Genomic DNA, 461373 nt, shown 5'->3' on the forward strand with positions numbered 1-461373 from the left:
GTTTTGGAAGGTCTCTGGGTATCGGAACCAATTCTATAATGTCAAGAGAAATGGGAGATAATAATTTAATTGGTTCTTATAATTCAATTTTGCATGGTATTGTGGCATGTTTGGTGAGCTGTGTTATCATTATGATGTCCATATTCTTTTTAATGGATATTTTAACATTTGTTGGCGCAGATTCTTCAATGGATTTGTCAATGCAGTATCTGAGTCCTATGATTTTATGTCCGTTTGTTTTTATCTTTTCTAATTTTTTTGCAAACACTCTTCAGGCTGAAGGAAACTCAAAAATTCCCACAATATTGCTTATCTCAACTAATGTCTTGAATTTGGTTTTAGATCCGATTTTCATTTTTGTTTTAGACTGGGGCGTTAGCGGTGCTTCATATGCTACAATATTATCTTCAGGATTTAGTGCTCTTTATTTATTATATTGGTATTTGAGTGGAAAATCAGAAGTTCCTATAAATTTTAGGTATTTCAAGCCAGGAATAGTTTATGATATATTTACTGTAGCTTTTCCAAACTTTTTAATGGACAGTTTATGGTGTATTTTAATACTATTCTTCAATAAGATATTAATCGAACAGCTTGGTCAAATTGGTGTGCTGCTTTACTCATCTGCTTCAAAAATTCAATCCGTAATTATTTCTCATCAAAAGGCATTCAGTAGAGGATTGGTTAGTATTTGCGGACATTTGTTTGGTGCAAATAAAATTGATGAACTGAAAGATTTATATCATTATGTGCTTAAAATAACTATTTTGATTTCAGTAATATCAACTGTAATATTCTTCTTCATTAGAGATTATGGTTTTGCATTGTTTTCAGTTACTGGCGTACCCGAATCAGTATTTTATATTGCACTTGCGGGTATTATAATTGTCCCATTCCGTGGTATTACAGCAGTCACGGAAAAAATGCTGGATGGGATGGGAAAGAGTTTTTATGAACTGCTTTTAACATTGGGCAGTATCATTTATGAAATTTCAATTGTATATTTATTGGCACCTATATTCAAGCAGGGTGTTTGTGTCTTACTGGGAATACTGGTTGGGGAAGTTACATTGGCTATTTTGTATTATATCATGCTAAAATATTTCCTTAAAAAATCTGAAAATGAAATCCATCATGCTGCAGGCGCTTAGATGTATAATAATGGTATTGCTGGTTTGTTCTGTTAGAGATTTAAATAGGTCTTTCAAAGATGGATTTAAATTTGAAGCTAAATTAATGGATGGTCAGTAAAGCATTTGCTAACCAAATAATTACCTTCAACATTAATGGAGTATTTTATGATAGAACTACTGATAATGAGGATATTGCTAGATTAAACATCAATTTAATGGCTGGTAAATACAATTATTACTTCAATGTATTCCAACGGTGATACAATATCTAATCATAGGGTAACTTGATTTAGAAAATGCCAATTTAATGATAATATTTAAATATTTACGAATTAAAAAGATTATATGGTGATAATTTGTTAGAAGCGTATCTACCTTTTATAGGTTTAATAATTTTTGGAAACATCGAAAACTTGATTCTAGCATCACAGGGTGTTGTTCAGGGTGTGGATGTTAAAATATTAAGTATACTAAGTATAATTGCTGTTATAATATGGTTGGTTATTGGAACTGTGGCTACTGAATTTGCAATCCAATATGCAAACTATATCACATTTATTGGTGGTCTTGCAATCGTTATACTAGGTATTCAAGCTATTTATGAAGCTGTTAAAAATATTCGTGCAAAAAAAATAGAGAGGGTTTAAATGGTTAATTTAAAAGATTATGCGCCATTTACTGGTTTGCTTATTTTTGGAAACATCGAAAACTTGATTCTAGCATCACAAGGTGCTGTTGCACATGTTGATCCATTTATATTGGGTGGATTAAGTTTAATTGCAGTGGTTATTTGGCTATTGCTTGGAGCTTACGGAACAAAAGTGGCTATTAAATATGCTGATTATATTGAAATTTTCGGAGGGGTAGCTATTATAGTTTTAGGTATCCAGTCAATGATTGAAGCTATGGGTGTAACTCTTTTCCCATAATTTTTCTTTTTTTCTTTTTTTCGTATAAATTTTCACTATTTATAATTTATCAAAATCTTTGAAAATCATTACTAAAAATATTCGGCCAAAAAAAATAAGAAAGTAGTCCTATCCGGAGTCGAACCGGAGTCACAAGTTCCAGAGACTCGTATGATTGCCATTACACCATAGGACTATAAATTGCATCAATTTAATATTCTATTAATTTCTATATTATTTCTTCGATATAAAATTTTTCTATTTTTCTTAAAATCGTTAGGTTTATAAATATCAGTTTAATTAAATCAAAGAATTTTTCACAATAATTTTTAATTAGATTAGAAATAGATACTAATATTGAAAATGTAAATTAATATGGATGATAAAATGGCTATGGATTTGACAGATATTGGAATTGAAGAATGACAGAAATATGGAGGGATTTACACTACCATGAGCAAGGACGGTGTAAAAAATGCAGCTCCAATAGGAATTGTATGCAAAGGCAAAAATAAACTTGGATGCAGGTTATTTGTCGGTACCAAAACTCTGAAAAACATCATGGAAACAAGGAAATATGTTGTAAATATTATTTTTAATCTTATAAATTTTGTAAAGTCAACCATCGGAAACCTGGATACTGAAGAGTTTACAGATGATGAAAATATTGCAATATTAAAAAATGCAGAAGCATATATCATTTGCGATGTCACAGACATTAGAAAAATGGATCTCATTAAAGACCATGTAACATCAAATGGTGAGGCTTATATCATAAGCAGTGATGTTGTAAAAATCGTCAAAAACAATCCATGTGCAAAGGCTTTAAACCGAGGAGTTTTTGCGCTTCTCGAATGCCTTACAAACTATACTCGACTTGACCTTGTAATATTGGGTGCAAAGGCCAATATAAAATTCCACATGTTTCAGATGGCGGTTCATTAAGTTTAATTGTTCATAATGATAAGGGTCTGACTTAAATATTTTATAATTATCTTTATTTTTTTAAATTAATAATTATGTGGTCTTTTTAAATGTGACTGTCAATTTGTCTGTTGGTGAAACAACAAGAAATTAAATTTTTTTTATTTATCTTTTGTTTATTATTTAATGAATAAATAATGATTAATTTCAATAATTAATACTTAATTATTATTTTTTCATAGGTTAATCATTTATTATTTGTTTTTTTATTTTTTTATTTATTTTTTATCGAAAGATTTATACTGAAATTGGATTTTTGATAATTTTTTTCTTTTTATTGTGATTATTTTTATTATTTGATGATGATATTTAGTTATTTTTTTGATTTATATATAATATTTTTATTTATTTAATTTTTTATATATATTTATTAGTTATTTTTTGAAAAAAAGAATGGTTAAATTTATATATTTAGAAAGACTCATTTAATATTATGTTACTCAAAAAACAAGCCTTTCCTATTAAAGAATGTCTGAATATCAATTAATATTTTGTGGTTTTGATGATCCAGAACCTGTGTGTGATGATATTCCTGATGAAAAAATATCATCAAAGTCATCTGATATCCAGTTAAAATTGGATTTAGATGATTATACATATTTCGCGGTGATTAATAATCCTACTTTAAATGATGAATTTGTTATAAATGAAAAAAGTATAATTAGATATGTTAAACCTTTTTGTAAACATTGTTATTCACGTAATGTGGTTAAATGGAATTACACGACTCGTGATTGGATAAATGATGATTTTAAGGGAACTGTTAAAGTACAAAGGTATAAATGTATAAAATGTGGTAGGATATCCTAAACTGAATTTAAAGGACAATATGAACAGTACTTCAATATTTCTGAAGATTTAAAGGAAAAAAGCAATAAAAACTAAAGAATTAAACTGGTTTTCGCTCAGAGACATTGAAGAATACTAGAATTTATTTAATAATCTCAAATTATCTCATGAAACAGTTCGAAAATCATTAATAGTGATTAAAGATAATTATATTTGCTATGATATTCCTAAATTGAGTGGATACTATGGATATGATGCGCAATGGATAAAAATAGAAAAAATATGGTATTTTAGGCATGTTCTATTTGATATATATCACCATATACCAATTGTAGAATTATTCACTGATGAAGAGAAAATTCTCATTGTTCGTGAGTTTATCAAAGAAAATACCAAACAAAAAGATAGAATGGCAATTGTTACAGATCTAAAAATAGGTTACGAAGATATAATGGAAGAATTAGAATTTAAAAGACAATAATTATGCATATTTTATCTTAAATTAAATATTAACAAACTTATTAAAAGTGAAATCAGAAAATTAAAAGTTAAAGAGAGATTTGGAAAATTTGAAGAGAATGTGTACTTGAAATTTGATAATTATTTGAATTCAAATAGTTAAATGATGCATATCATTTCTATCTAATTGGCTGAATTCACTCTATATTCAAAATTTTATCAAACCCAGACATTCTGAATATTTCTCCCACAGATTCATTAACATTTTTAATGATGAACGGAATATTGTCTGGTTTTAATTTCTTTTGAGTTGCAATCAGAACTCTGAGACCTGCACTTGAAATGTATTCCATATTGGTAAAATCCATAATTAATGAATCAAATTTTCCCATTTCATTTTTAATTTCATTGTCAAGGTCTTGTGAAGTAATTGTATCTATACGCCCTTCAACAAAAATTGTTAATTCTTGTCCATTGTAATCTTTATTAATATTCATAGTAATTTATTTGTTAATATTTAATTTTAAATATTTTGTTTTACATAATTTTAGTATAGTTAAATTTAGGAGAATAAATATGAATTTCTTTAAATTATCCTCAGCTCAGAAAATGCTTTTATTTTCAGAGATAAATAATCCTCATAATGATTCATTTTATCTTAAATTTAGAAAAGATTATGATTTGGAGGATTTGGGGTATGTTAAAAAAGCAATTAAAATAATATCTGCCCAATATTTGAATTTACAAATTAAAAATGATGATACCGGTAATTTCAAGCAGTATTATATAGATATTGATGTAAATATTGATTCATTTGATGTTTCAAATGAAAATCTAAATGATTTTATAAAAGATTATCTTGATAAACCTTTTGATGATGTATTTGACTCTCCGTTATATAAATGGGCAGTTTTAAAAACAGAATCTTCCGCTGTTTTGATAGGTGTTGTCCAGCATATTTTGCTTGATGGGACTTCTTTATTTTCAATTATTCCTCATGAAATGGATAAGTGCATCGAATCTATTAAAAACAATAGTGAATATGTCCCAATTGATTATTCCTATGAAACTTATGTTGATGAAGAATTAAAATATTTAAAATCTGATGAAGCAAAAAGTGATAAAAAATACTGGTTAAATACTTTAAAGGATTATTCCGGAGACTGGTATTCATTTGATAATTCGGAACTTGGGTATTTTGAAGTTCTTTTAGATCAGACTTCAGATTTTAATTATTCGCCATTTGTAACATCTCTTGCATTAACCTTCTTGTATTTGGCAAAATTAAAACGTGGCAATAACTTATTCAAAGATCTGGTTTTAAACACTTCAGTCCATGGCAGATACTTTGGACAAGATGATGCACTGGGAATGTTTGTAAACACTATTCCATTAAGATTAACCTATGATGAATATTTAACATTTGATGATTTGCTTGCATACTCTAAAAGCGTTTTAAAAGAGGGTTTGGCTCATGCGAAACTGCAGTTCAGCGAGTACACAACTGATTTGAGAAATGCGGGAATTGATCCTGATTGTATTTCTACTATTTCCATCGTGTCAAATTCTACAAATCATGATTCTAAATTCCTGACATATCAAAAGGACATTAAATTCCCGCTTCACTTCAGAATAAATAAAAATTTCTCCGATAAAAATGGTTTGCATTCTATTTTCATTGAATATGATAAAGCATGTTTCCATAAAAGTGAAATCGAATCAATCGGTCAAGGTTTAAAAGATCTATTAAAAGAGGTTAGCATAGATTCATCAAAAAAATGTCGGGATTACAATGTGGATGAAGTGGAATTTTTCAGGGCAGAAAATTATTATAATAATCTGATAAATTCATTTGATAATCCAACATCAATTTCACCGGATGTTAGTGGTGATAAGGTTAAATTTACACAGATTTCTAAAGCAATTGATGAGGATAAGTTACAAAATTTGTCTAACCAGTATAAACTGCCTAAGGAAAAGCTATTGCTCGCAGTTTTCCTATATGATTTAACCAAATTTTCATTTTCAAAAGATATTTTAATTGCTTATAATCGTGTTGCTGCAGGATATCATTTTGACACTGATTTAAGCGTTGAAGAATACTTAAATGATTTTAAAAATTCATTTAAAGAATTCAATAAATATCCCCTTTTAAACAATCAGAAATTAAACTTTGAAAGTGAAATATTATTTTTCATTGATGAATTTGACACTAAAGACTACAAACTTGTCTTTAATTATGAAAGTGGAAAAATCAATATCAGTTATGACGAATCATTCTATTCAAAAGAATTAATGGACGTATTTTTGGAGTCCATTGATGTATTATTGGATAAATTTACCATAAATGAGACATTACTTAATTCTATTTCAATAAGACGTGAAATTGAACTTGATGAGGACTTTGAAATTGATCTGGCTAATGAAGGCGTAATAAATAATATATTTGAAAAGATATCTTTGGAAAATCCGGATAAAACAATACTTTATACAGAGGATGGCGAGTTAACATATGATGAATTAAACAGAAAAGCAAATAAAATAGCCAACAGTTTAATTAAAAATGGGGTTGAAGTTGAAGATAAAGTAATGTTTATGATGAGGAGAAACAGTGATTTGATAGCGGCTGTTTTAGGTATTGTCAAAGCGGGTGCCGCATTTATTCCGATTGATCCGAACTATCCGAAAAACAGGATTGACCAGATATTGGAAGACAGCGATTCAAAATTTGTCATTACTTCTGAGGATATCGAATACGATGGTGAAAACAGATTTGATGTTGGAAAATTACTTGAAGAAAGCGATGATTCAAATCCGAATGTAGAATTAACTCCTGACAATTTATGTTTCTTAATTTATACTTCAGGGTCAACCGGAAAACCTAAGGGGGTAATGATTACTCATAGGGGAATATCAAACTATATTGCCAATGTGGATGAAAATGTTCCGATTTATGAGCTCAACCGTAAATGTGATAAGTTCATATCAATTTCAACAGTGTCATTCATTGTATTTTTAAGGGAGATATTCGGTACAATTTTAAACGGTTTGCCGGTGGTATTTGCAAATGATGATGAGGCTATTGACCCATTACAATTAGTGGAACTGTTTAAAAAGACTGATGCGGATGGTTTTGGCTCAACACCGACAAGACTGCTTGAATACTTGCAGCTTGAAGAAATTCAGAATGTTGTTGGCGGATGTAAAGTAATTATTGTAGGTGGTGAAGGATTCCCTCCAGTTCTCTATGATAGATTGTCAAAATACACTAAAGCAGATATCTACAATTCATATGGTCCGACAGAAGTTACAATAGCATCACATTACAAATTAATTGACTCTTCTGAAGTAACTGCTGGTTGGAAAATGCTTAATGTAGTTGATAAAATTATGGATATTGATGGAAATCAGCTGCCTGCTTATGTTTCCGGTGAAATATATGTTGGTGGTGCCGGAATTGCAAGAGGATATCTGAATAATCCTGAACAGACCGAAAAGGTGTTCATGGAGTTAAACAACATTCCATATTATAACACTGGTGATTTGGGTAAAAAGGATTCAAAAGGCGAACTGTATGTTGCAGGACGTAACGATACTCAGATTAAACTCAGAGGATTGAGAATTGAGTTATCTGAAATCGAAAGTGTAATAGCAAACTATGAAGGCATTGCATTGTCAAAGGTTGTTGTTAAAAAACTTAACAGTATTGAACACCTTTGCGCATACTTTACTGCAACTTCACAAATTAATTTGGATGATTTAAAACAGCATTTAATCGATTCACTTCCGAAGTATATGGTGCCGTCTTATTTAATACAATTGGACGCTTTTCCAAAAACTCCAAATGGAAAAACTGACTTCAAAAACTTGCCGGATCCTGAAATAAATCTAGATGATTTTATTAAACCGAGAAATGATATTGAAAAAGAACTGTTTGACATTGTCTCAGATATTTTGGGAATGGATGAATTTGGTGTTAATACTGATTTATTCAGCATTGGTTTAACTTCTTTGACAGTTATCCAGCTGACCTCTGCAATATATTCCAAATTAAATGCCCAATTGAATGTTACTGAAATTCTTAAATACAAAACTATTGAAAAAATAGCTTCTGAAATTAAAATTGAAGATGATGAATCGCAGGATATTAAAGAACTTTATCCTTTAACTCCAAATCAACTTGGAGTTTACTTTGACTGCATTAAAAATCTGGATAACACTGCATATAACCTTCCGAAGAAAATGGAATTTAGTGAAGGAATTGATGTTGGCAAACTTAAATCATCAATCATTAAAGCTATTGAAAATCATCCGTATCTCAAAACAAGAATAATAATGGATAACGGTGAAGTATATCAGCAAAGAAGGGATGATTTAAAAATTGATGATATGATTGAAGTTGTTGATGAAGCTGATGTTGATGAGTTTGTAAAACCATTCAAACTGGATGAGGGTCCATTATTCAGATTTAAGATAGTTGGAAACTCAATGCTTTTAGCTGATTTCCACCACATTATTGTTGATGGAACCTCTTTAAACATTTTATTTGATGAAATCTCAAAAATCTATGATGGAAAAGATTATGAGATTGAAGAGCTTGACGGATTTGAATATTGCTTAAATGAGATTAAAACACGCCAATCCGGTTTATATGAGGAGGCAAAATTATTCTTCAATAACAGAGTCAAAGAGTTTGATGATGTAACATTAATTCCACAGGACATTAACGGTGATGAATCACAAGGTAAAGTCGCAATGAATGATATTTTCCTTGAAAAAACCAGTATTGATGAGTTCTGTTCAAAAGCAAATATCTCTCAGAACAATTTGTTCCTGGCAGCAACATCATTTGTTATAAATAAATTCGTATATAATCGTGATACATTAATCGCAACTATCACTAATGGTAGATTCAATCCAAATCAACAGAAAACATTGGCCATGATGGTTAAAACATTACCATTAGCATTGAAATTAAATTCTGATTCAACTCTTAAGGAATACTTTGAATATATAAATGGGGAATGGCTGAATGTATTGACATATTCCGCATATCCTTTAACTGAAATTTCAAATGAATTCGATATTGCTCCTGAAATATTATATGCTTATCATGGAAAAATCATTGAAGACATTGAAATCGGTGGAATGAAAGTTGAAAGACAGTCTATTGATTATGAAGGACTGAAATTCAAAGTCAACATTAATGTTGTGGAAGTTGATGGTCAATACAGAATTTTCTGCGAATATAATGATCAGTTATACTCTGAAACTTTAATCAGCACTTTCCTTGAATCAATTAGAATAGTTTTAAACAAATTCCAGACATTTGATGAAAGCACATTGATGAAAGATATTTCAATCATTGAAAACGATGACTGGGGTGTCGATGATTTGGCATATGATGATGTTCCTGAAGACAGATTAAATAAAATATTTGAAAATCAGGTTGAAATGCATCCTGACAGAGTAATATTATATGCCACTGACGGGGAATTTACATATGATGAACTAAATAAAAAAGCTAACAGAATTGCTCACAGCCTCATTAAAAGGGGTGTCGGTCCTGAAGACAGAATAATGTTTATATTAAATAGGGACAGTAATGTGGTTGCATCAATATTTGGTATTCTAAAATCCGGTGCAGCATTCATTCCGGTGGATTCAGAATATCCATCTGAGAGAATTGAGCATGTTTTAACAGACAGTGAATCCAAATTTATCATTGTGGATGATGTGATTGAGAAGAAAGGTATAGATTTAAGTGGATATGAAGATAATTTGCTTGATGTTAATGAACTGCTCAAAGAAAAAGACACTGCTAACCCTGATCCGGATGTGCATGCAAACAATATGGCATATCTCATTTACACTTCAGGTTCAACAGGACTTCCTAAAGGAGTAATCCTTGAACATGGAAACATTGCAAACTTTGTGTATCCTGACCCAAGGAATGTTTGTACTTATGAACTGGTTCATAATCTTGAAAAAGAAGATTATAAAGTATTGTCCACAACAACAGTTGCATTTGATGTATTCCAGCAGGAAATTATGGGATCACTTTTGAATGGTGTTCCAATGGTATTTGCTAATGATACTGAATATAAAGATCCAATTGAAATGATGGATTTAATCCACAGAACCGGTGCAAATGTTTACATTGCAACCCCATCAAGACTGCTTCAGTATCTTGAAATTGAAGCGATGCAGGAGACTATGTATGGATTTAAGGTATATATTCATGCTGGAGAACCTTTCTCTAAAAGATTATATGAGCTTCTCTCACAAAATTCCAATGGAAAATTCTTTAATATGTACGGGCCAACAGAAACAACTGTCTACTGTAACGGTGTTCAGCTTGAAAGCTCAGATATTCACATTGGAAAAGAATTATTCAACGTTCATGAAATGGTCATGGACTTTGACTCCAATCCATTGCCTCCAAATGTAATAGGGGAGTTATATATTGCAGGAAAAGGGGTTTCAAGAGAATACTTGAATCGTCCTGAGAAAAATGCTGAGGCATATGAAGTTATTAACGGAATAAGATTTTACCGTTCAGGAGATTTTGTTAAGGTCACTGAAGAAGGAGATTATTATGTATTCGGAAGAATGGATAATCAAATCAAACTCAGAGGTTTAAGAATAGAAATTGGGGAAATTGAAGTTGGACTTTCAAAATTCCCAGGAATCAAATCCGTTGCAGTTGTTGTTAGAAAAATCAAAGGCAATGACCATTTATGCGCCTACTTCACAGTTCATGATGAATACAGGGAGGAAAACCGTGGAGAAAACGAATACTCAATTAATATTGATGATTTAAAAGCTTCCCTTGCGGAAAAATTGGTATATTATATGGTTCCAACAGTTTATATGGAACTTGATGAAATGCCTCAAACAGCAAATGGTAAAACAGACCTCAGAAACTTACCTGAACCTGTTTTAATAACAGAATATGTGGCTCCTGAAAATGACATTGAAGCATTCTTTACAAACCTGTTTGGTGAAATCTTAGGACTTGATGAAGTAAGTGCTACAGATAATTTCTTTGAAATTGGTGGAACCTCACTTTTAGTGACCAAAATTACAATGGAGGCACTAAACAGAAACTATAATCTGAACTATGGGGATGTATTTTCAAATCCAACTCCAAGAGCATTGGCCGAATTGGTATTATCCGACCAGTCTGAAGAGAAAAAAGCTGAACTGTCATATGATTATTCCGATATTGATTCATTACTTAAGAAAAACACTCTTGAAAACTTACTTGATGGCGAAATTCAGGATAGTTTGGGAAATATTTTACTCACTGGAGCTACAGGATTTTTAGGAATTCATGTTCTTCGTGAAATATTGGAAAATGAAACTGGTGATGTATACTGTTTCATAAGATCAAACAAAGTATTAAGCGGAGAGGAAAGATTAAAATCACTTCTCTTCTATTATTTCTCCAATGAATACGAAGAGCTTTTCAATGAGAGATTGCACATTATTGAAGGGGATATTACAAACTTTGAAGACTTTGAAAAACTTATTAATGTAAACATTGATACCATTGTCAATTGTGCAGCTAATGTGAAACACTTTTCATCTGGAACGGACATTGAGGACATTAACCTTGGTGGTGTTGTAAACGGGCTTAAGTTTGCTAAAATGAAAAATGCAAAATATGTTCAGGTTTCAACCTACAGTATTGCAGGTGAAAGTATTAACAATTATCCTCCTGTCGATGTTCCGTTCACAGAGCAGGACTTATTCATTGGTCAGGCTGTGGACAATCAGTATCTTAACTCCAAATTCCTCGCAGAAAGGGCAGTTCTTGAAGCTGCGGTAGAGAATGATTTGGATGTTAAAATCATGAGGGTTGGAAACCTGATGGCAAGAAGCTCTGACAGTGAATTCCAAATTAACTTTGAATCAAACGGATTCATTAACCGTTTAAAAGCATTTGTTACAATTGGAAAAATGTCTTACTCAATGATTATGGGCAATGTTGAATTTTCACCAATTGATATGACTGCAAAAGCAATTATTAGTCTGTCAAAAACTCCAAAGGATTGTACTGTATTCCATCCATATGATTATCACAGTATCAGTTTTGGAGATATAATTGAAATCATCAAACCTCTGGGATTGAATATTGAATATGTGGAGGAAGATGAATATCAAAAAGCATTGGATGATGCATTGGCAGATAAATCAAAACAAGAAGGAGTTTCAGGTTTAATTACTTCAATCGGTTCTGGTAAAGTTAAAAAAATCTGGCTTCCTGTATCAAATGATTATACCGTACAGGCATTGTATCGTTTGGGAATTAAATGGCCGTATGTGTCTGAAGAGTATGTCTATAACTTTGTGAAATATTTGGATGATCTGGACTTCTTTAGTATTTAAGGGGATTAATGATGTATGAAAGAAATTATGAATTATTGAGGAGTAAATTCAGTGAATTTTTCCTCCCGACATTATTTACTTCAATGGCAGGAAATATCTGTTTATTTGTGGATGGTTTGATAGTGAGCTTTTTAATTGGTGCATCTAATCTTGCACCAATTCAGATTGTAGCTCCTGTGATTACTTTTGTCAATCTAATCTATTGGATGATTGGATTGGGTGGTAGTGTACTTTGTTCTGTTGCAAAGGCAGAATTTGATGATGAAAAGAGTAATTCATATTTTTCAACATCCATTATTTCACTTTTAGTAATTGGAATACTGATTTCGATATTCGGTTTGATATTTTCAGGCAGTATTACACAGTTTTTATGTTCCTCCCAGCCCGAACTGATTCCTGAGGTAACTTCATATTTCAATTCATTAATTATTGGTATGCCGTTTTTATGTTATATGATGAGTTTATCATACTTTATAAGGGCAGATGGTATGCCGTCACTACCGTTCAGGGCAATATTGATTGCAAATATTGTTAATATATGTTTTGATGTAATTTATATTTCATATTTCCATTTAGGACTTTCAGGAGCAGCATTGGCTACTTCAACAGGTTATCTTGTTGGATCAGTTTTAATTTCATATTACTTTTTTAAAAAGGACCGTACATTGGAATTTATTAAATTAAAATTAGGCAAATTCTTCGCTTTCCTTAAAAAAATTGCAACTTCCGGATTTTCATCTTCTTCAACACAGTTATACTTAACTTTAAAATTGCTTGTAATAAACTTTTTAGTTGGAATATATGTTGGAAAATCAGGTATTGTGGCATTCGGTATCTGCTATAATAGCCTGTTCATATTATATATATTTTTAATAGGAACTGCTCAGACAATGTCTCCAATAGTGTCTGTTTACTTTAAAGAAGAAGACTATTCTGGAGTTAATTACATTATTCACAGGTCTTTAAAAATCGTTGTAATTGCAAGTTTGGCTTTATCTTTGTTATTTATTGTGTATCCTCGGGCGTTATTGTTCCTGTACAGTGTTAAAAATCCTGCAGATGTTCCTGTTGTATTGAATGCTCTGCGAATATTTGCAATAAGTTATGTGGGAACAGCCATTACATTTTTATATACTTTTTATGCTCAGGCAATTCAGAAAAATAAATTATCCACTATTATTTCCCTGCTTGAAGGTTTGGTCTTGCCTATTGGGCTTGCATGCATATTGTCCATTCCATTTGCAGGAAACGGTATTTGGATTTCATTTGCAATCGCTGAAGCATTAACAATACTGTTCATCTTTGCTTATTCAAAATATATCCATAAAAAAACAGAGGGTGAATATTCCGGATTCTTTATCAACAAGCACAATGATGATGAAAAAGTATTTGAACATACAATTAATGGTAATGTAAAAGATGCTGTGGAATTGGCACAAAATGTTCAGAATTATTTATCAGACAATAAATCTGCAGCAATAGTCAGTTTAGCTATTGAAGAGATGCTTGTAAACATCATCAACAACAATGAAACAGTTAATACAATTGACGTAATTGTTAGAAATAATGCTGACAATATTTTAATATCAATTAAGGATACTGGTGTCGATTTCAATCCAGTAGTGGAAAAAGATAATCTTGAATTTGATAATATCAGTGTTTTAAATAAAATTGCAGACAATGTTGACTATTCAAGAGTATTAGGGTTAAATAGTACTGTAATAACTATTAAAAATTAACAACTTCATTATATATCGTATAATGAAGTCATTAATCCATCATCTTATTAGCTAATGCAATATGCTAATGGTGATGAGATTAATTCCACTTTTGATATGTGGGGTCGGTGTTTATGTTTGAATTAAATGTAATTTTTTTAAAGTCTTGTTTTGGCCTAATTATGTATGACTTGAAATTTAAAATATTAATCATGTAATTATTTGGAGAGGAATATATGAAAATTCATGTGATAGTTGTATAACTTTTGTTCTCTCTACACTACCTTATCTAGAATCTATATTAATTAGATATTTTCATTCATCAATATTATATTGGGGAATTTTAAAAAATAGAATTAATAAAATGAATGTATTAACTTTTTGTTATTATTTAAATGTTTATATTAAATTTACTAAAGGTTATTAAAAAATAATACTTTTAATCTTTAATTTTTCATTTAATTAATAAGTTATTTTGTAAAATTCTGAAATTATTTTCTTGATATTGATAATGGAGGTTATTTGATGGTTAAAATTAAATAAAATATTATTTTAATATCTATTGAAAATTCTTTTAATAGGATGGTAAGTATGTAATTTTTTCAGTTTCGAATATTTGGGCTGAAAACATTCAATCCATCAATTAAATGCTATGATTTTACTTTTTCAGTTAATTTATGTAATGTTGACATGATATACAATAGTAACATGTTAATAACTATTAATAAAACGGTAGTGACATAACTGGTGTGATTTAAAAGCAAATAGAACACAACGGTTAAAATGATTACTTCAATAATATGTAATTTCATTAAATTTACTCTTCGCCTCAAGAAACTACCAATGCTTATACAAATTATAGCAACAATTCCTATGAGTACAATTGAATTAGGATGTAATTTTATAATTAAATATAAAATTAACAAGGTAGCAATAACTGACAATATTAAAGTAAATAAGAATAATTTTCTTTTTAAAACACTTTCATCATCTTCACCATCTAATTTAATTTCATCAATACTTTGATCTTCTTTTGTGAATGTTTTAACTGTGGATTTGCCATCATATTTTTTATCAAAATTCTTGAACAAATGTCTTAAGAATAAATAATATACAACCCCTATACCCACCTCCGTTATGACAATTGAAATCAAAACACTGCTTGCATTATTCAAAGTAACATGCAACACAATGATTAAACCCATTTCAAAGAAAATTTTAACCGCTGTAAAAAGCAGTGAATACATGCTCTTTCCAAAACCGTCCAACATTTTTGCAGAAATCATAGCAAATGGAACTGCAAGCATGGAAACTATCCCGAATAATGCTATCCAGTATATTTCAGTTTGCATTCCTGTAATGGAGAATAAATTAAATATATAATCTCTCATAAAGAAGAATAAAATCACTAATGCCAGTGAAGTAAAAACTGATAATTTAAGCACATATTTATACATGTCATTTAATTCGTTGAATTTACGTGCTCCAAACAAATGTCCGGTAACACTCATCAAGGCCCGGCCATAACCTCTAACAGGGACAATTAACAGATTTTTTAATTTATTCTATACAGAATATAGAATGGGGCCAATATTGTTCATAGATATTAGCAATGTAGCATTAACATATGAAGCTGAAAGAAGCCACAGAGCATTATCTAAAAAATTAGGAAGCGCTACCTTAAAGATTTCAATAATGATATATGAACGGAATTTGAAGTATTTGGTAGATAATGGAACTTTTGTCCTGCCTGAAAGATATAAATACAAAATTGGAATAAAAACAACAAAAGCTGAAAAAACAGTAGCATATGCCGCTCCTTTGATTCCCATATTCAAATTAAAAATAAAAATAGGGTCCAGAATCAGATTTAAAATATTAGATCCTATTATTAATGCAGTTGGAGTTCTTGAATTTCCTTCGGCCTGCAATGTTTCTGAAAACAGATTATTAAAAATAAAAAGGTATGCAAAAACTATAATCGGAACCAAATAGTCAAAAATCAAAATATATGAGTTTTCAGCATCCACATAAAACAAAACTCCATTTGCAAACAAAAAGAGTAATACAATAATAAACCATGCCAGATTACATGCCAATAATCCATGAATTAATGCATTGTATGAACTTTCATAATCTCCCGCCCAGATAAAACGGGACATGATTGAATTAGTTCCCTGACCTATTGAATCGCCCACTGAAAAAACAAATGTAACAAATGGAATTGATATTCCCATTGCATAAAATGCTTCCATACTTATTTTAGACACCCACAACATGTCCACTATTCCATAGATGGCATCAAAAATGCAAAATGCAATTATGGGCAAACTTAATGTCCAGAAAGATTTCTTAGGTAGGGTTACCAAATCAATTTTTTCTTTCATATATACAATATATTTTTTTAATAATTAATAACTTTTAACTTTGATTATATGTTTTATGAAGTCAAATAAGTTTCATTAAATTTTGATTTTGAGAGAGTGGTAAGTATACAATTATTCCTGTGATTAGCATTTGTAAATAAAATTTTAAAAATATACTAAACACAAAATGAAATTTTATGGCTTAAATCCTGAAAATAGGGTAAGTATATGATTTTAATTTTCACTAATTTCATTCTAATTTTTCTTTATTTTTAATTTAAAGCAGTAAATTAATATATGATGTGGAAATTAATATAATGGATTTAATCAAATTCAATAAAAATATGATTTCTACAAATCTTTAAAAAATTTAAATAATATCAATTGGTATAAATATACAACATGAGCAAAGACCGAGAAAGCATGAAGGGAACATACTTCATCTCTTCAATTTCAACAACTTCATACCTAGTGGAATATGGGGTTTTATCAATTTTTACTTTATTTCTACTTTATGTTTTGGATTTCTCAATTCCATTGACATCACGGGTTTATGGATATTATTACGGCTTTGCATATCTGATTCCAATACTAATCGGATACATTTCTGACAAATACCTGAATAAATCCACTTCACTGACCATTGGCTTTGTTTCAATGATAATAAGCCAAGTGATTCTATGGTTTTCAGCCTCATTATATGACCCCAACAATCCTGTTCGAGATACAATAGTCCTTAATTTGCAAAACATTGCGTACTTTATAGGATTGCTGTTCCTCGCATTGGGAATGAGTTTTTCATCCCTTTCAATTACACATATGATTAATTCTATCAATAACGAATCATCAAGACTTAAAGGATTCTCCATTTATTATCCCATTTTGAATTTTGGAATATTGGTAGGAGTAATCATAACAAGTGTGGTGGTGGGAAATGAAAATTATGAATTATATGAATGGATTTTCTTCATATTCACAATTATTCTAATTATCGGACTAATCATCTTTAGATTAGGCAAAGATAAGTATCTGGTTGACAATGACGGAAATCCTATGAATGATGACCGCCCTAAGGAGTCCATAATTGAGGAGTCAAATAAACTTCTCAGGAACATATCACATGAAAGCATATTCAAAATCAAAAATCTAAACTTTAATCAAAGAATAAGGCTTTTTCGTGATTCACTGACACTCAAGGAAAAGGATAGGATAACGGTCTTTTTCATATTTTTAATGATAATAATCTTTTATAGAATTGCATTTTCTCAATCCAGCATATCCCTTGTCTTTTTTATAAATACTTATGTCCAAAGGGATTTGAGCTTTTTTACAATACCTGTACAAATGTTTTCCCTGCTTAATCCTCTATTCATTTTAATTTTAGGCCCTATTTTTATTAAAGTCACTGATAAGCTGGAGAAAAAGAAAATCAAACTGGGATTCATAAAAAGAACCATATTGGCCCTGTTGGTCATGGTGCTCTGCTTTACGCTGCTAACCGTAATTGGCTATTATATAGATATTGATTCTGTGGATAAAATCAGCTTGATTTGGATTGTTGTTTTTGAATTTTTTATAGCAGTATCTGAACTTCTTTTCTCGATAGCGGGTTATGCTATGGTTGGTGATTTGGCCTCTGAAAAATATTATTCCTTGTTTTTCGGATTTTTCCTGGCTACAAAGTCTGTTGCAATGTTCTTGTCCGGATTTATATCCTCACGTTTCCCACCGGAAGGAACTGAGTCTTTTATTTTTCACATGCCGGTTCATGGACTGATGGACTTTTTCATGATATTTGTAATTATGAATCTATTTACTGCATTAGTTCTAATCATTTATAGAAAAAAATTGATTGAAAAAATGCATCTTGAAGATTCGAATTCTGCATAGTTCCACATTTTAAATACAAATAATTTGTGATATCATTGATTTATTAACTATAATCCTTGAAAAAATAGTTCATTACGAGAAATAATCTAGGTGATATCTTCCAAATTCTCCTTATCCAGCATTTGTGTTAAAATTCGAGCATACATCCTGACAAAACTGGCGGCAGTATCGCTTGAAAACATGTCTGTATGGTTTATGTGAATGACATATCCGTCATCCAAATCATTGATTACGCAGAAGAATTCGGAAAATGAATCCTTAAATGCATCCCTTATGATTATGTCGTTTCCAACATCGGATACATCATTCAAATCAAAATTATACTCAAACAGTACAGTATTATTCAAGTTGAATTCCTTTTCAAGCAATCTGAATGGATAGACATTGCTAAGCATTGATTTTAAGACCAAATCGGAAAAGTAATCCAGGTATGTTTTAATGTCATCGTTTTTGCAGTCTACAAGAATTGGGGTTGTTCGGGCAAACATTCCCAGAGAATTCTGAATATAATTTTCATGACGACCATGCTCCACAAAGTTATAGTAGACCTTAGGGCTTCCTATAAATCGGGAGTAAGTATATGCAAATACTGCATTTAGGAAAGTACCAATGGTGATGTTATTGTTTCTAGTGAACTCTTCAACATCACTTCGAATTCTGCGAATTGGGAGAGAAACTATTCCTTGAGAACCGTTTGAATCTTTTTGTATTGAATTGACTTCGCCAATGCCTGCCAGTTGTTTGGCATAAAACTCATGTGAAGAATCATAAGTCTCTTCGAATTTGGATTCAAAAGAATCACGGCTGGCATAAAGGAAGCCCAAATCAACATCTTTGTTCAAATTACCTTCAAAAGCATCAGTGAAATTATTGCCAATTATAGTGTATCCTATAGCGTCATTAATCACATGATGGATATCATAGACAATTCGATTGGATTTCTCATTGCCGATAATGAAGAAACGGGCCAAATACCTTTCCAAATCAAAAGGCTTTATAAGGTCAGTGAAATCATCGGTATTGCAAACCTCAACTAAAGGATAGCTATCACAGATTAAAAGGGGCATGTCCATGTCATCCAAAATACGTCCTTTTAAGATAGGATGCTTTTCAATCAAGGAATGAATTGAATCCTTAATGTCATCAACGGATTTATCCAAAGGACATTTAACAAGATTACATGTAGAATATGCGTTGCCCATATCATAGTCTTTTTCATTGAAATAAATTTCAAGCTGGGATTCAGAAAGGGCACAGATAACATTGTTATCATTAAAATTGAAATTTCCAATGAATTCTAATTCGGATTTGATGTTTTCAATGAATTCCGTGAGATTATCGGCTATATATGTGTCTTTTGGATACGTGCCGCTAATGTAATAGGAATCATCAGCACGATTGATGTTGAAAACAATACCATATGTGTCCACATCTTTCAAATCATCTTGAACTAGATTATGATTGGCCGATTTGAATAGCTCATTTTCAAAAGCAAATTCTGTGCTTAGGAAATTGAATGTAACTGGACAGTGCCTATACTCCAATTCATTGGTGATGTAGATTAATGATCCATAATTCAAACCCAAATTCCTTATATCTCCAAATGCGGTTTTAATTTTATAAACATCTCTTACAATGGAAACATCATCATAATCATTGCCGATATCGACATGTACTGGATACTGGCTGGTAAACCACCCTACGGTTCTGAAAAGATTTGCAAGATTATCATCACGCCCATAAGATTCTCGATTAAATATGATATCTTTCCCGTAAGTCTTTTTATATGCACGTGCAATAGCTAATGCCCAATATTCCTCCTCTGAAAGCATCAATAGGTTATCGACATCATATCCTACATCAGCATTGAAATTAAATCCCTTGGCATTTCCTCTAATCTGTGAATCGTCCAATAGTCCATTAACTTCAATCCAATGCAATTTCTCTTCTTCAGAAATGTTATCAACCAATCCTTTTACATCTTCAATCCAATCCTTATATGAATATGGTCTGGTGAGTTCAATATTCCCATCATTCGGGTCATGATAAGCTTCTTTTATTGATAATCCATTACCTTCGATAATCTCTGATGAAATTTCTTGAGTATTTTCAATATTCTGAGCAATCCTATAAGGTGTTCTATAATTCAATATGTCTCTTGCAGGATATGTTATGCCGTTTTTGTTGAGCAATGAGATTACACGTATCGCCGTGATGGAATCTCCACCGAGATTAATGAAGTCATCATTTAATCCAACGAACTCCTGATTAAACACAGCCTTGAATGCATCAGCCACCATCTTTTCCACGGCATTTGTTGGAGCAACATAATCAACAAAACTATCAACTTGATATTCATTGCCATAAACGTCTAGGGAATTCTCACTTTGACTTGGGGTAGAGAATATTTTCAAATCTTCACTGATGCAATAGTCAATATCAGAGAGCATCTCCTTTTCCAACATTTGGGTTAAAATTTTGGCATACGCTTTAGCAAAACTGATTATGGTTTTTCTAGAAAACTTATCGGAATGCTGAATCCCTACAACATAGCCATCATCCAAATCATTAACGACACATAGCAAATCGGAAATTGAATCTATGATGTTTTCGCTTGCAATAATGTCCTCATTTAAACTGAAAACATCAATGAGATTCAAGTTATACTCAAACATCACATCATTATTCAGATTGAATTCGGAAGCAAGCATTCTGAATGGATAAACATCATTTAACATGGAAGATAATGCCAAATCTGAAAAATAGCTTAAATATTCTTTGATGAAATCATTTTTGCAATCAACCAGAATTGGAACAGTTCGAGTGAACATCCCTACTGCATTTCGAGCATAATCCTCATGTCGCCCATGCTCAGTGAAATTAAAGTAAACTTTGTCACAGCATAAAAAACGAGAATAAGTATAAGCAAAAGCGGCATTTAAGAAAATTCCTGCAGTTATCCCATTAGCACTAGCGAACTCTTCAACACTGTTCTTAATGCCTAGAATAGGAATGGAAACAATGCCCTCACAACCCTCAGATTCATTCGGCAATTGCTTTACTTCATCGATATCTGTCAAGTGTTTGGCATAGAATTCATGGGCTCGCTCATAGCCGGATTCAGATTTGGATTTGAAAGAATCATAACTTGCATGAACAAAACCTAAATCAATACTTTCATCCAGATTATCTTCTAAAGCATTAATCAAATCATTTTCAACAAATGTGCATCCTACAGCGTCATTTATGATATGATGTGCCTCAAAGAATACCTTTTTTTCTTCATTTTTATCAATAATATAAAAACGTGAGAGGGATTTTTCCAAATCAAATGCCTTTAAAAGATTAGAAATGTCATCATCAGAAGTTATATTAATATCAGGATTGCTGTCGCAAATTAAAAATGGAGTAGTGTCATTATCTAAAAGTCTTGACTTTAAAATAGGGTGTTTATCAATTATTGATAAGATTGCCTCTTCAATTTCTTCAATCGAACTATCCGAACCGCAATCAATAGAGGCAAATGTGGAATATGCAGTATTCTTATTGTTGACTTTCTCATCCAAATAAATTCCCAATTGAACTTCAGATAATGGACAGATTATTGTGGAATCATCAAATGAAGCATTTTTCTCCTTGAAAATATTTTTTGCTGAATTTCTAACATCTTCAAGCCATGATTCATATGAGCTAGGTTTATCAAGTTTCATTTTTGCATCTAAAGCCAAATGAGTGTAGATATATGTCAAATCATCCAATAAAATACTCCAGCTTACCCCATCCACAATCAGATGATGAATGACAAAAACAAGATAACATTTATCTTCGCAGCGAGCCAAACTGACATCCATCAGATTATTGAAAACATCAAGTGAATCTTTAGCTTTCTGGATGATTTCTGCAATGCCTTCATCAATATTGCCAGTTATCTCATATTCATTGATTTCACAGATTCGAGTATTCAACGGTAATATTTCCTGCACATACCAATCATCTTTAACTTTGAATCTCGCCCTCAGCATGTCGTGCAGTTTTGTTAATTCATCCAAAGCAGCCTGCAGTATAGCGATATCCAAATCAACTGCAGATTCCAAAACAAATTCCTGTGTGAAATTATTCCTGTTTATTTGATCAAAGAAATAATCCTGAATTGGAAGCAAATCAAAAATGCCTTCGACATATTCATGGGATTCTTCAAATTTATCTCTCGCATTCTGAGCAATGAGATAGGGGGTCTTATACTTTAAAATATCACTTGGATTACAAATGATTCCTTCATTTTGAAGCAGGGAGACTATGCGTATGGCCTTAATTGAATCTCCACCCAAACGATAGAAGTTATCATTGATTCCGACCTTCTTTACATCCAGAACATTTTCCCATACTTTAACAACTGCATCTTCAACCGCATTTGTCGGTGAAGCATATTTGTATTTTGCTGCTTTAGGTTGAGGCAATCTTTTAATATCTATCTTTCCGTTGTTGTTTAGAGGTATGGAATCAATCTGCATTATTGAAGTGGGAACCATAAACGGAAGTAGCACATTTCCCAAATCATTCAATAGTTTATCCGTATCAATGACATCATCACTAACGATGTATGAATACAATTGAGTATTTCTGGAATCCGCTACTGTGACGGCCTGGTTTATATTCTCATTTCTCTCAATTTGCCTGTTGATTTCATCCACTTCAATTCTTTGACCATTGATTTTGATTTGCGTATCCATCCTTCCGATGAAATTTATTTCGCCATTACTATCAAGATATGCTAAATCTCCAGTGCAGTACAATGTGCCTTCATCAAATGGATTTGCGATGAAATGTCTGTTTGTTTCATTCTCATTGTTTAAATAACCATCAGCCACCTGTTTTCCACCAATGCACAATTCTCCAGGAATGCCTATTGGGCATAATTGTCTTTTATCATTTAAAATATAAATTTGAGTATTTATATTGGCTTTTCCAATGGTGATTTTATCATATAGGACTCTTTTAATGCTTGCGAATATTGTTGCTTCGCAAGGTCCATATGCATTGTAGATAATTGGATTGTAATTTTTCCGAATTTCGGCTACCAGACCTTCATTTAGGACTTCTCCTGCAAGTATCAGCTGTCCCACATTTTCCATAATCCTTTCAAAATTTGGAAGCTTTAAAAACATTTTCAATTTGGCCGGAACCGTATTGACAATTGATTTTTGATTCAATACGTCTCTAGGAATTCCTGAAAAATCATAATTCTCATTGATTACATGCAGCTGAATGCCATTCAACATTGAAAAGATAATCTCAAAAAGCGATGTGTCAAATCCTATATTTGTCGTGTGGTAAAAAATCCTGCTGTCTTTATCATAAAATTGCTTTTTAGCACTTATCAGGAAGTTTTCAACATTTTCATGAGTGATTTGCACACCTTTTGGGACCCCTGTAGTTCCTGAAGTATGAAGTATGCACAGCTTGCCTTGAGAGGACAATTCGAATTCGCCATAATCATAATCATATAATGACTTTTGGTTCAAATCAACAATGTCGACATCATCCATGTCCAAATCCAGATTCGTCAATACAACTTTTGCGTCAACCTCATCAATGATGCGCCTTATCATTCCCTCTGGAGCTGATGGGTTGATTGGGACATAAACCGCATTCAGTTTCAAAATGCTATAGAAGCCCAAAACAGATTCTATACTACGGTTAGCTATCAATACGATATTATCTTGTTTTTTAACACTGAATTTGTCCTTCAGATAATTTGACAAGCTGTTGGTTTTCAAATCAAAATCATTATAGCTTAAAGAAGATTCATGATTGGACAAAATTTTCATTGTAGGGTTTTTAGCAATTTGCTCTTTTAATGCTATCAGGATTGGGTCATATTTCACGTCCTCCTTAACGCCAGTCATTTCGATTATCCTTTCCCGCTCGCCAGATGATAGAATGTCAATGTCATCAATTTTCATACCCATATTTTTGCCGATGTTGTCAATCAAATTAATATAATGGCCCAGTAGTCCATTAATCTTATCAAAGGAATACAAATCAGTATTATAATCGAATTCAACAGTCAAATCGGATGGACTATTCTTTATTGTGCATGTCAAATCAAATTTGGATCCATCCCACTCTAAATTATTGTCAAAGTCATCGGCAGTGTTCTGTATAAATGCTATGTTGAACAGAGGATTGAATGAATTGTTGGTTGGTATGTTATGGTCTTCAACTATCTGTTCGATTGAATAGTTCTGATTGGCGAATAAGTTGGCCAATTCTTCTTCGGTTTTCATTAAAGTCTCTTTTAAGGTATCCCTGCCACACATGGTCTGTGCAAATGGCAGTGTATTGGCAAACATTCCCAAAGTCTTTTTCAGAACTGGAGATGTTCTTCCGTTTGTTATGATTCCAATTTGAATGTTCGATTCGTCTGTGTATTTGTGAAGCAAAATGCAGAATTGCAGAAGTAATAATTTGTAAACTGTGGTGTTGTTGTCCATTGCTCGTTTTTCTATAATTTCTTTATCCAGAATGTATGCAATCTTGCTTCCGTTAAAAGTCATTTCTAGTGGCCTTTCAAAATCTGTCATAAGTACGGTTCCATATTCTGAAAGTTCTCTGTTTTTCCAGTAATCCGCTTCCTTAGTCTGCTGATTCTTAACCCATAATACATTAACCGGAGGGTTTCTTTTAAGTTCATATTTTATGGATGGCTTTTCACAAATGAGTAAGATATCTTCAACCGTTAGATTTTCGATTCCACAACTGACAAATTGATTTAAAACCTTTTTGATGCTCCTTAAAAATGAGTGGACATATGGAAAAGTGTATTTGTTGGCATCGAACTTTAATTTCAAGAGATATTTCTGGGATGATTCGCCGATAATCAGTGAGGGGTTTGAATCATTGTCTTCCAAATCATTATAAATATAATTAAAATGAGATTGGATGGTCAATTTCCTTAACAATTCATTATACTCCTTTGGATTGGAAAAATCATCACTGAGATTGGCAATATACTCAATGACATTCCTTTTTCTGTTTTCATCATTGAATTTCAATGGGGCCTCAATGGATTTTCCATTGATTTTGGACTTTGTTTTGATGAAAATTTGGCTATCTTCACTATATTTTGTCAATGTAATGCATGTAGCTGTCAAAAACAACAAATTAGGGTCTAAATCGTATTTTAAAGCTAAATCATTAATTTTTGATTTGATTATGGAAATGCAAACATATTCCATTTTTGAGATGTTGTCATCATTTTTATTAAACATAAGGGCTGAAGATTGCATAAAAACACACTATAATAGTAGTTTTTACTGATTATTATTAAAAAATTTTTTCATTTAGTTCACAATTTTTAATCCTAAAACAAAATTGATTTGACTTTGGAGGGAATCCTATTGATTTTGCAATTTTTTTTTAAATCAGGAGTGTTGGCGGAAATTATTTAATTTTGAACATTTTTCATTTTCTCCATTTTATTTTTCTTATATTAAGTTAATGATATGAATCTTATTGCGTTAATAACTGAATTTAAATCCATTTTATTTATTTTTATTAGATTAAATAATCTTATTAGATTGTATGATGCTACAATGGCGAACATTAGGTTCTGTACTCTTTTTAATCCAATTATTGGGATATGGTCATAATCATAGATTCTTTTGAAAGTTCCGTTGTGTGCTTCTACTGTCTTTGAACGTAGTTTATAGTCTTTTATTCCTTCTTCTGTGGACATTAATCGTTCTACTTTGTATTTGACGTCGTGAACGTATCTTGTTATTGTTCTGTGGTTTGTTGTGTAGCAGGTTCCTTTGTGTTTGCATTTTTTGCAAGCTGTGTAGTTGGAATAGACTAATTTGATTTTATTTCCTCCTCCTTTTTCTTGTGGTGCTGGATATGAGCCGTCAAGGGTTAATTCTTGTTTTTCTGGGCAAATAAAAACATTTTTATATTCATCAAAAACAAAGTAATCTATAGCAAATGGATTGTCAGGTTGATTGCCTGAATTTTGTCTATTTTGCTGTTTTGTTGGAATTAAGGCAGTGATATCTAATTCTTCGAGATATTGCAGATTTGCTAGTGTTGAATATATTGTATCCGTGCTAATTTTTTGGGGTTTAAGTTGTAAATTAACGAGTATTTGATTCATTAATGCTGGGATTTGGTAATGGTCTGTGGGATTTTGAACTGCATTAACTCCACAAATTAACTTTGATTTTGTATCTGTCCCCAATTGTATGTTATATGCAAATTTTGGATATTTTTGTCCTTTATCTTTTATTTTCATTAATCGAGTGTCATGATCATTTAAAGCCAGTGACACTTGGCCAGAATAATCTAACAACTGCCACCAATGAAACAAAATATCGACTTTTTCTTCGTCAGATAATGAATTATCCATTAGAAATTTTCTTGCTGTTCTTCTAAGCTGTTTAATTTCATTTTTTGACAATTCTTCAACCATATAATGTCTAATTAATAGACTAATGTCTTTTTCTTTAATTATATTAAATGGTGAATTATATGCCTTTTTGATTGTCCCATCAATCGCAATATGTTCAAAATCAGTTAAACCCAGTTTATTAGCCACAATTAGAATAAAACTCATAATAAACTGGAAAATTCCTTGAAAATCCTCACGATAATCTCGAATAGTTCGATCTTTAGGTTCAATAGCATGTGAAATTAAATTATATAAATAATTAAATTTTGCATTATGGGCCAAGACCACAGAACTTGTTATTTTATTAATATAACCATAAAAAATTAGTTTAATCATATCTTTAAGTTCAAATGGTGGTTTTCCTTTATCAGACGTTATTCGTTCAATTTTAAAGAAATTAAAAGCACTATCAACAATAATGGATGTAAGATACATAAGCTGAAATTCTTCATCCATTTCATCAATTTCCCTACTTTTATCACTCAGAATAAGTGAATTCAAAATCATATAAATCAAAACTCCATATAATTAATTAAATAATTATAAAATTAACTATAATTAATTATATATTTGTAATTTGTAATATAAATAGATTTTAATAACTTATAGTAAGAATAAAAAATAAATAACTAATATTATCAAATATTAACAATAATATTAATAGTATAGAAAAATTGAAGTTTAAAATCTCAAGAAATGAAAAAAATAAGAAAAAACAAGCAAAAAAATTGAAAATACATGATTGAACATTATTTAAAATTAATTTAAAAAATTAGTAAAAAGTTGAACAGTTATTAATAACTAATAATTTCCGCCAACACTCATAATAAAATAGCTATTTATATATAATTTAAAAAAGTAAAATAATATTAATTAAGATAATTGAGGTTATTATATGAAAGGTGAAGTATATTATGGTAAAGGCATTCGTGAATTGGAAGATCAATATCCTGATTTGTACGAACTTGTAACTGATATGAATGAAACTGTATGGGATGGAAAAATTCTCGATTATAAAACTCAAAAATTAATAGCTATTGGAATTACTGCTTCCCGTGCAGACCCAAGAGCAACTAAAAAGCAAATTAAAAGTGCAATTGAAGTGTTAGGTATCAGTAAAGATGAAATTGTTGATGTTTTAAGAGTTGTTTTATTAACCTCAGGTATGCCAGCATTTTCAAAATCCTTACAAATTTTAAACAGTGTTTTAGAGACTATGGATTAAGCTTCAAAATCATTTTGAAGTTTTCTTTTTTTCTTATATTATTTTTAAAGTCATTACTATTCTGAATATATGGTATGCTATAAAAAGGATCATTCCGATGTTTAATAATGAGGTTACTATCGGTTTTTCAAGATATATTTCTCTTTTAGATTCATTTATTTCAACCTTATCATATTTTGTAAATATTGCATTCAGCCCTACAATCCAAGCAAAAAGTAGAATTATCAAATAAGTTGCTACTATGCCAATGTCTCCAATGTTTGCTGAATTTATGTTTTGTGTTATGTTGCTTAGTGATGTGGAGAAAAATATACTGGCTACTGATCCGAAGAAATTGACGAATGCATGTAATGATATTGAATATATGATTTTTCCGGTTTTAATATAGACGAATGCAAAAAATCCGCCCAGTAGGAATGCATAGAAAAATTGGCTTAGGTTTCCATGGAATAATGCAAATATTAATGCTGATAGAAATATTGATAGCTTCGCCCCGTATTTTATTGTCCTGTCAATCAGTAGTTTTCTAAAGAACAGTTCTTCAAATATCGGTGCCAGTATGCTTATTACAAGCAGATTTACGTAAATACTTGAATTTTGAATTATTTGTTCTATGGGATTAATCACATCATTTGTAAGTGTGTTTCCTATTATTGTTGTAATGATAAGCCCAATCATGTTTCCTATCCACATTAATGTTAGGGCTATGCAGAAATATTCTATTGTTGTTTTTAAACTTAGATTTTTCTTATTTATTGGTGTTGATTCGATTTTTCCCATCAGATACATGAAAATTGGCAATATTAATAGGTAATTTGTCAGGGAAGATAGGACTGTTTGAATATTGGTGTTTCTTATTAATGTCACATCCCATAATGCAATGATATTTACCAGCAATATTTGGAATAGTATCGGTATCAGTGCAAGGGCTAAGTAATTAAATCCTATTCTTGAGAAAATTTTTCTGTTTTCGTCCAATTTCTCCACCTTTAAAATTAATGTAATTAATATTTAACTTTTAATATATATACTTTAATAATGTTTGGGTATAGTTAAATTTTTTTGATGAACGTAAATTTAAATTAAGTTTAACCTAATAATTATTCTTTGTTTTACCTAAAAAAGATTTAAAACAGAATAGTTTATATATTACTTATTATTTAATAGTATATTGGACAATACATTATTTAGACAAAAATAAATTTTGGTATTCAAAAAAATACACTATTTAGGTTTACCTAAAATTTATATATTGTTGTTTATAAAAATATATGTGTTATTGGATTTTTTTTGAATTTTATCCAATATCATATAAAAAATATACGGGAGATAATAATATGATTGAAAAAGAATATGTTGAAAAAGTAATGAAACATAAACATGCACTTATTTTTGTCGGTGGAATTGCAACTGCTATTGTTGGTAAAAAAATCTTAGAATCAAAAACTGTAAAAGATGCTTGTACCCAAGGTATGGCTACTGTTATGGCAGCTAAAAAAGATGCAGAAGAATGCTTCCAAGATATGAAAGACAACGCTGAAGACATTGTTGTTGACGCAAATTCCGAAGTAAAAAAAGAAATTTACGTAGAAGATAAAGAATAAATTTTTTTCTGGTAGTGTAGAAATGAAATATCAAGTAATGTATGATAAAGGAACTCGTTTAAGAGTTCGATCAGGCCAATGGGCTTTCACTAAAGAGGAAGGCTATGGTCTTGCTTCATTACTTTTAGAAAATGATTTTATCCATGAAGTATACACATCACATAGAAACGGAAGCATTTTAATTTATTATGATGATGTTGAAAATAAACAGAAAATTTTCAATATTTTAAATTCAATCACAATGGATGATTTGGTTGAAGGTGAAGCTTCACAGCTTCAAATTTCAAGAGAAATCACTGATGATTTTATATTGAAATTAACTAAAATGTTTACTTACAGACTATTGGGAAGGATATTCTTACCTATTAGGATTAAAAATATTTTGACTATTATGCGTGCTACAAAATATATTTGGGAAGGATTGGATAGTCTAACCAGTTTCCGTATTGATGTTGCACTTCTTGACGGAGCGGCTGTTGCTGGAGCATTATATATGAGAGACTTTGCACCAGCAAGTTCAATGATGTTCTTATTGTCCATCTCCGATGCATTAGAAGACTACACTGTTCAAAAAGCTAAAAGTACATTAAAAGATAGTTTAGCTTTAAATATTGATACTGTATGGGTAGTAGGAGAAGATGGAACAGAAGAACAACGCCCGGCTTTAGAGGTTAAAAAAGGAGATAAAATCAAAATCCACATGGGAGATGTCATTCCTGTGGATGGTAAAGTAGTGGACGGAGATGCAATGGTTAATGAGGCTTCAATGACTGGAGAACCATTGGCTGTTCATAAAAGTTCAGGTAAGACAGTTCACGCAGGAACTGTACTTGAAGAAGGAAACATTGTTGTTGAAGTGTTTTCAATCAATAAGGAAACCAGATTAAACAAGATCATTGACTTGATTGAAAACTCAGAAGATTTAAAGGCTGATGCTCAAAGTAAAGCTGAAAAATTAGCTGATTCTATTGTTCCTTATAGTTTCCTTGCTACAGCAATTACTTATTTAATTACAAGAAATCCTGTCAAGGCGTTATCTGTATTGATGGTTGATTTCTCATGCGCAATTAAATTAACAACTCCATTATCAATCATATCTGCAATGCGTGAAGCATCTGATAATCGTATGATGGTAAAAGGAGGTAAATTCCTTGAGAAATATGCAACTGCAGATACTATTGTGTTCGATAAGACTGGAACTTTAACAAATGCTTCTCCAAAAGTCGTTCATGTATTCCCTATGACTAAAAAATACACAAGGGAAGAAATTCTAAGAATGGCTGCCTGTATTGAAGAGCACTTTGCTCATAGTATTGCAACAGCTATTGTAAAACAGGCTGAAGAAGAAGGAATTAAGCATGAAGAAGACCACAGTGAAGTTGAATACATTGTAGCTCATGGTATTGCTACTACTTATGATGGTAAACGTGTTGTAATCGGTAGTAGACACTTCTTGTTTGATGATGAGGGCATTAAGATAAATAAGACTCAGGAAAAGAAAATCAAAAAAGAAGTTAAAGAGCATTCTGTTGTTTACATGGCTATTGACGGTAAACTTCAAGGTCTTATCTGTATAGACGATCCTGTTCGTGAAGAAGCAAAATATGTCATTGAAGAACTTAAGTCATTAGGCATCGAAAATGTCATAATGCTTACTGGAGACAGTGAAAGCGGAGCTAAATCCAGTGCTGAAGCTTTAGGAATCACGGAATACAGATCACAAGTACTTCCAGAAGATAAATCAAGGATTGTTGAAGAATTAAAAGCTGAAGGTAAAACCGTTATCATGGTCGGTGATGGTATAAACGATTCACCCGCACTCGCTGCAGCTGATGTATCAGTATCGATGAAAAATTCCTCAGATATTGCTCGTGAAGTAGCTGACATTTCACTTTTATCTGATGACTTGAATGATTTGATAACATTAAGAAAGTTAAGTACTGGTATGTTTGATAAGATCAATACGAATTATCGCAGAATTGTTGCGGTTAACGGAACCTTGCTTGTATTGGGAGTATTAGGTGTAATTCAACCATCTACGTCCTCAATGATACATAACTTATCAACAATGCTGTTTGGTGCTTTAAGTACTAAATCAGTCCTTGGTGATGATAATCCGAATGAAATTAAAGTTGAAGCTATTGAAGTGACTGATGCTGCATAAATGTAGAATTTTTTCTACATTTTTTTCTATTTTTTTCTTAAACTTTTAATATTAAAACATTCATATTATTTAATGTATAAAATTTTAGATTAAGTGATGTGATGAATAAAAGAAAATTTTTACCATTAATTCTGCCGATTGCAATTCTTATTTTTTGGTATATCATAACTGACGGTATTTCTTTGGTTAAACCTTATGTATTGCCGAGTCCGGTTGCTGTATTATATTCTGCAATCAGCATTATACAATCTGGAAAATTGCTTCAAAATACTATTGATACATTATTTAAAGTATTTGCCGGTTTGATTTTAGCGTCCCTTGTTGCTATTCCTTCTGGTATTCTTTTAGGATGGTATGAAACTTTGGAAGAGTTGTGTTCTTTTGTAATCAGTATTTTAAGGCCTATACCTCCTGTTGCATGGATTCCATTTTCAATTTTATGGTTTGGAATTGGTACTGTTCCTGCAGTATTTATTATCTTTATGGGGTGTGTTTTCCCGATTTTGGTTTATACCATGGATGGTGTAAAGAGAACTGATAAAGTATTAATTGAATCTGCACAGACATTAGGCGCAAATGATTGGAATGTTCTTAAAAGAGTAATATTGCCTTCTGCTGTTCCTTATGTTATTTCTGGACTTAAAGTGGGTGTTGGAATTGCTTTGATGTGTACAATTTCAGCAGAAATGATTGGTTCAAGCAGTGGTTTAGGATATATGATTTTAACAGCTACAAACTTATTTGATCCAGGTACTACAGTTGTTGGTATGCTTGTCATTGGTTTGATTGGTCTTGTTCTTGATTATGTATTTGGACTTGCACAAAAAAGGATTTTCTGGTAGGTGTTTTGAGTGTCAATTGAAATTAAAAATATTAACAAGTCCTTTGATGGAAGAGGAAAAAACTTATCTGTTTTAGAGGATATTAATTTGACAATTGATGATGGGGAGTTTGTATGTTTGCTTGGCCCATCAGGTTGCGGTAAAACAACTCTTCTTCGTTTGATTGCAGGTCTTGACAATCCTACTTCCGGTGAAGTTGTAGCTAATGGTGAAGTTGTTGAAAAGCCTTCTGGTGATAGAGCAGTTATTTTTCAGCAATATTCATTGTTTCCTTGGCTCACTGTACTTCAAAATGTAACTTTTGGTCTTGAAATGTCAGGCGGTTCAAAAGAGGAAAATATTCAGGCCGCAGAAAGATATCTTCAAAGTGTTGGTTTGCTTGAGTTTAAAGATAGCTATCCTCATGAACTTTCAGGTGGTATGAAACAGAGGGTCGCAATTATTAGATCTTTGCTTAACCATTCACCTATCTTGCTTATGGATGAGCCGTTTTCTGCATTGGATATGCAAAATAGACATAAGCTTCAGGAACAGCTAATTGGTGTTTGGAAAAGATTCGAAAATACGATTGTTTTTGTAACTCACGATGTTGATGAAGCCGTTTATCTTGCAGATAAAATAGTTTTGCTTGATAAAAATCCGGGTAAAATCGCAGAAGTGATTTCTGTCGATTTGGAAAGGCCAAGAAAAAGAGAATCTCAAGAATTTTTAGAAATTCAAGAATCAATTGTTGAAAATCTTGATATGGAAGAATAGTTAATTAACTATCTTCTAATTCATTTTTTATTTTTAAAATTTCATTTTTAACTATATTAACGCATTTTTCATCATTTTCATTAATTCTGACTGTGCATTCTGCATGCAAGTCATATTTTTTTAATAGTTTACTCACATTCAAATTATATTCTACTGTCACATCTTTTGTTTTTAATATTGTTTCAGGACAGCAGTTTTCACAGCCATTTACGGCTATGACTTTATTATTTTTTGCCAGTTCAATGAATTTTTTGTAATTGCCTCCGCTTGCAACTACACAGCAATATTCAATGTCTTCATGTTCAATGGACAAGTCGTAAACACTGACTCGTGATACTTCACCTCTTGGGTTCATGCCGCTGCAGGCACATAATACAATCTTTTCATTCATGTTATCACAATTTAGCTATTAAGGTACCATAATTTCCATTTTTAATGCCTTCATATACATAATCCAATGCCTTTAGGATTGAATCGTTTAAATCGTTATCTTTTGCAAGATATGCAGTAATTGCTGCGGATAAATTACATCCTGTACCATGAAGATTGTCTGTTTCAATCAATTCCTGTTTTTTGATTGTTGTTTTTCCATCAATGTTTATTGTGTTGATGCCATCCAAATGTCCTCCAGTAATTAAACTATTGCATTTGATATTTTTAGAAGCTTCAATAGCATCCTTTTTGTCATTGATTTTCATGCCACTTAATTTTTCAGCTTCACTGATATTTGGTGTGGTTAAAATTGAATTTGGAAGTAAATATTTGTTTAAAGCATCTGCTAAATCCTCTTTGGTTAAATCTCCTCCTGAAGTAGCAACCATGACTGGATCAACAACTGCCTTTAAATCATACTCTTTAATCTTTAGAGAAACCAATTTGATTATTTCTGGTGAGTAAAGCATGCCTGTTTTAATGAATTCAACTTCATATGAATCCATAACTGAATCAATCTGCTCTTCAATGTATACTGGTGAAATGGGTTTGGTTGAAAAAAACTTATATGGATTTTGAGCTGTAAGGGCAGTTACTATTCCTGTTCCATAAACTCCAATTGCCTGAAATGTTTTTAAATCAGCAAAAACACCTGCTCCTGCTGATGGATCAACACCTGCAATTGACATTACAATCATTGTTTAGCCCCTAGTAACTTTTAGGCGTTCACTTCCACGGAAAGGCTCAACGTTAACTTTCAGCTCTTTCAGGTATTTTCTTGTATGGGTCTTTTCACCGTGAATCATGATTTCGCCTAAATCTTCAGCAGTATTAACATCTAATGCCATGAAAAATGAATCATGCACCTGAGGATTTAATTTTTTTCTTTCAGCAGCTTGTACATGTTTCTTATAGCTTAATCCTTCAAATCGTGTGTGGATTGCCATTGGCTTCATGATTATCATATTTGTTCCGCCTCCTTTTGACGGAACTATGATAAAGTCAAGACTTTTGGATGCGTCAATTAACATTTGAATATTGGTTTTTCCAATTAAAGGCACGTCTGATGGAACAATGATAATTTTTTTTGCTTTTCCTTTACAATATTTCATTGCCTGTTTTAAAGCTTTGTTTAAATTGGAGTTTTCATCTTCCAAAATAGTGTCTAAATTCAACTTTTTAGCATAATTCAAAACATCTTCATCCCGACTAATGATGAATATCCTATCAACATGCTTTTTTAAAGTATCTGTAACATCCTGAAGCATAACCTTTAGAAGATTTTCTCTTTCTTCATCTGATAAAAAGGGAGATAATCTTGTTTTAGCATTTTTAAACTTGCTTACAGGAATTATAGCATAAATATTATCCATTTTAATCACTTAATATGTTTTGGCGACTAATGCAACATATTTTGCATCTTTTCCACTAACAATACATTTAGCACCATCTTCAGCATCCTTGTGAATTCCTAAAACATCATAACCGGTTTTTTCTTCGATTTCTTTTCCGCAATCTTCATCACCGCACCAGTTTACTGCAGCAACGTTTCCTGCTTCAACCAGTTCTGCAATCTCATCAATGTTTTCTGTAAATTTGACATGCTCTTCCTGGAATTTCCATGCTGAACCTTTGAGATTTTCATATGATTTGTCAAGTAAATCCTTAACGTTATCAACTAATGTATCATCCAATGCCAATTCAATTTTTTCTCCTTCGTCACGTCTCATGGCTATAGTAATATTGTTTTCCAAATCTCTTGGTCCAAGCTCTAGTTTTAAAGGAGTTCCTTTCAATTCCCAGTCATAGAACTTTTTACCTGGTCTGATGTCTCTGTCATCAATGTTTACGCGCAAGCCCGCATCTTCCAATGCCTCTTTGATTTCTGTGCATTTTGCCATAACTTCCTCTTTTCCCTTCTTGAATAGGATTGGAATGATCGTGATTTGGTTAGGTGAAACCATTGGTGGAAGGCGTAAACCTTTTTCATCACCATGAATTCCAATAATTGATGCAACAACACGGTCTGACAATCCTGCACAGGTCTGATAAACATATTTGTGCTCCCCATCCTTATCTTCGAATGTGATATCAAATGTTTTTGCGAAAGTTTGACCTAAATTGTGTATTGTACCAATTTGTAAGGTTTTTCCGTCAGGCATTATGGCATCAAAAGCCATAGTATAGTCAGCACCAGGGAAAGTATCCCATACAGGTCTTTTTGAAATCAGATATGGGATTCCAAAGCTATCTAAAAATTCCTTATAAATTTCAATGAAGTCCTCAATTTGCTCATCACACTCTTCTTTTGTTGCATGTGCAGTGTGCGCTTCCTTAAATGTAGTGATTTCACGTACACGAATTAAAGGTCTTGTATGTTTTGTTTCATATCTGAAAGTGTTAACAACCTGATAATATTTTTTTGGTAGGTCAATGTGTGATCTAATCCATAATGCATACATTGGATAGATTGCAGTTTCGCTGGTAGGTCTTAAAGCTAATTTTTCATTCAAATCATTTCTTCCACCTTTTGTAACCCAGTAAACTTCATCTTCAAATCCTTTAACATGCTCCCCTTCCTTTGCCAGTTCCGCTTCAGGAACAAGTAATGGGAATAAAACTTCGTCATGGTCTTTATCCAAAAGTTCTTTAATTTTCTCAAGCATGTATTTTCTTATTTTAAATCCGTATGGCATCCAAATTGCCATTCCCTTAATAGGGTATCTTGAATCAGTAATATTTGCTTCTTCTAAAATATCATGAAACCATTCACTAAAATTTTCCACCATATCACCTAATTTATTTATAATATTATTATATTTGTTTTTAATAGTTATATAATTAAAGTAGTGACAGGATAATTCTGCACTTATTTTATATTTTTAAAAAATTTAAATAAATAGAAAGTCAAAATTAATGATATGTCACGACAAGAAAAAATTGTAAAAACTAGCATAATAGGCATTGTTGTTAATCTTATTCTTGTTGCATTTAAGGCGTTTGTCGGCATTGCTACTAATTCTATTGCTATTACTTTGGATGCAGTAAATAATTTAACTGATGCATTATCATCCATTATTACGATTATTGGGGCAAAACTCGCAGGAAAAGCTCCTGATAAAAACCATCCATATGGTTATGGCCGTATTGAATATTTCTCATCTGTAATAATTGCAGCTATTGTCTTATGGGCAGGCATTACTGCACTGATGGAGTCCTGGCCTAAAATTTTCACACCTGATGTGACAAATTATACTAATGTTTCTCTTTTAATTATTGCTGTTGCAGTTGTTGTAAAATTTGTTTTGGGTCAATATGTAAAACGTGTGGGTGAAGATATTAATTCCCAGGCTTTAGTTGCTTCAGGTAGTGATGCATTCTTTGATTCAATTCTATCTCTTTCAACTTTAATCGCAGCTATTATTTCAATATTTTTTAACATTTCTCTTGAAGGAATTCTTGGTGTTATCATTTCTATTGTTATTATCAAAGCGAGTATTGATATGCTGAGAGAAACTTTAGACAGCATGATCGGTGCAAGGGTGGACTCTGTTTTGTCCAAAAAAATCAAAGATTCCATTCTAGAAATTCCCGGTATTTATGGGGTATATGATTTAAGCCTGCATAACTATGGGCCTGAAGACATGCAAGGGTCTATTCATGTTGAAATTGACGACACGCTAACTGCACTTGATATTCAAAAATTATCAAGACATATTTCAGCTAAAATATTCAAGGAATTCTCAATTATTTTAACTGTTGGTATTTATGCTCATAATGATGTACACAAAGATATTCGTGATGATTTGTACAATATTGCTTCACAATATCCTGAAATCTTGGAGATACATGGTTTCATTGTTTATGAAGATGAAAATTTAATCACATTCGATATCATTGTTGACTTTGATGCAGACCGTGAATCAGTAAAAGAAAAAATTTTAAGTGAAATTAAGACCAAACATCCTGAATTTAATTATCTGATGATTGATGATTACGATGTCAGTGATTGAATATCTTAATCTTGCAGAAGCCAAAATAATTTAAATATGCTTGTAATTTAAATGTGGTATTCCTCCACATCTCTTTTTTTAATTAATTTTCAGACAAAACAATCATATTATAGTTATACTTTATATATAGTTTATACATAAAATAAATTATGATAAATTTGATTATTTCTGCAGTGTATTATGGCTCCAACAGTCACATTGGTGATTTGATTGGAGGCATACTTGGTATTATACTTTGTCTAATTATTTCTGCATTTTGTTCTAAAACAGATTCATCAAACAATAATTCATCAAAAACAGATGGGTATAACTCAAATTCATATACCAATATGCATCGCTCATCCTATGATGATTTCATTGAACAGACAAACTACGACCCTACATGGGATGATCCATTTTTTGAAAAGACAGGAATCGACCCTTGGTTTGATGACAATCCTTGGGACCATGAGAAAAAATAATTATATTTTAATTTTTTATTTCTATTTTCATTATTTAAAAGAAAGTTATTTAATATATTTTAATCATATATAAAAAATGTATAAATAATTTTAGGAGATATTTATGAGTAATAGGAAAATACAAATGCCTCGTGAAGTTTACATAGATCCCGGTATTATAAATGATACTGCGGATATCTGTAAGTCTCTGCATTTAGATAAAAAGATTTTAATTGTGACTGGTTCTCATACATATGATATTGGTGCAGTTCCGGTTATTGAAAGCCTTGAAAAAGCAGATATTGATTGTGATGTTATCAAAGTTGATAAGGCATCATTCGAATCAATTTCTGAAGTTGAAGAATTGATTACACCCGACACTACAGTTTTAGGTATTGGTGGAGGAAAAGTAATTGATGTAGCTAAATTGTCTTCTTATAATCAGGGTGTTTATTTTGTCTCTATGCCGACTACAGCTTCACATGATGGTATTGTATCTCCTTTGGCTTCAATTAAAAATCCTAACTCATCCACATCCGCTAAGGCACATTCTCCAATTGCAGTAATTGCTGATACTGAAATCATTGCCCAATCTCCATTCAGATTATTGTCTGCAGGTTGTGCTGATTTGATTTCAAACTTTACAGCTATCAAGGATTGGAAACTAGCCCACAGATTGAAAAATGCACCGTTCAGTGAATCTGCTGCTTCCCTTTCAATAATGTCTGCTCACTTAATAACGGATAATGTCAGCAACATAAAGCCTAACCTTGAGGCAAGCGCACGCATTGTAATGAAATCTCTGTTTAGCGGAGGTATGGCAATCAGCATTGCAGGCACAAGCAGACCTGCTAGCGGGTCTGAGCATCTCTTTTCTCATGCATTGGATAAGATACTTGATAAACCTGCTTTGCACGGTGAACAATGTGGTATAGGTACAATATTGATGATGTATCTTCATGATGGTGACTGGAGGGCTATCAAAAATTCCCTAAAAGCGGTTCAAGCTCCAACCACTGCATCTGAAATTGGCATTGCTGAAGAGGATATTATTGAAGCATTGATGGTAGCTCATAAAATAAGGCCTGAAAGATATACTATTTTGGGAGATAATGGAATTTCGAAAGAAGCTGCCTATGAATTGGCATATAAAACAGGGGTGATTTAATGATTACATTAATTGGTAAAGATTTGGCTCAAAAAGGAACTGAATTTGTTTTTTTAGGTCCTGCTGAAGAATGTGATGATTGCAGATTCAAATCATCTTGTATAGGTAATTTGGAATTGAATAGGAAATATGTTATTACAGATGTTAAGGAAAATGAACAAAAATGTCAAGTTCATTCTCAAAATGTTGTAATTCCTGTTGAAGTCGAAAGAGCTGAAATCGATGTTTTAACAACATCCAAAAATATTTTTGAAGGCTCCACTTTTACATATGCTTCTCCTGAATGTGATGAATACTGTGAATATCATGACTTGTGCTTCCCTGAAGGTTTACTTGAAAATGATAAATGCATTGTTTTAAAAAATCAAGGAAAACATAAAGGGGAATGTAAAAAAGGTCTTAATCTCAATAAACTTACTCTAGGTTTTGTTATTTAATTTTGGTGTTGATTATGAAAAATGCTAGTAAAAACGATTCTAGTAAAAAAAATGCAGGTTATAAGGCTGCAGAATATGTTGAAGATGGAATGGTTTTAGGATTGGGAACAGGTTCTACAACCCATTATTTCATTGAAAAAGTTGGTATGAGAATGGCTGAAGAAGGAATCAAAGTAAAAGGAATTCCAACTTCATTCCAATCATTACTGCTAGCTAAAAAATGGAATATTCCAATAACAACTTTGGAAGAAAATGATATTGACTTGTCTGTAGATGGAGCAGATGAGGTTGATAGTGATTTTAATCTTATTAAGGGTGGTGGAGCAGCACACACCAAAGAAAAAATTGTCGATTATGCTGCAAAAGAATTCATTGTAATTGTAGACGAATCAAAAGTTGTTGGAAAATTAGGAACATTTCCTGTGCCTGTTGAGGTAATTCCAGATGCTTCACGTGTTGTAATTCAGGCATTGGAGGATATGGGTGCTGAATGTGAAATCAGGATGGCTCAAAGAAAGGACGGTCCTGTAATAACTGACAATGGCAATTTTGTAATTGATGCTAAGTTTAGTGAAATAGCCAGTCCTCAGCATTTGGAGATTGACTTGAATTCAATTCCAGGAGTTGTTGAAAATGGAATATTTACACAAATGGTAGATCGGGTCATTGTTGGAACCTCTGATGGTACAAAAGAGTTATAAGGTGATTTAATGCCTATTCCGGGTTTAGATCCATATAATTTAAGGAGCTATTTAAATAAGGTTGTTTTGTTGATAGGCATAATAATTATTATTTATGCACTTTTGTGGCTGCTTGCTGAGTTACAGATAATTCCTAGGATTTTCTTTGCAATATTCCCGCAAATAGTTCTGTTGCTCATTGGAATATTCATTGTATATGTAGCATTGTCAAAAAGAAATACTTATTAGATATTTCTTTTAATTTCTTCTTTTATTTCATTAGAACATTCATCATCATATTGGTCTAAAAACTTTAAACAGATTTCTTCACCACTTAAATCCGGATGGTTCCAGTAATACTCTTCAAATTTTGTATAGTCGATGATGTCCATTCGGTATTTTTCATAGTAATGTAGTGGATGGTTGTTTAAAAACTCAATTCCTTCTTCCGTAATGCTTTCATCATTGATGTAGTTGTTTTCATTCAAATATTTCTTCAACACATTAAAATTAATATTGAAATTTTTTTCACACATAAAAACGGAATATTCAAAGTCAATTTTTTCATTAATCATTTTCAGGAATTTATACGCAATGTATCTGATGTCTTCATCAGTATTGTTTTTATTGTATTGATGGATTGAGTTAATTAAATTCTTTTCTGTTTCAATCAGATTATAATTTAAGTTTATTCCACAGTAATGGCAATACTTGTCATGCTTGTCAATAGGCATTTCGCAGTATGGACATGTTTCATCATGTGTAATTAACGTAGGCTCTTCTGGAATGTTGAAGAGGTATGCTAATCTGATTAAAAGTGACTCATTAAAAATCATTCCTGCTTCATATTCCTCCTTTATTTGTTCTTTGATTTCCAAAGCTCTGGAATATGTAACATGTGCATCATCAATTAATGTTTCTATATATGGTGACAGTTCATCATCGTTCCCGATTACTTCTTCTAGGCTAAATTCTTTTAATGGAAGCTTTTCTTCTAATTCCACCAAAATTCCAAGAATTTTTTCGTCTTTTTCAATGAACAATTCTTTAATTTCATTAAAATAATCATCATCGAGTTTTGATCTTTTATTTATGCAATCGTATCTTATTATATCATCATTCAGCGGAAGGCTGTATGCTATAAGGCAGCTTTTCATGTCCAATAAATGTATAGGTGCACAGATATTCAAATCATAAAAATGGGTGGATAATTCTTCTTCAGTCTCTATTTCCTTATTGGCGATTACATGCTCTCCAGGGACAATCAGTTCAATAGCGCTTGCAGCAATATTTTCATTGATTTTTTTAGCATATCCGTATTTAATCAGCAGTTCTATTAGAAAACGTGTCGGTTCTATGATGCTTGGCTTATTATGCTCTTTCATTGTCTTTTCAAGCTCTTGAATAAAAAGTTTATTTCCTCTGAATTCGGGTAGGATGTAGATGTTGTTTAGGGCTGCTGTCATGAACTCCCTTGAAAAATCATATGAACAAAAACCTATAACATTATTGTCAAAAACCAGTTCCTTGAATAAATTGCACTCTTCACTTTTCAATATGAAATGCTCATCTTTTATTGAATTGTAAATGTATTCATATTCCTTTTCTAAAAGTGGAGTAATGTTTATTGTATTTTCGGTCAAGTAAACCTTTTGTGTGTTGTCTTCTCGTGTTAAATAATTAATTTTTTCCAAGATATCACATTTTATTTTAATTAATCTTATTTTAATGCTTGTTATATTTAAAATATTCGATTCATTGTTTAGTTTTAACTAAAAATTAACTTAAAATTTAGTTATTCCTAATTTATATAGTTTATGGCTACTTTTTTTAAGGTTAACAAAAAAATAAAAAAAGAAGTAAATGAATTTTTCATTTACTTATGCAGTGATTTTTATGGTATTTGCAATATTGCAGCCATTATATGATGATGTGATAATGTATTCTCCGGCCATTAAATTAATGTTTAATCTTGCTTCACCATTTTCGTTTGTTATTCTATTATAGAATACACCATTAATATTAAAACCTATTGTCTGGTTTGCAAATGGATTTCCATTTCCATCAACAAGTTTTGCAACAAATTTTGTGCCATCACGATATTTCATATCAACATCACCTGCAGATAAAACAGGTAAAACAGTAATGTTATTGGCTACATTACATCCATCATAACTTGCAGTAATTACATAATCATCTGGAGGTAAATTAATGTTTAATTTTGCATATCCGGATTCATTGGTTTTTCTTTCATACATTACACCGTTAATGTTGAAAGTAACTGTCTGATTGGCACCAACAGGATTGCCCTCATCATCCAATACTTTTACAACATATTGGGAATTGTTTCTGTAGTATTTAATCAAATCATTGTTTTCAGTTATTTTTGAAAGAACAGTAATATTGTTACTTCCCATTTCTTTAGTTTCTGGATTTATTGCAGTAATAACATATTTTCCTTGGTTTAAGTTGATGTTTAGTTTTGCTTTACCTTCACTGCCATTGATTTGGCGTTTGTATCCTACACCGTTGATGTTGAAAGTTACGGTTGTTCCAGCTGCTAATGGATTTCCTTGATTATCCAAGAATGTTGCATAATATTGGGTTCCATTTTTGAATATTTTGGTTATGTCGTTACCATATACTGTAGATAACACGGTAATTTTTGAATTTACTTTAGCAGGATCATATTTGTCATTTCCTTCATAGTAAACAACAGTATCATATTCGCCACTGTTTAAGTTAATGTTCATATTAATAGTACCGTTTTCATTGGTTGTACGGGTGTTATTTACCCCATTAATGGAAATGATTACACTTTCATTCGCAATGCCCGTACCATTTGAAGTTAATGTAATTATGAATTTAGTACCGTTTTTATAATACATTTCAATTTCTGGAGCGGTTAATTCCACTGCATTTGGACTGTTCACACTGATTGTTGATTGTTCGGTTTTTTTACCAATTTTATCATTTCCAGCAAAGCTTACAACTGCAGTATAATTTCCATTTGGTAAAATTACATTAATTGTTGCAATACCTTTTGAATTTGTAATTGCTGAGTAACTTTCACCATTAATTTCAAATACTAATGTTTCATTAGCTATTTCGCTTCCATTTCTATCTTTTAAAATGGAACTATAGTTAAATTTAGTACTATTGCTTGTTAAATCTTCAGCAATGATTGTTGCAGGTGCGGTATATGATGGAGAATCATGTGCTCCATCGCTATAAGTTCCTTGCACATCCTCCGCACTTTGGTATTGTGAGTCTGCAAATGCAATGTATGTTACGAATGTTGGAGGGAATGGTAAGAAGTCTAAATCATATTCATTTTCTCCAATAGTCACATTATAGTATCCTCCACCAAGTAATAATGCAATTCTACTTCCAATCATTGTATTGTTAAATATATACTCATTTCCAGAACCATATGCTGTAATTGAAGATATTCTTCCATTTAGTATAGTGTTGTTATAAACCATATGTCCTTTGGAGTGCATTAAATAAATTCCTTCTTTTGCACCATTAATTGTGTTATTAAATACTACAACATTCGGTCCGGTTCCATGTCTTACGTCAATTCCATGGTTTACCACATTGGTAATGGTATTGTTGGCTATTATGTCTCTAGGTGATCCAAAATTGATTATACCATTTGTATATTGGTCATGTATGTTATTGTCTGTAATTATTGAATCTCCGGAGTATTGCATGAATATACCGAATGATGCGCCTTCGATTGCGCATCCAGTAATAGTTAAGTTATTACTTGCATCAGCATAAATTCCAGCTGTTTTGTATTCGTCAGTTGTAGTTGTTGCTTTGGTAGGATTATATCCTGGATATTTACTAATAATGTTTAAATCAGAAATTACTGTATGTGTATTATTTAAGGTGTATAGTACCGCATAGTATGCAACTGCATATCCACCATTAGCACTTTGATTTCTTACTTTTTCGGGTACATTTTCACTATTGAGTTTATCATATCCAATTAATGTTGCATTGTTACCGATAATTTTTATATTTTTATCTGTGTAAATACAAATGTCATTATAAATTGCATTTTCAGCAAAATTTAAAGTATCTCCATCTTTCATTGAGTCAATGATTGTTTGAATGTCTGTTGATGTAGCATCACTAGAAACATTGTATGTAGTACCTGTTGGGGTTAAGATATTATTATAATCAATTGAAATTTCTTTTGGGATTGGAATATTTGTTTTATTAGAATATACGTCTTCTGATAAAGTTGAATCAGTGTAAACTCCAATATCATCTGTTGCACTTTGATAATCTGATTCTGCACTTGCGATATAATAAACAAATGTTGGCGGGAATGGTAAATTATCTAATTGGAAAGTATTTTCTCCAATAGTGATGTTGGAATATCCTCCACCTAATAATACACCAATTCTTGATTTACGCATTGTATTGTCATATAAATTAACTTCTGATGAACCATAACATGTAATTGAACTTATAGTACAGTTAATTAATGTGTTTTGTGTTGCAGTGTGACCTTTGGAGTGCATTAAATAAATTCCTTCTTTAGAACCAACAACTGTATTATTGATAATTTGAACGTTTGGTCCGGTTCCATGTCTTACATCAATACCGTGATTTTTAGCATTGATTACAGTGTTGTTTGCAATTAATGTTCTTGCTGATCCAAAATTTAAAAATCCTGTAGTTTTTTGATTTTGGATTTTATTGTTTGTAACTGTTCCATCTGGAGAACTAGTCATATAAATACCCCAAGATGATCCTTCAATAGTGTTGCTGTCAATATTTACTCCATTAACTTGGCTGATGTATAAAGCAGCATTAGAATATGTTGTTGAATTTAAACCAACTATTGTTAATCCATTCATGGATATTTTTGGAGCATTTAAAAGATATACTGTTGCAAAATTTGTAACTGCATATCCTCCTTCATCTGTTGTTGCTTTAACTTGACTAGGAATGTTGGAGTTATTAACTCCTGGAGAATTAAATCCTATTAAAGTTGCACCATTTCCATTTATTGTTATGCTTTTATCTACATATATACAGATGTCTGTATATGTTCCAGATTCAAAATTTAATGTATCTCCATCAGACATGCCATTAATTGTATTTTGTATGGTGGTACTGTTAGATCCAGCACGTATTGTCTGTTGGGAAGCAGTTTGAATATTGTCATTATAACTTATAGCAAGAGTATTATCTTGTGATGATGTATCATCGGATATATCTTCAGCAAATACCATGCTTGAACCCATAAGGACAATAAAAACTATAAAAATTCCTAATAATAATTTTTTACAATCCATATTATTCCTCGATTTATATATTATTAAATGTAGAAAAAATTAATTCGATATACATTTAATGTAATATTGTATATTAGAAATTGCTTAAATATATTTTCATAACTATGTTATATTCTTTATTTTTTCAAAACAAGTGTTATATATTCTTATTTTTTAAAAATTTTCAATAAACTTTATATTGCATAACGATAAATAAAATTAAGTGTAAATCAGTTAAATTGTTATGATTTAAAATACATATCGAGAGTAGATTTTGAATGAATATAAAAAAAGTTAACATTGTTTTTAAATTTTTTATAATTTGCCTATTTGCTTTATTTTTAGTTTCAACTGTATCTGCAAATTATGAAGTTGTTAATACTAATTTCAGTGATGGAAATAGTTATATTGTAACTTCTGATTTATCAAATGATGAAATTCAAAGCATGTTTGATAATGCAAATAATGGCGATACATTTCAATTTACTTCTAAAGATTATGATAATATTTCATTGATTGTCAATAAACAACTAAATCTTCTTTCAAGTAAAAATAGTACAATTAATGTTGCATCATCTTTGAGTGAAAATGCTAAAAGTTTGGGGATAGGTAATACTTTCGGATTCTATTTTACTCAAAACAGTTCTGGTAGTATATTATCTGGATTTAATATAATAGCTACTTCTGCTGATTATGCTGTAGTCTTAGATAAGTCATCTAATACAATTATTGAAAATAATATAATTTCTGAAGCGTTAAATAATGTTTTAGTCAGAAATGTTAGTGATGTTCAAATAAAGAATAATTATATTCATAATGCTTCTAAAAACAGTATTCAGGTTCAAGATATCAATAATATTTTAATATTTAATAATACTGTTTGCTTTAATGGAAGGTCAGGAATTGAAACATCTAACATGATAAATTCTTTAATTAGTTGGAATGAAGTTTATTCTAATGAATTTAATGGAATTTCAATATATAACGAATCTTTTAATAACAATGTTTCCTATAATCATGTCTATGAGAATACAAATGGGATTTATTTAAATGCCCACTCATTGGGTGATAAGTTCTTATATAATACATTAGAATATAATCGTATGGATCCTGATTCTGAATTGGGTGGTTTTGAAACTGGAAATGGATTTTTATTTGGTGAAGAGTTTGAAAGTAACAGAAAACAACTTCCTGATATTTCATACAATGCATTAATGCACAATGAGAATTTCCAGGCAAAAAACAATCCCTCAAAAGAACAATTTAAGTTAGGGCCAAATTATTTTGATTCGAATGATGGTGAACATACATTCATATGTCCGATGCTTCTTGCTAAAATATTAAAAATGGATTTTTCATCAGTTTCCAATGGTATTGGTATACAAATTTATGAAGATGGACAGCCTGTCAATGATTTTGCATTCTTTGACCAAAAGATTTCTATAGATGGTAAGGAATATAGTGTAGAAATACAGAATGGTAAAGGGTTTGTGGAAATTGATTCAAGTCAAAGTCATGAGGTTGAAATCAAACATGGTGAAAAAGTACCTGATTATCGTAAAGAAACTGTAGAAAAATACACTCCTTCTTCTGATGATAACAAAGGTTCTTCATCTGGAAGTTCTGGAAATGAAAAAGGTTCAGGTTCTGGAAGTGGATCTTCTTCAGGTTCTGGTTCTGGTAGCGGTTCATCTAATTCAACGACTAGTTCAAATGATGGTAACCAAGGATCTTCTTCAAACAGTAATGGAAATGCTAATGCAAATACCCATTCAAATAGCAGTACTGTATCCAATAATCGGGGTCAAGTTATTGCTAATTATGGTACTAATAGCTCAGATATTTTATCTGAATCTGAATCTCAAACTGGTGAAGAAGAACAGTCTCAGGGACAGGAAAATGCTGCAGAGTCTGGAAGTATTGATTCTGGAGAATCATCTTCTCCAGGTGATTCACAAAATGAAGGAAAAGTATATGAATTGGATTCTGTTAGTAAAAAAGCTAATCCTTTGCAGGACAATTCAATAGTGATTGTATTGGCCATTGGATTTTTGGTTGGAATCTTTGTCTATGGGTACAGACGTAAAAATGAGTTCGATTAAAATTTAAACTCTTTTTTTATTTTTTTATACTAGTTTTTACATATTATAATATGATGTCATATAAAAAACTAATTTTAAATACAAATAAAAATTTTGAAATTATTGATATCACATCAATGATAAATCAGGAAATTGATATTGATTCTGGTATTGTTAATGTTTTTTCCAAACATTCTACTTCAGCTATTGTTGTCAATGAAAATGAAAGTGGTCTTTTGGCAGATTTGGAATTGATGCTGTCAGATTTAGTTTCAGATAAATACTCCTGGAAGCATGATAATATAGATAACAATGCAAAGTCTCACTTAAAATCATTTTTGTTATCTTCTAGTGAAACGATACCTATTACTCATGGTCAACTTGATTTAGGAACTTGGCAATCAGTATTTTTCATAGAACTTGATGGGCCAAGAAAAAATAGAACAGTTAATTTAAAATTCATCAGTGATTAAAATGAAAAGATGGGTGATAATTTTAATACTTATTATATTAATTATTATAATTTCAATAGTTTTAAGTAATTTACCATTTGATGTTACACCAAATAACAATATTAGTTATCAAGAGATGGATGTACAAATGAGAAAATTGTGGTATTAAAAGAATTATTCCTCTAGTAATAGAATATCTTCAGGATTAATTTTCAGATACTTTGGAATTTCAAAGTCATGATTATGCATTTGCTTTTCAATTTTCCACCATAAACCATTTTCCAAAGTTATTTCCCATTCAAAAGGCATTTCTAATTTAGTTGCATTTGTAGTGTTGATGGAATTGACATCATCTTTTTCACCAGGTTTAAAATCATGTGCTCTTATTCCAACATGTGTGATGTTTGGTGTAATTTTTTTAGATACTTCAAATGTTGTTTCCCAATCTAGGGATTTAAAGTGATGTTCATCAATAATTTCTATTTTAGAAATATTTTTACATCCAGTAAGCCTTGCGACTTCAACTTTTTTAGGATCTTCAAATATTTCATGGGTTTCTCCTCTTGCTATGATTTTTCCCTGATCCAAGATTAAAAGTTCATCGCAAAATTGGAATGCCTCATCACGGTCATGTGTAACCAAAATGGAAAATCCGTAAAAATCTTTTAGCATATTTACAAGTTCAATACGTAATTGCTCTTTTAAATAAGTGTCAAGAGCACTGAACGGTTCATCAAATAAAATAACATCAGGACCATAGGCTAATATACGAGCCAATGCCACTCTTTGCTGCTGGCCTCCAGACAATTGTCTTGGATACCTTTTCTCCAATCCTTCTAAATGAAAACGTTTTATCATTTCTGAAACGATTTTCCTATCATCATTTTTGGACAGTCCAATAGCAACATTTTCTTCTACTGTCATATTTGGAAATAGTGCATAATTTTGAAATAAGTAACCTACATTTCTTTTTTGAGGTTTTAGATTGATTTTACTATCCGAATCAAAGTAAACTGTTTCTTCATCCATAGTTAAACTTACAATACCTTTATCGGGGTCTACAATTCCTGCAATAGATTTCAATGTCATACTTTTCCCACAACCAGAAGGACCGAGAATACCCAAACACCCTTTTTTCAATTCAAAATCAACATCTAAGTCAAATTCTTTAAGTTTCTTTTGGATGTTTACTTTCAATAATCTATTGCTCATAGCCAATCCCCTATAATATTTAAAAAATGATATTTATTAAAAAATTTATTTCTATTAGTATAAATAGTAAATTATTTCCATTGCTTTTCTTTCCGTATAGTAACATAGTCCATAATAAAAATAACAAAGAATGATATTATAACAATGAAAATTACATAATGGAATGCTTCCCCCATATTTCCCGCAGCCACTTCTGAATAAACTGCCATAGGGAGAGTTCTGGTCTGTCCTGCTATATTACCTGCAATCATTGCTGTAGCACCGAATTCACCTAAACCACGAGCATAGGCAAGAATTCCTCCACTGATAATTCCCGGCAAGGCATTTGCAAATAGAACTTTCCAGAAAATTTTCCACTCGGACATACCTAATGTACGTCCAGCATCCAACAAGTTTGAATCAACTTGTTCAAATGCTCCTCGAGCAGAACGGTACATTAAAGGAAAAGACATGACGACAGCTGCAATTACTGTTGCAGTCCATGAAAATGCTATTTTCACAGTAAAAAAGTCTAAAAAAAACTTTCCTATTGGTCCTCTAACCCCAAAAATATACAATAAAAAGAACCCTACTACAGTAGGGGGCAATACAAGAGGTAGTGTAAAAACACCATCAAGTACAATTTTCACTGTATCATTTTTAATCTTAATGAGAATCCAAGCAACAATCAAACCTAAAAAGAAGGTTACTAAAATTGATAAGCTTGCAGTTTTCATTGATATGAAAATGGGAGACCAATCTGTCATGTCTTTATCACCTTTAATCTATTACTAATTATTTACATAATTAATAATTTATAAATTTATTTTTCGTGAATAGTAAATCCATATTCAACGAAGACATCTTTAGCTTCTTTGGTTTTTAAAAATTCCATAAATGCTTTTGCAGCTTCTGGATGTTTAGGATTTTTAAGTTCAGCTACTGGATAAATTACTGGAGTTTTTAAAGATCCTTCAGGAGCTTCACAAACTACTTTAACTTTATCATTTGATTTAGCATCAGTAGCATATACAATACCGCAGTCTGCAGATCCTTCAGCTACTTGGTTTAATACAGCGGTTACACTGGTACCTAAGGACATTTTAGATTCTGTAGCGTTCCAAATACCTAAATTGGTTAATACTTCTTTACCGTATTGTCCTGCAGGAACGGATGCAGGGTCACCAATAGCAATGGTACCGTTTACTTTTTTCAAATCATCAAATGATGAGATGTTAGCACTTGAGTCTTTTGGTACAATTAAAACAACTTTATTTTCTAAAAATTGAACATTGGTGTCATTATTAATTAAACTTTTATTTGCTAAAGCATTCATCTGTTTGTTTGCAGCAGACATGAAAACATCTGCTTCTAATCCGTTTTCAATTTGAGATTGTAAATCCCCACTTGATGCGTAAGTAGGTGTAACTTTCACACCAGGATATTTTTGTTCAAACATTGGAATTAACTTTTCATCATATACATTTTTTAAACTAGCTGCAGCTGCTAGGTTAACTTCTTGTCCTGTTAAGTTAGAATTGGAACTGTTATTTCCACCTAAAAAGTCAAATAGGCCAGCAGAACAAGCACCTACACCGACAATTGCTACTATAAAGATAGCAGCGATAATTAATATGTTTCTAGACTTCATAATAATCCTCCTTTAATATAACTAATGCTATTAAGATTAAATAAATAATAAAGATTAGCAGGAATGTGTTAAAAGTGTCTTTTTATTTTATTATACTTACTTATCAAAGTGACATCTCAGTATAACATGAAAATTATTGTTCAATTTTTTTTCCCGTTATTTTACAATCTCAAATTATTAATTTAATTTATTTAGATTAGTTAATATATGATTTAAAAAAAAGATATATAAAGTTTTTCATATCGAATAAAACTTTTAAATTGAATTTTTTTAGGGTTATCTTAACATTTAAATTTCGATATGATTTTTTTAATTTTAAAAAATTTGATATTATAATGGATAATTTAATTTTTAATGGATAATATAGTTGAATTTAAGATAAATACTCTGAATTTAGTAATGTTAAAGTTAATGTTCAACGAAAAATAATAAGCAATTCTTTTATATGTAACTGATTATTTATTTTAATTTTTGATGTGTTATGAATAGATTTTTCTATTGGGTGGGTGTTTAAAATGAGATTTAAATTTTTCATTCTCGATATGAAGTTTTGTTAATATATGGTGTGTGTAAGAGTATTTAAAAAAATATAAAATAAGGATGGTATGGTTATTATTCCCTGTTGAGGAATTCAATTTCAAAGGCAATTACAGGATACTCTAATGTGAAGTTGGTAATTACTTCTGGTGAAATTTCACCAAAGAATCCTTCAATACTGCCGTTTTCAGATTCACCTATTAAATCAGCAGCTCTACCGTAAATGAATGTTGGATTTTCACTGTCTGAAATTTCCATTGAATAGCCTAAATTGGAAACAACGCTTGTCACGACAGATTTAATTTCAGTAAAGTTTGCAGTTGAGTGACAGATTAGTCCGGCTAATTTTTTGGAAGGTCTGATTTTATTTTCAGTAGTTTCATCCATGTATAGAACATCACCGATTTCAAATATTTTTTGTGGCAAGTCTTCATGTTTGTTGTCTTCTAAAAATTCCATTAAACTGTTAATTAAGCTAGTACGAATCATTGTTCTGTCAATTGTTATTGGCCTTGCAACCTGAACGTGATCCTGTTCAGCTTGTTTCATGAATTCATAATGGGATTCTTCATTAGTAAGCATTAAACTCATGACTTCCTGGAAGCCTAAACCTACCATTACTTCACGAATTGTACTTTCTGATTTAAACCAGTCATTTTCATAAGCTACTGTATTGATGTCAGGTAATTCAGCTTCAATTGAATTAATTCTGTATTGAACAGCGATATTTTCAACAACATCAACTTCATGCAATATGTCAACCCTATATGCGGGAACATAAACTTTCAATTCATTGTCGTTTAAGATTTCAGCATTAAAACGAGCTTTAAACAATAATTCTCTGATTTCTTCTGCATTTAAGTTGATTCCACCAATCAATTCATTTGCAGTATCAACATGAACATTGATTTCTTGTGGGGTTAAATCCGGACTGACAACAGTTTTGTCTGAGTATTTAACTTCCATGGTTTTTATTTTTCCACCAACTTCTGCAAATGAGCAGCATATAATATTCAATGCCTGGTTAACTGCTCGCTCATCAGTACCTGTTACGTCAACGATAATGTTTTTTGTATCTTCTTTGATTTTGGTTAATTCTCCGTTAATAATTGGAGGCATTGATAATATGTTATCATCACAATCTAGGATTAATGGGTATTTATCGAAATCTTCGATTAAATGAGCATAATCCTTACCTTTTTCATGTTCAGTTAGAATTTCTTCTGGAGTCATTGGAGTATCTTTTTCTAAAGGCACAAAGGAATTTTCCTGTTTTGGTGTTGCAATGTATTTGAATGGAGCTTTTACAACATCTGCATTGTGAATACCTATAGCCACTTTTTTTCTGTCTCTTCCAATTACCCAGTGAAGGTTTTCCTGGAAATCCATGATGTATTTAAGCTTGTCTCCGGTAAAGTCAACATCATCAATTTTTGCAAAGGCTATGTATGGTCTGATTTCTGCCACATCATCTTCCACGACAACGCTTTCACCAGATTCCGCAATTTCATATTTTGGAAGACCTACTTCTTGGCCTATAAAACCTTTAAAAGATCTAGCTACTCCTTCAACAGATAAATTGTCCGGACGATTAGGGAAGAATTCAACTTTTATTTCCTCATCATCAAAGTCCTCTATGTCACTGGACATCATAGGCAATGTGTCTATTAATTCATCTTTCTCCATATCTATTCCTAAATCTTTTAAATCCTGATATTTGAATGTTATAACTGGCATTTAAGTATACTCCATATAATTTATTTATAATCCATATATTAACATAAAAACTACTGATTCAATAATAAAATGCAATGCTCTGTGTTCCAACTCGCCCATATGGCCAATCAAAACAGTATGGCTGACATCTATTACAAAATGAGTTAGGGCTGCTAAAAGTCCTATCGTCGGTGATAGGAATACTATGGACAATATGACAAAGTGAAATGCTGCTTCCATCAGTTCATGGATTACCCAAGTTTTCCAAGGTGAGTAATCAACTGAATGGTAAATTAATCCACCTAAAATAACATAGAAGTCATTTAAAACTTTCCACATTAATTGTGTGTGTAATATATCGCTTATAGCTAAAAAAATTGCAACATAAAACCATATTAATTCCATTATTCAACAGTCCTTTAAAGATTGATAATATAATTATTTATGAATATTTTATATAATATAATTATCTATTATTCATATATTTTTAAATAGAATATTGGATTATAATAATTATTAATATGAAAAATTTAATCAGGGTTTTTAAAAATAAACTTCCACATGTTTTTATCATTTTTGCTCTTTTAATCCTCGAGGCTTACTGTGACTTGTCTCTTCCATCATACACTGCAAGCATTGTTGATATTGGTATTCAAAATGCAGATTTGAATTACATTACAAATATTGGGACATTAATGCTAATAATGGTGGCCATTTCAGTATTTGCAACAATTGGAGTTTCTTATTTTTCTAGCAGAGTATCCTCTGGTTATGCAAAGGATTTAAGAAAGGTAATATATACTAAGGTTTTGAAGTTTTCCAATCATGAACTGAACAGGATTTCAAGATCATCACTCATTACCCGTTCCACAAATGATGTAAATCAGGTACAGAATGTTTTAGGATTCCTATTCACCACACTTTTCTTTGCTCCGATTTTAGGTGTTGGGAGTATTATAAAGGCATTTGAACTTGGCGGAAATCTGTCCTGGATTATTTTTATTACATTTATTGCAGTTTTGATATTGCTGATTATTATTGTTATAAGAGTATTGCCTTATTTTAAGATAACTCAGGAAATCATAGACAAAATGAATAGGACCGCACGTGAAATACTTTTAGGAATACCTGTAATAAAGGCTTTTGTAAGGCAGGATTTTGAGCAGGAAAAGTTCGGGTATGTCAATGAGGAATTTAGGGATGTTAATCTGTATGTTTTCAGAAACCTTTTTGTTCTGATGCCTGCAATGACTTTGATTTTGAATTTGATGATAGTTCTGATATTGTATTTTGGTGCATACGATGCCATTTCAGGAAATATTTTGACAGGAGATATCATTGCGTTTATCCAGTATTCCACCCAAATTGTATTTTCATTTATCATGATTGGCGGTTTTATCATCATGCTTCCAAGATTTCTGGTATCTGCAAGACGTATTGCCGAAGTGCTTAATATGGAACTGTCAATTACTGACGGTGATATTACATCAATCAGCGACAATCCGACTATTGAATTCAAAAATGTGTCTTATTCATATCCTGGAAGTGAAAAAGAGACCTTGAAAGACATTAACTTTAAACTCATTCCCGGCAAAACTACCGCTATAATTGGAGGAACCGGAAGCGGCAAATCAACCATTCTAAATTTAATACCTAGGCTACAGGATGTGACTGACGGGGAAATTTTGATTGATGGTGTTAACATTAAAGAATTCAATTTGAAGGTTTTGCGTGATAAGATTAGCTTTACTCCACAAGAGGCCATACTGTTTCAGGGAACTGTCAAGTCAAACATGCAAACAGGTAAACGCGATGCGACAGATGATGAAATAAAAAACGCTCTGAATTTGGCCCAGGCAGATTTCATTGAGGATATCGAGCAGGAAGTCGCCCAGGGAGGATCCAACTTTTCAGGGGGTCAAAAGCAAAGATTATCAATTGCAAGAGCCATTATCAACCCTCATGACTTTTATCTGTTTGATGACTGTTTTTCAGCATTGGACATGAATACTGAAGCAATCGTCAAAAGCAATTTGGACAACATCGCTCAAAATTCTTCAATATTGTTTGTATCTCAGAGAATTTCAACTATTAAGGATGCGGATGAGATAATCGTTTTGGATAATGGTGAAATTATTGATAAGGGATTGCATGAAGATTTGATTGACCGCTGTGAAATCTATTCAGAAATTGCATCATCACAAATGGAGGATTCATCATGCCACCTATAAAAAGACGACCTCCAGAAAAGCCTGTGGATAATAAGAAAGCTATTAAAAACATATTATTCTTATTAAAGGATTATAAGCTAAAGCTATTCATTACATTTATATGTGCATTACTTTCAACAGTATTTTCAATCATTGCTCCATTGTTGATTGGTATGGCGACCACAACAATATTTGATGGACTCAATGCTATTGCAACCAATACAGGAACATTGGATTTAAACAGATTGTTTTTCCTTTTAAGTGTTGTTGTAATATTGTATGTTGTAAGCAGCATATTTTCATATCTTCAGACATGGTTTTTAATAGATATTTCAACAGATATCAGTTACAATCTAAGAACTCGGATAATGGATAAGATTACCTATTTGTCCATGGATGATGCGGGTGAAAACAAACGTGGAGATATCCTATCAAGAATCACAAACGATGTGGATTCTCTCCAAACAGGAATTACCCAATCATTCATTCAGCTAATGACAGCAGTAATTACAATCGTTGGTGTCTTAATCATGATGCTATACATTAACTTATGGCTGACGCTTGCTTCAGTGATATTAATCCCAATATCATTTTTGGTTATTCGATTCATTACAAAGCATTCTCAAAGTTATTTTTTAAAACAGTTAACTTTTAAAGGTTCACTGAATGCTCAAATCGAAGAAACTTTTACGGGGCATGACATTATAAGAACATTCAACCAGGAAGATGCTGAAATGGAAATATTTGAAAGCGACAATGAAAACTGGTTCAAACATGAATGGAAATCACAGTTCTACTCAAGTCTTAATGGTCCTCTAATGAACTTCATATCCAATTTGGCTTATGTTATAATAGCTGTTTTGGGAGCGATATTTGTTATTCAAAAAGCCATAGCTGTTGGGGATATTTTAGCATTTTTCCAATACATCAAAAACTTTACACAACCAATTCAGCAGATTACTCGTGTGATGAATCTTGTTCAAACCGCAATGGCGGCAAGTGAAAGAATTTTTGAATTTTTAGAAATAGATGATGAGCCTAATCCATCCGATGCTGAAATTAGTGAATTGAATGATTCAATAACTTTTCAAAATGTGAGCTTTGGATATTATGAAAATGAAAAAATAATTAAGAATTTGTCATTTGATGTTAAAAAAGGAGATAAAATCGCTATTATTGGAGAAACAGGTGCTGGAAAAACTACAATCGTTAAATTGCTCATGAGATTTTATGATGTTGATTCAGGTGAGATTAAAATTGATGGTGTAAACATCAATGAATATGACAAGAATTCATTAAGGTCATTGATTGGTATGGTGCTTCAGGACTCATGGCTTTTCAGTGATACGATTGCAAATAATATTCGATATGGAAAACTGGATGCAACAGATGAAGAAGTAATTGATGTGGCAAAGCAGGTCCGTGCAGATGATTTCATAAGACAACTTTCAAATGGATATGAAACAGTTTTAAATGAGGATTCAGACAATATTTCCCACGGACAAAAGCAACTGCTTACAATAGCAAGGACGATTCTCGCGGATAAGGAAATTCTAATTTTGGATGAGGCAACATCATCAGTTGATACGAGAACCGAAAAGCTTATTCAGGAAGCTATGGACAAATTGATGGAAAACAGAACCAGTTTTATTATTGCTCACAGATTATCAACCATTAAAAATGCAGATAAAATAATTGTAATTGAAAATGGTGAGATTATCGAGCAAGGTAGTCACGACGAATTATTGAATCAAAAAGGTTATTATTATAATACGTTGAATAGTTAAATTAAATATTTTTATTAACAATAAAAAATATATTTAATAATATTATTTTTACTTAATTATTTTAGGAGAAAATATATGTCAAACGAAGAAATTCCTAAAGACTATGATTTTAAAAAAGAAAAGGTTTGGGAGAAGAAATGGGAAGATGAAGACATCTACAAATATATTGGAGATGGCTCTCGTCCTAGATATGTAATCGATACTCCCCCTCCATACCCAACAGGTTCTATTCACTTGGGACATGTTTTAAATTGGGTTTACATTGATATGAATGCAAGATACAGAAGACAGAAAGGAGCAGATGTGCTATTCACTCAAGGATGGGACTGCCATGGTCTTCCTACTGAAGTTAAAGTTGAGGAAACTCATGGAATCAAGAAAAATGATGTTTCTCGTGCAAAATTCAGAGAATATTGTGTTGACTTAACTACTGATAACATTGCTAAAATGAAAGCTCAGATGAGGGCAATGGGTTATTCACAGGATTGGAGTCGTGAATTTGTCACTATGACTCCTGAGTATATGAAAAGAACCCAGTATTCCTTTTTAAAAATGTATGATGAAGGATTGATTTATCAGGGAATTCACCCTGTAAACTGGTGTCCTCGCTGTGAAACAGCTATTGCTTTTGCAGAAGTTGAATACAGTGACAATACAACATTTTTAAACTATGTAAACTTCCCTCCAGCAGTAGAAGACTCTTATGATGATATAGTATCCTCACAGGCATCAGGCAAACAGGCTGACCCTGCTGATGAAGGTATTTTAATTGCAACTACACGTCCTGAATTGATGTCTGCATGTGTAGCAGTTGTAATTCATCCTGAAGATGAAAGATACACTCATCTTTTAGGTAAATATGTTGAGGTACCTTTATCCCATCAGAAAGTTAAGATTATTGCTGATGAAGAAGTAGATCCTGAATTCGGTACTGGTGCAGTAATGATTTGTACCTTTGGGGATAAGACTGACGTAAGTTGGGTTCAAAAATATGATTTGGAAATTATTAATGCAATCGATGAAACAGGTACATTGACTGCAGCATCAGGAAGATACGAAGGAATGGACTTGCAGACCTGTAAAAAACAGACCATTGAAGACTTGAAAGCTGAAGGATATCTATTAAAACAAGAACAGGTTGATCAAAATGTTGGTCAATGCTGGAGATGTAAAACTCCTATTGAAATTCTTGTAAAAAAACAATGGTTTGTAGCTGTAAGAGACTTGATTGAAAAAACAAAAACAGCTGCAGATGAAATGAACTGGGTACCTGAACATATGAAATCCCGTATGGTAAACTGGGCAGATTCCATGGAATGGGACTGGTGTATTTCAAGGCAAAGAATATTTGCAACTCCAATTCCAGTATGGTACTGTAAAGACTGTGGAAAAGTAATTTTGCCTGATGTTGAGGACTTGCCTATTGATCCAACTCAGGACAAACCTAAACATCCATGTGAATGTGGCTGTGAAGAGTTTATTCCAGAAGAGGATGTATTGGACACTTGGATGGATTCATCAATTTCACCGTTATCCATTGCAGGATGGCCTGATGAAGATTATATCAATCATTTCCCATCAAATATCCGTCCGCAAGGTCATGACATTATACGTACTTGGGCATTTTATACAACACTCAGATGTTTGGCGTTAACCGGTCAAAAACCGTTTGATGACATTGTAATCAATGGTATGGTATTTGGTGAAGACGGAAACAAAATGAGTAAGTCAAGACCTGAATTTGTTGTCGGACCTGAAGAGGTCATTGAAAAATATGGTGCCGACTCTTTAAGAACATGGGCAGCTAACAGTGTTCCTGGATCTGATGTAATATTTGACTGGAAAGACATCAAACATGGATACAGATTCCTTAGAAAATTCTGGAACGCATTCAGATTCATCAGCATGCAAATATTTGATGAAGAAGTCTCATATGATGTAGTTAAAGATAATTTAGGACCTCTTGATTTATGGATATTGTCAAAATTAAACAGCTTGAATGTTAAAGTGGATACTGCATTTTCCGAATATAACTTTGCAGATACAATTACATCAATTGAAAGATTCTTCTGGCATGATTTCTGTGATGAATATATCGAAGCTGTAAAATACAGATTATACAGTGACGTAAGTGATGAATCAAGACGTGCAGCTAAATATACATTAAGAATTGTTGTTGAAACTTCACTTAAACTGCTTGCTCCTATTGCACCGTTCTTTACAGAAGAGGTTTATCAATACTTCTCAGATGAATCAATTCATACCACTTCATGGCCTGAAGTAAATGATGAATTAATCAGTGAAGAATTCGAAACTAAAGGAGATACCACTGTTGATTTGATTGATGAAGTAAGAAGATTCAAATCCGCTTCAAAAATACCATTGAATGCAGAACTTGCAGAAGTAAATGTCTATACTACTGATGATGAGTTAATTGGCATTTTCAAAGACTTTGCTGAAGATATTGAAGGTACTTTGAAAATCAAAGACTTGGCTATCAAATCCGGAAAACCTGAAGTCCATGAAAAAATCATTGAAGTGGAACCGGACATGTCTCAAATAGGACCTAAATTCAAAGGAGGTGCTGGTAAAATCATTGGCTATTTGAAATCAACTCCAATGGATGAAATTGATTCTATTTTAGCCGAAAATCATGAATTGGATATTGACGGTTTGGTAGTCAGTGAAGACATGTTGAATATCAAAAAAGAGATTGTAGGGGCATCAGGTAAAAAAGTTGATATCTTACAATCCGAAAACTTGGATATGATTATGGAAGTAATAAGGTAAATTATTCTTCCAATTTTTTCCTTTTTTTATAATTATTTTTTCTAAACAATATTCTAATATCTTTATTTTTTTCTAAACTCATTATAATATTGTTATTTGATGTAATAAAAGTTTAAATAGTTTATTTTACAGAATAATTTTGAGGGTGAGATAAAACATACATAAAAATGTATGTGGTGATGTGTTAGTGAAAAGCATGTTTGACCTCCCACTTAATATTTTTAATTAATGATTCACATGAGCCTATTTTAATTATTTCTAATCTCACCCTATTTGCCTAATGAATTATCCATTAGGGCTAATGTTGAATTTTGGTATATGTTTGACATCAATTAGATGTCAATTTCTTTTATCAATATTTAAATATTTAAAGATTGTTGAACTCACTTGTAAATAATGTTCTGAGTGATAAAAATTGTCTTTACTCATAACAAAAAGTATTTATATGACTTTTTCAATCTCTTTTATAACTCTTGCAGGCACACCAACAGCCATTGAATTGTCTGGTATATCTCGATTAACGACCGCTCCAGCACCTATTATTACATTATTTCCAATAGTAACACCAGGCAGTATGCAGACATTAGCACCAATCCAAACATCATTACCAATTCTAACTTTACTTGCTTGGCCTAATCTTTGCCTTCTTTTGTTTGGATTGATTGGATGACCTACTGTTGTGATGGTTGTTTTAGGTCCAATCATGACATCATTGCCAATGTAAACCTCATTAACATCTAATATAGTGACCTGGTAATTTGCAAGGAAATTGTCTCCTACATGTATGTTTTTTCCATTATCGCAGTAAAATCCCTGTTCTATACACGTATTTTCACCAATGCTTCCAAGCATTTCCTTTAAAAAGTCATATTTTGCTTGTCTATCACATACATCAATATTGTTATATATTTCACAGTTTTTTACAGCATTTAATTTTAAATCCATCACTTCTTCATCATCAAAACAGTATTCGAGCCCTGCTTTCAGTTTGTCAATTTCTCTCATGTATTCTATTATATTTTTAATTAATTATTATATTTTTCTTGAACGATTTTTTTAGGTAAATTTATTATTTAAATAATTCATAATTATTTTTAGATAAAATGAAACTTAAAGTAAAAAATATTTCTAATATTGGTGGAGTAGTTAAGGCACCTCCCTCTAAAAGTTATTCTCACAGAGCAGTAATTTTAGCTTCACTGGCTAATGGTACCTCTAAATTGTACGATATGCTTTATTCTGAAGATACATTGGCTTCAATCAACGTTTGTAGAAGTTTAGGGGCTAAAATTACTAAAACTGATGAATGCTTGGATGTTGTGGGTACTGGTGGAAAGTTGCATAATTCAAGCACAAATCCAATTGATTTGGCCAATTCCGGAACTACTCTACGTTTGATGACAAGCGTATCAGCATTATCTGACAATGATGTTATTTTAACCGGTGATGAATCCCTGCAAACACGTCCTATGGGTCTTCTTATGGAATCAGTTAAAAGTCTGGGGGTAACTGCAGAATCTCTTAAAGATAATGGAAAGGCTCCAATTTTGATTAAACCTGGATATGCTGGTGGTGAAACAAATATTTCTGGAAGTGTCAGTTCACAGTATATTTCATCCATTCTGATTTCTTCACCATTGTCTGATGAAGGAGTTACTTTATTTGTCTTACCAGAATTCAAATCACGTCCTTATGTTGATATGACTTTGGATATAATGAAAAAATTCGGTGTAAAAGTTCTTAAGGGTTTTTATATCAAGCATGATGACTGTACAAAAGAACATAAAAATTGTCGCATTGATGAGTTTAAGGTAAAAAAACAATCATACATCCCATGTGATTATACTGTTGAAGGCGATTATTCATCTGCTTCATATTTGCTTGCAGCTATTGCTATTAATGGTGGTCATGCAAAGGTTTTAAACTTATTTAAAAACTCCAAACAGGGAGATAAATTGATATTAGAAATATTGGAAAAAATGGGGGCAGACATTACAGTTCATGATGATTTTGTTGAAATTTCGTCTGATGGAAATCTTAAGGGAATTGATATTAATCTATCTAATGCTCCTGATTTATTGATTACTGTAGCGGTTCTAGCAGCAATGGCTGATGGAACTACCAACATCACAGGAGTTAACCACGCTAGAGTAAAGGAAACTGATCGTATTGACACTACATGCAGACAGCTTGAAAAGCTCAATTGTAAATTGGAAGAGTTTGAAGATGGCATGAGCATCACCGGCGGAGTCACAGGGGGAGTTGTTGATTCATGCGGTGATCATAGGCTGGCTATGGCATTTAGTTTAATCGGTCTAAAGCATGATATTGAAATAGATAACGGGGAAGTTTTTGATGTATCTTTTCCTAATTTTATTGAAGCAATGGCAGAAATTGGCTTGGAGTTAGAGTTGGTGTAAATGAGTAAAACTGATCGGATTATTAAGATTGTTGAAGAGTTAAATGAGGTTTTTGAAATTAGAGTATTTTTAGACCAAGACCCGTATAAGGTTTTGGTTAGAACTATTTTATCTCAAAGAACCCGTGATGAAAATACTGACCAGGCTACTAATAATCTTTTTGCTAAATATAAAGATATTTATGAAGTTGTTGAAGCTCCAACTGAGGATATTCAGGAACTAATTAGGCCGGCAGGTTTTTATCGTGTGAAGGCAGGACGTATTCAGGAAGTTTCACAGATTTTAATTGACGAATATGGTGGTGAAGTTCCAGATACTTTAGATGAACTTGTCAAACTTCCGGGAGTTGGCAGAAAAACTGCAAACTGTGTTTTGGTTTTTGCTTTTGAACTTCCGGCAATTCCAGTGGACACTCATGTTCACAGAATTTCCAATAGGATGGGATTGGTTAATACAAAAAATCCTGATGACACTGAAAGGGAATTATCCAAAATCGCTCCTAAGGAATTATGGATTAAGCTAAATGATTTGATGGTTCAATTTGGTCAAAACATCTGTAAACCTACCTCACCTCAGTGTGAGACCTGTCCTGTGAGTTATTTATGTGACTATGATGGAAGCTAATTTTTAGAAATGTTTATATATAAAAACAATGTTATATAACAATGGTTATAAATAAAATAACTATTGTTATACTAACCCCTTTAATATACCTCAAAACATATTAAAATTTAGGAGTAATTTATATGGTAAACGTCCCAGAATTAAAAAGAGGAGTCTTGGATAGTGTTGTTGATGCAATTGGAAACACTCCAATCGTAAGATTAAACAATCTAACTAAAGACTTGGAAGCAGAAGTAGATGTGAAAATGGAATCTTTCAATCCAACTGGAAGTGTAAAAGATCGTGTTGCAGTTGCAATGATTGAAGATGCAGAGCAAAAAGGTTTGATTAAGGAAGGTTCTGTTATTGTTGAGCCAACAAGTGGAAACACAGGTATTGGTCTTGGTTTTGCAGCAGCTGCAAAAGGTTATAAACTGATTTTAACCATGCCTGAAACAATGTCTATTGAAAGAAGAAAATTGCTAGCTATTTTTGGTGCTGAAATAGTTTTAACTCCTGGTTCAGAAGGAATGGGTGGAGCTATTGCAAAAGCAAATGAAATAGCTGAAGAAAATCCTAATGCAATTATCTTAGGTCAATTTGATAATCCGGCAAATGTTGAAATCCATGCAAAAACCACTGCTCAGGAAATATTAAGAGACACTGAAGGAAATGTGGATATCGTTGTTGCAGGTGTCGGAACCGGTGGAACTGTTACTGGTATAGGTAAAGTCTTGAAAGAGGAAGTTCCTGATGTTAAAATTGTTGCAGTTGAACCTGAAGACTCACAAACTTTAGGAAAAGGCGAAAAGGGACCTCATAAAATCCAGGGTATTGGTGCAGGTTTTGTTCCTTCAATTTATGATGCAGAAGTCATTGACGAGATTTTCCCAGTTGCAAATGATGATGCTGGCAAAACATTGGTTAACCTTGCTAAAAATGAAGGTATATTTGCAGGTATTTCATCTGGTGCTGCAACTTTCGCTGCTTTGGAATTGGCTAAAAGAGAAGAAAATAAAGACAAAAGGATTATTGCAATTTTACCGGATAATGGTGAACGTTATCTCTCCGTTGAATGGTTATTTGAATAAGATTAATTATTTATACTATATGTTATATAATTAATTAGTAAATACTTTGGAGATATATAATGTTCGATAGGTTGAGAAGTGAAATTAAGGCTATTAAGCAAAACGATCCGGCAGCACGTTCAACAATTGAAATATTTTTGTGCTATCCTGGATTTTATGCATTATTGTTCCATAGGCTTAGCCATTATCTGTGGAATCATTCATTCAAATTATTGGCCCGTTTTATCTCAACCATATCTCGTTTTCTTACAGGTATTGAAATACATCCTGGTGCACAGTTTGGTAAAAGAGTTTTCATCGACCATGGGATGGGTATTGTTGTTGGTGAAACAACAATTGTTGGTGATGATGTGCTGATTTACCAGGGTGTTGTGCTTGGAGGAACTACAACCCAAAAGACTAAAAGACATCCAACCATTGAAAAAGGTGTTATTATTGGAGCTGGAGCTAAAGTAATGGGAAATATTACTATTGGCGAATATTCCAAAATCGGTACTGGTGCTGTGGTTTTAAAAGATGTTCCTCCTGAATCAACATGTGTTGGTGTCCCGGGAAGAATCGTTAAAAGTAAAAATAAAAGTCATGTCGTTGACTTGGAGCATAACAAATTACCTGACCCTGTTGCCGATGCAATCAGAACTTTGGAAAAGCAGATTCATGATAATGAGGAACTTATTAAAATATTGCTTGATAAGAATGGAATTTGTTTAACTGATGGCCAAATCAATGAAAAGGTTGATTGTGGTGATTTATTAAAAAAAGATGGTGATTAAATATGAAACCACCTTGTGAAATTGTTGTATGGTATGTTATACCTGCTATTAGATCAGAATTAGCAAAGGAATTATTGAATTTAGGAATGAAACAGAAAGATGTCTCTGAACTTATGGACATTACTCAACCTGCAGTATCACAATATATCACAGATAAACGTGGTAGCGGTATTAAACTTGAAGATGATGTTAGGCAGATGGTTAAGGACTTTGCTGCCCAACTGTCAAATGGCGAAGCTACCAAAGCGGATTTGATTCCAAGGACATGTAAAATATGTAAAAATGTAGAAACTTCCACTGTTCTTGAACAACTTGGTATTGATACTGATGATTTAGGTGAAGATTGTCAATCTTGTATGGGCTCAGAAGCAAAATAGGAAAATATTGGAATTTTTAGTAATGTTTATATACTATTAAAGTCTAATATTTTATTAGACTTTTAATTTTACTTGGCAAGTTAACCGAGCGGCTTAGGTGCGTGGCTGCAGACCATGAAACGGGGGTTCAAATCCCTCACTTGCCTCTACTTATATAATTATTTTTTTTGAGGAATTTTTTATGGATATTTATTCTACATTAACTCGTAGTAAAGAGAATTTTGAAACCATGAACAAGAATCGTGTAAACTTTTTTGTTTGCGGTCCTACTGTTTATGATGATGCCCATATTGGTCATGGAAGAACTTACATTTCTTTTGATACAATTAAACGATATTTGGAATACTCTGGATATGCGGTATTTTATATTCAAAATATTACCGATATTGATGATAAGATTATTAACAGGTCAAAAGAATCTGGAATTCCAGCACATGATATAGCTAGGAAGTTTGAAAAAAGATACATTGAAGACATGGCTAAATTAAATGTAACAGGTGTTAATTTATTTGCAAGAGCAACTGATCATCTTGATGAAATAATTGACCAAATTCAAAGATTAATCGATAAAGGTTTTGCTTATGAAAGTGATGACGGTGTCTACTTTGAAATTGAAAAATTTGAAGAGTTTGGAAAATTGTCAAACCGTAAAGTAGACGAAATGGAGTCTCACCGTGAATTGGCTGAAACCACTAAAAAAAGTGAACAGGATTTCGCTTTATGGAAGAAAAGGGAAAATGTAGATGAACCAACTTTCCCATCTCCTTGGGGTGACGGCAGACCTGGATGGCACATTGAAGACACTGCAATAACTGAATATTACTTCGGTGAACAGTATGATGTTCATGGTGGAGGGCTTGACTTGATATTTCCTCATCACGAAGCTGAAATTACTCAAATGGAAGCTGTCAGTGGAAAATCTCCTATGGTAAGATACTGGTTACACACAGGATTTTTAAATGTTAACGGAGAAAAGATGTCCAAATCCCTCCATAATTTTATTACTATACGTGAATTGTTAAAAGATTGGGATGCAGACACATTCAGGTTCTTTGTATTGTCAACTCATTACAGAAGTCCTATTGATTTTTCAAAAGATTCTCTTCACCAGTCAGAAAAAAGTTTGGAAAAAATTAAAAAATTCTATACAGCACTTGATGTTGAAGTTAGTGATGTTGAATCTGATTTTGAAGCTTTAAAAGTAGCTAAAGAAGAGTTCTTTGGAAGTATGGATGATGATTTTAACACTCCAAAGGCCATTGCATCTTTATTTGTTTTAATTAATGATTGTAAAAACATTGATTTGTCAGATGATGATAAAGCAGCTATTAAATCATTTTTAGATGATGTTTCTCAAATTTTAGGTATTGACTTTACTTTGGAAGAGACTTCCGCAGGTTCAGATGACTTGTTTGATTTGATTACAGATGTCAGATCTGAGTTAAGGGCTGCAAAGCAATATGAATTGTCTGATAAAATACGTGATGAGTTAATTAACTTAGGTTATGAAATAAGTGATTAAAGGAGATTTATATCTCTAATTCTTCTATTTTTTCTATTTTTCTTTTTAGTTTTATCAATTCTAAAAAATAATTTTTTCATTTTCGAGAAAAATATAACAATGTTTATATAGTAAAATAACATATGTTATAATATAACAGTGTTTATTTTTTTATGTTATTTAGGTAAATCAAAACATTTATATATAAAAAATAACTATTGTTATATTGTCATTATAACACGTGACATATTTTATAAAAAAATTTATAAGGTGATGATTAAATGACTAACAAAAATTATGGTTTAGCCACTTTAGGCGTAAGAGCAGGTCAAGAACCTGATCCCGTAACTGGGGCACAGGCTGTCCCAATATACCAGACAACTTCATATGTATTTAAAGATTCCGATGAAGCTGCAAGACGTTTCGCCCTTCAAGAATTTGGTCAAATTTATTCAAGACTTACAAATCCAACCAGTGATGTATTTGAAGCAAGAATTGCTGCTATAGAAGGTGGAAATTCTGGTCTTTCAACATCAAGTGGTCTTGCTGCTATCTCATACGCAATCTTAAATATCACACAGCCTGGAGATAATATCGTTTCAGCAGATAACTTATATGGTGGAACTTACCAATTGTTTGATTACACATTCAAGGATTTGGCAAGAGAAGTTAAATTTGTCAATTCTCAGGATTTACAAGCATTTGAAGATGCAATTGATGAAAAAACAAAGGCAATCTACTGCGAATCTATTGGTAATCCAAAATTGGATGTACCGGACTTCGAAGCTTTAGCTGAAATTGCACATTCACATGACATTCCATTAATAGTAGATAATACTATTGGTGTAGGTTTAGTAAGGCCTTTGGAACATGGTGCTGATGTTATCGCAGCATCTGCAACAAAATATGTTGGAGGACATGGAACTGCTGTGGGAGGATACATTGTAGATTCAGGTAAATTCAACTGGGGAAATGGTAAATTCCCAAATTTCTCTGAACCTGATCCAAGTTATCATGGATTAGTGTTCTGGGATTCATTCGGAGATGTACCTGAACTTGGTAATCTTGCATTTACTGTAAGAGCAAGAGCAAGATTATTGCGTGACTTGGGAGCAACTCAGGCACCTGTGCACAGTTTTATTTTCCTTCAAGGTCTTGAAAGTTTGGATGTACGTGTAAAAAGACATTCTGAAAATGCACTTAAAGTAGCTAAATTTTTAGAATCCCATCCAAAAGTAAAATGGGTTAACTATCCTGGTTTGGAATCTCACCCAACTTATGAAACAAATAAAAAATACTTAAAAGATAACTTTGCAGGTATTTTAGGATTTGGAGTAGAAGGCGGTGAAGAAGCAGGAAGAAAAGTTATTGAAAACTTGGAATTATTCTCAATTCTTGCTAATATTGGTGATGCAAAAAGTTTGGCAATACACCCTGCAAGTACTACTCACCAACAGTTAACTGTTGAAGAGCAAAAGGCAACTGGTGTAACACCGGATTTCATCAGGTTATCCATTGGTCTTGAGGATGTAAATGATTTAATTGATGATTTAAAACAAGCATTAGATAAAATATAAATAATTAAAAATTAGGGGAGATAAGGATGTATTTAGATAATTCAGCAACAACAAGAGTAAATGATGAAGTATTGGAAGAAATGTTACCTTATTTTAATGAGGAATTTGGTAATCCATCAACTTTGTATTCAATAGGTCGTGAATCTAAAAAAGCTTTAGAACTAGCAAGGCAAAGAATCGCAGATTCTATAAATGCAAAAAGTGATGAAATTATTTTCACCAGTGGTGGATCTGAATCTGATAATTTAGCCATTAAAGGTATTGCCTTCAAATTGCAAAAGAAAGGTAGGCACATTATCACTTCCGAGATTGAACACCCTGCTGTTAAAGAAACTTTATACTTCCTTGAATCTCTAGATTTCAAAGTTACCTATTTGCCAGTGTATGAAAATGGTATTATTAAAATTGAAGATTTAAAAGAGGCTATTACTCCAGAAACAATTTTAATAACAATTATGCATGGTAACAATGAGATAGGTACACTTCAGCCTATAGAAGAGATTGGTCAAATTGCTCATGACAATGGAATAGTTTTCCATACTGATGCAGTTCAAACCTTCGGTAAAGTTGAAATTGATGTTGAAAAGCAAAATATTGACTTATTATCCGTATCTTCCCATAAAATTAATGGTCCAAAAGGTGTAGGTGCGATATATATTAAAAAAGGTATTAGGTTGGTTCCTCTTATTCATGGTGGAGGTCAGGAAAGAGGAATCCGGTCAGGAACTGAAAATGTTCCTGGTATTGTTGGATTTGGAAAAGCAGCCGAACTTGCCTGCAGTAATTTGGAGGAGCATGCTCAAAAACAATCCAAAATTAGGGATGAAATAATTGAAAAAGTTTTAGATAAAATTCCTGAAGCATACTTGAACGGTGATAGGAATCAAAGATTACCTAATGTCATTAATTTCCGTTTTAAAGCTATTGAAGGTGAATCTTTAATTCTTTTATTGGATGCTAACGGTTATCAAACTTCAACAGGTTCTGCCTGTTCATCTAAAACATTGGAAGCTTCTCCAGTTCTAACTGCATTAGGACTTGATCCTGTTGATGTGCATGGTTCTTTAAGAATATCATTATCTCCAGATACTGGTGATTTTGATGTTGATGATTTTGTTGATGTAATTGCAAAATCTGTAGAAAGATTAAGACAAATGTCTCCTTTATGGAATAATGATTTAGATTATAATAAAATTGTAGGTAGGAAATAGGAGTGATTATAATGGATTATAGTGATAAAGTAATGGATCATTTTGCAAATCCAAGAAATTGTAGACCGATGGAAGATGCAGATGGTGTTGGACAAGTCGGAAACCCTACCTGTGGGGATTTGATGACTATTTATATTAAGGTTGAAGATGACAAGATTGCTGACATTTCATTCCAAACATTCGGTTGCGGTGCAGCAATTGCAACAAGCAGTATGATTACTGAAATCGCAGTTGGAAAAACTTTGGATGAAGCATTGGCAATTTCCCGTAATGATGTTGCTGAAGAGCTTGACGGACTTCCACCTATTAAAATGCACTGCTCAAATTTAGCAGCTGATGGTCTTCAGGCAGCAATTGAAAATTATTATGAAACCCATCAAAGTTAAATACTTATGCAAATAAACATAATTATAATAAATTATGGAGATGTTTATTATGGCAAAAATATTAAAATGCGATGATTGTGGAAGTATTATCCAAGTTTTAGTGGAAGACGATGGTGATGCATGTGATACTCACATGATTGATATTCCAGTACAAACCGAAGGTGATAAATCACCTAAACACAAACCTGTAGTAGAAATCGATGGTGACAAAGTAACCGTAAAAGTAGGTGAAGCAGCTCACCCAATGGATGACGATCACTACATTCAATTTTTAGTTGTTGAAGCAGGTGCTGAACAATACGCAAAATGCTTCAAACCAGGAGATGTTGCAGAAGCAACTTTCACTGTTAACTCTACAGATGATGTCGTAGCATTTGCATTCTGTAACTTACACGGACTTTGGTCCAGTGAATAAATTTTAAGATTTTTTTCTTAATTTTTTTCTATTTTTTTATAACAAATCTTAATAATATCTTTTTCATATATATTATAATGTGTCAAATTATAATAAAGTGATAATTTTTATTGTTTTTTTAATCGTTTTTTCAGGTGCTCTAATCTATTTGCATAATACTGAAAGCAGTATGAACAAAAATATGCCTGACATTAGTGATAGCATTGTATCAGGCGATTCAGATTACAATGCAGCTGTCGATTTATTAAATAATAAAAATTATGATGAATCAAAAAATAAAGCCATTTCGGCCAATAATAATTTTAATCAAAGTTTGATTTTATTATTAAGTATAAAAGATAATCTCACATCGGATACTAATGATGTTCATAAAAAATATATCAACAGTGTAATTAGTGAACTTGAACTTAAAATGAATGCTACTGATTATTTGATGGAATCCATTGATTATTATAAAAACTATCAAAACAGTACAGGTAATGAGTATTCAAGTCATGCCAATGAAATAATGAAGGATGCATTGGAATTTCAGAATGTGAGAAATGATTTAGTTAAACAGAATCCTAATTTATTTAAATGAGGTTTTTAAATTGAAAAAGAATTGTCCAAAATGTAATGGTCTTGGATCTATTGTTGTAGATTATAAGGAATGCTCTAGTTGTGGAGGAACAGGTTATGAAGATGATGCATTTGATGTTGGAAGTCATTTTAAAGGAGTAAATAACAATGCTAGAGCAAAATTTGATTTAGGATCAGACCAAGATATTCCATGCGAAGCCTGTAACGGAAAAGGTCAGGTTGAAGTTTATGAAGATTGTGCTTACTGTAACGGAACAGGCCAGATTAATGTTTGCCGTGACTGCGGCAAGCCTTTAGATGAGAAATATGATATTTGTGCAGAATGTGGGGCTAAACGTAAGGAAGATAAAATGAAAAGAAAAGAAGCTGAAGAAAAACGTATTGCTCGTGAAAAAGAAGTTAAGGATGTTTATATTTTAGATTCATTGGTTCAAATGAGGGATATGGATCGTGATAAATTATATAAAGGTAAAATCACAAGAATAGAAAAGTATGGTGCATTCGTTACATTAAATAACAATGTTTGGGGATTGATGAGAGGTGAAGTCTCCGGTTATAATGTTGGTGATGAAGTTATTGTATTTATCACTTCAATCAAGTCAAGAGAAGGGAAAATTGACTTTGCTCCTGCTTATGTTAGAAACCATAGGATTATCAAGTTAACCAAATCTATTCCACGTACTGTCATTGATGAACTGGACAGTAAGATGGGCAGGATGGTTCGCATTGATGGTGAAGTTTTGCAGGTTCAGCAGACTTCAGGCCCTACAATATTTACCATAACTGATGAAAGTGGTGTTGCTGAAGTGGCTGCCTTTGATGAAGCTGGAGTTAGGGCATATCCTGAAGTTAATGAGGGTGATGCTGTAGAAATTTTAGGTGATGTTAATCAGCATGGCGGTAAAACACAGATTGAAGCATCTTCAATGACTAAACTTGAAGGAACTAAAAAGGATGACATCTTAAAATTGATTGATGATGCATTAAATGAAAAAGCTAAACCTGAAGATGTTGAATTCTTGGTTAAAAGTGATATTTTAAACAAACTTAAACCTAAAATGCGAGAAGCTGCTCAAAAGATTAGAAGAGCGATTCTTGATGGAAGGACTATTTTACTTAGACATCATAATGATGCTGATGGTATATGTGCAGGAGTGGCTATGGAAAAGGCTGTTGTTCCTTTAATTGAAGAGATAAATCCTAGCAATGATGCACAGTATTATTATTTCAAGCGTTCACCATCCAAGGCTCCATTTTATGAGCTTGAAGATGTTGTAAAAGATTTGTCATTTGCATTGGAAGACCAAGAAAGGCATGGTCAAAAGTTGCCGCTTATCGTTTTGCTTGATAACGGTTCTACAGAAGAGGACATTGTAGCATTGATGCAGGCAAAAATCTATGATATTGAAGTTGTTGTTATAGATCATCATTCTCCAGGTGATTTATTAACAGTTGATGAAATAGACGGTGAAATTGTAGGTGCTACCGTTGCAGTTGATGAATATGTGGATTCTCATGTAAATCCATATCTTGTTGGTGGAGATTCACAGTTGACTGCGGGAGCATTGGCAACTGAGGTTGCACATATCATAAATCCAAAAGTCAAGCAACTGATTCAGCATTTGCCTGCTATTGCGGCATTGGGGGATCGTGCTGAATGCGGTGAAGTATATCAGTATTTGGAGCTTGCTTATGAGAAAAACTTTACAAAAGAGCATTTGGCGAAAGTGGCTGAATGTATTGATTTTGAATCATATTTCCTAAGATTTATGAACGGTAGAGGTATTATGGATACTATTCTTGCTGTTGATAATTTTGATAAGCATTATAAAATGATTGATGCATTATACAAAGAATATGAAAAAAGAATTGATACCCAGCTTAAGGCTGTACTTCCAAACATCGAAACATCACAGTTTGAAAATGGCATTTACTTTAATATGATTGATGTTGAAAAATTTGCCCATAAGTTCACATTTCCTGCTCCTGGAAAGACCTGTGGTTTTGTTCATGACAGAATGATAAAGAAACTTGGTGAAGATAAACCTATTGTAACATTAGGTCATGGTCCTGATTTTGGAGTGTTCAGGGCAACTGATGCGGTCAATGAAAAATTCGGATTCAATGTTAATGATATTGTTTCCAATTTGGCCATTAAAGTTCCTTCCGCTGGTGTTGATGGTGGAGGCCATGAATGTGCAGGTTCTGTAAAGTATATTGAAGGTTTAGGTGAAGAAATTTTGTCCGAAATAGTAAATGAGGTAAAATCTTTATCTAAATTATAATTTTGATTTTTATGGAGTTTTGGAATTATTGCCCTAACTGTGGAAAAAGGTTAATGCCTAATGAGGAGTTTTGCATTGGCTGTGGTGCCAAGACTATTTCTCAAGATAATGAAGGCAATTATTTTTTTACTCCACCGATTCATAATATTGGATTTTTTGATTTAAAAATTGACTTTTCACCATACATTAATATAAACACTGATTTTAAATATGATGTATGTTCATGCGGTTATTTTAATAAAATTGATAATGAATTCTGCCCTCATTGTGGTGTTAAACGTGTTGATAAAGGATTATCAAGAATCATTAAGAAATATGTAAAACCTAGATTTGATATTCATGATTTTGAGGCAAGTAATGATATAATCTGTGAATGCGGTGCAGTCAATTCAAACGATAGTGAATTCTGTGACATGTGTGGTCGCAGACTTCATGAAGAACCAAAGGGTGATGATACATACGCCAATTTTGAGTTGGAATATGAAAATCCTATCTTTTGCACATGCGGGGAGGAAAATTCTGAAGACAGTCAATTTTGTGAAAATTGTGGTCTTCCTTTAAATGGTTACAGGAATATAGATGACATAAAGATTCTGTGTGTATGTTCTATTTTAAACGATGCGACATCACAATATTGTGTTGAATGTGGTAAAAATTTGGATGAAGAGATTTCTGAAATCATTTGTGTCTGTGGTACTAGAAATCCGTTGAATACCAGATTTTGCTTATCTTGTGAAAAACCTTTGAATCCTGAAAGATTAATAAAATCCAAACTTGTATGCAGCTGCGGTAAAATAATGAATTTCAATTCGGAATTCTGTCCGAATTGTGGAAAAAATATCAAAAAAATTATTTCCCGAAAGAAAACTATTTCTAAAACTATCAAATCTGTTAAAGATGTATGGAATGGTGTATAAATGAAGGAATGTCAAATTTGCGGAACTTTGAATTTTAAAAAGAATACATATTGTACTCACTGCGGATGCATGATAGTTGAAGAAAACATTTGTCAATATTGTGGTGTAAAAAATCCGGACACAAGTACTGTTTGTATTAATTGTAATCGTCCTATTGATCCTGTAGCTATTGAAGATTTTGAAGATTTGTTCAATATTTTTAATGTAAAATTATTGGTTGATTCAAAATTTACTATTGCCGATTATAATTCAATATTGAATAATATGTTTAAAAAACTGGATTATATGAATATTGATGGAAAAACTCCTAAGGATAAGGTATTGCAAATAGCTAATGTTTTTACTATTGTTGTTCCCAAATCAAGTGGTGTTGTAAACGGAGAATATGGAAGTCCTATTATCTTTTATGATGACCGTTTGGATGAAAGTTTGCAGATTTCAACCATTATTCATGAACTGGCTCATTTTCTATTGTTTGATTTTAGCGTTAATATCCTATGCAATATCTTCGATGTAAAATCTTCTTCTGTTGTAAAAAGTTTTGTTGAGTACTTTTTGACATTGGATGAAATGAGAATTATCAATGAGTTTTATGCTCATACTGTTGAAAACAGATTTATTCCATTAAAGTACCAAAGTTTCAACTCTTTTAAGCATTGTGTTTTCAGTAGCGGGATGACTACAAATGACGTTTGGCAGGAAATGGAACTGGGCTTTACGATGGCTTATGATATTATTAGGCATTTGGAAAAATATATTGATGAAAATCTAAGGCAATCTATTAAATTACAGTTTAAAATGGATATGGTTGATTCTAAAAATAGTATTGATTTCGATTCTCCTAAAGTGCTGTTGGATGATGATAAAAAAATAGAGGTTTTCATTGGTTTGATGGCATATCATTTTTATGATTTATATAATAATGAAGAAGCAAGAAAAGAATTAGAACCTATAAAAAATAGGTTTGAATTTAAATAACTATAAAATTATTCTTCTTTATCTTTTATAGTCTCCAATACCTCTTTTCCCGTGTCTGTTAAACGGTATAATCTTCCTTTACGAGCTTCTTCATTTATGCATTCAACTATTTCTTTGTTCTTTAGTTCGCTAAGTACTTTTGAAATATGATTTGTTCTGATACCACTGTCCTTTGCAATATTAGTTGGTATCTTTACTTCATCTCCAATGGATTTCAATGTTTTTTCCCTATATTTTGAGATTTGCACATATGATGTCAATTTCAAAAGCTCGTCGTTATCTTTACTCATAATATTTAATTTATATGTTCTAATATAAAAGATTTTACAATTTTTACATATTTTCTTAAAATTAATGTATTTTTTTATTCATTAATGTATCTTTTTGTACTTTTTATTTGTATTATTAATCTATTATTTTTTTGTGTTTAAAATGCTAATACAATAAACAAAATATAGTATAATGTTTATTAATTACATATTATTTATTTTTTTCTAATTTTATTATTATTTTATTCAATTATTTTTTAAACACAATAAATATATATGTTAATCATATGAATAAAACAATATTGTTATCATAATGTGTTTAAAATTACTTAAGTGATAATCATATAATTCTTAAAAATTCTAATAGAAATATATAATTTATATAACATATTAAATTAATATTATAGAATTTATTTGACTATGATATTATGAAATGTAATGAATGTGGTTTTGAAAATAAGGATACCGCTAAATTTTGTAGTAAATGTGGTAAGGCATTAAGGTTAACTCCTGAGCCTCCAAAGGAAAATAATAATTCTAAAATAATTATTGCAGCATTGGTTATTGTGATTGTTATTTTAGCTGTAACATTCGGTTACTTTGCATTGAATAATAATTCCAATAATTCTGCTCCAGCCCAATCAAATTCACAAAGTTCCGGCGGTGCTGCTAACAATGGAACTACTCAGCAGACAGATTCGTCTCAGTCTTCCAGCCAACCAAAAGAATGGAAATTAATCGGAAGTTATTCTGGTTCTGGAAGTGGTAGTCAATCGATTAGTGTTCCAGCAGGACAGATAATGATTAAGATATCTGCATATCCAATTAAAAACTATGCAACTAATCATTTGTATGTAACTGGACCTAGTGGTAAAGCGGGTGTTGATTGGGGTTCAACAAGTGCTGTAGAGACAAGATCAGATTCAGTATCTTTTAACTCCTCTTCTGCAGAGACATTTACCATTGATTACTACGAAACCGTAAGTTGGAAAGTAGAGTTCTACAGGTATCAATAGTTTTTTATTTAAGTGATTATCCAATCACTTTTCTTTTTTTAGTAAAATTAATAATGGATAAAATATTAAAAGTTTACTATGTTTGATTTAAATGTTAATGGAAGCAGTTATGAGACAAATTTGGAATTGGCTATGCAGGCTTCTAATTATGGTTGGCATCATTTAAGTTTTTCATACTCTCCTGATGAATTTGGTGATGCATTATCTTTTAAAAAGGATTTAAAAGATAAATTAAACGATTTTATAGATATTGATTATACATTAAGCATTAAATCAAATAATCCTTCTGAAATCAGAAAAATCGTACGTAAATATAGAAATAAGTCTTCATGTATTTCTGTTTTGGGTGGAAATTTGAAAGTTAATCGAAACTGTCTTGAAAATATTCAGGTTGATGTTTTATCAAAACCTTATTTTAAAAGATATGATTCCGGTTTGAATCATATATTGGCTCGTGAAGCAAAGGATAATAATGTTGCAATTGAATTGGTATTTAATGATATTTTGAAATCTTATTTGGCTCCCCGATCTAAAATCCTAGCAAACTTTAGGGATATATATAAACTGCATAGAAAGTATGAATTTCCTTTAATTTTGTCTTCAGGTGCACAATCCATTTTTGATATCCGTACAGTCATGGATTTTAAAGCCGTTTTTATGCAGACAGGATTAACTGATTTGGAAGTTGAAAACTCCTTTAAAACCGCAGAAAACATTTTGGAATTTAATAAAGATAGAAAAAACATGATTCTGTCTGGCGTGAAGGTGGTTGAATAATGAAGCTTAAAGTTCTTCCCAAATCTCAAAGAAAACATAATCATTATCTTGTATTGGATATCAAATCTGAGGAAGAGTTATCTAAAAATGATTTTACATCTATAGTATGGGATGCATGTGTTCGCTTCCAGGGAGAGAACAACACATCTAATTTTAATTTATGGACTATTAATTTAATTTTAAAAGATGAAATTTCTTTTTATAATGAGTATAAAGCAATTTTAAGATGTCAAAGGGATTTTGAAGATGAAGTCAGATCCAGTTTGGCATTGGTTAATAATTATAATAGAAAATCCATAGCGATTTCATGCGTAGGTATTTCGGGTACAATAAAAGGGTGTTCCAAATTTATTTAATTACTTTTTGTTATTTTAAAATAGAAAACTTTATAAATATATTAAATATATAAATAACAATTGGATTTATGGAAAAAAGAAAAAAATATTTTAATTATGTGTAGTGATTAAAATTAAAAGTACCGTTTCATGGAGATTTGGTTTTAATTTTGTATTTTTTAGTAGTTGAACTTAAATTATATTTATAAATATTTATTAAATGTGAGGTATTAAATATGCAACCTTTACAAAATGCTGGATATGATAGGGCTATTACTGTTTTTAGTCCAGATGGAAGACTTTTCCAAGTTGAATATGCAAGAGAAGCTGTTAAAAGAGGTACCACATCTATAGGTGTTAAATGTCCTGATGGTATTGTTTTAGCAGTAGACAAAAGAACTACTTCTACTTTAGTAGAATCATCATCTATTGAAAAATTATTTAAAATAGATGACCATATCGGTGCAGCTACTTCAGGTCTTGTTGCTGATGCAAGAGCATTAGTTGAAAGGGCAAGAGTAGAAGCTCAAATAAATAAAATCACATACAGTGAACCTATTAGAGTAGATAGTTTGGCTAAAAAGTTATGTGACATGTTACAATTGTACACCCAAAATGGTGGGGTAAGACCATTCGGTTCCGCTTTGATTATTGGTGGAGTATATAATGGTGCATGTAAATTATTCGAAACTGATCCTAGTGGAGCTTTAATAGAATATAAAGCAACTGCAATCGGTTCTGGAAGATCCGCTGCAATGGATATTTTCGAAGAACAATATAAAGAAGATTTATCAATTGATGATGCTATTGCATTAGCATTAACTGCAATTAATGAAGCTACTGAACATGATACTACTTCAGATAATGTTGAAATAGCTGTTATTAAAAAAGAAGATGGCAAATATGTTAAACTTTCAAAAGATGATGTAACTTCTTATATTGAAAACGTTCTTTCTGAAGAAGAAAGTGAAGACGAAGAAATCGAAGATTCTGAAGAAAGTGAAGAATAAATTTTTTTTAATTGATTATGGTTGAGGGATGTTTCAATGGTAAATGTAGATGATGCGATAATAGCTAAATATGAATATAGTGGTGAACATTTCGAAATTTTAGTTGACCCGGATTTGGCAGCGGAATTTAGAAATCCTGATGGACAGGACGTTGCCATTGAAGATCTTTTAGCTGTTGAAGAAATTTTCAAAGACTCCAAAAAAGGAGATAAGGCTTCTGAAGAAGCAATGAATAAAATATTTGAAACTACTGATCCTATTGAAGTTTCTAGAATTATCCTTGAAAAAGGAACAGTTCAATTAACTGCCGATCAAAAAAGACAGATGCAGTCTGATAAAAGGAAACTTGTTATTAATAAAATAGCTAAAGAAGCTATTAATCCTCAAAATGGACTTCCTCATCCTGTTCAAAGGATTGAAAATGCATGTGATGAGGCAAAAGTTAAGTTTGATCCTTTCACTTCTGTAGACCAACAAGTTCAAACAGCTCTAAAAGCAATCAAACCACTTATTCCAATCAGGTTTGAAAGAGTTAAAGTTGCTGTTCGTTTACCTGGTTCGGCTGCAGGTAGTGCATATTCTGTTATTCATGGATTTGGTGATATTATAAATGAAGAATGGCAACAAGATGGTTCTTGGATTGGTATTGTGGAAATGCCGGGTGGCCTTCAAGATTCCTTTGCTGCTAAAATGGCTGAGATTTCAAGTGGTGAAGCCGAGACAAAAACTATTAAATAATTATATTCATTTTCATAGAGTGGGATTTTTATGATATATGTGGAAGATAAAAATTTAGTAATTCCTGGTCAAATATTAGCTGACGACGACTATTACCCAGGAAGAGGAACTTTCAAGGAAGATGGTAAAATTTGTTCATCTTTGATTGGATTAGTTTCTTTGAGAAATAAGAAAATTCGTGTTATCCCTCTCAAAAGTAAATATGTTCCTAAAAAAGGAGATGTTGTTATTGGTAAAATTAATGATGTCAGATTCTCAATGTGGGATGTAGACATTAATTCTCCATATTCAGGAATTTTACCTGCTTTTGAAGTGTTTGGTAGGGATAAAAAAGAACTTAATAAAGTATATGATGTTGGTGATGTACTCTTCTTAAGAGTAATCGATGTTGATGAAATTAAGAAAGCTAAACTTGGTTTAAAAGGCCGTGGTTTAGGCAAATTCAAAGGAGGAATTATTGTAGACATTTCTCCAACAAAGGTTCCTAGATTAATTGGTAAAAAAGGTTCCATGATCAACATGATAAAAAATAAAACTAACTGTAAGATTGTTGTTGGTCAAAATGGTCTCGTTTGGGTTAAAGGAGAAGAGGACATGGAACAACTCACCCGCGAAATTATCCATACTATCGAGGCTGAGGCACATACTTCCGGTTTAACCAATAAAATTAAAAATAAATTATACTTGGCTATTGATGGTGAATTGCCTGTTGAAGAAACCGAAGAAGAATTTGTTTTGGAAAAACCTAAACTTCAAAACTTCAAAGAAGAATTAGAGCAAGAAGAAAGAGAAAAAGCTGAAGCTGAATCTCAAAAAGAAATTGCAACTGAAGTTGAAGATGACATCAAAGAAGATACAAAAGAAGATGTTGATGAAGAAACTGAAGTTGAAGATGACATCGAAAAAGATACAAAAGAAGATGTTGATGAAGAAACTGAAGTTGAAGAAGGCAGTGAAAAAAAAGATACTGGGGATAAACCTAATTTTTATGAAGTAATTAAGGAATTAAAAAAGAAAAAACAGAATAAAGATAAAAATTTATCCTACAGTGATAACTCAAATAATAATTCATTTATATTGAATAATCGATAATTTCTATTTATGAGGTTGATAAGATGTCTGAGATGATTAGAGAGGATGGTAGGAAGTATAATGAATTACGTCCTATTAAAATTGAAGCAGGCGTTCTTGAACGTGCTGATGGTTCTGCTTATCTTGAAGTGGGTGGAAATAAAATTTTAGTTGCTGTTTATGGACCTAGAGAATCATATATTAGAAGGTTACTTGAGCCAAATACAGGTGTAATAAGATGCAGATATAATATGGCTCCATTTTCAGTTGATGACAGAAAAAGGCCAGGTCCTGACAGAAGGTCTTCCGAAATTTCAAAAATTACTGCTGATGCATTAAGACCTGCTTTAATGTTGGAAAATTATCCACGTTCAATGGTTGATATTTATATTGAAGTAATCGAAGCAGAAGGTGGAACCCGTTGTGCTGGAATCACCGCAGCTTCTGTTGCTTTAGTTGATGCAGGAATTCCTATGAAAGATATTGTTGTGGGATGTGCTGCAGGAAAAGTTAATGATGAAGTTGTACTTGACTTGTCTGAAGTGGAAGACAAAGAAGGTCAGGCTGATGTTCCTATAGCTATTATGCCAAGAACTGGCGAAATTACTTTGCTTCAAAGTGATGGTGATTTGACTGAAGAGGAATTCCAAAAAGCTATTGATTTGGCTATGGAAGGATGTATGAAAGTAAGCGAGCTTCAAAAAGAGGCATTAATGAAAAAATACTCTACAGAATAGGTGGTTAATATGGATATAGTACCGGAAATTACAAGAGAAAGTATTACAAACCTCATCATCAACGATAAAAGGGAAGATGGTAGGGCACTTGATGAATATAGGGATATTTCTATTGAAACTGATGTTATTTCTAAAGCTGAAGGTTCTGCAAGAGTAAAAATCGGTGGAACTCAAGTTCTCGTAGGTATTAAACCTCAACTTGGAAGTCCATTTCCAGACACTCCTGATTTAGGAGTATTAATGACTAATTGTGAAATGCTGCCAATGGCTGATCCAACTTTTGAACCAGGACCACCTAGTGAAGATTCCATTGAACTTGCACGTGTTGTTGATAGGGGAATTCGTGAAAGTGAATTGGTTGAATTGGATAAACTCTGTGTTGAAGAGGGTAAACATGTTTGGATGTTGTTCATTGATTTGCATGTAATTGATAACTGTGGAAATCTCTTTGATGCTGCAGAGCTTGCTGTTATGGCTGCACTTAAAAGTACAAAATTACCTACTGCATCAATTGTCGATGATGAAGTTGTTCTTGATAAGGAAAATACATTTGATTTACCAATTAACAATGAAGTAGCAATGTGTACATTTGTTAAAATTGGTGAAAAAATGGTTTTAGATCCTTCATTATCTGAAGAACGTGTTGCTAGTGCTCGTTTAAATGTTGGTGTTACTAAAGAAGGTAGAATCTGTGCTATGCAAAAAGGTGGAGCACAACCATTAACTAAAGATGAAATATTTGCTGCTGTAAATATAGCAGTTTCAAAAACAAAAGAATTAGTCGAATATCTTTAAGTCCTCTGGATGATTAAGATTTCTAAATTCTTTTTTTAATATTTTTTTATTGTCAATCAAAACAAATTTCGTATCTATTTTTTCTATTATTCCTTTTATATGTAATGAGTCATTTAAAATTAGGTTATCTATTAATGGAATAATGTTTTTATTGTATATTGAGTGCAATGGTTCTGATGTTTTTAGTTTGTTTTCAGGGTCATGGTATGGCACAACAGCCTGAATGTTGCAGGTAATTTCATTAAAAAGAGTTTGAATTGTATTTTTAGTAACAAATGGATTGTCACATGGAAATACAATTGCATATTCACTGGAAATATTTTCAAGACCGGTTAATATTCCGGAAATGGGACCTTTATTTTTAATCTTGTCCTCTACAAACTTTAATTTGTAGCTATAGTCTTCAGGATTAATAAATTCCATATATTTATCAATCCTTTTGTTATCATTTAAAACAATTATAACTTCATCTATTTCATTATTCAATGTGGAAAGTATGTATTTAATCATGGGCTTATCTTTAATAATTAAAGACCCTTTGTCCTTACCCATTCTCCTACTTTGCCCTCCACATAAAATAATAGAAGATTTCATTTTTTTATTCCTTTACATAAACGTCCGCATTTTCATCAAATGGATTGGTACGTATTATCAATGCAATCATGTATGGATAATGTTTGTTTAAGTATCTTAAATAATAAATCCATTCGTGAACTAGTTTGTTGTATATTCTTTGCATGTCTCCATTCAAATGATTGAAGTCCACATCGGTGACTTTACTTAAGTCTGGCCTGTGTTCCAGTTCTTCATCCAAATGAAGAATAGCAGTCAATAATCCTGAAAATTCTTCTTTTTCTAATAAATTAGGGTTGTTAATCAAACCAACGATAAATTCTCTTTTTTCTATTAATAAGTTTCTCATGTTTGTTAGGTATTCTTCCCTGTCTTCAGGAGCAACATTCGCCTTGAATGGAATGTCGATATTTTTAATTTCTTTTAGTTTGTTTTCGTAATCCTTATCGCTCCAGGTTTTAATTGATTCCAAATATTGGGTATCTGCTTTGTGTTGATTTACAGAGCTTAATTGTCCAATTAAATCATTTCCGATTTCAGAGAAAAATGTAGACATGATCATATCTAATTTTTCCATCATTGCTTCTTTTTCTTTTTTGCTTATAATTTCATCAAGTAAAAATGCAACAATAAGAATATCTACAGGAATGAATCCTAAATGTGTCCAAATATATGAAATAACATGTTCAGGGTCTTTTAAAATAAGTATATTTGACCCATAAATAACTATTATTGCTATAACCATTATTATTGAAAATTTAATTTTCCATTTATTATGGCTTTCCATTTTATAATCTCCAAATTTTATCTTTTTTTAGCTGATATTATTGCTATTGGATTTTCACTCATCATCATAATACCTCGATCAAGAACTCTTCCTTTAGATATATTAACTTCCATAATATTTGGATTATAGTTGAGTTCCTTTAATTTATTTATGGCTTCAACTTTTGTATCAACCAATATTGCAGTAACAATAATTCTGCCTTTGGAATTTAATTTGGAATCAATCAGCTCAAGAATGTTTTCCAATTGTTTGCCACTGCCCCCAACAATAGCAATATCAATATCTTCAATATCCTTGAGTGCTTCAGCCCCATCATTACAGATTAATGTGACATTATCTCCAAGGTCAAATTTATCGAGATTTTTTTGAGTCATTTCAATAGCTTCAGGATTTATATCAATAGAGGTCACATGTTTGGCTCTCTGTGCAAATTCACAGGTAATACCTCCTGTTCCACACCCTACATCAACAACATTTTCCGAGTCTTTAACATCGGATTTATAAAGTATAATTGCTCTAATGGCTTCTTTTGTTGGGCCTGGAACATCACATGATTTAATAAAATCCATATCTTCTAACATTTATTCCCACCTTTTAAATAAATTATTTTCTATTTTCAAGGAATCTAAAATTTTACCGACTACAAAATCGATTTGGTCATCAATGCTGTAGTGATTTGAATAAAATCCAGGCATTGCAGGTAAAATTACAGCCCCTTCTTGTGATAAGGTAAGCATATTCTGTATATGTGCGGTTCTTAATGGAGTTTCTCTTGGAACAATTACAGTAGTCCTTCTTTCCTTTAGGCTCACATCCGCAACTCTTGTAATTGTATTGTCTCCATATCCATTGGCTATTGATGATAATGTTTTCATTGAACAGGGTACAATAGCCAAGCTTTCAAATTTAAATGAACCGCTATTAACTGATGCCGTTAAATCATCAAATTCATAATAATTGTCTGCTAATTCTATTATGTCATCTATTTTCCAATCGCTTTCTGATTTGATTACGGTTTTAGCGGCATCGCTTATAATTAAACTATTTTCTATATTTAATTCTTTTAATGCTTCAAGCAGTCTTATTCCATAAATTACTCCACTTGCTCCGGTTATTGCAACGACAATCATTTTATCACTTAAAACAGTTTAATTTGGTCATAATGAATTCCATGGAATTTTTCTCTATCTACTTCAGGTAAGTCCAGATAATGTTCTAATTTTAATTTTCCAAATCTTTCCTTTTCTTCTATAGGAACATAAACACTAATATCAGGAATGTTGAATCTTGCTTTGCTTAATGCTCCTATTATATTTGATATTTCAGTTAAAGGGTACAATTTATTATCTACATTAACTTGAGTTTTCATTTCACTGAAACGAGGATATTCTGCGATATTTATGAAAACATAATTTTTATCCATGTTGTAATCTTCAGCTATTTCTTCTTCAGCTTTTCTAAGGTTTTTTTGATCAATTTTATATAACTTTTCAGGATTTTTAAAATTGTCCAGACGTATGGTTTTCACTCTTTTTGGTATTATTCTGTTATCCAGTCTGTTTATCATATCTCTTACTATTTCATCGTCACTTTGTCTGAAAAGGGATATTATATCTGAATCGTCATATTTGTACATGTCATTTTCGTTTATTTTCCCTGAATTGATTTCTCTTTTCAATGCTCTTCTAAACATCGTATTGACGATTCTTGTTGTATGGTGCTGGTAAACGCTAGGATACATAAAATATCGTGAAACTAAAGCTCCTTCTGCTGCCTGAACACCTTTGATGTCAAGCACTAAACCGTCTTCCAGTGTTAAATTGGATATTATTCTTTCATAATCAATTACTCCATAAGCTACTCCAGTATTGTGTGAGTCTCTTAAAAGATAATCCATTCTGTCCACATCTAATTCTCCAGAAATAATTGGTCCTAGCTTTCCCTTACCTTGGATTATGTCGCCAATCTCTTTTGTGTCAAACTTTTCATCAAGCAAATCATGCATTGATGTTTGTTCAATCACAAATTTTGTCAATTCTTCATGTGGGAATGATAGTACTCCTTCTGAAACATGTGAAAATGGGCCGTGTCCAATATCATGCAGAAGACCAGATATTCTGGCCAATTCTATTTCATCTTTGCTTAAGTTTAATTTGGTGGCCAGTTTTGATGCTAAGTACATTGTTCCAACACAATGTTCAAATCTGCTGTGGTTTGCTCCGGGGTAAATTAAATTTATTAATCCCAGTTGCTTGATTCTTCTTATGCGTTGGAATTGGGGCATATCCATTACTTTAACTTCAAATTCATTTAAATTTATATCTCCATAGACACTGTCTCTTATGAACTTATATTTTTTAGTCACGTGAATCACCACCCCATATGTTATTCCATGTATTATTTGCAACATCTATTACATTATTCGTAAAGTTTTCAATGCTTGATGTGTTATTATTTGTGTTGTTTTCGACTTTTGGAACGATGACCTGAACGTTTTGAATGTTATGTGGTTCAAATGAATCATCTTGTATTGCAGTGAGTTTTGTGGAGTTTGTATTATCTATAGTAACTACGCTAGCAAATACACTACTTAATACAAATGCCATTACTGACACTATCAAAAATATTAGTAAATACCCTTTGGTAGATTGTTTCATAATAACACATTTTTTTATTTGATTTGGGAAATTTTAGTTTTATTATTTTTAATTTTAAACTATACTTGTTATTTATTTTTATTTTAAGTTTTATATAATCTTTTCAATATTTTTTAAATTTTTTAAAATTTTCAAGATTATGTCAGAATTAGAATTTTAATTAATTAAATAATTTATAAAAAATATAATAAAAAAAGATGATGGTGGGTGGTGAAGTTCAATGATCTATAACAACACCATATATGTCAGTAGTATTTACCCAAGTAGTTATTCCTTTAGTTTCATATAAAACACCATTTCTGTATTCCTGTGTTGTATCAGTATTATCACTGGTTAAATAGACCTGGTCTCCTTTAATCTGTGATACTCTTTTAATAATTCTACCATATTCAGGGGAATTGGCCACTACAATATTACCAACTTTAATATTTTTAGTTTTTTCTACAGTTACTGTTTGACCATCATTTAATGTAGGATACATTGAGTTTCCTTCAACATGATATACAATAGGGATTTTGTTTTCACCTATTGATGAATCTATCTTAACCTTAACGTTGTCTAATCCATATCCAAGGCAAATTCTTAAAATTCCTTGCTGTAAATCTTTTGCATTTCCAGTAGTGTTGTTCATTGACTGGAATGTGTAATCACAGATTTCTTTGTTCAATCTGTTTGTATCAACACCTGCAAAAGGTGAAACTATTGTTTGGGAAGTTACATTTTCACCATCTATATACACATTAACGGAATCTCCAATAAACAGGAAATATCCTCCAAAAATAAGTATGATTAGTACTATAATACCTATAACTAAAGTACCTTTATTAGCCATTAAAATCACTTAATCCATGATATTTAAATCCATATTCAGTAATGCTCGCATTGTTTCAATATCAATTTGGCCAGGAGCTGTAACATCTCTGCCTGCAGCAAAAGTAATTGGTGAATCGAATTTAGAAGCCATAACTCTTGTATAACTTCCTAAATCACTCATAGAAATAGCAATTGTATTTTCACAGTGAGAAAGAATAGCTAATACTTTCAATGTATCATCCAAATCTTTTGGCATGAATGCAACTTTTGCAATATCTCCAAGTTCCTGTTCTTTATTGACAATATATGTTATTTCATCAATTTCAGGTGTTTTTTCAAAATCATGATAAGAAACAATAGTTTTTACTCCAGTGTCATGAATCATATTTATATATTCATCATCACTTTGAAGTTCAATATCCACATAATCAACTAAATCAGCACATTTGTATAGAATGTCAATTCTTTCCTTTTCAGATCCTTTAAATGATCCTCCTTCAGTTGAAATTCTATTGGTTGCAATCATAGGAAAATTAATTTCTTCAATTGTTTGCTTTATTTGTTTAAAATCAGGATTTTCAAGTGCGTCAATTCTAAATTCTAAAATATCTGCTCCTTTATTGATACAATCATTTGCAACTTCGATTACTTCATCAATTTTACTTTGAAAAATTGGTATAGCTATTTTAGTTTGTGAATACATTGATTGATATTTTTGATTGTTGTTATTAATTAATTTTTTCTTAATATTTAAATAAATTAACTAACATAATATATTACAGGTAAAATTTGATTATTTTATTATATTTTTTTAATTAAATGTTAAAGGTGTTATTTTGAAAATTACAGCTATAGGTGCCGACATTTCTAAAAATGATGTGTCCTGTAGTACTACATTGGTAGAAAATATAGAAAAAAATCTTTATAAAATTAATGAGTTAGGTGCTAGCCATGTTGCTCTAACAAATGTCACAGGTGATGACGTTGTCATATCTGCATTTGTTGAAGATGATTTGCTTGAAAATATTAATGAAGGTATCGTTAATATATTGAAAAATTGTGCAGAAAGCTTAGGGGATTTATCCGGCATATCTGATAATGCGGATGATGCAGGTGAAGGGATTTCATATGCAGAAGCTAAATTCCGTGATGGTTTTTATACTGATGCCATTATTTTAGGCTTTGATACCTATGGTGGCGAACCTTTTGTTGCGGATGTTGCGAATTCAGCAATTAAAGCAGCTCGAGGAATGGATAATTTAACTGATGTTTCAGATTTAATAGAATCAAAAACCAGAAAAATTCCGGGTGTAGGATATGTTTCTTCTGAAACCGATGATCCAGTTGTAGTTGCTACTGTTGAAAATATTGAATCTGTTGGTGTTATAGCAAGTGCCATGATTGGTGCTGCATTAGGCAATAAAAATACATATCTGGTTGAAAGAGGAACGGCTTGTAATATATTGCCTGGTAGTGTGATTTTTTCAGCTACTGCACTTATGAACGGGAATGTTATAGATTTAGCAGTTCCATTTCAAAATAAAACAAGAATTTTACGTTAAGGATGTTATATTATGATTTTATTAGATGAAAATACAAAATGTTTAGTTCAAGGAATAACCGGTAAGCAAGGTTCTTTCCATACAGAACAAATGTTAAATTATGATACTTGCATTCAAGCAGGTGTTACTCCTGGAAAAGGAGGTCAAGACTTTTTAGGTGTACCGATTTTTAACTCTATAGAAGAGGCAACCGAAGAGACTGATGTTAATGCATCAATTATTTTTGTTCCTGCAAAATTTGCAAAAGATGCTGCTTTTGAATCTATCAGACATTTAGATTTGGTTGTAATAATATCAGAACATATTCCTGTTCATGATTCCTTGGATATTATGGCTTATGCTAACCAAATGGACACTACTGTAATCGGTCCAAATACTCCGGGTGTCATCTCTCCTGGTGTCGGTAAATTAGGTATCATGCCTACACATATCTTTAAAGAAGGTAATGTTGGTTTGATTTCAAGAAGCGGTACTTTAACTTATGAAATTGCCAGCGAGCTTACTCGTGCAGGAATCGGTCAAAGTACCTGTGTTGGAATTGGTGGAGACCCTGTAATAGGTACAAATTATATTGATATTTTAAAAAGATTTGAAGAAGATGATGGTACTGATTCCGTTGTTTTAATTGGTGAAATAGGAGGTAATGCTGAAGAAAAGGCTGCTGAATATATTAAAAATGAAATGACAAAACCTGTCGTATCATATATTGCTGGCAGAACCGCACCTCCTGGAAAAAGAATGGGGCATGCAGGTGCTATTATTCAAGGAAACACTGGTACTGTGGTAAGTAAAACTGAAGCTTTAAATGATGCTGGTGTTGAAGTAGCTAAAAAACCATCTGAAATTGTAGAATTACTTAAAAAGGTATTATAATATGAATCATAATGAAATTGTTGATAAATTATTGGCTGGTGAGTTAAAACTTTACCAGGTAGATAAGGAAGTTTCAGCAAAGGAAGCCACAGATATCAGACGTGAATTTCTTGAAAAAAAGTATTCAATTCAGTTAGATAATATTGCTAATTATTCTTTGGATATGGAAAGGGCTTCCGCTAGAAATATTGAAAATTCAATTGGTGTTTTGCAGTTGCCGATGGGTATTGCAGGTCCGTTAAAAATTAATGGTGATAAATGTAATCGTGAGGTTTTTGTTCCTCTTGCAACTTCTGAAGGGGCTCTTGTAGCTTCAATCAATAGAGGAGCATCTACAATCACTGCTTCTGGTGGTGTTAATGCACATGTATTATCTGATATTATGACTCGTGCACCTGTTATCAAAACTGAAAATGCCACACAATCTATGGAAATAAAACAATGGTTTATTGATAATTTCGATGAATTAAAAGAAATTGCTGAAAGTACAACATCTCATGGTAAACTTTTAAAAATAGATCCAATATTGATTGCCGGTTCTTATGTCTATCCTCGTTTTGTCTACTCAACCGGAGACAGTATGGGAATGAACATGGTTACAATTGCAACAGAAAAAATTTTGGATAAATTGGCTAGCGAAACCACTGCTCGCCATATTGCACTAAGCGGTAATGCATGTGTTGATAAAAAGCCTGCTGCAATCAACATGGTTGAAGGAAGAGGAAAAAGTGTTGTTGCAGATATTTTGATACCTGAAGATGTTGTAAATAAAAAACTGAAAACCACTGCTGAGGCAATTGAAGAAGTTAACGTTGCTAAAAATTTAATCGGTTCAGCAATTAGTGGAAGTTTAAGTTATAATGCTCATTATGCAAACATGGTTGCAGCCATATTTTTAGCCACAGGTCAGGATGCAGCACATGTTGTTGAAGGGTCATTAGGTATTACAACTGCTGAAGCACGTGATGGGGATTTGTATTTCTCTGTTAATTTGCCTGATTTGCCTGTTGCTACTGTGGGTGGTGGAACAAGCCTTGAGGTAGCAAATGAAGGATTGAATATTTTAGGTGTTGCTGGTTCTGGAAAAGCACATGAATTTGCAGAAATTGTAGCGAGTACTGTTCTTGCAGGAGAATTGTCTTTAGTTGGTGCATTGGCTGCGGGGCATTTGGCAAGAGCACACCAAGAACTTGGAAGGGGTTAAAGATGGAAGATATTGACAATATACTTTTGCCGGAAATTAATTTGGAAACTGATGATATTATAATGAATATTGCAGTAAAAAAAGATTATTCTACTATTGAAGACCTTGATGAAAGAAAAAAAGAATTTATCAATGATTTAAAAGCTTTTATTGAGGAATTTAGTCAGACAGAAGAGTCTTTAGAATTCATGAAGTATTATGACTAATCTTTTGAATTGATTATTTTTAATACTTCACTAACATCCACTTTTGTTTCATAACATCCTGTTTTTTTAAGTAAAATTCCTTGTGGACAAAAATCAGAAAGCAACATCATCATCTGACTTAAATCTTCATGGCATGCAACGCCAATTACGGATTTGAATCTGTTTTCCATCACAATCTTTTTAACAAAACTTGATCCAGGAACAATATATAATTTATATCCTTTAGGGTCTGCTTTATTTTTGATAACGCCTATGGAACATAATCCGCAGCAGGTACAGTTAACGCCTTCTTTTTGCAATGTTGCAGGACAGTCTCTGTGTCTTAGACAATGTGGTAAAAATATTAATGTTTCATTTGCGGGAATTTGTCTAAATTTCTTTTTGTTAATGTCATTTCTCAGTTCTATGCTTAAATCATCAATCAAATGGTCATCTAATTTTATAAGTTTAGCTATTGATTTAAATGGAGAATATAATGTATCAATTATGAATAAAAGGAATTTTGGAAATATTACAATTCCTCTTTTAATAAATATTCTTCCAAATATTATGAATATGACAAATAATATAATTATTAGAATAATTATTAAAATTATCAATCTTCCGAGCAATGAATATATTAATTCAAAATCAAATATCATTTTAAAACCTTTCAATAGTGTATGTGTCATGTTTTTTATTCAATGCGACACCGTTTTGGGTTTTAGTTATTGTTAATCCAGACAGTGAGTCGCATGAACATAATACATCTTGTTCGGGGTGTGTTCCTGGAGTAATATTACAGTTCAGATTTACCTTTTCACCTACTGATAATACTTGTGATAATCTTTTAGTTGAAGGATGGTCTTTATTTAGAATAACTATTGGTGAGTCCTCTTCACGGGTTAAATAAGCCTGTGCTCTAATGGCTCTTTTATCTTTTTTAAAATTGGATACTGCTATAATGTCATCCTTTTCAAGGAATTGGACTATTTCTTCATTGTCTTGTGTAGCTATAAAGAGCATTTTATTATCATTAGCTACCTTTACAATACCAACAGTACCAGTTTCCCCTTCAAGAAACAATATTTCATCATAGCTAAAATCAATATTCATATTATCACAAAAATAAAAAAAGAAGAATAAATATTTATTTATTCTTTTGCTTCAACATTGTCACTTTGGCAGGAAGGACAAACAACTTTTCTTCCTAATCCTTTAAACTCATTTCCACAGTCTAAACATCTATATCTTTTAGTTTTCAATTTTTTCAAATCGATATCGGCCATTGGCCCACCGGTAGAACACATTTAAAATCACCTATATTATATTATAATATATTATATAATTAAATTTTTCTTTTGTTTCTTCTGGTTTGAAAATCCAACTGTTTTATTTTATTGAATGTCTTATCTTCTTTTTTTACACTGTATAATAGTCTATAAAAGAATAATGCCTGATTTAACAATTTGTCTTGTTCATATTCTATGGCTAACTTTTCCAAATTTTTGATTATGAACGGATGTGCTCCTAATTTGATATGTTTGTCCTGCATTAGTTCCTGACATTCTTCCTCGGTCAATATAATATTATAATTATTTTCAAGCTGTTCTATTCGCTGTACGACAAACGGATCGTTTTCAAATTTCAGGCTATGCATATAGCATGCTATTGTCAGTTCGATGTTATTTTCCTCATAATAATAGAATCCCAAATTTCTATAAATTCTTGCAAGCTCATATCCTGAATATGCATACTTCAATGCATCCATTGTATAAAAGTAAAATTTATTGAATGTGGGTGTGCGCATTTTGTAGATGTCACATAGTTCAAGGATAATTTTTGTTGATACGGGATTAATCTGCAAGGCTTTTTTTAAAGCGGATTCTGCTTCATCCAAACGTGAAGCATCCCTTAGTAAAAATCCGTATGCATAATATAAATCATCCAATGGCTGATCTTCAGGTATGAATCTAAGCTTTTTTTCACATCCTACAAATTCATTGAAAATCAGTTCCTCCAATGGGTTTGAGAAACTGTGGTATTCATTGATCTTATCATTTTCATATAACTTTGGATGTGTTTTAAAAAATGAGTCAAGCTTTTCCAGAGCGGTTTCGTAGTCATTGTTCTGTATATAAAATTCGGCTTCAATCAATGTCTCCTTAATAGGATTTTCTTCATTCACAATTCTTGCAAATTCTTTCTGCTCTTCAGGGGTTAAGCATTCCCAAATCATTCTGGATATCTCTTTAATTATTTCTGTTGAATATTCATGGGTTTTATATATTTCAATTTGGGATATCAAATATTTCCGATTCAAATCCTTATTTTCGCCGAGGTTTCTTTTTATATCTTCAATGACTTTGTGATACATATATAAAATATTATAATTCTAGACTTATTAAAGTAATCTTTTTATATTATCACAAATCAATATTATTAATGTATAAAAATATAATTTTTATATTCTATTATGAAATAATTTTAAAGGTGAAAATATATGGCAAATCAACCAATATTTATTCTTCCTGAAGGGACTGAAAGATATTCCAAAAGAGATGCTTTAAGAATGAATATTACTGCCGCTAAAGTATTGGCAGGTATTGTAAGAACAACTCTTGGTCCTAAAGGAATGGACAAAATGCTTGTTAATGGTATGGGAGATATTACCATTACAAATGACGGTGCAACTATCATGAGAGAAATGGATATTGCACAACCAGCTGCACGTATGCTTGTAGAAACAGCTAAAAAACAAGAAGAAATTGTTGGAGATGGAACTACTTCTGTTGTTGTTATTGCTGGTGAATTATTAGCTAAAGCTGAAGAATTATTAGAAGACGGTATTGCAACTTCTGTTGTTGTTAAAGGATTCAGAAATGCAACCGCAAAAGCTGTTGAAATTTTAAACGAAATTGCAATAGATGCTGATGATAAAGAAACTCTTCAAAAAGTTGCTGTAACTGCAATGAGTGGTAAAGGATCAGATTATGCAAAAGAACATTTAGCAGGATTAGTTGTTGATGCTGCTTTAAGAATTGAAGAAGATGGTGAATCTGATATTGATAATATTAACATTCAAAGAGTTTCAGGAGATTCTGTAGAAGATTCATTCTTGGCTGAAGGAATTGTTATTGATAAATCTCCTTTATCCAAAAATATGCCAGAGTCTGTTGAAGATGCTAAAATTGCAATAATGAAATATCCTATTGAATTAAAAGATATCAATACCAGCACTAAAATTGATATCACTTCTCCGGATCAATTTGCTGCATTTTTAGATAATGAAGAAGAAATGATTAAAGATTTAGTCAACCAAATTGTTGAATCCGGTGCAAATGTATTATTCTGTCAAAAAGGTATTGACGATTTAGCTGAACATTACCTTAAAAAAGCAGGAATTATGGCATTCAAAAGAGTTAAAAAATCTGACATGGAAAGGATTGAAAAAGCTACTGGTGCTAAATTAGTCACTGACATAGAAGATTTATCTGAAGACAAATTAGGTCATGCCGGTAAAGTTTATCTCAAAAAACTCTTTGATCACAAATTAACTTTCATTGAAGAGTGTGAAAATCCGAAAGCATCCTCAATTGTTTTAAGGGGAAGTACACGTTACGTAACCGAACAAATTGCAAGAGCTTTAGATGATGCTTTAGGTGTAGTAGCAGCCACTATTGAAGAAGGTAAAGTTCTCATTGGTGGAGGAGCTTGTGAAATTGATTTAATAAAAGAATTAAGAGATTATGGTGAATCTGTAAGTGGAAGAGAACAATTAGCTATTTTAAAATATGCTGAAGCTTTAGAAGTTATTCCAAGAACTTTAATTGAAAATGCAGGTTTAGACACCATCAATTTAATTGCTGATTTAAAGGCTGCTCACGAAGACTCAAATGCTATTGGTATTAATGTATTCACTGGTGAAGTTGTAGATATGAAAGATGCGGGAGTCATTGAACCTTTAAGAGTTAAAGTTCAAGCTCTTCAGTCTGCTGGTGAAGCTGCTGAAATGATATTGCGTATTGATGACATGATTGCAGCTAGAAATGCACTCAACTCTACCGGTGCAGATGAGTCTGGAAATGACAATAGTGGAATGCCTCCAATGCCTCCTGGTGGTATGGGTGGAATGGGCGGTATGCCTCCAATGATGTAAACTCCATTTACATCATTTATTTTTCTATTTTTATTCTAAAAATTTGTAATTTTAATTTAATATTCATCTATTTTTATTATTTTTATTTTTAATACTTGTTTATACATCAAATTTGATATAATACTAGTTATAGTTATTTTTTTAATTTTGATAAATTGACTTATCGTAGTTGATGAAATCATATTCTTTAAACTTTTTATAGGTTATTTTAATAATATTATTGCTTATTTCATTATTTTCACATATTTTAACTGTTTATTTTATAAATTAGTCATGTTTACTACCTTTAAATAAATAAATAACTTTATATAAGATATTCTTAATATATTATTAACATAATGGAAAATAGGATTTTTCCATAGTTGTGAAATACGTTATAAGGAGGTAAAGTATTTTGAAAAAACGAATATTTGTAGCGTTAATGATATTGATTGCATTTTTGTCAATCGGTGTTATTTCTGCAAGTGAAATAAGTGTTAATGATACCTATATTGGTCAAGATTCTTCTTCAGAATTATTGACTGTTGATAATGGAGTTATAGGATCAGATTCTTCAAATATCTTATCAACTAACAACGTTGATGCAAACTTGGATGAAAACACTATTGGTGCAAGTAATGAGTCTTCCACTAAGAAGGCCGTTTATATAGAGGCACCGGATATTAATTTATATTATAAGAATGGAACAAGATTTGTGGCTAGTTTATTCGATGTAGATAATAATAAGTTAGCTAATCAAAGTTTAATAATTAGTATTTCTGGAGTTAATTATACTAGAGTCACTGATGATAATGGTCAGGCTTCAATTGCAATAAATTTAATTCCAGGAGATTATGATTTTAATATTTATTATAATGGTAATGATAATTATTCAAGTGCTGAAACATCTGCTTCATGTTCAGTATACCCTACTATATCTGGTAATGATATGGTAAAATACTATAAAAATGGTACTCAGTATTATGCAACATTTTTGGATGGTGATGGTTCTCCTTTAGTTAATGCTGATGTTACTTTTAATATTAATGGAGTATTTTATACTCGTACTACAAATGCTAGTGGTGTTGCTAAGTTAAATATTAACTTACCACCTGATGAATATATACTTACTGCTATACATCCTGATACAGGTTATATGTATACCAATATTGTTGATGTATTATATACTATATATGCCGATAATTTGACTAAAATATATAAAGACTCTCATCAGTATTATGCTACATTTTTGGATGGTGATGGTTCTCCTTTAACTAATACTGATGTAATATTTAATATTAATGGAGTATTTTATACACGTACTACTAATAGTGAAGGTACAGCTAAATTAAATATTAACTTACCATCTGGTCAATATATATTAACAGCATATCATCCTAAAGATGAATCTAGATTATCTAGTATTATTAAAGTATTAGGTTCTTCAACTACTACCCTAAATATCACTGATTATGTATATGCTAAAAATGATGAACAGATTATTAATGTTACTTTACTTAATCAACTAGGTTATGGTATTGATGATGAAGTTGTTGTTGTTCATGTTGATGGAACATCATATTCATTGGAAACTGGTAGTGATGGAACTGCAAGTGTGATGGTGGATTTATCTCCAGGTTTATATACTATTGATTATTCATATGATGGTTCAAATACATATTCATCATCAAAAGCAACTAGTACTATAGAGATTAATGATGGTGAAATTGCTCACTTTGATGCAAATGATACTGTTATATATTATAATAATAGTGAGTCTTTTGATGTTACTGTGTTGGATGCAAATAATACTGCTGTTGTTGGTGAAAATGTTTCTTTCAAAATCAATGGTGTTACATATAAAAGAATAACTGATGCAAATGGTACTGCAAAAATTAATATTAACTTAAATCCTGGAATTTATGATATTTCATATGAATTGATTAGTGATATCTATCAGGATATTATAGGATCTTCACAAATTACTGTAATTGATGGTAATACATCTATATTAACTGGTTCAAATACCACAATTGGTAAAGATTCAGGTGAAAAATTCAAAGTTACATTATCTGTAGGTGACATTGGTTTGCCTGATAGGAAAGTAATTATAAATATTAATGGTGTTAACTATACCAGAACTACTGATGATGAAGGTATTGCTGAAATTACAATTAATCTAAATGTTGGAAATTATACTGCGAAATATTATTATTTAGGTGAAAACAGAATTAAAGCTTCTCAAGGTGAAGCGGTCATTACTGTAAAAGAAAGAATTCCAACTTCATTGACATGGCAATCTTCAAGTTCATTTATTAGTGATAGTGACATTATTTTAAAAACTTTATTGGTTGACAAAGACAATAATCCTTTAGCCAATAAGGATATTGTATTCACAATTAATGCAAAAACTTATTTGACAACTACTGATTCAAAAGGTATTGCTAATGTAACTACCAAATTATCTTCAGGCAGTTATTTAATTTCATATAAATTTGATGGTGATCAAGATTATATCTCCAGTGAGGGTTCACATCAAATATCCGTTTCCAAATCACAAACTGGTAGAGGATTTGGTTATTGGTCATTTGGTGGAGACATGTATAATATTGATTTGAGTGAATTCTCAAGATTAGGTACTACTGACATATTGTTAAACTTCTATGCATTTACTGCTCATGGTGAATCTGAAGTATTGTCATGGATTTCAAAAGCAAATTCCTATGGAATCAATGTACATATATGGATGCAAGTATTCTATAGTGGAGGTAGTTGGGTTAACCCTGTATCCGGAGGATCACCTAATCAGGCATATTTCAATGAAGTCATTGAAGAAGCTAAATATTATGCTGGATTACCTGGCGTGGCTGGAGTCCACTTTGATTATTTAAGATATCCTGGTAATGCTTACCAGACTACTGGTGGTACTGCCGCTATTACAGAATTTGTAAAACAGGCTACAACTGCATGTCGTGAAGTAAATCCAAATATTATAATGTCTGCTGCTGTAATGCCAGAGACTAGTAGTGATATATATTATTATGGTCAGGACATTCCTGCTATTACAAAATATTTGGATGTAATTGTTCCGATGCAATATAAAGGAAACTATAATTCTGGCACTAGTTGGCTTGCTTCAACAACTAAATGGTTTGTACAAAACTCAAATGGTGCTGAAGTTTGGTCTGGTTTACAATCATATGTATCAGATTCTAATACTGCTAAATTAACATACACTGAATTGTTCAATGATGCTCAAACTGTTGTTGACAGTGGTGCAGATGGAGTTATAATGTTTAGATTTGGTCTTTCTGTATTCTTAAACTTCAATGATTTGGATAATCCTTCATATGGTGATACTGTTGAGGTTAATGATATAGTGGACGCCGCTTCTAGATTGAAAGCATTTATAGAAACCAATAGGACTTTACCTACTAAAATTGCAGTTGGTACTAACTCATTTACTATTCCTCAATTCCTATACTTGATGAGTGAAGCGTCATTGGTATTGAATGGTACAGAAAAGGATATTCTAGCAATATTAGTAGATGAACCTGAAAGCAATTCTGGTCATGTTATTTCTAGTGAATTGGATAAGGACGCATACTTGGCTGTTTCTCAAGTAATCAGTGATTATTGCTCCAAGAATAATCAGGCTCCAAATAATGTTACTACTCTTATTGGAGATATAAAATATGAATCCTTAGTATATATGTATTCCAGAATTTTAGCATATGTTGATAATGAATTGGAATTGCCTACATTGGTATTGGTAAACAATTTCTTGGACAATCCAACTATTACAGTTAATATGCTTCCAAGTTATTCAACTGTTGATTATAAGTATATTAATTATACTACAACCTGGTTAAACTACTGTCCAAATTGTGAACATTATGGTACTTTACTCATCAATCCAAAAGGTACATATGAAGGTGAGTTAACTTGTTATCACTGTGATTGTGATTACTGTGGTGTTACAGGTCATGAAAAAATCGAGGGTTCAGATTTAGTATTGACTAGACTTTCAGATTCTGTTCCTACTGATGCTAATGACTCTGATGATGATGTATCTATCCTAAGTATTATTGGTGGTGCAACATATATAGCAGAATATTTCGCGGCAAATGAAACATTCCCTGACTATGTGGTAGTGACTGAAGGGAAATATACTGTTCAACAATTCTTATACTTGATGAGTAAAGCTATTATACAAATTGATTCATCCAACTTTACTGATATTGAGTTGTTTGACTTTAGCGGTCCTGGAACTCCATCAGGTGATGCTGTAAATGGTAATTTATCTAAATCTGAATATATTGATGTGGCTAATAGGGTTGCTAACTTCATTATTAATAATGATTTAATTCCAAATTATGCTTCATCAAACTTAGGTAAAATAGCATATTCCTCATTGGTTGATACATTTTCACGAGTATTGCAATATTATGGTGAGAAAGATGCATTGCCAAGTTCAATTCATGTTGAGTACACATCTCCTTCATCCAAATCAATTGCTGATTTATCTAAATCCTTGATTGCTGGTTTGACTTCTGTAAGAGATCAGGCTACTGCACTGTTTAATTATGTAAGGGATTATATCTCATATTCATTCTATTATAACACTCAAAAAGGTGCGGAAGGTACTTTAACTTCAGGTAGTGGTAACTGTTGTGACCAGGCTCAATTGCTTGTTGCAATGGCAAGGTCTGTTGGTTTAACAGCTAGATTTGCTACAGGATACTGTACATTCTCCAGCGGTTCAAGTTATGGACATGTATGGGCACAAATCCTGGTTGACGGAGCTTGGATTAATGCAGATCCAACCAGTACAAGAAACTCATTTGGTGTAATTAACAATTGGAATACTGGTTCATACACTGATAGAAGAACTTATGATATTTTACCTTATTAGGTATAATATCTCAAAACAACAATTTAAATTAGTTAATAATTAATTTTATTAACTTATTTCTATTTTTTTTAATTTAAAGTAATTTAATTTTTAGGTTAACCAAAACTTTTTTATACTCATAAAATAAATATATTATTATTTAAATTTAGGTGGATTTTCCATGGCTGATGATAAAATAAGTGAAAACATTGAAGAATACTTGGAAGTTCTTTATAAGAATGGAAGCAATAAAGAACAAGTATCAACCACTACTCTTTCTAAGGAATTGGGGATTGCTCCAGGTAGTGTTACCCAAATGCTTAAAAAATTAGAGACTTTGGGTTATATAAACTATACTCCATATAGGGGAGCTTCTTTAACTGATGATGGAATGAAAATTGCTCAAAAAATTACAAGAAAACATAGGATTTTAGAGAAGTTTTTATTAGATGTCTTAAAAGTCAAAGAAGAAAATATCCATGATCAGGCTTGTGAAATGGAACATGCATTATCCGATGAAGCTGAAAGGGCGTTGTGTACAATGTTGCATCATCCTGACCTATGTCCTGACGACAACATAATTCCTGCATGTGATTTGGATTTTGACAGTTGTCAGCAATGTTTTTCTGAAAAAGACTTTGATAATGTAATCAATAGGAAATTTAATTTACTTTCAATTTCAGAATTAAATCCGGATACTTCAGGTGTAATTTCATTTATTCGTGGAAATAGTGAATTATTAGATTCTATTTCTGAAGCCGGAATTGCTGTTGGTAATAATATTCACTATTATAATAATGATGGTATTGAATATTCTGTAACAATTGAAAATGAAGATTATTCTCTTTCATCAGAAATGGCAAATAATATTTTTATTAGGGTATAAGCCCTTTTTTCTTTTTTATTTTAAAATTTTTTTATAATCAAATATTTTATATAACATCAACATCATAATATATAAGCATTAAAATAATTTTTTTCTTTTTATGGTGTTTTAATGCGTGGTAATTTATCAAACGAAATTGTGTCAATTAAAATAGAAGAAGGTAGTAAAAGGCCTATTTCTTTGCATGAGAAAAGTTTTTTTGGCAAAATTGAAGAGGATACATTGAATCTTTCTTTAATTGAAGCTTGTTATTTATTGGAAAAGGATCGTCTTGACGTTTATGAAGATGATGTCTTATGCAGCGTATCATATCTGATTGATCTTTTAAAAGAACGAGATTTGTATGGCAGATATATTGTTTATCGTGATTTAAAGGATAGAGGGTATGTAATTAAGACAGGATTTAAGTTTGGTTCAGACTTTCGTTTATATGACAGAGGCAGGTCTCCTGGAAAGGGACATTCAGATTTCCTGGTCAAGATTATTTATGAAAACTTTGATATCAATGCTTTGGATTTTGCAAGTTATGTTCGAGTTTCACATGGTGTTAACAAAAAATTGCTTCTGGCCATTGTCGATGATGACCTTGATATTACCTACTATAATGTGGAATGGACAAGACCATAAGTTTAATTAAAGAAAGATATTATCATTTAATAGGTTTGTATAATTACTATGATAATTTTTATTTATATTTTTAATTTAATGTAATTGTGAGATAAAAGGTGAATAATATGATTGATCCATGGGCATCAACAAGTGTAGATTATGATAAGTTAGTCAATCAATTTGGTATTGAAAAAATTTCAGATATTATTGGAGAAATAAAAGACCCTCAAAGATTAATGAAAAGAGGGGTTGTATTTGGACATAGGGAATTCAAGGAAATAAATGATTTGATAAATAAAAAAGAAGATTTTGCAGTAGTAACTGGAATGATGCCAAGTGGACAAATGCATATAGGTCATAAGATGGTAGTTGACCAATTAATCTGGTATCAGCAAAAAGGTGCAATGTTATCTCTTCCAATCGCTGATTTGGAGTCATATGCTGCAAGAGACATGAGTTTTGAAAAGGGTAAAAAAATTGCAGTTGAAGAATACTTGACAAACTGGATAGCATTGGGACTTGACTTGGAACGTGATAATGTTAATGTATACTTGCAGTCACAGAACAAATCATTATTTGACTTGGAATTTAAAGCATCAAGAAAAACCAATTTCAGTCAGCTTCATGCTATATACGGATTTGACAACTCAACCAATATAGCTCATGTTCAAGCTCCTTTAATGCAGGTTGCAGACATATTGCTTCCACAGATTGAAGAATTTGGAGGACCTAAAAAGGTTGTTGTACCTGTTGGTGTTGACCAGGATCCACATATCAGATTAACAAGAGACATTGCCCACAGATTAAATGAAGAGCTCGGATTTTTACAGCCTGCTTCTACATATCATAGATTCCTAACTGGATTGACTGGAGATAAGATGAGCAGTTCAAAGCCAAATACTGCAATATATCTAAATGAAACTCCTGAGGTTGCAGCCAAAAAAGTAAAGACTGCAAAAACAGGTGGAAGAGAATCACTTAAGGAACAGGAAGAATTGGGTGGTGAAGTAGACAAGTGTGTAATCTATGAAATGCTGGTATACCATTTGATTGATAATGATGGTGAGCTTGAAAAAATCCGTGAAGAATGCTTGTCCGGACAATTGCGCTGCGGTGACTGTAAGGCAAGAACTTCAGAGCTTATGCAGAATTACTTCGAAGACTTAAAAGACAAACAGGTTGAGGCAGCAGAAATTGCTAAAACAATTTTATAGGGAAGTTAAATTAGCTTTTTTGGAAAACAAATTAGCTATTTACATTTCTATATTCATTCTTATTTTTTCTTTAATTTTAGGTTATATTTTAGAACCTTATCTGTACAGTTATTTTAATCCTGTAGTTGATGACTTGTCCCAAAAGGTGGAAACAGGTGTCATTCGGCTGACGTTTTTTGATATCTTTTTAAATAATATCTTAATCATTTTTCAGATGTTTGTATATGGGCTTCTGTTCTGTTTATCTGCTTTTGTTTTGGCATATAATGGATTTTTCATAGGATATTATACGGCTATTCAGGATGACCTGTATAGAGTGCTTGCAATGCTGATTCCCCATGGAATATTTGAATTGACATCATGCATTTTAGCTTGTGCATCAGGATTGGTACTGTTTAATTTTCTGTTCATATTTTTAAAATATTATTTGAAGGAAGATGTGTCCTTAAAAGAAGCATTTATAGTGAAATCATTTAAATTAAAACAGTCTATAGTGATTTTTATTGTTTCTGTTGTTTTGATGATAGTTGCAGGTTTTGTGGAAGTATATCTGACGATTCCTATAGCTCATTTTATACTTCAGAGATAATTATCTGATTTCAAATGCTTTTTCATATTCCTTTAAAATCTCTTCCTTTTGTGAATCGTCATATCCCACATAATTCAATTCATTGAAATAGTATGAAGTGATTTCATATAAAATCTTATTTGTTTTTCTGCCTTTTTCAGTTAGTGAGTACTCTGTTTTCACCCTTGGGTTTTCTTCGATAATTGTTTTTTCAATCAAATCATTTTCTTCCATATATTTCAAGGTTTCAGCCAATACATGATTGCTGATAGTTGGATTGGCTTTTTTAAATTCGGAAAAATGTTTCATTCCTCTAAAGATATTTGATAATATGCAAAATATCCATTTTCTATTGAAGTAGTCTAGAGTGGATCCTATTGGGCAAATGTTATTTTCAATCATGATATCACTAGTTAAGTAATTATGGAGTTACTAAGGCATTTATTAATTAAATATTGTATATATTCATTTAAATAGTTTATAGAGGAATTTAAATGAAAATTACATATTGGAGCGATTTTGCTTGTCCTTATTGTTATATTGGCAATACCCGATTAAAAAGAGCTATTGAAGAATTGGAAATTAGAGATGATGTGGAATTTGATATTCATGCTTTTGAATTAGACCAAAATGCACCTAAAGATGTTGAGTCAACAACAGTTGAGAGATTCGCATTAAAATATGGGCTGTCCATTGAGGGTGCTCAAAAAGAAGTTGATAACATTTCAAAATTGGGAATTGGTGAAGGAATTGATTTTAAGTATTCCAAAACATTATACACCAATACTCGTGATGCTCACAGGCTGATGAAATTGGCACAGGATAAGTATGATTCAGATGTTGCCGACAGATTAAGCGATCTGTTGTTTGATGCATACTTTTCAAAAAATCTAAAATTGGCAGATAGTAAAGTATTGATGGATATTTCCAAAAAAGCAGGATTGGATGAATTGGATACTGAAAATGTATTGTCTTCAAGTTTATATGATGATGAAGTCCAAAAAGATGAAGAAATTGCACTAGCTAACGGTATTCATGGTGTGCCATTTTACCTATTGGACGGTAAATATTCTGTTCCTGGTGCATTATCCTATGATGATTTTAAAACTGTCCTGAATCAGATAATTACAGAAAATAGGATGGATGATGATAAAGATGCAAATGCATGCAGAGATGGTGTTTGCAGGTTATAGGTGTTTTAGATGAAATTGAGGTGGTTGGGTCATTCTGCTTTTGAGTTTGTCAGTGATGAAGGTATTGATATTTTAGTTGACCCCTTTATTCGAGCTAATCCAAGTTGTAAAATACCAATTGATGATTTAAATCCTGATGTTATTTGCATTACCCATGGGCATGCCGACCATTTTGGTGATGCAGTTGAGATAGCTAGAAATTCAAACTCTTTTGTTGTTTGCAATTATGAAATTTCAAATTATCTTCAAAGAAAAGGGATTGATGCAATTGGCATTAATGTTGGTGCTGTAATATCTTTGAATGGTATTAACATTAGAATGCTTGATGCAAGACATTCCTCTTCTTATGATTTTGAAATGGACATTGGTTATGCGGGAAACCCATGTAGTTTTCTTTTTGAATTTGAAAATTGTTTGAAAGTTTTTCATGCAGGTGATACTGCATTATTTTCAGATTTGAAGTTTGTGGTTGGTGATGTCTATAAACCTGATGTCGCTATTCTTCCTATTGGAAATATATTTACAATGGATCCGACAGAAGCCGCAATTGCTGCAGGGTGGATAAATCCTAAGTTTGTAATTCCTATGCATTATAACTCTTTTCCGTCCATTAAACAGGATGCTAATCAGTTTAGGCAATTGATCAAAAAGGAATCTCCTGATTGTGAGACAATATTATTGAATCCATTAGAGGAAATTGAATTGTAGTTTTTAGGTTAATTTTTTATATTATTTAGTAAATATTATTAGTATAGAATTTATTTTCTTATTAATTAATTAGTGATATTTATGATACGTTGTGTTTCATGTGGAGCAGAATATGATGATGACGAAGTGATTTACACTTGTGAAAAATGTGGAAGTGTACTTGAACTTGTCAGTGATATTGATGTCTCCAAAGATATATTTGATGGCAGAAGAGATACCTTGTGGAAATTTAAAGAATGTATTCCAGTAGATGAAAGCAAAATAGTTTCTTTGGATGAAGGAGGAACACCATTCTGCAAATGTGATAAGTTAGGTGATGAATTAGGTGTTAACTTATATGTTAAAGTAGAAGGATCCAACCCTACTGGAAGTTTCAAAGACCGTGGCATGACTGTCGGTATGACTAAAGCTATGGAATTGGAAGTAAGCACTGTTGGTTGTGCTTCAACAGGTAATACATCAGCTTCCCTTGCGGCTTATGCGGCTCGTGCAGGATTGCGCTGTATTGTATTCTTGCCTTCAGGAAAAGTTGCTTTAGGTAAATTGGCTCAAGCAATGTTCCATGGTGCTGAAGTAATGTCTATCAACGGTAACTTTGATGAAGCATTAGAAGCGATGACTGCTCTTGCATTGGAAAAACATTTATATTTATTGAATTCAATCAATCCTTACAGACTTGAAGGTCAAAAAACCATAGGTTATGAAATTTTAAGGGATTTAGGATGGCAGTCTCCGGATAGGATAATCTTGCCTGTTGGTAATGCAGGAAACATTTCCGCTATCTGGAAAGGTGTGTCTGAATTTTATAATGCAGGTTTTGTTAAAGACTTACCAATGATGACAGGTATTCAGGCTGAAGGGGCATGTCCTGTTACAAATGCATTCAGAAAAGGTGACAGAAGAGTTGTGCCTGTTGAAAATCCTGAAACTATTGCAACTGCAATCCGTATTGGTGCACCTGTAAGTGACATCAAAGCATTGAATGCAATTTACGATTCAAATGGTTATTCTGAAACCGTAAGTGATGAAGAGATTTTGGATGCTCAAAAATTGCTTGCAAGAACTGAAGGTATTGGTGTGGAACCTGCTTCTGCAGCTTCAATTGCAGGTCTTAAAAAATTAGTGGATCAAGGTGTAATTGATAAAGGTGAAACTATTACATGTGTTGTAACTGGACACTTGCTTAAAGATCCAAATACTGCTATTGATGCTTGTACCAAGCCAACAGAAGTGGATGCAGACATTGATACTTTAAGAAAGTTATTGATGAATAAATAAATTTTTCTCTTTTTTATTTTATCTTTAATTTTAATTTTTTTTAATTATTTTTCTATTTTTTTCTATAACCTTATTATATAATAATATTTTATATTTCAATTATTGCCTTAGTAATGTTTGATAAGTGTGGTATAATCGATTGAAATTTTTAAAATTTAACCATTTTTCACCAATAACTTTATATATGGGAAAGTTTAAACTATTAGTATAAAAAAATGAGGTGAAAAAATGGAATTACCAATTGCTCCTGTCGGAAGAATCTTAAAAAACGCTGGTGCAGCTAGAGTAAGCGACGACGCTAAAGAAGCATTAGCAGAAGCAATCGAAGATTACGGTAACGAAATCGCAGCAAAAGCTGTTGGATTCGCACGCCACGCTGGCAGAAAAACTGTAAAAGCAGAAGATATCAAATTAGCAATTAAATAGATGTATTCTGTTTAGTAAGAGTGGATAGTAATTTTTTAATTACTATCTTTTTTCTTTAAAACTTTTTTTAAAACTATTTTTTCATGAACAACTTTTTTGTATAATTTTTCCCAATTTTTGATAACATTTATATGTAATGAAAACAAATATAATAAATGTCTAGTTCTCTAGAATTATTTCATTAATTACTAAATTTTTATTTTTAGTTTTGCTAAAAATTATATGAAATTCAGAAGTATTTGTATTGAAAGTTTAACTCCTCTTGTTTTTTTCTTATGGAGTTATATTTAGTGATATATGAATTGTTCAAGAATTAGTATTATTAAAACTATAATAGATTATTCATTAATTATATAGTTTGAGTAATTTCTATAGTTAAAAAAATAATATAACTATATATAATTACAATTATTATAATTCAAGGAATTATAATAAGCCGATGGATGGCGTAGCCAGATGAAAAAGGAGGTTTATTTATGGCAAAAGCAATTTATGTAAAATTTGATACACCTGAAGAATTAGCTAACCAAGCTGAAGAAGCATTACAAACTGCTCAGGAAACTGGTAAAGTAGCAAAAGGAACTAACGAAGTAACTAAATTTATTGAAAGAGGAGACGCAGCTCTCGTAGTTATCGCAGAAGATGTTGATCCTGCTGAAATCGTTGCTCACATTCCTGTTTTAGCTGATGAAAAAGAAATTCCATACGTCTACTTACCTACCAAAGAACAAGTTGGTGGAGCTGCTGGTTTGACTGTTGGTACCGCTTCCGCTTGTATTGTAGATGCTGGTGATGCTGAAGCTGCTGTTGCTGAAATTGTAGAAAAAGTTGCTGAATTAAAAGAATAAATAAATTCTTTTAATTGATCATACGGTGATTTACATGGAAGAAGGAACTCCTGCTGAAGTCATTGAAGTTTTAAAAAGAACTGGTATGACTGGTGAGGTAATGCAAATTAAATGCAGAATCCTCGATGGTAGAGATAAAGGAAGAATTTTAACAAGAAACATTATGGGTCCTGTAAGAGAAGGCGACATTTTAATGTTACTTGATACAATCAGAGAAGCTAAAGAAATTAGGACTCCTTAAGAAGGTGTAAGAACATGAGAACTTGTTCATTCTGTCAAAAAGAAATAGAAGAAGGTACAGGAAAGATGTACGTCAAAAGAGACGGTTCAATTTATTTCTTTTGTAGCAGCAAATGTGAAAAAAATATGATTAAACTCGGAAGAGTTCCAAGAAAAGTTAAATGGGTTAAAGAATGATTCAAAAAAGTTTTGTAATGATGAAACCGGACGCTGTTCAAAGACGTCTTATGGGTAAAATATTGTCTCGTTTTGAAGATAAAGGTCTTCAAATTGTAGCTGTTAAATTAATGCAAATTGATGAAGAATTAGCAAAAACTCATTATGGGGAACATGCAGATAAGCCATTTTTCCCAAGTTTAGTTGAATACATTACTTCTTCACCCTCTCTCGCAATGGTTATTGAAGGAGAAGAAGCAATCACCACTATCAGAAAATTAGTCGGTGCAACTAATCCTTTAGAAGCAGACCTTGGAACTATTAGAGGAGATTTTGCAATGGATACTGGAAGAAACATTATTCATGCTTCAGACTCTCCGGCTTCTGCAGAAAGAGAAATTGGTCTTTTCTTTAATGAAGATGAAATTTGCGATTATCAAATTGTGGATAACAATTTAATTTACGAATAAATTTAAAGTTATTATTTAAAAGATTATTATGAAAATTAGATCCCCTATTGTATCAGTTTTAGGACATGTAGACCATGGAAAAACTACTTTGTTAGATTATATTAGAGGAAGTACTATTGCAGATAAGGAAGCTGGTGGTATTACTCAACATATTGGAGCTACTGAAATTCCAAATGATACTATAGATGAAATTTGTGGAAGTTTCATTTCAGCATTGACTATTAAAGATTTGATTCCGGGATTATTCTTTATTGATACTCCTGGACATGCTGCATTTACCAGTTTAAGAAAACGTGGTGGAGCATTGGCTGATTTGGCTGTCTTGATTGTTGATGTTAATGATGGATTTAAACCACAAACTTTTGAAGCTTTGAATATTCTTAAAATGTATAAAACTCCATTCATAGTAGTAGCTAATAAGATTGATATGATTTTTGGATGGGAAACTCATGAAGGTTTTTCTTTTAAAGAATCTTTTAATCAACAGGCTCAAAGTGTTAAACAGGCTTTAGACACTAAAGTTTATGAGATTGTTGGTACCCTTCACAAGGAAGGTTTCCAATCCGAAAGATTTGATAGAATCAGTGATTTTGCATCACAGATTTCAATTATTCCAATAAGCGCCAGATCAGGTGAAGGAATAATCGAAGTTTTAGCTATGCTTTTGGGACTTGCTCAAGAATATTTAACAGAACAACTTGAAATAAATGAGGATGCTCCAGCTAAGGGTACTGTTTTGGAAATTAAGGAAGAAACAGGATTAGGCCTAACTGTTGACAGTATCATTTATGACGGTGTTTTAAGAACTAATGATGAGATTGCTTTGATGACTTCTAACAATGAGGTTTTAACCACAAAAATCAGGTCTATTTTAAGGCCACTTCCATTAGAGGAAATGAGAGATTCCAAAAAGAAATTCAAAAAATTTGATGAGGTTGTTGCAGCTGCAGGAATTAAGATAGCTGCTCCTAATTTGGATGATGTTGTTTCAGGCTCTCCTTTGAGAGTTTTAAATGATGAAGAGGATGTGGAAGAGGAAATCTTAAAAGAAATCGAAGATATTACTATCAATACTGATGATGAAGGTATTTTAGTTAAAGCAGACACTCTTGGTTCTCTTGAAGCTATTGTCCAGTTGCTAAAAGAGTTGGATATCCCAATTCGTGAAGCGGATATTGGTGATGTTAACCGCAGAGATATTATTAACTCTTCAATCGCTTTAAATGAAAATGAGGCTCATGGTGCTATTATTGCATTTAATGTGGGTGTTCATCAAAATTCTGAAGAAGATCTTAATAACTCTGATGTCATGCTCTTTAAGGGTGATGTAATCTATCAGATTATTGAAGATTATGAAGAATGGATTAAACAAAGAGAAGAAGCTAAGAAGAAAGCATTTTATGATGCAATTATCAAACCAGCTAAGTTCATGTCACTTCCAAAATTAGTGTTCCGTCAAAGCAAACCTGCCATTATTGGTGTTGAAGCATTGAGCGGAACTGTAAAACAAGGTCAAAAACTAATTAATAAAAATGGTGAAAGTGTTGGAATAATTGCTAGTATGGAAGATAAGGGTGAAACATTACCTGATATTTCCAGAGGTCAAAGGGTTGCTATGGCTATTGATAATGCTATAGTAGGTAAAGATTTCGATGAAGGGGATGAATTATTTATAGATATTCCCGAAAATCATTATAAATTCATAGAAAGAGAGTTTAAGGATAAATTGACTGAAGATGAATTTGAGACTCTATATGAATTTTTAGAAATCAAGCGTAAACAAGATCCTGATTGGGGAAAATTTGGTCTTTTTGAATAATAATTAACGATGATAAAATAAATAATAAGGAGGAATACCATGGCATTCAAAGTAGTTGTTTCTAATAAAGCAGATACTTATCAATTAGAAGTCGATGAAGCTAAAGCTCTCAATGGTTTAGTTATCGGCGATGAATTTGATGGTGGTATTGTTGGTTTAGATGGTTATACTTTACAAATCACTGGTGGTAGTGATAAAAATGGTTTTACCATGAAAAAAGATGTTCCTGGTACTAGAAGAATCAAAAGTTTATTAACCGGTGGTATTGGTTATCACCCTAAAGCAGATGGTGTTAAAAGGAGAAAAACCGTAAGAGGTAACACTATTGCTGATGATATAGTACAAATTAACAGCGTTGTTGTTAAAGAAGGAGCAAAACCAATAGCTGAAATTCTTGGTGCTGGTGAAGAAGAAGAGGAAGAATAGTTTTACTATTTTTCTTATTTTTACTTTTATGTTGAATTTAAATTATTAAAAAAGGTGGTTATCTGTGAATGTACAGTCAGATGTTAACATAGGTTTGGTTGGTCATGTCGACCACGGTAAGACTACTCTTACTAAAGCATTATCCGGAGTATGGACAGATACTCACAGTGAGGAAACCAAAAGAGGTATTTCCATTCGTTTAGGATATGCCGATATAGAATTTAGAAAATGTCCTAAATGTGGGGAGCCTGAATGTTATACTACTGCGGATGTTTGTGAAATTTGTGGTAGTGAAACGGAATTGATTAGAAAGGTTTCTTTCGTTGATGCTCCAGGTCACGAAACTTTGATGGCAACTATGTTATCTGGTGCTGCTATAATGGATGGAGCAGTTTTAGTGATTGCTGCAAATGAACATTGTCCACAACCACAAACTAAAGAGCATCTAATGGCACTTGATGTAATCGGTGTTAAGGATGTTATTGTAGTTCAAAATAAAATTGATATTGTTTCAAAAGAAAGAGCTATTGAAAGTTATAATGAAATCAAGGAGTTTGTTAAAGGTACTTGTGCTGAAGATGCTTTGATAATACCAGTTTCTGCTCAACAAGGTGCAAACATGGATATTTTGATTGAAGCAATGCTTGAAAATATCGAACCTCCTGAAAGGAAGTTGGATGGCAGTGCTTTAATGCATGTTGCAAGATCCTTTGATATCAACAAACCGGGTTCCGGTGCGGATAAAATCAAAGGAGGAGTTATTGGTGGAACTTTAGTTCAAGGAAAATTAAGGCTTGGTGATACTATTGAAATCAGACCGGGCATTAATAACAATAATCGCAGAATTTACTTGACTTCTGAGATTATTGGTCTTGAAGCTAACGGCAAACAGGTTGAGGAAATAGGTCCTGGAGGACTTGTTGGTATTGCAACCAAGTTGGATCCGTCATTAACCAAATCAGATTCTCTTTCAGGTTCTGTGGCAGGTGAAGAAGGTACTTTGCCTGATGTATTGGATAGCTTTACCATGGAATCTCATTTGCTTGATAGGGTAGTCGGTACTAAAGAGGAACGTGATGTTGCTCCAATTAAACTCAAAGAACCTTTAATGATTAATTGTGGTACTACAACTACAATTGGTGTTGTCACATCAACCAAAAAAGGTGTTGTCGATGTTACACTCAAATTGCCAGTCTGTGCAAGTCCTGGTGATAGGGTTGCATTGTCCCGTCGTGTTGGTGCACGTTGGAGATTAATTGGATATGGTATTATTAAATAATGTTTGAGGGCAATAATGAGCATAAAAGAAGTTGTAATTGATACCAATTTTTTTATGGTTCCTTTTCAGTTCAATGTAGACATTATCACTGAACTGGAAAAAGTATTACCTTCTTACAAATTAACTACTCCAAGCTTTGTTATCAATGAATTGAAGGGTTTGAAAAGAAATAACAAAGGTAAAATACGTTTAAATGCTAATTTAGCCTTAAAGTTAGCTAATTCTTCAAAAGTTGAAATAAAGGATATTTCATTGCTTGAAAACGAAACTGTGGATGATGCGTTACTGAGAGTTTCAGAAGTTTTAGCTACAAATGATATTGAATTAAAAAAACGTGCCAAAGCAAAGGGAATTACAATTGTTTATTTAAGGCAAAAAAATTATATAACAGTTGACGGTAAGATATAAAATAGATTATACTTATTAAATTAATTAAAAATTCATAAAAAATAAAAATGAGGGATTGTTTTGTACTACAAGGTCAAAATTGAAGACACAGTGAGAATACCTCCTAGAAGATTTGATGAGCCTCGTGAGCAAGTTGCAATTGAAACTTTAAACGAGACTTATAATGGTCGTCTGGATAAAAATTTAGGTTTGTTCATTTGTGTCAATGAAATTGAAGAACTTGGTGAAGGTAAACTTATTATGGGTGATGGTGCTTCATATCATAGTGTTATTTTCAACTCAATATTCTTTAAACCTGAACAGCAAGAGATTATTGATGGTGAAGTTATTGAAATAGCTGAGTTCGGTGCTTTTGTTAGAATTGGTCCTATGGATGGTTTAGTCCATGTATCACAAGTGACTGATGATTTCATTACTTATGATGCTAAAAGAGGAGCATTACTTGCAAAGGAATCTAATAAAACTTTAGATGAAGGAGATTTGGTTAGAGCAAGAACTGTAGCTATTAGTCTTAAAGACAATTCTGTTAAAGATACTAAAATTGGTCTTACAATGAGACAAAATAATTTAGGTAGATTTGAATGGATTGAAGAGGCTAAACAAAAAAGTAAGAAGGCTTAAAAATGAAAGCGTGTACTGTTTGTAAAATGTTATCAAATAAAGATCGTTGCCCATCATGTGGTAATCCTACTTCCGATAACTGGAGTGGTCTTTTAATTATCACTAATCCTGAAGAATCTGAATTGGCTCGTGAATTAAATATTAAGATTCCTGGTGAATACTGTTTAAGAGTTAGGTAGTGATTAAGTGTTACGTTTAGATGCAGAATTAAATAAAGATATAATCATTGAACTTAAAAAACCGTTAGGTAAATTATATCCTGATTTTGAAGATGCGATTGATGAGATTAAATCTTCTGAGTTTTTAATTTCTGTAGGTGATGCAACTTTCTCTAATCTCATAGATCATGAGATTTATCCTAATCTTGCTATTATTGATAATTTAGTTCAGAGAAAAAATTACAATCATGATGTTATACATACGGAAAACATTTTAAAAGCTAATAATCCTGCTGGAACTATTACTGATGATCTATGGGAAACCATAGGCAAAGCTCTTGAATTATGTAGCAATGGCGAATGCTATGTAATTGATGTAGCTGGGGAAGAAGATCTTGCAGTTCTTCCTTGTATCTTGATGGCTAGTGAGGATACAACCATTTTATATGGTCAACCTAATGAAGGTTTAGTTATTTTAAAAGTTTCTGATACAATAAATAAAGCTCAAACGTTGATTGATGCATTTATTGAAGAATAAATATTAAGTGAGGCTTAATTATGGAAATTGATATTTTTGAAGAAAAAGAAAATAAATTGTTTAATAGAAAAGAAATCAAATTCTATGTTGATTACGATGGAGAAGCTACTCCTAAAGTATTAGACATTAAATCTAAATTAGTTGCTTTATTAAACACTAAAAAAGATTTAATCGTTGTTGACAATGTTCAACCACACTACGGTGAACCTAAAGCAGTAGGTTATGCTAAAATTTATGATACCGTAGAAGATTTAGAATACATTGAAACTAAACATGTAATTGCTAAAAATACTGAAGCTGCTGAACCAGCTGAAGATGAAGAAGAATAGGTGATTTTAATGGTAAGAAAATCTGATCTTTACAAAGTAGATGGCGACAAACTTGAAAGAAAAAACCAAATTTGTCCTCGTTGCGGTGAAGGTGTATTCATGGCAGACCATGGTGACAGAGTAGCTTGTGGTAAATGCGGATACACTGAAATGAAAAAATAAGATTTTTAATTAAATCTTTTTCTTTTTTTAATTTTTTTAAGTTGTGATTCTTGTGGATAATATAAGAAACGGTAGATTTAAAACAGGAATGACTGATGAAGCGGCTGAATACACTTCTTCTTTTGATGCCGATAAGTTGCTTTTTGAAGCGGACATTAAAACTAATTTTGCACATACTTCAATGTTAAAACATGAAGGAATTATTGATTCTGATATTGCAGATAATATTTTATGTGCTCTAGATTCTCTTAAAGAAGAAGGCTTTGATGCTTTAGTCTTTGATCCATCAGTTGAAGACGTTCACATGGCTATTGAAAATTATGTGACTTCCAAAATCGGACCTCAGGCAGGTTTCATGCATACTGCAAAATCACGTAATGACCAGGTTGCAACTGATATCCGTTTAGTCTTAAGGGAAAGGATTATCGGTATACAAATTGGAATCTTGGAATTTATGGAAGGAATAGTTGAAATGGCTGGAGAGCATTTGAATGATGTATTTATAGGATTCACTCATTTGCAGCATGCTCAACCAATCACTATTGCACATCATTTGATGGCACATGTTCAGGCTTTAAAAAGAGATTATGAACGTCTGGAAGATACTTACAAACGTGTTAATTTAAATCCGTTAGGTTCTGCTGCTATGGCAACTACCAGTTTTCCAATCAATCGAGAATTGACCACTAAATTATTGGGTTTTGATTCTTATTTGGAAAATTCAATGGACGGAGTTTCAGCAAGGGATTTTGTTGCTGAGACTGTTTTCGACCTAACAGCTTTATGTACCACATTATCCAAAATCTGTGAAGAACTAATTCTTTGGAGTACATATGAATTTGGAGTCATTGATATGGCTGATGAATATTCATCAACATCATCAATCATGCCTCAAAAGAAAAATCCTGATGTTGCAGAGTTGGCTCGTGGAAAATCCACAATTGTCAACGGTGAACTTGTTACTATTTTAACTATATTAAAAGCTATTCCATACACTTACAATCGTGATTTGCAGGAAATCACTCCTCATTTATGGAATGCTTTAAAAGTAACTGAAGATACCTTGTCAATTGTTACCCGTATGTTGCTTTCTGTTAAGTTCAACACCGAAAGATGTGCTGAGCTAGCAGGCCGTAATTTTGCAACTGCAACTGACCTGGCAGATATTATGGTTCGTGAAAAGCAAGTTCCGTTCAGAACAGCTCATAAAATCGTTGGCCGTATTGTAAATGAAGCAACTTCAAACAATATGGTTGAAGAAGACATTACTTCTGATTTTATTGATGATATTGCTGTCGATTTAGGATTTGATAAGTTATACTTGGATGATGAGTTAATACAAAAAGCTTTAAACCCGACAGAAAATGTTAAGATTAGGCGTGTAGTCGGTGGGCCGGCTCCAGAAATGGTTGATTTAGCTCGTGATAACATTAAAGTATTTTTAAATGAAGAATTTGAGAAAAAAGGAATTTAATTTCCTTTAACTTATTTTTTTAGGTTTACCTAATAATTTATATATTTCTTTTTATAAAATTAGTATTGTTATAAGAAATTTATAACATGGTTATCTGGATAATATTCGGTTGTTTATGGAATACATTGAATAAATTCATGTAAGCTCAGCTTCCATTGATGGCTGAATATTTCTTTTTAATCATTATTTTGATTTTACTTTGTTTTATAGAAGCTCCATATCAGGTCTAGGGCTTCACCTGGTTCAAGGGCTGATGACCTTGTCTCTCTAAGTATTCTTTGGATGGAATATTTTTTTATGTGGGGATATTTTCTGTGAACTTCATAAAGAAGGGGACATCCGAATCCTTTAAACTCCTTTAAATCATAGTTTCTGATTAAGGATTTTATCTCTTGCTTGCCTGTTGATAAACTTGCTGGAAGGTTTAGTCTATATAATGAATCGTCCTGTTTATTTATGCATTGTGTACCTGTTGCAAGCATATCTCCAAAGATAAGTATTGGAATTTCATTATCTTTTGCATATTGCTTTGCAATTTCACCAGTATTTTTTGAGCATCTTCCACAGGGGTGAAGTTTTCCCGTCAATGACTCTGTGATTACATCCTGATAATTTGCCTTAAGATATTCATGCGGGACATTTAGTTTTTCTGTAATCATTTTTATATTCTGTTTATACTGGTTTGGAAGGATTATTGTTCCAGGATCTATTGTGATGGCTATAGGATTAAAACCTAATGCTTTGGCTAAAATCAGTGAAAAGCTGCTGTCAACACCCCCTGAAAGGGCAACTACTGCCTCGGTATTTTTTGATTCATTAAATTCATTATTTTTCAGATAATTCTCATAATTGAAACTGTAGATATTGTCTAGTTTATCTTTTATTATTTTTTTCAGGTTATCAATACCCACTAAATTCAAATCCAGATTTTCAACTGTCCTTTTGGATAGTCTTAATTTATATTCCTTTTGCAGGAAATCTCCATAGCTTTCAACGTGAATGCTTTCAAGATTAAGTTTTTCTCTGAGCTTTCCGACAACCCATCCCCCTTTTCCGATTATGGCGGACTTATCTGGCCGGTCTTCAGTTATAATCCATAGCTCATTTGTATCCTTGTTGAAGTAGGTCTCTTCGATATATATGCTGACCTCATCATGGCCAATTTCACGTCTTATGGAGTTGACTTCATCTAGAATGAACTTTTCATCGTACACAATTTCACCTTATATTAAGTTTTGGCACTATACTATTTAAATTATAAAATTAATATATCATATGAGGTTTTATTTTGATTAATGTTGATCTTTTTAATTATATAAATCATAATCTGCAAAATCCATTTTTTGATTTCATAATGCCTATAATTACTCATTTGGGCGGATTCAAAATATTGATTGTGGCTTGTGTTTTAGTGTTTGTTTTATCCATCATATACAAGAATGATAATGTTAAAAGAATAGTTTTATTGTGTGCATTGTCCCTTTTGATAGCTGGAGGAATTGCCGTTTTGTTAAAGAATGCTGTTCTGGAGCCAAGACCATTTGTTTCATTAAGCAATGTTCATCTCTTAATTGCTGAAGATGATCCTAATTCATTTCCTTCCGGACATACTACCTCAACTTTTGCAGTCATATCCGTTTTGATGTTTAAATTACGAAATAAATTATGGGCTGTTGTATTATTATTCTGGGGTATTCTTATTGGATTTTCAAGAATTTATGTCGGAGTCCATTATCCATTAGATGTCCTGGCAGGTGCTATCATTGGAATCGTAACCGCTTATCTTGTTTATAGATATGAAGATAAAATCTATGATTTGTGGAACAGAATCATAAATTTCGTTTTATGATGGTTGGGTTGAAGGATTATTTTTAATCCTTTCTTATTTTTTAAAAAAGAGTTTGGGAATAATTAGTCTTTCAAGTCACTAATTTTTCCGATATATTCAAAGTCATCCTTGTTGTCTAGGTATTTAACACCTATTTCTTTTCCGTCGGGATGGAGTGTAATGATGGACATTCCGTCATTGACATCAATGGTAATTCTTCTTAATTTATCGCCATTTTCCGCTTCAATTATAACTACATCTCCATTTTCTACTAGTTTTCCTTCTTCAAAGTCATTGCTGATGTCTGTTGAGTACCAGTGTTGTGGTAACTTTAGTCTTAATCCTAATGTATCGAGTAAATCTTTTAAATGCATAATTACACCTTCGTTATTATTAGTTTACCTTAATAGTTATATAAAGATTTTGTAACTTTGTAAGGGGTATTAGGGTGAAACAATTTTTTTAGCGAATTCAACAAGATTGTTTACATCTTCATCGTTAGGGTGGCCTCTGTGAACAAATTTGAATGCTCCTCTGCAGTGGAATTCCTCTTCAGCCATTGTAATGTTGTTGTCTTCAGCTATCTTTTTGACTTGTTTGTATGTGGATTCGATTAGGGCCGCACTGCTGAAATTGACGATTTTTCCGACATTCACATTAATGCTTTCTATGAATTTCTTGATTTCACTGTCCACTCCTGCCGCATAAACGGCACTTCCTAAAAATAGTATATCAACGTCCTCTGTTAGTGGGCTATCTACGGTCAATGCTTCAACACCTACTGCTTCGCTTAAGGCTTCCGCAAGTTTTTTTGTGTTGCCTGTTTTTGTATAATATCTGATTGCAATATTCATATTTTTTTGTATATTTTTTTATATATTTAAAATTATATTCAACATTGATTAAATTCTGCAATTATTTTTTTCCAAAAATCAATATAATTGAACCAGTTAATATATATAGTAATTAATTACATAACTTTATTCATTAATAAAACTAATTTAATTCAATAAAGGTTAGATATTATGGTAAGATTCTCATCATCATTGGATGATAAACAACCACAAAAAAGAAATCATCGGGGCTATGATGAATTCGATTCAGAGTATTCCAGATTAAATGAAAGACAGCCTGTGGCAGAAAGACCTGTTTATCAAAAGGAGCCTGCAAGCTATATCGAAAGACCCCAGCCAATTGAAAGATATGATGATTATGATGAATTGATTGTTGAAGAAAGGCCGCAGGTAAAGGAACCTTTACAATTCAATCCAAAGGACAATATACAATTCGGTGTTGAATACTCTCCAAGCTCAAAGCCTCCTGTAATCGGAAACAACTATACCATAAGATCAAACTCAATCATATATAATGATGTTGTCATAGGCGACAATTTCAGAACAGGGCACAATGTAGTTATAAGGGAAAACACCAACATAGGTGATGATGTATTGATTGGAACAAACACCGTAATTGAAGGTGATGTAATCATTGGAAATGATGTGAGCATCCAGTCCAATGTATACATTCCGACAAACTCAGTCATTGAAGACAATGTTTTCATAGGTCCATGTGCCTGCTTTACAAATGATAAATATCCTGTTCGTATTAATTATGAACTTCAGGGTCCGCGTATAAGAAGAGGAGCTTCAATCGGTGGAAACACCACATTTCTTTCTAATGTTGAGGTTGGTGAAGGATCTATTGTAGCTGCTGGGGCTATAGTAATTCATAGTGTGCCTCCATTTTATTTAGCTATAGGAACTCCTGCAAGAATCAAACCGCTTCCAGACCATTTAAAAGTTCCTAATAAATTATAATTTTTCTTTTAATTTCTTTACTTTTTTTTTATTGTTTTTTTTTATTTTCATGAGTGTTGGTGGAAATTATTTAATTTTGAACATTTTTCATTTTCTCCATTTTATTTTTCTTATATTAAGTTAATTATATGAATCTTATTGCGTTAATAACTGAATTTAAATCCATTTTATTTATTTTTATTAGATTAAATAATCTTATTAGATTGTATGATGCTACAATGGCGAACATTAGGTTCTGTACTCTTTTTAATCCAATTATTGGGATATGGTCATAATCATAGATTCTTTTGAAAGTTCCGTTGTGTGCTTCTACTGTCTTTGAACGTAGTTTATAGTCTTTTATTCCTTCTTCTGTGGACATTAATCGTTCTACTTTGTATGTAACTTCATGAACGTATCTTGTTATTGTTCTGTGGTTTGTTGTGTGGCAGGTTCCTTTGTGTTTGCATTTTTTGCAAGCTGTGTAGTTGGAATAGACTAATTTGATTTTATTTCCTCCTCCTTTTTCTTGTGGTGCTGGATATGAGCCGTCAAGGGTTAATTCTTGTTTTTCTGGGCAAATAAAAACATTTTTATATTCATCAAAAACAAAGTAATCTATAGCAAATGGATTGTCAGGTTGATTGCCTGAATTTTGTCTATTTTGCTGTTTTGTTGGAATTAAGGCAGTGATATCTATTTCTTCGAGATATTGCAGATTTGCTAGTGTTGAATATATTGTATCCGTGCTAATTTTTTGGGGTTTAAGTTGTAAATTAACGAGTATTTGATTCATTAATGCTGGGATTTGGTAATGGTCTGTGGGATTTTGAACTGCATTAACTCCACAAATTAACTTTGATTTTGTATCTGTCCCCAATTGTATGTTATATGCAAATTTTGGATATTTTTGTCCTTTATCTTTTATTTTCATTAATCGAGTGTCATGATCATTTAAAGCCAGTGACACTTGGCCAGAATAATCTAACAACTGCCACCAATGAAACAAAATATCGACTTTTTCTTCGTCAGATAATGAATTATCCATTAGAAATTTTCTTGCTGTTCTTCTAAGCTGTTTAATTTCATTTTTTGACAATTCTTCAACCATATAATGTCTAATTAATAGACTAATGTCTTTTTCTTTAATTATATTAAATGGTGAATTATATGCCTTTTTGATTGTCCCATCAATCGCAATATGTTCAAAATCAGTTAAACCCAGTTTATTAGCCACAATTAGAATAAAACTCATAATAAACTTGAAAATTCCTTGAAAATCCTCACGATAATCTCGAATAGTTCGATCTTTAGGTTCAATAGCATGTGAAATTAAATTATATAAATAATTAAATTTTGCATTATGGGCCAAGACCACAGAACTTGTTATTTTATTAATATAACCATAAAAAATTAGTTTAATCATATCTTTAAGTTCAAATGGTGGTTTTCCTTTATCAGACGTTATTCGTTCAATTTTAAAGAAATTAAAAGCACTATCAACAATAATGGATGTAAGATACATAAGCTGAAATTCTTCATCCATTTCATCAATTTCCCTACTTTTATCACTCAGAATAAGTGAATTCAAAATCATATAAATCAAAACTCCATATAATTAATTAAATAATTATAAAATTAACTATAATTAATTATATATTTGTAATTTGTAATATAAATAGATTTTAATAACTTATAGTAAGAATAAAAAATAAATAACTAATATTATCAAATATTAACAATAATATTAATAGTATGGAAAAATTGAAGTTTAAAATCTCAAGAAATGAAAAAAATAAGAAAAATCAAGCAAAAAAATTGAAAATACATGATTGAACATTATTTAAAATTAATTTAAAAAATTAGTAAAAAGTTGAACAGTTATTAATAACTAATAATTTCCGCCAACACTCTAACCAATTAACTATTTATATTATCTTATTCTTAATATATATAACAAAACAAAGGAGATTTTTTTTATGGCAAAATGGAAATGTAAACTTTGTGGATTTATATATGATGAAGATGAAGGCTTGCCTGAAAGGGGAGTTGAGCCTGGAACACCATTTTCAGAACTTGCTGATGCATTTAAATGCCCAAAATGTGGTGTTGGCAAATCAATGTTTAAAGAAGTAGAATAATTTATATATTACAATCTACTATAAATTTAATTATTGAAAAACTAATTTTAGTTATTTAAAAGGAGATTAAAATTATGGCAAAATGGAAATGTAATATGTGCGGATACGTATATGATGATGACGCTGAAGGAACTGCTTTTGAAGACCTCCCAGATGACTACAAATGTCCAATGTGTGGAGCAACAAAAGATATGTTTTCTAAAGTAGAATAAGGAGAGATAATTATGGCATTCGTTTGTAAAGTATGTGGATACGTTCATGAAGCTGATGAATTACCAGATGACTTCACCTGTCCAATGTGCGGTGTAGACGCTAGTAATTTCGAAGAACAATAAATTTTGTTCTTCCAAAACTATTTTTTTTAATTTATTTAACCAAAACTTCTTTATTTTTAAATTCAACACTTATTTCACCATTATATTTTTCAAATATTTTTTCAATATCTCTGAAGTCCTTTGAAACAACTTCATATATGACCTTATCAGAATAATCTTTGGCAATTACTTCTAAATTGTTGTTTCTGACTTCACCGTCTGCTAGTTTGATGTCTGAATATTCAAAAATAAGTTTATATATATCATAAAGTTCTACTTCCAATATTTCAGCTTCATTAATAGCTTCCAAAACGGATTTTGAATATGCTCTGACTAGTCCTCCGGCACCAAGCTTGATTCCGCCGAAATATCTGGTAACAACAGCAGTCACATTATGCAGTTCATTTTTTCTCAAAACATTAATCATTGGCTTACCTGCAGTTCCGCCAGGTTCGCCGTCATCATCAAAACCTTCGCCATCTGATACAATATATGCTGTACAATTATGTGTAGCATCGTTGTATTGCTCATTGACCTTCAATATGATTTCTTTGCTTTCCTTTTTAGTCTTGGTTGGAAATAAATGGCATATGAACTGTGATTTTTTGACATTTATTTCACTTTCAACCGCTTTTGCTATTGTCTTCATTATATTTAATTATATTTTTAAATTTTATATATTTTTATCAAAGGGCATGTTATTCTTTAATATTGGCTGTATTCTAACGGCGACTATTTTGGTTTTTTCAGTAAAAAAAGCTCTAATTAACTATTTTAATTTATTATTGATAATTTTTCTAACAAAAAAGTATATATTATACATTGGACATATTATTTTTAATTAATTTTTATGGTGTTAAAATATGGCAAGTCGTTCTGCAACTGTTTTAGTGATTTTGGTAATTGCTGTTATAGCATTTGGCTTTGCTAGTGCTTTTGCCGCAATGACAGGCACATATCATTTAAACTTTGATTTAGGAAATAATACAAATCAGACTCCATTGATTGGAAATACTAGTGATAATTCCGGATCCAGCAGTAGTAGTTCACAGGGTTCCGGGTCTGTTCAAACTTATACTGATTCAGGTAGTTCAAGTAGTAGTTCTTCATCAAGCCAGGTAGAAACTACAGAAGACCATTCTTCCAGTGGTGGAAGTAGTTCTTCTGGTGGTAGTTCTTCTGGTGGTAGTTCTTCTGGTGGTAGTAGTTCTGGTGGTAGTTCTTCTGGTGGTAGTAGTTCTGGTGGTAGTAGTTCTGGTGGTAGTTCTACATAATAAACTCCTTAAAAATCAAGTAATTTTTCAACATCGAAGAGTACTGTATCAATAGCTAAATTGAAGAGTTGTTGTCCGTATTCTTCGTCAACATATACTCCATTTTCTTCAACGTCCAATGCTCCTTCTTCTATGTTGGGATCATTTTCACGTGCTTTTTTAAATCCATGCAGACCAACTTCAACGTATTTGTTCACGTCTGCTTGATGGTGTAACTCTTCTTCGTTTATTATTCCAAGAACCTTTGCCATGGACAGCTCCCCGCTTCCCGCATGAGGTCCTTCTGTGGATATTATCTTATTGTTCATTACGATAATCAAATCTGTTTTTTCTTCAATGTCCCAGATTTCTGGCATTAATGGTAAGTTTCCGCCATGTGCGTTAACTATAACTACTTTTTCAATATCCAGAAATTTCTTTGCTGATTTTAATGTTTCTATTACATTTTCCTTTAGTTCTTCAAGGGATACGTGCACGCCATGGTCAATTTCATCCAGTTCATATGCAGGAAATATCACTCCCAGAAATTTTGCTCCTGATCTTAAAGATGACTGAAATGCAATGTGTGCACCTATCTTTGCGTCAGTATCAATTGGCAGTGCGGGACCATGATTCTCTAAATGAGATCCAAGTGCAATTATTCCTACCTTATGGACACCGGGGTCACGAATATTTCCAGCTCTGTATCGTAATTCTGCCACTTGTATCACCTACAGTTCGAAGTTCCAAATTTCATCGCCGACAAAATGCTTTGTTTCGATTGCCTTTCCGGAGTCATTTTCAACCATTTCTTCACCGGTTATTAGACTCACTCCGATTGCCAATGGCTTGTGGTGTGTTTCATCTACAATCAAAACAATGTCTCTAGGTTCTATTCCCTCATCTGCAGCTACAATTCCCGGACTCATAATGTCTGCACCGTTTGTCACGAAGCGTACTGCTCCCATATCTACTGTAACGGTTTTGCCGTCAATTGCATTAGCTAAAGCTGCTTTGAGTGTTGGAAATGCTTTTTCATCAATAATTATGATATAAGGTTCACCATCAACTAATATAAACGAATTCGGTTCAGCCTCTAGAATTTCAACATTCTTTTTGTTTTCAAGAAGGCTACCATAATCTCCTAATTCATTTTTTATCTGTTTTATCTTTTTCTTTTTTAAGAAATTTCTTTTTTTAACTTTAATTGCCATGGTTTATTTCCTTTTCAATTGATTAATAATAATATTATTTTATAAATTAATAAATTTTTTTCTAAACGAATATCTTGAATCTCTGTAATATACATTGTCATAGTTTATTTCATGATTGAATTCTGTATTCATGTATGGGGGTCTTTGCTTGCATACTTCAGAATATTTGTTGCATTTTTTGTAATCAGATGTCTTATGCTGCGGTTTATCAGATTTTTTTTCTTATTTGAATATCTTATGTCTGGAAGCTGCTTCAGGTAGTATCTGTGCAGCACCGTGTGGTAATGGGGTTCCTTTCTGAAGTATAGCTTGTTTTTTTCTATCATCTCTTCGGTAATCTTGTTGAAATGCTTTGGTATTATGCCTTTTTTGGATTTGAGGTATGTTTCTTTTGTCAGTGGTTCTCCATAGATTTCATAGTAGTTGAAATCGGTAAAATACAGTGCTGTACTGATTACTGTTTTTCCGACATGGGGCTTGTCATAGCAGTTCGATAGAATGTAGGTTAGGAGTTTCATATATTCATTTTTGTCAAAATGCATAGTGTTTTATTGTTTGAAATCATATATTTAAAAGAAAAGTGCAAGAGAGCATTTGATAACTAATTATTTGCTAAAAATACTAACATTTATATATTAGTATGATTATATAATTTATTATTAGTTTTAATTAGGTTTTGTCTTATCTTAACTTGATTATATTATTTCTAATACAAGCAATTGTTTTATATGGTTGCTTTTTAAAAAACTTTTAAAAAATACAATTAATGGTAATATAAGGTGATATAATGAGCGGACAAAATGTTCAAAGACCACTTGATGCATTAGGAAAATCTATCGATGCTCCAGTTTTAATAAAACTCAAAGGAGACCGTGAATTTAGAGGTATACTCAAAAGCTTCGATTTACACATGAATTTAGTTTTAAACGATGCTGAAGAGTTACAAGATGGAGAAGTTACTAGAAGATTAGGTGTTGTCCTCATCAGAGGAGACAATATTGTTTATATTTCACCATAAATATTATTCAATAATTGTTTAAGCTAACTATAGATTAATAATAAAAATAATGGAGGAGGTGTATCAATGGCAAAGGGAACTCCATCAATGGGTAAAAAGAATAAAAAGACCCATATTAGATGTAGAAGATGTGGTAAAAACACTTATCACATACGTAAAAAAGTTTGTGCTTCTTGCGGATTTGGTAGATCCAGTAAATTAAGGAGATACAGCTGGCAAAATAAAAAACCAACTACTAGACAAAGATTAGTTTAAGTTGGTGTAAAATTATTGGAGATTATTAAATTAATCTTCACAAAACCACTTTTTTTAGATATCATCACTAAATTTTTAGGCATGGTTAAATTTATATACTCGTTTTATCTTATTTTTATTTAACTTTTGAGGTGTATATCATGTCTCAATTAGATGATTTAGCACAAAAAGAAAATGTTAATTTGGATGAATGTATTGTATTTACAAAAGACAGCGGCGATTTTTTAGCGGTCAACATCAAATATGTCGGCATCAAGCAAAGACAGGACAGATTGATGAGCGTTAACTTTTCAATGTCTCCAAAACAGGTAAAGCAGCTTGATGAATTTTTTTCTGATTTCAACAGCGGTGAGCTGTTTTTCTATGACATTTCCCAAACAGGTGCAATTCCTGTCAATTACCGGGGACTGTCTAATGTAAGCAAAAAGGTAAGTAACAATCCCGATGCAATATTTGAGGTTTCATTGATAATGCAGCAGGCAAGCAACATGCCTAAAGATAATTATCTTGAACCTACCTGTGACTGTTGCAGTCTAAAGCATATTCTCTAGAGGTTAATCTATGTACAGCGACGAAAACTACATTAAAATTACAAAAGTTAAGGACAACGAGTCTATTGAAATTCATCAAAACTATGTAAGGCTTCGTGAAAGTACTCATAACAAGCTCATGGCTTTTAATATCAAGGCACCTCTTTTTGAGACTGCAGAAATCGAAAGATTTTTTGACGGTTTCAATTCTTCCGAGAAGCTAAAGGTTAATATTGGTGGCACCGGAAGCTTTGGTGTTAATTTCAGAGGCATTATCGATGGCAAGGAAAAGAACTTTTCTCAAAATCAGGACCATATTATTCTTTTGCTTGAAGAGTATTACTGTCCAACAAAAGAAGATTTAAAGAATTTTAAAAGAGTTTCAAAATTCATGCCGAGAGGCTATTTTAACTAACTCTTTTTATAATTCATCTTCTACTGCATCCCAAAAATCCTGTGCCCAACTTTTTTGAGCATCAATTACCAGATCCAATAATCTTACTTTACCGTCTCTGAATCTAAAGAGTCTATAATCGATTTGAGGTTTTTTAGCTGTTCCTTCTTTATTGCAGTCAAGATATATTCCTTCCATGTATTCTTCTTCAAAGTCCCCTGCTTTTACAAAATCTCCTACAAGGGAGTATCCGTTTGTTACACTTTTGTCAAGTTCTTCTATTGTTTTTAACCATCCGCCTTGAGCTCTAAATTTCATGTCAGGGTCTATTTTTGTTATTTCTTCTTTCCAATTTAAAATCATTTTACCAAATCCTTAGTTGATTTTTTTGTATGAATACTATATAAGCAAAGAGATAGAGCATTTGACAAGTAATATATCACAATTGTTATATATGATGAAGTTTATATAAATTAAAAGTCATAATTATTTATTATTATATAAATAATATGTCTGGGCTTAACATGAATTTATTTGAAAAATTTGGTATAGAACCAAATAATGAAGACTATTATAAAATGGCCTTCATGCATGGTTCATACGCAACAGTACATGGAATCAAATATGATTATGAACGTTTGGAGTTTTTAGGTGATTCTATATTGAATATGTTAGTTTCCGAGTATCTATATAAAAAGTATCCAAAATATGGCGAAGGAAAACTAACCAAGCTTCGAGCAAACTTTGTATGTCAGACAGCATTGATTCATTATTCTCATGATTTGGGATTAAAGGATTATCTCAAGGTATCTGTTGATGAAATGAATTTGACTGATAATGAAGTCTTGTCAATAACTTCAGATATATTTGAGTCATTTTTGGGAGCACTGTTCCTTGATCAGGGTTTTGCTTTCACTAAAAGATTCATAGCCAAAATCATATTTGTATATATTGATGAGGAAAAGGTGTTCTTCCACGATTACAAATCAAAAATCAAGGAATACTGTGATTCTCATGAAATGAAAATAAGATATGAACTCCTTGAAGAACATGGAGTTCCCCATGATAAAACTTTTGTCATGGCCATTTATCTTGATAATGAAGAGATGGGTATTGGAAAAGGAAAGAATAAAAAAGAAGCCGAGCAATCTGCTGCAAAAGAAGCAATAATGAATTTAACTATGATTAGGTGATTTTAATGGATAAGGATTCAGTAGGTATTGTTGAGACAAAATTTTTAAACATAGATTATCCATTTGTATTGGAAAGCGGAAAGTCTCTTGACAATATTACTGTAGCTTATGAAACTTACGGAGAATTAAACAAGGAAAAGAACAATGCTATATTGATATGTCACGCATTGACTGGGGATGCTCACGCGGCAGGCTGGCACAATGGAGACAGAAAGCCTGGCTGGTGGGAAATGATTATCGGTCCGGGAAAAGTATTGGACAGTGAAAAATACTTCATAATCTGTTCTAATGTATTGGGTGGATGTAAAGGAACGACAGGTCCTAGTTCAATCAATCCAAAGACTGGTCATGAATATGGTCTTGAATTTCCGGTCATAACCATTAAGGACATGGTTGATGTTCAAAAGGCATTGGTTGATTCATTTGACATTCATCAGTTGTATGCAGTTATTGGAGGATCAATGGGTGGTATGCAGGTTCTTCAATGGGTTGTATCCTATCCTGAAATGATGAAAAAGGCAATTCCGTTGGCTACAACTGCAAGATCTTCTCCTCAGCAAATCGCATTCAATGAAGTAGGTCGCCAGTCAATATTTTCAGACCCTAACTGGAATGAGGGCAATTACTATGGTACTGGAAAATCTCCTAAAAACGGATTGTCTGTAGCTCGTATGATAGCTCATATCACATATTTGAGTGATGAGTCAATGTATCTTAAATTTGGACGTGACTTGCAGGATAAGGATGAAATAAGCTATGACTTATCTATGGATTTCCAGGTTGAAAGTTATTTGCATCACCAGGGTGAAAGCTTTGTAAAGCGTTTTGATGCAAACAGCTATTTGTATATTACAAAGGCAGTTGACCTGTTTGATTTGTCTGTGGACAACTCTGTAATTGAAGGATTCAGAAATGTCAAATGTAAGCTGGAAGTTATATCCGTTGATTCAGATTGGCTATATCCGACTGAACAAAGTACTGAAATAGTTGCCGCACTCAATGCAAATGATGTGGAAGTGTCATTTTCTGAAATTAAATCCAATTATGGTCATGATGCATTTCTTCTTGAAAAGGGTCAGCTAAATTATCTGTTGTCTAAATTCCTTTCTGATAATATTGTTGCAGATTTGATGACAACTGATGTCACGACAATCAGAGAAGAGGATAACGTTAAGACTGCCGCTAAATTGATGCTTGAGCAGAACGTAACCCACCTGCCTGTTGTCACTGATGACAATAAGCTGATAGGTATTGTTACCAGCTGGGATTTGTCAAAATCAATTGCAACAAACAGTGAAAATCTAAAGGACATAATGACAAAGACTGTCAAGTTCTGTCGCTCAAGCGATTCAATTGAAGATATTTCAAGAATGATGCGCAAATATGACATTTCATGTTTGCCTGTCGTTGATGAGAATTTTGTTGTTGAAGGAATGATAACTACCGATCAGATCAATAACATGTTTTCATAACTCTTTTTTTATTAATTTTTTAAGGTGTTTAGTATTATCTCCAGAAGAGACAAGTTTTTATATGGGTGTAAGAGTGCCATTCCTATAGCATTCGGGTATATTCCAATGGGCATAGGTTATGCTGCGTTGGCCTTAAAGGCAGGATTTAATCCCTTTCAGACTGTTTCATTCTCCATTCTGGTTTATGCTGGTGCCGGAGAAATAATTGGTGCGACAATGGTGGCAAATGGAGCCACTGCAATAGCCATCATACTGACTAACTTTGTCGTTAACTTAAGGTATATGGTAATGAACACTGCAGTATACAACAAGATGACTGAAAACTCCCTTGCCATTAATGTATTGTCTGCTCATTTAGTTACAGATGAATCATTTGCCCTGTTTTCATTTGAAAAGGAATCATCATCATGGTTCTATATTGGTCTTGCATTGACTTCATGGCTTTCATGGATTTTGGGTGCTGTCATAGGAGTGTTTGTGCTGGACTTTTTGCCGGTGATAGTTACTAACAGTTTCAACATTTCATTATATGCACTATTTATTGCTATTCTTGTCCCCGCTGTTAAGAACAATAAGCGTCTGGGTTTGCTAGTTGTAATAACTGCGATATTGAATGTAATATTGCAGTTTGTTGTAGGCAACTGGTCATTGATTTTATCAACCCTTATCGGTGCGTTGATTGGAATGTATATTGTTGACGATTCATTCATGGAGGCATCAAATGATTGATATTAACATAGTCATATTGGGATGCGCTCTTGTAACATTCATTCCACGTCTGATTCCGGCAATTTTTGTCGATAAGTTGAATTTCGGACCGAAAGTTGAAAAATTCCTGAATCTGATTCCATATACCGCCCTTGCTGCCCTGATTTGTCCTGGAGTACTGACAGTTGACAATCAGTTATGGTATATCGGTTTGATTGGTGCGGTTGTTGCAGCAGGCCTATCCTGGAAAAAGGTCCCGCTTGGTGCTATCGTAATATTGACTGTGGTTATTTTAGTGACGGTTTATTCTATTATTCCCATGATTTAGCTTCAAGTTTCATGGCGATTTCATTGAAGATTTCGCCTAAATAGTTTTCATTCTGCATTTCAGTGTAATATCTGAAGCCCAGTTTTTCTAAAACTTTTTTTGACCGGATATTTTCAGTTCTATATGTTGCGTATATTGTTTTAAGATCCAAATCATTGAAAACATGTTCAATTAATGCTTTTGATGATTCTGTGGCATAACCGTTTCCCCAGTACTCCTCAGCTATCCAGTATCCAAGTTCGGCTGAGCCTTCACCCCACCAGTGATTTGTGTCCGGATGAAACAGAAGTCCCACACACCCTATCGGAATGTCATTTTTGATTATTGCATAGGTTTCTCTTTTGGAAAAGACTGTTTTAATAATATTTAAACTGTCATCTATACTTTCATGTGGAGGCCATCCTGCTATCGGACCAACATTAGGATTTTTTGCAAAATGAAATAGGCATTTTGCATCAGATTCCATCCATGGCCTTAATGTTAGACGGCTTGTTTTCAATATCATTGTTGATACTTTTTTAAATTAAATTATTAAAGTTTATTCAATACTATAATATAACCTATTAAGTGATAATATGAGTTGCTGGAAATATTGGCCTAAAATTGAAGAAATCGCTTCAAAGTTGGAAAGTTATGGAATAGATGAAATAGGTGATTTGGGCAGTGTTGATTTAAGTGAAATAACTTCTCTTCTTGATGAGATAGAAGTTATAGCTCATGATGAAACAATAGATTTTGATTCTGCAAAACACATTCTGGATGATGAGAAAATGAATCAGGCACTTCCGCTAATCAGGAAATTCTATCTATATGTCGGTGCAAGACTGGAAACAGAAAATGCCATGGAAATAATTGAATCAGATGATCCGAAAGCTACTTTGGACACATTCCCTTTCTATGAAAGGTATCACGGTCTTCTTACTAACGAATCCAATGGCACATTGGCATGAAGATAAGACATTCGTATTTGTTGGAAGCGGACCATTGCCGTTAACTTTAATATTGTTTAGGGAAAAATTCGGATGCAAATGCATAGGCATTGAAATCCAGGAAGATGTGGCTGAACTGTCAAGGGAAGTTATTCAAAAATTAGGCCTGATGACGGAATAGAGATACTTGTCGGTGATGAAACGCTGCTGAAGGATATAGATTTTGATATTTTGGTGGTTGCGGCATTTGTTGAGCCAAAAGATAGGGTATTTTCCAATGTTTGGGAAATTGTCGATGAAAAGACTCCTGTTCTTGTCAGAACATACAGTGGTATGAGGGCAATCCTATATGCACCGCTAACCAATACGATTTTAAGAGGATTCCATAAGGAAGTAATGCTTCTTCCAATAGGAAATTCAAACAATACCAGTGTATTGCTTAGAAAAATAGTATAAAAAAGGGTTTTAAACCCTTAATCAATTGCTTTTTTCAGTGCCTGGTCGATGTCTTCAATCAGGTCACGAACATCTTCAATGCCGACAGACATTCTGATGAAATCAGGTGTGATTCCACTGTCTAGCTGTTCTTCTTCTGTCATGTTTGAGTGTGTTGTACTTGCAGGATGGATAACAAGAGTCTTTGCATCTGCAATGTTTGCAACATGGCTTAAAAGCTCAACGCTTTCAATGAATTTTTTACCTTCTTCGATTCCACCTTTAATGCCGAAGCTCACGATACAACCGTAATTGCCGTTAAGGTATTTTTCAGCCATCCCATGATTTTCATTGTCTTCAAGTCCAGGATAGTTAACCCAAGATACTGCTTCGTGGTCTTTTAAGAATTTAGCTATTTCTAAAGCGTTTTTACAGTGCTGATTGACTCTTAATGATAATGTCATGCAGCTTTGGATGATTAAAAATGCATTTAAAGGACTCATCACTGTTCCCAAATCCTTCATCAAATGAGCTCTTGCCTTCATGATGTATGCCTTTTCACCGAAGGCTTCAGAATATACCAGTCCGTGATATGATTCATCAGGTTCTGTAAACATTGGGAACTTGCCGTTTGTCCAGTCGAATTTTCCACCGTCAACAATCATACCTCCCATGCTTGTACCGTTACCTGATAGGAATTTGGTTGCTGAGTGAACGACAATGTCTGCGCCATGATCTATTGGCCTTACCATAGTGATTGCAGAAGTATTGTCTACAATTAATGGAATGTCGTTTTCATGAGCTATTTCAGATAATGCCTCAAAATCAGGAATGTCAAGCTGAGGATTACCTATTGATTCGCAGTATATTGCTTTTGTATTCTCATTTATTGCTTCGCGATAAGCATCAAGGTCATGGGTGTCTACAAAATTGACTTTAATTCCCCAGTTAGGCATTGTATTTTTAAATAGGGTGTATGTTCCACCATACAAATTGTTGGATGATACTATTTCATCACCGTTTCCGGCAATATTTAAGATAGATAGTAAAATGGCACTCATTCCCGTTGATTGGGTAAGTGCTGCCACACCATGTTCTATTGCAGCCACACGTTTTTCTAAAACTTCAGAGGTTGGGTTTGATATTCTTGTGTAAATATGTCCTTCTTCTTCCAAAGCATATAATTTTTTGGCTTTTTCTGCACTTTCAAATGCATATGAACTTGTATGATAAATTGGAGTTGCTCTTGCACCAGTAACTGGATCAGCCATTTCTCCAGCATGAACTTCTAATGTTCTTTCGTGAAATTTTTTCATATTTTAACCTCATTTGTATAATTAATAATACTATTTTAATCATTCATTGTTTTTATTTATATGGTACCAATTTAAAATCCTTGAGCATCTATTTCGTTGAAAGAACTTCTTGAGAATAACCATACTATCAAAGCTATTAATGAAATCAAACTTGCAGCCATCATCACATATGTCCATCCGCCCAATGACCATAAAAATGATGCCAATGCATTTCCAACAGCTCCAAATATGAAGTTGTTTACAACAAAAACAGTATTCAACCTACTTCTTTCTTCATTGGATAAATTGAACAGTCTTGTCTGGGTTAAAACAGATATTCCCTGTACAGCTACTGACAATATGGCAGCAATGATTACAATGGCGACAATCGAATCATAGAATATGAATCCACATATCATTGTAATGAAACTGATAATTATGAACCCTCCAAGTGCAGGCACGCTTAATCCCTTGTCCTGCAATTTTCCAATTCCCAATCCGAATGCTGCTGCAGTAAGTCCGGCCAAACTCACAAGTCCGATTTGAAATGTATCATAATTGAATGGGGATCCTGAGAGTAGGAATGTTAATGATGTCCAGAATATGTTGAATACCAAACCAAATATCAATCCGCTGTGCAGCAATATGTTTGGCAATGTATCATGTCTTTTAAATGTAGTAAATACACTGAATAAAAGTTTTTTATATGATTTGAGTTTGTTTTTTCTTGGAATTTTGGGCAATACATATATGATGATTAAAACCATAATCAGATTTAACGCTGCTGCAATCAGATATACTGATCTCCATCCCCACACTCCTGCAATGATTCCGCTTGCAAATCTTGAAAACAGTATACCTGTTGTTATTCCTGAGGATACGATACCTACGATATGTCCACGCTCTTCTTCTTTGCTCAAATCTCCTGCAAGTGGCAATATGATTTGTCCTGAAATTGTTACAAGCCCCATGCTAAAAAGGGACAATGACAATATTATAAATGAGGGGGATAATGCACAGGATATTAGTGCAATTACGGATAATATCATTACAATGCTTATCAATCTTTTTCTTTGAACAAAATCTCCCAATGGCACAATAAGCAATATTCCTATTGCATATCCAATCTGTGTTGCGGTAACTAATAATCCGCCGTTTGCTGCAGGAAGTCCAAAACCATTCATAATCTGAACAAGCAATGGCTGAGCCCAATACAGGTTACCTATTGCAAGACCAGAACATATTGCAAATAATACTGCCAAAAATTTAGTCATTTTAACTGTCTCATTATTCATGTTATCACTAATGCATATTATAAAAAATTTGATATTTAAATATGAAGTGGCATTAATGTCATCTATCACCAAAGATAAAAGTAAATACTTATATAACTATTAATATGGTTCTTGATTCAAAAAAGTTAGATTATTATGAAAGAAAATATGAACGCAACCCTCTTGAAGATATTACCAAGTATATTAGCAACAAATGGACATTGCATATTTTAAGGGATTTGTTTTTAGGCAAAAGTCATTTCAATGAATTTAAAGTTAACAGACCCTCTCTAGATAATAAATCATTATCCAGATGCCTTAAAACCATGCAGGAAAATGATTTGATTTATAAAACAAATGATGGTGATGATTCAAAAAATACACAATATTTCCTCACACAAAAAGGAAAGTCATTCAACAAGGTATTTTATGAATTGCTGCTTTTTGCAATAGATAATGATATTGACAATGAACATTATTCAGAGCACGCAAAAAAAGAATTAAGGGAAATATATAAAGAAATTTTAAGAATAGATTAAAATCTATTCCTGATTGCTTAAAAGAACTCCGCCAACACCAACATTGTCGAATTTCCTTTCATTGAACAGTACATAAATCATTTCAATTGGAAGTCCTGTAACTCTGGATGCGGATTCGCTGAATTCTTTTGCTAATATTTCTTTTTGCTCTTTAGTTAATTCACCTATATCAAAACTAATAACTGGCATTTTTTATCACCGGTTTAAAATTGATTAAAAGTAAATAAATAATTAATGTGGCATTAATGCCACTTATTTTAAATAATTTTTTAAATTATAATTTCAATAGTTATTACTATGTGTTCTATAGTAGGTCTTCAAGGAAAATTTAAAGGTAATGATTTAATTAAGATGTTGAAGGCATCCAAAAATCGTGGTCCTGACTCAACTGGCATTTATTTGGATAATGTTATTTCAAACATTGATTTGGATAATTTCAGTGATGACAATGATTATGATATTGCTTTGGGTCATAATCTGTTGGATGTTTATGATTTATATGACCGCAAATCCATGCCTCAGCCGGTTAGAAAGGACAATATGGTTCTGGTCTTGAATGGCGCATTATATAATTTCGCAACAATCCGCAATTTTTTAAGCAAGGTAGGTGTTGAGGATGAAATCAACTCAGATGCTGATGCTTTGCTTTATCTGATTGACTTTTACAACAGTGGAGATTTGCTTAAGGCAATCCAAATGTCACTGAAGCTTATTGACGGAGACTATGCATTTGCAGTATTTGACGGTGAAAACATGGCTCTTGTTCGCGATCCTTTAGGTGTAAAGCCGCTGTTTTATGCTGAAAGTGATGAATTGTGTGCTTTTGCCTCAGCTCGTGACAGCCTGTATGAACTTGGATTTGAAGAGATTCAAACATTATTGCCCGAGCATATACTTTTTAACTGGAATGATGTAGCTCCAGCGCAGGCAGTTTATGAAAAGATTATGGAAGTTGATGAAATTAAATTGAACAAGCTATTAAAGTTAAGTGTATCCAAAAGAGTTGAAGGATTAGACACCGTCGGTGTAATATTTTCTGGGGGTGTTGACAGTTCGATTTTAGCATCACTGCTGCAGGAGATATCATGCAACAAAAAGCTTGATATAACATTATATGCTGTTGGCTCAGAAGGCTCAAAAGACCTTGAAGCCGCAAAATATGCTGCCGAATATCTGGACCTTCCTTTAAAGACACAAATTGTAACCGAAGACCTGATAAAAGAACATGTCGGTGAAGTTGTCCATGCAATAGGTGATGATAACCTGATGAAGGTAGGTGTAGGCCTTACAACTTACTTTGCAACACGCATGATTCGTGAAGATGGCTTGAATGTGGCCATTTCCGGCCAGGGTGCCGACGAACTTTTCGGAGGGTATAACAGGTACCTTAAAAGTTATGAGGAAGGTACGCTTGATTTGGAAATTCGCGAAGACATATCCAACATGTATCATGTCAACCTTGAGAGGGATGATGCATGCGCAATGCTTAATTCAGTTGAGATAAGGCTGCCGTTTTTGGATAAGAAACTGGTTGAATATGCAATCAACCTTCCAATCAAAAATAAGGTATCCGGAACAGGAGATGTCTTGAGAAAGAATATCCTAAGAAAATTGGCATTCAATGAAGGATTGGATAAGGAAATAGCATACAGGCCTAAAAAGGCGGCGCAATACGGAACAGGCATTGACAAGATATTGAGAAAAAGAATAATCAAAGAAATGGATTTTTCTGAATTTGTAAATTGAATGGAAAATAACATATATTGATTAATTACTTTATGTTAATTATGAAAGCATCAGATTTACTCAATGAAATCAGGGAAAATTTAAAGGATTATCCTATTGAATATCTAAGAAACAAGGTTACGGACGACAGATACAAGGATCCTCTAACCAAAAAGCTTGCAAAATATAACTCAGAGGCATGGGATGAAATTTTTGCATTGGACATCACTGAAGACTATGATATCAAGGATGGTGTTGTTGAAAACTTTAAAAATGACATAGATTTTTATTTCGACACGTATGCTGGGGGAGATGAGGAAACCAGAGAATTTACAAAATACATTTCTCTTTATCTGGCATTGATGGCCAAAAGACCATTACATCCTGTTGGAGATAACCCTGCAAAGGATGAAGTCTTTTTGCAGAACGGTGAATATAAATGCAAAACAAGAATAGTCAGCATCAAGGATGAAAATTCCATGTGCAGATATTGCGTTTGTAAAAATGCTGGATTTTCTTTTGGATTTTAACATTCTTTAACTCAGGTGGTTTGGAATGGATAAGCAGGTTTTGGAAATGCTGGATGAGTTTTCAGATATTGCATCAAATGAAAAAAGCATATCTGCCAATTCTGTTTTGGAAATATTGAAGAATTATTCCTCAACAATATCAGTATTTGACATGATGGCCGTTAGCGCAGAGATAATGGAAGAAAACAAGTATGTTCAAGCAAATTATCGCGAAGAAAGCCAAAAGTCTTATGTCAAATCCTTTCTCTTGCGTTCAAAAGAGATTTTGGCAGATGCAAACGATTATGCTAAAGATATCAATAAGGATGATTTCATCGATGCAGTGGAGATTTTAAGGTCAAATCATATGAATGAAACCTCTGAATCCAAATCAAAATTTCCATTGGTTGCAATCATGGCTTCAATTTACACTACATTTATTTTAGAAGAGCCAATTCATCCGGTAGGCACTCCATTTCCTGGATCTTTAAAGGTTGAAAAGAAAGGTGATGTGTTTTTATGTCCGGTAAAGGATGCGAATATCGATACGCCAAATGCAGTCTGCAATATATGCCTTGCCGAGCAACTGGATTTTTAGATTTTACTTTTTTTATAAATATTTTCAATATATGATTGATAAAATTTTTAATATCAAATTATACACAACTTTTATATACTTTAATAACTAATATTAATATAGGGATTTTAATATCAATTCTTTTTTTAGGAGCTGATTGGATGTTTGAACTAGATACATATTTAAATTCTACTGATTTTACCAATTTGTGCTTGGCATTGGACTTTTTACCTGAAGATATTGATGAGATTAAACAAAAATCTGCTGAATTAACAGATGATATTGAAGATTCATTGGCATTAATTATCTATGACCACATTTTAAAGTATAGGGAAACTCCAAGTAGAGAATTCTGCCATAAATTTTATCTCTACAGGATGCTTCCGAGTAATTCATCATTTTCCAATAATGATCTGTTCTATCAGGTTTATATTAGGGACAATGATAGATGGACAGATTTAGAAAATAAGCTGAAAGCAGGAATGGAATCCGGAAAGCTCAACAGTGAATATTTCTTTGAAAAGGAGTATAATCAGGAATTGGATACGTTGTCAAAATCAAAAGTGGATGATGCTTATAAAGCCATTTATCTGCATGAAATTAATTATCTGGTTAATAATTATGATGATGAAATTAAAAAAACGATAATAACTGCGGCATTGAATAACTTTCTTTCAAATCCTTTGCTTTTCAATGATGTTAAAAGAGCATTTTATAAATTTATTCGGGGAGATATTGAAGTCGATGTCAAATATCTTGTTCGTGAAAATCAATTTCATCCCTATTCCATTATTAAAAACAAGACTATAGTCGGATATATTGACAGTTTAATTGCCAAATATGATGACAAATATGAAGCAGACTCAAGCGAATACATGCTTACCTATTATTCAGACATTAACTGGGATGATGCATTTTATGTAATGACCTGTGGTGATGGAGAAAACTTCAAGCATAGAAATGACCTTTCAAAAATTTTCATTGTCAAAAAGGAGTTGCTTGATGACTCAAAAGCTTTGATGCTTAATAAAAACTCCCCATTAATCGATGAGTTTGAGGATTATGTTGACGGAAGAATCGATATGTATCATATCAGTTTGGATGAACTTAATTTAATTGAAAATGATGATTTTAAGTTAACTGAAGCTTTTCACAATGATGATAAGACTACATGGCATATTATTGATGCTTTGGAGGATAATGATGAGTATAATCCAGATGATTTGTATGATGTAGTATCCAAAAAGCCACTATCCTGTGAATTTTTGGGATTGATATCATCTCTTAACCTGACAATTGATGATGCCTATGAAATTCAAGGGGATGTTAAATCAGGAATTGATGCAATGGATGCAATCATCAAAAGGATTTCAGGAAATGATATCTTAAAATCACAGGTTGATGCTTTAATAGATTTTAGGGAAATGGATAACTCGTATTCTGAAATATTATATGATTATATTTCAGATAAAGGTATCCTGAACAATGGACTTTGCCAATATTTGAATGATATGGTTGTTCCTAAAGTCATAGAAAAGCCGTTTTTGGATGAAGGCAAGTTTGCAGCCCCAAGATGGCTGGTCTATCCGGAATTGGACCCATATACTATCGGTTGGAGAATGGGATACGGTGAAGATTATGCAATGAATGAGCCATGGCATACTAGGGAGTTCTATGAATTATTCCCAAAACCTCAAAATTGGAAATTTGATTCAAGAAAATCTGATTTTGGAAGACTTCCTTTGCTTGGCTATTTGTGGAGAGATTACGGAAAGGCAAAATACTCACAAATTAGTGGGGATGTAATTGAGGTAAATGATTTCATTACATTTGAACAGAAGGACTTGGAATTTAGAAACAATCATTTCAGTTTCAAAAGCATTGAACATGCGGTTTTAGCTTCAAAATATGATCTGTTTAGCAAAGCTGATCCAATATATACTTCAGTAAATACATTAAAAAGAGGATTTTACCTTACAGATGAACAGACTGAATACTGGGAAGGTATAAAGTATACTGTTTTGTTGAATGCATGCTACTATAAGTTCATGTATGATGATTCACTTAAAAGAAAACTTCTTTATACTGGCGACAAGTCATTAGTGTATGTTTCAGAGGATGAATGGGGCGGTGAAGAGAATTTACTTGGATTTGCATTGATGGAGCTCAGGGATGAAATTCACAGATTGTATGAGCACGAGGATTTGATTGATTGGGAATACACCGAGTATTTAAAACATTTGAATCCTTATGAAAATCCGCAGAAAAGAAATCCGAATGATATGCAGTCTGGTGAGTATATGGTCATTGCATCAACTTTAAATCAGAGCAGTTTTTATGTTCGGGATTGCAATCTGTCTGATGAATTGGCCGATAAGTATGAAGTAGGTCAGATTTTAACTGAAAAGGCTTTTGTTGACGCTACAGATAAGATTGGGGGAATTTCTACAACACACCGTTATCTGATACTGTCCAATGGGATGGCTGATTTGTCACAGTTTGAAAAGGGCACCGATTGGGGAATACACACGGCAAATGCTAATTCAAAATTCAAGGTTTTGGATATCTATCGAAAACATGGTAAAACCCAAATATTCCTGCTTCAGCTTCCTGAAGGATTCGAGGAAGTGTTTACACTTTCAAACAATTTGATTAATCAGCGCATTGAATATTCAAGGAAATTGTTTGATAGCTGCTTATCTAAAGCGATTATAGAAGAAGTTAATTCTCATGATTGGCTTGAAAGAGTAAGCTTTCCATTGGGAATGGATGAAAATGGAAATTTCTTTTAATATATGACAATTAATGGTACTATATGAATAATATAGTATTTTTCTATTTTTATTTTTTCAAAACTTTTAAATACTTTCTTTAAATTAATTTATTATGGTTCTTATTTTATACAAGGTAAACTTTATACAAATAAGGTCATTTCAGTATTAAATGACTCAAAAAGGATTTCTTAACTTTTTAGCAATTTACATACTATTTTTAATTATTTTGGAGATTTTTTAATGAAAGTAGAACAATTAATTACAAATCCTAAAAAAAGTATAATTGGTTTAAGCATACCAATGATTCTATCATTGTTTCTGGCTATGATCAACAATCTGGCAGATGCCATGTGGGTATCCGGTCTTGGTGCTGATGCTCTTGCAGCTATAGGTATCGTAACGCCATTATTTATTATAATTATCGGTTTGGGTATTGGTTTGTCTGCAGGTGTAAATTCATCTGTAGCCCGTTTTATCGGTCAGGGAGATATGAAAAATGCAGGTAACAGCGCAACCCATGGTGTTGTTTTAAGTATTATCGTTAGTATTGTGATTCCAGGTTTGATTTTACTGTTTTTGGATCCACTATTGACAGCTATCGGTGGGGCAAATGTTTTGGGCCTTGCTCATGAGTATGGTGTCTGGATTATTGCCGGAGGATTTACAATAATCATTCAAAATATTTACTGTGGAATATTCCGGTCTGAGAATAAGGGAGTAAAAGCTACATTGCCTATTGGTGTTGCAGCAGCTTTAAACATTATATTGGATCCAATTTTTATATATAATTTGAACATGGGAGTTAGCGGTGCAGCTATTGCTACTGTTTTGGCAAATTTCATAGGTCTTTTGATGTATCTTTACTGGTCATATGTTAAAAAGGACAACACTATCGATGTTAAAAGTTATTCAACTGACAGGGCAATTTATAGGGACATCATCTCTGTTGGAGTCCCTGCAAGTATGGAACAGATTTTAATGTCACTCTTTTCAATGGTAATTAATGTAATTCTTGTTATGGTTGCAACTACAGATGCAGTTGCTGTTTATACCACTGTATGGAGATTAATCAGTATTGGTATAATGCTTCCTGTAGGTTTCGGAACAGGTGCAATCAGTGTATTCGGTGCATTGTTCGGAGCTAGAAAATCTGATTCAATAATGGATACCTTTAACTATCTCCATAAAATAGGATTCATCGGATGTATTGCAATGGGCATAATACTTGCTGTATTTTCACCATATTTGGCATTATTGTTTGGTGGTGCAGGCCTTACTCAGGAAATCACTGATGTTACTATTCTTTTGTGTCCATATGTAATTTTTGCAAGTTGGAGTATTATTTCTGGTTGCTCCTACAAAGTTTCGGACGTGGGGATTTAAGTTTAGCATTTACATTCTTTAAACAGATTGTATTAACATTAATATTCATTTTTATCTTTTTGACAATGTCACTTGGTGAAACCGGAGTTTATTTGGGTATTGTTGTTGCAAACTTTGTTGGAAGTTTGATACAGCTATTATTCACAAGGGATTATGTTAAAAAAATTCAGCAATATTTCTAGTTATTAAATAATAACTACTCTTTTTATTCTTTTTTTAGATATTATTCAAAAAATTTAATAATGTTTATAAAGAGATATATTATCACCAAAAAGGTGATAAAATATGTCAAAAAATGCAATAATTACTGGTGGATCTAGAGGAATCGGTAAAGCTATGGCTTTGAAATTAGGTGAACTTGGATACAATGTAGCTATAAACTACAGAAGTAACTCATCAAAACAATTGACTGAAGATTTGGTTGAAGAAATCAAATCAGAATACGGTGTAGAAGCTATTGCTGTACAGGCAGATGTAAGTGTTTTTGAAGACTGTAAAAAATTAGTAGAAGCAACAGTTGAAGCATTCGGTGAAGAAATTGATGCATTAGTCAACAATGCAGGTATTACAAACAACTGCAATTTCATTGACTTACAGCCTGAAGACTATGAAAGAGTTATAAATACAAATCTTGTAAGTATGATGCACATGTGCCACTTGACCCTGCCATACATGGTTGACCGTGAAACTTCAATTGTATGTACGGCTTCTGTCGGAGGATTGACTGGTGTAATCAACCAGGCAGATTACTGCGCTGCAAAAACTGGTGTAATAGGTTTATGTAGAGCTTTAGCTTTAGAATTTGCACCAAGAAAAGTCCGTGTCAATGCAATTGCTCCTGGAATGATTATGACGGACATGCTTAGGGGAGTAAATCAGGATGAATTGAATGCTCTTGCAGCAACAATCCCTCTCGGCAAAATAGGTGAAGTTGAAGAGATTGCTGGTGCACTAGAATACATCTTAAGTGCTGAGTATTTAACCGGTCAGGTAATTTCTCCTAACGGTGGTTTTGTTTTACAATAAGGTTAATTTTTTAACCTTAATTCTTTTTTTCAATTAATCTGAATCACATCAATAAAATCTGTATATATTATATATTCCAATGATTATATTGATTTTTAGGATATGATAATATGGATTATAATAAAATTATCATTTTGCTGATAGCATTGCTTGTTGTCATTCTTGTTGTTGGCGGAATTTTTCTGATGAATCCTTTAAAACAGAATTCCAAGCTGGAAATGATCAGTAATGGTACTGCTTATATTGACAGTTCTTTTTCAGTTAAGCTGATGGATTTTGAAAATAAGTCAATAGTTAATGGAAGCATTGATTTAACTATTTTAGATAATGCTCACAAAGTTGTTTTTAATCAGTCTGTAAAAACAAACAGGAATGGTGAAGCATCACTGCAGTTGGTTAATATTTCTGAAGGAAACTATACTGTTAAGATTACATTCAATGGAAATGACAGGTACAATAACTGTAGCTTAACTCATAATCTTGAGTTGAAAGACCATCATGTGGATGCAATATCAACTGATTCGGAAACATCTAATGTAGATTCCGGTGCATTTTACAGTGCACAGTCTGGAAGAACAATCTACACTGGTGAGATTCAATTGGCTCCTGATGATCATCACTGGAAGCATATGGGTAACAATCGCTGGGTAAGAATCGATTGAATTCTTACATTTTCTTTTTTTAATTATATAATATTGACTTGTTTTTATAAAAATTTATTTAAAACAATTTTATTTTATTAAATTATTAATATTCATGTTATAAAATCAAATAATATAAGTTCATATGCTTTTATTTTATTATTAAAGATTTTATTTGTAGAATTTTAAAATCAGTAATACAAAATTTTTTGAGGTATACTGATGACTGAATTCACTCAGGACAAAATATTTAAAAATGTTAATCAGGAGGATGCCCGGATATTGCTTAACATAATGGGTAAAAATTCTAAAAAAGTTAAAATTTGGACAAAAGAATTGCGATTACTTGATCCAAAGGATTATAAGCCAGATATTATTGTTGAGCTCGATAATGAAAATTTGATAATTGAGCTTCAAAGTACTAAAGTCAACGATGAATTTTCAAAAAGAGCATTGACATTTGTATCAATAACAAATAGAGACAAAGATAACGATAAGGAGGTGAACTTAATGGTATTAAGTTCAGCTGAAAATTCAAAAACAGTTCATTATAGATATAACTTTCAAAATGTTTTCAACTATGATGTAGTCGGATTGGAGGATTTGGATGTAAAACAAATTATAAATAATGTTGAACCTAAAATTATAAATAACGATAATATTATAGGTCATGATTTGGTATTGTATGCATTACTGCCAATAATTGACAGCAGGAATATGGAAAAACACATTAGGAGAGTTGTCAATAACTTATTAAAATTAAAATATATGACGATTTCTCTTAAAGAATTATCATTCGGTATTGAATGGTTAATAGTGGATAAATATGTATCTGATGAAGAAGAAAGAAATATATTGTGTGATTTGTTAGGTGATAAAATGAGTTTGATTCATGAATATGGTGAAAGAAAAGAACAGAAAGGTAGATTGGAAGGTATTGAGGAAGGTAGATTGGAAGGTATTGAGGAAGGTAGATTGGAAGGTATTGAGGAAGGTAGGTTAGAGGGTATTGAGGAAGGTAGATTGGAAGGTATTGAGGAAGGTAGGTTAGAGGGTATTAGGTCTATTATTTTAAAGTTTCATGATTCTGGTATGTTAGTTTCTGAAATTTCTGAAAGGTTGGGAATGAGTATTTCTGATGTAAATAAAATAATTAGTAAGGAATAATAATATTTAATTATTTTTTTGTTATTTATGGTTGATAAAATGAGTTTGATTCATGAATATGGTGAGAGAAAAGAACAGAAAGGTAGATTGAAAGGTATTGAGGAAGGTAGATTGGAAGGTATTGAGGAAGGTAGATTGGAAGGTATTGAGGAAGGTAGATTGGAAGGTATTGAGGAAGGTAGGTTAGAGGGTATTGAGGAAGGTAGGTTAGAGGGTATTAGGTCTATTATTTTAAAGTTTCATGATTCTGGTATGTTGGTTTGTGAAATTTCTGAAAGGTCTGGTATGAGCATTTCTGAGATAAATGATATGATTAAAAGTAATAATTAATTTTAGTTATAATTTTGAATACACCACATTTGTAACATTAATCTTCACATTTATATGTATTGAAAAATATATGTATATTTATTATTTATTATTAGGAGTTATATTTTATGTCAATTGAAAAAGATGCTGAAAAAATTATTGATGAATTTTCAAAAACTTTAGATAATATTCCTGATTCAGAAGAGACTTGGTATATTACTGATAACTTAAATTTAACTCGTGAAGATGTACCTCATGAGAAAAACCCTGAAAAGATTTTAAGAAATGCTCATATTGACAAGGATGGCAATCTTAAAGTTAAAAAGGCTGATTGGATATAATTTTAGGTGATTTATAATGAGAATGAACTTGGTTCTTGAACTTTTAGATGTTCCTGGACAATTAGTTTCTGTTTTGGAACCTATCAGTGGTCTTGGTGCTAATTTAGTGACTGTAATCCATAAAAGAGATTCAAAAAATGAAAAAGGTAAGATTCCTGTTCAGCTAACATTGGAAGGTGAACAAGAAAGTTTCAATCGTGTTATTAAAAGGTTCAGCGATTTGAACATTACTATTGTTGAAAAAGATGGTATTATCAATAAGGAATTTGTAAGTACTATATTGATTGGCCATATTGTTGATAGGGACGTTAGGGACACTACTGACAAGATCAATGCATTGGATGGTGTTTATGTAGTTGGATTTGATATTAAGTTAGATGGTGAGAAAAAATCTACTGCACTGATAAACTTGGAAGTGGACTACGGTAAAAAACAGTTTGCATTTGATGAAATAGCTAAAATAGCTATGGAAAAAGAATTACTCATGATTAATGAAGTTTAGTGATAATATGAAGGAATGTAAGATTATTATAATGGGATTTGGATCAGTGGGTCAAGGTATTGCCCAAGCAATCGCATTAAAAAAAGCTATGATTAAAGATAAATATGGAGTTGAGTTAAAGGTTGTAGCTGCTGCAGATTCATCCACATCTGCTATTAACCCTGATGGTTTGGAAGAAATGTTGCTTATTCATAGTAAAAATAGTGAAGGTAACTTATCCGCTTATCCTGAATTTGGAACAAATGTGTCCGGACTTGACGTATTGGATGCAGTGGAATATGATTTATTGATGGAAGCAACACCAACCAACATTTCAACTGCCGAACCTGCATTATCCTTAACTCTTAAAGCATTTGACCAAGGAAAAGATGTTGTAACTTCTAATAAAGGACATTTAGCTATCAAGTTTAAAAACGTTACTCGCGCTGCTGAAGAAAATGGTGTTGAATTCAAATATGAGGCTAGTGTCGGAGGAGCAATGCCTATCATCAACTTCACCCGTGAAACACTCTCCTCCTGTGGCGTAAAATCAATCGTCGGTATTTTAAACGGAACAACAAATTATATATTATCCAGAATGACTTCTGAAGGTTCAGCTTATGATATCACTTTAAAAGAATCACAGGAATTGGGTATTGCGGAAACTGACCCAACTCAAGACGTTGAAGGTATTGATGCAGCGTGTAAAACTGTAATTTTAGCTAATTCACTTTTAGGAATTGATGCAACCTATGATGATGTTGAGGTTGAAGGTATTTCCAACATCACTTCACAGGCTATTGAGCTTGCCGGCAAGGACGGTTATGTAATCAAATTGATAGCTGAAGTTTCAAAAGATAATTTGAGGGTATCACCACGTTTGGTTAAGAAAGGAAGCCCTTATGATATCGGCGGAACCTTGAATATGGCTACCATTAAAACAGAATTGGCCGGTGATGTTACAGTAATGGGACTCGGTGCAGGATCTCTTGAAACTGCATCTGCGATGTTGACTGATGTAATTAGTATTTTAAAAACCAAATACTAATTTTTTTATTCTTTTTTTTGGATTTTGATATTATGAAATATGTAATTTTTATTCCCGATGGTTCCAGCGACCTTCCGATTGATGAATTAGATGGCAAAACTCCTCTTCAGGTTGCTGAGACTCCAAACATTGATAAATTAGCTCAAAATGGATTTGGCGGTTTTACAAATAATGTTCCTGATGGATATACTCCCGGATCTGATGTTGCAAACATGAGCATTTTTGGATATAATCCTGCAGATTACTATACTGGACGCGGACCTCTTGAAGCGGGAAGCGTTGGAATCGATACCAAGCCAACTGATGTTATATTCCGATGCAACACGATAACAGAAAAGGATGACACAATGGAAGACTTCAATGCAGGCCATATCACTTCTGAAGAGGCAGCTGTTTTAATGGATGCATTAAATAAACATTTCACTGAAAAATATCCTGGATTTAAGGGAAAATTCTATGCAGGAATAAGCTACAGACATCTGTTTGTATACTCCTGTGATGATGAAGATGATGCAGACATTTTGGCTAATTTGAAAACCGTGCCTCCACATGACATTTCTGGTGAAAATCTGACCGAATACACAACATGGGATGATGATTTGGCAGTTAAAATGAGAGATATCATGTACGAAGCACAGGAAGTTCTAAAAGACCATGAAGTTAACCGGGCTAGAATTTCTGAAGGCAAGGCTCCTGCAAATATGGTATGGCTGTGGGGTCAGGGCTTAACTCCTGCATTGCCAGACTTCAAGGAAACATATGGTCTTACAGGTGCTGTAATCACAGGTGTTGATTTGCTTAAAGGAATCGGGATATTTGCCAATCTGGATGTCATAGATGTTCCCGGTGCAACAGGATTTTTTGACACTGACTACAAGGCAAAAGGGGAATATGGAATTGATGCTTTAAAAACTCATGATGTATTGTTCATTCATATTGAAGCGCCCGATGAAGCGGGCCATGCCCAATTGATTGACGAGAAGGTAAAGGCAATTGAAAGAATTGACGAGTTCATTGTCGGACCGATTATTGACAGTTTAGCCGGTCAGGACTTTAAGGCAGCAATATTGCCTGACCATCCGACGCCCATATCTCTTGGAACCCACACCCGTGATGACGTGCCACTGGTAGTTTATGCATCAGACAAGACCGGTGATGAATGCACATCCTTTGATGAAGAGGGAGTTAAAACAGGATCTATTGAAAAGCAGGAAGGATATAAGTTATTGTCAAGAATGATTAACGAATTTTAAATTAGGAGAGTAGTTATATGAAAGTATTATTAGTAAATGGTAGTCCTCACAAGAAAGGCTGTACATACACAGCATTATCTGAAATCACAAAGGTATTGAATGAATATGATATTGAAACCGAAATATTCTGGATAGGTACCAAACCTATAATGGGATGTACTGCATGCGGAAAATGTTCAGAACTTGGAAAATGTGCATTTGATGATAAGGTAAATGAATTCAATGAGATAGCTAAGGATGCTGATGGATTTATCTTTGGCTCACCTGTATACTATGCAGGTGCTTCAGGACAGATTACTTCATTTCTGGACAGAGTATTCTATTCAAGCAATGGAATATTCCAGCATAAGCCAGGTTCAGTGATATGTTCTGCAAGAAGGGGCGGTACAACCGCTACATATGACCAGTTAAACAAATACCTTGGAATTTCTCAAATGCCGATTATTTCATCTCATTACTGGAATATGGTTCACGGAAACACTCCTGAGGAAGTAATGCAGGATAAGGAAGGAATATGTACAATGAGACAATTGGCTCATAATATGGCATTCTATTTGAAATGTATTGAAGCAGGTAAAAAACAAGGTATTGAACTTATTGAAGAACCTAAAGAATTCACTAATTTCATAAGATAGAAATGAATCTGTTCAAGACTCCGGAAGGTTATTTATTTTCAAATAAGGCTTTGTTCTATCTTTTTATACCCTTGCTGATAGAACAGGCTTTAGAATTTTTTGTAGGACTTGCTGATTCCATAATGGTGGCTTCTTTAGGTGAAGTGGCTATCAGCGGAGTTTCACTAGTCGATTTTTTAATGCAACTTTTAATTTTTTCTTTTTCTGCTCTGGCGACGGGAGGCGCCGTAATTGCAGGACAGTATCTGGGCGACAATAAACTTGATGAAGCCAGAAATGCCTCAAATCAGTTGATATGGTTTTCAGCCATTTCATCGATTATTTTCATGTTTATTGTTTTATTTGCAAGATCCTTTTTGATAGGAATTCTCTTTGGACAGATTGAATCTGACGTATGGGCCAATGCAGATATATATCTGATGATTGTAGCCATTTCCATTCCGTTCATAGCAATATATAATGCGGGAGCAGCCATATTTCGAACGACCAATGATGCATTTTTGCCAATGAAAATAATGTTTGCATGTGACATTTTGAATGTTGTAGGCAATGCATATTGCATTTACTTTTTGGGATGGGGAGTGGAAGGCGTAGCTATTCCAACTGTCATCTCCAGATTTTTAGCTGCAGTAATAATACTGTACTGTGTATTGGATGAAAATTATATTCTGCACATCAAAAGGACTTTAAGACATAAGTTCGATTTAAAAATCCTGAAAAATGTATTGAACGTAGGCATTCCTTATGGAATCGAAAACGGCCTGTTTCAGCTGGGTCGTATCCTGGTGTTAAGTCTGGTTTCAACATTTGGAACAATGGCAATTGCTGCAAACTCTGTAGGATATGCAATAGGAATTTTTTCAGTACTGCCTGGTTTTGCAATCAATCTTGGTTTGACTGCAGTCATTTCAAGATGTGTTGGCGCCAATGACTATGAGCAAGTAAGATTTTATAACAAAAAAATCATATTAATAGTATTCATTTCACATATCATAATCAATGTTGCTATATTTGCATTGCTGCCTTTCATTCTGGATATATACCAGCTGTCAGACCAGACCGCTGCAATGGCAAGTGAAATGATTATCTGGCATGGAATTTTTGCAATCATAATATGGCCGATAGCATTCACTCTTCCGGCTACATTCCGTGGAGCAGGAGACTCAAAAACAGTGATGTACATTAGTCTTGCAGTGATGTTCACCTGCAGAATAGCACTATCTTACGTCATTGCTGACTGGTTGGGCATTGGTGTGTTCGGTACATGGATAGCAATGTTCATCGACTGGTATGTGAGGGCAGCCTTATATGTTTACCGGTACTTTTCAAATAAATGGACAGAATATAGAATTGTTTAGTAGGTGATTTAAATGTTTAGAAAGGATAATGATGCAATAAATTTGAATTTTGAAACTTTGCTTTCAAACCAATTGGCTTTAAGTAAAAACCAAAAGATAATAATGAATAATCAAGTTGCCCTTGATAAGAAATTGGACCAAATCAACAAGAAATTGGATCAGCTTCTTGAAAAGTGATTGCGATGGTACTGTTTAGAGGAGACATCAAGTGCAAGAGTCTGCAGAGAAGAACATCAATAAGCGTGATATTGCCTGCAGACAACATACACTTTTTAAATGATAGTGAAGAAATCGTTGAAAAGCCATACAGGACATTATATCTGCTTCATGGACTTTATGGCAGTGATGACATATTCCTGGCAAACACTTCAATTCAGAAATTTGCAGAAGACCATGGGATAGCTATTGTAATTCCATGCGGTGAAAACAGCTTTTATCTTGATGATGTGGCTTCTCATAGAATGTTTGGAGAATATGTCGGCCACGAACTGCTTGACATTACAAGAAACATATTTCCTTTATCCGAAAAACGTGAAGACACTTTCATTGCAGGTTTTTCAATGGGTGGCTATGGGGCTTTAAGAAACGGATTGAAGTACTGTGAGAATTTCTCCAAAATAGGGATGATTTCTGCTGCACTGATAACGGATGACATTGCAGATTATGGCGACAATCACAACGTACTGTACTCAAGACAATTCTATGAATCAATCTTCGGCAATCTGGATGAGGTTATTGGTTCAGACAAGGACCCAAAATTCCTGATTGATAACTGCAAAAATATTCCTGAAATTTATATGGCATGTGGGCTTGATGATTTTCTGTTTAAAAAGAATGCTGATTTTTATCAGTTTTTAAAGTCAAGGGATATTGATGCTACCTTTGTCGGCTCTGAAGGTGAACATACCTGGGAATTCTGTGACGAGTTTATAAAGGAGTTTATAAAAAGATTGTAGTGATGGTTAGGTATTGTTTTAGTTGAATTTCAAGCTGTCAACTGCTTTTATCAATTCTTTCATATGCATGTCCTTAACGGATTGGTCTGCAAAGCTGTATTCTTCAAAATAGAATGCAGGTACTCCATTTTGGTTCAATGGTTCTGTTAGAAATGGTCCGCTTGTTGTTGATTCTGGTGAATAATAGCTGATGTTTTCACATTTGCTTGCAACATCTGAAGCGTATTTCTCACCGTTTCCACCATTGATTGGACTGAATACGAATGTTTTAAATGGATATGCACCTATATTTGAATGAACATCTACAGCCGCTTTATAGCTGCCGTTAACTACTTTTGGATAAACATATTTGTAAGCAAGGTTCTGTCCGTTCTGCCTTCCGAGACTGTTGTCTGAAGATCCGTCTCCGTAATGACCCACATCCTTTGTAACATTTATTATGTAGATATCGTAGCTGTAGTTGAGATTTTCTGTTTTTGGAAGAAGTTTAACCAGAGTTTCATGTGTTTCACGTTCCAGAGGATGCACTCCAACCACATAAGCTATTTTTTCTCCGTTCGGATTTCCGACATTTTTAATTACTTCAACTGAACCAGGATCATCTGATGAGTTTGCAATCAATTCTCTTGTTGTTCCATTTGATGCCTGTGCAGGTATAATATTGCCGTTTTCATTATTGAATATGAACTGGTTGTAAACGGCAAAAATGCCTCCGCATAAAATTATTATCAAAATAATAATAATGATGTTATATTTATTCATAGTGTATTCACCTAATATAAAGTATAGTTATTGTACATTTTATATATTATGAAAAACTAAAATTATAATATTAATAATTAATTACGGAGAGGATTTTTCTGACAAAATATATTATAATCACAGGAGGGGTTGTAAGTTCTATTGGTAAAGGAATCACTTCCGCTTCTATGGGTAGAATTTTAAGATCATATGGTTTAAAAGTATCTGCTATTAAAATTGATCCTTATTTAAATTGGGATTCAGGAACACTCAATCCTTACCAGCATGGAGAAGTTTTCGTAACAAATGATGGAATGGAAACTGATTTAGATTTGGGTCATTATGAAAGATTTTTGGATGTTGAACTTGAAGGATTCGCTAACATTACCACCGGAAAAGTGTATGAATCAGTCATTAAAAAAGAAAGAGAAGGAGGATACCTTGGTGAATGTGTACAGGTAATTCCTCATATAACTAATCGTATTAAGGAAATGATTAGGGAAACTTCCGAGAAAAGGAATTATGATGTTGTTTTAATAGAACTTGGTGGTACTGTAGGAGACATTGAAAGCCAACCGTTTTTAGAGGCCTTAAGACAATTGCGTAATGAGGAAGGTTCAGATAATGTAATGTTTGTGCATGTTACATTCATCCCATATCTTAACGCTGCAGGTGAGTTTAAAACAAAACCTACACAGCATTCCACTAAGGAATTGAGGAGTATGGGTATCAATCCGGATGTCATTGTATGCAGGTCACAGGAACACATTGACGATGCTCTTTTGGCTAAAGTCGCTCATTTCTGTGATGTTGATGTCAATGCTGTTGTCAACACTCCCGATGCGGGCTCCATTTATGAAGTTCCTTTAGTTCTTGAGAAAAATAACATTGGTCAACTTATTGTTGACAGAATAGGATTGGATATTAAAGCGGATTCATCTAAATTGGATGATTGGGCAAAAATCGTTGATTCACTTAAGATTGAAGACCCTGCTGTAACCATAGGTATTGTCGGAAAATATGTTGAACTTGAAGATGCTTATATCAGTATCAGAGAATCTCTCCAGCATGCAGCAGCAAGTATTGGCGTAAAGGCAAACATTCAATATTTAAGTTCCGATGTTGATGAGCTTGACCGTGAAGTTTTAGACAGTTATGACGGTATTCTAATTCCGGGAGGATTTGGTGAACGCGGATTTGAAGGAAAATTGGATGCTGTTGATTATGCTATTGAAAATAATGTTCCGCTTTTCGGTATCTGCTTAGGTATGCAGTCAATGGTTACCCAGTTTGCAAGACGCAACGGCTATCCTGATGCTAACAGTTCCGAATTTGACGATAATCTTGCTCATCCAGTCATTGACATGATGGAAGAGCAGAAAAAAATCAAGAATATGGGAGGAACTATGCGTTTAGGTTCCTATGACTGTAAGATTATTGAAGGAACAAAAACCTATGATGCTTATGGTGAAATGGACATTGAAGAACGTCACAGACATCGTTATGAATTCAACAACGATTACAGAGATGAACTTCAGGAGAAAGGATTGATTATTTCAGGTACCAGTCCTGATGATTTCCTCGTTGAAATTATTGAAATTCCTGACCATCCTTGGGCTATAGGCTGTCAGTTCCACCCTGAGTTCAAGTCAAGGCCTAACAGGCCACACCCATTATTCAAATCATTTTTAGAAGCTATTTATGAATATTCTAAAACTCGTTTCTGGAAAATTTGGTGAGATGGGACTTGAAGGAAAATAAAATAATTCAAATTATTGAACAGTTGCAAATTAGACTGTAATCTTGTAAATCAAGATTTAACACTATACGCATTATCAAATGATTTTTAGAAGCTGTTTTTGAGCATTCTAAAAATTAATTTTTTTACTTTTTCATACAATATTACCTTTTTGCTGATTATTACCGGCTTAATTTCTATCTAATTAATATACTACTTTTTAAAAACTTTAATGCATGATTTTAGATGAAATTTTTCTAGTTCAAATAGTAATTACAGTTCTTTTCACTATTGTTTTTTGCTTTTATGATGTTAGGGAAGGTTTTCTTCCAAACAAATTAAATTTCATTCTGGCGATTTTCGGATTCCTTTCAAATTTAATTTTGACAATCATAACAGGTAACATTAAATTCATTTTCTTTTCAATTATTTCATATTCTATTACATATTTCATCACTTTAATGCTATGGCAATTGAATGTATGGGGTGGTGGTGATGTAAAGCTATTTGCATCAATCGCTGCAGTTATACCATTTGGCATAAACACCTCATTATTCAATATTTCTCCACTGCTGTCATTCTATCCGTTCTCATTTACTGTAATGGTAAACAGCATTCTTGTGTCATTTCCATTCCTGATATGTTTGCTTGCTTACATGATTGTCAAAAATAATATTTTTGATGAAAATATTGAAGTATTCAAGGGTTTTCTCAGCTATAAAAGCTTAAAAATATTGATAGATTCCAGCTTCAACAGGCATATCAACGTTTCCGAGCTGAAGGAGGGGATGATGATAAACAATTATTACTTTGACAGTGATTATATAAAGGAACTGATAGAAAGCGATAAGAAAACCAATTTGAAAGTCTTTAAAAGCGACCATGACGACTCCAGATACTATTTCAAGACACAGACTGCTGGAGGGATAACAAAAGATGACATGTATCTGCTTAAGATAATGAATGCTCAGGAAATCATTTCAAATCAAATCTCCATAAAGATGGGATTTCCTTATGTGCCTGCCATACTGATTGGACTGATTATAGCTATTTTCTGGGGAGACCTTTCAATGTTGATTTTAAAAAATATAATATTTGTGATTTAAATGATTATTGATGATAAAGGACAGATTTCACTTGAATATTTACTTATATTTGCTGTTTCGCTGATTATTCTGATTGCATTTACTCTGCCTCTAGTTGAAACTGCACTTGAAAACACTTTGGATGTATCTAACACTCTGAATGCCAAAAATGAACTTTCAAAACTGTCTAATGCAATTGGTCAGGTATATGCAGAAGGCCATGGATCAAAGCAGACAATGTATCTAAGTCTAAATAAGGCAATGAATGTTAAAATTTCAAATTCATATCTGTCAGGTTTGTATGTTATGCATGACGGCAATACAAAGGAGATTAGGCTGAATTACAATTCAAATCTCAATTCGGGAAGTCTGTTTTTGGATAAGGGTGAAAATAAAATAATAGTTGAATGGCCGGCAGGTGAAGATAAAATGATAATATATAAAAAATTATAATCCAAACTTATTTAAAAGGTATAGGCTAAATATTTATCTATATTTATTAATAGAGTGGATTAAATGGATTTTATAATTGCTATTATTTACATTATTTTGTTTATAATAATGATGGTATTCGTTTTTTCAATAGCTATGTTAAAGCCGTTCATGTCTAAAAAGGAAATGGTTTTGATTTTGGGCGTTGGATTTTTCATTGGCGCACTTGGAGGGGCGTTTTTCTTGTCTCCGATATATTCGGAAGTCCCCGAGATTGCAACTGCTGTTGAAAAGGTAATACCTGGAAATGAAGAAGTATTATATCTTGATTTATCTTCAGCTACTGATATAAATAAGTTAAGAGATGATTTGTCAAAGATTGAAGGATTTAAAAGTCTGGAAGAAACTGGAATTACGGTACCTCTGTGGTCGTTCAATGATAAGGAATATGCCTTTTTCAACAGTTCCGTACCTAATATGGATTCTCACTTTAAAAATTATTATGTCAATAAGAGTGCGGGAACAATATATGTTGCTTTGGATAACTACTCATCATCTCAGGCATTGAAATCTATCGCAGACTGGTACAGGTCCAATTATGCAGGACCAATCAACTATGCTCAGATTCATGCTAAAGTAGTTGTTTCCTCTTCATCATATGATCAGGTAAAGAATTTATTGCTTCAAAAGGGTATTGTAGCTTCAAGCGTTGAAGGATCTGTTCAAAACAGTATTGACAACTCAAACTCTTCCATGATTTCCAATACTCACTTTGTATTGCTCTGTGGAGGAATTGGAGTAATCGTTTCAGTATTGGGTCTTTTCTTTGAATCATTTGTTGTCGGTAAAAGAAGGTTCAACAGATTTTTACACACTAAAAAGAAGAGATAAATGAAGGCTGCAGTATTATTTTCCGGAGGTAAGGATAGTACCATGGCGGTTTATAATGCCTTGGAAAATGGGGATGATGTTAGCTACTTGCTTGCTGTGAAATCTGCAAATGACGAGTCATACATGTTTCATGTTCCTAACATTCACCTCACTGATTTACTTTCAGAAGCGATGGATATTCCTATCATCACTGTTGAGACTGATGGAATTAAGGAGGCGGAACTTGAAGATTTAAAAGATGGCTTTGAAAAGCTGAAGTCTTTGGGCGTTGAAGCTATATATACAGGTGCACTTTATTCAACTTATCAAAAATCAAGGATTGAAAAACTTGCCGCCGAAGTTGGAATTGAGGCAATCTCGCCGTATTGGCATGTTGATGAGCTGGAATACATGAGGATGATTGTATCTCTTGGATTTGAAGTTATAATTAGTGGTGTTGCTGCTTATGGTCTTGATGAGAAATGGCTCGGTCGAAAAATCGATGATGAATGCATAGATGACCTTGTCAAGCTCAACCAAAAGATTGGACTCAACCTTGCATTTGAAGGCGGCGAGGCAGAAACTCTTGTTTTGGATGGTCCCATTTTTAAAAAAAGAGTAAAAATTCTTGATTATAAAAAGGAATGGAATGTTGATAGCGGATTATACATTATTGAAGATGCAATTCTCGAAGAAAAATGATTAGATATCATATTCTTCAAAGAATTCTCTTATCTCTTTTTCATATGATTCCAAATCGCTTTCATTAATTATCATTTTATCTGAAAGGGATATGACCACACCAATTCCAAAATCAAGTTCTCTTTGATCCCTTTCGACAAATATTTCATAGTCTGTAGTGTCGTCCTCTCTTTGTCTTGACTTAATTCTTTCAAAGCGCAATTTGGGGTTTGCAAATACTGAAAGGATTATGAAGTTATCAAAGTTTTCTTTAAAGAGATCCACCTCAAAAGGACTTCTTATTCCCTCAACGATAATGGATTTGTCAAATCCTTCTTTCAGGATTTCTTTGATTTCTTTTATAGTTAGTTCTGCAACAATATACTGGCCATGTTCTTTTCTTAGGTTTTGTGCAGTTTCTTTTGTTGATTCTCCACGTTTTTTAGCTTCTTTTCTTATGATGTCACCCATGCTTATAACCATTGCTCCTTTTTGGAGAGCAATTTCAGAAACCAAGCCTTTTCCTGAACCAGGTAATCCTGATATTCCCATAATTTTCATTGTATATCCTCTTTTATTTTAAATGAATTTAATGATTCTTCCAAATTAGTCTTATTGTCAAAATCTTTAATCATTCCTTTTAGCAGTTCTTTATCCTGTGATTTTAAGTCGTCAGCTATCTTTGTCATGAATGGGATTGCACGAACCACATTATCCACAATTGAAACATCAGACATTTTTGATGTTCTTGAAAGAGGATTCAAATCAATGGTGATTATATTTTTTCCGCTTTTGGATAAAATTTCGGCCCTGTCGCCATCTTCAAGAGGAACCAATATCGTATCGGCACTATATATTCCGGTTTTGCTTGCAGATGCTCTTGGATTTTTAATCTCATTGATATACATTATATCATCATCGTTTGATCCAAGTATTTCGGGATAGCCGTGGTCTTTGTATAACTGGGTTAATTTATCTACCCTCTTATCAGTTCTGTAAAACAGGTTTATTTCAATTTTCGCATCAACTGCCTTTGCAAATTCTATGATTTCATCAATTGCAAGAGCGGTAGTATTTCCATTTACTGAAATTACAGGATTTTTTGACAAAATCATCAGTGCTACAGTCACATACATTGCTCTTTTTGCAGGTATTGTGGTCTTTTCGCCAAGCAGATAGTCAAATGCTTCACCTCTGCCATGAGCAATCATTGCAGAATCAGCCAGAAGACCTTCTTTTGATGCTTTAACAATCTTATCTCTTAATACTAATGATTCATAACGTGGATGGGCTTTTGATAACATATATTGCCTCTTTATTTTAATTCTATTTTCATCTGTGCCAGATAACCTAAAAATGTAGGTATCATTAGCAGTATAACTGACATTAGAATAATGTGTATAGGGTAATCTGACATAAAATCATTTCTAAAGTTTAGTACTGTGAAGAAAATAAAGTCTAAAATTATATCTATTATTATGAACACTATCCCGCCCAAAAATCCTTCAATTACCTCATTTTTATTGAAATTTCTTATATAGAGGATTCCAAAAAATCCGGTAACTATGACAATGATTGCGGGCATGATTAAATTGGTATATGCATTATTGTCGTATAGTAGTGGCTGAGCTATGATTGAAATTATATAGGTCACTACCCAAATCAATACTCCATATATGATTCCTAATTTAAGTTTCATAATAATCTCCTTAAAGTAATTATATGTATAGAAATTCATATAAACTTTTTCTTGATATTTTTGAAATTATTATTTTAAAAAGATTTTAATAAAAAAAGTGGTTTTTTAATATTAGGCAGGTAATGGGCATTACCTACCTAATTAAGCTTGTTTACAAGCTTTTTAGAGAAATGAATTTTAAAGTTTGGCTGTTTTAATTTACATTTCTGGCTACTGAAAAGTAGCCAGTTATATTATATGAATTTCTTAGTATATATATTTTATAAAAAATCAAGTTTGGTTTATTGAAAATTTTTATATTCAATGCATTATATAATTATAAATTGATGCAGGATTTAGAACATGAAAATTATATGTTGAAGTCAATACTTGAGACTTCGCCAAGTTCCGAAAGCTTTTCATTTGATGAGTACAGGAAAGTTTCTCCGGCTTATTATAATGACTTAAAGCTGCAGCTTCTTGAAAAATATCAGGATAAGAAGTTGACTGACATTAAAGGGAGCAAAGTAATAGAAACTCCTTACGGAGATACGTTAGAGATCGTCCAAAAAGAAAAGATTGATTTCAGGCTTGCTGAAAACAACTTCAAAAATTTGATGAATCACAATCTTAAGCTGCTTCCAAAAATAGGCATTAAGACAGAGCAGAAATTGAAAAGCCAGGGATTCGATACTATTGAATCACTTTTAAACCATGATTCCTACAGAAGTTATGCACTGGAATTTACACAGAATATTGACTGCATGTCTTTTGGTGAAATTATTGACCTACTGAACCGTAATAAATATGGAAAGTCCTGCAGGGACAATCTGATTAAATGCATAAGCATTCCTGATTGTGAAAATTTCAAATTTATGGATATAGAGACATTGGGTCTTTCAAACGTTCCGATAATACTGATAGGCGTAGCAGAAATTAGGGGAAATAAGATAATATCATCACAGTATTTCCTGAGGGATTTGGATGAAGAGATTGCTGTTTTGAAAGGATACTTTTCACATTTGGATGAGGATTCCGTTCATGTAACATTCAATGGAAAGACATTTGATGTGCCTTTTATAAAAAACAAGCTTAACTATCACAGGATTGACGTTGATTTTGACTTGGCCCATATAGATTTGATGTATTTTGCAAAATATTTATGGAGGGATGACCTGCCGAACTGTCAACTCCAGACCATTGAAAAATATAAATTCGGCATTGAAAGGGTTGATGACGTTCCCGGACAGTATATTCCGGGTTATTATAATACTTATCTCAGTGAAAAAAACATTGGACCAATGATTCCAATAATAGAACATAACAGACAGGATATTGTTTCTCTAGCTGATTTTCTCATGAAAATGTATGAAGAGGTTAATTACGAATAGGTGCTTTAAAATGGGGTTATTTGATAGATTTAAAAAAATAAAAAGGAAAAAAAGCCAAAAGAAATTCCAAAGGACATTGAAATACCGGAAGTTGAATTGCAGCTGAAGGAAATTGCAATGAACAGCAAAAACAGGAATGAACGGGCTGTTGCAGCAAACAATATTACAAATCAGTATGTTGCACTTGACCTGGCAAAAAACGTAAAAGATCGTGCAATCAGGCTTATTGCCGCAAATAAAATTGAGGATGAAAACCTCTTGTGGGATGCTGCAGAAAATTCCAATTTCTATGATGTCAGAAGCTTTGCATATGAAAGGTTGGGTGAAAACAACAAATCCATTGCTGAAGTGGTAATTAACGAGAAGAAATCCGAACATGTAACCGAGATTTTCAACAAGGTTGAAGACGAAGAAACGTTAAAGGATATTGCAATCAATGCAAAGGACAAGAAATACAGAAAGGAAGCTCTTGAAAAAATCCATGATGAGGAAATATTGTCAGATTTGATTTTCAATGCCAATGATAAGGTCATTCGAAAAAATGCCGTTTTAAAGGATTCACTGACAAATGAGGACACTCTTAAAAAGATTGCAATGACCGATTCAGACAGTGAAGTGAGAATAGCTGCAATAAATAAGATTTCCAATGAGGACAAGCTGGTTGAGATTGCAAAAGAGGAAGACAATGCAAAGGTAAGAAACATAATCTTTGAAAAGATAACCGATAAGGAATTGCAGAAAAATATTGCACTTAATTCAGGAAAATCCGATGTAAGGCTTGACATGGTAAAGATTATAGATGATGAGGATGTATTGTCTCAAATAGTCTTAAACGATGAGGACAGCGTTGTGAGAAGCGAGGCTATTAAAAAAATTGATGATGATGAAATCCTAATAAAGGTGGCAAAAACCGATTCGGACAGATTTACCCGCCAGACTGCAGTTAAAAAAATAACGGACTCTAATCAATTGGTTGGCATTGCATTGAATGATGATGATCCATTTGTAAGATCCCATGCAGTATCAAATCCAAATATAACTTCCGAAGATGATTTTGTTAAAATTGCTGTCAATACTGATTATGAAGACATTGCACTTGAAGCAATGAATCACATTGACTCTGAAGATGCATATGTAAAGATATTGCATGAGGCAAAATTGGAATCCGTCAGAAAGGATACTCTTGATAATATCGATGACTTGAAGGTATTGGTTGAAATAATTTTGGCCAATAAGGATTTGGAATTCAGCCTTAAGGCATTAAACAAGATTGACAATGAGGAAGTTATTATAAAAATCTATGAGCAGAACATTCATGAGGATATTAATGTCCGCTGTATATCCAAAATTAGAAGTCAAAAGCAGCTGACAGATATTTTACAATCAGACAAATCCTGGAGAGTAAGGGAAGCATGTGTTAAGAAGATAGTTAGTATTAAAGTCTTGAAGGATGTTTCTCTAAATGATGAGAACGAATATGTAAGAAATGTTGCAAAAAATAGGATTAAATCATTAAAATAATTTTTATATACTAAAAAATTTAAAATCTATACATGGTGATAAGATGCAATTAATGAAAGAACTTTCTTTAGCACCAGGGGTATCTGGTTCCGAAGAAGAAATAGCAAAAATTATTGAAAGAGAATTAAATGATGTTGCCGATACTATTGAACGCGATAGTATGGGGAATATAATTGCTACTAAAAAAGGTTCAAAAAAGGCACCTACTGTTATGTTGGCATCCCATATGGATGAAATAGGTTTAATGGTAAGGTATATTGATGATAACGGCTTTATTAAATTTTCATGCATTGGTGGAATCAACGATCAGATGTTGATGAACCAGACTGTAACAATTCACAGCAGTGTTGGGGAAAATGTTGTCGGTGTAATAGGTTCAAAACCACCTCACGTTACCAAACCTGAAGAAAGAAACAAAGTCGTCAAAGCAGATGACATGTTCATCGATATTGGTGCAAAGGATAAGGAAGATGCAGAAAAGATGGTCCGTATCGGAGATAAGATGACATTCAATGCATTGTTTGAAGAATATCCTAACAATCTGATTATGGGTAAGGCATTGGATAATCGTGTCGGATGCTATGTGATGATGGAAGTTTTAAAAAGAGTAGACACCAAAGCTACCGTTTACGGTGTCGGAACAGTCCAGGAAGAAGTAGGATTAAAAGGAGCTAAAACATCAGCATTCAAATTAAATCCTGACTTGGCCATTGCACTTGATGTAACATTATCCGGTGACCATCCTGGAATCAAACCTGAAGAGGCTCCTGTTGTAATGGGTAAAGGTCCAGCTATTATTTTGGCTGACGCATCAGGCCGTGGAATATTGACCCAGCAATCAGTCAAAGACTTGCTTGTTAATGCAGGAGATGAAAACGACATCGATTATCAGCTGGAAGTAAGTGACGGCGGAACAACTGACGGTACCGCAATCCATTTGACCCGCGAAGGTATTCCAACCGGTGTTTTATCAGTTCCTACAAGATACATCCACACTCCTGTAAGTGTCTGCAGCATGGATGATGTCGAATCAACAATTCAACTGATTGTAGCTGCAATCAACGGATTGGAATAAAAAAAGAGTTTTTAGGGAAGTTTTTTAACTTCCTATTTAAATCTATCATCTGACTTTTGTGATTTTGCTTTTTTATGATTGTTTTCAAACCATCCTATTTTTAACTCATCGATGGTGTCTTCATACAATTGGGGCACATATGGTTTGATGTCCAATAGTGGTGTTTCATCCAATACATCGATATTGGATATGTATACGGTATTTCCTTCAATTTTATCTATTTTTACAACTGATGAACCTATACGATTCGGTCTTTTAGGAGATCTTGTTGCAAATACTCCATGTGTATTGTTATCCATAAACGGCTTTACTTCGAGAGAATATCCATTCACTTTATGAAGCAAATATAATATATTGATGTGTGAGAAGTCTTCCAGGTCTTTTAAACCATCAGCATATTTATCTTTTATAATGAGTTTTCCTTTAATGCCTTTTGCACCTGTAGGTTGAATTGGCATTCCTTCTATTTCGGTAAATTCTGTATGTATTGTCCCGATTGATTCAAGTTCTATTTTCATGTTTTTATTTTTATCCATACTCTTTAATATATTATTTCATTTCGATTTTATCGATATGAAGTATTTCAGGTAATCGTTTTTAAAATTCTTAATTTTCAAAAAACCAAAACATTTATATACAATTCGATATAACATATTAATATACAACTAATAGGAGATGATTTTAATGGAACTTAGTGCTAGAAATCAATTAAAAGGAAAAGTTACAAATGTTGAATTAGGTGCTGTAATGGCAAATATTAAAATCGAAGTGTCAGAACCTTCAGTTATCACTGCTGTTATCACTAAAGAGTCTGCTGAAAGGTTAGGTTTAACCGAAGGTGACGATGTTTGCGCTTTAATCAAATCTACTGAAGTAATTGTAGGTAAATAAATAGATAATTTTTAAGGAGAGTATTGATATGGAACTTAGTGCTAGAAATCAATTAAAAGGTAAAGTAACTGGTGTTGAATTAGGTGCTGTAATGGCAAATATTAAAATCGAAGTGTCAGAACCTTCAGTTATCACTGCTGTTATCACTAAAGAGTCTGCTGAAAGGTTAGGTTTAAAAGAAGGCGATGATGTTTGTGCTTTAATTAAATCAACTGAAGTAATTGTAGGTAAATAAATTTTAGAGGTGTATTAATATGGAACTTAGTGCTAGAAATCAATTAAAAGGTAAAGTAACTGGTGTTGAATTAGGTGCTGTAATGGCAAATATTAAAATTGAAGTTGAAAATCCTGATGTTATCACTGCTGTGATTACTAAAGAGTCTGCTGAAAGGTTAGGTTTAAAAGAAGGCGATGATGTTTGCGCTTTAATTAAATCAACTGAAGTAATTGTAGGTAAATAAACTGGAATATATCCAGTTTAAAAATCTCTTTTTTTAAATTAAACTTGAATAGCCTAGAAAGCTAGGCAAAATAAATAAAATTATTATAATCAATATTAATACTATTATGAATTTTAGATGCTTTATTGTAAAGTAAACTGCAAAAAATAGTATTAACAACTTGATTATTAGGATAATACTCACGTTATCCTCCGGCTAATATTGTTTTAGTTCCTTGTTTGGAAATTTCCTCTTTTTTGAATTCTACATCATATTTGACTTTTTCAATGACTTCTTTAAGAGCATCCAATGTTTCTCCACGGTGATTGCCCAATACAGCCACTAAAAACAGGCTGTCTCCTGTGTAGAATTCGCCAAGATAATGGACGACAGAAATTTCAGCCACATTGTATTTGATTTTTGCATTTTCGACTATTGCTTCTATTTCCTTTTTTGTAGTTTCCTTGTCAGGAGTGGTTAAAATCAATTTTTCCAAGTCCATATTTTCTTCTTTTCCACGCACTATTCCTTCAAAAGTGAAAATAGCTCCACAATAATCAATTTTAGTATTTTTTTTAATGTCTTCAAGTAAATCTGGGATTGTTACTTTGTCTTCTTTTCCTTCGATAACTTTGACAACCATATTGATAACCTCATTATTATTTTTATTGTAATGGTATATAACTATTGTTATAGGTCACTGATTTCTTTAACTGACAGGTTCTTAAGCCTTTCAACACCTCTGATTTCTTCCATGACTTCAATGGTTGAATCAGAAACAAGCTCCTGCCAATTTTCACCGGCCAGCATTCTTCTTCTCACTTCGCTTCCAGACAGATGAAGCCTGTCATATAGCGGAGGATTTTTGACAGTATATCCTTCCTCTTCAAAAAGCTGTTTGACTAAAGGATTTCCTGAATAGACTATTGAAAATGGAGGAGTCATCATCTTTACATGTGCAGTCCATATTGCATTGAAGTTAATGTCCTCCATGGGAATGATATAGAATCTTCCCGGATCAATGTTTTCCTCAGCCAGTGCCTGGGTAACCATAACAACACGTTCACCAGCAGTAAAAGGATCTTTCAATTCATGGCTTAACTGGGCGCTGCCTATGCCTATGATAATCTCATCAACTTCTTCCAATATTTTTTTTATGACTTGAATGTGGCCCTTATGAATAGGTTGCATCCTACCGATTAAAATACCACGAACTTTATTATCCATATTCATCACTCGTTTATATATTTGAAGTAAAGTTATATTAAATACTTTTATTATAAATTATTATTGTTAAAAAAAATTTACGGAGTTCAATAAATGGAAAGAAAAAACATGATAATAATAGGAGTTATTGTAGTAATAATTGCCATTATAGGCATTGTTTTTGCTACAGGCGCTCTTAATAATAAAAATCAAATATCCACTCCATTTGACACTGAATTCATGAGTGGAGCTTTTGCCGGAAATGCTGAAAAGGCCAATACCAATGAATCATATGTGGCATCATTTACAGACAATGAACACAATGTTACATATAACCTTACAACCGTTGACAATTCATCCGCTTTGATGGAGATATATCAGCTCCAGGGTGTTAAAGGACCTGAACACCGTTCATTCAATGGAAATAACTGGAATATCTACTTCGGTGAGGCTGTACCTTCAGTCAACAATACAACTAACGTTACTTCAAACGAGTCAATGGGAATTGTAATATGTGAATGCCAAAAAGAGTCTCAGGGATATATTATCCACATAATATTCGCTGATTTGAAAAAGGTTAATTTCACATTAAACACCTTCGGCGATTCATATGTTAATTTTGTTGAGCCATTGCTCAAGACAGTAAACTTAAAGCAAAGCAGCAATGTGCCTGCATTGCATGATCAGTACGGTATGTCACAGGCTGATTTCCAAAAGCAGATGGACATGGTTCACCAAATCAAGGCAGGAAACTACTCTGCACTACAGCAAGGTACATAAATGAGAATAACAGTTTTTCATGCAAACGAGTGCGACAGAAAGAAATGCACTTCCATAAAGATGGAAAAGATGGGAAAATGCAAGCTTGTTTATAATATAAATAGGATTCCCAGCGGAGCTGTTGTATTGAATCCCTATGCTGAAAAGGCTGTTTCATACGAAGATTACAGATTCGTACAAAGGAGGGGAGTTGTGGGGCTTGACTGTTCCTGGAACGAGGTGTCAAGTTCCAAAAAATTCTTTTCTCTGTCCAAATACCACAGATCACTTCCGTTTCTCATAGCGACAAACCCTGTAAACTATGGAAAGCCTTGCATATTATCAACTGTTGAGGCGATTTCGGCCACTTTATACATCACTCGCTTCAAGGATGAGGCACGTGATATTTTAAACGGTTTCAAGTGGGGACATACCTTTCTGGAGCTGAATCATGACTTGCTTGAAAGTTATTCTGAAGCTGATACAAGTGCTGAGGTTGTCAAGGTACAAAATGAGTTTTTAGAATCTAAAAATTCTGATTAATCTAACTTTTCATTTTCATTTTTTTATAAACTGTGGTGTTTTATCCTTTATATTGATGTTTGATGCATTTTTGATATTATTTTTTTAATATTTTTATATATTATTTTATATGTGGACGGCACTGTTTTCTAACATTTGCTAAATAATGAACTGACTGGGTAATATATGATTATGGTAATTTTTATCCAATTTGAGCATTTATTTAATAAATTTAGGTTTTAAATGGTGTTTTTTAATTAATATATTATTTTTATATACTTTTATTAACAAACTTTAATTATGAGTCATTTATAGCCTGATTGGAGTATTATAAATTTATTAAAAAAATGTCATTTTCATGCTTTTTTTAGTACATATATTGCTATTTTTGACTCATTAGCTAAAATAAATTGAAAGTTAAATTTAAATTGAAAATCACAAGGCTCTTTTACTTTTTAAAGTATTGGAATTGTTTTTCTTTTTATTTTTAATTCAATTTAAAAAGAATTTAAGTAAAAATATATTGATTTATAATCATTTGATGAGCAAATCTTATATTAAATTTAGTATGAATCAAAATTTCGAGTTAATTTACATTAACAAAAAATTATGATTGGTATAATTTGGTTTAGTGCTTTATTAATGCATATAGTCAAATAATTTGGTTATAACTCACGTTTTTAACGCATGAAAATAATCGGCTATATTACTTATAGGATTTTGTGGTGATTAAATTGATTTTATTTTTCTTGATTCGATTATTAAGTTTAATTTGATTCGGCTCTCGTTAATTAATAAAAAACGGGGATTAAATTGAAACTTAACGATGTAATGCATAAATTAATTGAAATTTTTGTATTAAGCGAAAGTCAAAATCCTAGTTCAGCTTCAAAAGGGGTTGAACTTCATGAAAGTAAATGGGTTGATAAATGTTTATTCGTCAGTTTCGATGAGAGAATCATTGAAAGAATTGGAATTTCAAGACTAATACACAGTATGATTATTAGCAAGGGGGTCATATGAAAAGTCCCTTAAATTACAAGAATCGTATTGGAGAGTTGAAATATATTTGATGGAGTGATAATTTGGAAAATAAAAAATATTTTATCATGATTTTATGTATTATCGCATTATTTTCAATGCAATTTGTATGTGCTAGTGATAATACTGAAAATGTGACTGTTTTGGCTAGTGCTGAAGACAGTGTTCTTTCAGCGCCTAGTGAAACCAAAACATATACTGATTTAAATCAGACTATTTCAGAAGCCGCTGATGGTGCTGAAATTAATCTTGGATATAATTATAGATATAATGATGGTGATCCAAAATCTGGAATAAACATAACGAAGAACTTGATAATAAACGGTAATGGTGCTGTCATTGATGGTGCTAGTGCATCTTCATTATTTAATATATCTGAAGATGTAACCGTTACTTTGAAAAACTTGACAATTACAAAAGCTGCTTATAAAGTGGGAAATGGTGTTGCAGACTTTGTTGCTTATCCTGCAATAACTTCAAAAGGAAGATTGAACATTGAAGATTGTACATTTACAGAAATCAAACCTGCAGAAGGATGGATGGAACATGTACAAAATGCAAATGGTAGTGTAATATATTCAACCGCTGATGTGAATATTATTAATTCAACATTCAGTAATAATTGGGTTGCCACTTCTTCAATAATATATACAACAGGGCGTGTGTCCGTTAGAGGTTCTCAATTTAGTGATAACAAAGCTTATGGTGATGATTATAAAGGAGCGGTAATTTATACTGAAGGTGGAATAGATACTATTGAAGATTCTACTTTTTCACAAAATGGTCAAGATAAAAAAGGTTCTGGTGGTGTAATTTATATTGCAAATCCGGATTCTGTAACATCTATAAAAAATTCTACTTTTGATTTTAATTATGCACAAAATGGTGGTGTAATTTATACAAATGGTAAAATAGACACAATTGAGGATTCAAAATTCTGGGGTGACATGGCTTATGTTGGTGGTGTCATTTATGCTAAATCAGTAAATACAATAGACAATTCAACTATTGATACCTGCGGATATTATTCCGATTCATCTAAAGGAGCTATTTATTTAACTGGAAGTGATGATTTAATTATTACAAATACAACATTCACTGGCGGTATGGCTGGTGAAGGTAGTGCTGTATATACTCACGGTGGAGTATCAATAATTGGTTCTGAAATAACTGGATGTGTTGAAGACAGTTATTCTGTACTTACAAAAGGAGCTATCTGTGCAAATGGTGATGTATATATTGAAAATACAACAATCAAGGATAATTTTGCAAAAGAAGGTTCTGTTGTTTTTACTAACTCATCAGTAACCATTATAAACTGTAAAAACATCACTAATAATGGTTTGCATGATAATAACATTGATTACAAAGGGGGTGTTGTTTATGCAAAAGGTAAAGTTACAATAGAAAACTCTACTTTTGGCGTTAATGCTGCTGAAACTGGTGGTGCAATCTATTCTGAAAGTGATGTTGATTTCTTCAATTCATATGCTAATGGTAGTGGAATGCAACGTTATAATAGAGATGGTAGTTTTATCTATGCTGAAGGCAATGTCAACATGGAAAATTCTACTGTTGATAGTTTTATTATGGTAAGTACCAATGCCCATGGTGTAATATATACTGGAGGAAATATTCGTGTTAAAAATTCAACTTTAACTAAAACTGATTTAGGCCTGCTTGATTCATCCAGTGTAGGTGGAGCTATCCATGCAAAAGGTAATGGTGAAGTTTACAACTCTAATTTCACTCATAACAATGCAAAACAATATGCTGCATTATATGTTGGAGGAACTTTAGATATATATGATTCACTTTTCTTCAATAACACTCATGGTAGTGCATTCGGTGAAGGCAGAACTATTGTAAACAACACTAATTTCTTAAATAACACTGGTGGAGCACATCTAAATGGTAGAGTCATAGGTACCAATTCAACATTGAATATTACAAACTCAAATGTTATTGGAACTTATGGTAAGGGAGGTGTATTTAATGGTACAGTATTTTCAGAAGACAATTTATTCATGGAAAATTGTACTTTGAATCATAACCATGCTTTTGAAGCTTCATCTACAGGTCTGATAGTCTGTACCCATTCAAATGCCACAGTTAAAAACTGTGAATTTTATGAAAATGGATTTTCAGGTCAAGACTGTTATGGTGGAGATATTTATGCTGGTCAAAATGCATATGTTGAAAACTCCACATTCTCAAACAGTACTGTATATGGAGGACAAGGTAATACTCATGGTCTTGTAGTATATGCAAAGCAAAATATCACATTTAAGGATTCAATCGTTGATGATGTATATTCACTTAATGGTGAACATGGTGCTTTAACTGGTAATTATGTAACTGTTGAGAATTCCAATTTTACAAATATTACTGGATTTGGTGCTTTTGGTGCTGCTATCCATGCAAATGTTGCTAATGTAAGTGATTCCTTATTCTATAATGTAGACAGTTCTGACAATAAGGATTATGGTGGAGCAATATATGCTAATAATACTTATGCATATCGCAGTAACTTCACCCACTGTCATGCTGGAGAAGGTGCCGCAATATTTTCAGAAAATCATACAGAAGCTATTGAAAACATTTTTGTTGATAATATGGCGCAATATGCTGGTCAGGCCATATTTACAAAAACAGGATTTATTCAATACAATACAATTCTAAACAATTCACATGTTCAATGGGGACAGTCATGTGATGTTGCATTTTCCAGTGATAAAGTAGATTCTCTTGAATATAACTGGTGGGGATTAAACAAGCCATTTGATCTCTATGGTGAAAACAGGGCAAAAACCAAAGTTTCCCATCAGGGATCCACTGCTGGTGAAGATTATTTACCTGAAACTTGGGTTATTATGGACTTTTATATAACTAACCCTGATGAGCCATTTGTAGGTCAAGGTCTTAATTTAACAACTGCATTGGAACGTTATCATAATAAAACTGCAGATGAAAACTATACCTTAGGCCATGAAATTTCAAAAAGAACTGTATATTACAATTCTGTTGATGCTGTAAGTGGTGAAGCTGATGATGGTAAATTCAGTCATAATGGAACTGCATTCCGCAGTATAGACTATGTAATGTATTCAAACAATGACTTTGAACAGCATAATGTCAGTTCAACTGTTGACTATCAGACATTATACATCAAAGTCCGCCAATTTGAAATCAATGTTAATAAAACAGTAACTAATACAACACCAAAAGTTGGAGATATAATCAATTACACAATTACAGTAACAAACATTGATAAAACTGATTATACTCAGTCTGATGTAGCATATACAAATCCTCCAGTATTGAATATTACAATTACTGATATATTGGATGACAGATTGCAATTGTTGGAGGTAAACGGTACTCCTTGCAGTAATCAAACTGTTATTTGGTATATTGAAAACTATGGTTCTAATCAGACAACGACTTTAGTTCTTAAAGTTAGGGTTAAAGGCTTTGGAAATATTACAAATTACGCTAATATAACCAAAATTAATGAAACAGAATTGACAAATCCCTATGGGAGCGGTAATGTAACCATTTATGTAAATGAGTCTGCATTTGTAGAATTGAATGTTACTAAAAAGGTTAATGTTATAAAAGCCATTGTCGGTGATGAAATTAAGTTCACTATAACTGTAAATAATACAGGAAATGGCAATGCTACTAATGTAATCATTACTGATGAGCTTAACAGTGCATTTGAATATGTTTCTTCTACTCATGGAGGCACTATTGCATCTAATATAGTTACTTGGACAATTGAGAAAATAGAACCTGGAATTCCAGTGACTGTTGAATTGGTTGTTAAATTAAAACAAGCAGGTAATTATTCCAATATTGCTTTTGCAAACTGTACTGAAAATGAGGAAAAAACAAATGGTACTAGTGATAATGTGACTGTTGATCCTGATGTTCGTTTGGATGTTACTAAAGTGGTTGATGGTGGTGTTGCTGAGGTCTTTGTTGGTGATAGTATTGTTTATGTTATTACTGTGACTAATAATGGTAATTCTACTGCTACTGGTGTTAATGTGACTGAGAAGTTGTCTGATCTTGTTGTTGTTACTGGTGCTAGTGATCCTGGTTGGAATAATGTGACTAAGGTTTGGAATGTGGGTACTCTTGGTTCTACGGAGTCTAAGATTTTAAGGTTGACTGTTAAAGTTATTGGTAATGGTACTGTTGTTAATAGTGTTGTTGCTAATTCTTCTGAGAATGTTACTGATGTTCCTGCTAATAGTACTAATGTGACTGCTAAACCTGATGTCAGATTAGATGTTACTAAGGTGGTTGATGGTGGTGTTGCTGAGGTCTTTGTTGGTGATAGTATTGTTTATGTTATTACTGTGACTAATAATGGTAATTCTACTGCTACTGGTGTTAATGTGACTGAGAAGTTGTCTGGTCTTGTTGTTGTTACTGGTGCTAGTGATGCTGGTTGGAATAATGTTACTAAAGTTTGGAATGTAGGTACTCTTGAAAGTAAAGGTTCTAAAACTTTAAGATTAACTGTTAAAGTTGTGGGTAATGGTACTGTTGCTAATGCTGTTGTGGCTAATTCTACTGAGAATGTTACTGATGTTCCTGCTAATAGTACTAATGTGACTGCTAAGCCGGATGTTCGTTTGGATGTTACTAAAGTGGTTGTAGGAGATATTACTGAGGTTTATGTTGGTGATACTATTGCTTATATTATTACTGTGACTAATGATGGTAATTCTACTGCTACTGGTGTTAATGTGACTGAGAAGTTGTCTGATCTTGTTGTGGTTATTGGTGCTACTGGTGATGGTATTTGGGATAATGATACTGGTGTTTGGAATGTAGGTACTCTTGCGGGTAATGGTGCTTCTGCTGCTTTGACTTTGACTGTTAGAGTTGTGGGTAATGGTACTGTTGCTAATGCTGTTGTAGCTAATGCTTCTGAGAATACTACTGATGTTCCTGCTAATAGTACTAATGTGACTGCTAAACCTGATGTTAGATTAAATGTTACAAAGACTGTTGATGGTGGTGTTAGTGAGGTTTATGTTGGTGATAGTATTGTTTATGTTATTACTGTGACTAATGATGGTAATTCTACTGCTACTGGTGTTAATGTGACTGAAAAGCTTTCAGATCTTGTTGTTGTTACTAGTTGGGATAGTACTGGTTGGGATAATGTCACTAAGGTTTGGAATGTAGGTACTCTTGCGGGTAATGGTGCTTCTGTTACTTTAAGATTAACTGTTAAAGTTATTGGAAATGGTACTGTTGCTAATGCTGTTGTGGTTAATTCATCTGAGAATACTACTGATGTTCCTGCTAATAGTACTAATGTGACTGCTAAGCCGGATGTTAGATTAAATGTTACAAAGACTGTTGATGGTGGTGTTACTGAGGTTTATGTTGGTGATAGTATTGTTTATGTTATTACTGTGACTAATAATGGTAATTCTACTGCTACTGGTGTTAATGTGACTGAGAAGTTGTCTGGTCTTGTTGTTGTTATTGGTGCTGATACTGTTACTGGTAGTTGGGATAATGTCACTAAAGTTTGGAAAGTTGGTACTCTTGCGGGTAATGGTGCTTTTGCTACTTTAAGATTAACTGTTAAAGTTATTGGTAATGGTACTGTTGTTAATAGTGTTGTTGCTAATTCTTCTGAGAATACTACTGATGTTCCTGCTAATGGTACTAATGTGACTGCTAAGCCGGATGTTAGATTGAATGTCACTAAAGAGGCTAATGTTACTGAAGCTGTCGTTGGTGATGTAGTAGAGTTTACTATTACTGTTAAGAATAACGGTTTATCTGATGCGACTAATGTTGTTGTTTGGGATATTTTAGACCATGGATTTGTATGGAAACATGGTGGTGATTATGATGCTAATACTCATAATGTGACTTGGACTATTGGTAAAATTGCTGCCGGTGAATCTACACAGGTTACTTTTAATGTTACTGCCATGTTTGCTGGTAATTGTAGTAATGTTGCATTTGCTAAATCCGATGAGAATAAAACAGTTACTAATGGATCTAGTGATAATATTACTGTTAAACCGGGTGTAGGATTAACTGTTATCAAGACCGTTGATAAGCATATTGTTTATGTCGGTGATAATGTTACTTTCATCATTACTGTAAATAATGGTGGAGAATCCAGCGCTACTAATGTGGTTATTTGGGATATTTTGGATGAAGCCTTTGAATGGAAATTCGGAGGTAGTTATAATCGTGATACACGCAATGTGACTTGGACTATTCCAAGCATTGAATCACATGGGTTTGTTAAGGTTAATGTGACTGTTGCCGCTAATTCTGTAGGTAATTTCACAAATGTTGCTTCTGTAATTTCTGATGAAAACAAAACTCCAACTAATGCATCTACAGATAACATAACTATTAATCCTGATGTAAGATTAAATATAACAAAAGTGGTCGAAGGTAATATTGATAGTGTTTATGTTGGTGATAGTATTGTTTATGTTATTACTGTGATTAATAATGGTAATTCTACTGCTACTGGTGTTAATGTGACTGAGAAGTTGTCTGATCTTGTTGTTGTTACTGGTGCTACTGGTGATGGTAATTGGGATAATATGACTAAGGTTTGGAATGTAGGTTCTATTGAGTCTACTGAAAGCAAGACTTTAAGGTTGACTGTTAAAGTTATTTCAAACGGTACTGTTGCTAATGCTGTTGTTGCTAATTCAACTGAAAATGTTACTGATGTCCCTGCTAATAGTACTAATGTGACTGCTAATCCTGATGTAAGATTAAATATAACAAAAGTGGTCGAAGGTAATATTGATAGTGTTTATGTTGGTGATAGTATTGTTTATATTATTACTGTGACTAATAATGGTAATTCTACTGCTACTGGTGTTAATGTGACTGAGAAGTTGTCTGATCTTGTTGTTGTTACTAAAGCAGAGACTGATGATGGTGAATGGAATAATGTTTCTAAAGTTTGGGAAATTGGTTCTGTTTCCGCTAAAGGTGGTTCTGCTACTTTAACTTTAACTGTTCGTGTTATTGGTGATGGTAATGTTACTAATGCTGTTGTTGTTAAAGCTAAAGAGAATGATACTGATGTGGAGAAGAATGCTACCAATGTCACTGCTAATCCAGATGTCAAATTAAATATCACTAAAAAGGCTAATGTTACTGAAGCTGTTGTTGGTGATTTAATAGAATATACAATTACTGTTGACAATAATGGTTTGTCTGATGCTAGTGATGTTAACCTTTGGGATATTTTGCCTGCTGGTGTGAAATATGTTCGTGGTGCTGATAAGTATGTTGATGCTTCACGTAATGCTTCTTGGACTATTTCCCGTATTGCTGCAGGTAAGTCTGAAACTGTTACTTTGGTGGTTAATGTTACTTCTGCCGGTAATTTGTCTAACACTGCATTTGCTAATAGTAAGGATAATGATACTGTTGTTAATAAGACTAGTGATAATGTGACTGTTGTTCCTAACGTTATTTTGAATATCACTAAAGAGGCTAATGTTACTGAAGCTGTCGTTGGTGATGTAGTAGAGTTTACTATTACTGTTAAGAATAACGGTTTATCTGATGCGACTAATGTTGTTGTTTGGGATATTTTAGACCATGGATTTGTATGGAAACATGGTGGTGATTATGATGCTAATACTCATAATGTGACTTGGACTATTGGTAAAATTGCTGCCGGTGAATCTATGTCTGTTACTGTTAATGTTACTGCCATGTTTGCTGGTAATTGTAGTAATGTTGCATTTGCTAAATCCGATGAGAATAAAACAGTTACTAATGGATCTAGTGATAATATTACTGTTGATCCAAGTGTTGGGTTCACTGTTATCAAGACAGTTGATAAGCATATTGTTAAAGTCGGTGAAAATGTCACTTTCATCATTACTGTAAATAACGGTGGAGAATCCAACGCTACCAATGTGGTTATCTGGGATATTTTGGATGAAGCCTTTGAGTGGAAATTCGGAGGTAGTTATAATCGTGATACACGCAATGTGACTTGGACTATTCCAAGCATTGAATCACATAAGTTTGTTAAGGTTAATGTGACAGTTACTGCTATTTCTGCAGGTAATTTCACAAACGTTGCTTCTGTAATTTCTGATGAAAACAAAACTCCTACTAACGCAAGTTCAGAAAATGTGACTATTAATCCTGATGTAAGATTAAATATAACCAAAACAGCCAATGTTAATGCAGTTAAAGTTGGTGATAATGTCACATTCACAATTGTTGTTACCAATAACGGATTGTCTGATGCAACAAATGTTGAAATATCTGATGTTTTAGGTGATGAGTTTGGATATGTGAGTTCAACAAATGACGGTGATTATGACATTAATACTCGCATTGTAAGCTGGACAATTGATAAATTGGAAGCAGAAAGTTCTACAGAAATTACTCTTGTAGTCACTGCTTTGGCCAATGGTACTTTTACCAATACTGTTACTGTCGAGTCCGATGAGAATAAAACTCCAGCAAACGCTACAAGCGAAAACATTAGTGTTGTGCCGTATGTCAAATTGGATATTGTAAAAGATTCTAGTTTTGACCAGGTCAAAGTTGGAGAATTAATTAACTTTACGATAACAGTAACAAACAACGGCAAATCCAATGCAACAAATGTCAGAATATCTGATGATCTTGTTGATGCATTCGAATATGTAAACGCTTCTCAAAATAGTGGACGTTATGGAAACCTTGTTTACTGGGACATTGAAAACATTGCTCCTAATGAAACCGTAAAGGTTTATGTCATTGTAAACGCTACAAAAGAAGGTACATACACCAATAAGGCTGTTGTTTCATCCAATGAAAATAGAACTGAATCCAATGCTACAAAGGTAATTATCGTTAGAAATGTGGTCATTTTAAATGTGACTAAAACTTCCAATGTTTCTGCTGTAATGGTTGGAGACGTTATTAAGTTCACAATTACAATTTCTAATGTAGGAACAGAGGATGCTACAAATGTGCTTGTATCTGATGTTTTGGGTGAAGAGTTCGGTTATGTGAGCTCCAGCAATGACGGTGGTTATGATACTGGCAGCCGTACTGTTGCCTGGAATATCAGCTCTATTGCAGCCCGTACATCTACAGAAGTCACTCTTGTCGTTAAGGCTTTAACAAACGGTACATTTAAAAATACTGCTGTTGCTAAAGCTAAGGAAAATGACACTTACTTCAATGCTTCAAGTGACAACATTACTGTTGAGCCTGACGTCAGACTTGAAATTTCAAAAGTTGCTGATGTGACCAGCGCTGTTGTTGGTGATGAGATTGTATTTACAATCACTGTTACAAACAACGGTTTGAGTAGGGCTACTGGTGTTGCTGTTAGTGATGTACTGAATGATGCGTTTGGATTTGTTGATGCTACTGGTGAGTTTACTTATGATGTGAATACTCGCCTTGTGGCTTGGACTATTGATTCCATTGATTCCAATTCATCTGCAACTGTCAGCGTTGTTGTTCGTGTATTAACCAATGGTACATTTGCCAATGTTGTCAGTGTTAATGCCAGTGAAAATAATACTGATGTTACTAATTCATCTGATGATATTCCTGTCGAACCGGACGTTGACTTAACAATAGCTAAAACTGCAAATGTAACTTCAGCCTATGTTGGAGATAAGATTGAATTTACAATAACTGTTACAAACAACGGTTTGAGTAATGCTACAAATGTCGTAATTGAAGATGTATTGCCTGAAAGCGTGAAATTCATTTCCGCTAACGGCACTTATGTAAATGATGGTCAAAATGTAAAATGGACACTTGATAAATTGGAAGGTAACTTCTCACTCAGTGTTCGTGTTGTTGTAATTGCAGTAAGTAACGGTTCTGCCGTTAACTTCGCTAATGTTACCTGCAGTGAAAACTCAACTTCAAATACTACTGCAGATAAGGTAGATGTTAAACCTGCTGTTAACTTAACTGTTGTTAAAACTGCTAATGCTTCTGACATATTTGTTGGAGACAGAGTCAGTTACAATATTGTTGTTACAAATAACGGTCCAAGCGATGCATCCAATGTTGTTGTCGTTGATGAACTGCCAAATGGCTTAAGATTCATCTCCAGTAATGTTGAATGTGTTGTTGTTGACAATAAGTTAACATGGAACGTTACAAGTTTAGCTGCTGGTGAAAATATCACTGTGGAAGTAATTTGTGAAGCTGTAGGAAGCGGCGATTTAACCAATTCCGTTAACGTTACCTGCGATGAAAACAAAACAAACGCTACTGGCGGAACTCCAATACATGTCAGTGATCTTGTTGATGTTGCCATTACATTAGGCGTTGACAATTCAACACCTTACATCAATGGTGAAATCACTTTAATCTTGACTGTCATAAATCATGGCCCTTCAGCTGCAACTGAAATCACAGGTAAATTGAACAGGGACTTCCTAACCGGATTGTCAATAATTTCAATCGAATCTGATGGAATTGTTTTCCATTCAGACCTTTTAGGATATGCACTAATGAATGTCTTGAGGGTCAACGAGGACGGAAGCTTTGAAATTGATTCATTAGGTCCTGGTGAACAGGTCAGCGCATCCATCAAGGCTCGCGTAATCCATGACGGAAATATAACCGTTGATGGGGATGTTGCTTCTCATGAAAATGATTCAAATCTCACAAACAATCATGATGAGTTAACATTGAATGTAAAACCTGTAACTGAATTGGACGTTGAAGTCACTGCAAATGAAACTGAACCTAATGTCGGTGATGTTATTGAATATACAATCACAGTTACAAACAAAGGTCCGTCTAATGCAACAGGAATCACTGCAAATGACAAATTGCCTGATGGAGTAACATATATATCTGACAATAGTGGAGGTAAATATGATCCGCAAACCGGCGTATGGTCATTTGATTCACTCAATGTGAATGAAACCAAAACTTTAACCATTAAGGTTAGGGTGAACAGAGACGGTGAAATTACAAACGTTGTTGATGTAAAATCCAGAGAAAATCCTGAAGGAACTACAGGCAATGCAACAATCAATGCCAAAAATTCCAAAGCGGATTTAGTAATTGCTAAAACCGTAAGCACAACAAAAGCCTATGTTGGCGATACAATTGTCTATACAATAACTATTGCTAATAGAGGCACTACAGATGCAACAGGCGTTTTAGTATATGAAGATTTACTTGACGGATTAAAATATCTTTCAGATGATGGAAACGGACAATATAACTTTAACACTGGTATTTGGAATATTGGAACTTTAAGTGCTGGTGAAACAAGAGTCCTTAACATTGTTGTACAAGTAACTAAGGCGGGAAATATAACCAACTTTGTAATAGTTGATTGTGACCAGGAGATTGTTAATCCTGATTTATCCAATGACAATGTAACTGTTGAAGTCGTTGAACATAAAAAACCTATTGAAAACGCTAGCGATAATGAACCTGCTAAACAAATCAAAGCGGATAGCAAAGCAACAGGCAATCCATTTGTTATGTTAGTTATGGCATTGTTGATTGCTGGTGTAGGATTGAGACGTAGGAAAGAATAATTTGTTTAAAGGGGTTTATATTTAAACTCCTATTTTCTTTTTTTGTTTAAATTATATTATCTTATATTATTTATTTTAAAGTTACTTTTTTGTTTATTTTCTTTTTAAGTTATATTTTATGACATTTTACAACCCTGTTAATTTAAGAAATTTTTGATATAAGTTTCGGACAAAAAATATTTATATTAAATGTGACTAAAATATTAATATGAGTAGGAATGCTTATATTAACAAAGAAATCCCACTTTCTAAAATTCATGAAGTTAAAGCGGATTTAAAGTGTTATGTCGAATTTTATGAAAAAATCACATTTATTGAAGACATATATGCTGGCGAAACAGTAAAATATGCTATAAAAAAACGTGGGAAAACAATTACAACTGGCCATGCATGGTTAAAAGCTTGGAATGAAGAAGGATTTGATGGATTACTTCGAAAAGAAGGATCTGGACGAAAAACAAAATTATCAGAAAAACAATTTGAAAAACTAAAAGAAAACATAATAAATAAACAATTAACAAGTGTTCGAGAAGTAAAACATGAAATAATCGAAAAATTCGGTGTTGTTTACAGTGATAGACAAATTAGAAGAATAATGAAGAGATTAGGCTTCGGATATGGAAAACCATATATTATTCCTACTGAAGCGCCAGAAAATGCTTCAGAACAACTAAAAAAAACACCAAAGAAATAGATTTGGAAAAAGAGATTTTAGTGTTCGCTGATCAGACAGCAGTGCAAAATAAAGATAATACAAGTCGATTATACTATTTATTGGGAACAAAAAATAGGCAGACAAAAATAACTACAAGAATAAAATTAAACGCAAATGGATATCAAGCAACAAATGGCAATTCATTAATCCTATTTCAACCAAATACTCGTACATTTGAGGAAATAAAATCATTAATCCAGCTTAGAATTGTCAATTGTGAAAATGAAGATTTAATATCTGAACTTAAAAATATTTTGACCGATGCGAAATTAGACGAAACTAAAATATATAATCAATTAAAAGCTGAAAACACAATAGACATATTAAAAAATGAATTTAATGAATTTATAGCAAATAATAATAGTTCTGAAAAACAATTCCTTGTAAAAATAAAGAATAAAGCAAACAAATTAAATCCTGAAAAACACACAAACATAGAAAATATTCAAAAAGAAATACTCATCAAATCACTAAATAAAGAGTATCTAATCAACAATCTACAAAAAGAAAGAAAAATTGTAGTGATATTAGATAATTACTCAGTTCACAAAGCCAATTTAGTAATTCAAGCATCTGAAATATTAAATATAAAATTAATTCATTTACCCGTGCATTCTCCTCACTTAAATCCAATAGAACAAGTCTGGAAATCCATAAAAAAACATATGGCAAACTATTTATTTGACACGATAGAATTCATGGAAAAATTATTCGAAACAGAATTTTATAGGATTGTAAATAATGATTCATATTATAAAAATTGGATTAAAAAATTCATAGACTTTAACTAAAAAATTTTTTGTCCAAAACTATAATTATAAAAGATTACTATATATACTTTTAAAAATAAATATTCATATGAGATAATCAATGAAAGAAAACGTGAAAATATGGATTTGGATTATTTAAACCTAAATAAAAAAGAAATTTTATTGATATTGATGTGCACATTATTTTTTTCATTTTTAAGTGAATGTTATATCGTTATTTTAGAAAATTCTTCTAAAATTTTTAATGGCGGTAATTTTAATGCAATAAATTTAGTTTTTCAAATGTTTTCGTTTAAACATTTGTTTTTATTAATAATAATATTTTTTATTGTATTTACTATTCTTTTCAAAAAAGATTTAAGATATAAAATGTCTTTATTTTTATATAAATATCGTTTTTTACTTGGAATTGTTATTTTTGCAGTATGTGTTCTGTTCCAAATTCATGGATCATCATTAGGATTATTAAATTTATCAGCAAATCCACATAAATCTTTATTTGGGATTCCTTTTTTAATTCATGGTGATGAATTCAGTGTTTCTACTCCTTTTGCACTTTCACAGTACTATAGTAATTTTGCTTATTTTAGCGATATTGTACGGTCAGTACCTACTGATATGTTTTTACTCTATGGACAACCTGTTTTAGATATTGCTACTTTGTTTCGTCCATTTTTTTGGGGTTATTTATTCCTACCAAAAGGTATGGGACTTTCTTTCTATTGGATTGGCCGTTTAATTGCATTATTATTAGTTTCTTTTGAATTAGGAATGTTAATTACAAATGAAAATAAAACACTATCTCTTTCTTATTCATTATTAATCACTTTATCTCCTTTAGTTCAATGGTGGTTTGGTGTAAATTCTTTAGTTGAAATGCTTGTATTTGGTCAATTGGCTGTAATACTTCTTAATAAATTCATGATTGATAGTGAATTTAAAAACAGATTAATTTATTCAGTTTTAATCGCGATTTGTGGTGTTTCATATACTATTTCTGTCTATCCTGCCTGGCAAGTTCCAATTGCTTATATAATTTTAGCTCTAATAATATGGGTAATATATAAAAATTGGAAAGAATTTACTTATTCAAAAAAGGATTTAATACATGTAATTGTATTTTTAGCAATATTTTCAATAAGTTTATTTTATATTTTAACTAAATCTTGGGATGCTTTAATTACAACGATGAATACCTATTATCCTGGAGGAAGAAAATATTTTGGCGGAGTTGACCTATATTATGGTGCTGCAAACCCTACATATCTATTAGATTACATGAGAACACTATTTTATTCATTAACTCCAGACCAGCTCAATATAAAAATAAGTTTAGCATACTTCGTTTCATTTTTCCCATTAGGTGTAATTCTTTATTTAATAGTACAATTTGTACAAAAACAAAAAGATTTATTATTACATTTATTAATGGCAGTATATTTGTTTTTTTTAGCTTATTATTTATTCACTTTCCCAGAAATCGTTGGAAAAGTTACTCTTTTAAGCATGTCAATGAGTACAAGATTATTAGTCATTATTACATTAGTCGATTTATTCCTAGTAATCCGTTCATTGGCTTTATTAAAACCTATTACTTATTTAAAAGGATTATTTTCCAAAAAAAGTTTAATTATAAGTTTTTTATTAGTTGGTATAATCTTAGGCACTGATTTTTACTTTATGGGAACTAAATATTATTCTATTCCAATGTTAATTGTAGCACTTATATTATTTGGAATAGCTTTTTTCTTTATATTGAATAGTGGTGAAAATAAAAAGGCACAGTTTGGATTTTTATGCTGTGTAATAGTTATTTCATTAGCCTGCGGAGGTTTTGCAAACCCTGTAGAATCTGGTGTTGATTATTATTATAATCAGCCGGTTATTCAAGAAGTTTCACATATTGTGGAGAGTGATCCTAATGCTATATGGGTTGTTGAAGGTCATGAAATGTTTATTAATGAAATTATTGGTGTTGGGGCGCATACATTAAATTCTGTTAATATTTATCCAAATTTCGATTTATTCTCGAAATTAGACCCAACAAATCAAAGTTATAATACTTATAATAGATATGCTCATTTAAAAATAGTTTTCCAGAATTCATTCCCAACAGTTATTGAAATACCTTCTTCAACTACTTTGGAAAAATCGGACCATGTTGTTGTAAGCTTAAATACTCAGGATATGAAAAAATTGAATATAACATATATTCTATCAAAAGAGGATTTAAGTTCATTATCTAATGATAATGTAACATTTTCACAAATATTTGAAGATAATGGAGTTAAAATATATAAAATTAATCAATGTCGTCAAGTTGGTGAATTTTGATTCATGATTTTTTCTCCTTTATTTTAAGTTATTTCGTTTTTATTTATGTTGGTTGGTATTGGATGTTGTAACATCTGCGAACTTTTTTCTTTCTGGGTGTTGTTTTGTTTTTCTTTACTCTATTTGGATATCGCATGCAGGATTTGTGGAAATTTTTCATCAGTTTTTCTTGTATTTTTCGCGATTTTGAAAGTAGGATTAAAAGTAGTTTATCTTTTAAGTTTCTTATTAAATTGGCTTGATCTACTTGATATTTTCTATAATCGCCGATTTGTTCTTTTTTATTTTTTATGAGTTTGTTGAATTTGATTTTGAGGTAGTGGAATATGTTGAATTTTAGAAATTTACTGTATATGTCTTGTTCGATGCATATTCGTCTTTTTCCACTGTAATTTTCAATATATATTCTGTTTTTCATTGTATTATAATTTGTTTCTATTCCCCATCGTAATTTATAAATTTCTCCTATTTCCTTGGTGCCTAGTACTTTTTTTGGAATATTTGTTAATAATGAGTATTTTTCACCATTTTTATTTGTTATTGTGATTATTCGCAGGTTTATTGTCCATTTTTTAGAATAAATGTTTTTTAATTCGGGGTCATGGAATTTTTTAAGGCAGTCTTTTGTGATTTTTAAACTAATGGGTGAATCTTCTTGTTTTATATTCATTCTTTCTTCTATATAACTATCTTTTCTTAATCTTACTATGAAATATGAGTTCATTTCTATTATTTTTGCGTATAATTCCATTGCTGGATATCCTCTGTCCAATGTCCAAATTGTTTTCTCAGGAACAATCATATTTTTTACATCTTTGAGATGTTGGTGCATTAATGGTAATTCTCCTGCTTTATAATCTGCTACTGTTCCATCTAAAATAAATCCGTTTAGTACGTCTTGTATGGATGAGAATTTACACATTGCTGGTTTTCTATATTTTGGAGTATTTTTAATATTGAATTCTGCTCGTGTTTCGGGAAAATCTGGGATTTCAAAGTCTGATCCATCACCTGCACATAATCTAAACCCTTTAAAAGTCTTAAAAGTCTGATTATCATATTTATAATCTATTAATTCTAAATATCTTTTGCTAATATCTTGAAACATGATGGGTTTAATGTAAGATCTTTGAGAACTTATAAATTGTTTGCTTGGTATGTCCAATTCCGGCTTATAATTGGGGATATAATTTTCTATATCTGATTGTAACGTTTTATCTTCTTTAAAAGACAAAAATGTAGCCCAATCAGCTAAAGATAAGCTACTTTGTTCGGTAAAATGATTTCCAATGACATATTTTTCTGATTTCTGCGTTACATCATTGATGGCATCCAAAACATGATCAAAATCAATCATACAAAAAACACCATCCCTTTAAATAAACTTATGGAATTAACAGACAAATAATACTTATTTTTCAAATTAAAGCATTTTAAGCTAAAATCATAGTTCAGGATTGAAACCGAAAAATTAATCAAACATAAAAACATACATTTAATTGGGGCGTTTTTTTGGATCATAAATAATAATATGCCCCTCTTTTTATATAAACTTATTTTAAGCACTCATTTGAATAATAGATACTAAAATACTTTTAAAATTTACATAACTTTGATGAATATCAAAGTAATTAAAAATAGATAAATATTAAAGTGAATTAATTAAATCAAAGGATACACCATTTAAATTCCATAACTTGACTATAACATTAAATATAATAACAGACAAAGTATCGTTTAATCAAAGAAAAACAAGATATAATAAATTAATTTGCAAAATAAAAAATTATAAACATAAATTAACACCAATAAAGTAATAATAATCTAATAATTTAAAAACAAAGAGTTAAAATAAAAAAATTAACTTGACGACATTGTTATTTTTAATGAAATTCCAATGTAGCATCATGTCAGTTGCTTTTGATGTTTGAGTGTGTTTTTAATTATTTTTCAATATAGTTTCGGACAAAAAATATTTATATTAAATGTGACTAAAATACTAATATGAGTAGGAATGCTTATATTAACAAAGAAATCCCACTTTCTAAAATTCATGAAGTTAAAGCGGATTTAAAGCGTTATGTCGAATTTTATGAAAAAATCACATTTATTGAAGACATATATGCTGGCGAAACAGTAAAATATGCTATAAAAAAACGTGGGAAAACAATTACAACTGGCCATGCATGGTTAAAAGCTTGGAATGAAGAAGGATTTGATGGATTACTTCGAAAAGAAGGATCTGGACGAAAAACAAAATTATCAGAAAAACAATTTGAAAAACTAAAAGAAAACATAATAAATAAACAATTAACAAGTGTTCGAGAAGTAAAACATGAAATAATCGAAAAATTCGGTGTTGTTTACAGTGATAGACAAATTAGAAGAATAATGAAGAGATTAGGCTTCGGATATGGAAAACCATATATTATTCCTACTGAAGCGCCAGAAAATGCTTCAGAACAACTAAAAAAAACACCAAAGAAATAGATTTGGAAAAAGAGATTTTAGTGTTCGCTGATCAGACAGCAGTGCAAAATAAAGATAATACAAGTCGATTATACTATTTATTGGGAACAAAAAATAGGCAGACAAAAATAACTACAAGAATAAAATTAAACGCAAATGGATATCAAGCAACAAATGGCAATTCATTAATCCTATTTCAACCAAATACTCGTACATTTGAGGAAATAAAATCATTAATCCAGCTTAGAATTGTCAATTGTGAAAATGAAGATTTAATATCTGAACTTAAAAATATTTTGACCGATGCGAAATTAGACGAAACTAAAATATATAATCAATTAAAAGCTGAAAACACAATAGACATATTAAAAAATGAATTTAATGAATTTATAGCAAATAATAATAGTTCTGAAAAACAATTCCTTGTAAAAATAAAGAATAAAGCAAACAAATTAAATCCTGAAAAACACACAAACATAGAAAATATTCAAAAAGAAATACTCATCAAATCACTAAATAAAGAGTATCTAATCAACAATCTACAAAAAGAAAGAAAAATTGTAGTGATATTAGATAATTACTCAGTTCACAAAGCCAATTTAGTAATTCAAGCATCTGAAATATTAAATATAAAATTAATTCATTTACCCGTGCATTCTCCTCACTTAAATCCAATAGAACAAGTCTGGAAATCCATAAAAAAACATATGGCAAACTATTTATTTGACACGATAGAATTCATGGAAAAATTATTCGAAACAGAATTTTATAGGATTGTAAATAATGATTCATATTATAAAAATTGGATTAAAAAATTCATAGACTTTAACTAAAAAATTTTTTGTCCAAAACTATAATAATTTTTTTATTCTCCTCTTTTTTGTGTTGGTGGGAATTTATTTGATGGATCTTTGATAGTTCTATTAGGATTTCGGTTATTTTCTCTATTTTTTTCTACTAAGTTCGATTGTGCAGTATTTAATATTCGTTTTATAGCATCTTTTTTTTCTTGGGGATTATCTGATAGTAAATCTGGCATGTCTAGTTTTATTAGTCCAAATAATACATTGAGATTAACTTTGTATTCGTGTTTTAGTTTTTTATTTTTGTGTTTTTCTTGTACTTTTTGGTCTGCATCGAGTTTCATTGCCATTAAGTAATTAAACATTAATTTAATGGCAGGTCAATATATTATAACTTCAAGTTATAATGGTGCAAACATTGCAAACACTGTATCAATATCTGCTTAGTGTGAATGATTTACTTCATTCACTTTTTATTTTTTTAGTTTGGATCAAGTCCAAAACATTCATTTTAATTGATTTTTTCATTGATTAAATTAATAGTATACTATTAACTATCATAATTATTGACTTTATAATTAATTTAACAGATTATGTCAACTAAAACCAATTTGCAGTCATGGCTAATCTACATCAATCGATACAATTATCTATTTTTCAATAAACTACATTTAAAATATAAATATCTTGCTTTACATATTCCAATTAAGGAAATTGGTATCATGTCATTTATAGCAAAAATAGCTGAAAAGATTTTAATGTCTACAAAACCGGGTTATATGGATTTGCAGGATAAGGCCAATGAATTTTTAAAAACCAAAGAGGACAAACCTCCAAAAAGCATATTCAAAAGCTTTGATTTCAATGGGACGGAAGTCTTTCACTTTGGAGATAGAAAATCCTCTGATAAAACGATAATCTTCATTCATGGCGGAGCCTATGTAAATGAAATCAACTATCAGCATTATATATACTGCTATTTATTGTCTAAAAGACTTAATGCATATGTTCTGGCGCCAGTTTATCCGTTGGCTCCAAAGCATTCATGCCTTGAAACATTTGATTTGATGCGTGACTTATATAAGGAATATTCAAATGACAACATCATTTTGATGGGTGATTCTGCAGGAGGCGGATTTGTGCTGTCATTTTGTCAATACATAAACACTATAAATTTTAAACAGCCTGATAACATCATTGTCTTTTCTCCTTGGGTTGACATTTCAATGAGCGATGAGTATGACAGCAAATCAGATCCGATTTTAGGTGATGTTGGCCTTAGGGAAATCGGAAAGTCATGGGCAGGGGATTTGAACACCATGGAATATAGGGTAAGCCCTCTTTACGGAGACAATTCAAATTTTCCAAAAACCCTGATTTTTGCCGGTGATAGCGAAATCTTTTATAAGGATATTTTAAAGTATGTTGATAACCTTAAAAAGGATGATGTCGAATGCAGACTCATTACAGGCAAGGGTTTGTTCCATATATATCCTATGTTTCCAATTCCTGAAGCGAAAGATGCATTTAAAGAAATAAAAAAGGAGATAATGTAGATTATCTCATGTAGAGTATATATTTTCCGAACCTTGGTATTCTATAGATTATTGCGGCAGCGCTGAAGCTGAATATTATCAGTAGAATCCAAAGGATTATTGCCTTTACGGGCTCTGTAACTGGAAGCATCACTACTAATGGAAGCAATGGAAGTCTAAACAAATTATGTATTAAGAATACAGCAAAGGAATATTTTGAAAATACTTTTATTCCGCTGTAGAATCTTACGCTTTTCATCCTGGAGCATAATTCGAATAGTGCAAATGATCCAAGTAATATGAATGGGAATTCATACCACAGGAAGAAATTATAATCTTTGGTGAATGCATAATACTGGAATCCTAGGCAAATTAAAAATGAGACTATTGTCAATATCCATAATTTGGCTTTTGATATGTCTTTAAACATTCCTTTTTTAACCAGATATCCAAGAATTATGTATATACCATAAACTCCTCCACTAAAACCTAAGGAATACTGAATAGTTACATTTTTAATTCCTTGCATATCAAATATGGTTGTTACAAATGGCATTGCAAATGCCAATAGTGAAAATACAACCATTGCTTGGAATATTGTTTTTTTGTCAAAATGCTTTAGAGCACTTGCTACAAATGGCATTGAAAGATACATTCCAATAATCATTGGCATATACCACATGTGGCTAAAAAATAGATTTCCGGCCTCTACTGTATTAACTGCAGAGGACCCAACCGTTACAAATTGTAGTGTAATTGCATATATTGCAGCCCAAATTAGGGTAACAATAATTAAAGTCTTACAATTTTTACTCCAGAATTTCTTGGTTTTCATATCATCATAGCTTCTGTCGAGTAGCAAATAACCAGTAATCATTAAAAAGAATGGAACACCTATACGGCCAATGAATAATGATCCGAATTGAAATATTCTTGATGCTAATGTATGGTTTAGTATTGCATCTGATGAAATGATGTAAATCCCATCTGTTGCATGAATATATAAAACAGTCAATATTGCTATTGCTCTTACAAGGTCAATCCATTCTATTCTATTTTTACTCATTTGATAGTTTCTCCAAAAAATTAATATATAAATATTTCAATTTAAATAGTTATATAGTTAACATGTTTATTTTTTATATATAAAAAATCTGTTTTTAATAGATTATTTTTTTTATTTATAATTTTTCACTGTTAATTGGGTAAAAATATCTAAAACTTTAAATACTATTAATTTAATATAATTTATTAATAGTTATGATTATAGTAATCTCTTATTTTATTCATAACGATTATTTAATTTGATTTCATTATTATAAGGAGGAGTTATTAATGGCAAGATTTGAAGAAGCAGAAAACAGAATGTTCAATATTAAAATCTGCTTAAAATGTAACGCTCGTAACCCTGCTGGTGCAACTACTTGTAGAAAATGTGGTTACAAAGGTTTAAGATACAAAGCTAAAGAACCAAGAGGATAGATGTATTCTCTTTTTTCTTACTATTTTTTTTATTTATTTTTACGATAGATTATATTTTAGTTACTTATTTTTTCTCACGCTATCATTGTCCTCTCAATATTTTCAATAGTCATCATTTCTTAATCATAATCAGAGTGCTGATGTAAATCATTAATTTAATATATAATTTTAAATAAAGTATTTTTATGAAAGATGTAGAAGCATACATTAAAAATATTTTAAAAACTAGAAAAATTCATTTCACGTTAATTGACCCTGATGAACAGACTCCTGAAGAGGCTTTAAACATTGCAACTGAAGCTATTGAAGGTGGAACTGACGGAATTATGATTGGAGGATCTACTGTTGACAATAAGGATGTTGACGATACCTGTAAAATTTTATCCGAAAACATTGCAGTGCCTATAATCATTTTCCCAGGAAACACAAGCAGCGTAAGCAAATATGCTGATGCAATATTTTTCATGAGCTATCTCAATTCCAATAATCCTTATTGGATTATCGGTGCACAGGCTCTTGCCTCACCTGCAGTCAAACAGTCAGGAATAGAAATATTGCCTATGGGATATATGGTAGCGGAACCTGGCGGAACTGTCGGATGGGTTGGTGATGCCAAACTTGTTCCTAGAAACAAGCCTAAGATACCTGCAGTCTATGCGATGGCCTCTGAATTTTTAGGCATGAGATTCTTCTATATTGAAGCGGGATCTGGTGCGGATAAACCTATTCCTCCTGAAATGGTTGCATACATAAAAAAAGCTACTGATGATATGATTGTAGTTGTCGGCGGAGGTATCCGTGACGGCAAGGCAGCTTATACTGCAGCTAAGGCAGGCGGGGACATTATAGTTACCGGCACTGTTGTTGAAGAAACCAGTGACGTCAAAGCTAAAATTGAAGAACTTACCGGAGCTATCAAAAAGGCTTCAATGGAGTAGTTGTCAGCTGCTCTACCACTAATTTTTTTTATATATATTAACATAGTATGTATTATGTTAAAATCTCTATATATTAAAGCTCTAAATAATAGAAGATACATTCAACCAGAACCAGAAAAAAGCACGGATTTTTCTCTTGAAGGTAAATGGTTTGATAAGCCCTTTGCAAAAAGTAAAAGCGACTTTTCCATTGCTGCGGGGGATGGAAGTTTTAATATCAAAAAGTTTTTGATGTTTAACTATTGTCCGGTATCTGCTGAGGCTCTTGTTTATGACGGCAATTTGAAAAACATAGAGCAGTCAGAAATTTTTGAGATAGACCATGTTCCTTTTCTCAGGGAATTGGTTCCGAATTATATGGCAATCTTTGAACTCAAGTGCTGCCTCAAGGCAATCCGCGAATATGATGTTGACTATTACCTCTTTGACGGATCCATTTTGGGGGATTTGCAGAACCATTATCCGAAAGGTGCAAAGCAGCCTTCAGACCTTAAGGAACGTTTGACTCCAGGAGTACTGAAACTCTTTGAAGAAAATATCACTGACCTCTCCAGTCTTGATTTGTCATTTCCGGATATCAAAAGGAAAGTTTTTGTTCATGTGTCAGGTGAGGGCGAAGATAATTTTGATAGCAGTGAACTTGAAGATGTTTACAGCCTTTATCTCTCTTCAATAGAGCAGCTTCTGGTGTTGAGGGAAGTTTTAAAGAAGAATAAAAAAATCATTTCAATTTCCAAAACATCATCAAATAACGATTTGTTTCACAGCACCGCTCCGGATATTGCCATTCTGGACCAGTTCACAGAAAAGCAGGGAATTTCAAAACTGATTCACAAAAAGGTCCAGTCAAGCACTGCAGTTCCATTTCCGGTCTACAACGATTTTTTCAATGGAATGTGGTTCACAATATTTTATGTAAGGCTCAAGGAAAACAAGAATGTCCTGAAGGTTGAACTTCCATATTATGTCGAAGATGAGGATGAAATCAGACAAATAGTTGAAATAATCAAAAGAGATGCGGCTGAAGGCTATCCGTATTTGCTTAATAAGGCACATAATGATGTTGTAATTACAAACAAGCATGTTGATGAACTTTTAAAAATCAGTAGAATTTATGAAACAACAAACAGAGAACAATTGAAGAAGTGATAAAAATGACTGTAGGTTATTGTGTTGGTGAAATATCTCTATCCGAATTAACTTTTATTTCAGATAAGATGCCTCAGGTAGGCGAATATGTAACTGTAGAATATGACGGCAAGAAAGTTCTTGGAATGGTGGAAAACCTGGTGAGGGGAAACGATGCCTTAAACATTGATTTGCATGATGTCGAAGCAATCCAAACCATTGCACGCATTGGCGGAAAGGACTACTACATCAAGGGTAAGGTAAAGCTTCTGGGAGATGTAAATGATAATTTGAGGTTGCCGAGAACACCTGCGCTTCCGGGAACTCCAATCAAATTGGCTGACAAGGAAGTCCTAAACAAGGTCTTTAATGTTAAAAATCCAATCAGGTTAGGAACACTTGTTAACCAGAGGGATATTGAAGTCAATGTTGAGGCAAATCCTATTTTGAATAGGCATTTGGCTGTTTTGGCTATGACCGGTGCAGGTAAATCAAATACCGTTGCCGTTTTGATGGATCAGCTGCTCAGCTATAATGTTCCAATATTTGTATTTGATATGCACTGCGAATATAGGGATGCAGAATTTCCCAACGGAAAAGTCAATGTTATCAGGCCGAAAATCAATCCGACATACATGACATTTCCTGAAATCAAAAGACTGGTCAATATTCCAAATAATGCATATATCCAGGAAAGACACTTCAGACAGGCATTCAACCAGGCTAAAAAAGAGATTAAAGAGGGAACAGAACATACATATAAATTGTTGGATGCAATGTATGATATATTATATGCCAAATCTCAGGAGGAAGGTTCAGACAAGCAGATTGTTGATGTGATGAATAAGATTGAAGATTCCAAGGACAAGTACGGCAATCTCTTTGATAACAACATGAGCAATATTTTATCAAGTATTAAGGTAGGTCGTGTCAATGTTCTGGACTTAAGCCAGACTGGTGAATCAGTATCCGAAGTTCTTGTAAGCCATATCATGAGAAATGCTCTTCAGAGAAGAAAAAATGCAGTTCATGGCAGTTCTGATGATACACTGGATCATCCGGTATTTTTCATTATTGAGGAAGCCCACATTTTGGCTCCGAACAAACGTGATTCACAGTCCAAATACTGGATTCAAAGGGTTGCAAGGGAAGGCCGTAAGTTCGGTCTGGGATTATGTCTTGTAAGCCAGTCTCCAAAGACAGTCGACCATGACGCACTCTCTCAGATGAACAATATGATAATATTAAGGCTTGTCGAACCTGAAGACCAGAGGCATGTTCAGTCAGCTTCAGAATCCCTTTCAAAGGACCTTATCAATCAGCTGCCTTCACTGAATGTTGGGGAAGCTATTGTATTGGGACTGATGAGCAAGGTGCCGACTCTGGTTAAAATCGATGAGTTCATGGGTCGCCGTACCGGTGGAGATTTGGACATTGTCGGTGATTTGGCCAATTATAATCAGACCCAGGAAGATGAAATTAGACATCAGGAACAGGAAAGCCTTGATTTAGGTTATGATTATTAGTTAAGGTCAATATTGCTTTTAATGTAACATAAGTCTTAAATAATTGATAAATTAAATCATTACATATTAAATACTTTACAAGTGTTTAAATTGGTTATATACAAAAATTAAAAAAGGTAATATAATGAAATTTGCACATTTAGCAGACACTCATTTAGGTTATCGCCAGTTCGGTTTATATGAACGTGAAAAAGACTTTTATGAAGTGTTTGAAAAGATAATTGATAGGATAATAGAGGAAAAAGTTGATTTTGTAATACACAGCGGGGATTTGTTTGACAATTCAAGACCATCTCCAATGGCTCTTTTGACATTTCAAAAGGGTTTGATAAAGCTTAAAAATGCAAACATTCCAGTTTATGCTATTGCAGGAAACCATGACAGTGTATTGCGAAAGAATTCTATTCCTCCACAGGTGCTGTTTAAAAAATTCGGTTTGAAAGTCATAAGTCCAATCAATACTAACTACATGTATAAGGATGTTTTTATTGCAGGTCTTCCGTTTTATCCATCATCACAGGACAAGAACCTTAAGCACAAGCTTTCAGAATTGTCAAAAAAGGCTGCAAATCATGAAAAGTCCATTCTCGTATTGCACCAGGGCATAGACAAATACTTTAACCTGCAGTATGAACTGGAAATAGGTGACATTCCGGACAATTTCACATATTATGCGATGGGACACCTTCACAATTATATCAACGATGACTTTGGAAATGGTAAACTCGTATATCCAGGATCCAGTGAGGTCTGGAAAACAACAGAGCTTGGAGATTATAGAAAAAACGGCAAGGGTTTTGTCATTGTAGATATGGACGGTACAAAACCATCCGTGGAAAGGATAAAAATTGACCTTCCCCGTGAGTTCATTGAAAAGACACTTGACTATGATAACCTTGGAAGCGGCGTTGATGCCATAAAACAGACAATAAAGAGTTTCGACAAAAAGCCTGTTTTAAACCTGACGGTCAATAATGTCACTTCAACAAGCACTGCATATGAAATAATTAATAATGAGCTTGAAGATTTGGCTTTAATGATCAGGCCTAAATTCATCACACCCGGTGAGGAAAACATTGATTTAATCATTGATAAGGAAAATGCCTTAGGTCCTATTGAGGTTTTATCCTCAAGACTGGAAAGCTATGATGATGAGGATGTAACCAAATTTGCAACAGAGCTGTATAATCTGCTTTCAAAAGACAAGAATGAAGAAGCCATGGAGTTGGTGGATGAGTTTTATCGTGAAAAGTATCCCATTGAAGAGGTAGAGGAGGATTAATAATGATTTTTAAACGCTTAAGATTAAAGAATTTCAAATCCTATGCAAGTGAAATTATTAATTTTGATAAGGGAATCACAGTTATAGTCGGTGAAAATGGTGCCGGTAAATCCTCAATTTTTGAAGCAATCAGCTTTGCTTTATTTAAACAGCACACCGCAGGAAAGATAGGTGATTTGGTTAGAAACAATACTGAAAATATGAGCGTTGAGCTTGATTTCGTATCAAGAGGAAAGGAATACAGGATAATCCGTGACAAGACCAAATCCAAAACAGTATCCAGACTTCTCACCAAGACTTCAAGCGACAGTGAATTCATGTCATTATGTTCCGGAGAGCGAGAAGTGTCAGACAACATTCAGGCAATACTGGAAATGGATGCAAATCTCTTTTTGAATGCAATTTATGTGAGGCAGGGTGAAATTGCAGAACTTGTTGACAAGACTCCTGCAGAAAAGAAACTGTTGATTGGAAGATTGCTTGGTCTTGATTCATTGGAAACTGCCTGGAATAATATGATTCCATTAATCAGAGAATATGAAAACAAGCTTTCAGAAATAAAAGGTAAGTTATATTCCAAGGATGCATTGAAAGAGGAATATGAAACCAAATCCAAGGAATTAAATGCATTGAAATCAAGAGGTCACGAATTGGAATCACAAATTGAAGAGGTTAAAAACCTTATAAGTGAAATTTCCGAAAGCAAACGTGATATGGAACGTGAAAAGGAAATCTATGAAACTCAAATGAATAATCTCTCCAATGAAAAGCAGACACTTGAAAGACTTGAAAAGGATAAGCATCAGCTTCAGGAAAATCTTGATAGAATACGCGAATCAGAAGCGGAAATCGAACGCCTGGAGAAATATGTATCCAAACTTGATGTTTACCTTGACTTTGAAAAATCTGTTGTCAGCATCCAGTCATTAAAAGAGTCAGAAATCGAAATTGAAGATAAAATAGATTCCATAAAAGAACAGAAACATTTGATTCATGCCAAAAAAGAAGGATATAACAATTATCTAAAATCAGATGAACTAATTACTAAATTGACTAATCAAAAAATCGATTTGGAGAAGGAATTGGCTACTATCACTCAACTTGAAAAGGACAAAAAAAAGCTTTTGCATAGCATAGAATCTGACAGGAATGATATTGAGGAATTTTTCTCTCTTTCAAAAGAAAAACTCTTGGACTATGGTGTTTCACAGGATGAGCTTGCCGAAGTTGATGATTTAAAGAAATTAAGCGACTCTACAAATAAATTACTTGAAGACATTTCAACCAAAATCGAAGATCTGACTAATGACATCAATTCCAAAAAGGAAAATATCGTTGTATTCAAGCAGGCTATTGCCTCTGCTGAAAAGCCATTGGAAGAATTGGCCGATGTTGAAAACAAATGTCCTGTTTGTCAGTCAGACATTGATGATGCTAAAAAAGAGGAACTGATTTCCCAGTATAAAAGTGACATTGAGGAAAATACCAAATCCATTTCTGAAACTGAAGAGACAATCAGGCTTTTTGACAAAAACAAGGACAGCTTCAAGGAAAAAGAATCCAAAGTTAAAAAATTGTCCGAAGATATTTTGGAATACAAATACAAGTTTTCCAACCTTCAAAAGGACTTGCAGCGTTTATGCGAGATTGATGAAGGTTTGGATGCAAAGGAATACATCGGAAACAAGCTAGGTGAATTGATTTTGGAAATTGCAAGAGAAAAGGAAAATCGCGAAAGCTTCAAGCAAGACCATGAGGATTATAACAAATCAAAAGGTGCTTTGGATGTTTTAGGCAGCCAGACTGAAGCCGAATACAAACTAAAGCAAATTAAAAATGAGATTGATGTCCATGTTAAAAACATCAAATTGGCTATTGAAAACGACCCTCATTTAAGTGGGGATATGGATAATCTTGAGCTCAAGCAGCGTATTGACGATTTGAAGGAAAAGAACGAGCAGTACAATCAGCTCAAGGGATTTGTCAAAAACAAGAATACTGTCGTTTCCCAATTCGAATCCGTCAAGGAAGACATAGGTGTTTCAAACAATCAGCTTGAAATCATCCAGAATAAGATAAATGCATCAACTTATGATAAGGAAAAATACGAACAGATTACTTATCGTGATGAGATGTATTCCAGAAGACATGAATCATTTACCAATGAGCTGTCAGAAATCAAGGGAAGGGCAAGAGAGCTTATCAATGTTCACAAGTCCCTGGCTGAAAAGATCAAGAACAATGACAGATTCCAACAGGAATATGATAACATTTCACAATATCTTGTTTTGCTAAAGGATATTCGTGAATTATATGGTAAAAACGGAATCCAAAAAGAATTGAGGAATAATTCAAGACCTATCATCCAGAAAAACACTAAAAAATTCTTTGATGATTTTAACTTCAACTATTCTGATTTGCTCTTGGATGAGGATTATAATGTTGTTGTAAGGGGTCCTGAAGGTGAATCCAGCATGTCAATGGTCAGTGGTGGTGAAAAAATAGCTATTGCATTGGCTTTAAGATTAGGTATCACTAAGTCAATGGCTAAAGGTGATTTGGAAACTATCCTCCTGGATGAACCTACAATTCATTTGGATGATGCCAGAAGACAGGAATTAATCAATCTGTTAAAAGAGATGTCACTGCTTCCTCAAATGATTATAGTAACTCACGAAAATCAGTTGGAAAGTGCTGCGGATAATCTCATTAAGGTAGAAAAAGAAAATGGAATTTCAAAAATAGTAAATTAATTTTACTATTTATTCCATCATTTCATCTGAATTTTTTATGGAATCGACTATGCAGTTTGCATTCCATCCGACAATTGTTGCAGCTTTTTGTTCTAGTTCTTCGGGAACTTCTTCAAGTCCGTATGGTCTTACAAGGACTATTGGAATATTGTATTCCTGGGCTGCATCAACCAGTTCGTCTATTTTTTCCTTGTTGTCTTTGTATAATCCTGCAAGTATGATTACTCCATCCACTTTTTTAAAGAACTCTTCGCCTGCAGTTGAATATGATGGAGATATTGATTCTTTCCATAGGAAATCTGTTTTTGAGAATAATTTTTCAGTGAATTGACCGTATTCCTTGTTTTTATCAATCCCATTGCTTATAATCAAATTATAAATTTTATCGTCTTTATCATCTTCAAACATCATTTCACCTAAAAAAATATATTTAATTAAGTAGTTAAATTAATAATATATTTTATAGTAATTTATTTTAAGGTTTATGTTTTTTATGAGAGCGGCGGTTATTGGTTTAGGTGTTGAAGGTAAAAAGGCAGTTAATTCACTTTTGAAACATGGTTGGGAAGTTTATGCTAGTGATTTGAATAGTAATATTGATTTGTCTGATTTGGACTTGCCAGGCATTTCCCTGAATTTTTTAGATGGTGGAGAAACATTTTCAATTGTTTCAGATACTTTAACTTTGGATTTGGGTTTTACCAATTCACAGGCCATTGATGAATGTGATGCGATTGCCATCAGTCCAAGTATGTATGGTGGCTCTTTTGCTACTAAACTGTTGAGTGAAGGCGATTTGTTGAGTGATGTCCTATCCAATCACAAGAAGATATTTTCAATAGGCATTACTGGAACCAATGGTAAGACCACTACTGTTCACATGCTGAAATCCATTTTGGAAAATGCTGGAAAGAAAGTTCTAGTTGGGGGAAACGGTGGTGGAGGCTTTTCAGGATATTATGATTTGATGCTTGAGGCTGAAAACGGAGACTATGATGTAATTCTTGTTGAGGTCTGTGACATGACTTTGGATTTCTGCAGCTATGCATTTGATTTTGATATTGTGGGATTGACAAATATCGGAAACGACCACATGGATGTTCACAAGACAATTGCAAACTATAAGGATTCCCTGGTTAGATTTTTCACAGGAAAAGAGATTTTCACAGCATATAATCAGGACTTCAACAGTGATTTCAAGGATGTCTCTTCAAAGCACATATCTTATTTTGAATATCAGGATGAATTGAAGGTTTTCGGTAAATTCAACAGGCTTAATGCAGGTCTTGCTATGGCGATTGCAGCTGAATTGAAGATACCAAAAGATGTTATCAAAGATACATTGTCTGATTTTGAAGCTGTCAGTGGTCGTTTGGATGTTTATAAGATTAATGACGCATTGGTTTATGTTGGAAAAACAGACAATTCAGATGCATTGAAATCTGTCCTGTCAGAAAAGGATTTCTATGCAATTTTTATTGGCACTCCAAGATCCCATGAGTCACACAGGCTAGACATTGTTGATGAAGCTGTCAAATATAATCCTGAAGTCATTGTAGTTTTCCCAGGACTGGACGATAATCTTGATTTACTTTTATACCGTCTTAATTACTTGAAATACAGGGGACGTGTTTTAACTGCAACTTCTTTGGATGATATAATTGCTTATGTTGCAGAATTTTCACATGAGGAGGCAATGCTTATTGGTGGAAACGGTCAGGAAGCAATTATTAATATTCAAGAAAGGATTAAACTCATTTCTGAAAAACTTTCATAAACATTATATATAAATAGTAATAACTTTATATTTATATATTGTATAACATATTAGGGTGTTTATTAAATGAGTACTAAATGGAGAAATACATCAGTTAAAATTGTTTTAATTTTATTTGTTGTTTGTATAATGCTATTTGCATTTTCTTTTGTAAATCATACTTCATTTACTGGTAAATCATTTGCAGAGGCTTATGGTTTGCCAATCGGACAATCAATGTTTGATGGAGATTCAATATTGGATGATAAAGCTCCTGTTGAAGTTCCATTGCTTGGAAATCCATTATTTATTGTTCATGAAATCACAACCCTTGATTTGAAGGGTCTTTTAATGACTTTAACTACTGGTTATGTTCCTTTTGATTATTCAACAATATCCTCTGAAGGTATTGATTCCTATGGAAATGCTCGCGGTTTTGAAGGTCCGGGTTATTTAACTTTGGATGGTGATAAGTTGGCTGTTAAGGCTCCGGATAATTATATATGGGGTTACAGTTCACCGTATAAGGTCTTGACAAAAACTAATAGTGGGGTGGATGTTGTCGAAAACGGCACTGTTGTTCAATCAGTTCCTACAGACAAAATCAAGGAATTGAATTTCCATAACGATTTCTATAATGTTACGTCAATCTTGAACTGGTATAACAATGATGCAACTGTTGGATCAAACTTTACATTGGAAAAAGGTATTGTAGGATTTTCAGATGGAAGAAACAATATCAGTTATAGTGATGTCGAACGTATTTTCGGTAAAAATGTATCAGATTATGTGGACGCATATCCTGCAGGCTCTCCAATTGTACTGTATATGGGAAATACCACTGAAGTTGCTGCTGAAGATTATTATACATACTTGGGATCACACCCTGAATATGGAGATAGTGTAAGGGAATACAATGCAAGGCAATTTGTAGAAGCATGGAATAATACTGTCATTCCACCACATTCTTCTGGAAATGGACATGACTATGTTTCATTCGGTTCTGCAGCTGATGCTTCTGCTCCTGGAGGAAGTGCAGCTCACGGTGTTTGTCCACCTGCAAGAGCTTTAAGGGCAGCAGTATTGGGTGAAGGTTTCAGTTTACCTGTAGGTATGGATGGGTCTGAAAATGCAGTATTGTTCGGTTACAACCCTGCAAGAGATATTAAAGTAACTAATACTCATGATTTCCCAGTTAAAATTATAATGTGGACTCAAGGTGAAGGTACTGGTATGGCGATTTATGCTAAACTTATTAGATATGTGCCTACAGACCAAGTCAATACCAGTAATCTGACTACCAATGCCACAATTTCTCAGGATATAGGTAATTCATCTACCTAATCTCTTCTTTTTTTTATTATGTCAATTTCAGCCATTATCACAGCAGCAGGAAAGAATTCCAGAATGCGAAAAGACCAGATTTCCAGAAATCTGGAAGTTAAAAATAAGCTTATTTTACCATTCAACAATAAGACTGTTTTGGAGACAACAATTGACAATACATTATCTGCAAATATTGATGAATGCATTGTGGTACTTGGCCATTATAGTGATGAAATAATTGAAGCTATTTCTGATAATTACAAAGACTCGGTTAAGTTCATTATAAACAATCCCTGTGATGTAGGTTTGTCCACTTCATTGTACAATGGTTTATCAAATCTGACCTCAGATTTTGCACTGTGCGTTACCGGAGACCAGCCAACCGTATCAACAGAAACATTCAACAGAATGATTGATGTATTGTATAAATGTGAAAATCCATTTAATACAATTTCAATATTGAGAAGAAGAAAGACAGGTTTGCTTGATACCGCAGAAGGACTTGGAATGCCTTTTGCAGCTCCAAGAGTCAATCTCATGAAATACCTTGAAAACGAGGACGATAATCTAAATCCAATTTTAAGAAAAATATTTGCTGATGGCTATACATTTTACGGAATAAAAGAAAAAATAAAAAAGAGTTATTGAATATCAATCATTATGATGATTATCTGGAATTAAGCCATTGATTCAAGTCCGGAAATCATATCATCTATTTTTTCAGCGCTGATGCCGATAGTCATTTCATTGTCCTTAATATCAGCAGCCTTTCTGGAACCGTCACAGCCTAATGTAAAGTTAAATCCGCCTGAAATATATGGATTTGCAAAGGCGTCTCCACATAATGACTGAATACCGGCAAAACTAGGATTGACTTTATCTCCAGATGAATAAACGATACTTTGTGCAAGTTTCATTCCGCCGACAGGTTCAGTTATTACCTGAATGACATCTGCCTTAAAGTCAGCTTCATCAAGAGGGGCATATATCATTCCCCAGTGTTTATCTTCAACAATTGATAGTTTTGAAGTTACACTTTTTGCGGTTTCCAAATCCTTGAATCTTCCTAATGAAAAGTATTTTTCACCGTTCGCCAATTTTTCAGGCATGTCTCTTAATCCGATTGCTCCTGCTCCACCAAGACACATTTGCTCTTCGACTGTGGAATAGAATTTTTCACCGAGTGATGCTTTTCTAACCATTTCACAGTGTCTTACCTTTTGATCAATTAATTCGAATCCTTCAGGAACATCATCTTCACTTTCAATCAGTTTCATAGCTACAGGTTTGCAAGTCAATTTAACTTTTGAAGCTATAACTTCAGCATATTTTTGATTTTTTTCTAAATCACTACTCATATTACTCACCTATTTATTAGTTTATCATTATGGAATTTTAAACTCTTCGTTTTTATTTTTGTTATTTTTACAGAAAGTCCTGAAGTCGCATGCGCTACATGTTCTCTCTTCTGCCTCAGCATTCCATGCATCCTGTATTTTGCTCCCGTTTATTTCTTTTATTATTGATGTTTCAATCTTTTCAACAACATCATCGAATTTTTCCAGCGCTTCATTGATTTTATTTTCATTGATTGGAATGATTCTGATTGATCTGTCGATTTTGAATTTTTCACTTAATTTGGGCATTTCAGCATCTTCGCTCCAGTTTTCAATCAGTTCAATATCATCTCTGTATTCCTCTGAGTCACCTACATCAGTCAGATGGTAATACAGGTCTTCTTTTATCAGTTTCAAATCCTCGATTGATGGTACAAGTTCATTCAGATAAAAGATTATGCCTGCTATTGGCTTTTTGCCTTCCTGCTTTTGCCTAAGCCATGAATATGTTAAAATCTGTCTTTCATGATAATCCCAGTTTTCGTTGCCGCTTCCCGAAACGTCACATGGGGGCCTTTTCATTCCTTTATAGTCTATGATAATTTCATATTCGTCTTCGCCATATTCACTGACAAGTTTGTTAAACTCATCGTTTTGTTTTAGGTATTTGACAATTTTGTTGTCTTCATTAATGTTGACAAGACTCAAAACATCTATCACTCCGTTGATTCCATAATATTTTGAACGCTTGTCGTTTTTGGTGTATGGCATGTCCCTAAGACCCTTTATCAAAACTTCAGCAGAATCCATCAATGGGAATAGGTCTGAACCCCACACGTTAATTGCCTTTTCAGCCCTTGCGCTTGCAAGCTTTTTGTGGTCATATTCGTTTAAATCCTCAATTTCCATTTCAATTTCCGGATGGTTAATTGTAAAGAAATGATTTGCAGGAGGATAAAGACCTCTAATCTGAAGTCTCAAATCAATAATGTCTTCAATGGGCCTGATGTCTTTTTTCCAATCCCATGGAAACGGTGTTTTATCGTTTTCCCATTTCATGTATGCCTCTTCCATAACTCCATGAATGAACTCTCCAAACCAAAGCTGAACAGGCATTGAAGGGGGAAGAGTTCCCTTATTCTGGTATCTGTACTGCAGACCGCAGGTAAGGTATGACAATAAATCTCCGGTCAGGCTGTATTCAGGAATCATATACGGTTTTGACTTTGATGACAATCTCATTAAATTCACCCTTTTATATTAAATAAATTTCCTTAAATCCTTTCTGATGTTCGTCTCTGCTCCATCCCAAAGCGACATTCGGTATGGATTTATGTTTTTGCTTATATGAATAGCCGTCAATGGCCTTGTTCAATCCAACGAGTATCAAAATATGTTCAGCTCTTGAAAATGCAACAAAATAAAGTCTTGTCAAATCATCAAAGGACTTGTCTTTTTCGCTTCTTTCATCTTCTCCAAGTTCACTGTACTTTCTAATGCTTTCCTCCATGACAGTGTAGCCGGGTTCCTTTTTGGGAAATCTCAGATTTTGGGTTCTCACGTCATTATTTTTGAACTTGGATCCTACATCAACAATGACCATAGGGAACTCCAAACCCTTTGACTGGTGGATGGACATGATATTCAGCCTGTTTGAAGGAAGGGTTTCAAGCAATGCCTCATCGATTGCCACGTCTCCTGTTGCAATAGGCAGGAAAATGTTCCATATTGCTTCAAGAATGGATGCTTTTTCCTCTTCAGGGGATGTGAACATGATATTGGCTGAGTATTTGTTGAAAAATCCTGTCTGTGTAATGGATTGTGTTATTGCTTCAAGATAAACCACTCCCTCTGCATCCTCCTGCAAAAAGTCTAGCCAGGTAACGAGCTTATATGCAAGCTCCATCAGATTTGCCCTGTTCGGCCATTTTTCATATCCTCTGGGATTTCTTCTCTGCCAGTCAATTATGAAGGTATTCAAATCAAATGGGTTGTGAGGCTCAGGATTCAATTTAATATATTCTCTTGCTTCATATCTCCAGCGTTGCATATTTCTTTTACCAAGATTTGGAATCTGCTTATCTGAATTTTGTATTTTGGATTCGGGATCAATGCATTCAAGCATCAAACCGCAGAATATTGCAACTTCTTTAATTTCCTGAAGGTCACGTCCGCGAGGGTTAAACACTTCAATAGGCTTTCTCAATCTTTTCAGCTGGTTTCTTAAATGCCCATTTAAAGTATGGGTTCCTGATTTCATTTCTTTTGGTGAAAATGTTAACAAGGCCATATCTGATGCTGATCCTTCTTCCTCATCCAATTTGATGCTTATGTTATCAATGTCTTTGGCCTTTTCTGCACTGTCTTTTTTCAGCTGTTTTAACTCTTCGGGAGTTCTGCATCTTTCAAGTCTTTTGAAGTATTCATCATCAATGACTCTATTGACCTTTAAAGTAGTTTCACCATTATTAATCAAATCGCTTACAAGCTTTGCAAGGTCTTTGGATAGCATTTGAAGATTGTTTCTGAACAGTCCTAAAATTGGCATGTTGTACTTTTCAAGGTCAGGTGCAATGATTTTGGGCTTGTCCTCTACTCTTGCATGCTGGTATTCACCATCAAGCTCAACAAACTGATTGCAGTGATTGATAATATTTCTGCTGGATCGGTAATTGGTTCTTAAGTTGATTTCCCTGACGTCAATTCCAAGTTTTTCTCTAACCCTTGACTTGAAATTTGTAAAAAGATCAACTGTTGCTCCCCTGAAACGGTAAAGTGATTGGTCATCATCACCTACAACTGAAATGCTTCCGCCATTTGCAATTGCTGATTGGGCCATTGTAAAGTAGATTTCTTCCTGAATCAGGTTTGTGTCCTGATATTCGTCAATCAGGATAATTTTCAGGTCATCTAAAAAGATATCCATTTTGCCGCTTCTGAGTGAGTCTAGAAATTTTGACTCAAGCATTGTAAAATCAATAATGTTTCTGCTTTTAAGCTCCTCTTCGTATTCCTTTATGCAGTCAAGTGCAATTCTTGCACCTCCTCCTTCACCGACATTGGCATAAAATTCATCAAAATCGATTTGATCGAAATACATTCTGTTTTTAAACTGAAGTAAGATTTCACTCATTTGGGAAGCTTCTTTGAGTTTGTCTTTTGTGGTGAAGCTTTTAAGATATCCCTGAAGGTTTTCATCAAGATATCGGTTGTCTTTTAGCAGTATCTTGACCATTGCGAATTTGGCAACAAATTCTTCAATAACTACTTCCTGGTTTGTTCCAGGTTCCTTGTGAACACGCAACAGCTCTTGAGCTATGCTGTCTGTTGTTCCGATAGTCAATTGGTTAAAATCAATTCTGTTGATTGCTATCAGCAGGTCAAAATCATCACCAGCATTGTCGATTAGGTAGTTTTTGATTTCATCACCCCATCCGAGAATACGGGAGTAGAGTTCATCTGCTGCCTTTTTTGTAAATGTCGTTGCAAGTATTTCATTTGGCTTAATGTCATCTACAAAAATGTATTTCAATATCTTAAGCACGATTACAGTTGTTTTTCCAGATCCAGGACCTGCTACAATAAAAAGTCCTTCATTTGCTTTTGAAAGAATAGCTTCTTGTTGGTCATGGTTAGATGAAATATCTCTTTTTAAAATATTCACTACTATATCTTCAAATTCCTCATAACTAATCATTGTAATCCCTAGTTTTTTTATTATATTTTATTTATTTTTTTAATAGTTAATAAATTAATTGAGAGAGCATTTGACAAGTAATAAATATTCACAATAATTTTAAATATTACATTCAAACAATATAATATCTATATAACTAATTTTATTGATTATTATGTTAGATTCTCCGATTGATGCATTTAAAAATGATGTTAGGTTTAGAGACCACATTGCTCATGTTGAAACTATACCTGCTAAAAAGGCCAGTTTCAAAAAAATACCTGACTTGAATGACACAATCGTTGATTATCTTGACTCTAAAGACATCAAACTGTATAATCATCAGGCAGATACATATGAAGCTATAAAAAGAGATGAAAATGTCATTCTTACAACGACCACTGCTTCGGGAAAGACTCTCGCTTTCAATCTACCCATTATGGATTCTCTTATTGAGGATGAAAAGGCAACAGCTCTTTATATTTATCCGGCTAAGGCGTTGTCAAATGACCAGTTGAATGTATTGAAGGATTTGGAAAGCGATTTGGGAATAGACATCAAGCCAAGAACCTATGATGGAGACACTCCAAAGTCCCAGAGATACAATATCCGCCAGAAGTCAAGAGTTATACTGACCAATCCATACCAGCTTCATCTGATTCTGTCATGGCATCATCAGTGGGAGAGATTCTATCGCAATTTAAAGTATATTGTAATTGATGAGGCTCATTATTACAGGGGAGTTTTCGGTTCGAATGTTGCATTTCTAATCAGGAGACTTAAAAGGATAGCCAACTTTTACGGGTCTGATCCTCAGTTTATATTGTCTTCAGCAACGCTTGCAAATCCTCTGGAGCTTGCAAACAAGTTGACCGGTGAGGAATTTACACTGGTGGACAATGATACGTCACCTTGTGGTGAAAAGGATTTCATTTTATTCAATCCATTTAAAAATTACAGAAATTCCGCTGAATCGTCAGCTCCGTCAATTCACGTTGTAACGGCAGACATCTTCAGATATCTGATGCTTAAAAACATTCAGACATTATGCTTTACCGTTTCACGAAAGATTACTGAACTGATTGCCATGTGGTCCAAAAAGGATGCAAAACTGACTGACGGTAAGCTGGACAACTCTCGTATTGCAGCATATCGTGCAGGTTACAGGCCTGAAGAGAGACGTGAAATAGAGGACGGCTTAAAGTCAGGAAAATATTTGGGTGTTACATGTACAAATGCTCTGGAGCTTGGAATAGATATCGGTTCACTTGATGCTGTAATTATCTCAGGTTTTCCCGGAACAATGATGTCAACCTGGCAGCAGAGCGGAAGGGCCGGAAGAAGCAATCAGAAGTCACTTGCAATTTTATTAGCATTTGAAAACCAGCTGGACCAATATTACATGAACAATCCGAAGGCATTTTTCTCAAAGCCACAGGAAAAGGCCATCATTGACCTGTCCAATCCTATATTGCAAGAAGCTCATCTGTTATGTGCTGCTAATGAACTTCCTTTAAAGAAAGGGGAAGCCCTCAAATATTTCAACATTTCCGATGATGTACTGGATGAAATGGTAAGAAAAGATGATTTGTACCTCTCAAGGGTTGGAAACTACACATACAAGTATGATGACAATCCCGCATTTGACCATTCACTTGACCAGATATCATCAGAAGAGTTCAAGATAATGAACAACGGCAGACTTTTGGAGACAATGGAACGATCACAGGTTTACCGTGAAGCTCATGAGGGGGCTATTCTTATAAACAAGGGTGAAACCTATACTGTTGATAATATCAATTTGAAATCAGGCTTTGTAAATGTATCCAAGAAAAACGTTGACTATCATACTATGGTGTTAAATGACACTGAAGTAAATGTCGTATCTAAGGAATTCAAAAGAAAATATGGTGATTTGACAATCCATTTCGGTGAATTGAATGTTAAAAAGGACTATTATAAATATAAAAAGATGCAGCATTCAAGAGTTTTGGGAATGTATCCTCTAGATTTGCCGCCGCTTAAATTCAAGACAAAAGGATTGTGGTTTACAATACCTCAAAGCGTAAAGGATGAATTGAAAAGAATGTTCCCTGATGAAGATGAGGTATTTGAAGGAGGTCTTCACGGAGCAGAACATGCGTTGATTGGGCTATTTCCGCTTCAGGTGATGTGTGACCGCTTTGATATAGGTGGAATGTCAACTGCATATCACAAGGACACTGAAGATGCAACAATCTTTATTTATGACGGATATGAAGGCGGAATTGGAATATGTGAAAAGGCAGTTGATGTATTTGTTGAGCTATTGGAATCAACATTGGATTTGATAAAGGGATGCAAATGCAGAAACGGTTGTCCGTCATGCATTTACTCACCTAAATGTGGTAATGATAACAAGCCGCTTCACAAAAAGGCAACTGAATATATATTGCAGTATATGCTTGATGAAACCCAGAAAAACAACTCCAAGGTCGTAACTGAAGAGGTAAAAGTTAATGATGATGATTTATATGCTCAGGCATTGAACTTTTACACTGAACATCAGTACTCACAGTCCAAGGATCTTCTTCATGAGATACTCAACGACGAACCGGATAACTTAAATGCAAATCTGTTAATGGCTCATGTTTTATATGAACAGGGAATTGATGATGTTGCAACTTATTATGCAAGAAAGGCTTTGAAAATTTCTCCATCCAATACTAATGCGGCTGATTTATTGCAGAAACTGCAGTTCACTCCGGCAAAAGTTGAATTTGTAAATAAAAAAGTGGATAAAACTGAAGAAATAGTTTCTGATGTTGAGACTGATAAATCATTTGATGATGTTGATACATTGTATGAAGAGGCATATGATCTGTTCAATCAGGGAGATTTGGATGGTGCCCGTGAATTGCTTGAAGAGCTCTTGGCTATTGATGATACTCATGTTGAAGCAACAGCACTGATGGGTTTTGTATATCGTATGGGTGGTGTCTTTCCAAAAGCTGTTGAATATGCAAGAAAGGCATCAAAGCTTGATAAAAATAATGATATGGTACGTGAATTAATAAAAGAGTTATCTTAAAAAAAATTATGGTGATGATTGGTTTTTTAGTAGTTTAGCCATAAGCACTGAATCCTTCTTCAAAGTGTTCACATGCTTTTTCAAGTTCCTCTGGTATGTCAATGTGCTGTGTACAGTAGTCGATACATGTTCCACAGTATGTACAGTCATCTGCAGGCACTTTTTCATCACCTAACTTGTCAAAGTAGTTTCTGTAGATATTTGATTCAGGCTGATTTTTACTTTTGTTGAACAGTGAGAAGTACTCTGGAATTGGAATCATTTCAGGACAAGCATCAACACAGTATCCGCATTCACTGCATGGAACAGCTAAATTGGAATGAAGCTTATCAGCCATTTTTTCCAGAAATTCACTTTCCTCATCAGTCAATACCTCGAAGTTTTCAAAGGTATCGCAGTTGTCAAGCAAGTCATCCATATTTCTCATTCCGCTTAAGACAATCTTAACATGTTCAAGGGATGCACAGAACCTTAATGCAAAACTGGCTATAGATTTATCTGGATTAAATTCCTTAAAGTCATCTTCAATTTCTTTTGGAGGATTTACAATTACTCCACCTTTCAACGGTTCCATTACATAAACATCAAGGCCATGTTCAACACATAAGTCATAGCATTTGTGTGCTTCAATAGCTTTATCTTCCCAGTCAAGGTAGTTCAACTCCAGTTGGACTATATCAAAAATGTCCCCGTATTTGTCGAGAACTTCACTTAGTAATGAACTATTGTCGTGAAAGCTGAAACCTATTTTTTTAGCTATTCCATTTTCTTTCATCTTTTTAACATATTCAAATGTATTTGCATTTTCAGCCAGTTTATACCATGGAACATTGATGTTGTGTATGAAAAATACATCAAAATAATCTATTCCTAATCTTTCAAGCATTTCATTGACAAACTTGTCATTGTCCTCTTCGGATGTCAATGCCCATGTAGGCATCTTGTCACAGATTTTAAATGACTCTCTTGGATATCTTTCAACTACTGCCTTTCTGATAGCTACTTCGGATACTCCGTTGTGGTAAGCATATGAAGTATCAAAATAGTTGAATCCTTTTTCCATATAGACATCAACCATCTGATTGAACAGTTCCTGGTCTACTTTTGTTGGATCGTTTTCATCTGTTTGCGGAAGCCTCATGCATCCAAAACCGAATTTTTCTTTAAATGTCATATTATTATCCCTCTATTAATTAAGTAATATTTTTATTGAATAAATTATATAAATGTTGTTAATTGCAACAATAGTTATTACTTAAAATATATTCTGATATTAAATACTTTTATTAATAAACAAAACCATATTTATAATATTAATATTTATTAGATAGGTGTAGTAAAAATGCATGAATTATCAATGGCTCAAGGAATAATAAATGCAGTAATAGAAACTGCAGAAAGTAATAATGCAACTGAAGTCAATGAGGTTACCATTGAACTTGGAAGACTGGCTATGGTTAATCCGGAGCAGTTGGAATTTATATTAGGAGTTTTAGTTGAAAATACAATTTTGGAAGATGCAAAAATTGTCTTTGAAGAAATTCCTGTAGAAATTGACTGTCATGACTGCAATTTCCATGGAAAGGCAATAATTGATGATAAAGATCATTATGCTCCAATGGTTAAATGTCCTGAGTGTGATAGTTTTGCAATTGAAATCCTTAATGGTAAGGATATTGTAGTTAAAAATATTGTTATTGAAAAACCTGATGATGACTAAATGATAGAGGTGAAAGAATGCATCAAGTAGCAGACGTAGAAGTAGCAAAAAATATTATGGATGCTAATAAAAAATTAGCAGAAAAAAACAAAAAAAATTTAGAAGATAAAGGAATATTCTGTGTTGATTTTGTTGGAGCTATCGGTTCTGGTAAAACCACATTGGTAGAAGAAATCATTGACAATACTGATTATAAAATTGGTGTTTTGGCAGGAGATGTAATCTCCAAATTTGATGCTGGAAGAATAGAAAAACATGATGTTCCTGTTGTTGGTCTAAACACTGGAAAAGAATGTCACCTTGATGCTCATTTGGTAGGTCACGGTATTGAAGACTTGCCATTGGATGACTTGGATATGCTTATAATTGAAAATGTAGGTAACTTAATCTGTCCTGTGGACTTTGAATTAGGTTCACATTTAAGAATTGTTGTTGTAAGTGTCACTGAAGGAGACGACACTGTTGAAAAACACCCAATTATTTTCCAAACTTCAGATGCTGTAGTCATTAACAAAGTTGACTTGGCTGATGCAGTTGGAGCAGATGCAGACAAGATGGTTGCAGATGCTTTAAAATTAAACCCTAATATTAAAGTCATTAAATCCAGTTTAAAAGAAGGTACTGGATTAGATGAAATCATTGAATGTATTGAAGAAGCAATGAACAAATAAATCTGGTGATTTTATTGAAAATTTGGATTGATATTTCTAATGCACCTCATGTAAGGTTCTTCAAGGATGTAATAAAATACCTTGAAGCTGAAGGTGAAGACTTGATTGTAACTGCAAGGCAATTTGGAGATATTCATAAGCTGATGAATATGTATGATATAGACTTCATATCTGTTGGAAAACATGGTGTAAGCTTATATGATAAATTAAGGGAGAGTACTTCAAGAGTTTATAATCTTGTTGATATTATCGCTGATGAAAATGTGGATGTTGCCCTTAGCAAGCATTCCATTGAACTTCCTAGAATATCTTTCGGTTTAGGAATTCCAAGCCTTTATGTTTTAGACAATGAACATGCTCTTGCAGCAAACAAATTAACATTGCCTTTATGTGACAGAATTATCACTCCAAGAAAAATAGATTTTTGGAAACTGATGAAATTTGGAGCTGATCCTAATACTATTATTCCATACAACGGTACTTCAGAACTGATGCACTTCAAAAGCTTTAACTATAATGATGATGTTTTCAAGGATTTGAATCTAAAACTTGAACATGAAAAAACAATCTTGATGAGACCGGAGCCTTCTCTTGCTTCTTATTTAGATGCAGATTGTAGAAAATCTGTTTTATCCCCAATTGTTGATGAGTTAAAGGAACATGCTAATATTTTAATATTGCCTAGATTTAAAGAACAGGCAGAAATATTTGAAGGAATTGACCATGTAACTATTCTGGAGCCTCCTGTTGACACATCAAGTCTTATGAAAAAATGTGATTTGGTTATAGGTGCTGGAGGAACAATGAACAGGGAAGCAGCTATTTTGCAGACTCCTGTTATTTCATGTTATCCTGGTGATACATTGTCAGTTGATCAGTACTATATAGATAGCGGATTGATGTACAGGTCAATTAATCCTAATCAGGTCATTTCCAAAGCATTGGAGTTTTTAAACAATCCTCATGAAAGAATTGACCTAAAAACAGATGATTTATTCCAGATTATTATAGATAACTTATATGATTTAGGAAAAAACGGCAAATAGTTTTTCCTATTTAATTTTTCTTTTTTTTATCATAATTCTAATTAGAAATGATATATTTAAAATAGCTTGATTACAAGAATTATTATCCAACAAAGTCATAATATAAAACACCTATTTTTTCAAAAAATCAATAAATAAGAGTGTTAAACATTCATAAAAATAATACGGTTAATGTTTTAGTTTTGTTATTTTTGATTACTATATTTCTTTTTATATATTCATAATTAACCATTTATAATTAAAAAATTAAAAAACTTTTTTTATTTAAAATAGCATAAATATTGATATCACAGTATGTGTTATATAAACATGACAAATGTTAAAGATGTTTTACCAGTATTTAAATATATTGTTTGTAATTTTGTCATTAAATAATCCAAATTTTTTATTTGATTTTAATTTAAATTACAATAAAATTCTTAATCATGATAAATAATTTAATTATCATTTAATTTATTAAAATATTAGTTAAATAATTTTATTTGATGATTATTTTTTATTTAATTAATTTTGTTAAAAATAGTAAAGTTTATATACTATGTCATATAACATTAACATAAGTAATTATATTTTTACATAATTGCTTATGTACTTAAATACTTTTTGCAAAAATGAATTAATTATATGGATTATTATGAAGACCATGATTAAATATTTAAGACAAGAACTCAAAATGAGTCAAAAAGAACTTGGGGATAAAGTTGGAGTGACCAGACAGACCATAAACTCTTTGGAAAATGGCAGGTACAATCCATCTTTATTTTTGGCACATGACATTACCCGAGTTTTAAATAAAATGATATTTAAAGAAAATCGAGAGGAATATTTTGTTATAGAGGACATATTTATATTCGATGATTATTAGGAGTTAATAAAATGATTTTAGATATATTTAAGGATGCACTGGAATATTCAGCACAAGACTGGAAGACTTTAGTAATATTAGGTGTAATCGCTTTATTCAGCTTCTTATTACTACCAGTTTTTTTAATTACTGGATATAATTATAGGGTTATAAATACCGCAGTAAATGGAGTTATCAATGGAAGAGATCCGTTACCTGGATTTGATGATTTAGTAGCCATGTTTGTAGATGGAGTAAAACTTGTTGTAGTTCAAATTGCTTACATGATTATTCCTATTGCAATATTTTTAGTGGTTATAGCAATTTCATCTCAATTATCTGGTGGATGGGCTTTAGTATTGGTTGTTATAGGATTTTTAATTGCATTGATTGCTGGTATAATTGCATATTTGATGCTTCAAATAGGAGTATGTCACATGATATACAATGATGGCCAGTTGTCAAAAGCATTTGCATTTAGTGAAATCAAAGAGATAATTGATGAAATAGGTTGGTTTGACTGCATTTTAACATATGTTGGATTAGTAATTATAACTTGTGTAATTTCAACTGTTGTATCTACAATTATTGGATTTGTATTTACTGCATTTGGCTTTTCAGGATTAATGTTGGGTATTAATACATCTGGTGTATTCCTGTTAGGAATGTTGATTAACATATCAGTTGCAATGTTTTTCGTTGGACCATACTTAAGCATATTCAATTCCAGATCTATTGGATTATTATACTCACTACATCTATAGGCGATTAAAATGTCAAGCATGACAGATTATGTTGTTGAGGGATTAAAATATCCCTTCAATGACATAAAAAAGCTATTATGTTTTGGTGCAATATTTGCAATTTTAAATTTAATATCAATTGCTATCAATACAAAAAATCTTGATATATATAGGGTGGTTGTTAGGCAAGCTAGACAAACTAATGCTTCAATGTTTTCTCTTAAATTTACACAATTGCCTGCAAATGACATTTATCTTGCAATTATTTTGACAATTATCTGTTTTATAATATTATTGTTCATTATGGGATATCAATATAAAATTGTAAAATTTTCAATTAATGAAAGTGATAGCCTCCCAGGATTTGCTGACATATCAAATATATTTGTAAATGGAATTAAATTTCTTGCTGTAGGAGTTGCATATAACATTATTCCTACAATCGTATTAACGATTGGGGTAGTACTGTTGGAAAATTCATCTATGGGGTTAGTTATTACATTTATTGCATTTGTTTTATATTTAATATCTTTTTTCTTTATGATAATGGCATTAGGTAATATGGTTGCAAAGGATAGTATTAAAAAAGCATTTGATTTAAATGAAATAATCTGTAAAATAGATAATATTGGATGGGTAAGGTATGTTGGAATAATCATATTTACTGTTATAATATTTATGATTGTTTATGCTTTTGCAGGATTGTTACTAGGATTTATAACTATATTGTTTGCAAGGGTTTTTTATCAGGCAATAGTTGTATCAGCATTCATGGGTATTATTCAGGGATTATTTATAACTGCTTATACTACTGTATTCTTTAATAGGGTTTGCGGATCAATATACAGGCAATCAATTAAATAGTTTAAATATTTTTAAACATTTTTTATTCTTTTTTTTTAATAGATTTATGGGGGAGTTTAGTTATGGTGGAATATGCTATCGAAACAGTTAATTTGTCAAAAAAATATTCCAATAGTTTCGTTGTAAATTCAGTAAACATGCATGTTGAAAAAGGTAAGATATATGGTCTTTTAGGTAAAAATGGAGCTGGAAAAACTACAACAATGTGCATGCTTTTAAATCTTACATATCCAAGTGATGGAGAAATATTTCTTTTTGGAAAAAATCCGATTGAATATTCAAATGAAATTTATTCTAAAATAGGTTCTATTATTGAAACTCCAGGATTTTATGAGAATTTGACTGCTTATGAAAACCTTCGAGTTATTGCTGAGTTAAGAGGGAATTATAATCATCAAAATATAGAATCAGTTCTTGAAATGGTTAATTTAAGTGATGCCAAATCTAAAAGATTCAAGGATTTCTCATTGGGTATGAAACAGCGTTTGGGAATAGCGGCATCTATTATGCATAGTCCTGATTTACTGATTCTGGATGAACCAATCAATGGTCTTGATCCATTTGGAATTAAGGAGATTAGAACATTGCTCAAACGTTTGTCTCATGAATGTGGAATAACAATTTTAATTTCATCACATATATTGAGTGAAATAGAAAATATTGCTGATGTAATAGGATTCATGGATAATGGAATTTTAATTGAAGAGATTTCAAGAGATGATTTGCATGATATGCTTAATAAATATGTTGAATTTGAAGTATCCGATGTTGAATTAGCTATTTATATTTTAAAACAATTGGAACTTAATGAAAATGAAGATTTCAGTTTTGATAAGGATGGTATTGGGGGAGTAATTCGTTTGTATAGTCATTTAGATATGAGAGATAAGTTTAATTCCATATTTGTTAAAGCGGGTATGGATGTAAAAAAAGTAAATTTGCATGAAGAGAATTTGGAGGAATTTTTTACGCGTTTTGTTTCTAATAATTAAGGAGGAATTTGATGTTAACTTTTATTAAGATAGAATTTTTAAAACTTAAAAGATCTAAAATATTCTTATTGAGTTTAATTGGAGCAGTACTTCCTCCATTGTTAATGTTTATCGCGGTAACATCTTTTGATGAAGGACATAGTTTTGAAATGCTATTTGCAAATGTAAATATGTATATGTCAGCAATGTTTGCTGTTTTAATTTTTGCAATAATCATATCTTACCTATTTGGTAGGGAATATAACGAGCATACTCTAAAAACAATTTTAACAATTCCTGTGTCCAGGGGAAAATTTTTGTTAAGTAAATATGCTATGTTTTTTGTATGGATTGTTATTTTATCAATATTTACTAGTTTTTCAACACTTATATTTGGTTTTGCTGCAGGTCTTGAAGGATTTAGCATAGGAATGTTTATGGATAGTTTTTTACAACTTCTCTATTCAAATGTATTGTTGTTTTTGACATTTTCTCCATTTGTATTCATTTCTTTGTTAATAACAAACATGGTTCCTGCGATGATTGGTGGTGCTGGATTAGCTTTAGTTAATTTGATGGTATATGGTCAGAACTGGGCTCCGTTCGTGCCTTGGGTGTGTCCATATTTAATAGCATCCGGTGAAATAGCTGAGTATAGTACAAGCATTACTTTATCTTATGGTATTATTTTAGCCACATTTTTCATTGGATTATCTATTTCATATATGTACTTCACAAAAACTGATGTCGCACTTTAACTTTATTGTGCAAGAATTCTCCGGCTTCTTTAAGCCGGGGATGAATTGCACATTTTAGTGGATAGTGTCTATATTTTTTTTATGTGGATGGAGTGATGCGTTAGATAGGATTGGACGATTGCTCGTCCGCACCCTCTTAAGAACCGTACGTGTCCGTTTCCAAACATACGGCTCAAGCAGAACTTTATCCGAAAGTTCAGTCATGATATTTCATCGATTCATGAAGTAGTTCTCTTTACTTTTGTCATATGGTGAATTATTGTGTGTTATCATTTTATGTCGCTTAATCTTAGTCCAACTCATTTTAATTAAATGATTCTCTTGTTTAGGACCAGTTAGTACCCATTTTCCACGATGATATCCATCATCGTATTCTGGGAAATATTTTCTTTTAATCCATTTCCAACCTTTATTTTGGTGCAAACGGCGCAAAAACTTATATATTTTGTTCCATATATAGTAATCCATATCAGAAAATATCTTTTTAGCAACAGTAGGTTTCCAATAATTGGCAGTGCCAATTATTAAAGGGTTTAAAGAGTCTATCAGACTGTCCACGTTGTCTCCGTGATGCCATCTGACTCTTTCAGACACTTTAGCTTTAAAATTTTTGATACTATCTTTTGATGGTTTAATCAAACATTTTAAACCTTTATTAGTTTTATATTGTCTGAAATTGAATCCTAGAAAATCAAATCCTTCAGAAATGTGTGTAATTTTAGTTTTATCTTCTGCAAGTACCAATCCTCTCTCGGAAAGGTAGTTTTCAAGAATTTTAGGTACTTTTTCGATGTCTTCTTTAGTTCTTGCGAAAATAACGAAATCATCGGCATATCGAGTAACACGATATTTTCCTTTAGTTTCATAAAATTCTTTGGTTTCACCATTTCGTATTTGAGTTCTCTTCTTGTAAGAGATGTTTAAATAGTCTTCAAGTCCAGTTAAAGCAATATTTGCCAGTAAAGGTGAAAGTAATCCTCCTTGAGGAGTACCACTCGTGGTCCTATTAAACACACCATTATCAACGTATCCTGCTTTTAAGTACCTTTCTACCAGTTTAATCAATGGAAAACCTCTAATTTTACTTAAAATAAACTCGTGAGATAAATTATTGAAGCAATCTTTAAAATCACCTTCAAATACTTCACAAAATTTATTGTTGTGGATAATGTTAAATATTCGTTCTACGGCGTCATGGACTCCTCTTTTCGGCCTAAACCCATAACTGATGGGTTCAAAATTGACCTCCATTTGAGGTTCCAATGCCATGCGAATAATTTCTTGATAAACCCTATCAATAACAGTAGGAATTCCCAAAGGGCGTAATTTACCATTTTTCTTACGAATATAATGTCTATACGCAGGTTTAGGAACATGTTTAGATATATTCCTAGTTTTGAGTTTATCAACTAATTCTCCACGTTGTTTATCAGTTTTGATGACTTTTCCATCGATTCCAGGTGTTCTTTTACCTTTATTAATTTGTGTAACACGTTTAACTGCCATTAAAATGGCAGATGTACTTCTCACCAATATTCTTTGTAAATCTCGTACTTTTCTTGAATCTCCTATGCTTTCGGCATGATATATCCGTTTCTGTAACTTATCTATATACTTCTCGACCTTGTACCAATTGATACAAGACCAATCCGTAGCGTATTGTGCTGTGGACTCATAAACATCATTGTTTTGAGCGTATCTCATCTTATCACTAATCCTTTGAATAAATTACTTATTTTCCGTTTTATATTCACGTTTTCCACCAATCAGAAGTCTGCCATGTTATCCATGCCACACACGAAGGTGTGGTATCCATTATAGTTATTATTCCCACTATTTCCTATTGTCTTTCGACTGTTAATGGCTTTTGCTTTCTCTGATATCCATTACCTCCCAAGGAATTAGGCTTCATTTACAATCCGCTTACTCACAGATAGTTGTGAGATCTTGTGAGGCTTACCAAGTTGATCTACTTCAGAAGCGAATGAATTAAGGTTCAATCTATACTCCGGCAAATTACTGTAAGGTTATGACTAAATAATCACGTAATCATTGATTATTTCTATGAATTTGCTATTCAATAGTAGTTAAATTAAGTTTAACGTTGCATTCTACCTATTGGCTTGATTTACGAAGCTTACAATTGTTCACTTACGTTAACCTTTTTCACTCTTTCCCTAGCACATAAGTACAATGAATGCTTTATACTTATTTATGCATAATATCATGCAACCTCATAATCAATTACTCGATTATGAGTTTCAATGGGGAAAATCCCGTCATAACTGGGATTGAAATAAGATTTCACTGATTTAAATGGGAAATAGACCCTAGCTTGTCGCACGATTACTTTTCAAATGCTTTCGGATAAATGCCATATAATATGTAGGTTTATAATATGTAATATAGAAAGATGGGGGAAAAACTTCAATAAGTTAATTTTTTTCCTTTTTTTTTTAAGCACGGTTTCATAATAATTTTTTAAAAAAAACAATCCTTTTAGTGATTATATTTTTTTTAGTCACTAGGATGATGTTTTTTTTTTAGGATTTTTTTTATAATTTTAATAAAATGTGGAAAAAAAGATGTTGAAAAAAAATGTGCGATAAAACTTTTATTTTAACGGATAAGGTTGAATTTGTTCCTGATGAAGAGATGGAAAAGGAATTATGGTTTAATATTAATGCCAGTGCTTTTGTGTACAATAAAACATTGGAATATAGTATTTACCGTGAAAATCTAGTTAAAGAATTCGCAATAGGCAACAAATTTAAAGTAAACCGCACATACACACAAAAAATAGTTAAAACATTAAAAAAACATTATCCTTTTCTAGAAGATGCTGATTCTACCTGCCTTCAAGCATCCACTGATAGACTAATAAAAGCCTATGAAGGATATTATGACCACAGAACCGGCGCTCCAAGATTTAAAAAACGTAAAAAAAATCCTGTAACTTCTATTACTCTTCGAAACAATTTTTATGATACCAAAGAAGGTAATGTAGGGGCTATTAGGTGGTTGTCTGAAAATGAATTACGAGTGACTAAACTGGGAAAAATAACCGTTAAGCATAGAAGACACATCAAAGGTAAAATTAAAGAGGCTACATTAAAATATGAAAACGGACGCTGGTACGTATGTATAGTATACGAATTAGATGAAAATAGACATGGTGAATTTTCCTATGGAGGATTATATGTCGGAATAGATGTTGGAATAACTGACTTTTTAACATTTTCCAACGGAAAAGTGATAGCCAAACCTGACCTGAAGAAAATAAACGGAAGAATACAGTATTACCAACAAAAACTCGACGGCAAAAAAGAAGGCGGATCCAACTGGAAAAAAACACTAAAAAAACTCCACAAATGGATAAGAAAGAAAAACAACGTAGTAAACGACTATTACCATAAAATATCCTATAATATAGTCAAACACTGCCAATTCATAGCCATGGAAACACTCAACATTCGAGGAATGATTAAAGGTAACTTAAGCCGAAGCATACATGAAATCGGATGGGGAAAACTCATAGAAATGATAAAATACAAAGCAGAATTATATGGTCGTGAATTCGTACAAATCGATCGTTGGTTTCCATCGAGCAAAAAATGCCATGTTTGTGGAGAAATCAATCACGACTTAGGTCGTGAAGAAAGAGAATGGGAATGTCCCCATTGTCATGCAGTACATCAAAGAGATGTAAATGCTGCAAAAAACATTTTAGACGAAGGTCTACGCGCCACTGGTTCAATGGTGCTATGCTTAGTAGATTTCATGCCTAATAGTCAAGGAAAATCCATATATTATTATGAATGGAAATGCTTTGACGAAAAAATAGGCATGGCCTAAGAATCTTCGGCTTCTACAAGCCGGAGAGGTTCAAATAGTATATTTATGATGTGATATTATGAATGATTTTGAGAATCAAAAGTTCTGTCAATCTTGTGCAATGCAATTAGCTGAGGATAAACTCTTTGGAACTAAATGAGGATGGTACAAAAAATGAAGAGTATTATATTTATTGCTTTAAAAATGGTGAATTTACATCAGACATGTCAATGGATGGAATGATGAATTTCTGCATTGGAAAAATGGTTGAGGTTCACCCTGAAATTGATGTAAATGAAGCATCTTCAATGATGAAAGAAATATTTCCAAAATTGAAAAGATGGGCAAATGATTAATTACCATCATTTTTTTATTTTTCTTAATTTTTAAAGTCAGTAATTTCATGCTTTAACAGTAGTTAATCAAAAAGTATTTTATATAAAAAATCAATATATTTAATTAATAGAATAATTATATTATAAATTATACTTTTTATGTATTATTTTATGTGGGCTGGTAGCTCAGATGGGAGATCGTCGCCTTGGCATGGCGGAGGCCCCGGGTTCAAATCCCGGTCAGTCCATTCTAATTTATTTAATTAATGAAAATTGTGATTTAAATATGATATTAATAGCTCAAAATCATTTACAGCTAATATTGGAAATAGGGATAATGATATTCATCTTACTGGTATTTATCCTTAATTTAGTTCCATTATCTTTAAGCGTAGTAACTTTTCTATCTCTGTTCTTGGCTGGAGGATTCACTCTTCTTTTCGGAGCGGATATTGCATTGCTTGTAGTATCTTCAAGTCAGGCAGAGTTTACGCACCCATTCGGTCCAATTGCACTTTTAGGTGCGGTGACTGCTTTAGCATCGCTGAAAGTGATGAAAACGTCGGGGGTTGACGTTAGACCTCTTAGAAGATTTGTAATTTTATTCATTGCGGGTATTACTATTTTCGGTGGATTAATGCACAGGTCTTTTCTTTTATTATGGATATTAGGTTTATTTATTGGTTATACAATATTGTCCAAATCATTCAGGGAAAAATCTATATTCACTGCTAAAAGAATTTTAATCTTTTTGGGAGTTGCTGTTGCAGGATTTTTAAGTTTGGAAGTTATTGCAAGAGTTAGTGGAATGACAATCTTTTCACCTATGTTGAGATTGGGTAGGATTGAGCAGTATTCAACATCAAGTGTAAAAATGGTATTGAATAATATTCAGCTTATAGGACACAATGGAAACGCTTCTTACTGGGGAGCTGAAGGAACAGCATTCGCTGAAGGTTACATTACACTTCCTATGCAATTGGTTTTATTCTTTGGTCTACCGTTCCCAATGTTCTTTGGTATATTGGTTAACCAAAAGGATACAGTCGATTATATGCTTCCGGGTATTTTAGGTTATGGATTTGACTTCGGATATTTGGGTCTTATAGGTTTAGTTGTATTTGTTTTAGGAACTATAATTATTGGTTTTAAAATATTGGCTATGTACAGAGAGAAAAGGGAGAAAAACAGTAAAAAATACTTAGGTAAAGAAGTATTGTTAACCGGTGCATTAGCAGCTTTCTGTTCACAGTCATTAATTGGTTTATTTATCTTTAATAGGACTATTAACGGTACTGCACTTTTATCATTCATGTTCTTGGGATGTCTTATATTGGCAAATGCAGTTACCTTGAAATCAAGAACATAATTTGGGAGAGTATTATATGAAAGCTTTAATTTTATTGGGGTGTCCGGAAACCCCTTCACAAACTCCAATGGCAGTTTATGCTTTTAGCAAATTGACAAAATTGGGATATGATGTTACAATAGCTGCTAATCCTGCAGCTGCTAAATTGGTTAAAGTATCAGACCCTGAAGGTTTTTACAATTTGAACATTGTTGATTTGGAAAGAACTTTGGGTGAAGTCAGTGAAGGAGATTATGATTTGCTGGTTGGTTTTGTTCACAAGGATGCCGCAGCGGCATTTTTCGTAACATTTGATCAGATATTGAATACCAAATCCATTGCTTTGGTCTTTGAAAGAGATTTGGATTTAGTTGGTCAGTTTGTTGAAATGATTGAAGAAAGCGGAAGCAAAGCTAACATTTATGCTGTAAGAGCATTCCACAATCCTTCCCCGATTAAGATTAATTTTGATAAAGCTTTAAAGGAGTTGGAATAAGATGTCATTCTGTTTAGATACTTATCTTCAGCAATCTGACAATTATGAAATTCATGCATCAAAAGCAGGTTTTAAGGACTGTGCAATGATTATCCGTTTTAAAGCTGATGAAATTGTATATGTAAAGCCAGGCGATGAAGTCTTAGGAGTTCGCGTCATCGGAATTCCACCTATTCCTATTGGAATCGATGATGAGAAGGGAACTGTTTTCATTCCATATACAAAACCATGTCACGGTACTTCTGTAGTGGAATTGCCTATTGATGCTGAAGAAATTAACAATATAAGAAAATTGAATACTCAATAAGTGATTTTTATGCGTTCCACAGTTGTCGGTAGTTATCCCGTTGAATTAAAAGAGGCTTCTGGCTTTAAAGATAAACTGCTTAAATCTGTTGGAGCATATGATCCTTTTAAGGATTCAATTAAGCAGGCTGTATTTTCTCAACTTGATGCCGGTGTCGATATAATATCCGACGGACAGGTAAGGGGAGATATGGTTTCTAGTTTTTCAAAATTTATTCCCGGATTTAAGATTGAGGATGGAAATACATTCATTGTTTCAAAAATCAGAAATCCTACCGGTGAAATTTCAGTTAAGGACTTGCTTTATGCTAAAAATTTAATTAAAGAGTATTATAATGGCAACATTCCTGAAGGTAAGGGAATCAAGGGAATTGTCACAGGTCCTTCAACCATTATTCATTCATCAAGAATCACTTCTTTTTATAAGGAAAAGGATGATGCCATAATTGATTTGGCACACAGTCTAAAAAAGGAAGTGGATGCAATTGAAAACAAAGTAAAACCTGTATATATTCAGGTGGATGAACCATTTTTATCAACCGGTATGGTAAATATGAAAGTTGCACGTGAAGCTATTGAAATATTGCACGAGAATTTAAGCATTCCATTGGCTATGCATGTTTGCGGTACTCTTCAAGATGCATATAAAGACCTTTCAAAATTCAATGTTGAAATTTTGGATTTTGAATTTGCAGGAAACAACGTTAATTTAGATATCCTGGAAAAAAATATATCTTTATTCAAAGGCAAAAAAATAGGATTCGGATGCATTGATTCATCTAAAAATGAAGTTGACTCCGAACAGGAAACCGAAGAGCTGATATTAAAAGGAATTGATATTGTTGGTGAGGATAATATTTTACTTGATCCGGATTGCGGATTAAGAAGGGCACCGATGGATGTGGCATTTAAAAAATTAAAATTAATGAATGATATTAAAAATCATTACATGTAACTTTTTTTATTTTCAACGTCCCACGTTGCAGGCCTGTTAATAAAGCAGGTACTTGTTTTTTTCCAGTAACAGTTGTTGCAGAGTTTGCATTTGCTTTCTGCTTCATCATCCATTTGCCAGTCAATTAAAAAACTAGGGTCATATACAAATGGTCTTTGCATTGAGATAAAGTCAATGTTGGTTTCATTTAGAATTTTATTAATTTGGGATTTGCTGTTGACTCCACCGCCCATTATGACCGGAATGTTAACGCTGTCAATTATTCTTTCACATTCTTCAGTCAATAGATTTATTTTTTCAACTTTCATGTCATGAATTTCAGGGGAAGTCCTGTCAATATTTTCCTTTGAGAAATACTGTGGAGAGCGTGGTCTTGTGATTTGAAGGCTGTCAACGCCAAATTTTTCAAGCAATTTAGCTATTTCAATAGTGTCTTCAATAGTAGATCCTCCAGCCTGAATATCAAAGGCATTTAGTCTGCAGTTGATATGCAGGTTAGTAGTTTGTTTTATGACTTTAATCATTTCAAGAACGATTCTCAAACGGTTCAAAGTATTTCCACCATACTTGTCAGTTCTCTTATTGAATGACGGGCTTATGAATCTGGTCAGGAAATAATAATTTCCCAATGCAATTTGCACACCGTCAAAACCTGCATAATCTATTTTCTGGCAGACTTTAATGAAATCCGTCTGAATTTTTCTTATGTCTTCAATGGATACATCCTCAACACGCATATTGTGCTCGGCATGCTTGTTGAACTGCACGAATCCGAGCTGTGCAAAGATTGGAACATCATAAACATGTACAAGATCAGTCAAATCTTTCATTTCACGAACAAACCTTCTGAAATGTGGTGTATGGGAATATTTTGAAAAGGCATCCCTTGGATACAGAGATATCAGTTCAGTAATTATCAATCCAACACCGCTTGCAGCGAGGTTTTCGTAACGGTTATATATTTCGGGAGTCAAGTTTCCTGATTGTTCCCTTTCAGACTCCCATAAGCCGGTTCTTACAATACGGCTGTTAAGGTTTAAATCTCCAAATTTACAAAAATCAAATAAATCTTTCATGTATAATATTATAAGTAAAAATACTATAAAAGCATATATTATATTATGAATAACTTAACATTCAGAAATGCATCCGAAAGTGATGTCGGTTTGATTTTGGAATATATCAAAAAACTGGCAGATTATGAAAATCGCTTGGATGAAGTAATTGCAACAGAAGACAGTTTAAGAAAATGGATTTTTGATAAAAAACAGGCTGAAGTCATTTTTGCTCTTGAAGATGGAAAGGAAATAGGCTTTGCATTATTTTTCTTAAGCTTTTCAACTTACATATCCAATGTCAATCTGCATCTGGAGGATTTGTATATAGATCCTGAATATCGCGCAAAGGGATATGGAAAAGCATTGCTTAAAAGATTAGCCCAAATTGTCATTGAAAGAGGTTACGGCAGATTTGAATGGACATGTTTAGACTGGAATCAGCCAAGCATTGACTTTTATTTGTCTTTGGGCGCTGAAAAGAAGGATTGGAATGTTTTTCATTTGACCGGCGAGAATTTGAAAAAACTTGTGGATGATGTGGAATGATGGAATGGAAGCTGAAGAAATTTGATGATTTGACTTCTGATGAATTATACGGAATCCTTAAGCTGAGAAGTGAGGTTTTTGTTGTGGAACAGGACTGCGTCTATCAGGATTTGGATGATAAGGACCAGCTTTCCTATCACTTATTTCTTGAAAATGATGGTGAAACTGTTGCCGTTTCAAGATTTATTCCTGAAAACGTTTCATATGAAGAAATGTCAATCGGAAGGGTTGTCGTAAAGGAAAATTTTAGAGGTCAGGGATTGTCAAAAATCATGATGAAAAAGGCAATTGATTTCATTGTCGATGATTTGGGCAAAAGCGAAATCAGACTTTCAGGTCAGGCTTATTTAGTTGATTTTTATGAGAATTTAGGATTTAAAAAAGTTTCTGATGTGTATATGGAAGACAATATTGAACATTTTGAATTCCTGTACTGTGACGGTGAGTAAATATGAAGAGATTATTGATTTTATTTATATTATTTTTTGTGTCAATCGCTTGTGTTTCTGCAAGTGATGATTTAAATGCAACAGATAGCTTAAGCATATCTGATAGTGATGAGATTATAAATTCAGGCGATTTTTCCCAATTGCAGAATTTAATTAATGCGGCAGGTGAAGGAGATACGATTTCACTGGCTACTGATTATGTCGGCGGCGGTGAGATAAATGTCAATAAGCAGTTAACCATTGACGGAAACGGTCACAGCATCGATGCATCACATGCCTCAAGAATATTCATGATTAATGCAGACAATGTTGTTTTGAAAAATTTAAGACTTCTCAATGCTAATACTGACATGTGGGGAGGAGCTATATATTGTGAACATCCTTTGACAATAGATAATTGTGAATTCATAAGTAATCATGCCAAATACAAAGGAGGAGCATTATACAGTTTTACAGAATTAACTGTTATAAATACGATATTCAGTAAAAATTCTGCTGAAAATGGTGGTGCGGTATATTTAGAATCTTCACATGCTCTTTTTAAAAATGTAAAATTTTTAGAAAATCAGGCAGACTGGAGTTCAGGTGCATTATTATCATTATATGAATCCAACACTACTGTTGAAGGATGTATTTTTATTAATAATTATGCAACTCAATATTCCGATGCTGTTTGTGGAAATAATTATTTGAATATCATAAATTCAAATTTTGTCTCAGACAGGAATAATTTGGAATTCATATATTATTTTGATGATTGGGATGGCCGGGATGGCAATTTATATTTAATGAACAATGAAATGACATCTTCATATCCATGGGATATATATTATCGAGGTGACACACCAATATCTTCTCCAATCTATTTGAAGTTTGAAAATCATACTGTTAAATCTGGAGATATGATTAAAGTTGGCAACATTTATGATGATGTGGGAAATACAATACAAATTGATTTATCCAATCCGATAACTCTTGAAGTTTATGATAAAAACAATAATCTTGTTGAAAAGACCAATCCGTCATTCAATAAGGATTCAGGATATGCTTATACTGTTAATCTAAAAGATGGAATTTACAGGCTATCCGGCAGCATTTCCAAAGATATTTCAAGTGACTGCACTGTCATTGAAGGTATTTTGAAAGTGGGCAATACTGATGAAAAGTTCAACGCCAAAGTCACAACCTCATCAAAGAAAAACAAGTCCGGTGTCGTATTGACATCTGTGTTAGAGCCTGCATCAGCAACAGGAATTATCACTTTCAATATAAACGATAAGAACTACACTTCAACAGTTATAAATGGAAAAGCCAGTATAACCATATCAGATTTGGAAAATGGGACCTATGCTGTAAGGACATTCTATTCCGGTGATAATATATTCAATGCAGCAACTGCACAGGACATAACTGTAATTGTCGGACCGTCTGATATTGTAATCCGTGCCGATAACCTGACCAAGTACTTTGGAGGTCCTGAAAGATTTGCAGTATCACTAACAGATAAGCAGGGCACTCCAATATCAGGCCAGAATGTAATCATTTCAATCAATAGCCAATCCTATGAAAGAATAACTAATTCAAATGGACAGGCAAGCATTGCAGTTAATTTAAACAGTGGAGTTTACGATGCATTAGTCGAATATGATGGTGAAGAAATCTCATCAACAGTAACTGTCAAGTCAACAGTTTCCGGCAAGGACATAACAAAAATATATAAAAACCAGACACAGTATTATGCCACATTCATCGACACGAAAGGTAATCTTCTTAAGAATACTGAAGTCGAGTTTAATATCAACGGTGTGTACTATAAAAGAACAACCGACAGCAATGGTGTTGCAAAAATGAACATTAATCTTAATCCTAACACATATATCATTACAGCTAAAAATCCTAATTCCGGCGAACAGTATACCAACAGGGTTACTGTTCTTGCGAATATGGACCAGAATAATGATTTGACTAAATATTATAGGAATGATTCACAGTATACCATCAGGTTGCTTGATGATGAGGGTAACCCTGTAGGCGCAAATGAAACCGTTGTGTTCAATATTAATGGGGTGTTCTACACGAGATATACCAATGCAAGCGGTGTTGTAAAGCTTAACATTAATTTGGCTCCTGGAGATTATATTTTAACTGCAGAATATAAGGGACTTAAGACATCAAATAAGATTAAGGTATTGTCTATATTAAGTGCAGAAGACTTGAAAATGTCCTATAGGGATGGATCTAAATTCGTTGCAACTCTTTTGGATGGTCAGGGTCATGCTTTTTCAGGCCAGAATATAACATTCAATATCAATGGTGTTTTCTATACAAGAATGACTGACGGTAATGGTGTGGCCAGATTGAACATCAATCTGATGAGTGGTGAATATATTATTACAAGTTCGTATAACGGATTGAACATAGCAAATAAGGTTACAATAAGTTAAAGAATTGAATCTTTAACTTATTTTTTTTTAAACTGCCTTGTTTCCCCTTTCGCCGGTTCTAATTCTTATAACTTCTTCTACATCGGATACAAATATTTTACCGTCTCCAACTTCTCCCGTTCTTGCGCTATCAATTATGATATCTATAATTTCATCCAAATCTTCTTCTTTTACTATCAGTTCAACTCTTGTTTTTGGAATCAGATCAATACAGTAACTGGAACCTCTGTATGATTCTTTTATCCCTATTTGTCTTCCTCTTCCTTTTACGGTTGAAACATTCATTCCTTCACAACCGGCTGTTAAAAGGGCTGTTTTAACAAGTTCGAATCTTTCTTCACGTATGACCGCAATAATTCTTTTCATATTATCTCCTCAAATTTAAAGTCTGTATCCGGATTCCTCATGCAATGCAGTATCCAATCCAGTAATTTCTTCGTTGTCTTCCACTCTTAATCCTATAGTAATATCTAATGCTTTTGCTATTATTAAACTTACTGCAAACGTATATATTGCCGTTGCAACAACAGCTATAATCTGTATTGTCAACTGTCCGGGATTTCCGTAAAAGAGTCCTGCAACTCCGTTTATTGCAGGTGAAGCAAATAATCCTGTTGCTATCAGTCCCCATACTCCTGAAAGTCCGTGAACTCCAAATACATCCAGTGCATCATCGTATCCGAATCTTGTTTTAAGGTTGTAGATTGCATAGTATGATATTAATGATGCTACAATACCGATTACTATTGAACCTGAAAGGCCAACGAAACCTGCTGCAGGAGTAATTGCAACTAATCCTGCAACTGCACCAGTGATTGCACCTAAGACTGTTGGTTTTCCTACATTTATCGTATCTAAAATTACCCATGCAATCATTGCGGCTGCTGCTGCGGTATTTGATACAAGTATTGCTGAACCTGCCAGTCCGTTAGCTGCAAGTGCGGATCCTCCGTTGAATCCCATCCATCCGAACCACAGAAATCCTGCGCCTAAAATTGAATATCCCAGGTTATGTGGGAGAAGTGATGTATCTTTTCTTTTTCCGAGAATGAGTGCTAATGCAAGTGCTGAAAAACCGGAATTGACTTCTACAGCCACACCTCCTGCAAAATCTATTGCACCCATATTCATCAGCCATCCTCCACCCCATATCCAGTGGCATACTGGGATGTATACAAGGCTAACCCATAATATGGTGAATATAATCCATGATTTGGTTTTCATTCTTCCGACTATTGAACCAGATACGATTGCTGCAGTCAGTGCTGCAAAGGTTAGTTCAAATCCTGCAAATACGTATGTCGGTATAGTATCTGTCAGTGAATTTACTCCTATTCCTTCCATTAATAGATTTTCCGGTATTCCTATAAATCCAAGCAAAGTTGATGATGAAAATGAAAGCTGATATCCGTATAGAATCCAAATTAGGCTAGCTATTGAAAAAGCTATTAATGATAGAAACATTGTATTTAACACGTTTTTTCTTTTTGATAATCCTCCATAAAAAAATGCTATCCCTGGAATTGTCATTAGCAGAACCATTATTGTTGAAACGAGCATCCAGGCTGTATTTCCTGTACTTAAAACCATAATTATCACAACATATATTAAGCTTCGGAAGGTGGAAGCCATCTTCCGACATAAAATATTTTGTAAAAACTACTATATAAATGTTAAATGTTTTTTAAAAATAATTAGAAAAATAAAAAATTGTTCAAAAAAGAGTTTTCCCTAAATGTTAGGGAAAATAAATTTATCTGTATTCATGTTTGAAATTAGCATCATATAGCTTGGATGGTGTAAAGTCACCCGGGTCTAGGACATCTCCAACTACAATCATTGCAGTCTTCGTAATATTGGCATCTTTAACTTTGCCTGCAATATCCTTTAAGGTTCCTCTAATTATTTCCTGGTCTGGCCATGTTGCCTTTTTGACCACTGCCACTGGGGTGTCTTCAGTGTAGCCTTCAAGCAGTTCATCGACTACCTTGTCAATCATTGATATTCCAAGGAAAATGCACATTGTCGCATTATGTTTTGAAAAGCTTCTGATGCTTTCCAGCTCTTTTTTGGGTGTTCTTCCGGCAGGCCGCGTAATGATGACACTTTGTGAAACTTCAGGAATTGTCAGCTCTGCTTCAAGAGCACTTGCCGTTCCAAATAATGAGCTTACTCCAGGAATTATTTCGTATTCAATGTTAAGTTTCTTCAATTCACGAATCTGTTCTCCAATAGCTCCGTATATTGCAGGATCTCCAGTGTGAACACGTGCAACAAGCTTGTCTTCTTCAATTGCCTTTGCCATAATGTCAATGGTTTCTTCAAGATTCAAATAAGCACTATTGTGAACATCGCAATTTTCTTTTCTTGGAGCCAATACATCTTTGTTAACAAGGGAACCTGCATAGATAATAACATCCGCTTTTTCAATAACTTTTCTTCCTTTAACTGTAATCAGATCAGGGTCCCCGGGGCCTGCTCCAATAAAAATAACTTTAACTGTCATAAATATTGTTTTATTTAATCTAGTATATATTTATTGTCTGGGATAATTTTACTCATTAAAGACATTATTGCCTTTAAAAATGAGTAAATTTTATTAATTTTAAAGATAACTTAAAATTATGGACAATCAAGGTTTCATATCTGTAGAATTTTTATTTTCATTATTTATCATATTAATAGTGGCTACTGGATTGATTGTTTATTCTCAAAATACTATCAATTCCAGTTTAAATATTGAATCTGAGTTTAACCACAGGCTGATTCTGGATGATGTAGCAAATACACTCAATCAGGTTGATTCCAATGGTGAATTTTATTCAAAATATATAAAATTACCCAAAACCAATAAAAATTATGTGCTGATATTGGAAAAGAATAAATTGACTATAGAATATGATGATAAAAAAGGTGAAATGGCGGTTCCTTTTATTGAACCATATTCAACCTATAAAATGTATCCTGGCCGTATATATCTAATAGAAAAAACACATGAGGGGAAAATTTTGATAAAATGATTCTTGAAAGTAGAGGACAGATAAGTGCAGAATATTTGCTGCTGTTAGGTTCATTGATTGTTATTTTGATGATTTCTATATCTTTTATAGCATCCCAAAATGAACTGACAATGGCAATGGTGGCAGCAAGAAGTGGAGTGAATGAAGGAAGCCTTTATGCATCTAGTGCAATCTACCCGTCGGATACATTCAACGACTATTCCAAAAAGGGCTATGAAATTTTAATTCCATCTTCGGTTGAAATAGTAAATATCAGCTATACTGATATGGGTCATGACCCAAACTTTGACAAGCAGAAAATTCAATTCATGGTTTATGCCCATTCATCAAAGGAGTTGGATAAAAAAGAACTTGATTCTATAGGTGACCGGATAAATTATAATTTGAGAAAATCCCTAGCTCTGACTTTTGAGACTGCCGGTTCAACAAACAAACTTTTCAATCCGGTTTTTTCAAAGCATTATATTTTCACAACAGCAAATGTTAAATGGATTTAGAATATATAATTTAGTAGGTGTAAAATATGGAAGACAGATTTGAAAAAGGCATGAACATATTAAAAATCACAAATGAGGAAACTATTGAAGACATATTTAAAGAGCTTGAGGATATCGCTCCTGATTTAGGACGTTTCATTGTTGAATTTCCATACTCAGAAATTTATACAAGAAAAGAAGTTGATTTGAAAACTCGGGAGTTATGTACTGTAGCTGCATTGACCGCTATTGGAACAATTCCTCAGCTTAAGGACCATATCAATGCTGCTTTGGCTGTTGGAAATACTCCCCGTGAAATTGTTGAAATTATAATGCAGATGTCTGCTTATGCAGGTTTTCCAAAGGCTATTAATGGTATAATGGCAGCAAAAGAGGTTTTTAAACAAAAAGACTTGCTTCCAGTGGAGTGAATTTATGTATTCTGAAGAAGAAAAGAAAACATTGATGAAAGAGCTTAAGGAAATGGAATCACTTAAGGTGGATACAGGAAGTGAAGGTGAAATCCTGCAGAATGACATTATTGACTTTATCACTGAAGGCAATGGAGATAAATATGATTTGATTTCAAGAATAGAACTGTTCACATATGCTTTCAAGTTGTTTTCTAGAAAAGAAGTAACTTTAAGTGATAATCAATTTATTGTATATTTAAATGATTCTATTTTGGATTATGAAAAAATTGAATTGATAAAAAAAGATTTTAATAAATTTGAACTGGTTATAGAAGCGGTTGAAGATAATAATGAAATATTGATAAATTTGAATTTTACATATCATTATTAAATTTTAAAAACTTTTCTTGCATTGTTGGTAGTAATGCTATCAACAGTTTCTATATCTTCATTTTGAATTTCAGCTATTTTTTTAACTGCCTTGACTACATTTGCAGGTTCATTTCTCTCTTCTTTTGTCATGGCTAAATAAGGACTGTCAGTTTCAGTTAATATGTGGTCGAGAGAAATGTTTTTGATTAATTCCTGATGTGCTTTTGAGTAGCAGAGCATTGTAGAAAAGCTCATGAAGTAATTGTCCTTTTCCATTATTCTTCTGGCAGTTTTTAAACTTCCGCTGTAGCAGTGAAATATTACATATGGAATATCCTCATAGTCAAGCACGATATTCAGCGCTTTTTTTTCACAGTCCCTTACATGCATAAGCAACGGAACCTTATAATCGTTAGCTATTTCAATAAAGCTCAAAAAGATTTCTTTCTGTTTTTCACGTAATGCCTTATCCTTGACGTAAAAATAGTCCATTCCCACTTCTCCAATTGCAACAATGTTATTGATGTTATCAATCAGATGGGTGTGTGCCTGTTTCAATTCTTCATCACTACAATTCTGTGAAGATACTGGGTGATAGCCAAAAGACGGATAGATAAATCCTTCATATTTTGAACATAAATTCAAAACTCCTTGATTACTTTCATATCCTATTCCAGATACTATTACTGCATCCAATTTGTCTTTTGCACGGGCAATGACTTCACTACGGTCTTTATCATATTCTTCAAAGTCAATATGGCAATGTGTATCTATCATTTCTTATACTCCAAATCTTCTTTCTCTTGCCTGGTATGACCTTATAGCCCTTAAAAAATCAACTTTTCTCAGTTCAGGCCATAATGTTTCACAGAAGTACAGCTCTGAATATGATGATTGCCATAACAGGAATCCGCTTAGGCGTTCTTCACCGCTGGTTCTTATGATAAGATTCGGATCATCGATTCCTTCGGTGTAGAGGTTTTTGCTAACCAATTCCTCATCAACATCATCGACTGTAATCTTTCCTTCCTGAACGTCTTTGATAATCTTTTTGAATGAATCGATAATTTCAAGTCTTCCATCATAACCGATAGCCAAGTTTAAGAATCTTTTATTGTAATTTTTTGTAGCCTCTTCAGCTTCGTCTATAGCTTCTTTCACGTCATCTGGAAGAAGTTCAGTTCTTCCGACAACTTTGACCCTAACTTCATTTTTATGGATTTTTTCATGGTCTACTAATCTTTTGAAGTTAATTACAAAAAGCCTCATCAATCCTTCAACTTCATTTTGTGGTCTATTGAAGTTTTCAGTTGAAAATGCATATACTGTAATTATTTCAATTCCAAGTTCAATGCTCCAGTCCAAAACATTTTCTAAAGTATCTACTCCAAGCTCATGACCTTTAATGACATCTATATTTCCTTGGAGTTTGGCAAACCTTCTGTTACCGTCCATAATGATAGCTACATGTTTCGGCATTTTATTTGGATCCAAGTCCCTTGATATGTACCAATCATATAGTCTATAAATTATATTTTCTCCCATTTGTATTACCCGAAAGTTGTTATTATATAATATATGTTATTTGTTGTTTTTAAATATTGGCTAATTTGTATGCTAATTTCAAGCTTCTCAAATATCCATTTGTATTTTGGTCACGGCTTGTGTCAATGTAAATGCTGTTTATACCAAAGGTAACAGCTCCACAGCTTGGCCAGGAATTTACTAAAACCAATGTTCTAAATATTATGTTCCCTATAATTCCATCAGGAGCTATTATAACATTACATTTATCTTTTATAGCTTTTTCAATCAGAATATAATGGTTTTTCACTTCAAAATCACTATTCTTTCTAATCAAATCAGTTAACATTTCACTTTCATCGATGGATTGGGATATTTCCTCACTTCTTCCATAATCTCCCTTTCTACCGGATGCCATAACTGCAATTTTTGGCTTTTTGGATTGCTTTTTTAGAAATTCTCCACAATGTATGGCTATTTTCAGCTTGTCCTCAAGTGTTGTTCCCTCATCAATTCCGACTGGAGTCAGGAGAAATTCAACATTGTTGCCGTTGACATATGTTGCTCTGGATATGTCGCTGAATTTAGCATTAAGCTGTTTCATGACACTTGATGCAGGCAAAGATCCTCTTATTACTGCATCTACTTTTTCATTTAATATTGCATTGACCAAATCGTTGTCATTGTCAGCCAGTTCTATTTCAACATCATCTTTTTCTTGTTTAAAAATTTCGCATGCTTGGATAATGTCTTTGTTTTTTCCTATTCCGACAGTAATTTTTATCATTAATATTAATTGTGCCTAAAATGTTATTTATATATTATTCCATTTTTCTTTTTAATTTTGCATTATTATTATTGAACATATCTGTGCAATGAATTAAAATTACTCAAAATTGTACAATAAATTTAATATACTATAAATATTATAATAATGTTTATGAAAGAGGAAGAAATTTTACATTCATTAGGTTATGTGATGGCATCATCATACAGGCTCAGTGTTATAAAATATATAGGCAATGGTGTAAAAATACCATCAGACATTGCAAAAAAAATAGGTGTTAGAACAAATCATATATCAAATGTTTTAGCTGATTTAAAAGAAAATGGTTTGGTTGTTTGTTTAAACGAAGATGCCCATAAAGGTAGATTATATAAAAATACTGAATTATCATTAGAGATTTTAAAATATTTAAAAGAAATGGATTAAAAAAATAAAAAAGTATATGATTAGTTAAAATCATCAATAGCATTATTTACCAATTCAATAACACTATCTCCTAAATCAGGATACTTATCGCTTATGGCTATTGGAATGTTATCACAGTATACCACTTCAAGACCTGCATTGATTGCATCTTTTGTTGCTACATCTACAGCAGCGGCTTTAAGTTCGGTTAACATCACATCAGCCTTATCCATATACTTTTCCATATCTTCTTTTAAAAGTGGTCTGTTGGATAAGTGGGATGTGGTTCCAACAACTTCACATGAATATTTTTCTTCTAAATAATCAACTAATTTGTCTTTTACTTCTTCAGGAGCTGTTGTTGCAAACAGTACTTTTTTACCTGAAATGTCTTCTAACGGTTTAGGTCTAAACACTGTAGAAATTACGGTCGCATCAGGATTTATTTCACTGATGAATTTCTCAATTTCAGCTATTTTTTCTTTGCTTGCCATAGGCTCTTCACACATGGTTAATATAATTAAATCACCTAGTGAAATTCTATATGGCCCAAAATATGTTGTTAAATTGCTTGTAGGTTGGTTTGCTCCAATCAACACTATTTTTTTATTTGTCTTAATTGGTGGTATAGCAGCTCCACTTCCTTCAAATATTGCAAATTTGGAGTCTACTTTGTTAGCTAGTATTGCACCTTTTTTCATATTTGTTAAAAAGACTTCACCTGCCATACCTCCACCACAGCGTCTGCATCCTATTGTCAATATTCTGCTCATCAACGCATCTTCCCAATGATCGCTTGCAGCATGAACTCCTTTCTGTGATTGCTCTAGTAAAAATTCTGCAGAAATTTCAAGCTCTTCTCCATGAACGATTTCAGGTTCTTCAGGACCTCCTCTTCCCATAGCTATAACACATGGTTCATAACCTTTTTTATCGATTAATCTGGAGACAAAACCTGAAACAGCTGTTTTTCCAATACGTTTTCCGGTTCCTAAAATTGTGATGGATGGCTTTTTCATAACGTCATATTCACTGTGAGGTTCAAATTTAAAGTCCGGACCTTGGTATGTAATTCCTTCATTCAAAACTTTGCATGCTATTTTGAATCTTTTAGGATAATCCAGGATAGGCTCATCACTTAAATCCATTACCGTATCAATGTCATATTCTCTAATCATGTCCACGATAATGTCATAAGGTATATCCTTATCTTTAGCAAATTGAACTGGGACGCCTAACACTTCTGAGTATGACTCTTCACTATCATCTCTTAATTTTTCAGTTCCGCCAATAAAAACAACAGCGGTTATGTCAATATGCTCTAAATTGTTTAAGGTATCTATTGCTTCTTGTGTGACTGGCAGGTAATGTTCACCATCAACAAGGCAAAGTGTTTTGATTAAGTTAGTCATGATTAATTATTTTTAGATGGTATTATTAAAATATGTTGGTGGCTAATTAAAAAAGAGTAGTTAAAGAAAATTAAGCTATGTTAATTTCTTTTTCTGAACGGGTAACTAAATCTGCTAAAGAATTACGTACATTATCTGGAATGGAATGATTGTCTTTATCAGCAATTACCTCAGATATAATTTTACAAAGGACAAAAATTGCATGTTTATGTTCAGCTTTAGTTTTATGGATATGATGCGGACTTATTTTTAGAGATATATATTCGCTGCAATCGTTAGAAATTTGATTATCTTCTTCTAAATATTTTAAAACATAAACCAAAAATTGATGTAATTGTATCATTTCATCTTTATACATAATAACCTAACCTATATGTTAATTAATTCTAAATATTATTTGAATTAATTATGATTTCAATCTCCTAAAATTATGAATATTATTAATATTATTTTTAATCATATTTAAATATGAGCATAAAAGTAACTTATTTTTTCATTTTTTTGTTTTCATTACTGTTATGAATATTATTGATTAATGCAAATTCTATTTTTTTTAATTTAATGCTTGATGTTAAACTTTTTTTGAAAAGTTATTTTTCATGATTTATTTTGACATTAAATTCCGGACTTTCGACAATTTTAGGTAGTTTTCCAACTGTTCCAACATTTTCATCAGATATGATTAACACTCCATTGAAAAATTCCCTGTACTCTTCAGCTATTTCAAGGGCATTTGAAATCTTGCTTTCACTGTCTTCGCCTGTAACTTCATTAGCTATTCTGGTTGCAAGTCCGTCAGCAACAGAAGGACTTTTTGATATCACACTAACACTGTCTGACTGTCCAAAGCTTATTGAATGGCCAATCTTTCCTGATGATGTGCATATTCCTAATGGTTTCTTTCTTGGTTTGATTTTAAAAGCGATGCTGTTTCCTAAAATTTTATTATTAGAATATATTCCGCACAGTACTGTTTTGTCGTTGATAATAGCAATGTCCCCACCATTTTCTACAATGGAATAATCTGATCCTTTATCTATTAAATAGTTTAAACTCATTTCAGAAATCGTTCCTGCAACACATGCCATAGGGCCTACATCAGCCTTTGCAGATGATTCATACATCTTCAAAACAATGGGACTTAATCCATCACTTTTATATTTTAATGGTTCTATGGATAACAAAAAATCCAGATTCATTGAGATGTATCTTTTCAAATCCTGCCTTATCCTATAGATATAATGCTTTAAATCAGCACCATCCAAATCACTGGTAAGATGGATATGTGTCTGGTCAATGTCAATCTCTTCAAAATACATATATATTATAATTATATACAACTTCTTTTTAATAATATCTAAAATTATTAATAATATATTATATAATATCTATTTTTATAACCCAAAAAGAATGTGATAATTTGAAAGCATTTGATTTTTTATTAAATAAGCGAGAAGAAAAACCAAGAAGCAATGGAATAACTATGGTTTTGGATAAGGGTTTAGGCCTTGAGACTGCAGAAAGCTTGATGAATATTTCCGGCGAGTATGTTGATTATCTGAAATTTGGATGGGGAACTTCCATCATTCATGATGAGGACATTATCAAAGCCAAGGTTGAAATGTATAAAAGTCATGATATAATTCCATATACTGGAGGAACACTGTTTGAACTGGCTTTCATGAATGATAAACTTGATGAATTCTTTAAAAGAGCTCATGAATTAGGTTTTCCAGCTATTGAAATATCTGACGGTTCCATTAATTTAGCTCATGAGGATAAACTTGATTCAATCAGAAAAGCTAAAGATGAAGGTTTCATAGTATTATCTGAAGTTGGTAAAAAGGATCCTAATCTTGATAAGGAACTTACATTGGATGAAAGAATCAGTTTTATGCAATCTGAACTTGATGCAGGTTCATCTTTAATAATTGTAGAGGCTAGGGAAGGCGGAAAAAACATTGGAATATTTGATGCATCAGGAAACGCCAAGGAAGATGAAATCGATTATATTTTAGATAATTTTGATGGAGATAAAATATTATGGGAAGCTCCTAACAAGGACCAGCAGGTATTTTTTATTTTAAAACTTGGAAATACAGTTAATTTAGGTAATGTTTCAAGCGATGACATAACTTCTCTTGAGACTTTAAGACAGGGTCTGAGGGGAGATACTGTAGGAAAAATCAATTAGTTTATATTTTTACATGCCAAAAAAATAATAAAATAATCAGAAGGTTATGGAATTGAAAAAGAGAGATATAAACCAAATCAATAAAAGAATTGATGATGGTGAAGCTAACATTTATACTGCAGAGGAGTTTAAAAAACTCATTAAAGAAGATAATGCTCCAAGCTTTGATGAGGTAGATGTAGTTACAACCGGAACATGTGGAGTCATGAGTGGAACCGCAGCCATTTTAAACTTCATTGTCAGTGAACCTGGAGAGTTCATAAGAGCAGATAAAGTTTATTTAAATGGAGTTCCTGCTTATGCAGGGCCTTGTCCTAATGAATGGTTAGGTGAAGTTGATGTAATACTTCATGGAACATCACATTCAATAAACGATGAAGGATACGGTGGAGGATTTTTACTTAAAGATATAATGGAAGGAAAATCCGTAGACGTGAGAGTGGAAAGCGTAGATGGAAAGACAATTGAAAATACTATTACGAAAAGTGACATAAATAGAGCCCAAATTATAGGCTCACGTATGGCATTTAAAAACTACACAGCTTTTACCAATCCGAATTCTGAAGCGGTTTCATCAATATTTGCCGCAACTCCTCTTGAAGGAAACCTTTCAGGCTTGACGTTTTCGGGATGTGGTGATTTGAATCCTTTGGAAAATGATTTGCCTCACAATGTCATTAAAACAGGTAAAAAAGTTTTATTGAATGATGCTGAAGCGTTCATTTTAGGAGATGGAACCAGATCAAATCCTCAAAAGCCAAATCTCATGCTTTCAGGGGACCTGACACAGATGGATTCATACTACTTTGGAGGGTTTAAAACAGGTCAGGGTGGTGAAATATTTAACACAGTAGCTATACCGATTCCTGTATTGAATGAAGAAATTTACAATAATCTGCTTATTTGCGATAGTGATGTTACTCTGCCTGTAGCTGATATCAAAGGTCGTCATTTGCCGCTGGCTGAAACCAATTATTATGAGCTATGGGGAACATATGACTTAAGGCCTCAATATGACAGAGCAAAATGTTCGGTTTGTGATTCATGTGAAGTTGAAAATGTCTGTCCTACAAATGCATTTTCTAACCAGCGCCTGGATTTAAGTCGCTGCTTTGGATGTGGAATGTGCGCCAACTTCTGCAGTCATGATGCATTTGACATGAATACGGGCAGTGTAGATTTGAAAATTAACGAAAAAGATGTTAATATTCCTATTATTTGCAGACAATCAGACAGATTAAGAGCAAACAAGCTATCACTTAAATTAAAGAAAATGATTAAATCAGGCGAATTTAAATTGTGAGGTATTTTCATGACTTCAAAGCAAAATATTGATGATTCACCAGTAGATTTTGCAGAAAAAATCATTATGGATGTAAAAAACTCCAAGGATGAAGGGGTCTTAAAGTGTGTACAGTGCGGAATGTGCACATCAACCTGTCCTGCAGCCCGCCACTCTGATTATAATCCTCGTGATATAATTGAAAGGGTTTTGGCTGGTGATGAATCAATTTTACAGGATGATTTGATTTGGAATTGCTTTTATTGCTATACCTGCCATAGCGTATGTCCCGTTGGAAATAGCGTATGTGAGGTAAATCAAATACTAAAACAAATTGCAATATCTAGACAAATCGGTTATGATAAGTTATATGAATATATGGGCTTTGCGGATTCATATTTCACTGCAGCCATAGGTGCAATTCCTGAGATATTTTTTGACGACATTAAAAACGATGTTCCAGGATGGTGGGAATTCAGAACTAATTTGGGAGAAATACGTGAAGAATTGGAATTGGATCCTCCATTAATGCCACCAAAGGAAACCATTGATGAGGTAAGCAAAATATTGACAATTACAGGTTTTAAAGAAAAAATTGAAAAAATAAGGGCATCACAGGAGGCAGAAAAATGAAATCTATTCCGGATAAGGATATATTGCTTTTTAGAAGCTGTCTTGTAAGCGTAGAGTATCCAGGTATTGAGTCATCTACAAAATTTGTCTTTGACAAGCTGGGCATTGACTATGCAATATCAGAAAAGCAAACCTGCTGCACGGGATTAGGCCATTATTCAGATGTGTTTGACCAGGTTGACACATCAGCCATAGGGGCTCGTAATTTCAAAATAGCAAAAGAAATAAATAGGCCGAATCTTGTAATGATGTGCGCTACATGTTATGCAATCAATAAGAAGTCCGTCAAGCTATTGAATAAAAAGGATGATTTGAGAAATCACATCAATCAGTTGTTTGAAGAAAACGGCTTGAGCCATTTGAAATATGAAAAGGATGATTTGCTTCCAACTGAAAACATATTTCATGTAGTGGATATTTTATATAATAAGATTTCAGAAATTCCAAATCATATTAAATATGATTTAAGCGACTATAAGATAGCTACTCACCATGGATGCCACTACTGTAAGGTTCACTATGAGGATACCATTGCAGGATTTAGGGATCCTAATATTTTGGATGAATTGGTTGAAGCCTGCGGATGCAAAAGCATTGGTTGGTATGACCATAAACGTGCAACATGCGGAACAGGATTCAGGCAAAGGTATTCAAATCCTGATTTGTCATTTACTGCAACTGCTGATAAGATGAACGCACTGGACGATGAGGAAGTGGAGATTGTTGTTCATTTATGTCCGAATTGTCATATTCAGTTTGACCGCTATCAGCCGTTGATATCAAAAAGAGAAGGTAGAGAGTTTAAGGCTATTCATTTAAATATTGCACAATTTATCGCAATTGCTATGGGCGGTGATTTCGATAAGGTAATTGGTGTTAAAGCTCATACTACACCAATTGAATCTGTGATAAATGACCTAAGGGAGGTTAAAAAATGAGAGATGATTTGAAAGTTGGTGTGTTTTTATGTGAATGTGGAGGAAATATTTCAGACATTATTGATTTGGATGAAGTAAGGGATTCCCTTGATGTTGAATTTATCGGTCAGTTTGAAAACTTATGCTCACTTAACGGCCGTAAGATAATACGTGATGCAATTTTTGATCATGATTTGGATAGGGTTGTAATTGCAGCATGCTCACCTATAAGTCATGAAAAGACATTTCAGGATTATGTAAAACCTCTTAATCCTTATTTGATGGATATGGCAAATATTCGTGAACAATGTTCATGGGTTCACTCTGATAAGAAAAAAGCAACTCATAAGGCTGTTACTTTGATAAAGGCATCCATTGAAAAGGTAAAGCAGTCTGATGCTGTAGATCCTATTTACTGCCAGACTCCTGATGAAGTGGCTGTAATCGGTGGTGGAATTGCCGGTATGAATGCCGCATTATCTCTTGCAAAGCAGGGAACAAAAGTTACTCTTATTGAACAGTCTCCCTCAATAGGCGGACATATGGCAAAAATCGGAAAGGTATTCTCTCCGGTTAAAATTGCAGAAGAATGTGGGATGTGTCTATTGAATCCGATATTAAATGAACTTGTATGGAATGAAAATATTACTGTTTTGACAAATTCAAAGGTTATAGAATCCGAAAGAAGAGCTGGAACATATAATCTAATCGTTGAAAAATCACCAAGGTATGTCGATACTGAAAGATGCATTGCATGCGGAAATTGTGCACAGGTCTGTGAAGTCGATGTAGCGGATGACTGGAATGATGGACTTTCCACAAGAAAAGCAATCTATAGACCATTTGGTCAGTCATATCCTGAAAGTTATGTCATTGACATGGATAACTGTACTAAATGCAGCAATTGTGTTAAGGTATGTAATATGAGAGCAATTAAGCTCAGAGGAAGGTCTGAAAGAATCCCTCTCCAGGTCGGTTCGATTATTGTTGCAACAGGCCACAAACTGTTTGACATGAACAAAAGGCCTGAATATGGATATACAAGGTATGATGATGTCATAACCCAGTCAGAATTGGGACGTATTACGGGTGTCAACGGTCCGACAAAGGGAAAGCTATTAAAGTCAAATGGTGAAGTTCCAAAAAGGGTTGTCATGATACAATGTGTAGGATCAAGGGACGAAAAGCCTGATGGACATAGGTACTGCTCTAAAATATGCTGTACGGTAGCACTTAAAAATGCAAATATCATAAAGCACAAGTATCCGGACACAGATGTTGTAATATGCTATACTGATGTAAGAACTCCGGGGATGTTTGAGAAATACTACAAGCACACACAGGAAAATGAAGTCAGGTTTATCAGGGGAAGACCTGGTGAAGTCGTTAAGAAAGGAGACAACTTTATTGTAAGAACCGAAGATACACTTAAAGGTGAGTTCATTGAAATTGAAGCAGATATGGTTGTTCTTTCAACAGCTATGGAACCTTCAGACGGTACCCGTGAAATTGCTGAAATATTGAATATCGGAACTACTGAAGACGGATTCATCAAGGAATCACATCCAAAAATCAAGCCGGTTGCAACTGATGTTCAGGGAATATTCGTTTGTGGAACAGCACAGGATCCAAAGGATATTACTGAATCAATCATGCAGGCAACAGCATCAGCATCCAAAGTATCTGAATACAATTATGGAGGGGTGGAAATAGAACCGTTCATTGCAGAAATCGACAAGGAAAAATGTATACTTTGCGGTGACTGTATAATCAGATGCAAATACAAATCAATGAGCATTCAAAACGATGAGGTTTATATTGACCCGATGGCATGTACAGGATGCGGTAAATGTCTTGTTGGATGTCACCAAAAGGCTATCCATGTTAACGGTAATATTGATGAAAAGATTACTGCAACCATTAAGGGAGTACTAAATAATAAAAAAGAAGGCGAACGTATGATATTGGTCTTTTTAGACAATATTGGATATACTGCAGCAGATAATATTGGAGTAAACCGTTTGTCATATCCTGAATCCATACATATCATTAAGGTAATTTCAGTCAATCGTGTAAGGCCAAATCATATCAAATACGCTTTAGACAATGGGGCTGACGGTATCTTTATCGGCGAGTTTCCTGGTGATTTGATGTATGATGAGGTTGAACGTAAAGTTACACGGATTAAAGAAACTTTAGAAGAGTTAAATGAGAACCCTGAACAAATAATGTTTTCAAAGGTTTACATCCCATACTTTACGGGACTTGCTCGTAAATTAACTGATTTTGACAAAAAAATTGAAGAATTGAATCTTTAATTTTTTTCTATTTTTTAGATTTTCTTATTTTTTAATTAATTATATATATTAATTAAATCATATTATTAGTACTTAAAAGGTTTAATCACTATTGATTTCTTATAAGTGTAAACATTTTGAAATTAAATGGGGGGTTTTTATAATTATATATAAAAAATTTTTAATATTGGGTTTAATTATTACTCTTTTTGTATCAATTTCTTCTGTATCGGCAATTGATTCTCAACAAAGTGATAATTTAACACTGTTAAGTCATGAAAAACAAGTAATTGAAATTCCGAATAATAATATTAGAACAAATGAAAATATCACACTGCCTGAAGATAATGCTGTTTTAGGCGTTTCAAATTCGGATGATGTTTTGGGTGGAACTAGACAAGACTTATCTAATAAAATATCTTCGGCTAGTTCTGGTTCTACAGTATATTTGGATGATGATTATTTATTTACAACGGGTTCTCAATCTAGTTCAGGTATTTATATTTATAGTAATGACCTTGTAATTGATGGTGATGGACATACCATTGATGCAAATGGTTTGGGTAGAATATTTAATGTTCCATCATATATTTCAAATATAACTTTTAAAAATATAGTTTTTAAAAATGCTTACTATAATAGTAACGGTGCTGCTATTAACTTTTTAGGTGCAAATTTAACTATAATTAATTGTACTTTTGATAATAATACTGCACGTTCTTCTAGAGGTGGAGCAATATTTGTTAATTATTATGAGGGTTCCGTAACTAATATTATCAATTCATCTTTTAATAAAAACAATGCTGGTTCTGATGGGGGTGCAATCTATTTATCTAATCCTAATAATCAGCAACATTCATGTTATTTGAACATAGAAGGATGTAATTTTACAGAAAACTCTGATACCGGTTCATTAGGTGGTGGAGCTATTTATATTCACAGGTCTTATGAAACCACTATCAGATCATCAAAATTTATCCGAAACACTGCTTTGGGTGAGGGTGGTGCAATAAGATATTCTGGAACGACTAGTATATATGATTCTGAATTTTATGAAAATTCTGCTTCTCATGGGGGAGCTCTCTGTTATGGTCAAGCAGTTGATTTGAAACTTGAAAACATTATTTTTGTTAATAATTCAGCAAGTAATCAGGGAGGTTCAATGAAAGTTCGTTTTATTGAAGCAAATAATATAACTATTATTAATTCTACTGCTAACTCTGGAGGAGCAATATTTTCCAGATCAGGTACTGCTGAAATACAGAACTCTAGAATCATAAATGCTTCTGCAACTCAAGGAGGATCAATATTTATTCATAATGAAGTCTCCACTTTCCTTGGAAGCAATCTCGATATAAGCAATACTCAAGCAGTCCAAGGTGGTGCGATATATTCAGATATTGGAGGTACAATGAATATTGTAGACTCTTCTATAGATAATGCAAGTGCAAATTATGGTGGTGCAGTATATATCAATAAAGGTAAAGCCACTATTTCATCATCTACTATTGAAAATTCCACTGCAACTCTTGGAGGTGGAGCAGTTTATGTCAAATCAAATAATGTCGAAATAAAAAATTCATTAATTAAAAATAATACCGCTCCTATAGGTGGGGGCGTTTATTGGAATGGAAATAATGGTAAGATTTCAGAGACTGACTTTGTAGATAACTCTGGTGAAAACGGTTCTTCCATTTACTGGGCTGCTGACAATGGTATTGTTGAAAAATCCACTTTCAATGATAATAATGTGACAACAGGTTCTATTCATTGGCATGGTGATAACGGACAGATTGTAGACAATAAATTATTGTCTGACAAAGGAATTTATTTATGTGAACATTCTTCTAATGCTACATTAAAACAAAATACAGAACTTGCTCCTGAAGGAGGTAACTATTCTGTTTATATAGGAAATACATCAACTGCTAATTTGATTGAAAATAATTTCAATAACCTAATTAATAATAATGGTAAGATTTTAACTCAAGTTTATATTACTTCATTAGATAATATTACTGTTATTTCAGGTAATGATTCAATGATTATTTATACTTCAATTGTTGATGATAATGGAAACTATTTTGATGGTATAAAAAATATTGTAAATGTATATGACAATCAGAATTTACCTACCACATATAATGGAACTCATTTTATATCTAATATAGATAATATTAAAATAGGTGAACATAGGGTTCATGCTATAGGATATGATTCAAATAATTTTGCAAACATTACAGTTAAAAGTGGTGGAATATTATATTTAGTATTAAACCTTACTGTAGAGCAGGTTAACTATGGTGAAACTGTAACAATTACTTTAGATGTTGTTAATACTACTTATAATGATACAGTTGATATAGCGGTTAATGATGTTCACTATAATGTAACTTTGATTAACGGTACTGCTGTATTGGTATTGCATAATTTAGCTCCAAATACCTATGATATAGTTGCTTCATTTAATGAATATAATCAATCATTATCAACGGATGTAGAAATTAAAGTTGTACTACGTAATTCAACTATTAATGTTACTGCTAATAATGTATATTATGGTAATGTAACTACGATAACTGTTAATACTACAAATGGTACTACAGGTAATGTATTCTTATTTGTAAATAATAAAATGTATACTATTAATCTTATTAATAGTACTGGACAATATAATTTAACTAATCTAGCTGGTGGTAACTATACTGTTTTTGCATTTTATAATGGTGATGTATTGTTTGATAGTTCATATAATGAAACTACATTCACTGTATATAAATATAATACTCCAATTAATATTACAGTTAATGATATATATGCAGGTCAGATAGCTACTATTGACGTTAAATTCCCTGAGGATATAAATGGTAAAGCATATGTTTATGTTAATGATAATGAATATGTTTATTATAATAAAACATCAATAACTATATATGAAAGTGATTTGCCTGCAGGTAATATTACTGTAAGAGTATATCATGATGGTAATGAAAAGTATTATGAAAACAATACTGTTACATATTTCAATGTAACTAAAAAGAACATGACTATTATCGTTCAGACTGCAGATATAATGGTTGGTGAAAATGCAACTATTTCTGTTATTATACCTGCTGATGCTAAAGGGCATGTGACACTAAATGTAAATGGTACACAATACTATGAATATGCAAATGGTACTGTGGCTAAATTCATTATTGGTGGCCTTGCAAGAGGATCATATAATATTACAGCCGTTTATCAGGAAGGTCCATTATATAACACTGCAAATGCAACATCTTCATTTAATGTAAATTATGTTCGTGCATATGACTTTAATGTATCCGCATCAGCAGACAATGACCTAAATGTATATGTTGATATATCCCTCCCTAGTGATATTGATGGAGATGTCTATGTTAACATAAATGGTACAAACTATACTGCATCAATGAGTAAAGGAAAGGATATTGTAACAATTCCTGGTCTTTTGGGCGGAAGTTATAATGGTACCGTTTATATTGTAAACGACAGTAAATATTTAAGTTCAAATAGAACATTCACTGTTAACCTGATAAGGAACACTCCTACCATCACTGTTGATTATAACAGTACAATTTATGTTGATGATGATGCTATAATTAAGGTAACAACTGACAGTGATGCAACAGGAAATATTACAATTACAATAAACAATACAAATTACACTAAAGAGATTGAAAATGGTGTAGCCACATTCAATATCACAGGTTTATCATGGAATAACTACCGCTTTAATGTAACTTATTCAGGTGATAGAAAATACTCTTCCGATATAAAGGATTATCCATTGAATGTAATCAGAATTTCTAATTATTATGCCGAACTCTATGCTGCAGATATTTATGTGGGAGACAATGCAACAATTGTTGTTAAAATTGAAGAAGATGCAACCGGTAATGTTACAATTATCATTAATGGAACAACTCATATTTTCAAAGTAGAAAATGGATATGGATCTGTAAATGTCACTGGTTTGCTTTCCGGAAATCATATAATTGATGCAACTTATGCTGGTGATAATAAATATGAACCTCGTCATGGTGTATTTGAAGAGTTCCATGTAAGAAAAATCTCCGATTATGAGTTCACTCCATCTGGTGAGACAAATCAAAGCAATGCGAACATAACAGTTTCCCTACCGGATGATGCTACAGGTTATGTTAATATTACTGTTAACGGCATAACCTATCCAGATATTGTTGTTGAAAATGGTCAAGCTAATTTAACCGTACCGGGCTTGGAACCTGGTAGGGAATATCCGGTAAAAGTTGATTATGGGGGTAATGAAAAATATGAACAAATTTCCAAAAATATCACTTTAAACAGTCATAAGACTTTGGACTATAATTTCACTGTTGAAGGTGATACAATATATGTTGGTGATGTTGCTTATTTGAAAATATATCTTCCTGAAGCAAATACCACAGATAAAGTAAGTATAAAACTTGAAGATAATGATCCAATAGAAGTACTTGTTGGTAATGGTACTATTATTCGTCCTGTTAGTGGTCTGGCTGAAGGAAAATATTTTATTTTGGTAGAATATTTGGGTAATGAAAAATTTGAAGCTTCTTCAAAATCTACTGAAATTTTTGTATCTAAGATAACTCAATATAAATTTGATATTGTAACAAATAGTCCTAATGTCGGAGAAAATTTAACAATTAATATTACTTTGCCTGATGATGCTAAAGGAAATGTTACTGTACGCATCAATGAAGAAAATTACACTGCAAATATTACAAACGGTACAGTATACTTTGAAATTCCTAATTTGGCTTATGGAAAATATGACTTTACAGCATATTATGTCGGTGATGATAAATATCATGATTCCCATAGAACTTCTGAAGCATTTGTAACTAAAGTTTATCCATATCAATTTGATGTAACTCCTGTTGATATTTATGTTGGAGAAAATGAAACCATTAAAATTGTTTTACCAAATGATGTCAATGGAAATGTAACTATTACAATTGATAACACTGAATATACTAATAATATTGTCAATGTTGTTAATGGAACTGGATGGTTTAATGTAACAGGATTAAAAGAAGGAGTATACTCCCTATCCGTAAGTCTCAAAAATGATATTAAATATCGAGATAATGCAGTTGCCTCCAGCTTTAAAGTTTCTCCTATTGAAGATTACTTATTTGAGGTTACTGTAAGCAATCCAAATTATGTAAGGGATAATATTACATTTACTGTAGAATTGCCTACAAACGCCAGTGGAAATGTAAGTGTTATTCTATTTGGAAATGAATATCAGGGAACTGTTGAAAATGGTGTGGCTGTTGTTAATATCACTGCTCCATATTACGGTACATTCCCATACAGTGTAAGTTTTGAAGAAAAAGGAAAATACACATTAAAAACTCAAACCGGAAGTGTTGTAATTTCTAAATTAAATGTTGATTTAAATCCTGAATTTAAATCCCCTGTTCAAGTAGATGAAAATGTAACATTTAAAGTTCAATTACCTAAAGACGCCACCGGAACAATTAATGTAATTACCCGTATGGTAACATATTCAGTGGAATTAGTAAATGGATCAGCTAACATTACCGTTCCGGGATATCCTTTGGCACAATCATATTCCCCATCCATTTCATATAGTGGGGATGACAGATATAATGCAAATTCAACACCGGTTAATCTTGTCGTAATCAAAGTGTCCGACTATAATTTAACTGTAAATGTATCAGACATTAATGTTGGTCAAGTTGAAGTGGTTAATATAACTCTTCCTGCTGATGCAACAGAAGATATATTGATTTACGGTAATTTCAGTGAAAGAACATATTCCCAGCATATTAATGATGGTAATGTATCATTCAACATTACAGATTTGGCTGCCGGAACTTATAACATCACTGTATTATACCAGGGATTTAATAAGTATGAAAGCAAAAATGTGACAAAAACATTTACTGTGAGTAAAGTCAACTCTACGATAGCTATTGAACTTGTAGGTAGGACTATTGTTGTAAGTCTACCTGATGATGCAACAGGAAATGTTTCAATTAGCATTGGAGATATTAATGAGAATGTGACTATTGTAAATGGTAAGGCTACTTTGGATATAAGTAATGTATATCCTAATGAATATGTGGTAACTGCAAGTTATGCAGGCGATGGAAAATACTTGGAAAATACTACATATAAAACAATCACCCTACCTAAAGTCACTGATTATTTAATAAATGTAACAGTTTCAGACATTATTGTTGGTGAAAATGCAACTGTAATAGTAAACCTTCCAACCGATGCAAATGGATATGCAAACATAACAGTAAATAACACTTCATATAATAATATTGAAGTTAAAAAAGGCATTGCAAAATTAAACGTGTCCAAATTATCTGTTGGAGATTATCTTGTAAAAGTTAATTTTACAGACAATAAATATGCATTAAATTACAATTCCACTACATTTAGAGTAAATAAGATTAAAACTATTTTAACTCCTGTTATAACTGTTGAAGGCAGAAATATTACTGTTGTAGTAGGAATTACAGAAAATGCTACTGGAAATATAACAATTTATGTTGACAATGTTCCAAAGGATTGTGAAATTATAGATAATAAAGTTACATTAACTTTAAATAATACAATGCCTGGAGATCACCTTATTAAAGCATATTATGATGGTGATGTAAATCATACTAGCGCAGAAACTTCTTTCTATGCTGTAACTGTTAATAAAATATCTGATTATGATTTAATTATTGATTTAATTAATATTATTACTGTAATTGAAAATAATACTATTACAGTCACTTTTCCTGATGAAGCATCTGGAAGAGTAACTTTCAATTATAATGAGGAATTCATAGATGCTGAAATCAATACAGATACACATACTGCTACAGTAACACTTCCGTGGTTAAAAGAAGGTCAATATGATGTATATATTTCATATTCCGATGCATTATATGATTATGTTGAAAACTCAACTTCATTTACAGTTGTTAAATTAAATACAACTATTGATGTTGAAGTCAATAACATTACTAAAGAGTTATCTGAAATAATTAATATTACATTAAATGAAACTGCTACCGGTGATTTATACATTAATGTGAATGGTACTGTTTATCAGGTAACTTTGGATGATGGTGGAAAAGCTAACTTGACATTAATTAATTTGGCTGATGGAAATTACACCGCTGTAGTTAGCTATAATGGGGATGACTTCTTTAATGTTAATTCTACTACAGTTTACTTCACAGTAAGTAAAATGCCTCTAAACATCACTATTAATGCTTCAAATATTATTGTAGGTAATGTTTTAGCTATAAAATTCAACATGTCTAGAGAAATAACTGATTTAGTAACTGTTCAAGTTGGTGAAACAAATTATACAACCTTCGTATACAAGGGAAACGGTAGTTTGGATGTTTATAATCTGACTGTTGGAGATTATGATATTATAGTTTACTATGCTGGAAGCGAAGATTATTTGAATGTTTCAAACAAAACAAATATTTCCGTAATAGGTAAAAAAGCATCAAGTATTAATGTAACAGTTGAGGATATAACTGTTGGGGAAAATATTACAGTTTATGTAAATGCTACTAAAGGTATAAACGGTTCTGTCTATGTGACAATAGGCGGTTTAGCTTACACCCGTAATCTTGTCGATGGAGAAGTTAATTTCACTGTTTCAAATTTAACCGCTCGTGACTATGTAATTTCAGCATTCTTCATGGGTAATGATGAATTTGATTTATGTAATACTACATCAAACTTTACTGTTCACAAGAAAAACCCTACTCTTGACTTATCTGTATCTGATATAGATATTTCTCAATTAGTTAATGTTTCCGTTAAAGTACCTAAAGATGCAACAGGACATGTTTTAATAAACATTAACGGTACTGATTTCTATGCTGATATCATTAACGGAACTGCAAATTACACAATTCGTCCTTCTAATACAGGATATTTTGTAGTTAATGCAACTTACTTGGGTGATGATAATTATCTAAGCAATATTACAAACGGATCTTATACCGTATTTAAGATTGATACAGGTATCAATATAACGGGTAAAGACATATTCGTCGGTCAAAATGTTACATTCAATATTACTTTAGGCGTTAACATTACGGAAGTTGTAATAATTAATGTGGCTAGTGAAACTGACAAGACCGGTAAAAACTATACTACTTTCGTTGAAAATGGAAACGGTACATATACCGTATTTGATTTGCCTGAAGGTGAATACACCGTAACTGTCTACTTCCCAGGTAACACTAAATATGCTGCTGTAAACAACACTACAAACATTAAAGTAAATGCTAAGAAATCTTCTCAAATAACTGTTGAAGTATCTAACATTACAGTGGATGAGGATGTTGTCGTTTATGTAAATGTTACTGAAGGAGCTACCGGAAATGTTACTATAGTTATAGCTGGTGATACATATACCAAATCTTTAAACAATTCTAAAGCTAACTTTACAATTTCCGGACTTATTGCCCGTGATTATCATATAACTGCATACTATCTTGGTGATGATTATTATTTAGATAGTGATTCAACAGCAGAATTTAGTGTAAATAAAAAACCTACATCAATTAATGCTACTGCTAAAGATATTTACTCCGGTGAATCAACTGTAATTAGTGTAAATATCACTGCTGGAGCAACTGGTGTTGTTTTAATTGATATTAACGGAACTAAATATTATGCTAACATCACTAATGGTAAGGCTGACATATCCATTCATAATTTGGCTGTGGGAAAATACAATGTTACTCTAACTTATCCTGGTGATGATAAATTCAATTCAACTGAAGCAAAAACTAATTTCACTGTAAGCAAATTAACTCCAACAATTACTATTGACCTGCCTGGTGGAAATGATTATGCATTTGGCGATGCAGTTACCATTCATATGACAGGTCCTAATAACGTAACTGGTGTTGTATATGTCACTGTTGAAATTGGTAATAATGTTAAAGTATACACTGCTTATATAAATAATGGTGAAGGTAATTTAACTATTGTCAAACCTGATTTTGGCATATATAATGTCTCTGCCCAATATCAGGAAAATTACATGTATTATTCAAATAAATCCAATAACTTGACTTTTGAAGTTTATGCAAGTGAGGGCAATCTTGATGTTCACACTGAAAAAATCAATGTTGGCGAAACTGAAAATATTGAAGTTATATTAAAAGGAAATCATGCTGGAAACGTGACAATTTACATAGAGGGAGTTCCAACTAATGCATCATTCACTTATGATGTAGATAAAAATATTAGTAAAGCAGTTGTATCTCTAAAAGATTTATCATCAGGTGTTTATAATGTTAAAGCGACATATATTGAAACGGTTGATGGTAGGACATTATTCTATGAAGGAACTAGTGTATTTACAGTATCAAAAATTGATTCTTCAATTTCAATTAATCCGATTAAAGACATTAAAGTTGGTGAAAATGTAACTATTGAATTTAATGTTTTACCTTCTGGTGTAAATGGTACTATTGATGTTTATGTTAACGGTAAGCATTATTCCGTAAATGTAACTAATCCTAAATTGACTATTTCCGGTTTGGGTGAAGGCATTATTCCGGTACGTGCAGTCTATAATGGTGATGACAAATATTTATCATCCACTAATGAAACTAACTTTACAGTCTACAAAAACTCTGTAACTCCTAAAATCGATGTAAATAATATTCAAATCAATGAAACTGTTAATATTACAGTAACTTTACCTGAAGATGCTACCGGATATGTTTTGATTAACATCAATGGAACACATTTCTATGCGGATGTTATTAATGGTACCGCTAAATATATTATTCCTTCTACTAAATCAGGCACATTTTCCGTGAATGCAACATATTTGGGTGATGATAAGTATTACAGTAATTCCACAACAGATTCATATGTAGTATCTAAACTCAAAATTGATATCACTGTTCAAGGTAATGACATCCCATTCGGCAGTGATGAAGAATTAACAATTACAGCTTCACAAAACTTAACCCATGTTATAATCCTTGAAGTTGATGGTAAAAATTACACATCCTTTGTTAAAGAGGGTAAAGGTAATTTCACTCTTAGGAATTTAACTGCTGGTTTACACAATGTAACTGTTTACTTTGAAGGTGATTTAAGATATGATGCAGCACAAAATGATACCACATTCACTGTTGAATCAAGATCTGAATCAGATATTAATATAAATGTAAATAGTATTGTTATCGGTGATGATGTGGTGATTTATGCAAATGTTACTCCTGGTGCTACAGGCAGCGTTACAATTGTAGTGGCTGGTGATGCATATACCAAACCGTTGACTGGCGATAAAGTTAATTTCACATTATCCTCTTTATCTGCTCGTGATTACCATGTGACTGCATATTATTTCGGTGATAATAAGTACTTGCCAAGCAACACTACTGGAAAATTCACTGTTTATAAAAAGAACGCTGAATTAGGCCACAGTGTAACAAACACTACTGTTGGCAATGTGGAATTTATAAATATTACATTACCAAAAGATGCTACAGGTTATGTCTTGTTGACTGTTGACGGTGCTCATTACTATGCAGATGTCATTGATGGTGTAGCTAAGTTTAATGTAACCGGTCTGCTTGTAGATGAGCATGACGTGAATGTTACTTATATGGGTGATAATAATTACAACATTTCATCAACTTCATTTAAAGTAAACATATCCAAAATCACAACATTAATAGAGATAGCTGGTGAAAACATTATTGTTGGCCAGGGCATTACATTAATCATAAAAACGTCTGAAGATATTTCTGACTTGGTAACTATTAATATTGGCAATAATAACTACACAACATTCATAAGTAAAGGTAAAGGTAATTTGACAGTTTATGATTTGAATGTTGGTAAGTATACAGCTACTGTTTATTATAATGGTGATGATACTTATAATAAAGCTGAAAATAAAACTTCATTTGAAGTAACCAATAAAAAAGCTTCAAATGTATCAATATCTGTTAATAATATTGTTGTAGGTCAAGATGAAATCATTACCGTTAGGGTTACTGCCGGAGCTACAGGTAATGTAACTATTGTAATTAGAGGAAGGGGGTATGTTGAAACATTAAATAATGGTGTGGCAAGATTCACTATTTCTGATTTATCCGCAAGGGATTATGAAGTTACAGCTATTTACAATGGTGATGAAAATTATTTGGCAAGTCAAAACACTGCTAAATTCACTGTAAGCAAATTAAATCTTGATGTTATTGTAACTGCTCAAAATATTACTGCAGGCAGCACTGAAAACATAGAAATTAATTTATCCGAAAACGAAAATGGTATTGTTTTAGTCAATGTAGGTTCCAATGGATATTATGTGAATATTACGGATGGTAATGGAGTATTAATATTAAATCACTTAAATGCAGGTGATTTTAATGTTTCTGCTGTATTTTTAGGTGATGACAAGTATAATTCCCAATCAAATGTAACTTCATTCACTGTTAAACCTGTTACTGATGAGGATATTAAAATCAATGTTGATGATGAAAATAAAACTATCATTATTGAAGTGCCAGGAAATCAAACAGGTAATGTGACTGTTATTATTGATGGTAAAAACGTAACCGGAGAAGTTATTAATAATACTATTGTTGTTAACATTACTGATTTACTTCCGGGAAATCACACAATTGAAGTCATCTACGGTGATAAAAACTACACTGTCTATGAGAATACAACTGATATTGTAATTCCAAAAGTCGATGATTATCCATTTGATGTGGATGTTGCTGTTGATGGCAATAATGTGGAATTTTCTGTAAATCTGCCAAAAGATACTAATGGTGTTGTTTTAGTTGATGTTGATGGTAAAGGTTACTACATGAATGTCACAAATGGTGCTGGTAAATTACTATTAACTGACTTGAATAAGGGAACATATGATGTCGGTATTAAATATCCTGGTGATAATAAATATGCTGAAGTTAAAAAATCCACTTCATTCACTATTGAAAGCGGACGTGCCACTCCTATTGATATTAATGCAGAAGATATTAATGTTGGAGATAATTTAACAGTCAAGGTTATTGTTCCTGGTGATGCTAAAGGTAATGCTGTTGTTGAAATTAATGGTAAAACTTATACTTCTCCAATCAACAACGGTATAGCTGAATTCAATATTCCAGGTTTGAATGAAGGTAATTATACAATTAAAGCAACATTTGCCGGTGATGCTAAATATCCTGCTAATTCCACTTCAACTACGGTTCAAGTATCTAAAGTGAAAGATTATCCAATGAATGTCACTGTTGATGGAAAAGATATTACAATCAACCTTCCGGAAGATGCTGAAGGAAACGTTACCGTAATCGTTGATGGCAAGAATTATACAGCTAAAGCCGAAAATGGTACTGCAACCATTAAAGTGGATGATTTAAAACCAGGAAAACATAACATAACAGTAAGTTACGGTGATGAGAAATATTCACCTAAAACAAACACTTCTATTATAGATGTTGCAAATAAATTGTTCATTGATGCTCCTGCTGTTGTTAAATATTACTCAGGACCAGAAAGATTCTATGTATATCTCGAAGATATGAACGGTAAAAAGATTGCTAATGCCAACATAACAATTACTGTCAATGGTGTAAGTTATAGCAGAACCACTAATGAAAACGGTACTGCTTCTATTGCTATTAGTTTAAATAGTGGAGAATATCTAGTAACCGTTACATTCAAAGGTAATTCTGAATTTAATCAAACATCAGTATCATCCAGTATTACAGTTAATCCAACAATTTATGCCGATGATGTATTCAAAGTATTTAGAAATGGAACTCACTACTATGCATTATTCACAGATGCTCAAGGTAATCCATTGTCAAATGCTGAAGTGTCATTCAATATTCATGGTGTATTCTACACTAGAACCACTAATGCTACTGGATGGGCAAAATTGAACATTAACCTTGAAAAAGGAACATATATATTGACTGCTATTAATCCGGTTACCAAGGAAATGAGAACCAATAACGTAACTGTAATATCATTAATTGTTGAAAATTATGATATAACCAAATACTTCCGTAATGGAACTCAATTTGTTGCTAGAATTGTTGCTGATAACGGATCATATGCTGGTGCTGGTGAAAAGGTAACATTCAATATTAATGGTGTTTTCTACACCCGTGTAACTGATGAAAATGGATATGTTAGATTGAATATTAATATTGAACCTGGACAATATATCATTACTACATATTACAAAGACTGCCGTGAAAGCAATACTATTATTGTATTGCCTACGCTTATAGCGGATGACATGAAAATGAGTTATCATGATGGTTCTCAGTTTGTAGTTCATTTGTTGGATGGACAAGGTAAACCTTATCCAAATCAGCTCATTAATTTCAACATCCATGGTATAATCTACAACAGATTAACTGATAGCAATGGTGATGCTAAATTAAGTATTAACTTACAAAGTGGTGAATATTTAATCACATCAACTTATGGTGCAGCAAAACTTTCAAACAAAATTACTATAGTTTAGGAGTATTGATTTTTTACTCCTACTTTTTCTTTATTTAAATCAAATATTTGATTAATAATTTAACTATTTCTTTATTAAAAATATAATTTAATTAACTGTAAACTTAATATTCTAGTTATTATCATTAAAATATTATTTTATTATTTTGCCAATCTACATCAAAGATTAACTTTTTAATAAAACTCAATAATTCGTGATTTCAGCATAATTTTAATTCAAAAATTCAATAATTTCTGAATTCTTATGATGATATGCCATTTTTTATGACTTGTTTTTTTAACATTGTCTAAAAAATTTAATCAAAAAAATTATAAAATTGAATAAATCTTAATAAATTATATGATTTTACAAACTTTTATATAAATAAAAAATCATATTTTAATTATACTAAAAATTTTAGTATTACTAATGTAAAAAAGTGATATCATGGAGAAAAATACAGAATTTGCTTCAAAAATTAAAAGTATTAGAGAAAGACAGAATATGAGCATAGAAGAGCTCTCAGAAAATAGTGGTGTTAAACTTGATGTTCTAAAAGCTATGGAATCTGGAGAAGTTATTCCTTCACTTACTCCATTAACTAAAATGGCCAGAGCATTAGGCGTTAGGCTCGGAACATTTTTGGATGATACACCACAAATCGGACCTGTAGTAACAAGAGCAGGAAAACCAACAAGTGCATTATATTTTTCAGGAAGGGAAGACGTTACAAATGCAAGCAATTTAGAATTCCACTCATTGGGTGCAGGTAAGATTGACAGGAACATTGATCCATTTTTAATTGATATTGAATATGAGGAAGGAGAAAAAGAGTTATCTTCCCACGAAGGAGAAGAATTTATTTATGTGCTGGAAGGAGAAATTGAAGTTATCTATGGAAAAGACACTTTCACAATGGGTGAAGGTGACAGCATATTTTATGATTCAGTTGTCCCACACCACTTACATGCAGCAGGCAAAAAAGAATCTAAAATATTAGCAGTACTTTACACACCATATTAAATAAAAGGAGTTTTTGGTTAAAATGTTTAAAATACAATTTGGCAACAATAATAACGAAGGATTTGAAGGAAATGACAATTTTAGATATTTTAAACCAGATTTGGCATTGAAAGGATTGCGATTGCAAACAGAAGCAAAATTTGAAAATAGACTTTTTTACGAAAATACAAAAAATAATTAAAAGGTGTGAAAAAATGAGTGAATTATTTACAGAGCTTTCTCTTGGAAAGTTTTTCGAAACACAAGTAGAAAAACAACCTGACCATGAATTTATTGTCTATCCTGATAGAAATTTAAGATTTACATATAAAGAATTTGATGAACGTGTTGATAACCTTGCTAAAGGACTATTGGCTTTAGGTATAAAAAAAGGAGACCATGTTGGTATTTGGGCTAAAAATGTCCCAGAATGGTTAACTTACATGTTTGCAACTGCTAAAATAGGTGCAACAATTGTAACGGTAAATACAGCATACCAGTCTCATGAACTGGAATATGTATTAAAACAGTCAGACATGAAAGCAATAGCAATGACTGACGGATTTAGGGATACAAGTTATTTTGACATTATTCATGAGCTTGTTCCTGAATTGAAAAATTGCGCTAGAGGCAGTCTAAACAGTGAAAAATTCCCATGTCTAAAATATGTTTTCCACGTAGGTCAGGAAAAGCACCGTGGAATGTATAATACCAATGAATTGATATTACTAGGTATGAACTACGATGATGATGAGTATCAGAAGGTAAAGGATGCCGTAACTCAAAATGACGTAATCAATATGCAGTATACAAGCGGTACAGAAGGTTTTCCTAAAGGAGTAATGCTTACAAGTAGAAACATAGTGAATGACGGATTTTACATCGGGGAAAATATGAATTATACTGAAAAAGACAGATTGCTTCTACAAGTACCATTATTCCATTGCTTTGGGACTGTTTTAGGTGTTATGGCAGTCATTACTCACGGTTCCACTATGATTATGCTTGAGGAGTATGATCCTCTTCTTGCAATATCATCAATCCAAAAGGAAAAGTGTACTTCAATTTATGGTGTACCAACAATGTTTATAGGTATGATGAACCATCCTATGTTTGACATGTTTGACATGAGTTCCCTACGTACTGGAATTATGGCAGGTTCCACATGTCCTGTTGAAACCATGAAGGATGCAATCGAAAAAATGAATATGAAAGAGATTACAAGTGTATATGGTTTGACAGAAGCAGCTCCAGGTTTTACACAAACCAACGCATCAGATTCATTTGAGAAAAAGATTAATACTGTAGGAAGAAAATTCCCAAATATCGAAGTTAAGATTGTGGATCCTGAAACCGGTGAAGAGTTAGGTCCCGGCGAAACTGGAGAAATCATGTGCAGAGGTTTCAATGTAATGAAAGGATATTACAATATGCCTGAAAAAACTGCAGAAACCATTGAACCCGACGGATGGCTTCACTCAGGAGATTTGGCTACAGTTGATGAAGAGGGATATTACTCCATTGTTGGTCGTATCAAGGATATGATTATCAGAGGTGGAGAAAATATTTATCCAAGAGAAATAGAGGAATTCCTATTTACTCATGACTGTGTTCAGGATGTTCAGGTCGCAGGTATTCCTGATGAGAAATACGGTGAAATCGTTGGTGCATTCATCATAAAAGAAGAAGGATTTGATGATGTAACTGAAGCGGACATTCGTGATTTCTGTATTGGAAGCATTGCAAGATATAAAGTACCTAAATATGTCTTCTTTGTAGAAGAATTCCCATTAACCACAAGTGGTAAGATTCAAAAGTACAAATTAGGAGATTTAGGTTTAAAACTTCTTGACGGAAGAAAAGCAAAAGGGGAATTATAATTCCCTCATTTTTTTTAAAAAGTGATGGTTAATTCATGAATTGATTAGTCATTGACTGCCTTCATGAATCTTTTTTTGATGACTTCGGGTGTTAGGTCGATTATAGGTGCTTCTGAATTACCTGGCTTGCAGTTGAATACTATAAAATGACATTCATCATCTTTTATCAATCTTTTTAAGCCAATTCCATAAAAATCATGGCTTTTCAAACCTACACTATCAGCAATTTCTTCTAAATCAAGGTCTTTAGCATAGGTTTCCTGATTTCCTGTTGAGCCGTATGCGCCATTGTTTATTACAATCCATGTCAGATTTCTTGGTTTGCATGCATTGACCGTAACAAGTGATCCCATATTCATGAGCAATGCACCGTCGCCGTCAATTACAACAACATCTTTATCAGGTTTTGATAGTGCTAAGCCCAGTCCTATTGATGATGCAAGTCCCATTGATCCAATCATATAGAAGTTTTCAGCCCTGTCTTTGATGTCATATAGTTCTCTTGATGGAAATCCTATATTGCAGATGATCAGTTCATCATTTATTGAATCCATTATCTTTAAAATAGCATCTCTTCTTTTCATGTTATCACCAATATTTAATTTCTAATAGTATTGAAACGGGCTTTCCTTCCTCTTCGGATAACTCCCATGAGTTTCTCATGTCTTCATATGCCCCTTCAGGGTTTCCTGGAGTAAAAAAGTTGAAATTCATAGCTTCCAAAATCAAAGGGGTTGATTGTCCCATCGGAACTTGGCCGCATATGTTTTCCCCTTCTGTTCCTCTGTGGCTTATTATCATCAAAAGAGGAAATCCATATAGTTCAGTCAGTGATTTTAATGCATTTATTGAGTTTCCAAGTCCTGAATTCTGCATTAGTATAGCTGTTCTTTTTCCTCCCATATATGCTCCGGCACATAGTCCGATTCCCTCTTCCTCTCTTGTAACTGGTATGTGAATTATTTCATCATCTTCATCTATCATATTTAATAGTTTGGACAAGTTGACACAAGGAACGCTTACAATAAAGTCTATTCCGGCATCTTTTAATCCGTTGTAAATAGCTTCTGTACTATCCATATAATCATCTTTTTATTTCTTTAATTTTGTTCAGTACAAATCTGTACATTTTATTTCTTAATTAATGTTTAATGGTAAGATATATATTAAATTATTTACTTATTAATATTCATGTTTGATAAACTACCAATTTCTTCAAAAACAGAAAAAATTTTAACTAAATCTTTGGATGAGCCAATTTCTGTTGAAGAAGGAAATCATTTGATGAATATTAAAGGGCCGGATTTATATCCGTTAATCGCAACTGCAGATTATTTGAGGAGCAAAATAGTTGGTGACGATGTTACGTTTATTAATAACTGTAATATTAACTTCACTAACATCTGTACGGTTAGATGCGGATTTTGTGCATTTGGTAAGGATGCTGATGACCCTGATGCATATATTTTAAACGATGAGCAGATTTTGGCTAAGGCTCAGGGCGCTGTTGAAAAGGGTGCTCATGAATTCTGTGTAATGGGAGGTGTACTTCCCGATGCTGACATTGAATATTATGAACATTTGCTTCATTTGCTTAAAGGAGAATATCCTGATGTCATGATTCATGGATTTTCACCTACTATGATTAGGGATGCTGCTGTTTTATCTGGTATGGATATGGCTGAAGCCTGTGAGAGATTAAAATCTGCGGGACTTGATACTTTGCCAGGTACTGCAGCAGAAATATTGACTGACAGATCACGTGAAATAATATGTCCTGAAAAGGTCAGCGTTAAGGAATGGATTGATACAGTCAGAACTGCCCATGAAGTCGGTATTCCAGGTTCCGCTACAATCATGTATGGGCATGTTGAAACATTGGAAGAGCGTGTAGAGCACATTGACGTTATTCGTCAATTGCAGGAAGAAACCCACGGATTTACGGAATTTATTCCAATGACTTTTATGCATGAGTACTCTCCGATATTTTTGGAAGGTCAAAGAAACCTTGGAGCAAGCGGTACAGAGGACTTGAAGTTATATGCAGTATCCAGATTAATGTTGAGGGATTTGATTCCTAACATTCAGGTATCATGGGTAAAAATGGGTTTCAGATTTGCTCAAGTTGTTCTCACAGCAGGTGCTAATGATTTGGGAGGAACTTTGGGTGGAGATGAACTTTCTGAAGCATCAGGTGCTCCTGATGGAGTTGAAGCATCTATTGAAACTTTGGACAGTATGGTTAAAAATCTCGGAAGAAACCCTATTGAGAGAAACTCCAAGTATACAGAATTTTATCCGATTGAATATCAAACTAAATTAGAAATGCCTTCAAAATAAAGTAGTTTATCACTAAGATGTATTAATATACATAGTCAAAGATTTAATTTACAGTGACATAACATGAAATTTATCGTAATTGATGGACTTGATGGGTCTGGAAAGGATACACAAATTAATTTGCTGGCACAAACATTTAAAAAGCAGGGGAAAAACGTAGTAGTTCGTTCACACCCCTGTGATGACAATAGATATGGCCGTAAATCCAAGGCTGCTTTATTAAAGACAGGTAAAATCAATCATTTGCTTGCTACAGTTTATTTTGGTTTGGATGCAATTAGATCTGTGAGAAAATACTCTCATGATGGGAGCATTGATGTTTTAATTTTTTCAAGATACATTTTGGCAGTTATGTATCTTCCGGATGTGGTGAATGTAATTGTTTATAAGATTGTTTGCTTTGCACTTCCTACATCTGAATATATGTTTTTTTTAGATGTATCTCCTGAAGAATCTTTAAGAAGGATTGGTTCACGTAATGAGGATACTGAAATGTTTGAAAATAAGGAATCACTTATTAAAGCCAGAAACAAATCCAGAAAGTTTACTTACAACTGGAATGTTGTTGACGGCGATAGATCAGTTGAGGAGATAAGCAATGAAATCATTTCCAAATGTTTGGGTTGAAACTTGATATCATTATTTTTTTAATACTTTAAACACAACTTATAAATAGAATAAAAATATAATATAATCCTATGAGTGAAAAGTTGATTGAGCATTTTGAAAAAGAGAAAAACTATGATGAGGTAATAAAAATAATTGATGAACTTATTTTGGAAGACCCTGAAAAAGCCTCATCTCTACTTTTTAGAAAAGCTGAAGCGTTAGTTGGGCTTGAAAAATACCAACAGGCCATTACCACATTAAAAGTATATGCAAAAGATTGTCCAAATAATGAAAAAATCAAATCCTATGTTCTCATTGCATCATGTTATATGAACCTTGACAATGATGAAAAGGCAGAGGAGTATCTAGTTAAGATTTTGGAAATCGATCCGGAAAATGATATAATATTAAAGCAGCTATCTTACATGGCATATATCAATCAGGATTTTGAAAGATGCTGCTATTTGATTAAGATACTGATTAAAATTGATAAGGCAGACATTGAAGACTATACAAATTTAATTTTCTGCTGTATTCAGCTTGACATGATAGATGATGCACTGAAATATGCTGAAAAGGTGATAGAGCTTGACCCGACAAACCTTGATGTTTTTGCAACATTGACTATAGTCTATGAAAATATGGATGATGAGGAAAAGCTGAAGGAAGTCTGTCAGAGAATCATAAATTTAAAGGATGACGGAACACTTCAAATCATACTTTTGAAGGCGCAGGCATATTTGGAACTTGGAAAAAAAGAAGAAGCATTCGAATTTGTCAATAAAGCTATTAAGTTAAATCCCTATGATCCCTTCCCGTATCTGATGAAAGGATTATTATACAATAACCTGGGCATGTCTGATGAGGCTGAAGAGTGTTTCAATGAAGCATTCCGTCTTAATCCAGAAATATTGGAAAGTATTGAAAAATTAAGTTAATTTTAGGTTTGATTTAAATCTGCCTAAATCTATTTTTTTATCAAAAACCCAGTTTTAATATACTCTATGCCAAAAGCATAATAATGCTCATGAGATTTGGAAATCATATTTTTCTGGGTCAGTAATGCGATTGCAGTTTGAAACATTGCATAATATACATGACAAACAGTCTGACAACAATATTTAAAACTGTTAATAAATAATTTGCAACAATTGCAACCGTTGCTGCTTGTTTCCCATCAAAGAAAAATCCTTGAAAAAATTCAATGCAATTTCAGTTGATAATTAGCTAAAAAATACCTTTGAGAAAATTAAAAAAATACTACAAAAATAGCTTCTGAGTAATACTTAGATAAGATTAAATTTTATATTTAATCTTATAAAATTTCTTTAATCCCGTTATCGGTAATAATCATCAATGAATTGAGATTTTCTAACATTAATGAAGCTATGGGGTGTGTTTGAATGTCTTTATTCATTAAAATTAATTCTTTATCTACAATATCAACCCAGTTAACGTTATAGATAACTACTCCATTAACTATCAATCCCAAATATTCGGGAACAAATCTATTTTCATTCATTTCTTCAAAAAACTGATTTTCACGTAAAATTTCTCTTAGTACATTATCCATTATTAATCATCTCTTTCATAAACAAATTTAGGCACTGCCTCTTTAAATGGGTCAAAAGTTTCTCTGTTCTTAACTTCCATACATTTCATGCTGACTTTTGAGTGAAGTGATGAAGGAAGCCTCAAAATTCTTTTCAAATCTATGGAAACCTTGGCATCAATGGTTGCCAAGTTAACGCGAGCCATAGCCTCAACTAAATTTTTATATCTTCTAGGGCCTATGTCTCTTTTGAAATAACCCCATTCATCATTATCCAAGTGATGTCTTGCCTTAAGAATATCTTTCATCAGTTTTGGATTAATTCCATCAAGCTCTTCAGCACCTGTCAGATGCTGAACATTGTATTTCATTTTATCAGTGAATATTTTGGAATATCCTATGGGGATTGAGAAATGCTCAAAATTGAATGCCTTATTTGAAATATCTGTATTGATGAACTGTGATTTTGGCACTTCAGCGCCTGCGGTATACTTTAATACTTCTGATCTAAGTTCACTGTTTGCAAGCATCATCTCTTCATCTAAAATTCTGATGTGATATCCTCTGCCGGAATAGATTAAATGGATGTTGTCAAGACCTAAATCTCCCTCTAATGTATCTATTAATGAGTTTACGATTTCCAGGGCTTCACCTAAACAGATTTCACATACTCCGTCACAGTTGCATGATCTGATTGGAATATCTTTCGCATCAACATCGAAAATATATTCTGCTTTCTGCCAATCTTGTCTTCTTTTAGGGTTATTATAAAAAGCTACTGAAATATATGCTGCAAACGGTGCTTTATATCTAAGGAATTTTCTTAAAGACTCTGTTCCCCTAAAAGTTTTGTATCTGTCATTAGGACCATTTCCATTATGGTCAAAACCAAACTCTCTTTTTTTGATTCCATCTCTAATGAATTCAGGAAGGTCTTTTTCACTCCATTCCTCACGATAATATTGGCGTCGTTCTTTCATGGTAGCTTTTGAAAACATAATATGAATTATTTCAATTAAAGTATTTATTATTTCTTGAAGTGTGTTTTTAGAAATTATTTATATAAGAAATTTATTAAATATATAATTATTAAGTTAATGAAGGTAAGGAATTTTTATTTATTTTATGTCTAATATTGTTTATTGTTTCTATTTCTTCAGTATCTGCAAGTGCTGATTTAAATCAAACAATAAGCGATGAAAGTACGGACACAGTGGGTGCATCTTATAGTGATGGAAGTATTCTGTCAGATTCAAATGATTTTGGGTTTGGCAATATTACTCCTGATATAATTAAGAACATTACTGCAGATGTCATTGATTTGAATGTTCCTGATGTCACAAAGTATTATGGTGGTTCTGAAAATCTTGAAATTTCATTTAAATTATTTAACCAGACAATGAAAAATGCTTCTCTTAAAATAACTCTTAATGGTGTGGATTATTATAAAACTACAAATGATGAGGGAAAAACTTCCTTAGCTCTTAATCTGGATTCAGGCGTCTATGATGCTCGTGTTTCATATATGTATATTTTAACTCAAAAAGCTAAAGTAACAATCAATCCAACTGTCGAGGGAAAAGATTTGATTAAGATGTATGGAAATGCATCAAAATACTATGCAAAATTCATTGATTCTCAAGGTCAAATCTTAAAAAATACTGATGTCAAATTCAATATAAACGGTGTTCAATATACAAGAAAAACTAATGGGTCAGGTATTGCAGGTTTAAACATTAATTTAAATCATGGTGAATATATTATAACAGCCACTAATCCTGTAACAGGGGAAATGCATTCAAATAATATTTTCATATCAGTATCTATTGTGGAAAATAATGATTTAACCAAATATTACAGGAATGCATCACAGTATTCCGTAAGGCTTATGGATGATAATGGAAATCCTGTTGGAAAAGGGGTTTCAGCATTATTCAATATTAACGGTGTATTTTATAATAGAACCAGTGATGAAAATGGTTATGTAAAATTAAACATCAATTTAAGACCTGGAGATTATATCATAACTGCTGAATATAATGGATATAAGGTTTCTAACAACATTAAAGTTTTACCTGTTCTTGTCGGGTCTGATTTAACTAAACAAGTCTTTGATTTAACACCATTTTCCGTTAAATTGGTTGATGGTCAAGGTTTTCCTTTAATTGGTAAGGTAATAACATTAAATATCAATGGTGTCATGTATAATCGTACCACTGACCTTTTAGGTTATGCCAGATTGAACATTAACCTATGGCCTGGCCAATACATTGTCACTTCAATGTATGCTGAAAATGGCGCAATCACTTCAAATAAAGTAACCATTACTTCAATTTTCGGTTAATTAATTTTAACCTTTTTATTTTTTTATTAAAACTATTAATTTTTTTATAATCGGTTTTTTGTTAAAAATTTTCATGATTAGAAGATTCTTTTAACAAAAAGTTAACTTTAATAACTATTTAAATAATAATATTAATTAATTTCAAATAGGAGTCTATTATCCTGACAAAAATGGAAATCGATTTTAGTGACGAACAAATTAAAAAAATTGAAATTTTAAAGTCTAATGGTTTTACTGTTGGTGAAGCAATTGACCTTCTTTTCAATGTTCAAAATGAAATTAAAAATCAAATTGAACAAAATAACCCTGATGAAAACATATTGGAAAAAATTCAAGAATCTGATTTTGATTTAAAGATTAAAGCAGAAATTTTCAAAAAAGAGGAAATTGATCATGAAACTTATGATGAGGCAATTGAAAATGTTAAACAAAATGTAAAATGGTCAGAATTCTTTAAATTTTAATTTTTTAATAATTCTTTTTTTCTTTTTAATATTTGTGAATTTCGAATTCTATTTATATACTATTTTTTAAAATATTATTATGGAAGAAATTTTTGAAGTAATTGGAGTTGAACACTTAAAGACAATATTGTCTAACTTATCTCCCGAAGAAATTGTAAAGCCCGCATATGACAACTGGTTTCCAACCCAGAAAACAGGCCATACCATACTGGATTTGGAAACAGGTGAAGTAAGGGGCTTATCAATAGAACATAACCAAATGCCTCTTCAATCAATGATGTATATTGAGTTATATACAATAAAGTCAAGCGATTATCCAATAGAACCAGAAGAAATGTTGTCAAAAACTGAATATGAAGAGTTTATGGATTTCATGGAAGATGAACCTTCAGAATTTGCACCGGATATGGTCAGTATTTTCTGTCAGGAAAATGATATCGATGAGGATTCACGAAATATTGGGATATTGGCATACAGATTTTCAACAACAGATCAGCAAAATTATAATATGTGGGAATCAGCTATTTTAAACAAGTATTATGACAAGACCGATGAAAACCACAATCCGTTCAAGTTCAATCAAAGCAGTTTATGATGAGGGTGTTTAGTTATTAGGTTTATAACATTGATTTTAAAGAATCCTTTCAGGAATAAGACTCGCAGTGCATTATCAATTATTGGAATAGCTATTGGAATCGCAACAATAGTTGCTTTAGGACTCATTACTGCAGGAATGGAAGATTCCGTTCAGACTTCATTCAATCAGGGTGGAGCAGAAATAACTGTTACAAATTCTACAAATATCGGTGGAAGTTCCGGATTGCTTGACATGTCATTAATAAGTGATTTAAAAAATATTTCAAATGTTTCGGATGCAGTTGGTCAGCTGTCGGTAAGTGAATCCGCACAATCCTATTCGCAGTCCAGCAGACCGATGATGCAAACGAGGGTATATGGTTTTGATGATTCTAAATTGAATTTAATTGGAATTAAAGACGTTAATGGATCTATTTATAAGAACAATTCATATGATGCAATTGTCGGTGTGGGATACAGTGAATTAAATAATGTAAGCATTGGGGATAATTTTACTTTTTTAGGCCATGACTTTAAGATTACCGGAATATATGAGACTGGAAGCATCATGACGGACAATGGTGTTTATGTTTCATTGGATACTCTTCAAAATATCTCAGACACTGATAAAGTTTCATCTATTTTAGTCAAAACTTCTGAAAGCACTAATGATACAATTGTCAGCAATGAAATTAAGGATAAAAATGAGAACCTCTCAACATTAACGAGTGAGGAAATGTCTTCAATATTGGATGATGTAACAGGCATATTGAATACGGCTTCTCTTGCAATTTCAGGTCTGGCAATCATTGTCGGAGGTATAGGTGTAATAAATACTATGGTAATGACAGTATATGAAAGAACAAAAGAAATAGGTGTTTTAAAATCAATTGGATGGAAAAGTAAAAAGGTGTTGGTAATGATTATGGGGGAAACCTTGGTTTTAACAACACTGTCAGGCATTATAGGTTCCATATTTGGAATTTTAATCGCTGAAATTGGTGTCCGGCTTATTGGAACTGATGGATTTTCACTTGTCTACACTCCAGGAACTTTCATATTGGCATTCGGCATTACAATTATTGTAGGAATTATTGGCGGAGTATATCCTGCATATAAGGCATCCAAGCTTGCTCCAACAGAGGCATTGAGGTATGAATAGGTGATTTGATGGAATACAGGTTAATTAATGTTTTAAAACAGTATGATGACGGTGCTGTCACAGCTTTAAACAGAATTAATTTATATATTGAAAAGGGAAGTTTTGTATCCATCATAGGACCTTCTGGATCAGGCAAATCCACATTGTTGAATATGTTGGGTGCTTTAGATACTCCGGATTCAGGTCAGGTCATTGTAAATGGCGTTGATTTAGCTTCACAAAAGGATTTAAGTGATTTTAGAAGACATGAAATAGGTTTTGTATTTCAGCTTCATAACCTGATACCTAATCTGACTGTTCAGGAAAATGTTGAAATTCCATTGATGGATGCTAAGCTGTCACAAAAAGAAAAACATAAAAGGGCATTGCTTTTCATTGAAGCTGTAGGATTGCTTGACAAGAAAAAACAAAAGCCTAATAAGTTGTCCGGTGGGGAACGTCAAAGAGTAGCTATTGCAAGAGCTTTGGTTAATTTGCCATCTATAATTTTAGCAGATGAGCCTACTGGTGCTCTTGATACAAGAACTGGTGCTAAAGTTCTTGATGTTTTGAGGTTTGTTCATGAATCGATTAATGCAACATTGATTATAGTCACTCATGATAGGGATGTTGCACGTCTGGCCGACAGAACAATTGAAATTAGGGATGGTCAGATAATTAACGATTATTATAACAGATAATAATTATTCTTTTGCTTGCTTATCCAATTGGAACTTTTTGCGCCCATAACAGGATAGTGGATTGTTTATTCCTTTGCATGACCCGTCAGGCTTACATAATTGCGGCAAGTGTATTTTTATTTTTTCACAACTCATTGGGGTGTACCATGTGGTTTCTCCTTCGTGGTTAATGTCTATTTCACTGTGCATTCCGAATCCCAGTTTTGATATTATGTTTACCTTTTCCTGTGGCTGGTCTTCAAATAACGGTGGTGTACAGTTATCTGCAGCATCAAAAATTAATGGCAATATCTCATTTTGGGTAATGCTTAAGTCAGGATCAACATCAGAGACCTTTATGCTTTCGTCAGATGCAAATATTCTTGGATATAATCTTGCGTAAGATGCAAATGATGTTAATAGAAGCACGATTGCATCGTTACGACCTCCTGAAGATACTCCGTTTACAGTATTTTCTATACATGGGGGAAACGCTTCAGGGATTAATTTTCCTGCCTGCACTGTTCCATATATTCCGCCGCTTCCAGCATAATATTGATTGTATTTGCTGATTTCTTCTGGAATGAATTCTTTTAATTCTTCAGATAGCTTTACAATTTCAGGATGCATTTCAACTCTTGCAGACATTTCTTTTATTCTTGAAATATATTCTTCGGTTTTTTGCATTATCAGACGTGATAATATTAATTCCTTCACACTGTCTCCGACAAGTATGTTATACATTCTGTCAGGGCTTCTGTCTGAAAACTCCTCTGCATAATTGTCTAGAAATTCGTCCTGCTGAAGGATAATGTCTCCGTTCTGAATTAATAATTCGCTTAACTTAAGTTTTTTGCTAGCTATCACATCTTTCAGGGAACTCCATTTGATAGATCCGTCAACCTTGATTTCATCCAAAATCTCATCAATTATCTCTTCTCTTGTGGATGGAGTTAGTTTGGCCAGTCTTTCCTGAATCAATATTCCCTGGGATTCAATGAATAATCTGGTTTCTCTTGATCCTGTATTGAACTGTATTGCAATAGCCTGGCAGAGCACATGAAATATAACAACATCCTGTTTAAAAATAGCATCATTTGAAAGGTATTCGAACTCATTTTGATTATATTTTTTATTGTTTTTTTTCTCGATTGCCCATTGTATTCTTTTGAATGCCAAATCCTTATATGATTTTGGTATTAATGAGTCATCTGAAATTTTCTGATTTGTTGTGTGAATTACTTCTTCGATTAGGTATTCATCTTCTTTGTCTAGTTGATTTAAATCACCGTAATCCTTTATGATTTCTCTACCTTCATTTGATAATGGGTTGATATATGAAATTTCTGCCATAATTAAAGTTTTAGTTTCATATATTAAAAAATTAACTTATTTTTAAAGGCAGTATTTACCTGATGTGATTATTTTTTCTTCAAAGATTTTTAATAATTATTGCAATTAATGTCTTTTTGTTCATTAATTAATTTTCTATTTTCTAATTTCTTTTTAAGTTGCTTTTAAAAAATAATACTTTATAAACTATGAATAATATATATATTTATGCTTAAAAATTTTAGGAGAACAATAAATGAGTAAGATTTTTATTTCATGTGCACTTCCTTATGCAAACGGTCCATGTCATTTAGGTCATATCCGTTCTACTTACTTGCCTGCAGATATCTATGCAAGGTATAATCGTATGATTGGCAATGACGTGTTGATGGTTTGTGCTACTGATGAACATGGAACTCCAATTGCAGTTAAAGCAGATAAAGAAAATAAAAAGCCTATAGAGATTTCTAAAAGATACCATGACATGATTGTTCGTGATGTGGAATCAATGAACATTTCACTGGATAATTTTACAAGAACCACTGATGATATTCATTATGAAATAGCTCAAAACTTCTTTAAAGACTTGTATGATAAGGGTTTGATTTATAGGCTGGATATTCAGCAGTTATACTGTGAAAACTGTAATAAGTTCTTGCCTGATCGTTATGTTGAAGGTTTATGTCCTGCCTGCGGTGCTGAAGCTCGTGGGGATCACTGTGAAAAATGTGGAAGAGCACTTGATCCAACTGAATTAGATGAACCAAGATGTTTGACCTGTGGAAATACTCCCGTAATTAAAGACACATATCAATATGCATTTAAATTATCTGAATTTGAAGATGAATTGAAGGATTATATTAACAATAATGATAATTTGCCTGCAAATGTTAAAAACTATGCATCAAACTGGCTTAAAGAAGGCCTTAACGATTGGGTTTTAACAAGAGATATGGACTGGGGAATTCCTGTTCCTCTGGATGAGGCTGAAGGCAAAGTATTGTATGTTTGGATTGAGGCATTCTTGGGATATATTTCCTCAGCTGCCCAATGGTCAAGAAAAACAGGAATCAAATGGGAAGATTATTGGAGTGACTATGTAGTTCACTTTATAGGAAAGGATATCATTTACCACCATTCTATATTCTGGCCAGGTTTATTGACTGCATACGGATGTAAAAAGCCTGACATGATTTATGCTGGTGAATTCCTCTCTCTTGAAGGAGAAAAAATGTCTACCAGTAAAAATTGGGTTATCTGGATTGATGATTTTGTAAAGGACTTTGATGCTGACCTGCTCAGATACTATTTGACAATCAATGCTCCTTTAAACAAGGATTCAGACTTTTCATGGGACGACTTCCAAAGAAGGAACAATGATGAGCTTGCAGATGTAATAGGAAACCTGCTTCACAGAACATTTACTTTTACACACAAGTTCTTTGACGGCAAAATACCTGAATATGTAGATGCATCAGACGAGGATGTTGCATTTGAAGCTGAAATTGAAAAATTGCCTGATAGTGTTGGAGAATACATTTCCAATTATGAATTCAGGGAAGCCTTGCTTGAAATATTTAAAGTAGCTAAAATAGGAAATAAATATTTCAACGACCAGGAGCCATGGAAAGCAGTAAAAGAAAATCCACAAAAAGCTGCTAATACATTATACTTATCTAATCAATTGGCAAAATGTTTGGCATATGTTTTAAAACCATTCCTGCCAACTAAAGCAGACCAAATAGCTGAAATCTTAAAATTGGATGCTCTTGATGTATGGGATGACGCTAAGGTTTCACTTCCAAGCGGATATGAAATCGCAAAAGCTAAACCATTATTCAAAAAAATAGAAGATGATGTAATTACTAATGAAAAAGAAAAATTACAGAATAACCTAAAAGAAAATGAGGAAGATAATATGAGTGATATTATAGATATTGATTACTTTGATAAAGTTGATATTAGAATTGGACAAATTAAAGAAGCTGAAAAAATAGAAAAATCTGATAAATTGTTGAAATTACAAGTTGACATCGGTGATGAAACCAGACAAATCGTTGCTGGTCTTGCAAAATTCTACTCACCTGAAGAGTTGATTGACAGAAAAGTTGCTGTTTTAGTCAACTTAAAACCAGCAAAATTGTTTGGAACATTATCTGAAGGAATGCTTCTTGCAACCGGTGAAAGCGGAGCATTGTTATCACCAGATGATTGTGAAATCGGTGAACAAATTCAATAAATTTGATTAATATGGAAGAATCTGTCCTTGTAATTAAAGCGGAGAAATATTTAAAGGAAATTTCAAATGATGACATTAATATTGATGATATTGACGAATTTGAAAATTTCAAAAATCTCTACTTTAAGCTTGATGACAGATTAGAAAATTTAAAACAGCTTAGACGGGATATGGAAGTGCAGGGATACGGTACTCCATTCACATCCTTAAATAAATATGGAACCAAATCCATAGGTGAAGTTTCTCTTGAAGAGGTTAGTGAAAACAGTCGTCACAACCAGATATTTAGAAATAAGGCTAACGCTAAAAAGAATATTCTGGACAGGGTTAAGTCAGCTATTGATTCCCATCAAATTGCATTGGCTCACCTTGATCAGTTCGGATACCTGAAATGCGATTCCTGTTATAAGAAATATTCAGTATCTGAATACAAGCAATTGAATGGAAAATGCAGTTGCAAAAGCGATTCATTTTCATTTAAGATTAGCAGACAGAATACCTATAGGATTGAAATAATTCCATTTTTACCTTTGTCTGGTAATTATCGTGTTTTAATGGCGGATTTATCAAAATATGGTAGAAATTCATTTAAGAAAGTTATCAATGCTCTTAAACAAGAACGTACTGGACATGTAAAGACCATTTCACCATTATTTAGATATAAAGATAAGAACAATCGCTGGTTAAGAAAAAGGGCCACTTTTGACTCTGAATTCGTAGACAATTATGAAGAAGAGTTAAGAAAGAAATATGGAAAGAATGTCCGGATTGAAAAATTGGAATTCCACAGGACAAGACCTGCAATCATTGATGATAAGCATGCAAGAACTGCTGTTGCTTTAGGTTATGTTCGCTATGCAGAACGTATTATAAGCCAAATTCGTGATGATATCTTAAAAAGAAGATTGTCTGATTTTAAACGTATAAATATTTATGATGAGATAGTTCACAAGTATAACAATCACACTCCTAATTACATTGATTCATTTGATGTTGCTGAAATTGAAAAATGGAGAGCAGATAAGATTCATGAAGAGCTTAAAAATCTCAGATACCTGGATCGTCATGATGAAATAAACCGTTCACTTAAAAGGGATTTGAAAACAAGAGACACAATTGAAAAGACAATATTTGAAAATATTGCACCCGCATTAATCAGCTGGGATATATTCAAGTATTATCTGACAACATCTGTTTCAAATCGTAAGTTAACAACCGGACCGTTTCCATATATTCGTGTCGAGCTCGACCGTCAGCAAAGAAAAGTATTTGCACAGAGATTTTCTAATGTCATAGATATCCTAAATCAGTTCAGTGATATCAAGATTTTAGATGTTGACCAGAAGGATTTGATTTTATATGAAAAGTTCAAGTTTGAAAAGGAAATGAAAAATTCAAACATCAAGGTAAATCATCCTGCTTTGGGTGCTGCTCATTTGCATCTCAATAGTGGCATTGATTTGCAAAGTATTAGCAATACATTCAATGTTAATGAATCTAAAATCAAAAAGGAAATCAAGAACATTGAAAACATTAAGAATCCAAAAACGGTCAAGTCTAAAAAATTCCTTGACTTGATTAAGAAGTAGTGATTGTTATGGATGAAGATGTAACTACAATTCATATTACGGAGGTCCCTTCTTCATTTATGATTATGAATTTGCTTGAAAAGTATCCTAACCTTGAAAAGATAACCTGTTCACCAAGCATTTATGGGAGAACGTCTCCTACATACATTAATGCTTTAAAGGAACTTGATATCGAAATCGAAAAGGAATATCATTGGGGAGCATCAAAAAAACCATGTGACTATGAAGATGAATTGCTGGAATTGGCCAGTGAAGGTTATAAGGCACGTGAAATTGCTGAAATATTGGATATTACAGTAAACAGGGTTTATTATTTACTTAGAAGAAACAAAACCAAACTGAATACCAACACCAAAAAGTACGATTATGATGAAATAGAATCTCTCAGCAAATCAGGCATGAAACCTAAAGAGATTTCTGAAAAATTAGACATTCCTCTTAGAAGCGTTTATTATATTTTGAATAAGAAATAAATCAAAAATTATTTTTAACTATTAATATATACTTATATGTAAGTGATTGTTATGATGATACTACCTCAACTACCGCTGTATGTTATAGCGATAATCTGTGGGTTGCTTGCTTTTTTAGTGACTCATTTGTCAATGCCTAGAATTATTCGTAAATTGGAAAATGCTGATATTGTAGGAAAGGACTTGCATAAGTCCTGGAAGCCTATTGTTGCTGAAATGGGTGGTTTTGGAATCCTTTTCGGTTTTATCATAGGAATGTTTTCAGGTATCTATATGCATGACATATTGGTATTTCCGTTATGTGTTGTGCTTATAGTAATTCTGCTTGTAGGTATTATTGGTATCGTTGATGATTTGCTTGTCTTATCATCCAAAGAGAAATTATTCCTATTGTTTTTAGCAGGTGTTCCGTTAATATGGGCTGCACCATCCAATGTGGGGATATTATATTTGATTTCAATTCCAATAGCTATTTCTATAGGATCCAATCTTACAAATATGCTTGCCGGTTTGAATGGTATTGAATCTGGTTTGGGTATTATCTCTATTGCATCATTAACTATTTCTTGTATAATTTTAGGAAAATACGATGTAACAATCATCAGTATGAGTATGCTAGGTGCATTGATTGCATTTTTATATTACAACAAGTATCCTGCTAAAATTTTTCCTGGTGATACAGGTACGCTAATTATTGGAGCTACAATTGTTTCCATTGCTTTTATCGGTAGGGTTAAGTTGATTGCACTTATTGTTTTGATGCCGAATATTATTGATGCGGCTATGAAATTTTACAGTGCAGGTGTAATGGAGCGCCAGCAATTCAAGCCAACACAGGTCGATGAGGATGGTAATTTAATAAGGCCTGAGACAGGTTTCAAGTCTTTAATCAGATTTGTTATCAGAAGACCGATTACAGAAAAGCAGGCTGTTCGCATAATTTGGGGAATCGGTTTGATTTTTGGTATTATAGGTATATTCGTTGCATTGACTATGCCTGGCGTAATAGGTAATCAGACATTAGCAAACTTCCTTCAAATTAAAGAGATGTTTTATCATGTATGAGGTGATTTAATGAAACCTTACGTTATTTTAAATGCTGCCATGACACTTGACGGAAAAATAGTCACTGCAAAAAACAGTTCAAATATTTCCGGTGAAGAGGACTTGAAGAGAGTTCATGAACTTAGAAAGAATGTGGATGCAATAATGGTTGGAATAGGAACCGTATTGGCAGATGATCCTAGATTAACCGTTCACAAGGTTGATGCAAATCCGGAAGACAATCCTGTTCGTGTTGTAGTTGATAGCAAATGCAGAACCCCAATAGCTGCAAGGATTACCAATAAGGATGCAAAAACAATAATTGCAGCAGCTAATGAATTCAAATATGATTTTTTAGTAAGTGACAGATGCAATGTCTTCAAGCAGAGGGGAGTTGAATTCTTCTTCAGCGGTGACACAAGAGTGGATTTGACTGCATTGATGGATTACCTTGCCAGTCAGGGCATAGAAACATTGATGCTTGAAGGTGGGGCTACACTAAACTTCGCAATGATAAAAGAAGGTCTTATTGATGAGATAAGAATATGCATTGCACCGAAGGTTGTCGGCGGCGTTAATGCAAAAACATTGTTTGATGGTGAAGGCTTTGACACGATGGATGAAGGAGTTAATCTGGAGCTGACTGATTCATTTTCTTTGGGAAAAGACCTGATTTTAACTTATAAAGTTTTAAAATAGAATTTTCATTATATAAAAAATCGTTTCATATGAGGTACTATTTTTTTATTTAAATAAAATAGTATTTTATAGAAAACTATTTTATTAATTTTTTATAAATAGTATTTTATAGAAAACTAATTTGTGAAAATATGGTTGAAAGAAAATTATATTTGGATAAGATCAAATCTTTTGTAGATGTGGATTTAATTAAAATAATAACTGGTATCAGAAGATGCGGTAAATCATATTTTTTTAAATTAATTATTAATTTTTTAATAGAAAATGGAGTAAATGAAGATAACATTCTTTTAATAGATTTGGAACTTCCAAAATTCAATCATATTAAAACTAGAGAACAGCTTGATGAAATAGTTTTAGAATTTTTAGAAGAGCATCATGATAAAACTTATTTGTTTTTTGATGAAATACAAAATGTTTCTCAATGGGAAATCAGTATTAATGGATATTTCAAATTGTCTAATGTTGATATTTATATAACAGGATCAAATTCTAAACTATTATCAAAAGAATTAGCAACATTTTTGACAGGACGTTATATTTCAATTGAAATGTATCCTTTTTCTTTCAATGAATTCATTGATTTTAAAGAAGAGTTAAATCAGAAAGCTTTTTTTGAAAATGAATTCAATACAGATATTGAAAATTATTTTGAAGAGTATATTTCTTATGGTGGTTTACCAGTAACAATTGATACAAAAAATCATAAAGAAATTACTTTAAAAGATTTGTATTCATCAATATTGTTACATGATATTGTTGAACGATATGAAATTAGAAATATAGGTCTTTTTTCTAGAATTACAAAGTTTATTCTTGAAAATATTGGAAATTTGATTTCCGCACATTCAATATATACTTATTTAAAACATGAAAAAATCAACATTACTAAATCAACTATTTATAATTATTTGGAATATCTTCAAAATGCTTATATTTTATCAAAAATAACAAGAGAAGATTTAATAGGTAAAAAAGAAATTAACGGTTCTGAAAAATTTTATATCATGGATCAGGGTTTTTATAAGTCCCAACTTGAAGAAAAGCAACTTAATATCGGAAGAATCCTTGAAAATATTATATATCTGGAATTATTAAGAAATGACTGTAAAGTTACCGTTGGTACTATAAACAATTATGAAATTGATTTTGTATGTAAAAAAGATAATAAAAAATTCTATATTCAAGTTGCATATCATTTATATGATGAAAAAACTATTGATAGGGAATTCAGACCTTTAAAGCAAGTTGATGATAACTATCCAAAGTATGTTTTAACAATGGATAGGCAAGATTATTCAAGAGATGGAATTGTGCATATGAATATAATTAAATTCTTAAGAGAATTTTTCTATGAATAGTTAAAACATTCCAAAATAGCCCAGATTTTTGCAGACACAGTATTTGCAAAGTGAACGCTTGTCATTTATTGCTTTAATTCGTGTTTTGCAGTAATAGGAACCATTTTCTTCATAAACTTCATCATTTCTGTTTTCACTATATGGGTGTAGAGGTTTTTTAGCTATTAAAGCCAAGTATAATGACAGATACTTTGTAAACTCACGGGCTTCAATGTCTCCTCCGGCGTAGGTGTCAAAATAGTAATTGATGTCACCTTTCATTTTGTTGATGACACTGTCATTCACATCAAAATCGCCCTTAATTTCCAGTGAATAGATTTCATCATAGGCTTCGGAGTTGTATTTGGCTAATTTCTTAACAAGAGGATCTCTGTACCTGTCGTCTGTTACCTTATTTCTTAGATATTCAATAGGATAATCTTTCAGTTCTTTTCTGATGATTTTTAGAAGTTTGGATGCCTTCATAATATTCCTTTGCTTTTGAGTAATTCACGAGGATTATCGACAATGGCTTTCATTGCTTCCTCATCACTCAATCCTGCTCCGCGAGCTATTTCATATGATTTATCGAATGTTATCAAATCATCCGGTGAATGGGTGTCAGTATCAACAATCAGCTTGTTTCCCACTTCACGGGCAATGCTTGCAACATGACCGTTTCCAAGACAATGTCCTTTACGTGCACTGATTTCTAAATAAATATCATTTTTAAGTGCAAGTTCCGCTTCCTCTTTTGTTATCAAACCGGGATGGCCTAAAATGTCAACATATTTTGATTTCACTGCTGCTAAGTTTGTTCCTGGTGTCACTGGTTCGTTTAATGTTTCACCGTGCACAACTACAATTTTAGCACCCAGTTCTTTTGCTCTTTTAGCTATTGCATCAATGGATTCGGTTGGTGCATGTGTTACTTCAGCTCCCAATACGACGGTAATGTCCCAGTTTGAGTTAATGTCATCTATTGCTGCTTGTATTTTTGGAATTTCTTCAACATTATAATAATCAATATGGTCGGTAATGGCTATAACTTCATGATTTAATTTCAAAGCTCTTCTTGCAAGCTCTGAAGGTAATAATTCTCCGTCACTAAATAAACTGTGCATATGTAAATCTATTCTTTTATTCATATGATAACCTCTATATTTTAAAAATCTATTATTATTTTTATATCATTTATAATATAAATCAATGTGAGAATTTTTGACTACTTTTATATATTAACAGAAATATATTTTTATATAATAAAACTTTTTTATAGGAGATTATTATTATGAAAGCTAAAGCGGCAAAAATTGCAGAAGGTGTTTACTGGGTTGGTGTTCTCCATTGGAACAGCAGAACTTTCCACGGATATGGAATTCCAGGAACTACCTATAATGCATACTTGGTATTTGGTGGCGAAAAAACTGTATTGATTGATAATGTCTATGGCGGATTAGACAATCAGTTATATGCAAGAATTGAGGATGCATTTGCTCAGGAAGGAAAAGATATCCAAATTGATGTCTTTGTACAGAACCATTCTGAAATGGACCATTCAACTCATTTAAGAGAAACCATTGAAAAATACAATCCTGAAGCAGAAATATACGCTTCCCCTAATTGTGCTAAATTTTTAGAACAGCAATATCATAATTTCGGAGATTTAAAAATCAATACCGTTCAGACTGGTGATGAAGTGGATATCGGTGGCAGAACATTAGCATTTGTATCTGCTCCTATGTTACACTGGCCGGACAGCATGTTCACATTCCTGGTTGAAGATGGTATTTTGTTCTCAAATGATGCATTTGGTCAGCACGTATGTCACTCCAAAAGATTTGATGAGGATTACTCTTTAGACATTTTAGAAAAAGAGGCTCAAAAATATTATGCAAATCTTGTTACATTAGGTTCTCCAATGCTTAGGATGAAATTGCAGGAATTAACAGACAACGGCATTGTTGATCAAATCAAAATGATTGCTCCATGCCATGGTCAAATCTGGAAAAACCCTAAATTCATCATTGATTTGTATGCTAAATGGGGATCTGGAGTATGCAAAGATAAAATTACTGTTATTTATGATACTATGCACCATTCAACTGAAAAATTAGCTTTCCAAATTGCAGAAGGTATTGCCAGTGAAGGTGTTGAAGTTGCAATGTACTTTATGCAGCATGATGGACCTGATGATGCCATTACTGATATTTTAGACAGTAAGGCTATTGCTTTAGGTGCACCTACCATGATGAACAAGCCTTTCCCACGTATTGGTAATATGATATACTGGCTAGACTGTGTTAACTTTGCAGGAACTACCAGTAATAAAAATGCTTTAATATTCTCATCCAAAGGTTGGGGTGGAGGAGCTGTCAAAAAACTCCAAACCGATTTGGAAGCTGCTGGATTTAATGTAACTGACACTTTGGATGTTACTTTCGTTCCGGATGAGGATGTTTTGGAAGAAGCATTCAACAAGGGTGCAGAGCTCGCAAGATCCATTAAAGAATAATTTTATTTTATTCTTTTATTTTTTTCAATCATTGATTGTTGTGTTTCGCAACATTTATATATTAAATGTTTCAAATATATATTTAACAAAAGAAGGTGTAAATTATGGCAAACAGTTTGGTGATTTATTTTTCCCGTTCAGGTGAAAACTACTTCGGCGGAGAATTAAAAAACATTGAAAAAGGAAATACTGAAGTTATAGCAGAATACATTAAAGACTTGGATGGGGCTGATTTATTTAAAGTAGAACCTGCAAATGAATATCCTGCAGATTACATGAAATGTATTGATGTAGCCAAAAAAGAACAGCAAGACGATGCAAGACCAGAAATCAAAGAAACATTATCCGATATAAATGATTATGAAGTAATTTACATTGGTTTTCCAAATTGGTGGGGAACTCTGCCGATGCCTATGTGGACTCAATTGGAACAATTGGACTTCACAGGAAAAGTCGTAAAGCCATTCGTTACTCATGAAGGCTCAGGATTTGGATCATCTCAAAGAGATCTGGCTAAACTCTGTGACGGTGCAGAAATCAAAAAAGGTTTATCCATTCCCGGTGCAAATGTTTATGATGCAAAAGACAGTGTAGCTCATTGGGTTGATGAATAATGAGTGAAGAAATTCTTTTTGGTAAAGGGGAGGAAAATCCCTTCGGTGAGTTTTTCATTGGAAAAAGCTATCTCAATATTTTGGCATAGGCAGGTGAAGTTCTGGTGGCAAATGTCACTTTCGAGCCGGGATGCAGAAATAACTGGCATATTCATCATGCTGAAGAAAATGGTGGACAAATTTTGCTTGTAACCAAAGGTGAGGGATGGTATCAGGAAGAAGGAAAGCCTGCACAGAAGTTAAAGCCTGGGGATGTGGTCTCCATACCTCCAAATGTAAAACATTGGCATGGTGCATCAAAGGATTCTGAATTTACCCATATTGCCATTGAAGTTCCTGGTGTCAACCCTGAAAACGAATGGTGTGAAGAAGTTTCCGATGAGGAATATGCGGCATTGTAATGAACAAGTTTAATATCAATCATCACCATATTTTTTATTATGACTATTTCATTTTTCGTACCTGCACATATTACCGGTTTTTTCAGTATAGAAAATAATACAGACCCTTTAAAAAACGGGTCTTTAGGTGCAGGCTTTCTGCTTGATCGAGGAGTAAAAACTACTATAAAAGATTCATCTGAATTCAAAATTAATGTTAATCAGGGTAGTGACATTGTAATCAATGAGGTTTTAAAGCATTTTAAGATAAATGCTCCCTTCGAAATCACACAGGATATTCAGCTTCCAATAGGAGCAGGATTTGGAACTTCTGCAGCTTCTGCATTAAGTTTATCGTTAGCATTAAATGAATTCTTCGACTTTGGATATTCATATGAGGAATGCGGTCAGATTGCTCATATGGTTGAAGTTTCTCTTGGAGGAGGTTTGGGTGATGTTATAGGCCAAACTGGATCTGGAATGGTTTTAAGAACATCTCCTGGTGCACCGGGGGTCGGTAGAATCGAATCATTTGATGAAGATTTATTTGTAGCCACAAAATTTTTTGGCGAAATTGATACGGCATCGATTATACGAAACCCTCAGCATAAAAAACTCATTTCCAAAACTGGTCATGAATGTCTGAATGAATTTATGCAAGACATCTCTGTTGGTAAATTTTTAGAGCTTTCCTTAATATTTTCTCAAAATACAAAATTAATGACAGATGAAGTCAAATCTTTAGTTGATTATTTTAATTCTTCGGATGATATTTTGGGTGCTTCAATGGCGATGTTGGGAAATACTGTATTTGCCTTTGCATATAATGAAAGTGCATTTAAAAATTTAAATATTAAAAACCTTGATATAGATAAACTATACAAAAAGAGGCAATTATGATAAAGTTATCCTATGATGTCAACGATTACAGAAGGCAAATCAGCGAAGCAGTAAATGATGGGGACTGCATAATAGAGCTTGGATGCCATACAGGTAACACTTCAAAAGTCATTTTACAGAATGATGTTAAATTAATAGCTCTGGATAATTCTCCTGAAGCTTCAAAGGAAATGGATAAGTTGGATTTGACTTTTATAAATGCTGATGTAAGGCTTCATGACACATTATCTGAAGTCTTTAAAATAACTCAAAAATGTGATATCTTGGCTATTGATTTAGGCGGGGGATATCATCCGGATACTGTTTTTAAGGTATTCTACATATGGTCTTCCACTTTCAAGCCAAAGCACACATTCATTAGAAACAGGGGTCTTGTTGAATTTTACAATTCAATATCTGAAGCAAAGGGTGATTATAAATCTAATGATGGTTTTTTGGATTCATATAAGGACAGCGGCATTCCTCCACAAATAAAGGAATTTGATTTGTGGACTCCTATGCTAAAAAAATAGCATAAATTTAATTATTTCTTATTTTTTTCAACAGTTATTAATTCAATTAATTATTTGATGTAATATTAAAAATACATTATTTAAAAAGTACAAAAATGAACAATTAAACTATATATAAAAGCAATAATATAGTATATAGTGTTATTTTTTAAGAAGGTAATATAATGATTGGTAAAAAAATACGTTTAGAAAGAATTTTCAATAGGAATACTGGAAGAACAGTCATTGCTCCTATGGATCACGGTGTTTCCAGCGGACCTATTAAAGGAATTGTAGATATTGATGACACTGTAGAAGAAATTTCCCAAGGAGGGGCAGATGCAATATTGATGCATAAGGGAATTGTTCAAAGAGGTCACAGAGGATACGGTAAAGATATAGGTCTTATTGTACACTTATCCGCAAGTACCTCCCTTGCACCTGATCCAAATAATAAGGTAACAGTAACTTCTGTTGAAAAAGCAATCCAATTAGGTGCAGATGCAGTTTCCGTGCATGTAAATCTTGGAAGTGCAACAGAAAGTGAAATGTTACAGCAATTAGGTGAAATCGCTGAAACATGTGATTACTGGGGAATTCCATTATTAGCTATGATGTACCCACGTGGCCAGAAAGTTGAAAACGAAATGGATGTTGAATTCGTAAAGCATGCCGCACGTGTAGGTTCAGAACTTGGAGTTGACATTGTAAAGACAAATTATACCGGTGATCCTGATTCATTCAGGGAAGTAGTTGAAGGCGCACTTGTACCTGTAGTTATTGCAGGAGGACCAAAAGTAGAAACTGATGAAGAATTGTTGACTATGGTTAAGGACTCTTTAAGCGTTGGTGGAGCAGGTGTAGCATTTGGACGTAATCTTTTCCAAGCTGAAAACCCTGGAAAAATTACAAGAGCAATTTCAGAAGTTGTACATAATGATTTAGAAGTTGAAGAAGCTTTAAAATTCTTAAAATAAGGTGATGTAATGCAAAATAAATTCGCTTGGATAATGACTCCAGACCTTCCGTGGGATGACAGAAAGGAAATGATAACAACAGCACTGGAATCAGGAATTGCTTATGTATTGGATTTGGAGTATAGTCAAAAAATCCGCAAACTTGGAAATGTAAATATCATTTCCGATGAAGATGATGCTGACATTTATCTTGTCGGAATCGATGGAGAAGGTGACGGGTCTATTGATTTGAGTGAAAATTTAGCAGATTCCAAAGATTTAGCTGCTGCAAAAAAGGCTAAAAACGATGGAAAAACTGTTTGTGCATACATTAGAATCACTGATAAATTACATGAACAACTTGCAGTAAAATTAGGACCAATCGTAGATTATATTATTCTTATAGGAACAGACTGGACGATAATTCCTCTTGAAAATATTATAGCAGATCTTCAAAAGGTTGATGTAGAGATTATTGCTGCTGTGGCTGACAGGGATGGTGCTAAATTAGCACTTGAGACTTTGGAGCATGGAACCGATGGTGTAATATTTGAAGCAAATGATTTTGCGCAAATTAAAGAGATTGCTGATGAAGTAGATAATGCATCCCGTGTCAAATATGAATTGAAAGTAGCTACAATAACAAATGTTAAGCCTTTAGGGTCAGGTGACAGGGTATGTGTCGATACAACAGACATGATGCAGCCTGGAGAAGGAATGCTCATAGGTTCATATTCAAAATCAATGTTTTTAGTTCATTCAGAATCATTGGAAAGTGAATATGTAGCTTCAAGGCCATTCAGAGTAAATGCAGGTCCAGTTCAGGCATATGTTATGGTTCCTGGAAACAAGACAAGATATCTCTCTGAACTTGTTGCAGGAGATGAAGTATTGATTGTAAATACAGAAGGGGAAACCCGCACTGCATATGTCGGAAGAAGCAAAATTGAAAGAAGGCCATTGATATTAATTGAAGCTGAATATGAAGGCAAAACAATAAGAACATTGCTTCAAAATGCTGAAACAATCAGAATTGTTGATGCTGATAATAATCCTTTATCCGTTGCGGATGCAAAGCCGGGGGATAAAGTTAAAGTATATATAGAAAAAAGTGCAAGGCACTTTGGTATAGCTATTGATGAAACAATAATAGAACAATGAGGAATATTGATGTCACAAATCAGAGCATTTCTAGCAATTGACTTGGATGATGATTTAAAACCAAAGATAAATAAAATCATTCGTGAATTCAAACAGATTGACGCTAACATTAAGTATGTGGATTTGCAGAATCTGCATTTCACTTTAAAGTTCTTTGGAGATATTGATACGGAAGGTATTGATTTAATCTCTGAAAAAATAGAAAATGTCATAAAGGATTTTGATTCATTCACAATTAAAATAAAAGGTTGCGGAGCATTTCCAAATAAAAATCGCATAAAAGTAATTTGGGTAGGTTTGGATGAAGACGAAATCCTAAAAGACCTTCATGATAAACTGGATAAGGAATTCAATTCCATAGGCTTTGATTTGGACAGAAAATTCTCATCTCATTTAACAATAGGACGAATGAAATCCGCAAAAGGCAAGAATAAAGTTAAAAATACAATAGAAACATATAACAATATCGACATAGGAACAATGGATGTTAACTTAATCACATTAAAGAAAAGTACATTGACTCCATCAGGACCAATCTATGAAGATTTACTGGAATTTAGGCTATGATTAAATGGATTATAAACTTATTTTAGATGAAATTAAACCTACTGAAGATGAAAAGAATAGGGTAAGGGAAGTTTCTGGAAAACTTCTTGAATTTATAAACGATAAGTGTCATATTGAAGGTATTGATGCTGAAGCGGTATTGGTGGGATCAGTTGCTAAAAAGACTTATCTTCGCGGCAAATCTGACATAGACATTTTCATAGCTTTTCCGTTGACTACTGATAAGAAAGACCTAAAGCAGATTGGGCTTGATTTGGCGCACCAGTGCTGTGATGTATTCAATGGTGAGCCTCATCATCAGTTTGCATCTCATCCATATGTAACAACAGAAATTGAAGGATTTGAAATAGATTTTGTCCCTTGTTATAGGATAGATGATGGAAGCCAGCTTAAGTCTGCTGTTGACAGGACAATTCTTCACACGAAATATGTTCAGGCAAATCTTGATGAAGGACAGAATTATGAAGTCTTGCTTTTAAAGAGATTCATGGATATGACTGGTACTTATGGGTCTGAATTCAAGGTTGGTGGATTTGCAGGATACTTATGTGAATTGCTGATAATAAAATACGAAACTTTTGAAAATACATTAAAAGAAGCATCAAATTGGCAGTTCGGACATGTCATTGACTTGAAGGATTACGGTACCGCTAAAATGTTTAAAGATCCATTGGTTTGCATTGACCCTACAGACAAGAACCGTAATGTCGGTGCTGCATTGAGGCTGGATAAGTTTTCCCAGTTCATACAGTCTGCCCGTAATTATTTAAATTCTGATAAAAAAATTGAATATTTTTATCCTTTGAATAAATCTTTAGATAAAAATGATATTTTAAATGAATTTAAAGTTCGTGCCAGCAATGTAATAGCTATCGGGTTTGACATTCCACAGATTCCATTGGATACATTACATCCTCAGCTTAAAAAGACTGCCGACTCTCTGAAAAGAGAATTGAATAAAAATGACTTTTTGGTATTCCAGCATGATTACTGGACGGATGAGGAATCTCATGCAGTAATATTGCTTGAATTGGCAGTATCCGAACTGAATAACATTAAGATTCATGATGGACCTAAAATATATTACAGGCAAGCCTGTGATAATTTCATTGAAAAATTCGGTCTTGAAAACTGTTATCTTTTGGATGATGTGCTGGTTTATAATGCAAAAAGGGAATTTACTACACCAGAAAGCTTTATTTCCAATCTGCTTACAAAAGAGCATATTTCAATCATTAAAGTTGGAAAGAATCTAACAGAACCTATATTAAACAGTTATAAAATTTATGATATCGGTGATTTGGCAGATGATAATGACTTTTTAATATTTTTAGATGATTTTTTATATCCTAATCAGCATATCAGGCGTTAGGTAACCAAACCGTCACCAAATGCTTAAATACAATAAAAAAGCCTTTTTAATTTACAGGTGATTAATATGACTGTAAATTTAGAAGGCAGTAAAACTGAAAAAAATCTTTTAAAGGCTCTTCAGGGAGAGGCACTTGCCCGTGTAAAATATGAGTTTTACTCAAGCAAGGCAAAAAAAGACGGATACGTTCAATTATCTGAAATTTTCAAAGAAGCTTCAGATAATGAAAAAGAACATGCAAAGGTATGGTTCAAGCTATTGCATGGTGGTGAAGTTAATGATACTTTATCCAACCTTGATGAGGCTATTGAAACTGAAGAGTATGAATGGTCTGATATGTATATGAATTTTGCTCATGACGCTAAAAAGGAAGGCTTCAGTGATATTGCTCATCTTTTTGAGTTAACTGCAGCAATCGAAAGGTCACATGAGCGAATCTACAAATCCTTTGTTAAAAATATTAAAAATGATTGTGTGTTTGAAAAACCTGATGAAATTGTCTGGAAATGTGGAAACTGCGGTAATTTGCACTATTCCAAAACCGCACCGGAAACATGTCCGATGTGTGATCATCCGCAATCATACTACAGAAAATTAGATGAAAGTTACAAGTAATCTAATTTTTCTTTTTTTCATAAATTATATATCATACTATTGACTAAAAGTATATTCAAAAAGTTGATAATATGATAGAGAATAATATCTGTTTATTGACTGATTCCTATAAGATAACCCATCACTACTTCTATCCAAAAGGTACAAAAAAGATATATTCTTACCTTGAAAGTAGAGTTGGAGCTGAGTTTAATAAAACTATATTCTATGGGCTTCAGTACATAATCAAAAAGTATTTGAAAGGTAAAGTTGTAAGTCAGGAAAAGATTGACGAAGCTGATAATCTTATGCAGACTCATCTTGGAGAAGGTATTTTTAACCGCGAAGGCTGGCAGTACATATTGGACGAATTTGATGGAATGCTTCCTATTGAAATCAAGGCTGTTCCTGAGGGAACTCCTGTTGATGTGGGCAATGTATTGATGACAGTTGAAAATACTGACGATAAATGTTACTGGCTAGTGAATTATCTTGAGTCATTGCTGTTGCAGGTATGGTATCCATCCACCATTGCTACATTATCTGCTGAGGTAAGAAAATTGGCCAATTTCTATTTGGATGTTACGGGTTCAGATAAAAGCAATCTGGATTTCATGTTGCATGATTTCGGTTATCGTGGAGCAACATCAACAGAATCATCAATGCTTTGTGGATCCGCTCATTTACTGAGTTTTTCAGGTACTGACACAATTCCTGCATTAACGATACCTGAAAATTATTATAATGACTCAGAAGTATATGGATTTTCAGTTCAGGCAACAGAACACAGCGTCATGACCTCCTTGGGTCAGGATGGTGAAATTCAGCAGGCATTGAATGTCATTGAAAATGCAAAGAACGGTATTCTTTCCATGGTTATTGACAGCTATGACTATAGAAACTTCCTGATACAGGCATCAACTGAAGGAAGCGAACTGAATGATGCAATCTTGAAATTTTTATCCGTCGACGGCAATAAGGTTGTCTTCAGGCCGGATAGCGGTGAGCCTGTATCTACAACCATTGACTGTTTGAACATATTGGAAAGTGGTTTTGGAAGCTATGACACTGAAAGTGGATATAAGGTGTTTGATGCTAACATTGGCCTTTTGTGGGGAGATGGCCTTAACTATCACAAGATTAGAGATATTCTCTTTGCAATGAAATCCAATGGATGGGCTGCTGAAAATATTATCTTTGGTATGGGCGGAGGGCTTCACAGCTCTGTTAATCGTGATACTCAGCGCAACGCCTTCAAATGTTCTGCACAATTGAGGGATGGTCAATGGTTTGACATCTTTAAAAATCCGTTGGACTCCAGTAAGAAATCTAAAACAGGTAGATTTAAACTTATTGAAGATGATGGTTCTTTTAAAACAATTTCAATTGATGATGAGGGTGATGACATTCTTCGCACTGTCTTTAAGGATGGAAAACTGCTTGTCGATGAAAAATATTGTGATGTTAAATTGAGGGCACAAAATTATTCCAAATATTCAATTTAATTTTTCATTCACTTTTTTTTAAATTTTTTATCATTTTCATCATATTTTTTTATTTTTATAATTATTCCTTCTATTTTCTATTTATAACTTGGTTATTATGGATATTGTTCATATTTAAGCTTGTTTAAATGTTTTTTTAGATTAAATTAAGTTTTTTAATACATTTTTAGATTAAAATTTAATACTACTACTTTTTATACTATGAATAATAAATGTATAATTAATATTTGAAAAAATGGAGGCTTTAAATTGTTTAATAAATTCAATTTTTCGCTGATAATTATTGCAATATTCTTATTATTTATTGTTTTAATTCCTTCTTCCATAGCTTTTGAGTTAGAAGAAGGTGATAATATTACCTCTCGAGTAATTGAAGAAGAAGAGATTGTTTTAACTAGTTCCAAATCAAATGATATTTATTTTGATGTTTCCGCTCCAAGTGGTGGTGATGGTTCAAAAGGCAATCCCTATAATCAATTTAAACAACAGTATATTAGAAATGATGCAATTATTCATTTGGCAAAAGGAGATTACTTTTTAGATACAACTATTTCAGCCCAATACAATAATTTAACTGTTTATGGTGCGGGAATGGACAAGACATTCATAACAAGCCATCATGCATTAACAATAAAGCATTTTTATTTGTCTGATTTGACATTGTCCGGAGTTAACATTATAAACCATGGAACAATTGACATTAGAAATGTTTGCATAGAAGATGCGAAGGCAAATGTACATGATCAGTATAATAACTCTTTTGGGGGAGCTATCTATAACCCTGGGGAGCATTATGATCCGTATTTATACTTGACGAACTGTATTTTTAAAAACAACTCTGCCATGTACGGCGGAGCACTTTACATGACTTATGGCCATTTAAAAATTATCAACACCACCTTTGAATCAAACACTGCTTATAATTATGGGGGCGCAATTGCCGCAGGTGCAAACTCAAAAATTGAAATTTATGATTCTGATTTTATTAACGACAAATCCATTAAGGATTCTGGTGGTGCAATTTATTTCAGATATGCTGATGTAAAAATATCCAATTCTAATTTTATCAATTGTTATGGTCAATTTGGTGGTGCAATTTGTGATTTAGGTGCAAACACTACAATTTCAAATTCAAAATTCACAGGCAATAGGGCTTCATATAGGGGCGGAGCCATTTACTCATTATATGGTAAATTCTTTGTAAATGACTGTGATTTTAGAAATAATCATGGAAAAAATGGTGGAGCAATATTTTTGGATAACGCTACTTCACACTATATTACCACTTCACTTTTCATTTCCAACACTGCTGATGTCTGTGGTGGAGGAATATATTCTATTTTAAATATAATTCCATCCAATGCAGGCAACTACTATGCAAATAACAAAGCACAGGAAAGTAACGATTTGTATGTAACACACAATATTAATTTATGGCTTGGAGATGGAAATTATACTATGATTGTAAGCGACCATATCCGTGAGGAAATATCATACATTCCTTCATATTATAATCTGGTTAATTATGGTTTAGTCACTCCAGTTAAAGACCAGGAAACAAGTGGGGACTGCTGGGCATTTTCAGCAATTGCAGCATTGGAATCATGCCTTTTAAAGGCTACTGGTGTTACTTATGATTTATCTGAAGAAAACATGAAAAATTTAATCAGCCTTTATTCTGATTATGGATGGAACATGGAAACGAATAAGGGCGGTTTTGATACAATGGCACTTGGATATCTGACAAGTTGGTTAGGGCCAGTGTTTGAATCTGAAGATGAATTCGATGACCATTCCACATTATCCCCTGTTCTTCATTCAAAATTCCATATTCAGGATGTCCTTTCATTATCCAGAAAGTCCTATACAGATAATGCTGATATAAAAAAGGCTATCATGAAATACGGTGCCGTTGCAAGCGGATTATATAATGATGATGCATATTTGAATAAGAATAAGGCTTCCTATTATTATAATGGAAATCAGATTACCAATCATGCAGTCACAATTGTCGGATGGGATGATACATACTCAAGATATAATTTTAATAATGTTCCTCAAGGAAATGGAGCTTGGATTTGTAAAAATAGCTGGGGACCTAACTGGGGAAACAATGGATACTTCTATGTTTCATATTATGATACAAAACTTGCAGAAATAGGCAAATTGCACTCTGCTTATACATTCATATTTAACAATACCATTGATTTGGATAAGAATTATCAATATGATGTTATTGGACTCACTGACTTTTTGGCAACTGGAAAAAATACTGTTTGGTATAAAAACGTTTTCAAAGCCACTGATAACGAACTGCTGGCCGCATTTTCATCATATATCAATGATGAAAGTGATTATCAGGTACAGGTTTATGTAAACAATGAACTCAAGTTCTCCCAGAATGGTGTTTCACCTGAAGGATATTATACTTATAAATTGGATAAGTTCATTCCATTATATACCGGAGACGTTTTTGAAATCGTCGTTAAATTAACAACAAAGGATATTGTAAGCATTCCTATTTCAGAAAGCAAATATACAAATAAGTACATCTATGATAAAGGAATGTCCTATATCAGCTATGATGGAAAAACTTGGACAGATTTATATGAATTGAAATTAGGGTCAGCACATTCTCAAGTAGCATGTATTAAGGCATTTACAACTCTGGAAACATTAAACACTGTTATTTCAATGCCTGATTATTCAATAGAATCTGGAAAAATTGTTACCCTTGAAGCTAATGTCTTGGATGCCCATAACAATAGGGTTACATTGGGCAGTGTAACATTCAATATTGATGGAAATGAGTATGTTGTTGATGTCAATGATGGAAAAGCCACGTTCAATTACAGATTTTCAAATGAAGGTACATATAACGTTAAGGCAACATACCACGGCCTACACTATAATCCTTCATCGGTCTCATCTACAGTAACTGTTGAAGAGATTTATTCATCAACAAAGATTTCTTTGGCATTCAATTCAGTTAGGGCAGGCGAAAATGTCAGGATAACTGCAACTGTTCTTGATTCAAACAATAATAAACTGAACACAGGTACTGTCACATTCACAACTAACGGCAGGAGCCAAACTGTTAATGTAAATAATGGTGTTGCCGTATTTACAACTTCCTATGATAAGGCCGGAAGCTATGATATCACAGCCACATTCAAGGCTTCTCATTATGGCTCTTCAAGTACCAAATCAACAATAACTATAACTCAAGGTGTTTTATCATCTAAAATAACTGCTACGAGTACAGTAACTAACAATAATGTAAGAATCATTGCTGTTGTTAGGGACGCAAATAATAATCTGGTTTCATCAGGTAAAGTCACTTTCAATATTAACGGAGAAAAATCAGTGGTTGATGTAACTAGAGGGCAGGCTGTTTTAAATACTGTTCTTCCGCGCAGCTCAACGGTTTATTTATCTTTTGAGGGTAGTAACTATCTTTCTTCAACAACTTCAATAAGGGTGGAAGTTTCTGATATGCCTTCCTCAAAAATAACATTGACTAATATGGAAGTGAATGTTGGAAATTATGTAAATATTGTAGCAACAGTCACAGATTCCAGCAATAATCCGATTAATGGAGGGACTGTCAGCTTCACAGTTGATGGAAAAACCACGAATATTGGTGTTTCAAATGGAAAAGCAACTTTAACAACATCATTTTCAAAATCAGGATTATTTGGAGTAACTGCAGTTTATACAGGCAATTCTTATTCTTCATCATCTGCAAAATCAACTATAACAGTTAAGGATAGAATAAGTTCATCCAAAATAACTGTTAGTGATGTTACAGCCGGCGCTGGTAAAAGCGTAAGCATTGTTGCTCGCGTTGTTGATTCCAATAATAATTTGGTAAACAGTGGAACTGTTAATTTTATTGTAAACTCAAAGTCAACAACTGTTGGTGTGAGTAATGGTGTTGCAACATTCATCACTTCATTTGATAAATCGGGAACTTATAATTTGCTTTCAACATTTTCAGGAAATAATTATCTGTCCAGTTCAACCAATTCAAAAATAATTGTTGAAAAAAACACAATTTCAGTCACATTATCTATTGGAGATGCGACATATGGATCAAGTAATGTTGCAGTAATAACATCAGATGTTGCATTTAATGGATTATTGAATGTTGGAGGAAGTGTTTATTCTGTGTATGTTAACAATGGAGTTACAAGATTCACTATTCCTTCAAAATTGTCCGTAGGAAGTTATAAAGGAATTTTAACATACTCTGGTGATGATAAGTATAATCCAATAAGTATTAATGATAAATTTATAGTTACTGGCGATGATTTTTCATTAGTTGCAAAGGATATTGTTATGTATTATAAGGATGGAACCAGATTGGGTGCTTATTTGTATGACAGTAATGGTCGTCCTTTAGCAAATAATACTGTTACATTTTCCCTCCAGGGCATTGACTATTCAAAGACCACAAATCAGAATGGTTATTCATCAATTGCAATTAATTTGAACTCTGGAAAATATGTTGCAGTAGTCAAACATGCTTCTTCAAGCAAGTCTGTCACTATTGAAGTAAAATCCACAGTCATAGCCGATGATGTAACTAAATATTATCGCAATGATACACAATTTTATGCAACAATTTTGGATAAGAACGGCAATTCTGTGAAAAATACTGTTGTTAAAATGAATATTAATGGAGTAATCTATGAAAAAACCACTAATAATCAGGGCATAGTAAAATTAAACCTGAATCTTGTGCCAAATACTTATATTTTGACTGTAACAAATCCATCTACATCTGAAATGGCAACCAGTATTGTTAAAATACTTCCAAGACTTGTAGAAAACCATGATTTGGTAAAATATTATCGCAACGCTTCAAGATATAGTGTTAAAGTTTTATCCAAATCAGGTAATGCGGAGGTTGGAAAAACAGTTACATTCAATATTAATGGAGTATTTTACCAACGTGTAACCAATTCGGAGGGTGTTGCAAGTCTTAATATTAATTTGGGACCAGATACTTATATTATAACTGCAGAATATGATGAATCAAGAGTATCTAATAAAATCACGGTATTGAATATTTTAAAAGCCAATGATCTTATTAAAAGATATGGGACTTCATCTCAGTTTACAGTAACACTTTTGGACGGCAACGGTAGATTATATGCAAATCAGGTAATCAAATTTAATATTAACGGTGTATTTTATGAAAGAATTACCAATGCTAATGGTGTTGCCAGTTTAAACATTAATCTGCAAGCGGGAAAATACATTATTACTTCATCATACAATGGATTGAACTTAGCAAATACTGTTACAATATATTAGGTTAAAAATAACCTAATTTTTTGTTTTTTTTTAAAAAAGAGTTTAATAGCTATTTGTTGTTAGCTATTAATTTACGGGCTGCTTTTAAGTCAGTATTATAAATGTGGCCGGATGTAGAATGGTAATGGATTCCTCCGAAGTTTAATTTTTCACCTATTATCTCTTCATTAAGTTCCTCTTTCATTTTTAAGCCCATATATGCTATGAAAAACATATTGGAGTAGAATGCACCATAGATATCATTGCTTCTGAATATGCAGTGAATAGTTAATTCATTGTCACGCACAATGCACTGTAAAAATTGAAGACAAGGTATATCTTCTGCTTCAGCATCGTCTATTGGATTAATTGTCACTGCAACTGCACGATTTGATCCTGTTGCAGTTAATATTCTTTTTTTCATGCTTTCAAATTGGTTTACATCAAAATGTGCAAAAATACGGTTTGGGTATGTATATACGAATCCCTGAGTGTTGTTAATAATATCTGGGTCTTCAACTGATTTAACGTATTCGTACAGGGCATCGCTTTTAATTGGACATCCTTCTAGGTCATATTTTCCGGATTTTATGTCTGACAACATCATTTTGGTTGTGTAATTTTGATATTTGGCTCTGAATTTCAAGTCCATTGGGTCATCTATAATATAGAAATTACCTAAACTTTCAACTAAATGGTGATTACTATCCTTATAAGTTTCTTTTCCTTCTTTTAATATTTTATTAACGAAATCTAAATAACATTGATTAATACTTAACATTGCAAACAATCCTTTTAAATTATATTTTAATTTGTTTTTGAAATTATAAATATCTGATGTTTTTAATTAAAAAATAAATGCATGTAATAGATGATTAAATCTAATACAATTCTATTTTTTTACAAGGTCATACATCATTCCAAATAATTCAATGGCTTTATCTGTTGAATTTTGTTCTGTAATGTTTTCGGGAATTTCATATACAAATGTAGGATATCCGGCATCAGCTATAGGTTTTGAAACAAGAGTTGCGGAAGTTGCCTTATAAGGTTTTGAAGTGTCTGTCGGGAAATAATTAAAGTCACTTGAATTTGCTATTTTTTGTGAAATGTCAATGGAAGCATTATCCATTGCTGGTGTGGCTAAATAAAATCCTTCACCATAGCCTTCCACATGTGAATGACTTATGATTACTGCTTTTCCTTTTGTATTGCTTATGTCCGGAACAACATAATCATGAACTAGGCTTTCACCATTGTCACGGCTTGCCTGGTAAACATCAGGATCTTTAGTAACGTTAACGTGATAAACAGTAAATTTGACATCATGATTTTGTGCAAATTCCTTTGCAGCCTTGATTTCCGGTTCGATTGAAAGAGGTTCTCTTGGATGAATTCCTGCAATCAAAACAAGTTCAGTATTAGAGTTATTATTTCCATAAACAAATTTATCCACGGTACCTAAGTCATTTTCCCAATGGTTTGTTGAATTGGAATGTGATGTATAATCATATGCAAATAAAACACAGATAATAGCTAATAAAACTATTATTAGTATTATTTTTGTCTTATTATTCAAAATTTATCACCAATTATTTTTCTATTAAAACATTATTATATGTTTTTTTCTTTTGAAATGGCAAATAACTTATATTATTGTTTATATATCATATTATAATTCAATTCTTATCTGTTTAATTTATGATAAAATAAATTTTTTGTGGTGATTTGATGATTGAAGATAAATTGGATAAATTAATCGAACTTAATGAGAGAATTGTTAATCAAAATGATGAAATTATTAATTTGCTTAAGGGTGATGACAATGGTGAGAAAAATGTTGTTGAATCTTCACTTGCTGAAGAGCCGGAAGACGACGATGAAGATGTCCCCGCAGTCAATAATGTATCTAAATTTTTCTCAACCAGTGAACTAAGTTCCGGCGAACTATTATTTGTAGCTAATAGTCAGGACAGTCAGATTGATATTTATAAAATAAGCGTGAAGGCATCTGATGAGTTGAAAGTTGTTCCTCAAGAGATGGAAGAGGAAACAAGAAATATTTTAGATGATGGAAATTATGAAATAACTATTGAGAATTTAACTGGTAATAGTTTGACTAGTCAATTTAAAATGCCGTTGCTTATAGCAGTTGAAAGCTTTAATGAAAACATGTCAATTCCATCAAATGTAGCTATACTTGATGATGAAAGTTATGTGAATATTCCTGATATACTGAGGGTTGCTATTGAAAATGGTGCTGAAAAAATTTACCTGTCCATGAAAAATGCAATGTCTGTCCTTCAGGCACCACCAATGATAATGGATTATTTGCAGTTCTATAAAAATAAGGATGATTTATTAAAACATTTATAAAAATAGGTTTAAGTGAGTTTTAAACTCACTTAAGCATTTTCAGTCATTATAGGGACAACTTGTTTTTTACGTGAGACTACACCTTCTAAAAGTGCAGTATTGTCATCTAATTTTACTCCATATGCTTTTTCTACTAAATCTGCATTTTTACCTAATACAATGACTTGGGAGTTGCTGTTGACGATATCGGTAATTAAGAGCATGAACAAGTCAAGATTCTCTTTTTCAATGATTTTTTCAATTCCTGCTTCCAGTTCGTCTTTCATTTCCAAGACGTCAGGAATGCTTGCAGTATTGACCTGATTAACGATGGATTTTACATCCTTAAAGTCTATTTGCTTAGCGTCAAGAGCTAAAATTTCATCAATGGTAAAACTTGAAAGGTCAGTTCCTGCTTTTAACATTTCCAAACCATACTCTTCGTAATCAACACCAGCAATTTCTGCTAACTTCTTAACAGCTTTCTTATCATCTTCTGTAGTTGTTGGAGATTTTAAAAGTAAAGTGTCGGATATGATTGCAGATAACATTAAATGAGCTATTTTAGGTTCGATTTCAACATTATTCTCATTGAATAATTTGAATAAGATGGTTTCAGTGCAGCCCACTGCTTCTGCTCTATAAAATAATGGGTAGGAAGTTTCAAGTGCGATTTTGTGGTGGTCTACAACTTTTTTAATATTCATGTTTTTCAGATTGTCAATGGATTCGGAAGGGCTGTTGTGATCTACTAAAATTACATCGCTTCCTTCTTCAAGTGATTCGATTAATTCAGGAGCTTCAATATCCAAATAATTTAGGACGAATTCAGTTTCTTTATTGATATTGCCTAATCTGCATGCAACTGCATTGTCATTTCCAAGGTTTTTTTCCAATTCACACATTACCAAACTTGATGTGATTGTATCTGTATCTGGACTTTTATGTCCGAAAATATAAGTTTTATCCATATTATCACTTTAGAAATTTGTATTCATTTATTATATATGTAAGTATAAACTAATAAATAATGTCATTTTTAGATTCATATTTCAGATATTTGAATGATGCATTTGTAGAACATAAATATTTATTAATATTCACGATTCTATTTGGTGTATTCTGCTGGATTGGAGGATACTTCCTGACGGATTGGATATACACTCCTGCAGAATTGGTTGATTATGAATATTTATCACAGGAAACATTTTACTCATTTGAAGACATGATGTATATTATTATTAATAACTGCTATATCAACGTTAAAAGTTATTTCTGGTCTATATTTTTATGTGCAGGCCCAATTTATGATATGACATTCAATATTGGAATGTCCGGCATCACTTCTAGAGCGACTGAACTTGCATGTGGAGATCCTTTTCTTTTTTTAAAATTGACATGTCTTCATGGATTTTTTGAGGATGCATCAACTATCCTAAACAGTTTTGCAGGATTCTTGCTATTTTTATTTATAATAAAATTCATTAAGGATTTTTTTAAGCCTTCAAAGCATTTGGCGAATGGTTCAATTACAAATTCACTGGAAATTAATAAAAAAATTTTGTATCAATCATTGGCCGTATTCGTTCTGGCCTTAGCGGTAATGATATTTGCAGGTATTTTGGAAGAATACATTAGCGTTCCATTCGGAAACCTAATCGCATATTTATTTTAAAAAAAGTTGTGAAGTTAGATTTTTTCTAACTTACACATTTATTTATCCATGAAATGAAATTTGAAGTAGCGTCACCACTTCTTTCAGCTTGAGTATGGCCTTGTCCCCAGACAACATTCAATTCAACACTGTCTGTTTTTCCACTTTGATTTAAAGCAAGAGCCAAATTGCTTTCAACAGTTGTTGCAGTATCGCCCTGTTCGATTCCTGAATTTATTCTCCAGTGTTTTGCAGGATTTGATGTTGAACTGTTATAATAATCGCAGAGATAATACATCGGATTGTACATGTTTACACGATCTTCAACGGTATAGTTAAATTGGTCTGTCACTTTGATGTCGTGTGCATATTCACTTGCATATGATGAATTATATCCGTTTAATTTGGAATATTTGTCATTGTTTGAGCTAAGCAATTCAGCTATGGTGCTGTCAAAGTGAAGTGTGTTGCTTTTATTATTTCCAAACACTGAATTTTCAGCCTGGCTTCTGTTTAAATCGTCAAATGCAGGCACGCCTTTGGTAGGTGTTTTGCAATGCTTAACAAAGCTTTCAATACTTTTTACCTTAACCGTATTTTTGCTTGCATCATATTCAATCCACTCCCCATCACTGTTTAGGGAATTGATATAATCCTGAGCTGTTTGGTAGGTTTCATTGCTGTTGGTTGAAGTTCCATTATTTTGAATATTTCCTGCTGGTAATTCTCCATTAGGAACATCTCCTGCTGGTGCTTCGCCTGTTGGCATTTCACCTGTCGGAGCATTTCCTAAAGGTGAACCTCCCATAGATTTCATATCATTTGACGGTGTATATGGAAATGTCGTATCTGCAAGGAAATTATTCAATGATTCTTCAATAACGCTTATCTGGTAGTCATAATAGCTTCCTGAGGTATAAATTCCATCATTGCTTTTATCTAAAGTCAATGTTTTTCCTGAAGGGTCTTTCAGACCTAACTTGTTGATGTATTCTCCATATTTCATAGCCAAATCTTTGGACAGTTCATAAGTCCATGTATCGTTTGACCGGGTATATTGACCCATATACCATTCATATCCCTCATCTGCCGTATCCAGGTTGGTAATTGGACACCAGCACATTGAACCGTAAACTGAACTTGATATCACATATCCATTTTGGTCTGTCATTGCTGCTCCGATAGCTTCAAGGTATGATTCGTATAATTCATTATCTCCACTGCTTCCGACTATTGCGGACTGTGCACCGCCTCCACTATGTCCGAATGTGAATATTTTTTCAGTGTCTCCTGGAATTATATCCTTGTTGAATTTAAGATACATTATTGATGCCTTTAAATCAGTTACTCCCCATGGAGCTCCGCCTGTAAAGTTGTCTCCATTGTCACGTCCTCTGCATCCCGGATAGACATATATGATTCCTGAATCAGTATAATTTTTTACCTCTTGGGGATTATATGATGTAGGAGCAGTCTGTGCTGAGTATCCTGGTGTGTTGATAGGTATTACGATCGGTGCATCTTTGGCACTATAATTTGCGACTTTGTTCTTTTCATTTATTGTACAGTTATATGTTCCGTTCGTGTTTTTCTCACCATCAAAGTATTTTCCCGGAACATAAATTGATAAGGTTTCATACTCTGGTGCTTTTGCTCTATTGCAGTAACTTAAGTTAAGCTGGTAATATATGTCGTTTGCGCTGTCATAGCTCCAATTGTTCATGTTGACTGTTATGTTTGCAATTTGTTTATCATCCAGTGCAAGAGTATTCTTTCTTTCACTTGTATGTGTAGTATATACTGAAACTGCAGCTGCTATGATAACGATTGCAACTATCATTAAAATAATATACTTTTTATCCATATTATCTCCTTAATATAAACTATGTAATATATAATTAATATGTCTTGGTATTCAACTAATATTATTTTAGTGATATAAAAATAAAATTTTGTTCATTATTTTATTTTTAATTTATCAAATGTACAGTGAATTTTTTCTATTAGTTAATTATTTTTATATTAAAAACTAATATTAACTTATGGTAAAAGTAAGTATATTAGGTGCAACTGGTGTAATAGGGAAAAATGTTGCATTCACTTTAGCAAGGGCTGATACTGTAGATGAAATAGTATTGTTTTCAAGGCCTCAAAGTGTAGATAAGGCTAAGGGTGAAACATTTGACATGTATGATGCATTGGCTGCAGAAGACATTGACTGTAGATTAACTCCATCATGTAACTATGAGGATATTAATGATTCTGATATTGTACTGATTACTGCAGGAACTCCAAGACAGGAAGGAATGACTAGAATGGATTTAGCTATTCCGAATGCGGAAATTGTAAGAAACTATGCTGAAAAGATTGCTATTCATGCTCCGGATTCCATTATTTTAATAGCTACCAATCCTGTTGACGTGATGACAACAATTGCTCTTGAAGCATCAGGATTTGATAAGACTAAAGTAATTGGAATAGGCAATCACTTGGATTCACTAAGGCTGAAGGCCTATTTTGCAAATCAGATTAACATCAACAGTTCAGAAGTCCATACGAGGGTAGTTGGTGAACATGGTGATCATATGGTTCCGTTGTTAAGCTCAACTACTATTGGTGGTATTCCATTGAAATATTTCATCCAGTCTGTTGATATGGATGTTCCAAGACTCATAAAAAGACTTAGAAAAGCAGGAAATACCATCATATCCAAAAAGGGAGCAACTGAATATGGTCCTTCATATGCTATTTCAAACCTGATTTCAACTATAATAACTGACAGCCATAAGATTTTGACAGTCACTACATATTTGAACGGTGAGATTGCAGGTGTCAGTGGAGTATCATTGGGTGTACCTGTTGTTTTGTCCAAAAAAGGTATTGCAATGATTGTACCTATTCATATGAATGATTATGAGCAGAAAAAATTCAAAGATGCTGCAGAGATTGTTCGTGAAGCTACAGAAGAAGTTAAAAACAGTTTCAACTATCACTGAATTTCAAAATATTAACTTCTTTTTCTTTTTTCATTTAAAAAATACATTTTTTTCGATAAGTTTATATAGACAATATCTTGTATTATTACATAATGATAGTAGGATTATTATCATAAGTAGGAATTGTTAGGTTTGTTTTAACAGTTTTTTTAAGGCAGTTGAATTTTTCATAGAATTTGAGGTTGATAATATGAAAGAATTATATGAAAAAATGATTAATGAATCAATGGCTGCTCAAAGAGCAGATGTTGGAGTAATATCTGAAAACAGATACAAAGACTTTAAAGTCACTGATGCAAAGGCTTATGCTGATGCAGTATCTAATATGAAAGCACTTGACAATCAAGCAGAAAGTGTAATTAAATTACACAAAAATTCTGTTGCAAGTCACTACAAGGTTTTAACTTCCGTTACCGAAACCATCCGTCCTGAAGACGATCCATTCATTGAACACTATCAGACACCGCCGGTTCTAGAAATCCTATGTGAAGAGGATGGCGAATTTGCAGACAGTGTTGATAAGTTCATAGATGCAATTGCAGATAACGAAGCATTGATTTCAAGAGAATCAATCAGAAGATATGGCGGATTCTATGGTCCGACCTGTGTGGTTGACTTTGCTTTGATGCCTGGAAGCACAACCAATGTTGTCAATCAGATTTTGGCAAAAATGGACATTTCAAATATGCACAAGCAGGCAATATTATCTGCTAAATCATGGGGTATGAACACATCATATGGTGTAGGTGATGCATTTGCAAATGCAATCGAAGACGGATTGACAGCAGCTGAAGCAACTCAAAAGGAAATTGAAACACTGCAAATGGTCTATCGCGAACCTATCGAAGCCCAGGGAACATTGATGGATGATGCAGACCACTCCTCCTTTGATGTAAGAAAATACATGAACGGGTATAAAAAGGAAATGACTGCAACCGTTAAGGCTGCAATGGATGATGGAGTCCACTACGGTAATATAGTAACCGTTCCTGCATACTGTGTTGGGGACATTGGACACCACATCGGTCAGGCAAGCTATAATATGGTTAAGGATGATGTAACTTTAAACATCATTAAGGCTACAACAGATGTTATTGAAGCAACACTTAGAAGTAATCTGGATAACTATAAGACTCCTGCAAATGTATTGAATCTTGCAACAGGTTCTTCTGCATGTGCAACAGAATACATTTTGGAATTGGATGGATTCAATGCACCTATGGTAGTGGACTTACTAAACAAAAGATTCCACAACTATGTACAGCAATATCCAAGAAGAGGTGCTGCTGCAGAACTGCACAACTGTGATTTTATGGATATGATTTACAGAGGATTCGGAGCTATAAGCGATGCAAGAAAAGCAAGATCCAGTGAAAAAATTGACTTGGTACCAAAAATCAACGGATTTGCAGTTGACTTAAGTCCAATAGCAGAAAATGAAGTAATCATGAATCCGCAAAGATACACATATCCTGCATGTGCAATAACTGTCAGATTCTCATCTCTCATGAGATTGGCTGATTATCCATGTCTGCTTACATCAGAACCTATCACTGCTACAATGATGACCAATATCATTGCACTCAATAAGGAATCTGCAGGTTCACCTGCCAGAGGATGTAAAAACTGTGCATCTGCAACATTAGTTGATGGAAAACATGAATACTGTCAATGGAGAGAAGCTATTTAGGTTGTGAATTAGATGGCTTCTTGTAATATTGAAAAAAAGTTTCTGGCTGAATTGCTGGGAACTTTTTTCCTGGTTTTTTTCGGAACAGGATCTGCTGTTGTAACCTTGCTGATTGCAGATAGCATTCATCCGGGAAATGCGGGAATAGGTATTTTAGGTGGTCTTGGTGATTGGATTGCAATTTCTCTTGCATTCGGTTTGACTGTGATGGCATGTATTTATCTGTTCGGTAAGATATCTGGTGCACACCTAAACCCTGCAGTGACTGTTGGTTTGCTTGTAAGCAAAAATATTTCCCTTGTTGACAGCATCTACTATATTGTTGCTCAAGTAATTGGAGCATGTTTGGGCAGTTTGGCATTGTTCCTATGTCTTGGAAGCGGTGCTGTAACTATCGGAGCATTAGGAGCTACCGCACCGGGATTAGGTGTTGGATACTGGCAGGCCATGTTTGCTGAATTTATCGGAACATTCTTCCTTGTATTGGTTGTAATGGGTGTTGCTGTTGACAAAAAAGCGGAACCAGGTTTTGCAGGTCTTTCAATCGGTATGACAGTAACAGCAGTAATTGTAGTTTTAGGAGCATTCACTGGTGCATCAATAAATCCTGCACGTACATTTGGTCCTTATTTAATGGATATGTTGCTTGGCGGAGCAAATCTCTGGGCATACTATCCAATCTATTTAATCGGACCAATTGTTGGTGGTATTTTAGCTGCTTTAGTATATAATTTCATTGCTAAAGGAAATGATGCATGTGCACTGCCACAACCATTCTATGATGATGAATAAAGAGTATTTTAATACTCTTTTCTTTTTTTATTTCAACAAATTAGCTCCACCCATCTGCTGTGAGACAATATTTCCTATTTGGGGAGTTATAAATCCTTCAATTAATGCAGCTATTGCAAATAATGCCACTGCAACCAAAAATAATACTGCAACATGTTTTAATGTCTTTTTGTTGTTTTGATAAGCTTCACTGAAAGTGTTTTTGCGGATTTTATCTCTTAATACTTTAAAAATGAATGTGAATAACAGTATTCCGCTTGTACAGCTGCAGAAAAATGCCGGAATTTCAAGTATTCCATGCGGGACAATCAATGCTATATACATTACAAGGTCATATGTTGAGTGTATGGTATAGCCTGCCATGAATCCTACCACAAAACCGTTGAGAAATATTGCTATGAATGCATATATTGCAAAAAATATGGATCCGATTAGTGTGATTAATGCTGCTGTTTCATTGTGAATCATTATGTTAAATGCATCGACGGAAGTCACGTTTCCCTTAAGCATGGCATCCTTTAGCATAGGCATTAGAACTGATGCAATTTCATCTGTAGAAATATCTCCTAATATGAATGCTATTGCAAAAATTACTATAAGTATTAGAAATATTTTCCTGTTTTCAACAAAGGCTTCTTTAATTTCATATTTAATATTCATCAGTTAATTTTTTGATTTAAAAATATATAAAAACCTTATATAGAAGTTATACATAATATATTAACATGAATAAAATATTTTTAATTTTTATAGGTCTATTAATATTTTTTATAGCTATATCATTTGTATCTGCAGGAGAGGATACTCACTTTGAAATAGAAAAGGATTCGTCAGGTTATTCTTCAATAGTGACCTTGAAGGATTCACATAATAATCCAGTTCCCAAAGTGAAGTTTTCAATTAAGATAACAAAGCCTAACGGCAGCGTAAGAACCATGCCTACAAAGACACTCAACAAGACAGGTCAAAACATTTTCTTTTTGGGTTCTACAAAAGGAAACTATGTAATATCTGTGGATTTCAAGGGAAACGGCAAATATAATCCTTCTTCTTTAACAAAAACGATAACGGTAACATCAGGAAGCGGCGGAAACTCCATTTACAACTATTATGACAATCACAACTATGGTGATAGCGTAAAAATGGATGAGTATATATATGACAACTACTGGTATGAGGATATCTACGATGATCCTCGTACTTTTGACGGGGAAGGTTATTGATGCAAAGAAATGTAAGCATTGCTTTATCGATTATTATAATAATATTGGAAATCATTGCATTGATTGTATGCTATAATTCTTTTGGAATTAATTTGGCATATTATACAATAGATTCCAATATATTTCTTTTAATTTCAACAATCCTCTATTTGCTAACTATAAATAATGTTCCAAAGATTGTTCAGTTGCTTAAGTATTCATCCACGCTTTCAGTATTCATCACATTTCTTGTTGTAGTTTTTGTACTCTATCCAATGTATAACTTTAATTTTCAGTTCCTGTTTTTAGATGGGCCAAATCTTTATATGCATGTACTGTGCCCGGTTTTGGCACTAATATCTTTTATTTTCTTTGATTCAAATGAAATAGAAAACAGCCTGAAAAATAATTTGAGGTCATTATATTTCACGATAATCTATGCGATTATTTTGATTAGTCTGAATATTTTAAATGTCGTATCTGGACCATATCCCTTTTTAAAAGTAAATCAGCAGTCACCGTTAATGTCTGTATTTTGGATTGTATTGATACTTGGAGGTGCTTTGATTTTATCTAAAGTACTACTTTTTTTAAAGGACATGAATAATATTTTATATAATCCAAAATAAATATAATAATAATGGCTATCGTTGAGAAAAAAGTGGAATTAATTGAACTATTCTATGACTTGATTTTTGTATATGCAATATCCAAACTTACTGCACTAATCAGTGAACCCGTTAACGGAACAGTTGCACCCGATAGCTTTTTTATATATATCATCACATCTTTTGTAATCTTGCAGGCATGGCTGTATTTTACAAACTACGTCAACAGATATGGGCAATGGCACTGGCATGAATACATTCTGGCTATTGTAAACATGATAGCTGTGATTTTCATGGCAAATACAATCAATGCCCAGTGGAACCAGATGTTTGTTCCATTCAACATTTCAATGCTTGTAATGCTTTCAACAGTTTTTGTGTTGTATTTAATTCAGGTAAAACAACATGGTACATTCGATATTGCAGCGGGAAATTCAATTCAGATACTTTCAATCGTATGTTCAATATATATTATAGCTCTTTTGGTAATTCTATTGGGTTTTCATGATATTGTCATTTGGATAGATGTTATTGCAGTAATAACAGGGGCTTTTCTGCCATTTTTCTTAAAGGGACACTTTGATGAGGGTGTAATTAATTTTCCTCATCTGGTTGAGCGTTTTGAACTTCTGACTATCATCACATTCGGTGAAGCGGTTGTGGGAATGACATACTTTTTTGATGTGACAAGTTTCAATATAACATCAATTCTCGTATTTCTTATTGTAATTTCAATGTTCGGCTCATATGTGATTCAAATTCATAATCTTGTAAATCACCATCGTGTTGAAAGAAGCCTGAGACTGATGTTTAGCCATTATTTCATCATAATAAGCATAAATCTGATGACGGTTGCATTTGAATGGCTTCATTCCGGTGAGGTAAATCCCCATCTGGAAATTGGTGTAATGATTATTTCATTAATTGTTTTCTATGCATCAATAATGGCAAACAAGCCATATTATAAGGAAGGCATTAAATTCTTGAATGGTGATTTGGTTAAAATGATACTTTTCACTGCTGTAGGTTCTTTTGTTATTCTCTTTTCAATGGAAAACATATACTTATTCTTGTCAGGAATCCTGATAATAACACTGGGCAACCTTTCAGTATTGGCAAAAATTCAAAAAAAATATTTAAAATAATTTATTAATGAAATTAATAATTTCTGAAGCGGTTTCGTTTTGCTGAAGTGTTGAATTGATGCCTGCATTGCCGTCGCCTTTTTGAAGACCGTAATTTCCGAACTGTGCATGATTTCCACCATTTATGACATGCTCAGTAAAGTTGGCTTTGATTAATGGTCTGGCATCGTTGTAGCTTTTCAAATTTAAAACCTTATCTTCAGATCCGTAAATTGACAATGTAGGCTTGTCTATTTCTTCACTTGGATATGCCGCAAGCAACACCAGCCCATCAACATCATGCTTTGAAGCATAGCCTGATGCAGCTACACCGCCTAAGGAATGGCCTGACATGATATAATGGGAATAGTTTGAATTCTTGATGATGTCGTCTGCAATGTTTTGGCCGAAAAATGCAAGATTAAATGGCATTTGAACAAGATACACATCAACGCCCTGTGCCGCAATCTGGTTCATCAAAGGCAGATATGCACTGTATTCAACTTTTGCTCCAGGATAGAATATTAATGCAGTATCATTTCCTTTACCGTCAATAAAAAGCCCGTTTGATGCATGTGTAACGCTAACATTTTCACTTCCGTTAATGTATGATAGGGCAGTGCTGTCTGAGTGTGAATAGTCATTGACATAGTATACACTAAATCCAATTATCAAAATTAATATTATTATTAGGATGATGTATCTTTTTTTCATGTTATCCTCGAGTTAAATTGATAAATAAATAACCAATGGAAGTTAAAAGAATAATTAATCCGGCAACATTGACAAATCCAATATACAATGGAATCTGGAGAATAATGCATAACAAGCAGATGCAGTTTAATATCAGAAGGTATAGATTATTGAATTTTTCATATGGTATGTTGCATATCATAGCTATTGAAACTATTATTGCCAATATGAGTGCAATATATATGTTAAAAAGGCCACTTATGTAAAATGAAGCCATAATAATTGCAATTCCCGGAATCGGAAAGCCGATGAATCCTTCAACATCATTTGATGTAACATTATATCTTGTTAACCTTAAGATTCCACAGATTATAATAAACAATGAAACCAATGCAGTTGGAATTTCAAGATATGGTGCATTTACCATACTAAATGAATAAAGGAAAACTGCCGGGCTAACGCCAAATGATACAATGTCTGAGAGAGAATCAATGTTTTTTCCGAATTCGTATTCATCAAGTCTATTTGTTTTTCGTGCAACCCATCCGTCAATGGAGTCAAACAACAATGACAATATCATAAAGATTGCTGCATAATAGAAATTATGGTTGATTGACATGAGTATGGAGAGAAATCCGCAGCTCATATTCATCAGTGATACCAAATCGGACAGGCCAATAAAGCTTTGCATTTTTGTGTTCATTAATGAAATATATGGTTGTATTGATTAATAAATGTTCTAACTTTAAAAAGGTTGATTTATAGATATATTAATATGAAAATTTGTCTTTACGGCTCAGGTAGTAAGAACACTCCAAGGGAATACACTGATGTTGGCTATGAACTGGGATTGAAAATAGCTTCAAATAATCATTCTCTTGTATTTGGCGGTGGAAATGATGGAATGATGGGTGCAGTTGCAAAAGGCGTTCATGACAATGGAGGAAACATTATGGCTATCGCTCCGGATTGGATTAATGAATTCGATGATCCTTTTAAGGGTCATGATGAATATATCAAAACGGATTCAATGGATGAGAGAAAAAAGCTGTTTTTAGAAAAGTCTGATGTATTTATTATTGCTCCTGGTGGAATTGGTACTTTGGATGAGTTTTTTGAGGTTTTGACATTGAAATATCTCAACAGGCATTCAAAAAAGATTATTCTATTTAACATCAATCATTTCTATGACCGGATGATTGACATGCTTTGCGAGATGCATGATGAAGGTCTGATTCGTGAAGGTGCACTGGACATTTTTGAAGTTGCAGATTCCCTGGATGAAATTTTTGATTTATTATGATTGATGATTTAAAAAAGATTGCTAAATTTGTTTTAATTGCTTTTGTAGTCCTTTTAGTTTTGGGTGTTATAATTGGGACAATATCATATCTGACATCTCCTCCAAGCTTTGCCAGTAGCGATGATAGCGTGGAAATAGACATCGGCCAGGACGGTTATCTAAAAGCAAGCATTAAAAAATCATTGCAATATAAAAGCGAGAAAATTCCTAATGGTGAGGTAAATGTATCTGGCGATTTGATAAAATGGAAGGATGCGCGAAACATTAGCTATGTAAACTATCTTGGCAAGAAGGCCTATGTAATTGTTTGGAAAGCACCTCTAAAGGATACTGGTTTTAATGTGGTTGACACCTCAAAAATTGCCTATGACTATGGAGACATACATGGGAAAAATAGGATGTATGCCCTATACTATCAGGAATACAATCCGAAAAACAAAATGGTGTATGGAATAATACTGGACCACAATAGCATTTCATATGATTTCAAAGACCTGATTCATGATATCCTAAACAGGTCTTTTGTCAAATATAATGACTATTCCTATTCAACATCATCCTCCGGCCGATATCATGTCGATGATTCGCCATATACAATAGCCAGAAATGACCCTGACTGGTACTATGACCACTATGAATATGGTGACAATTATGCAATCGACGATTATCTGGAGTCACAGGGATATGATTGAAAAGAGTTATTAACAATAATCAATAAAATTAATCAATATGGGTTTAGGTTCATTTTTCAAAAGAAATAAAGATAATAAGAAAGAAGAAACAGTTGAATCACATATTGATATAAATAACGATGACTGTAAAGGTGCAGACTGTGAAAAATGTGTTATTGCCTGTCCAAATAATGTCTTGATTAAAGAAGGTGATGATACAGTTGCAAGAAGTCCGATGACCTGCAAGCATTGTCGTGTTTGTGAAGCTATTTGTCCTAATGAGTGCATTGTTGTTAATTAATGTTTTCGCGAATTATGTCAATGAAACTCTTCCAGTTGAGCTTGATGATTTGAGTTATCTTATCTGATTTTTTAACTTTAACGGTATCTCCTTCATTAATTTCAATTGAATTTCCGTCATATAGCGCAAATGCCTTTGCATCTCCTCTAAGTTCATTTATTTTGATTTCAATGATTGAGCTATTTGAGAGTATGATGCTTCTGTTTAAAATTGTATGTGGTGCTATTGGAGTTAGTGTAATGATTTCTGCTGTTGGATCAACTATCGGTCCTCCGCAGGACAGGTTATATGCAGTTGAGCCTGTTGGAGTGCTTACAATCATGCCGTCTGCAGTATATGAATTAATCAGTTTTCCATCTATTACAGCATCAAATCTTACCACACCATAAATATTTTTTGAAATTGATACTTCGTTTAATGCGGGAGGTATTTTAATTTTTTCACCATTTGCTTTTATTATTTCACCTTCAAGCATCATTCTGTTTTCAATATAATAGTTGTTATCTAAAATCTCTTTCAATGCCTTTTTTATATCATTTGGTTCGATTTCAGTTAAAAAACCTAATGTTCCGCAGTTAATTCCAAGTATTGGCTTTGTGTTTGAAATGCTTGCTGATTTAAGAAGGGTTCCATCCCCTCCAATTGAACAGACGATATCTGCTTCATCAATATTTTCTGTTATTTCAATTTTTAGCTCGTCACATATTCTGATTAAATCTTTTTGCGCTTTTTTAGCTGTTTTTTTAAAATCATCGCAGTTGATGTATATTTTCATATATGATAATTTGTTTTTTTAGGTTATATATTTAAAATTTAGTCATGCCTAAATATTTATATGATGAGCGATTAATTAATATTAACTTAACATGGGAGATATTATAAATGAGAGCGAGACGTGGTAGAGGTCATGGTGGACTTCCTTTGGATTTGATAGGCCAGTTAATTGGTCCAAGTCTTATCCGCCCTCGAGGAGAAGTTGAGGCAGATAGGCACAGATGCAACCTTTGTGGAAAATGTCAAATTGTTTGTAGAAGGCATGCAATCTATATAAACCGTAAAAGGAGAATATGGACATTATATCCCAACAGATGCAACCTGTGTTTGGAATGCGTTAGCAGATGCCCTAAGGATGCATTAAATATTGTAAGATGATTAACCTATTTTTTATCTTTAATTTCTTTTTTTATACATTTTTGCAACTTATTTTAATTGAATTTGTTAGACATATATCTCTGTCTATATGTTGTGAGTAACTTATTTTTAAATTGTTATTGTAACTGTCTTTATACGAACTTTTTTTTAAAAATTGGAGATTAAAATAATGAAAAATCAAAGAGTTTTGAAAAAAAGACCTAAAAAAGTAATAATTGAAGAAAACACCACCGTTTCATGTCCAGAATGCAGTTCAACAGATTTTGACCATGATAGTTCAAGAGGAGAAATATCATGTAAACACTGCGGCACAGTCATTGATGAAAACATGATTGATAATGGGCCTGAATGGAGAGCATTCAACCATGAACAGAAAAATTCAAGAACACGTGTAGGTGCACCATTATCTCATGCAATACATGATCATGGATTATGCACTGACATAGACTTTAAAAATAATTGTATTCCGCAAAAAAACATAGCCACTTTCTATAGATTGAGAAAATGGAATAAAAAAATTAGAATTTCCGGATCAAGAGAGCGCAACCTTGCATCTGCCCTATCTCAGCTTGATAGAAAATGCTCAAACCTTGCTCTTCCGCGTACTGTCCGTGAAAATGCATCCGTGATGTATAGGAAGGCACTTGAAAATAAGCTGATTAGGGGAAGAACAATTGAAGGAGTAATAGCTGCAGTGATATATATTGCCTGCAGATTAAATAGGATTCCAAGAACATTGGCTGAGGTTTCTGTAGAATCCGAAGCAAGCTCAAAGGAAATTGGAAGAACCTACAGATTTTTAGCCCGTGAATTGAAAATTAGATTGCATCCAACTTCACCTGCAGATTACATTCCAAGATTTGCAACAAAGCTTGATGCTTCAAACGACCTGGAAATCAAGGCCATCAGAATTGTTGAAAAGTCAAGAAATGAAGGACTTACCAATGGAAAAGGTCCAAGCGGAATTGCTGCTGCAGCATTATACATCGCATCACTTTTGGTTAATGAAAGGAAAAGCCAGAAGAATGTTGCTGAAGTTGCAGGAGTAACAGAAGTAACTCTCAGAAACAGGTATAAGGAATTATCAGAAAACTTAAATCTTGCATTAATATAATATATATTATTGATGTTGTGAATTATTCAACGGAAAGTGGATTTCCACTTTCTATGTTTTATTTGTGCCAAAATAACTATTAAATAATTAGGTGAGAAATATGGGTGACATGTGGGGATTAACTGCAAGAGGAATCTGTGAATATGATGGTAAAATTTTGCTTTTAAAGGTACGCTCCCGTTCAAGTCATGATGCGGAAAAATGGGAAATCCCTGGTGGTAAAGTTAAAAAAGGAGAATTTTTTGATCAGGCTCTTAAAAGAGAGTTCATTGAAGAGACGGGCCTTGAAATCAACATTGAATCATTGTATAATGTAATTCAAAATGACTATACTGCATGCAAGACCAATGAAAAGGTAAAATCAATTCAGCTAATAATGAAAGTGTCATCAACAACAGATCATGTTGAAATAAGTGAAGAGCATGATGAGTATAAATGGTTTACTCGTGAGGAACTCGGGGAACTGATTGATGGTGAAATGCTTTCAAAAGCTGCAATGAACTCATTTAAAAAAGTAGAATTGGGAGGAAATCTATGATTTGTCCAAACTGTGGAGGCTGGGTTGATGAAGGAGAGCCAATGTGCTCATGCGGAACATCATTTGGAGAGGATTATCAACAGGAATATACATGTCCTGAATGTCATGGAATGTTTATGATGGATGAATTTGATAATAACTGTCCGTTTTGTGGTGCTCCAATTAAAAGAGATGATTATTTTTATTAATTTTTTACTATTTTTTTTAACATGTTGAAAGAATTAATATTTTAATCTAAAAGTAATTAAAATGCTTTAAATTCTTAATAATCTTTAGTTTTTGGTATCATTGGTTAATAACTCCTTTTTTTATATAAAAATATATTTTTTTGGTGTTATGGTGATGGTTTTTTTTATTGTGGGGGTTTTTTATCTGTTTATTTGTTTTTTGAGTTTTTCTATTTCTTTTTTGAGTTTTTGGTTTTCTTTGTTTTTTTCTTTTAATTTCAGGTCTTTTTCTTCTAGTTTCTGGTCTTTTTCTTCTAGTTTTATGCCTTGTTCTTTTAGTTTCTGGTCTTTTTCTTTCATTTGTATTTCTGTTCTTTCTTTGTATGTTAATCCTTCTAGGTTTTTTTGGAATATGGATTCTGATATCATGGTTAATAACTCCCTTATTTTATTTATATCATCTCTAAAATGAAATTTAATCATTTTTTTGAGAACTTGGTGTAAATCTAATTCAAGATTGGGTTCCATCTGGTCAATTTGTGAAAACAAATAGGCTAGTCTTTCCATTGTTTCTTTTTGTTTAGTAAATATTGCAATATATGCAAAATACATTGCTTCTTTTTGGGTAAACTCTTTCTTATTCTTTATTTTATTTTTTAATATTTTTAATCTTTTTGAAATTTTTTCTCTTGTTACCACGTTTACTTTTAGTTTGAATATTTGATCATGTGACTTGCAGAAGATTTCATCTTTTCCGGGGTCAATATTTGTCATAACAATAGAATTTGAGGGGATGTTTGTTTTGTGAATCAAATATAGTTTGTAATCATATATTGACTCTACTTTTTCTCTAATGGGATATGTTTGATGTTCTACATTAATTGTTGATTTGCATGTTATTTCTCCTTTTGGCATTATTAGCTGTGCACAGTCCATTTCTAAATTTCTACCGTCTTCTGTATATACGTCTAATTTTAAATTATTCACATATTCTCCAGGAAAATCAAATGCGTCATGCACTGCTTTGGGGTATGTGTTTACAATATATCTGAAGCAAAAATCTCGGGGATTATTGTTGGATTCCTCTATCATTTGAGTTACAAGTTTTTCTAGTGTTATCCATTTTTCTAAACTCATAATTTTTCAAACCTCTCTTTTTAAAATTTTCCGGAAATATTTTTTAATTGATAATTATCATTTTATCATTTATTAATTAATCTATATAAGTTATTTAGTAATTTTTCCTACAATATAACTGTATTTTTTAATATTACTGGTTATTATTAATATTTGCATCATATGGTATAATATTATAATTAAAATTTGTATATTATCAACATATGAAAAAATTGTCATGTAAAAAAAATAATTCATCATAAAAATTAATATTAAGATTGGACAAATATATTATCATCAAGATTATTTTACGGAGATTGAAAATGATATATTCAAATGAAGTAGAAAATATGTGTCCTGTTGCAAAAGGAGCAAATCACGGTCCCGCACCAATACCTGAAGAAGGTAGATGGGTTAAATCAAAGGAAATCTCTGACATTTCCGGTTTGACACATGGTATCGGATGGTGTGCACCTCAACAGGGATGCTGTAAATTGACTTTAAATGTTAAAGAAGGTATTATCGAAGAGGCTTTGGTTGAAACCATAGGATGCTCAGGCATGACTCATTCAGCTGCAATGGCTGGTGAAATACTGATTGGAAAAACAATCCTTGAAGCTTTAAATACTGATTTGGTTTGTGATGCAATAAATACTGCAATGCGTGAACTCTTCCTGCAGATTGTTTATGGTAGAACCCAATCAGCATTTTCCGAAGACGGTCTTCCTATCGGTGCAGGCCTTGAAGATTTAGGTAAAGGCCACAGAAGCCAGGTTGGAACAATATACTCAACCAACAGGAAAGGGCCAAGATATCTTGAGCTGACTGAAGGTTATATCACAGAAATTGCTCTTGATGAAGATGATGAAATTATAGGATACAAGTATATCAATGTAGGCATAATGCTTGACAGCATCAAGGACGGAATGGATCCTTTAAAAGCAATCGAAAAGGCAAGCGGCCAGTACGGCAGGTTTGATGATGCTGTTAAAACAATTGATCCTAGAAAAGAATGATGGGTGGAATTATGAGTTTATTTGAAAGTTATGAAAGAAGAATCGACCAGATACTTCCTGTATTAAACAAATATGGTATTAATGATTTGGATGAAGCTCGCCAAATCTGTCTTGACAAAGGTTTCGACCCATATGAAATCGTTAAGGGAGTTCAGCCAATATGCTTTGAAAACGCATGCTGGGCCTATACTGTTGGAGCTGCAATAGCTGTCAAAAAGGACTGCACCAAAGCCGCTGATGCCGCATCTGCCATAGGTGAGGGATTGCAGTCATTCTGTATTCCTGGAAGTGTTGCAGATGACAGAAAAGTTGGTTTAGGTCATGGTAACTTAGCTTCAATGCTTTTAAGTGAAGAGTCAAGCTGTTTTGCATTTCTTGCAGGTCATGAAAGTTTTGCAGCAGCAGAAGGAGCAATCGGAATTGCAAACTCTGCAAACCAGGTAAGAAAAGAACCTTTAAGGGTTATCCTAAACGGTTTGGGAAAAGATGCTGCATTAATCATTTCAAGAATCAACGGTTTTACATATGTTCAGACTGAATTTGACTACTTTACAGGTGAAGTAAAAGTCATTCACGAAAAGGCATACTCATCAGGTGAAAGGGCAAAGGTAAGATGTTACGGTGCAGATGATGTGCGTGAAGGTGTTGCAATCATGCATCTTGAAGGTGTTGACGTATCAATTACAGGTAACTCAACCAATCCTACACGTTTCCAGCATCCTGTAGCTGCAACATATAAAAAAGAGTGTATTGAGCAAGGCAAGAAATACTTCTCAGTTGCCTCTGGTGGAGGAACAGGAAGAACCTTGCACCCGGACAACATGGCGGCAGGTCCTGCATCATATGGTATGACAGATACCATGGGAAGAATGCATTCTGATGCTCAGTTTGCCGGTTCATCATCCGTACCTGCTCATGTGGAAATGATGGGTCTAATCGGTATGGGTAACAACCCTATGGTTGGTGCAAGCGTTGCTGTAGCTGTAGCTGTTGAAAAGGCAATGAACAAATAATGGGATTAATTTTATCCCCATTTCTTTTTTTGGAGTAATTTTTTATGAAATTGGTTATCCAGAGAGTTGCAAATGCAAGTGTTGAAGTGGATAATGAGATAATTGGCCAAATCGATAAGGGATTAATGGTTTTGGTAGGTTTTGGCCAGAATGATACAGCAAAAGAAGTAGACTATCTTTCTAAAAAGCTGATTAAGCTTCGAATATTTCCTGATGAAAACGGCCGTATGAATAAGTCAGTTCAGGATATTTCAGGAAAGTTATTATTGGTTCCGCAATTTACTTTATATGGTAAAACCAAGAAAAACAGACCTTCATTTCACAAGGCATTGAATCCTGATGATGCAACAAAACTATTTGATTATTTTGTTGAAAAATGCAGTAATGATATTGAAGTTGAAACCGGTGAGTTTGGAGCATATATGAAAGTTAATTTAATTAATGACGGTCCTGTCACAATACTTTTGGAGAAAGATTTTTCTGAGGATGATTAGATGGAATTTGATGATTTGATTTTAAAAAGAAGAAGCATCCGCAAGTTTACGCATGATAAAGTTAGCAAAGATCAGTTGAATAAAATTTTGGAAGCTGGCCTTTTGGCGCCAACAGCAATGAACAGAAAGCCATGTAACTTTTTAATTGTTACAAATAAGGATAAATTGGTAGAATTATCTGAAGTAAAGGAACATGGTTCTAAATTTTTAAAGGATGCTGATAAGGCTATTGTTGTAACAGCAAGCACCCTTGAAGCGGATACATGGATTGAAGACTCATCAATTGCATTGACGTTCATGCATCTTATGGCAGCAAACATCGGTGTTGGAAGCTGCTGGATTCAAATGCATCTTAGAAAATCATCCGGCGGCGAGAATTCAGAAAAATTAGTCCGTGATATAGTTAAAATTGATGAACATTATCGTATTGTTGGTATATTGGCTTTAGGTATTCCTGACGGTGATGTGAAACCCCATACTTTAGAGGATATTGATAAAAACAAAGTCCATTTCTTATTTTAATTTTTTTTCAAGGATAAATCAGTATTCGTATGAACTTTTAATTTTATTCTGCGATTTTTATTTTTCTAAAAAATATGTTTTTTCAACCTCTATATATATTTCTCTTTAGAAATTTCTCTTGTTTTTAGCATTGTTTTATTATATTAATTTGATGATGTGTTAAATAGTTTTTTTTCATAGTTTGTTTCATAATATTTAATGGAATTTTAATTTAAACTATGGTTTTATTTCATGTAATTTTTCATATTCATTATTTAATTATTCCAAACCATTTTTTTTACTTTTTTTGATATTAAATTAATATTTTTTCTTTATTTTACTTATTAATTTAATAAAGTTTATATATTCTTAATTGAATATAAATATATATGTATATTTGTCTTAATGTTAGTTATCAAATATCAATATTTAATTTAAAGGAGGTGAAAATATAAAAAGTAAATTCTTGGTCATACTATTGGTTTTTTTATTTATATTTGGTATAAATATTGTTAGTGCAGCAGATATAAATGAAAATTCAACAAATGTTTTAGCTTCTCAGAATATGGATCTAATTTATTCTGATGTTGATGGTTATGATGATGTTTTAGCAGATAATAGTAGTAAAGTATCAACAGAAATTTCAGTTGAAAATGTCGTAACAAAAGCTGGAAGTAATATTACCATTCCAATTAATGTTAGTAGTGCAGATGGTATGCCATTAAATTGTAACGTGACTGCGTTGTTACCTGATGGTACTAATCAGATTGTAAATATTATTAATGGAAATGGTAATGTTGGTTATTTTATTCCAGAAGATTATAGTGGGGAATATGATTTTTCCATTGAATTTTTAGGTAATGAAAATTATTTGCCTTCAACTGCTACAGGATTAATTACTATTCCTCCTAAAATCCCAGTTCAAATATTCATTAGAGATATCAATGCAAAACCTGGGGAAAATATAAATATTCCTATATATGTTGTTCCCTATTATGGATTAGTATTTAATGGAAATATTGTTGTGGAGTTGCCTGATGGTTCAACAAAGATTTTAACAATTACTAATGGTTTTGGAACTGTTGATTGGACAGTACCTATGGATTATAATGGGACATTTAATGTAACTGCATCATTTGAAGGAAACGATACATATTTGGCTGCTAATGGAACTGGTTTTATATTTGTCTCTCTTGATAGTCCACAATCCACTCAAGAAGGGAATCAAATTCAAAATAATGTTAATGCAATGGTTGACAAGAATGCTACAGGTAATCCAATAATGGTTTTACTTATGGTTCTTGCGCTTTTAGGAATTAATATTAAACGTAAACAATAATTATTTTAAGGAGTTTTATCTTCTCTTTTTTTTTATTTATGAAATTTTCATGTTTTATTGATTATACTTTGTTTTTTTTTAATGTTCGGGTGTCCGCCAAAATTAAATTTTAGTTTTGAACCCTATTTTTTTTAGAATATGGTTGCTGTGAGTTGTAATTGATTTTTAATGGATGTACTTTCACAGAAATCTTCTAAATCTTCCGTTGTATTTTCTATTTCTTGTTTTATGTTGTATAATCTGATTAGATTGTATGCTAATGCATCTAGGTTTATTCTTTCTTCTGTTTTTATCATTCCGACGACTACTTCTTTTTCTATTTGGAATTGTTCTTTGAATATTCCGAATGGTCCTTCAACGCTTGATCTTTTTGCGTATTCGTCTTTATATTTTTGTTTTTCCATTTTGTGGTTCATTGCTTTTTGTAATTCTGAACCGTATTCTGTGATTGTTTTGTGTGTTTGTGAGGATGCACAGCATTTTGTTCGTGCATTACAGTTTTTACATGCATTGTAATTGTTGTATATCCTTTTTACTTTGTCTGGTTTTTTTGAATCTTTGTGTGGTTCTGTGTATTTCGCGTAGAAATGTAAGTATTGGTTTTCTGGGCATTTAAATGCATCTTGTTCATAATCGTATTCAAAGTGGTCTTTATGGTATGGATTTTCGTTTAATTTTCCTATTTTTTCTTTTGATTGTTTTCTTGTTGGTATTAATCCTTCTATTTTTTCATCTGCTAGGTATGATAGTGATATTTGATTTAAATATATTGTATCTGCGCTTATGTATTTTGGTTTGGTGTTTACGTTTTGTATTGCTTTTTTAGCGATTGCTGGTAGTTCATAATGGTCTGTTGGGCTTTGTGTGACGTTTATTGCGCAGATTAGTTTGGTGTCGTAATCGACTGCAGATTGGATATTGTAGGCAACCATGTAATTTCCTTTCTTTCCTTTCATAAAACGTGCTTCAATATCGTTTACTGGTATTCTATCTTGTCCTGTGAATGTGAATTGTGTTTCTATTCCATACAATAGTTCTAATTTATCTTCATCACTCATGTCCTTTTTTTCCAATATTCTTTGGGCAGGTTTATGGAGTTTTTCAAGGCTTTCAGGACTAACTGGGCGTCCTTCGTAGTAATCAACTAATATTTTGGTTTCTTTTTTGGAGATTGTGTTGTTGTTGGAATTATATGCTTTTTTGATGGTTCCATCAATAGCAACGTGATTAAATTCCGTAAAACCTTCATCAAATGCCTTTTTCAATGTCATTTGTAATAATACTTCGAAATAACGACCGTATTCTCTTCGATACCTTTGAATTGAACGTTCAGATGGTCTAATATCGTCACAAACGAACCTAAAAATATCATGGTACCTTGCCATGTCCGCAATTATGGATGTTCTATCAATATGCTGGATTTTAGCATAAACAAGCAATTTTAACATTGAATCTAGAGGTAAAGGCTCTCTTCTTTTCTTTTTCTTAGGTTCATCAATTTCCAAAAGAGGAAAAACATCTTCAATAAAATCAACGACAAAACGAGAAATATGATCCTTCGGAACATTCCAATCTAATGTATTAATGCCTAATTTTGTCTGATTCTTGTCAAATTTTCTTTTAACCATAAACAACAACACCAAAATAACTTATACCTAATATAAAATATGTATAACAAAGTATATAAACTTAACTATTTAAAAAACAGTTAAATCCAAAACAAAAACTCATAATTAATTAAAAACAAATAAAACAAAAATTTAATATATAAAATTAAAATTTAAGAATAATGAATTAAAATATTTAAAAAATAGTATAAAATAATGCTAAAATTTTTTTGCACAAAATTCAAAAATTAATTTTGGCGGACACCCGTTCTTTTTGTGTTTTTTAATCATTTTAATTTTTCCAAAATTGTTTCATAATAAACAGTTTCAAAAGAAACTTTTATATAAATAAAGTTCCATATTGTTAACTAGGTGATATTATGGAAGATGAAAGTTTTCAGGCAATCAATGAAAATTCTCCATTAATTGCCTGGATTCATAATATTTCTCTAAATCAACAGAAATACATAAAATCAAAGATTAAAGATTATGATTTTGGCCATGATGTCCGCTATCTGATGTATATTCATGACAATCCGAAGTGTTCTCAGGAAAATCTGGTCACCATGTTTTGCCAAAGCAAGGGCAATGTCGCTAAAATCATTAAAAAATTCGAGGATGACGGATATATAAAAAGGGAGATCAATCCTCAAAACAGGCGAAAATACATGTTAACGACAACAGATAAGGCAAATGATCTGGTTCCAAAGTTCAGGCAGATTTCCAAGGATTGGGAAATGGAAGTTGGCTTGACAGATAATGATTATGAACTAAGAAAAAGATTGAGAGAAATTGCCATTAATGGAATGAATCTTACTAAAGAGGGTGTTTAAAATGAAAATTGAATTTGAGACGTATGTAGTTTTTATTGCTGCTATAACTTCATTTTTTGGAGTGTTTTTATCAAATGGTATTATAATTGGTGTTCCGGCAATTGCTAATGATTTTGCAATGAATAATGTTATTCAAAACTGGATTCCTACAATATTTTTCCTGGCAATGGCTGTCTTTACGGTTCCGGCAGGTCAGATATCAGGTAAGTTCGGTGTCAAAAAGTCATTGCTCGTTGGGGTTATCATATTTTTAATAGGTTCTGTTGGTGCGGTCTTGTCCTTTTCAACTGAATCATTTATGCTTTTTAGGGTAATTCAGGGAGCAAGCGTTGCATTGGTCAATGTATCTGGAATGGCTATGGTTGTTGCTGCGGTCAAACCTCAAAACCGGGGAAAGGCTTTAGGCTTTACCGTGACAGGAATTTATCTTGCAACTTCACTTTCTCCGGTAATCTGCGGATTTTTGGTTTATAATCTGGGTTGGAGATCAATATTTTATGCTGTTATTCCTTTCCTGGTATTATGTATTATATTGATGATTGTAAAAGTTCCTCAGGATTGGAAGACCTATGAGCATGACAGTATAGATAAAGTCGGTTCTCTTTTGTATGCTGTTGGAATTTTGCTTTTCATTTACGGATTCACCAACTTGGTTAACCAAACTGGTATTATATTTACCGTTGTAGGCATTATCTTTCTTGTAATATTTGCTGCATGGGAGCTAAGACAGACTTCTCCAGTATTCAACATGAATCTCTTTAAGAATATGAAGTTCACTTCATCCAATATTGCAGCATTATGCAGTTATCTGGCGATTATGGTTGTAACAACAATTCTTAATTATCATTTCCAGTATGTGAAAGGATGGAATGCTCAAATGGCAGGATTGATATTGATTGTAACTCCAATCATCATGGCTATTATCGCACCGAATTCAGGTAAGCTTTCAGACAGGATTCATCCGCAGAAGCTGGCTGCAATAGGTATGGCAATAGCTACAATAGCTCTTTTAATATTGACATTCCTTACAAAAGAGACTCCGGTTTATGTGGTGGTTGTTGCAATGATTCTTCAGGGTGTAGGTATGGGACTTTTCTCAAGCCCGAACATGAATGCTATCATGAGTTCAGTTCCTCCAAAGGACGCTCCGACTGCTTCAGCCTCACAGGCAACCATGAGGACAATCGGTCAGACAATGAGTCTGGGCATGCTTACTTTGATATTTGCCTGGGTAATGGGAAGTCTGCCATTATCAACCGAATATGCCGGCTTAATTGTCCAGTCTTCACAAATTATATGCGGAATCTGTACAGCAGCATGTCTTGTATCCATATTTGCATCATTGGTTGGAATCAAGTCCAAGGATGAGTTCAATACAAAAAGACCGAATTAGTTAGTTAATTTTTTTAACTAACATTTTTATTTTTTTTAATGCTTATTTTCAACATTGTTTTTCCAATAAAATGCTTAATATTTATATAAAAATAAATTAAAATATTATATCATATATTTATTTCAAAAATATTTTTTATAGGGAATTTTTTTGATTATTGAATATATTATTATAGAGAAAATGGTGTGAAATTATGAATTTAAATCACAATGCGAAATTAGGTTTAGTAACGGCTATTGCTATTATCGGATTATTTGTGTTGTCTTTAATTATTACACAGATGCCAGAAGGAGATAATTCTGTTCGTTTTGGAATTTTAACATTATTACCTCCTCTTGTTGCGATAGCATTGGCTTTTATTACTAAAGAAACTGTTCTATCGTTGTTTGTTGGTGTTTTTGTTGGAGAGTTTATGCTATGTGTAACTGATTTGAACATTGTTTCATCTGCAGTCAATGCATTTTTAGGAATTGGTCAGCAGGTTATTTCATGTATGGCTGATCCATGGAATGCAGGTATTATCCTTCAATGTTTACTTATTGGTGGTGTAATACAGTTAATCACTAAAATGGGTGGTGCACAGGCATTGGCAAATACTTTTTCCAAACGTGCAAACACACCTCGTAAAGCTCAACTTATTACATGGTTTTTAGGATTATGTGTTTTCTTTGATGATTACGCTAATTCATTGATTATTGGTCCTATCATGAGGCCTGTTATGGATAAACTCAAAGTTTCAAGAGAAAAATTGGCATTTATTGTTGATGCAACCGCAGCTCCTATTGCAGGTCTTGCTATTATTTCTACCTGGATCGGTTTGGAAATTAGTTTGATTGCATCAGGATTCCAGTCAATCGGTATGACAAACGTTACAGGTTTTGGAATATTCTTGCAGACAATCCCATACAGGTTCTATAACATATTCATTTTAATATTCATTGTTATTTCAGCATTGACATTATATGAATTCGGACCGATGAAAGATGCAGAGAAAAAAGCTCGTAAAAGAAAAACCGGTGAAAAGGTCATTGAACCTTCAGCACCAGGATTTGATGAAGTCAAACCTGTTGAAGGCATTAAGTTATCTATCTGGAATGCAATCATTCCTATCGGAACATTGATTATCGGTGCATTGATTGCATTTTACTGGAGCGGATACACTGCAATATTGGGTGGAGAGGACCAGGCTTTAATCCATCTGATGCACACTGCTCCATTATCATTTAACGGTATTTTTGAAGCACTTGCAGCATCTGACGCTTCTGTTGCTTTATTCCAAGCAGCATTACTTGCATCTATTGTAGCTATTGTAATGGCAGTCGCTCAAAAAATATTAACTATTGAAGATGCCATATCCGAATGGATTGGAGGTATGAAAACAATAGTTATCACCGGTGTAATATTGCTTCTTGCATGGTCATTAGGTGCAGTAATCGGTGAAGTCGGAACAGCAGACTATCTTGTTGGAGTCCTAAAAGGTGCTATTCCAGCATTCATATTGCCAAGTTTAATCTTCATATTAGGTGCACTGATTTCATTTGCAACAGGTACAGCATACGGTACAATGAGTATTTTGATGCCATTAGCCATTCCTCTTGCATGGGCAGTCTGTCCGGACATGACATTCACTATTGTATGTACCAGTGGAGTACTCACTGGAGCAATCTTCGGGGATCACTGTTCACCTATTTCAGATACAACAATTCTCTCGTCCATGGGATCCAGCTGTAACCATATTAATCACGTTCAAACGCAAATTTACTATGCATTGTTCGTTGCAGCCGTAGCTATTCTTATAGGATACATCCCTGCTGGTCTAGGTGTTCCTTGGTTTATTTCAATCCCAATTGCAACAGTTGTATTGTTCTTTGGATTAAGAATATTCGGTGAAAAAGTTGATTTCGATGAGGTAGATTCTGAAGAAACTACATGAATGGATTAATATTCATTCATTTTAATTTTTTTAAGTGATAATATGACTAAAATTGAAATTGAACTTACAGAAGAACAACTTAAAAAAGTTGAAATCTTACAGAATAATGATATTGATGTAGGAAGTGCTATTGATATGCTTTTTGAAATTAAAGAAAAGTCATATCAACAGGAAGCTGCTTATTTAAATAATAAACTCGACCAAGCTAATAAGGAAAGAAAAAAGCTTGAAGAAAAGCTTGATGAAATTAACAAGGAAATTTTCTTATACTCTCAGCTAAAGGATACTAGTTTAGATGTTGAACAAAAACGTAAAATTTTAGAAAAGGACTATGGGGAAATTGATGCATCTTATGAAATGAAGGTTCAGGATGTTAAACATAACATTAACTGGACAAGAGAATTCTTTAAGTTTTAATTCTTTTTTTATTTTTTTCTATTTTTTTAATTTTTGCTAAACTATTTTACCTAAAAAATCCAAATTATAAAATGTTATTTAGTTTAAAAAGGTGATAGTTTAATGCAGAAAGTAATCAATTCACATTGTCATATATATCCTGAAAAAATAGCATCAAAAGCTGTTGAAGGAATAAAAAATTTTTATGATTTAAACATGTCTTTAAACGGCAGGACTGATGATTTGATAAAAGATGGTAGTAAAGTAGGTGTTGTTCATTATCTAGTTCATTCCGTTGCAACCACACCTAAACAGGTAAAATCCATCAATGAATTCATTAGTTATGAAGTAAAATCACACAATGGATTGTTCACAGGTTTTGGAACTCTGCATCCAGACAGTGATGATATCGAAGGTGACTTTAATTATTTGTGTGACTTGGGCCTTAAGGGCGTTAAGCTCCATCCTGATTTTCAGCTATTTGCATTAAATGAAAAAAAGGCTTTTGATTTAGGTGAGGTAATAGCTGCAGGCGATGTTCCATTATTGATACATTGTGGTGATTTCAGATACAATTATTCCAATCCAGAACAATTAATTCCATTTTTGGATAATTTTCCTGAGTTAACTGTAATTGGTGCCCATTTTGCGGGATGGAGCATGTGGGAAGATGCGACAAGACAGCTGGCAGGCAGACAAAATCTATATGTTGATTTAAGCTCAAGTCTATATGCACTATCTGCTGAAACTGCAAATGAACTGATTCATGCATATGGAACAGATAAGGTTTTATGGGGAACAGACTATCCGATGTGGGATTCGGTTTCTGAAATGGAATACTTTAACAGGATTGATTTAACAGATGAAGAAAGATCAATGATTCTATATGAAAATGCTGCAAAGCTCCTTAAATTAGAATAGGTGATTTAAATGTGTACTGCCAGTAATTATATAACAAAAAAACATTATTTTGGCCGAAACTTCGACTATGAAATTTCATACAATGAAAAGGTAACGATTGCTCCGCGAAATTATAAGTTTGATTTCAAGCTGATTGACAGCATCGATTCACATTATGCAATGATTGGCGTAGCTGCAGGAGTAGATGCATATCCTCTATATTATGATGCCTGTAATGAAAATGGCCTTTCAATAGCCGGTTTGAACTTTGCTGGAAATGCGAAATACTTGGATGAAAAGAAAGGTATGATAAACATCACTCCATTTGAATTCATTCCATATCTATTGGGAAATTTCTCAACAGTCACAGAAGTAAAGGAAGCATTGAAAAATATTAATCTTGTCAACATTAATTTTTCAGACGAATTGCCGTTATCTCCGCTTCACTGGATGATATCTGATGAAAGCGGAGCTATAGTTGTTGAACCTATGGAAGATGGGCTTAAGGTATATGATAATCCTGTTGGTGTTTTAACCAACAATCCTCCATTCGATAAGCAAATGTTCTCATTAAATGATTACAGAAGCCTGTCCAATAAAAATCCTGAAAATACATTTTCAGATTCCTTTGATTTGGATGAATATTCTAGAGGAATGGGTGCAATAGGCCTGCCTGGAGACTTGTCATCTTCATCCAGATTTGCAAAGGTTGCATTTACAAGGGCAAATTCCTATTCTGGTGACAGTGAAGAGGAAAGTGTTTCCCAGTTTTTCCATATTTTAGGATCTGTCGAACAGCAAAACGGCTGCACATTCATCGCAGATCCTGATTTGTATGAATATACAATCTACACTTCATGCTACAATACTGCTGATTCTGTTCTCTATTACAGAACATATAACAACAGTCAGATTACAGCCGTAAAACTGATGAGTGAGGATTTGGATTCGGGTGATTTGATTCATTATAAACTAATCACTGATGAGCAGATTTCATTCATTAATTAATTTTAAATCATAGTAAAAACATAAAATGTAATGGTGTATGTAAAATGGGAATGTTTTCAAAAACTCCTGCTGAACAGAAGCTGGAAGATTTAACCGGCGGAATCATATTGAGCGATGAATATAAGGCCATTTTAAAGGCTAATAATATTGATATTTCAGTAGGCGAACATATTAAAAATCAGCTTAAGGAAGAAATAAAATTAAATATTGTAAGTGAAGAAGGCCTTGAAACGAGATTGCGCTATTTGATTAAACAGAATTCCAATAAGACTGTTCCTCCAAAGGAAGTTGAAGAGCCTGAAGTAATTATAGTTCCAAGTTCGCTTAAAAGATATGAAGAGGAGATAAAAACTTTAAAAACTGAATATGATGCAAAAGAAAAGGTTGTTGTCAATCTCATTGAAAAGTCCTTCACACCACCCCAAATTACATACGACAAGTTTATGGATTCAGTAAAAAATTGCAGTAAGGTTTTCAACAGTCAATTTGACTCTGCATTAAATATTATTCAATTAACATCAAGGGAAACTCCAAGAATCAATACTGAGCTTGAAAGCAAGATTAGTAACATGAAAGCCATAATCTCTCAGATTGATGATTTGACAAATGAGCTAATTATTAATTTAAGTTCCGATAAAAAAAGCAATGTGGATGTAGAGAATCTGTTTGATGATATGAAAAATCTTATAGATTCCGTTAAAAAATATGATTAATAACATTTTTGATACATATATTTAAAAACTAACCACACCATATATAATATTATACTAGTTTATATGAGGTATAAAAATGGCTGAATTTTCACTTAACATTGATGAAATAGAAAATGAAGTAAATGATACTCTTAAGAAAGAACAGGTAAAACTGGAAAATTCAAATCTTAAAAGCCAGGCTGAAAATAATGCTGTTGCTATATTTGATGCTGATTTAAACAATCCTACTGAAAGGGAAAATATCATGAAGCCTTTAGAGGATTTTGGTTTAAATGATATGGCAAGATCTTCACAAAGAAATAAACTCTTAAGTACCCGTTTCATTGATTTGGAAAAAGGAGGAACTGAATCTGAAAATATTGGTGATAAATTATCAGAACTTAATCTTCAAATGAAGGATTTGGATCCAAGCAAAGTGGATTTCACTAAAAAAGGTGTTTTCGGAGATCTCTTCAATCCGGTCAGAAAATACTTCTCAAGATATCAAAAAGCTGAAACAGCTATTTCCCAGATTATTGCTTCACTTGACAACAGCAGTAAAGTACTTCAAAATGACAATACAACCCTTGTTGCAGAAGAGAATTATTTAAGGGAAGTTACAAAAAAACTCATGGCAGATATTGAACTTGGAAAACAGATGGATGAATCAATTGAAATGCAAATACAAAAGGCAGAAATTGACGGCGTTGACCCGGAAAAGATATCATTTGTAAAAGAAGAAGTTCTCTTCCCGTTAAGGCAAAGAATCATGGACATGCAGCAGATGATTGTAATCAACCAGCAGGGTATAGTTTCTTTAAATGTAATTAGAAGAAACAATAAGGAACTGATTCGCGGAGTGCACCGTGCAAAAAATGTAACTGTAACTGCATTAAGAACTGGAGTAATGGTTGCAAGCGCATTGTACGATCAAAAGATTGTAATGGATAAAATCAACATCCTGAATGAGACAACTGGAAATATCATAGAATCCACATCTCACATGCTTCGCGAACAGGGTGCTGAAATTCAAAAGTCCAGTGCTGAAGCAATGATAGATCCTCAAATTCTTCAAAATTCATTTGCAGAAGCTCTTCAAGCTATTGAGGAAGTAAGCAATTACAAACAACAGTCCCTTCCTAAAATGAAAGAGACAATAATGATGTTCAGTAACATGGCTGATGAAGGTCAGAAAGTTGTAGACAAGCTTGAAACCGGAAACAAGGACTTGATTGAATAATTATGAAATGCTATAATTGCGGATTTGAAAACGAGTATGGCGCTACATTCTGCAAGGAATGTGGTGTAAATCTTGAAATGGAAGGTAAAAAAGATTCCAAAAAACATGATGATGTTTTAAATGATAAGTTTAAGGTTGTTAAAAAGAGACAGTCTTATCCTATACCTTCTGAAAATTCTATTAAAGCTAAATTAATGTATAAGCATGATGAACGTACTGGTGAGTTAAGGCTTGCTAAGACAAAATGCGCAACTATTGTAGTGTTCAGTGCATTTTTCATTTTTTCCTTTGCAATATCTTTGTTTACTCAAAATATTGTTGTTGCATTATTTGTTGGTTTAATCTTTGGAATAGTATTTGCAATTCCAACATTCATTGTTGGTCATGTTTTAGGTAGAGTCATTGATAGAATTTTCCATTAATTATTTATTAATAAACATATATCTTGACAGGGATTGATTGATTATAGTTCTTATGTTTATATATTATTAATAATAAATTTAATATTATAAGAGTTCATGATTTAAGTAATGAAATAAAATGATACAATGAATAAGAAAATTAATTTAAATTCTAATTATATTTTTATAATAATAATTTCTTTAGTTTCTCTATTAAGAATTTTTATTGGAAATAATTTAGGACTATGGTTTTTTATTAATTCAATTCAAGATGATTTATTGTTGATTGATTATTCTAATTTATTTAATCATTTTATGAATTGGAATATTCTTTCATTAACTAAGGATATTTCTTATTCTTTATTTTTATATGTTGTAAATATATCAAATATACCATATACTTTTTATTTATCTATCCTATGGATTGTTTGTGGTTTATTGATTGTTTATGCTATTTATAAATTTTTAAATAAAAATAAATTATTATTGGTTTTATCATTTATTTTCATTGTATTTTTACCTATTGCTTTTGATAGTTCTTCTGGAACAAGAGTATATAGAAATGCTATTATGGCTCCAATGATTATAATAATGTTATCTATGTTGTTTATATTTATTTTGAATTCTTTAAATGATACTGATAATAAAAGACTTTTAATTTTGTCTATTTTATTAGGTTTAATTTTTACATTTAATTTTTATATTAAGGAAGATGGTATTTTAACACTTCCTATACTGTTAGTAAGTATTTTCGCATTAATTGTCTTTCATTGTTATAAATTTAGATCAAAGATTAATTTTAAATATTTATTAATATTAATTATTCCTATACTGATTTTTGGAGTTTCTACATTAGCATACAAGGAAGTTAATATGCACTATTTTGGAATAGATGAAATTAATACCCGAACTGATGGTGAACTTGGTGAATTTTGGCAGATTTTGCTTAAAATTGATGATAATAATAAAACTAATAAGATTTGGGTTCCTTTTTCTACAATTGAAAAAGCCTGGAATGCTTCACCTACCCTACAATCACGGCCGGATTTATTGGAAAAATGGCTCCATAGTACTTGGGCGAATGGTAATATGGTTCAAAATCCGATACCTGGTGACCATGTATCATGGAGTTTAAGGGATTCTTTAAATGAAGCGGGTCTATTCAATAATGAAAAACAAGCTGATGATTTCTTTAAAAAGGTTAATTCTGAATTAAATACTGCTTTTGATAATGGTAGTCTTAATAAATCTGATAAAATATTTATTACTTCAAATGCTAATGGAAAATCCATTAATGAAATATTAAATCTAAAACCATATATAAGTTCAGGAATTAAAAGTTGTATATTTTATAAAGATATAACTATTGAAAGTGTACCTATTTCAGATTCTTCTCAGGTTATTACAAATAATAATACTAAACATACTGAAAAAGTATTAAACGAAAAGTTAGTTACAGCTGAAGATTTAAATAAACCAACATTTGCTGAAAATTTATCATTAAAGTTAATGAAATTAGATATTAAATTTTATCAGATTATCTCTTATTTGGTTGTAGTATTGTCCTGCATATCATTTATTTATTCAGTATTTATTCAATTTAAAAATAATTTTAAAAATAGGAAAATAAATGCTATTATTGGATTTGAATTTTTATTGCTTGCAACATTTTTATTGGAAATTTTTGCAATTGGTTGGTTCTGTAGTTGGATTGATATAAATAGTGGACCTATGAAATTTTATACTGTTGCATGTCAGGGAATTTTTGCATTATTTGAGGTTATATCAATTTGCGGTGCTATAAGCATATATAAAAAAAATTCAAATAAAAATTTCACTATTAGAGATTATATTTTTAGTATTGGGAAAGATTAGGTTAAAAAAATAAGTTAATTGAATAATATTCAATTAATTAAATTATAATTTGCTATATGTTTTTTTCCCTAAAATAAAAAAATTAATTAACACATGTTAAGTATTATTTTTATATAATATAATAATCATATTATTAATTATACTATTTAAATATAGTTGGGAGAGATAACATGAAAAAAATATTTTTTTAGTATGCATTATTTTTTCTATTATTTTATCCATGTCATTTGTTAGTGCAATGGATGTTAATGAAACACAAAATAATGCTGTGTTAAAAGATAATGTGAATATTATTGATGTTGGTTCTGGTGATTTTTCACAATTATCTCATTATGTGAAGAGTGATAATTATATTATATTAAATGGGGATATTACACGATCTCCAAGTAATAGTGACTTATCAATTGAAAAAAATGTGACAATTGATGGAAATGGTCATACAATTAATGCAAATAATTTGGGGCGAATTTTTAGTATTTATGGAGGAGAATTGACATTAAAAAATTTAAAGTTGAAAAATGGAAATTTAGATGGTCCTGGAGGAGCAATTTTAAATTATCATGGTAAATTAACTATTATGGATTGTACTTTTGAAAATAATCGTGCTACACAGGGTGGTGCAATTTCTTGTGATGTTGGAAAAACTACTATTTTGGGTACAAATGTATTTTCCAATAATCAGGCAACTATTGATGCAGGAGCAATTTATAATTATTACTCTGAATTAACTATGTCTGGAAAAAATACTTTTAATAGTAATCAAGCTTTAATTCATAATGAAGGTAAAGGTGGGGCTATTTTAAATGTATTTGGAGGATCTAAAATGACCATCACAGGAGAGACTATTTTTAATAATAACCAAGCAACATTTGATGGTGGAGCTATTTTTAACCATCAAGCTACACTTTCTATGGATGGTGTAAATTCTTTCATTAATAATAAATTAACAGGTGGTGAAGGTAAAGGTGGTGCAATTAATAATGAAAATGGTACTTTTACTTTATCCGGAGTTAATACATTCAAATCAAACTCTGCTGTTAGGGGTGGAGCAATTGATAGTAGTTTTGATTCAATCACTACAATTTCTGGAAAAAATGAATTTATAAACAATAAAGTTACTGGTATGGGTGGTGCAATTTCCAATCATTTGGTAAAAAGATTTAATTTATATGGTGAGAATACGTTTGAATCAAATTCCGCTAATAATATTGCTGGAGTATTATATATATTCCATGGTACATCAGATATTAATTCTAAAAATGCATTTAATTCCAACACTGCATCAAATGCTGGGGGAGCAATATATTTAGATTCAGCATCTATGACTATTAAAGGATTTAATAATTTCAAATCAAATAGTGCACCTTTAGGTGGTGCATTGCTTTTGAAAGATTCAACCCGTGTTGATATTTTAGGTGAAAATGTATTTGATTCAAATACCGCTTCAAGTACTGGTGGAGCTATTAGGGCTAATAATGTAAAAGAGTTGATTTTAGGAAATCATAACTATTTTTCAAACAATAAGGCTTCCAGCAGTGGTGGAGCTATTTATATGCAGAATTCAGTTTTAAATACTCAAGGTGCTTTGTATGAGAGTAATTCTGCTCAATATGGTGGAGCAATATTTTTAGAAAATACTGCATTTGCAGGTAACTACAATATTTTCAAAAATAATTATGCTTCAAAAACAGGTTCTGATATTGAATCATATCAAAGTTCTATAAATAGTTTAGAGTATAATTACTGGAATTCTCAAAATAAGGTTTCACAGAATAATATCCATAATTATGATGTATCAAGGATTAGGAATTGGGTTGTGATTGACTTCACTATTCCGTCTGAAATTAAACAGAATACTAATACTGAAGTTGTTAGATTCAAAACTAACAGTTTCACTAATTTAGGTGGTGAAATGCCTATGTATGGTGTTTCTGCAAGTCCAAACTTCAATCCTTCAAATGTTATTATTAAAAATAATGTTGGAACCAGTCAGTATACTGGTCCTGCGGGTCCTGTTACTGTCACAGTATCCAGTTCTAATTTCGGAGGATCAAAAAGTGTCAATGTTGTTGAAGGTAAGGTTAAAACCCAATTGAAAGGAAATAATGTTGTTTTAAAAGACCCTTCCCAAAGTGCAAATTATCAAGTTACTTTAAGTGATGTAAACGGCAATGTATTGTCCGGAAAAACAGTTACTATTACTGCGGACGGTAAAAAATATACAAAAACAACTGATGCTAAAGGAATAGTTTCCTTGACACTTTCAGGTTTAGCCAACGGATATCATAAGGTTGAATCATCATATGCCGGAGAGAATAAATATTATGATTCCAGCACAACCAATGGTATAATATGTGCATTCAATAATGAGTCAACTACACAATTACAGACAAGAGATATTGAAATGTATTTCAAGGATGGTACCAGATATGGTGTTAAATTAATGGACTCTGCTGGTAAAGCATTAGCCAATAAAGAAATTTATATATTAATTTCCGGAATTATTTACACAAGAACAACCAATGAAAATGGTGAGGCATCCATTGCTATTAACTTGAATTCAGGAACTCATGATGTAATGGCATGTTTCCCTGGAGATGCAAGCAATGAATTTGCATTCGTTGAAAATACAATTATCGTCAAGCCAACCATTTCAGGTAATGACATTACCAAACATTATAAGAATGGAACTCAATATTATGCTAAATTTGTTGGAAAAGACGGCAAAGCCTTAACAAATACCAAAATCAAATATAACATCAATGGTGTATTCTATGAAAGGACCACTGATGCCAACGGTTATGCTAAAATGAACATCAACCTTATTCCTGGAAGATATGTCATTACCGCAACCAACCCTGTTAATGGAGAAATGTATTCTAATATAGTTACCGTTCTAACAATATTTGAAGGTAAGGATGTAGTTAAATACTACAGAAATGACACCCAATATATTGTGAAGATCCTCGGTGATGACGGTAAACCTAAATCCGGTGTAACAGTTTCATTTAACATTAATGGTGTATTCTATAATAGGGTTACCAATGAATCAGGTTATGCAAAGATGAACTTGAACTTAATTCCTGGAGATTATATTATTACTGCTGAATATAACGGTTTGAGATATTCAAATAATATCAAGATATTGCCTGTTCTTTCTGCACGTGATGTTACAATGTCATATAGGGATGGAACTAAGTTTGAAGTAAAAGTACTTGATGGTCAGGGTAATGCATATCCAAACCAAAACATTACATTTAATATTAATGGTGTATTCTATCAAAAAGTAACTGATGATGACGGATACGCTAGGTTAAACATTAATCTAATGCCTGGTGAATATATCATTACATCTGAATACGGTACTGCCAGAATAGCTAATAAAATTAATATCAGATAATGAGGATAATATTTTCCTCATTTAATTTTTTTATATTTTATTTTTTTGTTTTCTCTTTTTCTTGAATCCATATCCACCAAATCATATATTAATTTATTTTTAAGCAAAAATCTCCATACTTTGTATGTTTGATTAATGAATTCTTCATTTAAAGGAATATTGTCCTTGATTAGTGGACATTCATATGGATACTCGCTATCGTCAAAGATAAGATAAAAGTGATTGTCAGTGTCTATATGCGGTATCAATGGAAATGTTCTGCACTGAATCGGTCTTATTTCGCGCTGGCAGTTAGGCGGATTAAGACATTTTACAGTATATACTCCGTCTTTCCAGGAATATGGATAGTCAATTTCTTTAATGCTGAAATGTTTTAGTTCAAATGATTCGCTGTTTTCATAGAGCAGTTCTTCACCTGGAAGCAGATATATTAGCAAATCATCGTTAGAATAGTCTTCATCATCATATAGGCAGCAGATTTCACCGCAGAGTTTTCCGCAGTCATAGTCAACAGGCGAAACCCTATTCAGCACTTTATGAATTTTTTCAATCTGTTCTTTTGAAATTTCCATGTTATACTTTTTAGTTTTTCATGTATATTACTTTCATGCATTTAATTTAATTAAAATTCTTATTTTTTATTTCATTATCTTCTTTAAAAAACGTAAAATAATGGATGGTGTTTTTCATATATGTATTATTTGTTGAAAAATCATTATTTTTAAAGTATGTTATCTATCTCCAATAATAATTTTTCTAAAAATATTAAATATTAATGGGGATGATACGATGAGTGATTTTGAAGGTGTTTGCGATACATTATACATTCCATTATCTGCAAGGATATATGTGTCAAAAATATTTTCTGACTATTTTCATGATAAAACTATTCATGAAGATTGCTGATTCAAGAAAAAATGCAATAATTTTACATTTAAAATTTTATAATAATTAGTAATCTTTTTTTATCATGATTAAACAAAATTATAATTGGGGTTATTAAAATGGAAAGTTATATTTCTAATGAATTGAATTTAAGGTTCCCACCTATTGTTCTTTTGAAATCTGATGAAAGGCCGGAAGATGCAAAAGGACCTAAACCTGGAAAAGGAGGGTGTGTAATGAGTTTTGTTGCTCAAACAATAGCTAAAAGAGTAACGACATGCTTTGGAAGAGAAAATATTTCCTGTGGTGGAATCGCTACTGGATTTGGATGGGGTGATGGATTTTCAACATCAGAAGATATGGATTTTCAGGCTACATTTCTTTCATGCGGGCTTGAATCCGCTCCTAATAAGAAATCCTATGAGGCCCGTTTGGAAAAGATGTCTCATGTAAGCGAAATGTTTCTGGAAGGGGAAAGGATATACTCTGACTTTGAAACAGCAATAACCAACATTAAAAATAGGCCGATTTATGATGAGGGTCAGTATGTGATTTTTAAAAGTATTGAAAACTTAAAAGATGGGGAAGATCCTAAATCAGTGATATTTACTTTAAATCCTTTGGAACTAACAGTTTTGATTCAATTAAACACTTCCTTTAGAACAGACAACGCATGTCTTTTAACACCTCAGGCTTCAGCTTGCCAGTCAATAGGAAATTTTGTTTTCAAGCAGGATGAAAGTGATGATCCTGTACCAATTTTGGGACCTATAGATTTGGCAGGCAGGTCAAAAACCAGACATTTCATTCCTGATGAATATTTGACATTATCAATGCCTTGGAAACTATTTTTAAAGCTAGAGGAAATCAGCAAAAAGAGTGTTCTTCAAACTGAATCATGGAAAAATTTTTTGAAATAAATATTAAATTTTATTATTTTTTAATTTTTCACATAAGAATAAATATACCCTAAAATAAAATATTATATGATATATTTTTTTGGGGAGAAAAATGAACTATTTTGATGATTTTGATTTAAAAGGCACTTTAAATGATTATAAGGATATGCTTTTTCAGTCAAAGAAATACCTGTTAATCTATTTGGTTTTGATTTTTGTAATGGGACTGTCAACTATTTATGGTAGAATTATTTTCACTCCCAAATTTTTGATATTGACTTTTTTAGTCGTTGCACTTTTAGGTATTTTCTGCATTGTCTTTTATTTTCTCCATAGTAGTGATGAAGAGTTATATAAAGTAGCATTTGTTATAATACTGTCTTTTGGATTAGTATGTTCTCTGATAGTTCCTATTTGTGATGTCAGCGATGAATCAGAGCATCTCACACGTGCTGAAATTACTTCAAGAGGTATCTTAATTCCTCATTGGACAGGTGAGGAATTGGGTGTTGAAGGATTATTCAATCATACAGAAGGACAAGTGTATAGCACTGCACGTAATTATGGTGCAGGATTTTATACAATTCAATCCATGAAGTTTTTCCAGGAGAACCTTGGAGGGACTGTGATTGAAACAGGGCATGACACGGATAAAATAAATAATACTCCTTATCTGGTTGAGTCTGCCTTTGAACAGAATCCATTTTTTGGTTATTTGCCTCAGGCTATTGGAATTTTTCTTGCAAAAATTTTTGATTTAAATGTAATTTGGATGCTGTGGCTTCCAAGAATGTTTAATTTAGTTTTTTATGCGGGAGTTATTTCTCTTGCAATTAAAAAGACTCCTGTTTTAAAGATGCCTTTGCTTGCTGTTGCATGTATTCCAATTTCAATATATCAGGCATCTTCAGTAAGTATAGACTGCATGATAATTGCTTTGGGAATTTATTCCATTGCTTATTTTATTTACATGACGCAAGCAGAGGAAAATTCTCTCACATCAAAGGACATTATTATTTTCACTGTAATCTGTATTATTTTGGGACTTTGTAAGCTGACATATTTGGCATTTATCTTTCTTTTGTTGCTTGTTCCTTTTAAAAATTATCAAAATGATAAAAAAACTGTCATTCCTATGATATTTATTTCAATAGCAGTAACTGCTGTTATAGGTATGTTATGGAGCAGATATTCATCACCTACCCTACTGCATTCATGGAGGGGGTCACGTAATCTGGTCAACTCAACTCTGCAGATTCAATATTTGATGGATAATCCTAAGCATGGTATAAATTTCTTTAAAATTATATTCACACGTGATTTAAGGCATTTGGCTAATGGAGTATTCAGTTTCTTCGGGGCACGTCAAGTTATGGATCACTATACCGACAAATATTATCTTGTACTTTTTCCTTTACTTGCATTTTTAGCAACAATATTACTTGCTTATCCGAAAAAGGTCAAATTTGAATTAAAAACAAGAGTAGGTACATTCGCTTTGATAATTATCATTTATATAGCTACATGTTTCATTCAGTTGCTGACATGGGCATTCATTGGTCAATTTAATTTAGGATTAAGCTTAAGGTATTTCATTCCATTGCTTGGTTTAATTCCGATTGCAATATGGATAAAGTATAATCCTATTGAAAAAGAGGTTTTTGATAAATATTCGATTATACTGATTACAGTATTTTTGGCAGTGATGATTATTTCATTTGCGACAAAATATTATTTAAATTATATGACATTTTCACTTTTTTAGTGAGCCTAAATTTCTAATGATTTAAATATATCTACATTAATTTTATATATTTAAAAAATAAAATATAGTGTTAATAAAACTTTATAGTGTAAATTATGAAAACTGCAATATTAATTCCTTGTTATAATGAATCTAAAACTATCAAAAAGGTTGTTTGTGATTTTAAAAAAGTAATGCCGCATGCCGATATTTATGTTTATGACAACAATTCAACAGATGGCACTGATAAAATAGCTGAAGAAAACGGAGCTATCGTTAGATATGAATTTAAACAAGGAAAAGGTAATGTTGTTCGATCAATGTTTAGAGACATTGATGCAGACTGTTATATCATGGTTGACGGTGATGACACTTATCCTGCTGAATCTGCAGTCGAATTTGAAAGACTTGTTTTGGAAAAGAATGCTGATATGGTTATTGGAGATAGACTGTCTTCAACATACTTTGAGGAGAATGACCGTCCATTCCATAATATTGGTAATAAAATGGTCAGATGGCTGATTAATTTATTCTTTAAAAGTGAACTGAAGGATATCATGACCGGAATGAGAGCATTCAGTTATGACTTTGTAAAATCATTTCCTATAGTATCAAAAGAATTTGAAATTGAAACTGAAATGAGTGTTTTTGCATTGATGAATAATTTTTCAATAGAGGAAATCCCAATTGATTATCGTGACCGTGTAGAGGGAAGCGAATCAAAACTGAATACCTACAGGGATGGATATAAAGTTCTTAGAATGATTTATACATTGGTTCGAGATAAGAGGCCCTTTTTCTTCTTTACAACTGCATCATTAATTCTATTGTTTATAGCAGCAGTGTACTTTGTCCCGATTTATTTGAGGTACCGCTATTACGGTTATGTTTTAAAGATTCCTACATTGATTGTTGTTTCAACTGTTGTGATGGTGGCTGCAGTCACATTCTTCACCGGAGTTGTTTTGCATGTTATTAAAAAGCAGAATAATGCGCAGCTTGAAAACCATTTAACATTAATCAGATTAAACAAAAAAATAAATAATTCTTATTTTAGGTTTTTATAATGAATAATGATAATTTTCACGAATTGAAGGACATTTTTTTCAAATCTAAGAAATATTTGTTAATATATCTGATTTTAATAGCTATACTTGGTCTTTCCACAGTTTCTAAAAGGAATTTTTCCGATCCTACTTTTGAAATAATTATGTTTATTATTGTTGCTGTAATGGGAATCTTTTCAATTCTTTTTTATTTTTCCCATAGCGATGAAAATGATTTGTATAAGGTTGCCTTTGTCATAATACTATTGTTTGGAATTACTGCAGCATTGATTGTTCCGATTTGTGATGTAAGTGATGAAGTTGAACATCTTACAAGAGCGGAAATTACCTCTCAGGGAGTTTTGGTTCCTCATTGGACAGGCGATGAAGTAGGCATAGACAGGTTGTATAATCATTCAGATGAAGGAAAATACAGCAATGTGAAAAATAATAATGTTGGTTTTCAAACGATTCAAAGTCATATGTTTTTCAATGACAATCGTGAAAAAACGGTTTTTGATGTTGAGGGTGATACTGACAAGATTGATTACAGACCTTTGATTGATGGATCTGCCTTTGAACAGAATCCATTTTTCGGATATCTTCCACAGGCCATAGGAATTCTTATAGCAAAGCTTTTGGACTTGAATGTAATATGGATATTATGGCTTGGAAGAATCGGCAATCTTGTATGCTATGCATGTTTGATTTCACTGGCCATTCGAAAAACTCCTGTTTTGAAAATGCCGTTGCTTGCTGTAGCATGCATTCCCATTACCATTTATCAGGCCGCATCAGTCAGCATTGATTCGATGATTATTGGATTGGGCATACTTGCCATAGCATATTTCATATATATGATTAAAGCGGAGAAGGATTCTATAGAAATAAAGGATATGGTGATTTTTACTGTAATCTGTCTGCTGCTGGGTCTTTGTAAATTGACTTATCTGGCATTCATATTTTTACTGTTGTTTGTTCCAAGGGATAATTTCGCATTTAAAAAGGCCTTGCCAGCATCATTGGCATCAATTTCAATCGTTGCGGTTTGCGGTGTTTTATGGAGTAGATACTCCACTCCTACATTAATGCATTCATGGAGATCTAAACTCAATTATGTTAACTCAGCAGAACAGGTTTCTTATTTCATTCATCATCCTATGTTTGCATGGAAATTCATTAGCCAGATATTCACAACGGACTTGGCGTGGATGGTTTATGGAATATTCAACTTCTTCAGTGCCGGAAGCGCTAATCATTATGCAAATACCTATTATTTCATTTTTGTAGTATTGCTTTTGTTCCTAATTGCAATTTTGATATTCTATCCTGAGAATAATAAATTTGGTAAAAAAATAAGACTGGGAAGTTTGCTTGTTTTACTTATTGTTTATGTCGGTACATGTTTTGTTCAGCTATTGACCTGGGCAGGAGTAGGATATACTGGATTAGGCATAAATACAAGATATTTCATTCCCTTGATTGCACTGATTCCTATTATAATCGGTAGGAATTATTTTGATTTAGATAAGTCTAAATTTGACAAGTATTCTATTATTTTAATTATAGTATTTATGGCAACATTAATTTTAGCATTTACAACAAAATATTATTAAAAGTTTTTTCAATGAAAATTAGACAAATTTAACGAATATTTAAATATACAAAAAGATATACAAATTTATAAGGTTTATTGATGAGGGAAATTTATGGGTAGTCTGGCTAATTTTGAAATTAAATCTACATTTAATGATTATAAGGATATGCTTTTCAAATCGAAGAAATATTGGTTAATATATCTTGTTTTGATTATAGTTTTAGGCATCACCACAATGAACAGATATGATGTTTTAAATCAGCATTTTGTCCTATTAACATTTGCTCTTGTTGCAATATTAGGTGTCTTTTCTATTGTTTTTTATTTTCTGCATGATAGCGATGAGGAATTTTACAAGGTTGCATTTGTCATTATTCTGATATTTGGTATTATGGCTACACTTATTCTTCCTATTTGTGATGTAAGTGATGAAATAGAGCATTTGGCGAGAGCAGAAATTACTTCTCAGGGTGTAATCATTCCTCATTGGACTGGTGAGGAAATGGGTGTAGAAGGACTGTATAATCATACTGAAGGAGAAAGAATCAGCAGTGAAAAAAATGCGGGTGCTGGTTTTCATTCGTTTAAGTCGTATAAATTTTTTTCAGATAGCCTTGGAAAAACGGTTTTTCAGACAAGTCATGATATGGATAAAATAAATAATGGGGATTTGATTATTGAATCTGCATTTGAGCAAAACCCCTTCTTTGGTTATTTACCTCAAGCAATAGGAATATTTCTTGCAAAATTCCTTGATTTGAATATAATTTGGGTCTTATGGCTTGCAAGAATGTGTAATTTGATATTTTATGCAGGTATTGTTTCTTTTGCTATTAAAAAGACTCCTGCTTTAAAGTTACCATTGCTTGCAGTAGCATGTATCCCAATTTCAATGTATCAGGCATCATCCTCAAGTATAGACTGTATGATTATAGGTTTGAGTATATTAATCATATCTTATTTTATTTACATGTGCAGAGCACAGGACAATTCTCTCACAATAAAAAATATTGCTGTATTCAGTATCATCTGTCTGTTATTGGGACTTTGTAAACTGCCTTATCTTGCATTTGTAATATTGTTGTTATTTGTTCCTTCCAAAAAATTTGAAAAGGACAAGAAGCATAATTTGCCGATACTTTTGCTTTCAATTGCGATAGTCACTGTAATTGGAATATTGTGGAGCAGGTATTCAGCTCCAACGTTATTGCATTCATGGAGATCATCCCATAACTTGATTAATTCAACAATGCAGTTTAATCATGTTATTCATCATCCTTCAAGTATTTCAAAATTCTTTTATAATATTGTTTTCATTGAAATACCTAATATGATGACTGGTGTATTCAGTTTCTTTGGTGCTCATCAGTTCCATCATTATGCTGACAGGTATCATTTTATAACCGCAATTCTTTTAATATATTTGGCTTTTGTATTATGGGCTTATCCAAGAAATGTCAAATTTGAATTAAAAACAAAATTGGGTTCATTGTTTACTGTTATTGTAATATATGTTGGAACTTGCTTTATCCAGCTTCTGACATGGGCAAGTGTCGGCTATTTCAATTTGGGTATAAGCACAAGGTATTTCATTCCATTGTTCTGTCTTTTCCCAATTGTAATATGGTTTAAAAAGATTCCATTTGATGCAGTTAAGTTTGATAGGTATGCGATGGTATTCATGATAGCATTTATGGCTGTATTTATCATATCATTTGCAACAAAATATTATTGGGTAATTTAATGTTTAGTGATAATCATGTCAAATTTGAATTTTGAAGAGGAAAGAATCTATTTCACTCCAATAATTCTTTATACTGACTATATCAATCTGCAATTCAACAAGTATCTAAAGGAAAATTTTAAAAACATCACGCCACGTGATTTCACATACTTATCCAATATTTTTTATCATCAAAACGTTTCCCAAAGGCAACTCGCTGAACTTTTATATGTTTCAGAGTCTAATGTTGCACAGATTGTAAAGCGGCTGGAGAATAATGGACTTATTTTTAGGACTTGTGATGCTAATAATAAAAGTAAAAAAGTTCTTAATTTAACTGAAAAGGGAAAATTAATTGTTTTTTCTGTTTTAAAGGATATTTATGAATGGGAAGCTTCTTTTTTTGATAAGTATGATGATGTTGACATAGAAAAGTTCAAAAGAATCATGTATGAATATTCTCAAAAATCAGGATATCCCTAAAAAAATTTATATATTATTCAAAATATAATTCGTATTAAGACTTTAGAATCTTAAGTCTTAATTATAAAGGTGAAAATATGGCTGATAAAGAAAAAACTATTGAAGCATTACAAGCTATTGTAACTGGATTATCTGCAAATTCATTTGGACACAGAATTCAAGCAAAAATATTTGCTGGATTAGGATTTCAATCATTAGGAGACAAATATATTGCACATGCAACCGAAGAAATGGATTTTGTTGAACAGTTCATGGATCGTATTTTAGATTTAGGTGGAGAAATCAAACAGGAAGCACAGGAAGCCAAACCAATTTACACAGATATCGTAGAATTCATTGAAGCAGATTACAAAGTATCTGTTGAAGGTATTGCAGTTGTAAATAAAATGATGGATTCCGGAATCTTTGATGCAACAACTTATGATTTAATGAAAGTATATCTCAAGGATGAAGAGGAAGACATGTACTGGAGTGAGCAGCAACTAGATTTATGCAAAATGATTGGAAAACAAAACTACTTAACCCAATTGTTAATAAATGATCAGGCATTAACTGAATAATTTCGTGATATTATGGAAATCAAGGCGGTTAAAAATATCGAAAATGGATTCATGAAGCAAAGTTTTGCCTTTGGTGGTGAAGAGGGATCAGACAAGTTTGATGATTCTATTTTATATCGATCCAGCATTCAAAATTATTTGATTGATACTGGAGAAGATGTAATATTGGTTGATACTGGTGTTCCAGCAACTTTTCCGATAAATGAACCTGATGAATCAACACCATTATTCATGGGAGACAAATTCACTGAATATATAACTTCACTAAATGAATTAGGCTATGAATGTGAAGATGTTACAAAAATTATCTTGACCCACAAGCATATTGACCACTCCGGTGAGATAAAGCAGTTTCCAAATGCCAAAATATATCTTTCAAAAACTGAAGCAGCCGAATTGAAACTCGAAGGTGACAATGTAGAGCCTGTAGCGTTTAGCGATGGAGCATATCATAACTTTGAGAAATCCCAAAAAATAGTTGATGGAGTCTATATCATTGAAGCTATTGGACATACTACAGGTAACAGTTTAGTGATTGCGGAAAATGATGGATTATTCTATATGTTCCAGGGAGATATCACATATACTGATGAGGCATTATATGAAAATAAGTTGTCTGTTGTTTTTGAAGATATTGAAAAGGCAAGGGAAACTTTAGATAAAGTACGTGAATTCGTAAAAAACAATCCTACAGTATATTTGTCAACACATACTCCATATGGTCCTGAAAATCTTGAAAATAAGGCTGTTGTTGATTTAAATAATCCTCCTGAAAGTATTTATTACGAATAAATACTTTTTTTTAATGGTATAATATGAAAATTTTATATTTCACTTCAACAGGAAATAATCTATATATATCTAGAAGACTTGGTGGAGAACTCCTAAGCATTCCACAATTGATGAAAAACAGAGATTTTAACATTTTTGACGATGTCGTGGGTATTGTCTTTCCTGTTTATTATGCAACATCTCCAAAAATGATTAGGGAATTCCTTAAAGAGGTAAATATTACGACAGATTACCTGTTTTTGATTTGCTCATACGGTTCAGATGGCGACCAAAACGCATTGAAAATAATGGCAAAAACATTAAAAAAGAAAGGAATTAATGTTAATTATACCAATTCTGTTTTGATGGTTGATAATTATTTGCCGATATTTGATATGGTTCAAGAAAAAAATATTAAAGATGATTTTGAAATTGATGCACAGATTGATATAATAAAAAATGATATTGAATCCAGAAAAGAGTACAGGCTTTTTAAGAAATCTTTTACAGATATTCCTCATATTGAAAAAGTTTTAGAAAAGATTATGACTAAAAGATATCATATCATTGTCGGTGAAGGATGCATCAATTGCGGAATCTGTGTAAAAGTCTGTCCAAGAGCCAATATCATATTGACAGAAGAAAAGCCCGTTTTGGCGGATAACTGTGAATTCTGCTTAGGATGTGCCCATCACTGTAAAAATAAGGTTTTTACTATAAACAATGAACCTAATGACGAAAGATATATCAATTCACATGTCAAGGTTTCTGAAATTATTATAAGTAATAATGTAGGTGATTGAATGAAAATCAACGTTAAAAAGCATACGATGATGTATCCTGCTCCAGCTGTTGTTGCAAGTGCCTATGATGAAGATGGTAATGCTGATGCATGTACACTAGCGTTCGCCACAATGTGTTCTCACCATCCTCCTGCAGTCATGATAGCTATTAATTCAACTTTGAAAAGAAAAACATTGAAAAGCATTTTGGATAGTGAAGAGTTTTGTTTGGCTTTTCCAAGTGTAGAACATATGGTTGAAGTTGATTATTTGGGTATTGAATCAGGTTATAATGCTAATAAACTGGAAAAAATTAATTTCAATTATCGTAAAGCTCAAAAGGTAAATGCTCCAATAATAGATGAGTTTAAAGTATCTTTGGAGTGTAAGGTAATGCATATTGCCGAAGTTGGTTCACATACACAAATCACTGGAGAAATTGTTAATGTTCAGGCCGATGAAAGTGTTTTGAATGAAAAAAATAAGATTGATTTTGAACTGCTTGACCCTTTGGCCTATGATGACATTACACATTCATATTATAGAACCGGTGAAAAAATAGACAATGCATTCAAACCAGGTTTGAAATTCAAAAAATAGTTTAATGTGGTTTATTCCACATTAAATTGCATTGATTTTTAATTTGATATCATATTTCGCAAATCTTGTTTCTTTGATAAATTTGTTCATGTCCTTATCCAATTTGCGTGCCAATATCATAACTATTTCCAAAAAACTATCAAAATCTTCTTTTGTCTGTGATTCTAGACCATGAGCCAAAATTGAATTGTTTCTTTTTTGTGTTAAATTTTTAATTTTACTTTCATTTTCAACATAATATTTTCCCAAGTCATTGTTTAGCTCGTTAAGTAATAAAAAGTCTTTTGATAATCCTATTCTTATTTTTCCATCTTCCTTTGTATTTTCTAGGTCTTTGATGAATTCATCAGATACATTATTTTCTTGAAGTATGGAAACATCAATATCTGAACTTTTAATGTTATATTTGGTTAATTCGATTTGTGCAATTAATTCAAATGACCTATATAATCGAGCAATCGCATCATCATATTTGTACTCTTCTGCTTTTCTAATTGAATTATTAATCAAGCTGGCAAGTATATAGCAGTTCTTGAGGTTTATTGATTTTGATTTTACGATGTTTCCTAAAGCATTAAGATTTTTCTTTATGTCTTTTTTAATTTCAACAAATTCGATTTGATTTGTGTTTACTTTAGTTAAATGATCGTATGCTTTTTCAAATTCCATATTGTCCCATGAATAGTATGCTTTACATAAATTTAATAGTGAATCCTTGTGAATATTCAAATCAACAATATAATTAAGGATATCTATGCATTGCATGAAACGGTTTGAATTGAAGTTATTTCTTATTCTCATTAAAGAAAATTTATCATAAATCTTGTAGAGGTTTTGATAATTGATGATTTCTGTTCCTGCTGAAACTTCTCCTGTTGATCTGTCTCCACCAATAGAAATAAGGGCTTTGCTATAAAACATACCGCAGCTGGCCATTGCAGCAGACATTGTTTTGGTTCCTAATGTGTAGTCCATGATGATTTCATATTTTTTGCTGTTTTCTTCATAGTCCAGTTCCCAGACTGCAGATTCAATTGTTTCAAAGCAGGAGTTAAAGTCATCGATGGCAGTTATCTGGAATATTTTGTAGTCTTCATCAGGAATGAATTCGTCATTGTCAAGTTTGAATAATTCTTCAATATGTTTTATTGTCTTTTCGGATTCATCTGATGCAAAAAACACCACATAATTCGGATATATTTTATTTATGGTTGAATATAATTTGCGGGCCTGAATTTTAAATCCTTCCTCATTTGTATTGAAATTATTGCCAGTTCCAACAGTCATGAATAATGCTATTTCTTTTCTTTTCATAATATCACAAACAGTATTGCTATAATAATGTATAGATTTTTTAAGATAAATACTTGAATTTTTAGAATTTTAGAATTTTTTTTGAAATTTTATAATTTCTCTTAATGATCAGTTTTTCATGATTAATTTAAATATAATTTTCTATTTAAAATAGCTATGTTATTTACTTTAAATTAAACATTTGATATAATATTTTTTTAATAAATGGACTGATGTTAAATTATAAATTTTTTTCATTATGGGGTGATAACTTATAACATATAAATTAGTATTAACTTTTTTATGTTTAAATTTGTGTATTTTTTTTAAATATTTTTTATTTTATTTTTTTTTAAATATTTTTATTTTTATTTTTTTTGTATTTTATGTATTTTGTTCATATTTTTGATTATTTATTTCAGTTTAAAAAATAAATATGTTTATATATTGTAAAAATTAATATATTATATAATATTTTCAAATTTAATATTTTATTGCTATCTTAAAAATATTTTAAATCAATTGAGGTTAGAAAATAAAAAAATAAACTGTTTTAATAATCATTAAGAAAAATTAAGTATATTTTTTTAGGGGATTGGAATGTATAGTGATTTTTATAAAAACAAAAAGGTTCTTGTAACAGGTGGCTCAGGGTCAATAGGTAAAAAAATTGTTAAGGAATTAATCAAATATGACGTTGATGTTATAAGGGTTTTGGATAATAACGAGACAGAGCTCTTTAATTTAGAAAATGATTTAAATTCTTCTAAAATAAAGGTTTTTGTTGGAGATATTAAAGATTCACAAAGATTAAAAAGTTTATTTAAAGATATTGACATTATTTTCCATGCAGCAGCATATAAACATGTTCCATTATGTGAATATAATCCCCTCGATGCTGTAAAGACCAATGTTTTGGGAACTCAAAATGTAATAGATATGGCTATTTTGTGTGATGTTAAAAAGGTTATTTTAATCAGTACTGATAAGGCAGTCCATCCTGCAAATGTTATGGGAGCTACAAAATTCCTAGCTGAAAGACTGATGATGGCAGCTAGTGCATATAGTGATGATGGAACTAAATTCTCCTGTGTCAGATTCGGCAATGTATTGAATTCAAGAGGATCAGTTATTCCATTATTTAAAAAGCAATTAAAGCAAGGCGGTCCAATCACACTTACTGATGAAGATATGACAAGATTTATAATGAATATCTATCAGGCATCAAAACTTATTTTACAGGCAGGTATGCTATCTCAGGGTGGAGAAATATTCATATTGAAAATGCCGGCATTCAAATTAAGCGACTTGGTCGATGCAATGATTGAGTTTTATGCACCGGTATACGGATATAATCCAGAAGAAATTGATGTTAAAATCATTGGAAAAAGACCTGGTGAGAAGTTATATGAGGAACTAATGACCTCTGATGAGATGTTGACTGCCTATGATAATGGTGATTTATTCATCATCCGCGATGAATTAAATAAAAAACATCCTGATTTCATTTATAATTCAAATGAAATAGACCATTTAACAAAAGATGAAATTTTAAGAATTTTAAGTGAAATGGAAAATTAAGGTGTTTTAAATGAATATTCCATTTTCACCACCGGATATTTCAGATTCAGAGATAGATGAAGTAATTGATACATTAAAATCCGGATGGATAACAACAGGACCAAAAACCAAAAAATTTGAAAATGACATTACCTCTTATTGTGACAGTGCAAAAACTGTATGTTTGAGTTCTGCTACTACTTCTCTAGAAATGACCCTGCGTATTTTGGGAATTGGTAAAGGAGATGAAGTTATTGTTCCCGCTTACACATATACTGCATCATGCAGTGTCATCTGTCATGTCGGAGCGACACCTGTCATTGTTGACAGTCAAAAGGATAATGTTGAAATGGACTATGACTTAATGGCTGATGCTATAAGTGAAAAGACCAAAGCTATTATTCCAGTTGATATTGCAGGGATTTTATGTGATTATGATAAAATTTTTGAAGTTGTTGAAAATAAAAAGGAATTATTCAATCCAAATTCCGATTTACAGAAAATATTTAATAGAATCATTGTCATAGCAGATTGTGCACACGGTTTCGGTGCTGAAAAGAATAATAAAAAAGCCGGTACTTTCGCTGATTTCACTTGTTTTTCATTCCATGCTGTTAAAAACTTGACTACTGCTGAAGGCGGAGCTGTTACTTGGATTAATCATGAAGGAATCGACAATGATGAGCTATATAAAAAATATCAAATCTATTCACTTCATGGCCAGACTAAGGATGCTCTTGCAAAAACTACAGGATCATGGGAATATGATATTCTAATTCCTGGATATAAATGCAACATGACAGATATTCAGGCAAGTATAGGTTTAGTACAATTGAACAGATATGATGGTCTTTTAAAAAGAAGACATGAAATCATAGCTAAATATGATGCAGCATTCAGTGAATATCCATTTATCACTCAATTCCATAAAACTGAAAATTCAATATCTTCAGGACATTTATATCTGCTTAGAATCGAAGATATTGATATGGAAAAAAGAAATGAGATTATTTCAAAGATGGGTGAGCGTGGAGTAAGTACAAATGTCCATTACAAGCCGCTGCCTTTACTGACTGCATATAAAGAATTGGGATTCGACATTGCAGATTATCCGAATGCCTATAATTTATTTTTAAACGAGATTTCTCTTCCTCTTTATTCTACATTAAGTGATGAGGCAGTTGACTATATCATTGATAATCTTTTGGAAGTAGTGAAAGATTATTTCTAATTTTTTAAAAAAGAGAATTTGGTTTAGTTTTGTGGTGTTAATAAAAAAATAAAAGAATAAAATTCTTTAATTAGAATTGTATTCTGTTTCCAGTCCAATCATCATCGTTGAATGAATCAAGTTCGTCATCTTCTTCTTTTTTAGCATTTTTTGATAAAACGATGCTTGAGATTTTTGAGTAATATAAGAAAAAGATTTCTCCTTCATCATCTGTTTCTTTTAAGTAATCTTCATTGAATTCGACAGTGCTGTCGTTTTCATTATAAAAACTATGAACTTCATTTTCACATGATAATTGGAAGTATGTAAATTCATTTTTTGTCAATTCATCTAAAAAGTCTTGTATCATACCAGGGTATTTAATTCTGTTATTTTGTTTAATGCGCATATTACTTCCTCAAAATAATTTTTAACAATTTTTGAATTTATAGAAATTCTAAATGTTATATATATTTTAATTTGTTATTCTTTAAATAATTATCCTTAGAAAAATTTAATTATAATAATTTAGCTATAATGTACTCATCTAGATAAACGAATAATATTTTAGCTTGAGTATCATTTTTAATCAGGTTTTTTATTTTTGAAGCACTTTTCACTTCGTCAATAAGAGTATAATCGCTATTTGCAACATAGCCTATTTTTTGACCATTTAAATATGCAGCTATTGCATCAGGGTCATGTTCGTTGTCCTCTTCTTTAACTAAATTTATAATTAAATTCTCTTCTGGAGTAAAGTTATAGAAATAGCTGCCGGAAATGTTGATTAATGTATCATTGGTTGTTTTTAAATATTCGACTTGTGATTCAAATTCTTTCAGTTTATCGAATTCCTTATATGCAATCAGGTAAGCTTTTTTGGCTTCAATGGGTTCATGAAGGGCCTCTAAAATTTCACCTTTCAAAAAATAGAATTCAGACGGATCTTCATTTTGTGGAAGCATATCTATAGCATCATTGATTAATTCATATGCTTTTTCATATTCAAGTTCCGGAAAATATGTGATTTTGGCCCATCTGTATAATGCATTTGCCTTATCTGTATGTATTTCTTCTTTATCGGATAACTTCAGAGCATTATCATAACATTCAACGGATTTTTCATATTCCTTTTGATTATCTAAAATGAATGCTTTTAATGTCCAGTAATCCAAATCATTTTTTTTAAGACTTTTTTCTATCCAATCCAATGCCTCGTCATATCTATTTTCATTTATCAAATTGTCTATTTTGGATGTTTTTGGAATCTTGAATCTGGACTGCTTTGAGCTTTCGCTGGCATTTGATGAATCTATGTATAGATAATCTTCTGTTTTTTTCATTTTTATCAACTTGATATAATATATATCTACATCACATATTTTAATTTAATTAATTTCACATGTCCATTTATTTATATTGCATGCCTGATTAATTATATTGAACCTGTGTCAATCTAATATATTTTAATTAATTGGATATTGCAAATAATTCATACTATATTTTATTAAAAAATTTCTAAATAGATAAGAATTTTATATCATTTAAAATAAATACTAATTCAGAGGTAAAAAACATGGATTATGATGTTATTTATATTGGAAGTGGAAATGCTGCTTGGCAAGGTGGCCGTTTTTTAAGAAAAAAAGGTCTTAAAATATTAATCATTGAAGAAAGCTTATATGGTGGAACATGTGCAAACAGGGGCTGTAACTCAAAGGCATTATTGGACGCACCTTATGAAATCAAGGCATTGGCCGATAATTTTGAGGGTGTTGGAAAGTCAGGTGATTTCGAAGTTGATTGGCCGGCTTTAATGGAATTTAAAAGGAAAAGAATAGCCAATATGGCTCCGTTTTTGGACGGCAAATTTGAGGAGTATGATTTGGATGTTGCTCATGGAAAGGGAGTCATTATTGATGAGCATACGGTTCAGGTTGCAGATAAAAAGTTCACCACTGAAAAAATTGTCATTGCTACAGGTTTAAAGCCTGTCATTCCTGATATTGAAGGTAAGGAATTTTTGCATGACAGCACTGACTTTTTAGACATATCAGAACTTCCAAAGCATGCCATAATCATTGGTGCAGGTTTTGTAGGTATGGAATTTGCATCAATACTTGCTGAAGCGGGTCTTGAAGCTGATGTAATCATCAGGGGAGATATGGCTTTAAAATACTTCCACCAGCCATATGTGCACAAGGTAATTGAAATTTTAAAAGAAAAGAATATACGCTTCCATTTCAAAGAAAATGTAAAAGAAATTATTAGTAATATAGAAATAGATGATCCAGAATCTCGAGTTTTAAATGTAACATGTGCACAAAATTCAGATGAATTCCTAAGAGATCCTGATGCAAAAATAGATAATGTTGCATATGAAGATGGATTTACTGTAAATTGTGAAAGCGGACTTAGCCTAACCGGAGACTATGTAATTGCGGCAATGGGAAGGGAAGCCAATGTGGAGGATATTGGCCTTGAAAATGTCGGCTTGACATACACTAAAAATGGAATTAAGGTAAACGGACACCTCCAGACTGAAGTTCCAAACATCTATGCTTCAGGAGATGTTGCAGATACTGGAATAGCAAAACTCGTTACCGTTGCAATACATCACTCAAAATATCTTGCAAAAGAGTTGATTGGAGAGGCAGATGAGATAACATATCCTGTTGTCCCGGCTGTTGCATATACAATTCCAAGAATAGCTACTGTAGGTGTACCTGCATATATTGCAGAAAAAAGCGATGAATATGATGTTCACACTATAAGATATGGAAATTCATATTCACTGGAGCTTAAAAATGACACCACCGCCGAGGCTAAGGTTATTGTAGATAAGGATTTGCAGATTGTCGGTGCTGAAATTTATGCAGCGGATGCAGAAAATGTGGCAAATATGTTTACTTTCATTATTAATAAGAAGATAACCTTAGAAGAACTTGATTATATGATTTATGCATTCCCTTCAAGCAGTTCAGTCTGTTTGTATAAATTGCATAATATTCACTATGATTTATAAGGCTTTAAGCCTTTTTTCTTTTTTTTGATAAAACTAAAAAATTGTTTGTTTTTGCTTTAATTTAAAATATAACACTGTTTTTAGATATTTTTTTGCTGTTCTATTTTTCTTAAATATGTTGTATTTTTGTAGGATTTTATAATTTAAAATATTACAGTTAAGTAAAAAAGATACTAATTTAAAAATGTGTTTTAAATATAAAAATAATAATGAAAAATAAAGTTTTTTACATATTCATTCAGTTAATATAATCATATTATATATATAATTTAACTTTTTTTCATAATAGTTATATTAATTTAATATATAGATATTGTTTAATATTTTGATAATTTTTAAGTAAATTTTAATAACAATTTTTAAATAGGTATTTCGAATAACATAGTAATTAGAATAATGATTGAGGTTGATTATTATTCTGCATTAAGTAAAAAATAAATTTTATTTAAAAGGGCAAATCTTATATTTAATTAAAAGTATTTAATTTCAAGTAATTTTAATAACAAAATTGTAATAATTGGTATTTTTTGGTTTAGTGTTTTTAAATTATTTTAGAATTATTAATAATGGTTTTATAAATGATTTAAATTGCATGATAATAATCATGAATATTACTTATAAGAATTTGTTTGTTGGATTGATAATCTAATTTTGGGATAAAATAATTGTTTACTTAAATTTTATATTTGATTATAGTGTATTTGATTTGACTCTCGTTAAACAAAATACGGGGATTAAATTGAAGTTTAAACATATAATAAATATTTTAATTGTGTTTTTAGTATTAATGATGATGATCGGAGTAGGTTCAGCTGTTGATGATTCAATGGTTGGACTCGAAAATGGAAATAGAAATGGTGAAATTAATTTAGCAGACTCTGGGAATGATATTCTTGGAGCTTCTGGAAACTCATGGTATGTTAAGGCCGGTGCTACTGGAGGAGACGGATCTGAAGCTAGTCCTTATGGTAACCTGAAAGTGGCATATAATCATGCTAGTCCAGGAGATACCATTTATATAATGAATGGTACTTATACTGGGACTAATAATTTAAGGATAGAATTCACGAAAGAAAATCTTCAGCTTAGTGCATATGATAACTCAAATCCAATATTTGATGGACAGAAAACTAATCGTATATTTGATGTATCAGCTAAAGGAATGATGATTAGTGGTTTAACATTTATCAATGCTGTCTCAAAGGATGCATTTGGTGTACAGGGCAGTGTATTGGATATTTATAGTCCTAATGTGGTCATTGACAATTGTACATTTAAGGACAATATTGCTGCTGGATCTGGAACTGCTTATCAAAAAGGCGGAGCTATATTTGTATATAATTCAGGTTCTAATGCTGTTATTAAAAATTCCAAATTTATAAATAATACTGCTAATAATGACGGTGGAGCCATATTTATTGCTACAGATACTCCAAATACAAAAATTCTGAATTGTGAATTTATAGACAATACTGCTATTCGCAGTGCTGGTGGTATAGCAAACTGGGGACAAAATACTGTAATTGATAATTGTAATTTCAAAGGTTCAAAGTCTCAATCCTCATCTTTACCATATACTGGAGGTTCAATATTTTCAGTATATAATGTAAATATAACAAATTCCAAATTTGCTAATGATTATTCTAAAGCATTAGGTGGAAGTATTTATATCTATAGTAATGGTGATGGCAGTTTGGTTGAAAATTGTACATTTGATGGTGGTGTATCTTCCAATGGTGGAGCAATTGCAACAAGTGCAAGCACAACAATAAAAAACAATAATTTTAATTATTGTCAGGGTTATGCTATGGGCGGTGCAATATTATTGATGTCTTCTAACAATAATGTGGATGATAATACATTTAGGGGCAATTCCGCTAGACATGGTGGTGCAATTGTAATATATGAAGGTTCATCCAATAACAATATAACCAACTCAAAATTCAATGACAATCATGTAGCTTTAAGTAATGCTGATAATGGTGGTGCTGTTTACAGCTATGGTTCAAATACATTATATGAGAACAATACATTCCATCACAATGTTGCTGAAGAATATGGTGGTGCAATTTTTGAGTTAGTTCAAGCTGCAAATACAACAATTAATAATTGTACATTCACTGCAAATTATGCTCAGGCAGATGCAGGTAATGGTGGAGCTTATTTTTCAGCTTCTGAAAATAATACGATTATTAATTCAAAATTTGAAAATAACTGGGCTAAAGCAAATGGAGCAGCAATATTTATAAGAAAAAATAATGCTCTTATTGAAAATTCAAGCTTCAGTAAAAATCTAGCTGCAAGAGGTGGTGCAATTTATATAGGTACTATTGAAGGCAAATCTCCAATAAATTATACTATAAATAATTGTACTTTCAATCAAAATGGTGTAAATGAGTCTAAAGGTGGAGCAATCTATTCTTGGGCTGATGAATTGAATATAACAAATTCAAACTTCACTAAAAATATGGCTATGGCTGGTGGTGCAATATTATTTGAAAAAGGTCCTAATTTCTTGGAAAACTGTACCTTTGATGGAAATAAGGCTACTCGTTATGGTGGTGGAGCAATTTCAAGTACACGTCACGGTGAAATAATAAATAACTGTACATTTAGAAATAATGATGCGCAGGGTTATGGTGGGGCAGTAAGTCTTGATTATCCTGTAATTACAAATTCATTGTTTGTTAATAACTCTGCAAACCACGGTGGAGCAATATGTACTATTACAGCAAATGTTTCAAATTCAGAATTTTACAACAATACAGCTATAGATCATTGGGTTGTATTGGCTGCAACAAAATTGATTGAATATAACAATACTCATCCGGGCCAAGTTGCATTATCTATGAATCATACAAATTATGTAAATATTGAATATGATCAAGATAAGGAAATTGGTTATGCGCCAGGATATTATGTGTATTGTGTAGAAGAATGGGCAGACTATCCTCAATATGGTGTAATCTGGGAGGATTTAAGATATGCTCAAAGCAGTTTGACAGAAGAGGCTGTCGGACAATATCTAAAGATATTAATCTATAAATATTGGGTTAATGAATCAGGACACGATAACTTCCAAAGATTAATCAATATATTTTCAGATGAGGACTTCAGAAACAGTGATAATGAAATCGTTAAGGATGTAATTGCATTATATGGTAACGGATACAGAGTTCCTTCTCATAATGCTATTAAAGTAGATGATAACGGAACTGTAATAGTATATAATTTCAGAGAAATTATTACACCATCTGCAACACAGAACGTATTTGCATTTAATTTATCATATTATCCGAATGCAACAGTGGTTAAGGAATTGGTAAATAAGAGTGATATTTTCATAAATTCAACAGTTGATTTTAATATAACTGTTAAAAACAATTGTGACTTTAACTTAACATATTTGATTATCAATGAAACAGATTTCAGTGAAGGATTAATTTATAAATCATTTAAATCTGACTTTAATTGGACTTATGATAATGTAACAAAAGTTTGGACATTGGAGGATGATTTGGCTCCAAATAAAACTGCCAATATTATATTGACTTTCAATGTTACTAAAAATGGTAAAATGAACAATACAGTTAGTTTGCTGATTGGAAATTATACTTTGGACAATAGTACAGTTAACTTTACAGTTTATGCTCCTAATTTAACAGTTAAAAAACTCGCATTGAATAAGACAGTTTATATTGGTAATCAGACCGTTTTCACAATAATTGTGGAAAATACTGGTGATTACAATTTAACTAATGTAACTGTTGTTGAAAAAATCCCTACTGGATTGAAATTTGCTTCATTTAAAGGTGATGGATGGACTACAACCGACAATGTCACATTCAAATATCAAAAAACTTTGAATGTTGATGGCAAAGCAACTTTAAATATCACATTTGATGCAATTGAAGCTGGAAATTGGACTAATATTGTAACTGCTTCATCTAATGTTACTGGAAATAGGACTGCTGAGAATAATACTACTGTTTACAGGCCTGATTTGAAGGTTGAAAAGATTGCTTTGAATAAGACTGTTTATCTTGGTAATCAGACTGTGTTTACTATTGTGGTTACTAATACTGGTGACTGTGATTTAGGTAATGTTTCTGTTGTGGAAAATATTCCTGTTGGTTTGAAGTATAGTAGTTTTGTTGGTGATGGTTGGTCTACATTAGATAATATGACATTTACATATGCTAATGTATTGAAGGCTAATAAATCAGTCAGTTTTGATATTGTGTTTGATACTTTGGCTGCTGGTAACTGGACTAATGTTGTTACAGTGTCTTCTAATGTTACTGGAAACAAATCAGCTAACAATAATACTACTGTTTACAGGCCTGATTTGAAGGTTGAAAAGATTGCTTTGAATAAGACTGTTTATCTTGGTAATCAGACTGTGTTTACTATTGTGGTTACTAATACTGGTGACTGTGATTTAGGTAATGTTTCTGTTGTGGAAAATATTCCTGTTGGTTTGAAGTATAGTAGTTTTGTTGGTGATGGTTGGTCTACTGTGGATAATGTCACTTTCGTTTATGGTGGTGTGTTGAAGGCTAATGAATCAGCTAGCTTTGATATTGTGTTTGATGCTTTGGCTGCTGGTAATTGGACTAACATTGTGACTGCTTCATCTAATGTTACTGGAAATAGGACTGCTGAGAATAATACTACTGTTTACAGGCCTGATTTGAAGGTTGAAAAGATTACTTTAAACAAAATAGTATACCTTGGTAATCAGACTGTGTTTACTATTGTGGTTACTAATACTGGTGACTGTGATTTAGGTAATGTTTCTGTTGTGGAAAATATTCCTGTTGGTTTGAAGTATAGTAGTTTTGTTGGTGATGGTTGGTCTACTGTGGATAATGTCACTTTCGTTTATGATGGTGTGTTGAAGGCTAATGGATCAGCTAGCTTTGATATTGTGTTTGATGCTTTGGCTGCTGGTAATTGGACTAACATTGTGACTACTTCATCTAATGTTACTGGAAATAGGACTGCTGAGAATAATACTACTGTTTACAGGCCGGATCTTAAAGTTGAAAAGATTGCTTTAAACAAGACTGTATATCTTGGTAATCAGACAATATTTACTATTGTTGTAACTAATATTGGTGACTGTGAGTTAGGAAATATAGAAGTAACTGAAGAAATTCCAAATGGTTTAAAATATAATGACTATTATGGAAATAATTGGGTAAAGGTTGATGATTATAAATTTAAATATGGGGATGTTTTAAAAGTTGGTGAATCTGTAATTATTAATATCATATTTGATACTGTTGAGGCAGGTAATTGGACTAATATCGTTAGTGCTTCATCTAATTTAACAAAAGATAAAACTGCTAACAATACTACTTCAGTTTATTCTCCTGACATGACTGTTGTAAAATTGGCTAATAATGATGTCGTTTATATGGGTAATCAAACTTCATTTACTATTATTGTTAAAAATACTGGTAATTGTAAGCTTGGTGACATTTATGTGGATGAAATCATGCCTGAAGGGTTAGTTTATGATAGTTATGTAGGTAAAAACTGGAGTAAAGTTGAAAATAGATTTATCTACAATGGTGATTTGAATCCTGGTGAAGAAATTAGCTTTACTGTTTTCTTCAATACAACTAGATCTGGTAACTTCACTAATGTTGTTACAGCATCAAGTAATTTGACTAAAGATAAAAAAGCTAATAATACAACTAGAGTTTACACACCTAATATGGTTGTTTCAAAAATTGCACTAAATCCAATTGTTTACACTGGTGATAAAACTTCATTCATGATAACTGTTAGAAATACTGGAGACTGTGATTTATCTAATATTGAAGTGGTTGAAAGTATTCCTGAAGGATTGATATATGATAGTTTCACAGGTAACGGTTGGATAAAAGAAGCCAATAAATTCATTTATAATGGAATTTTAAAACCTGGCGAAACTAAAGATTTTGTAATTACATTCAACACAATTAAATCAGGTAACTTTACAAATATTGTTGCTGTATCTTCTAATTTAATTAAAAATAAAATGACTAATAATACAACAACTGTTTACACTCCAAGTTTGAAAGTAGAAAAAATTACTTTGAATGAATGTGTTTACGTTGGAAATCAAACCTCATTTTCAATTATTGTTACTAATACTGGTGATTGTAAGCTTGGAGATGTTTTCGTCTTTGAATCATCATTTGATGGATTAGTATATGATAGTTATTATGGAGATGGATGGATTAAAGAGGGTAATAAATTTATTTACATGTATGATTTGGATGTTGGTGAATCTGCTGGATTTATAATTGTATTTAATACAACCAAATCAGGTAATTTCACTAATATTGTGATAGCTGGATCCAATTTAACTGGAAATATCACAACTCAAAACAATACTGAAGTTATTCAAAATCATACAGAAAATAAAACAATCATTAATAATACAACTGATAAAAAAACATTTATCAAGCAAGATATTGGGTTGGCAACAGGTAATCCATTATTGATATTATTAATTGCATTATTAACCTGCGTAATTCCATTCAGAAAACAGAAAAAATAGGAGTTTTCTTAAACTTCTATATTTTTTATTTTTTTTAAAATAAGTCTTTTTTTAATTTTCAGGTATTTTTGTGTGGTTATTTTTTTAAAATAATGAAATAATGTTAATTATGTTTAAACATTATTCGGAGTCTTCTTTTTCTTTTTGTTTTTCTTTTAAATTTTCAATTCCAATAATCATTTTATACCTCCATAATCAGTTTAGTTCTTGATATAATATTTTGAATTAATATTATATAAATATTTAGGTATGCCTAAAAATTAGTATAAACTAAAAATTTTATAGTTAGTACTAATTAAATTGGGTTTTGGATGGTTAATGAAAAAATAGGAAAAATTTTTTTAAATTACTTCAAAGTCAACTAGCTTAATTTTATTTGATAATAAATCGTCAGTATCATCAATTTTTTCAGATAATTTAGTTGTAATGTATTTTTTATTGTCATCTGGAAATACTGTGGCAATTTTTAAATCATCACTATCCATTAAAACACTAGCTAAGAAATTGGCACCACTTGAAATACCAATTCCCAAACCAAATTCCTTGGCTATTCTTTTGGACATGTTGATTGCATCGCAGTCATGAATCAACACTATATCATCAATCAAATCTTCTTCAACGATTCCGGGAATGAAGTCATCGCCAATTCCTTCAATCATATGGCTTCCTTCTTCCATCCCCATTTTTAATATTGATAATGTGGATGGTTCAAGAGCAAATATTTTAGAATTTGGATTATTGTCTTTTAATCGTTTACCAATACCCATTAATGTTCCACCAGTCCCTATGCCTGATACGAAAGCATTAACATCGGGAATTTTATCAATTATTTCCTGTCCTGTTTTATATTGTGCCTCAACATTTAAAACATTATCAAATTGGAGTGGTCTATATGCACCATTTTCAATAGAAAATTCCTCTGCAAGTTCAAGTGCTCTTTTAAATCCACCTTCTTCTTTAGATACTAGATGAACATGAGCCCCATACATTTCTATAAGTTTTCTTCTTTCTAAAGAAACCCAATCTGGCATGAATATGTGGACTTCATGACCATAAAGAGCACCTATTGCACTAAAAGAAATCCCAGTATTTCCACTTGTAACTTCAACAATGGATTGTCCTTCTTTTAAATTTCCGTTTTCTCTTTCTTTTTGGATAATGTATGATGCAATTCTGTCTTTAATACTGCCTGAATAATTGTAGTATTCAAGTTTGGTGTAAATGCTTCCATTTCTGTTTTCATATTCATAGTCAATTTTGATCATTGGTGTATTGCCAATTAACTTTTCAATATTCATATAATTTCCCCAATTTATAGACTATAATAAATTTATGTTTTTAATTAATAAAAAGTTTTTTTAACAAAAATGTTATTAAATTTTTAAATAATCACTATATTTATATAATGTTTTTTATAGATTTTAAAATAATGAAATCTAAATTTATATTAATTGTTCTAATCTGTGCGATAATTATTTCAATCAGTTCAGTTAGTGCCGTTGATACAAAGTAATCAAATTGATTTAGGTAGCAATGAAGAGATTAATTTAATGGCTTCATCTGCAAATGAATCTTCTGATATGGTTTCATCTTCAAACAGCACAAATGTCGAATCTGAAGCATATTTGCTTTTGGATAATGATGCTGATAAAGAAAATATTAATGTTGGCGATTTAGTACCTGGATTATAAGCGTTCAAAATTATGGTCCAGATATGTCTAAAAATACTCAAGTGCATGATGAACTGCCTGACGGTTTGCAATACCTTTATCATACTCTGACTAAAGGTGTTTTTAATCCTGATACTGGAATCTGGTCAATAGGCGATTTAAATGTTGAAGATGGAAAAGTCTTTTTATATATAACGTGCAAGGCATTGACTTCTGGTGAAAAAATTAATAAAGCTAATTTAACTTCCGATACTTCTAATTTAAACAATGAAAGTTATGAGGAAGAAGAGATTGATGTTTTTGATATAGAGGACAATAACAATCATCTTAAACAATCATATCCTACTATTAAAGCAGGAAATCCGTTATTTTTAATATTAATTGCATTGTTTGGATTTGTCTGTCCATGTTTGAGATTTAAAAAATAGTTAATCTCTTAATTAATTTTATTTATTAAAAAAATTATAATAATTCACATGAAGAAAAATGAATTTCGCTTAATTTTATTAATTTTTATTATTCTTATTTTTGCATTTGCTGTAAGTTATCTGTTATTCCATGATTCTAATACTGCTGATTTTTCAAATACTGAAATTATAGCAAATAATTCAGCTCAGGATAATGGTACTGTTGAAGTTATTAAAAATATTGGAAATCCAAACGGGAAAAAGATAGCCTATGTGGTTGGGGTTCATCCTCTTGAAAATGACACGCACAAGACTTTTCTTAAGTTGATGCCAACATTGGATAATTTAAATTACTGCTATGATATTTATATCATTAATGTAACTGAAGATTTTAGCAGTTATGGAAATCTGCTTCCTGATGATCAGCCTGGACGACAAACTGGTCAGGATTTGGCTTTAAAATATGTCTATCCAAAAATTGTCAATGGAAGCTATGAACTTGCTGTTGATGTTCATGCCCATGGCGGAGCATATGGTGAATACAACACATTCGTTTTCAGTCCAGTAGACGGATCTGTCGGTGAAAGTTATGGAAGAAATGTGTCATCACTCAGTCAGAACATTTCTTATTACAATCCAAACCATACTACCAGCGGACCTTATTTGACAGTTCCTTTAAATCAGAATGGTGTTCCTGCATTTTATTTTGAGGAAAACAGTTTTATTTCACAGGATATTAAGGATTTGCATATGCTGGAATTAATCAAAGGTGTTGATAATCTAAAATTATAATTTTAGTTAAATTATAAATATTATTTTCTTTAAATAGTATAATATATTTGAAAAAAACTGAATAACTGATAAATATAGTGGTGATTCGATGTTGATTTTTTAAAAATTGATGATGATTTTTGGGACTTTCCATTTTATAGGGGAAAGCCTTCAATGCCCAAGTTTGGCTGGATAATATTGACGATTGTAGTATTGCTTAAAATGTTAATGACTTTTGGATTGCTTGGTTTGCTTCCAATTCCGTTATTTTTGCTTCCTAGAGATATAGTGGCAATTTTGCCTTGTATAGTCTTTCTATTAGCATGGGTTTAAGCTTGCAGAGGAAAATTAGGTTTGTTTTTTAAAGTACCTACATTTAATGATGTGAAAATAATTATCATATTTTATATTCTTTCCAGTCTTTATGCATTTGCAATGATATTCATATTGGAATTTTTAGGATTTCATATGGCAACCAATACTGCTGATGCGGCATTACATAGTTTTTTCCCGTTTATTACAGATATCGTAATTAAGCTAATATCATTGCTTGAAGAAGAATTGTTTAAGGTAACATTATTGATTATTTTAATGGCTGTGATTTATTATTTCACGAAAGATAAGAAGATTTCAGTTTGGGTTGGTGTTTTCTTAAACTTGATAATTTTCGGGTCATGTCATTTTACAGCTTATAATGGAAACATTGTTCAATGTATTGTAGTTATTGGGCTTGGAAGCTTTTTTGATTTATTTGTTTATTTAAAATAGTTGAAGTCAAATTTTTTCTTTTTTTCATGATATTATTATCACCGTTTAATTAATTTCGGCACTGATTAAATTAAATATAAATTATCAACTACTAAAATTTTAAGAGTATCATTAAATTATATGATGGTTAATTTTAAATTCATAATGTTTATTTTATAATATGTAGATGGGGTAGTATTATAATCTATTTTTCTACAACAATTTTCCCGCTCATGTAATCAATTGTTAATTCAAACACTTCTGTTTTATCCAATAGTCTGTCGATTTCTTTTTTTGTTTCTTCAGGAGTTGGAAAGAACTTATTTCCAAGATATGTTAATTTATCTCTTTTTTCATTATCATCACTTAAAGTTCTGATTTTTCCAAACACTATAACACTTTTAAAGGTATACCACCATTCACCTTCATTTTTCACTCCGTTATCTATAACGCAATATGACACTTTTGGATAATTTTTTATGGCATCATTTTTATGTCCTTTTTTAGCCCCGTGGAAATATATCCTTTCATCAACATATACATGGCTCATTGGTACAGCATATGGATATTCATTGTCTCCAAGCACTGCCAATACTCCTCTTGGCTGATTGGTTAATATGTCAACACATTCTTCTTTTGATAATTGCTGTTTATGTCTTCTCATTTTTCTGAACATAATTTTGTCTATGTCTGCTTGAAATAAATAATTTTTTCTTTTTTTAGGGATGTAAACACAAAGAATATTTTTTATATGAAAAAAATATATTTTTTAATAATGAATAAAAATGATGAAGATAAATTTGTTATTATTTTAGGTTGTTTATTATTATTTTCCGTACAAATTTTAGGCAATATGATTGTTATTGCAATTCCATCCATTACTGAAACTTTAAAATTAAGTATGGATGCATCAAATGCAGTTACATTAGTATATTTGGTTTTAGTCATTTCCCTGATTTTGCCTTTTGGTAAATTCATATCCAAATATGGTGTTGGAAAGTATCTCAAGATAGGAATTATTTTAGGTATTATTAGTTTATTTATCTGCGCAATAGCTCCAAATTATTTGATTTTTATCATTGGAAGAATTCTTCAAGGTATCTCAACTGCATTAATATGCTGTGCAATTAATTTAACTTTATCCTTACAACTTTCTGGTGAAACATTTGGAAGGGGAATTGGAATTGTTTTATCATTAGGTTATGGAGGTTTAACTTTATCGTATCTATTTTCAGGGTTTATTACTTATTATCTGTCTTGGAGAGTATTATTTTTATCATTGATTCCATTTTATATTATTGCTTTATATATTTTAATTAAATTAAATAAGGAATGGTTCTCAGAAAGTCAGATAAAGATAGATTATAAAGGATCAATAATATATTTTATTTTCATGATTTTATTATCAACTTCATTATCTTATCTTGATGATAAGGGGATTTTACTTCTTCCAATTAGTTTTATTTTGTTGATAGTTCTGGTGGTAGTTGAAAAGAATACTGAATATCCTCTTTATAATCTAAAATTATTGAGAAATCCGGATTATGTAATTGGAAACTATGCTTCCTTTGTTGTATTTTTCATAACATTTATCACAATATATATTTTGAATTTTTACTTGCAGTATCATGAAGATTATGATCCAAGTGTAACAGGTTTATTTTTGCTTCCGGCAGCTATTTCAATGATTGTGGTTGCTCACTTTGCAGGAAAATTAACCGTCAAATATGATGTAAGATTACTGTCTGCACTAGGTTGTGTCATTCTTATTTTTGCAACATACATTATACTTTTAATGGATTTTATTCCAACTTATTATATATTTTTAGCATGTATTGTTCTTGGAATTGCTGAAGGATTCTTTTTAGCTTCTAATAATAGGCATGTTGTCCTAACAATTAATCGTGAACATTTCATTGATTCATCCACGTTTTTATTTACCAGCCGTGAATTTGGTAAAACCGTAAGTTTAGCCCTTTACTTCTTAATTTCCGGTCTGGTATTTGGTGATGCCGGTACTTATGAAGGCAATTTATTGCACCTTGTCATGACAGGGGAAATGATGATGAGGATATCTATGGTATTGACGGTAAGTGTCATCATTCTTTTGATTGGGGTTTGGTATAAAAACAAAAGAAATTCAAAAAAAGTTGAAAGTAAGTAGAATATTACTTACTTAATCTGGCTCCAATTTTAAAAGCGGTTTCTAAGTCAATAGGGAACTGTTTTTCATGATTTAATTTTTTGTTTTTTTCATCAAAAGCAGCCATTGAATATTTTGAATAATCATTGACCTGCAATGTGTTGAATACAGGATAAATTTCAACTTCACCGTTCAGCATGTGGAATACCTGGGCTGAAGATTCAAGGTATTGCTTCATCATGGTTTCATAATAGTCTTTAGGTGCATTCATTGTATAGAATAATGCTACATTGACCTTGCCTTTATAATATGAGCTATGATTGTCATATGAAAGTATGCAAAATATCAGTCTTTCAAGTAAAGCTCTGTAATGGCTTGTAGGTTCTGACAGGTATATTGGAGAACCGATAATCAGGTTATCCGCATCCAATATTCTTTCAATCAATGGGGACAAATCAGCCTTCCAATAGCATTTGCAGCGTTCTTTTCCCAATTTTTTACAAATTAGACAACTCATGCATCCATGCAAATCTAGTTTGTAGAGGTCAATATATTCAACTTCCGCACCAACAGATTCCGCACCCTTTGCGGCTTCTTTCATGAGCTGTGCAGTATTCTATTTCCTTCTTGGACTGGCGTTAATAACAATTGTTTTCATATATTACTATATTTAAATTAAATTAATTAAACTTTAAGTTAAGTATCTTTTAGGTATGTTTTATATTGTCTTTATTTAAGATTAAATAATAGAATATATCGTTTTTTCTATTATTTTGACTTTATAATTCTTTAAATAAAAATTAAAGATAAAGATTTATATATTAATACTATAATACATAACAATTGTAATGATTAAATCAATTTGGTTGAGAAAATGAATGAAAATTTAAAGATTTTAACTATACAGGACATATCCTGCTATGGGCAATGTTCAATAACCGTTGCGTTGCCGATATTATCTGCATTCGGAATAGAAACTGCTGTTCTACCATCTGCAGTATTATCTACACACACATCTGGTTTTTCAGGATATACTGTTAGGGATTTGACTGAAGATTTGCCTGATATACGCAAACATTGGGAAAAGGAAGGAATTTTTTTCGATGCAATTTACACAGGATTCATTGGGTCAATAGAACAGTTGGACTATATTAAAGATATCATTGATTCAAGACTGAAACCGGACGGACTTGTATTTGTCGATCCTGCTATGGCAGATAATGGCGAATTTTATAATGGATTTGACCAGGAATTTGCGGATAAAATGGGTGAACTTTGTAAGTTAGGAGATTTTATTCTTCCAAACACAACCGAAGCATGTTATATTTTACGCAAACCATGGAAAGAACAGTTTACCAAAGAAGAAATGATTGAAATGGCAAATGAGCTTTCCAAATTTACAAATAGACATGTAATCTTAAAAGGATACCAAAATGATAATAATGAAATGGGAATGATTGTTCTTGACAAAAAAGATTCTTCATTGGACATTGTATATAATGACAAGGTAGATTATATGTCCCATGGAACAGGAGATGTTTTTGCCTCTTCATTTGTAGGATCATCCCTGAGTGGCAAATCACCGACTTCTGCTGCAAAAATTGCAGGTGAGTTAACCAAAAAGTCAATTGAAAAGACAATTGATGATCCAAGCCATAATTATGGAGTTAAATTTGAACAGGTAATTCCAGACATTTATAAATTGCTTAAATCAATTTAACTATTTTATTTTTTTTAAATATTTTTAAATACCTACATTTTCAAATAATTAATCATTGGGTGAAAATGTGGAAAAGACTTTTGATATTCAGGAATATTTGGCTAATGGTGCTGAAAATATAGTTAAAAATGCCATTTCAGCAACATTCAAAAATCCGAAGGAAACATTATTTCTAGTTAAATTTATTAAAAATAGCAGAAAAGCTACAAAAATAAGAAAGGAATATGCAAAAAAGGATATTAATATTCCTGCATTTCTGATTACCAGCATTACAAGCAGATGTAACCTCCATTGTGCAGGATGCTATTCCAGAGCAAATGAAATATGCACTGATAACATTCCAAATAATCAGCTAAGTGGTGATGATTGGGAGGATATATTCGCTCAATCAAGAGATTTGGGCATCAATTTCATTGTTCTTGCTGGAGGTGAACCTCTGTTAAGGAAAGATGTAATATTAAAGGCATGCAACTTTCCAGAAATACTCTTCCCTGTTTTCACCAATGGAACAATGCTTGATGATTACTATTTTGATTTAATTGATAAAAACAGAAATATTATACCCATATTATCTATTGAGGGAAACAAGGAACTTACAGATTCAAGAAGGGGAGATGGAGTATATAATCAATTGATTGATTCTATGAATTACATGAAAGACAATAATCTTATTTTCGGTTCATCCATTACAATTACAAATGAAAACATATCATATGCTCTTTCAGATGAATTTGTATCAAATTTGTATGATTTAGGTTCTAAAGTACTTTTTTTCATTGAATATGTTCCTGTTGATTTAAGTGCGACAAATTTGGTATTGTCTGATAGTCAAAGGGATTATTTGTTAGATGAAATTTGCAATTTAAGAGAAAAATATCCTGATATGCTTTTCATGTCTTTTCCCGGTGATGAAAAGGAAAGTGGGGGATGTCTTGCAGCGGGTCGTGGATTTTTCCATATTAATTCACATGGCGGTGCTGAACCATGTCCTGCCTCACCATATTCGGACATTAATGTAAAAGATACATCCATCTTGGAAGTTTTGGAATCAAATCTCTTTAAATCCCTTAGAAATAATGGTCTTTTGATGAGTCATCATGAAGGCGGATGTGTATTGTTTGAGCATGAAAAGGAAGTTCAGAAACTATTGAAAAAATAAATGATAACATATTTAAAATATTTTTTATTTAATAATAAATATGAAATATACAAAACTAGGAAATTCACATTTAAATGTCAGTAAAATATGTATGGGATGTATGGGTTTTGGAGACCCTACAAATGGAATGCATACATGGACACTACCGGAAAAGGAATCAATAGAAATAATCACCAATGGACTGGATAATGGAATTAATTTCTATGATACAGCAATAGGCTATCAAAACGGAACTTCAGAACAATACCTGGGAAAGGCAGTTCGTGAAAATGCATCACGCGAAGATGTGGTGATTGCTACAAAATTCCTTCCTCGCTCAGAAGAGGACATTAAAAATGGCGTTTCAGGTCAAAAGCATATTCATAACATGGTTGAAAAAAGCCTTTCAAACTTGGGTCTTGATTATATTGACCTTTATATCTATCATATGTGGGACTATAACACTCCGCTTTATGATATATTGGAGGGATTGAATGAAATAATCGAGGAGGGCAAAGTCAGATATATTGGTATTTCAAACTGTTTTGCATGGCAGCTTGCAAAGGCTAATGCCCTTGCAGAAGTCAATGACTTTTCAAAGTTCGTGTCAATCCAGGGACATTATAATCTAATTTTTAGAGAAGAGGAACGTGAAATGATTCCGCTTTGTCAGACAGACAACATTGCAACAACTCCATATAGTTCACTGGCTTCAGGCAGATTATCAAGAATGCCGGGTGAAGATTCCAAAAGGATGAATGAAGACTTTTATGCTAAGCTGAAATACCAGTCAACTGAAAAGCAGGATTTTGAAATCATAAAGAGGGTAAACGAGCTTGCTTGTGATTATGATGTTTCAATGACAGAAGTTTCCCTTTCATGGCTGCTCAATAAGGTCACATCTCCAATCGTCGGAGCTACCAAACTGCATCATGTTGACGGTGCTGTAAATTCTGTTGAATTGAACTTATCTAAAAAGGATATCGAATATTTGGAGGAGCCTTACATGGCTCATGATTTGGTAGGGGTCATGGCGGACAATAAGGTTTCAGCAAGCGACAATGAAAAGGTATGGGCCAAACACACAAAAGACAAGATTTAATTTTCAATAATATTTTTTAACTAGAATATGTAAGATATATTATTAATTAAAGACAGTTTTTGGGTTTGAATAATTATGAATATTTTGATATCTAATGATGATGGTGTTTTTGCACCAGGAATATTGGCTGCAAAACAGGCTGTTGAGGATTTGGCTAATGTTGTGGTCGTAGCTCCGGATGAGAATAATAGCAGTGTCGGTCGTCGCCTATCATTATTCAAGCATTTGAAAGTTGAATCATGTGAACTTGCAGATGGAAGCGAAGCCTATTCTGTATCTGGAAGTCCAGCTGATTCTGTTGTTGTTGGAGCAACTTATGTAATGGATGAAAGGCCTGATTTGGTCATAACAGGAATAAATCAGGGCGTTAACATAAGCTGCGATATCACTTCTTCAGGCACTGTCTGTGCTGCTTTTGAGGCAGTAAGTCTAGGCATTCCAGCTATTGCAGTATCGTTATTCATGGATCCCAAAACATCATTCAAACAGGATGAAAATGGGGAATGGTACGTTGATTATGATTTTACTTTGACTAAAAAGGTTCTCCATGATTTAGTTTTAAAGATAATTAATGACGGTTTTCCCGAAGGTGTAGATTTATTCAATCTGAATGTGCCTTCAAATTATGAAAGCGAAGAAGTTAAAATTACCACTTTGTCACATAAGATGCTTGATAAGAAAGTCATTGACAATACAGACTTGGATAAGGCAGAGATATTCAACTATCCTCTTGATGAAAATCAGGAAAGTGATGATTTGATTATGATAACATCAAATCTTGTTAAGGATTATGAAAAGGATAGTGACGGATATGCATTGATGGTTGAAAAAAGACCAAGTTTAACTCCTCTTGATGTAAATATGACTTATCATGAATTAAAAGAGTGGTAACACTTTTTATATTTTTTTTATAAATTAATTAAAGTAAATAATTTACTTTGGTGCACAATATGGATAATCGTACGGGACTGTTTACAAATGCAGTAATCTGGTTTGGAGTTGCTATTTCTGTTTCTGAAATTCAGGCAGGTATACAAATTGCATCTGCATCTTCAATTGGTTCCGTTTGGGTTCCATTAATACTTGGCCATATCATAGGTGGAATATTGCTTTTTTCTGTTGGCCTTATTGGAGCACGCCTTAGGGTAAATGCAATGGAATCAATAAAGTCAACATTCGGAAATTACGGTTCCAAGTTTTTTGCCATATTGAATGTATTGCAGCTAATAGCATGGGTGGCTGTTTTAAATGCACAGGGTGCAATGGCACTGATGGGTTTGAATCTTGAGATAGCTTTCCCGATAATATGTATGATTCTTGCCGTTCTTGTTGCTCTGTGGGTATATATAGGATTGAAACGCTCTTCAAAAGTTACAACAATTATCATGATGCTTTTAACAATATTGCTTATTCTGTTATCAGTTAAACTGTTTGCAGTTAAGTCATATCAGCCCTTGCCTGTGGCCAATGCATCTGCACTGACTTTCTGGAATATTTTTGAAATTTCCATTGCAATGCCTGTTTCATGGCTGCCTGTGATTTCAGATTATACAAAGGATGTAAAAAAACCTGTCAAGGCAACTGCAATTTCTGCTATAGCATATACAATTGCAAGCCTTTGGATGTATTTCATTGGCATAGAAATCGTAGGAATTGGAACACTGGATATTTCCCAGGCCATTCTCATTGCAGGTCTTGGAATTCAGGGAGTTCTTATACTGGTGCTTTCAACAGTCACGACCAATTTTCTTGCAACAAATTCTGCAGGGGAATCCGCAAAGGCAATTTTCAATAGATTAGACCCTAAAATTGCGGGGGTCATAGTCAGCTTTTTAAGTGCATTGCTTGCAATTTCAGGTATTATGAATCACTATATCAGTTTTCTTTATCTCATTACATCAGTATTTGCTCCAATGGCTGCTGTACTTATTGTCTCATTTTATTGTGGAAATGAACACAATGAAAGAAAGGATTTCTGCTGGAATATTTTTGCATGGTTTGTTGGTTTTATCATTTATCAGGTATCCGCAGGTTTGGATTCAGTTTTTTTAGGACCAACCCTTCTTGCAGTCATTGCATCATCATTGCTTTCATATCTTTGGATTAAGTTTAAAAAATCGGTATTCACCAATTCTTAAATAGAAAAAAATTATAAATGATTTTATTAAATTGCTGAAAAATATGATTTAAAATTCAATTTTTACTATTTTCATTCCTACATATGAATCAGAAAGCTTATTTAATAATTTATAAATGATATTGATGTCATCCAATTTTCTATAGCCGTTCATATATGATTTGGATGAAACTCTTTTGAAATTATTTGTCCATGAATTCAGCTCATTAACATCCTTAATGTGGAAATAGGAATCAATGTCTGATATTGCAGAGTCTTTTACTAATGTTTTCAGCATCAATTTGAGTCCTCGTTTGTTTGTAATGTCAAATGCAATAACTCCTGTGGTGAAGTGTTCGGTCATCTTTGTGAACAATGATTTTACTTCATCAAAAGTGAAATAGTAAAACAAGCCTAAACCTACAAATATAACGCCATTTTCATGAGGAATTTCGCTAAACCATTCAGTATCGTTGATATTGTGGATTATATTTTTTTCATTTTCTAAAGGGGGTAGCAGTTTATTTCTTGCTGTTATCACATCTTCAAAGTCTATATTGAAACCTCTGCATTCTCCATTATTGACACGGTTAAACAAATCATCAAGTCCGCAGCCTAAATTGACCACACTTGCTTTGGGGTTTGATTTTAAATAGTCCTTTATTTCCCATTCCAAATCATATTCTCTTTGGGATACTTCTAATGCTCCATAAACTCCAAAAATGGAGGTCATTTTCTTTTCCTGACTGGAGAAATCATAGTCTATTTTTTTAATAATTTCTTCAGCAGTAGGGTCATTAATAAGGTTAGGAAACTTTCTTTGAGCTATTACTCTTCCCATAAGTGGAATCATCAATGTTTCCTGAACAGAATTCTTTTCAATCTTAAATTTTTTCATTTTAAACACCATTTATCGATATTAATAAGATATTTAGTTTAACCTAAAAATACTTTTGTATTAAAAATTTTCAATTGTAAATTTTAAAAATAATAAAAATGAATAAATATTTTAAAATATATAATCATTTTTAGGTATTAATATGAATGAAAAGATAATATTGGGACTTCCAAAAGGAAGTTTAAATAATGTGAAAAGAGGAAATACTCATCAATTGTTTGTTGATGCGGGATATGAAGTAAAGGGTTATGAACCTGGTGATGAATCTTATGAGATTGAAATTCTAAATGATGAAGACATTGTTGCCTTTTTGACTCGTCCACAATCAACTCCTGTAGAATTGAACAGGGGAATGGTTGATATTGGAATTGTCGGTGAAGATTGGATTAAAGAAGAATCCGTCCTAAGGGAATCAAACACCATTAAAATTGGAGATTTGGATTATGGAAAAACTCGTTTGATAGTTGCCGTTCCTAAGGACTCACCATATGATAATTTATCTGACTTTTTTAGAGCCAATAAGGATAGAAAAACACCAATTTTATGCTTTACAGAATATCCTAATCTGACTAGAAAATTCATTATGGAAAATGAGGTATATCAGGAAATATATGGTGATGCTGTGCCTTTTGTTCAGGTTAGAGGACTGACTGACGGTGACAATGAGATGGTTCAGGTTATCAATTCTGACGGTGCAACTGAAGTTTACATTGCAAAAGGTGCGGACTTGATTGTTGACAATACTCAAACCGGAAGCAGTTTGAGAAAAGCAGGATTAAAGGAAATTGAAACGATTTTGCAATCTTCCGCTGGTCTTTATGCAAGTGGAGACTGCACTGAGGAAAAGCTTGATAAGGCTAAAATGATTTATGAACAGCTATTGGGTGCAATTACAGCGAAAAAATATTTTGACGTTAAGTTCAACATTTCCAATTCCAAAATTGAAGAAGTTTCTAAATATTTGATTGAAAATAAGCTTTGTGCAGATGAACCTACAATCAATTCAGGTTCTGACTTTTCACAGATTAACGTTTTGATTCCAAAATCAAGATTCCCTGAAATGATTGATGCAATTAAGAAATTTGATGCCACTTCAATTATAAGAAATGACTTGAAACAATTGGTTTACTAGTAAAAAAAGATAAGTGATGTTATTAATAACATCCTTATTGAAATTTATTTTTTTTCATGCTTTTTACTTTACATATTGCCTGCGTCATGGTTCCCATAGGACAGTAAACACACCATGATCTTGGCTTAAAGAGAAGCATGGTCAGTAATCCCAATATTGTTGATGTAAGCATCACACTGTAAAATCCAAATGCATACTGTGAAACCCACGGAGCTATTATATTTCCGTGATATGCCCATGACCAAGGAACGTTAAATGTCCAAAGAACAGTAACTGCCTGTGAAAGGCTTTTGGTTCCTGCAAATACCAAATAAGTATTCCAAAGCATTACAAAAAACATTGCAAAGAAAAATATTAAAAAACCGTATCTAAAATATTTTGAATACATCCATTTTGGAGGACTTCTTTTTCTTGATAAGCCTAAACGTCCACCAATCAATCCTAATAATTGACCTCTATCACAGTAACGGTTGCAAAATGCCTTATTTCCCTTAAATATTGCAAACAATAAAGGAAGTATAAAGCATATCATACCTAACCATGCAAATATTATATTGAAAAATCCCAAAGCAAAATATGCTATTGAAAAAATCCACAGATAATCATACCATTTCTTAAAGCGAACTTTATTATCTATTTTTGAATATTCACCCTCAATGATTGATGCTGGACATTCAGTTACACATTTTCCACATCCGATACATAAATCCTGATTGATATGTGCATATATTCCATCTTTAACTTCAATTGCATCTTTTGGACATACTTTAATGCAGCATCCGCAAGAAACACATAACTCTTTTTTAACAACAGACTTCATTTTCTCCATTTACTCACCATATAATATTTATTATGTCTTTCAAGGGTTAAATTGTTTTTCTTGCTGAGTTAAATTATAATTAAATAATAATTCAAAAATTTTATATACATAAAAATATTTATTTAATAATACTAATGATTTTTTTATGGGGATATCATGAAAGTCACTTTTTTAAATCCGCCTCAAACAAATTCCAAATATAAATTTTTGGGTGTAGTAGCACCATCTCTTGGGATAGGTTATATGGCTGCAGTGCTTGAACAGAACGGTTATGATGTTGATGTTTTGGATGCTTCAGCTTTGGAACTGACCTATGATGAAATTGGAGATGAAATTTTAAAAAGAAATCCTGATATCGTATCCATTAGTGCATTGACACCAACAATTGGGGTTGCACTTGATTCTGCAGATAAAATCAAGGAAGTCAAACCGGACACTGTTGTTGTCCTCGGAGGATATCATCCTACATTTGAATATGAAAGTGTTCTCGAGGAAGAAAGCGTTGATGTTGTAGTCAGGGGTGAAGGAGAATACACTCTTTTGGAGCTTGTTGAGACTATTGAAAATGGTGGAGATTTAAAAACTGTTCAGGGATTGGCATTTCATGATGAAGATGATGGATCACTAATTTTAACTTTAGACCGCCCGATTATAGAAGATTTGGATGAACTCCCTTTTCCGGCATTTCATTTATTCCCAATGGAAAAGTATAGGATTTTAAATATTACAACAAATGTCGCTACAATCATTACAACAAGAGGTTGTCCTATGCAGTGTTCATTCTGCTCATCAGCCGCACTACATGGCCATAAATTAAGAAGAAGGTCTTATACCAATGTAGTTGATGAGATTGAAATTAGGCTTAGGGAACAGAATATTGATACCATTGCTTTTATGGATGATACATTCACGCTGAACAAGAAATTTGTAAGTGATTTTTGTGCTGAAATCGAAAGGCGTAACCTTAAATTCTGGTGGGGATGTACATCAAGGGTAGATACATTGGATGAGGATTTGCTGCAGACAATGAAGGATGCGGGATGCATTACCATTTTCATTGGAGTAGAAAGTGCTGACCAGCAAATGCTTGAAAAAATGAATAAAAACATCACCCTTGATAAGACTGAAAATGCATTTAGGCTTGCCCGCAAGGTTGGAATCAGGACTATTGCATCATGTGTAATAGGAATGCCTGAGGATACTAAAAAAAGCATTAAAAAGACTATTGATTTTGTCAAAAAACTGAATCCGAATTATGCATTGTACAGTCTGGCTACTCCATATCCAGGAACTCGATTTTATAATGAGACTTTCAAGAAGAATTTGATTAACATTAAGGACTGGTCTAAATATACTCTTTTAGATCCGGTATTGCAGACTGTTGACTGTACAAGTAAAGAGCTTAGAAGCATTCAAAAGAAAGCATTTCTCAAATTCTATTTGCGTCCTGGTTATTTAATACGTCAGGTTTCCCAGGATGGATTGATACTTTTTAAAACGGTACTGGGCGTTTCAAGACAAATCATTTCAAAACAGACCAATGGTAATACGGATTACAATAAGACCAATGTTAATAAGGGAAAATAATTTTTATAATTAAAATTGCATTTTATGAATAATTTTTTGAGTTCTGTATTTTCAATATGTATTTAATTATTCTGATATTTTAATTTGTAAGTATTAAAATTATAGTTTGTATTTTTAATATTTTGATTATTTATTTTAATTTTTGAATAAAAATTTAATTCTATGTAGAGGATTAAAATTAATCTTAATAATTATCATTTCATGAATATTCATTAATTTCAATATTCTGCCTTAAATAGGGTTTTTTCCAGCTTTTTTTTGTTTTTATGATTTATTAAACAATAATGACCATTTTACCTAAAGTACAGATATTGGCAGGTTTATAAGTGTCATACTCCTGATGGTATTATTATGCCAACAGTAATAAAACTAGTTAAAAAGAATCAAAAATTATATAATTCGGACTTGCCATTCTTGGTTGGTGAGGTAAAAGAGGGTGATTAATGGATTGCAGTTATTTTTCATCTAAATATTTATGCCAAGTTCTTTTGCTTTAATTATCTGATTTGAATTTCACATTAACGCCAATGGTTGTTAATGTTTTTCTTTTCCAAACTCTTGCATATGTATCGAAGTGCAGGGGAAAACAACTTTTGAAATCTCAATCGTTAATGTTAATGTTGTTTTTAAAAAAAAGATTTGTGAAATGAGTAAAATGTCCTCATTTCTATTTTTGGTTTTATAATTCGTAGGATTTTGGTGGGTTTCCGGAGAAATCAGCAATAGTTGCTTTACCGGTTACTGTGAACACTTCAAATGTTGGATTGTCAGCAGTTTCATATAATGCTTTAACCAATTCATTGGAGTCAATTACTTTTTGTTTTAAGTCGAGGTTGTCAGTGAATTCCACTTTACCTGCAATTCTTAACCATGCAAATTCAGGGGTTGCAACAACCATTTCACAGTTAGGGTTAGCGTCCAATTCTTTAAACATTGGTTTGGTGTTTGCAGTACAGAAGTATGGTTTTCCGTCCTCTTCAAAGTAAAATAATATTGGTCTTACTTTTGCATTTCCGTCAAGTCCGCTGGTTGCTAAATATATTAAAGAGTTTTCTTGTAAAAATTCTATTACATCGCTCATTTTTTAAATCTCCTAATAATTTGTTGTTTATAGTTTATTTTAAGGCATATAAATCGTTTTTGTAACCTGTGAGTTACTTGGTTACCATTTGGTAATTACTCGATGGCCTTGATTGGATTGATGTTATCATTAGGGTAGTTATTGGCAAGCATCGTGAATGGATTCATAACAGAAACATCAAAAAGTGATATATGGAAAATTATTTTTTACAGTAATATTATACTGTTAAACATGAACCTTATAGATTTGATGTATAAAAGAAGAAGCACACGAAAATTCAGTGATGAGGAAATCTCAAAATAAGACCTTGAATTAATACTTGAATCCGCATTACTTGCACCAACTGCAATGAACAGAAAACCATGCGAATTTATAGTGGTCAGCAACAAGAAAACCTTAAAAGAACTGTCCGAATCAAAGGACATGGGTGCCAAATTAATAGCAGGAGCAAATAAGGCAATAGTTGTTATTGCAGACGGAAACCTTGCAGACACATGGGTTGAGGATTCATCAATCGCATTGACACACATGCATCTGATGGCCACAGAACTTGATATCGGAAGCTGCTGGGTTCAGGTACACTTAAAAACAAAAGGCGATCAGGATTGTGAAGATGTCGTCAGGGATATTCTTAATCTCGACTCACATTACAGGATTGTTGGAATTCTTGCATTTGGCCACAGCAACAAAACCCCAAGACCATACACTCCTGAAGATATTGACAAATCCAAAATACGCTACATTGATTAATTCCAAAAATAAACATTGTTAATATTGATGGTGGAGTAATAGCCGCATTATCTAGTGGAAGATGCTCTTTGTAACTTCAATAAATATTTAAAATAACATTTGCTATTCCTATAAATGTTATCTTTCATTTTTTTAACTTATTATTGTAAAAAAAGGCATTAATGATAAACATGTAGTTATTCAAAACTTATTTTTTGAAAATTTTAATTGAAAGGAATCTTAAAAAATTGTGAATATTTAACTTGCATGGTTCTGATTCATTATTGATTATTGGTGATGTTGTAAAAGAAATTTCAGGACATAGTTTCATTGATTCACAAACAAAATTACTTTATTTGTTAACTTATAATGTAACAATCTTAATTTTTAAAAATTTAGTTACTTATAATGCTATAATTTCATATTATAAAATTAATAGTTATATAAGTTTATAATTTTTATTTTTAAAAAAACATGAACTTATCTGTTATTAATTTAGGCAAATAACAGCGGAATTATTGAGAATATGGTATATTTTGAACTCTTAAGAAGAGGGTATGAAATAACCATTGGTTGTGTTGGGGATTATGAGATCGATTTTGTCTGCAAAAAAATGGGTGAAAGAATCTATGTTCAGGTAACACGGGAACTGTCTCATGAGGACACAATTGAAATGGAATTCAGACCGTTGCTTCGGGTTAAGGACAATTATCCAATATGTGATATCAACAGATGAGTTTGACATGTCAAGAGATGGAATAAAGCATATGAATATTTTAGATTTCTTATTGGGTGATGGAATTTAATTGAACTATTGGATAAATAATATGTTATGCCAATCCTATGAAGCTAGTCAAAAGGAGTCAGAAGTTGCATAATACAGATTCGCCACTGTATTGGGGATGAATCATTTTTATTAAATTATTTTTTTCAGGATTGCTTTCAATTAAAAACAATTATACAGCAACTATATGAAAACTGAAACATTCAACGTTCCAAATTACTTTTTGATTGTTATTACAACATTGTTCAGTCCCAATATCTCTGAGTAATCGATGTTGTCTGACAATTTTTTCAATATGGAAATGTTTGATTCGGGATTGTCCTCTGCCAAAAGATTTATTGCCTTTCCGGAATATTTGATTGAAATCAAAATCGAATCCTCATCATTTCTGATAACGGAATCAATCAAATCCACTTTATCATTGCTTTCAAGGATATGGATTATCATATCTTCAACGGCCATACCAATCAGAGCTGACAGTTCATTGCCTGAAAAGAATTCCTGGACCTCTTTTGAAATGTTAACTGCATCTTCAATATTTCCCTCGATTGTAAACTCGAACACTTCTCCTTCAGCATTTTTCCTGTTTAGGAAAAATCCAGTATATTCACCGTTAGATTTACGGACAATCCATCTGGAATAGATGAAAGTTACAGCGACTGTTGCTAATTCACTTAACACCAGTGCAAACCAAAATCCGTTGCTTCCCCAGATATGGGATAAGACAGTCGCAAACACGACCGGGAAAACCAAACCCTGAAGCAGTGATATCATATTGGCCAGTCTGTCGTTTTCAATTGACTGGGCGTAGAAAATATACAGATAATTAATTGCAAAACTCAAAAAGCTGAATGAAACTATTCTAATTGCATTCATTGCAATCGGAACATGCTCAGGATTGTGCATATTGAATATGAAAAGCACTATCTGAGGGAATATGCACAACAGTGCATTGAAAAAGATTCCAAATCCCATAACTAGTTTAACTGACTTTTTAATGACATAATCAACACCACTATAATCTTTTTCCTTATAATATACAGTGGTAATCGGTAAAATTGATTGTGTCGTACCTAAAATGAATATTTCAACTAAAAATGTTGCATTATAACACATATTCAATGCAACAAGTCCAATTTCTCCTAAAATCCCTGCAATTATTGCATTTAAAACCAGAAATTTAAGCATAATGTACAAGGTAATTGAAGCAGATGAAAAACCTGTCCTGCAGATATCGACCAAATAGCCAAAAATCTTTGAAGATTTAACCTTAATAATCTTTAATGTCCTGCTGGATTTAAAAAAGTAAACTGAAATGTATATTGCCCCTACAATACTGCCTAATGATGTAGCAAGTGCAGCGCCTCCTATTCCATAGTTTAAAATTTTCATGAAAACAATATCAAAAGTTATATTTACAATATTGGACAACATGAATGTTTGAAACTGAAGCTGGACAAAATCATCGTTTCTGATGAAATAAGCCAGAACAATCTTATAGCATTCAAATACAATACCTACAAGATACAGGTTAAAATATTGTGCGAAATACTGTTTCATATTTGGAGAATGACACAGAAACTGGATAATCATATCCTGAAATATAAATGACAATATTGTTATGATAATTGAAATCAGCAAGATTCCAATTATAGATACCGAAAAGAGTTCATTACTTTTCTTTTTATCGAATTCCGCTTTTGCAAGGTTACATAGTATGCTTCCTCCAAAACCTATCAGCCAATATACGGTATTTATAAAGCAAACAAAGGGCTCCATAGTCTGAACAACAGATAAAAATGTGGATCCCATAAAAAGGCTTATGAAAAATGCGTCAATGAGCATGGCAAAGTTTCCAGCAATTGAAGTCAGCAATGTCGGAAAGAGCAATTCCTTGAATTTGGAGTTCAGTAAATTATAATTTCTTGCATAATTCATAATGAACACTATTTTTTAGAAGCAATTAACATTCTCGGCAATTTATGCACTGGCAATTCGATTTTAAAGTTCATGAATTTGACAAGGGCTTCAGCGCCCAGCCTTCCATTTGGAATATGGTCATAAGTAGTTTTTGGAATATATATTCCTCCGCCAACCTTAACGGTTTTTAATGTTTTTAAAAGCAAGGCTGCGATTTTTTCATCGCTTTCATTCGCTATGCTTTTGTTTAAATTTATTAAAACGCAATCGAATTCACCGTCGATTTTATCCAAACCCTCTGCATCCGTCTGAACTATGGACAAATCATCAAAAAAGGTGTCAGTAACCAATAATATGGTACCATAGGGTTTCAGATTATTCACAATGGATTTGATATCATTCAAATAACTTAAATCATCAATATTGGCATTTTCATGTGTCTCTTCACTTAACACCAGCTGAAAAGCACGCTGTTCAAGGCTTCTGAGGAATTCCAAATCTTTCATTACCTGATTTTTATCTTCATGAACCAGATATATGTCACCCGGACTTGTTTCTATATCTTGTGTCTTTAGGAAAAATTGTGAATCCTCAATTTGGCCTATTAAAGTCCTGTGATGACTTTTCAGGTTTTTTCCAATATTTTGCAATGGGGATGACTTGGCGGTAATGTCTTTTGGCACGATTATTGACTTTAAAACACCATGTGCATATAATTTATAGGGCTTTTGGCGGTCCTGATGGAATTTATCTGGATTTAAATATGAATCAAGTGAACTGTCGGTTTCATGCTGTCCAGAAATCCTGTCAAGGAATTTTGCATCAAGATTGCCTCCATGAGGACGGCAATTCACTTCTATCAATACGGGTCCCTTTTCATCAATCATGTATTCTCCATGAACTGGACCGTATTTGATGCCCAAAGCATCGGCAACATCATAAGCATATTCGACAAGTTCCGCTTCTCCAATTCCCAATTCATTTATCGTTTCGTCATAGTCATAGACATGGCCGCCTTCATGGGTCTTGATTTTGTGATACTTCCAGATGGTTGTTACTCGATGAACGCCATTGCAGGACATGAGATTTACAACATACTCCTCACCTCTAATGCGTTCCTGAATTAGAAGCTCATCCAATTCAGTTCCATAGGCATTTGTTGAATTGAATAGTTCATGTAGGGATTTTATCATTTCCTCCTTATTTGAGCAGATTCTCACACCCACAGAACAGAAGCTGTATTGTGGCTTTATTACAACTTCATCTAGATGTTGGCTGTCATAATATTCAATGGCCTCTTCAACACTAGTTACGATGCGACCTCTTATTGAGCGAAGGTTATTTTCGGCCAGCCTCTTGTGCATTTCGTTTTTTAAGGTTATGGCATCCAAGTTTTCAATGGGATTGCACAATAGATTCAAGTCATTTGCCAATTTTGTTGCCAATATAACTCCATCTTCAGTTCCCGGAACAATAACTAATGGATCAAGTTTTTTAACCATTTCAAGAGTTTCTTCATATGTGTCCTTTTCATAAATCAAATCATAATCAGCATTTATCAAATTGTATCCACTTCTGACTTCTTTTAAATGCATCTCAGCTTCCTCAGTATCACTAAATGCATTCATTTCCAAAATAACTGGGTTGCAATTTCTGTCAATTATGTCTTGAATATAATTAATTCCTGTGGATTTGCATTGAACAACAACAATATTTCTCATAAATAATCAACTCTCATGTCAAATTCCATGATTTATACTTTACATTATATATCTTTTATCTCAATCGCCTAAATATTTTCTCCCCCTTAGAATATGATTACCACATAATTGTTTCAGGAAGATTTCATAGGATGCACTTTTGAAATCAAAATCCATTCCAAAAATTTAATCATTGGTGAAATTAAATAGAATATCATGTTAAAATATTTTTTTAAAATTTTCGATAAGTAGTACAACTATTTCATGAGTTATATTGATGCTCAAATTAGCTTAGGCCTTGGATAATTTAAAGTTCATCAGAATGCATTTGAAAATCAATCTTACAGAATTGTGGTGTTCTTGCAGTATTATGTAAAAATCCCATCCAAAAATTTAATCGTTGGGAAATCAAATATACTTATGTTCATGTTTAAAAGAGCATGTAAAAATATTTTTTAAAATTAGGAGGATTAATAAGTATGAATGAAAAGGCTAACGAGAGTTCTTGGTTTCCGTTAATAGTTGTGGCTTGTGCTTCCTTTATTATAGTGTTGGACTCTTTCTTCATGAATGTTAGCATTTCTCGAATTGTTCTTGATTTGAATACTGATGTTAGTACTATTCAAATGATTGTGTCGTTTTGTACTCTTATTACTGCTGCGCTGATACTGTTCAGTACCAAACTTCAGGACATAGTTGGTAAAAAGAAACTGTTTGTAATTGGCGCTGCACTTTTTGGTATCGGCATATTTGCTGCAGTATTAAGTTCAAGTGTTGTAATGTTTTTTGTAGGATGGTCAGCGATTAAAGGTGTTGCTGCGGCATTAATGCTGCCTGCCATAGTTTCAATAATAAGTGGAACATATTCAGGCAAAAAACGTACAATTGCTTTGGCAACTCTTGGGGTAATGGCAGGACTTGCAGATACTTTAGCTCCGCTCATTGGTGGGCTTATTACAACTTATCTCAGCTGGAGATACACTTTTGCATTTGAATTAATATTCATTTTATTTATTTTAGTAATGCAAAATAAAATACCTGATTTTAAACCTACAGAATCTAAAAGCGATCTTGATATTGTTGGTGCTATACTTTCCGGTATATGTCTTCTTTTGCTTGTGCTTGGTATTTTGACTCTGACTAAGGATGTTGCTACCAGCATAATTGAGATAATTTTGGGATTGATAGTCTTGGCAATCTTTATATGGTTTGAACTCAAAAGAAAAAGGTCAGGCAACGTGCCATTGATTGATGTTGAATTATTTAGGGACAAAAATTTGCGTATAGGTACATCTATTAAGTTATTATATAATATTATAATATCCGGAACATTTTTTGTAATGGTTCTGTTTTTCCAAAGTGTATTGCAGTTAAATCCATTCGATACTGGTTTGGCTTCACTTCCATTTGTTATGGCTTTGTTTATTTTTTCATTGACCGCTCCAAAACTAATAGGAAAACTGAATCACAAGACACTCATGGCAATAGGATGTATAATATCTATTGTAGGATGTCTGATTTTAAGTTATCAATTTAAATTAAATGTAAACATGCTGGATTTAATTCCCGGACAGTTTTTACTTGGGACAGGTCTTGGTTTTATGATGGCTTTAGCATCGGATGTTGCATTATTCGATGTTCCTGCTGAAGGCCAAAATAACGCATCAGGTATTATTACAACTGGTGAAACATTAGGTTCATCATTGGGTACAGCAATCATTGGAATAATTCTAATTCTTGGAGTTATGGGTGGTATCAGTACTGCAGTCGATACCTATGCACCTGATTATTCAGGAGATGAACAATTCCATCAGGAGATCTATAATTACTTCCAAAAATTAGATACTATGGATGGACAAGACAGTATTGTTGTGAATACTGCAGATATAATTATTCAGAATGCAATGGCAACCGTAATGTATGGATTAGCCATCGTGTTAGTAGCTATTTTAATTCTAACGCTGCGGATAAAAAATAAAAATATTAAAAAACAATGAGAGACAATCTCTCATTTGCCTTTTTTTTAAATGGTTTGAGTGTTGGCAGAAATTATTGAATTTTGATTTTTTCATTTTGTAGGATATAGAATAAATTTCACTAAAAGTAGTAGATAATTTGAAATGTGTCACGCCAATGCCATTCAGTTGTTTAAATGATTAAAAAAATGCATAATTCCTTTTGTTAAACTTAAAAAATCTCATAAACTCGTTTTTTATTGATTTACTTGTTTAAAGCTTTTTTTTTAAAAATTGAATGTTGAAACAATAATTAACCATTTTTTTTACTAGGTTGATTAATAATAAATACTAGTTTATCTATAGGTCTTTACTATTTGCTATTTTGAATATCATTAAAATTTGCTAAAATTAATGTTTTAAAAACTGAACAATTTGTTATAATAGTATAAAGATTAATTATTTATTTAAAAAATTACATACATTATATCAAATAAATAATTTTAAGTGATAAAAAATGATTGATAAAAATTTAAATTATATTAAATACTTTTTAAATCTTATTAAGGATTTTGATGAAAGTACTGTTCTTAATCCTGATTTAAGTGGGATTGAAACTCCAAATTTAGTTACTGAGGAATTTAAAATTAATAAACATGAATTAATTGAATTTTGTCGAAAAAATTGCATTACTGAAAGTGTTCTTTTTTTAGCTGGGGCATGTTTGGCCTTAAATAAGTTCACGTTTTCCAATAAAAATTTGATATTTCATGAAAATAATTTAATTTTCACTACAAATTTTGAAAATAGGAAAATAACAATTGAAGATTATTTAATACAAATTCAAAAGGATTATAAAGAAAATTTAAAATATGTTAATTTTTCCATTGACGATTTGATTAAGGAATATGACTTAAAATCAGGAGTATATTATTCATTCAATAAAGATTTGGATTTAGATTCATTAGGATATAAGTATGATTTTTACCTTAATATCATGGAAAATCATGAAGAGTTCATATTGTCTGCTTCGTATAATGATCAATTATACTCTGCAGAATACATTAAATTATTCCTTAAAAGTATTAATCAAATTATCAATCAATTTTTATCAATCGATATTTTAAATTCATCTTTATTGGACATTTATCTTGTAAAGGAAGATGAAGATTTCAAATTCCATGAAAATAAAACACCATTTATACATAAACGTTTTGAAAAGCAAGTGGAAAAAAATCCAGACCACATTTCACTAGTTTCAGACGGCGAAAGATTAACTTATGGTGAACTTAATAAAAAAGCTAATAGGATTGCCAATGCTCTTATTAAAAAAGGAGTGAAACCTAAAAGCAATATGATTATGATGATCCAGAAACTGCTGAAGAGTTCAATTCTGAGGTGATATCTGATTCAAAATTCAATTTTTCTCTATTTTAACTTTTTGTGCAATAATTTTCTGGTTATTTGGCAAGCAGGAGAGGTTTAAATTATTGTTCCACCTATTCCCTCAATATACTCTTCAATATACTTTTTATCTTTTTTATTAAATACTGAGTAGTTAAATGTGAAGTTTGTTTTTAAATCATCGATTTGTTTAATATCAATTATTTCAGCATCAATAACTCCTTCAATGCTTTCAAACATCTTAATCAAATATTTTTCATTGCATTTTGAAGGTAACTGAACAGTAAAATCAAAATTTTCTAGTTTAAGATTATTCTTTTTCCATTCAAATACTTCTTTTCTGGATAATATATCCACACCAGAAATTTTTAAATTAATTTCTTCATTATTATGGTTTTTTAGTACTACATATTTTGATGTGACTTTTTTTATAATGCCCACATATACTTTTTTAGAATATAAATCTTTTAAACCTAATTCATTTCCTATTGATTTTGTTAAAACATTTGATTTTTGTGTTATCATGCCTATTGATCTATCTGAACGGATTAATGCCTCTTGACGATCATCCATATGTTGTGAGGATTCAACAATATTTTTTACAAAGTCCTTTTCATTGCCTTCTTCTATTAATTTCGACAGATATATACCTTCGTTTATTAATGTCTTTCTCGCAAATGAATTTTCTTTGTTATTTTTCTGTATGGAATAATAAAGATAAGGATTTTGATATATAATACGACTTACCATATCAAGCATTAAGCTATAGACAGGGCTTGAAAATGATCTTGATTTTTTAACATTGATGTGGAGCTTTCTAATTGTTGAAGCTAGTGTGATGAATGAGAAATGAGTTAATCCCTGAACAATACTCATATACTTGTCATGCTCCTGTGGTGTTGTTACAACAATTTCACATTCGGATTTAATTAAAAATTTTTTTACACGGTCTAACCAATTATTTGCCCGGTCTTCAATAGGCGTCAATACAATAATTTGTCTTTTGATTGTAGGTACTCGTGGTCCAAACATTGGATGGCAAGGCAATATTTCAACATTTTCAGGAGCATATTTCTTTAAAGCTTCTGCAGCTTCTGTTTTTATGCTGCAGACATCCATTAATAATGATCCTTCAGGTGCATGAGGAGCCACATCCTTTATCGTTTCAACCATGATGGTTATAGGTACACTGAAAATAATAATATCTGCATTTTGTACTGCCTCAATGTTGTCCTGAATATATTTGACATTCAACTCTTTTGCAACTTCAAGTCCTCTATCTTTGTTGGGACTTGTAATTGTAATATTAAAATCATTGTTTAAATGTTCTGCTATCCATCTGCCAAATCCTCGTGTAGCACCGATTATTGTCATGTTGCCTTTTTTAACCATTTTTAATCCCATATATAAAGTTGAATATTTAACAATTTTTTTGCTAATCAATTGAATTATATGTATCTAATACAATATATTTTTTTTAATTTGACAGGATTATTATGTTAGTAACATATATTTTTAAATATTTAATATTAACTATAATGATATGTCATTAATATATTTTAGATTGGGGATATTGTATGGATGAGTTTAATGATACTGATATAAAAATTATAAATGCAACATTTATAATTCTTCAAAAAGAAGGTTTTACCAAAGCTACTACTAAAAAAAATAGATGCTGAAGCAGAGGTAAATGAAGTAACAATTTTTAGAAGGTTTCAAAACAAAAAAATTTAGTTGAAAAAACAAAGGAATACCATTTCCAAATACTCATTGATAAGCTAAGGGAAATTTTTGATTTCAATGATGATGACGAAATTGAAGGATATCTTCAAAGTAATTTCATTGGTCTTTTAAATCTTTCAGATAGGGATTTTGCTGTTTTTAAAATAGCTATGGAAGAAGTTAGGAATGTTCCTGATAAAAAACAATTGATTTCAAGAATTACTGATACAATTATTGATAAGCTAGAAGAATTTTTCAATTCCCAAATTGAAAAGGGAAAAATTAGGCAAATTGATTCAAGGGTATTGGCGTTGATGTGTTTTAGTATAACTTTCCAGTCTGTAATTTTATGGAGAGTATATGAAGATAATACCAATATTGATGCTGACCGTTATGCTAAAAGTTTCTTGGACATATTGTATAATGGAATAAAATTTTAATATACAATAATCTAAAAACTGATTATTTAATTTTTAAATATAATAATGTCATATCATCGAATTGTTCTGCATCTTTAGTGAATCTATTAATGTCATTTAACAATGGTACAATTGGATTGCCATCATTTTTAAATTCATTAAAGAAGTTTAAAAGCCTATCTTCACCATACATTTTATTTTTAGTATTATTTGCATCAGTTATTCCATCAGTGTATAATACTAATTCATTGGTTAGGATTATCTCATCATTTAAGTAGTCAAAGTCTTGAATAATTCCAAGTACAATTCCAGAATCAATTTTTAAATATTTAAATCTACTATTTTCTTTTATTAATGGCGGGTTATGTCCTGCATTTGAAAATATTAATTTTTTAGTTGTTTTGTTGTATATTCCAAGCCATAATGTAAGAAACATTGATTCACTGTTATTTTCGCTTAATTGGTTGTTTAATGAATATAAAACTTCTGAAGGGTTTTTATTATGTTTTAAAATCTGTTTAATCATAACTTGGGTTGTCATTGCAAGCAATGCTGCGGGAACACCTTTACCTGATGCATCACCAATTACAATAGCCAAATTATCTTCATCTATCATATAATAATCAAAAAAGTCCCCTCCAACTTTTTTTGCAGGATTTGAATAGCCGTCAACTATAAATTCATTTGTTTCAATTGCTTCGGTTGGAAGTGCGGATGCTTGAATTTTGGTTGCAATATCAAGTTCTGCTTCAGCACGATTTTTTTCACCTTCAATTTCATGAATATTTTCAATATAATTATTGTTATGTTCTATTAAATCGGTGTATGATTGGGCAAGAGTTCCGATTTCATTATCTTCATTAATATATTTGGAATAAACATTAACCAATTCCTCGGATCTAATTTTTTCATTTTTTTTAATAAATGGTTTAATTTCTGAAAATTTTGAAATAGGTTCTATTACTTTATTTTCAATATATTTTAAGATAATTATGCTTGGTATGAAGAATATCATTAAAATTGTATCGGTTATTATAAGTCCTGGCATAAAAACAAAGTATTTGAATATTTTGTTAATGTTCATTAATAACCCCTGAGTTAAAATAGTAATTATTATTCCTAAAATAGCAATGGTTAAGGTTATAATAAGAAAATTCCTAATAATCTTTTCAATTATTGTATTTTCATTGTCAGATTCTATTTTATATTTAAAAGGTTTTGTCAAATAGCTAAATAATAAAATTCCAATTAAAACTAATTCTCCAATAATAATGTTTCTATCAATATTTAATAACATTGAGAATAATGATATTATTGTTAAAATTATCAAAAAATAAAATAATGTTCTATATAATTTTTTATTAGCATTTCTTTTGGAGGTTTTTGGAGTTTTTATGAAGTTAATTTTTTCACAAAGCCAAATACCAATTATTCCAAATATAAATGCAAGAGTTGTAAAGTTTAACAAAGATACAAAAAAGTAGATATCATCTATGTGTTCACCATAATAAATTCCTAATAAACCTGCATGGAATGCTGAGTAAATAAATCCACAGATGAAAATGCTTGATAGGAATAGTGTAATGTGGTAAATATTATCCAATATTGGTTTTGTAATTTTATTGGTCTTAAAACCAGAGTACCAAAGTTTATATGCCAAATATGAAATTCCAAAAGTAAATATCTCTGAAGGAATAATTATTGAAATTGAATAACCATTCATTAAATCGATTATTGTATTTGCAAATACTGCACCTAAAGCACCATACGGGCCAAATATTAATCCTAAAACATATAACAAACCTAGATGTGGGCTGCTAATTCCAAAATCCCAGAAATTACTAAAAGAAAATGCAAAATTTATTATCAGCATTGATATAAATGATATTAATATTTGTTTTATTTTTGTTTTCATTATTCCTCTTTTTTAATAATTTTTAAGTGATTTTCATTATTTATATAATGTAGTAAATTTCATCTGTCATTTCTTTAATTAAAAAGATACCTAACCCAATAATTTTTGCTTCATTTATGTCTTTTGGGTGCTAATTAAAATTTTAAGCCCTGCACTTGAAATATAATCTAAATCAGTAAGATTCATTATTAAAATCAAAATTTCCTAATTCATTATCAATTTCTTTATCTGGATATTGTGCAGTAATTGTATAAACATGATATTCAATAACCAATGTTAATTCTTTTAATTATATTTTTTAGTAATAGCATATGATATCTTCCTATTAATTATTATAATCGTGTTAACTTTTATACATTTTGCAATTTTTGATGATTTTTTGTAAAATAATACCATATATTTTTCCATTCATAAACTTTTTATTTTATAGTTTTTTTTAAATTTAATAGTGTAAGTAAGTACTTACATTCGAAAAACTTTATATTTGGGTTTTAATAGATAAATTAGTAAGTGTATTGGCTTATAATTAAATTATAGGAAGTAGGTGAAAATATGAGTTTATTTGATTGGGCTAATTTAAATCGTTGGTGGGATCCAGTATATATATTCTATGCATATTACTGATTGATTATATTTTATAGATAACTATTTTAGGAGTGTGAATTTTTCTTATAAAACTTTTTTTATATTTTTTTCTTTATTTAAGTATGTGAAGGGAATAATCTCTTTAATAAATTTTTTATATTAATTTTTTTATTCAAAAATTAATTTATCAATAATGTCCATATCCAAATTCTCTTCCACGATTTCAGCCAGTTTATTTAGAGAATAATCTTTTTGTGCTTCGTATGGATCTTTTCCTGTCTGAATATCCAAACCTTTTTTTTTGCTCTAATATAGTTTAAAAATTCGCGTCTGAAATTATAATTGTTAAATATACCATGGAAATATGTTGCAAAGATGTTTTCATGACATGCACCATCTACAAGCCCATTTTCATCATTTCCTGGCCTTTTTTAATATTTAAAAGAGCATCACAATTTAAAAGATTAGTTGTTCCTTCATGGATTTCATAGCCTGTAACTGTCTCACCAACAATGTTTTTAAACATTTCTCGCGCAATTCCTTCTAAATTATCTGGAATTGTTGCCTGAGATTGTTTCAAACTGTATAGGTGCAGTTGTGTTTGCAGCTTTTTTATTTATTTGAGGCAATTCGAAAAGTTCAATTTCATAATACCTGTAGATTACAAGTATAGGTGTAAACATTGCTTTTACAGTATTCAATGAAAAATTATCAAGAAGATATTGCCTGAAGGTCAGGAGTCTTCTTTTTAATTTTCTCTTTTTCCATTTTATGCCTGCATCCTCTTCAGCTTCTGCTTCTTCCAAGAGTTCTGTCAAGCTCATTCCACAAAATTCAGTATACTTTTTCACAGCGTGCTTGTAGATTCGCTCCGTTCCCTCGCTGTGGTTTTTCATAATATGTACTTCTTCAATTAACTCGTTGTCCATAATATCACTTTCTATTTTTTTAATATTATAGGAGTTTAGTGAGAGCATTTGCAAAGTATTTTTTGCTTGTATTATGTCGAACAAATTTCACTAAAAGTAGTGGATAATTTAAAGTGTATTATGCCAATACTATATCCATTGGAATAAATATGATGAAGATGCAAAATTCAAAAAACGGATTGTTAATAAAAAAATGACAATAATGCTCCTGTAAACATCAAAGCCATAAGAAATTCTCCGATATTTAAAACCACCAATGATAACAATAATAAATTTCTATTTTTCATGTTCAAACAAAATTTTGAAAAATGCTGTGCACAAATCTATGATGATGCCAACCACAGGAATGCTGAAAAATGGATGAAATTATAAATGATTTCATATCAAACAATAGTTTTACAGACATGGAAAACTGATGTTAAAGAAAAAAATGTTATAATGAATGAATTTAAACTTCATTTAATGATTAATGTAAGAAAATTACTTAAATTAAAAATAATAAATAATTATATAATATGTTAGATTTCAATCAAGAAAAATTATCCATTAAATATTCGGGCAATGTGCCTCACGATTATGACATTTCACTAGTGCAGGTTACTTTTGATTTTATATATTCCGTTTTAAAGAATGAAAATACTATTGATAATGCAATTAAGGATATTTCGAAACATTATGCTTTATCTGAAGAATATCTTTTTGATTATTTTCTCGAAAATAAATTTATCATTGATAAAACAAATAAAAACGATTTTTTTGAACTTTTAAAAAATTATAATACGAAATCCTTAAAAAGAATGCTTAAAGAACATGGCCTAAAGACTTCAGGCAAAAGGGAAAAAATAGAAAAACGGATATTCGATAATAATCTGATTGGAAATGATTATTACATATCCTCCAAGTCTAAAGTATTTTATAAAAATAAGAAAAGACGAATTAGGATATTTAATGAATATCTATCGGATTATTATTATTTCATTGAATTCAATGAGTTTTATATGGATAATTATCGAAAAAAGGAATTCAACATTCCAATTGACTTCATTAACCTGCATATCAGAAAATCCGCTGAGGATAAAAAACATGACTCTTTTATTTTGAATAATAAAATCATGGCACAACATTTCCTTAAAACTGAGAATCATGATAAAATGCTTGAATATATTTTAGCTTGTTTCTGCATGAATTTAAATCCGATATGGAAAATAAATGACTTGAAGCATCATTTAGGTATTGATAGGTATACTTATGAAAATTTACTGCTTTTAAAAGAAAAATTAAGTAAAAATATTATTATTTCAACTTATTATTTGATTTGGGATTCGTTTAATTTTGAAAGATTAATCCTGTCAAAATATGAAGGATATCTTTACCTGAAGGAAATATTGAATTCTAAAGACCTATCAAAAATGAATAAGGAATTGGATAACAAGTTCTATGGAAATAACAATTTAAAAATTAAAAAAATAACACAAAAAACATTATTTGATTTTTAAAAGAATAAATCAGCTGTTTCCGGTAAACGGTCTTAAAATCTTAATTTTATCCATAATTTTAATTATGATGTATGAAGCACCTGTTGACAAAATAACTCCTATTATAATGTCAAAAAATACAAATCCGGTTAAATTGATTATATGAATTTTTTCAAATAAATTTATTACTAAAACATTTACCAAATATATACCATAGCTGGTTTTACTTATATTAATTATGTATTCTTTAAATTTATCATCAATCCTATTGAAATCTGTATTGAATACAATAATATATAATCCTAATGCCTGTAAACAAGCTCCAGGAGTAATGTCTCCTAATCTAATGAAGAATAGGGATTGCTGTTTTGTCATCACTGATAAAAGTATGGTTCCGACAAACGTTATTAATGTACCCATTATAAAGAGCATCAATCCGAATTGTTTGCTTTTCAATACATGCTTATCTTTTATTGCCAGATAGTATCCTAAAATAAAGTAGCCTATTGCACCAGTGAAATACCTGAAATAATCGAATAATATGGAATCAATATTGAAGAACTGAAAAATACTTAGAATTGCCCAAACAATTAATATATATTCTATTTCACGCATTGGAGCATTTTGAATCCATCTGCTTAATAATGGGGATAGAATGTATAGTCCTAATATCATATATACATACCAGAATTGTACTGATATTATTGTTGGATCCAGAAATCCTTTAAAAATATATTTAAACACATCTAAAATTTGCCAGTTTGGACCTAGACTTTGCTTAAAAATAATTTTTATAATTGCATATACTATCAGCCAGAATATAAAGGGAAGTAATATTCTTTTAATTCTTTTTGGTATTACTTCTATCGGCTGCTGCTTTCTAAGCAACAGATATCCTGATGCCATAATAAATAAGATTATTGCAAACCTGAATATTGATTCAAAAAATACTCCCTGATACCAGTTAAATGAAAATAAAGGATTTACATTCAGTGCTGCTGAAGATACATGTATTCCTATAACACCAAATACCGCTAAAAACTTAAGTAAATCTATCCACAATAATCTTTCGCTATTCATAATTCTTAATAAATATATATTTTTAATACTATATATTATTATCTTGTTATTATTTTATTAAAAAAATTTTAATTATTATCGCTTCTCTTTTTTACTTCATATTCAATTTTAAATTTCAATAATTCTTAGCAATATTTGAATATAATAATCCCAGAGAATAATTGGCTATGCTTTCAATTATCGGAATAACAATACATCCATATATTAAAAATCCGACATATGGAATGGACATTACAAATGATGAAATAAATGTAATTGCATTCAATAGTATTGCCATTACAATCAGCCATTTGATTATGTTAACAATACCTATGTTTTTGATATCCCTTATTACTTTTTTGATATTTAATGCTTCAGATAAGCTATTGAAGTAAGCCAATCTTGCTTTTGCAAAGAATAACAGAAATTCAAATATAAAATACACGATTAAAATCAGCACAAAGACAAATCCGACTGTCGCTAAAAATTCAATTATTCTTAAATTATTAATCAGATTTCTAGTTGCAGGGCCAAATACGAACAATGCAATCAAAAGTAAAGTCGTCGGAACTATCATATAGACAATTCTTAAAAAAAGCACTCTAATTGAATCATATATATTGTTCACCAAATTAAAAGACGGCAGCATTGATGACTGATTTGAACCCAGTTTAACCATTGATAAAAAATATCCAGGTACAGTTAATATAAATAAGAAGAATGCAATCACTCCAATTGCCGTAACATAATTGTTGTTGGCAATCAAACCAATTGGAATAATTGCAATAAAAACGAATAATAAACATAAAATAGGCAATTTTTTAATGTTTCTGAAAGGATATTTAAAAGAATTCATAACCAATTTTGATAAATCCATAATCAATTCACCTAATAATCTTGCTTAGATACTCTACTTTAAAGTTAGTATTTATATAATTATATAATTTCCTAAAAAAATAGTACAAATTATTTTTTGAAATTTTTAACCTTGTAGAAACCATTTTTAAAATATTTGTATTGCTCTGTAAATGTTATATAACACATCTTTGAATAATCAAAAGAGAGTATAACTTTAAATATTTTTAACAATAAAAATTAGAATAATGTCAAGAACTTATCTTAAATTTAAAAGTACAAACAGAGAAGATGAAGAGCAAACAATATTGAGAATCTTAAAAGAGAACAAATACAAAAAAAGAGAAAAGAATGGAGAGGAATTTTATCAACATGGAGCCGGAATAGTCACATCTCCACAGTTAATTAAATACACCTTTGAAAATGATACAATTATACTAGAATCTTGGGTTAGAGACTTTGGATTCCTGGGTGAATCCAGTTTAGAAGGTTCTAGTCAAATATTTGCTAAAAAATCCGCCAAAGGAGCATTGAAAAGAATTCAGGAAGGACTTGGGTTGGAAATTATTGAACAGGGAACTAAATAATAACTGTTTACCTATAAACAAACCCCAATTTTAATTTAACATTAAAACTAATGTTTTTTGATGATATTTAATATCATCTGCTTTATCTTTTATTTTTGTTTATTTATTCTTATTTTTCTAAATGTTTTTACCATTTTGGTGCTGTTTATTTTGTATGTTTGATTTTTTTCTAGTTGGCGATTTATTCTCGTTTGCTCGAGGATTTTTATTTTTAGGGTATGATATTTCAATTATTAGTTATTAAAAAAAATAATATGTGATGAAAATCTAATTTGATGGCGGGATTATTAATTGGGCAATGTTGTAAATAAAGAAAATGAATATTCATATAATTGAATTACAAAATAAAAAATGGGCCCGACGGGGTTTGAACCCGCGACAACAAGGTTAAGAGCCAAGCGCTCTACCAGACTGAGCTACGGGCCCCACTGAAAAAATATTTTTAACAAAGCATATAAAAAATAAAATCAAAAAGGATTTAAAAAAATCATCTTCAAATTAATTTTTTATATCTAATAATATATTATGTATGTTCATCTATTTAAATTAGTGCAATGTTAATCGGGATTGTCAAGTTTTTAGTGCTTTTAGATAGTTGTGTCTATTTTTTTAATATTGTCTATTTAACATTCTTTTGATTTTTGAATTTCCTAAAAAACGAAATAATTATGAATTACCCTCTATTTTTTCAAAACACTAAAAAATACTCTTTTATAAAAAAATGCATTAAATTCCTTAAAAAAATATTATTAAATTATAAATACTATTTATAATATTACTGACAAATATATGTGATTATAACATCAAGTTATAATGGAATGAATATTGCAAACACAGTAAAAGTAACTTCTTAAGGGGAATTTAATTCCCTTTTTCTTTTTTTGGAATATTTCATATGATGAAATGTAATTCCCTTTCGAATTTTAAAAAAAGTGATTAATTAAATATATCATATCTCATTTTCATCAAAGAATAATCACCTTTTTCATTGATTTAATCAAAGAAAATAAAAATTTTGATTAAAGAATATTTTGTGATATATATGGTGGACTTAAATTTTTGTTTTTTCATGATTGTGTTCTAAAAAAATAATATTTAATGGTCTGAATTTTTTTGTTATCAATAATTGCGCTATGGCTGTTTTGTGTAAAATCCTTGTGATATTGATAGTTAATGGGTTTGAAACAAAGTTTTTGATAAGTCTTTTGCAGATGGAAAAATTTTTTAATATTAAATAACATGTTTAAATATTAAACTTTTCTCATATCAGAGTAATATTGATTTTAGAGGATTATTTTACTTATTTTTATTATATTTTTTATTTAATTAATCAATTTAATAAATAAATTTATATACTTTGATTTTAATAAGTTCATATAGTTATTTTAACTTGAATTTTTTACAGATTCATAATTATGGATTTAACATTTGATGTAAGGGAAATGATGATACTGTTAAGTTTTGATATTGAGGAGTTCGATGTGCCTAGGGAGCACGGAGTCGACTATTCGCTTGAGGAAGGCATGAAAGTGTCTGTTGAAGGTACAAATATCATTCTGGATATCCTTAAAATGAATGATGTTAGGGCCACATTATTCTGCACAGCGAATTTTGCCATGAACGCTCCTGAAACAATGGAGAGAATACTAAAAGAAGGCCATGAAGTTGCATCCCATGGAGTTGACCACTTCGAACCGAAGGAAACGGATTTTGCAAAATCAAAGGAAATTTTAGAAAAAATAACAAACACTAAAATTAAAGGCTACCGCCAGCCAAGAATGTTCCCGGTTAAAGACAGCGAAATCAAAAGGGTGGGATATGCATACAATTCATCTCTTAACCCCGCATTCATTCCCGGAAGATATATGAACTTGGATACTCCCAGAACATATTTTGAAAAGGATGGTGTAGTTCAAATCCCTGCTTCAGTTACTCCAGGGGTAAGATTTCCTCTTTTCTGGCTGTCATTGCACAATCTCCCTGAAAAGGCTTACCACTGGATGGTTCGTAGAACCTTAAAAAAAGACAAATATTTTACCACATATTTCCATCCGTGGGAATTCTATGAGTTAAATGATCACCCTGAATTTAAGATGCCATTTATCATAAAAAGAAACAGTGGTCAAAAGATGGTAGAAAGATTGGATTATTTAATCAAAATGCTTAAAGAACAAAATCATACATTTATTACATACAGTGAGTTCGTTGATTCCATCAGATAAATTCAATTAAAATATGTAGTGTTTTTTTGTTTAAACATTTGTGATTTTTTTTAAAAAAATAATAATTAAACTTTATAAAATTTTCTTTTGTTTAATTATTATTATATTATTATAGAAATTAATTCAATTCATCCATGTTTTAATTTTAAAAAACATCAATTAAATTTTAGAAAATATTTAATATGTTCAATCACTAATCTATTATTATGGGCTTTAATATAGAATTTAATAATAAAAATAAAGATATTGTTGGAAAGTTTTTTTTCACATTAAGTTTTATAATACTTATTTACATGCTTGTAACCCCACTTGACCATCTCATACTTCATGTTGACGAATACTTTACACTGACACTTATTAATTTTGATGTAAGTGAAATGATACGCCTCACTGCAGCGGATGTCCATCCCCCATTATATTATCTGATACTTAAGTTTGCAATGACTGCTTTTGGCTATTTTGGAGTCTCTTCCCATAGCATTTATGCAGTAAGGGTGGTTTCAATAATTCCATATGCAATTATCATGGTTATTTCATATGTTAAAATCAGAAAAGATTACGGATGGCTGACTGCAGGACTCTTTATGTTCTCACTTGGTGTCATGAGCCAGTTTTTCTTTTATTTCCTGATAGCAAGAATGTACAGCTGGGCAATTCTTTTTATGCTTATAGCTTTTATCTATACAAAGGAAATTTATACTAAAGGAAATTTCAAGTACTGGGCGATTGTTACGATTGCATCTGTGTTATGTGCATATACACATTATTTTGCAGCTATTTCTGCAGTGTGCCTTTTTTTAATCTTAATATATTACGTGCTTACTAAAAACAGGAGCCAGATTAAGAATCTTTGTATTTCTATAGTGGCAGGGGTTCTTTTATATTCCTATTGGATTTCGACTCTCTTTGCTCAATTAAATGTTATTCACCATGGGTTTTGGGTTCCTAGAATTACAGTTAATTCACTTATCGAGGACTTAGGATACTATGCATATTGCAATAACATCTTCTTTGCAGTTATTGCGATTCTGATCCTGATTGCTATCATATACATGTATAAAAAGCAACTGAAGGAAAAATACACTGTGGACAACTTTTATCTTCTAACAGGTCTTGGAGTTTATGTTGGAACAATATTAATTGCTCTGATAGTGTCTCTCACATACAAGCCGGTCCTGCTTGCAAGGTATTTGATTCCTGCAGCAGCAGTTCTATGGCTTTCAATTTCAATTCTAATAAATAAGATTGAAGACAAAAAGATAATGATGTATTCATTTGCTCTTGTCTGTCTGCTTCTGATAGTGGGAACAGGATACATGATAAGCACCAACTTTACGATGTATGATGAGGGAATGGCTAAAGAAAACCTCTTCAATGAAATCACTCAGGATGAAAATGCCTCACTTATACTGGCCAGACCGAATGGAGTTATATATTTCCTGGACTTTTCCGACAGGGTAGACACATATTGTATCAAATATACCTATGTCTTTGATAAGACTATGGAAAAGCTGCATGAGAACTTTAACTTCACGGATACATCGGAAAAAGATATCCCCGGCCTTGTCATAAACAATACTGACAGACATTTCTATCTGGTCAACATAATGACCTGGGGAGATTTGAATTTAACTACACAAATCAACAAGACCACACTGCTGTCTGACCAGGGAATTGAGATATCCAGACTTACAGTCAATGAATCTGAAATCAAAAAAACAATAAATTAATCTATTGGGGATTTAATCCCTCTTTTTTTAAATTTTACATAAATCAGAACAGCTATCCATCACATACAATACGATTTCTAATCCTTAAATACAATCAGTTTTGAGAATATGTAGTTTAAAATTATTACAATTACCTGAACGACAATTTTTGATATTGAGCTGTCAAACACGAGAAGATCTATGAATGCATACATCAAAATCATATCCACAACACCGGAAAATATTCTGCCGCTGAAAAAGAGAGACATCTCCTTGAGGATATGCGGGCTTTTGCTTTCAAACACCCAAGTTCGATTGGTTATGTATGCAAAAAGTACTGATAAAAACCATGCTATAGCATTTGAAACCAGATAATTGATGCCTAAAATATTTGCAAAGAAAAAATAGCTTATGAGGTTAACAAAAAACGTGAAAGCTCCAAAAACCACATACAATATTAGTTCCCTATCAATTTTTATCCAATCACTTATCATTAATATTTGTCTCCTTAACTATGAAAATCGGACGATTCTTTGTTTCATTGTATGTGTTTTTCAGGTACTTGCCTAATATTCCGATTGAAATCAATTGTATACCTCCCAAAAGCAATATTGTACACATTGTTGTTGCAAAACCCTGAACAGGGTCTGAATATAGGAGATATTTTATTATAATAATCAGCAGGTAAATGAATGCAAGCACTGAAATTATGAATCCCAGGTATATTGATATTGTAAGAGGAAGTGTAGTAAATGAAGTAATGGCCTCAATGGAATACATAAACAGTTTCCAAACTGACCATGTTGTCTCTCCAGCAACCCTTTCAATGTTTTCATATTCTATCCACTTTGTTTCAAAGCCGATCCATTGAAAAATTCCTTTTGAAAACCTGTTGTATTCGCTCAACTGCAGTACTGCATCGGTGACCTGGCGTGTCATAACACGATAATCGGTTGCTCCAGGTATCAGTTTCATGCTGGAAATGGAATTAAATAGCCTATAAAAGAAACGGGACCCTAATGTTTTGAAAAAAGGTTCTCCCTTTTTTGAAACCCTTTTTGCTGCTGCAACATCATAACCTTCAGAAATTGCATCAATCATTTCAGGAATGAGGTATGGCGGGTGCTGAAGGTCGGCATCAATTAGACATATCAGATTGCCTGTGGCATTAACAAGACCTGCATAGATTGCAGATTCCTTTCCAAAATTTCTTGAAAATGAAATATACTTGACATTTGGATTTGAATTTGCTAAATTTCTTATTTTTTCTAAAGTACTATCTTCGGAACCGTCGTTTATAAATATGACTTCATAATTATAGTCTGCTAACGTCTTTTGAATTTCATCTAAAAAAAATTCGAGAGATTCCTCTTCATTATAACACGGTACAACTACACTCAATAAATTCATGTTAAAAATATATATCATTGTTGGTATATATAATTTTTAATTAATAATTATTTTTAACTATTTTTATTAATTTTTCATTCATGTATGCATGATTAATTCCATTTTAAAAGATGGCTCCTTACTTTTTTTAAATATGACCTATCAGATGAACAGACTATTAAGCAGCTTAATTTTATTAAATTACTTGAAAAATTAAAAAAATAGAAAAACGGAAAAAATGTTATGAAAACTGCAGATGGATATACAAAATCTTTCTGGAAATTCAAATAATAGTTAGAAACAAATACTGACTTAATTAAATCTCCAGAAGAAGACACGTTACTGACAACTGATTATTATTTTACATATCTTTCTTAGTTATTTATCTAAAAATGCATTAATCCTTGTATTAACATTTTCACGAATATTGTCCCAATATGCGGCATAATCATGCTCATGAAGACTTGCTGGTCCGAATATATTCTCTGTTTCAGGTGTGAAAGATTTTATATATCCTTCAGCTAAAGTAGTACAGACCACTACACCCCTTTCAAGGTCAATCTGTGCATCTGCAAGACCAGGCTTGTGAACTTTAAATTCGGATACTTCATCGCTTCCCGGCTCCATAATAGGAATACGGTCACCTATGTTTTCAGATGGAGGTGCATAAGTGTTATCTCTTTTCCAGTTCAAAGGATTGATTGAAATGGCATTTTCAAGAACGACACCATTTTTTTCGTTTTTATTTTCAGGCCCTTCTGTATTCCATGATACTATCACGCCAGTGTCGTCCGGGCCTTCGGCAAACTTCAAAGCGGAATTTGCTTTTAAATCATCTGGTGTGATAGAAAATCCAATCGCATAAGCTGCTACCATACGATTTAGATATTCGCTATGCTCTTTGAAATAGTCACGCAGCACAATCTTAATCATTAAAGATCCCTGAGAGTGTCCTGCAAGAATAAATGGACGTCCATTATTATAATACTCAAAAAAGTAGTCTAATGCAGCATAAAGGTCTGTCCTCTGTTCACGAGACTGAAACTCAATGATTTCATCATATGTCATTCCTGAAAATGCAGAAAGATTGCTTTGACGATAAAAAGGCTCATAAAGATTTGTCATTTCCTCAAAAAGTACAGGTATATCAAGATAAAAATCATTCACATTTGCACGAAGCATAGGGTCTTCGACAGGAACAATTTTTGGAGCATCAGGTTCAGGGTTGTTATACACAGTCGGATAAATAAAAAATGTATCTACATCTTGGTCTGTGTTTTCAGGCAGAATTGCCCAGTTGTTTTCATCAGAATAATCAGTAGGAACTCCTACTAAATTCGTAACTTTATAATTCTGTTTTTCATTTTGCATTTTTTTAAATACCTCCAATTATGTATTAATTATATTGCTTATATAATAATTAATTAATGTTTTTAATGAATGATTGGAGAATATTTCAATTAATAACATTTGCTTTAACAAAATAAAAGAGAAAGTATGTGCTTACATTCGAAAAACTTTATATGTTCCATTATTATATATAATATTAACTGAATGGCATTCAAAATGCATTTCGGGTTATTAATATTCAATGGTGATTCAAAATGGATGGAAAAAAATATTATTTATATAATAGTCTGGAAGATGTTTTAGAATGTAATGTTGATGTTGTAACAACAGGTTCTAATAATAAAGATTTTTTAGAGAATATTAGTAAAGATGTGGTGTTAATTTATGAAAAATAGAGATTCACATTATGTTCAAAGAATCATAGAATATTGTTTGAAAATAGAGGATATTTTAAATAGTATTGATTATGATTATGATGTTTTTATTACATGTGAGTTTATCAGTTAGCATCTAGTATGTGCATTGTTCAAATTGGTGAGAATGTTGCAGGTTGTCTGATGAGTTTAAAGAGAGGTATGATAATATTCCTTGGAGGGATATTAAGGGTATGAGAAATATTACTACTCATTAAGTATGATAATATGGATGTTGTTATTTTATGGAATGTTTTGGTTGATCGTATTCCTGAGTTGAAAAATAGTTTAATTGAGATTAAACAAAAGATGTAATAATAAGTATTTTTATGTGGAAGAAAATAATGCCAATAGCATAAAAATATGGTGTAAAAAGAAAAAAACAGGGTTTTACAGTTCTGAATATTTTACTAAAAAACATTCGTTTTAAACATTATTATGGGCCTGTGTTCTGGTTTTTTGTTAGCTATTATGGATAATACTATTACTATTATTAATAATAGTGTGCTAATAGCTATACTTGTTAAGTTGCTTACGAACATAATATTTTAAATAATATGGATTAAAGATATATTATATGTAAAAAAAATATAAAATTTAAGATGAAGTGATATTATCACCCATCTTTTTTATATTTTAAAATTTCTATGATTACAGTTATTATAGCTGTAATCATCATTACTACTTCGTTTAGAATATTTCTCTAAAAAACATTCGTTTTAAACTAAAACAATACTTGTTAATGAATCATGAACTACTTTTCCATAATCTCCTCCATTTACATCACTTTTAAGAGCAATTCCAACTAAATTGCTAATCCAATTGTATACCCCTAGGAACAAAAATAATGGGAATAAAATACTTCCTATTAAAATTAATTCTATAACTGTCATCACAGCTACTGAAGAAGCAAATAAAGCAAATTCACCCATAAAATCTATATTATGCCATTCATCATCAAATATGATATTATTATCCTCCGTTTTATTTTTTCTTATTAAAATACCATTTACTCACAATTACTGCTAAAACAACAAAAAATACCAATCTTAAGATTGAATAAACATCAAAGTTAAAAACAATATTTATTTGAAATATATTAATCAATAATAAAAATATCAACAATAAACTTCCAATAAATACAATTGCTCCTTTTTTTGTTTGAATATCAAGTGGAAAATAGATATTAATTTTATCTGGAAATAATGAGATAAATTGAAAAATAAAAGTCATCAAAACTAATAATACTTTAGTACAATAATGTAAATCTACACGATAAAATATTAAAAATACAATTAAAGCCAATATACTATCAAAAGATAAATATAAACCTGGATGATATCCAAAAACTATTTCATCATTTTTTTTACAACTTATGTCATTAAATGTATTGAATCTAAAAAATATTAAAATAAAAGGTATTGTAAACATTAAACCAAAACACATTCCTAGCAGTAGCTTATTAAGATAATAACCAAAAAAACTAAAAAAACTAAATATAAATGGCGCAAAAATAATAAAAACCCTTGCACCATCCTCATATGGCGAACCCGAATGAAACATTGAAAAATCTCTTAAATTTAATTTTCTTACAACAAATGGCACAGCACCAACTGCTCCAGTTCCTAACAATAAAACAATTGTAAAAATAATAATGAACATACTAAGATGAAAAATAGAAAATATATACAAAGGAGTTAGTGGTAGAAATGTATATAAAATAAAATACTCCCAACACTCCCTTTTGGAAAAATTTTTAAAATCATCATAAGTAAAAAATTTAAAATATTTTAAAATCATGAATTAACCTCAGTTTATAATATTTCTCTAAAAAAACATTCGTTTTAAACTATTCAACAATCTAGAAAAAGGATTAATGCTTTTTTTAGAATCAATATCATTTACACCATATTCATATTCCTCATTAATGTTATATAATGATTTGAATTGAGGATATTTATTAAGAAACAATTCAATTTCCCAATCTAAAGTTTCTTCAATATAATTGTGATTTCTTTGATATTCATCTCTAATAGCCACATGAGCATATTGTTTATTACTTAATGCAGATTTATCTTTAGCATTTTGAATCTGATCATAATAAAGAGTAGGATGATTAATATTCACTTCAAAGGGAATCCAATCATCTAAATTAATTAAATCATCTATAAATTCAGAGATTTTATCTTTATTAAGTTCATATTTTCTGCATTCCATTATTGAACAACTCATTTTATTTGAATAATAGCTGTTTTAGTTTGATAATTCATATATAATGTTTCATATTCAATATCATAAACTAAAATTTCTTCCATTAAATGTTTATTTCCATCAAAATTACGTAATGTTTCTTCAATAAAAGCTCCTTTAGTACCTTTTGGAGCTAATATAATTGTATGATATTCACCATGCTGTTTACGTTTAGAATATTTCTCTAAAAAAACATTCGTTTTAAACTTAAATATTGTGTTTTTTAATCAATTTTAAGTATTCAACATAACATCTGTAAAGTAGAAACTGGTCGGGATAATAATAAAGGATCATCAAATATTTTATCCCAATTTAATTCTTTTCTATCATAATATCCGCATGCTGAGCGATATAAATTTTTTATGAAATCAGGATCTTCTTCAAGAAGGACATCTAAACATATTAAAGTACTTTTTTTTCTTCTTCAGAGTATCCATCTATTAATAATTCCCTAACTCTTTTATCAAATTCTTCAAAAGTCATTGGATATTTTTCACTCATTATTTCATCTCCTTATCCCTCACATTTTCTGCAGTTGGATAATCAGAACTAACTTTGACTGCATTATAAAAGTCTAATTCAGATATATATTTACTTTCTTCACCAACATAGTTTAGAATATTTCTCTAAAAAACATTCGTTTTAAACGTTTTATAATGGAATAATAAATAATATTATTATTCAACACCTGCACGGTTGAATAATTGTGCAATATAATCATCCAAAGTTTTTTCTTTAACTTCTTTAGGGATATCTGGATCATCAAGAATTTTACAAGCTTCAGGCCATTCTGAATCTCCAAAGCTCATATTATTTACTTTTTCTTGATTATACCAATTCATTCTTCTTTTTTGTTGTAATAAATCAGTCATAATTTCACAACCATATCGTTTATAATATTTCTCTAAAAAACATTCGTTTTAAACAGCAAAAATCTTTCTTAAAGTTCTAGAAATGGAATTGCCATTTCTTTGATGTTTATTTTTATAATATCCATATTCAAATTCTTCATTAACTTTGAATAATGGTTTGAATTTAGGATATTTATTAAGAAATTCTTCAATTTCCCAATCATCAGTTTCTTCAATATATTCGTGATTTCTTTGGTATTCATCTCTAATAGCCACATGATCATATTGTTTTTTACTTAATGCAGATTTATCTTGAGCATTATGAATTTGATCATAATATAAAGTAGGATGACTAATCTCAATAACAAAAGGAATCCAATCATCTAAATTAATAAAATCATCGATGAAATCATTGATTTTATCTTTATTAAGTTCATATTTTCTACATTGCATATAAAACAACTCATTTTATGCGAATAACTGCAGTTTTAGTTAGATAATTCATATATAACGTTTCATATTTAATATAATAAACTAAAACTTCTTCCATTAAATGCTCATTTCCATCAAAGTTACGTAATGTTTCTTCTATAAATGCTCCGTTAGTACCTTTAGGAGTTAATAAAATTGTATGATATTCTCCATGCTGTTTACTTAACTCAGTTTATAATATTTCTCTAAAAAACATTCGTTTTAAACAACATTATTTCCCACTAATTGCTCTATTAAACTGAAACTTGTAGCAAAATTAAACTTCCAAACACTACTTGCATTACCCACATCCTCACAATCCATAATATGATTAGATTTTTAAGCAAAATATTATTTAATTTTATTTATTATTTTTTTTCTATTTTCCATAGCAGTTATATTATTTTCATCGATGTTTAAAACTTTATTTAATATCGATAATGCTTCATCATATTTTTTTAGTTTAATCAGAAGTATTGCTTTATTATTTAATGTTAATACATTGTTGGGATTAATATTTAATGAATTATCATAATAATTTAATGCTTCATCATATTTTTTCATATATTCTAATGATACCGCAATGTCATTAATAGTATTTGAATCATTTTCAAAATACAAAACATGTTTATAACATTCAAAAGCCCCTTCATAATCCTCTTTTTCCAATAAGATATCTCCTTTCATCTTAAAAATATCAGATTGATTAACACCAAATTTCATTGCCAAATTACAAAACATTAAAGAAATATTATTCGCACGATTATAAAATAAATTAGCTAAATTGTATAAAATATCTCCTATTTTAAAAAATAATAAATAAACTAATAATATAATCATTATAATAAAAATTAACCAATCATTATTAAAAAATGAAAGAAAACAATTTAACAACAAAACTAAGAAAGTAATGTAATTTACTAATTTATTATCAAAAAAGTACTGAATGATAATATAAACAAAAATTAATGTAAAAATTAATAAAATGATAATATATTCTAAAGAAAGACCTTTCGAACAATAGAAAAAAACTAAAAATATAATTGGAATAACATATAATTTATTAAAATCCATTAATTAACCCCCAATACAGTTTGATTTATAATCATACTATACTTATTTGTTTATAATATTTCTCTAAAAAACATTCGTTTTAAACATTACTTAATTTTTCTTTAAATATCTATTTAATGTATTTATTTTTCTTCTTTGAAAAATGTTTTGAGGACATGATTTTTTCATCAATTTTTTTGGCAGGTTTCCTCAAAAACATTAAAAAATACTATTGAAAATAGAAGTATTTTATCTATTTCTGAGGACATCCTTTTTTCCTAAAAAAATAGGATACATTTCCTCACCAATGCAAATAGAATCCCTTAAATTCGTCACCATTTAATAATACATCAACAATTTTTTTGCTCTGTTTTCTAATCAAATCACTGTAACTAATTATTTTTCCATCGTATGTGATTGTTGAGTAGATTTTTGAGAGAATCTTTTTAATTATTATTTTTCTTGCTTCAAGTTTTATGGTATTGTTTCTTTTGTCAATATCATTTAATGTTACCTGCTTTCGGTTAACCAAGCCGATTATTGTTTTATCCACTATTTGTTGTCTGAATGGTTCTATCAGGTCAAATGTCAGACTAGTTCTATTGTTCATGTCAAAATGCAGAAATCCGCAGTATGGATCAAGACCGTTTAATAATATGCTTTTTGTAATTTCTGATGCGAGTATTGCATAACCATAGTTAAGCATTGAATTGAGCAGATCTGTTGGCTTTTTTGTCCTTGAGCTGAAACCAATTTCTTTTGGTACAAAGTATTTAACTGCTGCCCAATATTCATTTGATGCTTTTCCTTCAAGTCCCATAATGGTCATTTTCAATAATTCATTATTTCCATTAATTGTCAAGTCGTCTAATTGTGAAATGTATTCATCTATTTTTAGGTGATGACTGTAAACTCTTTTTAGTTGCTTATTTTTGTTAAGCGTTGTCAATGTCGCTTTTTGATTTTTCATTTTTGATATTATAAGTTCCTTTGAAATTCTGATACCTATACTGTTTTCACTCAAATCATATTGTGCTTTTTTGAGTTTGACATTTGCTGCATCTGGCGATTCAAGAGTGTATGTAAGCTGTCCACGTGGATTAATAGCTATTAGTTTAATGTTATTTTCAGCCATTAAATTTAGTGCATCAAAGGTAACATAACCTTTTCCAATAATGGTAATGTCATTAATTTTACTGGCTTTGATTGAGTCTAATATTTCATCCTTTTCATGTAGGCAATCTGATTATCTTTTTTGTGAATTGATTTGTTATAGCCGTCTATTACTATTTTCATCTAATACACCCTGAAAAGCTCATCCCTAAACTTGATTTTTCTGCCGCATATTTCCTTTTTTGAATAGCAGCTCTGACATATGGGAATTATCAACACATTATCATATTCCCGAATGATTTTTGATATATTTTCACACAGGTCTTTACGCTCATCATTATTCAAATTTCCTGCATATAATGAACTTTGAATCTTTCTAAGTCCATAATGCTGGAAGATATTTTCAATATTTTCCCGATTGCTTTTGAATTTACAATCAAAACTGGCTAACATGTACATGAATTAACATATATTTTTCAATGTTTAAATTATTTAATTCTTCAAATAGAAAATAATAAATTACGTGTTCCAACGAAAAGAATTACTCAAGGCCGCAACAATTTTATAAGTCGGCATAATTTGATTAACTTAAACGGAATAAAAATTAGATAAACATTTTTTCTGAATAATAAAAGCATTGTATAAAAAATTAATGTGATGCACATCTGTTCCAATAAACTCAGCCGAAGCATCCGGAGCTGCAGAAACTGCTATTAATAATGCCGGTCAAAAATATGTTAAATTACTTGATGATTTAGGCTTTTTTGAGTATCTTGATGAACATCCTGATGCATGTGCAATATATTTTGCAGACATGTGTAGTGGATATATCTGGGGTGGGCCACGCTTTTGGGCATACATGGGTATGGAACGTGCTGCACATAGTATGGGACTGGATAAAGTATGCACAAATCCGGAATTATACAAATATATGTTAAATGAATTGACTAAAAGATCCATAAACATGGATTTAAATCAGATACAACAAGCTGGAGAAAATATTCTTATAACTATTGTAAACTGGTTTAGTTAAGCGAAAATACATTTTAATGTATTTTCAATTCTTTTTTTCGGGTTGCTTTTGAATTTTCAATCAAAAATAGTTATCATATATAATAATTGTTTTTTGCAAATAATAAACTATAAATACTATGTTTCTCTGAAAGCAATTTTTCATAGTCACTACAATTTTTTAAAGCCAATACAATTTAGTAAACTTTAAATACTATGATAAAAATAAGAATTAATAACAAACAGGTAAGTAGTGATGTCCTATCTGCAATCAGAAGACTGTGGATTGAATAATTAATTTTAAAAACAGTTGACCATAGTCATTATTGCAACTAATAACTACATCTAAACTAATCCATACGGGCTTTATCAATATTTTCCTGTTTAAGACACTTTACAGCAAAAATATGATTGAAGTTATGAAAATTCAGAATAATGATCTGATGTTATAAGTGTCTTGGCGTGTAAATAAGATGTAAACTGCAAAATTAAGCAATGAGACAGATAAATAAAGCATTAATTGCATCTTGAAAAAATGATTATTAAAAAGTACGAGCAGCAAAAATTAGCTAACTGAAAACCCAAGAGTACTTTGCAGATAATCATTTACAATTTTTTTCATCTATCCAGAATGGGGGGATAGAATGTTCAATTTAATCCAGAAGGAATTAGAAAAGCAGGATAATTATTCCAGGACCGAAAACTTTGCAATAGGATATAAGTCAACAGGTTCCGCATTAGTAGATATCAATTACAAAATAAGCAGCCTTCGCCAGAGGGATGAGGAAGAAATTATAAAGTTGTTCGACAAGGCATTTGAGGAGAACAGGGAATATGCATTGAAATGGCTGTTCTTTGCAAGAGACATCCGGGAAGGTGTTGGTGAAAGAAGACTATTTAGGATATGCTACAAAAGATTGCTGAAACTCGATGATGATGCATTTCAAAAAAATCTCGACAACATATCAGAATACGGAAGGTGGGATGACCTCATATCCCTGATTGGCATAAGCAGTAATGCCGATGAATATATTATCAGAATCATTAAAGAGCAGTTGGATGAGGATTTGGATAATTTCAACCACAATAAACCTATTTCACTGCTTGCAAAATGGCTTCCAAGCGAAAATGCAAGCAGCACAAGCACAAAAATAATGGCTAAAAGAATCATAAGATTATTGGGAATGACTCCGCGAAAATATCGTCTTATGCTATCTGACCTGCGTGCTTACTCAAATGTCGTGGAAGTTAAAATGTCCAGCAACGAATGGAATAACATTGATTATGAAAAGGTTCCGTCACTGGCAAATCTCAAATACAAGAATGCCTTCATGAGACATGATGAAAATCGAAGATTGGAATATCTGAAATCCGTTGAAAAGGGAGAAAGTAAAATCAACATGCACGTTGCAACTCCGGTAGATATTGTCTCAAGATATTCACTGGGATATCATGGCATCAGGGATTATGATGAAACATTGGAATTGGCATGGGACAATCTGAAGGACATAATGGTGGAGGATACACTGGTTGTTGCTGACGGAAGCGGAAGCATGACTATGCATGTCAGTGGAAATACCATGGCGCTTGATGTTGCAAACGCTCTGGCAGTTTATACCTCCGAACACAACAGTGGAGTATACAGAAACAAGTATATTACCTTTTCAAGCAAACCCCAATTCGTTGAATTTAAAGAATCAGACAGTTTGAAAACCAAACTTGAAATTGCCCTGAAACACGATGAAGTGGCCAATACCAATATCGAAGCTGTATTTGATCTTATACTGGCCATTGCAGTTGACAATGACATTCCTCAGGAGGAAATGATTAAAAACATTCTTATCATTTCCGATATGGAATTTGACATGGCACAAGGAGGATGGTTTGGTGAAGATAACACTTTGACAAGACCATTATTTGAAGTTATTGAAAAAAGATATAAAGATGCCGGTTACTCTTTGCCGAAACTGATATTCTGGAATGTGAACTCCCGCACACAAACAATACCCTTGACAGAAAATGAATTGGGTGTTGCACTGGTATCGGGATTCGGTCAAAACGTGCTGAAAATGGTAATGAGTAGCAAATACGATCCTTATGAAGTTTTAGTTGAAACCATTACTGGTCCAAGATATGCCCAGATAAAATGCTAAAACTTCCAGATTATTTTTTTAATATCCTATGTGGATGCAGATATGAATTAATCAAATTCAAACCTTAAAAAGAATAACAGTAAATTAAAAAGAATAAATCAATAACATGATGGAGGATTAAGATGTCACGACAGGTCAATTTGGAAATGAGTCATTATACATATCAGGAATTGTGTGATGCTGTAGAAAGAGCTGCAGAACATTCAAAAAGTTTTGATGACATACGTGATTTGGTTCATCTTGTTGATTTCCTTGAAGAAGAGCATGAAAGAGACGATAGAAAACAGAATTTGGATTATCAAACATGGAAACTGCATGAAGAACTGTTTAGAAACAAGGAAATATATCATCATCAATATTTTTATAATGTTTCAAGGGTATTTGAGGATTATGAAGATCGGGAATTATTGAAATGGAATATTTCAGAACAAGACAAATTTCATTTGATTTGCGAGTTGATTGATGTGTTCGAAAAAGAAGATTTAGTGGATAGTTAACTATAACTATTAAAAATACTATTCTTTATAAATAACTAGTATGTTTAAACATAATAGTGTTTATATATAACTAGTAATATAAATAATATTAGTTATAATGAGGAGGTCAAGCAATGAATGATTTACAAAAAACATATATTAGAAATCAGATTTTAACAATGCCTATGAAAGTAAATCAGGAGTTATCATATAAAGATGAAAAATTTAATAGACGTTCTGATTATTATAATATTATTGATTATATTGATAAGTTTCTAAAAGGAGAAAGCATTAACAGGTTTCTTGTTTTGCCTGGATTGCGTGATGTTGGAAAAACAACCATACTGTTTCAGGTATATGAATATCTTCTAAAAGAAAAAAACATTAACCAGCAGAATATACTTTATTTTTCCTGTGATCGGTTAAGAAGAACTGGAGAGGCAGATATTTTTGATGTGGTTAATTATTATTGCGAAACATTCCATAATTCAATAATTGAAACATTAACCCAACCGGTTTTTATACTAATTGATGAAGCTCAGTATGATAAGCAGTGGGCTTTGAATGGAAAGATAATATTTGATGCTTCTAAAAATATTTTCATGATTTTCAGCGGTTCATCTGCATTAAAACTTTCCAATAATCCTGATGCTGCAAGAAGATTATTAAATATTCCCATTTATCCGTTAACATATTCACAACATTTGAAATTAAAATATGGGGATTATAAAAATAATATTTCAGATTCAATAATACAAATGATTTTTGAGGGTGAAACACACAACAGCACTGAAGTAGAAAGAAGAATCATGAAGATTTATTCAAATTTCCGAAACTATGACATATCCGAATGGAGGACATTCCTACAATTTGGAGGTTTTCCATCTTCATTTTATCAAAATACTGATGATATAACTAAAAAAATTGTTAATATGATAGAAAAAGTTGTAATGACAGATATGAACAATATTGAAGGTATAAACACGGATACACAGAATCTTGCTTTTCAAATTTTAAATTATTTCGCTTTTCAAAATCCAGGTGAGGTCTCAATAGGTTCCCTTTCAAATTTGTTTGATGCAAAAAAGCCACTAGTCACCAAAGTAATAAATATTCTTGAAAAAACACAGCTGATATTTCATATTGAAGCATTTACATCATCAGTAAAGCGAACAACAAAACCTAATGAATATTTTTTTGCAACATCCAGTTTAAAACACATTCTTTCTCTGGATGTTGGCAATGCGATACTTGAAGACGAAACAGCATATTTCGGAAAGCTTTTGGAAAATTATGTGGCTTCAAGTTTTCATAATCTGGATAATAAAAGCAAAATATCATATAAAATATATTATGATGACAGCAAGAAGAAAAGCAGTGATAAGAACGTAGATTTTATAGTTCAGAGAGGATTGGAAAAACCTGTTCCAATTGAGGTGAGCTGCGGAGATAAAGATAAAAGTCAAATTAAACATGCCATTAACAGATATAAATCAACTCATGGAATAATTATTTCTAAAACTACTATAAATATTGTAAAAAAGGACAATATTATTTATCTTCCTCCTGAAATCTTTGCTTTCATGTAAATTCTGATTATATAAGTTTACTTGCAAATTATAACAATATTCATGCACTGTTTTGACTTGAAGGGTTTAGATTGAATATTTTCATATCTGATCTGTTCAAACTTAAACAAATAAGACAAGAGTGAATAAATCTTAAATATAGGTCTTGAATTTAAATAAACCTTTCAAAATTCCTTTAGATAACCTATATTCCCTTTCAGAACCATTGTTGGAAAAATGGTTAAAATCTATTTATAAAGAAAAAATGGTCTTTGTAATGGTAAAAAAAGTTAAAAGATTGTTGATATAAATCAACAATATATTTAGTTTATTTTTCTTTTCCTAAGTAATTCAATACATCAGGAACGATTTCTGCTAATGAACCGAAGTTCATGGAATCAGCAGTACCTAATAATGCGGCAGGGTTTAAAGCATCGTCCATTTTGTCGATACCTTCGTTTTCCATTAATGAATTAACTTGGGTTAATGATTCAAGAGCCATCATTTGTGCAAATCCCGCAGGTGCACCTAAGATTTGGGTAACGGTGTCTCTGTAAGCTAAGATACCTGCATAAGTGATAGCGGTTACAGCTGAACACATGTCACATACAGGACCAACCATGTTTGCTGGTAAGGTGAATGCAGATCCCCTTGCTTTTTGTCCTAAGTCCATTAAAGTGTCGATGGAAGCCTGATCTGCGAAACCTTCAGCAATGTAGACTTGTCCTTTCATTTCAGGTACAGCACCTGGGTGGTAGGAAGCCACGTTAACGTTTGTTCCGAGGTCTTCGAAGATTTTGTTTAATCCTGTAGTAGGAATTGTACATGCGTGAGTTACTATTGCGCCTTCTTTGATATCATCAGCGAAGTTTTTGATGATGTCTGGCTGCATACCGCCTTCAGGTAACCAGGTCATAACCCAGTCAGCGTCAGCTACTGCTTCGGAATCATCAGTGGTAACTTTTATTCCTAAGTCTTCCGGGTGGGTGAAGTGAATTGCACCTTTAGCTGGTTTTGGTACGGTTTCAGCCAATTGGCCAACTTTTTCTCTGATTGCAGGCATTACTTCTTCAGGGGTACCTGCTTTGTGAGCTGCCATAACTTCTGCATAATCGAAGTCATCCACCACTACAAAGTCACCGTCAAATACCGGATCAGATACGACTACTTCGTCTACTCCTGCTAATTCCAATAATTCTGCACCCATTTCAATGGTTGAGTGAGTCATTGAGATGTTTTCTTTTCCGGTTGCTTCAGCAACTTCACAGGCTCTTGAGAAGTTGGTAATTCCACTTGCAGCGTGAGTTCTGTAACATCCTGCACCTAAAATTGCCACTTTAATTCCTTTATTTTCAGCTTTTTCTTCTATTTTTTCTTCAATTTTTTCATCTACGCTTTTTGCTATCTTTTCTTTATCATTTGCAAAAATTGCTTTTAATTTTTCAAAAACCATTTTTTTAACTCCATTTATTTAATTGACTTTTCTCATTAATGAAAAAGTTTTACTAAATACTCATATCAAATAGTATTAATAATTTTATATTTATTATGATATGTAGTAATATATTTAATTTAATTAGTAATATTATATAAATTTTTAGTTAAAATGCAAGTTTGATTGAAAATTTATATGCCTTAAATTAAAATGGAAGCATTTTCAAAATTTACAATTATAATTCAGGTTAAAAAATTTTAATTTTTTCAAGAATTTTCACCGAAATTTCAAAATCATGAGAAATTACCTTTTTGATACCGTCTGATGTATATGTGCTGGTTTACTTACAACATCCTCCCCGAAAGTTCCAAATTATCCAAATTTTATATATAAAAGAAACGTATATTTTATGTAATAATATACGTTAAAAAAGAAAAGATACGAAGTCTTTATATACTAAAAAATTCAATACTATAACAAGGGTTTGAGTAAAATATAGTGAAGGTGAAAAAGCTTATGATAGCTACCGATGAGTTAAATGAGTACTTAGAAGAATATTTGGAAGAAAAACAAGAAGTAAAGAACTTAACTCAAGAAACTATAAAAAAACAGACATTTAATATTTCAAAATTTATAAATTTTTTAGAAGATAAAGGTGTTGAGGAACTTACAGACTCCAATGTAAAAAAACAGCTTCGTCAATATCGTAGGCATTGTCTTAAAAAAAGAGAAAACAAAAGGACCACTGTCAAAACATATATGATGAACATTTTGGAATTCATCAACTCAGAAGAGGTTCAGGAAGAAATCCAGCATGAAACAATAAAAATGAAGGATATAATAGAGGTCAAGGCTGAAGATCCTGAAACTGCCAAAAAAAGAATAGAAAAAATCAGTCTTACACGTCCGCAAAGTAACTATTTACTTCAAACTATTGAAATGGAAGGAAATAAAAGAGATTATGCGATTTGCGCTACATTTCTTGACTCTGGAATCAGGCTGAAGGAACTGGTACTTTTAAACAAGGATGATATTCAGGTTCCAATTAATGACAAGGGTTTTTATGAGCTTCCTTCAGACACCAATGAATTCATTGAAGTTTATTTGCGGGCAGAAACCACAAAGGGTGAATTAAAAGACCGTACAACATTCATAACCTATGATACATTGCGCAGTTTGAATGAAATGATAACAGAAAGAATTACTAAACTTAGAAAGAACACAAATAATGTCTATAGGCCAGTAATTCAAAGAAAAAAGGCTGCTGAAGAGGCTACGCGTGAAGAACTATTCCTGAATCAGAAAGGAAAACGTATCGGCAAGCGTGCAGTCCAGGACATTATCAAAAAGTATGCCAGATTGACTGATCAAAGAATTTCTGATGAAAACATTGAATGTCCTGTAGATTATTCAAAAAATGTTAGTGTCCACATTCTAAGGCACACTGCTCTTTCTCATTATGCCGAAATTTTGACTGTAGCTGAAGTTCAGACAATTGCTGGCCATTCCAATTCACAGACTACAGATAAATATATTCATGTTGATCGTGAGCAAATGAAACAAAAATTAAAAGTTAATAATATGCTCTTCAGGCATTAAATTTATTAATTTTTAATTTTAAATATTATATTATCACTTAATTTTTATTAAATTTCATATTTTTTAATAAAAAATACTAAAAATTTGAGAAAATAGCGTTTTTCAATAGCTTGATATATATGGAGTTAATGATTTATAGCATTTTCTCAGTATTATTTGAGTATAAGTGGTAAAATATATATTTTATATAGTTTCTGTAAATACAGAAGTATATAATTATAGATAAATTAGTATAATACATAAATACAGAAATATATATTAATACTACTAATATATATTTACTAATAATACTTACAATACTAATTATACAATTAATAGATAAATATCTATTATAACTATTATATCTATTATATCTATTACAACCACAATATCTATTAATATATATTTAAGATAAGTATACGGAAATACTATGCCGACTACTTTGTTTTTACACTAACGGAATTTAACAATAAAAAAAGCATTATTTGGGTTTTATTTTAAAAATAACAATTAAAATAACTTTATTTTAATGTATAATCATTTTAAAATTTAAATATGATAATTTTACAATATTTTTATGATTTACAGAGTTATTGCAATCAGGATATTCCTCCGATTTATGAATTTTTATAAAATTTATTAAATTTCAAGAGTTTCATTAATTTTTTTAAAAAATAATAATTTGATAAAATATGAAAAAGAAACAACTACATATATATGTGCTAATATAAAAATAATAATTTCTAGCAAAAATAAGAAAATATTAAAAATTTAATGATGAAAAAAAGAGATTAGGGTAAAATATTACCCTATCTTGAAAGATTACTTAAATTTGAAGAATTATTCACGCTTGAAGAGCTTCCAACAATTGATGTCAGCTTATTTTTATTCATTGTTGAATTGAATTGATTTAAAACATTATTGTCCTTTATGATTTGAACAGTAACGTGGTCTATATTAACATAGTTTTCTGTATAGTAACTGCTTAATGTAGTTGCATAGCTACTATTTTTATAGCTTTCAAAGTAAGATAATTTTTTTGTTTCTGATGTTACTTCATTACCGTTTGAATCATAATAAATTGTTTTAATCATATAGCCGTCCATATCCTTGGGAAAATTATTAATAAAACCTGAAACTGTGTAGGAATAATATGTCTTTCCACTAGATTGATAATCATGGGCGTAAACCTGGTCAAAGGTTATAGAAATGTTCTGTTGATTGGATTCTCCAGATCCTCCGGATCCTCCAAAAATAAAGAATCCTGCAGCAACAATAACCACTGCAACTATTGCAATAAGTATGATGCATCCTATCTGTGAACTGTCACCACCACTGCTTGAGCTCGTATTGGCTGTAGTTTTAGGTTTTGCAGATGGCTCTTTAACATTATTGATTGGAACATCTTCAATGTTTTCTCCGCATTCAATGCAGTGCTTTGCATTATCCGGTGAATTTACACCACAATTTGGACATGTTTTAGTCATTTGTCATCTCCATTTTTTTGTTAATATAATATTTATAAATTATTATTAATAATCTTTCTTAAAAATATGGCAGTTCATCAATGAAATCAATTATAACTTTATATAGTTTTTTTACAAATAATTAATCGAAAAACAATCGGAGAGTATTGAAAATGAAAATTATAGCACTTCAAGCAAGTCCACGTGTTGGTGGAAACTGTGACATATTGATGGATGAAATGATAAAGGGCGCTGAAGAAAACGGCGTGGAAGTAACCAAATACTACCTTGAAAAAGAGAACATTGCACCTTGTAAGGCATGCATGTACTGCGCTGAAAATCCGGACTGCGTAAGGGATGATGACGGTAATAAAATCATTAATGAAATGGTTGAAGCAGATGGAGTTATATTTTCCACACCGATTTACTATGGTCAGATGTCTGCTCAGGGAAAACTCATCATTGACCGTTTCTATGGAATAGGTCAAAACCCTGATAAAAGCTTAAGCGGAAAAGCTGCATTGATTTTTACTGAAAATCAGCCTGAAGGAACCTATGAAGATTATATTCAATTAACCAAAGCATCTCCATTTGAATTTATGGGTTATGATGTTATAGGATATGTTGATGCGGGAAGTGCAGGTCCTGCCGGTGCGGTCAATGAACAGGAAAATAAGTTAAAAGAAGCTTATGAATTAGGTAAAAAGTTTTAAAAAAATTAAAAAATAAATAGCTCAATTTGAGCTATCTTTTTCTTCTTTTTTGAGTACCCCAAAGGTCTTTGGTGTTTCTGTCTTGCGTATTTTGTCTTTCCCATAAGTGATGGGAATTTCTTGTGTTTCTATTGTTCTGGTAGTAGTTTCTGTTTTGGTAGTAGTTTCTGTATTGTTTATTTATTTTTCTTGTGTGTCTTATTCTATTAATTGCCCTAATACCAAAGACTACAATGATTGCAATAAGAATTATGGCTATCCCATATCCTGCTGCTGTAAGAATGCCATCTAATGTATTCTTTTCCTCACCGTATTCTATTGTTGCAAGCTTTTTGTATGATGGCGCTATAGGAAGAGATGAACCGTTGACTACAGTCCCATTGAAGTGGATATCATCATGCAGACCTCCTGTTTTCATTCCAAATGTTGATCCGTCGTCATTTGACATGAAAATGTCTGTTAAATTTCCTTTAAATGTGTCATTTTCTACCTGGTGGAAGAAATATGTTGTAATGTCTCTTCTATCTATTCCATATCCGTCTGTAATTTCAAGATTCTGCATGCTTTTAATCTTATCTGAAGTATTTGATGGCATATGTCCTGAACGGAAGTATGAATACTTGTTAGGTATGGAAAGATAGTCCCCTTCCTTGAGGTCACCTGTGAAATGAGTGTTATTGATTACAGCACCATAATGTCCGTTAGGAGCTTTGATAATAGCATGACCTCTTCCGTGAGATGTTTTAATTTTTTGAATCTCCTTCAGACCGTCTTCTGAAATATCATTCTTTAAAATCATGTCTGCAGTAATGTTTTCTACACGCTCATTGTCAGGTCCGTCATCCAGTCCGCCATATCCGACTGTCCATCCGTCGCTTGTGACAATAACCTGACAGAAATATCCCTGATCAGTTTTATATTGTTTTATTGCAGGCTTTCCATGCCAGTCAATCTCTTCAATATTGATGTTGGCTGAATATTTAGCATCTCTTCTAAAAGACATGATACTGTTGTTGCCGTCAAGCTGACATACAACAGAACAGCATCCGGTAAGGTCTGTTGAATTCGTATTTTGTAACATTTCGACTATATCTTCATAGGTGGGATTATCATTTGCTGAATAGGCACCCATTGCAAAAATAAATATTATAAATATGCTAAATATCAATAAGACTCTTTTTTTCATACATACACTCTAAATTTCAGTTAATAATATAAATTATTTATATTTATATCAAAACGGGTATAAAAAGTTATGTTAAATATAAGAAAAAATTTAATAAATTATGCAACTGTGTAATTTAAAAAAAACAATTTTATAGAAAAGTTCATTAATTCATGTCTAATAATGGAATTATATATTTTTGAGTCTAATTTCCGGTAAAATAAATAGTTATTATTATATTATATGAATGATATAATATTATTATAAAATCATTTATATATTGATTTTATTTGGACGTTCGAATAATTTCCTAGTGGTTTTATGAAAAATTTTTGTGTGATAAAATGAATACAAAATCAATTCTAGGAATATTATTGGTAATTTTAGCATTATCTTTAACTTTAGGTGCTGTAAGTGCTGAAGGAAATGTTACAGATGATGCATCAGCAGACATTATGTCTGTGGAAGAAACAACTGTCGAACAATTGGCAACAGATAGTGGAAATGTAAGTGCAGCCGGAGGAGATGTTGAGGCTTCATTCTCAGCCAATACTCCCGTATCGGATGTGGGTGTTAAAGTAACTCCGTTGTATGATTTTGATACTTTGAATACATGGAGCATTTTTGCATATAACTTAGGACCTGATGATGCTGCAAATACTCAGGTATTTTTAAGTTCTTCCGATAATCTAATATACTTTGACCATATGGCTTTTGATGGTGTCTTTGACCCTATCACCGGCATTTGGAATGTTGGAAATCTGCCTGCAAATTCATATTCAGAACTGTTACTGGCAATGTCTAAAATTGCTCCTGGACCAACATATATTGAAGCAGTTGTAGTAAGCGATTCATATGATCCAAATCCATATAATAATTATGATATTGCTTACTTTGGATTAGAAAGCGCATCTGCAAGTGAAGAAACCTTACCTGCTACAGGTAATCCATTGGTAGTGGCTTTGCTTGCTTTGTTTGTTATTGGAGTTGGAGGATTGAAAAGAAGATTGTAATATTGTCTTCAATCTTTTAATTTTTCAATTAATTGGTAATATTAAGCTGGATTGTCAAGTCATTATTTGATAAAATTTGTCTTTGGTGTTTTGATTATTCAGCATCACGATATGATTATCGGTTAATTCTGGAAAAAAGGAGGATTGGGAAAATATTATGGTGGAGTTTTTAATCAAACTCCTCAACTTTTTTTAAACTATTTTTTTGATAAATTATTTCGGATAAATGTCAATCCCGTAATCATTTGATACATCTATCTATTGATTATTTTAAGTATAATAATAAAATAATTTATTCATAATAAAGCCATGTATATCATCAAAGCAATATTTGCACTTTTTGTTATAGATGACTGGCGAATACATGAAATATCACTCCTCATCTTCATGGATGATATGGCATGTGCTTGTCTTTTTCCAGTAGCAGTTGTTGCATGTATTGCACAGCGATTCCACTTCTGTTCCATCTTTCCATTGGCTTAAAAATGTCGGATTATAGACAAATGGCCTTTGCATTGAAACGAAATCAATATCTGTCGAGTTAATCAGCTCATTGATTGACTTCATGTCTGAAAGTCCTCCCCCTAAAATCACCGGAATGTCAACTGCCTTTGAAATCTCATCAGTAATGTCAAAAAGAATGTTTTTGTTGTCTGAATCCTTTCTGAAGTACTGCGGAGAGGATGGCTTTGTTATCTGGAGGCTGTCGGAGCCTACCTTTTCAAGAAGCTGTGCTATCTCTAAAATATCCTCCTGCACATTTATTCTGCAGCTGATATGCAAGTCTGTATTGGCCTTAAGCACTTTAATCAGTTCAAGAATCATCCTCAAACGGTTCAATGTGCTGCCGCCATAGTCATCCTTTCTTTTGTTTTCTTTTGAATCCATTACCTTTGAGAGAAAATAGTTGTTTCCCATTGCAAGCTGTATTCCATCAAAACCTGCAAATGAAATCTTTTTAGCAGCTACGATAAAATCCGATTGGATTTGTCTTATGTCTTCCATTTCCAAATCGTTCACGACAATATTCTGTTTTCCATTGACATTACAGTTTACAAATCCAAGCTGTGCAAGTATAGGTACATTCTGCTGATGTGCAATGCTTGTTAAATATTTAAACTCTTTTATGAATTTTGGATTATTGATTGAGTGTGAATAATCGCTGAAACGGTCATGAGGATACATTGAAATCAGTTCCGTTACAATCAATCCCACATGGTTTTTAGCTAGCCTTTCATATCTCAAAAAGATTTCCGGCGATAAGCCACCCATTTCCTTTTGAGATTCCCATAGTCCTGTTCTTACGATGCGGCTGTTCAGCTTCAAATCTCTAAAATTGCATTCATCAAATATATCTTTCATGATAATCATTATGTCTTTTAAAATATTTCAATATAATAGTTATGCCTTAACGGTAATGTTGCGTTCAAATATGCAGGATTTAAATTGACCATCGCCTTTAAATGATATGTCACCATAATAATTGTTGCTTCCGCTTTCAGGCACATTTTTTACATTTTCAATTTTAAAAATACCGTCCTTGCCTGTTGTTACGTTGTGCAATGATGAGATGTTATCTCCTGCATGATGGTAGTAGATAGTCTTATTTTCAACTCCTCTTGCATATGAATCCATTAAAAAACCGGTAATGGTTCCATTTTCAGCAACTTCTGTTTCATTGATGACAATGAATGTCGAAACGTCATTTGTAAACTGGTAGAAAAATATTCCAAAACATATTATCATTACTGCGACCAGAATAATTAAATAAATTGTTTTCATGGTTAAGCATATGTTAATTATTATAAAAATAATTTAAGTTTTTTAGTAATTTTAAAAAAAAGAAGTTAAGGAATTTTTTTCCTTAACTTGATATTGTTACTTTGTTTGCTTCGTTGAGACCGTTGAATGTGGTTGTGATGATGTATTGGCCTGCCTGGAGATTGATGTTTATCCTTGCAATACCATTATCATCACTTATTCTATTGTAAAATACACCGTTTATGTTGTATGTTACGCTTTGGCCTGCGTAAGGTTTTCCTTTATCGTCAAGTATTTTAGCTTCGAATTTGGATCCGTCACGATATTTCATGTACAGGTCTTTTGTCTGTATGGTTGGCAATACTTTTATAGTATTTGAAGCTCTAAGACCATTATATTCTGCAGTTATTATGTATGTTCCAGGATTAAGGTTGATGTTCATTTTAACATGTCCTGTTGCATTTGATGTTCTTTTATAGAATACTCCATTAATATTTAAATCAATTGTAACACCGGCTCCCACAGGATTTCCTTTTTCATCCAAAAGCCTTAATGTATACTGGGAAGCATTTCTATAGTATTTAGTCAAATCATGGTTTTCAACGATTGAAGGGAGTACCTTGACGATGTTTGTGTACTGTTCTGTTGAATCCGGATTTGTTGCTGTGAGAATATATGTTCCTGGATTTAAATTGATGTTCATTTTAGCAACACCATTATTATTGGTCGTTCTGGTATAGAAAACACCGTTGATGTTGAAATTTACATCAGTATTTTTTAACAGATTGCCTGATGAATCAACAAATGTTGCATAATACTGAGTACCGTTTCTAAAGATTTTAGTTATATTATTTCCTGAAACTGTTGATTTTACAGTAATTGTTGATTTAAATTTAATTCCGTCACATTCTGTTGTCACATCATATTTTCCACTGTTCAGGTTAATTGCCATAGATGCTTGACCATTTTCGTCAGTAATTCTTGTATATGGCCGGCCGTTTAAAGTGATTATAACTTCCTTATTTACCAATGGCTTATTGTCCTCTTTAATGGTTACTACAAATTTTTCAGATCCCTTAAAGTATTTAGTCAAATCCGGAGCCAAAATATTGATTCTGACATCTTCAATTTTAAATGAAATGCTGTTTGATGTAGAGGTCTTGTAGTTTGTACTTCCTTTATATGTAGCTTTTACAACATATGAACCTGCAGCAAGATCAGATAATTTGACACTGGCTACACCGTTAGTAATCCTGACAGTATATTCTTTGCCGTTTACAGTAAATACTACATCTCCTGTTGCTGATGGAGAATCAACATCTGCCCTTATTGTATATGTGTTTGGACCATTTTCAGTTGAAATTATATCTGTTTTTGTAGAGATTTTTTCTATTACTACATTAGAAGTCGCAGATACTCTATCATATTCATAATTTCCTTCAAATACAATATCTGCTTCATAAGTTCCATAGTTCAAATTCAAATCAACATATACCTTACCATTGCTGTCAGTAGTTAATGAATATATTTTATCTCCAAGTGTTATCTTAAGCTTTGCATTGCTTATTGTATTAAAATCCTGATCGGTCAATGTGATTACCAGTTTATCATCATCCCCATAAGTTTTTGTAACGTCTGGAGCAATAATATTAAGATAATGAGGTTTAACATTGAATTTTACAGTATTTGAATCTGATGATTTATAGATATCATCTCCATTATATCTAGCCTTTACGGAATATGATCCAACATTCAAATCTGACAATATATATGTTGCCTGGCCGTTTGAAAGTTTTAAAGTGTAATCTTTACCATTAATATTAAATACAATATTTCCTGTTGCATCTGACGAATTAACTTTAGCTGTTAATGTAACCATATTGTTTTTTATTTGATTGAATGATAATGAGGATGTGGTTGACAGCTTGTTTACAATGATTTTTGAAGTTATAGATACCTTTTCATATTCATCATTTCCTTCAAATATGATATCTGCTGTATAATTTGCACATTTTAAATCCAAATCCATGGATGTTTTACCGTTGCTGTCTGTTGTTTTCGTGTAAGTCTTACCATCTATTTTTATTTTAAGCTGAATGTTAGCTACAGGCTTTGATTCCTGATTGGTAACAGCAATCATCAATTTTTCAGACCCGCCGTAGTTTTTAGTTACATCAGAGGCTTTGATATTGAGATAGTGTGCATCAATATTGAATGATGCTGTGTTTGAAGAGGATGATTTATAGTCTGAATCTCCTTTATATGTGGCTTTAACAGTATATGAGCCTGCCTTTAGATTGGATAATGTGTATGTTGCCTTGCCGCCAGAAATTTTAACAGTATAATCCTTGCCGTTAATATTGAATGCAACATTTCCGGTTGCATCTGACGGATTGACAGTGGCGGTTAAGATGACATTATTTGCATTCCTGTTTAAAGACAATGCGGTTTTTGTATTCATTTTATTCACTGTAAAGTTAAATGCAGCTATATTGGATGAATACCTATTGCTTTTATATTCTGATTTTAATTCATAAGTTCCTGCCTTGTCAAAGCTAACAGTTAAGGAAGCCTTGCCGTCATGGATTCTTGCATAGTAATATTTTCCATTGATGCTTACTCTGGCGAATGAACCTTCAATCCTTTCTATCGAATCATTTTCAAAATATTGTGAAATCGTTGATTTATCATCTGTCAGTGTAATGTTTACAGTAACCTTTTCGCCGATGTCGAGATTGTTGAATTTGCTAACATCAACTTTTAATTTTGCTGAATATAAATCACTTATTGGTGAAAATAGCTGAATTGCAGGTTCTGCAATCATGCCTTCATATTCAGTCACATCCACAAATGTTTTTCCTTCATCAAAGCTAACGAAAGACCAGTTTGTATAAAATTTGGATGCGGACAACTCATCAACCAGATAAATAGGTAAATAATTTAATCCGTCATTGCAGTATCCTATTCTTATCCATATCTCATCTCCTAAATCAAATGTTATTTTCTTTTTGAATGGAATTGTATAATATCCTGCCTGGGAAAATCCCTCTTGAGATAAGATTAATTTTCCGTTAGTATGAGGATTTCCTTTATAAACACTTACAGTATAATTTGTTGGAGCTTTAAAGTATGTTGCAAATGCAGAAAATCCGTCATCAAGAAGTGCCTTATATTCATCATATGCTGCTTCAACACGAATTTCACAGTATATAGGACTATCAGAATAGATGTAATCGCTTATTCCCGAACAATAAATTGGATTTGATATATAATTATCATTTTCATTAAATATGAATGTGTATGCATGAGCATAGTCATTTTCATCGCTTACAAAAGGAGTGTCATATGAAAGATAACCGAAACCGTTGTCCTCCCAGTCTGTTCCCCAGCTGTTTTTAATTATCCATGCGCCTTTCGCATAATCGCCAAATGAATCATATGTGTTATAGTTATCGTTCCATCCAACAATGCTTACTGCATGAAGATCCGGAGAGTTGAATGTAACTGGAACTGTCCCATAATCGCTTATTACCTTTTTGTATGTTTCATTATATAGTGTATTGTATGAAATGTATCCTATTCCATTATTTTTCCATTCTGAATTCCAGATATTTTTATACATCCATGCTCCTTCAGTATATCTGCCGAAGGAATCGAAATCATTGTAGTTGTCATCCCAACCGATTAGGTTGGTTGAATAATAATTTGGAATATATATGGTAATTGAAACAGCACCATAATCCATTATCGCTTTTTTATATAAATCATCATTCACTCCTTTTTCACGTTCAGGAAGGAAATATATATTTTGAACATGGAACTCGGCATCAAAAGGAACGGAGATTGATGAAAGATCATCATATGCATCATATTCCTCAAGGGTAGGTCCAAGCCAGTTGGTCAGATATCCCATAAACATTGAATCATATCCTCCTGAATTTGGTTCCAAATCCATTCCTGCTCTTGAAAATGATGCCATGACATTTTTCACATTTTCCTCTGAAAGGTCATATGTTATGTTAGTTATCTTTTTAATGCATGCCTCAAGTGTTGCAATACCAGCAAATGCCCAACAGTTACCTCCTTCTGCCTGATCCTTTACAGGAGTAATATATCCATAATCCCTTGAATCATATGATGAAGGAATATTTTTCAAATCAGATAAGGAACTGTTAATTAGAGGAACATTGGCTCTTTCTACAGTATATCTATCTATTAATGTATTAATCATGTATTTGTTGAAATATATGGAAGCATCCATTTCATATTCATCTACCTGGATGACATCTTCGACTATAATATTTCCCAGGCTATTTATTATATAAATTTTAAAGAATGCATCCTTTAAAGGGGCATTATAACCGTCAACTTTAAAATGAATCATGAAATTATCTTCATAATTTCCCTTAATTGTGGATTTTGCCGGATTTTTCGTGTCATAAATCTTTAGATTTCCATTACTGCCGGAAGTGATGTTTTCATATTCATCATAATAACTTCCCGTATTGGACAATATATATTTCATAGGATTGCTTTTGAATGTTACTCTTTTTCCGTTTTCATAATTTGTAAATTCACCATAAATCTGATATGAGTCTTCAAAATGGTTATTTTTTAGGTTTATGTCTTTGGATGAATCAATAACTATGCTTGAGCCCGAATCATCATCTGAAGTTGAGTTTACGAAATAATTTTCCCTTAATGATAATGAGTCTGAAGATTCACTGTATATTGCACTTCCAAGATAAGCATAGGATACATAAAATGTATCATCATAGAAATTCATTTTTCCATAAATATTATATATTACTCCACCCATATCTTCAGCATAATTGTTATGGAAAGAGGATGAGTTTGCACTTAAATTCCCATTCAAATTGGCAATAACTCCGCCAAATTTAGCGTATCCCCATCTAAGATATGAAGAGTCTATATTCACATTGCCTTTGAAATTATAGATTGCTCCTCCGGCATCATTAAGTGAATAGAAAAATGCAAAATCACATGAGTCTATATTGATGTCACTGTATTTTGAAGCTATTACACCACCAAAGCTGTCAGCATTGGAATTATAAAAATTATTTTTATATAAGTCAAGAAGACTGTTTTGTGAATATATTGTTCCGCCATAGCTCGCATTGTTCATGTTAAAATCGGAAGATTCAATTGTTATATCTGAATTTATCGAATAGATGACTCCACCTTTTCTTTCTGCATTGGAATTGAAAAATTTGGATTTCTTAACTTCCAGTCTTGAATTTTTTAAAGAGATTGCCCCACCGCTATATGCATAAGTATTGTTGAAGACACATTTTTCCAGATAGACATAAGGAGTTGAATCATCAATAGGATCACATATTATAACACCACCATATGAGCTGCCATATTCTTTAGTGTTATATGTAGCGGGAGCATTATATCCACTGAATGCACTGCTTTTATCGAAATTCACACCATATGCTTCGACTGTACCATGATTTTGAATGTTTGCCTTGTTGAATGTGACATTTCTTATTTGAAGTTTTGAATCATCCATGATTTCAAAATCATACTTGTTGGATAAAATTGAATTAAAAATAGTTTTTTCTGTGCTTTCACCAATCAAAGTCATATTTGAGGAAATCTTAAATGGAGTGTTTAAGCTGTAAATTCCATCTGAAAAATATGCAGTAATGTCATTTCCAGACAATGTGTTTTGATTTACATACTTATAAGGATTTGACTTTGACCCATCACCGTTGGAACTGGCAGATGCATCAAAATAGATTACTTTACTATTATCATCATTTAATTTTGAATTATCGACAGAAATGCCGATTAATCTACTATTGTCTATTCCATTATCTTCAGCCAATGTCATATTATCGTTTAAGTCATTGGCGCTGACCGAAGATATGGCAGATAGACACAATATCATCAATAAAATTATAATATATTTTTTATTGGACATACAAATACACCTTTTTTAAAATATAATTTATTTTACAAATATTTTTAGAAAAATATTTATATATATTATATAATTTTATTAATCATTATATATAATTTATATAAATCATTAACTTTATTCAAAAAAAGAAGTTAAGGAATTTTTTTCCTCAACTTGATATTGTTACTTTGTTTGCTAATGCAGCACCATTAGAATACATTGAAGTAATTATGTATTCCCCTGCCATTAAATTAATATTCAGGCGCGCAATACCATTACTATCAGTTATTCTATTATAGAACACACCATTGATATTGAAAGTTATTATTTGTTCTGCAAATGGTTTTCCTTTACCATCCAATAGTTTTAATTCAAACTTGGTTCCATCACGATATTTCATGTTAACATCTTTTGCTGAAAGAATTGGCAATACTTTAACGGTATTTGACGCCATAAGTCCATTATATTCCGCAGTTATTATATATGTTCCAGGATTCAAGTTAATGTTCATGTTCATATATCCAGAAGCATTTGTCTTTCTCTCATAGAACACTCCATTAATATTTAATTTAACAGTAACTCCCTCACCAACAGGTTTTCCATTACCACCCAATATTCTAAGAGTGTATTTTGATTCATTTTTGTAGAATTTAGTTAAATCATGGTTTTCCACAATTGATGGCAAGACAGTAATTCTTGTTGTATGCTGTTCGCCTGATGCAGGATTAGTTGCAGTTAAAACATAAGTTCCAGGGTTTAAATTAATGTTCATTTTTGCAATACCCTGATCGTTGGTGGTTCTGGTGTAGTAGACACCATTGATGTTTAATTTGACTTGAGTGTTCTTTAACAGATTTCCTTGAGAATCAATAAATGTAGCATAATATTGTGTGTCGTTTCTAAAAATTTTAGTGAAGTCATTTGAAATAACAGTATCTTTTACAGTAACAGTAGAATATACTTTAATTCCACCATATTCTGTTGTTATTTTGTATTTTCCACTGTTTAAGTTAATTGCCATTGAAGCCTGACCATCACTGTCAGTTGTTCTGATATAAGACCTGCCATTAAGATTAATAGTCACATTCTTACCGACAACTGCTTTATAATCTTCCTTAACAGTAACAACAAATCTTTCAGGACCATTATAGTACTTGGTTAAGTCAGGTGCAGAAACTTCAATTTTAACATCCTCAACTGTGAACTTGACTGAAGTGGAAGAAGATGATTTATGGTTAATATCACCACTGTAGGTGGCTTTAGCTTCGTAAGACCCCACAGCCAAATTGTTTAAAGTGTAAGTTGCCTTTGCACCACTAACCGCAGCAGAATACTCTTTACCATTAACAATAAAAGTAACTTTACCTCCCACAGTAGCCGGAGAAATAGTAGCTGTTAAAGTAACACTATTGTGAGAATTTTTATTATAAACTAAAGTAGTTTTAGTATTTAATGGATTAACAGTAACTTTTGCAGAAGTGGAAATATCCTTATAAGTTACTATAACATCATAAGTACCTACAGGCAGATTAATTGCCATTGAAGCCTTACCTTTACTGTCAGTAGTCCTAGAATAGTCAACACCATTAATGTTAATATTAACATTAACATTGGCAACAGGAGAACCAGATTCAGTTAAAGTAATTTCCAACCTCTCAGGACCACCATAATCTTTAGTAACATCAGGAACATTCAAAACAGAACCGCCAACAGTCAGATATCCGTCAATCACATCACAATTGTCAGTGAATTTACTGGATAAGTAACCGGTGACTTTATAAACGCCTTCCTTAAAATCACACCTAAGCCTATATCCGCCAGTACCTTCATCAAAGTATCCCAAACTGCATTCATATCTGATTGAAGAATCATCAACATTAGTCAATATTGCCTTAATATCATAACCGGATTCATAAATCTTATTGTTGAATATGCGGATAGCATTACCGTCTTTATCATATAATTTACAGATAGTAACGGCATCTTTTGGAGCGACAGTTTCATTTTCAAAAACTAAAAATGTCTTAAAATCAAATGAATTCGTTGAATTATAATATATATCATAAGTATAATCGGAATCTATTTTATTATCGGATATATTTAATTTGTTTTTGTTTTCATGTGTTTTATAATATATGCATTCATGATTAACATTTTGGCTGAATTTACAATTATAAACATTTGTAGCACCTAAAGCAGCTATGGAAGCACCGCTTTGAGAAACAGCATTATCTTTAAAATTACAATTATATATTGCGGTTAACCAGTTATTTGAAGTGATTTTAGGCTCAGCGGTATAAATTGCACCGCCAATATCTGCATCATTATTATTAAAATCACAGGAATCAATCAAAGAGTTACTGGCAGAAATTGCACCTCCTTTTTCAGCAGTGTTAAACATGAAAAATGAATTTAAAACATTACCTTTATATAACTCTATTGCCCCTCCCTCTTTAGCGAGATTATTGAAAAAATTGGATTGTATAATATTTATGTAATTCGGCGAATAGACTGCACCCCCATTTTTAGCCTGATTTCGGATGAAAGTGGAATTTTTGATATTGCTTGATAATCCATAACTCGCATAAACTGCACCGCCAAGATTACTTGCAACATTATCTGTAAACATACAGTTTTCTATGTTAAGCTTACCTGATGTAACCCACGGGTAATAATAAATAGCCGCCCCATCATCAGCATAATTATTTGAAAACTTAGAATCCTTCACGGTTAGATGTGTACAGCTACCTCTTATTGCACCATTATTATTGTTAAAATTAGAATTATATACTTCCATTTCACCCCCAAACACAATAGCCGGACCGCCAGTCGAATCAGAAAAATTACAGGAATCAATGTTAATAGTTGGTGATGTTTGATATGAACCATATTTTCCAGCATATAAAAAAGAAGAAACATCATTATAACCATTAATAAAATTTATATTTTTCAATTCCAAATAGGCGTGAATATCAAAAACTCTTGATTTACCCAATGCATCAATTGTATGGCCATTACCGTCAATAGTTATTTTATGATTAATTACAATACCGTCACTGCTAAAACCTTGATCATATTTATAATCATTTTCCAGATAGATTGTTGAACCTGCACCTGCATTATTAATCTTTTCCTGCAATGCAGTGAAAGTTCCATCATCCTTTGCACTTAATTCATCTTCACTTAAAGATACGCTTAAAGTATCTTCACCACTAACCAAATCGTTAGTATCATCATAAATTGTCTGATTTACATCTTCTACTGCTGATACACAGGACAGAGAGATAATAAATACAAACAATAAAATTATTAAAAATCGTTTTTTCATTTTATCCCCACTTTATTCATTTTTAAAAATGAATCATTTAGAATTGTGTCAGTTAAATTAGCAAGGAAGAGATACTTCAATCTATGTATGAACAAACTAAATTTTCTTGCTAAACAATAAATATTCATAAAACCCCGCTATTCAACGATATTATTTTTGTATTTAAAAGTATAAAACTCAAATAAAGCATTTTATTTCATCAAGAAGAGGGTTGATTTTAAAAAAAAGTTGAAATAAAAAAATAAAAAATTAGGATTTGATTTTATTATAAACAGCCATAGGCAATAATATAATCAGGAATACTGCAAAGATTAAAACTGGAATGATTGCATAGTTATGGGCTGATATAGCTTTTATTGGAGAGCCTGATGAATTGGAATCTGAATCATCAGAACCTGAAGACGGGTTGAATATGTCCAATATTGAATTGCCTATTGATTCAAAAGTGCTTGAAATTTCACGGGCAACAGAATCAGTTGTTTTGGCTATTGTGTCTAATGGACTTGCATCATCACTAGGAAGTGAATCCAAATCATCTGATGAAATCAGCTGTGATTTCATGTCTGATTTTGATTTTGTTTCAATGCCTGATGATTCATCATCAGAACTTTCAACTGCAGGCTTTTCATCTTCAACTTGCCTTATATCAGAATCTGTGTTTTCACTAGCATAATGGCTATTATGCTGCGGCCCTTTTTTATCATCACTTGTTTTTGTAACGTTGGATGTTACTTTTGATGAACCGCTTTTGATGGATGTAGTGATGAAATTTGATAAATATGCATCATTTGAATCTGCAGATACATAGGATGTGAGCTTGAATGTACCATCAGTTTTTAGTCTTGTCAGTATCACTAAGGATGCATTTTCATAACTTTTCAATTCACCAATACTCCAAATTCCAGTTATTGGATTATATTCTCCAACTGTTGCATTATGTGATAGATATATTAAATTTGAGGAAAACGTTTCATTTGCCTTGATGTTATGAAGAGCCCCTCCATTTGCCGTGACAGAAATAGTCCATGGAACTTCAGATCCTGCACGATTAAAGCTATTTTTTACAAATGAGCTTTTAACGCTCACGTCAACAGACAAAGCGGCACTGCTGCCGGATGTGTTTTCGGCATATAACTCAGTGTTTTTGTCAGTTAAATCTTCACTAATCATATCAATATTATTACCGATAGCTGATGGAGCATCATCCACGGACGATGCATCTGAAGTTATATTTTCACTGGCTGCAACGCATCCAAGAGAAAACATTACTCCTATGGTTACTACCAATATTAAATATCTTAATTTCATAGATTTTACCTAATTATTGTACTAAATTCATGAATATAATAAATATCCATAAATAATACTTATTAATCTTAAATTTTACTGTTATAAACTTTTTGTTTTTTACCATATCTAAAATATGATTAAAAACACTTATTTAATTGTATAACTTTGATTTGAAAGCAGTTTATTGTTTATGTCCATCAGTTTAAATTCAATATGTGTAATATTATTAGTGTGAACATCACAGTCACATATCACCCCTGATTTAAATTCATCAGCTGTAGAATTTACTTCAAAAAGCATATTTTCATTTGCATCGAAAAATTTAATGTTCATGAAGTATTTTTCCGGATTGGCAGGCATGTTTAGAGATTCTCCATGAACAACATATCTGCTTCCGCTTGCATCGACACCAGTGATGTTCATGGAAAATATGCCGTCTTCGGAACTGTTCTGCCCCATCGGAAGAACTGCAAAAAGATATACCAGAATCAATATGACAGCTACTGGAACTGCAATCTTTAGATATTTCTTTGCAATGTTTTCTTTTCTTTTTGGATTTACCTTTTCAAGTACACTAAGTGACTTTGAATTGGTTTTAATTTTATTTATTGGTTTTTTTACAAATTCTGATGTGTCTTTTATAAGGATTTCCAGCTGATGTTTAGTATCTGGAAATGAGTATATCATCTTTTTTCTATCCAAAATGAACTGGAGATTCTTGCCTATCCTTATATCGTCAATGCTGAATATCAGGATGGGAATGTCTCTTGAAAATGCTATATCCACTTCAGTTATCACATAGTTTGTATCCTTTGAATTCTTTGAATAAATAAGAATAAAACATTTGGAATCTGATATTGCATTGGTAATATTATCTACAGGGTCATCCGAAGAAAAATCCCTTGACTTAATCCATGTTCTGATATTGTTCTGCTCGAATACATCACATATTGCTTCGCTTATCTGCTGGTCTTTTTCATCATAACATATATAAGCATCATGCACCATAATATAGCCTCAAATTTGTGAATATTCATCATAAAGATAGTCAAAGATTTCCTCATTTGATGATGCAAATCTTAAAACTGACTTTCTGGTTAAAAATTCATTTCTAATTACAAGTCCGTATATTATACACATTGCCCAGAATATGAAAAAGAGCAATGCAAATAGAATAAACATTGGATAGTAAAGGAACAGTTGTCCAAAGATCTGGAAATAAATCAGCAAACAAATTAATGTCGGAATCAAATATATTACTCCCATCAATGCCCATAGCTTTTTGCTTGAAACAATTCCCATATAGATAATTGAAAACCAGTAAAGTGGAGTGAAAAGCAGTATGAGGGATATGTAATCCTTTTTGTGACTGGACAAGTCATCTTGCTTATAGTCTGAGAAGTCTATGATGATTGAAACATCACTATTTTCATTACATAATTTCAATGCGTCAATAATCAGTGTTTCGAATTCATCTTCAGGATTTGGATGTGCATTAAGCCATTGCGTTACCTTCAGATAGTATTCCATGTTTTCCTTAGGCAGAGTATCATCAATGTTGAATGAAAGGATAGGTTTGTTGTTGGAAAATGCCATATTGATTTCATTGTCAACATATTTTGAATTCTGGGAATCTTTTGAATATATTAAAACAACGATTCTTGTGGATTTTATGGCTGCTGCAATCTCATCAATATAGATTTTGCCTGAAGCGATATCACGGGGAGCTATCCAGCATTTTAGATTGTTCTGCTCCAGAACATAACATATCTTATTGGCCACATCACTGTCTTTTGTGGAATAGCTTATAAAAACATCATGCTTGTAGTTATCCAGACTCATAATACCACCTTGCTGTTGAATGCAGTATCTAAAACAAATTCTCTGTTATTTCCATCAAAGAGATAAACTGTTGTTTGATTTTTAAAGGATAGTTTGTCCTTGTCGAACGAATCCACAGGAATGATTATTGAATGATACTTGAATCCCTTATCATCACCAAATTCCATTGTAAGCAGGTAACAGCTCTCGTTTTTATAGTCAACAGTTCCCTGATTAACATTGGCAAAATGATTCAAAAGGTTTGTCAGCTTTGAATCTGATGAATTCAGCCTACTAACATCCATATTGTAAAAATCATACATTGAGTTTCTAAATTCAACCGTATTTCCATTGATTTCATATCCAGAACTCGAAGGATAATACATTGTGATTGAATCTGTAACATTTCTTTCCTTTTCCATGTATTTATAATCCATGAACGAGTATGATCCATAAATCAGAAGAATAATAGATGTTATTATAATCAGATATTCAATTTTTTTATTCATATAAACACCCATTTTGCCATAAATTTTTCTTGAAAAAAATTTACTTAATTTGTATTTTTGTTATAAATTATATAAATAATTTACTTAATTAATATCATTTATTTATCCATATTATAAAAGTGTTGTAAAGTAAATTATTTAATCAAAAAAAAGATTAAAAAAAATAATCCTCTAAAATTTTAGAGGATTTTTAAATATTTTTTTAAAAGGTCATTGAACTAGCTATGGATTCAACGATATCCCTTTGATTGCCCATTACGCCAAATGTGATTCCGCTGTTTTCACAATATGCAAAGTATGCCTGGGAATTGATTGTTGCCAAGGTCCATCCTCCATATGTGTCTATGATGCTTCCGCCATTACTTGTAATTATATTTAGGTATGAATTTTTTGAAAAGGTAGAATCTTCAGTTATCTGATATGTGTTTCCATCATATGTCACCTCAAATACTGCAGCGTTTCCCTCATCCTTTATTAATTCAATTGTGGCGGATTCCGGAAGCACTACATGAAAGTGTCCGCAGTCATATTCAACCATATCTTCGTCAATTTCACCGCTTTTGCCGCTGTCTGCATTATCCGGAACACATCCAGGAACTCTTTTCAATGATCCTGCAATCTGTTTTGCAATGGACAGGTCATTTGATGAAACAGTATATACTGGATTTGAATTGCATATCAACACATATGCTTCATTAGTGGAAGATGCGGATGCTTTGTTTAGGATTATCCAGTTTCCATATGATCCTGTATTTAAATAACCGCCATAGTTCATATAGAATCCAACATTACTTTGATAGGTATCTGAATGTTCACTTATATGAACATATTGTCCGTTTGAATATCTAACTATACATGAACCTGTATTAACTACAAAAGCATCTTCACATTTAGCATCTTTTGGAACTTCAACAGTAAATCCGTATGACTTGTGGGTAATCATGCTGGAAGATCTGATGACAATCTTGTTTGCTGCATTCAATCCGTTGTATGAAGCTGTAATGATGTATGTTCCAGGCTGAAGGTTAATATTCAATCTGGCTATTCCATCTGCATCAGTTACTCGATCATAGAATACTCCATTGATGTTTAATTTGATACTTTGGCCTGCATAAGGTTTTCCCTGACCGTCAAGCAGTTTTGCCTCATATTTTGTGCCATCCTTATATTCCATGTTCACATCCTTACCGGTTAATACATTCAGGACCTTGATAGTGTTTGATGCCCTTAGACCATTGTATTCGGCAGTGATGATGTATGTTCCAGGCTGAAGGTTAATGTTCATTTTTACATATCCGTCATCGTTTGAGTTTCTTGTATAGAATACTCCGTTGATGTTGAACACTACACTTTGGCCTGCCTTTACAGGTTTACCGTCTGCACCCAATAGCCTTAGTGAATATGCGGATGCATTCCTATAGTATTTTGTCAAATCATAGTTTTCCGTAAATAGACTATTTACGGTGACAACGTTAGTATACCGCTCGCCTGATGAAGGGTTTGTTGCAGTAATCACATACTTTTTAGGGTTCAAATTGATGTTCATCTTTGCGCTACCCTGATCGTTTGTTGTCCTTTCGTAGAATACTCCGTTGATGTTAAATTTGACATTTGTGTTTTTCAAAAGATTGCCCTGAGTGTCAACGAAAGTCGCATAATACTGGGTATCGTTTTTATACATTTTAGTAATGTCATTTCCGCTGACTGTTGATTTGACAGTTACTTTGGACTGTACTTTTACTCCATCACATTCAACAGTTACCGGATAATTACCACTGTTCAAATTAATTCCCATGCTGGTCTTTCCGCTACTGTCTGTGGTTTTTGTATATGTCTGACCGTTTATATTAATGCTAACCTGTTTATTTGCAAGAGAATTTCCTGCACTGTCAGTGACCTTTACATTAAACCTTTCAGATCCTCCATAATACTTGGTAATGTCCGGTGCATCAATTATAAGTTTCTTTTCTTCTAAAGTTACTTTAGCAGATGCCTGTGAAGACTTATAGTTTGTGCTTCCTGCATATGTAGCTTTAACGTCATATGTTTTATAGTCTAGGTCTTTGACAGTTACTGCAGCCTTTCCGTTGCTTATGGTTGCAGTGTAGTCCTTGTTGTTTATGTTGAATACAACTGAACCTGCTGCAGCAGACGGAGTGACGCTTGCTGTTAATGTAGCTGTCCTGTCAGCTGACTGTGAAGCGGTTAATTTTAAAGAAGTACTTAACTTATTGACTGTAATCTTGGATGTGGTTGAAACTTCTTTATATGAAATGACTGCATTATATGTGCCGCTGTTTAGGTTTATGGCAAGTGAAGTCTTACCTGATGAATCAGTAGTTTTTGTATAATTTCCCTTATTGATGTTGATTAGCACATTTGCATTAGCTATTGGCTTGCTGTTTTCAGTCAGTGTAATTTGAAGGCTTTCAGATCCGCCATAGTTTTTAGTAACATCTGGTGCATCTATTTTAATGGATAGCGGAATTACTACAACATTGTTTCCTTCAATTGCAATATCATTGTGGAGTTTAGTCTTATTGTTTTCAAAGACATCATATTTGATGGTACCGTCATTACCAAACCAGTAAAGTGCACCTCCTATATCTGTAGCAGTGTTTTTGGCAAAATTGGAACTGACCAGACTGCCGTCATCTCCACCCCAGTTTATTGCTCCACCATTTGCTGCATTATTTTCTGTGAATGTTGACTTTTCAACAGTTGCTTTATTACCGCTTACCTTTATTGCTCCACCATTAAGTGCACTGTTTTTATCAAATTGACAGTTTATTATTTTATCATTTATTCCATCAATATCTATTGCACCACCATTCAATGATACGGTGTTGTTTATGAATTTGGAATCTTCTACAGTCACATCATCCCCATATAATCTGATAGCACCACTGTCAAATGCCTTATTGTTTTTAAATTCTGATTTGGATATTTTACCGTTGTTTCCACTCCAGTAAACTGCACCTGCACTACTTAATCCTGCTGCTATGCAGTTTGTAAATGTTGAATCGCTTAGTTGCCCATTATTTCCAGCCCAATTAATGGAACCGCCATTTCCATCACCATAACTGTTTTTAAAATCACAGTTAGCTATGGAACTGTCATCACTGTTCATTATCACATCAGCAGCACCATATTTCCCATAGTTATCTAAAAATATAGAATCTTTGACAGTAACATTGGTATTTTCTGCATTTATTGCACCATAATTTCCAGTATTGTTTTTAAATGTACAGTTTTCTATGACATCTGCACCATCATTGTCCAGATAGATTGCAGCTCCGAGATATGGAACTTCATTGTTTTCAAAATATGAATTTATAACTTCAATTCCTTCTTCACTGACTGAATAAATTGCACCTCCATGATTGCTTCCGGTTGATTTGGTTACACGATTGTTTGTGAATATGGAATTGATTACACTTGCAGCACCATATGAATCCATTTTTATAGCACCTCCTCTGTATTCTGCATAATTGTCATTAAAAATACAGTCAGGTATTCTCAAATTACAGTAGTTAATACTTATTGCTCCACCTTCAAGTGCATAGCACTCTTCAAAGCTGCTTTCAGATACTATGCTATCAAATCCTGTGTGGACAATAGCTCCTCCAAGGTTAGCATAGTCATGAAGGAATGTGCATGCAGTCAAAAGTCCATCATCGCCTGACCAGTAGATTGCTCCACCAGCATTGTTTGCATAATTCCTCTCGAAATTACATGAATCAACAGTAACACCTTCAGCATCTACTGAAAGAGCACCACCGTCACCTTCATCAAGAGCATAATTTTTGTAGAAATCTGATGCTGTAATGGATAAACATTCACCATCTATCAATATTGCTCCACCGTAACCGTACTCTTCAGTTGCATTGTTACGGTTGAATGTACAGTGGTCCACTTCACCGTTTGTTCCATTCCAGTATATTGCTCCTCCTGCAAGAGCAGCATTATATTCAAGAGTACTCTCCACAATGCTGCCTGAGTCTCCATTCCAGAGTATTGCTCCGCCCTTGTCATCTTCACAATATCCATTAATCAATGTTAAACCTTTCAGATTGACATTTGATGCTTCGATATCAAATATTCTTGATAATCCTTTTCCATCAATCGTATAGTCATTACCGTTTATTGTCAAAGCCTTGCTGATTTGGATTCCTGAAGTGTCAAATCCATCGTTATATGTATAATCCTTATCTAGGTTAATAGTGCTTCCCTGACCGGCACTATTGATCTTGTTTTGAAGTTCACTGAATGTTCCTGCACCGGCACTTATTGCACCATCATCAGTTGCATTTAGAGATATTACATCGGAATCAACATCGCTGGCTGATACGCAACCTATTGATATGACGAACAATAATAAACAGACCATTAATATTTTCTTCATAATATCACCTTATCCCGTTTCGTATTCTGTTGTGTTTCCTGAGAATTTGCATCCCGTAATCGTTGAGTCTGATTTGTACTGGCCGCTCATTACATTAGGCATTTGAGAAGATCCTTTTATAGTTAAGGTGTTTCCATCAATTGAAAATGTGGCTCCGGTAACAGTATATGTTTTATTGTCCACCTTAAAATCAACTGAATGAGTTCCGGAATTAAATTCATCTTTCAAAGCCTTTTTGGCAGTATCGTTTAGAGAGGATATGTCAATGCTTACAGAGTATGTAATGTTGGCATCCACTTTTGATCCTGCAGCAGGGCTTGCTGAGCCATCTTCCCTGTTGATGGTAAGCTTGTTTCCGGCCTGCTGGACAAAGCTTTCATCAACAGTGTATGATGAATCAGTTATATTTCCAAGTTTCACTGTTGTCTTTTGAGCTTCAGCTTTTGCGTTGTCATTAGAATCAAACCAGCCCGCGCTGGCCATATTCAAACAGCTGATTATCGCCAAAGCAACAATGAATATTGCTAATATCTTTTTGATATTCATATTATCACCGTTTTGCTTTTAAAAAAAGAGTTTTTTATATAATAGGGGATGGTAATCTGTGGTACATATGTGTGGGGTTTGCTTGGATTAGGATATCTTATTTTTGGCAAATGCTTTTTTAATACTTCTTTTTCCAAATAATAACTATGAATGGTGTTCATAATGCCCCCACATATACTATCATTTTTGTTGATTGTGATATAAAAGTCAAGTAAAGCATTTTATTTATGCAAGACTCTTTTATTATTTTTTCAAAAGCAGGTCACGGATTTCTTCAGACAGCCTGTTTTCAAACTGCCTTCTGTCAGGGCATATATTTTGATAAAATTCGTATTCGAAGGCTATTATTTTAGGCTCTATTTTAACGTAAAGTCCGTCACCTAAAATATCACTTATCAGCAAAAATCCTCTTTTAATTAATGGAGCATAGATTCTAATCAAATGAACATCCGAGAGAATATAATCCAATATAATTCGTATAGATATGATGTCTACAAGTTCGACTTTAGGATAGTTTAGTTTTTTAAGTTCGTTAACTAATAGGCGCAATGTTATTTTTAAATCTGGTGAGGGGTTTGAGCTCAGCAAAAAAGTTAAATAGGAATCAATGATTTTCAACACTTCCTTCATATAAAAGGGAGGTCAAAACGCAATCTGATTCCATCAAAGGCATTATTATTCTATTCTTGTATTCATCAAATATTTCTTCGCCTGTCATGACTATGGATATGTCAGTGACTATATAAATTGAAAGTCCAAGAGAGCATTTGACAACAAATCAGAACCTGAAAAAGAAAAACCTGTTTGTCGGCTGGTTGCTTTTGGAGCTCTGATATGAATCATAGTCTCTTTTTTCCTGCTCAAGCTGAACTTGATAGTCGGCCAGAGCCTCATCAAGCGCTCCGTAGAATGTGGAGGATGATGAATTCTGCAAAGGAGTTTTGGATATCATATCCGTAATCTCTGAATTGACATATGTGTCATTAAAGCACACAAGAAATATCTTGTCTGCTGTGGCAAAGTAAACTGTCGTGTATGGAGAGGATTTGTATTCATTGTGTATCACAACAGCGTCGTGGCCTGCAATGCTTGTCTGCTCATATGACTTTGCGCCTTCCATGTCAGATCCGTAGTTGAATCTCAGGTTCTTGTATGAGTCCAGTGCAAGAATACGGAACTTGAAGCCGCTTTGATATACATATGATGTATCCTTTTGGGTTCCGTGGTCAAACTGGTCAGGTATTTCAAAGTTTATTCCCTTGATTGTAACGTTTCCAGCACTTGATGCAGGAATAAAAATAAGAAGAACAAATAATATTACAATAATCCTTTTCATGATAATCACCTCAGATGATGAACATTCCGGCTGAAAGAGCCATTACAATAATGCCTATGAAATCCCATATCAGATGGGCTATGTATGTAACAGTTATGTTTTTTGTCCTTAAATAAAGCAGCGGAAATGTTACTGAAGGAATGCCTATTGCAAGAAGTATGTATGGGATGTTGAATGAGTATGCATGGGCATGGCTTAAGGAAAATACAAGCTGTGAAAGTATTATTCCGATAATTAATGATACCCTGCGCCCGATTCTTCTGTATAGAAATATCATGGGAAGCACAAGCAGTATGAACTTGTATAGTTCCTCGCCCACAAGCTGTATGATGACAGCTATTATCATTATCACAGGAGATGAGTCAAGGGGTGAATGTCTAGGTATCGGAATCGCCAATTCCTTAAGAACGGCATTTGACATGATTGACAATATGAAAAAAATTATCAGGAATATTAAGATATATAATATGTCTTTTCTTTCAGGCATTCTGAATATTTCAGACATATTTCCATTCAATGCATAATATACTGTAGATGTAGGTACTATTAAAAAGAGTATTGCCTTTAAAAGTTGGGTTGTGTCTAAAAATGAAATGGCAAATGTTAAAACTGCCGATATAATCAGTGCCGCCAGCTGTCCTGATGTGAGTTTTGGGTTTTGCCTGTAGAAGGGAATGTCATAGTCCTTATTTTCTAACTGGAAATATTCGTTGTTCATTAGTTAGTAATATGAAAATCAAATAAAAAAAAGTTTATGGTGAAGCTATTCTTCACCGTCTTCGCTATTTTCTTCAGTTTCATCGTCTTCAACAGCAATGCTTGTTCTAGGGCTGTTGTTTTCTACAAATTCAATTTCCTCATCGCTGCAGTACTGCTTGATTTCAGACAATACCTTTACTGGCTCATCCTCACTGCTGGCGCATGAAATGAAGTATATTACAGGAATAACGTCATTTGCAGCAACGACTTTGATTGTTTCACAGTCGTCGACAATGATTTTTTGGGTATTGTAGAGTTCAATGTCAGCTATTATCTCTTCGGTTGTGCTGACAGCCTTGATTTGTGAGTTTTCGTATTCTTCGCTTAATGATGAAATGATTTCGTCGTCTGATTGTTTGCTGTTGTTAATGTCAAGGTTGTTGAGTTTTTCTTTGAATAATCTTGCGTTGTGTAGTTTTTCCTGGATTTCTGCTAATTGCTGTTCCAATTTTTTTTCATCTTCAACCAAAGAATCGATGAAAGCTTCGGATCCGTTTGTGTAGTTTTCATAAATTTCCAGAACTTCGCGTGGGCTCAATATGGAGCTGCTTTTGAAGAATGCTTTTGTGCGAGGTTTTACGCGAATGCTAAACGGTTTCAATTTAGCCTTTTTGGATTTGAGTTCATCCTTGATTTCATCTTTGAATGGTATGAATTCACGTCCGATTTTGTGAAGTGATTCAAGGCGTTCCTTAAACATGTTTTCAAATTCCTCACTTGAAAGTTCGTTAGGGAATTTCAATTCAAATTCGCCAGGCTTGTATGATCCTCCGAATTTTTCGTTTCCAAATCTGAATTCTTTTGTATCTTTATCATCCATATGTAACTCTCCTAAAAGTTTACAATTTTCAAATTTGTGTACACAATTAATAATATAATTTCATAGTATATAAAGGTTTGTATTCATAACTGAAAAAAGTATACACTAAAGAAAAAAATGTAATGCTAAAATAAAAAAAGTATGCCTTAGTAAAAAAAGCAATTCAAAAATAAAAAAAGTATACAGCTAGTAAAGCTGCATTTCGTTTTCAAGAGCCTTTGCTTCCTGACGGTTTTTCTCATGCTCCTCAGCAGGAGACAAATCAAGCGGCCTTGTATAGAAAAGCTCCAAATCATTTACGACTTCACAGATTGACATATGAAGAAGCTCCTTTAGTGCAAGGGATTTCTGGATATCGGTCAAATCCTCCTGTGAATATACGCTGTCATGGTCCTTTTTATAGTCATCACGGATTTTTGCCTCATCCAATGAGACTTCCAAATCCTTTTTATCATACTTTTCATCACTTAAAACCAAAAAGTTGATGAGTGAATCCTTTTCTTCGGTGAAATCCTTATCCGGATTAGCAATGACGTTTCTAAAGTACATGTTTACTGACTGGAAAATGTCTCTTGATCCTCTTCCCTCAAGAAGATCTGATGAAATGATGTCGAAACCTGAGGATATGTAGTATTTGCCGTCCTCGGATTTGGTGCTGAATGTGAGCTCTATTTCCTCATCCCCAATAATCTGAATGAGAACAATGTCCTCTCCCTTTTCAAAGGTTTTGGCATTGAACTGTGAATCCTTTATCTTATAATCGCAAAAACCGGATTTAAGGGTCTTTTCAACCTCCTCAATCATGTCCGGTGATATTTCTGTAAAATTATCATCTAGCATAAAAACAATCTCTCCTTTGATAATATTATATAATCATTGACTAATGAACTTTTTCCTTTGGGTTTCGATGAATCTGTCGACTTCGATTTTGATTTCATCCAATGTTATTGCAGGCCTGTATTCGATAAGTGAATTAAGTGCAATCAGAACCCCAATCGCCTCGCCCACATATATATTGCTAAAGCTGATTGACTGGTAGGATATCCTGAAGTTGCCGTTTGCATGATTTTCTATAATGAAATTTGGATTTAGAAAGTTCACGTTCAGGTTTGAAATAAGCTCTGCACCTTCATTTAAATCCTCAAAGGTCAAATCCCCTTTATATCCGTCCAGAAAATCAAAGTGAATGTCATAGTCTGAGTCTTTAAAATACCTGTCGACGATGAGATATGCAACGAAAACCTCCATGTCTGATATCTGATATCTGATGCCGTTCAATACAAATTCCATTATAATCACTTTACAATAATGTCTGATGAGTGAGCGTCATTGTATGTATCATCACCCTTGTAATAGGATTTGATTTCATGAGACCCGTCGCTGAGAGTCAGGTTGATGCTGGCAGTACCATTGCCGTCCGTTTTCAATTTATACGTATTGTTTCCAAACTCGACGACGATGAACTTGTCCTTAAGCGGATTGTTGCCTGCATCCTTAAGCGCAACCCTATACTGATTTGATGAATCCAGATTTGAATCCGAAAGCATCACCAGCGTGGTGTCTGTTTTAGAATTGTGGTTTGATATGGCATATCCTGCGACAACTGCCAGAACAATGATTATCCCAGCTATTGCAATCCATTTTAAAGGAAAAGACCTTGGCTTTTGATTGTCCTTTGTGTAGCTGCCGCATTTAGGGCAGAAAAGAGAATCGTCAGCTATTGACTCACCACAATTACTGCATTTTCTTGACATATTTAATTAATATATATTTTAAGATAAAAAAGATTTTGGAACTGAAAAGTTACCAAATCCTTATATGCATATTGCCTCAATGTTGAATCATGATATACAGATGTTTGATATGTGGTCATATCCACAATGAGGAGTCAACAGGAACCCTTCTGGTGAATCTGGAGAAGTGTCCGGTATGCGGGCAGAAGATAGAAAACTTCGTTGAGGCCGCAAAAAGCGAAAGGCCTGAAAGCACAGATGACCTTGCATATCCCATGGAATATGCAAAGTCCGACAAAAACGTAAGGGCAATGGATCTTATTCATGAAATGGCGATGAGTGCAAAAAGCGTGATATCTGCAATGGGAACTGATTTGAATATGCCCGGCTGGGACGATATTCTTATTATGGGATGCCAGCTTAATCCCCAGCCTCTTGAGGGAGATGTCGATGTCAATACAAGAACCGTCATAGGAAAGAGTGCAAAAAAGCCGCTGGTTATTGAAACACCGATATATGTAACTCACATGTCCTTTGGAGCCCTTTCAAGGGAAATGAAGATTGCCCTTTCAAAGGCATCTTCTGTTGTAAAGACTGCCCAATGCAGCGGAGAGGGAGGAATCCTTGCTGAAGAAAAGGAAAACGCATACAGATACATATTTGAATATGTGCCGAACAGATACAGCTTAAGCGATGAGAATCTGAAGTCATGCGATGCAATTGAAATCAAAATAGGCCAGTCAACAAAGCCCGGCCTTGGAGGACAGCTTGAAGGAGTAAAGGTAACAGAAGAGATTGCAGGAATTAGAAATATTCCCGAAGGCAGGGACATCCATTCGCCTGCAACAATTCCCGGAATCAGCACAAAGGAGGATTTAAAGAATCTAGTTGATGAGCTGCGATTAAAATCTAAAGGAAGACCGATTGGACTGAAGCTTGCTGCCGGAAGAATAGAGGATGACCTTGAGCATGCAGTATATTCGGGCGCCGATTTTGTAACCCTTGACGGACGGGGAGGCTCAACCGGAGCAAGCCCTAAAATCATAAGGGATGCAACATCAGTTCCGACAGTCTATGCCCTTTCAAGAGCCAGAAGGTTTCTTGACTATAACGGATCTGACATGAGCCTGATAATTACCGGAGGACTTAGAATATCATCCGACTTTGCAAAGGCACTTGCCATGGGAGCTGATGCGGTTGCAATAGGAACTGCGGCACTTATGGCCGGCGCATGTCAGCAGTATAGAATATGTCAAAGCGGGCAGTGCCCTTTAGGCGTTGCAACGCAGGATGCGAATCTCAGAAAAAGACTTGATATTGAAAAAGCGGCAAAAAGGGTTGAAAACTTTTTGAATGTATCGACACAAGAGCTTAAGACCTTTGCAAGAATCACCGGACACAGGGATGTCCATGACCTGAATGTAAGTGACCTGAAAACACTAAATTCTGAAATTTCAGATTTCACAAATGTTGAACATGTCTGATAGCTGGTTTAATTAAATCCGGCCTTCATTATTTTAAATGTTTTGATAAAAAATAGAAGAAATATAAAAGAAAAATTAATTTAAAATTAATTATGATTGGAAAATATAGTTTTTCAAATCACTGATGCATATAGATTTCCATATATTTTTTGACTTTTTGAGGATTGCTTATCGATTCAGCGAATCCTGAAATGAGAACAATGCTAATTGCCTCAATGAAATCATTGTCTGTGAATCTGGATTCTATTTCCATATCCAGAGGCTCGTATTTCGGAGGGCTTGATATGTATGAATATTGCCTTTTGATTTCATCCCTTAAATCATCATCGATATATTCCTCAAGAATGTCTTTAATGTCATATGCGAAGGTGTTTGCAACAATAAGCGCATAGTCAATGTCATCCTTTGAATACTTGCCTGAAATCTCATCCAGCTTGTAGTTGAATGATGAATAGTCCTGATAGCCGTAAAGTGCAAATCTTCCCTCAACGGTATGTGCACAGAACTCATCCAAAAGATAGTTCAGGTCATTGTCCTCCAGAAGAATCTTCACGAAACTGGAAATCAGAGGAGTGTCGTTAGTTTCAAGCATCTTCATCAGTACCTCCTTAAGGATTCTCTCAAGCAGGCAATGTGAAAGCTCATGGATGATTGATGTTATAATCAGCGCATCCGGAAGCCTGTCGTCAATTTTTATTTTATCAAATGAATATAATCCAAGAAGCCTTCCGACGGACTTGTATTCAGTCTCGGCAAATGACTTTGAAAGAAGCAATACCCTGTCCTTTGCATCCATGGCGCCGATGTCAAGATTATACTCCTTTATCATACTTAAAAGATTGTACCTGTAGTCTGTTTTGATGGAGTCTATAATCTTCTTATAGTCAATAGGATTGAAGTATGAAGATACTATCTCTTCGATTGTATCATCGCTGAAAAGGACTTTTGGATTATTCAGATTTGAATTGTACTTATCTTGTCTGGGATAATCAATTTTGATGTCTTTGACTTTAACCGAAGGCTCCAGTGAAAGACTTTGGGAGTGAAAAACGCAGTCTTCGGCCTTATGAATGAATTTTTCAGATTCTTTAGATAAATCATCCAATTCTCTAAAGGATGGAGATTTGTCAAAAAATATTAATTCTTCAACAACCTGGGGATTTCTTTCATATTCACTGAATTCCACCTCATTTTCCCTGCTTGAGAGAAATGCATTGAAGTATGGAATCAGCTTATTGTATATTGTGATGAGATAGTCCAAATCGCTGTTGATGAGAAAATCGTTAAGCTCATCATATGAGTAGGATTTGGACAGTATTGAATAGGAGTCCTCATCAATTTCAAACCCGCCAAGATATTCATGGCCCAATATGTTTAGCAGCTTTTCTCTTACAAAAACTAAATCAGAGTACTGCTTGAAGCGTGGAATGAGTGAGAGCATGACTCTTGAATTCCTGCAGTCAAAGCGGTACTCCATGATGAGAGCTTCCTGGGTATCATCAAAGCTTTTGCTAATGATGTCAATCCATGGATATTCAGCCCAGTTTCCATTGCCGCATGAAGCCTTCGCGGTGAAATCCTCATTGTTCATATAAGAAAAAATCTCAACAGGAAGCTTTTCGCTAAAGTCAAGTGCGAAAGTGCTTTTGAAAAAATCCTTTCTTTTTTGTGAAGGATAGTTATCCAGAACATCTTTAAAGTAATCACTAATCAGCATATGTTACACTATATACAAAATTAACTTAATATTTTTATCTGAAATCTTCACCTGTTTGTTTTGCCTCATAATCTTCAAGCATTTTCATTGCATCACCGCTTTCTATCAAAGCGATTGCACCTTCAATATCGCTTTTTATATCACGAAGCTGATTGAGCTCAAATTCCCATTCGCTTTTTTCAGCAGAACGGATCCTTTCCCACCGATTTGCATCGCATTCGATTTCAAGATTCAGTTCTTTGATATATTCATCAGCAGCGAAATACGCTTCCTGAATATCTTTTCTAAGTTCTATTAAACGTTCATACTTTTCAATCAATGCGTCAATCTTTGCAACAACAAACCTGAAATGCTGATAGTCATAGTCCAGCTTTAATCCACGCTGTTCGATCAACAATAATATCAGGTCTTCTCTGGCTAATTTTTTATAATATGCTATTTCTTTTTCCATGTGAATATTTATTATATAAACTTATACTAATAGTTTGTATTTTATTTTGAGTTCAGATTAAAAAATGGAATTTGTTAAGGATTTGCTATAAGTTTGTTATTCGTGCCAATGATGTTAAAAAATGATTTAAAAGTAGCATAATATTAATATAAAATTCATTTGGGATAATGCGGTTGATTAAATGGGCTAAAATCATATTATGGGTTGATTAAAACTTTGTTAGTTGTGTGTTTGGAGTTCATCAAAAGTATGCTATGGCTTTGTTAAGAATATGTCATGAGTATGCTATGAGTTTGTTTCGAGTGTGTCAAGACTTCATCAATACTATGCTACAAGTTTGTTACAGGTGTGTCAAGAGTTCATCAAGAGTATGTTACAAGTTTGTTACGGGTGTGTCACGAGTGTGTTACGAGTATGCTACGAGTTTGTTACGGGTGTGTCACGAGTGTGTTACGAGTATGCTACGAGTTTGTTACGGGTGTGTTATGACTGCCTAATTTGTGAATAAAGATAAAATCCCAGATTGCATAGAGTGCATATGATTAATCATTTTAAAAAAAGATTGTGTTGTTAATCATCATCCAGGGCTTCAAGGCATATCTGGATGTTCTTTCTAATAGAGGGATCATCGGGCGCAAGACATTGAGCTTCCAAAAAGCAGTCAAGGGCATCCTCAAAATTGCCCTCCTGAGCGAATTCAACACCACAGTTGTTGAGAGTGACGGGTTGATTTTCAATTTCTTTTGCATTGGCTGCAATGCTTGCAGCCATCATTGGAAAAAAGCTAATGGTATCATTCCCTTTTATATAGTAATAAGCATTATTTTAGCTCTTCAGCAATTTCCATTCCCAAATCCGTCAGATGATAGTTTCTGTTTTTCCTGTCCTGTTCATTGGTACATACAACTACATCTTTTTCTTTTAATTCTCTCAATACCTTAGAGACATGATTGGGAAGGATATCTGAATCATAAGCTATTTGGGTTGGAATCATATCCCTTTTAGATAAGGATTTTACAACTTTCTTTCGATAAGTTGAAGTAATTACATAAGCATATATCTTTAAAGTTTCGTCATTCATCATTCAATATATTTATCATACAAATTAATAAATTTTTCTTGCACATGATTGCCTTTTGAACCACCCCATCCTATAGAGGATGGGGATTCCTGAATTATTTTCACTTAATAAGGTTAATTTAAGTATTTTATCAGGCCATCCCCGTTGAACCAGCGGTTTAGAATATTAATTGCTGCGTTTGTGTCCCTATCAAGTATTTTTCCGCATTTTGGACATTTCCAGTTGCGTGTTTTGACTTTTAACTCTTTGTTTATGTGTCCGCAGTGGTGGCATGTTCTGCTTGTGTTGTGTGGTTTTACGAATTGTACGCCGTCTGCTTCGGGTTTGTAGAGTTGGAATTTGTCTTTTAATCTTTTTATGAATCGCGATAGAGGAAATATCATGTTTTCCTCCCCTCCAATTAAAATCTTGATAGTAGAGTAGTTTTCTTCAAAGACTATTATATCATATTTTTTGACTAGATTGTAAGTTAATTTTTCAATGTAGTCATTTAATTGGTTTGTTCTTTTGTTGTACCATTTTTGTAGTCTTTTTTGTAGTTTTTTCCATCGCCTGCTCATGTTTCTGCATTGTGACATTAATTTGTTGATGTGTTTGATCATTTGGTTTTCATGATCAACATCAAAAAATTCCTTCTGCATTTCGCTTGTGACTAACCATCCATTTTTATTAGAATTAATATCACATCCAATGTATTTTTCAGTTAATTCTAGATGTTCTGGCGGATTAGTTTCTATGTTGAATGATGCATAGTGATTTAATCCATCAAAGTATACTGTTATGCTGTTGAATTTAGTGTATGGGTGGTTTAGTAAATCCAGATATTCTATGCTTGTGCTGAATGTTACTTTCCCATGTTTTCTTAATGTTAATGTGTTTTTTTCTACCGGTCTTTTATCTTTTCGCACAGTTTGTCTGAAGCTAGGTCGTGTTTTCTTTTTAGAATGATAAACTGGAGGATTATGCCTTTTGCTTTTATGACAATTTTTAAAACTTTTATGCAAATCATCACGTGCCTGCTGAAGACTGGTGGACTCTGTTTCCTTCAGGTATGGTAATTCTTTTTTAGTTTCTTTTAAGAATTGATTTAATTCTTTTTGAGTTGGAATTTCAGTTGAATCCTCACCATGTTTGGCTTTGTATTTGTTTAAAAGTTCATTATATGTTTTACGAGTACAACCATAGTTCTTTTTAAATTCTACTTCTTGTTCGGGAGTTACATGAAGTTTAACAACCAATCCTCGAATAAAATCACCCATAAATCCACGTCCTCTTCTCAGTTTACATTTATTGATTATTCTATAATCTAAAAAAAAGAAACTAAAAGAAAATTTTTTTTATCTTTTTGACTCTTTTTTTAAACCTACAATTAATATTGCACAACATATCCTTTGTAAATTAGTTATATATAAAAAAAGAGCAAGAGCATTTGGAAAGTAATCGTGCGACAAGCTAGGGTCTATTTCCCATTTAAATCAGTGAAATCTTATTTCAATCCCAGTTATGACGGGATTTTCCCCATTGAAACTCATAATCGAGTAATTGATTATGAGGTTGCATGATATTATGCATAAATAAGTATAAAGCATTCATTGTACTTATGTGCTAGGGAAAGAGTGAAAAAGGTTAACGTAAGTGAACAATTGTAAGCTTCGTAAATCAAGCCAATAGGTAGAATGCAACGTTAAACTTAATTTAACTACTATTGAATAGCAAATTCATAGAAATAATCAATGATTACGTGATTATTTAGTCATAACCTTACAGTAATTTGCCGGAGTATAGATTGAACCTTAATTCATTCGCTTCTGAAGTAGATCAACTTGGTAAGCCTCACAAGATCTCACAACTATCTGTGAGTAAGCGGATTGTAAATGAAGCCTAATTCCTTGGGAGGTAATGGATATCAGAGAAAGCAAAAGCCATTAACAGTCGAAAGACAATAGGAAATAGTGGGAATAATAACTATAATGGATACCACACCTTCGTGTGTGGCATGGATAACATGGCAGACTTCTGATTGGTGGAAAACGTGAATATAAAACGGAAAATAAGTAATTTATTCAAAGGATTAGTGATAAGATGAGATACGCTCAAAACAATGATGTTTATGAGTCCACAGCACAATACGCTACGGATTGGTCTTGTATCAATTGGTACAAGGTCGAGAAGTATATAGATAAGTTACAGAAACGGATATATCATGCCGAAAGCATAGGAGATTCAAGAAAAGTACGAGATTTACAAAGAATATTGGTGAGAAGTACATCTGCCATTTTAATGGCAGTTAAACGTGTTACACAAATTAATAAAGGTAAAAGAACACCTGGAATCGATGGAAAAGTCATCAAAACTGATAAACAACGTGGAGAATTAGTTGATAAACTCAAAACTAGGAATATATCTAAACATGTTCCTAAACCTGCGTATAGACATTATATTCGTAAGAAAAATGGTAAATTACGCCCTTTGGGAATTCCTACTGTTATTGATAGGGTTTATCAAGAAATTATTCGCATGGCATTGGAACCTCAAATGGAGGTCAATTTTGAACCCATCAGTTATGGGTTTAGGCCGAAAAGAGGAGTCCATGACGCCGTAGAACGAATATTTAACATTATCCACAACAATAAATTTTGTGAAGTATTTGAAGGTGATTTTAAAGATTGCTTCAATAATTTATCTCACGAGTTTATTTTAAGTAAAATTAGAGGTTTTCCATTGATTAAACTGGTAGAAAGGTACTTAAAAGCAGGATACGTTGATAATGGTGTGTTTAATAGGACCACGAGTGGTACTCCTCAAGGAGGATTACTTTCACCTTTACTGGCAAATATTGCTTTAACTGGACTTGAAGACTATTTAAACATCTCTTACAAGAAGAGAACTCAAATACGAAATGGTGAAACCAAAGAATTTTATGAAACTAAAGGAAAATATCGTGTTACTCGATATGCCGATGATTTCGTTATTTTCGCAAGAACTAAAGAAGACATCGAAAAAGTACCTAAAATTCTTGAAAACTACCTTTCCGAGAGAGGATTGGTACTTGCAGAAGATAAAACTAAAATTACACACATTTCTGAAGGATTTGATTTTCTAGGATTCAATTTCAGACAATATAAAACTAATAAAGGTTTAAAATGTTTGATTAAACCATCAAAAGATAGTATCAAAAATTTTAAAGCTAAAGTGTCTGAAAGAGTCAGATGGCATCACGGAGACAACGTGGACAGTCTGATAGACTCTTTAAACCCTTTAATAATTGGCACTGCCAATTATTGGAAACCTACTGTTGCTAAAAAGATATTTTCTGATATGGATTACTATATATGGAACAAAATATATAAGTTTTTGCGCCGTTTGCACCAAAATAAAGGTTGGAAATGGATTAAAAGAAAATATTTCCCAGAATACGATGATGGATATCATCGTGGAAAATGGGTACTAACTGGTCCTAAACAAGAGAATCATTTAATTAAAATGAGTTGGACTAAGATTAAGCGACATAAAATGATAACACACAATAATTCACCATATGACAAAAGTAAAGAGAACTACTTCATGAATCGATGAAATATCATGACTGAACTTTCGGATAAAGTTCTGCTTGAGCCGTATGTTTGGAAACGGACACGTACGGTTCTTAAGAGGGTGCGGACGAGCAATCGTCCAATCCTATCTAACAAATAACGTACTCAGAACAATTTTTCACACTCAAAACAATATTACAATCAACATAAAAAAAATGTATACTGAAAAAAAATAACATCCATAAAAACACAAAATAAAGAAATAAAAATGATAAAAGTTATTAAAAAAAGATAGTACACACAACAGTGCAATTCATCCACGACCTAAAGAGGTCATGGTATTCTTGCATTATAAAGATAAAAACATGCTATTTGATTTTTGCATCTAAATATGATAATAAAACATTAAAAATAAGTAAAAAATAAAAAAATTGCTGAGAACAATAATTTGAAATTATTGTTCCTCATTTAAAGGCATTTGGTTCGATGCCATGTATATTAATACAGTCTTCTTCCGTCACTGGTATATCCTGGCGTGTCAAGGGATATGTATCCGTTATCCTGAATATGCCAGCGCATGCCCGGACCATATTTGCGATAGATATAATTGCTCACTTCCTGATAACTGTACATTGGAGTGCCGTCGCTTTTATATGCATAAGCCTTTTTCTGCGGTTCCGGCTGCACGGTTTCAGTGTTAACAGACTCGACTGCCACATTGCTGGATGTATTGGATGCGTTATTGGTCTGGTTTTCGACCGGCTTAGGGGTTTCATTAACCTTTAAAAAAACCACAGTAGCACAGACAATGGCTATTGCAATAACGATAATTGCACCAATTATTATAATTTGCTTGTTTTCCATTTAACTACTCCCATTATTTTCTTCTTGAAATATATACTAATTTATATTATAAATATGATATAAAAATTGTGTTTAAATAAACATAAATTTTAAATTTGATTATTTTTATACCATACTCTGATACTTTTCAACTAATTCCGGACTTTGGGTATATTCATACATCGGGACTCCGTCTTGTGCCGCTCTTTCTCTTGCCACATATATTTTTTGCATTTCTTCCGGCATGCCTGATTGAGATTCTTTATTGGCTGATTGAGATGATTTTTCTGATGCTTTATTATTGCTGCCTGATTCTTGTACTGTCTCATTACTGACGGATTCAACAATTACAGTAGTATTGTTTGTAGTATTATTCACGACAGGTTTTTCGTTTTTTGCTCCCTGCAATCCAATAGTTAATCCTACTACTACACATACCAATACAACAATTGTAAATATTAATAGAATATATTTTGTATCCATTTTATTCCTCCACATATTTTTTTAATAAATCGTCAACATAACAAAATGACTGGGGAGCCCTGAAATTATCCAAATTCTGGTTTAATTGATATCAACAAATTTATTTTTCATCAACTTTTTAAATTATCTTCAAAAAGCTTTTCAACATCACCAATTCTTGAATATGTATCAGTAAGCATATCCAAAATTTCAATATTATCACTGTTTAGGATAATATCAGCCAAAAAGTCCAGTACAGGCTTTTCATAACCTTTGTTAAACAGGCCAATCATAATTGTATCCAACTTATGGAGGATAATGTAAAATGCATCATAGTCATAATTGTATATCTCTTCAAGATAATCAACCATTAATTTTGACAGCTTCAAAACCAAATCGAAGTGATTGGATTTGATTAAAAAAGGAATATCCTCTTCAGTGAATCTGATGATATTGACAGGCTTTGAAAAGGAATTTTTAAGCTTTTCAATATAAAAATTCTCATCAATATCCAAATCAGCAAATATCCTAAAGCGGTTTAGGAGGCCATTGTCATTTTCAAACTCTTCAATTAGAAAGTTCTGCAAGTCATTCAGTGAGACATTGTAAACCAAATCCCTGATATTATTGTCTTTTGAAAAAATTTCCGGATGATTGTCCATATAATATAAAACGGCAGCCAGATGCTTGCAGTTATCCTCATAAGGACAGCTGCAATACATGGAAGTGATATTATCATCCTTGAGCGAAATTCTCACATCATATGATGCCCGGCCCGTGACATTAGCTTCAACGGCATTTTTGGATGCGTTTAAAATTTCAACTGCATTCATCTGATAGTAATCATAACCTCTTTCAAGTATTATGTTTTTGAAATATAACTCCCAATCCATTTAAATCACCTTTTTTTGATTTTTCCATTAGATAAATGGCTTTGTTGATTTCACCTGGTGCTTATGTTAATACATATATCCCCAATAGCTCTCACCGGTATTCGGGTCATACATTCTCTTATATGAATGTCCGTCTTCACCTTTTTTGGTAGGCTGTGAGTGAGTGTATGCCCAGCTGTCGCCGCTTTGCTGAGACTGGTCCCATCTTTTAACATAATCTTCTGAGTTGTATGCGGGATTACTTCCTGATTGGGATGATGAGGATTTCTGGGCCGAAGAAGAGGACTGCTGGGCAGAATCTTCTGTAGCATTTGATGAAGTCACATTTGTAACATTCAAAACCACTGTAGTAGTGTTATTGACAGCAGCATCGTTATTTTTATTCACATTATTCAGTGATAGGGCAGCAAAAATTCCCAAAGCTATTACGATGACTGCTATAACTATAACTAAAACAAGTTTCCTATCCATATTATCAGCCTAAATACTCCTGGGAGATATAATTTCCTGATTCATCATAACGGGTTACCATGGCAGTATTTGAATCATAGTCAATATATTTTTCACCAAATATTCCAATGTTTAAAAGTTCTATACCTGAATTTCCATAAATGTCCATTATATTTTTTATATAGTTATCATGCTGTGGACTCCATACCCAATCAGTATGGGAAAATTCATAATTAATAGGACCTTTAATTGTATAATACAATGGATTTTGAATTACAATTAGCCTTTTTGATATCTTCAGTCCGTTGAATTCAGCGGTGATTATATATTCTCCGGGATTTAAATTGATGTTTAAACGGGCAACTCCACCTTCAGATGTGTATCTGTCATAGAAAACACCGTTGATATTGAAAGTAACCTTCGCACCGTCATGAATCGGATTTCCATAACCGTCAAGAGCCACTACACGAAATGCCCCTTCACGATAAATCATCTTATGCTGATAAGGGTCATATGGTATATTTTCATGGTATTCGCTGTACTCATATAATGTAGAAATTACTGTGACAGTATTTGAAGTTCTGTATCCGTTATATTCGGCAGTTATGATATATGTTCCAGGATTCAGATTAATATTAAGCTTGACATGACCGGTATTGTCAGTGTAGCGCGTATAGAAAACACCATTTATGTTGAATGTCACCGCTTCACCGGAACTTGCTGAATTGCCGTTGGAATTCAGAATCCTTGCACGATACTGGGAATCATTCTTATAAAACTTTGTCAAATCATGGTTGTCTACAATATTCGGCAGAATGTCTATTGATGAAATTTTATACTCACCGGTTGCAGGATTTGAAGCCTTTATCTCATAATGGCCGGGCATCAGATTAATGTTCATCCTTACAAAACCGTCATTGTTGGTAACTCTTGAATATAAAACACCATTAACCTCCAGATTAACTCTCTGGTTAACTAATGGTTCTCCAAAATTATCATACATTGTTGCTTCGTAGGCTTCAGGACCCAGGACAATTTTCGTAACGTCAAAAGCATCAATTGAGGGAACATAACCTGTAGGTTCGCCAATCACTTCACTTGTCTCATTTGTTATTTCGCCTGCACTGACTGCATTGATTGAAAAAACAGCAATGCAAAACAGTATTAAAATCAGTTTCTTGTTCATAATATTATATTGTGTTTAAATTATATATTAAATTTGATATTTAGACATGTATCTTTCAAGTTTTTGAGGATTGTTTAAAGACTCGCTGATGCCTGAAGTCAAAAGAATGCCGATTGCTTCAACAAAATAATCACCATCCAATCGGGATTCAATTTCCAACTCCAACTGTTCATATTGGGGCTGTTCCTTTAACTTTAAGAATTCCTCCTTTATGTCTTCTCTTAAATCCTCATCAATGAAATCTTCCATGATGTTTTTAATGTCTTGTGCAAAGGTATTTGCAAGGATTAATGTATATTCAATATCTTCATTTGAATAAAGATCAGCTATCTGGCCGAGTTTATAATTAAATGAGGAGTAATCCTGAAATCCGTAGAGTGCAAATCTTCCCTCAACACTATGGGCACAGTATTCATCCAAAAGATAGTTCAGGTCATTGTCCTCCAGAAGTATTTTTACATAAGCTGATATTAATGGAGTGTCGTTTGAACTGATTATTTTCATCATTATTTCCTTTAGTATTTTTTCTAAAAGAAAATGGGACAGCTCATGTATGATTGATGTGATAATTAATGGGGAAGGAAGTCTGTCATCTATTCTTATCATGTTGAAAGAGTATGATCCGAGAAGTCTTCCGACTGATTTATATTCTGTATCTGTAAATGATTTTGCATAAATCAAAACTTTATCTCTTGTTTTTAGTTTGTTAAAATTTAAATCATATTCATTTAAAATGTTGTTTAAGTTATATTTTGAGTTATTTATGATTTTAAAGAGGATTTCTTTATAATCGGTAATTGAAACATTGCATTTTATAATTTTTTCTATGTTTTTGTCTGTAAAAAATTCTTTGGGATTTGTTATGTCATTGGGATAACTGATTTCTTTTATGTAATTAATGTGAATATCTCTGATTTCTTTTTTGGATGTGTGAGTTTGACTTTTTGCTGATTCTTCTTTTATTGATGAATTAAGTAAACTGGACAGTTTCATGTAGACTGGAATGATAAAATCCAAATCGCTTTTCAGTTCAATATCATTTATTTGATTATAACTATAATTTTTAGATATTATTTTGTTGGAACTGTTATTTTTATCAATGCAAAAATCATTTAAATTAGTGTCATTTAGCGAATCTGTTAAAAAATTTTTAAGTGAGACATATTCATTCATATCTTTCAGTCTTAAAATAACAGATAATGATAAAATGGATTTTTCAGTATCAAAATTATACTGAAGAATTAGTGCTTCCTGTGAAGAATCAAAAGAATTATGGATAATGGTAATCCATGGAGTGTTTGGCCATGAATTAACACCGCAAGCTCCTTTTACTGTGAAATTATCATTTAAAAATTTCATAATTTCTTTAGGCAAATCATTTCTGATTTTATTAACTAAATCATTGTTTTTAAAAGGTTTAGTCTTTTCTTTTTCAAAATTATCCAGAATTTCTTTAAAATAAATATCCAACATAGCTATTTAAATATTTGAATTGAGGAGTTAATAAAAGTATTTAGAAAAATATAATAACATTATAAACACAAAATATAAATAATGTGATAATGATGAGTGAAATTGTTACACAGGATTTATTTGCAACAGTAGTAGGACTAAAAAACTATAAAGGAAACCAAGTATTCAAACTCGGATCAATAGTAAAACTGATAAAGGAACCTGACAATGACTTTGATACAGAAGCAATAAAATGCGAACTGAACTATTCGGAAAAACAGGTTATCTTGCAAACAGCACAACAACTGTAATAAAAGGAACAATGAGTGCAGGAAGAATATATGATAAAATAGCTGATGTAAGTTTTGCTGAAGTAAAGTTTATTGCAAACGATTCAGTAATAGCTAAAGTACTTACTCAAGAAGAAATCGAAGAACTGCTTAAAGCACATGAAAATGATGAATTCTTTAATCTGGATGATGAATAAACACCATTTTTAACTGTCACCACCATTACTTTTTTTATATGATCTTTTTTTAGTAGAATACATTTGAAATCATAGTAATCTAAATAGATAAAACTTTACAATCCTTATTTTAATAGAATAATCTTTGCAATTTCATATCCGATAGAAGATATGGTGCTTTTGGTGAAGTCACAATCCTTGTTTTAATAGAATAATCTTTGCAATCAAAGGATTAGAACTGGAAATAAACAACATGAATGAGTCACAATCCTTGTTTTAATAGAATAATCTTTGCAATATGATGAATATATCGATTTAATCGATGAAGTTATATGTCACAATCCTTGTTTTAATAGAATAATCTTTGCAATAATGAAACTCCAATGGATGCAACACAATTGTATGAGTCACAATCCTTGTTTTAATAGAATAATCTTTGCAATGAATTAAAAGCTGCATGGAAAAGAAATCCAGATGGAGGTCACAATCCTTGTTTTAATAGAATAATCTTTGCAATGGGACTTCGCATATTCAGCTGAGGAACCCGGAAAAGAGTCACAATCCTTGTTTTAATAGAATACTCTTTGCAATAGGGTGTCAAATTCTTTCAAAATACCCAATAACTTGCAAAGAATTGTTTGACATAGGGTACTTTTTCGCAGATTAAAAATATTAAGTACCATATATAAAGATATGCGCACATGATATAAATAATTATTGCATTCTAATAACACCAAATAAATCAAAAAAAGAAAATTTAAATAAAATAAAAATCTTATTTATAAAAATAAATAGTATTATCGATTTATTTTAAAAATATCCAATTTTAAAATGAATAATTATTTTAACAAATTTTAAAAAATATTAGAAAAATTAAAAAAATTAGGTGATTTGCGAAATTCACCATCTTAAATAAAATGTTTTATATTCCTTTAAATATAATAAATAATCTACAATATTTTTTGATTCAATAGATATTAAATCTACATAAGTAGTTTTAATTCCATTAAAGTTATTTCATTATTGAGTTTATCAAGTATTGTTTTGATGAGTAATTTTCTGCATGATTCATGAATATAAATCTTACCTTCTTTAAGTTCAAAATCATCTTTTTCAATCTGATTTTTATTAATTAGTTTAAGAACTGATTTATCAACCACTTGCTGTCTGAACTCTTCCATCAAATCAAATACCAGACTTTTTCTTGCATACCTGTCTGAGTGTAAAAAACCTGCATATGGATCAAGACCTGATGTATGAAGTGATTTTAAAACTTCACTTGCAAGAATAGCATATGAATAATTCAACATTGCATTAACAGGATCAAATGCACCACGACCACTTCTTTTTAAAAAATTATACTCTTCATCAATTAAATATCTAAATCCAATCCAATATTCATGTGATGCTATTCATTCTATTCGAAAAAATATCTGTGAATTTTTATTATTTTGTTAGATAAATAAACTAAACCTTAAAAAATAAAACTGATAAAAGAACTTGACAATAACTTTGATACAGAAGCAATAAAATGCGAACTGAACTATATCGGAAAAACAGGTTTATCTTGCAAACAGCACAACAACAGTGATAAAAGGCACAATGAGTGCGGGAAGAATATATGATAAAATAGATGATGTAAGCTTTGCTGAAGTAAAGTTTATTGCAAACGATTCAGTAATAGCTAAAGTGCTTACTCAAGAAGAAATAGAAGAACTGCTTAAAGCACATGAAAACGATGAATTTAATCTGGAAGATGAATAAACACTATTTTTAACTGTCACCACCATTACTTTTTTATAAAATCCTTGTTTTAATGGAATTTTTTGTAATTAAGACCATATAACCCAAATCAAAACAAAATTTTAGTTGCAATCCTTGTTTTAATAGAATACTCTTTGCAATTAGATTTTCAGCATTAAAAGAACACTATCCAAATGCGTCACAATCCTTGTTTTAATAGAATACTCTTTGCAATGGGTAAATATGCACCACAAGACTTCGCATTCCAATGGTCACAATCCTTGTTTTAATAGAATACTCTTTGCAATAGGAGTCTGTTCTTTTTAATTTTTTAGGAGAGATAATGTCACAATCCTTGTTTTAATAGAATACTCTTTGCAATAGGAGTCTGTTCTTTTTAATTTTTTAGGAGAGATAATGTCACAATCCTTGTTTTAATAGAATAATCTTTGCAATAAAACATTGGATTATCAAAACTAATCCAATGTGGATGTCACAATCCTTGTTTTAATAGAATAATCTTTGCAATAATAGAAATCTTTGCAAACAAGGAAGGAGTAAAAATGTCACAATCCTTGTTTTAATAGAATAATCTTTGCAATAGTTCAAACCCCTCAAGAGTTAGAAAGGGCAAAAATGTCACAATCCTTGTTTTAATAGAATAATCTTTGCAATAAATTAGCTCCAGTAAATTATTGCGAAATAAATGAGTCACAATCCTTGTTTTAATAGAATAATCTTTGCAATATGAAAGAACTTAAAAGATATTTCCCTGAGCTAAAGTCACAATCCTTGTTTTAATAGAATAATCTTTGCAATAGAAGATGGCAAATTGGCTTTTAATGATGTATATACGTCACAATCCTTGTTTTAATAGAATAATCTTTGCAATGTCATACTCTCCAAATAGACGGGAAGATGAGTACCCGTCACAATCCTTGTTTTAATAGAATAATCTTTGCAATAGGGTGTCAAATTCTTTCAAAATACCCAATAACTTGCAAAGATTTGTTTGACATATGATACTTTTTCGCAGATTAAAAATATTAAGTACCATATATAAAGATATGCGCACATAATATAAATAGTTATTGCATTATAATACTCGTAAATAAATCAAATAAAGAAAATTTAAATAATATAAATGTGTTATTTATAAAAATAAATAATATTAATGATTTATTTTAAAAATATCTAATTTTTAATGAATTATTATTTTCAAGTAATTTTAAAAAATATTAGAATAATTAAAAAAATGGGGTAATCTGCGAAATTCACCATCTTAAATAAAATGTTTTATATTTCTTTAAATATAATAAATAATCTACAATATTTTTTGATTCTATAAATATTAAATTTACATAAGTAGTTTTAATTCCATTAAAAGTTATTTTATTATTGAGTTTATCTAGTATTGTTTTGATGAGTAATTTTCTACATGATTCATGAATATAAATCTTACCTTCTTTAAGTTCAAAATCATCTTTTTCAATCTGATTTTTATTAATTAGTTTAAGAACTGATTTATCAACAACTTGCTGTCTAAACTCTTCCATCAAATCAAAAACCAAACTTTTTCTAGCATATCTGTCTGAGTGTAAAAAACCTGCATACGGATTAAGACCCGATATATGAAGAGATTTTAAAACTTCACTTGCAAGAATTGCATAAGAATAGTTTAACATTGCATTAACAGGATCAAATGCACCACGACCACTTCTTTTTAAAAAATTATACTCTTCATCAATTAAATATCTAAATCCAATCCAATATTCATGTGATGCCATTCCTTCAATGCCAAATATGTCCTGTCTGATTTTTTCAGAAGGTTTGCTTTGAATGTTATCTAATGCTTTTAAAAGATTATTTAATTTTTTTCTTTGTTTAATAATAAAATCAACTCCACCACGAGATTTTGATAAAGTACTTAGAGTTGACCTTTGATTTTTAATTTTTGATTCGATGAATTTTTTAGCTAAATAACCACTTCTTTCATCATTTAAGGCATAATATTGCTGTTTTCGTATTTCAACATTATTATGTTCCATTGAAGATAAACGGTACTTTATATTTCCTCTCCAGTCAATAGCTATTACATCAACATCATTATCAGACAATAATTCTATTGCATCAAATGTGATTGCACCTTTTCCATTGATGATAATTTGGTTTAGGTCTTTTGGAAGAAAATAATCAAGTTCATCCCCATTTTCACGAATTACAATCTGATTGTCTCTTTTGGTTATTGATTTTCCAAATCCGTCAATTATTAGCCTCATAAAAATCTATACTTCAAATCACTTTCTGGAATATAAACCTCACCATCATATAAAATGGATTCTTTGCAGCTTTTACAAAGTGGAAATATTATGATACTGTCTTTATCTGATGATAAAAATGATGCTGTTTCTTCAGCCAAATCTAGTCTGTCTTTCGGTGATAGATTTCCTGCAAAAACGGACTTTTGAATTCTATATAATCCATATG

General features: G+C 32.3%; 427 protein-coding genes, 3 tRNA genes, 4 pseudogenes and 2 CRISPR repeat arrays (2 of these 436 cut by a window edge). Of the genes and pseudogenes, 281 read left to right on the forward strand and 153 right to left on the reverse strand.

The genetic code is table 11. The features are described from left to right. The 7 genes from SM9_RS03690 to SM9_RS03720 all read left to right on the forward strand — a co-directional run. Positions 1–1151 carry the 3' portion of an MATE family efflux transporter gene (locus SM9_RS03690; protein WP_058738855.1) on the forward strand. Its footprint begins 187 nt before the window's first position, so the window shows 1151 of its 1338 coding nt (coding positions 188–1338); its start codon lies off the left edge, out of view; it ends in the stop codon at positions 1149–1151. An 89-nt stretch (positions 1152–1240) separates the two neighbouring features. Beyond that, entirely contained in the window at positions 1241–1393 is a 153-nt protein-coding gene (locus SM9_RS03695; protein ID WP_232299171.1) for a hypothetical protein, read from the forward strand. A 96-nt stretch (positions 1394–1489) separates the two neighbouring features. Beyond that, positions 1490–1780 (forward strand): hypothetical protein, encoded by a 291-nt coding sequence (locus SM9_RS03700; RefSeq protein WP_058738856.1) that lies wholly within the window; start codon positions 1490–1492, stop codon positions 1778–1780. After that, entirely contained in the window at positions 1781–2062 is a 282-nt protein-coding gene (locus SM9_RS03705; RefSeq protein ID WP_058738857.1) for a hypothetical protein, read from the forward strand. 432 nt (positions 2063–2494) lie between these two features. Then, the gene (locus SM9_RS03710) at positions 2495–2986 is read left to right on the forward strand and encodes a DUF447 domain-containing protein (protein WP_058738858.1); all 492 of its coding nucleotides are present in this window, start codon (positions 2495–2497) and stop codon (positions 2984–2986) included. A gap of 507 nt (positions 2987–3493) precedes the next feature. After that, positions 3494–3835 carry a hypothetical protein gene (locus SM9_RS03715; RefSeq protein ID WP_058738859.1) on the forward strand — a complete coding sequence of 114 codons (342 nt, stop codon included), beginning with the start codon at positions 3494–3496 and terminating at the stop codon, positions 3833–3835. A gap of 172 nt (positions 3836–4007) precedes the next feature. Next, positions 4008–4295, forward strand: a complete 288-nt coding sequence (locus tag SM9_RS03720) for a hypothetical protein (protein WP_157064655.1) — start codon at positions 4008–4010, stop codon at positions 4293–4295. A 175-nt stretch (positions 4296–4470) separates the two neighbouring features. On the opposite strand, the gene SM9_RS03725 is transcribed toward SM9_RS03720, so the two are convergent. Continuing rightward, complete coding sequence (locus SM9_RS03725; RefSeq protein WP_083495823.1) at positions 4471–4770, reverse strand: STAS domain-containing protein; 300 nt, start codon at positions 4768–4770, stop codon at positions 4471–4473. A gap of 79 nt (positions 4771–4849) precedes the next feature. On the opposite strand from SM9_RS03725, the gene SM9_RS03730 reads away from it, so the two are divergent. Together SM9_RS03730 and SM9_RS03735 are read left to right on the forward strand one after the other, a co-directional pair. After that, positions 4850–12667: a non-ribosomal peptide synthetase gene (locus SM9_RS03730; RefSeq protein ID WP_058738861.1), complete on the forward strand. Its 7818-nt coding sequence runs from the start codon at positions 4850–4852 to the stop codon at positions 12665–12667. A gap of 11 nt (positions 12668–12678) precedes the next feature. Continuing rightward, a complete protein-coding gene (locus tag SM9_RS03735; protein ID WP_058738862.1) occupies positions 12679–14406 on the forward strand; it encodes an MATE family efflux transporter in 1728 nt (575 codons plus the stop codon). Between the two features lie 629 nt (positions 14407–15035). Here the strand turns inward: SM9_RS03735 and SM9_RS03740 are convergent. Beyond that, complete coding sequence (locus SM9_RS03740) at positions 15036–15935, reverse strand: MATE family efflux transporter (RefSeq protein WP_332308769.1); 900 nt, start codon at positions 15933–15935, stop codon at positions 15036–15038. A gap of 15 nt (positions 15936–15950) precedes the next feature. Beyond that, on the reverse strand, positions 15951–16772 hold the full coding sequence (locus SM9_RS03745; protein WP_058738864.1) for an MATE family efflux transporter: 822 nt from the start codon (positions 16770–16772) through the stop codon (positions 15951–15953). Between the two features lie 381 nt (positions 16773–17153). Between SM9_RS03745 and SM9_RS03755 the strand changes: the two genes are divergently transcribed. Beyond that, positions 17154–18641: a POT-type proton-dependent oligopeptide transporter gene (locus tag SM9_RS03755; protein ID WP_083495825.1), complete on the forward strand. Its 1488-nt coding sequence runs from the start codon at positions 17154–17156 to the stop codon at positions 18639–18641. 86 nt (positions 18642–18727) lie between these two features. Here the strand turns inward: SM9_RS03755 and SM9_RS03760 are convergent, their stop codons facing one another. Beyond that, complete coding sequence (locus SM9_RS03760; protein WP_058738867.1) at positions 18728–25930, reverse strand: condensation domain-containing protein; 7203 nt, start codon at positions 25928–25930, stop codon at positions 18728–18730. 203 nt (positions 25931–26133) lie between these two features. Beyond that, a complete protein-coding gene (locus SM9_RS03765; protein ID WP_058738868.1) occupies positions 26134–27594 on the reverse strand; it encodes a transposase in 1461 nt (486 codons plus the stop codon). Between the two features lie 388 nt (positions 27595–27982). Here SM9_RS03765 and SM9_RS03770 point away from each other — a divergent pair, with 388 nt between their 5' ends. Further along, positions 27983–28312, forward strand: coding sequence for a carboxymuconolactone decarboxylase family protein (locus SM9_RS03770; protein WP_058738869.1), 330 nt, complete (start codon positions 27983–27985; stop codon positions 28310–28312). Positions 28313–28345: 33 nt separating this feature from the next. Here the strand turns inward: SM9_RS03770 and SM9_RS11645 are convergent, their stop codons facing one another. Next, complete coding sequence (locus SM9_RS11645) at positions 28346–29290, reverse strand: CPBP family intramembrane glutamic endopeptidase (protein ID WP_157064656.1); 945 nt, start codon at positions 29288–29290, stop codon at positions 28346–28348. Between the two features lie 359 nt (positions 29291–29649). Here SM9_RS11645 and SM9_RS03780 point away from each other — a divergent pair, with 359 nt between their 5' ends. The 4 genes from SM9_RS03780 to SM9_RS03795 all read left to right on the forward strand — a co-directional run bounded on the left by SM9_RS03780 (position 29650) and on the right by SM9_RS03795 (position 33678). Continuing rightward, positions 29650–29916 (forward strand): hypothetical protein, encoded by a 267-nt coding sequence (locus SM9_RS03780; RefSeq protein ID WP_058738870.1) that lies wholly within the window; start codon positions 29650–29652, stop codon positions 29914–29916. A gap of 22 nt (positions 29917–29938) precedes the next feature. Next, complete coding sequence (locus SM9_RS03785) at positions 29939–32080, forward strand: heavy metal translocating P-type ATPase (protein ID WP_058738871.1); 2142 nt, start codon at positions 29939–29941, stop codon at positions 32078–32080. A gap of 101 nt (positions 32081–32181) precedes the next feature. Then, the gene (locus SM9_RS03790; protein WP_058738872.1) at positions 32182–32922 is read left to right on the forward strand and encodes an ABC transporter permease; all 741 of its coding nucleotides are present in this window, start codon (positions 32182–32184) and stop codon (positions 32920–32922) included. Between the two features lie 9 nt (positions 32923–32931). Then, positions 32932–33678 carry an ABC transporter ATP-binding protein gene (locus tag SM9_RS03795; RefSeq protein WP_058738873.1) on the forward strand — a complete coding sequence of 249 codons (747 nt, stop codon included), beginning with the start codon at positions 32932–32934 and terminating at the stop codon, positions 33676–33678. A gap of 4 nt (positions 33679–33682) precedes the next feature. On the opposite strand, the gene SM9_RS03800 is transcribed toward SM9_RS03795, so the two are convergent. From SM9_RS03800 to proS, 4 genes are read right to left on the reverse strand one after another with little or no spacing between them, the layout of a single operon-like run. After that, positions 33683–34069: a putative zinc-binding protein gene (locus SM9_RS03800; protein WP_058738874.1), complete on the reverse strand. Its 387-nt coding sequence runs from the start codon at positions 34067–34069 to the stop codon at positions 33683–33685. A gap of 4 nt (positions 34070–34073) precedes the next feature. After that, positions 34074–34808 carry a bifunctional hydroxymethylpyrimidine kinase/phosphomethylpyrimidine kinase gene (gene thiD, locus SM9_RS03805; RefSeq protein WP_058738875.1) on the reverse strand — a complete coding sequence of 245 codons (735 nt, stop codon included), beginning with the start codon at positions 34806–34808 and terminating at the stop codon, positions 34074–34076. Positions 34809–34811: 3 nt separating this feature from the next. Next, a complete protein-coding gene (gene cofC / locus SM9_RS03810) occupies positions 34812–35483 on the reverse strand; it encodes a 2-phospho-L-lactate guanylyltransferase (protein WP_058738876.1) in 672 nt (223 codons plus the stop codon). Positions 35484–35492: 9 nt separating this feature from the next. Continuing rightward, on the reverse strand, positions 35493–36899 hold the full coding sequence (proS, locus tag SM9_RS03815; RefSeq protein ID WP_058738877.1) for a proline--tRNA ligase: 1407 nt from the start codon (positions 36897–36899) through the stop codon (positions 35493–35495). A 132-nt stretch (positions 36900–37031) separates the two neighbouring features. On the opposite strand from proS, the gene SM9_RS03820 reads away from it, so the two are divergent. The 6 genes from SM9_RS03820 to SM9_RS03845 all read left to right on the forward strand — a co-directional run bounded on the left by SM9_RS03820 (position 37032) and on the right by SM9_RS03845 (position 41097). Continuing rightward, a complete protein-coding gene (locus SM9_RS03820; protein WP_058738878.1) occupies positions 37032–38123 on the forward strand; it encodes a cation diffusion facilitator family transporter in 1092 nt (363 codons plus the stop codon). A gap of 149 nt (positions 38124–38272) precedes the next feature. Next, complete coding sequence (locus SM9_RS03825) at positions 38273–38584, forward strand: hypothetical protein (protein WP_058738879.1); 312 nt, start codon at positions 38273–38275, stop codon at positions 38582–38584. 103 nt (positions 38585–38687) lie between these two features. Further along, positions 38688–39731: an NAD(P)-dependent glycerol-1-phosphate dehydrogenase gene (locus SM9_RS03830; RefSeq protein WP_058738880.1), complete on the forward strand. Its 1044-nt coding sequence runs from the start codon at positions 38688–38690 to the stop codon at positions 39729–39731. Then, entirely contained in the window at positions 39731–40168 is a 438-nt protein-coding gene (locus SM9_RS03835; RefSeq protein WP_058738881.1) for a UPF0179 family protein, read from the forward strand. Before SM9_RS03830 ends, SM9_RS03835 begins: the two co-directional genes overlap by 1 nt. Before the next feature lie 14 nt (positions 40169–40182). Continuing rightward, positions 40183–40869 carry a ribose-5-phosphate isomerase RpiA gene (gene rpiA / locus SM9_RS03840; RefSeq protein WP_058738882.1) on the forward strand — a complete coding sequence of 229 codons (687 nt, stop codon included), beginning with the start codon at positions 40183–40185 and terminating at the stop codon, positions 40867–40869. A gap of 9 nt (positions 40870–40878) precedes the next feature. Beyond that, the gene (locus SM9_RS03845; RefSeq protein ID WP_058738883.1) at positions 40879–41097 is read left to right on the forward strand and encodes a hypothetical protein; all 219 of its coding nucleotides are present in this window, start codon (positions 40879–40881) and stop codon (positions 41095–41097) included. Here the strand turns inward: SM9_RS03845 and SM9_RS03850 are convergent. After that, positions 41094–42542: a GNAT family N-acetyltransferase gene (locus SM9_RS03850; RefSeq protein ID WP_058738884.1), complete on the reverse strand. Its 1449-nt coding sequence runs from the start codon at positions 42540–42542 to the stop codon at positions 41094–41096. The two genes, SM9_RS03845 and SM9_RS03850, sit on opposite strands and share 4 nt — an antisense overlap. Before the next feature lie 186 nt (positions 42543–42728). Beyond that, positions 42729–46166 carry a NosD domain-containing protein gene (locus SM9_RS03855; protein ID WP_058738885.1) on the reverse strand — a complete coding sequence of 1146 codons (3438 nt, stop codon included), beginning with the start codon at positions 46164–46166 and terminating at the stop codon, positions 42729–42731. 257 nt (positions 46167–46423) lie between these two features. On the opposite strand from SM9_RS03855, the gene SM9_RS03860 reads away from it, so the two are divergent. Further along, complete coding sequence (locus tag SM9_RS03860; RefSeq protein WP_058738886.1) at positions 46424–48247, forward strand: right-handed parallel beta-helix repeat-containing protein; 1824 nt, start codon at positions 46424–46426, stop codon at positions 48245–48247. 50 nt (positions 48248–48297) lie between these two features. Next, entirely contained in the window at positions 48298–48699 is a 402-nt protein-coding gene (locus SM9_RS03865; RefSeq protein WP_058738887.1) for a secondary thiamine-phosphate synthase enzyme YjbQ, read from the forward strand. Positions 48700–48852: 153 nt separating this feature from the next. Here the strand turns inward: SM9_RS03865 and SM9_RS03870 are convergent, their stop codons facing one another. From SM9_RS03870 to SM9_RS03890, 5 genes are all read right to left on the reverse strand, one after another. After that, positions 48853–49890, reverse strand: coding sequence for a sulfate/molybdate ABC transporter ATP-binding protein (locus SM9_RS03870; RefSeq protein ID WP_058738888.1), 1038 nt, complete (start codon positions 49888–49890; stop codon positions 48853–48855). Positions 49891–49961: 71 nt separating this feature from the next. Further along, positions 49962–50636, reverse strand: coding sequence for a molybdate ABC transporter permease subunit (modB, locus tag SM9_RS03875; RefSeq protein ID WP_058738889.1), 675 nt, complete (start codon positions 50634–50636; stop codon positions 49962–49964). Between the two features lie 56 nt (positions 50637–50692). Then, on the reverse strand, positions 50693–51520 hold the full coding sequence (gene modA, locus SM9_RS03880; RefSeq protein ID WP_058738890.1) for a molybdate ABC transporter substrate-binding protein: 828 nt from the start codon (positions 51518–51520) through the stop codon (positions 50693–50695). Positions 51521–52132: 612 nt separating this feature from the next. After that, a complete protein-coding gene (gene pheT, locus SM9_RS03885; RefSeq protein WP_058738891.1) occupies positions 52133–53794 on the reverse strand; it encodes a phenylalanine--tRNA ligase subunit beta in 1662 nt (553 codons plus the stop codon). Positions 53795–53818: 24 nt separating this feature from the next. Beyond that, complete coding sequence (locus SM9_RS03890) at positions 53819–54178, reverse strand: hypothetical protein (protein WP_058738892.1); 360 nt, start codon at positions 54176–54178, stop codon at positions 53819–53821. A 116-nt stretch (positions 54179–54294) separates the two neighbouring features. On the opposite strand from SM9_RS03890, the gene SM9_RS03895 reads away from it, so the two are divergent. From SM9_RS03895 to SM9_RS03905, 3 genes are all read left to right on the forward strand, one after another. Further along, positions 54295–56004: an ABC transporter ATP-binding protein gene (locus SM9_RS03895; protein ID WP_058738893.1), complete on the forward strand. Its 1710-nt coding sequence runs from the start codon at positions 54295–54297 to the stop codon at positions 56002–56004. Beyond that, a complete protein-coding gene (locus SM9_RS03900) occupies positions 55992–57770 on the forward strand; it encodes an ABC transporter ATP-binding protein (protein ID WP_058738894.1) in 1779 nt (592 codons plus the stop codon). Before SM9_RS03895 ends, SM9_RS03900 begins: the two co-directional genes overlap by 13 nt. A gap of 75 nt (positions 57771–57845) precedes the next feature. After that, a complete protein-coding gene (locus tag SM9_RS03905) occupies positions 57846–60560 on the forward strand; it encodes a valine--tRNA ligase (protein ID WP_058738895.1) in 2715 nt (904 codons plus the stop codon). Between the two features lie 441 nt (positions 60561–61001). Here the strand turns inward: SM9_RS03905 and SM9_RS12475 are convergent, their stop codons facing one another. Continuing rightward, entirely contained in the window at positions 61002–61565 is a 564-nt protein-coding gene (locus SM9_RS12475; protein ID WP_058738896.1) for a sugar O-acetyltransferase, read from the reverse strand. A gap of 98 nt (positions 61566–61663) precedes the next feature. On the opposite strand from SM9_RS12475, the gene aroA reads away from it, so the two are divergent. From aroA to SM9_RS03985, 15 genes are all read left to right on the forward strand, one after another. Beyond that, complete coding sequence (gene aroA, locus SM9_RS03915) at positions 61664–62980, forward strand: 3-phosphoshikimate 1-carboxyvinyltransferase (protein WP_058738897.1); 1317 nt, start codon at positions 61664–61666, stop codon at positions 62978–62980. After that, on the forward strand, positions 62981–63604 hold the full coding sequence (gene nth, locus SM9_RS03920; RefSeq protein ID WP_058738898.1) for an endonuclease III: 624 nt from the start codon (positions 62981–62983) through the stop codon (positions 63602–63604). A 122-nt stretch (positions 63605–63726) separates the two neighbouring features. Further along, complete coding sequence (gene cysK, locus SM9_RS03925) at positions 63727–64674, forward strand: cysteine synthase A (RefSeq protein WP_058738899.1); 948 nt, start codon at positions 63727–63729, stop codon at positions 64672–64674. Positions 64675–64733: 59 nt separating this feature from the next. Continuing rightward, entirely contained in the window at positions 64734–65447 is a 714-nt protein-coding gene (gene cysE / locus SM9_RS03930) for a serine O-acetyltransferase (RefSeq protein WP_058738900.1), read from the forward strand. A gap of 2 nt (positions 65448–65449) precedes the next feature. After that, positions 65450–65824, forward strand: a complete 375-nt coding sequence (locus SM9_RS03935; RefSeq protein ID WP_058738901.1) for a transcriptional regulator — start codon at positions 65450–65452, stop codon at positions 65822–65824. 74 nt (positions 65825–65898) lie between these two features. Beyond that, positions 65899–65970 (forward strand) — tRNA-Cys (locus tag SM9_RS03940). Positions 65971–66005: 35 nt separating this feature from the next. Then, complete coding sequence (cysS, locus tag SM9_RS03945; protein WP_058738902.1) at positions 66006–67346, forward strand: cysteine--tRNA ligase; 1341 nt, start codon at positions 66006–66008, stop codon at positions 67344–67346. Positions 67347–67606: 260 nt separating this feature from the next. Beyond that, on the forward strand, positions 67607–68902 hold the full coding sequence (locus tag SM9_RS03950) for an O-acetylhomoserine aminocarboxypropyltransferase/cysteine synthase family protein (protein ID WP_058738903.1): 1296 nt from the start codon (positions 67607–67609) through the stop codon (positions 68900–68902). Positions 68903–68928: 26 nt separating this feature from the next. Continuing rightward, entirely contained in the window at positions 68929–70113 is a 1185-nt protein-coding gene (gene nifS, locus SM9_RS03955; RefSeq protein ID WP_058738904.1) for a cysteine desulfurase NifS, read from the forward strand. Positions 70114–70124: 11 nt separating this feature from the next. Next, a complete protein-coding gene (nifU, locus tag SM9_RS03960; RefSeq protein WP_058738905.1) occupies positions 70125–70499 on the forward strand; it encodes a Fe-S cluster assembly scaffold protein NifU in 375 nt (124 codons plus the stop codon). Between the two features lie 49 nt (positions 70500–70548). After that, entirely contained in the window at positions 70549–70914 is a 366-nt protein-coding gene (locus SM9_RS03965; protein WP_232299172.1) for a desulfoferrodoxin family protein, read from the forward strand. Between the two features lie 148 nt (positions 70915–71062). Then, entirely contained in the window at positions 71063–71494 is a 432-nt protein-coding gene (locus SM9_RS03970) for a hypothetical protein (protein WP_157064658.1), read from the forward strand. 10 nt (positions 71495–71504) lie between these two features. Further along, positions 71505–73778: a DHH family phosphoesterase gene (locus tag SM9_RS03975; RefSeq protein ID WP_058738907.1), complete on the forward strand. Its 2274-nt coding sequence runs from the start codon at positions 71505–71507 to the stop codon at positions 73776–73778. Positions 73779–73789: 11 nt separating this feature from the next. Beyond that, entirely contained in the window at positions 73790–74695 is a 906-nt protein-coding gene (locus SM9_RS03980) for a zinc ribbon domain-containing protein (protein ID WP_083495826.1), read from the forward strand. Next, on the forward strand, positions 74696–75673 hold the full coding sequence (locus SM9_RS03985) for an ImmA/IrrE family metallo-endopeptidase (protein WP_058738909.1): 978 nt from the start codon (positions 74696–74698) through the stop codon (positions 75671–75673). 8 nt (positions 75674–75681) lie between these two features. On the opposite strand, the gene SM9_RS03990 is transcribed toward SM9_RS03985, so the two are convergent. Then, entirely contained in the window at positions 75682–75963 is a 282-nt protein-coding gene (locus SM9_RS03990) for a winged helix-turn-helix domain-containing protein (RefSeq protein ID WP_058738910.1), read from the reverse strand. Positions 75964–76370: 407 nt separating this feature from the next. Between SM9_RS03990 and SM9_RS03995 the strand changes: the two genes are divergently transcribed. The 8 genes from SM9_RS03995 to rrp42 all read left to right on the forward strand — a co-directional run bounded on the left by SM9_RS03995 (position 76371) and on the right by rrp42 (position 82421). After that, positions 76371–76958, forward strand: a complete 588-nt coding sequence (locus SM9_RS03995; RefSeq protein WP_058738911.1) for a zinc ribbon domain-containing protein — start codon at positions 76371–76373, stop codon at positions 76956–76958. 78 nt (positions 76959–77036) lie between these two features. Then, complete coding sequence (gene rnp3 / locus SM9_RS04000) at positions 77037–77735, forward strand: ribonuclease P protein component 3 (RefSeq protein ID WP_058738912.1); 699 nt, start codon at positions 77037–77039, stop codon at positions 77733–77735. After that, entirely contained in the window at positions 77735–78091 is a 357-nt protein-coding gene (locus SM9_RS04005) for an Rpp14/Pop5 family protein (RefSeq protein ID WP_058738913.1), read from the forward strand. The genes rnp3 and SM9_RS04005 overlap by 1 nt, the downstream gene beginning before the upstream one ends. A 215-nt stretch (positions 78092–78306) precedes the next feature. Then, on the forward strand, positions 78307–79080 hold the full coding sequence (gene psmA, locus SM9_RS04010; protein WP_058738914.1) for an archaeal proteasome endopeptidase complex subunit alpha: 774 nt from the start codon (positions 78307–78309) through the stop codon (positions 79078–79080). A gap of 36 nt (positions 79081–79116) precedes the next feature. Then, positions 79117–79818, forward strand: coding sequence for a ribosome assembly factor SBDS (locus tag SM9_RS04015; protein ID WP_058738915.1), 702 nt, complete (start codon positions 79117–79119; stop codon positions 79816–79818). A gap of 30 nt (positions 79819–79848) precedes the next feature. Further along, positions 79849–80910, forward strand: coding sequence for an exosome complex RNA-binding protein Rrp4 (rrp4, locus tag SM9_RS04020; RefSeq protein WP_083495827.1), 1062 nt, complete (start codon positions 79849–79851; stop codon positions 80908–80910). 23 nt (positions 80911–80933) lie between these two features. Next, complete coding sequence (rrp41, locus tag SM9_RS04025) at positions 80934–81626, forward strand: exosome complex exonuclease Rrp41 (protein WP_058738916.1); 693 nt, start codon at positions 80934–80936, stop codon at positions 81624–81626. A 9-nt stretch (positions 81627–81635) separates the two neighbouring features. Then, positions 81636–82421, forward strand: coding sequence for an exosome complex protein Rrp42 (gene rrp42, locus SM9_RS04030; RefSeq protein ID WP_058738917.1), 786 nt, complete (start codon positions 81636–81638; stop codon positions 82419–82421). Here rrp42 and SM9_RS04035 read toward each other — a convergent pair. The 8 genes from SM9_RS04035 to aroD form a co-directional block, all read right to left on the reverse strand. After that, positions 82404–83015, reverse strand: a complete 612-nt coding sequence (locus SM9_RS04035) for a molybdenum cofactor guanylyltransferase (RefSeq protein WP_058738918.1) — start codon at positions 83013–83015, stop codon at positions 82404–82406. The two genes, rrp42 and SM9_RS04035, sit on opposite strands and share 18 nt — an antisense overlap. Before the next feature lie 4 nt (positions 83016–83019). Continuing rightward, a complete protein-coding gene (locus SM9_RS04040) occupies positions 83020–83781 on the reverse strand; it encodes a hypothetical protein (protein WP_058738919.1) in 762 nt (253 codons plus the stop codon). 17 nt (positions 83782–83798) lie between these two features. After that, positions 83799–84362, reverse strand: coding sequence for a precorrin-6Y C5,15-methyltransferase (decarboxylating) subunit CbiT (gene cbiT / locus SM9_RS04045; protein ID WP_058738920.1), 564 nt, complete (start codon positions 84360–84362; stop codon positions 83799–83801). Next, entirely contained in the window at positions 84363–84911 is a 549-nt protein-coding gene (locus SM9_RS04050; protein WP_058738921.1) for a UbiX family flavin prenyltransferase, read from the reverse strand. It abuts the gene before it with no gap. Positions 84912–84919: 8 nt separating this feature from the next. Beyond that, positions 84920–86146 carry an HD domain-containing protein gene (locus SM9_RS04055; protein ID WP_058738922.1) on the reverse strand — a complete coding sequence of 409 codons (1227 nt, stop codon included), beginning with the start codon at positions 86144–86146 and terminating at the stop codon, positions 84920–84922. Beyond that, positions 86139–86387, reverse strand: a complete 249-nt coding sequence (locus SM9_RS04060; RefSeq protein ID WP_058738923.1) for a hypothetical protein — start codon at positions 86385–86387, stop codon at positions 86139–86141. Before SM9_RS04060 ends, SM9_RS04055 begins: the two co-directional genes overlap by 8 nt. A gap of 268 nt (positions 86388–86655) precedes the next feature. After that, positions 86656–87270 carry a S24/S26 family peptidase gene (locus SM9_RS04065; RefSeq protein WP_058738924.1) on the reverse strand — a complete coding sequence of 205 codons (615 nt, stop codon included), beginning with the start codon at positions 87268–87270 and terminating at the stop codon, positions 86656–86658. Positions 87271–87279: 9 nt separating this feature from the next. Next, the gene (gene aroD / locus SM9_RS04070; RefSeq protein ID WP_058738925.1) at positions 87280–87954 is read right to left on the reverse strand and encodes a type I 3-dehydroquinate dehydratase; all 675 of its coding nucleotides are present in this window, start codon (positions 87952–87954) and stop codon (positions 87280–87282) included. Between the two features lie 133 nt (positions 87955–88087). On the opposite strand from aroD, the gene SM9_RS04075 reads away from it, so the two are divergent. The 4 genes from SM9_RS04075 to SM9_RS04090 are packed head-to-tail and all read left to right on the forward strand — an operon-like array spanning position 88088 to position 91096. After that, positions 88088–88813 (forward strand): hypothetical protein, encoded by a 726-nt coding sequence (locus tag SM9_RS04075; RefSeq protein ID WP_058738926.1) that lies wholly within the window; start codon positions 88088–88090, stop codon positions 88811–88813. Positions 88814–88825: 12 nt separating this feature from the next. Further along, positions 88826–89686: a succinate--CoA ligase subunit alpha gene (gene sucD, locus SM9_RS04080; RefSeq protein ID WP_083495828.1), complete on the forward strand. Its 861-nt coding sequence runs from the start codon at positions 88826–88828 to the stop codon at positions 89684–89686. A gap of 1 nt (position 89687) precedes the next feature. Beyond that, on the forward strand, positions 89688–90890 hold the full coding sequence (gene hmgA, locus SM9_RS04085) for a hydroxymethylglutaryl-CoA reductase (NADPH) (RefSeq protein ID WP_058738928.1): 1203 nt from the start codon (positions 89688–89690) through the stop codon (positions 90888–90890). A 2-nt stretch (positions 90891–90892) separates the two neighbouring features. Then, positions 90893–91096 (forward strand): hypothetical protein, encoded by a 204-nt coding sequence (locus tag SM9_RS04090; RefSeq protein ID WP_058738929.1) that lies wholly within the window; start codon positions 90893–90895, stop codon positions 91094–91096. On the opposite strand, the gene SM9_RS04095 is transcribed toward SM9_RS04090, so the two are convergent. The 4 genes from SM9_RS04095 to SM9_RS04105 are packed head-to-tail and all read right to left on the reverse strand — an operon-like array spanning position 91093 to position 93452. Beyond that, a complete protein-coding gene (locus SM9_RS04095) occupies positions 91093–91737 on the reverse strand; it encodes a DUF116 domain-containing protein (RefSeq protein WP_058738930.1) in 645 nt (214 codons plus the stop codon). The genes SM9_RS04090 and SM9_RS04095 overlap by 4 nt on opposite strands. A gap of 1 nt (position 91738) precedes the next feature. Continuing rightward, positions 91739–92191, reverse strand: a complete 453-nt coding sequence (locus SM9_RS04100) for a hypothetical protein (RefSeq protein ID WP_058738931.1) — start codon at positions 92189–92191, stop codon at positions 91739–91741. Between the two features lie 38 nt (positions 92192–92229). Next, positions 92230–92385, reverse strand: coding sequence for a hypothetical protein (locus SM9_RS12160; RefSeq protein ID WP_198144433.1), 156 nt, complete (start codon positions 92383–92385; stop codon positions 92230–92232). Positions 92386–92423: 38 nt separating this feature from the next. Beyond that, positions 92424–93452, reverse strand: coding sequence for a hypothetical protein (locus tag SM9_RS04105; RefSeq protein ID WP_058738932.1), 1029 nt, complete (start codon positions 93450–93452; stop codon positions 92424–92426). Positions 93453–93578: 126 nt separating this feature from the next. Between SM9_RS04105 and thsA the strand changes: the two genes are divergently transcribed. The 6 genes from thsA (at position 93579) to SM9_RS04135 (ending at position 103405) form a co-directional block, all read left to right on the forward strand. Next, complete coding sequence (gene thsA, locus SM9_RS04110) at positions 93579–95234, forward strand: thermosome subunit alpha (protein ID WP_058738933.1); 1656 nt, start codon at positions 93579–93581, stop codon at positions 95232–95234. Between the two features lie 394 nt (positions 95235–95628). Next, positions 95629–100128 carry a transglutaminase domain-containing protein gene (locus SM9_RS04115; RefSeq protein WP_232299174.1) on the forward strand — a complete coding sequence of 1500 codons (4500 nt, stop codon included), beginning with the start codon at positions 95629–95631 and terminating at the stop codon, positions 100126–100128. 160 nt (positions 100129–100288) lie between these two features. Then, positions 100289–100993, forward strand: a complete 705-nt coding sequence (locus SM9_RS04120; RefSeq protein ID WP_058738934.1) for a metal-dependent transcriptional regulator — start codon at positions 100289–100291, stop codon at positions 100991–100993. Between the two features lie 111 nt (positions 100994–101104). Continuing rightward, positions 101105–101620: a tRNA-intron lyase gene (gene endA, locus SM9_RS04125; RefSeq protein WP_058738935.1), complete on the forward strand. Its 516-nt coding sequence runs from the start codon at positions 101105–101107 to the stop codon at positions 101618–101620. A 107-nt stretch (positions 101621–101727) separates the two neighbouring features. Further along, positions 101728–102816, forward strand: a complete 1089-nt coding sequence (locus tag SM9_RS04130; protein ID WP_058738936.1) for a tryptophan--tRNA ligase — start codon at positions 101728–101730, stop codon at positions 102814–102816. Then, a complete protein-coding gene (locus SM9_RS04135) occupies positions 102797–103405 on the forward strand; it encodes a stage II sporulation protein M (RefSeq protein ID WP_058738937.1) in 609 nt (202 codons plus the stop codon). The genes SM9_RS04130 and SM9_RS04135 overlap by 20 nt, the downstream gene beginning before the upstream one ends. Here the strand turns inward: SM9_RS04135 and SM9_RS04140 are convergent, their stop codons facing one another. Beyond that, positions 103406–103786, reverse strand: a complete 381-nt coding sequence (locus SM9_RS04140; protein ID WP_058738938.1) for a winged helix-turn-helix transcriptional regulator — start codon at positions 103784–103786, stop codon at positions 103406–103408. 92 nt (positions 103787–103878) lie between these two features. Between SM9_RS04140 and SM9_RS04145 the strand changes: the two genes are divergently transcribed. From SM9_RS04145 to argH, 18 genes are all read left to right on the forward strand, one after another. Then, complete coding sequence (locus SM9_RS04145; RefSeq protein ID WP_058738939.1) at positions 103879–104577, forward strand: DsbA family oxidoreductase; 699 nt, start codon at positions 103879–103881, stop codon at positions 104575–104577. Between the two features lie 9 nt (positions 104578–104586). After that, on the forward strand, positions 104587–105285 hold the full coding sequence (locus tag SM9_RS04150; protein WP_058738940.1) for a metal-dependent hydrolase: 699 nt from the start codon (positions 104587–104589) through the stop codon (positions 105283–105285). A gap of 81 nt (positions 105286–105366) precedes the next feature. Continuing rightward, positions 105367–106563: a threonine synthase gene (gene thrC, locus SM9_RS04155; RefSeq protein ID WP_058738941.1), complete on the forward strand. Its 1197-nt coding sequence runs from the start codon at positions 105367–105369 to the stop codon at positions 106561–106563. Between the two features lie 228 nt (positions 106564–106791). Then, positions 106792–106989, forward strand: a complete 198-nt coding sequence (locus SM9_RS04160; protein WP_058738942.1) for a histone family protein — start codon at positions 106792–106794, stop codon at positions 106987–106989. A gap of 476 nt (positions 106990–107465) precedes the next feature. After that, entirely contained in the window at positions 107466–107837 is a 372-nt protein-coding gene (gene rpl7ae / locus SM9_RS04165; RefSeq protein ID WP_058738943.1) for a 50S ribosomal protein L7Ae, read from the forward strand. Between the two features lie 34 nt (positions 107838–107871). Next, complete coding sequence (locus SM9_RS04170; RefSeq protein WP_042692817.1) at positions 107872–108078, forward strand: 30S ribosomal protein S28e; 207 nt, start codon at positions 107872–107874, stop codon at positions 108076–108078. Between the two features lie 14 nt (positions 108079–108092). Beyond that, positions 108093–108254 carry a 50S ribosomal protein L24e gene (locus tag SM9_RS04175; RefSeq protein ID WP_058738944.1) on the forward strand — a complete coding sequence of 54 codons (162 nt, stop codon included), beginning with the start codon at positions 108093–108095 and terminating at the stop codon, positions 108252–108254. Next, the gene (gene ndk, locus SM9_RS04180) at positions 108251–108703 is read left to right on the forward strand and encodes a nucleoside-diphosphate kinase (RefSeq protein ID WP_058738945.1); all 453 of its coding nucleotides are present in this window, start codon (positions 108251–108253) and stop codon (positions 108701–108703) included. The genes SM9_RS04175 and ndk overlap by 4 nt, the downstream gene beginning before the upstream one ends. Positions 108704–108731: 28 nt before the next feature. Then, the gene (infB, locus tag SM9_RS04185) at positions 108732–110522 is read left to right on the forward strand and encodes a translation initiation factor IF-2 (RefSeq protein WP_058738946.1); all 1791 of its coding nucleotides are present in this window, start codon (positions 108732–108734) and stop codon (positions 110520–110522) included. A gap of 39 nt (positions 110523–110561) precedes the next feature. Next, positions 110562–110948 (forward strand): 30S ribosomal protein S6e, encoded by a 387-nt coding sequence (locus SM9_RS04190; protein WP_058738947.1) that lies wholly within the window; start codon positions 110562–110564, stop codon positions 110946–110948. A 64-nt stretch (positions 110949–111012) separates the two neighbouring features. Next, the gene (locus SM9_RS04195) at positions 111013–112227 is read left to right on the forward strand and encodes a translation initiation factor IF-2 subunit gamma (protein ID WP_058738948.1); all 1215 of its coding nucleotides are present in this window, start codon (positions 111013–111015) and stop codon (positions 112225–112227) included. Positions 112228–112242: 15 nt separating this feature from the next. Next, positions 112243–112635 carry a type II toxin-antitoxin system VapC family toxin gene (locus tag SM9_RS04200; RefSeq protein ID WP_058738949.1) on the forward strand — a complete coding sequence of 131 codons (393 nt, stop codon included), beginning with the start codon at positions 112243–112245 and terminating at the stop codon, positions 112633–112635. A 60-nt stretch (positions 112636–112695) separates the two neighbouring features. Then, positions 112696–113256, forward strand: a complete 561-nt coding sequence (locus SM9_RS04205) for a DNA-directed RNA polymerase (RefSeq protein ID WP_058738950.1) — start codon at positions 112696–112698, stop codon at positions 113254–113256. 2 nt (positions 113257–113258) lie between these two features. Continuing rightward, positions 113259–113435 (forward strand): transcription elongation factor subunit Spt4, encoded by a 177-nt coding sequence (gene spt4, locus SM9_RS04210; protein ID WP_058738951.1) that lies wholly within the window; start codon positions 113259–113261, stop codon positions 113433–113435. Positions 113436–113442: 7 nt separating this feature from the next. Continuing rightward, positions 113443–113952, forward strand: coding sequence for a GTP-dependent dephospho-CoA kinase family protein (locus tag SM9_RS04215; RefSeq protein ID WP_058738952.1), 510 nt, complete (start codon positions 113443–113445; stop codon positions 113950–113952). A gap of 20 nt (positions 113953–113972) precedes the next feature. Further along, positions 113973–114281 (forward strand): 30S ribosomal protein S24e, encoded by a 309-nt coding sequence (locus tag SM9_RS04220; RefSeq protein ID WP_058738953.1) that lies wholly within the window; start codon positions 113973–113975, stop codon positions 114279–114281. A 9-nt stretch (positions 114282–114290) separates the two neighbouring features. Then, entirely contained in the window at positions 114291–114443 is a 153-nt protein-coding gene (locus tag SM9_RS04225) for a 30S ribosomal protein S27ae (RefSeq protein ID WP_058738954.1), read from the forward strand. Between the two features lie 52 nt (positions 114444–114495). After that, positions 114496–115917 (forward strand): argininosuccinate lyase, encoded by a 1422-nt coding sequence (gene argH, locus SM9_RS04230; RefSeq protein WP_269744796.1) that lies wholly within the window; start codon positions 114496–114498, stop codon positions 115915–115917. 194 nt (positions 115918–116111) lie between these two features. Here argH and SM9_RS04235 read toward each other — a convergent pair whose 3' ends face one another. Further along, positions 116112–117134 carry a 7-cyano-7-deazaguanine synthase gene (locus tag SM9_RS04235; RefSeq protein ID WP_058738955.1) on the reverse strand — a complete coding sequence of 341 codons (1023 nt, stop codon included), beginning with the start codon at positions 117132–117134 and terminating at the stop codon, positions 116112–116114. A 71-nt stretch (positions 117135–117205) separates the two neighbouring features. Between SM9_RS04235 and SM9_RS04240 the strand changes: the two genes are divergently transcribed. Next, positions 117206–117766 carry a phosphatase PAP2 family protein gene (locus SM9_RS04240; protein WP_058738956.1) on the forward strand — a complete coding sequence of 187 codons (561 nt, stop codon included), beginning with the start codon at positions 117206–117208 and terminating at the stop codon, positions 117764–117766. 62 nt (positions 117767–117828) lie between these two features. On the opposite strand, the gene SM9_RS04245 is transcribed toward SM9_RS04240, so the two are convergent. Together SM9_RS04245 and SM9_RS04250 are read right to left on the reverse strand one after the other, a co-directional pair. Then, on the reverse strand, positions 117829–118119 hold the full coding sequence (locus SM9_RS04245; protein ID WP_058738957.1) for a hypothetical protein: 291 nt from the start codon (positions 118117–118119) through the stop codon (positions 117829–117831). A 69-nt stretch (positions 118120–118188) separates the two neighbouring features. Continuing rightward, complete coding sequence (locus SM9_RS04250; protein WP_058738958.1) at positions 118189–118599, reverse strand: flavodoxin family protein; 411 nt, start codon at positions 118597–118599, stop codon at positions 118189–118191. Positions 118600–118968: 369 nt separating this feature from the next. Here SM9_RS04250 and SM9_RS04255 point away from each other — a divergent pair, with 369 nt between their 5' ends. Beyond that, positions 118969–119562: an acyltransferase gene (locus tag SM9_RS04255; protein WP_394326120.1), complete on the forward strand. Its 594-nt coding sequence runs from the start codon at positions 118969–118971 to the stop codon at positions 119560–119562. A 124-nt stretch (positions 119563–119686) separates the two neighbouring features. On the opposite strand, the gene SM9_RS04260 is transcribed toward SM9_RS04255, so the two are convergent. Continuing rightward, entirely contained in the window at positions 119687–121138 is a 1452-nt protein-coding gene (locus SM9_RS04260) for a transposase (RefSeq protein WP_058738959.1), read from the reverse strand. A 382-nt stretch (positions 121139–121520) separates the two neighbouring features. On the opposite strand from SM9_RS04260, the gene SM9_RS04265 reads away from it, so the two are divergent. The 3 genes from SM9_RS04265 (at position 121521) to SM9_RS04270 (ending at position 122017) form a co-directional block, all read left to right on the forward strand. Continuing rightward, entirely contained in the window at positions 121521–121682 is a 162-nt protein-coding gene (locus tag SM9_RS04265; protein WP_058738960.1) for a rubredoxin, read from the forward strand. A gap of 74 nt (positions 121683–121756) precedes the next feature. Then, positions 121757–121894, forward strand: a complete 138-nt coding sequence (locus tag SM9_RS11650; protein WP_083495830.1) for a rubredoxin — start codon at positions 121757–121759, stop codon at positions 121892–121894. Positions 121895–121906: 12 nt separating this feature from the next. After that, positions 121907–122017: a rubredoxin-like domain-containing protein gene (locus tag SM9_RS04270; protein ID WP_058738961.1), complete on the forward strand. Its 111-nt coding sequence runs from the start codon at positions 121907–121909 to the stop codon at positions 122015–122017. Positions 122018–122048: 31 nt separating this feature from the next. On the opposite strand, the gene SM9_RS04275 is transcribed toward SM9_RS04270, so the two are convergent. Then, positions 122049–122645, reverse strand: a complete 597-nt coding sequence (locus tag SM9_RS04275; protein ID WP_058738962.1) for a YigZ family protein — start codon at positions 122643–122645, stop codon at positions 122049–122051. Positions 122646–122859: 214 nt separating this feature from the next. Here SM9_RS04275 and SM9_RS04280 point away from each other — a divergent pair, with 214 nt between their 5' ends. Beyond that, complete coding sequence (locus SM9_RS04280) at positions 122860–123270, forward strand: hypothetical protein (RefSeq protein ID WP_058738963.1); 411 nt, start codon at positions 122860–122862, stop codon at positions 123268–123270. Positions 123271–123278: 8 nt separating this feature from the next. Here the strand turns inward: SM9_RS04280 and arfB are convergent, their stop codons facing one another. The 3 genes from arfB to SM9_RS11655 form a co-directional block, all read right to left on the reverse strand. Beyond that, positions 123279–123971: a 2-amino-5-formylamino-6-ribosylaminopyrimidin-4(3H)-one 5'-monophosphate deformylase gene (gene arfB, locus SM9_RS04285; protein WP_058738964.1), complete on the reverse strand. Its 693-nt coding sequence runs from the start codon at positions 123969–123971 to the stop codon at positions 123279–123281. A gap of 9 nt (positions 123972–123980) precedes the next feature. After that, positions 123981–124463, reverse strand: coding sequence for an RNA-binding protein (locus tag SM9_RS04290; protein ID WP_058738965.1), 483 nt, complete (start codon positions 124461–124463; stop codon positions 123981–123983). 128 nt (positions 124464–124591) lie between these two features. After that, positions 124592–125005, reverse strand: coding sequence for a type II toxin-antitoxin system antitoxin SocA domain-containing protein (locus tag SM9_RS11655; RefSeq protein ID WP_083495831.1), 414 nt, complete (start codon positions 125003–125005; stop codon positions 124592–124594). Between the two features lie 245 nt (positions 125006–125250). Here SM9_RS11655 and SM9_RS04295 point away from each other — a divergent pair, with 245 nt between their 5' ends. The 4 genes from SM9_RS04295 to SM9_RS04310 all read left to right on the forward strand — a co-directional run bounded on the left by SM9_RS04295 (position 125251) and on the right by SM9_RS04310 (position 126681). Then, on the forward strand, positions 125251–125481 hold the full coding sequence (locus tag SM9_RS04295) for an LSm family protein (RefSeq protein WP_058738966.1): 231 nt from the start codon (positions 125251–125253) through the stop codon (positions 125479–125481). Between the two features lie 66 nt (positions 125482–125547). Continuing rightward, positions 125548–125736: a 50S ribosomal protein L37e gene (locus SM9_RS04300; RefSeq protein WP_058738967.1), complete on the forward strand. Its 189-nt coding sequence runs from the start codon at positions 125548–125550 to the stop codon at positions 125734–125736. Between the two features lie 140 nt (positions 125737–125876). Then, complete coding sequence (locus SM9_RS04305; RefSeq protein ID WP_058738968.1) at positions 125877–126287, forward strand: hypothetical protein; 411 nt, start codon at positions 125877–125879, stop codon at positions 126285–126287. A gap of 10 nt (positions 126288–126297) precedes the next feature. Beyond that, on the forward strand, positions 126298–126681 hold the full coding sequence (locus tag SM9_RS04310) for a hypothetical protein (RefSeq protein ID WP_058738969.1): 384 nt from the start codon (positions 126298–126300) through the stop codon (positions 126679–126681). A gap of 6 nt (positions 126682–126687) precedes the next feature. On the opposite strand, the gene SM9_RS04315 is transcribed toward SM9_RS04310, so the two are convergent. Next, entirely contained in the window at positions 126688–127023 is a 336-nt protein-coding gene (locus SM9_RS04315; protein WP_058738970.1) for a hypothetical protein, read from the reverse strand. A 161-nt stretch (positions 127024–127184) separates the two neighbouring features. On the opposite strand from SM9_RS04315, the gene rnc reads away from it, so the two are divergent. Genes rnc through SM9_RS04335 form a run of 4 tightly spaced genes read left to right on the forward strand, consistent with a single transcriptional unit; the run spans position 127185 to position 130361 of the window. Continuing rightward, positions 127185–127853, forward strand: a complete 669-nt coding sequence (gene rnc, locus SM9_RS04320; protein ID WP_058738971.1) for a ribonuclease III — start codon at positions 127185–127187, stop codon at positions 127851–127853. A 5-nt stretch (positions 127854–127858) separates the two neighbouring features. After that, complete coding sequence (metX, locus tag SM9_RS04325; protein ID WP_058738972.1) at positions 127859–129325, forward strand: homoserine O-acetyltransferase MetX; 1467 nt, start codon at positions 127859–127861, stop codon at positions 129323–129325. Between the two features lie 24 nt (positions 129326–129349). Continuing rightward, positions 129350–130054: an AzlC family ABC transporter permease gene (locus tag SM9_RS04330; protein ID WP_269744797.1), complete on the forward strand. Its 705-nt coding sequence runs from the start codon at positions 129350–129352 to the stop codon at positions 130052–130054. Further along, positions 130047–130361 carry an AzlD domain-containing protein gene (locus SM9_RS04335; RefSeq protein ID WP_058738974.1) on the forward strand — a complete coding sequence of 105 codons (315 nt, stop codon included), beginning with the start codon at positions 130047–130049 and terminating at the stop codon, positions 130359–130361. The genes SM9_RS04330 and SM9_RS04335 overlap by 8 nt, the downstream gene beginning before the upstream one ends. Here the strand turns inward: SM9_RS04335 and SM9_RS04340 are convergent. After that, positions 130345–130866 (reverse strand): GNAT family N-acetyltransferase, encoded by a 522-nt coding sequence (locus SM9_RS04340; RefSeq protein WP_058738975.1) that lies wholly within the window; start codon positions 130864–130866, stop codon positions 130345–130347. The genes SM9_RS04335 and SM9_RS04340 overlap by 17 nt on opposite strands. A gap of 70 nt (positions 130867–130936) precedes the next feature. Between SM9_RS04340 and SM9_RS12545 the strand changes: the two are divergent. Continuing rightward, positions 130937–131746: pseudogene (locus SM9_RS12545) on the forward strand (nicotianamine synthase family protein). A 17-nt stretch (positions 131747–131763) separates the two neighbouring features. Here SM9_RS12545 and SM9_RS04350 read toward each other — a convergent pair. Both SM9_RS04350 and SM9_RS04355 read right to left on the reverse strand, forming a co-directional pair. Continuing rightward, entirely contained in the window at positions 131764–133041 is a 1278-nt protein-coding gene (locus tag SM9_RS04350; protein ID WP_058738976.1) for an O-acetylhomoserine aminocarboxypropyltransferase/cysteine synthase family protein, read from the reverse strand. A gap of 71 nt (positions 133042–133112) precedes the next feature. Then, positions 133113–134315: an MFS transporter gene (locus SM9_RS04355; protein WP_058738977.1), complete on the reverse strand. Its 1203-nt coding sequence runs from the start codon at positions 134313–134315 to the stop codon at positions 133113–133115. Positions 134316–134419: 104 nt separating this feature from the next. On the opposite strand from SM9_RS04355, the gene SM9_RS04360 reads away from it, so the two are divergent. Then, positions 134420–134833, forward strand: a complete 414-nt coding sequence (locus tag SM9_RS04360; protein WP_058738978.1) for a winged helix-turn-helix transcriptional regulator — start codon at positions 134420–134422, stop codon at positions 134831–134833. A gap of 3 nt (positions 134834–134836) precedes the next feature. On the opposite strand, the gene dmpI is transcribed toward SM9_RS04360, so the two are convergent. Next, the gene (gene dmpI, locus SM9_RS04365; RefSeq protein ID WP_058738979.1) at positions 134837–135022 is read right to left on the reverse strand and encodes a 4-oxalocrotonate tautomerase DmpI; all 186 of its coding nucleotides are present in this window, start codon (positions 135020–135022) and stop codon (positions 134837–134839) included. 108 nt (positions 135023–135130) lie between these two features. Here dmpI and SM9_RS04370 point away from each other — a divergent pair, with 108 nt between their 5' ends. From SM9_RS04370 to SM9_RS04445, 17 genes are all read left to right on the forward strand, one after another. Beyond that, positions 135131–136579 (forward strand): asparagine synthase-related protein, encoded by a 1449-nt coding sequence (locus SM9_RS04370; protein WP_058738980.1) that lies wholly within the window; start codon positions 135131–135133, stop codon positions 136577–136579. Positions 136580–136620: 41 nt separating this feature from the next. Further along, positions 136621–137088 (forward strand): DUF2115 family protein, encoded by a 468-nt coding sequence (locus SM9_RS04375; RefSeq protein ID WP_058738981.1) that lies wholly within the window; start codon positions 136621–136623, stop codon positions 137086–137088. A gap of 25 nt (positions 137089–137113) precedes the next feature. Next, the gene (locus tag SM9_RS04380; RefSeq protein ID WP_058738982.1) at positions 137114–137665 is read left to right on the forward strand and encodes a DUF2115 family protein; all 552 of its coding nucleotides are present in this window, start codon (positions 137114–137116) and stop codon (positions 137663–137665) included. A 140-nt stretch (positions 137666–137805) separates the two neighbouring features. Continuing rightward, on the forward strand, positions 137806–140436 hold the full coding sequence (locus SM9_RS04385; RefSeq protein WP_058738983.1) for an NADAR domain-containing protein: 2631 nt from the start codon (positions 137806–137808) through the stop codon (positions 140434–140436). 222 nt (positions 140437–140658) lie between these two features. Further along, complete coding sequence (locus SM9_RS04390) at positions 140659–141801, forward strand: MATE family efflux transporter (RefSeq protein WP_058738984.1); 1143 nt, start codon at positions 140659–140661, stop codon at positions 141799–141801. Positions 141802–142086: 285 nt separating this feature from the next. Continuing rightward, entirely contained in the window at positions 142087–142827 is a 741-nt protein-coding gene (locus SM9_RS04395; protein WP_058738985.1) for a 3-oxoacyl-ACP reductase family protein, read from the forward strand. A gap of 110 nt (positions 142828–142937) precedes the next feature. Continuing rightward, on the forward strand, positions 142938–143489 hold the full coding sequence (locus SM9_RS04400; RefSeq protein WP_058738986.1) for an Ig-like domain-containing protein: 552 nt from the start codon (positions 142938–142940) through the stop codon (positions 143487–143489). 201 nt (positions 143490–143690) lie between these two features. Next, positions 143691–144635 carry a FliH/SctL family protein gene (locus SM9_RS04405; RefSeq protein ID WP_058738987.1) on the forward strand — a complete coding sequence of 315 codons (945 nt, stop codon included), beginning with the start codon at positions 143691–143693 and terminating at the stop codon, positions 144633–144635. Between the two features lie 27 nt (positions 144636–144662). Then, positions 144663–144965: a FliH/SctL family protein gene (locus SM9_RS04410; RefSeq protein WP_198144434.1), complete on the forward strand. Its 303-nt coding sequence runs from the start codon at positions 144663–144665 to the stop codon at positions 144963–144965. Between the two features lie 107 nt (positions 144966–145072). Then, positions 145073–145285 (forward strand): Asp-tRNA(Asn) amidotransferase subunit GatC, encoded by a 213-nt coding sequence (gene gatC, locus SM9_RS04415; protein WP_058738989.1) that lies wholly within the window; start codon positions 145073–145075, stop codon positions 145283–145285. 16 nt (positions 145286–145301) lie between these two features. Continuing rightward, positions 145302–145787 carry a hypothetical protein gene (locus tag SM9_RS04420; protein ID WP_058738990.1) on the forward strand — a complete coding sequence of 162 codons (486 nt, stop codon included), beginning with the start codon at positions 145302–145304 and terminating at the stop codon, positions 145785–145787. 7 nt (positions 145788–145794) lie between these two features. Beyond that, positions 145795–146814, forward strand: coding sequence for a homoserine dehydrogenase (locus SM9_RS04425; RefSeq protein WP_058738991.1), 1020 nt, complete (start codon positions 145795–145797; stop codon positions 146812–146814). A gap of 32 nt (positions 146815–146846) precedes the next feature. Next, complete coding sequence (locus SM9_RS04430) at positions 146847–148067, forward strand: cofactor-independent phosphoglycerate mutase (RefSeq protein ID WP_058738992.1); 1221 nt, start codon at positions 146847–146849, stop codon at positions 148065–148067. Between the two features lie 17 nt (positions 148068–148084). After that, the gene (locus tag SM9_RS04435; RefSeq protein WP_058738993.1) at positions 148085–148702 is read left to right on the forward strand and encodes a flavodoxin family protein; all 618 of its coding nucleotides are present in this window, start codon (positions 148085–148087) and stop codon (positions 148700–148702) included. A 2-nt stretch (positions 148703–148704) separates the two neighbouring features. Beyond that, positions 148705–150060, forward strand: coding sequence for an MATE family efflux transporter (locus tag SM9_RS04440; protein ID WP_058738994.1), 1356 nt, complete (start codon positions 148705–148707; stop codon positions 150058–150060). Positions 150061–150072: 12 nt separating this feature from the next. Further along, positions 150073–150237 (forward strand): hypothetical protein, encoded by a 165-nt coding sequence (locus tag SM9_RS11935; RefSeq protein ID WP_157064659.1) that lies wholly within the window; start codon positions 150073–150075, stop codon positions 150235–150237. A 5-nt stretch (positions 150238–150242) separates the two neighbouring features. Next, the gene (locus tag SM9_RS04445; RefSeq protein ID WP_058738995.1) at positions 150243–151016 is read left to right on the forward strand and encodes an alpha/beta hydrolase; all 774 of its coding nucleotides are present in this window, start codon (positions 150243–150245) and stop codon (positions 151014–151016) included. An 18-nt stretch (positions 151017–151034) separates the two neighbouring features. Here the strand turns inward: SM9_RS04445 and SM9_RS04450 are convergent, their stop codons facing one another. After that, the gene (locus SM9_RS04450; RefSeq protein ID WP_058738996.1) at positions 151035–151778 is read right to left on the reverse strand and encodes a hypothetical protein; all 744 of its coding nucleotides are present in this window, start codon (positions 151776–151778) and stop codon (positions 151035–151037) included. An 80-nt stretch (positions 151779–151858) separates the two neighbouring features. On the opposite strand from SM9_RS04450, the gene SM9_RS04455 reads away from it, so the two are divergent. From SM9_RS04455 to SM9_RS04475, 5 genes are all read left to right on the forward strand, one after another. Continuing rightward, positions 151859–153496 (forward strand): CTP synthase, encoded by a 1638-nt coding sequence (locus SM9_RS04455; protein WP_058738997.1) that lies wholly within the window; start codon positions 151859–151861, stop codon positions 153494–153496. A 235-nt stretch (positions 153497–153731) separates the two neighbouring features. Beyond that, the gene (locus tag SM9_RS11660; protein WP_083495832.1) at positions 153732–154601 is read left to right on the forward strand and encodes a prepilin peptidase; all 870 of its coding nucleotides are present in this window, start codon (positions 153732–153734) and stop codon (positions 154599–154601) included. After that, positions 154602–155033: a class III signal peptide-containing protein gene (locus SM9_RS11665; RefSeq protein WP_083495833.1), complete on the forward strand. Its 432-nt coding sequence runs from the start codon at positions 154602–154604 to the stop codon at positions 155031–155033. Between the two features lie 63 nt (positions 155034–155096). Next, the gene (locus tag SM9_RS04470) at positions 155097–155903 is read left to right on the forward strand and encodes a hypothetical protein (protein ID WP_058738998.1); all 807 of its coding nucleotides are present in this window, start codon (positions 155097–155099) and stop codon (positions 155901–155903) included. Next, positions 155904–156584: a diphthine--ammonia ligase gene (locus SM9_RS04475; RefSeq protein WP_058738999.1), complete on the forward strand. Its 681-nt coding sequence runs from the start codon at positions 155904–155906 to the stop codon at positions 156582–156584. Here the strand turns inward: SM9_RS04475 and SM9_RS04480 are convergent, their stop codons facing one another. From SM9_RS04480 to SM9_RS04490, 3 genes are read right to left on the reverse strand one after another with little or no spacing between them, the layout of a single operon-like run. Then, complete coding sequence (locus SM9_RS04480; RefSeq protein WP_058739000.1) at positions 156585–157124, reverse strand: nucleoside monophosphate kinase; 540 nt, start codon at positions 157122–157124, stop codon at positions 156585–156587. Then, positions 157121–157867, reverse strand: coding sequence for a phosphopantothenate/pantothenate synthetase (locus tag SM9_RS04485; protein WP_058739001.1), 747 nt, complete (start codon positions 157865–157867; stop codon positions 157121–157123). The genes SM9_RS04480 and SM9_RS04485 overlap by 4 nt, the downstream gene beginning before the upstream one ends. Before the next feature lie 11 nt (positions 157868–157878). Then, positions 157879–158262, reverse strand: coding sequence for a hypothetical protein (locus SM9_RS04490; RefSeq protein ID WP_058739002.1), 384 nt, complete (start codon positions 158260–158262; stop codon positions 157879–157881). 323 nt (positions 158263–158585) lie between these two features. Here SM9_RS04490 and SM9_RS04495 point away from each other — a divergent pair, with 323 nt between their 5' ends. The 3 genes from SM9_RS04495 (at position 158586) to SM9_RS04505 (ending at position 162228) form a co-directional block, all read left to right on the forward strand. After that, entirely contained in the window at positions 158586–159632 is a 1047-nt protein-coding gene (locus SM9_RS04495; RefSeq protein WP_058740307.1) for a ribonuclease H-like domain-containing protein, read from the forward strand. A 96-nt stretch (positions 159633–159728) separates the two neighbouring features. Beyond that, positions 159729–161153 (forward strand): HEAT repeat domain-containing protein, encoded by a 1425-nt coding sequence (locus SM9_RS04500; protein ID WP_232299180.1) that lies wholly within the window; start codon positions 159729–159731, stop codon positions 161151–161153. Positions 161154–161196: 43 nt separating this feature from the next. Further along, positions 161197–162228 (forward strand): M42 family metallopeptidase, encoded by a 1032-nt coding sequence (locus tag SM9_RS04505; protein ID WP_058739003.1) that lies wholly within the window; start codon positions 161197–161199, stop codon positions 162226–162228. Positions 162229–162260: 32 nt separating this feature from the next. Here the strand turns inward: SM9_RS04505 and tsaA are convergent, their stop codons facing one another. Then, positions 162261–162746, reverse strand: a complete 486-nt coding sequence (tsaA, locus tag SM9_RS04510) for a tRNA (N6-threonylcarbamoyladenosine(37)-N6)-methyltransferase TrmO (RefSeq protein ID WP_058740308.1) — start codon at positions 162744–162746, stop codon at positions 162261–162263. A 166-nt stretch (positions 162747–162912) separates the two neighbouring features. On the opposite strand from tsaA, the gene SM9_RS04515 reads away from it, so the two are divergent. Genes SM9_RS04515 through SM9_RS04525 form a run of 3 tightly spaced genes read left to right on the forward strand, consistent with a single transcriptional unit; the run spans position 162913 to position 163580 of the window. Then, the gene (locus SM9_RS04515) at positions 162913–163119 is read left to right on the forward strand and encodes a TOBE domain-containing protein (protein ID WP_058739004.1); all 207 of its coding nucleotides are present in this window, start codon (positions 162913–162915) and stop codon (positions 163117–163119) included. A 28-nt stretch (positions 163120–163147) separates the two neighbouring features. Further along, complete coding sequence (locus tag SM9_RS04520; RefSeq protein ID WP_058739005.1) at positions 163148–163354, forward strand: TOBE domain-containing protein; 207 nt, start codon at positions 163148–163150, stop codon at positions 163352–163354. 19 nt (positions 163355–163373) lie between these two features. Continuing rightward, positions 163374–163580 carry a TOBE domain-containing protein gene (locus tag SM9_RS04525; protein WP_058739006.1) on the forward strand — a complete coding sequence of 69 codons (207 nt, stop codon included), beginning with the start codon at positions 163374–163376 and terminating at the stop codon, positions 163578–163580. 184 nt (positions 163581–163764) lie between these two features. Here the strand turns inward: SM9_RS04525 and SM9_RS04530 are convergent, their stop codons facing one another. Both SM9_RS04530 and SM9_RS04535 read right to left on the reverse strand, forming a co-directional pair. Beyond that, the gene (locus SM9_RS04530) at positions 163765–164202 is read right to left on the reverse strand and encodes a molybdenum cofactor biosynthesis protein MoaE (RefSeq protein ID WP_058739007.1); all 438 of its coding nucleotides are present in this window, start codon (positions 164200–164202) and stop codon (positions 163765–163767) included. A gap of 47 nt (positions 164203–164249) precedes the next feature. After that, a complete protein-coding gene (locus SM9_RS04535) occupies positions 164250–164786 on the reverse strand; it encodes a nicotinamide-nucleotide adenylyltransferase (protein WP_058739008.1) in 537 nt (178 codons plus the stop codon). A 93-nt stretch (positions 164787–164879) separates the two neighbouring features. Here SM9_RS04535 and SM9_RS04540 point away from each other — a divergent pair, with 93 nt between their 5' ends. The 7 genes from SM9_RS04540 to SM9_RS04570 all read left to right on the forward strand — a co-directional run bounded on the left by SM9_RS04540 (position 164880) and on the right by SM9_RS04570 (position 182461). After that, positions 164880–165545: a hypothetical protein gene (locus SM9_RS04540; protein WP_058739009.1), complete on the forward strand. Its 666-nt coding sequence runs from the start codon at positions 164880–164882 to the stop codon at positions 165543–165545. After that, positions 165546–166067, forward strand: a complete 522-nt coding sequence (locus SM9_RS04545) for a DUF367 family protein (protein ID WP_058739010.1) — start codon at positions 165546–165548, stop codon at positions 166065–166067. It begins immediately after the preceding gene. 792 nt (positions 166068–166859) lie between these two features. Further along, on the forward strand, positions 166860–167069 hold the full coding sequence (locus tag SM9_RS04550; RefSeq protein WP_058739011.1) for a hypothetical protein: 210 nt from the start codon (positions 166860–166862) through the stop codon (positions 167067–167069). Between the two features lie 86 nt (positions 167070–167155). After that, positions 167156–178642 (forward strand): CARDB domain-containing protein, encoded by an 11487-nt coding sequence (locus SM9_RS04555; RefSeq protein ID WP_157064660.1) that lies wholly within the window; start codon positions 167156–167158, stop codon positions 178640–178642. Positions 178643–178850: 208 nt separating this feature from the next. Then, positions 178851–179336 (forward strand): helix-turn-helix domain-containing protein, encoded by a 486-nt coding sequence (locus tag SM9_RS04560; RefSeq protein WP_058739013.1) that lies wholly within the window; start codon positions 178851–178853, stop codon positions 179334–179336. A 2-nt stretch (positions 179337–179338) separates the two neighbouring features. After that, entirely contained in the window at positions 179339–180148 is an 810-nt protein-coding gene (locus SM9_RS04565) for a transposase (RefSeq protein ID WP_198144436.1), read from the forward strand. Between the two features lie 348 nt (positions 180149–180496). Beyond that, complete coding sequence (locus SM9_RS04570; RefSeq protein ID WP_157064661.1) at positions 180497–182461, forward strand: DUF7657 domain-containing protein; 1965 nt, start codon at positions 180497–180499, stop codon at positions 182459–182461. 43 nt (positions 182462–182504) lie between these two features. Here SM9_RS04570 and SM9_RS04575 read toward each other — a convergent pair whose 3' ends face one another. After that, entirely contained in the window at positions 182505–183818 is a 1314-nt protein-coding gene (locus tag SM9_RS04575; protein ID WP_058739016.1) for an IS4 family transposase, read from the reverse strand. Positions 183819–184465: 647 nt separating this feature from the next. Between SM9_RS04575 and SM9_RS04580 the strand changes: the two genes are divergently transcribed. Both SM9_RS04580 and SM9_RS04585 read left to right on the forward strand, forming a co-directional pair. After that, positions 184466–184951 carry a helix-turn-helix domain-containing protein gene (locus tag SM9_RS04580; RefSeq protein WP_058739017.1) on the forward strand — a complete coding sequence of 162 codons (486 nt, stop codon included), beginning with the start codon at positions 184466–184468 and terminating at the stop codon, positions 184949–184951. Between the two features lie 2 nt (positions 184952–184953). Then, positions 184954–185763 carry a transposase gene (locus SM9_RS04585; RefSeq protein ID WP_198144436.1) on the forward strand — a complete coding sequence of 270 codons (810 nt, stop codon included), beginning with the start codon at positions 184954–184956 and terminating at the stop codon, positions 185761–185763. Between the two features lie 32 nt (positions 185764–185795). Here SM9_RS04585 and SM9_RS04590 read toward each other — a convergent pair whose 3' ends face one another. Next, positions 185796–186077: a hypothetical protein gene (locus SM9_RS04590; protein ID WP_198144438.1), complete on the reverse strand. Its 282-nt coding sequence runs from the start codon at positions 186075–186077 to the stop codon at positions 185796–185798. 249 nt (positions 186078–186326) lie between these two features. On the opposite strand from SM9_RS04590, the gene SM9_RS04595 reads away from it, so the two are divergent. After that, positions 186327–187289, forward strand: coding sequence for an alpha/beta hydrolase (locus SM9_RS04595; protein WP_083495835.1), 963 nt, complete (start codon positions 186327–186329; stop codon positions 187287–187289). 1 nt (position 187290) lies between these two features. Here SM9_RS04595 and SM9_RS04600 read toward each other — a convergent pair whose 3' ends face one another. Beyond that, complete coding sequence (locus tag SM9_RS04600) at positions 187291–188334, reverse strand: acyltransferase (protein ID WP_058739020.1); 1044 nt, start codon at positions 188332–188334, stop codon at positions 187291–187293. 269 nt (positions 188335–188603) lie between these two features. Between SM9_RS04600 and SM9_RS04605 the strand changes: the two genes are divergently transcribed. From SM9_RS04605 to SM9_RS04630, 6 genes are all read left to right on the forward strand, one after another. Continuing rightward, positions 188604–188750: a 50S ribosomal protein L40e gene (locus tag SM9_RS04605; RefSeq protein WP_058739021.1), complete on the forward strand. Its 147-nt coding sequence runs from the start codon at positions 188604–188606 to the stop codon at positions 188748–188750. 185 nt (positions 188751–188935) lie between these two features. Then, complete coding sequence (locus SM9_RS04610) at positions 188936–189688, forward strand: phosphoglycerol geranylgeranyltransferase (protein WP_058739022.1); 753 nt, start codon at positions 188936–188938, stop codon at positions 189686–189688. Positions 189689–189742: 54 nt separating this feature from the next. Further along, entirely contained in the window at positions 189743–190837 is a 1095-nt protein-coding gene (locus SM9_RS04615; protein ID WP_058739023.1) for a DNA double-strand break repair nuclease NurA, read from the forward strand. Between the two features lie 5 nt (positions 190838–190842). Further along, positions 190843–192342 (forward strand): helicase HerA-like domain-containing protein, encoded by a 1500-nt coding sequence (locus SM9_RS04620; RefSeq protein WP_058739024.1) that lies wholly within the window; start codon positions 190843–190845, stop codon positions 192340–192342. A gap of 124 nt (positions 192343–192466) precedes the next feature. Then, on the forward strand, positions 192467–193624 hold the full coding sequence (locus SM9_RS04625; protein WP_058739025.1) for a metallophosphoesterase family protein: 1158 nt from the start codon (positions 192467–192469) through the stop codon (positions 193622–193624). Positions 193625–193626: 2 nt separating this feature from the next. After that, complete coding sequence (locus SM9_RS04630) at positions 193627–196377, forward strand: AAA family ATPase (protein WP_058739026.1); 2751 nt, start codon at positions 193627–193629, stop codon at positions 196375–196377. Between the two features lie 9 nt (positions 196378–196386). Here SM9_RS04630 and SM9_RS04635 read toward each other — a convergent pair whose 3' ends face one another. Further along, entirely contained in the window at positions 196387–196785 is a 399-nt protein-coding gene (locus tag SM9_RS04635) for a hypothetical protein (RefSeq protein WP_058739027.1), read from the reverse strand. Between the two features lie 85 nt (positions 196786–196870). On the opposite strand from SM9_RS04635, the gene SM9_RS04640 reads away from it, so the two are divergent. From SM9_RS04640 to SM9_RS04650, 3 genes and pseudogenes are all read left to right on the forward strand, one after another. Beyond that, entirely contained in the window at positions 196871–198154 is a 1284-nt protein-coding gene (locus SM9_RS04640) for a Mur ligase family protein (RefSeq protein WP_058739028.1), read from the forward strand. Positions 198155–198220: 66 nt separating this feature from the next. After that, entirely contained in the window at positions 198221–199477 is a 1257-nt protein-coding gene (locus SM9_RS04645) for a hypothetical protein (protein WP_232299182.1), read from the forward strand. Positions 199478–199495: 18 nt separating this feature from the next. After that, positions 199496–200148, forward strand: a pseudogene (locus SM9_RS04650) (nucleotidyltransferase family protein). Here the strand turns inward: SM9_RS04650 and SM9_RS04655 are convergent. From SM9_RS04655 to SM9_RS04665, 3 genes are read right to left on the reverse strand one after another with little or no spacing between them, the layout of a single operon-like run. Beyond that, a complete protein-coding gene (locus tag SM9_RS04655; protein ID WP_058739029.1) occupies positions 200137–200817 on the reverse strand; it encodes a DUF169 domain-containing protein in 681 nt (226 codons plus the stop codon). The pseudogene SM9_RS04650 and the gene SM9_RS04655 overlap by 12 nt on opposite strands. A 27-nt stretch (positions 200818–200844) precedes the next feature. Further along, positions 200845–202038, reverse strand: coding sequence for a PD-(D/E)XK nuclease family protein (locus tag SM9_RS04660; protein WP_058739030.1), 1194 nt, complete (start codon positions 202036–202038; stop codon positions 200845–200847). Between the two features lie 13 nt (positions 202039–202051). Further along, positions 202052–204493, reverse strand: a complete 2442-nt coding sequence (locus SM9_RS04665) for a UvrD-helicase domain-containing protein (RefSeq protein ID WP_058739031.1) — start codon at positions 204491–204493, stop codon at positions 202052–202054. A 154-nt stretch (positions 204494–204647) separates the two neighbouring features. On the opposite strand from SM9_RS04665, the pseudogene SM9_RS04670 reads away from it, so the two are divergent. Then, positions 204648–206922 (forward strand): annotated as a pseudogene (locus SM9_RS04670) (DEAD/DEAH box helicase); the annotation flags it as partial. A gap of 654 nt (positions 206923–207576) precedes the next feature. Here SM9_RS04670 and SM9_RS04675 read toward each other — a convergent pair. Continuing rightward, entirely contained in the window at positions 207577–208716 is a 1140-nt protein-coding gene (locus SM9_RS04675; protein ID WP_058739032.1) for an aldo/keto reductase, read from the reverse strand. 168 nt (positions 208717–208884) lie between these two features. Between SM9_RS04675 and hypA the strand changes: the two genes are divergently transcribed. The 8 genes from hypA to SM9_RS04715 all read left to right on the forward strand — a co-directional run bounded on the left by hypA (position 208885) and on the right by SM9_RS04715 (position 215159). Beyond that, positions 208885–209262 carry a hydrogenase maturation nickel metallochaperone HypA gene (hypA, locus tag SM9_RS04680; RefSeq protein ID WP_058739033.1) on the forward strand — a complete coding sequence of 126 codons (378 nt, stop codon included), beginning with the start codon at positions 208885–208887 and terminating at the stop codon, positions 209260–209262. A 17-nt stretch (positions 209263–209279) separates the two neighbouring features. Then, complete coding sequence (gene hypB / locus SM9_RS04685) at positions 209280–209933, forward strand: hydrogenase nickel incorporation protein HypB (RefSeq protein ID WP_058739034.1); 654 nt, start codon at positions 209280–209282, stop codon at positions 209931–209933. A 5-nt stretch (positions 209934–209938) separates the two neighbouring features. Then, entirely contained in the window at positions 209939–210979 is a 1041-nt protein-coding gene (locus SM9_RS04690) for a DUF354 domain-containing protein (RefSeq protein ID WP_058739035.1), read from the forward strand. A gap of 634 nt (positions 210980–211613) precedes the next feature. After that, positions 211614–211844 (forward strand): helix-turn-helix transcriptional regulator, encoded by a 231-nt coding sequence (locus tag SM9_RS04695; RefSeq protein WP_058739036.1) that lies wholly within the window; start codon positions 211614–211616, stop codon positions 211842–211844. Between the two features lie 11 nt (positions 211845–211855). Further along, positions 211856–212587, forward strand: coding sequence for a DUF4013 domain-containing protein (locus SM9_RS04700; RefSeq protein ID WP_058739037.1), 732 nt, complete (start codon positions 211856–211858; stop codon positions 212585–212587). A 9-nt stretch (positions 212588–212596) separates the two neighbouring features. Then, a complete protein-coding gene (locus SM9_RS04705; protein ID WP_058739038.1) occupies positions 212597–213430 on the forward strand; it encodes a DUF4013 domain-containing protein in 834 nt (277 codons plus the stop codon). A 62-nt stretch (positions 213431–213492) separates the two neighbouring features. Continuing rightward, a complete protein-coding gene (locus tag SM9_RS04710; protein WP_083495836.1) occupies positions 213493–214422 on the forward strand; it encodes an ABC transporter ATP-binding protein in 930 nt (309 codons plus the stop codon). Between the two features lie 11 nt (positions 214423–214433). Further along, a complete protein-coding gene (locus tag SM9_RS04715; protein ID WP_058739039.1) occupies positions 214434–215159 on the forward strand; it encodes an ABC transporter permease in 726 nt (241 codons plus the stop codon). A 210-nt stretch (positions 215160–215369) separates the two neighbouring features. Here SM9_RS04715 and ltrA (SM9_RS04720) read toward each other — a convergent pair whose 3' ends face one another. After that, a complete protein-coding gene (ltrA, locus tag SM9_RS04720) occupies positions 215370–216863 on the reverse strand; it encodes a group II intron reverse transcriptase/maturase (RefSeq protein WP_058738564.1) in 1494 nt (497 codons plus the stop codon). Between the two features lie 894 nt (positions 216864–217757). Here ltrA (SM9_RS04720) and SM9_RS04725 point away from each other — a divergent pair. The 7 genes from SM9_RS04725 to SM9_RS04755 all read left to right on the forward strand — a co-directional run bounded on the left by SM9_RS04725 (position 217758) and on the right by SM9_RS04755 (position 222433). After that, positions 217758–219014, forward strand: a complete 1257-nt coding sequence (locus SM9_RS04725; protein WP_058739040.1) for an RNA-guided endonuclease InsQ/TnpB family protein — start codon at positions 217758–217760, stop codon at positions 219012–219014. A 125-nt stretch (positions 219015–219139) separates the two neighbouring features. Continuing rightward, positions 219140–219349 (forward strand): zinc ribbon domain-containing protein, encoded by a 210-nt coding sequence (locus tag SM9_RS04730; protein WP_232299184.1) that lies wholly within the window; start codon positions 219140–219142, stop codon positions 219347–219349. A 154-nt stretch (positions 219350–219503) separates the two neighbouring features. After that, a tRNA-Ala gene (locus tag SM9_RS04735) sits at positions 219504–219576 on the forward strand. Positions 219577–219614: 38 nt separating this feature from the next. Then, complete coding sequence (locus SM9_RS04740; RefSeq protein WP_058739041.1) at positions 219615–220697, forward strand: hypothetical protein; 1083 nt, start codon at positions 219615–219617, stop codon at positions 220695–220697. Positions 220698–220713: 16 nt separating this feature from the next. Next, the gene (locus SM9_RS04745; protein WP_058739042.1) at positions 220714–221172 is read left to right on the forward strand and encodes a DUF1890 domain-containing protein; all 459 of its coding nucleotides are present in this window, start codon (positions 220714–220716) and stop codon (positions 221170–221172) included. Position 221173: 1 nt separating this feature from the next. Then, the gene (locus SM9_RS04750) at positions 221174–221479 is read left to right on the forward strand and encodes a DUF1894 domain-containing protein (protein WP_058739043.1); all 306 of its coding nucleotides are present in this window, start codon (positions 221174–221176) and stop codon (positions 221477–221479) included. Between the two features lie 9 nt (positions 221480–221488). Further along, positions 221489–222433 (forward strand): methionine synthase, encoded by a 945-nt coding sequence (locus tag SM9_RS04755; RefSeq protein ID WP_058739044.1) that lies wholly within the window; start codon positions 221489–221491, stop codon positions 222431–222433. Here the strand turns inward: SM9_RS04755 and SM9_RS04760 are convergent. Further along, the gene (locus SM9_RS04760; RefSeq protein ID WP_058739045.1) at positions 222424–223509 is read right to left on the reverse strand and encodes an oxidoreductase; all 1086 of its coding nucleotides are present in this window, start codon (positions 223507–223509) and stop codon (positions 222424–222426) included. The genes SM9_RS04755 and SM9_RS04760 overlap by 10 nt on opposite strands. A gap of 45 nt (positions 223510–223554) precedes the next feature. On the opposite strand from SM9_RS04760, the gene SM9_RS04765 reads away from it, so the two are divergent. From SM9_RS04765 to SM9_RS04775, 3 genes are read left to right on the forward strand one after another with little or no spacing between them, the layout of a single operon-like run. Then, positions 223555–224037, forward strand: a complete 483-nt coding sequence (locus SM9_RS04765) for a GNAT family N-acetyltransferase (protein WP_058739046.1) — start codon at positions 223555–223557, stop codon at positions 224035–224037. Further along, positions 224037–224486, forward strand: a complete 450-nt coding sequence (locus SM9_RS04770) for a GNAT family N-acetyltransferase (RefSeq protein WP_058739047.1) — start codon at positions 224037–224039, stop codon at positions 224484–224486. The genes SM9_RS04765 and SM9_RS04770 overlap by 1 nt, the downstream gene beginning before the upstream one ends. A gap of 2 nt (positions 224487–224488) precedes the next feature. Continuing rightward, complete coding sequence (locus SM9_RS04775; RefSeq protein ID WP_058739048.1) at positions 224489–226930, forward strand: Ig-like domain repeat protein; 2442 nt, start codon at positions 224489–224491, stop codon at positions 226928–226930. 27 nt (positions 226931–226957) lie between these two features. Here SM9_RS04775 and SM9_RS04780 read toward each other — a convergent pair whose 3' ends face one another. The 3 genes from SM9_RS04780 to cobM form a co-directional block, all read right to left on the reverse strand. Further along, positions 226958–227296, reverse strand: coding sequence for a P-II family nitrogen regulator (locus SM9_RS04780; protein ID WP_058739049.1), 339 nt, complete (start codon positions 227294–227296; stop codon positions 226958–226960). Positions 227297–227311: 15 nt separating this feature from the next. Continuing rightward, on the reverse strand, positions 227312–228520 hold the full coding sequence (locus SM9_RS04785; RefSeq protein WP_058739050.1) for an ammonium transporter: 1209 nt from the start codon (positions 228518–228520) through the stop codon (positions 227312–227314). A 163-nt stretch (positions 228521–228683) separates the two neighbouring features. Continuing rightward, on the reverse strand, positions 228684–229436 hold the full coding sequence (cobM, locus tag SM9_RS04790) for a precorrin-4 C(11)-methyltransferase (protein WP_058739051.1): 753 nt from the start codon (positions 229434–229436) through the stop codon (positions 228684–228686). A gap of 118 nt (positions 229437–229554) precedes the next feature. Here cobM and SM9_RS04795 point away from each other — a divergent pair, with 118 nt between their 5' ends. Genes SM9_RS04795 through SM9_RS04810 form a run of 4 tightly spaced genes read left to right on the forward strand, consistent with a single transcriptional unit; the run spans position 229555 to position 231230 of the window. Beyond that, positions 229555–229950, forward strand: coding sequence for a hypothetical protein (locus tag SM9_RS04795; protein WP_058739052.1), 396 nt, complete (start codon positions 229555–229557; stop codon positions 229948–229950). Next, on the forward strand, positions 229947–230447 hold the full coding sequence (locus tag SM9_RS04800; protein WP_232299185.1) for a class III signal peptide-containing protein: 501 nt from the start codon (positions 229947–229949) through the stop codon (positions 230445–230447). The genes SM9_RS04795 and SM9_RS04800 overlap by 4 nt, the downstream gene beginning before the upstream one ends. A gap of 26 nt (positions 230448–230473) precedes the next feature. Next, positions 230474–230857, forward strand: coding sequence for a carboxymuconolactone decarboxylase family protein (locus SM9_RS04805; protein WP_058739053.1), 384 nt, complete (start codon positions 230474–230476; stop codon positions 230855–230857). Positions 230858–230861: 4 nt separating this feature from the next. Beyond that, positions 230862–231230: a hypothetical protein gene (locus SM9_RS04810; RefSeq protein WP_058739054.1), complete on the forward strand. Its 369-nt coding sequence runs from the start codon at positions 230862–230864 to the stop codon at positions 231228–231230. On the opposite strand, the gene SM9_RS04815 is transcribed toward SM9_RS04810, so the two are convergent. The 3 genes from SM9_RS04815 to mtxX are packed head-to-tail and all read right to left on the reverse strand — an operon-like array spanning position 231227 to position 233522. Then, a complete protein-coding gene (locus SM9_RS04815; RefSeq protein WP_058739055.1) occupies positions 231227–231988 on the reverse strand; it encodes a TatD family hydrolase in 762 nt (253 codons plus the stop codon). The genes SM9_RS04810 and SM9_RS04815 overlap by 4 nt on opposite strands. 3 nt (positions 231989–231991) lie before the next feature. Further along, complete coding sequence (gene uppS / locus SM9_RS04820) at positions 231992–232756, reverse strand: polyprenyl diphosphate synthase (protein ID WP_058739056.1); 765 nt, start codon at positions 232754–232756, stop codon at positions 231992–231994. Positions 232757–232805: 49 nt separating this feature from the next. Further along, positions 232806–233522, reverse strand: coding sequence for a methanogenesis marker protein Mmp4/MtxX (gene mtxX, locus SM9_RS04825; protein ID WP_058739057.1), 717 nt, complete (start codon positions 233520–233522; stop codon positions 232806–232808). 153 nt (positions 233523–233675) lie between these two features. Between mtxX and SM9_RS04830 the strand changes: the two genes are divergently transcribed. Then, positions 233676–233948 (forward strand): helix-turn-helix domain-containing protein, encoded by a 273-nt coding sequence (locus tag SM9_RS04830; protein ID WP_157064663.1) that lies wholly within the window; start codon positions 233676–233678, stop codon positions 233946–233948. A gap of 20 nt (positions 233949–233968) precedes the next feature. On the opposite strand, the gene SM9_RS04835 is transcribed toward SM9_RS04830, so the two are convergent. The 3 genes from SM9_RS04835 to SM9_RS04845 form a co-directional block, all read right to left on the reverse strand. Next, positions 233969–235339 (reverse strand): hypothetical protein, encoded by a 1371-nt coding sequence (locus tag SM9_RS04835; RefSeq protein ID WP_058739059.1) that lies wholly within the window; start codon positions 235337–235339, stop codon positions 233969–233971. 70 nt (positions 235340–235409) lie between these two features. Then, a complete protein-coding gene (locus SM9_RS04840) occupies positions 235410–235697 on the reverse strand; it encodes a UPF0058 family protein (RefSeq protein WP_058739060.1) in 288 nt (95 codons plus the stop codon). Between the two features lie 232 nt (positions 235698–235929). Further along, entirely contained in the window at positions 235930–236658 is a 729-nt protein-coding gene (locus tag SM9_RS04845; RefSeq protein WP_058739061.1) for a UPF0280 family protein, read from the reverse strand. 101 nt (positions 236659–236759) lie between these two features. Between SM9_RS04845 and comA the strand changes: the two genes are divergently transcribed. The 9 genes from comA (at position 236760) to SM9_RS04885 (ending at position 259087) form a co-directional block, all read left to right on the forward strand. Continuing rightward, entirely contained in the window at positions 236760–237533 is a 774-nt protein-coding gene (comA, locus tag SM9_RS04850) for a phosphosulfolactate synthase (RefSeq protein ID WP_058739062.1), read from the forward strand. Positions 237534–237585: 52 nt separating this feature from the next. After that, the gene (locus tag SM9_RS04855; RefSeq protein WP_058740311.1) at positions 237586–238836 is read left to right on the forward strand and encodes a methanogenesis marker 16 metalloprotein; all 1251 of its coding nucleotides are present in this window, start codon (positions 237586–237588) and stop codon (positions 238834–238836) included. Positions 238837–238845: 9 nt separating this feature from the next. After that, on the forward strand, positions 238846–239448 hold the full coding sequence (gene hdrC / locus SM9_RS04860) for a ferredoxin:CoB-CoM heterodisulfide reductase subunit HdrC (RefSeq protein WP_058739063.1): 603 nt from the start codon (positions 238846–238848) through the stop codon (positions 239446–239448). Next, positions 239445–240386, forward strand: a complete 942-nt coding sequence (hdrB, locus tag SM9_RS04865) for a ferredoxin:CoB-CoM heterodisulfide reductase subunit HdrB (RefSeq protein ID WP_058739064.1) — start codon at positions 239445–239447, stop codon at positions 240384–240386. Before hdrC ends, hdrB begins: the two co-directional genes overlap by 4 nt. Beyond that, a complete protein-coding gene (hdrA, locus tag SM9_RS04870; protein ID WP_058739065.1) occupies positions 240383–242683 on the forward strand; it encodes a ferredoxin:CoB-CoM heterodisulfide reductase subunit HdrA in 2301 nt (766 codons plus the stop codon). Before hdrB ends, hdrA begins: the two co-directional genes overlap by 4 nt. A gap of 166 nt (positions 242684–242849) precedes the next feature. Then, a complete protein-coding gene (locus SM9_RS04875) occupies positions 242850–256226 on the forward strand; it encodes an Ig-like domain repeat protein (RefSeq protein ID WP_058739066.1) in 13377 nt (4458 codons plus the stop codon). A 426-nt stretch (positions 256227–256652) separates the two neighbouring features. Beyond that, on the forward strand, positions 256653–257228 hold the full coding sequence (locus SM9_RS04880; protein ID WP_058739067.1) for an XRE family transcriptional regulator: 576 nt from the start codon (positions 256653–256655) through the stop codon (positions 257226–257228). A 22-nt stretch (positions 257229–257250) separates the two neighbouring features. Continuing rightward, positions 257251–257409 carry a hypothetical protein gene (locus tag SM9_RS12350; RefSeq protein ID WP_232299186.1) on the forward strand — a complete coding sequence of 53 codons (159 nt, stop codon included), beginning with the start codon at positions 257251–257253 and terminating at the stop codon, positions 257407–257409. A gap of 13 nt (positions 257410–257422) precedes the next feature. Continuing rightward, positions 257423–259087: an AMP-binding protein gene (locus SM9_RS04885; RefSeq protein WP_058739068.1), complete on the forward strand. Its 1665-nt coding sequence runs from the start codon at positions 257423–257425 to the stop codon at positions 259085–259087. Between the two features lie 44 nt (positions 259088–259131). Here SM9_RS04885 and comE read toward each other — a convergent pair whose 3' ends face one another. Together comE and comD are read right to left on the reverse strand one after the other, a co-directional pair. Beyond that, positions 259132–259671, reverse strand: a complete 540-nt coding sequence (gene comE / locus SM9_RS04890) for a sulfopyruvate decarboxylase subunit beta (protein WP_058739069.1) — start codon at positions 259669–259671, stop codon at positions 259132–259134. Positions 259672–259675: 4 nt separating this feature from the next. After that, positions 259676–260167, reverse strand: a complete 492-nt coding sequence (gene comD, locus SM9_RS04895) for a sulfopyruvate decarboxylase subunit alpha (protein WP_058739070.1) — start codon at positions 260165–260167, stop codon at positions 259676–259678. Positions 260168–260278: 111 nt separating this feature from the next. Here comD and cofH point away from each other — a divergent pair, with 111 nt between their 5' ends. From cofH to SM9_RS04910, 3 genes are all read left to right on the forward strand, one after another. Next, positions 260279–261427, forward strand: coding sequence for a 5-amino-6-(D-ribitylamino)uracil--L-tyrosine 4-hydroxyphenyl transferase CofH (gene cofH, locus SM9_RS04900; RefSeq protein WP_058739071.1), 1149 nt, complete (start codon positions 260279–260281; stop codon positions 261425–261427). 63 nt (positions 261428–261490) lie between these two features. Then, a complete protein-coding gene (locus SM9_RS04905) occupies positions 261491–262054 on the forward strand; it encodes a nucleoside/nucleotide kinase family protein (protein WP_058739072.1) in 564 nt (187 codons plus the stop codon). A 71-nt stretch (positions 262055–262125) separates the two neighbouring features. Next, a complete protein-coding gene (locus SM9_RS04910; protein ID WP_083495837.1) occupies positions 262126–262974 on the forward strand; it encodes a tetratricopeptide repeat protein in 849 nt (282 codons plus the stop codon). Positions 262975–263351: 377 nt separating this feature from the next. Here SM9_RS04910 and SM9_RS04915 read toward each other — a convergent pair whose 3' ends face one another. After that, positions 263352–263609, reverse strand: a complete 258-nt coding sequence (locus tag SM9_RS04915) for a hypothetical protein (protein ID WP_058739074.1) — start codon at positions 263607–263609, stop codon at positions 263352–263354. A 2-nt stretch (positions 263610–263611) separates the two neighbouring features. Then, positions 263612–264586, reverse strand: coding sequence for a DNA primase catalytic subunit PriS (gene priS, locus SM9_RS04920; protein ID WP_058739075.1), 975 nt, complete (start codon positions 264584–264586; stop codon positions 263612–263614). A 137-nt stretch (positions 264587–264723) separates the two neighbouring features. Here priS and SM9_RS04925 point away from each other — a divergent pair, with 137 nt between their 5' ends. The 5 genes from SM9_RS04925 to SM9_RS04945 all read left to right on the forward strand — a co-directional run bounded on the left by SM9_RS04925 (position 264724) and on the right by SM9_RS04945 (position 268814). After that, entirely contained in the window at positions 264724–265932 is a 1209-nt protein-coding gene (locus SM9_RS04925) for a carboxypeptidase-like regulatory domain-containing protein (protein WP_058739076.1), read from the forward strand. A gap of 170 nt (positions 265933–266102) precedes the next feature. After that, the gene (locus SM9_RS04930) at positions 266103–266396 is read left to right on the forward strand and encodes a hypothetical protein (protein WP_058739077.1); all 294 of its coding nucleotides are present in this window, start codon (positions 266103–266105) and stop codon (positions 266394–266396) included. A 79-nt stretch (positions 266397–266475) separates the two neighbouring features. Beyond that, positions 266476–266991 (forward strand): hypothetical protein, encoded by a 516-nt coding sequence (locus SM9_RS04935; protein ID WP_232299187.1) that lies wholly within the window; start codon positions 266476–266478, stop codon positions 266989–266991. Between the two features lie 30 nt (positions 266992–267021). Then, a complete protein-coding gene (locus SM9_RS04940; RefSeq protein WP_058739079.1) occupies positions 267022–268134 on the forward strand; it encodes an ABC transporter permease in 1113 nt (370 codons plus the stop codon). 8 nt (positions 268135–268142) lie between these two features. Then, positions 268143–268814, forward strand: coding sequence for an ABC transporter ATP-binding protein (locus SM9_RS04945; RefSeq protein ID WP_058739080.1), 672 nt, complete (start codon positions 268143–268145; stop codon positions 268812–268814). Positions 268815–268817: 3 nt separating this feature from the next. On the opposite strand, the gene SM9_RS04950 is transcribed toward SM9_RS04945, so the two are convergent. Beyond that, positions 268818–270146: a DNA primase gene (locus SM9_RS04950; protein ID WP_058739081.1), complete on the reverse strand. Its 1329-nt coding sequence runs from the start codon at positions 270144–270146 to the stop codon at positions 268818–268820. Between the two features lie 235 nt (positions 270147–270381). Between SM9_RS04950 and metG the strand changes: the two genes are divergently transcribed. The 6 genes from metG to SM9_RS04980 all read left to right on the forward strand — a co-directional run bounded on the left by metG (position 270382) and on the right by SM9_RS04980 (position 277530). After that, entirely contained in the window at positions 270382–272364 is a 1983-nt protein-coding gene (gene metG, locus SM9_RS04955; RefSeq protein ID WP_058739082.1) for a methionine--tRNA ligase, read from the forward strand. Between the two features lie 11 nt (positions 272365–272375). Next, positions 272376–273953 carry a DUF530 domain-containing protein gene (locus tag SM9_RS04960; RefSeq protein ID WP_058739083.1) on the forward strand — a complete coding sequence of 526 codons (1578 nt, stop codon included), beginning with the start codon at positions 272376–272378 and terminating at the stop codon, positions 273951–273953. Between the two features lie 8 nt (positions 273954–273961). Next, positions 273962–274426 (forward strand): hypothetical protein, encoded by a 465-nt coding sequence (locus SM9_RS04965; RefSeq protein ID WP_058739084.1) that lies wholly within the window; start codon positions 273962–273964, stop codon positions 274424–274426. 51 nt (positions 274427–274477) lie between these two features. Next, entirely contained in the window at positions 274478–275491 is a 1014-nt protein-coding gene (locus tag SM9_RS04970; RefSeq protein ID WP_058739085.1) for an MraY family glycosyltransferase, read from the forward strand. A 9-nt stretch (positions 275492–275500) separates the two neighbouring features. Continuing rightward, positions 275501–276169: a 2,5-diamino-6-(ribosylamino)-4(3H)-pyrimidinone 5'-phosphate reductase gene (locus SM9_RS04975; protein WP_058739086.1), complete on the forward strand. Its 669-nt coding sequence runs from the start codon at positions 275501–275503 to the stop codon at positions 276167–276169. A gap of 131 nt (positions 276170–276300) precedes the next feature. Further along, positions 276301–277530, forward strand: a complete 1230-nt coding sequence (locus SM9_RS04980) for an ATP-binding protein (RefSeq protein ID WP_058739087.1) — start codon at positions 276301–276303, stop codon at positions 277528–277530. Here SM9_RS04980 and SM9_RS04985 read toward each other — a convergent pair whose 3' ends face one another. Together SM9_RS04985 and SM9_RS04990 are read right to left on the reverse strand one after the other, a co-directional pair. Beyond that, a complete protein-coding gene (locus SM9_RS04985; RefSeq protein WP_058739088.1) occupies positions 277531–277995 on the reverse strand; it encodes a DUF2115 family protein in 465 nt (154 codons plus the stop codon). Further along, positions 277992–278657 carry a histidinol phosphate phosphatase domain-containing protein gene (locus tag SM9_RS04990; protein ID WP_058739089.1) on the reverse strand — a complete coding sequence of 222 codons (666 nt, stop codon included), beginning with the start codon at positions 278655–278657 and terminating at the stop codon, positions 277992–277994. The genes SM9_RS04985 and SM9_RS04990 overlap by 4 nt, the downstream gene beginning before the upstream one ends. A gap of 143 nt (positions 278658–278800) precedes the next feature. Here SM9_RS04990 and SM9_RS04995 point away from each other — a divergent pair, with 143 nt between their 5' ends. The 12 genes from SM9_RS04995 to SM9_RS05050 all read left to right on the forward strand — a co-directional run bounded on the left by SM9_RS04995 (position 278801) and on the right by SM9_RS05050 (position 293886). Further along, positions 278801–280024 (forward strand): FprA family A-type flavoprotein, encoded by a 1224-nt coding sequence (locus SM9_RS04995; protein WP_058739090.1) that lies wholly within the window; start codon positions 278801–278803, stop codon positions 280022–280024. Between the two features lie 104 nt (positions 280025–280128). Continuing rightward, positions 280129–280638 (forward strand): flavodoxin, encoded by a 510-nt coding sequence (locus SM9_RS05000; RefSeq protein ID WP_058739091.1) that lies wholly within the window; start codon positions 280129–280131, stop codon positions 280636–280638. Positions 280639–280742: 104 nt separating this feature from the next. Beyond that, positions 280743–281039: a cupin domain-containing protein gene (locus tag SM9_RS05005; protein WP_198144444.1), complete on the forward strand. Its 297-nt coding sequence runs from the start codon at positions 280743–280745 to the stop codon at positions 281037–281039. Positions 281040–281078: 39 nt separating this feature from the next. Next, on the forward strand, positions 281079–281918 hold the full coding sequence (locus SM9_RS05010; RefSeq protein ID WP_058739092.1) for a pantoate kinase: 840 nt from the start codon (positions 281079–281081) through the stop codon (positions 281916–281918). Next, the gene (locus SM9_RS05015; RefSeq protein ID WP_058739093.1) at positions 281915–282430 is read left to right on the forward strand and encodes a class I SAM-dependent methyltransferase; all 516 of its coding nucleotides are present in this window, start codon (positions 281915–281917) and stop codon (positions 282428–282430) included. Before SM9_RS05010 ends, SM9_RS05015 begins: the two co-directional genes overlap by 4 nt. A 161-nt stretch (positions 282431–282591) precedes the next feature. Continuing rightward, positions 282592–283386, forward strand: coding sequence for a 2-amino-3,7-dideoxy-D-threo-hept-6-ulosonate synthase (locus tag SM9_RS05020; RefSeq protein WP_083495839.1), 795 nt, complete (start codon positions 282592–282594; stop codon positions 283384–283386). A gap of 9 nt (positions 283387–283395) precedes the next feature. Next, positions 283396–284526 (forward strand): 3-dehydroquinate synthase II, encoded by a 1131-nt coding sequence (locus SM9_RS05025; RefSeq protein ID WP_083495840.1) that lies wholly within the window; start codon positions 283396–283398, stop codon positions 284524–284526. Positions 284527–284535: 9 nt separating this feature from the next. Then, positions 284536–285093 (forward strand): RNA 2',3'-cyclic phosphodiesterase, encoded by a 558-nt coding sequence (gene thpR, locus SM9_RS05030; protein WP_058739095.1) that lies wholly within the window; start codon positions 284536–284538, stop codon positions 285091–285093. Between the two features lie 4 nt (positions 285094–285097). Further along, the gene (gene cca, locus SM9_RS05035; RefSeq protein WP_058739096.1) at positions 285098–286465 is read left to right on the forward strand and encodes a CCA tRNA nucleotidyltransferase; all 1368 of its coding nucleotides are present in this window, start codon (positions 285098–285100) and stop codon (positions 286463–286465) included. Between the two features lie 66 nt (positions 286466–286531). Continuing rightward, positions 286532–287080, forward strand: coding sequence for a rubrerythrin (gene rbr, locus SM9_RS05040; RefSeq protein WP_058739097.1), 549 nt, complete (start codon positions 286532–286534; stop codon positions 287078–287080). A gap of 71 nt (positions 287081–287151) precedes the next feature. Then, a complete protein-coding gene (locus SM9_RS05045; protein ID WP_058739098.1) occupies positions 287152–288564 on the forward strand; it encodes a nicotinate phosphoribosyltransferase in 1413 nt (470 codons plus the stop codon). 249 nt (positions 288565–288813) lie between these two features. Beyond that, positions 288814–293886, forward strand: coding sequence for an Ig-like domain repeat protein (locus tag SM9_RS05050; RefSeq protein WP_058739099.1), 5073 nt, complete (start codon positions 288814–288816; stop codon positions 293884–293886). A gap of 49 nt (positions 293887–293935) precedes the next feature. Here SM9_RS05050 and SM9_RS05055 read toward each other — a convergent pair whose 3' ends face one another. Together SM9_RS05055 and SM9_RS05060 are read right to left on the reverse strand one after the other, a co-directional pair. Continuing rightward, entirely contained in the window at positions 293936–294646 is a 711-nt protein-coding gene (locus tag SM9_RS05055) for a thymidylate synthase family protein (RefSeq protein ID WP_058739100.1), read from the reverse strand. Between the two features lie 111 nt (positions 294647–294757). Beyond that, positions 294758–295444, reverse strand: coding sequence for a hypothetical protein (locus tag SM9_RS05060; protein WP_058739101.1), 687 nt, complete (start codon positions 295442–295444; stop codon positions 294758–294760). Between the two features lie 152 nt (positions 295445–295596). On the opposite strand from SM9_RS05060, the gene SM9_RS05065 reads away from it, so the two are divergent. Beyond that, positions 295597–296241: a hypothetical protein gene (locus SM9_RS05065; RefSeq protein WP_058739102.1), complete on the forward strand. Its 645-nt coding sequence runs from the start codon at positions 295597–295599 to the stop codon at positions 296239–296241. Positions 296242–296270: 29 nt separating this feature from the next. On the opposite strand, the gene SM9_RS05070 is transcribed toward SM9_RS05065, so the two are convergent. Beyond that, the gene (locus SM9_RS05070; RefSeq protein ID WP_058739103.1) at positions 296271–297191 is read right to left on the reverse strand and encodes a manganese-dependent inorganic pyrophosphatase; all 921 of its coding nucleotides are present in this window, start codon (positions 297189–297191) and stop codon (positions 296271–296273) included. 59 nt (positions 297192–297250) lie between these two features. Between SM9_RS05070 and SM9_RS05075 the strand changes: the two genes are divergently transcribed. Next, positions 297251–297895 carry a stage II sporulation protein M gene (locus SM9_RS05075; RefSeq protein ID WP_058739104.1) on the forward strand — a complete coding sequence of 215 codons (645 nt, stop codon included), beginning with the start codon at positions 297251–297253 and terminating at the stop codon, positions 297893–297895. A 25-nt stretch (positions 297896–297920) separates the two neighbouring features. Here the strand turns inward: SM9_RS05075 and SM9_RS05080 are convergent, their stop codons facing one another. Then, positions 297921–299738 (reverse strand): subtype A tannase, encoded by a 1818-nt coding sequence (locus SM9_RS05080; protein ID WP_058739105.1) that lies wholly within the window; start codon positions 299736–299738, stop codon positions 297921–297923. 178 nt (positions 299739–299916) lie between these two features. Between SM9_RS05080 and SM9_RS05085 the strand changes: the two genes are divergently transcribed. The 3 genes from SM9_RS05085 to SM9_RS05095 all read left to right on the forward strand — a co-directional run bounded on the left by SM9_RS05085 (position 299917) and on the right by SM9_RS05095 (position 303352). Beyond that, entirely contained in the window at positions 299917–300870 is a 954-nt protein-coding gene (locus SM9_RS05085) for a malate dehydrogenase (protein WP_058739106.1), read from the forward strand. Positions 300871–301060: 190 nt separating this feature from the next. Further along, the gene (locus tag SM9_RS05090) at positions 301061–302560 is read left to right on the forward strand and encodes a DUF2193 domain-containing protein (protein ID WP_058739107.1); all 1500 of its coding nucleotides are present in this window, start codon (positions 301061–301063) and stop codon (positions 302558–302560) included. A gap of 12 nt (positions 302561–302572) precedes the next feature. Then, positions 302573–303352, forward strand: a complete 780-nt coding sequence (locus SM9_RS05095) for an MIP/aquaporin family protein (protein WP_058739108.1) — start codon at positions 302573–302575, stop codon at positions 303350–303352. 27 nt (positions 303353–303379) lie between these two features. On the opposite strand, the gene SM9_RS05100 is transcribed toward SM9_RS05095, so the two are convergent. Next, a complete protein-coding gene (locus tag SM9_RS05100; RefSeq protein ID WP_058739109.1) occupies positions 303380–304012 on the reverse strand; it encodes a stage II sporulation protein M in 633 nt (210 codons plus the stop codon). A gap of 65 nt (positions 304013–304077) precedes the next feature. Between SM9_RS05100 and SM9_RS05105 the strand changes: the two genes are divergently transcribed. Genes SM9_RS05105 through SM9_RS05115 form a run of 3 tightly spaced genes read left to right on the forward strand, consistent with a single transcriptional unit; the run spans position 304078 to position 306307 of the window. After that, on the forward strand, positions 304078–304575 hold the full coding sequence (locus SM9_RS05105; protein ID WP_058739110.1) for a hypothetical protein: 498 nt from the start codon (positions 304078–304080) through the stop codon (positions 304573–304575). Further along, positions 304575–305183, forward strand: a complete 609-nt coding sequence (locus tag SM9_RS05110) for a hypothetical protein (RefSeq protein WP_058739111.1) — start codon at positions 304575–304577, stop codon at positions 305181–305183. The genes SM9_RS05105 and SM9_RS05110 overlap by 1 nt, the downstream gene beginning before the upstream one ends. Positions 305184–305194: 11 nt before the next feature. After that, the gene (locus tag SM9_RS05115) at positions 305195–306307 is read left to right on the forward strand and encodes a low temperature requirement protein A (protein WP_083495841.1); all 1113 of its coding nucleotides are present in this window, start codon (positions 305195–305197) and stop codon (positions 306305–306307) included. On the opposite strand, the gene SM9_RS05120 is transcribed toward SM9_RS05115, so the two are convergent. Next, positions 306299–307000, reverse strand: a complete 702-nt coding sequence (locus SM9_RS05120) for an alpha/beta hydrolase (protein ID WP_058739113.1) — start codon at positions 306998–307000, stop codon at positions 306299–306301. The two genes, SM9_RS05115 and SM9_RS05120, sit on opposite strands and share 9 nt — an antisense overlap. A 1-nt stretch (position 307001) precedes the next feature. Then, a complete protein-coding gene (locus SM9_RS05125; protein ID WP_232299188.1) occupies positions 307002–307682 on the reverse strand; it encodes an archaetidylserine synthase in 681 nt (226 codons plus the stop codon). 72 nt (positions 307683–307754) lie between these two features. On the opposite strand from SM9_RS05125, the gene SM9_RS05130 reads away from it, so the two are divergent. From SM9_RS05130 to SM9_RS05140, 3 genes are read left to right on the forward strand one after another with little or no spacing between them, the layout of a single operon-like run. Further along, positions 307755–308282, forward strand: coding sequence for an LOG family protein (locus SM9_RS05130; RefSeq protein WP_058739115.1), 528 nt, complete (start codon positions 307755–307757; stop codon positions 308280–308282). Then, positions 308279–308974: a hypothetical protein gene (locus SM9_RS05135; RefSeq protein ID WP_058739116.1), complete on the forward strand. Its 696-nt coding sequence runs from the start codon at positions 308279–308281 to the stop codon at positions 308972–308974. Before SM9_RS05130 ends, SM9_RS05135 begins: the two co-directional genes overlap by 4 nt. 37 nt (positions 308975–309011) lie before the next feature. Continuing rightward, complete coding sequence (locus tag SM9_RS05140) at positions 309012–309254, forward strand: 4Fe-4S dicluster domain-containing protein (RefSeq protein ID WP_058739117.1); 243 nt, start codon at positions 309012–309014, stop codon at positions 309252–309254. Here the strand turns inward: SM9_RS05140 and SM9_RS05145 are convergent. Beyond that, positions 309247–310029: an NAD(+)/NADH kinase gene (locus tag SM9_RS05145; RefSeq protein ID WP_058739118.1), complete on the reverse strand. Its 783-nt coding sequence runs from the start codon at positions 310027–310029 to the stop codon at positions 309247–309249. The genes SM9_RS05140 and SM9_RS05145 overlap by 8 nt on opposite strands. A 107-nt stretch (positions 310030–310136) precedes the next feature. Here SM9_RS05145 and SM9_RS05150 point away from each other — a divergent pair, with 107 nt between their 5' ends. The 4 genes from SM9_RS05150 to SM9_RS05165 all read left to right on the forward strand — a co-directional run bounded on the left by SM9_RS05150 (position 310137) and on the right by SM9_RS05165 (position 312246). Then, the gene (locus tag SM9_RS05150) at positions 310137–310406 is read left to right on the forward strand and encodes an ATP-binding protein (protein ID WP_058739119.1); all 270 of its coding nucleotides are present in this window, start codon (positions 310137–310139) and stop codon (positions 310404–310406) included. A gap of 169 nt (positions 310407–310575) precedes the next feature. Continuing rightward, positions 310576–311520 (forward strand): transcription initiation factor IIB, encoded by a 945-nt coding sequence (locus tag SM9_RS05155; protein ID WP_058739120.1) that lies wholly within the window; start codon positions 310576–310578, stop codon positions 311518–311520. A 100-nt stretch (positions 311521–311620) separates the two neighbouring features. Further along, a complete protein-coding gene (locus SM9_RS05160; protein WP_083495842.1) occupies positions 311621–312058 on the forward strand; it encodes an NUDIX hydrolase in 438 nt (145 codons plus the stop codon). After that, the gene (locus SM9_RS05165; protein WP_058739121.1) at positions 312055–312246 is read left to right on the forward strand and encodes a hypothetical protein; all 192 of its coding nucleotides are present in this window, start codon (positions 312055–312057) and stop codon (positions 312244–312246) included. Before SM9_RS05160 ends, SM9_RS05165 begins: the two co-directional genes overlap by 4 nt. Positions 312247–312426: 180 nt before the next feature. On the opposite strand, the gene SM9_RS05170 is transcribed toward SM9_RS05165, so the two are convergent. Continuing rightward, positions 312427–313362 (reverse strand): hypothetical protein, encoded by a 936-nt coding sequence (locus SM9_RS05170; protein WP_058739122.1) that lies wholly within the window; start codon positions 313360–313362, stop codon positions 312427–312429. A gap of 302 nt (positions 313363–313664) precedes the next feature. Here SM9_RS05170 and SM9_RS05175 point away from each other — a divergent pair, with 302 nt between their 5' ends. From SM9_RS05175 to SM9_RS05195, 5 genes are all read left to right on the forward strand, one after another. Continuing rightward, on the forward strand, positions 313665–314357 hold the full coding sequence (locus tag SM9_RS05175) for an iron-sulfur cluster assembly scaffold protein (RefSeq protein ID WP_058739123.1): 693 nt from the start codon (positions 313665–313667) through the stop codon (positions 314355–314357). A gap of 11 nt (positions 314358–314368) precedes the next feature. Next, positions 314369–315370, forward strand: a complete 1002-nt coding sequence (locus tag SM9_RS05180; RefSeq protein WP_058739124.1) for a GGGtGRT protein — start codon at positions 314369–314371, stop codon at positions 315368–315370. A gap of 44 nt (positions 315371–315414) precedes the next feature. Beyond that, positions 315415–315864, forward strand: coding sequence for a D-aminoacyl-tRNA deacylase (dtd, locus tag SM9_RS05185; protein WP_058739125.1), 450 nt, complete (start codon positions 315415–315417; stop codon positions 315862–315864). Next, positions 315865–316386 (forward strand): nitroreductase family protein, encoded by a 522-nt coding sequence (locus tag SM9_RS05190; RefSeq protein ID WP_058739126.1) that lies wholly within the window; start codon positions 315865–315867, stop codon positions 316384–316386. 457 nt (positions 316387–316843) lie between these two features. Further along, positions 316844–317704: an Ig-like domain-containing protein gene (locus SM9_RS05195; RefSeq protein ID WP_058739127.1), complete on the forward strand. Its 861-nt coding sequence runs from the start codon at positions 316844–316846 to the stop codon at positions 317702–317704. Between the two features lie 131 nt (positions 317705–317835). Here the strand turns inward: SM9_RS05195 and SM9_RS05200 are convergent, their stop codons facing one another. After that, complete coding sequence (locus tag SM9_RS05200; protein WP_058739128.1) at positions 317836–319332, reverse strand: transposase; 1497 nt, start codon at positions 319330–319332, stop codon at positions 317836–317838. A gap of 359 nt (positions 319333–319691) precedes the next feature. On the opposite strand from SM9_RS05200, the gene SM9_RS05205 reads away from it, so the two are divergent. The 11 genes from SM9_RS05205 (at position 319692) to SM9_RS05255 (ending at position 333382) form a co-directional block, all read left to right on the forward strand. After that, the gene (locus SM9_RS05205) at positions 319692–320144 is read left to right on the forward strand and encodes a MarR family winged helix-turn-helix transcriptional regulator (RefSeq protein ID WP_058739129.1); all 453 of its coding nucleotides are present in this window, start codon (positions 319692–319694) and stop codon (positions 320142–320144) included. A gap of 1 nt (position 320145) precedes the next feature. After that, positions 320146–321537, forward strand: coding sequence for an MFS transporter (locus SM9_RS05210; protein ID WP_058739130.1), 1392 nt, complete (start codon positions 320146–320148; stop codon positions 321535–321537). A gap of 193 nt (positions 321538–321730) precedes the next feature. Beyond that, on the forward strand, positions 321731–323470 hold the full coding sequence (locus SM9_RS05215; RefSeq protein WP_058739131.1) for a Na+/H+ antiporter NhaC family protein: 1740 nt from the start codon (positions 321731–321733) through the stop codon (positions 323468–323470). 42 nt (positions 323471–323512) lie between these two features. Beyond that, positions 323513–323887 (forward strand): hypothetical protein, encoded by a 375-nt coding sequence (locus SM9_RS05220; protein ID WP_058739132.1) that lies wholly within the window; start codon positions 323513–323515, stop codon positions 323885–323887. A gap of 102 nt (positions 323888–323989) precedes the next feature. After that, the gene (locus SM9_RS05225) at positions 323990–324787 is read left to right on the forward strand and encodes an amidohydrolase family protein (RefSeq protein ID WP_058739133.1); all 798 of its coding nucleotides are present in this window, start codon (positions 323990–323992) and stop codon (positions 324785–324787) included. A 9-nt stretch (positions 324788–324796) separates the two neighbouring features. Then, the gene (bsh, locus tag SM9_RS05230) at positions 324797–325774 is read left to right on the forward strand and encodes a choloylglycine hydrolase (RefSeq protein ID WP_058739134.1); all 978 of its coding nucleotides are present in this window, start codon (positions 324797–324799) and stop codon (positions 325772–325774) included. Between the two features lie 44 nt (positions 325775–325818). Then, positions 325819–326487, forward strand: a complete 669-nt coding sequence (locus tag SM9_RS05235) for a hypothetical protein (protein ID WP_058739135.1) — start codon at positions 325819–325821, stop codon at positions 326485–326487. 76 nt (positions 326488–326563) lie between these two features. Next, on the forward strand, positions 326564–327706 hold the full coding sequence (locus tag SM9_RS05240; protein WP_058739136.1) for a toxic anion resistance protein: 1143 nt from the start codon (positions 326564–326566) through the stop codon (positions 327704–327706). Positions 327707–327708: 2 nt separating this feature from the next. Further along, on the forward strand, positions 327709–328128 hold the full coding sequence (locus SM9_RS05245) for a zinc ribbon domain-containing protein (RefSeq protein ID WP_058739137.1): 420 nt from the start codon (positions 327709–327711) through the stop codon (positions 328126–328128). Between the two features lie 417 nt (positions 328129–328545). Continuing rightward, complete coding sequence (locus SM9_RS05250; protein WP_157064664.1) at positions 328546–329982, forward strand: hypothetical protein; 1437 nt, start codon at positions 328546–328548, stop codon at positions 329980–329982. A 220-nt stretch (positions 329983–330202) separates the two neighbouring features. Beyond that, a complete protein-coding gene (locus SM9_RS05255; RefSeq protein WP_058739139.1) occupies positions 330203–333382 on the forward strand; it encodes an Ig-like domain-containing protein in 3180 nt (1059 codons plus the stop codon). A 17-nt stretch (positions 333383–333399) separates the two neighbouring features. On the opposite strand, the gene SM9_RS05260 is transcribed toward SM9_RS05255, so the two are convergent. Further along, positions 333400–333954, reverse strand: a complete 555-nt coding sequence (locus tag SM9_RS05260) for a hypothetical protein (RefSeq protein ID WP_058739140.1) — start codon at positions 333952–333954, stop codon at positions 333400–333402. A 432-nt stretch (positions 333955–334386) separates the two neighbouring features. Here SM9_RS05260 and SM9_RS05265 point away from each other — a divergent pair, with 432 nt between their 5' ends. The 10 genes from SM9_RS05265 (at position 334387) to SM9_RS05310 (ending at position 344472) form a co-directional block, all read left to right on the forward strand. Further along, on the forward strand, positions 334387–335187 hold the full coding sequence (locus SM9_RS05265) for a DUF169 domain-containing protein (RefSeq protein WP_058739141.1): 801 nt from the start codon (positions 334387–334389) through the stop codon (positions 335185–335187). A gap of 91 nt (positions 335188–335278) precedes the next feature. Beyond that, entirely contained in the window at positions 335279–336931 is a 1653-nt protein-coding gene (locus SM9_RS05270; protein WP_058739142.1) for a DUF2142 domain-containing protein, read from the forward strand. 95 nt (positions 336932–337026) lie between these two features. Beyond that, complete coding sequence (locus SM9_RS05275; RefSeq protein WP_058739143.1) at positions 337027–337977, forward strand: glycosyltransferase family 2 protein; 951 nt, start codon at positions 337027–337029, stop codon at positions 337975–337977. Beyond that, positions 337977–339572, forward strand: a complete 1596-nt coding sequence (locus tag SM9_RS05280; protein ID WP_058739144.1) for a DUF2142 domain-containing protein — start codon at positions 337977–337979, stop codon at positions 339570–339572. The genes SM9_RS05275 and SM9_RS05280 overlap by 1 nt, the downstream gene beginning before the upstream one ends. Positions 339573–339665: 93 nt before the next feature. Beyond that, positions 339666–341297, forward strand: a complete 1632-nt coding sequence (locus tag SM9_RS05285) for a DUF2142 domain-containing protein (RefSeq protein ID WP_058739145.1) — start codon at positions 339666–339668, stop codon at positions 341295–341297. Between the two features lie 15 nt (positions 341298–341312). Beyond that, positions 341313–341759, forward strand: coding sequence for a MarR family winged helix-turn-helix transcriptional regulator (locus tag SM9_RS05290; RefSeq protein WP_058739146.1), 447 nt, complete (start codon positions 341313–341315; stop codon positions 341757–341759). A 77-nt stretch (positions 341760–341836) separates the two neighbouring features. Next, complete coding sequence (locus SM9_RS05295; RefSeq protein ID WP_058739147.1) at positions 341837–342319, forward strand: ferritin-like domain-containing protein; 483 nt, start codon at positions 341837–341839, stop codon at positions 342317–342319. 12 nt (positions 342320–342331) lie between these two features. Further along, on the forward strand, positions 342332–343111 hold the full coding sequence (locus SM9_RS05300) for an MBL fold metallo-hydrolase (protein WP_058739148.1): 780 nt from the start codon (positions 342332–342334) through the stop codon (positions 343109–343111). Between the two features lie 23 nt (positions 343112–343134). Further along, a complete protein-coding gene (locus SM9_RS05305; protein WP_058739149.1) occupies positions 343135–343893 on the forward strand; it encodes an EFR1 family ferrodoxin in 759 nt (252 codons plus the stop codon). Beyond that, complete coding sequence (locus SM9_RS05310; RefSeq protein ID WP_058739150.1) at positions 343894–344472, forward strand: flavin reductase family protein; 579 nt, start codon at positions 343894–343896, stop codon at positions 344470–344472. A gap of 21 nt (positions 344473–344493) precedes the next feature. Here the strand turns inward: SM9_RS05310 and SM9_RS05315 are convergent, their stop codons facing one another. After that, positions 344494–345786 (reverse strand): TIGR02710 family CRISPR-associated CARF protein, encoded by a 1293-nt coding sequence (locus SM9_RS05315; protein ID WP_058739151.1) that lies wholly within the window; start codon positions 345784–345786, stop codon positions 344494–344496. A gap of 579 nt (positions 345787–346365) precedes the next feature. Between SM9_RS05315 and SM9_RS05320 the strand changes: the two genes are divergently transcribed. After that, complete coding sequence (locus SM9_RS05320) at positions 346366–347346, forward strand: UDP-N-acetylglucosamine 4,6-dehydratase family protein (protein ID WP_058739152.1); 981 nt, start codon at positions 346366–346368, stop codon at positions 347344–347346. Between the two features lie 10 nt (positions 347347–347356). Beyond that, entirely contained in the window at positions 347357–348556 is a 1200-nt protein-coding gene (locus tag SM9_RS05325) for a DegT/DnrJ/EryC1/StrS family aminotransferase (protein WP_058739153.1), read from the forward strand. Between the two features lie 70 nt (positions 348557–348626). Here the strand turns inward: SM9_RS05325 and SM9_RS05330 are convergent, their stop codons facing one another. Next, entirely contained in the window at positions 348627–348944 is a 318-nt protein-coding gene (locus SM9_RS05330) for a hypothetical protein (RefSeq protein ID WP_058739154.1), read from the reverse strand. 109 nt (positions 348945–349053) lie between these two features. Beyond that, positions 349054–349878 carry a hypothetical protein gene (locus SM9_RS05335; RefSeq protein ID WP_058739155.1) on the reverse strand — a complete coding sequence of 275 codons (825 nt, stop codon included), beginning with the start codon at positions 349876–349878 and terminating at the stop codon, positions 349054–349056. Positions 349879–350111: 233 nt separating this feature from the next. Between SM9_RS05335 and SM9_RS05340 the strand changes: the two genes are divergently transcribed. Both SM9_RS05340 and SM9_RS05345 read left to right on the forward strand, forming a co-directional pair. Further along, positions 350112–351560 carry a dihydrolipoyl dehydrogenase family protein gene (locus SM9_RS05340; RefSeq protein WP_058739156.1) on the forward strand — a complete coding sequence of 483 codons (1449 nt, stop codon included), beginning with the start codon at positions 350112–350114 and terminating at the stop codon, positions 351558–351560. 787 nt (positions 351561–352347) lie between these two features. Further along, complete coding sequence (locus tag SM9_RS05345; protein ID WP_198144445.1) at positions 352348–358116, forward strand: right-handed parallel beta-helix repeat-containing protein; 5769 nt, start codon at positions 352348–352350, stop codon at positions 358114–358116. Between the two features lie 341 nt (positions 358117–358457). On the opposite strand, the gene SM9_RS05350 is transcribed toward SM9_RS05345, so the two are convergent. Further along, positions 358458–359414 carry a PLP-dependent cysteine synthase family protein gene (locus SM9_RS05350; RefSeq protein ID WP_058739158.1) on the reverse strand — a complete coding sequence of 319 codons (957 nt, stop codon included), beginning with the start codon at positions 359412–359414 and terminating at the stop codon, positions 358458–358460. A 201-nt stretch (positions 359415–359615) separates the two neighbouring features. Between SM9_RS05350 and SM9_RS11945 the strand changes: the two genes are divergently transcribed. The 5 genes from SM9_RS11945 (at position 359616) to SM9_RS05365 (ending at position 361732) form a co-directional block, all read left to right on the forward strand. Then, entirely contained in the window at positions 359616–359807 is a 192-nt protein-coding gene (locus SM9_RS11945) for a hypothetical protein (protein WP_232299189.1), read from the forward strand. Positions 359808–359830: 23 nt separating this feature from the next. Further along, positions 359831–360214, forward strand: a complete 384-nt coding sequence (locus SM9_RS05355; RefSeq protein ID WP_058739159.1) for a DUF11 domain-containing protein — start codon at positions 359831–359833, stop codon at positions 360212–360214. Between the two features lie 48 nt (positions 360215–360262). Then, on the forward strand, positions 360263–360985 hold the full coding sequence (locus tag SM9_RS05360) for a hypothetical protein (RefSeq protein ID WP_058739160.1): 723 nt from the start codon (positions 360263–360265) through the stop codon (positions 360983–360985). Positions 360986–361138: 153 nt separating this feature from the next. Then, entirely contained in the window at positions 361139–361297 is a 159-nt protein-coding gene (locus SM9_RS11950; RefSeq protein ID WP_157064666.1) for a hypothetical protein, read from the forward strand. A 21-nt stretch (positions 361298–361318) separates the two neighbouring features. Continuing rightward, positions 361319–361732, forward strand: coding sequence for a hypothetical protein (locus SM9_RS05365; protein ID WP_058739161.1), 414 nt, complete (start codon positions 361319–361321; stop codon positions 361730–361732). A 184-nt stretch (positions 361733–361916) separates the two neighbouring features. Here the strand turns inward: SM9_RS05365 and SM9_RS05370 are convergent, their stop codons facing one another. Beyond that, complete coding sequence (locus tag SM9_RS05370) at positions 361917–362387, reverse strand: pyridoxamine 5'-phosphate oxidase family protein (RefSeq protein ID WP_058739162.1); 471 nt, start codon at positions 362385–362387, stop codon at positions 361917–361919. 99 nt (positions 362388–362486) lie between these two features. Here SM9_RS05370 and SM9_RS05375 point away from each other — a divergent pair, with 99 nt between their 5' ends. After that, positions 362487–363875, forward strand: a complete 1389-nt coding sequence (locus tag SM9_RS05375) for an MFS transporter (protein ID WP_198144447.1) — start codon at positions 362487–362489, stop codon at positions 363873–363875. A 4-nt stretch (positions 363876–363879) separates the two neighbouring features. Here the strand turns inward: SM9_RS05375 and SM9_RS05380 are convergent. Beyond that, positions 363880–364458: pseudogene (locus SM9_RS05380) on the reverse strand (flavodoxin family protein); the annotation flags it as partial. 270 nt (positions 364459–364728) lie between these two features. Here SM9_RS05380 and SM9_RS05385 point away from each other — a divergent pair. From SM9_RS05385 to SM9_RS05405, 5 genes are all read left to right on the forward strand, one after another. Further along, entirely contained in the window at positions 364729–365574 is an 846-nt protein-coding gene (locus SM9_RS05385; protein WP_058739164.1) for a pyridoxamine kinase, read from the forward strand. 67 nt (positions 365575–365641) lie between these two features. Further along, positions 365642–366733 (forward strand): radical SAM protein, encoded by a 1092-nt coding sequence (locus tag SM9_RS05390; RefSeq protein ID WP_058739165.1) that lies wholly within the window; start codon positions 365642–365644, stop codon positions 366731–366733. 40 nt (positions 366734–366773) lie between these two features. Continuing rightward, on the forward strand, positions 366774–367814 hold the full coding sequence (locus SM9_RS05395) for an aldo/keto reductase (RefSeq protein ID WP_058739166.1): 1041 nt from the start codon (positions 366774–366776) through the stop codon (positions 367812–367814). Positions 367815–367889: 75 nt separating this feature from the next. Next, the gene (gene surE, locus SM9_RS05400) at positions 367890–368705 is read left to right on the forward strand and encodes a 5'/3'-nucleotidase SurE (RefSeq protein ID WP_058739167.1); all 816 of its coding nucleotides are present in this window, start codon (positions 367890–367892) and stop codon (positions 368703–368705) included. 59 nt (positions 368706–368764) lie between these two features. After that, positions 368765–369952: a cytosine permease gene (locus SM9_RS05405; protein ID WP_058739168.1), complete on the forward strand. Its 1188-nt coding sequence runs from the start codon at positions 368765–368767 to the stop codon at positions 369950–369952. Positions 369953–370000: 48 nt separating this feature from the next. On the opposite strand, the gene SM9_RS05410 is transcribed toward SM9_RS05405, so the two are convergent. After that, entirely contained in the window at positions 370001–370828 is an 828-nt protein-coding gene (locus SM9_RS05410) for a class I SAM-dependent methyltransferase (RefSeq protein WP_058739169.1), read from the reverse strand. 142 nt (positions 370829–370970) lie between these two features. On the opposite strand from SM9_RS05410, the gene hisG reads away from it, so the two are divergent. Next, positions 370971–371960 (forward strand): ATP phosphoribosyltransferase, encoded by a 990-nt coding sequence (gene hisG, locus SM9_RS05415; RefSeq protein WP_058739170.1) that lies wholly within the window; start codon positions 370971–370973, stop codon positions 371958–371960. Between the two features lie 34 nt (positions 371961–371994). On the opposite strand, the gene SM9_RS05420 is transcribed toward hisG, so the two are convergent. Continuing rightward, entirely contained in the window at positions 371995–372789 is a 795-nt protein-coding gene (locus SM9_RS05420) for a 4Fe-4S binding protein (RefSeq protein ID WP_083495844.1), read from the reverse strand. Between the two features lie 147 nt (positions 372790–372936). Here SM9_RS05420 and SM9_RS05425 point away from each other — a divergent pair, with 147 nt between their 5' ends. Beyond that, positions 372937–374367, forward strand: a complete 1431-nt coding sequence (locus SM9_RS05425) for a B12-binding domain-containing radical SAM protein (protein ID WP_058739171.1) — start codon at positions 372937–372939, stop codon at positions 374365–374367. A gap of 679 nt (positions 374368–375046) precedes the next feature. On the opposite strand, the gene SM9_RS05430 is transcribed toward SM9_RS05425, so the two are convergent. Then, positions 375047–375448, reverse strand: a complete 402-nt coding sequence (locus SM9_RS05430; protein ID WP_058739172.1) for a pyridoxamine 5'-phosphate oxidase family protein — start codon at positions 375446–375448, stop codon at positions 375047–375049. A 315-nt stretch (positions 375449–375763) separates the two neighbouring features. Here SM9_RS05430 and SM9_RS05435 point away from each other — a divergent pair, with 315 nt between their 5' ends. Both SM9_RS05435 and SM9_RS05445 read left to right on the forward strand, forming a co-directional pair. Next, entirely contained in the window at positions 375764–376198 is a 435-nt protein-coding gene (locus SM9_RS05435; RefSeq protein WP_269744804.1) for a nitroreductase family protein, read from the forward strand. Between the two features lie 505 nt (positions 376199–376703). Then, positions 376704–376913 (forward strand): ATP-binding protein, encoded by a 210-nt coding sequence (locus tag SM9_RS05445; RefSeq protein WP_058739174.1) that lies wholly within the window; start codon positions 376704–376706, stop codon positions 376911–376913. Between the two features lie 264 nt (positions 376914–377177). Here SM9_RS05445 and SM9_RS05450 read toward each other — a convergent pair whose 3' ends face one another. Further along, a complete protein-coding gene (locus SM9_RS05450) occupies positions 377178–378899 on the reverse strand; it encodes an MATE family efflux transporter (RefSeq protein WP_058739175.1) in 1722 nt (573 codons plus the stop codon). Between the two features lie 8 nt (positions 378900–378907). Continuing rightward, a complete protein-coding gene (locus tag SM9_RS05455) occupies positions 378908–380602 on the reverse strand; it encodes an ATP-grasp domain-containing protein (protein ID WP_058739176.1) in 1695 nt (564 codons plus the stop codon). A 458-nt stretch (positions 380603–381060) separates the two neighbouring features. Here SM9_RS05455 and SM9_RS05460 point away from each other — a divergent pair, with 458 nt between their 5' ends. Further along, on the forward strand, positions 381061–382578 hold the full coding sequence (locus SM9_RS05460; RefSeq protein ID WP_058739177.1) for an MFS transporter: 1518 nt from the start codon (positions 381061–381063) through the stop codon (positions 382576–382578). Positions 382579–383053: 475 nt separating this feature from the next. Further along, the gene (locus SM9_RS05465; protein WP_058739178.1) at positions 383054–383938 is read left to right on the forward strand and encodes an AMP-binding protein; all 885 of its coding nucleotides are present in this window, start codon (positions 383054–383056) and stop codon (positions 383936–383938) included. A gap of 80 nt (positions 383939–384018) precedes the next feature. Here SM9_RS05465 and SM9_RS05470 read toward each other — a convergent pair whose 3' ends face one another. Further along, positions 384019–385332 (reverse strand): prephenate dehydrogenase, encoded by a 1314-nt coding sequence (locus tag SM9_RS05470; protein WP_058739179.1) that lies wholly within the window; start codon positions 385330–385332, stop codon positions 384019–384021. Positions 385333–385835: 503 nt separating this feature from the next. On the opposite strand from SM9_RS05470, the gene SM9_RS05475 reads away from it, so the two are divergent. Next, positions 385836–386105 (forward strand): hypothetical protein, encoded by a 270-nt coding sequence (locus SM9_RS05475; RefSeq protein WP_058739180.1) that lies wholly within the window; start codon positions 385836–385838, stop codon positions 386103–386105. 22 nt (positions 386106–386127) lie between these two features. Here SM9_RS05475 and SM9_RS05480 read toward each other — a convergent pair whose 3' ends face one another. The 4 genes from SM9_RS05480 to SM9_RS05485 all read right to left on the reverse strand — a co-directional run bounded on the left by SM9_RS05480 (position 386128) and on the right by SM9_RS05485 (position 389408). Then, positions 386128–387999 (reverse strand): PP2C family protein-serine/threonine phosphatase, encoded by a 1872-nt coding sequence (locus SM9_RS05480; protein WP_058739181.1) that lies wholly within the window; start codon positions 387997–387999, stop codon positions 386128–386130. Between the two features lie 753 nt (positions 388000–388752). Then, the gene (locus SM9_RS12480) at positions 388753–388875 is read right to left on the reverse strand and encodes a hypothetical protein (RefSeq protein WP_269744799.1); all 123 of its coding nucleotides are present in this window, start codon (positions 388873–388875) and stop codon (positions 388753–388755) included. 106 nt (positions 388876–388981) lie between these two features. Next, on the reverse strand, positions 388982–389164 hold the full coding sequence (locus tag SM9_RS11955; RefSeq protein WP_157064667.1) for a hypothetical protein: 183 nt from the start codon (positions 389162–389164) through the stop codon (positions 388982–388984). Further along, positions 389133–389408: a hypothetical protein gene (locus SM9_RS05485; protein WP_157064668.1), complete on the reverse strand. Its 276-nt coding sequence runs from the start codon at positions 389406–389408 to the stop codon at positions 389133–389135. The genes SM9_RS11955 and SM9_RS05485 overlap by 32 nt, the downstream gene beginning before the upstream one ends. A 620-nt stretch (positions 389409–390028) precedes the next feature. Between SM9_RS05485 and SM9_RS05490 the strand changes: the two genes are divergently transcribed. After that, the gene (locus SM9_RS05490) at positions 390029–391009 is read left to right on the forward strand and encodes an SAP domain-containing protein (protein WP_058739183.1); all 981 of its coding nucleotides are present in this window, start codon (positions 390029–390031) and stop codon (positions 391007–391009) included. Positions 391010–391018: 9 nt separating this feature from the next. Here SM9_RS05490 and SM9_RS05495 read toward each other — a convergent pair whose 3' ends face one another. After that, positions 391019–392068 carry an acyltransferase gene (locus tag SM9_RS05495; RefSeq protein ID WP_058739184.1) on the reverse strand — a complete coding sequence of 350 codons (1050 nt, stop codon included), beginning with the start codon at positions 392066–392068 and terminating at the stop codon, positions 391019–391021. Between the two features lie 115 nt (positions 392069–392183). Then, positions 392184–392924 carry a DUF4013 domain-containing protein gene (locus SM9_RS05500; protein WP_058739185.1) on the reverse strand — a complete coding sequence of 247 codons (741 nt, stop codon included), beginning with the start codon at positions 392922–392924 and terminating at the stop codon, positions 392184–392186. A 226-nt stretch (positions 392925–393150) separates the two neighbouring features. Between SM9_RS05500 and SM9_RS05505 the strand changes: the two genes are divergently transcribed. After that, on the forward strand, positions 393151–393489 hold the full coding sequence (locus tag SM9_RS05505) for a hypothetical protein (RefSeq protein WP_058739186.1): 339 nt from the start codon (positions 393151–393153) through the stop codon (positions 393487–393489). A 352-nt stretch (positions 393490–393841) separates the two neighbouring features. Here SM9_RS05505 and SM9_RS05510 read toward each other — a convergent pair. Next, positions 393842–393915 (reverse strand) — tRNA-Lys (locus tag SM9_RS05510). A gap of 989 nt (positions 393916–394904) precedes the next feature. Between SM9_RS05510 and SM9_RS05515 the strand changes: the two genes are divergently transcribed. Beyond that, positions 394905–395711, forward strand: coding sequence for a polysaccharide deacetylase family protein (locus SM9_RS05515; protein WP_198144451.1), 807 nt, complete (start codon positions 394905–394907; stop codon positions 395709–395711). Positions 395712–395917: 206 nt separating this feature from the next. Continuing rightward, positions 395918–397441, forward strand: a complete 1524-nt coding sequence (locus tag SM9_RS05520) for a glycosyltransferase family 39 protein (RefSeq protein ID WP_058739187.1) — start codon at positions 395918–395920, stop codon at positions 397439–397441. Between the two features lie 77 nt (positions 397442–397518). Here the strand turns inward: SM9_RS05520 and SM9_RS05525 are convergent, their stop codons facing one another. The 3 genes from SM9_RS05525 to SM9_RS05535 all read right to left on the reverse strand — a co-directional run bounded on the left by SM9_RS05525 (position 397519) and on the right by SM9_RS05535 (position 400180). Beyond that, positions 397519–397914 carry a GtrA family protein gene (locus SM9_RS05525; protein WP_058739188.1) on the reverse strand — a complete coding sequence of 132 codons (396 nt, stop codon included), beginning with the start codon at positions 397912–397914 and terminating at the stop codon, positions 397519–397521. Then, on the reverse strand, positions 397904–398830 hold the full coding sequence (locus SM9_RS05530) for a glycosyltransferase family 2 protein (RefSeq protein ID WP_058739189.1): 927 nt from the start codon (positions 398828–398830) through the stop codon (positions 397904–397906). Before SM9_RS05530 ends, SM9_RS05525 begins: the two co-directional genes overlap by 11 nt. Before the next feature lie 357 nt (positions 398831–399187). Further along, entirely contained in the window at positions 399188–400180 is a 993-nt protein-coding gene (locus SM9_RS05535; protein ID WP_058739190.1) for a DUF3089 domain-containing protein, read from the reverse strand. A 233-nt stretch (positions 400181–400413) separates the two neighbouring features. Here SM9_RS05535 and SM9_RS11960 point away from each other — a divergent pair, with 233 nt between their 5' ends. From SM9_RS11960 to SM9_RS12575, 3 genes are read left to right on the forward strand one after another with little or no spacing between them, the layout of a single operon-like run. Next, a complete protein-coding gene (locus tag SM9_RS11960; protein WP_157064669.1) occupies positions 400414–400554 on the forward strand; it encodes a hypothetical protein in 141 nt (46 codons plus the stop codon). Continuing rightward, positions 400544–400666, forward strand: a complete 123-nt coding sequence (locus tag SM9_RS12485; RefSeq protein WP_269744800.1) for a hypothetical protein — start codon at positions 400544–400546, stop codon at positions 400664–400666. Before SM9_RS11960 ends, SM9_RS12485 begins: the two co-directional genes overlap by 11 nt. Positions 400667–400709: 43 nt before the next feature. Next, positions 400710–400790, forward strand: coding sequence for a HepT-like ribonuclease domain-containing protein (locus SM9_RS12575; RefSeq protein ID WP_394326121.1), 81 nt, complete (start codon positions 400710–400712; stop codon positions 400788–400790). Positions 400791–401291: 501 nt separating this feature from the next. On the opposite strand, the gene SM9_RS05540 is transcribed toward SM9_RS12575, so the two are convergent. From SM9_RS05540 to cas2 (SM9_RS05575), 8 genes are all read right to left on the reverse strand, one after another. After that, the gene (locus SM9_RS05540; RefSeq protein ID WP_058739191.1) at positions 401292–401504 is read right to left on the reverse strand and encodes a hypothetical protein; all 213 of its coding nucleotides are present in this window, start codon (positions 401502–401504) and stop codon (positions 401292–401294) included. Between the two features lie 52 nt (positions 401505–401556). After that, entirely contained in the window at positions 401557–402372 is an 816-nt protein-coding gene (locus SM9_RS05545) for a hypothetical protein (protein ID WP_058739192.1), read from the reverse strand. A gap of 27 nt (positions 402373–402399) precedes the next feature. Next, positions 402400–402804, reverse strand: coding sequence for a hypothetical protein (locus SM9_RS05550; protein WP_157064670.1), 405 nt, complete (start codon positions 402802–402804; stop codon positions 402400–402402). Between the two features lie 695 nt (positions 402805–403499). Next, positions 403500–403694 (reverse strand): hypothetical protein, encoded by a 195-nt coding sequence (locus SM9_RS05555; protein WP_058739194.1) that lies wholly within the window; start codon positions 403692–403694, stop codon positions 403500–403502. A 48-nt stretch (positions 403695–403742) separates the two neighbouring features. Further along, on the reverse strand, positions 403743–404126 hold the full coding sequence (locus SM9_RS05560) for a hypothetical protein (protein ID WP_058739195.1): 384 nt from the start codon (positions 404124–404126) through the stop codon (positions 403743–403745). Positions 404127–404495: 369 nt separating this feature from the next. Then, positions 404496–405218, reverse strand: coding sequence for a tetratricopeptide repeat protein (locus tag SM9_RS05565; RefSeq protein ID WP_058739196.1), 723 nt, complete (start codon positions 405216–405218; stop codon positions 404496–404498). A gap of 280 nt (positions 405219–405498) precedes the next feature. Then, entirely contained in the window at positions 405499–406416 is a 918-nt protein-coding gene (cas1, locus tag SM9_RS05570; RefSeq protein ID WP_083495845.1) for a CRISPR-associated endonuclease Cas1, read from the reverse strand. A 77-nt stretch (positions 406417–406493) separates the two neighbouring features. Next, positions 406494–406769 carry a CRISPR-associated endonuclease Cas2 gene (gene cas2 / locus SM9_RS05575; protein ID WP_058739197.1) on the reverse strand — a complete coding sequence of 92 codons (276 nt, stop codon included), beginning with the start codon at positions 406767–406769 and terminating at the stop codon, positions 406494–406496. Between the two features lie 400 nt (positions 406770–407169). Between cas2 (SM9_RS05575) and SM9_RS11965 the strand changes: the two genes are divergently transcribed. The 4 genes from SM9_RS11965 to SM9_RS05590 all read left to right on the forward strand — a co-directional run bounded on the left by SM9_RS11965 (position 407170) and on the right by SM9_RS05590 (position 411539). Next, positions 407170–407343, forward strand: a complete 174-nt coding sequence (locus SM9_RS11965) for a hypothetical protein (protein ID WP_232299191.1) — start codon at positions 407170–407172, stop codon at positions 407341–407343. 622 nt (positions 407344–407965) lie between these two features. Next, positions 407966–409474, forward strand: a complete 1509-nt coding sequence (locus SM9_RS05580) for a DUF2828 family protein (protein WP_058739198.1) — start codon at positions 407966–407968, stop codon at positions 409472–409474. Positions 409475–409596: 122 nt separating this feature from the next. Further along, positions 409597–409971: a hypothetical protein gene (locus SM9_RS05585; RefSeq protein ID WP_058739199.1), complete on the forward strand. Its 375-nt coding sequence runs from the start codon at positions 409597–409599 to the stop codon at positions 409969–409971. A gap of 113 nt (positions 409972–410084) precedes the next feature. Beyond that, a complete protein-coding gene (locus SM9_RS05590; protein WP_058739200.1) occupies positions 410085–411539 on the forward strand; it encodes an ATP-binding protein in 1455 nt (484 codons plus the stop codon). Between the two features lie 307 nt (positions 411540–411846). Here the strand turns inward: SM9_RS05590 and hmd are convergent, their stop codons facing one another. Beyond that, complete coding sequence (gene hmd / locus SM9_RS05595) at positions 411847–412860, reverse strand: 5,10-methenyltetrahydromethanopterin hydrogenase (protein WP_058740316.1); 1014 nt, start codon at positions 412858–412860, stop codon at positions 411847–411849. Between the two features lie 609 nt (positions 412861–413469). Here hmd and SM9_RS05600 point away from each other — a divergent pair. Then, positions 413470–414552, forward strand: coding sequence for a tyrosine-type recombinase/integrase (locus SM9_RS05600; RefSeq protein ID WP_058739201.1), 1083 nt, complete (start codon positions 413470–413472; stop codon positions 414550–414552). Between the two features lie 788 nt (positions 414553–415340). On the opposite strand, the gene SM9_RS05605 is transcribed toward SM9_RS05600, so the two are convergent. After that, positions 415341–416018 carry a zinc ribbon domain-containing protein gene (locus tag SM9_RS05605; protein ID WP_058739202.1) on the reverse strand — a complete coding sequence of 226 codons (678 nt, stop codon included), beginning with the start codon at positions 416016–416018 and terminating at the stop codon, positions 415341–415343. Between the two features lie 152 nt (positions 416019–416170). Here SM9_RS05605 and SM9_RS05610 point away from each other — a divergent pair, with 152 nt between their 5' ends. Further along, positions 416171–416710 carry a flavodoxin family protein gene (locus tag SM9_RS05610; RefSeq protein WP_058739203.1) on the forward strand — a complete coding sequence of 180 codons (540 nt, stop codon included), beginning with the start codon at positions 416171–416173 and terminating at the stop codon, positions 416708–416710. A gap of 31 nt (positions 416711–416741) precedes the next feature. On the opposite strand, the gene SM9_RS05615 is transcribed toward SM9_RS05610, so the two are convergent. Next, complete coding sequence (locus SM9_RS05615; RefSeq protein WP_058739204.1) at positions 416742–417896, reverse strand: hypothetical protein; 1155 nt, start codon at positions 417894–417896, stop codon at positions 416742–416744. Positions 417897–418219: 323 nt separating this feature from the next. On the opposite strand from SM9_RS05615, the gene SM9_RS05620 reads away from it, so the two are divergent. After that, on the forward strand, positions 418220–418888 hold the full coding sequence (locus tag SM9_RS05620) for a DUF11 domain-containing protein (RefSeq protein WP_058739205.1): 669 nt from the start codon (positions 418220–418222) through the stop codon (positions 418886–418888). A gap of 372 nt (positions 418889–419260) precedes the next feature. On the opposite strand, the gene SM9_RS05625 is transcribed toward SM9_RS05620, so the two are convergent. From SM9_RS05625 to SM9_RS05705, 17 genes are all read right to left on the reverse strand, one after another. After that, positions 419261–420250, reverse strand: coding sequence for an oxidoreductase (locus SM9_RS05625; protein WP_058739206.1), 990 nt, complete (start codon positions 420248–420250; stop codon positions 419261–419263). Between the two features lie 39 nt (positions 420251–420289). After that, complete coding sequence (locus SM9_RS05630; RefSeq protein ID WP_157064673.1) at positions 420290–420670, reverse strand: hypothetical protein; 381 nt, start codon at positions 420668–420670, stop codon at positions 420290–420292. A gap of 82 nt (positions 420671–420752) precedes the next feature. Further along, on the reverse strand, positions 420753–426599 hold the full coding sequence (locus SM9_RS05635; RefSeq protein WP_058739208.1) for an Ig-like domain repeat protein: 5847 nt from the start codon (positions 426597–426599) through the stop codon (positions 420753–420755). A 148-nt stretch (positions 426600–426747) separates the two neighbouring features. Next, on the reverse strand, positions 426748–429906 hold the full coding sequence (locus tag SM9_RS05640; RefSeq protein ID WP_058739209.1) for an Ig-like domain-containing protein: 3159 nt from the start codon (positions 429904–429906) through the stop codon (positions 426748–426750). Between the two features lie 249 nt (positions 429907–430155). Next, the gene (locus tag SM9_RS05645) at positions 430156–431214 is read right to left on the reverse strand and encodes a DUF11 domain-containing protein (protein ID WP_058739210.1); all 1059 of its coding nucleotides are present in this window, start codon (positions 431212–431214) and stop codon (positions 430156–430158) included. 129 nt (positions 431215–431343) lie between these two features. Continuing rightward, positions 431344–432204, reverse strand: a complete 861-nt coding sequence (locus SM9_RS05650) for a toll/interleukin-1 receptor domain-containing protein (RefSeq protein ID WP_058739211.1) — start codon at positions 432202–432204, stop codon at positions 431344–431346. 9 nt (positions 432205–432213) lie between these two features. Beyond that, the gene (locus SM9_RS05655) at positions 432214–433038 is read right to left on the reverse strand and encodes a toll/interleukin-1 receptor domain-containing protein (RefSeq protein WP_058739212.1); all 825 of its coding nucleotides are present in this window, start codon (positions 433036–433038) and stop codon (positions 432214–432216) included. Next, on the reverse strand, positions 433035–433526 hold the full coding sequence (locus SM9_RS05660) for a hypothetical protein (RefSeq protein WP_058739213.1): 492 nt from the start codon (positions 433524–433526) through the stop codon (positions 433035–433037). The genes SM9_RS05655 and SM9_RS05660 overlap by 4 nt, the downstream gene beginning before the upstream one ends. A 202-nt stretch (positions 433527–433728) precedes the next feature. After that, positions 433729–437931 carry an Ig-like domain repeat protein gene (locus SM9_RS05665; protein ID WP_058739214.1) on the reverse strand — a complete coding sequence of 1401 codons (4203 nt, stop codon included), beginning with the start codon at positions 437929–437931 and terminating at the stop codon, positions 433729–433731. A gap of 9 nt (positions 437932–437940) precedes the next feature. Next, positions 437941–438477 (reverse strand): hypothetical protein, encoded by a 537-nt coding sequence (locus tag SM9_RS05670; protein ID WP_058739215.1) that lies wholly within the window; start codon positions 438475–438477, stop codon positions 437941–437943. Positions 438478–438720: 243 nt separating this feature from the next. Next, on the reverse strand, positions 438721–439065 hold the full coding sequence (locus tag SM9_RS05675; RefSeq protein ID WP_198144326.1) for a hypothetical protein: 345 nt from the start codon (positions 439063–439065) through the stop codon (positions 438721–438723). Positions 439066–439255: 190 nt separating this feature from the next. After that, a complete protein-coding gene (locus tag SM9_RS05680) occupies positions 439256–439813 on the reverse strand; it encodes a hypothetical protein (RefSeq protein WP_058739217.1) in 558 nt (185 codons plus the stop codon). Positions 439814–439823: 10 nt separating this feature from the next. Then, complete coding sequence (locus SM9_RS05685; RefSeq protein ID WP_058739218.1) at positions 439824–440531, reverse strand: CPBP family intramembrane glutamic endopeptidase; 708 nt, start codon at positions 440529–440531, stop codon at positions 439824–439826. A gap of 45 nt (positions 440532–440576) precedes the next feature. Further along, positions 440577–441392, reverse strand: coding sequence for a hypothetical protein (locus SM9_RS05690; protein WP_058739219.1), 816 nt, complete (start codon positions 441390–441392; stop codon positions 440577–440579). Between the two features lie 186 nt (positions 441393–441578). Continuing rightward, the gene (locus SM9_RS05695) at positions 441579–442232 is read right to left on the reverse strand and encodes a hypothetical protein (RefSeq protein WP_058739220.1); all 654 of its coding nucleotides are present in this window, start codon (positions 442230–442232) and stop codon (positions 441579–441581) included. A 33-nt stretch (positions 442233–442265) separates the two neighbouring features. Then, complete coding sequence (locus tag SM9_RS05700; protein ID WP_058739221.1) at positions 442266–442682, reverse strand: hypothetical protein; 417 nt, start codon at positions 442680–442682, stop codon at positions 442266–442268. A gap of 5 nt (positions 442683–442687) precedes the next feature. Further along, positions 442688–443146, reverse strand: coding sequence for a zinc-ribbon domain-containing protein (locus SM9_RS05705; protein ID WP_058739222.1), 459 nt, complete (start codon positions 443144–443146; stop codon positions 442688–442690). 89 nt (positions 443147–443235) lie between these two features. Between SM9_RS05705 and SM9_RS05710 the strand changes: the two genes are divergently transcribed. Then, positions 443236–444609: a glutamate synthase-related protein gene (locus tag SM9_RS05710; RefSeq protein ID WP_083495847.1), complete on the forward strand. Its 1374-nt coding sequence runs from the start codon at positions 443236–443238 to the stop codon at positions 444607–444609. A 118-nt stretch (positions 444610–444727) separates the two neighbouring features. Here the strand turns inward: SM9_RS05710 and SM9_RS05715 are convergent, their stop codons facing one another. The 5 genes from SM9_RS05715 to SM9_RS05735 form a co-directional block, all read right to left on the reverse strand. Then, positions 444728–446326, reverse strand: coding sequence for an MrcB family domain-containing protein (locus SM9_RS05715; RefSeq protein ID WP_058739224.1), 1599 nt, complete (start codon positions 446324–446326; stop codon positions 444728–444730). Between the two features lie 34 nt (positions 446327–446360). Beyond that, positions 446361–446777 carry a hypothetical protein gene (locus tag SM9_RS05720; RefSeq protein ID WP_058739225.1) on the reverse strand — a complete coding sequence of 139 codons (417 nt, stop codon included), beginning with the start codon at positions 446775–446777 and terminating at the stop codon, positions 446361–446363. 570 nt (positions 446778–447347) lie between these two features. Next, on the reverse strand, positions 447348–447551 hold the full coding sequence (locus SM9_RS05725) for a tetratricopeptide repeat protein (protein WP_058739226.1): 204 nt from the start codon (positions 447549–447551) through the stop codon (positions 447348–447350). 46 nt (positions 447552–447597) lie between these two features. After that, the gene (locus SM9_RS05730) at positions 447598–447858 is read right to left on the reverse strand and encodes a helix-turn-helix domain-containing protein (protein ID WP_232299092.1); all 261 of its coding nucleotides are present in this window, start codon (positions 447856–447858) and stop codon (positions 447598–447600) included. 113 nt (positions 447859–447971) lie between these two features. Beyond that, positions 447972–449117: an RNA-guided endonuclease InsQ/TnpB family protein gene (locus SM9_RS05735; RefSeq protein ID WP_058739228.1), complete on the reverse strand. Its 1146-nt coding sequence runs from the start codon at positions 449115–449117 to the stop codon at positions 447972–447974. Positions 449118–449940: 823 nt separating this feature from the next. Between SM9_RS05735 and ltrA (SM9_RS05740) the strand changes: the two genes are divergently transcribed. Then, on the forward strand, positions 449941–451434 hold the full coding sequence (gene ltrA, locus SM9_RS05740) for a group II intron reverse transcriptase/maturase (protein ID WP_058738564.1): 1494 nt from the start codon (positions 449941–449943) through the stop codon (positions 451432–451434). Between the two features lie 455 nt (positions 451435–451889). On the opposite strand, the gene SM9_RS05745 is transcribed toward ltrA (SM9_RS05740), so the two are convergent. The 6 genes from SM9_RS05745 to SM9_RS05770 all read right to left on the reverse strand — a co-directional run bounded on the left by SM9_RS05745 (position 451890) and on the right by SM9_RS05770 (position 456698). Then, positions 451890–452255, reverse strand: coding sequence for a hypothetical protein (locus tag SM9_RS05745; protein WP_058739229.1), 366 nt, complete (start codon positions 452253–452255; stop codon positions 451890–451892). Positions 452256–452360: 105 nt separating this feature from the next. Next, positions 452361–452717, reverse strand: a complete 357-nt coding sequence (locus SM9_RS05750; protein ID WP_058739230.1) for a PsbP-related protein — start codon at positions 452715–452717, stop codon at positions 452361–452363. Between the two features lie 110 nt (positions 452718–452827). Further along, on the reverse strand, positions 452828–453589 hold the full coding sequence (locus SM9_RS05755) for an SWIM zinc finger family protein (protein ID WP_058739231.1): 762 nt from the start codon (positions 453587–453589) through the stop codon (positions 452828–452830). 66 nt (positions 453590–453655) lie between these two features. Next, positions 453656–454060 (reverse strand): hypothetical protein, encoded by a 405-nt coding sequence (locus tag SM9_RS05760; protein WP_058739232.1) that lies wholly within the window; start codon positions 454058–454060, stop codon positions 453656–453658. 4 nt (positions 454061–454064) lie between these two features. Then, positions 454065–455225 (reverse strand): carboxypeptidase-like regulatory domain-containing protein, encoded by a 1161-nt coding sequence (locus SM9_RS05765; RefSeq protein WP_058739233.1) that lies wholly within the window; start codon positions 455223–455225, stop codon positions 454065–454067. 27 nt (positions 455226–455252) lie between these two features. Then, positions 455253–456698: an MrcB family domain-containing protein gene (locus SM9_RS05770; protein ID WP_058739234.1), complete on the reverse strand. Its 1446-nt coding sequence runs from the start codon at positions 456696–456698 to the stop codon at positions 455253–455255. An 83-nt stretch (positions 456699–456781) separates the two neighbouring features. On the opposite strand from SM9_RS05770, the gene SM9_RS12355 reads away from it, so the two are divergent. Further along, complete coding sequence (locus SM9_RS12355) at positions 456782–456988, forward strand: HIRAN domain-containing protein (RefSeq protein WP_232299093.1); 207 nt, start codon at positions 456782–456784, stop codon at positions 456986–456988. Further along, positions 456931–457164, forward strand: coding sequence for a hypothetical protein (locus SM9_RS12360; protein WP_232299094.1), 234 nt, complete (start codon positions 456931–456933; stop codon positions 457162–457164). The genes SM9_RS12355 and SM9_RS12360 overlap by 58 nt, the downstream gene beginning before the upstream one ends. A gap of 94 nt (positions 457165–457258) precedes the next feature. Further along, a CRISPR array of direct repeats spans positions 457259–457735; the repeat unit is 37 nt; unit sequence GTCACAATCCTTGTTTTAATAGAATAATCTTTGCAAT. A 391-nt stretch (positions 457736–458126) separates the two neighbouring features. Here SM9_RS12360 and cas1 (SM9_RS05780) read toward each other — a convergent pair. Then, entirely contained in the window at positions 458127–458555 is a 429-nt protein-coding gene (gene cas1, locus SM9_RS05780; RefSeq protein WP_083495848.1) for a CRISPR-associated endonuclease Cas1, read from the reverse strand. A 190-nt stretch (positions 458556–458745) separates the two neighbouring features. On the opposite strand from cas1 (SM9_RS05780), the gene SM9_RS11970 reads away from it, so the two are divergent. Beyond that, positions 458746–458907, forward strand: coding sequence for a hypothetical protein (locus SM9_RS11970; protein WP_157064674.1), 162 nt, complete (start codon positions 458746–458748; stop codon positions 458905–458907). A gap of 104 nt (positions 458908–459011) precedes the next feature. Then, positions 459012–459851: direct repeats of the CRISPR family, unit length 37 nt; unit sequence GTCACAATCCTTGTTTTAATAGAATAATCTTTGCAAT. 309 nt (positions 459852–460160) lie between these two features. Here the strand turns inward: SM9_RS11970 and cas1 (SM9_RS05790) are convergent. Beyond that, positions 460161–461165 (reverse strand): CRISPR-associated endonuclease Cas1, encoded by a 1005-nt coding sequence (cas1, locus tag SM9_RS05790; protein ID WP_058739236.1) that lies wholly within the window; start codon positions 461163–461165, stop codon positions 460161–460163. Continuing rightward, on the reverse strand, positions 461162–461373 hold the 3' portion of the coding sequence (gene cas2, locus SM9_RS05795) for a CRISPR-associated endonuclease Cas2 (protein ID WP_058739237.1). 70 nt of this gene lie beyond the right edge of the window; only the last 212 of its 282 coding nucleotides appear in the window; its start codon lies off the right edge, out of view; it ends in the stop codon at positions 461162–461164. Before cas2 (SM9_RS05795) ends, cas1 (SM9_RS05790) begins: the two co-directional genes overlap by 4 nt.

The sequence above is a fragment of the Methanobrevibacter millerae genome (assembly GCF_001477655.1).
Lineage (GTDB): Archaea > Methanobacteriota > Methanobacteria > Methanobacteriales > Methanobacteriaceae > Methanocatella > Methanocatella millerae_A.

What these genes read in the sequence shown, in the direction of transcription:
- SM9_RS03695 (WP_232299171.1), top strand. Translation starts at nt 1,241, where the DNA reads ATGGTCAGTAAAGCATTTGCTAACCAAATAATTACCTTCAACATTAAT.
- SM9_RS03705 (WP_058738857.1), top strand. Translation starts at nt 1,781, where the DNA reads ATGGTTAATTTAAAAGATTATGCGCCATTTACTGGTTTGCTTATTTTT.
- SM9_RS03710 (WP_058738858.1), top strand. Translation starts at nt 2,495, where the DNA reads ATGAGCAAGGACGGTGTAAAAAATGCAGCTCCAATAGGAATTGTATGC.
- SM9_RS03715 (WP_058738859.1), top strand. Translation starts at nt 3,494, where the DNA reads ATGTCTGAATATCAATTAATATTTTGTGGTTTTGATGATCCAGAACCT.
- SM9_RS03725 (WP_083495823.1), bottom strand. Translation starts at nt 4,770, where the DNA reads ATGAATATTAATAAAGATTACAATGGACAAGAATTAACAATTTTTGTT.
- SM9_RS03730 (WP_058738861.1), top strand. Translation starts at nt 4,850, where the DNA reads ATGAATTTCTTTAAATTATCCTCAGCTCAGAAAATGCTTTTATTTTCA.
- SM9_RS03735 (WP_058738862.1), top strand. Translation starts at nt 12,679, where the DNA reads ATGTATGAAAGAAATTATGAATTATTGAGGAGTAAATTCAGTGAATTT.
- SM9_RS03745 (WP_058738864.1), bottom strand. Translation starts at nt 16,772, where the DNA reads ATGAAAGAAAAAATTGATTTGGTAACCCTACCTAAGAAATCTTTCTGG.
- SM9_RS03755 (WP_083495825.1), top strand. Translation starts at nt 17,154, where the DNA reads ATGAGCAAAGACCGAGAAAGCATGAAGGGAACATACTTCATCTCTTCA.
- SM9_RS03760 (WP_058738867.1), bottom strand. Translation starts at nt 25,930, where the DNA reads ATGCAATCTTCAGCCCTTATGTTTAATAAAAATGATGACAACATCTCA.
- SM9_RS03765 (WP_058738868.1), bottom strand. Translation starts at nt 27,594, where the DNA reads ATGATTTTGAATTCACTTATTCTGAGTGATAAAAGTAGGGAAATTGAT.
- SM9_RS03770 (WP_058738869.1), top strand. Translation starts at nt 27,983, where the DNA reads ATGAAAGGTGAAGTATATTATGGTAAAGGCATTCGTGAATTGGAAGAT.
- SM9_RS03780 (WP_058738870.1), top strand. Translation starts at nt 29,650, where the DNA reads ATGATTGAAAAAGAATATGTTGAAAAAGTAATGAAACATAAACATGCA.
- SM9_RS03785 (WP_058738871.1), top strand. Translation starts at nt 29,939, where the DNA reads ATGAAATATCAAGTAATGTATGATAAAGGAACTCGTTTAAGAGTTCGA.
- SM9_RS03790 (WP_058738872.1), top strand. Translation starts at nt 32,182, where the DNA reads ATGAATAAAAGAAAATTTTTACCATTAATTCTGCCGATTGCAATTCTT.
- SM9_RS03800 (WP_058738874.1), bottom strand. Translation starts at nt 34,069, where the DNA reads ATGAATGAAAAGATTGTATTATGTGCCTGCAGCGGCATGAACCCAAGA.
- thiD (WP_058738875.1), bottom strand. Translation starts at nt 34,808, where the DNA reads ATGATTGTAATGTCAATTGCAGGTGTTGATCCATCAGCAGGAGCAGGT.
- cofC (WP_058738876.1), bottom strand. Translation starts at nt 35,483, where the DNA reads ATGGATAATATTTATGCTATAATTCCTGTAAGCAAGTTTAAAAATGCT.
- proS (WP_058738877.1), bottom strand. Translation starts at nt 36,899, where the DNA reads ATGGTGGAAAATTTTAGTGAATGGTTTCATGATATTTTAGAAGAAGCA.
- SM9_RS03820 (WP_058738878.1), top strand. Translation starts at nt 37,032, where the DNA reads ATGTCACGACAAGAAAAAATTGTAAAAACTAGCATAATAGGCATTGTT.
- SM9_RS03825 (WP_058738879.1), top strand. Translation starts at nt 38,273, where the DNA reads ATGATAAATTTGATTATTTCTGCAGTGTATTATGGCTCCAACAGTCAC.
- SM9_RS03830 (WP_058738880.1), top strand. Translation starts at nt 38,688, where the DNA reads ATGAGTAATAGGAAAATACAAATGCCTCGTGAAGTTTACATAGATCCC.
- SM9_RS03835 (WP_058738881.1), top strand. Translation starts at nt 39,731, where the DNA reads ATGATTACATTAATTGGTAAAGATTTGGCTCAAAAAGGAACTGAATTT.
- rpiA (WP_058738882.1), top strand. Translation starts at nt 40,183, where the DNA reads ATGAAAAATGCTAGTAAAAACGATTCTAGTAAAAAAAATGCAGGTTAT.
- SM9_RS03845 (WP_058738883.1), top strand. Translation starts at nt 40,879, where the DNA reads ATGCCTATTCCGGGTTTAGATCCATATAATTTAAGGAGCTATTTAAAT.
- SM9_RS03855 (WP_058738885.1), bottom strand. Translation starts at nt 46,166, where the DNA reads ATGGATTGTAAAAAATTATTATTAGGAATTTTTATAGTTTTTATTGTC.
- SM9_RS03860 (WP_058738886.1), top strand. Translation starts at nt 46,424, where the DNA reads ATGAATATAAAAAAAGTTAACATTGTTTTTAAATTTTTTATAATTTGC.
- SM9_RS03865 (WP_058738887.1), top strand. Translation starts at nt 48,298, where the DNA reads ATGATGTCATATAAAAAACTAATTTTAAATACAAATAAAAATTTTGAA.
- SM9_RS03870 (WP_058738888.1), bottom strand. Translation starts at nt 49,890, where the DNA reads ATGAGCAATAGATTATTGAAAGTAAACATCCAAAAGAAACTTAAAGAA.
- modB (WP_058738889.1), bottom strand. Translation starts at nt 50,636, where the DNA reads ATGACAGATTGGTCTCCCATTTTCATATCAATGAAAACTGCAAGCTTA.
- modA (WP_058738890.1), bottom strand. Translation starts at nt 51,520, where the DNA reads ATGAAGTCTAGAAACATATTAATTATCGCTGCTATCTTTATAGTAGCA.
- pheT (WP_058738891.1), bottom strand. Translation starts at nt 53,794, where the DNA reads ATGCCAGTTATAACATTCAAATATCAGGATTTAAAAGATTTAGGAATA.
- SM9_RS03890 (WP_058738892.1), bottom strand. Translation starts at nt 54,178, where the DNA reads ATGGAATTAATATGGTTTTATGTTGCAATTTTTTTAGCTATAAGCGAT.
- SM9_RS03895 (WP_058738893.1), top strand. Translation starts at nt 54,295, where the DNA reads ATGAAAAATTTAATCAGGGTTTTTAAAAATAAACTTCCACATGTTTTT.
- SM9_RS03900 (WP_058738894.1), top strand. Translation starts at nt 55,992, where the DNA reads ATGCCACCTATAAAAAGACGACCTCCAGAAAAGCCTGTGGATAATAAG.
- SM9_RS03905 (WP_058738895.1), top strand. Translation starts at nt 57,846, where the DNA reads ATGTCAAACGAAGAAATTCCTAAAGACTATGATTTTAAAAAAGAAAAG.
- SM9_RS12475 (WP_058738896.1), bottom strand. Translation starts at nt 61,565, where the DNA reads ATGAGAGAAATTGACAAACTGAAAGCAGGGCTCGAATACTGTTTTGAT.
- aroA (WP_058738897.1), top strand. Translation starts at nt 61,664, where the DNA reads ATGAAACTTAAAGTAAAAAATATTTCTAATATTGGTGGAGTAGTTAAG.
- nth (WP_058738898.1), top strand. Translation starts at nt 62,981, where the DNA reads ATGAGTAAAACTGATCGGATTATTAAGATTGTTGAAGAGTTAAATGAG.
- cysK (WP_058738899.1), top strand. Translation starts at nt 63,727, where the DNA reads ATGGTAAACGTCCCAGAATTAAAAAGAGGAGTCTTGGATAGTGTTGTT.
- cysE (WP_058738900.1), top strand. Translation starts at nt 64,734, where the DNA reads ATGTTCGATAGGTTGAGAAGTGAAATTAAGGCTATTAAGCAAAACGAT.
- SM9_RS03935 (WP_058738901.1), top strand. Translation starts at nt 65,450, where the DNA reads ATGAAACCACCTTGTGAAATTGTTGTATGGTATGTTATACCTGCTATT.
- cysS (WP_058738902.1), top strand. Translation starts at nt 66,006, where the DNA reads ATGGATATTTATTCTACATTAACTCGTAGTAAAGAGAATTTTGAAACC.
- SM9_RS03950 (WP_058738903.1), top strand. Translation starts at nt 67,607, where the DNA reads ATGACTAACAAAAATTATGGTTTAGCCACTTTAGGCGTAAGAGCAGGT.
- nifS (WP_058738904.1), top strand. Translation starts at nt 68,929, where the DNA reads ATGTATTTAGATAATTCAGCAACAACAAGAGTAAATGATGAAGTATTG.
- nifU (WP_058738905.1), top strand. Translation starts at nt 70,125, where the DNA reads ATGGATTATAGTGATAAAGTAATGGATCATTTTGCAAATCCAAGAAAT.
- SM9_RS03965 (WP_232299172.1), top strand. Translation starts at nt 70,549, where the DNA reads ATGGCAAAAATATTAAAATGCGATGATTGTGGAAGTATTATCCAAGTT.
- SM9_RS03980 (WP_083495826.1), top strand. Translation starts at nt 73,790, where the DNA reads ATGGAGTTTTGGAATTATTGCCCTAACTGTGGAAAAAGGTTAATGCCT.
- SM9_RS03985 (WP_058738909.1), top strand. Translation starts at nt 74,696, where the DNA reads ATGAAGGAATGTCAAATTTGCGGAACTTTGAATTTTAAAAAGAATACA.
- SM9_RS03990 (WP_058738910.1), bottom strand. Translation starts at nt 75,963, where the DNA reads ATGAGTAAAGATAACGACGAGCTTTTGAAATTGACATCATATGTGCAA.
- SM9_RS03995 (WP_058738911.1), top strand. Translation starts at nt 76,371, where the DNA reads ATGAAATGTAATGAATGTGGTTTTGAAAATAAGGATACCGCTAAATTT.
- rnp3 (WP_058738912.1), top strand. Translation starts at nt 77,037, where the DNA reads ATGTTTGATTTAAATGTTAATGGAAGCAGTTATGAGACAAATTTGGAA.
- SM9_RS04005 (WP_058738913.1), top strand. Translation starts at nt 77,735, where the DNA reads ATGAAGCTTAAAGTTCTTCCCAAATCTCAAAGAAAACATAATCATTAT.
- psmA (WP_058738914.1), top strand. Translation starts at nt 78,307, where the DNA reads ATGCAACCTTTACAAAATGCTGGATATGATAGGGCTATTACTGTTTTT.
- SM9_RS04015 (WP_058738915.1), top strand. Translation starts at nt 79,117, where the DNA reads ATGGTAAATGTAGATGATGCGATAATAGCTAAATATGAATATAGTGGT.
- rrp4 (WP_083495827.1), top strand. Translation starts at nt 79,849, where the DNA reads ATGATATATGTGGAAGATAAAAATTTAGTAATTCCTGGTCAAATATTA.
- rrp41 (WP_058738916.1), top strand. Translation starts at nt 80,934, where the DNA reads ATGTCTGAGATGATTAGAGAGGATGGTAGGAAGTATAATGAATTACGT.
- rrp42 (WP_058738917.1), top strand. Translation starts at nt 81,636, where the DNA reads ATGGATATAGTACCGGAAATTACAAGAGAAAGTATTACAAACCTCATC.
- SM9_RS04035 (WP_058738918.1), bottom strand. Translation starts at nt 83,015, where the DNA reads ATGAAATCTTCTATTATTTTATGTGGAGGGCAAAGTAGGAGAATGGGT.
- SM9_RS04040 (WP_058738919.1), bottom strand. Translation starts at nt 83,781, where the DNA reads ATGGAAAGCCATAATAAATGGAAAATTAAATTTTCAATAATAATGGTT.
- cbiT (WP_058738920.1), bottom strand. Translation starts at nt 84,362, where the DNA reads ATGTTAGAAGATATGGATTTTATTAAATCATGTGATGTTCCAGGCCCA.
- SM9_RS04050 (WP_058738921.1), bottom strand. Translation starts at nt 84,911, where the DNA reads ATGATTGTCGTTGCAATAACCGGAGCAAGTGGAGTAATTTATGGAATA.
- SM9_RS04060 (WP_058738923.1), bottom strand. Translation starts at nt 86,387, where the DNA reads ATGGCATTTGTATTAAGTAGTGTATTTGCTAGCGTAGTTACTATAGAT.
- SM9_RS04065 (WP_058738924.1), bottom strand. Translation starts at nt 87,270, where the DNA reads ATGGCTAATAAAGGTACTTTAGTTATAGGTATTATAGTACTAATCATA.
- aroD (WP_058738925.1), bottom strand. Translation starts at nt 87,954, where the DNA reads ATGTATTCACAAACTAAAATAGCTATACCAATTTTTCAAAGTAAAATT.
- sucD (WP_083495828.1), top strand. Translation starts at nt 88,826, where the DNA reads ATGATTTTATTAGATGAAAATACAAAATGTTTAGTTCAAGGAATAACC.
- hmgA (WP_058738928.1), top strand. Translation starts at nt 89,688, where the DNA reads ATGAATCATAATGAAATTGTTGATAAATTATTGGCTGGTGAGTTAAAA.
- SM9_RS04090 (WP_058738929.1), top strand. Translation starts at nt 90,893, where the DNA reads ATGGAAGATATTGACAATATACTTTTGCCGGAAATTAATTTGGAAACT.
- SM9_RS04095 (WP_058738930.1), bottom strand. Translation starts at nt 91,737, where the DNA reads ATGATATTTGATTTTGAATTAATATATTCATTGCTCGGAAGATTGATA.
- SM9_RS04100 (WP_058738931.1), bottom strand. Translation starts at nt 92,191, where the DNA reads ATGAATATTGATTTTAGCTATGATGAAATATTGTTTCTTGAAGGGGAA.
- SM9_RS12160 (WP_198144433.1), bottom strand. Translation starts at nt 92,385, where the DNA reads ATGTGTTCTACCGGTGGGCCAATGGCCGATATCGATTTGAAAAAATTG.
- SM9_RS04105 (WP_058738932.1), bottom strand. Translation starts at nt 93,452, where the DNA reads ATGTATCACAAAGTCATTGAAGATATAAAAAGAAACCTCGGCGAAAAT.
- thsA (WP_058738933.1), top strand. Translation starts at nt 93,579, where the DNA reads ATGGCAAATCAACCAATATTTATTCTTCCTGAAGGGACTGAAAGATAT.
- SM9_RS04120 (WP_058738934.1), top strand. Translation starts at nt 100,289, where the DNA reads ATGGCTGATGATAAAATAAGTGAAAACATTGAAGAATACTTGGAAGTT.
- endA (WP_058738935.1), top strand. Translation starts at nt 101,105, where the DNA reads ATGCGTGGTAATTTATCAAACGAAATTGTGTCAATTAAAATAGAAGAA.
- SM9_RS04130 (WP_058738936.1), top strand. Translation starts at nt 101,728, where the DNA reads ATGATTGATCCATGGGCATCAACAAGTGTAGATTATGATAAGTTAGTC.
- SM9_RS04140 (WP_058738938.1), bottom strand. Translation starts at nt 103,786, where the DNA reads ATGATTGAAAATAACATTTGCCCAATAGGATCCACTCTAGACTACTTC.
- SM9_RS04145 (WP_058738939.1), top strand. Translation starts at nt 103,879, where the DNA reads ATGAAAATTACATATTGGAGCGATTTTGCTTGTCCTTATTGTTATATT.
- SM9_RS04150 (WP_058738940.1), top strand. Translation starts at nt 104,587, where the DNA reads ATGAAATTGAGGTGGTTGGGTCATTCTGCTTTTGAGTTTGTCAGTGAT.
- thrC (WP_058738941.1), top strand. Translation starts at nt 105,367, where the DNA reads ATGATACGTTGTGTTTCATGTGGAGCAGAATATGATGATGACGAAGTG.
- SM9_RS04160 (WP_058738942.1), top strand. Translation starts at nt 106,792, where the DNA reads ATGGAATTACCAATTGCTCCTGTCGGAAGAATCTTAAAAAACGCTGGT.
- rpl7ae (WP_058738943.1), top strand. Translation starts at nt 107,466, where the DNA reads ATGGCAAAAGCAATTTATGTAAAATTTGATACACCTGAAGAATTAGCT.
- SM9_RS04170 (WP_042692817.1), top strand. Translation starts at nt 107,872, where the DNA reads ATGGAAGAAGGAACTCCTGCTGAAGTCATTGAAGTTTTAAAAAGAACT.
- SM9_RS04175 (WP_058738944.1), top strand. Translation starts at nt 108,093, where the DNA reads ATGAGAACTTGTTCATTCTGTCAAAAAGAAATAGAAGAAGGTACAGGA.
- ndk (WP_058738945.1), top strand. Translation starts at nt 108,251, where the DNA reads ATGATTCAAAAAAGTTTTGTAATGATGAAACCGGACGCTGTTCAAAGA.
- infB (WP_058738946.1), top strand. Translation starts at nt 108,732, where the DNA reads ATGAAAATTAGATCCCCTATTGTATCAGTTTTAGGACATGTAGACCAT.
- SM9_RS04190 (WP_058738947.1), top strand. Translation starts at nt 110,562, where the DNA reads ATGGCATTCAAAGTAGTTGTTTCTAATAAAGCAGATACTTATCAATTA.
- SM9_RS04200 (WP_058738949.1), top strand. Translation starts at nt 112,243, where the DNA reads ATGAGCATAAAAGAAGTTGTAATTGATACCAATTTTTTTATGGTTCCT.
- spt4 (WP_058738951.1), top strand. Translation starts at nt 113,259, where the DNA reads ATGAAAGCGTGTACTGTTTGTAAAATGTTATCAAATAAAGATCGTTGC.
- SM9_RS04220 (WP_058738953.1), top strand. Translation starts at nt 113,973, where the DNA reads ATGGAAATTGATATTTTTGAAGAAAAAGAAAATAAATTGTTTAATAGA.
- SM9_RS04225 (WP_058738954.1), top strand. Translation starts at nt 114,291, where the DNA reads ATGGTAAGAAAATCTGATCTTTACAAAGTAGATGGCGACAAACTTGAA.
- SM9_RS04245 (WP_058738957.1), bottom strand. Translation starts at nt 118,119, where the DNA reads ATGCATTTAAAAGATTTACTCGATACATTAGGATTAAGACTAAAGTTA.
- SM9_RS04250 (WP_058738958.1), bottom strand. Translation starts at nt 118,599, where the DNA reads ATGAATATTGCAATCAGATATTATACAAAAACAGGCAACACAAAAAAA.
- SM9_RS04260 (WP_058738959.1), bottom strand. Translation starts at nt 121,138, where the DNA reads ATGATTTTGAATTCACTTATTCTGAGTGATAAAAGTAGGGAAATTGAT.
- SM9_RS04265 (WP_058738960.1), top strand. Translation starts at nt 121,521, where the DNA reads ATGGCAAAATGGAAATGTAAACTTTGTGGATTTATATATGATGAAGAT.
- SM9_RS11650 (WP_083495830.1), top strand. Translation starts at nt 121,757, where the DNA reads ATGGCAAAATGGAAATGTAATATGTGCGGATACGTATATGATGATGAC.
- SM9_RS04270 (WP_058738961.1), top strand. Translation starts at nt 121,907, where the DNA reads ATGGCATTCGTTTGTAAAGTATGTGGATACGTTCATGAAGCTGATGAA.
- SM9_RS04275 (WP_058738962.1), bottom strand. Translation starts at nt 122,645, where the DNA reads ATGAAGACAATAGCAAAAGCGGTTGAAAGTGAAATAAATGTCAAAAAA.
- SM9_RS04280 (WP_058738963.1), top strand. Translation starts at nt 122,860, where the DNA reads ATGGCAAGTCGTTCTGCAACTGTTTTAGTGATTTTGGTAATTGCTGTT.
- SM9_RS04290 (WP_058738965.1), bottom strand. Translation starts at nt 124,463, where the DNA reads ATGGCAATTAAAGTTAAAAAAAGAAATTTCTTAAAAAAGAAAAAGATA.
- SM9_RS11655 (WP_083495831.1), bottom strand. Translation starts at nt 125,005, where the DNA reads ATGCATTTTGACAAAAATGAATATATGAAACTCCTAACCTACATTCTA.
- SM9_RS04295 (WP_058738966.1), top strand. Translation starts at nt 125,251, where the DNA reads ATGAGCGGACAAAATGTTCAAAGACCACTTGATGCATTAGGAAAATCT.
- SM9_RS04300 (WP_058738967.1), top strand. Translation starts at nt 125,548, where the DNA reads ATGGCAAAGGGAACTCCATCAATGGGTAAAAAGAATAAAAAGACCCAT.
- SM9_RS04305 (WP_058738968.1), top strand. Translation starts at nt 125,877, where the DNA reads ATGTCTCAATTAGATGATTTAGCACAAAAAGAAAATGTTAATTTGGAT.
- SM9_RS04310 (WP_058738969.1), top strand. Translation starts at nt 126,298, where the DNA reads ATGTACAGCGACGAAAACTACATTAAAATTACAAAAGTTAAGGACAAC.
- SM9_RS04315 (WP_058738970.1), bottom strand. Translation starts at nt 127,023, where the DNA reads ATGATTTTAAATTGGAAAGAAGAAATAACAAAAATAGACCCTGACATG.
- rnc (WP_058738971.1), top strand. Translation starts at nt 127,185, where the DNA reads ATGAATTTATTTGAAAAATTTGGTATAGAACCAAATAATGAAGACTAT.
- metX (WP_058738972.1), top strand. Translation starts at nt 127,859, where the DNA reads ATGGATAAGGATTCAGTAGGTATTGTTGAGACAAAATTTTTAAACATA.
- SM9_RS04335 (WP_058738974.1), top strand. Translation starts at nt 130,047, where the DNA reads ATGATTGATATTAACATAGTCATATTGGGATGCGCTCTTGTAACATTC.
- SM9_RS04340 (WP_058738975.1), bottom strand. Translation starts at nt 130,866, where the DNA reads ATGATATTGAAAACAAGCCGTCTAACATTAAGGCCATGGATGGAATCT.
- SM9_RS04350 (WP_058738976.1), bottom strand. Translation starts at nt 133,041, where the DNA reads ATGAAAAAATTTCACGAAAGAACATTAGAAGTTCATGCTGGAGAAATG.
- SM9_RS04355 (WP_058738977.1), bottom strand. Translation starts at nt 134,315, where the DNA reads ATGAATAATGAGACAGTTAAAATGACTAAATTTTTGGCAGTATTATTT.
- SM9_RS04360 (WP_058738978.1), top strand. Translation starts at nt 134,420, where the DNA reads ATGGTTCTTGATTCAAAAAAGTTAGATTATTATGAAAGAAAATATGAA.
- dmpI (WP_058738979.1), bottom strand. Translation starts at nt 135,022, where the DNA reads ATGCCAGTTATTAGTTTTGATATAGGTGAATTAACTAAAGAGCAAAAA.
- SM9_RS04370 (WP_058738980.1), top strand. Translation starts at nt 135,131, where the DNA reads ATGTGTTCTATAGTAGGTCTTCAAGGAAAATTTAAAGGTAATGATTTA.
- SM9_RS04375 (WP_058738981.1), top strand. Translation starts at nt 136,621, where the DNA reads ATGAAAGCATCAGATTTACTCAATGAAATCAGGGAAAATTTAAAGGAT.
- SM9_RS04380 (WP_058738982.1), top strand. Translation starts at nt 137,114, where the DNA reads ATGGATAAGCAGGTTTTGGAAATGCTGGATGAGTTTTCAGATATTGCA.
- SM9_RS04385 (WP_058738983.1), top strand. Translation starts at nt 137,806, where the DNA reads ATGTTTGAACTAGATACATATTTAAATTCTACTGATTTTACCAATTTG.
- SM9_RS04390 (WP_058738984.1), top strand. Translation starts at nt 140,659, where the DNA reads ATGAAAGTAGAACAATTAATTACAAATCCTAAAAAAAGTATAATTGGT.
- SM9_RS04395 (WP_058738985.1), top strand. Translation starts at nt 142,087, where the DNA reads ATGTCAAAAAATGCAATAATTACTGGTGGATCTAGAGGAATCGGTAAA.
- SM9_RS04400 (WP_058738986.1), top strand. Translation starts at nt 142,938, where the DNA reads ATGGATTATAATAAAATTATCATTTTGCTGATAGCATTGCTTGTTGTC.
- SM9_RS04405 (WP_058738987.1), top strand. Translation starts at nt 143,691, where the DNA reads ATGACTGAATTCACTCAGGACAAAATATTTAAAAATGTTAATCAGGAG.
- SM9_RS04410 (WP_198144434.1), top strand. Translation starts at nt 144,663, where the DNA reads ATGGTTGATAAAATGAGTTTGATTCATGAATATGGTGAGAGAAAAGAA.
- gatC (WP_058738989.1), top strand. Translation starts at nt 145,073, where the DNA reads ATGTCAATTGAAAAAGATGCTGAAAAAATTATTGATGAATTTTCAAAA.
- SM9_RS04420 (WP_058738990.1), top strand. Translation starts at nt 145,302, where the DNA reads ATGAGAATGAACTTGGTTCTTGAACTTTTAGATGTTCCTGGACAATTA.
- SM9_RS04425 (WP_058738991.1), top strand. Translation starts at nt 145,795, where the DNA reads ATGAAGGAATGTAAGATTATTATAATGGGATTTGGATCAGTGGGTCAA.
- SM9_RS04430 (WP_058738992.1), top strand. Translation starts at nt 146,847, where the DNA reads ATGAAATATGTAATTTTTATTCCCGATGGTTCCAGCGACCTTCCGATT.
- SM9_RS04435 (WP_058738993.1), top strand. Translation starts at nt 148,085, where the DNA reads ATGAAAGTATTATTAGTAAATGGTAGTCCTCACAAGAAAGGCTGTACA.
- SM9_RS04440 (WP_058738994.1), top strand. Translation starts at nt 148,705, where the DNA reads ATGAATCTGTTCAAGACTCCGGAAGGTTATTTATTTTCAAATAAGGCT.
- SM9_RS11935 (WP_157064659.1), top strand. Translation starts at nt 150,073, where the DNA reads ATGTTTAGAAAGGATAATGATGCAATAAATTTGAATTTTGAAACTTTG.
- SM9_RS04445 (WP_058738995.1), top strand. Translation starts at nt 150,243, where the DNA reads ATGGTACTGTTTAGAGGAGACATCAAGTGCAAGAGTCTGCAGAGAAGA.
- SM9_RS04450 (WP_058738996.1), bottom strand. Translation starts at nt 151,778, where the DNA reads ATGAATAAATATAACATCATTATTATTATTTTGATAATAATTTTATGC.
- SM9_RS11660 (WP_083495832.1), top strand. Translation starts at nt 153,732, where the DNA reads ATGATTTTAGATGAAATTTTTCTAGTTCAAATAGTAATTACAGTTCTT.
- SM9_RS11665 (WP_083495833.1), top strand. Translation starts at nt 154,602, where the DNA reads ATGATTATTGATGATAAAGGACAGATTTCACTTGAATATTTACTTATA.
- SM9_RS04470 (WP_058738998.1), top strand. Translation starts at nt 155,097, where the DNA reads ATGGATTTTATAATTGCTATTATTTACATTATTTTGTTTATAATAATG.
- SM9_RS04475 (WP_058738999.1), top strand. Translation starts at nt 155,904, where the DNA reads ATGAAGGCTGCAGTATTATTTTCCGGAGGTAAGGATAGTACCATGGCG.
- SM9_RS04480 (WP_058739000.1), bottom strand. Translation starts at nt 157,124, where the DNA reads ATGAAAATTATGGGAATATCAGGATTACCTGGTTCAGGAAAAGGCTTG.
- SM9_RS04485 (WP_058739001.1), bottom strand. Translation starts at nt 157,867, where the DNA reads ATGTTATCAAAAGCCCATCCACGTTATGAATCATTAGTATTAAGAGAT.
- SM9_RS04490 (WP_058739002.1), bottom strand. Translation starts at nt 158,262, where the DNA reads ATGAAACTTAAATTAGGAATCATATATGGAGTATTGATTTGGGTAGTG.
- SM9_RS04505 (WP_058739003.1), top strand. Translation starts at nt 161,197, where the DNA reads ATGCAATTAATGAAAGAACTTTCTTTAGCACCAGGGGTATCTGGTTCC.
- tsaA (WP_058740308.1), bottom strand. Translation starts at nt 162,746, where the DNA reads ATGAAAATAGAACTTGAATCAATCGGGACAATACATACAGAATTTACC.
- SM9_RS04515 (WP_058739004.1), top strand. Translation starts at nt 162,913, where the DNA reads ATGGAACTTAGTGCTAGAAATCAATTAAAAGGAAAAGTTACAAATGTT.
- SM9_RS04520 (WP_058739005.1), top strand. Translation starts at nt 163,148, where the DNA reads ATGGAACTTAGTGCTAGAAATCAATTAAAAGGTAAAGTAACTGGTGTT.
- SM9_RS04525 (WP_058739006.1), top strand. Translation starts at nt 163,374, where the DNA reads ATGGAACTTAGTGCTAGAAATCAATTAAAAGGTAAAGTAACTGGTGTT.
- SM9_RS04530 (WP_058739007.1), bottom strand. Translation starts at nt 164,202, where the DNA reads ATGGTTGTCAAAGTTATCGAAGGAAAAGAAGACAAAGTAACAATCCCA.
- SM9_RS04535 (WP_058739008.1), bottom strand. Translation starts at nt 164,786, where the DNA reads ATGGATAATAAAGTTCGTGGTATTTTAATCGGTAGGATGCAACCTATT.
- SM9_RS04540 (WP_058739009.1), top strand. Translation starts at nt 164,880, where the DNA reads ATGGAAAGAAAAAACATGATAATAATAGGAGTTATTGTAGTAATAATT.
- SM9_RS04545 (WP_058739010.1), top strand. Translation starts at nt 165,546, where the DNA reads ATGAGAATAACAGTTTTTCATGCAAACGAGTGCGACAGAAAGAAATGC.
- SM9_RS04555 (WP_157064660.1), top strand. Translation starts at nt 167,156, where the DNA reads ATGATTTTATGTATTATCGCATTATTTTCAATGCAATTTGTATGTGCT.
- SM9_RS04560 (WP_058739013.1), top strand. Translation starts at nt 178,851, where the DNA reads ATGAGTAGGAATGCTTATATTAACAAAGAAATCCCACTTTCTAAAATT.
- SM9_RS04570 (WP_157064661.1), top strand. Translation starts at nt 180,497, where the DNA reads ATGTCTTTATTTTTATATAAATATCGTTTTTTACTTGGAATTGTTATT.
- SM9_RS04575 (WP_058739016.1), bottom strand. Translation starts at nt 183,818, where the DNA reads ATGATTGATTTTGATCATGTTTTGGATGCCATCAATGATGTAACGCAG.
- SM9_RS04580 (WP_058739017.1), top strand. Translation starts at nt 184,466, where the DNA reads ATGAGTAGGAATGCTTATATTAACAAAGAAATCCCACTTTCTAAAATT.
- SM9_RS04590 (WP_198144438.1), bottom strand. Translation starts at nt 186,077, where the DNA reads ATGAAACTCGATGCAGACCAAAAAGTACAAGAAAAACACAAAAATAAA.
- SM9_RS04595 (WP_083495835.1), top strand. Translation starts at nt 186,327, where the DNA reads ATGTCAACTAAAACCAATTTGCAGTCATGGCTAATCTACATCAATCGA.
- SM9_RS04600 (WP_058739020.1), bottom strand. Translation starts at nt 188,334, where the DNA reads ATGAGTAAAAATAGAATAGAATGGATTGACCTTGTAAGAGCAATAGCA.
- SM9_RS04605 (WP_058739021.1), top strand. Translation starts at nt 188,604, where the DNA reads ATGGCAAGATTTGAAGAAGCAGAAAACAGAATGTTCAATATTAAAATC.
- SM9_RS04610 (WP_058739022.1), top strand. Translation starts at nt 188,936, where the DNA reads ATGAAAGATGTAGAAGCATACATTAAAAATATTTTAAAAACTAGAAAA.
- SM9_RS04615 (WP_058739023.1), top strand. Translation starts at nt 189,743, where the DNA reads ATGTTAAAATCTCTATATATTAAAGCTCTAAATAATAGAAGATACATT.
- SM9_RS04620 (WP_058739024.1), top strand. Translation starts at nt 190,843, where the DNA reads ATGACTGTAGGTTATTGTGTTGGTGAAATATCTCTATCCGAATTAACT.
- SM9_RS04625 (WP_058739025.1), top strand. Translation starts at nt 192,467, where the DNA reads ATGAAATTTGCACATTTAGCAGACACTCATTTAGGTTATCGCCAGTTC.
- SM9_RS04630 (WP_058739026.1), top strand. Translation starts at nt 193,627, where the DNA reads ATGATTTTTAAACGCTTAAGATTAAAGAATTTCAAATCCTATGCAAGT.
- SM9_RS04635 (WP_058739027.1), bottom strand. Translation starts at nt 196,785, where the DNA reads ATGTTTGAAGATGATAAAGACGATAAAATTTATAATTTGATTATAAGC.
- SM9_RS04640 (WP_058739028.1), top strand. Translation starts at nt 196,871, where the DNA reads ATGAGAGCGGCGGTTATTGGTTTAGGTGTTGAAGGTAAAAAGGCAGTT.
- SM9_RS04645 (WP_232299182.1), top strand. Translation starts at nt 198,221, where the DNA reads ATGAGTACTAAATGGAGAAATACATCAGTTAAAATTGTTTTAATTTTA.
- SM9_RS04655 (WP_058739029.1), bottom strand. Translation starts at nt 200,817, where the DNA reads ATGAGTAGTGATTTAGAAAAAAATCAAAAATATGCTGAAGTTATAGCT.
- SM9_RS04660 (WP_058739030.1), bottom strand. Translation starts at nt 202,038, where the DNA reads ATGAGATTGTCATCAAAGTCAAAACCGTATATGATTCCTGAATACAGC.
- SM9_RS04665 (WP_058739031.1), bottom strand. Translation starts at nt 204,493, where the DNA reads ATGATTAGTTATGAGGAATTTGAAGATATAGTAGTGAATATTTTAAAA.
- SM9_RS04675 (WP_058739032.1), bottom strand. Translation starts at nt 208,716, where the DNA reads ATGACATTTAAAGAAAAATTCGGTTTTGGATGCATGAGGCTTCCGCAA.
- hypA (WP_058739033.1), top strand. Translation starts at nt 208,885, where the DNA reads ATGCATGAATTATCAATGGCTCAAGGAATAATAAATGCAGTAATAGAA.
- hypB (WP_058739034.1), top strand. Translation starts at nt 209,280, where the DNA reads ATGCATCAAGTAGCAGACGTAGAAGTAGCAAAAAATATTATGGATGCT.
- SM9_RS04695 (WP_058739036.1), top strand. Translation starts at nt 211,614, where the DNA reads ATGAAGACCATGATTAAATATTTAAGACAAGAACTCAAAATGAGTCAA.
- SM9_RS04700 (WP_058739037.1), top strand. Translation starts at nt 211,856, where the DNA reads ATGATTTTAGATATATTTAAGGATGCACTGGAATATTCAGCACAAGAC.
- SM9_RS04705 (WP_058739038.1), top strand. Translation starts at nt 212,597, where the DNA reads ATGTCAAGCATGACAGATTATGTTGTTGAGGGATTAAAATATCCCTTC.
- SM9_RS04710 (WP_083495836.1), top strand. Translation starts at nt 213,493, where the DNA reads ATGGTGGAATATGCTATCGAAACAGTTAATTTGTCAAAAAAATATTCC.
- SM9_RS04715 (WP_058739039.1), top strand. Translation starts at nt 214,434, where the DNA reads ATGTTAACTTTTATTAAGATAGAATTTTTAAAACTTAAAAGATCTAAA.
- ltrA (WP_058738564.1), bottom strand. Translation starts at nt 216,863, where the DNA reads ATGAGATACGCTCAAAACAATGATGTTTATGAGTCCACAGCACAATAC.
- SM9_RS04725 (WP_058739040.1), top strand. Translation starts at nt 217,758, where the DNA reads ATGTGCGATAAAACTTTTATTTTAACGGATAAGGTTGAATTTGTTCCT.
- SM9_RS04740 (WP_058739041.1), top strand. Translation starts at nt 219,615, where the DNA reads ATGATATTAATAGCTCAAAATCATTTACAGCTAATATTGGAAATAGGG.
- SM9_RS04745 (WP_058739042.1), top strand. Translation starts at nt 220,714, where the DNA reads ATGAAAGCTTTAATTTTATTGGGGTGTCCGGAAACCCCTTCACAAACT.
- SM9_RS04750 (WP_058739043.1), top strand. Translation starts at nt 221,174, where the DNA reads ATGTCATTCTGTTTAGATACTTATCTTCAGCAATCTGACAATTATGAA.
- SM9_RS04755 (WP_058739044.1), top strand. Translation starts at nt 221,489, where the DNA reads ATGCGTTCCACAGTTGTCGGTAGTTATCCCGTTGAATTAAAAGAGGCT.
- SM9_RS04760 (WP_058739045.1), bottom strand. Translation starts at nt 223,509, where the DNA reads ATGAAAGATTTATTTGATTTTTGTAAATTTGGAGATTTAAACCTTAAC.
- SM9_RS04765 (WP_058739046.1), top strand. Translation starts at nt 223,555, where the DNA reads ATGAATAACTTAACATTCAGAAATGCATCCGAAAGTGATGTCGGTTTG.
- SM9_RS04770 (WP_058739047.1), top strand. Translation starts at nt 224,037, where the DNA reads ATGGAATGGAAGCTGAAGAAATTTGATGATTTGACTTCTGATGAATTA.
- SM9_RS04775 (WP_058739048.1), top strand. Translation starts at nt 224,489, where the DNA reads ATGAAGAGATTATTGATTTTATTTATATTATTTTTTGTGTCAATCGCT.
- SM9_RS04780 (WP_058739049.1), bottom strand. Translation starts at nt 227,296, where the DNA reads ATGAAAAGAATTATTGCGGTCATACGTGAAGAAAGATTCGAACTTGTT.
- SM9_RS04785 (WP_058739050.1), bottom strand. Translation starts at nt 228,520, where the DNA reads ATGGTTTTAAGTACAGGAAATACAGCCTGGATGCTCGTTTCAACAATA.
- cobM (WP_058739051.1), bottom strand. Translation starts at nt 229,436, where the DNA reads ATGACAGTTAAAGTTATTTTTATTGGAGCAGGCCCCGGGGACCCTGAT.
- SM9_RS04795 (WP_058739052.1), top strand. Translation starts at nt 229,555, where the DNA reads ATGGACAATCAAGGTTTCATATCTGTAGAATTTTTATTTTCATTATTT.
- SM9_RS04800 (WP_232299185.1), top strand. Translation starts at nt 229,947, where the DNA reads ATGATTCTTGAAAGTAGAGGACAGATAAGTGCAGAATATTTGCTGCTG.
- SM9_RS04805 (WP_058739053.1), top strand. Translation starts at nt 230,474, where the DNA reads ATGGAAGACAGATTTGAAAAAGGCATGAACATATTAAAAATCACAAAT.
- SM9_RS04810 (WP_058739054.1), top strand. Translation starts at nt 230,862, where the DNA reads ATGTATTCTGAAGAAGAAAAGAAAACATTGATGAAAGAGCTTAAGGAA.
- SM9_RS04815 (WP_058739055.1), bottom strand. Translation starts at nt 231,988, where the DNA reads ATGATAGATACACATTGCCATATTGACTTTGAAGAATATGATAAAGAC.
- uppS (WP_058739056.1), bottom strand. Translation starts at nt 232,756, where the DNA reads ATGGGAGAAAATATAATTTATAGACTATATGATTGGTACATATCAAGG.
- mtxX (WP_058739057.1), bottom strand. Translation starts at nt 233,522, where the DNA reads ATGATAAAAATTACTGTCGGAATAGGAAAAAACAAAGACATTATCCAA.
- SM9_RS04830 (WP_157064663.1), top strand. Translation starts at nt 233,676, where the DNA reads ATGAAAGAGGAAGAAATTTTACATTCATTAGGTTATGTGATGGCATCA.
- SM9_RS04835 (WP_058739059.1), bottom strand. Translation starts at nt 235,339, where the DNA reads ATGACTAACTTAATCAAAACACTTTGCCTTGTTGATGGTGAACATTAC.
- SM9_RS04840 (WP_058739060.1), bottom strand. Translation starts at nt 235,697, where the DNA reads ATGTATAAAGATGAAATGATACAATTACATCAATTTTTGGTTTATGTT.
- SM9_RS04845 (WP_058739061.1), bottom strand. Translation starts at nt 236,658, where the DNA reads ATGTATTTTGAAGAGATTGACATTGACCAGACACATATCCATCTTACC.
- hdrC (WP_058739063.1), top strand. Translation starts at nt 238,846, where the DNA reads ATGACTTCAAAGCAAAATATTGATGATTCACCAGTAGATTTTGCAGAA.
- hdrB (WP_058739064.1), top strand. Translation starts at nt 239,445, where the DNA reads ATGAAATCTATTCCGGATAAGGATATATTGCTTTTTAGAAGCTGTCTT.
- hdrA (WP_058739065.1), top strand. Translation starts at nt 240,383, where the DNA reads ATGAGAGATGATTTGAAAGTTGGTGTGTTTTTATGTGAATGTGGAGGA.
- SM9_RS04880 (WP_058739067.1), top strand. Translation starts at nt 256,653, where the DNA reads ATGGAGAAAAATACAGAATTTGCTTCAAAAATTAAAAGTATTAGAGAA.
- SM9_RS12350 (WP_232299186.1), top strand. Translation starts at nt 257,251, where the DNA reads ATGTTTAAAATACAATTTGGCAACAATAATAACGAAGGATTTGAAGGA.
- SM9_RS04885 (WP_058739068.1), top strand. Translation starts at nt 257,423, where the DNA reads ATGAGTGAATTATTTACAGAGCTTTCTCTTGGAAAGTTTTTCGAAACA.
- comE (WP_058739069.1), bottom strand. Translation starts at nt 259,671, where the DNA reads ATGAAAAGAAGAGATGCTATTTTAAAGATAATGGATTCAATAAATGAT.
- comD (WP_058739070.1), bottom strand. Translation starts at nt 260,167, where the DNA reads ATGGATAGTACAGAAGCTATTTACAACGGATTAAAAGATGCCGGAATA.
- cofH (WP_058739071.1), top strand. Translation starts at nt 260,279, where the DNA reads ATGTTTGATAAACTACCAATTTCTTCAAAAACAGAAAAAATTTTAACT.
- SM9_RS04905 (WP_058739072.1), top strand. Translation starts at nt 261,491, where the DNA reads ATGAAATTTATCGTAATTGATGGACTTGATGGGTCTGGAAAGGATACA.
- SM9_RS04910 (WP_083495837.1), top strand. Translation starts at nt 262,126, where the DNA reads ATGAGTGAAAAGTTGATTGAGCATTTTGAAAAAGAGAAAAACTATGAT.
- SM9_RS04915 (WP_058739074.1), bottom strand. Translation starts at nt 263,609, where the DNA reads ATGGATAATGTACTAAGAGAAATTTTACGTGAAAATCAGTTTTTTGAA.
- priS (WP_058739075.1), bottom strand. Translation starts at nt 264,586, where the DNA reads ATGTTTTCAAAAGCTACCATGAAAGAACGACGCCAATATTATCGTGAG.
- SM9_RS04930 (WP_058739077.1), top strand. Translation starts at nt 266,103, where the DNA reads ATGGAAATCGATTTTAGTGACGAACAAATTAAAAAAATTGAAATTTTA.
- SM9_RS04935 (WP_232299187.1), top strand. Translation starts at nt 266,476, where the DNA reads ATGGAAGAAATTTTTGAAGTAATTGGAGTTGAACACTTAAAGACAATA.
- SM9_RS04945 (WP_058739080.1), top strand. Translation starts at nt 268,143, where the DNA reads ATGGAATACAGGTTAATTAATGTTTTAAAACAGTATGATGACGGTGCT.
- SM9_RS04950 (WP_058739081.1), bottom strand. Translation starts at nt 270,146, where the DNA reads ATGGCAGAAATTTCATATATCAACCCATTATCAAATGAAGGTAGAGAA.
- metG (WP_058739082.1), top strand. Translation starts at nt 270,382, where the DNA reads ATGAGTAAGATTTTTATTTCATGTGCACTTCCTTATGCAAACGGTCCA.
- SM9_RS04960 (WP_058739083.1), top strand. Translation starts at nt 272,376, where the DNA reads ATGGAAGAATCTGTCCTTGTAATTAAAGCGGAGAAATATTTAAAGGAA.
- SM9_RS04965 (WP_058739084.1), top strand. Translation starts at nt 273,962, where the DNA reads ATGGATGAAGATGTAACTACAATTCATATTACGGAGGTCCCTTCTTCA.
- SM9_RS04970 (WP_058739085.1), top strand. Translation starts at nt 274,478, where the DNA reads ATGATGATACTACCTCAACTACCGCTGTATGTTATAGCGATAATCTGT.
- SM9_RS04975 (WP_058739086.1), top strand. Translation starts at nt 275,501, where the DNA reads ATGAAACCTTACGTTATTTTAAATGCTGCCATGACACTTGACGGAAAA.
- SM9_RS04980 (WP_058739087.1), top strand. Translation starts at nt 276,301, where the DNA reads ATGGTTGAAAGAAAATTATATTTGGATAAGATCAAATCTTTTGTAGAT.
- SM9_RS04985 (WP_058739088.1), bottom strand. Translation starts at nt 277,995, where the DNA reads ATGAAGGCATCCAAACTTCTAAAAATCATCAGAAAAGAACTGAAAGAT.
- SM9_RS04990 (WP_058739089.1), bottom strand. Translation starts at nt 278,657, where the DNA reads ATGAATAAAAGAATAGATTTACATATGCACAGTTTATTTAGTGACGGA.
- SM9_RS04995 (WP_058739090.1), top strand. Translation starts at nt 278,801, where the DNA reads ATGAAAGCTAAAGCGGCAAAAATTGCAGAAGGTGTTTACTGGGTTGGT.
- SM9_RS05000 (WP_058739091.1), top strand. Translation starts at nt 280,129, where the DNA reads ATGGCAAACAGTTTGGTGATTTATTTTTCCCGTTCAGGTGAAAACTAC.
- SM9_RS05010 (WP_058739092.1), top strand. Translation starts at nt 281,079, where the DNA reads ATGACTATTTCATTTTTCGTACCTGCACATATTACCGGTTTTTTCAGT.
- SM9_RS05015 (WP_058739093.1), top strand. Translation starts at nt 281,915, where the DNA reads ATGATAAAGTTATCCTATGATGTCAACGATTACAGAAGGCAAATCAGC.
- SM9_RS05025 (WP_083495840.1), top strand. Translation starts at nt 283,396, where the DNA reads ATGCAAAATAAATTCGCTTGGATAATGACTCCAGACCTTCCGTGGGAT.
- thpR (WP_058739095.1), top strand. Translation starts at nt 284,536, where the DNA reads ATGTCACAAATCAGAGCATTTCTAGCAATTGACTTGGATGATGATTTA.
- cca (WP_058739096.1), top strand. Translation starts at nt 285,098, where the DNA reads ATGGATTATAAACTTATTTTAGATGAAATTAAACCTACTGAAGATGAA.
- rbr (WP_058739097.1), top strand. Translation starts at nt 286,532, where the DNA reads ATGACTGTAAATTTAGAAGGCAGTAAAACTGAAAAAAATCTTTTAAAG.
- SM9_RS05045 (WP_058739098.1), top strand. Translation starts at nt 287,152, where the DNA reads ATGATAGAGAATAATATCTGTTTATTGACTGATTCCTATAAGATAACC.
- SM9_RS05055 (WP_058739100.1), bottom strand. Translation starts at nt 294,646, where the DNA reads ATGTTAAGTATTAATCAATGTTATTTAGATTTCGTTAATAAAATATTA.
- SM9_RS05065 (WP_058739102.1), top strand. Translation starts at nt 295,597, where the DNA reads ATGATTGAAGATAAATTGGATAAATTAATCGAACTTAATGAGAGAATT.
- SM9_RS05070 (WP_058739103.1), bottom strand. Translation starts at nt 297,191, where the DNA reads ATGGATAAAACTTATATTTTCGGACATAAAAGTCCAGATACAGATACA.
- SM9_RS05075 (WP_058739104.1), top strand. Translation starts at nt 297,251, where the DNA reads ATGTCATTTTTAGATTCATATTTCAGATATTTGAATGATGCATTTGTA.
- SM9_RS05080 (WP_058739105.1), bottom strand. Translation starts at nt 299,738, where the DNA reads ATGGATAAAAAGTATATTATTTTAATGATAGTTGCAATCGTTATCATA.
- SM9_RS05085 (WP_058739106.1), top strand. Translation starts at nt 299,917, where the DNA reads ATGGTAAAAGTAAGTATATTAGGTGCAACTGGTGTAATAGGGAAAAAT.
- SM9_RS05090 (WP_058739107.1), top strand. Translation starts at nt 301,061, where the DNA reads ATGAAAGAATTATATGAAAAAATGATTAATGAATCAATGGCTGCTCAA.
- SM9_RS05095 (WP_058739108.1), top strand. Translation starts at nt 302,573, where the DNA reads ATGGCTTCTTGTAATATTGAAAAAAAGTTTCTGGCTGAATTGCTGGGA.
- SM9_RS05100 (WP_058739109.1), bottom strand. Translation starts at nt 304,012, where the DNA reads ATGAATATTAAATATGAAATTAAAGAAGCCTTTGTTGAAAACAGGAAA.
- SM9_RS05105 (WP_058739110.1), top strand. Translation starts at nt 304,078, where the DNA reads ATGAATAAAATATTTTTAATTTTTATAGGTCTATTAATATTTTTTATA.
- SM9_RS05110 (WP_058739111.1), top strand. Translation starts at nt 304,575, where the DNA reads ATGCAAAGAAATGTAAGCATTGCTTTATCGATTATTATAATAATATTG.
- SM9_RS05115 (WP_083495841.1), top strand. Translation starts at nt 305,195, where the DNA reads ATGGCTATCGTTGAGAAAAAAGTGGAATTAATTGAACTATTCTATGAC.
- SM9_RS05120 (WP_058739113.1), bottom strand. Translation starts at nt 307,000, where the DNA reads ATGAAAAAAAGATACATCATCCTAATAATAATATTAATTTTGATAATT.
- SM9_RS05125 (WP_232299188.1), bottom strand. Translation starts at nt 307,682, where the DNA reads ATGAACACAAAAATGCAAAGCTTTATTGGCCTGTCCGATTTGGTATCA.
- SM9_RS05130 (WP_058739115.1), top strand. Translation starts at nt 307,755, where the DNA reads ATGAAAATTTGTCTTTACGGCTCAGGTAGTAAGAACACTCCAAGGGAA.
- SM9_RS05135 (WP_058739116.1), top strand. Translation starts at nt 308,279, where the DNA reads ATGATTGATGATTTAAAAAAGATTGCTAAATTTGTTTTAATTGCTTTT.
- SM9_RS05140 (WP_058739117.1), top strand. Translation starts at nt 309,012, where the DNA reads ATGGGTTTAGGTTCATTTTTCAAAAGAAATAAAGATAATAAGAAAGAA.
- SM9_RS05145 (WP_058739118.1), bottom strand. Translation starts at nt 310,029, where the DNA reads ATGAAAATATACATCAACTGCGATGATTTTAAAAAAACAGCTAAAAAA.
- SM9_RS05150 (WP_058739119.1), top strand. Translation starts at nt 310,137, where the DNA reads ATGAGAGCGAGACGTGGTAGAGGTCATGGTGGACTTCCTTTGGATTTG.
- SM9_RS05155 (WP_058739120.1), top strand. Translation starts at nt 310,576, where the DNA reads ATGAAAAATCAAAGAGTTTTGAAAAAAAGACCTAAAAAAGTAATAATT.
- SM9_RS05160 (WP_083495842.1), top strand. Translation starts at nt 311,621, where the DNA reads ATGGGTGACATGTGGGGATTAACTGCAAGAGGAATCTGTGAATATGAT.
- SM9_RS05165 (WP_058739121.1), top strand. Translation starts at nt 312,055, where the DNA reads ATGATTTGTCCAAACTGTGGAGGCTGGGTTGATGAAGGAGAGCCAATG.
- SM9_RS05170 (WP_058739122.1), bottom strand. Translation starts at nt 313,362, where the DNA reads ATGAGTTTAGAAAAATGGATAACACTAGAAAAACTTGTAACTCAAATG.
- SM9_RS05175 (WP_058739123.1), top strand. Translation starts at nt 313,665, where the DNA reads ATGATATATTCAAATGAAGTAGAAAATATGTGTCCTGTTGCAAAAGGA.
- SM9_RS05180 (WP_058739124.1), top strand. Translation starts at nt 314,369, where the DNA reads ATGAGTTTATTTGAAAGTTATGAAAGAAGAATCGACCAGATACTTCCT.
- dtd (WP_058739125.1), top strand. Translation starts at nt 315,415, where the DNA reads ATGAAATTGGTTATCCAGAGAGTTGCAAATGCAAGTGTTGAAGTGGAT.
- SM9_RS05190 (WP_058739126.1), top strand. Translation starts at nt 315,865, where the DNA reads ATGGAATTTGATGATTTGATTTTAAAAAGAAGAAGCATCCGCAAGTTT.
- SM9_RS05200 (WP_058739128.1), bottom strand. Translation starts at nt 319,332, where the DNA reads ATGGTTAAAAGAAAATTTGACAAGAATCAGACAAAATTAGGCATTAAT.
- SM9_RS05205 (WP_058739129.1), top strand. Translation starts at nt 319,692, where the DNA reads ATGGAAGATGAAAGTTTTCAGGCAATCAATGAAAATTCTCCATTAATT.
- SM9_RS05210 (WP_058739130.1), top strand. Translation starts at nt 320,146, where the DNA reads ATGAAAATTGAATTTGAGACGTATGTAGTTTTTATTGCTGCTATAACT.
- SM9_RS05215 (WP_058739131.1), top strand. Translation starts at nt 321,731, where the DNA reads ATGAATTTAAATCACAATGCGAAATTAGGTTTAGTAACGGCTATTGCT.
- SM9_RS05220 (WP_058739132.1), top strand. Translation starts at nt 323,513, where the DNA reads ATGACTAAAATTGAAATTGAACTTACAGAAGAACAACTTAAAAAAGTT.
- SM9_RS05225 (WP_058739133.1), top strand. Translation starts at nt 323,990, where the DNA reads ATGCAGAAAGTAATCAATTCACATTGTCATATATATCCTGAAAAAATA.
- bsh (WP_058739134.1), top strand. Translation starts at nt 324,797, where the DNA reads ATGTGTACTGCCAGTAATTATATAACAAAAAAACATTATTTTGGCCGA.
- SM9_RS05235 (WP_058739135.1), top strand. Translation starts at nt 325,819, where the DNA reads ATGGGAATGTTTTCAAAAACTCCTGCTGAACAGAAGCTGGAAGATTTA.
- SM9_RS05240 (WP_058739136.1), top strand. Translation starts at nt 326,564, where the DNA reads ATGGCTGAATTTTCACTTAACATTGATGAAATAGAAAATGAAGTAAAT.
- SM9_RS05245 (WP_058739137.1), top strand. Translation starts at nt 327,709, where the DNA reads ATGAAATGCTATAATTGCGGATTTGAAAACGAGTATGGCGCTACATTC.
- SM9_RS05255 (WP_058739139.1), top strand. Translation starts at nt 330,203, where the DNA reads ATGTCATTTGTTAGTGCAATGGATGTTAATGAAACACAAAATAATGCT.
- SM9_RS05260 (WP_058739140.1), bottom strand. Translation starts at nt 333,954, where the DNA reads ATGGAAATTTCAAAAGAACAGATTGAAAAAATTCATAAAGTGCTGAAT.
- SM9_RS05265 (WP_058739141.1), top strand. Translation starts at nt 334,387, where the DNA reads ATGGAAAGTTATATTTCTAATGAATTGAATTTAAGGTTCCCACCTATT.
- SM9_RS05270 (WP_058739142.1), top strand. Translation starts at nt 335,279, where the DNA reads ATGAACTATTTTGATGATTTTGATTTAAAAGGCACTTTAAATGATTAT.
- SM9_RS05275 (WP_058739143.1), top strand. Translation starts at nt 337,027, where the DNA reads ATGAAAACTGCAATATTAATTCCTTGTTATAATGAATCTAAAACTATC.
- SM9_RS05280 (WP_058739144.1), top strand. Translation starts at nt 337,977, where the DNA reads ATGAATAATGATAATTTTCACGAATTGAAGGACATTTTTTTCAAATCT.
- SM9_RS05285 (WP_058739145.1), top strand. Translation starts at nt 339,666, where the DNA reads ATGGGTAGTCTGGCTAATTTTGAAATTAAATCTACATTTAATGATTAT.
- SM9_RS05290 (WP_058739146.1), top strand. Translation starts at nt 341,313, where the DNA reads ATGTCAAATTTGAATTTTGAAGAGGAAAGAATCTATTTCACTCCAATA.
- SM9_RS05295 (WP_058739147.1), top strand. Translation starts at nt 341,837, where the DNA reads ATGGCTGATAAAGAAAAAACTATTGAAGCATTACAAGCTATTGTAACT.
- SM9_RS05300 (WP_058739148.1), top strand. Translation starts at nt 342,332, where the DNA reads ATGGAAATCAAGGCGGTTAAAAATATCGAAAATGGATTCATGAAGCAA.
- SM9_RS05305 (WP_058739149.1), top strand. Translation starts at nt 343,135, where the DNA reads ATGAAAATTTTATATTTCACTTCAACAGGAAATAATCTATATATATCT.
- SM9_RS05310 (WP_058739150.1), top strand. Translation starts at nt 343,894, where the DNA reads ATGAAAATCAACGTTAAAAAGCATACGATGATGTATCCTGCTCCAGCT.
- SM9_RS05315 (WP_058739151.1), bottom strand. Translation starts at nt 345,786, where the DNA reads ATGAAAAGAAAAGAAATAGCATTATTCATGACTGTTGGAACTGGCAAT.
- SM9_RS05320 (WP_058739152.1), top strand. Translation starts at nt 346,366, where the DNA reads ATGTATAGTGATTTTTATAAAAACAAAAAGGTTCTTGTAACAGGTGGC.
- SM9_RS05325 (WP_058739153.1), top strand. Translation starts at nt 347,357, where the DNA reads ATGAATATTCCATTTTCACCACCGGATATTTCAGATTCAGAGATAGAT.
- SM9_RS05330 (WP_058739154.1), bottom strand. Translation starts at nt 348,944, where the DNA reads ATGCGCATTAAACAAAATAACAGAATTAAATACCCTGGTATGATACAA.
- SM9_RS05335 (WP_058739155.1), bottom strand. Translation starts at nt 349,878, where the DNA reads ATGAAAAAAACAGAAGATTATCTATACATAGATTCATCAAATGCCAGC.
- SM9_RS05340 (WP_058739156.1), top strand. Translation starts at nt 350,112, where the DNA reads ATGGATTATGATGTTATTTATATTGGAAGTGGAAATGCTGCTTGGCAA.
- SM9_RS05345 (WP_198144445.1), top strand. Translation starts at nt 352,348, where the DNA reads ATGATGATGATCGGAGTAGGTTCAGCTGTTGATGATTCAATGGTTGGA.
- SM9_RS05350 (WP_058739158.1), bottom strand. Translation starts at nt 359,414, where the DNA reads ATGAATATTGAAAAGTTAATTGGCAATACACCAATGATCAAAATTGAC.
- SM9_RS05355 (WP_058739159.1), top strand. Translation starts at nt 359,831, where the DNA reads ATGTCTAAAAATACTCAAGTGCATGATGAACTGCCTGACGGTTTGCAA.
- SM9_RS05360 (WP_058739160.1), top strand. Translation starts at nt 360,263, where the DNA reads ATGAAGAAAAATGAATTTCGCTTAATTTTATTAATTTTTATTATTCTT.
- SM9_RS11950 (WP_157064666.1), top strand. Translation starts at nt 361,139, where the DNA reads ATGCCCAAGTTTGGCTGGATAATATTGACGATTGTAGTATTGCTTAAA.
- SM9_RS05370 (WP_058739162.1), bottom strand. Translation starts at nt 362,387, where the DNA reads ATGTTCAGAAAAATGAGAAGACATAAACAGCAATTATCAAAAGAAGAA.
- SM9_RS05375 (WP_198144447.1), top strand. Translation starts at nt 362,487, where the DNA reads ATGAATAAAAATGATGAAGATAAATTTGTTATTATTTTAGGTTGTTTA.
- SM9_RS05385 (WP_058739164.1), top strand. Translation starts at nt 364,729, where the DNA reads ATGAATGAAAATTTAAAGATTTTAACTATACAGGACATATCCTGCTAT.
- SM9_RS05395 (WP_058739166.1), top strand. Translation starts at nt 366,774, where the DNA reads ATGAAATATACAAAACTAGGAAATTCACATTTAAATGTCAGTAAAATA.
- surE (WP_058739167.1), top strand. Translation starts at nt 367,890, where the DNA reads ATGAATATTTTGATATCTAATGATGATGGTGTTTTTGCACCAGGAATA.
- SM9_RS05405 (WP_058739168.1), top strand. Translation starts at nt 368,765, where the DNA reads ATGGATAATCGTACGGGACTGTTTACAAATGCAGTAATCTGGTTTGGA.
- SM9_RS05410 (WP_058739169.1), bottom strand. Translation starts at nt 370,828, where the DNA reads ATGAAAAAATTTAAGATTGAAAAGAATTCTGTTCAGGAAACATTGATG.
- hisG (WP_058739170.1), top strand. Translation starts at nt 370,971, where the DNA reads ATGAATGAAAAGATAATATTGGGACTTCCAAAAGGAAGTTTAAATAAT.
- SM9_RS05420 (WP_083495844.1), bottom strand. Translation starts at nt 372,789, where the DNA reads ATGGAGAAAATGAAGTCTGTTGTTAAAAAAGAGTTATGTGTTTCTTGC.
- SM9_RS05425 (WP_058739171.1), top strand. Translation starts at nt 372,937, where the DNA reads ATGAAAGTCACTTTTTTAAATCCGCCTCAAACAAATTCCAAATATAAA.
- SM9_RS05430 (WP_058739172.1), bottom strand. Translation starts at nt 375,448, where the DNA reads ATGAGCGATGTAATAGAATTTTTACAAGAAAACTCTTTAATATATTTA.
- SM9_RS05445 (WP_058739174.1), top strand. Translation starts at nt 376,704, where the DNA reads ATGGTATATTTTGAACTCTTAAGAAGAGGGTATGAAATAACCATTGGT.
- SM9_RS05450 (WP_058739175.1), bottom strand. Translation starts at nt 378,899, where the DNA reads ATGAATTATGCAAGAAATTATAATTTACTGAACTCCAAATTCAAGGAA.
- SM9_RS05455 (WP_058739176.1), bottom strand. Translation starts at nt 380,602, where the DNA reads ATGAGAAATATTGTTGTTGTTCAATGCAAATCCACAGGAATTAATTAT.
- SM9_RS05460 (WP_058739177.1), top strand. Translation starts at nt 381,061, where the DNA reads ATGAATGAAAAGGCTAACGAGAGTTCTTGGTTTCCGTTAATAGTTGTG.
- SM9_RS05465 (WP_058739178.1), top strand. Translation starts at nt 383,054, where the DNA reads ATGATTGATAAAAATTTAAATTATATTAAATACTTTTTAAATCTTATT.
- SM9_RS05470 (WP_058739179.1), bottom strand. Translation starts at nt 385,332, where the DNA reads ATGGTTAAAAAAGGCAACATGACAATAATCGGTGCTACACGAGGATTT.
- SM9_RS05475 (WP_058739180.1), top strand. Translation starts at nt 385,836, where the DNA reads ATGGAAGAAGTTAGGAATGTTCCTGATAAAAAACAATTGATTTCAAGA.
- SM9_RS05480 (WP_058739181.1), bottom strand. Translation starts at nt 387,999, where the DNA reads ATGAAAACAAAAATAAAACAAATATTAATATCATTTATATCAATGCTG.
- SM9_RS05485 (WP_157064668.1), bottom strand. Translation starts at nt 389,408, where the DNA reads ATGAGCTTGACAGAACTCTTGGAAGAAGCAGAAGCTGAAGAGGATGCA.
- SM9_RS05490 (WP_058739183.1), top strand. Translation starts at nt 390,029, where the DNA reads ATGTTAGATTTCAATCAAGAAAAATTATCCATTAAATATTCGGGCAAT.
- SM9_RS05495 (WP_058739184.1), bottom strand. Translation starts at nt 392,068, where the DNA reads ATGAATAGCGAAAGATTATTGTGGATAGATTTACTTAAGTTTTTAGCG.
- SM9_RS05500 (WP_058739185.1), bottom strand. Translation starts at nt 392,924, where the DNA reads ATGGATTTATCAAAATTGGTTATGAATTCTTTTAAATATCCTTTCAGA.
- SM9_RS05505 (WP_058739186.1), top strand. Translation starts at nt 393,151, where the DNA reads ATGTCAAGAACTTATCTTAAATTTAAAAGTACAAACAGAGAAGATGAA.
- SM9_RS05515 (WP_198144451.1), top strand. Translation starts at nt 394,905, where the DNA reads ATGGATTTAACATTTGATGTAAGGGAAATGATGATACTGTTAAGTTTT.
- SM9_RS05520 (WP_058739187.1), top strand. Translation starts at nt 395,918, where the DNA reads ATGGGCTTTAATATAGAATTTAATAATAAAAATAAAGATATTGTTGGA.
- SM9_RS05525 (WP_058739188.1), bottom strand. Translation starts at nt 397,914, where the DNA reads ATGATAAGTGATTGGATAAAAATTGATAGGGAACTAATATTGTATGTG.
- SM9_RS05530 (WP_058739189.1), bottom strand. Translation starts at nt 398,830, where the DNA reads ATGAATTTATTGAGTGTAGTTGTACCGTGTTATAATGAAGAGGAATCT.
- SM9_RS05535 (WP_058739190.1), bottom strand. Translation starts at nt 400,180, where the DNA reads ATGCAAAATGAAAAACAGAATTATAAAGTTACGAATTTAGTAGGAGTT.
- SM9_RS11960 (WP_157064669.1), top strand. Translation starts at nt 400,414, where the DNA reads ATGGATGGAAAAAAATATTATTTATATAATAGTCTGGAAGATGTTTTA.
- SM9_RS12485 (WP_269744800.1), top strand. Translation starts at nt 400,544, where the DNA reads ATGAAAAATAGAGATTCACATTATGTTCAAAGAATCATAGAATATTGT.
- SM9_RS05540 (WP_058739191.1), bottom strand. Translation starts at nt 401,504, where the DNA reads ATGGGTGAATTTGCTTTATTTGCTTCTTCAGTAGCTGTGATGACAGTT.
- SM9_RS05545 (WP_058739192.1), bottom strand. Translation starts at nt 402,372, where the DNA reads ATGATTTTAAAATATTTTAAATTTTTTACTTATGATGATTTTAAAAAT.
- SM9_RS05550 (WP_157064670.1), bottom strand. Translation starts at nt 402,804, where the DNA reads ATGAGTTGTTCAATAATGGAATGCAGAAAATATGAACTTAATAAAGAT.
- SM9_RS05555 (WP_058739194.1), bottom strand. Translation starts at nt 403,694, where the DNA reads ATGACTGATTTATTACAACAAAAAAGAAGAATGAATTGGTATAATCAA.
- SM9_RS05560 (WP_058739195.1), bottom strand. Translation starts at nt 404,126, where the DNA reads ATGCAATGTAGAAAATATGAACTTAATAAAGATAAAATCAATGATTTC.
- SM9_RS05565 (WP_058739196.1), bottom strand. Translation starts at nt 405,218, where the DNA reads ATGGATTTTAATAAATTATATGTTATTCCAATTATATTTTTAGTTTTT.
- cas2 (WP_058739197.1), bottom strand. Translation starts at nt 406,769, where the DNA reads ATGTACATGTTAGCCAGTTTTGATTGTAAATTCAAAAGCAATCGGGAA.
- SM9_RS11965 (WP_232299191.1), top strand. Translation starts at nt 407,170, where the DNA reads ATGGGTATGGAACGTGCTGCACATAGTATGGGACTGGATAAAGTATGC.
- SM9_RS05580 (WP_058739198.1), top strand. Translation starts at nt 407,966, where the DNA reads ATGTTCAATTTAATCCAGAAGGAATTAGAAAAGCAGGATAATTATTCC.
- SM9_RS05585 (WP_058739199.1), top strand. Translation starts at nt 409,597, where the DNA reads ATGTCACGACAGGTCAATTTGGAAATGAGTCATTATACATATCAGGAA.
- SM9_RS05590 (WP_058739200.1), top strand. Translation starts at nt 410,085, where the DNA reads ATGAATGATTTACAAAAAACATATATTAGAAATCAGATTTTAACAATG.
- SM9_RS05600 (WP_058739201.1), top strand. Translation starts at nt 413,470, where the DNA reads ATGATAGCTACCGATGAGTTAAATGAGTACTTAGAAGAATATTTGGAA.
- SM9_RS05605 (WP_058739202.1), bottom strand. Translation starts at nt 416,018, where the DNA reads ATGACTAAAACATGTCCAAATTGTGGTGTAAATTCACCGGATAATGCA.
- SM9_RS05610 (WP_058739203.1), top strand. Translation starts at nt 416,171, where the DNA reads ATGAAAATTATAGCACTTCAAGCAAGTCCACGTGTTGGTGGAAACTGT.
- SM9_RS05615 (WP_058739204.1), bottom strand. Translation starts at nt 417,896, where the DNA reads ATGAAAAAAAGAGTCTTATTGATATTTAGCATATTTATAATATTTATT.
- SM9_RS05620 (WP_058739205.1), top strand. Translation starts at nt 418,220, where the DNA reads ATGAATACAAAATCAATTCTAGGAATATTATTGGTAATTTTAGCATTA.
- SM9_RS05625 (WP_058739206.1), bottom strand. Translation starts at nt 420,250, where the DNA reads ATGAAAGATATATTTGATGAATGCAATTTTAGAGATTTGAAGCTGAAC.
- SM9_RS05630 (WP_157064673.1), bottom strand. Translation starts at nt 420,670, where the DNA reads ATGAAAACAATTTATTTAATTATTCTGGTCGCAGTAATGATAATATGT.
- SM9_RS05635 (WP_058739208.1), bottom strand. Translation starts at nt 426,599, where the DNA reads ATGTCCAATAAAAAATATATTATAATTTTATTGATGATATTGTGTCTA.
- SM9_RS05640 (WP_058739209.1), bottom strand. Translation starts at nt 429,906, where the DNA reads ATGAAAAAACGATTTTTAATAATTTTATTGTTTGTATTTATTATCTCT.
- SM9_RS05645 (WP_058739210.1), bottom strand. Translation starts at nt 431,214, where the DNA reads ATGAAATTAAGATATTTAATATTGGTAGTAACCATAGGAGTAATGTTT.
- SM9_RS05650 (WP_058739211.1), bottom strand. Translation starts at nt 432,204, where the DNA reads ATGGTGCATGATGCTTATATATGTTATGATGAAAAAGACCAGCAGATA.
- SM9_RS05655 (WP_058739212.1), bottom strand. Translation starts at nt 433,038, where the DNA reads ATGAGTCTGGATAACTACAAGCATGATGTTTTTATAAGCTATTCCACA.
- SM9_RS05660 (WP_058739213.1), bottom strand. Translation starts at nt 433,526, where the DNA reads ATGAATAAAAAAATTGAATATCTGATTATAATAACATCTATTATTCTT.
- SM9_RS05665 (WP_058739214.1), bottom strand. Translation starts at nt 437,931, where the DNA reads ATGAAGAAAATATTAATGGTCTGTTTATTATTGTTCGTCATATCAATA.
- SM9_RS05670 (WP_058739215.1), bottom strand. Translation starts at nt 438,477, where the DNA reads ATGAATATCAAAAAGATATTAGCAATATTCATTGTTGCTTTGGCGATA.
- SM9_RS05680 (WP_058739217.1), bottom strand. Translation starts at nt 439,813, where the DNA reads ATGAAAAGGATTATTGTAATATTATTTGTTCTTCTTATTTTTATTCCT.
- SM9_RS05685 (WP_058739218.1), bottom strand. Translation starts at nt 440,531, where the DNA reads ATGAACAACGAATATTTCCAGTTAGAAAATAAGGACTATGACATTCCC.
- SM9_RS05690 (WP_058739219.1), bottom strand. Translation starts at nt 441,392, where the DNA reads ATGGATGATAAAGATACAAAAGAATTCAGATTTGGAAACGAAAAATTC.
- SM9_RS05695 (WP_058739220.1), bottom strand. Translation starts at nt 442,232, where the DNA reads ATGCTAGATGATAATTTTACAGAAATATCACCGGACATGATTGAGGAG.
- SM9_RS05700 (WP_058739221.1), bottom strand. Translation starts at nt 442,682, where the DNA reads ATGGAATTTGTATTGAACGGCATCAGATATCAGATATCAGACATGGAG.
- SM9_RS05705 (WP_058739222.1), bottom strand. Translation starts at nt 443,146, where the DNA reads ATGTCAAGAAAATGCAGTAATTGTGGTGAGTCAATAGCTGACGATTCT.
- SM9_RS05710 (WP_083495847.1), top strand. Translation starts at nt 443,236, where the DNA reads ATGATATACAGATGTTTGATATGTGGTCATATCCACAATGAGGAGTCA.
- SM9_RS05715 (WP_058739224.1), bottom strand. Translation starts at nt 446,326, where the DNA reads ATGCTGATTAGTGATTACTTTAAAGATGTTCTGGATAACTATCCTTCA.
- SM9_RS05720 (WP_058739225.1), bottom strand. Translation starts at nt 446,777, where the DNA reads ATGGAAAAAGAAATAGCATATTATAAAAAATTAGCCAGAGAAGACCTG.
- SM9_RS05725 (WP_058739226.1), bottom strand. Translation starts at nt 447,551, where the DNA reads ATGATGGCTGCAAGCATTGCAGCCAATGCAAAAGAAATTGAAAATCAA.
- SM9_RS05730 (WP_232299092.1), bottom strand. Translation starts at nt 447,858, where the DNA reads ATGAATGACGAAACTTTAAAGATATATGCTTATGTAATTACTTCAACT.
- SM9_RS05735 (WP_058739228.1), bottom strand. Translation starts at nt 449,117, where the DNA reads ATGGGTGATTTTATTCGAGGATTGGTTGTTAAACTTCATGTAACTCCC.
- ltrA (WP_058738564.1), top strand. Translation starts at nt 449,941, where the DNA reads ATGAGATACGCTCAAAACAATGATGTTTATGAGTCCACAGCACAATAC.
- SM9_RS05745 (WP_058739229.1), bottom strand. Translation starts at nt 452,255, where the DNA reads ATGGAAAACAAGCAAATTATAATAATTGGTGCAATTATCGTTATTGCA.
- SM9_RS05750 (WP_058739230.1), bottom strand. Translation starts at nt 452,717, where the DNA reads ATGGATACAAAATATATTCTATTAATATTTACAATTGTTGTATTGGTA.
- SM9_RS05755 (WP_058739231.1), bottom strand. Translation starts at nt 453,589, where the DNA reads ATGGATTGGGAGTTATATTTCAAAAACATAATACTTGAAAGAGGTTAT.
- SM9_RS05760 (WP_058739232.1), bottom strand. Translation starts at nt 454,060, where the DNA reads ATGGATAGGAAACTTGTTTTAGTTATAGTTATAGCAGTCATCGTAATA.
- SM9_RS05765 (WP_058739233.1), bottom strand. Translation starts at nt 455,225, where the DNA reads ATGAACAAGAAACTGATTTTAATACTGTTTTGCATTGCTGTTTTTTCA.
- SM9_RS05770 (WP_058739234.1), bottom strand. Translation starts at nt 456,698, where the DNA reads ATGTTGGATATTTATTTTAAAGAAATTCTGGATAATTTTGAAAAAGAA.
- SM9_RS12360 (WP_232299094.1), top strand. Translation starts at nt 456,931, where the DNA reads ATGCGAACTGAACTATTCGGAAAAACAGGTTATCTTGCAAACAGCACA.
- SM9_RS11970 (WP_157064674.1), top strand. Translation starts at nt 458,746, where the DNA reads ATGAGTGCGGGAAGAATATATGATAAAATAGATGATGTAAGCTTTGCT.
- cas1 (WP_058739236.1), bottom strand. Translation starts at nt 461,165, where the DNA reads ATGAGGCTAATAATTGACGGATTTGGAAAATCAATAACCAAAAGAGAC.